The 408,670-nt window shown below is 73.5% G+C and carries 394 protein-coding genes, 8 tRNA genes and 5 pseudogenes (1 of these 407 cut by a window edge); 175 read left to right on the top strand and 232 right to left on the bottom strand.

Translation table 11 applies throughout. The annotated features are described in order from the left end of the window. Positions 1–193: 193 nt before the first annotated feature. Both BUB17_RS02340 and BUB17_RS25885 read right to left on the bottom strand, forming a co-directional pair. Positions 194–1,612, bottom strand: a complete 1,419-nt coding sequence (locus tag BUB17_RS02340) for a TraM recognition domain-containing protein (protein WP_072912433.1) — start codon at positions 1,610–1,612, stop codon at positions 194–196. A gap of 504 nt (positions 1,613–2,116) precedes the next feature. Next, the gene (locus BUB17_RS25885; protein ID WP_141242869.1) at positions 2,117–3,715 is read right to left on the bottom strand and encodes a hypothetical protein; all 1,599 of its coding nucleotides are present in this window, start codon (positions 3,713–3,715) and stop codon (positions 2,117–2,119) included. A gap of 437 nt (positions 3,716–4,152) precedes the next feature. Between BUB17_RS25885 and BUB17_RS02330 the strand changes: the two genes are divergently transcribed. From BUB17_RS02330 to BUB17_RS26535, 3 genes are read left to right on the top strand one after another with little or no spacing between them, the layout of a single operon-like run. Next, positions 4,153–5,379, top strand: a complete 1,227-nt coding sequence (locus tag BUB17_RS02330) for a hypothetical protein (protein ID WP_141242868.1) — start codon at positions 4,153–4,155, stop codon at positions 5,377–5,379. Further along, positions 5,376–5,972, top strand: coding sequence for a hypothetical protein (locus BUB17_RS02325; RefSeq protein WP_072912425.1), 597 nt, complete (start codon positions 5,376–5,378; stop codon positions 5,970–5,972). The genes BUB17_RS02330 and BUB17_RS02325 overlap by 4 nt, the downstream gene beginning before the upstream one ends. Then, the gene (locus BUB17_RS26535) at positions 5,966–7,981 is read left to right on the top strand and encodes a hypothetical protein (protein ID WP_175561249.1); all 2,016 of its coding nucleotides are present in this window, start codon (positions 5,966–5,968) and stop codon (positions 7,979–7,981) included. The genes BUB17_RS02325 and BUB17_RS26535 overlap by 7 nt, the downstream gene beginning before the upstream one ends. Before the next feature lie 105 nt (positions 7,982–8,086). On the opposite strand, the gene BUB17_RS02315 is transcribed toward BUB17_RS26535, so the two are convergent. After that, positions 8,087–8,869: an ISAs1 family transposase gene (locus tag BUB17_RS02315; RefSeq protein ID WP_208983290.1), complete on the bottom strand. Its 783-nt coding sequence runs from the start codon at positions 8,867–8,869 to the stop codon at positions 8,087–8,089. A gap of 10 nt (positions 8,870–8,879) precedes the next feature. Beyond that, complete coding sequence (locus tag BUB17_RS27340; protein ID WP_208983289.1) at positions 8,880–9,317, bottom strand: transposase family protein; 438 nt, start codon at positions 9,315–9,317, stop codon at positions 8,880–8,882. A 652-nt stretch (positions 9,318–9,969) separates the two neighbouring features. On the opposite strand from BUB17_RS27340, the pseudogene BUB17_RS28135 reads away from it, so the two are divergent. The 21 genes and pseudogenes from BUB17_RS28135 to BUB17_RS02210 all read left to right on the top strand — a co-directional run. Beyond that, positions 9,970–10,104, top strand: a pseudogene (locus tag BUB17_RS28135) (site-specific integrase); the annotation flags it as partial. Positions 10,105–10,282: 178 nt separating this feature from the next. Continuing rightward, positions 10,283–10,675 (top strand): hypothetical protein, encoded by a 393-nt coding sequence (locus BUB17_RS02305; RefSeq protein WP_072912419.1) that lies wholly within the window; start codon positions 10,283–10,285, stop codon positions 10,673–10,675. Between the two features lie 10 nt (positions 10,676–10,685). Beyond that, positions 10,686–12,233: a phage tail sheath family protein gene (locus BUB17_RS02300; protein WP_072912416.1), complete on the top strand. Its 1,548-nt coding sequence runs from the start codon at positions 10,686–10,688 to the stop codon at positions 12,231–12,233. A gap of 10 nt (positions 12,234–12,243) precedes the next feature. Further along, positions 12,244–12,774, top strand: a complete 531-nt coding sequence (locus BUB17_RS02295) for a phage tail protein (protein WP_072912413.1) — start codon at positions 12,244–12,246, stop codon at positions 12,772–12,774. An 11-nt stretch (positions 12,775–12,785) separates the two neighbouring features. Beyond that, positions 12,786–13,445 (top strand): hypothetical protein, encoded by a 660-nt coding sequence (locus BUB17_RS26530; protein ID WP_072912410.1) that lies wholly within the window; start codon positions 12,786–12,788, stop codon positions 13,443–13,445. Between the two features lie 638 nt (positions 13,446–14,083). After that, a complete protein-coding gene (locus BUB17_RS26525) occupies positions 14,084–14,380 on the top strand; it encodes a hypothetical protein (RefSeq protein ID WP_072912407.1) in 297 nt (98 codons plus the stop codon). Beyond that, positions 14,377–15,612 carry a Pvc16 family protein gene (locus BUB17_RS26520; protein WP_072912404.1) on the top strand — a complete coding sequence of 412 codons (1,236 nt, stop codon included), beginning with the start codon at positions 14,377–14,379 and terminating at the stop codon, positions 15,610–15,612. Before BUB17_RS26525 ends, BUB17_RS26520 begins: the two co-directional genes overlap by 4 nt. Beyond that, a complete protein-coding gene (locus BUB17_RS02275; protein WP_072912401.1) occupies positions 15,609–17,435 on the top strand; it encodes an ATP-binding protein in 1,827 nt (608 codons plus the stop codon). Before BUB17_RS26520 ends, BUB17_RS02275 begins: the two co-directional genes overlap by 4 nt. 239 nt (positions 17,436–17,674) lie before the next feature. Further along, positions 17,675–19,096 carry an eCIS core domain-containing protein gene (locus BUB17_RS28470; RefSeq protein WP_141242866.1) on the top strand — a complete coding sequence of 474 codons (1,422 nt, stop codon included), beginning with the start codon at positions 17,675–17,677 and terminating at the stop codon, positions 19,094–19,096. Positions 19,097–19,882: 786 nt separating this feature from the next. After that, on the top strand, positions 19,883–20,566 hold the full coding sequence (locus BUB17_RS02265) for a hypothetical protein (protein ID WP_072912396.1): 684 nt from the start codon (positions 19,883–19,885) through the stop codon (positions 20,564–20,566). Between the two features lie 3 nt (positions 20,567–20,569). Further along, positions 20,570–20,881 carry a tail protein X gene (locus BUB17_RS02260; protein WP_072912393.1) on the top strand — a complete coding sequence of 104 codons (312 nt, stop codon included), beginning with the start codon at positions 20,570–20,572 and terminating at the stop codon, positions 20,879–20,881. Then, positions 20,878–21,999 (top strand): hypothetical protein, encoded by a 1,122-nt coding sequence (locus BUB17_RS02255; RefSeq protein WP_072912391.1) that lies wholly within the window; start codon positions 20,878–20,880, stop codon positions 21,997–21,999. The genes BUB17_RS02260 and BUB17_RS02255 overlap by 4 nt, the downstream gene beginning before the upstream one ends. Beyond that, on the top strand, positions 21,996–22,493 hold the full coding sequence (locus BUB17_RS02250) for a phage baseplate assembly protein V (protein WP_072912388.1): 498 nt from the start codon (positions 21,996–21,998) through the stop codon (positions 22,491–22,493). Before BUB17_RS02255 ends, BUB17_RS02250 begins: the two co-directional genes overlap by 4 nt. Further along, entirely contained in the window at positions 22,493–22,807 is a 315-nt protein-coding gene (locus BUB17_RS02245) for a hypothetical protein (RefSeq protein WP_072912385.1), read from the top strand. The genes BUB17_RS02250 and BUB17_RS02245 overlap by 1 nt, the downstream gene beginning before the upstream one ends. Further along, positions 22,804–23,166: a GPW/gp25 family protein gene (locus BUB17_RS02240; RefSeq protein ID WP_072912382.1), complete on the top strand. Its 363-nt coding sequence runs from the start codon at positions 22,804–22,806 to the stop codon at positions 23,164–23,166. The genes BUB17_RS02245 and BUB17_RS02240 overlap by 4 nt, the downstream gene beginning before the upstream one ends. After that, the gene (locus tag BUB17_RS02235) at positions 23,163–25,544 is read left to right on the top strand and encodes a putative baseplate assembly protein (protein WP_072912380.1); all 2,382 of its coding nucleotides are present in this window, start codon (positions 23,163–23,165) and stop codon (positions 25,542–25,544) included. The genes BUB17_RS02240 and BUB17_RS02235 overlap by 4 nt, the downstream gene beginning before the upstream one ends. A gap of 74 nt (positions 25,545–25,618) precedes the next feature. Further along, positions 25,619–28,354 (top strand): baseplate J/gp47 family protein, encoded by a 2,736-nt coding sequence (locus BUB17_RS02230; protein ID WP_072912376.1) that lies wholly within the window; start codon positions 25,619–25,621, stop codon positions 28,352–28,354. Continuing rightward, entirely contained in the window at positions 28,351–30,441 is a 2,091-nt protein-coding gene (locus BUB17_RS02225) for a hypothetical protein (protein WP_072912373.1), read from the top strand. The genes BUB17_RS02230 and BUB17_RS02225 overlap by 4 nt, the downstream gene beginning before the upstream one ends. A 9-nt stretch (positions 30,442–30,450) precedes the next feature. Next, complete coding sequence (locus BUB17_RS02220; protein WP_072912370.1) at positions 30,451–34,419, top strand: DUF6519 domain-containing protein; 3,969 nt, start codon at positions 30,451–30,453, stop codon at positions 34,417–34,419. 210 nt (positions 34,420–34,629) lie between these two features. Further along, positions 34,630–35,459 (top strand): IS5 family transposase gene (locus BUB17_RS02215; protein WP_141242865.1). Its coding sequence is split into 2 segments (ribosomal slippage): positions 34,630–34,986 and positions 34,989–35,459, totalling 828 coding nucleotides; the frame shifts between segments, so codons are not numbered across the junction. A 127-nt stretch (positions 35,460–35,586) separates the two neighbouring features. Continuing rightward, positions 35,587–36,426 carry an IS5 family transposase gene (locus BUB17_RS02210; protein ID WP_072912367.1) on the top strand — a complete coding sequence of 280 codons (840 nt, stop codon included), beginning with the start codon at positions 35,587–35,589 and terminating at the stop codon, positions 36,424–36,426. Positions 36,427–36,697: 271 nt separating this feature from the next. Here the strand turns inward: BUB17_RS02210 and BUB17_RS02205 are convergent. Then, a pseudogene (locus BUB17_RS02205) lies at positions 36,698–37,575 on the bottom strand (HARBI1 family protein). A gap of 119 nt (positions 37,576–37,694) precedes the next feature. On the opposite strand from BUB17_RS02205, the pseudogene BUB17_RS02200 reads away from it, so the two are divergent. The 3 genes and pseudogenes from BUB17_RS02200 to BUB17_RS25875 form a co-directional block, all read left to right on the top strand. Continuing rightward, positions 37,695–37,934: pseudogene (locus BUB17_RS02200) on the top strand (helix-turn-helix domain-containing protein); the annotation flags it as partial. Between the two features lie 17 nt (positions 37,935–37,951). After that, positions 37,952–38,878: an integrase core domain-containing protein gene (locus BUB17_RS02195; protein WP_208983288.1), complete on the top strand. Its 927-nt coding sequence runs from the start codon at positions 37,952–37,954 to the stop codon at positions 38,876–38,878. 492 nt (positions 38,879–39,370) lie between these two features. After that, positions 39,371–39,658, top strand: a complete 288-nt coding sequence (locus BUB17_RS25875; protein WP_141242864.1) for a hypothetical protein — start codon at positions 39,371–39,373, stop codon at positions 39,656–39,658. A gap of 561 nt (positions 39,659–40,219) precedes the next feature. Here BUB17_RS25875 and BUB17_RS02185 read toward each other — a convergent pair. The 9 genes from BUB17_RS02185 to BUB17_RS02145 all read right to left on the bottom strand — a co-directional run bounded on the left by BUB17_RS02185 (position 40,220) and on the right by BUB17_RS02145 (position 54,156). Beyond that, entirely contained in the window at positions 40,220–42,349 is a 2,130-nt protein-coding gene (locus tag BUB17_RS02185; RefSeq protein ID WP_072912354.1) for an AAA family ATPase, read from the bottom strand. Further along, entirely contained in the window at positions 42,346–42,588 is a 243-nt protein-coding gene (locus BUB17_RS02180) for a hypothetical protein (RefSeq protein WP_141242863.1), read from the bottom strand. Before BUB17_RS02180 ends, BUB17_RS02185 begins: the two co-directional genes overlap by 4 nt. Beyond that, entirely contained in the window at positions 42,588–44,600 is a 2,013-nt protein-coding gene (locus BUB17_RS02175) for a DEAD/DEAH box helicase family protein (RefSeq protein ID WP_175561248.1), read from the bottom strand. The genes BUB17_RS02180 and BUB17_RS02175 overlap by 1 nt, the downstream gene beginning before the upstream one ends. Before the next feature lie 493 nt (positions 44,601–45,093). After that, positions 45,094–46,566: a DNA phosphorothioation-associated putative methyltransferase gene (locus BUB17_RS02170; RefSeq protein ID WP_072912345.1), complete on the bottom strand. Its 1,473-nt coding sequence runs from the start codon at positions 46,564–46,566 to the stop codon at positions 45,094–45,096. A gap of 127 nt (positions 46,567–46,693) precedes the next feature. Next, positions 46,694–47,530, bottom strand: a complete 837-nt coding sequence (locus BUB17_RS02165) for a phosphoadenosine phosphosulfate reductase family protein (RefSeq protein WP_072912322.1) — start codon at positions 47,528–47,530, stop codon at positions 46,694–46,696. After that, entirely contained in the window at positions 47,527–51,081 is a 3,555-nt protein-coding gene (locus BUB17_RS02160) for a hypothetical protein (protein WP_072912319.1), read from the bottom strand. Before BUB17_RS02160 ends, BUB17_RS02165 begins: the two co-directional genes overlap by 4 nt. Beyond that, a complete protein-coding gene (locus tag BUB17_RS02155) occupies positions 51,078–52,100 on the bottom strand; it encodes a DUF4007 family protein (RefSeq protein ID WP_072912316.1) in 1,023 nt (340 codons plus the stop codon). The genes BUB17_RS02160 and BUB17_RS02155 overlap by 4 nt, the downstream gene beginning before the upstream one ends. A gap of 34 nt (positions 52,101–52,134) precedes the next feature. After that, a complete protein-coding gene (locus BUB17_RS02150) occupies positions 52,135–53,325 on the bottom strand; it encodes a cysteine desulfurase family protein (protein ID WP_208983287.1) in 1,191 nt (396 codons plus the stop codon). A gap of 498 nt (positions 53,326–53,823) precedes the next feature. Then, positions 53,824–54,156, bottom strand: coding sequence for a hypothetical protein (locus tag BUB17_RS02145; protein WP_072912313.1), 333 nt, complete (start codon positions 54,154–54,156; stop codon positions 53,824–53,826). A 526-nt stretch (positions 54,157–54,682) separates the two neighbouring features. Between BUB17_RS02145 and mobF the strand changes: the two genes are divergently transcribed. After that, the gene (mobF, locus tag BUB17_RS02140; protein WP_083605954.1) at positions 54,683–60,175 is read left to right on the top strand and encodes a MobF family relaxase; all 5,493 of its coding nucleotides are present in this window, start codon (positions 54,683–54,685) and stop codon (positions 60,173–60,175) included. A gap of 42 nt (positions 60,176–60,217) precedes the next feature. Here mobF and BUB17_RS02135 read toward each other — a convergent pair whose 3' ends face one another. The 15 genes from BUB17_RS02135 to BUB17_RS02065 form a co-directional block, all read right to left on the bottom strand. Then, positions 60,218–61,639 carry a restriction endonuclease gene (locus BUB17_RS02135; protein ID WP_175561247.1) on the bottom strand — a complete coding sequence of 474 codons (1,422 nt, stop codon included), beginning with the start codon at positions 61,637–61,639 and terminating at the stop codon, positions 60,218–60,220. Positions 61,640–61,695: 56 nt separating this feature from the next. Further along, the gene (locus tag BUB17_RS02130) at positions 61,696–63,087 is read right to left on the bottom strand and encodes a CHAT domain-containing protein (RefSeq protein WP_072912307.1); all 1,392 of its coding nucleotides are present in this window, start codon (positions 63,085–63,087) and stop codon (positions 61,696–61,698) included. Positions 63,088–63,272: 185 nt separating this feature from the next. Continuing rightward, positions 63,273–64,532, bottom strand: coding sequence for an IS256 family transposase (locus BUB17_RS02125; RefSeq protein WP_072912285.1), 1,260 nt, complete (start codon positions 64,530–64,532; stop codon positions 63,273–63,275). 221 nt (positions 64,533–64,753) lie between these two features. Continuing rightward, positions 64,754–65,266, bottom strand: a complete 513-nt coding sequence (locus BUB17_RS02120; protein ID WP_141242861.1) for a hypothetical protein — start codon at positions 65,264–65,266, stop codon at positions 64,754–64,756. 200 nt (positions 65,267–65,466) lie between these two features. Further along, a complete protein-coding gene (locus BUB17_RS02115) occupies positions 65,467–66,111 on the bottom strand; it encodes an L-threonylcarbamoyladenylate synthase (protein WP_072912279.1) in 645 nt (214 codons plus the stop codon). Next, positions 66,102–67,295, bottom strand: coding sequence for a hypothetical protein (locus tag BUB17_RS02110; RefSeq protein WP_072912276.1), 1,194 nt, complete (start codon positions 67,293–67,295; stop codon positions 66,102–66,104). Before BUB17_RS02110 ends, BUB17_RS02115 begins: the two co-directional genes overlap by 10 nt. Then, positions 67,292–68,062, bottom strand: coding sequence for a phytanoyl-CoA dioxygenase family protein (locus BUB17_RS02105; protein WP_072912273.1), 771 nt, complete (start codon positions 68,060–68,062; stop codon positions 67,292–67,294). Before BUB17_RS02105 ends, BUB17_RS02110 begins: the two co-directional genes overlap by 4 nt. After that, positions 68,053–68,844 (bottom strand): creatininase family protein, encoded by a 792-nt coding sequence (locus BUB17_RS02100; protein ID WP_175561246.1) that lies wholly within the window; start codon positions 68,842–68,844, stop codon positions 68,053–68,055. Before BUB17_RS02100 ends, BUB17_RS02105 begins: the two co-directional genes overlap by 10 nt. A gap of 17 nt (positions 68,845–68,861) precedes the next feature. After that, on the bottom strand, positions 68,862–69,647 hold the full coding sequence (locus BUB17_RS02095; RefSeq protein ID WP_072912268.1) for a class I SAM-dependent methyltransferase: 786 nt from the start codon (positions 69,645–69,647) through the stop codon (positions 68,862–68,864). Beyond that, positions 69,644–70,309 (bottom strand): HAD-IA family hydrolase, encoded by a 666-nt coding sequence (locus BUB17_RS25300; protein ID WP_083605913.1) that lies wholly within the window; start codon positions 70,307–70,309, stop codon positions 69,644–69,646. The genes BUB17_RS02095 and BUB17_RS25300 overlap by 4 nt, the downstream gene beginning before the upstream one ends. Next, complete coding sequence (locus BUB17_RS02085) at positions 70,306–70,767, bottom strand: hypothetical protein (protein ID WP_141242860.1); 462 nt, start codon at positions 70,765–70,767, stop codon at positions 70,306–70,308. The genes BUB17_RS25300 and BUB17_RS02085 overlap by 4 nt, the downstream gene beginning before the upstream one ends. Then, positions 70,767–71,810 (bottom strand): enolase C-terminal domain-like protein, encoded by a 1,044-nt coding sequence (locus BUB17_RS02080; RefSeq protein WP_175561245.1) that lies wholly within the window; start codon positions 71,808–71,810, stop codon positions 70,767–70,769. The genes BUB17_RS02085 and BUB17_RS02080 overlap by 1 nt, the downstream gene beginning before the upstream one ends. 14 nt (positions 71,811–71,824) lie before the next feature. Continuing rightward, on the bottom strand, positions 71,825–73,858 hold the full coding sequence (locus BUB17_RS02075) for a phosphoketolase family protein (RefSeq protein ID WP_072912259.1): 2,034 nt from the start codon (positions 73,856–73,858) through the stop codon (positions 71,825–71,827). After that, positions 73,855–74,940, bottom strand: coding sequence for a hypothetical protein (locus BUB17_RS02070; protein WP_072912256.1), 1,086 nt, complete (start codon positions 74,938–74,940; stop codon positions 73,855–73,857). Before BUB17_RS02070 ends, BUB17_RS02075 begins: the two co-directional genes overlap by 4 nt. Positions 74,941–75,322: 382 nt before the next feature. Then, a complete protein-coding gene (locus BUB17_RS02065) occupies positions 75,323–75,763 on the bottom strand; it encodes a hypothetical protein (RefSeq protein WP_072912253.1) in 441 nt (146 codons plus the stop codon). Between the two features lie 141 nt (positions 75,764–75,904). On the opposite strand from BUB17_RS02065, the gene BUB17_RS02060 reads away from it, so the two are divergent. Then, positions 75,905–77,128 (top strand): IS256 family transposase, encoded by a 1,224-nt coding sequence (locus BUB17_RS02060; protein ID WP_072912251.1) that lies wholly within the window; start codon positions 75,905–75,907, stop codon positions 77,126–77,128. 492 nt (positions 77,129–77,620) lie between these two features. Here BUB17_RS02060 and BUB17_RS02055 read toward each other — a convergent pair whose 3' ends face one another. The 28 genes from BUB17_RS02055 to BUB17_RS01905 form a co-directional block, all read right to left on the bottom strand. Beyond that, a complete protein-coding gene (locus BUB17_RS02055; RefSeq protein WP_072912248.1) occupies positions 77,621–78,943 on the bottom strand; it encodes a hypothetical protein in 1,323 nt (440 codons plus the stop codon). Between the two features lie 3 nt (positions 78,944–78,946). Next, positions 78,947–79,243 (bottom strand): hypothetical protein, encoded by a 297-nt coding sequence (locus BUB17_RS02050; RefSeq protein ID WP_072912246.1) that lies wholly within the window; start codon positions 79,241–79,243, stop codon positions 78,947–78,949. Beyond that, positions 79,240–79,833: a hypothetical protein gene (locus BUB17_RS02045; RefSeq protein ID WP_072912243.1), complete on the bottom strand. Its 594-nt coding sequence runs from the start codon at positions 79,831–79,833 to the stop codon at positions 79,240–79,242. The genes BUB17_RS02050 and BUB17_RS02045 overlap by 4 nt, the downstream gene beginning before the upstream one ends. Continuing rightward, on the bottom strand, positions 79,830–80,402 hold the full coding sequence (locus BUB17_RS02040; RefSeq protein WP_072912240.1) for a hypothetical protein: 573 nt from the start codon (positions 80,400–80,402) through the stop codon (positions 79,830–79,832). Before BUB17_RS02040 ends, BUB17_RS02045 begins: the two co-directional genes overlap by 4 nt. Beyond that, positions 80,399–82,309, bottom strand: coding sequence for a type IV secretory system conjugative DNA transfer family protein (locus tag BUB17_RS02035; protein WP_072912237.1), 1,911 nt, complete (start codon positions 82,307–82,309; stop codon positions 80,399–80,401). The genes BUB17_RS02040 and BUB17_RS02035 overlap by 4 nt, the downstream gene beginning before the upstream one ends. 58 nt (positions 82,310–82,367) lie before the next feature. After that, the gene (locus BUB17_RS02030) at positions 82,368–83,528 is read right to left on the bottom strand and encodes a M23 family metallopeptidase (RefSeq protein WP_072912235.1); all 1,161 of its coding nucleotides are present in this window, start codon (positions 83,526–83,528) and stop codon (positions 82,368–82,370) included. Further along, the gene (locus BUB17_RS02025; protein ID WP_072912232.1) at positions 83,525–85,033 is read right to left on the bottom strand and encodes an ATP-binding protein; all 1,509 of its coding nucleotides are present in this window, start codon (positions 85,031–85,033) and stop codon (positions 83,525–83,527) included. Before BUB17_RS02025 ends, BUB17_RS02030 begins: the two co-directional genes overlap by 4 nt. Next, positions 85,030–86,544, bottom strand: a complete 1,515-nt coding sequence (locus BUB17_RS02020) for an SCO6880 family protein (protein ID WP_208983286.1) — start codon at positions 86,542–86,544, stop codon at positions 85,030–85,032. Before BUB17_RS02020 ends, BUB17_RS02025 begins: the two co-directional genes overlap by 4 nt. Next, positions 86,541–88,157, bottom strand: coding sequence for a hypothetical protein (locus BUB17_RS02015; RefSeq protein WP_141242859.1), 1,617 nt, complete (start codon positions 88,155–88,157; stop codon positions 86,541–86,543). Before BUB17_RS02015 ends, BUB17_RS02020 begins: the two co-directional genes overlap by 4 nt. 28 nt (positions 88,158–88,185) lie before the next feature. Continuing rightward, positions 88,186–88,995, bottom strand: coding sequence for a hypothetical protein (locus tag BUB17_RS02010; protein WP_072912657.1), 810 nt, complete (start codon positions 88,993–88,995; stop codon positions 88,186–88,188). Continuing rightward, positions 88,995–89,378 carry a hypothetical protein gene (locus tag BUB17_RS02005; protein WP_072912227.1) on the bottom strand — a complete coding sequence of 128 codons (384 nt, stop codon included), beginning with the start codon at positions 89,376–89,378 and terminating at the stop codon, positions 88,995–88,997. The genes BUB17_RS02010 and BUB17_RS02005 overlap by 1 nt, the downstream gene beginning before the upstream one ends. Beyond that, entirely contained in the window at positions 89,375–90,250 is an 876-nt protein-coding gene (locus tag BUB17_RS02000; RefSeq protein ID WP_072912224.1) for a hypothetical protein, read from the bottom strand. Before BUB17_RS02000 ends, BUB17_RS02005 begins: the two co-directional genes overlap by 4 nt. Before the next feature lie 918 nt (positions 90,251–91,168). Continuing rightward, positions 91,169–91,870 (bottom strand): EcsC family protein, encoded by a 702-nt coding sequence (locus tag BUB17_RS01985; protein ID WP_083605911.1) that lies wholly within the window; start codon positions 91,868–91,870, stop codon positions 91,169–91,171. 166 nt (positions 91,871–92,036) lie between these two features. Further along, on the bottom strand, positions 92,037–92,717 hold the full coding sequence (locus BUB17_RS01980) for a hypothetical protein (RefSeq protein WP_083605910.1): 681 nt from the start codon (positions 92,715–92,717) through the stop codon (positions 92,037–92,039). Between the two features lie 857 nt (positions 92,718–93,574). Then, positions 93,575–93,829, bottom strand: coding sequence for a helix-turn-helix domain-containing protein (locus BUB17_RS01970; RefSeq protein ID WP_072912218.1), 255 nt, complete (start codon positions 93,827–93,829; stop codon positions 93,575–93,577). Positions 93,830–93,846: 17 nt separating this feature from the next. Continuing rightward, positions 93,847–97,065, bottom strand: coding sequence for a LysM peptidoglycan-binding domain-containing protein (locus BUB17_RS01965; RefSeq protein ID WP_072912216.1), 3,219 nt, complete (start codon positions 97,063–97,065; stop codon positions 93,847–93,849). Then, positions 97,062–97,502: a TadE/TadG family type IV pilus assembly protein gene (locus BUB17_RS01960; protein ID WP_083605907.1), complete on the bottom strand. Its 441-nt coding sequence runs from the start codon at positions 97,500–97,502 to the stop codon at positions 97,062–97,064. The genes BUB17_RS01965 and BUB17_RS01960 overlap by 4 nt, the downstream gene beginning before the upstream one ends. Further along, positions 97,499–97,924: a TadE/TadG family type IV pilus assembly protein gene (locus BUB17_RS01955; protein ID WP_072912213.1), complete on the bottom strand. Its 426-nt coding sequence runs from the start codon at positions 97,922–97,924 to the stop codon at positions 97,499–97,501. Before BUB17_RS01955 ends, BUB17_RS01960 begins: the two co-directional genes overlap by 4 nt. After that, positions 97,921–98,265 (bottom strand): TadE family protein, encoded by a 345-nt coding sequence (locus BUB17_RS01950; RefSeq protein ID WP_072912211.1) that lies wholly within the window; start codon positions 98,263–98,265, stop codon positions 97,921–97,923. Before BUB17_RS01950 ends, BUB17_RS01955 begins: the two co-directional genes overlap by 4 nt. Before the next feature lie 123 nt (positions 98,266–98,388). Next, positions 98,389–98,586 (bottom strand): hypothetical protein, encoded by a 198-nt coding sequence (locus tag BUB17_RS01945; protein ID WP_072912208.1) that lies wholly within the window; start codon positions 98,584–98,586, stop codon positions 98,389–98,391. Positions 98,587–98,617: 31 nt separating this feature from the next. After that, on the bottom strand, positions 98,618–99,532 hold the full coding sequence (locus BUB17_RS01940) for a type II secretion system F family protein (RefSeq protein ID WP_072912205.1): 915 nt from the start codon (positions 99,530–99,532) through the stop codon (positions 98,618–98,620). Further along, positions 99,529–100,437, bottom strand: coding sequence for a type II secretion system F family protein (locus BUB17_RS01935; protein ID WP_072912202.1), 909 nt, complete (start codon positions 100,435–100,437; stop codon positions 99,529–99,531). Before BUB17_RS01935 ends, BUB17_RS01940 begins: the two co-directional genes overlap by 4 nt. After that, the gene (locus tag BUB17_RS01930; protein ID WP_244276824.1) at positions 100,434–101,813 is read right to left on the bottom strand and encodes a TadA family conjugal transfer-associated ATPase; all 1,380 of its coding nucleotides are present in this window, start codon (positions 101,811–101,813) and stop codon (positions 100,434–100,436) included. The genes BUB17_RS01935 and BUB17_RS01930 overlap by 4 nt, the downstream gene beginning before the upstream one ends. A 31-nt stretch (positions 101,814–101,844) precedes the next feature. Then, a complete protein-coding gene (locus BUB17_RS01925; RefSeq protein WP_072912196.1) occupies positions 101,845–102,645 on the bottom strand; it encodes a CpaE/TadZ family protein in 801 nt (266 codons plus the stop codon). A 9-nt stretch (positions 102,646–102,654) separates the two neighbouring features. Further along, entirely contained in the window at positions 102,655–103,230 is a 576-nt protein-coding gene (locus tag BUB17_RS01920; RefSeq protein WP_244276823.1) for an SAF domain-containing protein, read from the bottom strand. 104 nt (positions 103,231–103,334) lie between these two features. Then, complete coding sequence (locus BUB17_RS01915) at positions 103,335–104,225, bottom strand: ATP/GTP-binding protein (protein ID WP_083605949.1); 891 nt, start codon at positions 104,223–104,225, stop codon at positions 103,335–103,337. Positions 104,226–104,236: 11 nt separating this feature from the next. Further along, positions 104,237–104,845 (bottom strand): hypothetical protein, encoded by a 609-nt coding sequence (locus BUB17_RS26515; RefSeq protein ID WP_244276821.1) that lies wholly within the window; start codon positions 104,843–104,845, stop codon positions 104,237–104,239. Positions 104,846–105,038: 193 nt separating this feature from the next. Then, positions 105,039–105,491: a helix-turn-helix domain-containing protein gene (locus tag BUB17_RS01905; protein ID WP_072912184.1), complete on the bottom strand. Its 453-nt coding sequence runs from the start codon at positions 105,489–105,491 to the stop codon at positions 105,039–105,041. Between the two features lie 242 nt (positions 105,492–105,733). Here BUB17_RS01905 and BUB17_RS01900 point away from each other — a divergent pair, with 242 nt between their 5' ends. Next, positions 105,734–105,955: an excisionase family DNA-binding protein gene (locus tag BUB17_RS01900; protein ID WP_072912181.1), complete on the top strand. Its 222-nt coding sequence runs from the start codon at positions 105,734–105,736 to the stop codon at positions 105,953–105,955. Positions 105,956–106,282: 327 nt separating this feature from the next. Here BUB17_RS01900 and BUB17_RS01895 read toward each other — a convergent pair whose 3' ends face one another. Continuing rightward, on the bottom strand, positions 106,283–107,977 hold the full coding sequence (locus BUB17_RS01895) for a hypothetical protein (RefSeq protein ID WP_141242858.1): 1,695 nt from the start codon (positions 107,975–107,977) through the stop codon (positions 106,283–106,285). A gap of 309 nt (positions 107,978–108,286) precedes the next feature. Continuing rightward, positions 108,287–108,359, bottom strand: a tRNA-Asn gene (locus BUB17_RS01890). Positions 108,360–108,498: 139 nt separating this feature from the next. Here BUB17_RS01890 and BUB17_RS27585 point away from each other — a divergent pair. Beyond that, complete coding sequence (locus BUB17_RS27585; RefSeq protein WP_072912176.1) at positions 108,499–108,822, top strand: hypothetical protein; 324 nt, start codon at positions 108,499–108,501, stop codon at positions 108,820–108,822. Between the two features lie 23 nt (positions 108,823–108,845). Here BUB17_RS27585 and BUB17_RS01880 read toward each other — a convergent pair whose 3' ends face one another. From BUB17_RS01880 to dusB, 7 genes are all read right to left on the bottom strand, one after another. Next, on the bottom strand, positions 108,846–109,427 hold the full coding sequence (locus BUB17_RS01880) for a hypothetical protein (protein WP_072912173.1): 582 nt from the start codon (positions 109,425–109,427) through the stop codon (positions 108,846–108,848). After that, positions 109,427–112,255 carry a DNA primase gene (gene dnaG, locus BUB17_RS27580; RefSeq protein WP_072912170.1) on the bottom strand — a complete coding sequence of 943 codons (2,829 nt, stop codon included), beginning with the start codon at positions 112,253–112,255 and terminating at the stop codon, positions 109,427–109,429. The genes BUB17_RS01880 and dnaG overlap by 1 nt, the downstream gene beginning before the upstream one ends. After that, entirely contained in the window at positions 112,255–112,767 is a 513-nt protein-coding gene (locus BUB17_RS01870) for a hypothetical protein (protein WP_072912168.1), read from the bottom strand. The genes dnaG and BUB17_RS01870 overlap by 1 nt, the downstream gene beginning before the upstream one ends. A 12-nt stretch (positions 112,768–112,779) precedes the next feature. Continuing rightward, on the bottom strand, positions 112,780–113,409 hold the full coding sequence (locus tag BUB17_RS01865) for a YdcF family protein (protein WP_072912165.1): 630 nt from the start codon (positions 113,407–113,409) through the stop codon (positions 112,780–112,782). A 76-nt stretch (positions 113,410–113,485) separates the two neighbouring features. Then, entirely contained in the window at positions 113,486–116,197 is a 2,712-nt protein-coding gene (gene ppdK / locus BUB17_RS01860; RefSeq protein WP_072912162.1) for a pyruvate, phosphate dikinase, read from the bottom strand. Between the two features lie 263 nt (positions 116,198–116,460). Continuing rightward, positions 116,461–116,907: a hypothetical protein gene (locus tag BUB17_RS01855; RefSeq protein ID WP_072912159.1), complete on the bottom strand. Its 447-nt coding sequence runs from the start codon at positions 116,905–116,907 to the stop codon at positions 116,461–116,463. 166 nt (positions 116,908–117,073) lie between these two features. Beyond that, positions 117,074–118,246: a tRNA dihydrouridine synthase DusB gene (dusB, locus tag BUB17_RS01850; RefSeq protein ID WP_072912155.1), complete on the bottom strand. Its 1,173-nt coding sequence runs from the start codon at positions 118,244–118,246 to the stop codon at positions 117,074–117,076. Positions 118,247–118,302: 56 nt separating this feature from the next. Here dusB and BUB17_RS01845 point away from each other — a divergent pair, with 56 nt between their 5' ends. Further along, on the top strand, positions 118,303–118,848 hold the full coding sequence (locus BUB17_RS01845) for a class I SAM-dependent methyltransferase (RefSeq protein WP_072912152.1): 546 nt from the start codon (positions 118,303–118,305) through the stop codon (positions 118,846–118,848). On the opposite strand, the gene vapC is transcribed toward BUB17_RS01845, so the two are convergent. Next, positions 118,796–119,200, bottom strand: coding sequence for a type II toxin-antitoxin system VapC family toxin (gene vapC / locus BUB17_RS01840; RefSeq protein ID WP_072912641.1), 405 nt, complete (start codon positions 119,198–119,200; stop codon positions 118,796–118,798). The genes BUB17_RS01845 and vapC overlap by 53 nt on opposite strands. Continuing rightward, on the bottom strand, positions 119,197–119,427 hold the full coding sequence (locus tag BUB17_RS01835) for a type II toxin-antitoxin system VapB family antitoxin (RefSeq protein ID WP_141242857.1): 231 nt from the start codon (positions 119,425–119,427) through the stop codon (positions 119,197–119,199). Before BUB17_RS01835 ends, vapC begins: the two co-directional genes overlap by 4 nt. Before the next feature lie 284 nt (positions 119,428–119,711). Here BUB17_RS01835 and BUB17_RS01830 point away from each other — a divergent pair, with 284 nt between their 5' ends. Further along, a complete protein-coding gene (locus BUB17_RS01830) occupies positions 119,712–120,287 on the top strand; it encodes a DinB family protein (RefSeq protein WP_175561244.1) in 576 nt (191 codons plus the stop codon). A 42-nt stretch (positions 120,288–120,329) separates the two neighbouring features. On the opposite strand, the gene BUB17_RS01825 is transcribed toward BUB17_RS01830, so the two are convergent. The 6 genes from BUB17_RS01825 to era all read right to left on the bottom strand — a co-directional run bounded on the left by BUB17_RS01825 (position 120,330) and on the right by era (position 125,342). Next, positions 120,330–121,733, bottom strand: a complete 1,404-nt coding sequence (locus BUB17_RS01825; protein WP_280173842.1) for a glycine--tRNA ligase — start codon at positions 121,731–121,733, stop codon at positions 120,330–120,332. Positions 121,734–121,885: 152 nt separating this feature from the next. Beyond that, positions 121,886–122,317, bottom strand: a complete 432-nt coding sequence (locus BUB17_RS01820; protein ID WP_141242856.1) for a hypothetical protein — start codon at positions 122,315–122,317, stop codon at positions 121,886–121,888. Between the two features lie 62 nt (positions 122,318–122,379). Beyond that, positions 122,380–122,673: an antibiotic biosynthesis monooxygenase gene (locus BUB17_RS01815; protein WP_072912144.1), complete on the bottom strand. Its 294-nt coding sequence runs from the start codon at positions 122,671–122,673 to the stop codon at positions 122,380–122,382. A gap of 77 nt (positions 122,674–122,750) precedes the next feature. Further along, positions 122,751–123,503 carry an isoprenyl transferase gene (locus BUB17_RS01810; protein ID WP_208983285.1) on the bottom strand — a complete coding sequence of 251 codons (753 nt, stop codon included), beginning with the start codon at positions 123,501–123,503 and terminating at the stop codon, positions 122,751–122,753. Positions 123,504–123,519: 16 nt separating this feature from the next. Then, complete coding sequence (recO, locus tag BUB17_RS01805) at positions 123,520–124,311, bottom strand: DNA repair protein RecO (RefSeq protein ID WP_072912138.1); 792 nt, start codon at positions 124,309–124,311, stop codon at positions 123,520–123,522. 104 nt (positions 124,312–124,415) lie between these two features. Beyond that, positions 124,416–125,342 carry a GTPase Era gene (gene era / locus BUB17_RS01800; RefSeq protein WP_072912136.1) on the bottom strand — a complete coding sequence of 309 codons (927 nt, stop codon included), beginning with the start codon at positions 125,340–125,342 and terminating at the stop codon, positions 124,416–124,418. A gap of 58 nt (positions 125,343–125,400) precedes the next feature. Here era and BUB17_RS01795 point away from each other — a divergent pair, with 58 nt between their 5' ends. Further along, positions 125,401–125,691 (top strand): hypothetical protein, encoded by a 291-nt coding sequence (locus tag BUB17_RS01795; protein ID WP_072912133.1) that lies wholly within the window; start codon positions 125,401–125,403, stop codon positions 125,689–125,691. Positions 125,692–125,904: 213 nt separating this feature from the next. On the opposite strand, the gene BUB17_RS01790 is transcribed toward BUB17_RS01795, so the two are convergent. The 5 genes from BUB17_RS01790 to BUB17_RS01770 all read right to left on the bottom strand — a co-directional run bounded on the left by BUB17_RS01790 (position 125,905) and on the right by BUB17_RS01770 (position 130,271). After that, a complete protein-coding gene (locus BUB17_RS01790) occupies positions 125,905–126,237 on the bottom strand; it encodes a cytidine deaminase (RefSeq protein WP_072912130.1) in 333 nt (110 codons plus the stop codon). A 6-nt stretch (positions 126,238–126,243) separates the two neighbouring features. After that, complete coding sequence (locus BUB17_RS01785; protein WP_072912127.1) at positions 126,244–127,629, bottom strand: hemolysin family protein; 1,386 nt, start codon at positions 127,627–127,629, stop codon at positions 126,244–126,246. Next, entirely contained in the window at positions 127,626–128,129 is a 504-nt protein-coding gene (ybeY, locus tag BUB17_RS01780) for an rRNA maturation RNase YbeY (protein ID WP_072912121.1), read from the bottom strand. The genes BUB17_RS01785 and ybeY overlap by 4 nt, the downstream gene beginning before the upstream one ends. 5 nt (positions 128,130–128,134) lie before the next feature. After that, a complete protein-coding gene (locus BUB17_RS01775; protein WP_244276819.1) occupies positions 128,135–129,295 on the bottom strand; it encodes a PhoH family protein in 1,161 nt (386 codons plus the stop codon). A gap of 157 nt (positions 129,296–129,452) precedes the next feature. Continuing rightward, positions 129,453–130,271 carry an enoyl-CoA hydratase/isomerase family protein gene (locus BUB17_RS01770; protein WP_072912118.1) on the bottom strand — a complete coding sequence of 273 codons (819 nt, stop codon included), beginning with the start codon at positions 130,269–130,271 and terminating at the stop codon, positions 129,453–129,455. A gap of 43 nt (positions 130,272–130,314) precedes the next feature. On the opposite strand from BUB17_RS01770, the gene BUB17_RS01765 reads away from it, so the two are divergent. Beyond that, positions 130,315–130,785 (top strand): TspO/MBR family protein, encoded by a 471-nt coding sequence (locus BUB17_RS01765; protein WP_072912114.1) that lies wholly within the window; start codon positions 130,315–130,317, stop codon positions 130,783–130,785. A 12-nt stretch (positions 130,786–130,797) separates the two neighbouring features. Here BUB17_RS01765 and BUB17_RS01760 read toward each other — a convergent pair whose 3' ends face one another. The 5 genes from BUB17_RS01760 to BUB17_RS01740 all read right to left on the bottom strand — a co-directional run bounded on the left by BUB17_RS01760 (position 130,798) and on the right by BUB17_RS01740 (position 136,055). Next, entirely contained in the window at positions 130,798–131,157 is a 360-nt protein-coding gene (locus BUB17_RS01760) for a histidine triad nucleotide-binding protein (protein WP_175561242.1), read from the bottom strand. 181 nt (positions 131,158–131,338) lie between these two features. Next, positions 131,339–132,070 (bottom strand): ABC transporter ATP-binding protein, encoded by a 732-nt coding sequence (locus BUB17_RS01755; RefSeq protein WP_072912111.1) that lies wholly within the window; start codon positions 132,068–132,070, stop codon positions 131,339–131,341. Beyond that, on the bottom strand, positions 132,067–133,899 hold the full coding sequence (locus BUB17_RS01750; protein ID WP_072912108.1) for a branched-chain amino acid ABC transporter ATP-binding protein/permease: 1,833 nt from the start codon (positions 133,897–133,899) through the stop codon (positions 132,067–132,069). Before BUB17_RS01750 ends, BUB17_RS01755 begins: the two co-directional genes overlap by 4 nt. Continuing rightward, positions 133,899–134,774: a branched-chain amino acid ABC transporter permease gene (locus BUB17_RS01745; protein WP_072912105.1), complete on the bottom strand. Its 876-nt coding sequence runs from the start codon at positions 134,772–134,774 to the stop codon at positions 133,899–133,901. Before BUB17_RS01745 ends, BUB17_RS01750 begins: the two co-directional genes overlap by 1 nt. Positions 134,775–134,876: 102 nt before the next feature. Continuing rightward, on the bottom strand, positions 134,877–136,055 hold the full coding sequence (locus BUB17_RS01740; protein WP_072912102.1) for an ABC transporter substrate-binding protein: 1,179 nt from the start codon (positions 136,053–136,055) through the stop codon (positions 134,877–134,879). Between the two features lie 322 nt (positions 136,056–136,377). Here BUB17_RS01740 and BUB17_RS01735 point away from each other — a divergent pair, with 322 nt between their 5' ends. Genes BUB17_RS01735 through BUB17_RS01725 form a run of 3 tightly spaced genes read left to right on the top strand, consistent with a single transcriptional unit; the run spans position 136,378 to position 139,666 of the window. Next, positions 136,378–137,319, top strand: a complete 942-nt coding sequence (locus BUB17_RS01735) for a putative selenate ABC transporter substrate-binding protein (protein WP_083605901.1) — start codon at positions 136,378–136,380, stop codon at positions 137,317–137,319. Beyond that, a complete protein-coding gene (locus BUB17_RS01730; protein ID WP_072912628.1) occupies positions 137,316–138,062 on the top strand; it encodes a phosphonate ABC transporter ATP-binding protein in 747 nt (248 codons plus the stop codon). The genes BUB17_RS01735 and BUB17_RS01730 overlap by 4 nt, the downstream gene beginning before the upstream one ends. Continuing rightward, entirely contained in the window at positions 138,059–139,666 is a 1,608-nt protein-coding gene (locus tag BUB17_RS01725) for a PhnE/PtxC family ABC transporter permease (RefSeq protein WP_072912099.1), read from the top strand. The genes BUB17_RS01730 and BUB17_RS01725 overlap by 4 nt, the downstream gene beginning before the upstream one ends. A gap of 6 nt (positions 139,667–139,672) precedes the next feature. Here BUB17_RS01725 and BUB17_RS01720 read toward each other — a convergent pair whose 3' ends face one another. Beyond that, positions 139,673–140,266, bottom strand: coding sequence for a TetR/AcrR family transcriptional regulator (locus tag BUB17_RS01720; RefSeq protein ID WP_083605947.1), 594 nt, complete (start codon positions 140,264–140,266; stop codon positions 139,673–139,675). A gap of 47 nt (positions 140,267–140,313) precedes the next feature. On the opposite strand from BUB17_RS01720, the gene BUB17_RS01715 reads away from it, so the two are divergent. Further along, on the top strand, positions 140,314–141,498 hold the full coding sequence (locus tag BUB17_RS01715) for a DUF418 domain-containing protein (protein WP_072912096.1): 1,185 nt from the start codon (positions 140,314–140,316) through the stop codon (positions 141,496–141,498). Between the two features lie 145 nt (positions 141,499–141,643). On the opposite strand, the gene BUB17_RS01710 is transcribed toward BUB17_RS01715, so the two are convergent. The 3 genes from BUB17_RS01710 to hrcA all read right to left on the bottom strand — a co-directional run bounded on the left by BUB17_RS01710 (position 141,644) and on the right by hrcA (position 144,642). Further along, on the bottom strand, positions 141,644–142,411 hold the full coding sequence (locus tag BUB17_RS01710; RefSeq protein ID WP_072912094.1) for a 16S rRNA (uracil(1498)-N(3))-methyltransferase: 768 nt from the start codon (positions 142,409–142,411) through the stop codon (positions 141,644–141,646). A 67-nt stretch (positions 142,412–142,478) separates the two neighbouring features. Beyond that, positions 142,479–143,603, bottom strand: coding sequence for a molecular chaperone DnaJ (gene dnaJ / locus BUB17_RS01705; protein ID WP_072912091.1), 1,125 nt, complete (start codon positions 143,601–143,603; stop codon positions 142,479–142,481). Between the two features lie 16 nt (positions 143,604–143,619). Then, positions 143,620–144,642, bottom strand: coding sequence for a heat-inducible transcriptional repressor HrcA (gene hrcA / locus BUB17_RS01700; RefSeq protein WP_072912089.1), 1,023 nt, complete (start codon positions 144,640–144,642; stop codon positions 143,620–143,622). 238 nt (positions 144,643–144,880) lie between these two features. On the opposite strand from hrcA, the gene BUB17_RS01695 reads away from it, so the two are divergent. Then, entirely contained in the window at positions 144,881–145,252 is a 372-nt protein-coding gene (locus BUB17_RS01695; RefSeq protein ID WP_072912086.1) for a type II toxin-antitoxin system VapB family antitoxin, read from the top strand. Between the two features lie 129 nt (positions 145,253–145,381). Here BUB17_RS01695 and BUB17_RS01690 read toward each other — a convergent pair whose 3' ends face one another. The 6 genes from BUB17_RS01690 to BUB17_RS01665 all read right to left on the bottom strand — a co-directional run bounded on the left by BUB17_RS01690 (position 145,382) and on the right by BUB17_RS01665 (position 150,829). Then, the gene (locus BUB17_RS01690) at positions 145,382–145,987 is read right to left on the bottom strand and encodes a response regulator transcription factor (RefSeq protein WP_072912083.1); all 606 of its coding nucleotides are present in this window, start codon (positions 145,985–145,987) and stop codon (positions 145,382–145,384) included. Beyond that, entirely contained in the window at positions 145,984–147,096 is a 1,113-nt protein-coding gene (locus BUB17_RS01685) for a sensor histidine kinase (protein WP_083605899.1), read from the bottom strand. The genes BUB17_RS01690 and BUB17_RS01685 overlap by 4 nt, the downstream gene beginning before the upstream one ends. 20 nt (positions 147,097–147,116) lie before the next feature. Beyond that, a complete protein-coding gene (locus BUB17_RS01680) occupies positions 147,117–147,857 on the bottom strand; it encodes an ABC transporter permease (protein ID WP_072912076.1) in 741 nt (246 codons plus the stop codon). Continuing rightward, on the bottom strand, positions 147,854–148,738 hold the full coding sequence (locus BUB17_RS01675) for an ABC transporter ATP-binding protein (protein ID WP_072912073.1): 885 nt from the start codon (positions 148,736–148,738) through the stop codon (positions 147,854–147,856). Before BUB17_RS01675 ends, BUB17_RS01680 begins: the two co-directional genes overlap by 4 nt. Positions 148,739–148,877: 139 nt before the next feature. Beyond that, complete coding sequence (gene hemW / locus BUB17_RS01670; protein ID WP_072912621.1) at positions 148,878–150,098, bottom strand: radical SAM family heme chaperone HemW; 1,221 nt, start codon at positions 150,096–150,098, stop codon at positions 148,878–148,880. Between the two features lie 356 nt (positions 150,099–150,454). Continuing rightward, the gene (locus BUB17_RS01665; RefSeq protein WP_072912071.1) at positions 150,455–150,829 is read right to left on the bottom strand and encodes a PH domain-containing protein; all 375 of its coding nucleotides are present in this window, start codon (positions 150,827–150,829) and stop codon (positions 150,455–150,457) included. 88 nt (positions 150,830–150,917) lie between these two features. On the opposite strand from BUB17_RS01665, the gene BUB17_RS26510 reads away from it, so the two are divergent. Further along, positions 150,918–151,067, top strand: a complete 150-nt coding sequence (locus BUB17_RS26510) for a hypothetical protein (protein WP_175561241.1) — start codon at positions 150,918–150,920, stop codon at positions 151,065–151,067. 127 nt (positions 151,068–151,194) lie between these two features. Here the strand turns inward: BUB17_RS26510 and BUB17_RS01660 are convergent, their stop codons facing one another. The 4 genes from BUB17_RS01660 to BUB17_RS26505 form a co-directional block, all read right to left on the bottom strand. Further along, positions 151,195–151,560: a VOC family protein gene (locus BUB17_RS01660; protein WP_072912068.1), complete on the bottom strand. Its 366-nt coding sequence runs from the start codon at positions 151,558–151,560 to the stop codon at positions 151,195–151,197. Positions 151,561–151,637: 77 nt separating this feature from the next. After that, positions 151,638–153,398, bottom strand: coding sequence for a selenocysteine-specific translation elongation factor (gene selB, locus BUB17_RS01655; RefSeq protein WP_072912065.1), 1,761 nt, complete (start codon positions 153,396–153,398; stop codon positions 151,638–151,640). Beyond that, entirely contained in the window at positions 153,389–154,699 is a 1,311-nt protein-coding gene (selA, locus tag BUB17_RS01650) for an L-seryl-tRNA(Sec) selenium transferase (RefSeq protein ID WP_072912063.1), read from the bottom strand. The genes selB and selA overlap by 10 nt, the downstream gene beginning before the upstream one ends. Positions 154,700–154,788: 89 nt before the next feature. Further along, positions 154,789–154,881 (bottom strand) — tRNA-OTHER (locus BUB17_RS26505). A gap of 23 nt (positions 154,882–154,904) precedes the next feature. On the opposite strand from BUB17_RS26505, the gene selD reads away from it, so the two are divergent. Further along, positions 154,905–155,924, top strand: coding sequence for a selenide, water dikinase SelD (selD, locus tag BUB17_RS01640; protein ID WP_141242854.1), 1,020 nt, complete (start codon positions 154,905–154,907; stop codon positions 155,922–155,924). Positions 155,925–156,274: 350 nt separating this feature from the next. Here the strand turns inward: selD and BUB17_RS01635 are convergent, their stop codons facing one another. Continuing rightward, on the bottom strand, positions 156,275–157,159 hold the full coding sequence (locus BUB17_RS01635; protein ID WP_072912058.1) for a class I SAM-dependent methyltransferase: 885 nt from the start codon (positions 157,157–157,159) through the stop codon (positions 156,275–156,277). Between the two features lie 119 nt (positions 157,160–157,278). On the opposite strand from BUB17_RS01635, the gene BUB17_RS01630 reads away from it, so the two are divergent. From BUB17_RS01630 to BUB17_RS01610, 5 genes are read left to right on the top strand one after another with little or no spacing between them, the layout of a single operon-like run. Continuing rightward, positions 157,279–158,244 (top strand): zinc-binding dehydrogenase, encoded by a 966-nt coding sequence (locus tag BUB17_RS01630; RefSeq protein WP_072912055.1) that lies wholly within the window; start codon positions 157,279–157,281, stop codon positions 158,242–158,244. Then, the gene (locus BUB17_RS01625) at positions 158,241–158,762 is read left to right on the top strand and encodes a YbaK/EbsC family protein (protein ID WP_244276817.1); all 522 of its coding nucleotides are present in this window, start codon (positions 158,241–158,243) and stop codon (positions 158,760–158,762) included. The genes BUB17_RS01630 and BUB17_RS01625 overlap by 4 nt, the downstream gene beginning before the upstream one ends. A gap of 21 nt (positions 158,763–158,783) precedes the next feature. Next, complete coding sequence (locus BUB17_RS01620; RefSeq protein ID WP_072912049.1) at positions 158,784–159,083, top strand: antibiotic biosynthesis monooxygenase; 300 nt, start codon at positions 158,784–158,786, stop codon at positions 159,081–159,083. Between the two features lie 58 nt (positions 159,084–159,141). Then, positions 159,142–159,375 (top strand): RNA polymerase subunit sigma-70, encoded by a 234-nt coding sequence (locus BUB17_RS01615; RefSeq protein ID WP_072912046.1) that lies wholly within the window; start codon positions 159,142–159,144, stop codon positions 159,373–159,375. Between the two features lie 2 nt (positions 159,376–159,377). Further along, a complete protein-coding gene (locus BUB17_RS01610; RefSeq protein WP_072912044.1) occupies positions 159,378–159,920 on the top strand; it encodes a Clp protease N-terminal domain-containing protein in 543 nt (180 codons plus the stop codon). 120 nt (positions 159,921–160,040) lie between these two features. On the opposite strand, the gene BUB17_RS01605 is transcribed toward BUB17_RS01610, so the two are convergent. The 3 genes from BUB17_RS01605 to lepA all read right to left on the bottom strand — a co-directional run bounded on the left by BUB17_RS01605 (position 160,041) and on the right by lepA (position 164,524). Continuing rightward, positions 160,041–161,960 (bottom strand): FAD-dependent monooxygenase, encoded by a 1,920-nt coding sequence (locus BUB17_RS01605; RefSeq protein ID WP_072912041.1) that lies wholly within the window; start codon positions 161,958–161,960, stop codon positions 160,041–160,043. A 63-nt stretch (positions 161,961–162,023) separates the two neighbouring features. Next, complete coding sequence (locus BUB17_RS01600) at positions 162,024–162,683, bottom strand: MOSC domain-containing protein (RefSeq protein ID WP_072912038.1); 660 nt, start codon at positions 162,681–162,683, stop codon at positions 162,024–162,026. Then, positions 162,680–164,524 (bottom strand): translation elongation factor 4, encoded by a 1,845-nt coding sequence (gene lepA, locus BUB17_RS01595; RefSeq protein ID WP_072912034.1) that lies wholly within the window; start codon positions 164,522–164,524, stop codon positions 162,680–162,682. Before lepA ends, BUB17_RS01600 begins: the two co-directional genes overlap by 4 nt. Before the next feature lie 182 nt (positions 164,525–164,706). Here lepA and rpsT point away from each other — a divergent pair, with 182 nt between their 5' ends. After that, entirely contained in the window at positions 164,707–164,973 is a 267-nt protein-coding gene (gene rpsT, locus BUB17_RS01590) for a 30S ribosomal protein S20 (protein ID WP_072912031.1), read from the top strand. Between the two features lie 94 nt (positions 164,974–165,067). On the opposite strand, the gene holA is transcribed toward rpsT, so the two are convergent. Next, positions 165,068–165,961 (bottom strand): DNA polymerase III subunit delta, encoded by an 894-nt coding sequence (gene holA, locus BUB17_RS28390; protein ID WP_348537033.1) that lies wholly within the window; start codon positions 165,959–165,961, stop codon positions 165,068–165,070. Positions 165,962–166,385: 424 nt separating this feature from the next. Continuing rightward, positions 166,386–167,822: pseudogene (locus BUB17_RS28385) on the bottom strand (ComEC/Rec2 family competence protein); the annotation flags it as partial. On the opposite strand from BUB17_RS28385, the gene BUB17_RS28380 reads away from it, so the two are divergent. Beyond that, positions 167,757–168,239 carry a hypothetical protein gene (locus BUB17_RS28380; RefSeq protein ID WP_072912024.1) on the top strand — a complete coding sequence of 161 codons (483 nt, stop codon included), beginning with the start codon at positions 167,757–167,759 and terminating at the stop codon, positions 168,237–168,239. The pseudogene BUB17_RS28385 and the gene BUB17_RS28380 sit on opposite strands and share 66 nt — an antisense overlap. A 254-nt stretch (positions 168,240–168,493) precedes the next feature. Here the strand turns inward: BUB17_RS28380 and BUB17_RS01565 are convergent, their stop codons facing one another. The 8 genes from BUB17_RS01565 to BUB17_RS01530 form a co-directional block, all read right to left on the bottom strand. Further along, positions 168,494–169,321 carry a ComEA family DNA-binding protein gene (locus BUB17_RS01565; protein WP_072912021.1) on the bottom strand — a complete coding sequence of 276 codons (828 nt, stop codon included), beginning with the start codon at positions 169,319–169,321 and terminating at the stop codon, positions 168,494–168,496. Between the two features lie 137 nt (positions 169,322–169,458). After that, a complete protein-coding gene (locus tag BUB17_RS01560; protein WP_072912018.1) occupies positions 169,459–170,349 on the bottom strand; it encodes a DegV family protein in 891 nt (296 codons plus the stop codon). A gap of 50 nt (positions 170,350–170,399) precedes the next feature. Beyond that, complete coding sequence (locus tag BUB17_RS01555; protein WP_072912016.1) at positions 170,400–171,131, bottom strand: histidine phosphatase family protein; 732 nt, start codon at positions 171,129–171,131, stop codon at positions 170,400–170,402. Further along, the gene (gene rsfS, locus BUB17_RS01550; protein ID WP_072912014.1) at positions 171,128–171,706 is read right to left on the bottom strand and encodes a ribosome silencing factor; all 579 of its coding nucleotides are present in this window, start codon (positions 171,704–171,706) and stop codon (positions 171,128–171,130) included. The genes BUB17_RS01555 and rsfS overlap by 4 nt, the downstream gene beginning before the upstream one ends. After that, on the bottom strand, positions 171,703–172,443 hold the full coding sequence (gene nadD, locus BUB17_RS01545; RefSeq protein WP_244276815.1) for a nicotinate-nucleotide adenylyltransferase: 741 nt from the start codon (positions 172,441–172,443) through the stop codon (positions 171,703–171,705). Before nadD ends, rsfS begins: the two co-directional genes overlap by 4 nt. A gap of 246 nt (positions 172,444–172,689) precedes the next feature. Then, the gene (locus BUB17_RS01540) at positions 172,690–174,120 is read right to left on the bottom strand and encodes a vWA domain-containing protein (protein WP_175561240.1); all 1,431 of its coding nucleotides are present in this window, start codon (positions 174,118–174,120) and stop codon (positions 172,690–172,692) included. Further along, the gene (locus BUB17_RS01535; RefSeq protein ID WP_072912009.1) at positions 174,120–175,007 is read right to left on the bottom strand and encodes an AAA family ATPase; all 888 of its coding nucleotides are present in this window, start codon (positions 175,005–175,007) and stop codon (positions 174,120–174,122) included. The genes BUB17_RS01540 and BUB17_RS01535 overlap by 1 nt, the downstream gene beginning before the upstream one ends. A 30-nt stretch (positions 175,008–175,037) precedes the next feature. Continuing rightward, positions 175,038–176,294, bottom strand: a complete 1,257-nt coding sequence (locus BUB17_RS01530) for a glutamate-5-semialdehyde dehydrogenase (protein WP_208983284.1) — start codon at positions 176,292–176,294, stop codon at positions 175,038–175,040. Positions 176,295–176,368: 74 nt separating this feature from the next. Here BUB17_RS01530 and BUB17_RS01525 point away from each other — a divergent pair, with 74 nt between their 5' ends. The 4 genes from BUB17_RS01525 to BUB17_RS01510 are packed head-to-tail and all read left to right on the top strand — an operon-like array spanning position 176,369 to position 179,553. Further along, positions 176,369–177,358: a metal ABC transporter substrate-binding protein gene (locus tag BUB17_RS01525; protein ID WP_072912006.1), complete on the top strand. Its 990-nt coding sequence runs from the start codon at positions 176,369–176,371 to the stop codon at positions 177,356–177,358. After that, complete coding sequence (locus BUB17_RS01520) at positions 177,355–178,140, top strand: metal ABC transporter ATP-binding protein (RefSeq protein WP_072912003.1); 786 nt, start codon at positions 177,355–177,357, stop codon at positions 178,138–178,140. The genes BUB17_RS01525 and BUB17_RS01520 overlap by 4 nt, the downstream gene beginning before the upstream one ends. A gap of 1 nt (position 178,141) precedes the next feature. After that, positions 178,142–179,164, top strand: a complete 1,023-nt coding sequence (locus BUB17_RS01515) for a metal ABC transporter permease (protein WP_072912000.1) — start codon at positions 178,142–178,144, stop codon at positions 179,162–179,164. Further along, complete coding sequence (locus tag BUB17_RS01510) at positions 179,161–179,553, top strand: Fur family transcriptional regulator (protein ID WP_072911997.1); 393 nt, start codon at positions 179,161–179,163, stop codon at positions 179,551–179,553. Before BUB17_RS01515 ends, BUB17_RS01510 begins: the two co-directional genes overlap by 4 nt. Before the next feature lie 9 nt (positions 179,554–179,562). Here the strand turns inward: BUB17_RS01510 and BUB17_RS01505 are convergent, their stop codons facing one another. The 3 genes from BUB17_RS01505 to BUB17_RS01495 all read right to left on the bottom strand — a co-directional run bounded on the left by BUB17_RS01505 (position 179,563) and on the right by BUB17_RS01495 (position 180,702). Continuing rightward, entirely contained in the window at positions 179,563–179,955 is a 393-nt protein-coding gene (locus BUB17_RS01505; protein WP_072911994.1) for a type II toxin-antitoxin system VapC family toxin, read from the bottom strand. Next, positions 179,952–180,173: a type II toxin-antitoxin system Phd/YefM family antitoxin gene (locus BUB17_RS01500; protein ID WP_072911991.1), complete on the bottom strand. Its 222-nt coding sequence runs from the start codon at positions 180,171–180,173 to the stop codon at positions 179,952–179,954. Before BUB17_RS01500 ends, BUB17_RS01505 begins: the two co-directional genes overlap by 4 nt. A gap of 82 nt (positions 180,174–180,255) precedes the next feature. After that, positions 180,256–180,702 (bottom strand): MarR family winged helix-turn-helix transcriptional regulator, encoded by a 447-nt coding sequence (locus BUB17_RS01495; protein WP_083605891.1) that lies wholly within the window; start codon positions 180,700–180,702, stop codon positions 180,256–180,258. A gap of 70 nt (positions 180,703–180,772) precedes the next feature. Between BUB17_RS01495 and BUB17_RS01490 the strand changes: the two genes are divergently transcribed. Together BUB17_RS01490 and BUB17_RS26500 are read left to right on the top strand one after the other, a co-directional pair. Then, entirely contained in the window at positions 180,773–181,426 is a 654-nt protein-coding gene (locus tag BUB17_RS01490) for a maleylpyruvate isomerase family mycothiol-dependent enzyme (protein WP_072911987.1), read from the top strand. Next, on the top strand, positions 181,423–181,728 hold the full coding sequence (locus tag BUB17_RS26500; protein WP_072911983.1) for a hypothetical protein: 306 nt from the start codon (positions 181,423–181,425) through the stop codon (positions 181,726–181,728). Before BUB17_RS01490 ends, BUB17_RS26500 begins: the two co-directional genes overlap by 4 nt. Before the next feature lie 29 nt (positions 181,729–181,757). Here BUB17_RS26500 and BUB17_RS01480 read toward each other — a convergent pair whose 3' ends face one another. The 3 genes from BUB17_RS01480 to def form a co-directional block, all read right to left on the bottom strand. Beyond that, positions 181,758–182,933, bottom strand: a complete 1,176-nt coding sequence (locus tag BUB17_RS01480) for an acyl-CoA dehydrogenase family protein (protein WP_072911978.1) — start codon at positions 182,931–182,933, stop codon at positions 181,758–181,760. Positions 182,934–183,030: 97 nt separating this feature from the next. Then, positions 183,031–183,813 carry an isocitrate lyase/PEP mutase family protein gene (locus BUB17_RS01475; protein ID WP_072912587.1) on the bottom strand — a complete coding sequence of 261 codons (783 nt, stop codon included), beginning with the start codon at positions 183,811–183,813 and terminating at the stop codon, positions 183,031–183,033. A gap of 22 nt (positions 183,814–183,835) precedes the next feature. Further along, entirely contained in the window at positions 183,836–184,321 is a 486-nt protein-coding gene (def, locus tag BUB17_RS01470; protein ID WP_072911975.1) for a peptide deformylase, read from the bottom strand. 51 nt (positions 184,322–184,372) lie between these two features. Between def and BUB17_RS01465 the strand changes: the two genes are divergently transcribed. Next, positions 184,373–184,861: a pyridoxamine 5'-phosphate oxidase family protein gene (locus BUB17_RS01465; protein ID WP_072911974.1), complete on the top strand. Its 489-nt coding sequence runs from the start codon at positions 184,373–184,375 to the stop codon at positions 184,859–184,861. Between the two features lie 9 nt (positions 184,862–184,870). On the opposite strand, the gene proB is transcribed toward BUB17_RS01465, so the two are convergent. The 10 genes from proB to folC form a co-directional block, all read right to left on the bottom strand. Then, positions 184,871–185,992: a glutamate 5-kinase gene (gene proB, locus BUB17_RS01460; protein WP_072911972.1), complete on the bottom strand. Its 1,122-nt coding sequence runs from the start codon at positions 185,990–185,992 to the stop codon at positions 184,871–184,873. Further along, positions 185,989–187,554, bottom strand: a complete 1,566-nt coding sequence (obgE, locus tag BUB17_RS01455) for a GTPase ObgE (protein WP_072911970.1) — start codon at positions 187,552–187,554, stop codon at positions 185,989–185,991. Before obgE ends, proB begins: the two co-directional genes overlap by 4 nt. A 74-nt stretch (positions 187,555–187,628) precedes the next feature. Beyond that, positions 187,629–187,886 carry a 50S ribosomal protein L27 gene (rpmA, locus tag BUB17_RS01450; protein WP_012947748.1) on the bottom strand — a complete coding sequence of 86 codons (258 nt, stop codon included), beginning with the start codon at positions 187,884–187,886 and terminating at the stop codon, positions 187,629–187,631. Positions 187,887–187,893: 7 nt separating this feature from the next. Beyond that, a complete protein-coding gene (gene rplU, locus BUB17_RS01445; RefSeq protein ID WP_072911969.1) occupies positions 187,894–188,205 on the bottom strand; it encodes a 50S ribosomal protein L21 in 312 nt (103 codons plus the stop codon). A 205-nt stretch (positions 188,206–188,410) separates the two neighbouring features. Beyond that, positions 188,411–191,551, bottom strand: coding sequence for a ribonuclease E/G (locus BUB17_RS01440; protein ID WP_072911965.1), 3,141 nt, complete (start codon positions 191,549–191,551; stop codon positions 188,411–188,413). Positions 191,552–191,804: 253 nt separating this feature from the next. Continuing rightward, positions 191,805–192,572 (bottom strand): TIGR03936 family radical SAM-associated protein, encoded by a 768-nt coding sequence (locus BUB17_RS01435; RefSeq protein WP_072911962.1) that lies wholly within the window; start codon positions 192,570–192,572, stop codon positions 191,805–191,807. Next, a complete protein-coding gene (locus tag BUB17_RS01430) occupies positions 192,572–194,500 on the bottom strand; it encodes a TIGR03960 family B12-binding radical SAM protein (RefSeq protein WP_072911958.1) in 1,929 nt (642 codons plus the stop codon). The genes BUB17_RS01435 and BUB17_RS01430 overlap by 1 nt, the downstream gene beginning before the upstream one ends. 100 nt (positions 194,501–194,600) lie before the next feature. Then, positions 194,601–195,023 carry a nucleoside-diphosphate kinase gene (ndk, locus tag BUB17_RS01425; RefSeq protein WP_072911955.1) on the bottom strand — a complete coding sequence of 141 codons (423 nt, stop codon included), beginning with the start codon at positions 195,021–195,023 and terminating at the stop codon, positions 194,601–194,603. Between the two features lie 11 nt (positions 195,024–195,034). Continuing rightward, positions 195,035–195,433, bottom strand: a complete 399-nt coding sequence (locus BUB17_RS01420; RefSeq protein WP_072911952.1) for a DUF4233 domain-containing protein — start codon at positions 195,431–195,433, stop codon at positions 195,035–195,037. Beyond that, complete coding sequence (gene folC, locus BUB17_RS01415) at positions 195,430–196,773, bottom strand: bifunctional tetrahydrofolate synthase/dihydrofolate synthase (protein ID WP_072911950.1); 1,344 nt, start codon at positions 196,771–196,773, stop codon at positions 195,430–195,432. The genes BUB17_RS01420 and folC overlap by 4 nt, the downstream gene beginning before the upstream one ends. Positions 196,774–196,815: 42 nt before the next feature. Between folC and valS the strand changes: the two genes are divergently transcribed. Next, positions 196,816–199,401 carry a valine--tRNA ligase gene (gene valS / locus BUB17_RS01410; RefSeq protein WP_072911947.1) on the top strand — a complete coding sequence of 862 codons (2,586 nt, stop codon included), beginning with the start codon at positions 196,816–196,818 and terminating at the stop codon, positions 199,399–199,401. A gap of 51 nt (positions 199,402–199,452) precedes the next feature. On the opposite strand, the gene BUB17_RS01405 is transcribed toward valS, so the two are convergent. The 6 genes from BUB17_RS01405 to BUB17_RS01380 form a co-directional block, all read right to left on the bottom strand. Continuing rightward, positions 199,453–200,373 carry a DUF559 domain-containing protein gene (locus tag BUB17_RS01405; RefSeq protein ID WP_072911944.1) on the bottom strand — a complete coding sequence of 307 codons (921 nt, stop codon included), beginning with the start codon at positions 200,371–200,373 and terminating at the stop codon, positions 199,453–199,455. A gap of 185 nt (positions 200,374–200,558) precedes the next feature. Then, positions 200,559–201,830 (bottom strand): ATP-dependent Clp protease ATP-binding subunit ClpX, encoded by a 1,272-nt coding sequence (clpX, locus tag BUB17_RS01400; RefSeq protein ID WP_072911941.1) that lies wholly within the window; start codon positions 201,828–201,830, stop codon positions 200,559–200,561. 282 nt (positions 201,831–202,112) lie between these two features. Beyond that, entirely contained in the window at positions 202,113–202,739 is a 627-nt protein-coding gene (locus tag BUB17_RS01395; protein ID WP_072911939.1) for an ATP-dependent Clp protease proteolytic subunit, read from the bottom strand. Between the two features lie 18 nt (positions 202,740–202,757). After that, positions 202,758–203,393 (bottom strand): ATP-dependent Clp protease proteolytic subunit, encoded by a 636-nt coding sequence (locus tag BUB17_RS01390; protein ID WP_432416372.1) that lies wholly within the window; start codon positions 203,391–203,393, stop codon positions 202,758–202,760. Positions 203,394–203,685: 292 nt separating this feature from the next. Beyond that, entirely contained in the window at positions 203,686–205,161 is a 1,476-nt protein-coding gene (gene tig / locus BUB17_RS01385; RefSeq protein ID WP_072911936.1) for a trigger factor, read from the bottom strand. Positions 205,162–205,289: 128 nt separating this feature from the next. Next, positions 205,290–205,363 (bottom strand) — tRNA-Pro (locus BUB17_RS01380). Positions 205,364–205,451: 88 nt separating this feature from the next. Here BUB17_RS01380 and BUB17_RS01375 point away from each other — a divergent pair. Next, positions 205,452–205,522 (top strand) — tRNA-Gly (locus BUB17_RS01375). A gap of 462 nt (positions 205,523–205,984) precedes the next feature. On the opposite strand, the gene sigJ is transcribed toward BUB17_RS01375, so the two are convergent. After that, a complete protein-coding gene (gene sigJ / locus BUB17_RS01370; protein ID WP_072911934.1) occupies positions 205,985–206,869 on the bottom strand; it encodes an RNA polymerase sigma factor SigJ in 885 nt (294 codons plus the stop codon). 104 nt (positions 206,870–206,973) lie between these two features. On the opposite strand from sigJ, the gene BUB17_RS01365 reads away from it, so the two are divergent. Next, on the top strand, positions 206,974–207,768 hold the full coding sequence (locus tag BUB17_RS01365; RefSeq protein WP_072911931.1) for an SDR family oxidoreductase: 795 nt from the start codon (positions 206,974–206,976) through the stop codon (positions 207,766–207,768). 173 nt (positions 207,769–207,941) lie between these two features. On the opposite strand, the gene BUB17_RS01360 is transcribed toward BUB17_RS01365, so the two are convergent. Both BUB17_RS01360 and BUB17_RS28465 read right to left on the bottom strand, forming a co-directional pair. After that, complete coding sequence (locus tag BUB17_RS01360; protein ID WP_072911929.1) at positions 207,942–209,444, bottom strand: serine hydrolase domain-containing protein; 1,503 nt, start codon at positions 209,442–209,444, stop codon at positions 207,942–207,944. 268 nt (positions 209,445–209,712) lie between these two features. Continuing rightward, positions 209,713–210,621, bottom strand: a complete 909-nt coding sequence (locus BUB17_RS28465; protein WP_072911924.1) for a Vgb family protein — start codon at positions 210,619–210,621, stop codon at positions 209,713–209,715. Between the two features lie 58 nt (positions 210,622–210,679). On the opposite strand from BUB17_RS28465, the gene BUB17_RS01345 reads away from it, so the two are divergent. Both BUB17_RS01345 and BUB17_RS28375 read left to right on the top strand, forming a co-directional pair. Further along, positions 210,680–211,294, top strand: coding sequence for a TetR/AcrR family transcriptional regulator (locus BUB17_RS01345; protein WP_072911921.1), 615 nt, complete (start codon positions 210,680–210,682; stop codon positions 211,292–211,294). Beyond that, positions 211,295–211,636 carry an aromatic-ring hydroxylase C-terminal domain-containing protein gene (locus tag BUB17_RS28375; RefSeq protein ID WP_348537032.1) on the top strand — a complete coding sequence of 114 codons (342 nt, stop codon included), beginning with the start codon at positions 211,295–211,297 and terminating at the stop codon, positions 211,634–211,636. It begins immediately after the preceding gene. Positions 211,637–211,812: 176 nt separating this feature from the next. Here the strand turns inward: BUB17_RS28375 and BUB17_RS01335 are convergent, their stop codons facing one another. After that, positions 211,813–213,006 (bottom strand): sensor histidine kinase, encoded by a 1,194-nt coding sequence (locus BUB17_RS01335; protein ID WP_208983281.1) that lies wholly within the window; start codon positions 213,004–213,006, stop codon positions 211,813–211,815. Between the two features lie 134 nt (positions 213,007–213,140). Between BUB17_RS01335 and BUB17_RS26495 the strand changes: the two genes are divergently transcribed. From BUB17_RS26495 to BUB17_RS01320, 3 genes are all read left to right on the top strand, one after another. Then, on the top strand, positions 213,141–213,557 hold the full coding sequence (locus BUB17_RS26495) for a hypothetical protein (RefSeq protein WP_175561239.1): 417 nt from the start codon (positions 213,141–213,143) through the stop codon (positions 213,555–213,557). Continuing rightward, positions 213,554–214,243, top strand: coding sequence for a GNAT family N-acetyltransferase (locus BUB17_RS26490; RefSeq protein ID WP_175561238.1), 690 nt, complete (start codon positions 213,554–213,556; stop codon positions 214,241–214,243). The genes BUB17_RS26495 and BUB17_RS26490 overlap by 4 nt, the downstream gene beginning before the upstream one ends. A gap of 118 nt (positions 214,244–214,361) precedes the next feature. Beyond that, positions 214,362–214,718: a hypothetical protein gene (locus BUB17_RS01320; RefSeq protein ID WP_141242851.1), complete on the top strand. Its 357-nt coding sequence runs from the start codon at positions 214,362–214,364 to the stop codon at positions 214,716–214,718. A 287-nt stretch (positions 214,719–215,005) separates the two neighbouring features. Here BUB17_RS01320 and BUB17_RS01315 read toward each other — a convergent pair whose 3' ends face one another. Beyond that, entirely contained in the window at positions 215,006–216,547 is a 1,542-nt protein-coding gene (locus BUB17_RS01315; protein WP_141242850.1) for a multicopper oxidase family protein, read from the bottom strand. A gap of 159 nt (positions 216,548–216,706) precedes the next feature. Further along, positions 216,707–216,955 carry a hypothetical protein gene (locus tag BUB17_RS26485; RefSeq protein WP_175561237.1) on the bottom strand — a complete coding sequence of 83 codons (249 nt, stop codon included), beginning with the start codon at positions 216,953–216,955 and terminating at the stop codon, positions 216,707–216,709. A 295-nt stretch (positions 216,956–217,250) separates the two neighbouring features. On the opposite strand from BUB17_RS26485, the gene BUB17_RS01305 reads away from it, so the two are divergent. From BUB17_RS01305 to BUB17_RS01245, 12 genes are all read left to right on the top strand, one after another. Then, positions 217,251–218,348 (top strand): sensor histidine kinase, encoded by a 1,098-nt coding sequence (locus BUB17_RS01305; protein ID WP_072911907.1) that lies wholly within the window; start codon positions 217,251–217,253, stop codon positions 218,346–218,348. Further along, positions 218,345–218,998, top strand: a complete 654-nt coding sequence (locus BUB17_RS01300) for a response regulator transcription factor (RefSeq protein WP_072911905.1) — start codon at positions 218,345–218,347, stop codon at positions 218,996–218,998. The genes BUB17_RS01305 and BUB17_RS01300 overlap by 4 nt, the downstream gene beginning before the upstream one ends. 209 nt (positions 218,999–219,207) lie before the next feature. Continuing rightward, the gene (locus tag BUB17_RS01295) at positions 219,208–219,837 is read left to right on the top strand and encodes a hypothetical protein (protein WP_175561236.1); all 630 of its coding nucleotides are present in this window, start codon (positions 219,208–219,210) and stop codon (positions 219,835–219,837) included. Positions 219,838–219,961: 124 nt separating this feature from the next. Next, positions 219,962–220,738 (top strand): DUF899 family protein, encoded by a 777-nt coding sequence (locus BUB17_RS01290; protein ID WP_072911901.1) that lies wholly within the window; start codon positions 219,962–219,964, stop codon positions 220,736–220,738. A gap of 70 nt (positions 220,739–220,808) precedes the next feature. After that, the gene (locus BUB17_RS01285; protein WP_072911898.1) at positions 220,809–221,186 is read left to right on the top strand and encodes a VOC family protein; all 378 of its coding nucleotides are present in this window, start codon (positions 220,809–220,811) and stop codon (positions 221,184–221,186) included. A gap of 86 nt (positions 221,187–221,272) precedes the next feature. After that, positions 221,273–221,989, top strand: a complete 717-nt coding sequence (locus tag BUB17_RS01280; RefSeq protein WP_175561235.1) for a class I SAM-dependent methyltransferase — start codon at positions 221,273–221,275, stop codon at positions 221,987–221,989. 633 nt (positions 221,990–222,622) lie between these two features. Next, positions 222,623–223,180: a TetR/AcrR family transcriptional regulator gene (locus BUB17_RS01270; protein ID WP_072911890.1), complete on the top strand. Its 558-nt coding sequence runs from the start codon at positions 222,623–222,625 to the stop codon at positions 223,178–223,180. 348 nt (positions 223,181–223,528) lie between these two features. Then, positions 223,529–224,761, top strand: coding sequence for an FAD-dependent monooxygenase (locus tag BUB17_RS01265; RefSeq protein WP_072911888.1), 1,233 nt, complete (start codon positions 223,529–223,531; stop codon positions 224,759–224,761). Between the two features lie 150 nt (positions 224,762–224,911). After that, positions 224,912–225,193 (top strand): antibiotic biosynthesis monooxygenase, encoded by a 282-nt coding sequence (locus BUB17_RS01260; protein ID WP_072911885.1) that lies wholly within the window; start codon positions 224,912–224,914, stop codon positions 225,191–225,193. After that, positions 225,190–226,629: an FAD-dependent monooxygenase gene (locus BUB17_RS01255; RefSeq protein ID WP_072911883.1), complete on the top strand. Its 1,440-nt coding sequence runs from the start codon at positions 225,190–225,192 to the stop codon at positions 226,627–226,629. Before BUB17_RS01260 ends, BUB17_RS01255 begins: the two co-directional genes overlap by 4 nt. 282 nt (positions 226,630–226,911) lie before the next feature. Next, a complete protein-coding gene (locus tag BUB17_RS01250; protein WP_072911880.1) occupies positions 226,912–227,847 on the top strand; it encodes an NAD-dependent epimerase/dehydratase family protein in 936 nt (311 codons plus the stop codon). Next, the gene (locus BUB17_RS01245; protein WP_244276813.1) at positions 227,799–228,809 is read left to right on the top strand and encodes an RNA polymerase sigma-70 factor; all 1,011 of its coding nucleotides are present in this window, start codon (positions 227,799–227,801) and stop codon (positions 228,807–228,809) included. Before BUB17_RS01250 ends, BUB17_RS01245 begins: the two co-directional genes overlap by 49 nt. Here the strand turns inward: BUB17_RS01245 and BUB17_RS27310 are convergent. Together BUB17_RS27310 and BUB17_RS27305 are read right to left on the bottom strand one after the other, a co-directional pair. Further along, on the bottom strand, positions 228,806–229,069 hold the full coding sequence (locus BUB17_RS27310; protein ID WP_208983280.1) for a pyridoxamine 5'-phosphate oxidase family protein: 264 nt from the start codon (positions 229,067–229,069) through the stop codon (positions 228,806–228,808). The genes BUB17_RS01245 and BUB17_RS27310 overlap by 4 nt on opposite strands. 2 nt (positions 229,070–229,071) lie before the next feature. Further along, entirely contained in the window at positions 229,072–229,272 is a 201-nt protein-coding gene (locus tag BUB17_RS27305) for a pyridoxamine 5'-phosphate oxidase family protein (protein WP_208983279.1), read from the bottom strand. Positions 229,273–229,827: 555 nt separating this feature from the next. On the opposite strand from BUB17_RS27305, the gene BUB17_RS01230 reads away from it, so the two are divergent. The 3 genes from BUB17_RS01230 to BUB17_RS01215 all read left to right on the top strand — a co-directional run bounded on the left by BUB17_RS01230 (position 229,828) and on the right by BUB17_RS01215 (position 233,170). Continuing rightward, on the top strand, positions 229,828–230,403 hold the full coding sequence (locus tag BUB17_RS01230; protein WP_208983278.1) for a class I SAM-dependent methyltransferase: 576 nt from the start codon (positions 229,828–229,830) through the stop codon (positions 230,401–230,403). 432 nt (positions 230,404–230,835) lie between these two features. Next, positions 230,836–231,165 (top strand): DUF6506 family protein, encoded by a 330-nt coding sequence (locus BUB17_RS01225; RefSeq protein ID WP_072911875.1) that lies wholly within the window; start codon positions 230,836–230,838, stop codon positions 231,163–231,165. Between the two features lie 1,030 nt (positions 231,166–232,195). Beyond that, positions 232,196–233,170 (top strand): helix-turn-helix domain-containing protein, encoded by a 975-nt coding sequence (locus BUB17_RS01215; protein ID WP_244276811.1) that lies wholly within the window; start codon positions 232,196–232,198, stop codon positions 233,168–233,170. 276 nt (positions 233,171–233,446) lie between these two features. On the opposite strand, the gene BUB17_RS01210 is transcribed toward BUB17_RS01215, so the two are convergent. The 3 genes from BUB17_RS01210 to BUB17_RS01200 form a co-directional block, all read right to left on the bottom strand. Beyond that, complete coding sequence (locus tag BUB17_RS01210) at positions 233,447–234,871, bottom strand: MFS transporter (protein WP_141242849.1); 1,425 nt, start codon at positions 234,869–234,871, stop codon at positions 233,447–233,449. Further along, entirely contained in the window at positions 234,864–235,481 is a 618-nt protein-coding gene (wrbA, locus tag BUB17_RS01205) for an NAD(P)H:quinone oxidoreductase (protein ID WP_072911868.1), read from the bottom strand. The genes BUB17_RS01210 and wrbA overlap by 8 nt, the downstream gene beginning before the upstream one ends. Positions 235,482–235,589: 108 nt before the next feature. After that, positions 235,590–235,955 carry a PPOX class F420-dependent oxidoreductase gene (locus tag BUB17_RS01200; protein WP_072911864.1) on the bottom strand — a complete coding sequence of 122 codons (366 nt, stop codon included), beginning with the start codon at positions 235,953–235,955 and terminating at the stop codon, positions 235,590–235,592. A gap of 94 nt (positions 235,956–236,049) precedes the next feature. Here BUB17_RS01200 and BUB17_RS01195 point away from each other — a divergent pair, with 94 nt between their 5' ends. The 6 genes from BUB17_RS01195 to BUB17_RS01170 all read left to right on the top strand — a co-directional run bounded on the left by BUB17_RS01195 (position 236,050) and on the right by BUB17_RS01170 (position 240,351). Then, positions 236,050–236,508, top strand: a complete 459-nt coding sequence (locus BUB17_RS01195) for a MarR family winged helix-turn-helix transcriptional regulator (RefSeq protein WP_083605887.1) — start codon at positions 236,050–236,052, stop codon at positions 236,506–236,508. Positions 236,509–236,989: 481 nt separating this feature from the next. Continuing rightward, positions 236,990–237,922: an NAD-dependent epimerase/dehydratase family protein gene (locus BUB17_RS01190; RefSeq protein WP_072911862.1), complete on the top strand. Its 933-nt coding sequence runs from the start codon at positions 236,990–236,992 to the stop codon at positions 237,920–237,922. A 119-nt stretch (positions 237,923–238,041) separates the two neighbouring features. Then, positions 238,042–238,908: a CPBP family intramembrane glutamic endopeptidase gene (locus BUB17_RS01185; protein ID WP_072911859.1), complete on the top strand. Its 867-nt coding sequence runs from the start codon at positions 238,042–238,044 to the stop codon at positions 238,906–238,908. 3 nt (positions 238,909–238,911) lie between these two features. Beyond that, complete coding sequence (locus tag BUB17_RS01180; protein ID WP_072911857.1) at positions 238,912–239,388, top strand: hypothetical protein; 477 nt, start codon at positions 238,912–238,914, stop codon at positions 239,386–239,388. A gap of 14 nt (positions 239,389–239,402) precedes the next feature. Further along, a complete protein-coding gene (locus tag BUB17_RS01175; protein ID WP_072911854.1) occupies positions 239,403–239,918 on the top strand; it encodes a nuclear transport factor 2 family protein in 516 nt (171 codons plus the stop codon). A 139-nt stretch (positions 239,919–240,057) separates the two neighbouring features. Then, positions 240,058–240,351, top strand: a complete 294-nt coding sequence (locus BUB17_RS01170; protein ID WP_072911852.1) for a DUF1330 domain-containing protein — start codon at positions 240,058–240,060, stop codon at positions 240,349–240,351. A gap of 345 nt (positions 240,352–240,696) precedes the next feature. Here the strand turns inward: BUB17_RS01170 and BUB17_RS25825 are convergent, their stop codons facing one another. Next, positions 240,697–240,960, bottom strand: a complete 264-nt coding sequence (locus tag BUB17_RS25825; protein WP_141242848.1) for a hypothetical protein — start codon at positions 240,958–240,960, stop codon at positions 240,697–240,699. A 710-nt stretch (positions 240,961–241,670) separates the two neighbouring features. Here BUB17_RS25825 and BUB17_RS28460 point away from each other — a divergent pair. The 4 genes and pseudogenes from BUB17_RS28460 to BUB17_RS01145 form a co-directional block, all read left to right on the top strand. Next, positions 241,671–242,873: pseudogene (locus tag BUB17_RS28460) on the top strand (amidase); the annotation flags it as partial. Then, complete coding sequence (locus BUB17_RS28455) at positions 242,869–243,222, top strand: amidase family protein (protein ID WP_432416373.1); 354 nt, start codon at positions 242,869–242,871, stop codon at positions 243,220–243,222. The pseudogene BUB17_RS28460 and the gene BUB17_RS28455, both read left to right, overlap by 5 nt. Before the next feature lie 285 nt (positions 243,223–243,507). Continuing rightward, positions 243,508–245,190: an amidase gene (locus BUB17_RS01150; RefSeq protein ID WP_208983276.1), complete on the top strand. Its 1,683-nt coding sequence runs from the start codon at positions 243,508–243,510 to the stop codon at positions 245,188–245,190. A 150-nt stretch (positions 245,191–245,340) separates the two neighbouring features. After that, positions 245,341–246,486 carry a glycosyltransferase gene (locus BUB17_RS01145; protein WP_083605886.1) on the top strand — a complete coding sequence of 382 codons (1,146 nt, stop codon included), beginning with the start codon at positions 245,341–245,343 and terminating at the stop codon, positions 246,484–246,486. A 10-nt stretch (positions 246,487–246,496) separates the two neighbouring features. On the opposite strand, the gene larC is transcribed toward BUB17_RS01145, so the two are convergent. Continuing rightward, the gene (larC, locus tag BUB17_RS01140; RefSeq protein WP_072911844.1) at positions 246,497–247,738 is read right to left on the bottom strand and encodes a nickel pincer cofactor biosynthesis protein LarC; all 1,242 of its coding nucleotides are present in this window, start codon (positions 247,736–247,738) and stop codon (positions 246,497–246,499) included. Then, positions 247,735–248,454: a nickel pincer cofactor biosynthesis protein LarB gene (gene larB, locus BUB17_RS01135; protein WP_244276809.1), complete on the bottom strand. Its 720-nt coding sequence runs from the start codon at positions 248,452–248,454 to the stop codon at positions 247,735–247,737. The genes larC and larB overlap by 4 nt, the downstream gene beginning before the upstream one ends. 123 nt (positions 248,455–248,577) lie before the next feature. Between larB and larA the strand changes: the two genes are divergently transcribed. From larA to BUB17_RS01110, 5 genes are all read left to right on the top strand, one after another. Next, complete coding sequence (gene larA / locus BUB17_RS01130; RefSeq protein ID WP_072911838.1) at positions 248,578–249,873, top strand: nickel-dependent lactate racemase; 1,296 nt, start codon at positions 248,578–248,580, stop codon at positions 249,871–249,873. Between the two features lie 73 nt (positions 249,874–249,946). Beyond that, complete coding sequence (locus tag BUB17_RS01125) at positions 249,947–251,032, top strand: four-carbon acid sugar kinase family protein (RefSeq protein WP_072911836.1); 1,086 nt, start codon at positions 249,947–249,949, stop codon at positions 251,030–251,032. Beyond that, positions 251,029–252,024 (top strand): 4-hydroxythreonine-4-phosphate dehydrogenase PdxA, encoded by a 996-nt coding sequence (pdxA, locus tag BUB17_RS01120; protein ID WP_072911833.1) that lies wholly within the window; start codon positions 251,029–251,031, stop codon positions 252,022–252,024. The genes BUB17_RS01125 and pdxA overlap by 4 nt, the downstream gene beginning before the upstream one ends. A 33-nt stretch (positions 252,025–252,057) precedes the next feature. Further along, on the top strand, positions 252,058–253,374 hold the full coding sequence (locus BUB17_RS01115; RefSeq protein WP_072911831.1) for a nickel pincer cofactor-dependent isomerase, group 22: 1,317 nt from the start codon (positions 252,058–252,060) through the stop codon (positions 253,372–253,374). A gap of 40 nt (positions 253,375–253,414) precedes the next feature. Next, the gene (locus BUB17_RS01110) at positions 253,415–254,950 is read left to right on the top strand and encodes a UxaA family hydrolase (RefSeq protein WP_072911828.1); all 1,536 of its coding nucleotides are present in this window, start codon (positions 253,415–253,417) and stop codon (positions 254,948–254,950) included. Between the two features lie 39 nt (positions 254,951–254,989). On the opposite strand, the gene BUB17_RS01105 is transcribed toward BUB17_RS01110, so the two are convergent. After that, positions 254,990–255,862: an NAD(P)-dependent oxidoreductase gene (locus BUB17_RS01105; RefSeq protein ID WP_072912560.1), complete on the bottom strand. Its 873-nt coding sequence runs from the start codon at positions 255,860–255,862 to the stop codon at positions 254,990–254,992. 42 nt (positions 255,863–255,904) lie between these two features. Next, positions 255,905–257,353, bottom strand: coding sequence for a four-carbon acid sugar kinase family protein (locus tag BUB17_RS01100; RefSeq protein ID WP_208983275.1), 1,449 nt, complete (start codon positions 257,351–257,353; stop codon positions 255,905–255,907). A 104-nt stretch (positions 257,354–257,457) separates the two neighbouring features. On the opposite strand from BUB17_RS01100, the gene BUB17_RS01095 reads away from it, so the two are divergent. Then, positions 257,458–258,186 (top strand): FadR/GntR family transcriptional regulator, encoded by a 729-nt coding sequence (locus BUB17_RS01095; RefSeq protein ID WP_072912556.1) that lies wholly within the window; start codon positions 257,458–257,460, stop codon positions 258,184–258,186. 76 nt (positions 258,187–258,262) lie between these two features. Here the strand turns inward: BUB17_RS01095 and BUB17_RS01090 are convergent, their stop codons facing one another. From BUB17_RS01090 to BUB17_RS01075, 4 genes are all read right to left on the bottom strand, one after another. Beyond that, positions 258,263–259,669 (bottom strand): Nramp family divalent metal transporter, encoded by a 1,407-nt coding sequence (locus BUB17_RS01090; RefSeq protein WP_072911826.1) that lies wholly within the window; start codon positions 259,667–259,669, stop codon positions 258,263–258,265. A 317-nt stretch (positions 259,670–259,986) separates the two neighbouring features. Then, positions 259,987–261,792 carry an IlvD/Edd family dehydratase gene (locus BUB17_RS01085; protein ID WP_072911823.1) on the bottom strand — a complete coding sequence of 602 codons (1,806 nt, stop codon included), beginning with the start codon at positions 261,790–261,792 and terminating at the stop codon, positions 259,987–259,989. Between the two features lie 105 nt (positions 261,793–261,897). After that, complete coding sequence (locus tag BUB17_RS01080; protein ID WP_141242847.1) at positions 261,898–262,653, bottom strand: FadR/GntR family transcriptional regulator; 756 nt, start codon at positions 262,651–262,653, stop codon at positions 261,898–261,900. Between the two features lie 458 nt (positions 262,654–263,111). Next, positions 263,112–263,876 carry an SDR family NAD(P)-dependent oxidoreductase gene (locus BUB17_RS01075; protein ID WP_072911817.1) on the bottom strand — a complete coding sequence of 255 codons (765 nt, stop codon included), beginning with the start codon at positions 263,874–263,876 and terminating at the stop codon, positions 263,112–263,114. Between the two features lie 180 nt (positions 263,877–264,056). Between BUB17_RS01075 and BUB17_RS28130 the strand changes: the two genes are divergently transcribed. Together BUB17_RS28130 and larE are read left to right on the top strand one after the other, a co-directional pair. After that, on the top strand, positions 264,057–264,188 hold the full coding sequence (locus tag BUB17_RS28130; protein ID WP_280173838.1) for a hypothetical protein: 132 nt from the start codon (positions 264,057–264,059) through the stop codon (positions 264,186–264,188). Next, positions 264,185–265,069 carry an ATP-dependent sacrificial sulfur transferase LarE gene (gene larE, locus BUB17_RS01070; protein ID WP_244276807.1) on the top strand — a complete coding sequence of 295 codons (885 nt, stop codon included), beginning with the start codon at positions 264,185–264,187 and terminating at the stop codon, positions 265,067–265,069. The genes BUB17_RS28130 and larE overlap by 4 nt, the downstream gene beginning before the upstream one ends. A 50-nt stretch (positions 265,070–265,119) precedes the next feature. On the opposite strand, the gene BUB17_RS01065 is transcribed toward larE, so the two are convergent. Both BUB17_RS01065 and BUB17_RS01060 read right to left on the bottom strand, forming a co-directional pair. Further along, complete coding sequence (locus tag BUB17_RS01065) at positions 265,120–266,094, bottom strand: sigma-70 family RNA polymerase sigma factor (RefSeq protein WP_175561234.1); 975 nt, start codon at positions 266,092–266,094, stop codon at positions 265,120–265,122. A 76-nt stretch (positions 266,095–266,170) separates the two neighbouring features. Further along, complete coding sequence (locus BUB17_RS01060) at positions 266,171–267,817, bottom strand: hypothetical protein (RefSeq protein ID WP_072911814.1); 1,647 nt, start codon at positions 267,815–267,817, stop codon at positions 266,171–266,173. A gap of 181 nt (positions 267,818–267,998) precedes the next feature. Between BUB17_RS01060 and BUB17_RS01055 the strand changes: the two genes are divergently transcribed. From BUB17_RS01055 to BUB17_RS01045, 3 genes are read left to right on the top strand one after another with little or no spacing between them, the layout of a single operon-like run. After that, positions 267,999–268,316 (top strand): hypothetical protein, encoded by a 318-nt coding sequence (locus BUB17_RS01055; protein ID WP_072911812.1) that lies wholly within the window; start codon positions 267,999–268,001, stop codon positions 268,314–268,316. After that, complete coding sequence (locus BUB17_RS01050; RefSeq protein WP_083605879.1) at positions 268,313–269,065, top strand: MBL fold metallo-hydrolase; 753 nt, start codon at positions 268,313–268,315, stop codon at positions 269,063–269,065. The genes BUB17_RS01055 and BUB17_RS01050 overlap by 4 nt, the downstream gene beginning before the upstream one ends. Positions 269,066–269,105: 40 nt before the next feature. Continuing rightward, positions 269,106–270,347, top strand: coding sequence for a GNAT family N-acetyltransferase (locus tag BUB17_RS01045; protein ID WP_072911809.1), 1,242 nt, complete (start codon positions 269,106–269,108; stop codon positions 270,345–270,347). On the opposite strand, the gene BUB17_RS01040 is transcribed toward BUB17_RS01045, so the two are convergent. After that, positions 270,344–270,835 carry a ribose-5-phosphate isomerase gene (locus BUB17_RS01040; protein ID WP_072911807.1) on the bottom strand — a complete coding sequence of 164 codons (492 nt, stop codon included), beginning with the start codon at positions 270,833–270,835 and terminating at the stop codon, positions 270,344–270,346. The two genes, BUB17_RS01045 and BUB17_RS01040, sit on opposite strands and share 4 nt — an antisense overlap. Positions 270,836–270,862: 27 nt before the next feature. Between BUB17_RS01040 and BUB17_RS01035 the strand changes: the two genes are divergently transcribed. After that, positions 270,863–271,531 (top strand): DUF429 domain-containing protein, encoded by a 669-nt coding sequence (locus BUB17_RS01035; protein ID WP_072911804.1) that lies wholly within the window; start codon positions 270,863–270,865, stop codon positions 271,529–271,531. 171 nt (positions 271,532–271,702) lie between these two features. On the opposite strand, the gene BUB17_RS01030 is transcribed toward BUB17_RS01035, so the two are convergent. Next, the gene (locus BUB17_RS01030) at positions 271,703–272,458 is read right to left on the bottom strand and encodes an SDR family oxidoreductase (protein WP_072911801.1); all 756 of its coding nucleotides are present in this window, start codon (positions 272,456–272,458) and stop codon (positions 271,703–271,705) included. A 209-nt stretch (positions 272,459–272,667) separates the two neighbouring features. Further along, positions 272,668–273,330, bottom strand: coding sequence for a mycothiol-dependent nitroreductase Rv2466c family protein (locus BUB17_RS01025; RefSeq protein ID WP_072911799.1), 663 nt, complete (start codon positions 273,328–273,330; stop codon positions 272,668–272,670). A gap of 165 nt (positions 273,331–273,495) precedes the next feature. On the opposite strand from BUB17_RS01025, the gene pepN reads away from it, so the two are divergent. After that, positions 273,496–276,051: an aminopeptidase N gene (gene pepN, locus BUB17_RS01020; protein WP_072911797.1), complete on the top strand. Its 2,556-nt coding sequence runs from the start codon at positions 273,496–273,498 to the stop codon at positions 276,049–276,051. A gap of 247 nt (positions 276,052–276,298) precedes the next feature. On the opposite strand, the gene BUB17_RS01015 is transcribed toward pepN, so the two are convergent. Genes BUB17_RS01015 through BUB17_RS01005 form a run of 3 tightly spaced genes read right to left on the bottom strand, consistent with a single transcriptional unit; the run spans position 276,299 to position 278,668 of the window. Then, positions 276,299–276,763, bottom strand: a complete 465-nt coding sequence (locus BUB17_RS01015) for a DUF5130 family protein (protein ID WP_072911795.1) — start codon at positions 276,761–276,763, stop codon at positions 276,299–276,301. 52 nt (positions 276,764–276,815) lie between these two features. Next, on the bottom strand, positions 276,816–277,196 hold the full coding sequence (gene ctaJ, locus BUB17_RS01010) for an aa3-type cytochrome oxidase subunit CtaJ (RefSeq protein ID WP_072911793.1): 381 nt from the start codon (positions 277,194–277,196) through the stop codon (positions 276,816–276,818). Between the two features lie 38 nt (positions 277,197–277,234). Beyond that, entirely contained in the window at positions 277,235–278,668 is a 1,434-nt protein-coding gene (locus BUB17_RS01005) for an amidase (RefSeq protein WP_072911791.1), read from the bottom strand. 33 nt (positions 278,669–278,701) lie between these two features. Here BUB17_RS01005 and kynU point away from each other — a divergent pair, with 33 nt between their 5' ends. Further along, positions 278,702–279,958: a kynureninase gene (gene kynU / locus BUB17_RS01000; protein ID WP_072911789.1), complete on the top strand. Its 1,257-nt coding sequence runs from the start codon at positions 278,702–278,704 to the stop codon at positions 279,956–279,958. Between the two features lie 80 nt (positions 279,959–280,038). On the opposite strand, the gene BUB17_RS00995 is transcribed toward kynU, so the two are convergent. The 4 genes from BUB17_RS00995 to BUB17_RS00980 all read right to left on the bottom strand — a co-directional run bounded on the left by BUB17_RS00995 (position 280,039) and on the right by BUB17_RS00980 (position 283,663). Further along, positions 280,039–280,692 (bottom strand): class F sortase, encoded by a 654-nt coding sequence (locus BUB17_RS00995; protein ID WP_072911787.1) that lies wholly within the window; start codon positions 280,690–280,692, stop codon positions 280,039–280,041. Next, complete coding sequence (locus BUB17_RS00990) at positions 280,683–281,825, bottom strand: hypothetical protein (RefSeq protein WP_072911785.1); 1,143 nt, start codon at positions 281,823–281,825, stop codon at positions 280,683–280,685. Before BUB17_RS00990 ends, BUB17_RS00995 begins: the two co-directional genes overlap by 10 nt. Positions 281,826–282,183: 358 nt before the next feature. Beyond that, positions 282,184–283,059 carry an SCO6745 family protein gene (locus BUB17_RS00985; protein ID WP_072911782.1) on the bottom strand — a complete coding sequence of 292 codons (876 nt, stop codon included), beginning with the start codon at positions 283,057–283,059 and terminating at the stop codon, positions 282,184–282,186. 67 nt (positions 283,060–283,126) lie between these two features. Beyond that, positions 283,127–283,663 carry an HNH endonuclease gene (locus BUB17_RS00980; protein ID WP_072911779.1) on the bottom strand — a complete coding sequence of 179 codons (537 nt, stop codon included), beginning with the start codon at positions 283,661–283,663 and terminating at the stop codon, positions 283,127–283,129. Between the two features lie 214 nt (positions 283,664–283,877). Between BUB17_RS00980 and BUB17_RS00975 the strand changes: the two genes are divergently transcribed. The 11 genes from BUB17_RS00975 to BUB17_RS00925 all read left to right on the top strand — a co-directional run bounded on the left by BUB17_RS00975 (position 283,878) and on the right by BUB17_RS00925 (position 294,340). Then, positions 283,878–285,953, top strand: a complete 2,076-nt coding sequence (locus BUB17_RS00975) for a prolyl oligopeptidase family serine peptidase (RefSeq protein ID WP_072911775.1) — start codon at positions 283,878–283,880, stop codon at positions 285,951–285,953. A 72-nt stretch (positions 285,954–286,025) separates the two neighbouring features. Beyond that, a complete protein-coding gene (locus tag BUB17_RS00970) occupies positions 286,026–287,036 on the top strand; it encodes a mechanosensitive ion channel family protein (RefSeq protein ID WP_072912546.1) in 1,011 nt (336 codons plus the stop codon). Beyond that, positions 286,922–288,349 (top strand): MFS transporter, encoded by a 1,428-nt coding sequence (locus BUB17_RS00965; protein WP_244276805.1) that lies wholly within the window; start codon positions 286,922–286,924, stop codon positions 288,347–288,349. The genes BUB17_RS00970 and BUB17_RS00965 overlap by 115 nt, the downstream gene beginning before the upstream one ends. Continuing rightward, positions 288,346–288,735, top strand: coding sequence for a globin (locus BUB17_RS00960; RefSeq protein ID WP_072911772.1), 390 nt, complete (start codon positions 288,346–288,348; stop codon positions 288,733–288,735). Before BUB17_RS00965 ends, BUB17_RS00960 begins: the two co-directional genes overlap by 4 nt. Positions 288,736–288,810: 75 nt before the next feature. Then, entirely contained in the window at positions 288,811–290,403 is a 1,593-nt protein-coding gene (locus BUB17_RS00955) for a glycoside hydrolase family 13 protein (protein ID WP_072911769.1), read from the top strand. Between the two features lie 89 nt (positions 290,404–290,492). Next, positions 290,493–291,059, top strand: a complete 567-nt coding sequence (locus BUB17_RS00950) for a biotin transporter BioY (protein ID WP_072912542.1) — start codon at positions 290,493–290,495, stop codon at positions 291,057–291,059. A gap of 18 nt (positions 291,060–291,077) precedes the next feature. Further along, complete coding sequence (locus tag BUB17_RS00945) at positions 291,078–291,809, top strand: energy-coupling factor ABC transporter ATP-binding protein (RefSeq protein WP_072912536.1); 732 nt, start codon at positions 291,078–291,080, stop codon at positions 291,807–291,809. Continuing rightward, a complete protein-coding gene (locus tag BUB17_RS00940) occupies positions 291,809–292,435 on the top strand; it encodes an energy-coupling factor transporter transmembrane component T family protein (RefSeq protein WP_083605938.1) in 627 nt (208 codons plus the stop codon). The genes BUB17_RS00945 and BUB17_RS00940 overlap by 1 nt, the downstream gene beginning before the upstream one ends. After that, positions 292,435–292,971 (top strand): MOSC domain-containing protein, encoded by a 537-nt coding sequence (locus tag BUB17_RS00935; RefSeq protein WP_072911767.1) that lies wholly within the window; start codon positions 292,435–292,437, stop codon positions 292,969–292,971. Before BUB17_RS00940 ends, BUB17_RS00935 begins: the two co-directional genes overlap by 1 nt. Before the next feature lie 88 nt (positions 292,972–293,059). Next, a complete protein-coding gene (locus BUB17_RS00930) occupies positions 293,060–293,500 on the top strand; it encodes a YccF domain-containing protein (protein ID WP_072911763.1) in 441 nt (146 codons plus the stop codon). A gap of 90 nt (positions 293,501–293,590) precedes the next feature. After that, positions 293,591–294,340, top strand: coding sequence for an oxygen-binding di-iron domain-containing protein (locus BUB17_RS00925; protein WP_072911761.1), 750 nt, complete (start codon positions 293,591–293,593; stop codon positions 294,338–294,340). Between the two features lie 10 nt (positions 294,341–294,350). On the opposite strand, the gene BUB17_RS00920 is transcribed toward BUB17_RS00925, so the two are convergent. The 4 genes from BUB17_RS00920 to BUB17_RS27570 all read right to left on the bottom strand — a co-directional run bounded on the left by BUB17_RS00920 (position 294,351) and on the right by BUB17_RS27570 (position 299,855). Then, positions 294,351–294,767: an acyl-CoA thioesterase gene (locus BUB17_RS00920; protein WP_072912533.1), complete on the bottom strand. Its 417-nt coding sequence runs from the start codon at positions 294,765–294,767 to the stop codon at positions 294,351–294,353. Positions 294,768–294,932: 165 nt separating this feature from the next. Further along, positions 294,933–296,603, bottom strand: a complete 1,671-nt coding sequence (gene ettA, locus BUB17_RS00915; protein WP_072911758.1) for an energy-dependent translational throttle protein EttA — start codon at positions 296,601–296,603, stop codon at positions 294,933–294,935. 102 nt (positions 296,604–296,705) lie between these two features. Next, entirely contained in the window at positions 296,706–297,203 is a 498-nt protein-coding gene (locus tag BUB17_RS00910; protein ID WP_072911756.1) for a single-stranded DNA-binding protein, read from the bottom strand. Between the two features lie 636 nt (positions 297,204–297,839). Beyond that, on the bottom strand, positions 297,840–299,855 hold the full coding sequence (locus tag BUB17_RS27570; RefSeq protein WP_072911753.1) for an ATP-binding protein: 2,016 nt from the start codon (positions 299,853–299,855) through the stop codon (positions 297,840–297,842). A gap of 164 nt (positions 299,856–300,019) precedes the next feature. On the opposite strand from BUB17_RS27570, the gene BUB17_RS00900 reads away from it, so the two are divergent. The 4 genes from BUB17_RS00900 to BUB17_RS00885 all read left to right on the top strand — a co-directional run bounded on the left by BUB17_RS00900 (position 300,020) and on the right by BUB17_RS00885 (position 303,413). Continuing rightward, positions 300,020–300,382, top strand: coding sequence for a cupin domain-containing protein (locus BUB17_RS00900; protein ID WP_072911751.1), 363 nt, complete (start codon positions 300,020–300,022; stop codon positions 300,380–300,382). Between the two features lie 90 nt (positions 300,383–300,472). After that, positions 300,473–300,545: transfer RNA gene (locus BUB17_RS00895), tRNA-Arg, on the top strand. A gap of 403 nt (positions 300,546–300,948) precedes the next feature. Beyond that, complete coding sequence (locus tag BUB17_RS00890) at positions 300,949–302,379, top strand: hemolysin family protein (RefSeq protein ID WP_072911748.1); 1,431 nt, start codon at positions 300,949–300,951, stop codon at positions 302,377–302,379. Next, a complete protein-coding gene (locus BUB17_RS00885; protein WP_072911746.1) occupies positions 302,376–303,413 on the top strand; it encodes a hemolysin family protein in 1,038 nt (345 codons plus the stop codon). Before BUB17_RS00890 ends, BUB17_RS00885 begins: the two co-directional genes overlap by 4 nt. 364 nt (positions 303,414–303,777) lie before the next feature. Here the strand turns inward: BUB17_RS00885 and BUB17_RS00880 are convergent, their stop codons facing one another. Beyond that, positions 303,778–304,815 carry an LLM class flavin-dependent oxidoreductase gene (locus BUB17_RS00880; protein ID WP_072911743.1) on the bottom strand — a complete coding sequence of 346 codons (1,038 nt, stop codon included), beginning with the start codon at positions 304,813–304,815 and terminating at the stop codon, positions 303,778–303,780. 216 nt (positions 304,816–305,031) lie between these two features. On the opposite strand from BUB17_RS00880, the gene BUB17_RS00875 reads away from it, so the two are divergent. Continuing rightward, positions 305,032–306,939 (top strand): putative bifunctional diguanylate cyclase/phosphodiesterase, encoded by a 1,908-nt coding sequence (locus BUB17_RS00875; RefSeq protein ID WP_072911739.1) that lies wholly within the window; start codon positions 305,032–305,034, stop codon positions 306,937–306,939. 100 nt (positions 306,940–307,039) lie between these two features. Here BUB17_RS00875 and BUB17_RS00870 read toward each other — a convergent pair whose 3' ends face one another. Then, positions 307,040–307,834: an SGNH/GDSL hydrolase family protein gene (locus BUB17_RS00870; protein ID WP_072911737.1), complete on the bottom strand. Its 795-nt coding sequence runs from the start codon at positions 307,832–307,834 to the stop codon at positions 307,040–307,042. Positions 307,835–307,892: 58 nt separating this feature from the next. Between BUB17_RS00870 and BUB17_RS00865 the strand changes: the two genes are divergently transcribed. Then, positions 307,893–308,420 (top strand): NUDIX domain-containing protein, encoded by a 528-nt coding sequence (locus BUB17_RS00865; protein ID WP_072911734.1) that lies wholly within the window; start codon positions 307,893–307,895, stop codon positions 308,418–308,420. Between the two features lie 290 nt (positions 308,421–308,710). Here the strand turns inward: BUB17_RS00865 and BUB17_RS00860 are convergent, their stop codons facing one another. After that, the gene (locus BUB17_RS00860; RefSeq protein ID WP_072911732.1) at positions 308,711–310,135 is read right to left on the bottom strand and encodes a dihydrolipoyl dehydrogenase family protein; all 1,425 of its coding nucleotides are present in this window, start codon (positions 310,133–310,135) and stop codon (positions 308,711–308,713) included. A gap of 81 nt (positions 310,136–310,216) precedes the next feature. Here BUB17_RS00860 and BUB17_RS00855 point away from each other — a divergent pair, with 81 nt between their 5' ends. The 6 genes from BUB17_RS00855 (at position 310,217) to BUB17_RS00830 (ending at position 317,114) form a co-directional block, all read left to right on the top strand. Further along, a complete protein-coding gene (locus BUB17_RS00855) occupies positions 310,217–310,729 on the top strand; it encodes a flavin reductase family protein (protein ID WP_072911729.1) in 513 nt (170 codons plus the stop codon). 152 nt (positions 310,730–310,881) lie between these two features. Then, positions 310,882–311,394, top strand: coding sequence for a sigma-70 family RNA polymerase sigma factor (locus tag BUB17_RS00850; protein ID WP_072912527.1), 513 nt, complete (start codon positions 310,882–310,884; stop codon positions 311,392–311,394). Further along, positions 311,378–312,448, top strand: coding sequence for a hypothetical protein (locus BUB17_RS00845; RefSeq protein WP_072911726.1), 1,071 nt, complete (start codon positions 311,378–311,380; stop codon positions 312,446–312,448). Before BUB17_RS00850 ends, BUB17_RS00845 begins: the two co-directional genes overlap by 17 nt. A 19-nt stretch (positions 312,449–312,467) precedes the next feature. Next, a complete protein-coding gene (locus BUB17_RS00840; RefSeq protein ID WP_072912530.1) occupies positions 312,468–313,484 on the top strand; it encodes an ABC transporter ATP-binding protein in 1,017 nt (338 codons plus the stop codon). Beyond that, positions 313,481–314,329 (top strand): ABC transporter permease, encoded by an 849-nt coding sequence (locus BUB17_RS00835; protein WP_072911724.1) that lies wholly within the window; start codon positions 313,481–313,483, stop codon positions 314,327–314,329. Before BUB17_RS00840 ends, BUB17_RS00835 begins: the two co-directional genes overlap by 4 nt. Positions 314,330–314,510: 181 nt before the next feature. After that, positions 314,511–317,114 carry a bifunctional FO biosynthesis protein CofGH gene (locus tag BUB17_RS00830; protein WP_072911721.1) on the top strand — a complete coding sequence of 868 codons (2,604 nt, stop codon included), beginning with the start codon at positions 314,511–314,513 and terminating at the stop codon, positions 317,112–317,114. Here the strand turns inward: BUB17_RS00830 and BUB17_RS00825 are convergent. Continuing rightward, on the bottom strand, positions 317,101–317,991 hold the full coding sequence (locus BUB17_RS00825; protein ID WP_072911719.1) for an ATP-grasp fold amidoligase family protein: 891 nt from the start codon (positions 317,989–317,991) through the stop codon (positions 317,101–317,103). The two genes, BUB17_RS00830 and BUB17_RS00825, sit on opposite strands and share 14 nt — an antisense overlap. A gap of 98 nt (positions 317,992–318,089) precedes the next feature. On the opposite strand from BUB17_RS00825, the gene BUB17_RS25820 reads away from it, so the two are divergent. Genes BUB17_RS25820 through BUB17_RS00805 form a run of 4 tightly spaced genes read left to right on the top strand, consistent with a single transcriptional unit; the run spans position 318,090 to position 321,311 of the window. Beyond that, positions 318,090–318,677: a hypothetical protein gene (locus BUB17_RS25820; protein WP_072911716.1), complete on the top strand. Its 588-nt coding sequence runs from the start codon at positions 318,090–318,092 to the stop codon at positions 318,675–318,677. A 36-nt stretch (positions 318,678–318,713) separates the two neighbouring features. Beyond that, entirely contained in the window at positions 318,714–319,109 is a 396-nt protein-coding gene (locus BUB17_RS00815; protein WP_072912523.1) for a VOC family protein, read from the top strand. A 42-nt stretch (positions 319,110–319,151) separates the two neighbouring features. Beyond that, positions 319,152–320,165 carry an NADPH:quinone reductase gene (locus tag BUB17_RS00810; protein WP_072911714.1) on the top strand — a complete coding sequence of 338 codons (1,014 nt, stop codon included), beginning with the start codon at positions 319,152–319,154 and terminating at the stop codon, positions 320,163–320,165. 12 nt (positions 320,166–320,177) lie between these two features. Next, complete coding sequence (locus tag BUB17_RS00805; protein ID WP_072911711.1) at positions 320,178–321,311, top strand: glycerate kinase; 1,134 nt, start codon at positions 320,178–320,180, stop codon at positions 321,309–321,311. Positions 321,312–321,350: 39 nt separating this feature from the next. Here BUB17_RS00805 and BUB17_RS00800 read toward each other — a convergent pair whose 3' ends face one another. From BUB17_RS00800 to BUB17_RS00775, 5 genes are all read right to left on the bottom strand, one after another. Continuing rightward, entirely contained in the window at positions 321,351–322,205 is an 855-nt protein-coding gene (locus BUB17_RS00800; protein WP_141242845.1) for a cyclase family protein, read from the bottom strand. A gap of 271 nt (positions 322,206–322,476) precedes the next feature. Beyond that, positions 322,477–323,016, bottom strand: a complete 540-nt coding sequence (locus tag BUB17_RS00795; protein WP_072911708.1) for a hemerythrin domain-containing protein — start codon at positions 323,014–323,016, stop codon at positions 322,477–322,479. 334 nt (positions 323,017–323,350) lie between these two features. After that, positions 323,351–324,505, bottom strand: coding sequence for an acyl-CoA dehydrogenase family protein (locus BUB17_RS00785; protein ID WP_072911703.1), 1,155 nt, complete (start codon positions 324,503–324,505; stop codon positions 323,351–323,353). Then, positions 324,505–326,520, bottom strand: coding sequence for an ATP-binding protein (locus tag BUB17_RS00780; protein WP_072911701.1), 2,016 nt, complete (start codon positions 326,518–326,520; stop codon positions 324,505–324,507). The genes BUB17_RS00785 and BUB17_RS00780 overlap by 1 nt, the downstream gene beginning before the upstream one ends. A 43-nt stretch (positions 326,521–326,563) precedes the next feature. Continuing rightward, complete coding sequence (locus BUB17_RS00775) at positions 326,564–326,749, bottom strand: hypothetical protein (protein ID WP_072911698.1); 186 nt, start codon at positions 326,747–326,749, stop codon at positions 326,564–326,566. A 98-nt stretch (positions 326,750–326,847) separates the two neighbouring features. Between BUB17_RS00775 and BUB17_RS00770 the strand changes: the two genes are divergently transcribed. Then, positions 326,848–327,372 carry a ferritin gene (locus BUB17_RS00770; RefSeq protein ID WP_072911696.1) on the top strand — a complete coding sequence of 175 codons (525 nt, stop codon included), beginning with the start codon at positions 326,848–326,850 and terminating at the stop codon, positions 327,370–327,372. A gap of 19 nt (positions 327,373–327,391) precedes the next feature. On the opposite strand, the gene BUB17_RS00765 is transcribed toward BUB17_RS00770, so the two are convergent. Further along, a complete protein-coding gene (locus BUB17_RS00765) occupies positions 327,392–329,005 on the bottom strand; it encodes a carboxyl transferase domain-containing protein (protein ID WP_072911693.1) in 1,614 nt (537 codons plus the stop codon). A 57-nt stretch (positions 329,006–329,062) separates the two neighbouring features. Between BUB17_RS00765 and BUB17_RS00760 the strand changes: the two genes are divergently transcribed. Beyond that, a complete protein-coding gene (locus BUB17_RS00760) occupies positions 329,063–329,659 on the top strand; it encodes an SACE_7040 family transcriptional regulator (protein WP_083605874.1) in 597 nt (198 codons plus the stop codon). 147 nt (positions 329,660–329,806) lie between these two features. Here the strand turns inward: BUB17_RS00760 and BUB17_RS00755 are convergent, their stop codons facing one another. Further along, complete coding sequence (locus BUB17_RS00755; protein ID WP_072911691.1) at positions 329,807–331,576, bottom strand: hypothetical protein; 1,770 nt, start codon at positions 331,574–331,576, stop codon at positions 329,807–329,809. A gap of 125 nt (positions 331,577–331,701) precedes the next feature. Continuing rightward, complete coding sequence (locus BUB17_RS00750; protein ID WP_072911688.1) at positions 331,702–332,913, bottom strand: hypothetical protein; 1,212 nt, start codon at positions 332,911–332,913, stop codon at positions 331,702–331,704. A gap of 146 nt (positions 332,914–333,059) precedes the next feature. Between BUB17_RS00750 and orn the strand changes: the two genes are divergently transcribed. Both orn and BUB17_RS00740 read left to right on the top strand, forming a co-directional pair. After that, positions 333,060–333,737, top strand: coding sequence for an oligoribonuclease (orn, locus tag BUB17_RS00745; RefSeq protein WP_072911685.1), 678 nt, complete (start codon positions 333,060–333,062; stop codon positions 333,735–333,737). Positions 333,738–333,804: 67 nt separating this feature from the next. Next, positions 333,805–333,880: transfer RNA gene (locus BUB17_RS00740), tRNA-His, on the top strand. Between the two features lie 196 nt (positions 333,881–334,076). Here the strand turns inward: BUB17_RS00740 and BUB17_RS00735 are convergent. From BUB17_RS00735 to BUB17_RS25815, 5 genes are all read right to left on the bottom strand, one after another. After that, positions 334,077–334,805 (bottom strand): GAF and ANTAR domain-containing protein, encoded by a 729-nt coding sequence (locus tag BUB17_RS00735; RefSeq protein WP_072911682.1) that lies wholly within the window; start codon positions 334,803–334,805, stop codon positions 334,077–334,079. A 290-nt stretch (positions 334,806–335,095) separates the two neighbouring features. Beyond that, a complete protein-coding gene (locus BUB17_RS26480; protein WP_175561233.1) occupies positions 335,096–335,260 on the bottom strand; it encodes a hypothetical protein in 165 nt (54 codons plus the stop codon). A 520-nt stretch (positions 335,261–335,780) separates the two neighbouring features. Continuing rightward, on the bottom strand, positions 335,781–336,263 hold the full coding sequence (locus tag BUB17_RS00725) for a DUF1707 SHOCT-like domain-containing protein (protein ID WP_072911676.1): 483 nt from the start codon (positions 336,261–336,263) through the stop codon (positions 335,781–335,783). A gap of 238 nt (positions 336,264–336,501) precedes the next feature. Continuing rightward, positions 336,502–336,735 carry an ANTAR domain-containing protein gene (locus BUB17_RS27295; RefSeq protein ID WP_072911674.1) on the bottom strand — a complete coding sequence of 78 codons (234 nt, stop codon included), beginning with the start codon at positions 336,733–336,735 and terminating at the stop codon, positions 336,502–336,504. A 137-nt stretch (positions 336,736–336,872) separates the two neighbouring features. Beyond that, positions 336,873–337,052, bottom strand: a complete 180-nt coding sequence (locus tag BUB17_RS25815; RefSeq protein WP_244276803.1) for a hypothetical protein — start codon at positions 337,050–337,052, stop codon at positions 336,873–336,875. Between the two features lie 252 nt (positions 337,053–337,304). On the opposite strand from BUB17_RS25815, the gene BUB17_RS00710 reads away from it, so the two are divergent. Continuing rightward, on the top strand, positions 337,305–337,493 hold the full coding sequence (locus BUB17_RS00710) for a hypothetical protein (protein ID WP_072911668.1): 189 nt from the start codon (positions 337,305–337,307) through the stop codon (positions 337,491–337,493). Between the two features lie 51 nt (positions 337,494–337,544). Here the strand turns inward: BUB17_RS00710 and BUB17_RS26475 are convergent, their stop codons facing one another. Continuing rightward, positions 337,545–338,882, bottom strand: a complete 1,338-nt coding sequence (locus BUB17_RS26475) for a methyl-accepting chemotaxis protein (protein ID WP_072911666.1) — start codon at positions 338,880–338,882, stop codon at positions 337,545–337,547. A 157-nt stretch (positions 338,883–339,039) separates the two neighbouring features. Between BUB17_RS26475 and BUB17_RS00700 the strand changes: the two genes are divergently transcribed. Further along, positions 339,040–339,285, top strand: coding sequence for a hypothetical protein (locus BUB17_RS00700; RefSeq protein WP_072911663.1), 246 nt, complete (start codon positions 339,040–339,042; stop codon positions 339,283–339,285). Between the two features lie 81 nt (positions 339,286–339,366). Here BUB17_RS00700 and BUB17_RS00695 read toward each other — a convergent pair whose 3' ends face one another. The 4 genes from BUB17_RS00695 to BUB17_RS00680 form a co-directional block, all read right to left on the bottom strand. Next, positions 339,367–339,648 (bottom strand): ubiquitin-like small modifier protein 1, encoded by a 282-nt coding sequence (locus BUB17_RS00695; protein ID WP_072911661.1) that lies wholly within the window; start codon positions 339,646–339,648, stop codon positions 339,367–339,369. Next, entirely contained in the window at positions 339,645–340,730 is a 1,086-nt protein-coding gene (locus tag BUB17_RS00690) for a WD40/YVTN/BNR-like repeat-containing protein (protein WP_072911658.1), read from the bottom strand. Before BUB17_RS00690 ends, BUB17_RS00695 begins: the two co-directional genes overlap by 4 nt. A 71-nt stretch (positions 340,731–340,801) precedes the next feature. Next, positions 340,802–341,260 carry a hypothetical protein gene (locus BUB17_RS00685; protein WP_072911655.1) on the bottom strand — a complete coding sequence of 153 codons (459 nt, stop codon included), beginning with the start codon at positions 341,258–341,260 and terminating at the stop codon, positions 340,802–340,804. A 60-nt stretch (positions 341,261–341,320) separates the two neighbouring features. After that, positions 341,321–342,499, bottom strand: coding sequence for a L,D-transpeptidase (locus tag BUB17_RS00680; protein ID WP_072911652.1), 1,179 nt, complete (start codon positions 342,497–342,499; stop codon positions 341,321–341,323). A 177-nt stretch (positions 342,500–342,676) separates the two neighbouring features. On the opposite strand from BUB17_RS00680, the gene BUB17_RS00675 reads away from it, so the two are divergent. After that, positions 342,677–342,749: transfer RNA gene (locus BUB17_RS00675), tRNA-Lys, on the top strand. Between the two features lie 122 nt (positions 342,750–342,871). Here the strand turns inward: BUB17_RS00675 and BUB17_RS00670 are convergent. Further along, entirely contained in the window at positions 342,872–343,789 is a 918-nt protein-coding gene (locus BUB17_RS00670) for an ABC transporter substrate-binding protein (RefSeq protein ID WP_072911649.1), read from the bottom strand. A 103-nt stretch (positions 343,790–343,892) separates the two neighbouring features. Here BUB17_RS00670 and BUB17_RS00665 point away from each other — a divergent pair, with 103 nt between their 5' ends. The 5 genes from BUB17_RS00665 (at position 343,893) to BUB17_RS00645 (ending at position 348,639) form a co-directional block, all read left to right on the top strand. Next, positions 343,893–345,617, top strand: a complete 1,725-nt coding sequence (locus tag BUB17_RS00665) for a phosphatase PAP2 family protein (RefSeq protein WP_072911647.1) — start codon at positions 343,893–343,895, stop codon at positions 345,615–345,617. Next, on the top strand, positions 345,614–346,207 hold the full coding sequence (locus BUB17_RS00660) for a hypothetical protein (protein ID WP_141242844.1): 594 nt from the start codon (positions 345,614–345,616) through the stop codon (positions 346,205–346,207). Before BUB17_RS00665 ends, BUB17_RS00660 begins: the two co-directional genes overlap by 4 nt. Continuing rightward, positions 346,204–347,295 (top strand): lysylphosphatidylglycerol synthase transmembrane domain-containing protein, encoded by a 1,092-nt coding sequence (locus tag BUB17_RS00655; RefSeq protein WP_072911644.1) that lies wholly within the window; start codon positions 346,204–346,206, stop codon positions 347,293–347,295. Before BUB17_RS00660 ends, BUB17_RS00655 begins: the two co-directional genes overlap by 4 nt. A gap of 103 nt (positions 347,296–347,398) precedes the next feature. After that, positions 347,399–348,226, top strand: a complete 828-nt coding sequence (locus tag BUB17_RS00650; protein WP_244276802.1) for an AraC family transcriptional regulator — start codon at positions 347,399–347,401, stop codon at positions 348,224–348,226. After that, complete coding sequence (locus BUB17_RS00645; RefSeq protein ID WP_072911642.1) at positions 348,223–348,639, top strand: VOC family protein; 417 nt, start codon at positions 348,223–348,225, stop codon at positions 348,637–348,639. The genes BUB17_RS00650 and BUB17_RS00645 overlap by 4 nt, the downstream gene beginning before the upstream one ends. Here the strand turns inward: BUB17_RS00645 and BUB17_RS00640 are convergent. Beyond that, positions 348,624–349,340 (bottom strand): hypothetical protein, encoded by a 717-nt coding sequence (locus tag BUB17_RS00640; protein ID WP_072911639.1) that lies wholly within the window; start codon positions 349,338–349,340, stop codon positions 348,624–348,626. The two genes, BUB17_RS00645 and BUB17_RS00640, sit on opposite strands and share 16 nt — an antisense overlap. Beyond that, positions 349,337–349,525 carry a hypothetical protein gene (locus BUB17_RS00635; protein WP_072911637.1) on the bottom strand — a complete coding sequence of 63 codons (189 nt, stop codon included), beginning with the start codon at positions 349,523–349,525 and terminating at the stop codon, positions 349,337–349,339. Before BUB17_RS00635 ends, BUB17_RS00640 begins: the two co-directional genes overlap by 4 nt. A gap of 304 nt (positions 349,526–349,829) precedes the next feature. Between BUB17_RS00635 and BUB17_RS00630 the strand changes: the two genes are divergently transcribed. Continuing rightward, positions 349,830–351,020, top strand: coding sequence for a serine hydrolase domain-containing protein (locus BUB17_RS00630; protein WP_072912505.1), 1,191 nt, complete (start codon positions 349,830–349,832; stop codon positions 351,018–351,020). A gap of 36 nt (positions 351,021–351,056) precedes the next feature. Here BUB17_RS00630 and BUB17_RS00625 read toward each other — a convergent pair whose 3' ends face one another. From BUB17_RS00625 to BUB17_RS00615, 3 genes are all read right to left on the bottom strand, one after another. Further along, positions 351,057–352,895, bottom strand: a complete 1,839-nt coding sequence (locus BUB17_RS00625) for a potassium channel family protein (RefSeq protein ID WP_072911634.1) — start codon at positions 352,893–352,895, stop codon at positions 351,057–351,059. Positions 352,896–352,908: 13 nt separating this feature from the next. Beyond that, on the bottom strand, positions 352,909–353,295 hold the full coding sequence (locus BUB17_RS00620; protein WP_072911633.1) for a DUF6394 family protein: 387 nt from the start codon (positions 353,293–353,295) through the stop codon (positions 352,909–352,911). 62 nt (positions 353,296–353,357) lie between these two features. Continuing rightward, positions 353,358–353,915 (bottom strand): TetR/AcrR family transcriptional regulator, encoded by a 558-nt coding sequence (locus BUB17_RS00615; protein WP_175561231.1) that lies wholly within the window; start codon positions 353,913–353,915, stop codon positions 353,358–353,360. Between the two features lie 546 nt (positions 353,916–354,461). Here BUB17_RS00615 and BUB17_RS00610 point away from each other — a divergent pair. The 5 genes from BUB17_RS00610 (at position 354,462) to BUB17_RS00590 (ending at position 358,312) form a co-directional block, all read left to right on the top strand. Further along, complete coding sequence (locus BUB17_RS00610; RefSeq protein WP_072911630.1) at positions 354,462–354,809, top strand: hypothetical protein; 348 nt, start codon at positions 354,462–354,464, stop codon at positions 354,807–354,809. A 39-nt stretch (positions 354,810–354,848) separates the two neighbouring features. Continuing rightward, positions 354,849–355,925, top strand: coding sequence for an NAD(P)-binding domain-containing protein (locus BUB17_RS00605; RefSeq protein WP_072911627.1), 1,077 nt, complete (start codon positions 354,849–354,851; stop codon positions 355,923–355,925). Positions 355,926–356,112: 187 nt separating this feature from the next. Further along, positions 356,113–357,018 carry an ABC transporter ATP-binding protein gene (locus tag BUB17_RS00600; protein ID WP_072911625.1) on the top strand — a complete coding sequence of 302 codons (906 nt, stop codon included), beginning with the start codon at positions 356,113–356,115 and terminating at the stop codon, positions 357,016–357,018. Next, positions 357,015–357,830 (top strand): ABC transporter permease subunit, encoded by an 816-nt coding sequence (locus BUB17_RS00595; RefSeq protein WP_072911622.1) that lies wholly within the window; start codon positions 357,015–357,017, stop codon positions 357,828–357,830. The genes BUB17_RS00600 and BUB17_RS00595 overlap by 4 nt, the downstream gene beginning before the upstream one ends. Positions 357,831–357,964: 134 nt before the next feature. Beyond that, on the top strand, positions 357,965–358,312 hold the full coding sequence (locus tag BUB17_RS00590; protein WP_244276799.1) for a hypothetical protein: 348 nt from the start codon (positions 357,965–357,967) through the stop codon (positions 358,310–358,312). Positions 358,313–358,315: 3 nt separating this feature from the next. Here BUB17_RS00590 and BUB17_RS00585 read toward each other — a convergent pair whose 3' ends face one another. Both BUB17_RS00585 and BUB17_RS00580 read right to left on the bottom strand, forming a co-directional pair. After that, a complete protein-coding gene (locus tag BUB17_RS00585; protein ID WP_208983273.1) occupies positions 358,316–358,753 on the bottom strand; it encodes a nuclear transport factor 2-like protein in 438 nt (145 codons plus the stop codon). Positions 358,754–358,804: 51 nt separating this feature from the next. After that, entirely contained in the window at positions 358,805–359,962 is a 1,158-nt protein-coding gene (locus tag BUB17_RS00580) for an MFS transporter (RefSeq protein WP_072911617.1), read from the bottom strand. Positions 359,963–360,081: 119 nt separating this feature from the next. Here BUB17_RS00580 and BUB17_RS00575 point away from each other — a divergent pair, with 119 nt between their 5' ends. Beyond that, positions 360,082–360,744, top strand: a complete 663-nt coding sequence (locus BUB17_RS00575) for a class I SAM-dependent methyltransferase (protein ID WP_072911615.1) — start codon at positions 360,082–360,084, stop codon at positions 360,742–360,744. A 16-nt stretch (positions 360,745–360,760) separates the two neighbouring features. Next, positions 360,761–361,288 carry a DUF488 domain-containing protein gene (locus BUB17_RS00570; protein WP_072911612.1) on the top strand — a complete coding sequence of 176 codons (528 nt, stop codon included), beginning with the start codon at positions 360,761–360,763 and terminating at the stop codon, positions 361,286–361,288. A gap of 93 nt (positions 361,289–361,381) precedes the next feature. Here BUB17_RS00570 and pruA read toward each other — a convergent pair whose 3' ends face one another. After that, the gene (gene pruA, locus BUB17_RS00565; RefSeq protein ID WP_072911610.1) at positions 361,382–363,007 is read right to left on the bottom strand and encodes an L-glutamate gamma-semialdehyde dehydrogenase; all 1,626 of its coding nucleotides are present in this window, start codon (positions 363,005–363,007) and stop codon (positions 361,382–361,384) included. Positions 363,008–363,018: 11 nt separating this feature from the next. After that, positions 363,019–363,954 carry a proline dehydrogenase family protein gene (locus BUB17_RS00560; protein WP_083605869.1) on the bottom strand — a complete coding sequence of 312 codons (936 nt, stop codon included), beginning with the start codon at positions 363,952–363,954 and terminating at the stop codon, positions 363,019–363,021. A gap of 123 nt (positions 363,955–364,077) precedes the next feature. On the opposite strand from BUB17_RS00560, the gene BUB17_RS00555 reads away from it, so the two are divergent. From BUB17_RS00555 to BUB17_RS00535, 5 genes are all read left to right on the top strand, one after another. Beyond that, positions 364,078–365,208 carry a PucR family transcriptional regulator gene (locus BUB17_RS00555; protein ID WP_072911607.1) on the top strand — a complete coding sequence of 377 codons (1,131 nt, stop codon included), beginning with the start codon at positions 364,078–364,080 and terminating at the stop codon, positions 365,206–365,208. Between the two features lie 65 nt (positions 365,209–365,273). Continuing rightward, complete coding sequence (locus BUB17_RS00550) at positions 365,274–365,900, top strand: biliverdin-producing heme oxygenase (protein WP_072911605.1); 627 nt, start codon at positions 365,274–365,276, stop codon at positions 365,898–365,900. Beyond that, positions 365,897–368,209: a SpoIIE family protein phosphatase gene (locus BUB17_RS00545; protein WP_072912495.1), complete on the top strand. Its 2,313-nt coding sequence runs from the start codon at positions 365,897–365,899 to the stop codon at positions 368,207–368,209. The genes BUB17_RS00550 and BUB17_RS00545 overlap by 4 nt, the downstream gene beginning before the upstream one ends. Before the next feature lie 380 nt (positions 368,210–368,589). Then, positions 368,590–369,009 carry a hypothetical protein gene (locus BUB17_RS00540; RefSeq protein WP_141242843.1) on the top strand — a complete coding sequence of 140 codons (420 nt, stop codon included), beginning with the start codon at positions 368,590–368,592 and terminating at the stop codon, positions 369,007–369,009. Beyond that, a complete protein-coding gene (locus BUB17_RS00535) occupies positions 369,009–369,203 on the top strand; it encodes a helix-turn-helix transcriptional regulator (protein ID WP_072912492.1) in 195 nt (64 codons plus the stop codon). Before BUB17_RS00540 ends, BUB17_RS00535 begins: the two co-directional genes overlap by 1 nt. 317 nt (positions 369,204–369,520) lie before the next feature. Here BUB17_RS00535 and BUB17_RS00530 read toward each other — a convergent pair whose 3' ends face one another. Next, positions 369,521–369,961, bottom strand: a complete 441-nt coding sequence (locus BUB17_RS00530; protein ID WP_072911600.1) for a VOC family protein — start codon at positions 369,959–369,961, stop codon at positions 369,521–369,523. A 163-nt stretch (positions 369,962–370,124) separates the two neighbouring features. After that, positions 370,125–370,577, bottom strand: coding sequence for a DUF6223 family protein (locus tag BUB17_RS00525; RefSeq protein WP_072911597.1), 453 nt, complete (start codon positions 370,575–370,577; stop codon positions 370,125–370,127). 83 nt (positions 370,578–370,660) lie between these two features. On the opposite strand from BUB17_RS00525, the gene BUB17_RS00520 reads away from it, so the two are divergent. Further along, positions 370,661–371,542 (top strand): sigma-70 family RNA polymerase sigma factor, encoded by an 882-nt coding sequence (locus BUB17_RS00520; protein ID WP_072911595.1) that lies wholly within the window; start codon positions 370,661–370,663, stop codon positions 371,540–371,542. Positions 371,543–371,797: 255 nt separating this feature from the next. Here BUB17_RS00520 and BUB17_RS00515 read toward each other — a convergent pair whose 3' ends face one another. From BUB17_RS00515 to BUB17_RS00500, 4 genes are all read right to left on the bottom strand, one after another. Then, positions 371,798–372,223: a cupin domain-containing protein gene (locus BUB17_RS00515; RefSeq protein WP_072911592.1), complete on the bottom strand. Its 426-nt coding sequence runs from the start codon at positions 372,221–372,223 to the stop codon at positions 371,798–371,800. Between the two features lie 31 nt (positions 372,224–372,254). Further along, on the bottom strand, positions 372,255–372,665 hold the full coding sequence (locus BUB17_RS00510) for a VOC family protein (protein ID WP_208983272.1): 411 nt from the start codon (positions 372,663–372,665) through the stop codon (positions 372,255–372,257). A 943-nt stretch (positions 372,666–373,608) separates the two neighbouring features. Further along, complete coding sequence (locus BUB17_RS00505; RefSeq protein WP_244276798.1) at positions 373,609–374,028, bottom strand: VOC family protein; 420 nt, start codon at positions 374,026–374,028, stop codon at positions 373,609–373,611. A 110-nt stretch (positions 374,029–374,138) separates the two neighbouring features. Beyond that, positions 374,139–374,687, bottom strand: coding sequence for a TetR/AcrR family transcriptional regulator (locus BUB17_RS00500; RefSeq protein ID WP_072911587.1), 549 nt, complete (start codon positions 374,685–374,687; stop codon positions 374,139–374,141). 93 nt (positions 374,688–374,780) lie between these two features. On the opposite strand from BUB17_RS00500, the gene BUB17_RS00495 reads away from it, so the two are divergent. Both BUB17_RS00495 and BUB17_RS00490 read left to right on the top strand, forming a co-directional pair. After that, positions 374,781–375,557, top strand: coding sequence for a molybdopterin-dependent oxidoreductase (locus tag BUB17_RS00495; protein ID WP_175561230.1), 777 nt, complete (start codon positions 374,781–374,783; stop codon positions 375,555–375,557). A gap of 250 nt (positions 375,558–375,807) precedes the next feature. Further along, entirely contained in the window at positions 375,808–376,422 is a 615-nt protein-coding gene (locus BUB17_RS00490; RefSeq protein WP_072912485.1) for a LysE family translocator, read from the top strand. Positions 376,423–376,639: 217 nt separating this feature from the next. Here the strand turns inward: BUB17_RS00490 and BUB17_RS00485 are convergent, their stop codons facing one another. The 4 genes from BUB17_RS00485 to BUB17_RS00470 all read right to left on the bottom strand — a co-directional run bounded on the left by BUB17_RS00485 (position 376,640) and on the right by BUB17_RS00470 (position 379,370). Continuing rightward, the gene (locus BUB17_RS00485; protein WP_072911585.1) at positions 376,640–377,047 is read right to left on the bottom strand and encodes a four-helix bundle copper-binding protein; all 408 of its coding nucleotides are present in this window, start codon (positions 377,045–377,047) and stop codon (positions 376,640–376,642) included. A 180-nt stretch (positions 377,048–377,227) separates the two neighbouring features. Next, entirely contained in the window at positions 377,228–377,512 is a 285-nt protein-coding gene (locus BUB17_RS00480) for a hypothetical protein (RefSeq protein WP_072911582.1), read from the bottom strand. A 27-nt stretch (positions 377,513–377,539) separates the two neighbouring features. Then, entirely contained in the window at positions 377,540–378,319 is a 780-nt protein-coding gene (locus BUB17_RS00475) for an SDR family NAD(P)-dependent oxidoreductase (RefSeq protein ID WP_072911580.1), read from the bottom strand. 235 nt (positions 378,320–378,554) lie between these two features. Then, positions 378,555–379,370: a polysaccharide deacetylase family protein gene (locus tag BUB17_RS00470; protein ID WP_072911577.1), complete on the bottom strand. Its 816-nt coding sequence runs from the start codon at positions 379,368–379,370 to the stop codon at positions 378,555–378,557. 177 nt (positions 379,371–379,547) lie between these two features. On the opposite strand from BUB17_RS00470, the gene BUB17_RS00465 reads away from it, so the two are divergent. Beyond that, positions 379,548–380,162 (top strand): maleylpyruvate isomerase N-terminal domain-containing protein, encoded by a 615-nt coding sequence (locus BUB17_RS00465; protein WP_072912482.1) that lies wholly within the window; start codon positions 379,548–379,550, stop codon positions 380,160–380,162. Positions 380,163–380,175: 13 nt separating this feature from the next. Here the strand turns inward: BUB17_RS00465 and idi are convergent, their stop codons facing one another. Beyond that, entirely contained in the window at positions 380,176–380,718 is a 543-nt protein-coding gene (gene idi, locus BUB17_RS00460; protein ID WP_072912479.1) for an isopentenyl-diphosphate Delta-isomerase, read from the bottom strand. Between the two features lie 132 nt (positions 380,719–380,850). Between idi and BUB17_RS00455 the strand changes: the two genes are divergently transcribed. After that, positions 380,851–381,684: an alpha/beta fold hydrolase gene (locus BUB17_RS00455; protein ID WP_072911575.1), complete on the top strand. Its 834-nt coding sequence runs from the start codon at positions 380,851–380,853 to the stop codon at positions 381,682–381,684. Here BUB17_RS00455 and BUB17_RS00450 read toward each other — a convergent pair. Next, positions 381,582–382,103 (bottom strand): nuclear transport factor 2 family protein, encoded by a 522-nt coding sequence (locus tag BUB17_RS00450; RefSeq protein ID WP_175561229.1) that lies wholly within the window; start codon positions 382,101–382,103, stop codon positions 381,582–381,584. The two genes, BUB17_RS00455 and BUB17_RS00450, sit on opposite strands and share 103 nt — an antisense overlap. A gap of 88 nt (positions 382,104–382,191) precedes the next feature. Between BUB17_RS00450 and BUB17_RS00445 the strand changes: the two genes are divergently transcribed. The 5 genes from BUB17_RS00445 (at position 382,192) to BUB17_RS00425 (ending at position 386,816) form a co-directional block, all read left to right on the top strand. Further along, positions 382,192–382,377 carry a hypothetical protein gene (locus tag BUB17_RS00445; protein WP_072912476.1) on the top strand — a complete coding sequence of 62 codons (186 nt, stop codon included), beginning with the start codon at positions 382,192–382,194 and terminating at the stop codon, positions 382,375–382,377. 47 nt (positions 382,378–382,424) lie between these two features. After that, entirely contained in the window at positions 382,425–383,762 is a 1,338-nt protein-coding gene (locus BUB17_RS00440; RefSeq protein WP_072911570.1) for an MFS transporter, read from the top strand. Positions 383,763–383,837: 75 nt separating this feature from the next. Beyond that, complete coding sequence (locus tag BUB17_RS00435) at positions 383,838–384,410, top strand: winged helix-turn-helix domain-containing protein (RefSeq protein ID WP_208983271.1); 573 nt, start codon at positions 383,838–383,840, stop codon at positions 384,408–384,410. Further along, positions 384,407–385,705, top strand: a complete 1,299-nt coding sequence (locus BUB17_RS00430) for an MFS transporter (RefSeq protein WP_072911567.1) — start codon at positions 384,407–384,409, stop codon at positions 385,703–385,705. Before BUB17_RS00435 ends, BUB17_RS00430 begins: the two co-directional genes overlap by 4 nt. Beyond that, positions 385,698–386,816, top strand: a complete 1,119-nt coding sequence (locus BUB17_RS00425; protein WP_072911565.1) for an NAD-dependent epimerase/dehydratase family protein — start codon at positions 385,698–385,700, stop codon at positions 386,814–386,816. Before BUB17_RS00430 ends, BUB17_RS00425 begins: the two co-directional genes overlap by 8 nt. A gap of 37 nt (positions 386,817–386,853) precedes the next feature. On the opposite strand, the gene BUB17_RS00420 is transcribed toward BUB17_RS00425, so the two are convergent. Then, the gene (locus BUB17_RS00420) at positions 386,854–388,008 is read right to left on the bottom strand and encodes an acyl-CoA dehydrogenase family protein (protein WP_072911562.1); all 1,155 of its coding nucleotides are present in this window, start codon (positions 388,006–388,008) and stop codon (positions 386,854–386,856) included. A gap of 168 nt (positions 388,009–388,176) precedes the next feature. On the opposite strand from BUB17_RS00420, the gene BUB17_RS00415 reads away from it, so the two are divergent. Next, entirely contained in the window at positions 388,177–388,656 is a 480-nt protein-coding gene (locus tag BUB17_RS00415) for an STAS domain-containing protein (protein ID WP_072911560.1), read from the top strand. A 56-nt stretch (positions 388,657–388,712) separates the two neighbouring features. Here BUB17_RS00415 and BUB17_RS00410 read toward each other — a convergent pair whose 3' ends face one another. Continuing rightward, a complete protein-coding gene (locus BUB17_RS00410; RefSeq protein ID WP_072911557.1) occupies positions 388,713–389,567 on the bottom strand; it encodes an aldo/keto reductase in 855 nt (284 codons plus the stop codon). 119 nt (positions 389,568–389,686) lie between these two features. Here BUB17_RS00410 and BUB17_RS00405 point away from each other — a divergent pair, with 119 nt between their 5' ends. Beyond that, entirely contained in the window at positions 389,687–390,268 is a 582-nt protein-coding gene (locus BUB17_RS00405; RefSeq protein WP_072911555.1) for a histidine phosphatase family protein, read from the top strand. Here the strand turns inward: BUB17_RS00405 and BUB17_RS00400 are convergent. After that, complete coding sequence (locus BUB17_RS00400) at positions 390,246–391,331, bottom strand: EAL domain-containing protein (RefSeq protein ID WP_072911553.1); 1,086 nt, start codon at positions 391,329–391,331, stop codon at positions 390,246–390,248. The two genes, BUB17_RS00405 and BUB17_RS00400, sit on opposite strands and share 23 nt — an antisense overlap. Before the next feature lie 158 nt (positions 391,332–391,489). Here BUB17_RS00400 and BUB17_RS00395 point away from each other — a divergent pair, with 158 nt between their 5' ends. Next, positions 391,490–392,116, top strand: coding sequence for a TetR/AcrR family transcriptional regulator (locus tag BUB17_RS00395; RefSeq protein ID WP_072911550.1), 627 nt, complete (start codon positions 391,490–391,492; stop codon positions 392,114–392,116). 4 nt (positions 392,117–392,120) lie between these two features. Here BUB17_RS00395 and BUB17_RS00390 read toward each other — a convergent pair whose 3' ends face one another. Together BUB17_RS00390 and BUB17_RS00385 are read right to left on the bottom strand one after the other, a co-directional pair. Then, positions 392,121–392,618 carry a DUF427 domain-containing protein gene (locus tag BUB17_RS00390; protein ID WP_072911548.1) on the bottom strand — a complete coding sequence of 166 codons (498 nt, stop codon included), beginning with the start codon at positions 392,616–392,618 and terminating at the stop codon, positions 392,121–392,123. Between the two features lies 1 nt (position 392,619). Next, positions 392,620–392,850: a DUF3618 domain-containing protein gene (locus tag BUB17_RS00385; protein WP_072911545.1), complete on the bottom strand. Its 231-nt coding sequence runs from the start codon at positions 392,848–392,850 to the stop codon at positions 392,620–392,622. An 89-nt stretch (positions 392,851–392,939) separates the two neighbouring features. On the opposite strand from BUB17_RS00385, the gene BUB17_RS00380 reads away from it, so the two are divergent. Continuing rightward, positions 392,940–393,020, top strand: a tRNA-Leu gene (locus tag BUB17_RS00380). Positions 393,021–393,449: 429 nt separating this feature from the next. Then, positions 393,450–394,301, top strand: coding sequence for a hypothetical protein (locus tag BUB17_RS00375; protein ID WP_072911543.1), 852 nt, complete (start codon positions 393,450–393,452; stop codon positions 394,299–394,301). Positions 394,302–394,396: 95 nt separating this feature from the next. Here BUB17_RS00375 and rdgB read toward each other — a convergent pair whose 3' ends face one another. Together rdgB and rph are read right to left on the bottom strand one after the other, a co-directional pair. Continuing rightward, positions 394,397–395,008: an RdgB/HAM1 family non-canonical purine NTP pyrophosphatase gene (rdgB, locus tag BUB17_RS00370; RefSeq protein WP_072911540.1), complete on the bottom strand. Its 612-nt coding sequence runs from the start codon at positions 395,006–395,008 to the stop codon at positions 394,397–394,399. Continuing rightward, the gene (gene rph, locus BUB17_RS00365; RefSeq protein WP_072911538.1) at positions 395,005–395,757 is read right to left on the bottom strand and encodes a ribonuclease PH; all 753 of its coding nucleotides are present in this window, start codon (positions 395,755–395,757) and stop codon (positions 395,005–395,007) included. Before rph ends, rdgB begins: the two co-directional genes overlap by 4 nt. A 62-nt stretch (positions 395,758–395,819) precedes the next feature. On the opposite strand from rph, the gene BUB17_RS00360 reads away from it, so the two are divergent. Next, positions 395,820–396,224, top strand: a complete 405-nt coding sequence (locus BUB17_RS00360; RefSeq protein WP_072911535.1) for a YjbQ family protein — start codon at positions 395,820–395,822, stop codon at positions 396,222–396,224. An 88-nt stretch (positions 396,225–396,312) separates the two neighbouring features. Then, positions 396,313–396,801: a thioredoxin-dependent thiol peroxidase gene (gene bcp / locus BUB17_RS00355; RefSeq protein WP_244276794.1), complete on the top strand. Its 489-nt coding sequence runs from the start codon at positions 396,313–396,315 to the stop codon at positions 396,799–396,801. A 149-nt stretch (positions 396,802–396,950) separates the two neighbouring features. On the opposite strand, the gene BUB17_RS00350 is transcribed toward bcp, so the two are convergent. The 6 genes from BUB17_RS00350 to BUB17_RS00325 all read right to left on the bottom strand — a co-directional run bounded on the left by BUB17_RS00350 (position 396,951) and on the right by BUB17_RS00325 (position 401,251). Further along, positions 396,951–397,436: a DUF4262 domain-containing protein gene (locus BUB17_RS00350; protein WP_072911530.1), complete on the bottom strand. Its 486-nt coding sequence runs from the start codon at positions 397,434–397,436 to the stop codon at positions 396,951–396,953. An 82-nt stretch (positions 397,437–397,518) separates the two neighbouring features. Next, positions 397,519–398,475 (bottom strand): DNA polymerase domain-containing protein, encoded by a 957-nt coding sequence (locus tag BUB17_RS00345; protein ID WP_072911527.1) that lies wholly within the window; start codon positions 398,473–398,475, stop codon positions 397,519–397,521. Positions 398,476–398,523: 48 nt separating this feature from the next. Continuing rightward, the gene (locus tag BUB17_RS00340; protein WP_072911525.1) at positions 398,524–399,264 is read right to left on the bottom strand and encodes an MBL fold metallo-hydrolase; all 741 of its coding nucleotides are present in this window, start codon (positions 399,262–399,264) and stop codon (positions 398,524–398,526) included. A 67-nt stretch (positions 399,265–399,331) separates the two neighbouring features. Further along, positions 399,332–400,282, bottom strand: a complete 951-nt coding sequence (locus tag BUB17_RS00335; RefSeq protein WP_072911522.1) for a PLP-dependent cysteine synthase family protein — start codon at positions 400,280–400,282, stop codon at positions 399,332–399,334. 51 nt (positions 400,283–400,333) lie between these two features. Next, positions 400,334–400,612 carry a ubiquitin-like small modifier protein 1 gene (locus BUB17_RS00330; RefSeq protein ID WP_012947533.1) on the bottom strand — a complete coding sequence of 93 codons (279 nt, stop codon included), beginning with the start codon at positions 400,610–400,612 and terminating at the stop codon, positions 400,334–400,336. A gap of 165 nt (positions 400,613–400,777) precedes the next feature. After that, positions 400,778–401,251 (bottom strand): M67 family metallopeptidase, encoded by a 474-nt coding sequence (locus BUB17_RS00325; RefSeq protein WP_072911520.1) that lies wholly within the window; start codon positions 401,249–401,251, stop codon positions 400,778–400,780. An 88-nt stretch (positions 401,252–401,339) separates the two neighbouring features. Between BUB17_RS00325 and BUB17_RS00320 the strand changes: the two genes are divergently transcribed. Next, entirely contained in the window at positions 401,340–401,696 is a 357-nt protein-coding gene (locus BUB17_RS00320) for a hypothetical protein (protein ID WP_072911517.1), read from the top strand. Here the strand turns inward: BUB17_RS00320 and BUB17_RS00315 are convergent. Both BUB17_RS00315 and clpS read right to left on the bottom strand, forming a co-directional pair. Beyond that, positions 401,635–402,132, bottom strand: coding sequence for a DUF2017 family protein (locus BUB17_RS00315; RefSeq protein WP_072911515.1), 498 nt, complete (start codon positions 402,130–402,132; stop codon positions 401,635–401,637). The two genes, BUB17_RS00320 and BUB17_RS00315, sit on opposite strands and share 62 nt — an antisense overlap. Next, complete coding sequence (gene clpS / locus BUB17_RS00310; protein WP_012947530.1) at positions 402,129–402,425, bottom strand: ATP-dependent Clp protease adapter ClpS; 297 nt, start codon at positions 402,423–402,425, stop codon at positions 402,129–402,131. The genes BUB17_RS00315 and clpS overlap by 4 nt, the downstream gene beginning before the upstream one ends. A 64-nt stretch (positions 402,426–402,489) precedes the next feature. Here clpS and BUB17_RS00305 point away from each other — a divergent pair, with 64 nt between their 5' ends. Then, positions 402,490–403,773 (top strand): nicotinate phosphoribosyltransferase, encoded by a 1,284-nt coding sequence (locus BUB17_RS00305; protein WP_072911512.1) that lies wholly within the window; start codon positions 402,490–402,492, stop codon positions 403,771–403,773. Between the two features lie 11 nt (positions 403,774–403,784). Next, positions 403,785–404,360 carry an isochorismatase family protein gene (locus tag BUB17_RS00300; protein ID WP_072911510.1) on the top strand — a complete coding sequence of 192 codons (576 nt, stop codon included), beginning with the start codon at positions 403,785–403,787 and terminating at the stop codon, positions 404,358–404,360. A gap of 109 nt (positions 404,361–404,469) precedes the next feature. On the opposite strand, the gene serB is transcribed toward BUB17_RS00300, so the two are convergent. The 3 genes from serB to BUB17_RS00285 form a co-directional block, all read right to left on the bottom strand. Continuing rightward, positions 404,470–405,738 carry a phosphoserine phosphatase SerB gene (gene serB, locus BUB17_RS00295; protein ID WP_072911506.1) on the bottom strand — a complete coding sequence of 423 codons (1,269 nt, stop codon included), beginning with the start codon at positions 405,736–405,738 and terminating at the stop codon, positions 404,470–404,472. Positions 405,739–405,953: 215 nt separating this feature from the next. Continuing rightward, positions 405,954–407,705 carry an aa3-type cytochrome oxidase subunit I gene (gene ctaD / locus BUB17_RS00290; RefSeq protein WP_072911502.1) on the bottom strand — a complete coding sequence of 584 codons (1,752 nt, stop codon included), beginning with the start codon at positions 407,703–407,705 and terminating at the stop codon, positions 405,954–405,956. Positions 407,706–407,821: 116 nt separating this feature from the next. Then, on the bottom strand, positions 407,822–408,670 hold the 3' portion of the coding sequence (locus BUB17_RS00285; RefSeq protein WP_083605859.1) for a putative RNA methyltransferase. The gene runs 18 nt beyond the window's last position; 849 of the gene's 867 nt are visible here — the last part of the coding sequence; its start codon lies beyond the right edge, outside the window; its stop codon occupies positions 407,822–407,824.

The raw sequence follows: 408,670 nt of genomic DNA, 5'->3' as shown, positions 1-408,670 counted from the left end.
ACGGCCTCCACCGGCTGCGCCGCCTCCGCCACCTCGGTCGGCTGCACCGGCTCCACCGCCTCCACCGGCTGCGCTGCCTCGGGCACCTCGGTCGGCTGCACCGGCACCACCGGCTGCGCCGGCTCGGTCTGCTGTGGCGGTTCCGGGGCCTGGGGCGCTTGGGCTGTGGTGGTGTCTAGGAGGTCACTCATCGCTAGGCCGGGACTCGAACGAATTCGGCGATGTTGGGCCTGGTGGTGTCGACGGTGCCCTGAACCAGAGCTGTGCCGCGTCCGAAGTCGTTGGTGAAGACGGTGGGGGGTGCGAGCTCGGCCTCGAGCACCACGCTGCTCTCACTCACGCTGGTGCCGTCGGTGGAGACTCCGCGGGTTGCGATTTGTCGAAGCGTCTTGCGCCGACCGACAAACTCGGATGCGAGCTTGGCGGTCTCCAGGTCGTTGAGCCTGAGGAAGACGCGGAGCCCGACGTTGCCGAGGATTCCTTCCCAGCGGTCTCGGATGGTGGGATCGAATCGGGAGCGCCCTGTAGCCAGTGATTGCAGGGCGAGAAGGGCCATGCAGCCAGCCTCGCGAGAGAGGGAGAAGAAGGATGCGTCGCTGACCAGTCCCGAGCGCCCCTCGGTGGCCACTTGGGCGTACTCGTCACAGGCCAGGATCGAAAATCCTTTGCGACGCCTGCCGCTTTGGGTCCCGCCTTCTGTGAGGCTACTGAGGACCGTCTGCTGGTAGCCCGCTTTCATAAGCGTGCACAGAGACCGTTGGAAGGCGGGACTGCCTTGGCCGATGGAAACGACGACGACCTTGTGGTTGTGGTGAATTCCTTCGTACAGGTTGGGCGCCTGCGGGTGGCTGAGCCAGTCCCAGCGCTCTCGGAGGAGTTCGCCGAAGCTGGCTTCCACGGCCTGTCGCACGTAACGGCGTTGATTGGCTTCTGTGGTGGTGTAAAACTCGTCGAGTCTCGCCGCCGCCAGGGTTTCGTCCGCGTCAACGGCTGCGCTTGACCGGCGTAGCCCAAGGATGTGCTTTGCCCATTCGTGGGCGAGGTAAGACCGAACAGTCCTGTCCTTACCGATGTTCAGATTCACCTGGTGTAGGACGCTCCGTAGGAGCGTATTGGGGGTCAGCCTGTCGGGTTCTGCAGAGGGGCTGGCCTTCCCATCCCTCTTGGCCTTGGCTAATTGGAGCCGGGCGGCGGCAGCCATGACGACAGCGGCTGACTCGAGTAGGTCTGCGGTCAGAACAAGCCACCCGGGTTCGATAGGCCCTGCTTCGGCCATAACAACCTCGGCGACGAGGCGACCGATGTGGGCCGGTTCCAAAGGGAGGTTCAGCAGGTTGCAATGCTGATCCCGGTCCCTGGGGCTGATCAGCAACAGGTCGTCCTGGCGCCCTATGGTCCTAAGATAATCTGGCAACCACTCGGCGAGGACGCCTTTGGGATCGAGCAAGAGGCAGCCCGGGGTAGGCTCATGTGTCAACGCCTTTTCAAGCATCTTCTTGAACAGGTGCGTCTTGCCGGCGCCGGGCCCACCGAATAAGAGACAAGTTTGAAGCAGCGCATTGCGGCTGAGGCTCAGGGAGCGGTCAGTTGTACGGGTGACGTCGTAGTCCACGTCGAAACCTGAGACGCTGGGACGGATGACGAGCGGTGGCTCCAGGACCTGGCCGATGGGTATTGACCAGGTATCAATGGCCTTCTCCGCGCCCCCTTGAGCGGCCGTTGGCTCTTGCGTGGCTCGACCCTCGGGCCATTGCTCGCCTAGGGGGTGCGACGGGACGTCCGCCCTATCCGCGCCGAGGCCGGGGCCGTCGGCAGGTTGCCGCCATGAGCACGGCCCGGTGAGCCAGTCGCAAAAGTAGTACTGGTCCGCTCGAGATCGAGCCGCGCACCACTCGTGGTCCCGGGGTTCGGAGGGCAGCGTGGCCGTGGATCGCTTGTCGTAGACGGCGCGTTCGAGGTCGCGTTCTACCGCGACTTGGCGGAGCGTGACGTAGTAGGAGGGGCCAGCGCGCCAGCCGGTTGACGCCTCATCGGTCTCGAGCTCCGGGGAGCCTTGACCGGCCCTACGGTGGGCGCACGACACGCATGGTCGCGGCGTCTGCGGTTGTGAATACATTCAGGCCTCGCTCAGCCATTGTCCCCAGAGGTCCAGATGGACCGTCCGGCCTTGGGTGGAGACGGTAAATCCGATACGGGCAGGAAACTGACGGGAGATGAGGATGTAGGCCTTCTGCCACTTGCCGACCGGGTATCGGCCACGGGGAAAAACATGCCCGTTGATCACTCCCGCATGCTGCACGAGGCGGGCGTCCACCAATGAGATCAGGCAGTCCTCTCGCCACTCCTGCTGGCCATTAGTGATACGCCCAATTGTCAGCATTGCTTCGTGCCCGTTGTGTGATTGCAACTGCAGCAGGAGGTCGGCCTGCGTCGGGTGCCGGTGCACTCCTGAGATAGCGAATGCGCCGTCGCGCGCAGGATCCACGGCTTCACGTATCTGATATGCCGCTGTTGAAGCCGTACCCGTCGTGGAACCGTCGTCGGCTCGAATGTCCGTCGATGTTCGGTCGCTGTCCCGGCGAGGAGGTGCTGGTTCGGCGGCCACTAGTGAGGGGGGGACGACACCGGTCAAGGACAGCAGGGTGTCCAGGAAGCCAACGCGTCGCGGCTTGGTAGAAGCGGAGGGCCCGGACATGCGCGGGGAGCTTGGCGCAAGGTCCTGCTCGGCACCGGTGTCAGCGAGCACGCGGACGTCTTTGTGGGGACGCGGAGAACTGGACAGTAGGGCGCTTAGCATATTATTCGCCGATTCGCTGGCCTGACTGCCGGTCAGTCCGAGAGCGCGTAGCGCATCTTCGATGAACCTAGCGGCGGCCTCGTTGTATTCGTATTTGAGTCCCTGAAGTGCGTTGGTGTAGGTAGAGTCCCAGACGTTGGCGCCGTCGGAAAGTTCTCGGCGTCGTGCCGCCGTTGCTGCGTCCAGTGCGTTCTTGCCGTCCTCGACTGCTTTCCACGCCCTCTCGAGGATGTTTTGAGACTCGTCAGACACGCGTTTGCTCCAGCGCGCACAATCTTCACCCGCGTTGACTACCTCGCCGACCGCGAATCTGTTAGAGTCGACCGCGGAAATTTCTCGGCACCAGGACAGCTGGTGGGGTTGCTCGGTCACGACCCCTACCCCGTCGTAGGCGATCTCCAACTCATATGTTGCATTCTTGGCCAGGTCCCTCCTGACTTCGTTCCAACTTTCGCTGATGCGCTTGCCAACCTGTTGCTCCGTCACCTCGGACAACTCGTTCACGAGTCGACTGAGTCGCTCAACCATGCCAGTTTTCACGGGCGACACGCGGTGAGCGCAGGTCGCACACTTTCCAGCATCCGGATCCACGGTGGCATCAATGGACGCATAGCGACTGCAGGAGTCATCGTTCTTCACCTTGAGTCGGCAATCCTCCCAGACGCCTTCGAGCTCCCGGTCTCCGCAGTATGGATGACCTGCCGGGCGGATCAGAAGGCGTTGAGTAACGGGAGGCTGGTCGTAGAAGAAACGGTAGTCGTCGTCACGCTGCTTGCGGTCCCGTTCCCGTAGCTTGACGAGAACCTCCCGCCCGGCACTTAGCGACGCCGGTGGGATAAGGGACACAAGCTGCGCTGAGGTTGGCACTCCGGGGCGGAAATGCCGGCAGGATTGACAGATCTGCGGAACACCGGCCATGGCAGATTCCCCCTATGGAATAACAATCAACACCGGTCCGGTGGAGCCATTGGCCGGCTGATGCTCGGCTGCCCGCGGCACGGGCCACCCTTCCGGCGTCCGCCGGGCACATGAAGTGAGTGCTCCCCCATGGGCTCAGTCGGACGCCGCCCTTGTCCAGACCTTCCTGGCTCCGAGTGCCCGGGCACTTTCCTCTCAAGACGAACGCGTCCGCAAGGTCTTTGGTCCCATGCGGTATACACGTCGACCGAGCCGAGTAACGTTGAGTTACTAGTCGACTACGCCTCGCGGCAACCCACGGTTATAGGGGTCGGTATCTCCGGCGAGATTGACACAGCTAGGCCCCAGCGACATGGTCCGCATGTCATACGTGAGCCAGTTCACTCAGCGCCGTCGCGCGACGGCAAGGCTTTGGCACGCTGTCGTCCGGAGGCATGATGGAAACCCTCGACGTGCATGCCCTCGGCCCCTCGGGGTCGGGCAAGACCGTTTTTATGGCGAGCTTGTACAGCCGATTGCGGATTCGCCGATCAGACCTTGCGTTCTACCTCAAGACGGACCATGACACGTCTCTTGACCTGAACGCGGTCTTCAACCGCATCGCGAACCCCGACGAGTCCTGGCCCGAAGCCAGTCAAGACGTTCAAGAATGGCGTTTCTCCGTAGCCGTGCCGAGTTCCGGTGCCGACTTCGAACCTCTGCGAGTCAGTTACCTAGATTATCCGGGCGGCGTGCTCACCAATCCGCAAGCAGCGGCCGACGGGCGCATCCGCTCACTGCTCGACCGGCTGAGAAGTGCGCACGGACTCCTCGTCCTTCTGGACGGCATGGCCGTTAACGACCTCATGGCCGGCCGCCCAACTGGGCAGCGATACCTTGACTTCGACCTGACAAGCAGTCTGGAGATCGCACAGCAGAGCCGCTGTCCCATCCACTTCCTGGTCACTAAGTGGGACCTGCTCGAGAAAGCGTACAGTCTCGGCAGCATCCGCGACCGCCTGCTCGACGACGAAAACTTCAACGACCTCATCGCCGCCAAGGCGCGCGATGTCGGGGCGACCATCCGCCTGATACCGGTCAGCAGCGTCGGCAGCGGGTTCGCCGAACTAACACCCGAGGGAGGCATGCGCAAGACCGGGGTGCGTGCCCGTCCCTACAATGTCGAGATCCCCCTCGTTGCCGTGCTCCCCGACTTCATGCAGTTCGCCTACCAGGAGGTGGCTAGGCGAGAGGCAAGCCTGGAGGACGCTCCCGGTGGGAGCTCGCGGATACAGGCATTGATGTCCTCCCCGGACGCATCCGCCAAGATCGGCACCTACGCTGCCCAGATCCTGCGACGTATCGCGCCGACGGTTGGCGGGCGGCTGCTGCAACACAACCCCGCACTGGCCGCCCTTATCGCAAACGATCCCGAAACGGTCGCCAAGGCACTGACAGGACTCGCCGATCGCCTCCTCAAACTCCGCCAGGAACGGGAAGGCTCAGGGCGGGCGGCATTCCTCGATGACTTGCACCGCAGGCGCCTCGCCGTTCACTCGGAGCGAGAAGCGTATGAAGTCCTGGAACGACAGTTCACGACCATCCTCGACGAGTTCGAGTTACACCACCCTGACTCGGTCCTGAGCGCCGGCACGCGTTCATTTCTGCAAGGAGCAGCGGGATGAAAGTTCAGGCCTATCCCTTCGCGGTCGCACGCAACCGGACGCTCGACTGGCGCCCTCTGATTGCACCAGCCCCCCTAATAACGGCGGGGCAGGACTTCGCTCTGGTCCTGGAGACTGCCGGACAACACCCGCTTGACCTTGTCCAGCGGACATGGACGGATTCGTCGTCCCGACCGTGGCTGCTGGCCTACCACAGCGTCCCCGCCACCCGGGCGCTGATCAGCGCCGACGGCACGGACCAGCTGACCGACCGCTTCGGCCGACCCATCTTTCTCGTCGAGGGCGTCGCCTGCCCACAGGTGCGCAGCCTCCCCGCCGGAGGCGCGAAGCAGTTGGTCGATCAGGTCCATACCCGAGCCGCGGACAAGTTCCGAGAGTTTTGGGAGTGCGAGGACGAAGAGGCACCCGCGCAAGCCACCCAGGCGCTTGAGGCGGAGATCAAAGACGCCGAACCGGCTCTGGGCCCATTGTGGCGGAGCGCAGCTTCGGCAGCAGGCATCGCCGCCAGCGCCACGCTCCGCTCGATTGTTGCCCTCGTCGAGGCCAGGCTCTACTCGAGCGGGACGAAGGTCGTCGAGGAGCGCACGTGGTAGCGGGAGTCTCCCCTGACCTGGCCCAGCTGTGCCAGAGGGCCAACATCAATCTGTTCTGGCCGTACAGCAAGTGGATAGCTCAGATGGCGGCCCTCATCCCCAGCGGAGAACCGGTCCAGTGGGCAGCGAAGTGGTCCGGCACCTGGGAGAGCTTTGCCTTGCTCACCGAGAGACGAGTCATCCTCAAGCAAGGCTTCGCCGTGCCGATAACAGTCCCCTACCATCGGGTTCAGCGATTCGAACTCAAGCTCGGACTGTTCGGACACACTTTAACCCTCTCTTATGCACCCGACGGCGACCGCGGTAGCAAGACGGGCGAAATGCTCGCTAACGCCAAGGTTGGAGGGCTGCGGTTCACGGACGACGCGGACAGGGAGCGTCTGGTTCGAGCAATCCGCTTAGCCGCGGGGCTCACCGAACCTGGGGCCTCCACAACGACCGCCACCCTTGGTATGGAGATCGCGGCAGCATTCTTCGGAGTCGACGAGCAGCGCCCGGGCACTGCGACACGCCGGACTGAGGGGACCCCCGCCGAGCCGGCGGCCAGTACGAGTCGAATCAGCCGCGACGCCGTCCGCGAGACCCTGACCGCCGGGCGTATCGCCGCGCTGCGCCGGGCCGAGCGGATCGCTGGCCGCGAGGGCAACGACGACGCCGCCAAGGCCGCTCGCGCCGCCCGCGAAAAGCTCGGTGACGTCGGCGCCGAGGAGCTGCCGATAAGGGATTACGACTCGCTGTCGACCCAGGACGCCATCAAGGACGCCAAGGGTCTTGGGAGCGCGCACGACCGGACGGTTGATCCCAGCAGCGACGCTGACGGTAACGGCCGTCAGCCGGTGTTTGAGGTGCATATTTTGGGGCCGTCGGGGTCGGGGAAGACGGTATTCTTGGCCAGCCTTTTCCATCGGCTGCGGATCCGGCGTCCGGAGCTGGCGTTCTACTTGAAGTCGGACTTCGACAGCTCAAGCTACTTGAATGCCGTGTACAACCAGGTCACCGATCTTGAAGGAGGCTGGCCGCCGTCGAGTCAGGGCGTGCACGAGTGGAACTTCACGACCGTGGTGCAGTCAGCGGTGAATGACTTCGAGCCGCTGGCCTTCCGCTATCTGGACTATCCCGGCGGTGTGCTGACCAATCCGCGCGCCGCCCAGGACGAGTCGGTGCAGGCCCTGGTCTGGCGGCTGCGCGCAGCGTCCGCGCTGCTGGTGCTGCTCGACGGGCAGGCCATGGTTGCCCTGCTCGAAGGCGACCCCCGGGGAGCCCGGTACATGTCCTTCGAGTTGACCAGCAGCCTGGAGATCGCCCAGCAGAGCCGCTGCCCGCTGCACTTCGCGATCACCAAGTGGGACCTGCTGCACGGCCGCTACACCCTCGAGCAGCTCCGCGACCGGCTGCTGGCCGAGGACAACTTCGCCGACCTCATCGCCGCCAAGGCCCAAGACACCCCGGCCACCATCCGGCTACTGCCGGTCAGCGCCGTCGGCTACGGCTTTGCCGACAGCGACGCCACCGGTGGCATGCACAAGACGGGGCAAGCCCTGCGCCCGGTCAACGTCGAGCTTCCGCTGCTCAGCGTGCTTCCGGACTTCCTGCAGTACGCCCACACCGAGATCACCCAACGCGCCGCCGCCCTCACCGCCCTTAGCGGCCAAGGCCCGAACGGCGCCGGCCAGGCAGCACCCCAGTCCGCGTCACCCATGGCCCGGCGCCTGTCGGCCGGTGCGCTACGCGCCACCCTCGCCGCTCAGCACCCCCTGCTCGGCCTCATCCCCGCCAGTGTCTTCGAAGAGGCCGTCGGTTACGGCGAACGGCTCCTCAAGAATCGCACCGCCCGCAGTAGCGCCGGTCCCACCCAGCACGCCGCCGACCTCATGGCCGCCCGCCGCGACCTCCACAACGACCAACAAGCACTACGCCTCCTCCAAGACCAATGCGAACACCTCATCACCCAATTTGAAGAAGCGCACCCTGCCTCCAACCTCACCCAGAGCGCACTGCATCACAACTGAGGAGGTGAGCCCGGCGTCGTTGTGGGACCGGCAGATCCTGCCCCGGCTGGCAGGGCCCCTGCAAAGTCCTGAATGCGCCGGTTGGCCTGCGGTTCTGTGCTTCGGTCAGGCGTCGGCAAGCGCGTCGAGGACGTCGGCGGGTCGGTAGCTGAAGTCACGGTGGGCGGCGGCGATGTTGGTGCCGCCGCGGAGCCGGATGATGTTGATCGCGGTGTTGCGCAGGGCGGCCATGACCTGGGGTCCGTGGCCGGTGCGCACCCTGGACTGGTCCTCACCCTCGGTCACGTCGCGGACCCAGTGCAGGCAGTTCTCGATCGTCCAGTGGGAGCGAATCCAGGCGGCCAGCAGCCGCGGATCGGCGTCCCGGTGGTCCAGCGAGGTGATCGCGTAGACCGTTTCCACCGACGGGCTGGCGTGGCCGGTCACCCGTCGTTGGCGGACGACCTTGATCGCCCGGGCGCCGTGCGGGAACAGCCCGGCCTCCGGCGCCCCGGCCAGGTCGATGACCTTGATCGACCGGGATTCGGCTCGGCCGTGTCCCACGTGGCGCTCGCGCAGCCCGGTCACCTGCGCCCAGGGCAGTCGGGCCAGCGCCGTGCGCAGCGTCGGCTGGTTGCTCTTGACGGTGAACAGGTAGTGGGCTCCGCGGTCGTGCAGATAGTTCGCGTGCGCGCGCTGGCAGTGCAAGGCATCGGCGGTGACCACGAGGTCGCGCAGGTCAGGCACGGTATCCAGGACGGCGGTGAACGCGGCCAGCTCGTCTCCGCCGCTCACTTCGACCTGGGCCAGCGCCAGGCCCTCGGCGTGATCGAAGACCGCGATCAGTTTGGCCTGTCCACCGGGGCCGTCGCGGGCGCCGCGCAGGGTCTTGCCGACGACGGCCAACACCGGACGCACCTCACCGCGCGGCCGAACATGCTGGGCGCTGTCGCTGCCGGTCCTGGCGGCGGGCCAGGACCCAGCCGGTCAGCGCCCGCTGCAGCGCGGCGGCATCGACCGCGGCCAACACCCGGCCGAACGTGGTCGCATGCGGCGTCGGCCCGCAGACGCTCACCGCCTGCTCAGCGTGCGCGGCCCACTGCGCGATCGCCGCGTACGAGCGGGCGCCGGCCAGCACGGCGCCGACCGCGAGCAGCAGAATCGATTGCAGACCGTGACGACGGCCCCGCGCCTTACGCGGGTCAGGAACCGCAGACAGGGCCTGGAGCAGGCCGATCGATTCGGCCGCACCCAGCGACTCGGGTGGCAGGCCGGCCTCGGAGACAGCGTTGAGCAGGGCGGACGGGGAAGATGAACTCACGGGCACGGGCCTCCCGCTGGTGATCGACGGCTTCAACCACCTTCAGATCACCACACGGCCCGTGCCCGCCCCCGAACTCCCAGCTCAAGCGCTCGTTGCCCGACTTTGCAGCGGCCCTGCCCCGGCTGGGGCAGCTGCGGATCCGTGAGCTCAGCGTCGGCACCCTCAACCGGCACCTGCACGGCATCGCCGACACCCACGGGGTGACCACGGCGCGGATGTGCCGCTCGGCGCTCTCGGGCATGTGCACCCTGGCCGCCCGCCACGACGCGCTGGCCCAGAACCCGGTCCGCGCCCTGGGCCCGATCACCGGCTGGGTCAAGACCGCGCCACGCGCACTGACTGTGCCGCAGCTCCGGCAGCTGCGCGCGGCGCTCACCTATGACGACCGGGCCATCGCCCGGGACCTGCCCGACCTGCTGGCCTTCCTGATGGCCACCGGGCTGCGCATCGGCAAGGCCTGCGGCCTGACCTGGAACGCCGCCGACCTGCAGGCGGGAACGATCGAGGTCCGGGCCGCCGCCGTCCGAGTCCGCGGCCAGGGCCTGGTGGTCAAGACGACCAAGACCGACGCCGGCACCCGCACCCTGGTACTGCCGCGCTGGTGCGTCGGGATGCTGCGCGAGCGGGCCGCCCGCCCGACCGCGACCGCAGATGACCGGGGCGGTCGGCCGGTGTTCCCGCACCCCTGGGCGGCTGGCGCGACCCGTCCAACACCCAGGCCGACCTGCGGGACGCCTTCACTGCCGCGGGCTTCGACTGGGTCACCAGCCACGCCTTCCGCAAGACCGTGGCCACCCTCATGGACCAGGCCGGGCTCTCCTCTCGAGCAGCCGCCGACCAGCTCGGTCACGCCAACACCTCCATGACCACCGACGTCTACTTCGGCCGCAAGATCGCAGCCACAGGCGCCGCCAGCATCCTCGAGGTACTCGGTGACAGAACGGTGACGGTGCAGTGACGAGGGAAGATCAGTCTGCTTCCCACCGGCGGGAGCAGCGATGTCCAACGAGATCACCGTGCGGGCCAGCATTGCGGTGGCCGGCGGCCCCACCCGCTCAATCCATGAGGCCCTGACCCTGCAGGCCTACGACGTTGTCCAGGTGCCCGTGGACGCCGGCGCTACCAGGAACGTCGAGGTGCAGCCTGACGACGGTGCGCAGCTCCGGCTGCTACTGATCACCGCTTCGGCGTATGCGCGGGAGCTGACCTACCGGGTGGGTCCAGCCGATGACGCGCCAGAGCTGCGGCTCGACCAGCCGCTGCTGCTACTCGGGGAGTCGGCCACCGCCCTCCTCGGTGCCGCTCCCACCTCGATGTCCTTCACCAACGGCACGGACGAGGACGTCCTCGTGCACATAGTCGTCGGCCGCGACGCGGTCCAGGATCAGTAGGAGCGGCTCGGTGACCATCCCTCTGCTGTCTCCCGGGGTCTACGTCCATGAACTGCCGAGCGGGGTGCGGCCCATCACCGGGGTCAGCACGTCCACGACGGCCTTCGTAGGCCGGGCCCGCCGGGGCCCGGTCAACACGCCTCGCACCATCACCTCGCTCGCGGACTACGAGCGGCAGTTCGGCGCGCTGTGGGAACTCAGCGCCATGTCGTTCGCGGTACGCCAGTTCTTCCTCAACGGAGGGAATCGAGCGGTGATCCTGCGCCGGTACGCCCCGCCCCCGGTCGAGGAGGGTGGGGAACCGACGGACGGGCGGGCCAGGGGGCTGCTGGCGGCGGGCGACGTTCCTCTCGCCGTGGAGGCCGCGGATGCCGGTGCATGGGGGAGCGACGTCGTCGTATCGATCGCGGAGCGTGAGCAGATCGATGAGGAGCTGCCCTCTCCACACCTGCGGTTCTCCATCACGGTCACCGATGAGGGCACCGGGCTGACGGAGAAGCACCGGAACGTCTCCGTCGACCCGGACGACTTCCGCTTCTTGCGCACCGTCCTCGATCAGCAGTCTCGGCTGCTGCGGGTCCAAGACGGGCCGCCGTTGCCGGAGCAGGCACCAGACCCGACCCCACCCGATGCCCCGTTCCGCCTTACGGGCGGAGCGGATGGTGCGCCACTCCGGGACGACGACCTGACCGGGGCTGGGGACCCCTTCACCGACCTCGAGGGGGCCGACGACGTCAACCTCCTCTGCCTGCCCTCCCGCCGCGGGAACCTGGCCCCCGCCACCTGGGCGGCCGCGGCACAGTGGTGCCGGGACCACCGCGCCTTCCTGCTGATCGACTGTCCCGAGTCGATGACGGCAGCCGATGAGGTCGGTGGTTTCCTCACCGCGCTGAACCTGGCCCACAACCGGCGCAACGCCGCGGTCTACTTCCCGCGCCTGCAGATGGCGAACCCGCTGAAGCGGGGACTCGTCGAGGAGTTCGCTGCCTGCGGTGCGGTTGCTGGCGTGTATGCGCGCACCGACGCCGGCCGTGGGGTGTGGAAGGCCCCGGCCGGCCAGGAGGCCGGCATCGTCGGGACGGCGGGCCCGGTCGGTTCCGTCGATCAGGCGGTCAGTGAGGCGCTGAACCCGCTCGGGGTCAACGTGCTGCGCCCGTTCCCGCTGATCGGGACGGTCGTGTGGGGCGCACGAACCGCCGACGGGGCCGACCGGCTGGCCAGCGAGTGGCGTTACGTGCCGGTCCGGCGGACCGCACTGTTCATCGAGGAGACGCTGTACCGGGCGCTGCACTGGGTGGTTTTCGAGCCCAACGACGAGCCGCTGTGGTCACAGATCCGGCTCAACGTCGGCGCGTTCATGCACACACTGTTCCGTCAGGGCGCCTTCCAGGGGAGCACGCCGCGCGAGGCCTATCTGGTCAAGTGCGACGCCGACACGACCACCCAGGTCGACATCGACCGCGGTGTGGTGAACATCCTCGTCGGGTTCGCCCCCCTGAAGCCGGCGGAGTTCGTCGTCATCCAGCTGCAGCAGCTCGCCGGTCAGGCGCAGGCCTAGGAGGCACCTGGTGGCACAGTTCACGGTCAACGCCTACCGCTTCGACCCCTACAAGAACTTCAAGTTCCGCTGCCGGTGGGACGGCCGGTACGTCGCGGGGGTCAGCAAGGTGAGCGCTCTGCGGCGGACCACCGAGGTGGTCACCCACCGCGAGGGCGGTGACCCCAGCTCCAGCCGCAAGTCCCCCGGACGCACCGAGTTCGAGGCCCTCACCCTGGAGCGAGGCGTCACCCACGACACCGAGTTCGAACGCTGGGCCAACAAGGTGTGGAACTTCGGCGCCGGCCTGGGCGGCGAGACCTCGCTGCGGGACTTCCGCAAGGACGTCGTCATCGAGATGTACAACGAGGCGGGGCAGCTGGCGATCGCCTACAAGGTCTTCCGGTGTTGGGTCTCGGAGTACCAGGCCCTGCCGGAGCTCGATGCCAACGCCAACGCGGTCGCCATCCAAACGCTGAAGCTGGAGAACGAGGGCTGGGAACGTGACTACGACGTGACTGAACCCACCGAGCCGGCGTTCGACGAACCCCCGGTCGTCTAGGGGGCGCTCCGGTGGAGGACTCGGCCCTGCTGGCCCTGTGGGATGACTGCGCCGCGCTGCCAGGCAGGTCCCGGGCGCACCGGCTTGCGGCGTTCGGCGCAGATGGCGACGTCCGGGAGCGCGCGCTCGGTCATTGGCAGGCCGGGCTGGCGACGGCATGGCGCCGGGTGGGCGGCGGGCCGCTGGAGGCCGTCGTCGACTGCCCCGCGTGTGCGGCCGAGCTGCAGGTGACCGTGCCCGCGGATGTGCTGCCGACAACCGGCCCGCCAGCGGGGACGACGGCCGTCGAATGGCGGGGCGAGGTCGTGGAACTGCATCTGCCGACGGCGCGGGACGTCGACGACGCCTCGGGCTCCGCGCAGCGGCTACTCGCCGCCTGCACCGCGGCGCGGCCGGACGGATCCCAGCCGACCGAGGCGGTGGCCGAGGCGCTGCAGCGAGCCGATCCCGCAGCGCTGCCCGCCCTGGAACTGTCCTGCCCCGAGTGCGGCTGCGGATTCGAGGAAGTTGTGGATCTCGCCGCCTTCGTCTGGGCGGTCGTTCAGCACCGCGCCCACGCGGCTCTGGCGCAGGTGGCGACGCTGGCGGCCGCCTACGGCTGGGGTGAGGCGGAGATCCTGGCGCTACCTCCGGGGCGGCGAGCCGCCTACGAACGGCTGGTCCCGTCGTGAGCGACTACTTCGACCTGTTGCTGGCGGCCGCGCGCCCGCCCCGGCCCGGAGGGCTGCGGCCACGGCCCCGCCACCGGTTCGAGTCCTCGCCCGGCCCCGACGGACCACTCGAGGAGGTGCTCTCCGGCACCGTCGCGCCGAGGCCGACCGGCCCGGGTCCCCGCGCCGAGGATTCCCGTCCACAGGAGGCACGGGAGCGCCCCCCGCGCCAGACGGCCCCGCCATCGGGAATCGCCCCCATCCGGCGAGTGCCGACCGACACCGAGCGGCCGGCGTCTCCACCCGGCGCCGAGCGGTCGGCGTCGCCACCGAGTCTGGCCTCCGCTCCCCTGCCGGCCGCCGGGTCCCGGTCTCGAACGGCACGGCCGGTTCAGACGGCGACGGCCGAGCAGGACATGTCCGCACCTGCAGCACGAGCAGAGCCGCCCCCGCCCAGGCCGGAGGCAGAAGCAGTCCGACGCGGGCAGTCCCCCACCACCGCAAGCACCCTCCCGGATACCCGGCCAGAGGAGCGCACGAGCGCCGAGCCCCGGACGGCCGCGCCGCAACCACCTTTCCCGCTCCTGGACACCCCGTCGTCCGGCAGGGGGATCCGCCTGAGCACGGCCACCGCGGCGCGGGCGCCCGCGGGGCCCCCGGTGAGCCCGCTCGACGAGGGCACCGGCCCGCAAGCGCCGGCGGCGTCCTCCGGATCCGCCGGGGCGCAACGGCCGATCCCGCACGGAGCGGCCGAGGAGCCGGCCGGCGGTCCTCCGGTCGAGCGCCTGCACCCGCCGGACCTCGGCACACCTGCCGACGACGACACCGTGATCACGGTGACCATCGGCACGGTCGAGGTGGTCGACCCGGCCCCACCCCCGGCCCCGCGGACCCGGCCTCGGCCGCGCCCGAGGCCCCGCCTGTCCCTCGACGACTACCTGGCCGGCCGGCGATGACCAGTGAACTCGGCATCGCGGCCGCCACCTACGTCCTGCAGTCGACGCTGAGGAAGGAGCTGACCGCCCGCGATGCCGCGGCGCTCCTCGCATCACCGGAGCTGGTCACCGCCCTGCCGCCCGACCGGGTGACGACCGGGGAGCAGGAGACCAGCCGGCTGAACGTGTACCTGCGGCAGGTCACCGCCGATCCCGGCCTGCGCAACGCCGAACTGCCGCTGCGCGCCGGCGACGGGACGCTGCGAGGACGGGCGCTGCTCACCCTGGACCTGCACTACCTGATCTCCGCCTACGCCGCGGCCGAGCTGCACGCCGACGTACTGCTCGGGATGGCCGCCCAGATCATGCACGAGAAGCCGATGCTGACGGCAGCGATGATCCGGGAAGCGCTTCCGGCCGGTGGGTCGGACACGCTTCTGGAGCGACTGGCGGAGGCGGGACTGGCCGACCAGGTACAGACGATCACCCTCACCCCCGAGGCCCTCGACACCGAGGAGTTGTCCCGGCTGTGGACCGCCTTCCAGGCGCCCTACCGCCCCTCGCTCGCCTACACGGCGCGGGTGCTGCTCGTCGAGGGCCGCCACCGGGGCAGGGCGGCCGAACCCGTGCGGACGTGGACGACCGAGGTGCATGCGCTTCGCCGTCCACGGATCACCGCGCTCACCGCCGCCGGCCGGCCGGCAGGGGCACCGGTCCTCGCCGGCACGGACGTCGAGGTCCACGGGGAGCAGCTCGACGGGCCGGACCCCGTCGTCCTCCTGCGCGGCCGGGAGCTGGCGCCGCGCCGTGTCGGACCCGTCAGCCTCGTGCTGACCCCGCCTCCGGGCACGCCGGCCGGGCTACTGCCGGTCCAGGTGGTGCACCGGATCGTCTTCCCGCCACCGGCGGCGGGCGTTCCCGTCGTCGCCGCCGCCTCGAACGTCGCCGTGCTGATCTACCGGCCGCGGGTGACCGGGACGTCCCTGGCCGGCGACGCGCTCACCGTCCAGGTCGAGCCGGACGTCGCCGAGGGTCAGCAGGCCGCCGTGCTCCTCAGTGGCGCTGCCGGCGACCGGCCGCCCGCCTACCGGCTGCCGGCACCGTCGCCGCCGGAGGAACCGGGCGCCGTGGTCGTGGACGTGTCGGCGGTGCTGGCCGGCGTCTACCTGGTCACCGTGCAGGTGGACGGCGCTGAGAGCGTCCTCGAGGCCGATGCGGACGGCGAGCGCTCCCCGCGGGTGACCGTCACGTGAGCACCACCGCGGCCTGGGCGGAGGCCAACCAAAAGTACCTGGTCGCCCATCTGGCGCGGATCTCGGCGCGGCTGGAGGGGCGGACGCTCCCCGAGCCGGGGTGGCAGGGGCCCGGCGGCCCCCCCGCCATGGACGTCGTCTGCACGGCGTTCGGCCTGTCCCCGTTCGAGCGGGACATGCTGCTGCTCGCGGCCGGCGCCCAGCTGGACTCCGGCTTCCGTGCCGCGGTCGCGGCGGCCGATCCCGGCAGCGGGCACCCCAGCTTCGGCATGGCCCTGGCCACCCTGGACGGTGCGGCGTGGGAGGCGATCACGCCCGGTGCGCCGCTGCGGTACTGGCGGCTGGTCGACCTGGCCGGGGAGCTCACCACCGGTCGGCTGACCGCCGACGAGGCGGTCGTCCACTTCCTCGCCGGAGTGCCGACCCTCGATCCGCGGCTGGACGGTGTCGTCCAGCCGGACGACGGCCCCGTCGGGGACCCGCCGCCCGAGGCAGCAGCCGCCCTGGTGGCCCTGCGGACGGCGGGGACCCACGCGGTGCAGCTGCTCTGCCCGGACCGAGCCCACGCCCGGGCGACTGCCCGGGCGATCGGTGCGGTCGTCGGCAGCGACACCGTTGTCCTCGACGCACGGGACATCCCGGGTGACCCGGTGGAGCGGGAGTGGCTGGCCCGGCTGGTGGAGCGGCAGACACTGCTCCTCGGTGCCGTCCCGGTCGTGCTCGTCGAGGCGGCCGGGCGGGATCAGGCCGCCCGGCTGGCCGAGCGGTTGACCACCCCGGTGCTGCTCGTCGCCAGCGACCCGGTGTCCCTGTCACCGCCGGCGCTCCTCGTCGAGGTGCCCCGTGAGCGGGCGTCGGCAGAGCGGTGGTCGGCCCGATTGGGCGATCTGGTGTCCGAGACGGAGCTGCGGCGAGCACGCACCCAGTTCCCACTGGACAGCAGCGACCTCGAGGGGGTGGCGGCGCGGGTCCGGACCGGCGAGCCGGTGTGGCGAGCCTGCCGGGCGCAGCGACGGACGGAGCTCGGCGGACTCGCGATGCGGGTCAAGCCCCGTGCCGGCTGGGACCGGTTGGTCGTCCCGGAGGGCGTGCGCTCGGCGCTGGAGGCGTTCGCCGCGCAGGTCCGGCACCGGGGCCGGGTGCACGACGACTGGGGCTGGCGCTCGCGACTGCGCGGCACCGGCATCAGCGCCCTGTTCGCCGGCCCGAGCGGCACCGGCAAGACGCTGGCCGCCGAGGTCGTCGCCGCCGAGCTGGACGTCGACCTCTACGTCGTCGACCTCTCGGCCGTGGTCGACAAGTACATCGGCGAGACGGAGAAGAACCTGCGCCGGGTGTTCGACGCCGCGGAGTCCTCGGGGGCGATCCTGCTGTTCGACGAAGCCGACGCGCTGTTCGGCAAGCGCAGCGAGGTCCGTGACAGCCACGACCGGTACGCCAACCTCGAGGTCAGCTACCTGCTGCAGCGGATGGAGCACCACGACGGCGCCACCATCCTCACCACAAACCACCGGGAAGCCCTCGACCCGGCCTTCACCCGGCGGCTGCGCTTTACGGTGACCTTCCCGTTCCCCGACGCCGCGATGCGGGCCGAGATCTGGCGGCGGGTCGTTCCCGCGGAAACGCCGGCGGACGAACTACCGATCGGGCCGCTGGCCCAGCTGTCGTTGAGCGGCGGCCAAATCTTCCGCACCGCCTTGAACGCAACCTTCGCCGCAGCGGCGGACGGCGGCCGTCTGACGGTAGGACACCTGGCCGAGGCCCTCCGCCGGGACGGCGACCCGGCCGCGGCCCGAGCTGTGGAAGGAGTCATCAGTGCCTGAACGCATCGAGATCCACATCGAGCGGGTGGTCCTGCGCCGCGGCCGACCGACGGCACCGATGGCCGCCGCGGTCGCGCGGAACGTGAAAGGGGCAGTGCGATCTCAAGCCGGACTGGGCGTATCGGAGACCCGCGTGAATGAACAGGTCATCGCCGCCCTGAACCCCTCGGGGCAGCATCCTCGCACCGTTACACCGACCCCAATGGAAGCCCTGCGCTCGACCGAAGGCGGTGATCGCCATGGGAAGCAATCTCTCGGACCGGGAATCTCGGACTCGACGAAATCTAATGGAGCGGCAAGCCGAGCGCATCGCTGGTAAGGCCGTACAGGGGGCAACCGGTCGCACCACCGCGTTGCTGTCGACCATGTCTGCACCGATCGCACCGCTCTACACAGCAAGCCGCATACGAGCCGCCAGCCCACCACCTCGGATGGCGCGGGACGCCGTGGACGGAGCCGGCCGGCCTCTTCCTCAACATGTGCTTCGAAACATGAACTCCCGCCTGGGACACGACTTCAGCCGGGTGCGTATCCACACCGACGGACGCCCCGCGCAGGTCGCTCAGGCGATCCGAGCCCGGGCCATCACGATCGGCGACCACGTGGCCTTCGCCCCCGGGCAGTACGCACCCGACTCGAGCCAGGGACGTCATCTGATCGCTCACGAGCTCGTCCACACCTGGCAGCAGGCCCATCTTCCCCCTGGCGCTCCGGCGATCTTACAGGCCTCGTGGTGGGACGACGCAAGAGAAGCCAAAGGCCCGGGCGCCGCCAGTCGGAAAGGCATGACTACACAGCCCGGAACGCCGCCTAACCCTCGGGTCGACAAGTGTTATGACACCTTCGACGCCGACGCCTATTGGAACAGCGTTGACGAGTTGCGCAGACGAGGCGTAAGCATCGACGAAGGTGCGGCGAGACAATTGTTTGATTACCTGACAGAGCATCCACCAGAGGCGGAATCGATGTGGCCAGCGCGATCAGAAGGGCCAGCGATGAGCAGGCCGAGCGGAACGACGTGGCCTGGCTCCTCCGTTCAGCGGTCCATTTTTGAAGGAAAGGGATTTCCGCCGGGCATTTACACCCTCGGAGAAGCCTACGTTCAGCACCAGTACGAGCTCTCGCAGTGGAAGAAGCAACTGAAGTCCCAATCCGTCGAAGTCGGCGAATTTTTTCTCGCCAGGCACTTGGAGTCGTTGGTAGCGTTCGCTCGAGAGACGGCGGAAACGACGCTGCGCATTAGATACTTCCGCGTGGTCTATGCGGAACATGACGCCCCCGCTGCGACGATTCGAGTCACAGAACGCATAATGTCCGAAATGGACGTGCGTGACCTTTTAGCGAGATCAAAGAATCCGAATCGGCCGAATTATTGGTTCGCTGGGATCTTTGATTACACCACCGAGGACACTGTCGTCCACCGAGCGGTGGACGACTTAATTGCTCGGGTGCGAATGAACAGTCGCTTGTCCTACATGCTGGTCAATCCAGAATACCGAATGTCGGAGGAAGACTACAGGAGGGCAGGTGGGCGACTGTATCGCCCCCCCTTGACTGAGTGGCCCAGGGGGGCCGCGCCAATGCGCCAAGAACCGGCCGTCGGAACGTCGAGCGTGAGGCCGCGTAGGTATTTGTCGCCACCTAGACGCGGAGTGCGCTGACTACAGGCCTAAAACGGCGGCGGTTATGAGCTCTGCTGACAGGTGAGCCGGGGTGCGCTATGCCGGTGACATGCGATATCCCGATGGTGGCGGCAGGGCCCTGGTGCCCGGACGGGCCTCACCCGATGACCCCGCCCTGGCCGGCTACTGGGCCAACCGGCGACGACGCAGACCACCGCCACAGCTGGCACCCACCGTGCTCACCGCCCTGCGGATCAAGCACGGCCGCTGCCCTGTCTGCGGCGACCGCTGCTATTCGCCGACCGACCGCCAGACTCTCCCGCTGCCTGAGAGAGCTGGTACACCGCCATCCGCACGGCGATCATCCGCCGCGCGGTCACCGAGGACGGACTGGCACCCGACTGCTACACGCCTGCGCCCGGCGACATCCAGCCGCCGAGCCCAGCCCCGGTCAGTAACCGCAGACCCCTGCCGCCCCAGCGGGCCGCCTGAGCCGTGTGCCACGACGAGTGGCACGCACGGTGCTGATCCGGCTGGGCGCCGGACCTCAGCTCATGGCCGCGCTGCGCAGCACCGCGACCAACATCGCCGCGGGTCAACGCACTGCTGCCTGGAGCTCCACCGCGATCACCGAGGCACTCCACGCAGCATAATCAATAAGAGCCAGGCAGGCCTCGGGCCTCATTCACGACCTTGACGCCATCTTGAGACGCAGGGTGGCGACATACCGGGGGTCGAGACCTTTTGGAGCACTGTTCATGGCCGCCACAGCGCGGTGACTCCGTAGTGACGCAGCGGTGACGGCGCCTCGGGCACTCTCCCCGCGTGACCGGCTTCTCTCGATCCCCCCGGCTGGTGAAGGGGGCGCTGGTCACCGCGGACCCGCTCCGGCCGCTGTCGAATCTGGTGATCTTCCAGTACAACCCCGACACGGTCACCCGGACGGTCACGGCGCGGGCTGCGGAGGAGGACGGCGACACCGAGGAGGCGCTGCGGCTGGCCGGCCCGCCGCGGGAGACGATCCGGATGACGGTCGAGGTGGACGCCACCGACCAGCTGGAGACCGGCGACCGCGTCACCCAGGGGCTCGGCCTGCACCCCGCGCTCGCCCGGCTGGAGCTATTGCTGTGGCCGAGCGCCGGGCTGCAGATCGCCAACGCCGCGCTCCTCCGCGCCGGAGTGATCGAGATCGTGCCACCAATCGCGCCGCTCACCCTGCTGGTGTGGGGGCCGGTGCGGGTGCTGCCGGTGCGGCTGACGTCGTTCACGATCACCGAGGAGTCCTTCGACCAGCTGCTCAACCCCACACAGGCGAGCATCGACCTGAACCTCGACGTCCTGACCTACCAGGACCTGGGGCTCAACACCCCCGGTGGCTCGATCTCCATGGCCCACCACGTGGCGAAGGAGGTGATGAGCGAGCACCTCGGTGGCAGCCTGTCCCCGCTGGTGGGCTCGCCGACCGTCGCCGCCCTCCGCGCCGCCGGCGTCGACCTGCCGGTGGGGTGACCCATGGTGTTCTCCCCCGACAGCCGCTACGCCGACGTGGGGACGGCCGAGCTGCAGATCCGCTTGCCGGACGGCACCACGCGGACCGTCGTCCACGCCCGCCGCCGCCTCCTGCCACCCCCGGACGCCGGTGCCACGCTGGCCGTGCACCGTGCGGCTGCCGGTGACCGCCTCGATCTCCTGGCCGCACGCTACCTCGGCGATCCTGAGGGCTTCTGGCGCATTTGCGACGCCAACCCGGTTCTCCGCCCGCGGGACCTGCTGGCCGAGCGGGGTGCGGCCGTCCGCATCCCGCTGCCCGGGATGCCGGGATGAACTGGCTGGGCGACGTCCTGGGGATCCGGCTCCTGCTGCTGCTGGGGTCGCCCGCGCCGCTGCCCCCGCCGTTGCGCGTGCTCGAGGCGCTCACCGATGTCGAGGTCACCAACGACGTCGACGGGCCGGGCGGCTTCCAGCTCAGCTTCACCCTCGGCCGGGGTCCTACCCTCGACTACGAACTGCTCACGCTGCCCGCACTGCAACCACCCGCGCGGGTCGTCCTCGCCGTCGTGCCCGGTGCGGTGCCGCAGGCGCTGGTCAACGGGGTCGTCACCCACCACCAGGTGCAGGTCAGCGACGTCCCGAGGGCCTCCCTGCTGACCGTGACCGGCCGCGACCTCACGGCCCTCATGGACCTGGACGAGCGCAACGAGCCCTGTCCCAACCAGTCCGACTCGGTGATCGTCCAGTCGGCGCTCGCCCGCTATGCCCGGTACGGGATCGTGCCGGCGGTGACGCCCACGGCGGACGTGCCCCTGGAGGTCCGCCGTGTCCCGCACCAGCGGGAGACCGACCTGGCGCTGTGCCGCAGGCTGGCGACCGCCAACGGTTTTGTCTTCACCGTCGATCCGGTGGCGCCCGGGGTGAGCCGGGCCTACTGGGGGCCGGAGACCCGGGTGTCCCCCCCGCAGCCGGCCCTGACCGTCGGCGCCGGCGTGGCGGCCAACGCGACGCTCGGCACGTCGCTGGACGCGCTCGCCGCGCAGGCCCCGCGGGGCTCTTTCGTCGACCCCGTCCTCAAGCAGGTGTGGCCGCTGCCCGAGCTGCCCTCTCTGCGGCAGCCACCGCTGGCCGCCCGGTCGGTTCCGGTGCTGCGCACCCGCCTCCTGCGGGACACCGCCCGGGCCGATCCCCTCACTGCGGCCCTCCGCGCGGTCGCCGCGGCGACCGACACACCCGAGGCCGTGACCGCGACGGGCGAGGCCGACGGCATCCGGTACGGCCACGTGCTGCGGGTCCGCGGCCTGGTCGGCGTCCGCGGGGCGGGCCTGAGCTACGACGGGATCTGGTTCGTACGCCGGGTCACCCACCGGCTGCACCGCAACAGCTGGACCCAGTCCTTCCGGCTCAGCCGCGAGGGGCTGGGCGCGCTGACCCCCGTGGTGACGCCATGAGCGACTTCTACGGCAAGTTCCGCGGCGTCGTCACCGACGACCGCGACCCGCTGACCCTCGGCCGGCTGCGTGCCCGGGTCCCGGATGTGGCCGGGGAGGCGGAGATCGGCTGGGCAATGCCGTGCGTCCCCTTCACCGGAAACGGCAGCGGCATGTTCGTCATCCCCTCGATCGGGGCCGGGGTGTGGATCGAGTTCGAGCACGGTGACCCGGAGTACCCGATCTGGGTGGGCGGCTGGTGGGGGTCGGCCGCCGAGCTGCCGCCGGTGCTCCTGGCCGCGCCGCACGCCAAGACGGTGATCGTCACCGCGGGCGGCCACTCGATCGTCCTGGACGACACCCCCGGCAGCGGCGGAATCACCCTGCAGACCGGCAGCGGGCAGCGGCTCGCCCTCTCCGCCACGGGCATCGAACTCGACAACGGGCAGGGCGCGACGATCACGCTGCAGGGGCCCAAGACGAAGGTAAACAACGACGGTCTGGAGGTGACCTGATGCCCGAGCCACTCCTGCATCAGGGCGCCGCGATCACCTGCGCCCACGCGGGCCCGGCCGTTCCCACGCTGCCCAGCAGCCGGGTGCTGGTCGCCGGGCAGCCGGTCGTGACCCAGGCCGCGGCCTGGACGGTCGCCGGCTGCCCACTCACCCCGCCGGCATCGCCGTGCGTGACCGCCTCTTTTAGGACCGCTGCCACCCGGGTTCGGGTCGGACGGACACCGGTCCTGCTGGCCGACAGCCAGGCCACGTGCACACCCACGGGCACCGGCCTGCTGCCACTGGTGGTGCAGCCGCGGGTGGTGGGCCGGTGAGCGAGGTCCGGTTCCCCTATGACGTGGACGACCGCGGGCGGACGGCCGGCGCCGACCCCGACCGGCACGTCCGCGATCTGGTCGAGCAGGTCCTGTTCACCAGCCCCGGCGAGCGCGTCAACCGGCCCGACTTCGGCTGCGGGCTGATGCAGCTGGTCTTCGGCCCGGCCGACGACACGCTGGCCGCGGCCACGCAGCTCACCGTGACCGGCGCCCTGCAGCGGTGGCTCGGGGAGCACCTCGAGGTCCGCGACACGGCGGTCTCCGCCGGCGACGGAAGCGTGACCGTCACGGTCTCCTATCTGCTGCGCCGCACCGGCGAGTTGACCACCGAGACCTTCCGGCGGGGGCTGCCGTGACCGGCGCCCGCTACGACTGCGCGCAGCCGCGGCGTCGGGACCGGGTGCGCGAGCGGGCGCAGAGCATCCCGATTAACGGGATCGACTACCTCGAGGTGGCGGCCGACCAGCGCACCGTGGAGGTCCGGTTCCTCAGCGCCCACGGGCTGGACCGGCTGGCCACCGGGTCCTTCGTCGTCGAGGGCGGTGAGCGGGTCACCGGCATCACCGTCGAGGTCACCGCCGCGGATGCCGGCCGTCAGACGGTGACCCTGCGCGCGTCGTCGCCCGGTGACTTCTCCCGCTACGTGCTGCGCCTGGTGGTCCCCCCGGAGGACGCCGGCGGGACGATCTTCGACCCCCGGCTGTCCGCCGTCCCGTTCTCCTTCAAGGTCAGTCGCGCGGGGCCGTACGACTGCGGCGAGGCCCCGGATGCCGACACGCCGCCGGCGTCGCCGCCTCCAGACCTCGACCACCTGGCCAAGGACTACGACAGCTTCCGCCGGCTCATGCTCGACCGGATGGCCGTCACCGCGCCCGGGTGGACCGAGCGCAACCCGGCCGACGTGCTCGTCACCCTCGTCGAGATGCTCGCCGCGGTCGCCGACGAGCTTTCCTGGGCCCAGGACGCCGCGGCCACCGAGGCCTACCTCGGCACCGCCCGGCTGCGCCGCTCCGTGTGCCGGCACGCGCGCCTGCTCGGCTACCGCGCGCACTCCGGCTGCAACGCCCGGGCCTTCGTCCGGTTCACCAGCGACGCGGTCACCGTCGTGCCTGGCGGGGTGGAGGTGATGAACGGGGTCGCCGGACCGGTGCCGCAGGAGGAGCCCCTGCCGGAGGGCACCGTGGTCTTCCGCACCCTGGACAAGGTTTCCGTGCACCCGCAGGCGGACGAGATCGGCCTGTACACGTGGAGCGACGAGCAGTGCTGCCTGCCGGCCGGTGCCACCGCCGCCACCCTGGTGCAGCCCCCGGTGATCGGCGACCAGCCGCCGCTGCAACTCGACTGCGGGGACTTCCTGCTGCTGGAGACCGCTGGGCCGGACGGCGCACCGGCCGACCCCGCCCGCCGGCACGTCGTCCGGCTCACCGCGGTCACCGCCGGCTCCGATCCGGTCGAGGACACGCCCGTCCTGGAAGTGGAGTGGGGCGGCGACGACGCGCTGCCGTTCGCGCTCCACATCTCCAGGGAAAACGGGGCCACCGCCGTCGCCCGCGCCGGGATCGCCGTCGCCGAGCACGCCCGGCCGGTACCGCACGGGGTCGAGCTGCCCCTCGAGAGTCCCGGGTCGGATCAGGAACGGCCCGCCGGGGGGCAGCGGCCCTACCGGCCGCGACTGCCCGGCACCGGGCTGACCTTCCACCACGCCTACCACCCGGCCGTCCCGGCCGCCCGCCAGCTGGTGCGGGATCCGCGCATCGCGCGGCCCTGCCTCACCGTCTCGATCAACGGGGAGACCTGGGAGCCGTCCCCGGTCGGCGACCTGCTCGGCTCCGGACCGGACGACCGGCACTTCGTGACCGAGATCGAGCGAGACGGCACGGCCTGGCTCCGCTTCGGTGACGGCGCCCACGGTGCCCGGCCGCCCGACGACCGGAGCGAAGTCCGCGCGATCTACTCGACCGGCAACGGTGCCGGCGGGAACGTCGGCCGGGCAACCCTCACCGGGTTCCGGCTGCGCCCGGATCCCGGCGAGACGGCTGCGATCACCGGGGTGACCAACCCGCTGGAGGCAGCCGGCGGCACCGATGCCGAGCCCCTGGAGCGCATCCGGGCCAGCGCACCGCAGGCCTTCCTGGTGCAGCAGCGAGCCGTGACCGCGGAGGACTACGCCACCATCCTCGAACGGCACCCGGTGGTGCAGCGCGCCAGGGCGCGGCGGCGGTGGACCGGCTCCTGGTACACCGTCTTCGTCGCCGTGGATCTGCTCGGCGGGCGGGAGCTGGATCCGGGCACGGAGGCCGAGCTGCGGGCTTTCCTCGACGGCTTCCGCATGGCCGGGCATGACCTGGAGCTGACCGGCCCCGTCCATGTCGATGTCGACCTGGCTCTGCTGCTGCGCGCCGCCCCTGGGGTGCCGCGGGACGGGGTCCGGCATCACGCGCGGGACGTGCTCTCCGGTGGGCTGCGCCGGAACGGGACGCCGGGGCTGTTCCACCCCGACCGGTTCACCTTCGGGCAGCCGCTGTTCCTCAGCGAGGTCGTCGCGGCCGTGGCCGCCATCCCTGGCGTGGTCTCGGCTCGGGCCACGAGGTTCCAGCGACTGGGGATGGCCGCGGCCGGGGAATTGGAGGCCGAGGTACTCCGGACCGCGCCGCAGGAGATCGTCCGGCTGGCCGCGGATGTCAACGCCCCCGAACACGGCCGGCTGGAAATCGACGTGGTGGGTGGCGCGTGAGCACGCCGCCCTGCGGCCCTGACCGACGAGGGCAAGTCGCCGACCTCCCCTGGCGGCCGGCCCTGGACCACCGGGTGCGGTCGCACGCCGAGTTCCTCGCCGCCATGCTGCGCGAGGTCGACCGCCGACAAGAACTGCGCCGGCTGACCACGCGGGAGGACGGTGACCCCAGCATCGCGCTGCTCGACGCCTGGGCCGCCGTCCTCGACGTCCTGACGTTCTACTCCGAGCGCATCCTCCAGGAAGGCTTTCTGCGGACGGCGACCGAACCTCGATCCGTCGTCGAACTGGCACGCGCCATCGCCTACGAGCCGCGGCCGGGGGTGGCCGCGCAGGCGCTGCTGACCTTCGACCTGGAGACCGCGCCCGGCGCCCCGGAGCGCGTCGTCGTCCCCGTCGGCACCAAGGTCGCCAGCCTCCCCGGGCCCGGTGAGCGACCTCAGCTCTTCGAGACGGTGGCCGAACTGGTGGCGCGGCCCTCCTGGAGCCGCATGCCGGCCAGGCGGGACGTCGATGCGGTCCCCGCCGGAGGACTGCGCGCGCTCTACGTCACTTCGGACGAGCGGCTCCTCCCCGGCGACCGGCTGCTGCTGGTGCACCGGGACGCCACCGGCGCCGAGGGCTTCGCGGCGCGCACGGTGGCGGAGGTCGAGCGACTCGGCGACCGGGCCCGGGTGAGCTGGACCGACCCGGTCAGGGACCGGATCCTGTCGGTGGCCTCCGTCGGCCCGGCGGTGCCCGAGGTGACCGCCCACACGCTGGCCGTGGCCCGGCCCTTCGGGCACAACGCCCCGGACCCGGCTTCCCTGCCGCCGCAGGTGGCCCGCAGGTTCGGGGGCACCGGCGCCGACAGGGACTGGGCCGAGCTCACCCTCTCCCTCGCCGGCTGGCGGCAGGGCCGTGTCGCCGCCGGTGTGGAGGACCTGGTCGTCGGGGACGTCGCGGTCAGGCCCGCCCTCCAGCAGCGCATCGGGGAGATCGCCGCACGGCCCACGCCCGTCCGTCCCCCGGAGCGGCCCGGGCCGATCCTGGGCGGCTTCGCCGCAGCGCGGCCGCGGCGCGGGTTCGCGAACTCGGAGCTGCACCTCGACGGGGACGAGCACGACGTCGCCGCCGGGCGTCCCCTGATCCTCACGGCCGGACCCGATCAGCGGGTCTTCCGGGTGGTCTCGACGGTTCCCGGGTTCCTCACGGACTTCACACTCACCCGGCCGGTGCTGCGCGTACAGCTCGACGGCAGCCGCGAGGAGTTCACCGACCGCCTCCGCGCCACCACCGCGCTCCTGGCATCGGCGCCCCTGCGCCTGGCCCCCGCGCCGCGGACGACGCCGCACGAGGGCCGGGACGTGCCCCTGGTTGCCCCGGTGCCGCCTCCGCCACCGGGCCGCCGCGTCGCCGTCACCGGGCGCCGGGCGCAGGTGACGACCACCAGGAAGCTCACCCTCAAGCTCGCCGGCGGCCGGTCGATCGTCGTGGCGGCCGGCGCTCGCCTCACCGCCCGCGCCTGGCCCCGGGTCACCGGACGGGCCGCGGTGTGGTCGCTGCAGGACTCGTCAGGTCGCACCGGCACCGCCACGGTCCTGCGGGGAACGGTGCACTGGATCCTGGCCGCCGAGGACGCGCCGACCACGGCGGCCGTGCTCACCGCCGCCGACCCCGGGGGCGAGGTCGACCGGACCGCCGTGGTCTCCCTCGGCGACGACCTGCCGGTCCCCATCGACCCGGCGACCCTCGTCCTCGACGCGAACGTCGTCCCCGCAACCCACGGAGAGACGACCGCGGAGGTGCTCGGCACGAGCCACCCCGAGACCCCCGACCAGCACTTCCGGCTCGGCGACGGCCCGGTCACCCACGTCCTGCAGGCCGAGGGCTCCGGTGCGCGCAGCACCCTGGTCGTCCGGGTCGGGGGCGTCGTGTGGGACGAGGTCCCGACCCTGTACGGCCTGCCCGGTGACGCCCGGGTCCACGTCACCCGCCAGGACGATGACGGACAGTGGTCCGTGCGCTTCGGCGACGGCGCGGCCGGCGCACAGCCTCCCGGCGGCGCCGAGATCTCCGCGGCCTACCGGGTCGGCCTGGGGCGGGCAGGCAACGTCGCCGCGGGTGCACTGTCCCAGCTGCGGACCCGCCCGCTCGGCGTCCGCGGCGTGACCAACCCGCTGCCCGCGGAGGGCGGCGACGACGCCGAGACCATCGAGTCGGCCCGGCGCAACGCCCCCCTGTACGTCCGCACTCTCGACCGAGTGGTGTCGGTGCGGGACCACGAGGACCACGCGGCCACCTTCAACGGGGTGGGGCGCGCCACCGCCCGGGAGCTCTGGGACGGCCGCCGGCGGATCGTGCACCTGACCTGCACCGGCCCCGCGGGCACGCCGCTGGCCGAGTCCACGCGGACGGCGCTCGCAGCGGCGCTGCGGTCGGCCGGTGATGGCCTCCAGCCGGTCACCGTCCAGGGCCACGACGACCGGCAGGTCGTCCTCCGGGCCAGGGTCTTCGCCGACCGGCAGCACCGGCCCGACACCGTCGGCACGGACTGCCTCGCCGCGTTGCTCGCTGCGTTCGCCGCCCCCGCCCGCTCCCTGGCCCAGGCCATGACGGTCGGCGACGTGGCCCGAACCCTGCACCAGGTGGCGGGCGTGCGAGGGGTGGACCTGCTCGAGCTGCGGCTCACCACCGACCTCCCCGGAACGGTGCTGGCCACGGTGCCGGCCGCACCGGCCCGGGTCGAGGCAGGGGCCGTCCGCCCGGCCCAACTCGTCGCGCTGTCCGGCGACGAGCCGCCGGTGCTCACCGTGGAGGTGGAGGAATGATCACAGCCGAAGACCTGGCGCGGCTGCTCCCCACGGTGCACCGCCTCCGCGACGTGGCGGCATTCGGTGCGCCCGGGGAGTCCGGGCCCCTGCACGACCTGCTCGCCGTGCTCGCCGGCCAGGCCGACGTCGTCGACGCCGACCTCGACCGGCTCGCCGACGCCTGGTTCATCGAGACCTGCGCGGACTGGCTGGTCCCCTATCTCGGCGACCTTCTCGGCGCCACCCCGCTCCACCCGATCGGCACCGGGGCAACGGTGCCCCGCACCGCGGTCGCCAACACGCTGACCTACCGGCAGCGCAAGGGCACCCTCGCGGTACTCGAACAGCTGACGAGAGACGTCACCGGATGGCCCGCGCGCGCCGTCGAAGCCTTCTCCCTGCTGGCGTGGAACCAGGCGGTCAACCACATCCGCCCGAAACGCACCGGCACTCCGGACCTGCACCCCCCCGAGGTCGCCGACCGGATCGGTGGCCCGCTCGACCGGGCCCCGAGGACCGTCGAGGTCCGCGGCCCCGCGCGCGGCGGCCGGTACGGCCTGGACCGCGTCGTGCTCTTCCTGTACCGGCTGCAGCACCTGACCACCGAGCACGCCGAGGCAGTGCCGGCTCCAGGCGGAACCGGCCGCTGGCACCTGGACCCGTTCGAGCGGGACGTCCCGCTGTTCCGGGCACCCACCGAACGCCCCGGTATCGGGTTGTCCACCGAGGAGGAGCTGCCCGTGCCGCTGCATCGCCGGGACCTCCCGGATCCGGGGATGCAGATCGAGACAGCAGGCCTCACCGGCTGGACGTCGGCGCGGGTGGTGCACTGCGACCTCACGGACTGGCGGCCGCCCCCGGAGGAGGCCGTCGCCGTCGATCCCGTGCTCGGCCGCGCCACGACCGGGCCGTCGGTCCCGGCCCTGCGCGCGACGGTCACCACGGGAACCGCCATGCCCCTGGGCGGGGGTCCCTACGACCGGCGCATCCGCCCCCTGCTCCCCGGGGGACCCGCCGAGGCCCGGCTGCTCGTCGGGCGAGAACTGGTTCCCGCCCCGGGGGTGTTCACCAGCGTCGCCGACGCGCTGGCCAGCTGGCGAACCGGCGGCGCAGCCGACCGTACGGACATCGTCATCGTTGACAACGCCGTGTACGACGAGCCGCTCTTACCCGACGGCGAGGCGCTCGACCTGCACCCCGGCCAGGTGCTGCGGCTGGTCGCGGCCGACGACATGGCGCCAGCCACCGGCGAACTTCCCTCCCCGGACCCGCCGCTCGACCGCACCCGCCGGCGGGCGGTGATCGCAGCACCGCTGACCGTGCGAGGCAACAGCGGGAACAGCGGTCGTGCTGCCGGCCACCTCGCCCTCGACGGGCTCTGGTGCACCGGGCCCGTGACCGTCGCACCGGGCGACCTCGCCGCCCTCACGCTGCAGGACTGCACCGTCGCCCCCCAGCACGAAGCAGGCGAGGACCTTCCCGCGGTGCGGGTCGCCGGCACGGACGACGACAACCCCGACCTCGCCGTGGAGCTGCGCTGGTCCGTGGCCGGGGACGTGCACCTGGGGCAGAGCCGGGGGAGCCTGCGGCTGGACACCGTGCTGCTCCACGGAGGAATCTCCGCCCAGCTGGCCGAGGTGACCGTCTGCGACAGCACCGTCGACGGCCCGCTGACCTGCGACCTGCTGACTCTCGGTAGCAGCAGCGTGTTCACCGGGCCGGTGACCGCCACCCGACGGCAGGCCGGCTGCCTGCGGTACTGCTGGCTGCCAGAGGGCAGCCTCACCCCGCCGCGTTACCGCTGCCAGCCCGACCTCGCGCTGGCGGCGGCCACCGACCCGGCCACCGGCCTGGTACCGCCCGACCGGGCGGCGACGATCCGCGCCCGTGTCCGACCGTCCTTCACCAGCCTGGCCTTCCGCCACCCGGCCGCGGGGCAGCTGGCCCGCCGATGCCCATCGGAGATCGCCGAAGGCACCGAGGACGGCACGGAGATGGGCGTGCACCGGGCCCTGCGCCAGCCGCAGCGCTGGGAGAACCTCGCGATCAGCCTGGACGAGTACCTGCCTGCCGGCCTGCAGGTAGCCGTCGTGACCGTGACCTGAGGGAGCACGATGTACCTCGACCTCTCCCGCTCCACGTTCCGGCCCGAACGCGGCTACGCCGGCGTCGTCACCGAGCAGGGACGCGTCACCGTCGACGCCGACGCCAACGAGGCCCTCGACATCGCCCTCGACCGGGAACGGCGGACCCTCGGCGACCTGGTGGGGCGTTGCGGGGTCCCCGACGACGGCGACGCCTTCCGCATCAGCGCCGTCGACGGCGACCTACTGATCCACCCCGGCCGGATCTACGTCGACGGGATCGCGGTCGAGGCGACCACAGCCCCCGTGCGCGTCACCGGGACCGCCTCCGAAGGCCTGACCGTGGAGCACCGGCAACTCGACGGGCGCGACCTCGCGTCCTGTGAGTGGCTGCTTCTGACCGCGGACGGCCCTCCGCGGCCGGTGCGGCTGCGCACCGCCGAGGGCACCACCGTCACCTTCGACCAGGAGCTGACCGACCAGGAGCGCGCCGCCGCTGAGGCCGGAACTGCGACCGTGCGACGGTCGGCCAGCTACACCCGGCAGCCGTTCGCCGCGTCCCTGTCGATGGTCGTGGAACCGGCGGGCGACTGCCCACGGGTCGAGCTGCCGGACGGCGCCTGGCTGGTGTACCTGGAGGCCTGGGAGCGGTCGGTGACGGCGTTGGAGGACCCGGCGCTGCTCGAGCCGGCACTCGGCGGGGCCGACACCAGCGCCCGGCGGCAGGTCGTCTGGCAGGTCCGGCTCCACCAACCGGCCACCGGGGAGCCAGCGGGTGCCCCACTGCGGCAGGCGCCGCGAGGTCGACTCGCAGCGCGGGCCGTCCCGACCGCCGTCGCACCGGACGACTGCACGATCCCGGCCGCGGGCGGTTACCGGCGGTTGGAGAACCAGCTGTACCGGGTGGAGATCCACCGGCCGGTCACCGCGGACCGACCTGCGACGTTCGTCTGGTCCCGCGAGAACGGCTCCGTGGAGGCCCGGTGGGTCGACGTCGACGCCGCGCACCGCCTTGTCGTCGACAGCACCGGCCCCGACCGCGAGCACGGCTTCACGCCGGGCGACTGGGTCGAGGTCACCGACCGCGGCCACGAGTTGCGCGGCGAGCCCGGCGTCCTCGTCCGCCTGGGCCAGGTGGAGGGCTCCGCGCTGTCGGTCGAGCTGCCCGAGGACCAGGTGCCTCAGCTCGCCGACTTCCCGGACATCCCGAGGCTGCGCCGCTGGGAGGGCCCCGAGCAGGACGTCGTCCCGGACGTGCAGATCCCGCTCGAGGACGGGATCGAGATCCGGTTCGCCCTCGAGGAGGGCGAAGAGCTCAGCAATGGCGACCACTGGCTCATCCCGGCTCGCACGGTGACCGCCGACGTCGAGTGGCCGACGGCCGAGGGCACGCCCCTGCTGCGGCGCCCCGTCGGCCCGACCCGGGCCCGGGGCGCGCTCGCCGAGTTGCAGGTGGCCGACGGCGCCGTCGTCGACATCCGGGACTGCCGCCCGACCTTCCGGCCCCTGACCGATCTGCGCGCCGACCACGTGGGCTACGTCCCCGACGACGGCGTCTTGAGTGGCGTCGATACCGTGCAGGAGGCCCTCGACCGGCTGTCCCGAGCGCGGAATCTCGTACACCACAACCGCCACCTGCACGGGTGGGGGATCGTCTGCGGGCTGCGGCTCTCCTGTGACGCCGAGGATCCCGAAGGTGAACGCCGGCACGCGCTCGTCGAGCCCGGCTACGCGCTGGACCGGGACGGACGCGACCTGGACCTCGAGGAGACGCTGCGGGTCGATGCCCGCGACCTGGCCGACCGCGTGCCGGGAGCCCTGGACGATGACGCCAGCGGGTCGATCTCGCTGGTGCTCCGTCGGTCGGCCGTCGGCGTCGAGGTCGCCGGAGCCCCGCACCGCCCGCGCCGTGGGCTGGAGCTGCTGAACGGCACCATCGTCGGCCGGTTCCTCACCGACTGCCTGTATCCGCTGCGCGACGACGTCCAGGCCGTGCTGGACGAGCTGCGGGAGAGCGATGGCGGCCCACCAGGCTTGGCCCGACTGCGCAGTTCCACCACATCCCTGGTCGCGGTGCTGGCCGCGCCGGCCAGCCGCGGGAGCGTCCACCTGTCGCGGGCAGAGCACATCCGGCTGGCCGCCCTGCACCAGCGTCTCCGGGCGCGCCTGCACAGCCGGGTGTCCTGCGGGCTGCTCGATGGTGCCCGCCCCTACCCCGAGTACCCGGCACACCTGGCCGCGTTCGACGACCGGCTGCAGACCGTGCACACCCGACCGCACTCCCGCATCTACTGGCGTCCTCGCACGCCGCACTTCGTCGCCATCGGCGGAGCCCGCGGACCCGTGCTCCACCTGTACGACGCCGAGGCCGACCGGATGTTGTTCGCGGTGAACGTCCTCTCGGGTGCGGATCCCGCCACCGAGCGTGCCTCCGTCCGGTCCCCCGTCGCCGCGGTCGTGTTCCGAGGGAGCAACGAGGTGACGGTGGCGGTGGTGCAGGGGGAGGACACGCTTCTCCGGACCGGTCGGATCACCGGGGAGACCGTCGCGTGGGGCGAACTGCGCACCGTCTGTGCCGTCCGGATCACGGCCCTGGCCGTGGACCCGCAGGATCCGGATCGGCTCTGGGCGGTCGGCGTCGACCGCGGGCTGTTCCACCTGGCCAGGGACGAGGATGAATCGCGGCCAGACCCGGTCGTCCCGTTCGCGGCCTTCGGCGACCTAGTGGTGGACGCCCGCGGACGGCTGTACCTGTCCGTCCGGTCCGAGCAGCGACCCGACCGCTTCGACCGCGTGGCCGTTGTGAACCGCGGCCCCGACCCCGGAACCTTCATGGCCGAGATGATCGGCATGGGACGCGGTGGTGCCGACGGTCTCACCGTCATCGAGGACGGCGACCAGCTCTGGCTGATCACCGTTCTCGACGGTGACCAGCCGGGCCGCAAACAGGTCACCGTGTTCGACCCACGGACCGGGGGGGCGTCGGGCACCACGATCCCGCTGGCTGCCACGACAGCGAGCCTGAGCACGCTCCCCGGGAACGGCGCCGCGGTGCTGACCACGGAGGACAACCATGGGCTGTACGTCCTGCGGGTCACGTTCCGAGGAGAGCCCGGCGCGACACCCCTCCCGACGCCTGCCGGGCCCAGCTCCGTGGTGGCCGTGCCCGGCTCCGCCCGTCGGGAGCCGGCCGTCGCCGTGCTCAGCGGGCTCGGTGGCGCGGTCACGGTGTATCCGGAGCAGGTGCTCCGGAACCCACCCGAGCTGCCTGTGGACGAGCGGGTGCGCTACTGGCGCGCCGCGAGCGAGGCCTTCGCCGACCTGTCTGGAGCAGTAGCGCAGCACCTCAAGGACTGCTTCTTCGACCAGCTCATCCCCGACTGCCCTGACGACGGGTCGGACGGGAACGGCTCGGACGTCGTCCTCGGCTGGGTGAGCTTCCGGGGCGGCCAAGTCGATCGGGTCTGCAATTCCTCGGGACGCCGGTATGCCGGTTCGTTCCCCACCGTGGCCCGTTGGCTGTCGATCGTCCCGGTCGGGCCGCTGCTGGGCTGGGCCGTCGAGGCCGCCGCCTGCTATGTAGTCCCCAGGACCTACCGGTCGCCGGAGCGCGAACCCGACACAGGACCAGGCGCACCTATGGGGCGACTGCGGGCGGTGGTCCTGCGCGGCCTGCTCGAGCAGTTCGAGCGGCTCGATCCGTCACAATTGCTCGTCGCCGTGCAACGGGAACTCGGTGACGTCTTGGGCCGAGCCGAACTCGAGATTGAGACCACACAGCAGCCGGCGCGCCGGGTCAGCCGGCGTCCCTTCTTTCGTCGACGGGTGATCCGCCGAGTGATCGGCCGCCGCAAGCCGGACCCTGCCCTCGGCGTGGAGGAACTGCGGCGGGAGATGCGCGACCGGGACCGGATCATCGACGAACTGCGCGCCCAGCTGGCCGACGTCGCCGAGGCCAACCGGGTAATCCTCAGCCGTTTGGGGGACGAGCCGTCCTGACTGCAACCGGAAGGGTGACCGCCCCGCCGCCCTGTTGCTGTCAGGGCTGACGCAAGGTCGCGGCTTGCCGCCTTGCTCGCTGTCTGCCGCCCATGGCAGGCACCCGCCGGTCTCGACGGCCAGGCGGCGCTTGCGGCCATTTAGAAGACGTTGCGGAAGTAGGTCGTCAGGCTCTGGTTGACGACCTGGCATCGGCGCAGGCTGCCGGCCATGTCGCCGCCGGTGCCTTCCCCACCGCCGCGGCTGATCAGTGACGAACTGTGGGCGCTGGTCGAGCCGCTGATCCCACCGCGTCGCCCTGCCCTCCACGGGCGCACCGGCCGACCTCGCACTAGCGACCGGGACGTGCTCGAGGGCATCGCGTTCGTGCTCTCCACCGGTATCGGCTGGGCCAAGCTGCCCACCGAGCTCGGCTACGGCTCGGGCTGGACCTGCTGGCGCCCGATGCACGAGTGGGCCGAGGCCGGCGTGTTCGACCGGCTGCACCAGTCGGTACTCGACCGGCTCGGCGAGACCGGCCGGCTGGACTGGTCGCGGGCGAGCCTGGACTCGGTCAGTGTCCGGGCGAAAAGGGGGGTGAGCTGACCGGGCCGAACCCGACCGACCGGGGCAAGGCCGGCAGCAAGTACCACCTGCTCGTCGACGCGCACGGACTGCCGCTGAACGTGCTGGTCTCCGGCGCGAACCGGCACGACAGCATGCTGGTCGAGCCGATCCTGGACTCGATGCCGGCGATCCGCCGCGGCGGCCGCGGACATCCCCGCCGCCGCCCGCTCAAGCTGCACGGCGACAAGGGCTATGACAACCCGCGGGTCCGCCGGTATCTGCGTCGGCGCGGGATCACCGCGCGGATCGCCCGCATCGGCCGCGACTCCAGCGCCCGTCTCGGCCGCCACCGCTGGGTCGTCGAACGGACCCTGGGCTGGCTGCTGTCCTACAAACGCCTCGCCCTGCGCTACGACCGCAGCGCGCGGACGATCACCGCGCTGGTCCGCCTGGCCGTCACCCTCATCTGCGCCCGACGCCTACCGACGAACTAATGCAACGTCTTCTTAGAGGCGCCGCCAGTAGGCACGGTTGCGGCTGACGGCGTGGCTGATCATCACAAGGCAGGCACGAGGGCCACGCTCGCGAAGGTGCTAACGCTCCGTGAGCTGTGGACCGCTCGTGCCTGCCGTCCCATCCTGCATCCTTGACCCGCTGCGCGAGCAGTTCCTCGCGCTGCTGCCGCCGCAGGTCGATGACCATCCGCTGGGCTGTCACCGACCACGGATCGACGACGCGGTGGTGCTCGACAAGCTCATCGAGGCGCTGGTCTTCGGCGCCGGATACGAGCGGATCGCCGACGCCACCTGCTCGGCCACCACTCTGCGTCGCCGCCGGGACGAATGGATCCGGCAGGGCATCTTCGATGCCCTGCGGCTGGCTGCACTGGACGCCTACGACACGATGATCGGCCTGGATTTGGCCGACGTGGCCGTCGACGGCTGCACGACCAAGGCTCCCTGCGGCGGAGAATGCGCCGGCCGCAGCCCGGTGGACCGGGGCAAGGGCGGAATGAAGCGGTCCCAGCTGTCCGACGGCGCCGGCGTGCCGATGGCCACGGTGTCTGCGCCGGCCAACACCGTCGATCACGCGCTGCTGGGCCCAACCCTCGATGCGCTCAAGGACTTTCAGCCCCTGCCGGCCGAGGCGACGGTGCACCTGGACGCCGGCTACGACTACCGGCCCTGCCGCGAGGCACTCGCCGAGCGCGGCCTGCGCGGCCAGATCGCCGCCCGTGGCACACCCGCTCCCATCCAGGTCGGCAAGCGATGGGTCGTGGAACGCGCGAATTCCTGGCTCAACGACTTCGGCCGCCTGCGCCGCTGCACCGAACGCCGCCGTAGCTGCGTCGACGCCTACCTGGCCCTGGCCGCGGCCATCGTCACCGTGCGTGCACTACGACGAGCCGCCTGGTACCTCTACCGCTGGGACACCCGGCCAAGATCACCTCGGATCCGCTGACCTACTGGCGGACGGTCTTATCTGCTTGCCTGCCTCGTAGCCGCGAGAGCGCGTCGGCACGGTGTCCGTGCCATGCTCCGATGCGAGTCGCCGCGGTCGGTGGCGCCAGCCCGCACTCAGGCGCGGCCGCGTGACACCTCATCAGGCGGACCCACGCCCTGGTCCGAACCCAGCGGTAAAGAACCCATAGAAGGCCTTCGCCAGCAGACGCCTCCTCCGGCGCCGCCTACGCAATGAGCCTTTCCCGGTAAGGGCTTCGCCAGCGTGTTGATCATGTGGTGCGGTCGTGCATGTGGTGGAGCAGGACGAGGGCGGCGGCGGTGATCGCGCCGATGCGCCAGGGGCAGAGGCTGACCCGGCGCAGCGCCTTGAAGGTGGTCTTGAGCAAGGAGTTGCCGCGTTCGGCCGGGGCGCGGGTGGCCGCGTGCAGCAGGTTGAGACAGCGCTCATCGTCGGTCAGCGGGCGCCCGGCGGGAGTCTTGACCGGGGTGGTCAGCACGTCGCGTTCGCCCTCGTAGCCCAGGTCGCCCAGCGCGGCATGCTCGGTGTCGGTCCACTGGGCCAGCAGCGGCAGCGCCTCGGGATGGGTGCGCAGGGCGGTGGTGTCGTGCTCGCGGCCGGGCCGCACCGGCGAGGTCCACAGCGGCCACCCGTCGGGCGCGGCGATGACCTGGATGTTGCCGCCGTGGGCGGCGTGCTTGCCCGACCACCACAGGTCCACCCGGCGGCCGGATCGGTCGGTCCGGGCGGTCGGGCCGGGCACCTGGCAGCGGTCGGTCCGGATCAGCGTGCCGTCCACGGTGACGTGCGGGTGGCCGGCGGCGCGGGCGGCCAGCAGCGCTCCGCGCAGTCCGGGTGCGCGGTCGGCGAGGACGTCGATGCCCTCATGCAGGTAGCGGTAGGCGGTCGACCGGCCGATCCGGTTGTCGGCGGCCAGCTGCGCCAGCCGGGTGCCGTCGAGGAATCACCGCAGGATCAGCACCGCCTGCCGGTAGCAGCCCAGCGCCCGGCGGCGGCCTCGGGTGCCCCGGCGACGGCGCTCGGCGGCCAGTAGGCCGGACACGAACAGCACGGTGGACTCCCTGGCCGGGAGCACGGCGGTGTAGCTGACAGGATCGGACACAGCAGGACCTCGGTGCGGCTGGACATCTGTGGAAGGACGTCCCTCCTACCGAGGTCCTGCGCTCCTTCCGGTCATCTCGCCGCCCTCGGCGTGTCCCTGACCTGCAGCCCTCGGTTACTGGGAATGGCTCAGTGAGGTCACCGTCGCCGAGGCCGCGCGGCGGGCGAAGGTGTCCGAGCAGTCGGTCGGCAACTGGAAGCGCCAGTTCCTGGAGGCCGGCAAGACCGGCCTGGTCGCCGGCAAGTCCGGGCCCTCGACCCGTGAGGCACAGCTGGAGGCCAAGGTCGCCGAGCTGACCCAGGCTCTCGGTGAGGCCGCCGTCGAGCTGTGGGTGTGGAAGAAGTCCGCCGAGGGTCGCCTGGGCCCTTCGCGGACCTCGAGGTGATCCGCGTCGAGGCGGGCATGCCGACCACGAGGTTCTGTTCTCTGATCGGCATGCCCGAGCGCACCTGGCGCCGCCACCAGGCCCGCGCCCGGACCGCCCGGCCGATGCGGGGCCCGTGGCCGCGGCCGGCCCGCGAGCGCGTCCGCGACGCCGCCCGCCGGTACGCGCTGGCCCATCCGGCGTGGGGGCATCGGAAGGTGTGGGCGATGTGCCGCCACGACGGCCATCGGGTCTCCCAGGCCACCGTGCTGCGCCTGCTGCGCGATGAGGGGCTGCTGCTGGAGGCCACCTACCAGCGCGAACGCCGTCAGCTCGCGGCCCGCCGCAAGGCCGCGTTCGCCACCGAGCCGAGCGGACCGAATCAGGTGTGGCAGCTGGACTTCTCCGAGTTCGAGACCACCAGCGGCGGCACGTGGCGGCTGGCCGGCTGCCGGGACTACTGGAGCAAGTACGAGCTGGGTTGGCACATCGCCCCGACGGCCAACCAGCACGACGCGATCGCCGCGGTCGAGCTGGCGCTCACCGAGGCCGCCCGCCTGGCCGGGCGGCCGTTGGTCGACCTGGCCGAGCACGACGAGCAGGGCAACGTGATTCCGCTGGTGACAATCGTGACCGACAACGGCGGGCCGTTCCGGTCGTTTCGGTTCGAGGCGTTCATCGCCACCCACCCCGAGCTCCGGCACGTGCGCACCCGCGTGAAGACCCCGGGTCAGAACGGCTCACGCGAGCGCGGCTTCGGCTCGCTGAAGTACGAGAAGCTGTTCCTCGAGGAGATCCCCGACGCCCTGGACCTGGTCGCCCACGCCGAGGACTACCGGGTCGAGTACAACACCGTCCGCCCGCACGAGGCCCTGGCCTGGAACCGCCCGCTCGACGTTCATCTGAGTCTGGCCGACCCGGTGATCCCCAACTTTCCCGAGACCGAAGATCTGCCAACGGCTTGACGCGGGACACGAGGACGGAAGCGGTGACCCTGGAGCCGGGCGGTCCTGGCGACGCTCCGCGCCGCCCCGGCCCCGCAGCCACCGCCGATGGTGACCAACCAGACGAGCGCATCGGGCGGGACCAGACGGCAGCGCGCCGACGATCTCAAGACTTCCAAGCTGGCCATGCGGGTTCGACTTGCACGTGGCGTCCGGCGAGCACTGCCTGGACCCATTCCCCCGGCATGTCCTCTATGGGTGACAGATCCCGCGCGTCGGCGTACAGGTGCCCGGTCCGAGACCAACGGTCGACGGCGGCCACGAGCTGGTCGGCCAGGGTCGGCAGCTGGCCGACCACATTCTCCAGCGTGCCGGCCGCTCCCGGGAGGTCCCGGGCATCCTCTGGGTGTGCGATGCCGGCCGGGTCGCCGACGCAGCAGCGCAGGACGTCGGCGAGCGCCCGTGCGTGTGCCACGACGCCCGGGAGTCGACAGGTTCCCTCACTCTCCCGTCGTGGAAGACCATGCTGGCGCGGCCGGCCAGTTGCCAGGCGAGCCCGGTGACCACCAGGGGTCCGGCGTCCTCTACGGCCATGCCGCCGACGACGGCGGCGGAGCGACTGGTCATCTCGGCGCCTGCGATGGCGGCGCGGAAGTCGCGCAGGGTCAGATCGTCGGCCCGCCGGGCTCGGTCAAGCGCCGCGACGAGCGACGCGGCGGCATCAAGCGCTTACCTCGCCCCCACCGGGTGGTGCGCCGGGCAGCGGGACCAGGCGGTATTGGTGCCGCCCCGGAGACCTGAGTCGAGCACCGTCCGGTCCACGGTTGCGACTCGTTCAGCTCTCCACCCGTCGATTTCCAGGATCGGCGACCGCACCTGCGCGCCTACCGGCTCGGCCTTTGCTGTACCTATCAGTCAGAGCCCGACTGAGATTCAACACCCGACTGCCCGTCGATCCGCCGATCATCTCAGCCAATGACTCGAACCCGGAGACCGCGTACCCGTCTGCGATTTGCACCACCCGCGCGGGGCTCTGGACGACGTAGGCGTCCCCCTCATGAGCTACTGCGACATGCATGAGGAATGCAACCGCCGCAGGATTATTGTTTAGCACGCCTAGGGCGGTGACAGCCTTTAGCTCTACACCCCCAGGTCCGACCCGCGTGAAGATACCATCCTCCCGCCCCATCGCGACCGCTAGCAGCCACGCGTCGACCATTCGCGGGAACGGGATATCTGCACCCGCAACGCGCCCGGGGTCATCACCGCCCTGTTGGGCGCTTAGGGAGCGCAAGAAGTCATGCCTGGCCAATGGAACGTGGAACTGCTGACTCTGGAAGGGGTTTATCATCGCGGCCACGGTCAATCCGCCTTCCGGGCACAGACACTACAACTAGAGTCGTACCTGCACTGACAGATGATGACCTCCATCGGCCGGTCCTTGGCGAAGGCGGGGTCTAGCGCATGTATGGCATGTTGCGTGTTGGTTAATGTGTAGTGCAGACCCGTCGCTTCGTCGAGTATGTCCTCGACGCCCTTGATCTCGTCCCTCGTCAGGAACAGCACTACCTGCTGACTGTTTCTGAGCGTATTGGCCAACAGGGCGCGTCGGATCGTCCCACTCGTCATGCCCAGTGGTGTATCGATGACCAGCGGTGCGAAGACCCCACTGATCTTGGTCAGTGCGAGGATGAAGGCAATTGTCAGAGCTCGACGCTGAGCGCCTGAGAGTCCGTTGCTTGGAATGATCTCCCTGCCCAGAGGGCCCAGCACCACGATGTCACAGGTCCTCGTGAGCCGAATCTCTTGAACCACCGCATCCGCCACAGCCGGCGCCGAGTCAAGCTCCCCTGGCGCCGCAGCGACGAGTTGCTGGAAGACCGCGTTCATCTCACTACCGACACGATCGACCGTCTCGTCCTGCAGCACCGTGATCGTCCCCGAGATCACATTCAGCATGTCCTGCACCGCTTGTTGCTCGGCTAACCTTCGTCGGAAACGAGATTCTTTCCGCTGCAGCGTCTCGAACTGCTTACGTAGAGTCTCGCGTTCCTTCTGTTGGGAAGCCAGCGCATGCTCCTGGGCGCTCAGCCTGGACCGAACCTCCTTGAGGTTGGCGAACTCCATACTGCGACGACTGTCCGCTGTTTCGAAGTCCCCCGACTGGGAGGCACTACGGATTCTTGTTTCGAGCTCCTTCGCCAGGACCTCATTCTCGCTGATCGCCTTTCGCGCTGTCAGCCACGCCGTAGTGTTGTCGCGCGACTGCGTGAACCAGCTTCGATCACCGGGCTCAGACGTGGTGATGGCCGTCGCCGCAAGCGCAGCGAGCTCGGTGAGGACTCGATGGGCGTCGTCGTACCGCTCTGACTCCGCGAGCTCCTGACTCAGGTGAGAGTGGCCCGGCGTTCCGGGTTCTAGTGAAGCGCCACAGATGCAGACCTTCTGTCGGAGTTGCTCACGCACGAGTTCGGGTAGCGCGTTGGGGATCTTGCGCTCTCGCCGCAGCTGCTCGTATGTCTCCGCCGCCTGCAGTAGCGTATCCCGCGCAATCACATGCAACAGATCCGGACTACTAAGTAGCGCTCGCTGACGCTTGATGAGTTCCGCTTCTCGCTCCTGCGCGGCCCTTACCTGCGCTCGTGCGGCCCGCTCCTGACCTTCCAGGACCTTGGTTTCCTGGCCGCCATTGGCAAGGACTTCACTCCGCTGTCGATCGGCGGCTTCATATCTCTGTTCCGCCGCCTTCACGTCCTGTTGAAGATCTGCGACCTCATCGGTCAACTGCTCGATCGCGGAGTCGATATCTAAGAGGCGTCCCGAGACGCCCGCTAGTTCACCGCTACTTTCATTCTTGACCGCCGAGGAGATCTGCCTACGGACAAGGTCAAGATGCTTCTGCGCCTGCTCCAGGACCTCCAGTCCAAGGAGATTTCGCACGGCGTCTCGAACGTTCTTGCGCGTGTCATCCCGCGCAGACTCAACGTAGTCCTTGAGCGCCTCATCGCCATCCAAGAAGAAGATGTCCTTGAGCGCGATAGGCAGCAGATCGAGCTCAAGGAAGGTCATCGGGTTAGGGAGCGCAGTGCTTCCGACGCTCGTCTCCTTATATACGACGACCGATGACGGCGTGTAATCAAACCCTCCTTCGCGGACGGTCTCCGTCGCACGACGGATGATCTCGTAGTCATCCGCGTGTACGTCGTCCCCCACCGTAACCTTGACGGCTACCTCGACGTTGATCTCTGCACCGTCCTCGACGGCATCCCAGTCGACCGGCGAGATCCGATATGAGCCGCGTCGACGGGTCGATACTGGCAGTCCGGACTCCCCGAACAAGCACCAAGTGAGCCCGTAGAGCATGGATGTCTTGCCGGTGGCATTCTCGGCTCGGATGACAGTTAGGGGATGCTCACCCTCCGCAGCGAACTCTATTTGCACATCACGCAGTCCCCTGAAGTTGGTGAACCTAGCTCCACGCAGGCGAATCACTCGCCACCTCCGGGCGTCCAAGGGCCATCCGCCAGGCTCCGGGCGAGCAGTTCAACCTGTCCAGTTACATTGACCACGATGTTCCCGCCCTTTGTCCTGTGGTCTCGTTCCATGGCAAGAACAGTGCTCAAGTGGTCCTTCAGCTGCTGACTGTAGTTGGCCACCCGCTCGACCTCGGGAACCTTATCAATCTGCCTCTGCAGGACCTCAAGCAAGTGACGCTGCTGGATCGCAGACATTATCGCACCCCCCACACGACGTACTCTGATTCCAGGTCCTGGATAAGGCCTGCGGGTCCATCTGCTCGATCTCTGTTCGCAGCTAGCTTTGCGAATTCATCCGCTCGCTCCAATTCCGCCTTCACGAGTCGGCGGGCGTCTGGGTCACCGATGACATCGTCCGGCGGCAGGACAATCAAGTCATGGATAGTCGCGAACGGTTTAGTAGTGCTGCGGGACAGTCGCAGGACCCGACCCCGACGCTGCACCCATTGACGCCGAACGGTCGTGCTCGCTAGCACGTAGGCGGTTGCGATCTCAGGGATGTTGAACCCCTCGTCGAGGACACGCATGGCCGTGAGGCACTGGATGCTGCCGCTGCGGAATGCAGCGACAGTTCGCTCGAGTGTGGCCGGTTTCTGCGTCTCCTCACTTGTAACCTGATGAAAGCGAATCCCGAGTCGTCGCAACATAGCGTTGACCTCGCGGAGTTGGGCGCCGTTCTTGTCCGTACAGTAGATTAGGGTATATCTAAGATCCTTCAGGCTCTGCTGACTTAGCAGACGCTCAAGCTCACTGACCTTGCCGGAGGCCGACTCGAGAATAAGGCGCCGCTTCTCCAACAGTCGCTGCGTGGCGGCATCGAGATCGTCCGCGCCTCCGCTCCGAGCGTATGCCTGTCGGATCTTCGCTGACAGCTCGACATACTCAAGATTCTCTTCGTCGCTGAGCCGAACAGGGTGCAGTTCATACTGGTACGGGACCAGACACAGCCCGATCGCCTCCCTCAGCCCGAACTCGAAGACGACTTCACCGAAATACTCTAGAAGCGCGCTCGTGCCGGCGCCGTCGTACTGACGCTCCGGAGTTGCGGATAGGCCAAGCTTGTACTCAAGCTCTGGTGGGTTGGATATGAACGCTTGTGTTCCAAGGTTGTGCATTTCGTCAGCAATGAGAAGCACCCTTGACTGATGCTGCTCCAACAAGGCCTGCAGTTGCGGACGCTTCAACAGGTCGTGGGTAACCACGGTCGCCTCCACGGAGGAGACGCCAAACTCGAGATACTCAAGCTGCTCAGCGATGTGGGTGATGTGATCGTCGCCCGCGCCCCTTAGAGTGTTGTAAGGCTTGAGCCCGAATTCCCGCATTTCTTCGGTCCATTGCGCCACAAGCGGAAGGGTTGGAACCGCGGCAAGGACGAGCAAACTACCCTTCTCTTTCCAGAGTCTTTGGGCGGCGATCAACGCGCTGATGGTCTTCCCGGCGCCCGTCGCCATACATAGGACGCCTCGCCGCCCAGCATTCTCCCAACGGTGCACAGCCTCGCCCTGGTGAGCATAGGGGCCGTCTTCCCAGCGGAGGCTGGTTGGAATGAAGAATGAATCTACAGATTTTTCTGCAGCGACCACGGTCGGGTAGCCCTCCAGCGTCCGCGCCTTCTCATAGTCCTCCGGGCTAGGGACAATGCCACTGTCGTACGGTTGTAGCAGGTTCTCGGCGACCGCACGATCAAAACTGACCGAGACGGCATGATCAAGGAATTTGTTCTCCCAGTACTGGCGGAAGACTTCGACCGCCTCAAGGCAATCCTCTCCATCGCCACTCCAAGTGGACTGCAGATGCAGCTTTTCGACATTGGATGCCACCGCACGGTGCGAGAAGTTGGCACTGCCGGACAGAACTGCAATGTCTTCGCCGTCCATGAACGTCCACTGCTTCGGATGGAAGATGCCAGTCTTCATGAGGACGACTCGCAGTTCGAGCCGCCCGACCTTCGCCAGGTAAGCGAGGCACTGGCGCGTGTGCTGAGCAAGAGCGCTGGTCAGCGCCACCTCATCAGTGAGCGCGGCTTCGATGGCCGACACTGCCAGGCCCTCCAGGTCATGGCTACTACCGCCCCGCAGCGCCGCCTGGTCCTCCTCTGACAAAACTGGACTCACGAGCAACCGGATCGGTGCACCCGTTCGAACGATGTAAGACGCAAGGCCGGGCGCCAGGTCGCGGAGCACACCGCCACCGAAGTAGCCGGCCATGCACTCGAAACCCGTGGCATGCGTAAGTGCGGGAATCAGGACCGCGTCGACGACTGGGTCCCTGGGCACCCACCACGTGCGCTTGACCGCGTAGAGCGCGGAACGAAGGCCGTGCTCATTCATGGGCGACGGTCGACCAGGTAAGCCGGCGCGCCAGGGGGTCACGGCGTTGCGAGCCCCTGTTGAAGGAAGCAAGTGTGCTGCACCCGTGTCGCATCGTCCTGTCCCTGGTCTTTCCTGGGCTCGCCCAGGCCTTGCGTTCGGCGGCAATGTACCTGGGGAGCGCCTCAGCTGGTCGGAAAGACACGCCTAGTCACCCGCCAGAGTTGCGGCCGCCCGACGACTCCACCTTGTGCCGTCGGAGGAAGTGGTGGACGGCTGTGTCCTGCCGGCACGCCGTGAGAAGTTGCGGCGGCTCGTCGAGAGAACCCTTATTGGCCAGCAGCGCTCCACGAGCTGCGAGGCGCCCGGCGAAGCCCTCTTGACCAACGCTCTACGGCGCCGAATCGGGCTCAGGGGGCTTCATTTTCAACAGCCGGTGCCCACGGACCACGAAGCCGGCCGCTTGTAACCTATTCTCCCAGGCGTGGCGATTACCGATATCCGCCGCACCGAGTAGGCCAGCTCGCTCCTCCTGCTTTGTCAGGCGCGCGAACTTGCCTCTCGCAGGATAGTCGAGCGGGACGATTGAGTCCTTGCGGTGCAGGACCGGGGGATTCGCATACGACTGAAAGTCGCGCACACGGACGTCGAACGACTTGAGGTCGCATCTGATCGAAGCCGCCAGAGCAGGATGCGCCTCTGTGTCGAACGCGGGGTACGATAGGTAGGTAACCTTCCGGTCTATGCGATTGAGCTTTATAACGTCGGCGGAGTCGACGCGCCCCACTAGAATCGTGGCACAGCCTTCGTACACGCGAATGAGCGGTGGGGCATTGGTCAGCCCCGAGACGTGAAAATAGAGGGCGTCCGGGAGTCGCTTGCCAAAGTTCATAGTTGCGATGGACTCTTCGACCTTGGTCCGATCAGCGACGGCGAAGAGGAGATCGTCCGCTTCGCGTCTTGCGGCTTGGTACGACCCGAAAAATGTGGTGATGTCTCGCTGGAGGCTCGGGGGGAGCTCCTTGAGCAACGGCCGGCCGCGGAAGGCGGCCAAGGCTAGATGAACAAGGACCACCCCCCTTGTTCGCTCGGCTGCGGATTGAATTTCCGCAGCAGACAGCCCCTCGCTCAAGGCTGACATCGCCCGCTTTATTGAGCCGTATCCGCCGACGAGTGCATCGTAGGAGCGGAGCTCCCATGGTTCCGGAGGCCGTCCGTGTGTCTTAACGAAACGCGCTAGGTCCTCGAGTTCTAATTTGTGGGCCTCCGCGAGACGCACGTTCGTGCGCAGGGGTGCGGGATCGGGATGTCGTCTGAGTCGCCGCTCGCGCAATCCCTCCGCGTCTGCCCGAGCGCGAAATACGTAGAAGATTCCAGGGGCCGCCGCAACTGCCGGCTCTCCCAAGACTTCCTCGAGCCAGGCTCGGAGCTCCTCCTGTCCGAAAAACTTCTGGAAAGTCTTCCTTCTCGTCAGGATGCCGTCCGCGTGGGACTCCCCTGAAGCATCGGTCCGCTCCCATGTCAAGCGCGCAGCTACGATGAGTACTCGTTTAGCTAGCGTCCACGCTTTGCGTACGACGTTGGCCCGCTCGTCTAGGTTCTCGATCACGTTGACGACGTATCCCAGGTTTACGACGTCGGCGGATACGAGTGGTTGTAGCGGTGCATGAACGGGATCCCAGCCACTAGCGTGATAGCCAAGACTGCGCAACCTTGTGATGTCTTGGCCTCGGCCACAGCCGTAATCGAACAGCGACTCTCCTGGCTGCAGGAGTTCGTCGCGTATTGCAAGGGTCACCGGTCGCGACAGTCCTGTCCTACCGATTGCCGTGCGGTGCCGCTGTACCTCGAGGTTGGTCAGCATCGTGGGGTCACCAGCCTCCGGTGTACCTGCTCATCATCGAGCTAGGCAGTCAATAGGAGTAGCGGCCCGAATGTTCAGCGGGGGCAAGCGGGGTTGGCGAGCTAAGTCGTGGCCGCGGCGGATCCGGTTACAGAGCGCAGACTACGCAGGCTTGACTGTCATCGTCATCATCGAGGGCGTCCGCGAGGACCTCAACAAGTGGCAGATTCCGGCGAGTGCGCCGTGCGCGTTCCATGGAGCTCGCGTGGCGGGTCAGAATTTCTTCGCGTCGGGCAATCAGATCAGGCAGCGTTTCCCCGCCTGACCAGGTGTAGTGACGCCCACGCATTGCGCGACTCTCGTAGCTGGCATCGCCGTTCTCCCCAGCGTCGGTCAGTACTTTCTGCTCGATCGCTACGGCGCGCTCGAAGAGCTCGGGGTGGCGCTCCGCAAGGCCGACCCACTCGGCCTTGCGCTGATAAAAGCAGAAGTAGCAGCCGGATCGAGTGCGCCATTCATAGTAGTCGGGCAGACCGACACCTGCATCGTCCAGGATGCGCATGACGCCGTCGTGGTCGATGCCGTCCTCGATGAAGGGGAAGACCGCCCGGATGTTCGGCTTGGTCGAGACGTAGCCCTTGCGGTTCTGCTCGTCCGCGCGAATGGCGACGTAGCTGACCGCCTCGTCCGAGCCGAGCCACTCCTCTAGCGGCTTGATCTTCATCTGGCGTGTGCACCAGCGCATCTGCGGCGACGGCAGGGTTCCACGGAAGACCTCGAACCAATGGTCGAACCCTCGTTCGCTGTTGATGCGGACGATCGGCTTGCCAAGGACCACTTCGAGCCGGTTCAGGTATTCATAGGTCTCCGGAAGCTCCGCGCCGGTGTCGCAGAAGAAGTACTCGAGGTCGGGCACGCGGTCGCGGAGGTATACCGCGAGAGCGCTGGAGTCCTTTCCTCCCGAGATCCCGCAAACGTGCCTCACTGGCTCATCCTCCGCTCGCCTGACCCTTGATTGTCCTTGTCGGACGCTACCGTCTCGGTCCGACGATCCCCGGCAGTGCCGTGTTCGGCGAGCAAGGCCAGGAGAAGGTCGCGGGCCTCCGTTGCCGTCCCGGTCACCCGCTGGATGTCCCGAAGCGCCACCTCGACGATCCCGCCGAGACGCTCCCGGTCTGTCTGTGCCGCCCAGACGACGGTGGCCGATTCCTGACCATCGGGTCGGGTCACGGTCACCCGAAAGGCATCGAAGCCGTCGTCTTCGCGGGCACGTCGCTCGTAGTTCAGGGCTTCCAGACGTCGGAAGGTGCCGCCCAAGGCTGAAGCGCGCGCATGGAAGACGGTGCGATCCTCGTCGGTCCAGGCGGCGGGTTCGACGTTGGTCACCTGCAGGCCCACGTACTCAGCCCAGCTGTCGTCGGAGTCGATCTCCGCCGTCAGAGCGGTAATGAGCCGTCGGACGTCCGGATCGACGACCTTGCCGGCGAGCATCTGCGCCCGCTCGGCGACATTGGACCGCACCTGTCGACGGTCGGGAACACCGAGGGCTTCACCGAGGACCGTGACGATGTCGCTCAGGACTGCGGGGTAGGCGTCGGTGAGCTCGCGTATCGCGTGCGCGAGGCCGTCGAGCAGCGCCTTGAGGTGGGGGCCGGCATAGGTCCCGGTCGGCGGCACGGCGGGAAGGCCAAGGGCAGCCGGGATGGCGCGGAAGAGTAGGTCGTCGGGCTCGGTGGCCGAGAGGATCGCCGCCCGCACGCCCAGTGCGCCGGGAGTGAGGCTCTTCGTCTTCTTGACGTGCTCGGGCAGCATGTTCACTGACTGAACGAGCCTGGACACCACCGCGAGAACAGAACCCGCGCGTTCTCGTCCGACCGTCGCCCCCGGCAGCAGCTTCACCGCGAGATCGAGCAGATCCCGCCGCGCACCGCGCCGCGTCCCGAAGTGCTTGATCTGGAAGCGCTCGGGGTTTCGGAGCAGGCGCTCGAACAGCTCGGGCGTCAGGGCCGGCCGGAAGGTTCCGTGCTCGTACAGCGCCACCTGATCGGCATTCGCGATCAGGGCCGCGGTGAAGATCACCGGTGCGAGACCGGCCCGAAGGCCGAAGGGGGGCGCTCCCAAGCTTGCCCACAGGTCGCCAACCACGATGCGGTCCTGCTTGGCAGCGTCGAACGCCGCCACCAGGAACTTCCAAACGGGCCCGTAGGTGGTGTTCTCAGGCGGCGCGCCGAACCCCCAGGTCCCGCTCCGCAGCCAGTGGATGCGAGAGTCCTTGAGGATGGCCCGGTACATCGCCATCTCGGGACCGAAGCCCTCGATGCCGAGGTCCTGCTCCTGCCGCCTCGTCAGCATGGCCTCGATCAGCTCGCGACGAGCCTTCGCGCCGGCCGAGCTCAACTGGTGCCTGTTGAGGATGTCGTTCCTGACGACGGGAGCGGAGTCGTATGCCTGATCGGCCACCCAGGACAGCGCCATCGATCCACCACGGGCGGGAATGGGGGTGAGACGGTCGTCGGCCTCGAGCAGCTGCCACTTCGAGCGTTCGGCCGCAGCAGCGCCGAACGTGGTCTCCAGCTGGGCATCCAACGCAGAGAGAGCCTCCGCGTGCCGTTCGATGAGTTCCGCGCGGGCCACCCAGTCCTGCTTGACGCGCTCGTCGGATGCCAGCGCCTCCGCCATGGCGGCGACTTCCAGCGCGGCGTCCTTGATCGGTTGGCCATCGGCAACCGTCACGACCACTACCGGCTTCCGCCGCCCGTCCTGCGAATGCTCGATGCTGGTGGTGAAGGTCTTGTCCAGCACGTAATAGACCACGCCGTCCGCGGGGTCCTCGGCTCCCGGCACGCCAAGTCGCTCGGTCTGGGCATCCACCCAATGCCTGGTGAACGAGCGAAGCGTGCCGGAACAGTGGCTGTGGCGCGCCGCGATCAGCGGCGGGAGCGGCCGGATGCGTTCGAGCAGCTGCGCCGCCGAGGTGGAGCGTAGGCGACGCCTTGCATGATCGATGGCACCTCGGAGGTCTACATCACTCCCCTGCCATACGCGGAACTCGTCGGCGAAGTCGCGCCAGGTGATGAGGCCGCCGGCCTCCATCTCGTCGAGGCGGGTGAGGACTTCGGCCCGTGACTCGGTCCCCGGCTCGCCGTCTGCTGCCGCCCACGCGATGACGTCCTTCGACGCGCGCAGGGTTCCGCCCGAAGAGACGAGGTTCAGGAGTCCAACGGTCTTGAGAACCCGGCGCTGCGCCTCGGACAGACCCTGGACATCGCGGATCCGCGTGTCGATCTCGACCCAGCGGCTAGCCCCGTGCGCGGCCGATCCCAGTGTTGCGCTGGAGTCGACGAAGAAGTCGTAGACCCGATCCACTCGGACGCAGGGCAGGGTGTCATCGGCGGGACATGCCGTCTCGCGTAGCCAGGTGGCGACCGAGTTGCTATCGCTGCCCGCCAGGAACGAGAACAGAGTCCGTTCGTTTTGTCCATAACGCTGGCAGAGGTCGGGCAGCGCCAGAAGAGCCAGTGGGTGCAACGGCCAGCACGCCCGCACCAAGTCCTCATCCGCGATCTCGGTCAGCCCCAGCCGGCGCGCCGTCTTCACTGACTCGGAAGACCACCGGCGGAGGGCGCCATCAAAGGAGGCGTCGTCGGCAGACGCGAAAGCCGCCGCGATGAGCGCGCGCGTGGATGCCGCGCTATCGACGAACGGAACGTCTTCGAAGCGCCCTTGGACCTTCGCCCACTCTCGGCGTTGGGCGCCGGAGGCACTTTCGGCGTACTCGTCGAAGGCGAGGTGCTGCATGGTGACGATGACCAGCCGCATCTCATCGTCGTTGCGACTCCACTCCGCGAGTTCTTGCAGCAGGAAGAGGTCTGCTGCGCTGCGGGAGTCGGCGAACGCCTCGAGGTTCTTCCCGAACTCGTCGATGAGGAGCAGGACCGGCGCGACCATGGAGAGCCGCTCCACCAGCTCGCGGATCTGACGAACGGTGGGCTGCTGACCGGCACGCTGCATCTGCGTCCGCAATTCGCGGACGGATGCGCGGACCTTCTCCAACGCACGTTTCTGAGCGGCGTCCGATGTCGAGAACTTCTCGGCCCCGGTGTCAAGCGCGCGCAGGACCGTGACGACGACCGGCTCGCGTTCCGCAGTGGCCAGACACCGTACGAATCCGGTGCGCTCCGCGTGCAGGTGGATCCGCGCGGCGGCCAGCGCCTCGAAGACGGCAGGGGCGGCGGTGGACAGGAGGTCGTCCGCCACCCGGCGGGCGGCGTCATCCACCGGCCGGAGTAGGGCGTCCACGAGCACGGCAAAGCTGGACTTGCCGGAGCCGTACGGGCCTGTGATGGAGAGGGCTCTCTCGACGTGCGACGAGGACAAGGTCGCGGCGAGTCGGTGCACGGCGTCAACGGCACGCCCCATCGGCAGGTAGCTGGACAGAGCGCTGGAGCCAGCGTCCCGCTCGACGTTGATGGATCGCGCGAACCGGTCGACCGGCCTTCGGAAGCTGGCGAACCGTGGCGGCTTCGACCTGGTCACTGGGAGTCTCCCGAAAGGGCAAGGACGTCATCAGCCGACGTGCGGGCCGAGAGGCCGGCCAAGTCAAACCGTGGCTTCAGGGCCTTCGCATTGCCCTTGCGGTAGTGGCCGTACAGGACACACCCCGCGAGCTCGCCTGGATCGCTTCTGAACGCGAGCTGAGCGGCTCCCGCGACGTTGATGACGTCAAGGTCGTCGACACCACGGCACGCCGACGTCAGAAGCTCGGTCAGCACGGGCTCGCTCACCTTGAAGACCCGGCCAGGGCTGCCCGGCTCTGTGGCGAGACGGGACAGCGTCACCGTGCTGGCTCCGGTCTCGCTGCAGGCGGCGAAGTCCAGACATGCGTACAGGGCCACAGCCGGCGGGAGGCTGGGCTTCCCACCGACGACGAACCGGTAGGTGCGCCTGTCGTCGGCCACCCGAAGCAGTCCCAACTCTCGGAACGGGCAGTCGATCGCGTCGTCGTCGGTCGCTCGTCCCCCGTCCTGCAGCGCCGTATACATGCGGAGCAGGCAGGCGACGTCCTTCTTCAGGGACGACACCTGCGGGCTGTCCCAGCCGGCCACGCCACCGATGTAGTCGACGATGAAAGCCTCTAGATCGGCCGCGCGGAACTGAACCGCCGTGAATTCATTGAAGGCCGCCCACCACACCGGCGCCAAGCAATTCGGTGCCATAAGCAGCCAGTGCAGCAACCACAGGGTCGCCGGGTCCTCGACGTACGGGTCCCACCCATCATCCGCCAAGAGCGTGCGCCCGATTCGTGAGGGCGCAGTGTGCGGGACACGTGCGTTGGCTGGATTGTCCCGGTTAGCGAGGACCTTAGTGGCGAGTCCCCAGTAGCGGATCGCGCGAACCATGTTCTTGCCCACACCAAGGGTGACGACCGCGTCCTCGCGCGTGAAGAGGTTGGGGTCGTCTGACGCACCCTCAACTGACTTCTTGATCCACCCGTATCGGGGATGGAAGGATTCGTGGCGAGCGAAAGCCGCCGAACAGGCGGATTCGATTCTCAAAGGTGCTCTCCTTACAAATCAGGAACTTGCCATTTCAGCGCGTCAGTTCCCTGACTCGTTCCACAGCCACCGCGACTTGCTCAGCAGCGGCTAGCACATCCGCCTCCGTGGTCGTCCTTCCGACGCTGAACCGGATGCACTCCCGAGCCTGGCTCTCGTCTTGGAGCATCGCTACCAGGACGTGCGAGGGCTCGGGAACCCGGGCGGTGCAGGCGCTTCCTGAGGAAGCCGCAATGAGCGGGGCGTTCGCCAGTACGGCCTCGGCGTCGGCGCCCGGAAAACGCATGTTGAGCGTGTTGGGCAGCATCTTCAGATCCTTGGACGGCTCGCGACGGCACGTGATAGTCGCCTGCGCTCCCGGCACGAGGTCCTCCAAGCGTCCTCGCAGCACGGCAACAAGTCGCCGGCAATGAGCGGCGTCCCCCGCTTGGCGCTGCAGCGCCAAGCGGGCGGCTTCGCCGAACCCGACAATGCCCGGCACGTTCAACGTTCCCGACCGGAGGCCACGCTCGTGCCCACCGCCGTGTAGGAGTGCGGCCAACGGTGTTCGCCGACGAACATAGAGCGCACCCACGCCCTTGGGCCCGTACATCTTGTGACTGCTGAACGATGCGAGGTCCACATCCACGTCGTTGACGTCGAACGGGATCTTGCCGACGGCCTGGGTCGCGTCGGTGTGGACCAGGGCGCCGACATCCCGCGCCATCCTGCTGATCACGTCGAGGGGCTGGACGACGCCGGTTTCGTTGTTGGCGGCCATTACTGAGACAAGGGTCGTCCTGGGCGTCAGCGACCGAGCCAGATCGGCCACCTCGACGACTCCGTTCCGTGCAACGTTCACCCGCCTGACGTTGACGCGACGACCCGTCAGCCAGTCGCAGACGTCCAGCACCGCCTTGTGCTCGATCTCGCTCGTGACGAGGGAACGCTCGTCCTTAGCGGCGGTGTCGAGCACGCCTTTCAAGGCCTGATTGTTCGACTCCGTCGCGCCCGACGTGAAGATGATCTCACCGGGAGAGCACCCAATCAGCTCGGCGACTGACCTCCGGGCTTCCTCGACAGCGTCGTCGGCCGCCCGGCCAAGGAGGTGCTGACTCGCGGCGTTGCCGTACTGGTCGGCGAACCACGGCAGCATCGCAGCCAGCACGTCGGGATCAACGGGCGTCGTGGCGTTGAAGTCCAGGTAGACGGGACCCGCGAAGTCAGGCAGCACAGCGGGTCTCACAGCGAGACCGTACGCGTCGCGACCGAACGCCCCCGCGGGCCACGCCGCAACCATGGCGACGGCGACCGCCGAACCAACAACCGAACGGGAATTGCTGCGACGGTAGACCGCCCGAACGGGGTCCTGAGCTGGCCACAGTCCTCGGAGCGTTCCTCCTGTGCTTGTGGTGAACGACGGGGTGGCCGCAAGGCAGTCGGCATGCTGAAGAGATCAGCACAGGGGTACGACGGTCCTCGGCGTCGCTGGTGAGCTGACTTCCTGGCGCACCAGCGACCTGGACCTGAGCCCACTGCCGACACTGGCCGTCCCGGACGCCGGCGGAGGGACGGCCCCGCTCACCACAGGCGACGATGGGCTCGAACAAGCTGCGTCGGGGACCGAGTAGGTCTCGACGTCGACCGCGCGTCAGCGACCTCTGTCACGGGACCACATCGGGCAGCCCCTTCAATGCGCTCCTGGGCCTGCGGCGCCGGCCATCCTCGGACGACCGCTGCTCGGTCAGTTACCTGCTGCCCTGCCACCGTCGCGTGCGTAGTCGATGGTGAACCTGACAGCACAGTGCAGTTGCCCCCACGGCCAGGTCTCCCCGCTCAGCGGGTGAACGAAGCGGCCGTCGCGCTGACCGCCACCCGGGACGCCAACCCATGCCAGCGCCGGACCCACGCCCGGCACAGAGAGCTGGATGTAGGACGCCTGACCGCGGAGATCGTCCTGATCGCTGACCGCCGCCATGATGTCGACTGTGGCCGGCACGCCGAGGTCACCCGCGCCACGCACCGTCGCCGTGCGGCGAGAGAAGCCAGGTTGCGCCTGCCACAAGACCTGTTGCATGGCGGCGACTCTTGCAGCGAGACATGACAGCGACGGATACCGACACACCCTGCAGGGCCACTGCCGGAAGGCGAGCCACGCGCCGCGAGCGCCCGAGACCGTGAACCCCTTGCCCTCGACTGGAGCTCTCAAGATCACCGACCATCACACCTCATGCACTGTCGGGTAGAGCTCTGGCATGTCGCATCTGACGCGATCACAGTGGTTGTCGCGGCCCCGAGTGACCGGCCTGGCAGACGGCTCTGCAACCGCCTGGTCGCCTCCACCCGCACGGGTCGTTCGAACCCCGGTCCATCCCTGGCAGGAGACGGCGACGCGGCTGCCCTGACGGCTGTCGGATGACCTCCGCACCCCTCCCGCGAACGGCCGGTGACGTCGATCTCTTCCGCCGGGTCGTGAGGAGCCAGCGCCACGGCCGCGGGCCACCGCGTCGCTGATCGACACCGAGTACTGGAGAAGGCAGAGGAACGGGAGAACTACGCAAGGTTGACGGGAGGTCTTATTCCTACCGTCCGCGAACGTGGTGATGTCGCTGCACAAGCTGACCGCCGGGGACGGGTACACGTACCTGACGCGGCAGGTGGCGGCGCTGGATGCCACCGAGCGCGGCCATGCCGGCCTGGGTGACTACTACTCGCAGCGGGGTGAGTTCCCGGGCACGTGGACCGGCGGCGGCCTGACCGGGCTCACCGGTGTGAGCGCCGGGCAGCCGGTCGACGAGGCGCAGATGAAGGCGCTGTTCGGACAGGGGCGCCATCCCGACGCCGAGCGTCTGGAGCGGGAGGCCCTGGCTGCCGGATGGACGCCGGAGCAGGCGCGGGCCGCCGGTTCCCTCGGCCTGCCGTTCCTGGTCTACCCCACACCCGCGGACGGCTTCCGGGCAGGCTGCGCGCACGAGTTCGCCGTGGCAAACGCCACGCGCGGGCTGCCCCGTGACGCGCCCCTGCCGGCGCCGGAGCGGGCCCACATCCGCGGCGAGGTGGCGCGTGGCATGTTCACCGCCGAGCACGGCCGCCCGCCGGCCGACGCCCGGGAGATGTCCGGGTTCATCGCCCGGGCGTCGCGGCCGGCAACAAGGGCGGTGGCCGGCTACGACCTCACGTTCTCACCGGTGAAGTCGGTCTCGGCGTTGTGGGCGCTGGCGCCCCGGGAGATCGCCGAGCAGATCGAGGCCGCCCACTCCGCCGCGGTCGCCGACACCCTGGCCTGGCTGGAGCGGCACGCGGTCTTCACCCGGCTGGGTGCCGGCGGGGTGCGGCAGGTGGAGACCACCGGGCTGATCGCCGCGGTGTTCACCCACCGCGACTCGCGCGCCGGCGATCCGGATCTGCACACCCACGTGGCGGTGAGCAACAAGGTGCAGACCCGCGACGGGCGGTGGCGCGCCGTGGATGGGCGGGTGCTGTACAAGGCGAACGTCGCGGCGTCGGAGCGGTACAACACCCGGCTGGAGGCCCATCTGGTGGCCGGGCTGGGGGTTCGCTTCGCCGAGCGCCCGAGCCGGGAGCCTGGCAAGCGGCCGGTGCGGGAGATCGTCGGCCTCGACGCCCGGCTGTTGGCTGCCTGGTCCTCGCGGCGACGGGCGATCGACATCCGCCGCGGCGAACTGGCCGCCGACTTCCAGGCCGAGCACGGCCGGACGCCGACGGCGGGTGAGGCGATCGCGCTGGCCCAGCAGGCCACGCTGGAGACGCGGGAGGCCAAGCACGAGCCCCGCTCGCTCGCCGAGCAGCGGGCGGCCTGGCGAGAACAGGCCCTCGCCGTGCTCGGCGGGCCGACCGCGGTGGCCGGCATGCTCGATGACGTCCTACGCCCACGGGTGCACGCCGTTGCGGTGGTGACCGATGCCTGGGTGCGCTCAGCCGCCGGCCGGGTGCTGGACACAGTCGCCGCACAGCGGGCGACCTGGCAGGTCTGGCACGTGTACGCCGAGGCCGAACGGATCGTCCGAGCCGCCGACCTCGCGCCGGACGTCATCGACGCCACGGTCGCGCAGGTCACCGCGGCCGCGCTCTCCCCCGCGCTGTCGACCCCGCTCCGCGAGCCCGACCCGTCCGTCGAGCCGCCGCAGCTGCGCCGCTCGGACGGGGCCAGCGTCTACACCGTCGCCGGCGCCCAGCTCTACACGTCCCGGGCCGTGCTGGACGCCGAGGCGCTGCTGCTGGCCGCCGCCGGACGCGCCGACGGCCACCGGGCCGATCCCCGGGTGGTCGAGCTGGCATTGCTGGAGGCCGTCGCCAACGGCAGAGAGCTCAATCCCGGCCAGGCGCAGCTGGTGCGTGACCTGGCCGGCGGCGGCGCCCGGCTGCAGCTGGCCATCGCCCCGGCCGGCGCGGGCAAGACCACCGCCCTGGCCGCCCTGGCCCGCGCCTGGACCGCCACCGGGGGTCGGGTGCTAGGCCTGGCTCCCTCGGCGGTGGCCACCGCCGGGCTGCGCGAGGCCATCGGTGCGCCCTGCGACACCCTGGCCAAGCTGGTCTGCGCCCTCGAGGCCGCCGACCTGCCCGAGTGGGTCGCCGACATCGGCCCGGGCACGCTGGTGGTCGTCGACGAGGCCGGCATGGCCGGCACCCTCGGGCTCGCCGCCGCAGTCTCCTATGTGCTGGGCCGCGGCGGGTCGGTGCGGCTGGTCGGCGATGACCGGCAACTCGCGTCGGTCGCCGCCGGCGGCGTGCTCTCGGAGATCGCCGCCGCGCATGGCGCGGTGACACTGACCCATCTGGTGCGCTTCACCGACCCGGCCGAGGCCGCCGCCACTGTCGCCATTCGCGACGGGGACACCACCGGGCTGGGCTTCTACCTGGACACCGGCCGGGTCCACGTCGGCGATGCGGCCACCTGCGCCGAGCACGCCTACACCGCGTGGGACGCCGACCGTCACCGCGGCGTCGACGCGCTGCTGCTCGCCGCCACCCGCGAGACCGTCCTCGCGCTCAACACGCGGGCTCGGGCTGACCGCCTCGCCCAGCTCGATGATCCGGTAGGCCCGGAGGTGGTGCTGACCGATCGCACCCGCGCCAGCGCCGGCGATGCGGTGATCACCCGCCGCAATGACCGGAGTCTGCCGATCACCGCCGCCGACTGGGTCAAGAACGGCGACCGCTGGACGGTCACCGCCGTCGGGGACGACGCATCCCTCACCGTGGCCCATGCCGCCACTGGACGGCGGATCACCCTGCCAGCGGCGTACGTGCGCGACCACGTGCAGCTGGGCTACGCGACCACCGTGCACGGCGCCCAGGGCGTCACCGCCGACACCTCCCACACCGTGCTCACCGGCGCCGAGCCACGGCAGCTGCTCTACGTGGCGCTCTCCCGGGGCCGCGCCGCCAACCACGTCTACCTCGCCACGGTCGGCGACGGGGACCCGCACAGCATCGTCACCTCCGCCGCCGTCTTCCCGCCGACTGCCACCGACCTACTGACCGACATCTTGGCCCGCGACGGCGCCCAGACCTCGGCCACCGGCGCCCGCCGGGCGCTCGCCGAACGGGCCGACCAGCTGCACTCCGCCGCCGCCCGCTACGCCGACGCCCTCCGATTCGCCGCCGACCACCACCTCGGACGCCGGACCGCAGAAGAACTGGAGAACGCCGCCGAGCGGCTCTACCCGGGGCTGACTGCCGCTGCAGCGTGGCCGACCCTGCGCGGGAACCTGGCGCTGCTCGCCCTCACCGGCACTGACCCCGTCCTCGCCTTCCAGGCCGCGTTCGAGGAGCGTGAACTGGGCAGCGCCCGTGATCCCGCGGCCGTTCTGGACTGGCGACTGAACGTGACCGGCCTGCCAGGTCCGTTGCCGTGGCTGCCCGGCGCGCCGACGGCGCTGATCGAGGACCCGCACTGGGGCCCCTATCTGGCCGCTCGCGCCGGCCATCTGACCGCCTGCGCGGCACGAGTCACCGACAGCGCCGCCGCGATGACGCCGGCCACCGCACCGGATTGGGCGCGGCCGCTGCTCGACCCCGCCTGCAACCGGCTGCGGGCCGACCTCGCCGTCTGGCGTGTCGTGCACGGCACTCGCGACAGCGACCGGCGCCTCACCGGCCCACCCCGACCCGCGGTCGCCGAGCGCCGGCACCAGGCCCGGCTGGACGAAGCCGTCGCCGCCGTCGGTCCGATCCGGCCCGGCTCGGTGTGGACGGCGCTGGCCGACAGCATCGATCCCCGCATTCGCCGCGACGCCCACTGGCCAGCTCTGGCCGACCGGCTGGTCGCCGCCGCCCGCGCCGGCCTCGACGCCGCCGGCCTGCTCGCGGCGGTTGCCGCGCAGCGGCCGCTGCCCGACGACCTGCCCGCCGCCGCGCTCTGGTGGCGGCTGGCCCCCCACCTCACCTTCGCCACCGTGCCCGCCGCAGGCTCAGGCGCCGCAGCGCTGCGGCCGGACTGGTGCACCACTCTGCTCGGGCTCCTGCCTGCTGGGCACGCCCAGCGCGTGCTGGCCGACCCGGCCTGGCCGGCGCTGGTCGCCGCGGTCACCGCAGGCATCCGCGCCGGCTGGAGCGCCGCCGGCCTGCTCACCGCCGCGACCTCTGGTCTCCCGGAGACAGTGACAGCCGAACGGGCCGGCAGCGGGGTCGCCGAGGCCTTGGTGTTCCGGGTCGCGGCGCTCACCGACCCTGCCCCCGTTGAGGCCGCCGAGCCGCTGCCGACCGACCTGCAGCCGCCCGACGATGCGCATCTGCTCTCGCCGACGGTCGACGACGCGGCCCTCGCCGTGGACGTCACCGATCTGCCCCCCACGGACGAAGAGCCCCTCCCCTTCGACGACGAGCCGCCGATCGCCGAACGCCGGTACCTCACCTCCGACCCCTTTGCCCTCGCCGAGGCTGCTGGAGACGACGCGGACTACCTGCTCGAGCAGCACTTCTGGGCCACTGCCGTCGTCGGCCGCGACCGGCTCATCGAGCTCAACACCGAGACCGCCGCCTTCTACACCGAGCACTACCCCGACTCCTGGGCGCCCGCCTACCTGCGCCAGCGACTGAACACTGATCTGACGGACGATCCGCGTTTTGCCCCCGGCTACGCCCCCGCCGGCTGGACCGCACTCGTCGATCACCTGCGCCGCCTCGGCGCCACCGACGTCGAACTGCTCGCCGCCGGCCTCGCGCAGCGCACCCGCACCGGGGCGCTGATCGACCGGTTTCGCGACCGGCTCACCTTCCCGATCCACGACACCGACGGCGCCATCCGCGGCTTCATCGCCCGCCGCAACCCCAGCACCGGCGACGACGGCCGCGCCGGGCCCAAGTACCTCAACACCCCCAGTACCGACCTCTACCGCAAGGGAGAGCATCTACTCGGCCTCTACGAGAACCGAGCCGCGCTCACCGCCGGCGCCACCCTGGCCCTCGTAGAAGGGCCGATGGATGCCATCGCCCTCACCCTCGCCGGGAACGGCGCGACCGTTGGTGTCGCCACCCTCGGCACCGCCCTCACCGACCGGCAAGCCGACCTGCTGTGCCCCTACATCCGCGCGGACGGCACCGGCATCCTGGTCGCCACCGACAACGATCCGGCCGGGTACAAGGCCGCCGAGCGGATGTTCCGGCAACTCACCACCCGTGGCGACGACCCGCGCCGACTCGCGCTCCCCGACGGGCTCGATCCCGCCGACCTGTTCCACAGCGACGGTGCCACCGCACTAAGGACGGCCATCGACACCTCGCCCAGCCTTGCCGGAGCCCTGCTCGACGCACGCCTCACTCCGGTCGAGCAGAACCGGAGCACCGGAGACATTCGCGCGGCCCTGCGCGACGTGGGCGCCATCATCACCGCGGCGCCACCCAGCCGGTGGCTGGACTTCATCGACCGGGTCACCGAGGTCCTCGCCGTGCCGCCCGGCACCGTCCACAGGGCCGTCCTCGACACCGAACCGATCGCCACGTCTTACCGCAGGACCACAGCCGGTCCCCACCAGATGTCCCGGTTGACGTCCCTTCACGAGAATCCCCACCCGACGGGTCCTACGGGACAGCCACCGCATGGCACACAACCGGATCTGCACCGTTCTCGCTGAAGGTCGCTAATCGAGACGTCACAGATGGGCGCCCAGTGCCGTTCAGTCCCAATCGGCGACGAGTACGTCAGGAATGGACCGGGGCAGCTCGCTCCACTCGGACCGCAGGAGCGTGTAGGTCCGGTCGACGGTGTCGTGCTGGTGCCATGATCGGAGGGCGACGGGCAGCACGTCGTTATCGCGGGTCCATTCGCGCCAAGGCGGCCTATCGACCTCCTCAGCGATCTGCGAAAGGCCGGGATGCCGCGCGATCACACCCACGACCCAGTCCTCGTGGGATCCGTCGGGGACCGTCTCGCGCACGACGATTCGCGCTCGCACGTCCAGCACCGCCGGTTCGTCGCGCGGTAGCCGATCGGTCGTGACGACCCGGGACATCAGCGTCCGGAGAACCTGCGGCTCCTCGGCGCCGACGACCCGCATGAGCCGCCGCAACGGTTCAACGTCGAGCGGCCAGCCCTCCAGGACGGCGCTGAGCTCGCAGGACGTGACCCAGCGCGGCCGCCCGGCGTCGATGTCGGCCTCCAAAATCCAGATGCCGCTTCCGTCGGCCTGCCCTGTGGCTGCCAGCTCCTCGGTGTGATGCGCTGCTCCAGCCCATGCGGCGTAGCGGTCCGTCCACCTCTCGAGAGCCTCGATGAGCCCCGTGGCGCCGAAGCCGAACCAGTTGGCGCCCGCCTGGCGCAGCGCCCAGGAGCAGTGCGACTCAAGCCAGCCGATGCGGTCGAGTTCCTCTACGACGCGGTGGACGGTGCCCGGTCCCCGATCGCGGACGGCCGCTGTGGTGTACACGGATCCGGTGTGGCCGGCCCACCGCCAGTCCGGGTCCGGCAGCCGTAGGGCCGGCAGCCACACGTCGAATGAGCCGGTCGCGCGCACCCAGGGGACGGTCCGTCCCGATGGCTCGACAATTGTCGGCGCTCCGCGTCGCCACGCGCCTCTCCTTGCGTCGCCGGCCGCTGTCGGATCGGTCGAGGTGACGAGGACTCGGCCCGACAATGCGAGGGCATCCTCCTTACGCCGAAGCAGATCGCGCAGGCCCTCACCGCCGTGGACGAGGCGCTCAAGCTCAATCGCCGAGAGCAAGAGAAGGGGGTGACGCCGATGATGCCCGACGTCCTCGACAACGCTGGCGGCGAAGCCTCCGACGGAGACGAGCACCCCGATTGCGCCGCGCGTGGCCCGGCTCAGCCGGGTCCGCAGCGCATCGAGCTCGGGGATCCCGGCCGGGCGCCTGGTCCACTTGGCCTCGACGAGGTAGACGCGTTCGCCGTAGCGGGCGACAAGATCGGTCTGCCGGGGGGCGGCAGCCCCGGCGTTCTTCTCGACGTCGAAGTGCGCCGTCTCGAAGAGCCGCAGCAGCACGTCCTCAAGCAGCCGTCCCCGCGTCGCCGGGTTGTCGGTGCGCTGCGCCTGCGCATATAGCTCCGCGGCGGGGCGTCGGAGGCGCACGCCAGTGGACACCGGCCCGAGCATGGCACAGGCGATTGGACTCACCGGACTCCTACTGTTCGCGGGGCTTAGGTCCGTGTGGCCACCGCTGCGACACCTCGCGTGGTTAGACGTGGTTCGGCTACGTCGAAGCCGCCGTCGAAGTCCTCCGCCTGGTCACTTGCGGCAAGGTAGCCGTCCTCGAGCAGCCGCTTTAGCTCGGTTATGACCGCGCGGGGGGTCGCGTCGACGGCGGCTGCCGCGGCAGCGCTGGACAGCACGCCGGGGAAGCTCTCGTCCGCTTCTAGGTTCTGCACGTGTCGCAGTAGCGCGACGGCCAGCGGGCTAAGGCCGTGCTCCTGCAGCAGGACGAGGGATGGGTCTGCAGATGGTGTGGCGCCAGGTGGGCGGACGAGCACGAGTTCGTCAGGGTCGACGTCATCGCGGACGGCGACTTGCGGGAGGTCTGCGTCTTCGGGGGTGGTCAGTCGCATGGCAGCCTGAGCCTGCGCGAGGGCAATGCCAACCGGCTGGGCGCTGGCGATGGCGGCGTAGAAGCGCCGGGCGAACACGATTGCAGCGGTGTCGTCGATCGTGTCGGCCATCGCGATCACCACCGGGACCGCCGGTAGGAGCAGGTCGGCGCCGTGAAGCGTTTCGCATGCGTTTAGAACCAGGACTTGCGGGGGCGTGCTGGTTGCGGTCAAGACTTGGGCGAGAAGGTCGAACTCGACGGGATGGTCCTGCGGGTCGTCAAGGTCGCCGTTGTCGAACACGATTCCGCCGGTCCAGCCGTGGCCTGAGAAGTGCACCAGGTGCGGGCGGACGTCGTTGAGCGCGTCGATGAGGTCCTCGGCGGTGGCAGCCGGGCGGTGCGCCACGGTGACGAGGTCGCGATACTTCGCGCCGCGCAGCGTTTGCTGTACCTCTCGGACCTCGCGGTCCAGGCGTAGATAGCGGGAGATCGTAGTGATTGAACCGTCGGGTCTTACCGTGGTGCTGTCTTCGGCCTCGGGGTTCGCCGTCAGGTACAGGACCCGCAGCGGTTCCGGCTCAGGCGCGCGAACCTCGACGTAGCGGACGGTGGGCCGTGACAGCCGGCCGACCTCCCGGGCATGGGCCTTCTCTTCGCGGCGGCGCCGCTGTTCGTCTCGGTCCGCGGCCTGACGCTCGCTGCGCTCGGCAGCGGTGAGGCTGCGACGCTTGTCCGTCTGCGCCTTGCTGTTCGCGGCGAGTTTCGTCTTGATCTCCCCAATGCTCTTCTCAGCCGCGACTAGCTTCTTGTCCTGCTCCGCCGCCGAGCGCAGCGCCGTCCGACGGGTGCTTTCGGACCTGGTCCGCTCGGCGTCCTGCCGCTTCTTCGTTGCTGCCGCCCGGGCTTTCACTGCCGCGTCCTCTTGCCGGGCCAGGTCGCGGCGCAGTCCCGCCTCTGTTGTCTCCAGCCGTGTGATGTCGCTGCGCAGGGTGTCCGACCGTGCCACGTGACCTCCTCGATCAAGTTAGGCCAGCATGACCGGCGGCTCCGACAGTCTGGGGTTGGATCGACATAGGCCTATGGGTTCACGCGTTGAGTCCGCGACGGGATTGCTGGACGGCCACGCCAGCCCGCGGGTCGCGTCCCGTGGGGTGGTGTAGTTCGTCGCGTGTTGCTCTGCGGTGGTGCTGACTATGCCGTCTCCCGGGCAGGCTGGGCGATCACCTCGTCGGGGTCGGTGCGTCGGGTCTCCAGTGCGGTCGGCTCGGGCGGGTTGAGCAGGGCCATGGAGGCTTCGGAGAGGTAGCGGCGGTCGCAGACCTGCCACTCGTCGTGGGCCTCGATCAGCACGCAGGAGGCGAGCCGGAGCAGGGATGCGTCGTCGGGGAAGATGCCGACGACGTCGGTGCGCCGCTTGACCTCCTTGTTGAGTCGTTCCAGGGGATTGGTCGACCAGATCTTGCGCCAGTGGGCCTGCGGGAAGTCGGCGAAGGCGGTGATCTCCTCGCGGGCATCGCGCAGCAGGGCCGCCACGGCCGGGAACTGCCGGTCCAGGGTGCTCGCCACGTTCTCGACCGCTTCGCGGACGGTGTCGGCGGTGGGCTGGGCGAAGATGGTGCGGATCGCGGCGGCGACCATCTCCGCGGAGCCCTTGCTGACCCGGGCAAGCACGTTGCGCATGACGGGCACCCGGCAGCGCTGCCAGGCCGCGCCGGCGAGCACGGTGTCGATTGCGGCGGTCAGGCCGCGGTGGGCGTCGGAGATGACCAGCTGCACCCCGCCCAGGCCACGGTCGCGCAGGCCGCGCAGGAACTCGGTCCAGAACACCTCGTTCTCGCTGTCGCCGACGTCGACCCCGAGCACCTCCCGGCGCCCATCGGCGGCCACGCCGGTGGCGATGACCACCGCCCGGGAGACCACCCGCCGGTTGACCCGGGCCTTGCAGTAGGTCGCGTCGAGGAATACGTAGGGGAACGCCTGCTCGCCCAGGCTGCGGTCGCGCCAGGCGGCGACCTCGGCGTCCAGGCCGGCGCAGATCCGGGACACTTCGCTCTTGCTGATGCCCGACTCCACGCCCAGCGCCGCGACCAGGTCGTCGACCTTGCGGGTGGACACGCCCTCCACCCAGGCCTGCATCACCACCGCGTGCAGCGCGACGTCGATGCGCCGGCGCGGAGCCAGCAGCGCCGGGTAGAACGATCCCGAGCGCACCTTGGGGATCTTCACCGTCAGATCACCGGCGGTGGTCGCGCCCAGCTTGTCGCGGCTGCCGTTGCGCTGGGTCGTGCGCGTGTCGGTGCGCTCGTGCGGTGCGGCGCCGATGTGCGCGGTCGCCTCCGCGTCGATCAGCGCCTGCAGCATCGTGTGCAGCAGCCGGCGCATCAGCTCACCGGAGTCGGCACTGCGCAGTGCCTCGGTGAGCTCGAGCAGGGCAGACTGATCCAGGGCCATCGTGTGAGTCCTCTTCTGTGAGTTCCTTGGCGGGTTCTCACAGAGCCTCACGCGGTGGCCCCTCGACGTCGGTGACCGACACGATCACCGAGGCCAGGGGCCCGATCTACACCACTCCAGGGGACTCAGCCAGCCCGCGGGATCGCACGCGTAGGGGGACGGACTACGGCGACGCCCGCGAACCGCAGAGCCGACGTCCCAGAGGAGAGTCCGCCTCCGTGTCACTGCGGCACCGCATCGCTGTCGTCGGCTCGTGTCCGCTCGCGGCGCACCCGGCCAGCGGCGCGCTCCAGTGCCAGGCCCGGCTCTCCCGTGAGGTCTTCACGCATCGCGTCGAGCAGCTGCTCCTCGATCCAGGCCAACGACACCGGGCTGGTGATGTCCTCGTGGCTGACCAGACCGAGGACGACATCGGCCTTACGGGCGACGGTCGACGTGCCGAGCAGCTCGACGCGGACCAGGGCGGTGCGGATCTCATTGCGTGCGTCACTGGTGAGCTGCTGCCAGGTCGTGCCGGCGGCCCGGATGGCGGTGAGGCAGTCGACGTAGGCGGCCAGCCGCTGATCGCGATCGCTCTGTTCGCGATCCCGGGCGCGCGCGAGCTCGGCCATCTGCCGCTCGTGATTGCGGGTCTCGCGGGCGGTCTGCGCCTGCGTGTTCACCGTCTGCCGGGCGGCGAGGTAGGTGGCGACGACAGCGGCGGTGCTGGCTCCTGCTGTGGCGACCGGCGCCACCCACTCCCATGCCACGGCTGCAGTGTGCAGGGCATGGCGGCCGACCCGACCTGACCGCCCGACTCGCCCCGCCAACCGGCTCGTACGGCGACAACATCCTCGACTGGGGCGCTCCCGCGATCTACTGCTTAGGCGGGCCGAACAGCCGACTCCCTGCGGCGCGGCCGGCACGGCTGTTCCTCCGCTCGGGGGCGAGCCGCCTACTGAGGGATGGCGGCCAGCGCCGCGGCGACCGCCCGTTCGTGCACCACCCCTGTCCGCACTAGGACAGGCCGGTCCGTCGTGCAGTCGACGATCGTGAGGTGATTATTGACCGGCGTAATCCCGCCCTCGACGCAGAAGTCGATCGTGAGCCCGGTGCGCTCGGTGAACCGCTGCACCTCCCCCGTGGTGATCGCTGGCCCCGGCGACGAACCATCGACCGTTGAGACGTTAACCGTGGTAGCGGCGAGGGGGACGGCTGCCACGGCGGCGAGCTCACCGAGCACGCCCGGATCGCTGGTGACGAGGGCATGCGGTGTGCCGACCGAGGACAGTCGCTGCCCCCGGCTGGTGTCCCGCCATGGCAGGACCAGCGCCAAGTTGCCGGGCCAGAACGCCGCGGCGAGCCGCCTGGCGCTGGCTGACAGCACAAATTCGTCTTCCGCGAGACGCGCACGCGGGAGCACGTAGGCGAGCGGTTTGGTCGCTGCTCGCGCTTTGCTGACGAACAGCCGGGAACAGGCGCCGGCGTTGGACGCATCGGCGCACATCATGTACCAGCGGGCGGTCGGCACCACGACCACGCCACCGGCCTGTAGCGCCGCGGCCGCGCGGGGCAGATCCTCGGCCGCGATCACCTCCACGACGCGTGGTCCTGGAGGGTGCGCAGGGCGATGCGGCCAACGCCCGCCGACTCCGTGAGGAAGGCAGCAAGCTGGCGGCGGTCCATGCGGCGCAGCTCGTCATCGCCCAGCGGAGCAGGGTCGTCCCAGAGTCGGTAGGTGGGGGTCTGGTCGCGGCTCACCTCGGCCGCTAACCGGGAGAGCGGTGCGGTCAAGGCTTGGGTCGCCGCCTCGGGGCTTTCCCGCAGGGTGAGGTCGACCGCGCTCAGGGGTGCATCGTCGGGCGCGAGCCGGTTCAGCAGGCTGAAACCGGCACAGACCCGCGGATTGATCTCGTGGATGACGTAGCCGTCAGTGGTGAGAACCCCGTCGACGCCGAACGCTCCCACGTAGCCGGCACGCTCCCGGAGTCTGGTGGCCACGTCGTGGACCTGGATCCGCGCGTTGACGGCGTCCGCGTTCTGCAACGGCAGCGGCCGCACGATCCCTGGGGCGACCAGACGCCAGGTCTGCGGGTCCCAGAAGACCAGCGCCTCGACCGGGCCGAAATCGATGACGTCGGAGCCCGTGACGAAGCCATAGAAGGTGCACGGAATGCCGGGGTGGAACGGCGCGATGCGCAGCTGTCGGCAGTCCCGCCGCAGGGTGGCGAGAACGGTGTCCTGCCGGGGGTGCGCTTCCGAGTGGGGAGGCATCAGGTAGGTGTGACTGGTCGCCATCGCCACCCCGTCGGCCGGGATGCCTTGCACGACCATGGCGGGTCCGGCCGGTTGGAAGTCGTCGATCGGGACGATGCGCCCGGGCAGGTCCAGGAGTGACTGTTGGATGTCTTTGCGCTCAACGGCCAGGACCGCGGGCGTTCTTGCTCCGATCACCTTGCGCCCGGCCAGAGTGCTCACAGCGGTGAAGGATCCCGCATACACCAGTCCCGAGCCGGTGGGGTCCGCGCCGTCGATCCGGTCCACCACCTCGCCAGTGGGATGGTGCAGAGCGGACTCCATGGCCGCGAATCGTGACCTCGTCTCGGTGGGCAGATCCGCCAGGGGGATCTCCCTGGGGGTGGCACCGGCATCGGCGACGAAGCGTGCGATCTGACGACTGCCCGCCGTGGATCCGGTCAGGATGACGACGCGGCCGCCGATCTGCTCGGCGGCCAGCGACAGGGCGGTCTGCCGGACCTGGCCGGCGCGGCGGGATTCGATCACGGCCGGTCTTGGCGGGCTCGACGGGCCGGCGGGATCAAGGCGGGATAGTCCAACCACGGGTCTCGCAGCGCGTCCAGCCTGCGGCCCGCGTGGTCAACGTGGGACACGCGGAAATAGGCCATGATCCGCGGGCTGGTGCCGTGGTTCGGGCCGACGGCGTGGGGAACCAGGTGATGCATCAGCAGCAGGTCCCCGGGTGCTCCCAGCAGCGGCACGCCCTCGTTCGCGGCGACGTGCGGCGGTGTCTGCTGCGTGACGCCCTGACGCCACTCCCGGCTGAACCAGTCGGCCATGGTTAGGTGGCCGCCGGGGACGTAGCGCAGCGCCCCCTGCGCCGGGTCGCTCACCTCCGAGAGGAGAACACCCACGAGCAGGGAGAAGGTGCGCAGCTCGGTCGGGTCTAGGTGAGGACAGGCGACGCCATCGACGTGCATGTCTTTGATCGGCTGCGGTTGGGCCAGCTGGGCCTCCGGCACGCGGATCTGCACTTGCACGGTCCGCACGGGGGCGTAGGCCCCCAGCAGGTTGCCGGCCAGCTCCGCGGCCCCGGAATCGGTAAATAACGCCAGCAGATCGGGATGGCTGCCCAGTTCGGGAGCAAAGGTGCGCTGCGTGTAGCTGACCAGCTCCGCCGGATTCATCGACCGCCGGTACCACTCGTCGATCAACTCGACAGCGCGGGCGACCAGGTGGGCGGACACGAATCCGCGCCTGATCACCGCGCCGTCGCTCTGATAGGCTAGTCGTTGGTGGCTGGTCAGGGACATGGCGGTCCGTTCCGGGCGTCTGAGGGGTCGGCGACCGACGTGCTGGCCAGATCGTCGAGCACCACGCCGGCGGTGAGCAGAGCGCTGGCCAGGACCGACTCCCCCAGCTCGACGCTGGCCAGGCGCGGGTCACCGCCGGTGATGCCGGCGGTGGTGATATGCGCGTCGCCGGAGCTCCACGGCCATGTCGCCCCTCGGTGCAGAATCTTCCGCCGGATCTCGTCCAGCTGAGAGGGATCCACGGTGTGGGCGCCGTCGAATCGGTCCAGGTGCACGTCCTGCGGGGCGAGGGCGAGCATGACGCTGGTCTCCCGTGTTCCACCGTGCACCTCGGGCAGCGCCGATTCGACCCGGACGTTGGACAGCGAGCTGGGGTGGATGGCACAGACGCGGACGCGATGTGCTTGCTCGATTTCGTACAAGACCGCCTCGAGAAGCCCTCGGTTGCCGCCATGCCCGTTAACGATGAGCAGCCGCTGCGAGCGGGTCGCCCGCACGTACTCGCCGACGACGACGATCAGCAAGTCCGCCAGCAGTCCGGTCCGTAGTGAGACGGTCCCGTCGGCCCATGCGTGTTCCAGGGACAACCCGTAGGGCAGTGTCGCAAGCCGCCAAAGGTCGTGACGCTCGGCGTAACGCTCGATCAGCCGGTCGGTGAAGCCTTCTGCGATGACCGTGTCGGTGTGCAACGGCAAGTGCGGCCCGTGTTGTTCGTAGGAGCCCAGCGGTAGGCAGAGGATGGACTGCTCGGTGATGCGTGTCGCGACCTCCGGTGCGGTCAAAGACCCATACCAGCGTGTCATGGGCGTCGACCGATACGGAGCAGGAATTCGTTTTCCTCGGGGAAAGTGTCGTCGTCACTGAACTTGCGCAGCGTCTCGCGCAGCGCCTGTTCGAAGGCGTCCCGGCGGTCGCCAAAGAGGTGCGGAGCTGCGAAAGATGTCGAGTACAAGTAACCGATGATCGTCTCGGAAGTCCACTCACGATGCACCGGAACGGTGATCTCCTCGACCACACTGAACGGTGATTCCTGCATAATCTCGCTGTACGGCCGATCGTGTGTGCTGAACGTTCCAGCGCCGGCGCGTCGTTCCTCGCCCAGAAACTGCTGAATGCACGACCGGACGGCCCTCTTCCAGGGGCTCGTGGCGACCCAGAAGCTGTTGTCACCGAAGATGGCGACCGCTCCGTGCGGCTGCACCTGACCCTCCAGTCGCGCGAGCACCGCCTGCTGATCCAGCCAATGGAACGTTCGACAGATGGTGACCAGGTCGGCCAGCCAGCCCGAGGGCGACTCAAACGCTTCCGCGGTCGACTGCCGCAGCAGAAGAGTCGTGCCGGGCGGCAGCTGGGGCCGAAGCTGGCTGTCTGCGGCCGCCAGCATCTCTGCATCGTTGTCAATGGCGATAATGTCGTCGAATCGCCCGAGCAGCGCCTCCACGACCTGGCCGGTGCCGGTGCCGATGTCGAGTAGCCGGCGCGGTGTGCCCGGCGGAACCGCTCCGTCGAGCACGTCGGCGACGGCTGGGGGTATGCCCGGCCGGTATTTCCGATAGAACGGTGCTGTTCCCGCGAACAGGTTCATCGCCGGCTCCTCTGTCGCCGTGTCTTCAGGTAGTGCCCGACGCGTCGTGCGGCGGTCGGTAGGTCGTGGGTGATCAGGACATTGCCGTCGGCCAGCAGGTCAACGTCAGGGATGGGCCGGCCCTCCGCCAGCCAGACGGCGACCGCGCCAGCCCGGGCCGCGCCGACGATGTCGCACTCCCAGTCGTCGCCGACGTGCACCAGGGTCGTCGTCGGGACGCCACATGCCGCTGCAACCGCGTGAAACGCCGCGGGGTCGGGTTTGGCATACCCGAGGCGGCTGGAGGGAAAGTGGCGGCTGATCCATGGCGCTAGGAGGTCGTGGAGGACGGGGTCGTCGTCGAGGCACGTGACGTTGGAGAGCGTGACCAGCTTGGCGCTCCGACTGAGCTGCCGCAGAACCGTCGGGGTGGTGCTCTGCAGGCTGACTTCGACGGGCGCGTGCTGACGGGGAAAAGCGCTCCGCGGAATCTGCAAGCCGGTGCACACCGCGGCGATCACCTCATCGGTGATCCGCGGCCGGGTGTAGAGCTCGCGTCGAATAACGCTCCGCGCGGCCGGCGCCTGCAGCGGTGACGCTGCAAGCAGCAGCGCCGCCAGGCTGGGCCCGCTCGTCCTCACCAGCGTTCCGCCGACATCGAGGCTAATCACGGCGCCGCTCATGGTGTGGTCACCGGAGGCAGGCTTGCGACGATGATGCCGATACGCCCCCGGCGGATCTCGTCGGTCGTGGACTCGGTCAGAAAGGTCACGGCATAGCGGAGTTCGGCCTCATCAAGGGCAGCAAGGTCCCGCTCCGCGGTGCGGGCGGCCGCTATGAGATCCGCCGGGGCGGCGACCGTGCGCCAGCCGTGCGGCAGGTGCAGAGTGCCCGACCACCTGCCCCCGGCGGTCAGCCCGGGCAGCGCCTCCGCAACGCGGAGCACCGTGACGTCATCGAAGGTGAGGATTCGAACGGATACGTCAGCGCGCACCTGGCGGTCTCGAGAACCCAGTTCCAACCGGCCAGTGAGGAACGTGTCGCGTCCCCGCAGACGCTCATCGAGCAGCAGTACCGCGCTGCTGGCCGTCAGCGTCTCGACCGAGCCGGCCACGACGAGGGCAGCAGTGGTGGCGGGCATCACGGCCTCCGTGGGTCAGCGCCCAGGCCGGGCGTGTCGGGCAGGTCGACCGCGCCGTCGGTGGGGATCCACGGCCGCCGGTAGCGGCGCTGCCGAGACGGTTCCCACTGGAGGCGGTATTCCACCGCCGGTGCAGTGTCCGGGAAGGCCGCCGCCAGGTGGATACCGGGTACGTACGAGCGCCCGTGCGGAAAGACCTGAACGCCGGCCGCGGCGGCGAGCCGAGTGAGGTCGGCGGCGCGCGTCAACCCGCCACATCCGACCACGTCCAGGGTCAGACCACCGGACAGGTGAGCCAGCAGCGTGACCGGGTCGCTGTCGACGCGCAGGCCCTCGCCGGCTGCTACCGGCAGGGCCGTCGGCAAGCGGGCGTAGGACGCCACGGCGCTGCTCGGCAGGGGGTCCTCGATCCACCGCAGCCAGGCGAGGTCGGGCTGCTCGGCGAAGCGGGCGGCGAGCGCAAGGTCCCAGGTGAAGACGGCGTCGAACGCCAAGGGTTGCCCGGCCGCGTGCGCCGCCCGCTGCGCCACGGCGGCGAGCCTGGTGGCTTGCGCCGTCGCGGACGCGGGCCAGCGGGCACGTAGCCCCCACTTGCTGAACGCCCACCCGTTCCGGGTCACCCGCCTCACGGACTCCAGCGCCTCGTCGGAGGCAAGGTCCAGACCGAGCCAGGAGGCGTAGACGGCGACCCGACGAGCCGGAGCGACGCGGTGCGGATGGGCCCACCCGGCTACCAGAAGGTCGGCCACGGGCCGCTGGCTGAGCCTGCTGTGCAAGTCCCAGAGGGCGCAGTCGACAGCACCGATCGCCCAGGAGAGGGCTCTGCTGGCGTGGCCGGAGACACGCTGGGCCAGGAACGCCCGGAGGTCGGCGTGGTCCTCCACCGCAGCCCCCGCCGCTGCCGGTCCCACGGTGGACTGGATGCATTGCGCCACCTCTTCGCTGACCGGTCCGTAGCTCCCGGTGCCGCCGCGCGCGTGAGCGGCCACGAAGGTCGTCTCGTCGCCGGGTTGGCCGGGGTCGTGCCCCGCGACCAGCTCCACCCGTTGGACCGTCGTCATGCCCGGCGAAGCCTTCCGCTCAGCAGCCGGTCCGCGGCGGCGATCACGCCGTCGACGGAGAGGCCTGCGAATGCGGCCAACTCGTCCTGGGGCATCGGATGGGGTGGCTCCCGCCACCCGAGCACCTCGCACGGACGCTCCAGCCGGCCGGCCAACTGCCCCCAGACGGCGGCAGGGTGGCCCAACGTGGCCACGATCACGGCGGCGCTGTCCCCGACGTTGCGATGGAGTGCGGCCTCCGAGAGCGCCGTCAGGCTCGTCGCGTTCACAACCCTGACTCGGCATCGATGCCGACGACGGATCGCGTGAGCCGCCGCCTCCACGACCGCGGCCGGCAGGTCACCGGCGCAGATGAGCGTGAGGTCTGGTTGCCCTTCGTCGCTCAGGTGTTTCCAGACTGCTAGGCCCTCTGTCCGTTCCTCATCGAGCGTGTCCAAAGGATGGCACGCGGTTGCGTGCTTGCCCGCGACGATGACGTTGACCAACCCGTCAGACGCCAAGGCGTCGTCGAGCGCCGCGGCGGCCCGAGCCGGGTCGGCCGGCGTCAAGACGCGCACCGAGGGGTCGCCCGTGGCCGCTAGCGCCGTCGTCAGCGACGGATCTGCGTGGGTGTAGGCGTTCTGCCAGCCGTAGGAGGTCAACAGCAGATTGAGGCTGGGGCAGCGGTCGCTGGTCAACCGTCGCTGCTTCAGCTGCGCCACCAGTCCGGTCAGCAGCAGCGGCGCGAACGCCTCGTAGGAGATCAGCACGCCGCGGCGACCGCTCAGGGTCCAGCCGGCCAGCCAGCCGAGCAGCACCTCCTCCGCTAGGACCTCGAGAGCCCACGCCTGGCCCGCGATGGTGGGCAGCTGGTTGGACAACAGCTCATCGGGGCTGAACACCTTGAAGTGTCCGGCGCTGGCCCACCGGTGCAGGAGGTCGGCGATGGCGGTCGCGAACGTGGGGCGGGGCGGCTCCACCCCGTGCACCGGTGGCCTGCCTGCCTCCGCGGAGAGCTGTTGCTGTCGGCGGTCGCCGTCCCGGTCGCGTGGTTGCAGCTGGCAGAACCGGACGATGGTCAGCGCCTCGGCGAGGTCACCGATCGGGCATCCGTTGCTGTCGAACAGCTCCTCCGGCCGATAGCCCAGCAGCCAACGTCGCAGGGCCCATCGCTGCTGCGCGTCGCTCCGCGCCCGGGTCAACGGAGTCTTGTGGGCCGCGAGCGGTCCCGTCCAGCCCTTCACGCAGCGGAGGAAGATCACCGGGCGGCCGCCGTGACGCGTGCGCTCAATACCGTCCATCAGGGCGGTGTGGAAGGCGGCGTGTTCAGCAAGCCGGCCGGCACGATCAGCGGCGTCGACGTGGACAACTCGCGGTTCCCAGCCGACGCCCGCGGCGTAGGACGCCAACTCGGCATCGGACAGTGAACCCAACAGCGACGGCCCACCCATGCGATGACCGTTCAGGTGCACAACGGCCACGACCCGGCTGGCCGACAGCGCCCGATGAGCCAACCACGCAGCGGCCGTGGTCGGGGTCTCACACTCTCCGTCACCCAGCACCGGGACGACGACCCGCCACGGGGCATCCAGGGCGGCGCCCTGCGCGAAGGCCAACGCGCCGCCGAGCCATCCGCCCACATAGGCTCCCGCAGGTAGCTGGGGGTGAACCTCCGACCCCAGCCCGTTGGCGGCCGGAAAGGCGGCCACCAGCGCCTCGAGGCCGGTGGCAGTCGGACCGAACTCCGGTCGGATCGTCGCCAGATCACCGGTCAGCCAGGCCAAGGCGAGCTGAACCACACCAGCGTGGCCAGCGCCGAGCACGGGAACGACCTCCAGTTCCCGGTGGGCGTCGGCCGCGAGCCCGATGTGGGTCAATGCCCACGCGGTGCCAGGCACCGTGCCCCAATGCCCGGTCGGACGCTCCTTGACGTGGTCGGCTGACAGCGGCCGACTGAGCAGCGGATTGGCAATCAGGTGCAGTTGCGCGACCGACAGGAACGTGAGGGCCCGCCACAACGCATCAGCCCGCACAGCCGTACCCGGCTTCACGTCTTGACCAACGGTTCCCCGGCGTAGGAGAAGTACCACAACGGCCGGTAGCACTCCCAGGCGGCGGGCCGCAGTTGCGTCGGCGCCATGATGCTCTCGATCTGCCGTCGCGCCGCGAGGCAGAACTCCAGCGGATCGACGTCTGCTACCCGCAGCCCTTCCATGATTGAATTGTGCGCCTGATACACCTGGAAGTTGGGGAACTCGCTCACCTGCTCAACCAAGGTTTGCACCCCTGCGCGCAACGCTTCCAGAGGATCCAGGCCGACGATGTAGGTGAACGACGCGCCGAGACCCGCGCCGCGGGCCCGTGCCAAAGCCGCCGGAATCTCGTCCACGTGCAGGCGTGCCTTGCTCTCCTTTAGCAGCAAATCCCGCCTGGTGAAGCACTCCACGGTCAACCGGAGAACGAATGGCCCAACCCGCTGCGCCACCTGCTCCAGGGCGGCGCCCGACGTGACGACCGAGGTGAGAAAGCCTATCCGGGCCCCGACGCCGTGGGCGGTCAGCGCGCGTCGTAGCCGGACCAGATGCGCGACCGCGGCGTCCTCACGCTCGAAGCAGCCGGTCGACACCGTCACCTCACGCAGCTCGCCGAGGTTGCCGCGCGGATGCTGTTGTTTCATCGCGGTCAGCAGCTCGTCGAGGTCTTCTTCGCCGGCCATCCGCGGATCCGCTGAGGCTTCCAGCGTGTTGGGACAGAACGCGCAGCCCACACATCTGCTGCGCGCGTTCGGGTTCAGGGTGGCCGCACGGCCAGCGTCCCGAAAGTAGCCTCCGACCGCTTCGTCGGCGTCCACGCGGGACACCTCACCGATCGGCTCGCGACCGAGCAGAAGCTGGTCCTCCACCAGCCGGAACGGTGACCTGTGCGCGTTCAGCGGCACGATGACGGTCCACGGTACGGACGGCGCCCGGTGCAGCCGCAGGGTCACCCGCGCCCTGTGCCTGTTGTGTGGCGACGCGATGCCATACAGGTTGACCGCGATCAGTAACGCGTCCTCCACGGGCACGTTGAATCGACGTGCCGTGCGGGCAACCTCGTGCAGCGACAGGGCTTCGGTCTGGGTCTTCAAGTGCATGCCGCAACCTCGCGTCAAGGGCCGCCGGGCCACGCAGCGTAACGCCGGTCGCGTCGGTACGCAGGCGGTCGCCCTCGACCTGCCGGACGCCACGCACGGCGACCGACCGGACCCGGGCGCGTCGCCACCTCGCGGCCGATGCCGTCAGTTGTTAATCGTGCCCCTCGCCCTGACCCGGCACTGGGGGTCACGAGGCGCTCGCGCAACCCCACACCGCGTCGGCCGGCGAGGTAGTAACTACCAGCGGCGAGCTTGGGCGAGTCCAGCGATGTCTCGGTGGTGAGGCCGCGGGCAGAGGGCGCCCCCGCGGGGTGCGCCTGGCCATGAGCCGTGACGCCGATGTCCTGCTCCATCTGCAGCCGAGCTGCAGTGCCGACGTCCGTCAGATTCGTGGGATGACCGTGGCGCCGATGATGCGGGTGCGTGCGTCGATGGCATGACCGTCGCAGAGGTCGAGCTGCTCGCCGTCGGCGTCGATGACGCGGTGGGTGACCGGTTCGGCGCACGGCTCGCCGAGTCGGTCATGGAACCAACGGCGGAGACAGCCCGGGGCGGTGCACCAGCAGCGCCCTGCGGTAGACCGCAGCGTCGCGCCATGCTCGGGGCAGGCGCCCCACGGCAGAGGACAAGCGTCGGCCCGCCGGGCGGCCAGTTGGGTCAGCTCGTCGGCGGTGTCCAGCAGCCTCTCGGCGGCGCTGTTCAGGCCTCCGGCGGCGACGTCCAGCCGCCAGCCGGCGCGCCGCCGAGCCGGGTCGGGGTCGGCGTCTCGGGCGAGATCGGCCTCGCGGAGCTGGTGGTACAGGTCGCCGGCAGCAGCGGCCAATTCCCGAGCTGGTGACGTCCCAGGAAGTGGTGTAGCTGGTCGGAGGTCTTGAGCTCGTCGGCGAAGTGCTGGCGTGCGAGGGGCCACCGCGTGGATGTTCTGCGTGTTCCCGCCAAGGTTCACTCAGAGAAAGGCCACGCGATGGCCCTGGACCAGTCTGCCCTGCTCGAGCTCCTCGAGGCACTCGAAGCCGCCGACGTCGACGACCGCATCCGCACCGCCACCGAGACGCTGTACCAGGCGCTGATCGAGGCCGAGCTCACTGCGGTGATCGGCGCCGGCCCACACGAGCGCACCGAGAGCCGCACTGCTCAGCGCAACGGCTCCCGGCCCCGCACGCTGACCACGACCGCCGGGGATCTGGAGCTGCGGATTCCGAAGCTGCGGGCCGGCTCGTTCTTCCCGTCGCTGCTGGAACGCCGGCGGCGGATAGACCAGGCGCTGTTCGCGGTGGTGATGGAGGCCTATCTGCATGGGGTGAGCACGCGGAAGGTCGATGACCTGGTGCGGGCGCTGGGTGCCGACACCGGCATCTCCAAGTCCGAGGTCTCCCGGATCTGCGCCGACCTCGACGAAGAGGTGGCCGCGTTCCGCGACCGATCCCTGGCCGAGCAGACCTTTCCCTACGTGTTCCTCGACGCCACCTACTGCAAGGCCCGGGTCAACCGGCGGGTGGTCTCCCAGGCGGTGGTGATCGCCACCGGGGTGGCCGCCGACGGGCACCGGGAGGTGCTCGGCTTCGCCGTCGGCGACAGCGAGGACGGGGCGTTCTGGACCGCGTTCCTGCGTTCGCTGAAGGCCCGCGGCCTGGCCGGCACCCAGCTGGTCATCTCCGATGCCCACACCGGGCTGAAGGCCGCGATCGCCGCGGTGCTGCTCGGTGCGGCCTGGCAGCGCTGCCGGGTGCACTTTATGCGCAACGTGCTCGCCCGGGTGCCCAAGGGCAACGCCGAGATGGTCGCCGCCGCCATCCGCACCGTCTTCGCCCAGCCCGACGCCGAGCACGTGCGTTCCCAGCTCGACGTCATCGCCGGCATGCTCGGCCGCCAGTTCCCGCAGGTCGAAGCCATGCTCCGGGACGCCGCTGAGGACCTTCTCGGCTTCACCGCCTTCCCGATCGGGCACTGGAAGAAGATCTGGTCGACCAATCCGCTGGAGCGGCTGAACAAGGAGATCAAGCGGCGCACCGACGTCGTCGGCGTCTTTCCCAACCCCGCCGCCCTGCTGCGGCTGGCCGGCGCGGTGCTGGTCGAGGCGCACGACGAATGGCAGGTCTCTGACCGCCGCTACCTCTCCGAAGGCTCGATGGCCCTGCTCAACCGACCAGACGAGGAGGTGGCACAGCCGGCACTGATCGCGTCATAGTCCAACCCGCAGAACCTCCGCACGGCCGCGAGCTACACCACCGACCGGGACGTCACCCCCGAGCTCGGACCGGTGTCATCCACGGACCGCGCGGAGTTCCGCCCCGCGAGCTGTTGAGGGCGTCGTTCATCGGGTGTCCTCTCGGGCCGGGCGGCCGGCACGGCGTTTCTGATGGACCGGACTGCCGCATCGCCGGGGCGGCCGCGCGGAGCCGGTCGTGCAGCGGTTCACGTGCCCTGGCGATTACAGTGGTCGGCCGCGCGTCGCGGGAGCGCTTCGGCCGAAGAGCTGTGGACACCTCGTTCGTCGTCCACAGGCCTCCTGGACGACGCGGTCGACATCCGCTGCGCCGGTGTGCGACCGGCTCATGCAGCGCCCGCGACCGGACCTTCCTCGCGGACCCCGGGTGGCACCCGCAGCTCCTGGCCACATCCCGCAACCCGCCTCTCGGTGGACGGCGCAGAGCCGAGAGGGGGGCCGCAGGCCCATCGGCTATCGAGACGGCGGTGCTTCTCGTGCCGCCCGGTGCGACGACCGAATGGTGGTGGCGTCGCGATCGAGACTTTGTGCATGGCTGAGCAGTCGCTCAGCTGCGACCGGCGCCCGTGTCCGCGGGGCGTGCCGGTCAGCCTGGCGCCTTGGAGCCAGCGGCCCAGTCCTTGCGGCGCGGTGTAGCGCGTCGGCCAGTCCGGTCGACAGGTCCGCGGCCCGACCGACGACTTGCCGAAGGCGGTCGAGGTCGGCACCGCTGGCCCGCACGTGTCGTCCGGCGATCACCGCCTTGATCCGGTCCTCAGGCATGTCGGCCATCGGAGGCAGGTCACGGGCGGATGCGTACAGCCGCCCGTTCCGCGCCCAGCGGTCGACAGCCGCGATGAGCCGGTCGGCCACAACCGGCAGCTGGGCGGTGATCTGCTTGACCTCGCCGGTCAGGTGAGGAGCGGCGCGGCCGTCGCGGGCGGCGGCGAGATCGGCGACCCGGTCGCTCTCCGTGCGGAGGGCGCCGGCGAGGGCTCGGGCCCACGCTACGACTCCCTGAGGATCGACGGGTCCTGGTCGCCGTCCGTCGTCGAAGACGGTGCTGGTGCGGCCGGCGAGCTGCCAGGCGAGCCCGGTCACCAGGAGCGGGCCCACGTCGTCTCCGGTCGCCGTGGCGGTGACGGTAGCCGCGCTGCGGCTGGTGATCTCGGCGGCCGCGACCGCGGCGCGGAACTCGCGCAGGGTCAGGTCATCGGTCCGCTGAGCCTGGTCGAGGGCCGCGACGAGGGCCGCTGATGCATCGAGGGCGGTCACACCGGATGGTCCGCGCGAGGTTGCCCCCATGGGTACCAGGCGGTCGAGCATCACCGCGCCGGCAGCAGTCGGTGGGTCAGTCTGTGCGTCGCGCTCGACGACGGCGGCGAAGTTGCGGACGGCGGCCAGCTCCGCGACCGCCGCCTGCGGCAGCAGCCGGTGGGCGAGCCTCGCGGAGTGCTCGGCGGCTTCGGCCACCTCGACGGTGACCGACCACCGGTGCGAGGTGCCCATGACCGTGCGGTCGCGGCCGATGAGGTCGGCCGCGGCGCCGGCCAGGTCGGTGAGGGGTCCGCCGGTGCGCGGCCACAACCCGCCGACGGTGGCGCAGGCCGCAGCGAGTTCGGTGACGGTGCGCTGCCGCATGCTGTTGCCGGGGGTGAGCCCGTCGTGGGCCAGGCCGGTGAGGGCCCGGCCGAGGTGGGCGAGTGCGCCGGTGACGTCCTCGATCGATGCCGAGGGCTGCGGGTCGGTGGCCCGCTCGGTGAGGCCGTTGAGGAGCTGTTGCAGGGTGGTGGCCACTTCTCAGCCCAGTCGTCGCAGGGCGTGCCGGGCGGCGCGGGCGGCGTCGAGCACCGTAGGGCTGGCGAAGGTCGCCTCGTCCAGCAGGCCGAGTGCACCCATGGCGGCCCGGACGCTGGCCCGCGGGTCGCCGTCGATTAGCGGTGTCAGCTCGGTGCGGGCGCCGGCGAGCTCGAGCAGTTCGGCGGCGTAGAGGCACTCCAGGGCGATGTCGGCGGGCACTTGTTCCCGGTCGGCGCCGACGGCATCGAGGAGCGAGGCGGCATAGCTGAGCGGGTCGCTGGCCACGTCGGCGGTCATGACGGTCTCCTGTCCTGAAGATGGGCTGTGTCGAGGCTGAGTCGGTGCGGCCGACCGGGTGGGATGCCACGGGACATCTGTGGACGCCCAGGCCCGTTGTGGACGATCGGGGCCCCCGCGGCGGTCGATGTGAGGCCACCGGTAGGGCTGGGCGCCGGCAGCGCGTCCGGGCAGTCGTCGAGCAGTCGCCAGTGCAGCTCCCGAGCGGGGTGACGGACGGGCAACGGTGCTGCGGCGGCCAGCGCGGGCAGCCGGGCGGCGATGTCGTAGTCGCCGGCCGCGGCCCGGGTAAGCGCGGCGGCCAGCGGCGGCCAGTCCGGGCCGCGCACCAGGCGGGCATCGATGCTGGCGACGAGCTCCGACCAGGTCGACTCGGCTGCCCTGTCGTCGGCGTCGTCCGGTTCGCTCTCCAGGTCGGCAGCGAATTGGAGAATGCGGGTGGCGATCGCGCGTCGGCGTTCGGGCGTGTCGGCGTCGCACCAGGCTGCCAGCAGGTCGGGGGTCTGCCGCGTCATCCAGCGGCGGCTGACGCGCACGCCGTCGAGTAGCGACATCCAGTCCCCGCGGCTGTGCGCGGCCGGACGGCTCATGGCCTGCCAATCCCGCTGTCGGTCGGCTCTGGCTCGCTCCCGGCGGCCGGGGTCCGGCGGAGGTCGCCGTCGAACAGCGCTCGCCGCGCTTCGGTGGCCTTCTGGCTGTCGTAGTCGGCGGCCCGGGAGCGGGCGGGCCAGTCGGTGTGCCGGCCGGGTGGACAACCCGTACCGAGTCGGTCGCTCATCCGGGCGTGGAAGGTCGGCAGCGCGTAGCGGTGCCACTCCTCCAGCCCGTGCGGGGTCAGGGCCGCGGCGGCGGTGATGCGCAGGCAGGCGAGCACGGCGACCTCCTGGACGAGGTGTGGGTGTCTGGCCCAGCAGGACGGGATGGCCTGCGTGGTCTGCCAGGCGTAGGTGTGGTTGAGCCAGGCCGCGACGTCGTCCAGCCACGGCCACAACTGCTGCCGTACGAACGGCGAGCAGCTGGCCGGGTCCCAGGGCCGGTCCAGCAGCGGCAGACCGGTGGGCTCGAGGCCGGCTTCCTCGGCCAGCCGGAGCTGTTCGAGGGCGCGGCGCACCTCCTGCGGCGGCTTGGGAAACGGGACGACGAGCGGGGAGCCGGTCATCGCACGTCCTGTCCGGTCGGCGCGAGGCCGGCGCTGGCTGCCGCGTCGTGAGCGAGGGCGGTGCGTTCGGCCGGACGTGAGGTGTCGGCGCGGGCGGCGGCGACGCGGTCGCGGGCGGCGGCTTGGGCGGCCAGGAGCGCAGCGCCGTGGCGGCCGGTGAGGCAGCGGGTGAGACGGGCGATCAGCGGTGCAGCGTTCTCGGCGACAACCAGCGCCCGACCGGGCGGCAGCTGTCGGATCTCCTCCGGTCGCAGCACCGGCACGGTCTCGCCGTGAGTGGACCGGCCCCACCCGGGTCCGCGGTAGTGGTAGGAGGTGCGCCGCACCCGGGTGCTGCCGAGCAGCTCGGAGAGCTCGCGGTAGAAGCCGCCGTCCTTGCCGCCGCCGAAGGCGACGATCACGTTGGTGAGTCCGAACAGGGCGCGGGCCTCGTCCTCGCCGTAGACGAGTACCAGCTGCCGCCAGGTCTGGGCGGCGTAGAGGAAGCTGACCCCGAGGGCACGGTCGTTGGCCATCCGGGTGCGCAGGGTCGGCAGCGGCGCGGTGGAGGGCAGCTCGTCCAGGCAGGCCAGCAGCGGCGGGCACAGCCGCCCGGTGGGCATGGCGGCGGCCAGCTGCAGGGCGGTGTCGAGGACGTGCTCGGCCAGCGCGGTCATCAGCGGCGACGCCGAGGCGTAGGGGTCTTCCCGGCCGAGCAGGTAGACGGTGCCGCCGGCGGACAGCAGCGCCGGGATGTCGGTGGCCCGCCGGCCGGGTCCGGGCACGCAGCGGCGGCGGATGTCGGCCTGGAAGAACAGCGCCAGAGCCTGCTGCACGGTCGTCGTCGTGTTGCCGGCCGTGCGCGGGTCACCGTGCAGGGCGCCGTGCAGCAGCCCGTCCCAGAACGGTGCGGCGTGCGGATGGGCGCGCAGGATGTCGGCCGGCTGGCTGGCCGCCTGGGGATGGGCGGCCCACTCGAGGACGTGCTCGAGGCTGCGGCCGGTCAGCGCGGCTGCGTGCAGGTAGGCCTGCAGCACCTTGGCCGCCTCGAACGCGTAGAACCGCGCCGCGCTGTCGCTGCTGCCGCCGGTGACCGCGCCAGTCACGGTGCCGGCGGTGAAGGCTTTGGCGCGGCGCTCGGCGAGCATCGGGTCGACGCAGCCGGCGACCGGGTCCCACACCAGCTCCGGCAGGCCGGGCACCGCACCGAAGGGGTCGAGCACGGCGACCGGGCGGTCGCCGTGCTCGCGGGCGTCGATGGTGAGCAGCAGGTCCTCGGCCTTGGTCAGGGTCACCAGCGCCGGGCCGGGCGTGTCGAGCAGCGCGGGGGCGAGCAGGTCGAGGGTCTTGCCGGAGCCCTGGGGTCCGTAGACGCCGGTGGTGCGGTCGAAGGGCACCCACAGCTGTCCGGCAGCAGGGACGGCGGCGTGGCCCAGCCGCCAGCCCACCTCCCGCTCGACCGGCGGGCATACTCCGCGTCGGTGGGCTCGGGGCAGGTCCGGGCGGATGATGGGGGCGGCCTGGCGCAGTCGGGCGGAGCCGAGGACCTCGGCGACCTGGCCGCGGGTGGCCATGCCCGCTCCCCCGCCGAGGAATCGGTGCACGGCCCACGCCGCTCCCCCGCTGCCGATCAGGAACAGCACGAGGACGGTGATGACGGCGGCGTACACGGCGCCCGTCCCGGGCAGCGCTGCGCTCTGCATGTGGTCAAGGCCCGCGGCCGCATCGCCGGTGAGCAGCCCGCCGACGGCGGCGACCAGGGCCGACAATCCGCTCGGCCACACCCAGCCGCCGCCGGTCAGCAGCGCCGCGATGGCTCGACCGGCCGGCAGCAGCAGTGCGCCGGCGGTCAGCCACACCAGGACGGCGGCGGCCGGAATCTCCCAGGTAGCCGGGCCGACGTCGGGCCGCGGGCGGCCGGCGCTCACCGCCGACCTCCAGGATCTGCAGCGTTCATGGCTTCTCCTCGGGTGGAGGCATGGGAGTTCATGCCGGGTTGGGGGCGTGCAGGTCGACGCCGCGGTCGGTCAGCCACGGGACGGGGTCGACCGGGGTGCCGTCGATGCGGACCTCGAAGTGCAGGTGGACGCCGGTGCTGTTGCCGGTGGAGCCCTGGAAGCCGATCAGCGTCCCGGCGCTGACGTGCTGGCCGGCGGTGACGGTGTAGGCCGACAGGTGGCCGTAGCGGGTGGTCACGCCGCCGCCGTGGTCGAGCTCGACGAGGTTGCCGTAGCCGCCCAGGTGCAGGCCGCCGTCGCGGTCGCAGTAGGCGCTGGTGCACTCGGCGCGGAGCACGGCGCCGTCAGCGGCGGCGTAGACGGGGGTGTCGCGAGGGCCGGCGAGATCGACCCCGGCGTGCAGGGCGCCCCACCGGGACCCGTAGCCGGAGGTGACCGTGCCCGCGGTGGGCCGGATCCACGACCCGGCGGCCACCAGCAGGCCCGGGCACACGCCGGACGCCGCCCCGGACGGGTCGGCCGTGGCGGCCTGCGCCGCCGGCCACAGCAGAGCGGTCAGCTCGCGGGCCAGTGGCTCCCAGCGGGCGTAGGCGCCGCCGGCCGCCGAGACCTGCACGGCCTGTGCTGCCCGGGTGAGCGGCATCGTCTGCCAGTTCGGCACCTCGACCAGCCGGGCGTAGAAGGCCTCGGCGGCATAGACGGGGTCCATGAGCTGAGCGACGGTGCCCCAGCCGGCGATCCACCGCTGCTGGAAGGTGTTGACGCTGTCGTGGTCGGAGCCGAGCCCGTCGTTCGCGAACTGCAGGCTGGTCGCGGTGACCGCGGCCTGCTCGGCCGTGAGGGCGGGGCTGCTGCCGTCGTTGGCCAGCATCCGGATCCGGGATTCTTGGTAGGCGGTTGCCAGCGCCACGGTGGCCGCGTACGGGGCGAGCCCTCGCCGGACGGCGACGGTGACGATGGTCTGTGCGTGGCCCATCTGGACGGCGTCCAGCTCGATGCCGGCGACGGTGGCGCCGGTGCCGCCGACCGAACAGGCCGCCGACGTCGCGGCCTCCGGAGCAGCGAGAACCGCGAGCGGAATCAGCAGCAGGGTGAGCGCGGCCAGCACCGGTAGCGCAATCGGTCCAGCGGCCTTCCACAGCCACGCCCGCGCATACGACTGCGCGGCGCGCGTCACCGTCCCGCTCACGCCGGCCGCCCGGCAGTGAGGGCCTCGTTGGTGTAGGTCAGGCGTAGCTCGGGCTCGGTGAGGACGGTCTGCACCTTGAACGCCCGGTCCCCGACCAGCCACAGCGCTCGGCCCTTGCCGGCGACCGCCCAGCCGGTGACCACCCGTTGCGCGATGGGTGTCAGGCCAAGCAGGCTGCCGAGCTCGTCGCCAACGGCCTGATCCTGGCCGTGCAGCACCTTGACGTCACACAGGTGCAGCAGGTCGCGGGCGATGGCGACCGCCTGCGAGGTCGCGTCTCCGGCGGTGAGCATGTCCGAGGGCTTGTGGGCCAGCAGGATCTGTACGTCGGCGTCGCGGCGGGACAGGCGCAGGTTCGCGTCCAGGCTCTTCATCGCCTCGGCCCCGAGGCGCATCTGCCGCCAGGTCTCGTCGCGGACGACGATGCGCAGGTCGCCGCGGTCGGCGATCTCCCGCATCGCCTGCCCCCAGGAGTTCAGGCAGGTCAGTGCGATGCCGACGGCCTGGTCGCCGAGCGGTTCCAGGCGGGACAGGGACAGCGACTGGATGGGGGCGCGCCAGTCCACGGCGATGGTGGTGTGGTCGTCGAACAGCCCGGCCAGGGAGCCCTTGACGAGGGAGCCGAGGGCGTCGCGCAGGGTGCGGGTGGCGTCGAGGAAGTGTCGTCGGTCGGCATAGCGGCAGCCGGTGACCAGCTCCTCGGTGGGCTCGTCGAGCGCGTGCCACAGCCGCGGCACGGTGGGCTCGCTCAGCCGGGTGGCGCCGGCGCGGTAGCCGGTGAGCAGCCGCAGCGCCTCCCCCACGGCGGTCTCCTCCACCGGGCCGAACGGCACCGCCTGGGAGCCGACCAGGCCGCGCAGCAGCACCAGCCAGCGGGCGAACACGAGCGCCTCGCGGCGCCGGGCCTCGGCGGCGTCCAGCCGGTCCCAGCCGTGCCCGAGCGGGCCGAAGGCCAACGGGTTGACCCGGGCCGGCAGGCCGTGACCGATGACGAACGGCTCGACACCGAGTGCTCTGCAGAGAGGTTCGTACTCGTCCTTGGTGTCGCCCAGGACCAGGGTGCGGTAGCCGTAGCCGAGCATCCGCAGCGCGAAGGCCTTGACCGTCGCCGACTTGCCGCGGCCGGGCTTGCCGAAGACGACGACGTTGGGATTGGTGACCGGGATGTCGTCGTCGGTCACCCAGCCGACCGGATCGCAGTAGAAGGCCCCGCCCGAGAGCAGGTCCAGTCCCATCTGCGCACCCGTGGGCGGCAGGCCGCTGGTGGCGATCAGCGGCCACACCACCGGGGTCTGCTCCGAGGTCATCCGCCACACCGAGAGAGGCGCCGGTGCCGTCGCGCGGCCCCGGCCGCGTCCGCGCGGTCCGCGGCGGGGCACCAGGGTGGTGAACGGGCCGCGCTCCCGTCGCGCCGTCTCGGCGGCGGGGACGGCGGGCAGCCGGTGGCCGAAGTCGTCGAGCAGGACGGCGACGTCCCGGCCCCGGCGGGAGCCGCGGCGGCTCACCGCCGACTCCGCCGGTCGGGCAGCCCGACGCCCAGCGGGATGGCGGCGGCGGCGAAGCCGGAGTCCTGCGCCAGGTCCAGTCGCAGCGGCACGTAGCCGGCGGCGCGGATGGAGGCGTCCAGCCGCCGGCCGTGCTCGGCCACCGGCCAAGTGGCGGGCACGGTGACGCAGGCGGCGACGGCGGGGCGGACCAGGGCGCGGCCGGCGGCGAGCTTCTCGTCGGCGGCGCCGATCCGCTCGGTGTCGCGGCGCTGCCGGGCCCGCTGCCGAAAGCCCATCCGGGCGCGCAGCTCGTTGCCGGTGGTGGCGCTCATGTCCTCCCGGCCGACCAACCGGGTGGCCCGGTCCAGCGGCAACGGGGCGAGGAACACCGTCAGGCAGCGCCGCTCCCCCGCCACCGTCGGCACCAGCACCGGAGCTAGCGCGCCGAGCACCGCGCCGGAGTCGGGCAGCAGGACCGTGTCGGTCACCGACGCCCACGCGTCGTGCCCGTAGTGCCGCACCTCGGCCCTGGCCTGGGTGGGCCCGGCGGCGGCCATCGGTACCCCGGTCGCCAGCGCGCCACCGTCGGCGGCGGCCAGGTCGGCGGCGACCAGCTGGCCGCGGTCGCCGGGAGCGAAGCCGGTGCGGACCGCGGCGGCGAGGCCGGCGGAGTCCAGCCAGGTCACCGCGGTGCAGCCGACCGATCCGCGGAGCGCGGCCTCGACCTCGCCCATCACGCCGTGCAGCACGCGGGCTCGGCCGTCCACCCCGCCGCCGGCCTCTCGGGCCGCGCGGGCGATCCGGCCCTCCCCGACGACGATGGTGACGTAAGTCTCGGTGCGCACCGCGGCCGGGGTGAGGGTGGCGCCCAGCAGCGCGTTCACCCGGGCGGCCAGGGGTGCGGCGTCGGTGCGGGTGTGGGCGCGCTCCCAGGCGGCGCGCTCGGTGCCGTCGTCGGGCACGGTGCGCACCTGGAGGGCCAGGACGTCGACCAGCTCGGTGCGCGCGGCCAGTTCGCACAGCTCGGCCAGGCCTGCGCCCATCCGGTTGCGCTCGTCCGGCTCGGCCAGTCCGATACCGGGATGGGCGATCCGCGCCACGGCCGCCCACGTCCGCGCGGCGCAGTTCTGCACGATGGCCGGCCGGGTGAACAGGGGCCCAAACGGCGGCCCGTCGTGCGTGCGGATACCGGCCAGCACCCCGGGCAGGTCCGCCTCGGTCATGTCCTCGGTAGCTCCTGCCGCGGCCCGGGAGCCGAACACCGTCCACCCCATGAGTGCTCCGATCGCGTGCAGGAACAGGTCGATCAGCCAGCGGCCGGCCGAGCGGCCCCGGACGGGCAGCAGCAGCACGACGGCCAGCAGCGCCCACACCGGTAACCAGACGATGAACAGGCCCCAGGCCTGCGCGTTCAGGGCCAGCAGCGCCGGCACCCCGGCGAGGGTCACCAGACCCAGCTGGGCGCCGGTCATCCCGAGGAACCAGCCGGAGACGTCCTTGGCGTAGTCGCCGTAGCGGGCGGCGCTCACCGCACACCGCCGTCGCCGTCGTCCTCGGCCCGCGGCCCCCGAGGAGCCGGCGGATCGACCCCGCCGAACTCGCCGGGTGCCGTGCCGTCGATCTGCTGCGCGGGCCAGGCCACGGCGACCGGGCCGTCGTCACCCTCGACGGCGCTGCCATGCGGATTCGGTCCCCTGGGACCCGAGGGCGAGGGGCGGGCGCCGTCTTCCTGGCGGGTCGGCCGTCCGAGCCGGGACGTCCGCGGCACCCCCGAGCCGGACCCCCGACCGCCCGGAGAAGCCCCGTTCGATGCCGGCTGCCCGTAGTAGGGCGCGGAGTGGCCGACGCCGGCGCCGGAGAGCACGTCGGCGGCCGAGGCGGCCACCCCGGCGGCCAGCCGACCGGCCGTGGCGGTGCCGGCGGTGAGCGTATGCAGCGCGCCGGCGAAGCGTCCACTGGTCGCGGTGTCTGCGGTCGACTCGCCCTGCGCGCGGTCCCCGGTCAGCTGCGCCGCCGCGCCGGAAGCGGCCACGCCACCGGAGCCAGCGGCAGCTGCGACCGCCGCGCCCCGACCACCTGCACCGCCTAGGTTGCCCAGCGCGCCCATGATCCCGCCGGAGGCGGCCAACGAGGAGCGCAGCGCCGCCCCGCTGGACGTGCCGGGGTCGACGAAGGCCAGGAGCCGGAACAGCGCCAGCGGGCAGATCGCGCCGAGCAGGATCAGCAGGCAGCCGACCACCGCCATGCCGACCGCGGCCTCGGTGCTGGTTTCCTCGGCGCCGGTGACGATGCCCTCGGTGACGGTCACCCCGACGCCGAGGACGAGCACGGCCACCGGGGAGACCAGCAGCGCGGCCAGGAACCAGCGCAGGCTGCGCCAGAACCAGGCGCTCGAGGTCTGCGCCAGCAGCCCGCCGGCCGAGATGGCCGAGGTCGCGGTCAGCACGATCAGCGCCGCCTCGCGGACCAGCATCAGCAGCAGGTAGCCGACGCTGGCCGGCACGAGCAGAAAGATCGAGGAGACACCGAGGACGGTGGCGACCGTGCCGTCGACCAGGTCGCGGCCCACGCTGATCGAGGGGTCGAAGGCGGCCATCGTGTCGATGCCCAGCAGGCTGCGCAGCAGGGCGGTGGTCAGCCCGGAGACGCCGGTGACCAGCAGCGCCGCCACGGCGACGTAGCCGGCCCAGACCAGCCCGAACTGCACCAGCCCGACCAGCAACCGCCCGAGGGTTTGCCCATCCCGGCGCACCGCTGCCACACCGAGCTGCAGCATCGCCATCAGTGCCGCGACGGTGGCGCCGATCCCGAAGGTCACCGGATAGACCCCGGCCAGCGGGCCGTCGGCGGACAGGTCGGGCGTGGCGAGTACGTCGATGACCGAGAAGGCCAGGCCCAGCAGCCACAGCCCGGCCCCCCACAGCGACAACATGGCGCTGATCCACACATCGGCGACCACGGCGCCGGCGGCCTCGCCGAGCACGCAGAACGGATTGAGCGGCGGGCACGACAGCACCCCGTCGTCGGCGGCCGGCTCCGCCGGAAAGGCCAGCACCGTGGAGTCGGCCGACGCCGGGGAGGCAGTGACCACCCAGACGAGTGCGGTCAGGGTGAAGACAACGACCAGCACACGCGGCGGCATCGGTCCGCCACGCCCTTCGAGGGAGCGCCTAGACATAGCGCAACTCCCGGTAGCCGGCCGCGACCGCGGCCTCGGTTCCCGGCCAGACTGACGGCGCAGGGGCTGGCTCCGGCCCGGGCCCGATCAGCCACCGGTCGCCGGTCCAAACCATGCGCTGGCAGTCGGCGATCGCAATCCGAGAGGTCTGTTCCACGGTGACGGTGAACTCGAAGTCCACGCACACCACCGCGAAGTCCGGGCCCACCGTGCCCTTGACCAACCCCATCAGCGGGCGGACCACCATGGCCAGCTGCGGCGACCCGGGGCTCGACAGGCCGGCCGCCGAGAGCAGGCGCGCCATCCCGTTGACGCCCGACCACGTCTCGGGGGTGGGGCCGCCCGGCGCGACCCACTCGGCGATGACCTGGCGCACGCCGTCGACCGATCCGCTCTCCATCGCGGTCACATCGATCGCCGCCAGCTGCGCCAGCGCCCCCGCGGGAGTGTGCGGGAAGCCGGTGGGCACGTCTGCCGGACCGACGCCGGTGGGCCGTGGCAGCTCGATCACGCCGGCGGCCTCGGTCGCCAGCGGGCCGGGCAGCGCGGCGTCCGGCTCGGCGGGCGGCATGGGAGCGGAGGCCAGCGCATCCTGCCGTGACATCTCCGTCGCCGGGGCCGCGGCCGGCGGTGCGGTGTCCGTTGGGCCGGGTTCGTCGCCGGTGAGCGTTGCGATGGCGGCGAGTACCAGTCCGCCCAGAACCCCCAGCTCCACCAGCGCGCTGACTACGAGAAGCGTCAGCAGCCGAGCCGGGCCCCACTCCGCGGTGCCGCTCCCCTGATGCCTCTGACGGCGGTTCATCAGGTGCACCCGCTGCCGGTGATCGAGTCGAGGATGGTCAGGATCACCGTGTACGTGATGGCCACCATCACCACCACCGCGACGCCCATCGCCCCATACCGGGACGCGTGCGGATGGGAGAAGATCCGCCCGACCAGGATCGACCCGAGCGACATCACTGCGCCGATGCCGATCAGCGCCAGCACGCCCCACTTCACCCACGCGGTCACGTCATCGGCGAAGGTCTGCATCCCCGGCGGGGCCTCCGGGCAGACCGCCGCCGCGATCTCCATCGTCGCCGCAGACGCCGGCCCGGCGCCCAGCACCAGCACCCCGGCGAGGACGAGCGCGACGGTCGAGGTCGCCCGTAGCGCCGTAGGCGCGGATCGGCGCCCGCTCGTCATCGGGTCTGCTCCACCGGGCCGGTCCGGGACTGCACCGTTCGGCGCTGATGCTGGGGCCGCGGACCCCCGGCCGGGAGCAGAAGCGCGGCCAGCGACCGGCCGGCAGCTGTCAAGCGCCTCGACAGCCGGTCACCGGTCAGCCCGGCGGTCACCAGTTTCCGGTCGACCGGGACCCGGACCACTCGCCCTCGCGACCGAAGGTCACCCAGTCGAGGTCCGCAGCTGGCCTGCACCGCCCGCGGCCAGCGCGCCGGGCCGACCGCTGCGACCACCGGATTGCCGTCGACGGCGGCCAGTACGTGCTCGGTCTGCCGAACGGCAGGCACCGTCACCCGTGTGACGACGACGACCTCTACGTTCCGGCTGAGAGGACCCGGTGAACCGAGCCACGCGTGGGTCAACGACCAGCCGGCGTCGACCACCAGCAGATGGTCAGCATCGTCGGTCCCCGGGGGCGGCGGAAGCTCGCCGTCGTGCGGGCGGAGGGCGCGACGGAAGACATCGAGCCGACCGCGCCGGCCGCGTCGCCACCCGGCGCCGTCCGTGTCCAGCTCGATGGTTGAGGCCGCAGCCAGCCCCGACTGAACCGGCTCGGCGTAGTCGAGCAATTGCACCCGTTGGCGCTCCGCCAGCCCCTCAGCGACCACCAACGCCACCGTCGAGGCGCCGGCCCCGGCGTGACCGGCAACGACCAGGACGACGTCGCCACCGACGTCGCCTGCTGCCCATGGCGTCGGACCGGCATCTGGCCGACATGTGCTGGCGACGACCGCCGCGTCGAATACCTGGATGCAGCCGACGTCATCGGTGACCTCGTCGAAGATCCCAGCGCGGATCGCGATGACGGCCGCGCGCATCGCCTCGACCGTCATGGGCCGGTCCCCCTGGGGACGCACGGGGCCGGCGATCACCAACGACGACGACGGCGCGTCGCGGCTCGTTCGGCCGCTCCTCGATCCCCGACGGGGGGCGGTGGGCTGCATGCGCCGACCGTGCCGCTCCGACCTCCGGTAATCCTCCAGTCAGCTACGCACAGGGGTCTCCTGCCTAGCCGGGTGCGTGGTTGTACTGCGAGCGACGACGGACGGCGTCGGCACCGCCGGACTACCGGAGACTTACGGGGGACTCGAGCGAGGCGCCGGCTGCGACCAGGCACGACTGACCCACGCGGGCATCCGCGCCGGGCAGGACTTGCTTGCTGCGCTCGATCACCGTCATCTGCACGGCCACCGGCCAGCTACAGGCAGCGGTGCTCTCCGCGGTGGTGGACCGTCCCCGGTCAGCATGAGCGCGAGTTGATGAAGAAGAGGGCGCGGACGACTAAATTTAGGGAGGCTGCTGCCGCGGCCAGCAGGCCAATCGGCGGAAGAAGGGCTCCGCCGGCGGGCGCGCGCCGGCGTTCGACTCCGGCCGCTACCGGCAGCGGCATGCCGTCGAATGCGGCATCAACCTGCACGAACAGAACCGCGGCTTCGCCACCCGCTACGACGAGCTCGCCGTCCGCTATGAGGCCACAGTCCAGGTCAGCGATATCGACATCTGGCTGCGCGACCTTGCAAACAGGGCCTAGAGGAATGGGCTGAGCACGGCCCACCCGATCGCGTCGGGGACGTCGCGGAGGAGGCTAAAGCGCTGCTGCTTGTACCGCAGCTTCCATCGCTCGACTGCCTCCTCCGGAGTCCGACCGTATGCGACGAGCTCTCCGTCCGACGCTCGGTGCAACGGCAAGAACCGGACTGCGGTAACGCTTATCTCCCGCCGGCGGCCGAATGGCATGGCAGACCTCCTTGTCAGATCGTGGGGAAGTTGCTCTTCGCGTAGGTCGCCACGGTGCGCATCCCCACCGCGTTCACCGTCGCGCCGACGCCGCCGCCCACGAACGGCACAAGCTTGCCGAGGTTGACGACTCCCTTGGTGCCGGTCTTCGTGATGAGCCGGAAGCCGACCTTCTTGTTGATCTCGATGAGTGCCTTGCCGGGCAACTTCTTGAGGGCGGCCATCGCGGTCTTGGTGCCCAACTCGACGCCGGCCTTGGACGCCGCGGCCACACCCCCCGCACCCAGCAGCGACAGCAGCACCACGCTGCGGACTTCGTCGGACTCGATGTCGTACCCGCGGAGGTGCGCGACGGCGGCCGCGCATCGGCCGGCGTAGGCGTAGAACGTCGCGACGTCGGTCGGGATCGCAACCGGCAGCAAGGCGATGCCGCCGAGCCCGGTGGCGAACCCCGTTGCCGTGACGACCCGTGCATGCGTGGCGATGACCTTCGCGACGGCCACCTCGACGTCGACGTGGTGCGCCCGATGCTCCTCGGCGATCTCGCGGGCGCCCTTGAACCGGCCGGCGCCATCTACACCGACGGAGAGGATGTTCGTGACCAGCTTCTCCGCGAGCTCGGCCACCTTCCGGTTGTCCTCGGCCGGGACGACCTCGCCCACCGGCTGCTCGGCGGTGCGGTCCTCGACCACCTCGCTTCTGCGGATCAGCTGCATCGTTCTTCCTCCCGTGTCAGTGACGCCATGGTTCGTCACCGGCGGCGGGACCCACGGGACCGTGGCGCCGACGCCACCGCAGGAATCGACCCCTCTCACTGCCGTCCCAGACGCCTCGCCGGCAGCCGTGGGACGCGTCCAGTGCGGCGCCCTGGGCGAGACGCGACTAACCGCGTCCGCTCTGGAACCGCCAGATGCGGTGATCCAAGCCGCGGAGGTCGACGTCCAGCCTGGCGGCGACGGCCGTGACCAGAGCCGCCGCCTCGGTCGGCGTTGGGGGCCGCCCGATGGCGCGCTCGACGAATCGAGTGATCATCCGGTCGGGCTTCACTTCTTGCACGCCGGCGAGCAGCCGGAGGTAGCGCCACGAGATGCCTGACCCTTGGCCGGGGACGGCGCGCCAAGCCCGTTCGCCGGCTGAGGTCGTGGGCTCGACGGCGCCGCGAAGGTCGGCCGCCGACTCCACGCCAGCCGCGACGAGCGCCCGAGCGCACAGCAGCACCGCCTCCGCTTTCAGGATCCCGCCCCGCGTCGACGTCCGGTGCCTGTTGTCCATCACGGCGGAGAAGGCGTCCGGGCCGCCGGTCCGCTCGATTGCGACGATCAAGTTGCCGGCACCATCGACGTCCGGGTCGCTTCCCTCCTCGGCGCGAAGGGCGCGATACCGCCGGACGACGCGCCGGACCCCGCCGTAGCGCACGCCCATGGACCAGACGGCATCGATGATGCAGAGCCCCAGTCCGTCCGGGTAACCCTCTGGGGGCGTCCAACTGTCGGCCGGGCCGAGCAACTGCTCGCACTGCACCGCCAGTCTTGTGACGTCCTCATCGGCAGGCATGATCGCCATACAAGCACCCCGCCGATGCTCCGCTGCCTGCCGTTCCGGTCAGGGATGACGTCCAAGCGTGTGCAGCAGGCGATTGTGGGTGTCCAGCCAGCTGCGCAGTTGCGGGTGGACGAAGCTGACGACGTCGAGCAGGTCTCGGTGTAGCGGTCGTTCAGCGGCTCGGTCAGCAGCGGCTCGTGGTGGGCCACGCGGTTGCGCAGCACGTGCAGCCGGGCGACCGGAACTTCCAGCAGGCGCCGATCAGATCCGGGTAAGTACGGGAAGGCGGGTCGCAGCGCCGGCCACAGGCTGGCGGTGTAGCGGCGAGCGAGCAGAAATCGCCAGAATCCGAACCCCAACTCGGCGACGATCTTGCCGGGCAGCAGCGGGGCGCCGGCCCGCTGCAGCCGCTGCTTGGCTCGACTGAGGTCGTCGCGGGCGTACTGTGCGAGCTCCTGAGCTGGGTCGTCGTACCACTGCCCCGCGCGACCCAGCCGCTGGTGGCGGGCGGTCAGGGCGTCGTGCAGGGCGTTGCGCAGCACAACCTCGACGTGGCTAAGCACCTCCCACAGGGCGCCGGCGACCGCCGCGTTCCAGAGGTAGAGCTCGACCGCACGGTCCAAGTCGCCACCGGTGGCGCGCACGTAGGTGGCCAGGCGCGGCGCGGACAGGTGCCGTTGGATGAGCAGCGCGGTCGCTGAGGGCTCGCCTGTCGCGCCCGGCGTGGAACCGCCGCCGCTGCCTGACGTGGACACGTCAGCTCCGTCCTCGTAGACTCAATGACGAAGACCCCGGAGCGATCCCTGGCCTCGGCCACATCGCCGGGGTTTTGTTCTGCTCGGGCGCGGAGCGTGCCGCCCCGAACTCAGCGGGCGCCGTCACGCGTGATCGATCTGCCGGGGAGCGCCGACGGCGCGCCGTGGAACTCCATGCTTGTCGAGGACACGGCGGACCGCGGTCGGAGAACGGTCGATCAGCTCGGCGATCTGCCGGAGCGAGCAGCCGGCGGCGTACTCGGCGAGGACGAAGGCCTCCAGCTGTGCCTGCAGCCGCTGGCTGGGCACGGTGCCGGTGCGGGCGGTTCCGGCGAACGCGGGCAGCGAGCGCAGCTGCGGTCGGGGCGGATACGGCATGGCGCTGCGGCTCTCCCTCACGAGGCCCGGTCGAGGAACTGCCGGCGGGCGCGGTTGATGCTCTCCGCGGTGCTCATGGGCAGGTCCATCTCGTCCTCGCCATCGTGGATGTCCACGATGCGTGCGACGTAGGTCTCAGCTTCGGCGCGGTTGTCCTCGTGGTAGGCGACCCACATCGCGTCGAGCAGCACTCTCTCGTCGTCCGGCGCGACCAGCAGGGCGGTGGCCGAGGCGGCGCGGGCCGCAGCCAGGTCGTCGTCGGCGAGAGAAGCGGTGACGACCTGATGGGCGACGTCGCAGATGCCCGCGGTCAGCGTGAGGTCCAGGCCGTCCAGCCACTCGTAGCCCGCGGGACGCTGGGCGAACGGCGGTCCGGACACCAGCTCGAGTGCGGTAAGCAAATCAGGCAGACCGTCGTCGCCGCGAACCTCGGCGCGGGCGCGCAGCTGCCGGAACAGGTCGGCGTCGACGAGCACGCCGGTCAGCGTGTAACGGCCGCGGTAGCCGGAGCTCAGATGCTTCTCCCCGGTCGCTGGGTCGTCGCCGAGCCAGGCGCGGGCACCGGCGGTCATCCGGTGCACGTAGGCACGGACGCTGACCGGGTCGGTCTTGCCGCCGCGGACCGGTTGCAGAGCAGTGGCCGCCTCGTCGGCGGTGGCACCGTGCGGTCGGGTGGCCAGGAAGGCGACCACCTCTTCGTAGCGGCGTCGCCGCCCAGAGCTAGCAACGGCGTGTTCGTCGCCGTGCGCGCGCAAGGTGACCGGTCCGAGCAGGGTCAGCCGCGGCCGGGCGCAGTCCAGTGACCACCAGTCAGTCAGGTCACGGTCGAGTTGCTCGAGGTCGTCCTCGATCCGCTGACGCAGCTCGGTCGGGCGCGTCTGGGCCGGCGACTTCATGACGTTGTCATTCGCAGCCTTGGGGCGGTCCTCCGGCGACACTGCCCCGAATGCGGCATCGCCAGCAGAAGCCCGGCGGGTTGGCCGTGGCTGAGGCAGGCGGTGCGGAGCGTCGCCGGGCTCCTCCGCCTTCGCGTCATCCAGCAGCGCTCCGGCGGCGTCGGTGTGGACCTGCCACGGCCGGTCCCCGTCGGATGCGGGGATGGCGTCGTCCATCGCGTCACGCTCGAACGCCAGCAGGGCGGCGATGTCACGGGCCTGCTGGGCGGTCAGCTGCGGGGCGGGGAGCCGCAGTCCGAGGGCCGGGACGAGGAGTGACCCGTCGTCGGTCAGCGTGAGCAGCCACTCGTCGCTTACCTGTACCGGCTCAACGCCGAGCACGAGCGCGAGTGCTGCGCGCTGCTCCGAGCCCCGCAGGACGGCGGCGGCCTCGGCAAGCTCCCCGTCGTCCTGATTCGCTCGGTGTGGAGTGAGGATGACCTGCGGCATCCAGCCGTCGCCGTCTCCGGCTCGTAGCCGCCCGTCCAGGACGTCGTCGGAGTCGCGCTCGACTGCTTCCCACAGGGTGGAGCGAAGTTCGGGGTCGGCGGGTGTGTCCACGGGGTGGATGCGGTGCGGGGCCAGGTCGACCAGCTCGTCGCCGAAGCCGACGGGAGTGAGGGTCAGCAGGTCCGACCAGCTGTTGACGGCCAGTTCGGCGGCCAAGTGCCGGGCGAAGTCCTGACGGCGGCCGGCCGGTCCGGTGATGTACACGGCGCCGAGGCGTTCCAGGTCCAGTAGCCAGCGGTCTGCGCCGTTCACGCCGACGGTCACCAGGGTCGGGTACGGCGCCAGGCGTGCCCGGGCCACCTCGGGAGCGACGTCGGTGTCCTGGTCCATCTGCAAGGACCAGCAGAAGCCGGTGTCGTCGGCGGTCCACGGCTCGGGCGGCAGACGGTCGGCGGAGGTGTGCAGCCGGAGGTCGAGTCGGCCGTCGTGGAGGCGGGCGGCGACGACGTCGGGCAGCCGCCCGTCAGGGTCGTCGGAGATCCGGACGGCGAGGCCGCGCAAGGCGAGGTCAAGCGCGGCGTAGTCGGCCGTGCCCGCGTCGGCAGCCGAGGTCACGGCCGTCTGCGTGGCCGACAGTTTCTGCGGCACCGGGGCCAGCCGTCGGCCGGTACGCCGGCGGCGCAGCCGCTGGCGGCGGTGAGCCAGCCACGCCGCACCCGTGCCGGCCGCGAGCAACGCCCCGCTGCCGGCGAGGACGGCCGCCAGTTCTGTCGGGAACTGGTCGGCCCCGGCATCGGGGCTGTCGGCTGCCGGTTGTGCTGGTTCGTCGGAAGGACTCTCCGATGGCGGCGAGACCGGCGGTGTCGGCGAGGGCTCGGCCGGCACGGGCGCCTCGGCCTCACTCGGCGGGGGCGGCGACGGCGGCGCGTCCTCGACGGGTGGTTCCGGAGCGGCCGGCGGAGGCGGATCGGGGGTTGCCAGCTCGGCGGGCGGGAGGTCAAGGACCTGCCCGGGCCGGATCAGGTCGGGGTCGGCGAACCGGCCGCCGCCGGGAAGCGGTTCGCCGGCGTTGAGGTCGAAGATCGGCTGCCAGCCGTTCAGCCCGTGCTGCTCGGCGATGTCGGAAAGGGTGTCGCCGGACCGCACGGTCACCTCCGCGGCGGTTGATCCAGCCTCGGGCGGGGTGGCGTCGTCCGGAAGGACCAGGACCCACCCGGGGCGGATCAGCCCCGGGTCGGTCAGGACGGCGCCGTCGGGCTGCGGGCGACCGCGGTTGAGTTCGAGGATTTCCTCGAACCGCGCCCAGTCCCCCAGGGAGCGGGCGGCGATACGGCCGAGGGTGTCGCGCGGTTGCACTGTGTAGGTGGGGCCGTTCGCGGCAGGCTCTGCCGGCTCGACATCCGGTGCTGGGGCAGGTATCGGTGGCGGCTCGTCGGTCGGCTGCTCCGCGACCACGGGTGGTCCGGCGAACGCCGGGGCTGCGAGCAGGGGCGCACCCCCGACGCCGACGACGGCGGCAACGAGCAGGCCGGCCAGCTGCTGTGGTGCCGCCAAGCCGGGCAGCCGCAGCGGTGGGAGACCGCGCACATGAGCGGCGAGCTCGACGGCCACCGAGAGGGCGAACACCGCCCACGCGGCCCAGCCGACCACGACGAGCAGGCCGAGGAAGACCGCGCCGGTGTCCGGCCCGCTCAACGCAGCCGTGACCTGCTCCCATGAAGGGAGTGCCGTCGGGAGGTAGGCGGCGCCGAGCTGCCAGAGCGCAGTCGGGACGCCAGCAAGTGCAGCTACCAGAGCCAGAAGCGCGAGCAGCCGGCGCAGCAGGTCGAGCGACCGCGGTGTGGTGGTCATGGCTCCGCTCCCCCGCTCTGGTCGGTGATGAGGTCGGCGGTCCCGGAGCCCTCCACGGTCATGGTCTGAATGCCGATGAGGCCCAGGAAGGTGGTGGGCTCGGTGATCGTCGTGGTCACCGTCAAGGTGTCGCCGTCCACGACCGTCACCGCGCCCTGCACGCCATTGCGGTCTAGGTAGTCCTGCGAAGCGGCGACCGCGGACGCCGGGTCCACCCGCACCTGCCCGGCGAGGGCGGCGGAGACGTCGAGGGCTTGGCCGCCGGCGCGGGCGGCCTCGTCGGCGATGGCGTTCGCGCGTTGAGTGGCGGCCACCTTCGCGCCACCATCGACGGCCAGGCCGATGATCAGCAGCAGCCCGGGGACGAGGACGGCGAGGAAGACGCCGAGCGCCCCACGCTCGGCGTCCTGGCCTCGGATGCGCTCGCGGGAGGTCATCGTTCGCGGTAGGCGTCGACGGGGCTGGTGAAGGTCGCGTCCACTGTCGCCGATCCGGGCAGGCCGGGCACGAGCAGGTCGGCCATGCCGACGACGCACGTAATCGACACGGTGACGTCGCCGGGCTGGCCGGGCGGCGCCTGGAAGCCGGCGGTGTCAACATCGATCGAGGTGCGCTCACATCGCAGGTCCTGAGCGGCCAGGGTGCGCTCCGCCTGCGCGGTGGCCGACGCCGTCGCGATGGCGGGATCGCGGGACAGGGACGCTTCCCGGGCGGCCGCGCGAGCGGCCTCGGCGACGGCGCCCTCGGCGACCTGGCTACGGCCGGCGACAACGGCGAAGGACAACAGCAGGAGCAGCGCCGGGGCCAACAGCGCCAGCTCGACCGACACCGACCCCCGCTCCCCTACCGGACCGTTCATGGGGCGGGCCGTTCCACCGGGCCGACGGCGCGCTGGGTGACCGACCAGCCGGACAGCCCGGGGAAGAGACTGATCGAGGTGCCGCTCACGGTCACCTCGATGCTGCTCGGCGAGCCGGCCACGGTCACGTCCCGGCCGGTGAGCAGGTCGGAGGCGGTCTGGTCGAGGAAGCCCTCGGCCGCCGTCCCGGCGCGCGCGGTCGAGGCCGGCTGCACCCGGCCCTCGCGGGCGCCTTCCTGGGCTGCGCCGAGGGCGATGGAGCGGGCGTGGAACCACAGGGCCGCCTGGATCAGCGTCATGACCAGCAGGAGCACGACCGGGAACGTCACCGCCAGCTCCACCGACGCCGCGCCCCGCTCCCCGGACAGCCTTCGACGCACCACGCCGGCCCGGCGGCCATAGACGTGGCCGAGCCGGGACGGCGGTGCGGGGCCGTGTGGGCTGGCGGAGCGGGCCACGGGTGGCTACTGGATCGAGCTCGAGCGAGAGGTGACCGCGTTGGCGATCACCGCGACCAGCGCGACGGCGATGCCGATCAGCGCCACTGTGATGATCACCTGCTCCACCGACAGCGAGCCGCGTTCCGGGTCGTCGCGCAGATCGTGGAGCCGGTCGTGCAGGGCAGCGGCGAGGGCGGTGAGGGTGCTGATCAGCGGCATCATCGGGGTTCCCTTCGACTCGGGGACGCTGGGGTCAGCTGGCCATCAGTCGGGCCAGGGCGGGATAGAGGAACAGCAGCAGAAAGGCGATCGACAGCAGGGCGACCGGAGCGGTGAGCTTCTCGCTGGCGGTGTTGGCCGCGGCCTCCTCCTCGGCCAGCAGCTGCACCCGCAGCGACTGTGCGCGGGCCCGCAGTGTCGGGGCGATCGAGGCGCCCTCGACGGCGGCGACCGCGGCGATGTCGGCGACGTCGGCCAGCTCGCCGACGCCGGTGTCGGCGGCCAACCGGCGCAGCCCGTCCCACGGCGGTTCCCCGGCCAGCCGGGCGGCCACCAGCGCGTCGGTGATCCGGGCGAACACCCACCCGTCGCCAAGCGCGGCAGCCCGCTCGAGGGCGATGGTCGGGCCCTCGCTGGCGTCGCGGCGCAGGCTGACCAGGTCCAGGTAGGAGCACAGCGCCCGGCGCATCTGGGAGCGCGCCTCGGCGGCCTGATCACGTACGACGAGGTCGACGACGAAGAAGAGGACGACGGCCAGCGCCAGCGATCCGACCACCGGGACCACTACTGGCACGCGGACGCCGATCAATCCCAGTATGGCTGTCAGCAGCGGCACGAAGACCGCGCCGAACGCGGCGAGGCCGACCTTGCGGACGGCGTAGCCTTCCGGCGTCCACCCGATCAACGCCAGCGCCTGGCCGGGCGCCCGCCGCCCCGCGGCCGGCAGTCGGGCACCGACCCAGGTGCCGGCGCGGCCGGCCGCGCGCGCCCACCGGTCACTCGCCTCGGAGACCGACGCGACTCGTACCGCGGATCGGGCGCCGTCCAGCCGGGCCAGCGCGTCGGCCAGCTGCGGCTGTTCGACTACCAGGGCGGCGCGCAGCAGCAGGAACACGCCGAGCCCGACGACCGCGCCGGCGCCGATCAGCAACGCCTGGGTGCCGTTCACCGGGCCGTCACCTCGTCCGGGTCGAGCTCGGTCCGCCGGCCGCCGTCGCGATCGACCAGGAACCGTGCTGACGGCGCGGCCACGGTGAGCCGGCGCATCCACAGCAGGCAGCCGACGATCAGCGCGCAGATGACCGCCAGCACCAGCTGGCCCAGCCCGGTGCCGTAGGGCGCCAGGTAGTCGCCGTTCAGCGCCGCCAGCCCGGCCGCGGCGACCGTGATCAGCAGCAGCCAGCGGGCGTTGGCGCGGGGTTTGGCGCGGTCGGCCTCGACCTTGCGGCGCATGGTCACCTCTTCGGTGAGGCTTCCCGCCAGCTCGGTCAGCACCCGCGCCAGCCCCGGCCCGCGCAGTTCCGCACCCAGCAGCAGGGCCCCGACGACCAGGTCCCCGGCGGCGTCGTCGAGATCGTCGGCGAAGGCCAGCAACGCCCGCGACGTCGGCCAACGCGCCTGCAGCCGCGCCGCCAACGTGACCACCTCCGCCGCGATCGGCCCGGGCGCCGTGCGGGCCGAGCGGATCAAGGTCTGCTCCAGCCCACCACCCGCAGCCAGGACATCGGAGGTGCGGCGCACCCACTCCTGCAACGCCTCCAGCCGCTCGACCGCCGCGTTGCTGGCGGAGAACTGCGCCAGCAGCCACGGCACCCCCACCACTGCCAGCCCGACCAGCACCCCGCCGACCGGCCAGCCGGAGGCCAGCCACACCGCGGCCGCCGCCACCGCGGCGGCCGCCCACAGTGCCCGCTGCCGCCGCGCCGCCGGGCGGTCGACCGTCGACGCCAGACGCGGTCTCCGGCGCCGCGGCCGAGCCGGGGGGTCCGGGGCGGTGAGCGCGTGCGTGGCCAGCAGCAGGCCGGCGACCACGAGCGCCCCGCACACGCCGGCCAGCAGGCCCGCGCCGCTCACCGTCGCCCGCCCGCCGTGCCGGCCCAGGCTCCCTGCCCGACGCGCAGCCAGCCGGGGTCGAAGCCGACCCGGACGTAGTCGGCCAGGTCCACGGGGTCGTGCTCGGGTACCGCCCGACCGTCGGCTCCCGGCGCGAAGACCTCGGTGAGCGCCGGGCGTCCGCCCTCCCCGATGCCGTTGCACTCGACGACCTGGCTGACGAACCGCTGCCGCTCACCGCCGATCCACCGCTCGTCCACGGTGGTGATGTGCACCACCAGGTCGATCGCCGACGCGCACGACCGGTACGCGTGGTCCGGGGTGACCGCCGCTCGACCGCGCATGCACAGGTTGGCCAGCCGCTCGAAGGCGTGGTGCGCGGAGCGGGCGTGCAGGGTGCAGGCCGAGCCGCCCTCGCCGGCCTCCATCACCTCGATCAGCGGCCAGGCCTCCTCGCCGCGGACCTCGCCCAACCACACCCGGGACACGTTCATCACCAGCGCCTGCTCGACCAGCTCGGTCAGCGTCACCTCACCCAGGCGGCGGCCGTCCGGCCCGCGTTCGCCGGTGCCCTCCCGTGCCTCGAACGGCACCACCCGGGGGTGCCGGTCGGGCAGCTCGTGCAGCAGCAGCTCGAAGTGCTTCTCGATCGTGGCCAGGTTCTCCTCGATCGGGAGCTCGTTGGCCAGCGCCCGCAGCATCAGCGTCTTGCCCGCACCCTGCGCGCCGGTGACCACGATGTTCTTGCGCGCCCGCACGGCCGCCCGGAGGAACTCCGCCAGCAGCCGGTCGATCGCCCGCAGGCCGATCAGGTCGTCGAGGTCGACGTTGCGGATCCGGTGCCGGCGGATCACCAGCTGCGGGCGTGGCACCGTCTCGATCACCGCCGCCAGCCGCGACCCGTCCGGCAGGCGCATGGTCAGCAGCGGACTGGCCGTGGTCAGCGTCCGCTCGGCGCGGCCCAGCCGGGCGGCGATGTGCTGCAGCTGCCGTACCAGGTCCTCGTCGGAGTCGGCGATCGGGTCGACCTGGACGTCGCGGCCGTCGGCGTAGCCGATCCACACGTTGTCGTGCCCGTGCGCCTCGATGTTCTCCACGGCCGAGTCGTCCACGTAGGGCTGCAGCCGGCCGAGCCCGAACTGCGCCGCGAACACCGCCTCGGCGATCGCCTGCTCGTCCTCCGGGGTGGGCACCGCTTCCCCGGCGCGCATCCGCTCGCGCACCAGCTCGTCGACGCCATCCTGGACGAGCGTGCGGGCCAGCTCCTGCTGCGCCGCCGCGCTGAGCGCTGGACGGCGCTTGAGCTCCGCGGCCAGCGCCGTCGCCGTCGCCTCGTGAAGTCGGCGCACCAGCGCCCAGTCCACCGAGATCGGTGCCTCGTCGCGTCGGCGAGGCACGGCTCCGCCGCCCCGGGGGCCGGTGGCGAGGTCAGCGGACACGACCGCCCCCGATCGTGGCCGCCGCCGAAGGAACGGGCGCCGGCGGTGGCGGCAGCCGGGTTTCGTGCGCCGCGGCGAACTCGACCAAGCGGGTCGCGACCGTCCGCGCAGCGCGCAGCAGGGCCGACTGGGCGAACAGCCGGCCGGCCGGCGCGCCGTCACTGAGCACCGACGCCGCCTTGGCATCGCGCGGCAGCGAACCGATGACCGGAACGCCGAGCGCCTCGCCGATCTCCCGCTCGCCGTACGGCTCACCCGGCCCGACCACCAGCGCGGCCACCATGCCGGCGTGGCCCTCTCCGCGGAGCTCGGCGACCGCCCGCGTCGCCGCACGTACGGCACGCAGCGTCGAGCCGGTGGTCAAGACCACGGCTGCAGCCCGCCGGACGACGGCTGCCGGAAAGTGCTCGGCGCGCAACCGACCGCAGTCGCCGATGACGTCGACCGCGCCGTCCTCCAACGTGGCCAGCACGGCTGCCAAGCGGTCCCAGTCCACGTGTCGGGCGCCGGCGGGGTCGGCCAAGCCGGGTAGGAGGCGCGCTCGCCCCTCGGGGTCGAGCCGCAGCAGCTGGCCGTCCAGGTGCCGGGCCAGTCCGCCACGCCGCGCCGCCAGCTCCAGGTCGGCCAGACCGCCGGCGGACAACTCACCTCGGCCGTATCCCGCCAGCACGTCGCCGCCCGCCGGGTCCAGTTCGGCCAGTACCGTCGGCCGCGGCCAGGACAGCGCCAGCGCCAGCCCGCTCGTGGTCACCCCGGGCGCGCCCTTGGCCGAGCACAGCGCGATCAACACGGCAGCCGCCTACTCGCCGGCGACCACGACGATGGCGACCAGGCCTGCAGCGGCGCGGGCGGCGACGTCCGGCCCGTCGGCCGCGGCGACGAGCACGTCGACCACTCGCAGACCGTCGGTTCCCGGCGGACCTGTCTGAACCACGGTCGCGTCCACCACGCCCGGAGCCCCTGCCTCGTTTCCTGCCGGAGCGCTGCCCGCGGCCACGGGCACCAGGAGGACGTCATCGCCGGGCCGCAGCGCGGTCGTCGGCAGTTGCACCGTCGACACCCCGACTCCGACCAGTTGCTGACCGGGGGCCGGGAGGCGCTGATCGGTCAGTGCGTCGCGGGTGAGCAGCGAACCTGGCGTCAGGGTGGTCGCCGCCACCATGCCGATCACCTGGTCGCGATCACCGTACGGAATCGGCTGCAACGCCGGATCAGGCGAGATCCTCGCCTCCACCAGATCGGCAGCGGTGATGGCCTGGCCCCAGGGCACCTCCCGTGCCAGCGCGATCACCGGAGACGTCTTGCCCAGCGAGGTCGCCAGGTAGGTCGCGCCCAGGGCTCCGAGGACCACCATGGCCACCGCCAGCGCCAGCAACGCCGGACGGCGTCGGCGACGCGGCGGCGGAAGCACCGGCGCCCGGGGCAGCCCGTTGCCCGCCGCGGGGGGCGGTGCGCTGGCTTTCGGCGGCTGGGTGCGCGTCATCGACTGCCCCCGTCCTGGTTGAGGACGTGCAGTTCGCCGACGAACAGTTCCGCCGACGAGGACAGCTCCAGCGTCTCCGTGCCCGACAGTCCCCCGCCGGACCAGGTGACCGTCCATGTGCTCGTCGCGGTGATCGGCCAGGGGCCATCACCCGGCACATGTCGGCTCGACGCCTGTGCATAGACGTGGCCGCAATCCGGCGACTCGCCCTCCGCCCCAGGCGAGTACGGCGTTCCGGCACCGCAGACCACCGTGGTGCCGTCCCCCATGTCCCAGACGATGCGGCTGACCTCGCCCACGGCGGCGACCGTGACGCCCCCGGCCGACACCGACTGCCGGGCCGGCCCGAGGAACTCCTCCCCGCGCTCGGTCCACATCCACACCGGAAGGCCCACCAGGCCCCCGGCAGACCCGGGTGGCGGCGCCATCCGGATCTCCGGGGCACGCATGACGAGCGAGGCGATCGCCTGCTCCGCCAGAACGCGCGGGTCCACGGGCGGTCCGGCCGGCGGAGCGGACCCGTTCGGTACGAACACGAGCATCGTGGTGAGGCCCGAACCGTCCACCCGCGGACAGACCTTGGCGTACATCGCTCCGTCGGCCGGGGACTGCCCCTGCCACAGGGCGCTCGTTGGTGGCGGCTGCGGCTGCGACACCGTGTACGTACACGGGTCCTGGGGCGAAGCCTCCCCGCCAGTCGCCTGGCTCCCACCAGGCTTGGCGCCGCTGGCCACCGGGTCCGCGCCCGCGTCCTGCCCGGGAGAGGTCGCCTCGACCAGGCAGATGCCGGTCTGTGCATCCTGCTTCGCGCAGTCGACAGGTGGGGCAGCCATGGCGCCGGTCAGCCCGCCCGGAACGGCGAGCATCACGGCCGCCAGCAGGGGCACGCGAGACAGCCTCAGCATGGTCGCTCCGTCAGCGGGTCCAGCTGGTTGACCAGCCACGGGGATCCGGGTTCGGCCACGTAGCGGGTCACGGTGATGTCCCAGACGAACCGAGGTGGAGTTCCGGGTGGCACGACCTCGCCGGTCTCCACCTTGACCACCCGCGTGCTGTGGCTGTCGTAGCAGCCCGTGATCTTCACGGTGGGCCCTTCGGGAGACGCCAGATCAACGCCGGTGACCTGCAGGTCGACCGTGGTGTCGCCTTCCTGGCGGAGGCCGATCGTCGCGTAGTCCCGTACTGCCGTAACGGCAAGCAGGGCGGCGGGGTCGCCCGCGGATCGGCGGATCTCCGGTTCCCAGTCCCTGGCGCCCGGAACTTTCTTAGCCGCATCGGTCACACGCAGCATCTCGTTGACCGCCGTGGTCGCAGCCTCTGCGGCCTCCTCCTCGGGAGTCGGCGCGCTGGTCGTGACAGGAGCGGACGACGGAGCCTGCGACGACGAGGACGCCGTCGTGCTCGGCGAGGAGTCCGGACTGGCGTCGCTCGCCGAGCAGCCGGCGAGGGGTAGCGCCAGGAGCAGGGCAGCCGTCCATCGCCGCGTGCTCATCGCGAGTGCGCTCACCGGAGAGGCCGCGGGCCACGCCCCGGCAGGAGCATGACCCGAAAGTAGGCGAGCTTCGGGCTTCGAGGGCGCGCCGGCCCATGTCGCGCTCGACTTCGTCGTGCGGGCCATGGCCACCTCCCGGGCAAGTGGTGGGGGAAATTACCACCGAGATCACCCGTGGAGGCAAGCGATTCTCCCGTAATCCTCCTGTTCAGCGGCCGGAGGACGCCAAGGCCGCGTGGTCGCTGCGGGAACGACGGACGGCCGCCTCCACACGAGCGACGTCCACACCGAGGACTTCGGCGACGGCGGCGATCACCGTGGCGGAGTCATCTACACCGGGGCGACCGTCCTCCAGGCGCACGTACGTCATGACCGACAGACCGGGAGCAGTCACCTGGTTCGTGGCCAGTCCAGCCGCCAGACGGAGGGCCGCCAAGGGCGGGTCCCCTGCATCGACGTCCAGGAGATGCAAAGGATCGACGCCCAGGGCAGCCGCCAGCCGCGGCACGAAGCGGGGTCGCGGGCGCTCGAGCCCGGTCTCCCAGACCCGGATGCGCGCCGCGCCGGAGAGCTCCAGCTTGGTGGCCAGTTCTTCTCTGGTCAGCCCCACGGCCTCACGGGCAGCCTGCAAGCGGTCACCTCGAAGCAGTGGCCGCGCCATGGCAGCTCTCCTCCACGTCACCCGTTCGGTGGACATCCCGCTCGTGTGCCGCCGAACCCTAGCCGCAACCTCGACTTCGTCCGACGGGGCTCGTCGTGGCGCGATCAGGCTCTCGACCGGAGAACTACAGGAGCAAGACAGGAGACTCGCGGACGGACTTTCGGTCCCGTCCCAGGCCCGCATGAAGACGTCGTTGCGGCCACCGGCGGAAAACCGGAGGAGCGAGCGCCACGCTCACCCTCATGAGCCGACCGAACCCCTTGAGCACTGCTACGGGCCGTGCCCCACGGGATGAGCTGCTGACCATCGGTCAAGCCGGGGAGTACCTCGGGACCGGCGAGCGATTTATCCGCCGACTCGTCGCACAGCGGCGCATCTCCTACGTCAAGCTCGGCAAGTACGTGCGCCTGCAGCGCTCCTCACTCGACGCCTTCATCGAGGCGGGCCGCGTCCCCAGCGAGTGACCTCACGGCGCACGAGACGTCCCGCCCGGGTCCGCCGGCGTGGCGGCAATTGGCGAGCGTCTCCGGCCGGCAGCGTGTTTCGCTGGTCAGCGAAAAGTGGGAATAAAGTGGGGCCACAGTCCTTCTCTTCATTCGCTTCAGACCCTTTATCAGCTCGCTGAGCTAGATTTTGAGCCCACGGGGGATTCGAACCCCCAACCGCCCGATTCCTTGCCGAGGTGCTGCGAGCAGAACCCCGAGTGAGCTGGCATGTCATGACCCGGTACCTCACGGGCGTCCGCAAGGACCCGAGGATCCTCACTCGGGACATCCGCTGGCGTACCCCAATCAGGCCGTCGAGCGCTGCACTAGCCACAGGACTTGGGCGAGTAGCGAGTCCGCGTCGTCGCCGTCGGTCTCCCCGAACGCGTCCACCACGACGGACTCGGCGTTCGGCGGGGCGGACGCAGCGGCCGCGACGACGGCCTGGCCGGGGAACCAGGCAGGAAGCTCGCGATATCGGCGCCGGAACCCGAGCACGCGCCAGGTCTCGCGGTCGCGGCTCTCCTCCCAGTCCGCGCAGGCCGCAACCAGGGGGAGGACGACATCGGACCGCCGCGCCAGCGCCTGCGAGAGGCGCTGCTTGACCTGCTCGGGCGAGGTGATCCGAGATCCAGCCCAGAGCACCGACTGGCCATTCGCGTCGTCGGGGTCCCAGGAGCCGGGGTTGGACCAGTCGATGGAGTCCCACAGCGCGGCGAGCGCGGCCTCGGCCCGTTCCTGCGGCCCGGGACGACCCCGCTTTTCCGCAACCCGGGCTGCCTCGTCGAGCAGGAGCACCGCCGCGGACAGCGGACGGCGGCGGACGTCCTGCTCCGTCAGGGCCGCGAGCTCGTCGTCGTCGGCGTTGCCGGCGACCGCCGCGGCCAGTCGGCACGTCGCGGACAGCCCGACGGCGCGAGCGGACGGCACGGGCGGGATGCCGGCGGCCCGCTCGGCGGCGGCAGCCAACTCGGCCCGCAGCGCGGCGTCGTAGCGCCGGTGGTCCACCCGCGCGTACGGGCGCGCCCGGTCAAGCAGTGCTCGGTGGTCCTCCAACGGGTCGCGGGGAACCGGGGGCGGTGCCCGGTCCGGCTCGGGCGGAGGCGGTGGCGCAGCCGGGTCGCCGCGCCACGCCGCGGCAAGGGCGTCCGTGGCCTCCGCGAGCCCGGACAAGGCGTCGTCGAGCCGGTCGTCGTCCTCCAACTCCGGCGGGCCGGGCCAAGTCGCCGACATGGCGACGACGTCGTCGACGGCGCCGGACGCCCAGGCGGACCATGGCTCGACGGCGGGGCGGCTCGCCCGGACGGCCGCGAGCTCGACCTTGGCCTCGTCGGCGAGCGGGGCGAGGACCTCGACGGCCTCTCGCAGGGCCGCGAGGAGTGCGGCCTTGTGCTGCTCGGTCTCCTGCCGGGACGGCTCGGCATGCAGCGCGTTGCCATCCTGGTCCCACGCGGTGCATGCGCCTCGTGCCATGGCCCGGGCCGCGCGCCAGGTGGCTGCGCGGCCTGCAGGCCCGCGCCGGGCACCGCGGGCAGCGAGCGCGAGGCGCTCGGCCGCCCGGACCGCACCGAGGACGGCTCCTGCATGGTGGTGCTCGACGGCCCGCGACGACGCCTCGAGTACCCGGCCAGCGTCCGCGTCGGTCAGCGGCCACCCTCGTTGCGCTTGTTCGTGTTCGTCGAGCTGAGCCTGCTTCCACTCGCGGAGCAGCTCCGCCGGGTACAGGTCCGGGAGCTCGTCGATCTCATACGAGTGCTCGATACATAGGAGCAGCAGATTGGCGTCGGCGCGGTTGTCCTCCACGGACATCTCGATCCACCGGGCACCTCCACGCCGACGGGCGTGGATGTGCGCGACGCGGCTGTTCAGCACGAGGTCGCCGGTGTCGTTGTCCTGCTTGTACAGCGGGCGTGAGCAGTCCGGCCGCGCGCAGCGGAACGCCCGCGCGTACAGACGCTTCACCGTCCCCGGCGTCGGCTCGGGATGCACGCCCGCTGTCACCCGGCCATTGTGCTCGACGGCGCCCGCCGCGCGGCGCCTATGCACCGAGAGCCGGGGAGGTCTCATACCGGTGGCGTCGCGACCGCGTCCGTCGCGGCGGACCGGCGGCGGAGGCACCGGCGTCGAGCTCCGCGAAGGGGCACCAGGTCAGACCAACCTGCGATCCGAGAACGATGGCGACATCCGGCCTCGCATGCTTCCAAGCCTGCCGCCCTCGGCGACGAGGCTATCGCCGGGGCGAAAAGTATGGGTTAAGTATGGTGCAGCCCTGGATCCGCCCACGCGGCACCCATCTGACCTGCGGTTTTGCTCCCCCGATTGGACTCGAACCAATAACCCTGCGATTAACAGTCGCATGCTCTGCCAATTGAGCTACGGGGGATCGGCGGGCGTGCCCGCGCGCAGGGTCGAGGTTACCCCACGCCGTCGGGCGTGCTGCAGGCGGCTCGCCGCGTCGCGCGTCACAGCCCCCACGGTTACCGTGATCACTCCTCGTCCTGCGTCTCACCTGGAGGTTCGCCATGGCGAAGCTGTCCTTCCTCGTCGGCTTCGGTGCCGGCTACGTCCTCGGCGCGAAGGCGGGTACGGAGCGTTACGAGCAGATCCGCCGCGCCTGGGAGCAGGCCAAGGACAACCCCCAGCTGCAGGGCCTGGCCGGCATGGCGCAGGCCCGCGCCGACGGGGTGCTCAACTCGGCCAAGGCCCGGGTCGGTCTGGGCAGCTCCGGGCACCGCTCGACGACGTCCGGCACGGGTTCCGTCCCGCGCGCCCGAGCCGCGTCCGGCACCACCGCCCCGGCGTCGAACAGCCCGCTGCCGCCGCCGGACACCTCCGGCGGGGTCTGAACCCCGAGGCGGTCGCGGCGGGCTCAGCCCGGCTGGTCGGCCGCGACCGCCTCGGCCAGCCTCTGCCGCGCGGCCTCCCGCGCGGCGGGGTCGGCGCGGTCGGCGTCGTCGTCGAAGACGACGGTCCACTCGCGTTCGGCCTGACCGGGCAACCGCCGGGCGACCAGCAGCGCCCCTCCCCCACCGGGCAGCGGCGCACGCCGGCTGTCGACGACGGTCTGGTCCACCCGCCGGCGGACGACGGGCGGCAGGCCTCCCGCGTCGGCCAGCGCGTGCCGCTCCACCGGCAGCCGCGCCTGCACCCCGGGTTCCACTTCGGTCAGCGGGGTCACCTCGAACCGGCCCCCGCCGTCGCCGGTCGCCGTCCACCGCGCGGTGCCGACCTCGTGCCAGGGCAGCACGCCCACCTCTCCCGCTTGCGGCAGCGGCAGGTCGGCGGGTACCCGGCGCAGCCCGCGGGACGTCGCGACCAGCCAGCCCGCGTCGCGCGCGAGGGCACCCCAGGACAGCACCCGCTCGTCGGGGTCGGCCGAGGCGAGCACCACGGCGCGGACGAGCTCCGGCGGCCGGGTGAACCGCCGCCGCACCCGGTCGAACACGGTCATCAGCCCAGCCCGCCCATCGCCCGCTTGCGCAGCGAGATGGCCTGCTGCTCGAGCGCCATGAGCTCGCCGAACGCCTTCATGTACTGGTCACCGGCCTCGACCGGGTTCATCCGCTGCAGCCGTCCCTTGAGCGCGGCCACCCGGCGGACGGTGTGCATCTCCTCCAGCCGGGCCAGCACCGCGTTGACGTACGTGGCATCGGCCTCGGCGGCCGAGCGCACCGGCTCGACGGCCAGTGCGGTCAGCAGTGCCGTCGCGCTCTCCCGCGTGCAGTGCGCGGCCACCTCGTCGAGCCAGGCCGGGCCGGTGACGCGGGTGGCGGCCGTTCCCCCGGCCGCGGCGACGGCGGCGGCCACGGCGGCGTAGTCGGGGTCGGTGTAGGCCTCGACCGGGATCGCGTCGAACGACGGCCCGGCGAGCTCCGGGCTCTGCAACGCCGCCTTGAGCGCCTCCCGCTCGACCTCGACGGCGACGTCGTCCGGGCTCTTCTGCGGCGTCCGCGGCCGGCCGCGCTGCGGCGGCCCACCGGTGTCCCCGGTGACTCGGCGGACCCGCTCGAGCACCTCGGACTCGTCGGTGTTGCCGATCATCCCGGCCAGCTGGCGGGCGTAGGCCGGGCGCAGCGCGTGGTCCTTGATCTGCGCGACCAGCGGCGCGGTCTTCTCCAGCGCGGCCACCCGGCCCTCGACGGTGTCGAGGTCGTAGCCGGCGAGCGTGGTCTTGAGGACGAAGGCGATCAGCGGCGTCCGGCGGCCCACCAGGTCACGGACGGCGGCGTCGCCGTGCGCCTGCCGCAGCTCGCACGGGTCGCGCCCGTCGGGTTCCACGGCGACGAAGGTCTGGCCGACGAAGCGCTGGTCCTCGGCGAAGGTCTTCATCGCCGCGGCCTGGCCGGCGGCGTCACCGTCGAAGGTGTAGATGACCTCGCCGCGGAACTCGTCCTGGTCCATGAGCAGCCGGCGCAGCACGCCGATGTGCTCGGGGCCGAACGCCGTGCCGCAGGAGGCCACGGCGGTGGTGACGCCGGCCAGGTGGCAGGCCATGACGTCGGTGTAGCCCTCGACGACGACGGCCTGGTGGCGGCGGGCGATGTCCCGCTTGGCCCGGTCGATGCCGTAGAGCACGCTGCTCTTCTTGTAGAGCGGCGTCTCCGGGGTGTTCAGGTACTTCGGGCCGGGGTCGTCGTCCATCAGCTTGCGGGCGCCGAAGCCGATGACGTCACCGGTGATGTCGCGGATCGGCCAGACCAGCCGGCGGTGGAAGCGGTCGATGAGCGTGCCGCGGCTGGACTCCTTGGCCAGGCCCGCGGTCACCAGCTCCTGCTGGGTGAAGCCGCTGCCGCGCAGGTGTCGGGTCAGCGTGTCCCAGCCCCCGGGGGCGAAGCCGCAGCCGAAGTCCAGCGCCACCTGCCGGTCGAAGCCGCGGTCGGCCAGGAACTGCCGGGCCGGTGCGGCCTCCGGGCTGCCCAGCTGCTCGGCGTAGAAGGCCGCCGCCGCGGTGTTGGCCGCGACCAGCCGGGCGCGCTGCCCGGCCTGCGCGCGGTCCGGGGCGCCGGTGGGGCGGCCGCCGTCGTCCTCGTAGTGAAGCTCGACGTTGGCCCGCCCGGCCAGCAGCTCGACCGCCTCGGTGAACGACAGGTGGTCGATCTGCTGGATGAAGGAGATGACGTCCCCACCCACTCCGCAACCAAAACAGTTACCGGTGAGGATGTTGTCCTCGAGCGTGAAGGCATGCGTACCCGGGACCTCGGCACAGAAGACCTCCTCCACCCGGTCCGACCACTCGACCGACCGGACGACCCAGCGCTTCCGCTCGTACTTCTTGCGGTTGGCCAGGATGCGCTCGCGATGCTGGTCGAGCAGGAAGAAGGAGTCCGGTAGGCCCTTGGTCATGAAGCGGACGTTGTAGATGTCGCCCATGACACCGTCGATGCCGAGCCGGGTCTGCTTGGCGACTCCGTAGGTGCCGATACCGAGCCGGGTGCACAGGGTCCGGACGTACTCGAGGTCCTCGACGCATGCCGAGTTGAGGATGGCGTCGCCATCCTCGGCCACGCAGCCATCGGCGGCGAAGTAGCCGGCCAGCCAGCCCAACAGGTACGAGGCGTCCTCGTCGAGTGGCGGCCGTTCGTCCTTGAAGTAGGCGGGCAACCCGTAATACCGGGTCCCACGCTCCTCCGACCAGGACCGCCAGCCTTCGAAGTATGAAGCCAGCTGCCCGTCCTTCTCGCCGTAGAGGACGGCGATGGAGCCGGCCCCCGCCCTCGTCCCGTAGCCGTACACCAGACCGCGAGCGACGCCGAACGGCGACGGGCGCGTCCCCGGGTTGAGGACCCTGCTCATCGGGAAGGACGGCGAGAGCTGGTCACCCGGCCGCAGGTCCGTGGTCACCTTCTCCCGGCGGTCCTGCCGCAGCCTGCCGGACGGAACGAACCAGCGGTGTTCGTCAGTCGCGTGGAGGATCTTCGTCCGACCGTTGCGGGTGAGCGTCAGCTTCATCAGCCGCTGCACGCCGTACGACCTGAACGGTGCCTCGACCCAGCCTCCGTCCCCGTTGAGCACTCGGACCGTGCGACCGGTGAGCTCCCGGATGGGGACCACCCCGTCCTCGGTGAGGACCCCGGTCTCGCCTGCCAGGCAGTGGAAGAGGTTTCTCGTGGGGGTGACGTGGAAGGACGGCGACTTCTCGTCGTGGAAGGGGCACAGCCCCTTGAGGCTGCCGCCACCCGCACGCTTCAGCTGCAGGTGCTCTCCGACGATCTCGTCGATCTTCGACCGCTCACGGACCAGCGCGATGTCGCCGGCGCGGATGCGTCCCTTCCCGGCCATCAGCTGCCCCCTGCCGCCGCGGCGCCGCCCGCGATCGCGGCCGTCGTCGCGGCCTCGTCACGCCGGTTCATCACGAGCGCTAGCCACAGCAGGAAGACCTGGTGGTGCAGGGGCAGCGACTCGTCGGCGGTCAGCGTCGGACGCGGCGACCAGCCGCCCGTCGTCCCGGACTCGGCGACCACGCGGTCGCCGACGAGGTACCGGTGCCCGCCCTTCCACCGCGAGACCACCTCGGCCTGCACGGGCGTCCCCTCCAGGTCGACCGCCCAGGTACCCCTCCAGAACGACGTCTGTCGGGCGCGCAGCCGCGCCGTCCCCTCGGGGTCGGCCGCCCACCGGCCGGTGAGCTCGCGCTTGGCCTTGGCGAGCACCCACTCGCGGTCCTCGACGACGGCCGTGGCCGCCTCCTTCCAGTTCGACGCCCGCAGCGTGGCGACGACGACGTCGTCGCGCAGCACGGGCAGGACGCGCTTCTCGGTGCCGGCCGTGCCGGCCTTGCCCAGTACGAGCACGGACTCCTCCGTTCAGCCGATCCCCGGGGCGCCCGCGATGCTCTCGCCGGTCGCGCGGTAGAGCAGGTAGGCGGCGGTCTCGCGGAGGATGTAGCGGAACTGCGTGGCGCGCGTCTGCACCGCCGGGCCCTGCCGGGTCGGCGAGCTGTCGGCGGTGATGCCGGCGTCCTCGGCCATCCGCTCGGCGCGCATCGCGTGCCACGGGTCGGTGACCAGGACGGCCGAGGACCAGCCGCGCTCGTCGAACGCGGCCCCGACGGCCCGCATGCTCTCCAGCGTGTCCACGCCCTCCTCGACCGCCAGCAGCGCGTCCTCGGGGATGCCGGCCTCGGCCAGGTAGGCCCGGCCGGACTCAGCCTCGGTGAACTGGTCGCCGTCCGCCTTGCCGCCGACGGTCACGACCACCGGCGCGACGCCGTCTGCGTACAGCGCGAGTGCGTGCTCCAGGCGCGCCTCGAAGATCGACGACGGGACGCCGTTGTACTGCGCCGACCCGAGCACCACGATCGCGTCGGAGGTCGGCTGCGAGTCCTGCCGCGCCGTCCACCAGATCGCCGTCGCGGTGGAGACGACGAGCAGGACGACGGCGAGCACCAGGGCGCCCACCGCCCGGCCCACCAGGCTCCCCGCGCGCACGCCCACCCGTCATGGGTACCACGCGGGGGCCTCGGTTCCGAGCCGGTGCGCCGGGTGTGCCGGACCGCACCGGGGTCCTTCGTCAGGAGCCCGAGCGGTCCGCTCCCAGCGCGGCGCGGCCGGCCTCGAGCCGGGCCACCGGCACGCGGAACGGCGAGCAGGACACGTAGTCCAGCCCCACCTCGTGGAAGAAGTGCACCGAGTCCGGGTCACCGCCGTGCTCGCCGCAGACGCCGAGCTTGAGGTCCGGCCGCGCCGACCGGCCCTCCCGGACGGCGACCTCCACCAGCCGGCCGACGCCCGGCAGGTCCAACGACTCGAACGGCGAGACGCCGAAGATGCCCTTGTCGAGGTAGGCGTGGAAGAACGCGGCCTCGACGTCGTCCCGCGAGAAGCCCCAGGTCATCTGGGTGAGGTCGTTGGTGCCGAAGGAGAAGAACGCGGCCGACGAGGCGATCTCGCCGGCGGTGAGCGCGGCGCGCGGCACCTCGATCATCGTGCCGATGAGGACGTCGAGCTCGGCGCCGCACTCCTCGAACACCTGGCTGAGCACCTTCTCCGCCTCGTCACGGATCGCCTCGAGCTCCTGCACCGCCCCCACCAGCGGGATCATGATCTCCGGCCGCGGGTCGCCGCCGGCCGCCTTGCGCTCGCACGCCGCCTCGGCGATCGCCCGCACCTGCATGGCGAACAGCCCCGGCTGGACGAGCCCGAGCCGCACGCCGCGCAGGCCGAGCATCGGGTTCTCCTCGTGCATCCGCCGCACGGCGGCCAGCAGCCGCAGGTTGGCCTCGTCCGGGTGCCCCCCGGCCTCCGCGACCGCCACCCGCACCGACAGGTCGGTGAGGTCGGGCAGGAACTCGTGCAGCGGTGGGTCGAGCAGCCGCACGGTCACCGGCAGCCCGTCCATCGCCTCGAAGATCTCCAGGAAGTCCTGCTTCTGCAGTGGCGCGAGCGCGTCGAGGGCGGTCCGCTTGCCCTCGTCGTCCTCGGCGAGGATCAGCTTCTCGACCAGCTGCCGCCGGTCGCCGAGGAACATGTGCTCGGTCCGGCACAGCCCGATGCCCTGGGCGCCGAACCGCCGGGCCCGGGCGGAGTCCTCCGGGGTGTCGGCGTTGGTCCGCACGTCCATCCGGCGCCGGGAGTCGGCGTGGGCGAGGACGCGGTGCACGCTGCGCACCAGCTCGTCGGCCTCGGCGGAGTCCGGGTCGATCTCGCCCTCGAAGTAACGGACGACGGCGGAGGCCTCGACCGGCACCTCACCGAGCCACACCCGCCCGGTGGAGCCGTCGATGGAGATGACGTCGCCCTCCTCGACGGTGACGCCACCGGGGGCGGTGAAGCGGCGGTTCTTCGTGTCGACCTGCAGCTCCTCGGCGCCGCAGACGCAGGTCTTGCCCATGCCGCGGGCGACGACGGCGGCGTGCGAGGTCTTGCCGCCGCGGCTGGTGAGCACGCCTTCGGCGGCGATCATCCCGGAGAGGTCGTCGGGGTTGGTCTCCCGCCGGACGAGGACCACCTTCTCCCCCCGGCCGGCCCACTGGACCGCCGCCTCCGAGGAGAACACCGCCTTGCCCACGGCGGCGCCGGGCGAGGCGTTCATCCCCTGGGTGAGCTGGGTGGCGTCCCCGCCGGAGACGAACCGCGGGAACATCAGCTGACCCAGCTGCTCTCCGGTGACCCGCCGGACCGCCTCGTCCATGTCGATGAGGCCCTCGTCGACCAGCTGGGTGGCGATGCGGAAGGCCGCTCCGGCCGTCCGCTTGCCCACGCGGGTCTGCAACATCCACAGCTTGTTGCGCTCGATGGTGAACTCGATGTCGCACAGGTCGCGGTAGTGCGACTCCAGGCGCGCCATCGTCTGCCTCAGCTCGTCGTAGGCGGGCTTGTCGATCCGCTCGAGGTCGGCCAGCGGCACCGTGTTGCGGATGCCGGCGACGACGTCCTCACCCTGCGCGTTCTGCAGGTAGTCGCCGTAGACCCCCTGCGCGCCGCTGCCCGGGTCGCGGGTGAAGGCGACGCCGGTGCCCGAGTCGGAGCCGAGGTTGCCGAAGACCATGGAGCAGACGTTGACGGCGGTGCCGGCGTCGCTCGGGATGCGCTCACGGCGGCGGTAGATGATCGCCCGGTCGGCGTTCCACGAGTCGAAGACGGCGTTGATCGCCAGGTCGAGCTGCTCGCGCGGGTCCTGCGGGAAGTCGCGGCCGCACTGCTCGCGGACGATGGCCTTGAACCGGCCGACCACGTCCTCGAGGTGCTCGGCGTCGAGGTCCAGGTCGGACTCGGTGCCCTGCTCGCGCTTGGCCTCGTCCAGGGCGTGCTCGAACAGCTCGCCGTCGATGTCGAGGACGGTCTTGCCGAACATCTGGATCAGCCGGCGGTAGGAGTCCCAGGCGAAGCGCTCGCTGCCGGACTGGGCGGCCAGCCCGCGGACCGACTCGTCGTTGAGACCGACGTTGAGGACGGTCTCCATCATCCCGGGCATCGAGGCGGCGGCGCCGGAGCGCACGGACACCAGCAGCGGGTCCGACGGGTCACCGAGGGTCTTGCCCATCGCCTTCTCCAGCGCCGTCAGGTGCTCGGTCACCTGATCGGCCAGCTCCGGCGGGGTGCTGCCGTGCTCCAGGTAGAAGCGGCAGGCGTCGGTGGTGATGGTGAACCCCGGCGGCACCGGCAGCCCGAGCCTGGTCATCTCGGCCAGGTTCGCGCCCTTGCCGCCCAGCAGGTCCTTCTGGTCCTTGTTGCCCTCGCTGAAGTCGTAGACCCAGGTGGCCGTCCCGGTACCGCTGCCCACCGTGCACCTCCGCGCTCGTCCGCCGGCTGCCCATCGCCTGCCGGGGACGGCGCCCCGGGGTCCCCCGTCCGCCGCCCCGGCGAGCACGGCCCCGGGACGGTGACACGGGTAGACGTCTCATACGTCCTCTCGGGACCAGACAGCGATCGTGGCTCACCCGTCCGGAACACGCCAGACCGCGGCGCAGAACCGACAGGGCAGCCACCCTTCCGGTGGAAGGAGCCCGGGAGGAGGCGGAGGCGTGGCGGGAAGGGGGTCCTCCGTCAGCCGGCCGAGGTCCCGCAGACGCGGGCGCCCTGCTCGCTGACGACGGTGAGGATCGAGGTGCTGCCGTCGCTCCAGGCGACCTCGACGCGCTGCACCGGTGCGCCGTCCGCCTCGTCGGCGATGGTGCCGGTGATCTCACCGGTGCCGCCCGGGGCGTACTCGGTGGACAGCGCCTCGGGTACCACCCGGGCCCGCTCCTCGGCGCAGAGCAGGCCGTGGGCGGTCTCGACGTCGTCCTGGGCCAGCGCGGCGAGGAAGACGCCGGTGACCTCGCGGGCCTGCTCCTCCGGGCTGCCCTTGACCAGCGGCAGGCCGACGGCCATGCCGACGGCGACGGCGACGGTCCCGCCGATCACCGCGAGGATCAGGGCGCGCGCCGGGCGCGGGGTGCCGGTGTGCAGCGGAGCCGGATCGTCGTCGTAGAGGTAGGGGCCTGTGCTCACGGCTCGACTCCGGTTCCGATCCGCTCCTCGCTCGACGCCGCCAGTCGCCTCCGCGCTCGCTCCGCTCCTCGCTCGCCGGCGCTCGCTGCGATGCTCACGCGCTGACGGCTCCGGGGAGCCCGCTGCGATGCTCCCTCGACCGTCGTCCTCACGGCGCTCATGGCACTCACCCGCCGCTCACGAGCAGTTCGGCCCCGGCCGGCGGCCGGGGGTCGTCGCGGTCGGCCAGCCAGCCCTCGGGCAGCGCCACGGGCCGCGGCGGGCTGGTCCGCCCGCGCGGCTCGCCGAGCACCGACGTCGGATAGGGCTGGTCGGGGATGCCGGCCAGCAGCTCGGCCAGCTCGTCGAGGGCGCTGACCATCGCCAGCGCGCGGCGGACGTCGGAGCCGACGGAGAACCCCTTGAGGTACCAGGCGACGTGCTTGCGGAAGTCGGTGCAGCCGTGCAGCTCGCCCTGCTCCGCGCTCAGCAGCGTGGCGTGCCGGTGCATGACCGCGGCGACCTCGCGCAGCGTCGGCAGCGCGCGGTGGGCCTCCCCGGCGAAGGCGGCGGCGAGGTCGCCGAACAGCCACGGCCGGCCCAGGCAGCCCCGCCCGATGACGACACCGGCGCACCCGGTGCCGGCGACCATCCGCAGCGCGTCGTCGGCCTCCCAGACGTCGCCGTTGCCCAGCACCGGGATGTCGACGGCCTCGACCAGCCGGGCGATGGGCGCCCAGTCGGCGGTGCCGCTGTAGAGCTGGTCGGCGGTGCGCCCGTGCAGGGTGATCGCCGCGGCGCCCTCGTCCTGCGCGATCCGGCCGGCGTCGAGGTAGGTGACGTGGTCGGCGTCGATGCCGATGCGGGTCTTCACCGTGACCGGCACGTCCCTCGCCGCACGCACCGCGGCCCGCACGATGTCGCGGAACAGCACCCGCCGCCACGGGAGCGCCGAGCCGCCGCCCTTGCGGGTCACCTTGGGCACCGGGCAGCCGAAGTTCAGGTCCACGTGCGCGGGGCGGGTGCCGGCGACGCCCTCGTCGACGAGCATCTCCACCGCCCGGCCGACCGTGGCCGGGTCGACGCCGTAGAGCTGGACGGAGAAGGCGTCCTCCTCGTCCGGCGTCGCGCGGACCATCTGCAGCGTCTTCTCGCTGCGCTCGACCAGCGCCCGCGTGGTGATCATCTCGCAGACGTAGAGGCCGGCCCCGAACTCGCGGCACAGCGTGCGGAAGGCCGGGTTGGTGATGCCGGCCATCGGCGCGAGCACCACGGCGGGGTCGACGGTCAGCGCGCCCAGACGCAGCGGAGCGGGGCCGGTCGCGGGGGACGACGGCCGCTCGAGGACGCTGCTGCTCACGGTCCCAGGGTAGGTGGCGAGGTGGGTCACCCGGCCGTGAGAGGGGAGGGCGCCCGGTGCGGTGGACCGACTGGGACCACAACGGCTGGTACCACCGGCTGCTGCTCGCCCAGGTCCCCCCGGACGCCACCCGGGTGCTGGACGTCGGTTGCGGCGCCGGGACGCTGGCCCGCCGGCTCGCCTTCCGGGCCCGCCACGTCGACGGGGTCGACCGCTCCCCGGCGATGATCGCCGCGGCCGGGGAGGCGGCTCCGCCGAACCTGACGCTGCACCGCGCCGACCTGCGGACCGTGGACCTGCCCGCCGGGCGGTACGACGCCGTGATGAGCTCCGCGGTGCTCCACCACCTGCCGCTGCCCGACGTCCTGCCCCGGATGGCCCGCTGGGTGCGGCCGGGAGGTGTCCTGGCGGCGGTGGCCCTCCCCCGCGCCGACCTCCCGCCGCCGCGTGAGCAGTTGCCGTCGTCCCGGTCGGCGTGTCCGACCGAGTCGGCGACCACACCTGCTCCGTCGGCACCGCGGCCCCGGACCCACCGACGCCGACCGGGCATCAGGCAGCCGGCTCCACCACGCGCAGGCCCGTGTGGGCGGCCAGCACCGTGAAGTCGCGGTCCCGGTGGAGGACGGGGACGTCGTGCCGCAAGGCGACAGCTGCGACGAGGCAGTCGTTCACCGAGCGGGGCGTCTCACCGGCCCGCCGGCAAGCCCGGTACAGGGACGCTGCGCGCTCGGCGTCCACCGGCGACTCCTGACGGAGCAGTACCGACCCGGCGAGGAAGCGGCGGAGCCGTTCGGCCTCCTGCTCGTCCGTCGTCCCGACGAGGACCTCCAGGTACACCGCGTCGGTCGTGGCAGCCTCACCGGCACGGATCAGGCTCACCAGCTGATCGACCTCCGGCGCACTGCTGTCACGGAGGAACCCGATCCACACCGAGGTGTCGACCAGGACCGTCACGCGGTCCCCCACTGCTCGGCCAGTTCCTCGCCCTCCTTGCGACGCAGGGCGTCCAGGTCCCCGCCCCAGCCCGCGCCGCGCATGGCCAGCATCTCCTCAGCCGGCATCGGGGCGACCGAGACCTGTCGCAGGGCGAAGTCCACGGCCTCCTTCTTCGTCGCCAGCCCGTAGCGGCGCATGACGCCGGCGACGAGATCGTCGTCGATGTCGATGTTGGTCCGGCCCATGGACCAACAATACACATCGAGGTGTATCATGGTGTGTCGCTTGCGTAGGCGCGGCGCACCCGCTCCATGTTCCGGCGCACGGCGCGCACGGTGATCCCGAGCCGGGCCACGAGGCCTCACCACGCCGGCTGCGGGCCGAGGTCAGCAGCGCCAGCAGCCGTAGCACCCGGTCGGTCCGGTCGGTCCGGTCGGTCCGGTCGGTCCGGTCGGTCCGGTCGGCCACGGCGACACGATGGCCGACGATGCGGACCGATCCTGACCGCATCCGCCCCTAGCGTGCCGCCATGGAGACGACACGGACGACGACGGTGGACTGGACCTCCGAGCTGGTCGAGCAGCTGGACCTGCACTGGCGCACGCAGTTGCGGCCGCGGCTGGCGGGGCTGACCGACGAGGAGTACCGGTGGGAGCCGGTCCGCGGTGCGTGGAACGTCCGCCCGCGCGGCACCGGTTCGGCCCCGATCCAGGCCGGACGAGGCGACTTCACGATCGACTTCGCGCTGCCCGAACCCGATCCGGCACCGGTCACCACCATCGCCTGGCGGATCGGGCACGTGGTCGTCGGCGTCCTCGGCGCCCGCGTGGCCGGCCACTTCGGCGGACCCCCGGTGGACTACGACAGCCACGACTACCCCGGCGACGCGGCCACCGCCCTGGCCCAGCTCGACACCGCCTACGCCGCCTGGACCGCCGGCGTCCGCGGCCTGGACGAGGAGGGCCTGCGACGGCCGTGCGGCCCCGCCGAGGGTCCGTGGGCCGACGCCTCGATGGCGGCGCTCGTGCTGCACATCAACCGCGAGGTGCTGCACCACGGCGCCGAGATCGCACTGCTGCGCGACCTGTACCGCTGGCGCGACTGACCATCTCGTCGGCCATGTCCGCGGACATGGCCGACGAGGTGCTCAGCAGACGGGCAGCCGGGTCTTCAGGTAGGTCTCGACCTGGTCCAGCCCGACGCGCTCCTGGCTCATCGAGTCCCGCTCCCTGACGGTCACCGCGTCGTCGGTCAGGGTGTCGAAGTCGACGGTGAGGCAGAACGGCGTCCCGATCTCGTCCTGCCGCCGGTACCGGCGCCCGATCGCGCCGGCGTCGTCGAAGTCGACGTTCCAGCTCCGCCGCAGCTCCGCCGCCAGGTCCCGCGCCTTCGGCGACAGGTCGGCGTTGCGCGACAGCGGCAGGACGGCGGCCTTCACCGGCGCCAGCCGCGGGTCCAGCCGCAGCACGGTGCGGGTGTCCACGCCGCCCTTGGCGTTGGGCGCCTCGTCCTCGGTGTAGGCCTCGACGAGGAAGGCCATCAGCGAGCGGGTCAGGCCGGCGGCCGGCTCGATGACGTACGGCGTCCAGCGGGTGTTGGTGCCCTGGTCGAAGTAGCTGAGGTCGGCGCCGGAGTGCTCCGAGTGGGTCTTCAGGTCGAAGTCGGTGCGGTTGGCGATGCCCTCGAGCTCCCCCCACTCCGAGCCCTGGAAGCCGAAGCGGTACTCGATGTCGACCGTGCGCGTCGAGTAGTGCGAGAGCTTCTCCTTCGGGTGCTCGTAGTGCCGCAGGTTCGCCGGGTCGATGCCCAGGTCGGTGTACCAGCGGGTGCGCTCGTCGATCCAGTACTGGTGCCACTGCTCGTCGGTGCCGGGCTCGACGAAGAACTCCATCTCCATCTGCTCGAACTCGCGCGTGCGGAAGATGAAGTTGCCGGGGGTGATCTCGTTGCGGAAGGACTTGCCGATCTGGCCGATGCCGAACGGCGGCTTCTTCCGCGCCGCGCCCATGACGTTCGCGAAGTTGACGAAGATGCCCTGCGCGGTCTCCGGGCGCAGGTAGTGCAGGCCGGACTCGTCCTCGACCGGGCCGAGGTACGTCTTCAGCATCATGTTGAAGTCGCGCGGCTCGGTCCACGCCCCCTTGGTGCCGCAGTTGGGGCAGGCGATGTCGCCCAGGCCGTTCTCCGGCGCCCGGCCCTTCCGCGCCTCGAACTCCTCCTCCAGGTGGTCGGCCCGGAAGCGCTTGTGGCAGTTCTGGCACTCGGTGAGCGGGTCGGTGAAGACGCCGACGTGGCCCGAGGCGACCCACACCTGGCGCGGCAGGACCACCGAGGAGTCCAGGCCGACGATGTCGTCACGGCCCTGGACGACGGTGCGCCACCACTGCCGCTTGATGTTCTCCTTGAGCTCGGTGCCCAGGGGCCCGTAGTCCCAGGCGGAGCGGGTGCCGCCGTAGATCTCGCCCGACGGGAAGACGAACCCCCGTCGCTTGCAGAGGTTCACCACCTTGTCGAGGCGGGCGGGGTCGTGCTTGGCGGTGCTGTCGCTCACGGCGAGGGGCTCCATCCGGCTGGCGGTCGGCGGGTTGACCCGTCCACGGTAGTTGCCACCGCTCGTCCGCTCCCCCGCCGCCCGGCCGGAGTCCCGGCGCGAGCCGCCCGGCGGCGGCTCACCCGCTGCCAACGGTGCGGAACAGCGGGAGGTCAGCGAGGAACCGTGCCGCCGGACCACCCGACGAGGTCGCCGTCCACCCGCAGGTGCGCGTCGAGGAACTGGATGCCGCCGTCGATCGTCGCGCCCTGCCACAGCATGACCAGCAGGACCGCGCCGAGCACGACGAGCGCGAGCACGACGGCGAGGATCCACGGCCAGGTGCGCCGGCGCCGTCGGGACCTCGGCCCGACGGTGACCCCGGCCGGCGGCGGACCGCCGAGCTCCAGCGTGCGGTCCGGATCGCCCCGTGACGGGCGGTCGAGATGGACGGTCGGGTCGTCCTGGCGGACCGGAGGCGTCGTCAACTCACCGCGCGCCAGCTGTGCCCGCACCGCGCGACCGGGCACCGGAGGAGGGCCGACCTGCACGGTGGGGTCTGCGGACGTCCGGGGTGTCGTATCGTCCCGCCTGGGCTCGCTCATCGCGCGTCCTCCGTGATCGACACCGGGTGTCTCGACACGGTGCATGCCCACCGGGGGCCGGATCACCCCTCGGAGGCCTGCTCCCCCGGGACGTAGGCGCCCGGCTCGTCGAGGGCGTACAGCCACACCGGCGCGCCGGCGAGCTTCACCTCCGCGGCCGACAGCGCCCGGCGGTAGGCGCCGACGCCGTCCCACCGGGTGACCAGCGCCCACAGGCCGGCGTCGTCGGTGCAGCGGCCGAGCTCGCCGTCCCGGTACCCGGGGCGGGCGGCGAGCGCGGCCAGCAGGACGTCGGCGGCGGCGGCGAACCCGGCCGCGTCGGTCCCGGGGATCCGCAGCCGGGTCACCACGAACACGTCGGTCTCCTCTCGGTGCGGCCCCGTCCCGGGCGCGACCCTGCGCCTGCGGAGGGTGGGGAGGACGGGGTCCTCTCTCAGGCGCTGCCGAAGCGGCGCTGGCGCGAGGCGTACTCCTCGCAGGCGGCCCACAGGTGCCGGCGGTCGAAGTCGGGCCACAGCGTGTCGAGGAAGACGAACTCGGCGTAGGCCGACTGCCACAGCAGGAAGTTGCTGGTGCGGTTCTCCCCGGAGCTGCGCACGAACAGGTCGACGTCGGGCATGTCCGGCTCGTCGAGGAACCGGGCGACGGTGCCCTCGTCGACCTTCGCGGGGTCGAGCCGGCCCGCCGCGACCTCGCGGGCGATGGCCGCGGCGGCATCGGCGATCTCTGCCCGGCCGCCGTAGTTGACGCACATGGTCAGTGTCAGGACGTCGTTGTCGCGGGTGAGCTCCTCGGCGACCTCGAGCTCCTTGATCACGCTGCGCCACAGCCGCGGCCGGCGGCCGGCCCAGCGCACCCGCACCCCGAGCTCGTGCATCTCGTCGCGGCGGCGACGGATGACGTCGCGGTTGAAGCCCATGAGGAAGCGGACCTCGTCGGGGCTGCGCCGCCAGTTCTCGGTGGAGAAGGCATAGGCGCTGATCGCCGTGACCCCCAGCTCGATCGCGCCCTCGACGCAGTCGAACAGCGAGAACTCGCCCGCCTCGTGCCCGGCGGTACGCGGCAGCCCGCGCTGGTTGGCCCAGCGACCGTTGCCGTCCATCACGATCGCGACGTGACCGGGCACCTTGTCCGGCGGCAGCTGCGGTGGACGGGCCCCCGACGGATGCGGGTTCGGGGCCTTCACCGCACGCCGCCCGACCTCACGCCTCACTCAGCAGACCTGCTTCCCGGCGCGGCGCCGTCGGTTCGGACCGGTCGACCAGCGGCAGCGAGCGCAGCCCGCGCTCCAGGTGCCACTGGAGCAGCGCGGCGACCAACCCGCTGCCCTCGCGGCGGTTGGTCGTCTGGCTGGCCTCGGCGGCGTGCCAGTCACCGGTGAGCAGCGCGTCGAGCAGTTCGATGGTGGCCGGGTTGGGCATCGCCGAGCCGGTCGGGCGGCAGGGCGGGCAGACCATGCCGCCGGCGGGCACCGAGAAGTGCCGGTGCGGACCCTCCTCACCGCAGCGGGCGCAGCCGCCGAGCGCCGGCTCCCACCCGGCGACCGACATCCCCCGCAGCAGGAAGGCATCGAGCACCAGGCCCGCCGGGTGGGTGCGCTCGGACAGCGCCCGCAGCGCCCCGATGACGAGGAGGAACAGCCGCAGCGAGGGCTCCTTCTCCTCGGCGGTGAGCCGGTCGGCGGTCTCCAGCACCGCGGTGCCGGCGGTGTAGGCCGGGTAGTCGGCGACGATCGACTGGCCGTAGGCGCGGATCGACTCGGCCTGGCTGACGATGTCGAGCGTGCGGCCGGTGTAGAGCTGCAGGTCGACGTGGCTGAACGGCTCCAGCCGTGCGCCGAACTTGCTCTTGGTGCGGCGCACGCCCTTGGCGACCGCGCGCACCTTGCCGTGCCGGCGGGTGAGCACCGTGATGATGCGGTCGGCCTCCCCCAGCTTCTGGGTGCGCAGGACGATGCCCTCGTCCCGGTACAGGGACTTGTGGGTGGTGGACATCAGTGGCTGCACCTCCTGGCGCCGGCTCGCTCCGCTCCTCGGTCGCTGTCCCCCGCGAGCGGGAGGTGCCCCCGGCACACAGCGATGCTCACTCCGCCGCCGCCTCAGTAACCGAGCCGGTTGAGCTTCTTGGGATCGTCCTGCCACTCGCCGAGCACCGTGACGTGCAGGTCCAGGTGCACCCGGGCGTCGAGCAGCGCCTCGATGCCGGGCCGGGCCTCGCTGCCGATCGCCTTGATGATCTGCCCGCCCCTGCCGAGCAACATCGGCTTCTGGCTGGGGCGCTCACAGTGCAGCAGCGCGTGGACCTCGACCAGCTCGCCGCCGTCCCGCTTGGGGTCGGGCCGGCGGGTCATCTCCTCGATCGTGACCGCGAGGGAGTGCGGCACCTCCTGGAACACCTTCTCCAGCGCGGCCTCGCGGACCAGCTCGGCGATCTGCCGCTCGACGTCCTCGTCGGTGGTCTGCTCCTCCGGGTACAGCGGCGGACCCTCAGGCAGCAGGCCGATCAGCAGGTCCTCCAGCAGCTCCACCTGGTCGCCCCGCACGGCGCTCACCGGCACGACCTCGGCAGCCTCGACCAGCTGGCTGGCGGCCAGCAGCTGCTCGGCGACCTGCTTCTTCGACGCGGCGTCGGTCTTGGTCACGACCACGACGACGGGCGCCTCCACCTCGCGCAGCTGGCGGGCGATGAACCGGTCGCCGGTGCCGACGGGCTGGTCGGCCGGCACGCAGAAGACGACGACGTCGACCTCGGACAGGGTGTCGCGGACGACGTCGTTGAGCCGGCGGCCCAGCAGGCTCTTCGGCTTGTGCAGGCCCGGGGTGTCGACGAGCACGAGCTGGCCGCCCGGCCGGTGGACGACGCCGCGGATGGCGTGCCGCGTGGTCTGCGGGCGGTTGCTGACGATGCCGACCTTCTCGCCGACCAGCGCGTTGGTCAGCGTGGTCTTGCCCGCGTTGGGGCGGCCCACCAGACAGGCGAAACCGCTGCGGTACGGCGGCTGGTCCGGCGGCGTCACGTCCCCCATCCTCCCATCCGGGGACGACACCTCCGCGCCGCCCGGGACGGTGGGGAGGATCGGGTCCGTGGCGGGACGCAGACGGCGGGAGCCGGACGGGCCGACGGCCGAGCGGACGGCGCGGGAGCGGCTGGCCGTCCTCGTCCTGTCGACGACCCGGCTGGCCGGCTCGGACGCCGGGGTCTCCTCCGACGTCGCCGGCCTGCACGGGGCGTGGTCCCGGCACGTGCTCGGCACCAGCCAGGTGCTGGAGGTGCGCCGCGGCACCCCGCCGGCGGACCGGCCGGAGTCCGCCCAGCGCGGGTGCTGGTGGCCGGGGCGGACTCCGGCCAGTCGCGGTCCGGCACCTCCCGGATGACGGCACGACGGAGCAGGCGTTGACCACGCGCGTCCGCGACCCGGAGGTGTTCGCCGAGGCCCTCGGCCGGCCGCTGGGCTGAGCCAGGGCCGACCCAGCAGGTCGCCCGGCGATCCTCCACCCCTGCTCACCGGTGGAAGCAGGGGTGGAGGACGGCGGAGGACACCTGCCCAGTCAGCGGGGCCGACGAGCAGCCGGCCGCCCACGCGTGGGTCAGACGGTGGTGCGCAGGGCGCCGTCCGGGGCGGCGAGGTGCACCGGGGCGGACGGTGCGAGGTCGTGGACGGCGGCCAGCCCGGCCTGCTCGACCGTGTCGGCGGCCGAGACGACGGCGGCCGCCTCCAGGCCCTGCACCCCACTGGCGACGGCGGCGGCCACGGCGGCCTGCAGGGCGGAGAGCTGCAGGGACGGCAGCGAGACGGTGGCCGCGAGGTAGGTGCGGCCGTCGGTGTCGCGGACCGCCGCACCCTCGGGAGCACCGGTGCGGCCACGCGCAGAGCGGGCCAGGGTGACGAGCTTGGCGTCCTCGGGCTGCAGGGCACTCACGGGAGGTCAGCCTTCCACGGCGCCGGCGGGCTCCTCGACACGGGTGGCACCGGAGGTCGTGGCTCCTGAGGCGGTCGCCCCGTGGGCCTGCGGCTCCTCACCGTCGGCGGGCTCGTCCTCCTCGGGCACCCGGCAGACCAGGATGGTGTCGATCCGGTTGCGTCGTCCGCCGGTGCTCTCGGCGACCAGCCGCAGCCCGGCGACCTCGGCCTGCGAGCCCTCGATCGGCACCACGCCGAGTTCCCGGGCGAGCAGCCCGCCGACGGTCTCGACGTCGTCGTCCTTGGGCAGCTCGACGTCGAAGAGCTCGGCGAGGTCCTCGACCGGCAGCCGGGCGGTGATGCGCACGGAGCCGTCGGACAGCTCCTCGACCGGGGGCCGCTGGAAGCGGTCGTGCTCGTCGGCGATCTCGCCGACGATCTCCTCGAGGATGTCCTCGATCGTCACCAGCCCGGCGAAGCCGCCGTACTCGTCGACGACGATCGCGATGTGGATGCGTTGGGCCTGCATGTCCCGCAGCAGCTCGTCGACCGGCTTGGACTCCGGCACGAACGTCGGCGGGCGCATGAGCTCCTCGACCCGCACGTCGTTGCGGACGTCCCGGCCGCCCTGGGTCCGGCGGATGAGGTCCTTGAGGTAGATGACCCCGACGACGTCGTCGACGTTCTCGCCGATGACGGGGATGCGGCTGAAGCCGCTGCGCAGGGACAGCGCCAGCGCCTGCCGCAGGGACTTGTTCCGCTCGATCCAGACGACGTCGGTGCGCGGCACCATGACCTCGCGGGCGATGGTGTCGCCCAGCTCGAACACCGAGTGGATCATGTTGCGCTCACCGGACTCGACGACGCCGCGCTCCTCGGCCATGTCGACCAGCTCGCGCAGCTCGACCTCGGAGGAGAACGGCCCGTCGCGGAAGCCGCGACCCGGGGTGATCATGTTGCCGACCAGGATCAGCAGCGTGGCGATCGGCCCGAGCACGCGCCCCAGCAGCCGGACCACGCCGGCGCCGGCCAGCGCGGTGCCGTAGGCGTGCTGGCGGCCCAGCGTGCGCGGCCCGACGCCGACCAGCACGTAGCTGACGACGGTCATCACCCCGGCGGCGACCAGCACCGGCTGCCAGCCGCCGCCCCAGATCCGGTAGAGGACGACCGCGACCAGGGTGGCGGCCACCATCTCGCAGGCGATCCGCAGCAGGAGCAGCAGCGCCACGTGCCGGGCCCGCTCCGCGACGACCTCGGAGAGCACGCCGGCCCGCTTGACGCCGTCCCGCCGCATCTCGTCGACGCGCGCCTTGGACACCCGCTGCAGCGCGGCGTCCATCGCGCCGAACAGGCCGGCGAGCGGGATCAGGCAGACGGCGATCACCAGCAGGGTGATCTCGCCGGAGGTCATCGCTGGACCGGCCCCCGGTCGACGGCCGCACCGGTCATCGGCGCGCGCGGCGCGGCGCGCCAGCCGTCGAGCAGCTTGGACTGCAGGCCGAACATCTCCTTCTCCTGGTCGGGCTCCATGTGGTCGTAGCCCAGGAGGTGCAGCACGCCGTGCGTGGCCAGCAGGGTCAGCTCGTCGTCCATCGTGTGCCCGGCCGCGCGGGCCTGGCGGATGGCGACCGAGGGGCACAGCACGACATCGCCGAGCAGGGCCGGGCCCGGGTCGGGCTCGTCGGGCCGGCCGGTGTCCAGCTCGTCCATCGGGAAGGCGAGGACGTCGGTCGGCCCCTTCTCCCCCATCCAGCGCTCGTGCAGCGTGCTCATGTAGTCCGGGTCGACGCAGAGCACCGACAGCTCGGCCATCGGGTTGACGCCCAGCTCCGCCAGCACGTACGTGCAGATGGCGGCGAGGGCGGACTCGTCGACGGCGATCTCGGACTCGTTGGCGACCTCGACCGGCACGGCGCTCAACCCCCCTGGCGGCGCGGCCGCGCGGGCCGGGCCGGCTGCTGCTGGGCAGCCGCCGGACGCTGGTTGTTCGCGGTGTCCCAGCGCTCGTAGGCGTCGACGATGTCGCCGACCAGCCGGTGCCGGACGACGTCGGCACTGGTCAGGTTCATGAACTTCACGTCCTCGATGCCGTCGAGGATCTCGCGGACGATCCGCAGCCCGCTCTGCGCACCGCCGGGCAGGTCGACCTGGGTGACGTCACCGGTGACCACGATCTTCGATCCGAAGCCGAGCCGGGTGAGGAACATCTTCATCTGCTCGGCGGTGGTGTTCTGCGCCTCGTCGAGGATGACGAACGCGTCGTTGAGCGTACGCCCGCGCATGTAGGCCAGCGGCGCCACCTCGATGGTGCCCGACTGCATCAGCCGCGGGATCGACTCCGGGTCGACCATGTCGTGCAGCGCGTCGTACAGCGGCCGCAGGTAGGGGTCGATCTTCTCCGACAGCGTGCCGGGCAGGTACCCGAGCCGCTCGCCGGCCTCGACGGCCGGGCGGGTGAGGATGATCCGGTTGACCTGCTTGGTCTGCAGCGCCTGCACGGCCTTGGCCATCGCCAGGTAGGTCTTGCCGGTGCCGGCGGGGCCGATGCCGAAGACGATGGTGTGCGCGTCGATCGCGTCGACGTAGCGCTTCTGGTTCAGCGTCTTGGGCCGGATCGTGCGCCCGCGGCGGCTGATGATGTCGAGGCTGAGGACGTCGGCCGGCCGCTCGGAGCCGCCGGCGCGCAGCATCCCGATGACGCGGCGCACCGAGTCCGGGCGCAGCACCTGGCCGGTGCCGAGCAACGCGATGAGCTCGTCGAACACCGCGACGGCGAACGCGTTGTCGGCCGGCTGGCCGGTCACCGCGATCTCGTTGCCGCGCACGTGGACGTCGGTGTCGACCTCGTTCTCCACGAGGCGCAGCAACTCGTCGCCGGAGCCGAGCAGGGCGACCATCGACACGGAGTCGGGAACGGTGATCGTGGTCCGGACGGCGGCCGGGCCGGAGTTCCCGAGGCCCGCCGCGGCCGGAGCGGGCGAACCGGGGTGACCGTCGATGGTGGCAGCCTGCGCCGAGGCCTCACGGGACGTGGGCGGCGCTCCGGGCACGGGGACGTTCGGGGAGGAGTCGGGCAAGAACCCTCGACCCTGCCTTCCTGCGAGAGGAGGTGTGGACCCGTCGAGTCTACCCGCGCCCGGAGACCCGGAACCGCCGTCCGGACGGCCGCCCACCTGCCCGAGCAGGTGACCTCCCCCGGTCCGTCAGCAGGAGTCCCCGGACCACCGCGGGACGTCAGCGCCCGGCGTAGGTAGCCCTCCCCGGTCCGTCGGCGAGGAAGGAGGAGACCGCGCCGCGCAGGTCCGCGGTGGCGAACAACGCACCGGAGACGCCGGGCACCAGGTCGTCGGCGGCCCGCGCCCCCTGCCGGACGGCGGTGGTGACCAGCTGCTTGGTCGCGGCGTGCGCGACCGTCGGGCCGGCAGCCACCTGGTGGGCGTAGGCGCGGGCGGCCTCGGCGAAGCCGTCGTCGGGGAGGACCCGGTTGACCACGTTCCACCGCTCCAGGACGGCGGCCGGGTAGCGCTCGCCGGTGAAGACGAGCTCCTTGGCCCGTGCCGACCCGGCCCGCTCCGCCAGCCGCTGCGGCCCGCCCATCGACGGGGTCAGCCCGACCACGATCTCGACCAGCCCGAACGACGCCCGCTCGGCGGCCAGCAGGACGTCGCAGGCCAGCGCCAGCTCGAACGCGGCGGTGAGGGTCAGCCCGTGGGCGGCGAAGACGGTCGGCACCGGAAGGTGCTCGACCGTCTGCGCCACCCGCAGCAGCCGCCGCCAGAGGTCGGCGCCGCGCTCGGCGGGCTCGGGACCCTCCGCGATGTCGCGGAACACCGTGACGTCGACGCCACCGGAGACAACCTTCCCGCGCGCCTCGACCAGCACCGCCCGGGCCCGCGCGGGGTCGGCCGGGTCGGTGAGCCGGACCAGCTCGTCGGCGACGGCCTCGACCGCGTCGAACACGGGGGCGTCGAAGAGGTTCAGCGGCGGGGAGTCCAGGACGACGACGGCGACGTCGCCGTCCCGCTCGATGCGCACGGGTGCGGGATCGGTCATGTGCGGCAGCCTGGCAGACCGGGGATCCGGGTACCGGGCACGCATGACGGACCGCTCCCCCTACGCCCTGACCTCGGCCGCCGTCGCCGCCACCGCCGTGCTGGGCGGGATCGGCACGGCGCCCGGCACCCGCTGGTACCGGCAGCTCGACAAGCCGCCGTGGCAGCCGCCGGGATGGGCCTTCGGCCCGGCGTGGACGGTGCTCTACGTCCTGCTCGCCGTCGCGGGCGGCCGGGCGCTCACCGTCGCCGCGGCGCCGGCGCGGCGCCGCTACCTGCGGGCCTACCTGGCCAACCTGGCGCTCAACGCCGGCTGGACCTGGCTGTTCTTCCGTGGCCGGCGACCGGCGGTCGCCACGGCCGAGGCCGTGCTCCTGGCCGTGTCGACGGCCGACCTCGCGCGCCGTTCCGGGGTGCTGGACCGCCGGGCCGGCGCCGCGCTGGTGCCCTACGGGGCGTGGACGACGTTCGCGGCCGCGCTGACCGCGTCGATCGCGCGCCGCAACCCGCGCTGACCGTCGGGTCGCTCAGCCGGGCGGCCAGTGCAGGTCGCGGCCGCCGAGGACGTGCAGGTGGAGGTGGTGCACGGTCTGCCCGGCAGCAGGGCCGGTGTTGGTGACGACGCGGTAGCCGGGCTCGACGCCGTCCCCGGTCACGAGGCCCTCCTGGACCGCCACCGCCGACGCCGCCCGGACGACGGCGCCGAGCAGGTCGGGATCGGCCTGCGCCAGCGCGGCCACCGTCGGGTGGTGGTCCTTGGGGATCACCAGCACGTGGGTCGGCGCCTGCGGGTTGATGTCCCGGAAGGCCAGCGTCCGGTCGGTCTCGTGCACGACGTCGGCCGGGATCTCGCCGGCGACCATGCGGCAGAAGAGGCAGTCGGTCACGCGCCGACCCTAAGAGGACCCCCTCCTCCCCGCCCCTCGCAAGCTCGGGGCGGTGCCCTGGAGGGGGCCGCCCGTCCTCCCCTCGGAGGACCCTCGCGCCCCCGCCACTCGCAGGCTCGCGGCGGGACCCTGCACGAGGGCCGTCAGGGCTCGGGGCGGTGCCCGGGACGGGGCCGGGGCGTCACCGCTGGCCGGGCGGGCCCTCGATCCCCAGGTAGGCCTGCACGATGCGCTCGTCGGCGAGCAGCCCGGCCGCCGGGCCGGAGTGCACGACCTCGCCGCTCTGCAGCACGTAGCCGTGATCGGCCGCGCGGAGCGCCCGGCGGGCGTTCTGCTCGACGAGCACCACGGTGGTCCCCGACGCCCGGATCTCCTCGATCACCCGGAAGACCTCGTCGACGATCTTGGGCGCGAGCCCCATGGACGGCTCGTCCATGAGCACGACCGCCGGCGCGGCCACCAGGGCGCGGGCGATGGCGAGCATCTGCTGCTCGCCGCCGGAGAGCGCACCGGCGGGCAGCGCCCGGCGCTCGGCCAGCACCGGGAAGCGGTCGTACACCGCGTCGATCGACCGCTGCGCGGTCCCGCGGGTGTGCCACGCGCCCATCTGGAGGTTCTCCTCGATGGTGAGCGTGGCCAGGATCTGCCGCCCCTCGGGGACCTGCACGAGCCCGCGGCCCACCAGCTTGTGGGCGGGGGTCCGGGTCACGTCCCGCCCCTGGAAGGTGATCCGCCCGCCCGCCGGGCGCAGCAGCCCCGAGACGGCGTTGATGACCGAGGACTTCCCGGCGCCGTTGGCCCCGACCAGGGTCACCAGGGAGCCCTGCTCGACGGCGAAGGAGACCCCGCGGACGGCCTCGACCCGGCCGTAGCTGACCCGCAGGTCCTCCACGCTCAGGATGGGGGTGCTCACGTCGCGTTCCTCGGGGTGGTGTCCGGGATGTCGAGCGTGCCGGCCGCGCTCGGGTCCACGTTGGTGACGGCGTCGGGCGTGGCGGCGCCGCTGCTCCCGGTCGGGTCGGCCAGGGTCCCGTCGGCGACCGACCGCCCGCCCGGATCGTCGTCCGCCGTGCCGAGGTAGGCCTCGATCACGGCCGGGTCGGCGGCGATCTGCGCCGGCGTGCCGCTGGCGATGACCTCGCCGAAGTCGAGGACGACGACCCGCGTGCAGGTCTCCAGGACCATGCCGACGTTGTGCTCGATGAACAGGATCGTCAGCCCGCCCTGCGCCAGCGACCGGATGAGCTCGGACAGCTGCGCGGCCTCGACGTGGTTCATGCCGGCCGCCGGCTCGTCGAGGATGAGCAGCGAGGGTTCCGCGGCGAGCGCGCGCGCGATCTCCAGCCGGCGCTGGTCGCCGTAGGACAGCGACGACGCCCGGTTGCCCGCCAGCTCGCCCAGCCCCACCCGCCGGAGGCAGCGGGCCGCGTGCTCGAGGGCCGCCCGCTCGTCGCGCCGGGCCGAGGGCAACCACAGCAGGCGGCGCAGGAAGGTCGGTCGGCTGACCAGGTGTGCGCCCACGAGCACGTTCTCCAGCGCCGACAGCCGGTTGAACAGCTTGGAGTGCTGGAAGGTCCGGCTCACCCCGGCCGCCGCCACGCGGTGCACCGGGGTCCGCCCGATCGTCGTCCCGAGCACCGTGGCGCTGCCCGAGCTGGGCGGCACCAGGCCGCTGATCATGTTCACCAGGGTGGTCTTGCCCGCACCGTTCGGACCGATCAGACCCACGACCTCGCCGCTGCGGATCTCCAGGTCGACGCCCCGGACGGCGTGCACCCCGCCGTACTCCTTGGCCAGGCCGGTCAGGCTGACCACCGTCTCCCCGGCGGCCGGGTGCGCGCGGGCGGCCAGCCGCGGCGCGGGGTCGGCGGCACCGCCCGGGCCGCCCGACGAGGACGGGACGCGGGTGCGCCGCGGGATCAGGCTGGTCAGCCCGCCCGGCAGGAAGAGGATCACCACGAGCAGCAGCAGGCCGGCGAGGAAGGGGCGGATCCAGCCCGCCTCCACCCCGACCGCCCGCTGGATCTCGGGGATCATCGTCTGGAACCCGCTGCCCAGGATCGGGCCGAGGAACATGGTGGAGCCGCCGACCACGGCGGTGACCAGGCCGTCCACGGCCGCGGTGAAGTCGAAGTCGCTGGGTGCGATGAGCCGGACGTAGTAGGCGAACAGCACGCCGTACAGCCCGGCCACGGCGCCGGAGGTGACGAAGGCGGCGAGCCGGTGGCGGCCCACGTCGATGCCCATGGACCGGGCGGCGAGCTCGTCCTCCCGGATGGCCTCGAGCGCCCGGCCGTACCGGGAGCGGCCCATCCGCCAGAACCAGTACGCGACGACGGCCAGCGCCGTCCAGGCCATCCCGACGGTGAGGATGCGCGGCACCGCCAGCCCCTGCGCGCCGCCGGTCCACTCCTGGTTGAGCAGCACGACCCGCACCGCCTCGGCGAACCCGAGCGTGGCGATGGCGAGGAAGACACCCCGCAGGTGCATCGTCGGCAGGCCCAGCACCACGGAGGCGACGGCGCCGACGGCCATGCCGATGACGACGGCGGTCAGCAGTGCGGGCACGTCGCCGACGTCGTCCCCGCTGGGCGCGAGGGTGGCGGCCGAGAAGGCCGCCACGGAGGCGAACCCGGCCTGACCGAGACTCAGCTGCCCGGCGATCAGGACGGCGTAGAACGAGTAGGCGAAGATCGCCCCGAGGGCGATGAAGGTCAGCGTGGTGGCGTACTGGGCGAGCATCAGACCTCGCGGACCTTCCGGGCGCCGAGCAGGCCCTGCGGGCGCACCAGCAGGATCAGGAACAGCAGCCCGAAGGCGATCACGTCACGCCAGGACGACCCGATGTACTGGACGGCGAACACCTCGGCCAGTCCCAGCACGAGGCCGCCGATGAGCGCTCCGGGCAGCGAGCCCATGCCGCCGACGATGATGACGGCCAGCCCCTTGAGCTCGATGGCCGAGCCCATGCCGAGCTGGGCGGTGTTCACGTTGATGGCGAACAGCACGCCGGCGACCGCTCCCAGCGCCGAGGAGATGGCGAAGGTGACGGCCGTGATCCGGTCGACGTCCACACCGAGCACGCGGGCCGCGGTCGGGTTCTCCGCGACGGCGCGCATGCCGCGGCCCAGGCGGGTCCTGGTGACCATGTACGTCAGCCCGACCATGAGCGCGAGGGAGACGGCCAGGATCACCACCTGCGCCAGGGTCACCTGCGCGCCGGCCACCTCGAACCGGGTGTCCGGGAAGGACCCGGGCGGGAACCGGCGGGTGTCCGGGCCGTAGCGCCACTGCAGCAGGGCGATCAGCATCCCGGCCAGGGCGATCGAGGAGATCAGCCCCGCGAAGTGCGCGTCGGCCCGGCCCTTGAGCGGCCGGAACGCCAGCCGCTCGATCACCAGGCCGAGCACCGCGCCGAAGACGAACACGACGGGCAGCGCCGCCCACAACGACAGCCCGCCCCGCTCGACCAGCTCGATGCCCACGAAGGCCGAGGCGGCGAACACCGCGGGGTGGGCCAGGTTCAGCCGGTCCAGGATCCCGAAGACCAGGGTGAAACCGATGGCGAACAACGCGTAGATCGAACCGATGAAGATGCCGTTGAGGAGCTGCTGCACAGCCGTTCCTGTCTGGTGGTGTGTGCGGGTACCGGCCCACCGGCGCGGGAGGCGCCGGGAGCCCCCTCCGGCCGGGTGGACCGGCCGGAGGGGGCTGCCGGGTCACTCCAGGACGGCGAACGTCCCGTCGCGGACGACCTGCACGACGGCCGGGTGGACGGCGTCCCGGTTCTCGTCGATGGAGAACTCGCCGAGCACGGTCGGGACGTTCTCCAGCTCGCCCAGCGCCTGCTTGAGGCTCTCGCGGTCGGCGGCGCAGTTGGCGCGGACGGCCTGGTCGACGAGCATCAGGCCGGCGTAGGCCTGGGCGGCGAACTGGTCGGGCTGCGCGCCGTGCTCGGCCTCGAAGTCCGCCAGGAAGGCGGTGTTCTCGGGGTTGTCGGAGGCGGAGTTCCACGCCGCACCGACGACGACACCCTCGGCCGCCTGGCCCGCGTCGGCCATCAGGCGCGGGTTGTTGAACCCGTTGCCCCCGATGATCGGCACGTCGATGCCCAGCTCGCGGGCCTGGGTCACCAGCGGGATGGCGGCTTCGATCAGCGCCGAGACGACGATCGCGTCGGGGTCGCTCTGCTGGGCCTGGGTGAGCAGGGCGCGGAAGTCGGTGTCGGCCTTGGAGAAGGTGATCGTCTCGCTCACCGTGACGCCCTGCTCCTCCAGCGCGGCCGCGAAGGCCTGGTAGCCGGACTCGGTGAACGCGTCGTCGTTGCTGTACATCACGACCACGTCCTGCAGCCCGAACTCCTCGGTGGCCGTGGCGATGGTCTGCGGGATCACCGCCTGCTCGGTGAGCGAGTTCCGGAAGATGTAGTCGCCGATCTCCGTGACCCCGGCGGCGGTGTTGGAGATGCCGAGCACCGGGACCCCCGCCTCCTGGGCGATCGGGTCGGCCTGCACCGCGGCGTTGGACAGGGTCGGACCGATGATGAGGCTCACGCCGTCGTTCACGAACTGGTCGAACAGGGTGATGCCCTGCCGCGGGTCGGTCTGGTCGTCCTCGATCCGCAGGTCGTAGGTGACGCCGCCCTTCTCGGCCAGCTGCGCGGCAGCCAGCTCCAGCCCGCGCTGCTGGGACTCGCCATAGCTGGCCGCGGCGCCGGTCAGGCTGAGCACGGCGCCGATGGGCACCTCGCCCTCGATGGTGCAGGAGTCCCCGGTCCCCTCGCCGGCGAGCTCGCCCGAGGCAGCCGTACCGCCGCCGCCTCCGTCGCCGGAGCCGCAGGAGGCGAGGACGAGGACCGCCGCGGTGGCCGCGGCGGCGGTGCTGAACGAAACGCGCATGTCTCTCCCCTGGTCGTGCACGGCGGCCGCGCCGGCCCGGCGGGGCCGCGTCGCGGCCCGGCGACCGGCCGGGGACCGGGCCCCTCCGCGCGGACGTCGTGGGGCCGGCCGGTGTCCGGGCGACCCGTGGCAGCCGACACAGTAAGCACCCGCGCGCAGTGGTCCGCCGCGGGGCCGGACCACCGTGCCCAGAACGTGACCTGAGCGGTCGCGGCCGGGACCGTCCGGCGCGGCAGGGCCACGCGCGGTACAGGATGGAGGCCCCGTTCCCGTTCCCCGGAGGTCTCCCCGTGCCCGCACCCTTCCCCTGCTCGAGGACGTAGTGAGCAGTCGACGTGCCGCCCGGTCGGGTGGCCCCGGAGTCCAGCCCCTGCCGAGCCCCCTCTCCCGCCGCACCCTGCTGGCCGGCGCCGGCGTCGCCCTCGCCGCCGCGGTGACCGGCTGCGGCCGCTCCGCCGCTCCGACCTCCCCCGGCCCGCTGCACGTCGGCGCCATCCCCGACCAGGACCCCGAGGTCCTGCAGCGCCTGCACGGCACCGTCGCCGACGCGATGTCCGCCGCGCTCGACCTCGAGGTGGCGTACACCCCGGTCACCGACTACGCCGCCGCCGTCTCCCTCTTCCGCACCGGCGACCTGGACCTCGTCTGGTTCGGCGGGCTCACCGGCGTCCAGGCCCGGCTGCAGACCCCGGGTGCCGAGCCGGTCGCGCAGCGCGACATCGACCGGGCCTTCACCTCGGTGTTCGTCGTCAACGCCGGCACCGGGCTGGCGCCGTCCGGCGACCTGGCCGCGCTGGCCCCGCTGCGGTTCACCTACGGCAGCGAGACCTCGACGTCGGGGCGGCTGATGCCCGCGTGGTTCCTGCGCGAGGCCGGCGTCGACCCGCAGGGCTTCCCCGGCGGGCCCGGCTTCTCCGGCTCGCACGACGCCACGCTCGCGCTGGTCGCCTCCGGCAGCTACCAGGCCGGGGTGCTCAACGCCCAGGTCTGGCGGTCCCGCACCGAGGAGGGCGTGGTCGACCCGGCGGTCGTGCGCTACGCCGAGACCCCGCCGTACTCCGACTACCACTGGCTGCTCGGCCCGCGTGCCGCCGAGCGGACCGGTGTCCCCGACCTCCGCGACCGGCTGCTGGACTTCTTCACCGGACTGCCCGCCGGCTCCCCGGTGCTGGAGCTCTTCGGCGCAGAGGCCTTCGTCCCGGTGCAGGCCGCCGACCACGACCGGATCGAGGAGATCGGCCGCGACCTGGGGCTGGTCAGCTGACCGCCGTCCTGCGGCTGGACGACGTCACGGTCCGGTACGGCGGGACGACGGCGCTGGCCGGGGTCGACCTGGAGGTCGGCCCCGGCGAGCGGGTCGCCGTCGTCGGCGCGTCCGGGGCCGGCAAGTCCACGCTGCTCGGCGTCGCCAACGGGTCGGTGCCGCCCACCACCGGGACGGTGCGGGTGCTCGGCGCCGACCCGGCCGCGCTGTCCGGGCGGGAGCGCCGCCGGCTGCGGGCGCGGGTCGGCACCGTGCACCAGTCGCTGGAGCTGGTCGGCCGGCTGCGCGTGGTGCACGACGTCAACGCCGGCCGGCTGGCGCAGTGGTCGGCAGCCCGGGCGGCCTGGTCGCTGGTGCGCCCGCTGGGCCTGCCCGAGGTGCTCGCGGCGCTGGAGCAGCTGGGCCTGGCCGACCGGGCGTTCGAGCGCACCGAGCGGCTCTCCGGCGGTCAGCGGCAGCGGGTCGCGATCGCCCGCCTGCTGGTGCAGCAGCCGGAGCTGGTGCTGGCCGACGAGCCGGCGTCCGCGCTCGACCCGGTGCTCGCCGAGCGGGCGCTGACGCTGCTCGGCGAGCCGGCCCTGGCCCGCGGCGGCGCGCTGGTGACGGCGCTGCACGACCTGGGGCTGGTGCGGCGGCACTGCGACCGGGTGGTCGGGCTGGCCGGCGGCCGGGTCGTGCTCGACGCCCCGGTGGCCGCGCTGTCGGCCGCCGACCTGGCGGAGTTCTACGGGACCTCGGCATGACCGCGGTGCTCGACCGCGCGGTGGCCCCGCCGGTGCTGCGGCGGGACCGGCGCCGCTGGGCCTGGGGCGTGGGCGCGGGAGCGGTGCTGCTCTGGTCGCTGGCCGGTGCGGGTCTGTTCAGCGGCGACGTGGTCAACCCCGGCGGGACGGCGCAGTTCGGCCGGTTCGCGGCCGCGGCCTGGCACCCCGCGCTGGACGCGCAGTTCCTCGGCGTCCTGGCGCGGTCGGCGCTGGTCACCGTCGCCTACGCCGCGGCCGGCACCGCCCTGGCGCTCGTGCTCGGCGCGGGAGGCGCGGTGCTGGTCTCGCGCACCACGTGGGGACGGCGCCGGGCCGGCTGGCTGGCCGCACGGGGCGTGCTCGCCGTCCCGCGGGGGCTGCACGAGGCGGTGTGGGGCCTGCTGCTGGTCAACGTGCTCGGCCTGGACCCGTGGGTGGGCGTGCTGGCCATCGGGCTGCCCTACGGCGCGGTCACCGCCAAGGTCTTCGCCGACCTGGTCGACGAGGTGCCGAGCGGTGCGTACCGGGCGCTGCGGGCCGCGGGAGCCGGGCGCCCGGCCGCGGCGCTCTACGGGCTGCTGCCGCCGGCCGCGGGCGGGCTGCTGTCCTACGCGCTCTACCGGCTGGAGTGCGCGGTCCGCTCGGCCGTCGTCCTCGGGATGGTCGGCGCCGGCGGGCTGGGCTACCAGCTGGCGCTGTCGTTCGCGTCGCTGCGCTGGGAGCAGGTGTGGAGCGCGGTCTACGCGCTGTCGCTGCTGTGCCTGGTCGCCGACGTGGCGGGGCGGGCGGTGCGCCGGCGACTGGCCGCGCCTCCGCCGTCCTCCCGCCGCGACCCGGTGCTGACCGCGACCGTCGTCGGCACCGCCGTCCTGGTCGGGTGGTCGTGCTGGTACCTGGCGCTGTCGCCGGCGTCGCTGGTGTCGGAGCGCACCACCGCGCAGCTGACCCACGTGCTGGGCGCGGCCTGGCCGCCGGCGACCGACGGCGACCTGCTGCGCACGATCGGCGTGCTGGCCGTGGACACGGTGCAGATGTCGGTGGTCGCGATCGCCGTCGCGCTGCTGGGTGCGGTGCTGCTGGCCGGTCCGGCGGCACGGCCGGCCGGGCGGTCGTCGCTCGGACGGCGGGTCGCCGGGGCGCTGGTGCGCGGCGGGCTGCTCCTGCTGCGCGCCGTGCCGCCGCCGGTGTGGGCTCTGGTGCTGCTCTTCGTGCTGCTGCCCGGGGTGCTGCCCGGTGCGCTGGCGCTCGGCGTCTACACGCTCGGGGTGCTGGGCCGGCTGGCCGCGGGGGCCACCGAGGAGCTCGACCCGCGGCCGCGGGCGGCGCTCACCGCGCTGGGCGCCCGGCCGGCAGGAGCGTGGCTGTACGGGGTGCTGCCCCTCGCGGCCGGGCCGGTGCTTGCCTACGCGCTGTACCGGTGGGAGGTCGCCATCCGCGACACCGTGCTGGTCGGGCTGCTGGGCGCCGGCGGTCTCGGTGCGCTGCTGGCCGCGGAGCTGGCGACCTTCGACTGGGCCGCGGCGACGACGGTGCTCGCGGCGGTCGTCGTCCTGACCTGGCTGGTCGACCTGGCCAGCGACCGCGCCCGCGCCGCCCTGCGTTGAACACCGTCACGCCGAGGGTCGGACGGGGTCCAGGAGTGCGTCCAGGTGCCGGGCCACCAGCGCCTCCGCCCGATCCGCCGGCACCCGGGCGGGCTCGACGGCGACCGCGCCGGCCAGTCCGTCGAGCAGCGCCAGCAGCACCGTCGCCTCGTCCCGGACCGCCTGCTCCGCCAGGTCGGGACGCGCGGTGGCGATCAGCAACGCGAGCAGGTCCTCGACCTGCTGCCACTCCCGCCGGTGCACCTCGGCGGTCGGCTCGTGGACGGCGGCACGCGCCATGCGCACCAGCCAGATGACGCTCGCCGGCCGGCGCTCCGCCCCGGTGCTCACCAGCTCGTCGGCGACTGCGCGCAGCACCTCGGGAGGCCCGGCTCCCGGCGCGATGCGGCGGTCCAGTCGCTCCTGGAACTGCTGGGAGATCCGGTCCATCGCCGCGGCCAGCAGGGCGTCCTTGGTCGCGAAGTGGTGCTGCACCGCCCCGATCGACACCCCGGCCGCCGCGGCGACCCGCCGGATGCTGATGCCCTCGTACCCCTCGGCCACCAGCAGGTCGAGCACGCAGTCGAGGAGGCGGTCGGAGGGCCCGGTCACATCGTGCATGCTCGCACCCTGGACGACCATACGATCGTATGGCTACGCTTCCCACCATGTCCACGAGCGCGACACAGCGCACGGCTCCCCCACCCCCGGCGACGACCTCCCGGCGCATCGCGTCGCTCGACGTGCTGCGCGGCGTGGCCATCCTCGGCACGCTCGCCACCAACATCTGGATCTTCACCGACCCGGGCGGGTTCCTCGGGTACCTCGTCGACGACACCGCGTCGACCACCCCGGCCGGGTGGGCGGTGGTGGAGGCGGTGCTCCAGCAGCTGTCCCAGGGCAAGTTCCTCGGGCTGCTCACGGTGATGTTCGGCATCGGGCTGGAGATCCAGCGGCGGTCGGCCCTGCGCGCGGGACGGCGGTGGCCCGGGCGGTACCCGGTCCGTGCCGCCCTGCTGTTCCTCGACGGCGTCGTGCACTACCTGCTGGTCGTGGAGTTCGACGTCCTCATGGGCTACGCGGTCACCGGAGCGGTGGTGGCCTACCTTCTCGCCACGAGCGAGCGCGCCCAGCGCACCTGGATGGTCGCGGCCGCCGCCGTGCACGTCCTGCTGCTCGGCCTGGTCACGGCCGCGCTGACCGCCGTCCCGGCCCCGCCGGCCGCCGGGGTGATCGAGCCGAACCCCTACGCCGACGGCTCGTGGTGGGACCTCGTGCTGCTGCGGGTGGACAACGCGCTGCTGTTCCGGATCGAGCCGGTGTTCATCCAGGCCTCGTCGGTGGCCCTGTTCCTCCTGGGCGCCTGGCTGCTGCGGGCCGGCGCGCTGGGCCCGGACGGGGTCGCGCTGCGCCGCCGGCTGCTCGTCGTCGGTGCCGTGGCGCTGCCGGTGGACCTCGCGCTCGGCGTGTTCGGCGGCACGGCCGGGCTCGTCCTCGCCCGGTACGGCACCGCCCCGCTGGTCGCCCTCGGCCTGCTCGCCCTGGTGGTCGAGGTGGTCGGCCGCCGGGGGCGGCTCGGCGCGGGAGGACGGCGGCTGGCCGAGGTGGGGCGGATGGCGCTGAGCAGCTACGTGCTGCAGAACGTCGTCGCGTCGGCACTCTGCTACGGCTGGGGTCTCGGCCTGGCGTCGCGGCTCGACCCCGCCGCCCGCGTGCCGGCGACCGTGGCGCTGTACGTCCTGGTCGCCGCGGTGGTCGTGGCCTTCGCGCACCTGTGGCTGCGCCGCTTCGCCCGCGGCCCGGTGGAGTGGCTGTGGCACTCCTCCTACCGGGCGCTGACGCGCGACCGCTGATCGCCGTCCCCACCTGCCGGTCGCCCTCCTCGCGCTGCAGCACGAGGTGGGCGCCTCCTCGCTCACCCCCGCAGTTCCTGGCTCACGACCAGTGGTGAGCCAGGAACCGCGACGATCAGCTCACCTGATCATCGCCCGAGCGGTGTCACGCCCAGCGGGTGCGGACCGAGAGCGCGGCGAGGGCGGCGGCGCCGGCGGTCGAGGTGCGCAGCACCTCCGGACCGAGCTTGACCGGGTGGGCGCCGGCGGCGTTCAGCGCGATCACCTCGCCGTCGCTGAGCCCGCCCTCCGGGCCCACGATCACCGCGATCGAGCCGGCCGTCGGCAGCTCGACGCGGGCCAGCTGATGGCGCGCCTGCTCGTGCAGGACCAGGGCCACGTCGACGTCGGCCAGTGCACCGCACACCTGGCGGGTGGTCATCACGTCGGTCACCTCGGGCACGCGGGGACGGCGGGACTGCTTGCTGGCCGCCCGGGCCGCGGCGCGCCACTTGGCGACGCCCTTGGCCGCCCGGTCCTCCCGCCAGCGGGTCACGCAGCGCGCGGCCGCCCACGGCACGATCCGGTCGACGCCGAGCTCGGTCGCGAGCTCCACGGCCAGCGGACCGCGCTCGCCCTTCGGCAGCGCCTGCACCAGCACCAGCTCCAACGCCGGTGGCGGCACCTCGTGGCGGGCGGAGACCTGCACCCGCAGACCCTGCGGCCCGGCGGCGGTGACCTCGCCCTCGGCGACGGTGCCGCGCCCGTCCCCGACCCGCACCCGCTCGCCGGGGGTCAGCCGCAGTACGTCGACGGCGTGCCGGCCCTCCGCACCGTCGACCAGCAGCTCGGCGGCGTCGGGCAGCTCGTCGAGCAGGAACAGCGGCGCGCCGTCGAGCTCGGGCACCCGGTCGTCGGCGGGGACGGCGCTCATGCGCCCTCCTCGCCGGCGCTCCTCGGCCGCGGTGCCGCACCGCCCACGGGTGAGCCCGCGAGCCCGCTCACTTGAACAGCCGGGAGAAGAGCCCGCCGTGGCCGTCGGTACCGGCGGCGGCCGGACGGTCCTCGCCGCGCAGCGCGGCGAGCTCGCGCAGCAGCTTCTCCTGCTCGGCATCCAGGCGGGTCGGCGTCTCGACCTCCACGTGCACCATCAGGTTGCCGCGGCCGGTGGCGCGCAGCCGCGGAGCGCCCTTGGCCCGCAGGGTGAGCACGCTGCCGGACTGGGTGCCCGGCCGGATGTCGATCTCCTCCTGCCCGTCGAGGGTGTCGAGGGTCAGGGTGGTGCCCAGCGCGGCGGCGGTCATCGGCAGGGTGACCCGGCAGTGCAGGTCCTCGCCGTCCCGGGTGAAGACGTCGTGCGGCCGCTCGGCGATCTCCACGTACAGGTCGCCGGCGGGCCCGCCGCCGGGGCCGACCTCGCCGTGGCCGGTCAGCCGGATCCGCATGCCGTCCTCGACCCCGGCCGGCACCTTGACCGGGATGGTGCGCCGGGCCCGCACCCGCCCGTCGCCGCCGCACTTGGGGCACGGCTCGGGGATGACCTGGCCGGTGCCGGCGCAGGTCGGGCAGGGGCGGGTGGCGACGACCTGACCGAGGAAGGAGCGCTGCACGCTCTGCACCTCGCCGCGGCCCGAGCAGGTGACGCAGGTGGTCGGGTGGGTGCCGGGCGCGGTGCCCGCACCGGTGCACGCGTCGCACAGGACGGCGGTGTCGACGGTGATGTCCTTGGTCGTGCCGAACACCGTCTCGTCGAGGTCCAGGTCCAGCCGGATGAGGGCATCACCGCCGGCGCGGACCCGGCTGCGCGGGCCGCGCGTGGCCGCCCCACCGCCGAAGAAGGCGTCCATGATGTCGCCGAGCCCGCCGAAGCCGGCCCCGCCGAACCCGCCGGCGCTGGCACCCGAGCCGCTGTCGAACGGGTCACCGCCGAGGTCGACGATGCGGCGCTTCTCCGGGTCGGTCAGCGCCTGGTAGGCACGGCTGACCTCTTGGAAGCGCTCCTTGGCCCCGGGGTCGGGGTTGACGTCCGGGTGCAGGTCCCGGGCCAACCGCCGGTAGGCCTTCTTGATGTCGGTGTCGGAGGCTCCGCGGGTCAGACCCAGGAGGCCGTAGTAGTCGGTTGCCATCGAGAAGTCTCTTACCTCAGCTCTCGGCCAGGATCTGGCCGACGTAGCGGGCCACGGCACGCACCGCGGCCATGTTGGTCGGGTAGTCCATGCGGGTGGGGCCGACGATGCCCAGCCCGCCGAGGGCGTGGTCCCCCGAGCCGTACCCCACGGACACGACCGACGCGCCGGAGAGCGCCTCGTGGGCGTTCTCCTCGCCGATCCGCACGAGGACGGTGCCCCCGGTGTCCACCTCGCTGATCAGGCGCAGGACGACGACCTGCTCCTCCAGCGCCTCCAGCAGCGGGCGCAGGCTGCCGGGGAAGTCGACGGCGACCCGCGCGAGGTTCGCCGTCCCGCCGACGACGAGGCGGTCCTCCCCCGGCTCCACCAGCGTCTCCACGAGGGCGGCGCCGATGGCGGCGACCAGCCGGCGCAGGTGCGGCGGCGCGGTCTCCAGCAGGTCGGGTACCAGGCCGGCGGCGTCGGCGAGCTTGGCCCCGGCGAAGGTCTGGTTGAGCAGCGCGCGCAGGTCGGCGACGTCGTCGCGGTCGACGTCGACCGGGCAGTCCACCAGCCGCTGCTCGACCCGCCCGGTGTCGGTGATGAGCACCAGCAGCAGCCGGGCGGTGGCCACCTGCACCACCTCGAGGTGGCGGACGGCGCTGCGCGAGAGGGTCGGGTACTGGACGACGGCGACCTGGTGGGTCAGCTGGGCCAGCAGCCGCACGGTCCGGCTGAGGATGTCGTGCAGGTCCAGCGCACCGTCGAGGAACCGCTCGATCGCCCGCCTCTCCGCCACCGACAGCGGCTTGACCGCCGAGAGCCGGTCGACGAAGAGCCGGTAGCCCTTGTCGGTGGGCACCCGGCCGGCGCTGGTGTGCGGCTGGGTGATGTAGCCCTGCTCCTCGAGCACGGCCATGTCGTTGCGGATGGTGGCCGGCGAGACGCCGAGGTCGTGCCGCTCGGCGAGGGCCTTGCTGCCCACCGGGTCGTTGGTCGAGACGTAGTCCTGGACGATGGCCCGCAGGACCTGCAGGCGGCGCTCGTCGTGCGCCACGGTGACACCTCCCCGTACCGGTCGACGCGTCGGGCGATACCCCTGCCGGAGCCCCGGCACCCGGACGGCGCGGCCGCGGGTGCTGGCACTCGCGCGGACAGAGTGCCAGTGCAGCATACGTCGGTCCGGCGGTGCCGTCGCGGCTCTCCCGGGGGCGTACGGCGCCCTCCGCAGGGCGCGCCGATAGGCTGGACGACGGTCCAGTGCCCAGCGGGCGGCGCAGAGCGGAGGCGGTCCCCTGATCTTCAAGGCGGTCCGGAACGGCCGGCCCTATCCCGACCACGGGCTGGCGACGCGGGACTGGGCGATGATCCCGCCGCGCCAGGTCCGGCTGGACACGCTGACCACCACCAGGCGCGAGCTGGCACTGGACACCCTGCTCGCCGACGACTCCACCTTCTACGGCGACCTGTTCCCGCACGCCGTCCAGTGGAGGGGCGAGCTCTACCTCGAGGACGGCCTGCACCGCGCGCTGCGGGCCGCGCTGCAGCAGCGCAACGTCATCCACGTGCGGGTGCTCGACCTCGACACCCTGATCCCGGCCGAGCAGACGGGCCCCACGACCGCGGCGATCCCCGCCCAGCAGCCGCTGCCCCACCCACAGCAGTAGGAGGACCACTCCCCACAGCTCGGCCCCCTCCAGGGGCCCGCCGCCGGCCCCGTCCAGGGCACCACCCCGAGCATGCGAGGGGTGGGGAGGACAGGGTTCTTCGACGGTGGGGAGGAGGGGGTCCTTCTGCTACAGCCAGCCCTTGTCGGCCGCGACCCGGGCGGCCTCGACCCGGGTGCGTGCGCCGGTCTTGCCGATCGCCGAGGACAGGTAGTTGCGCACGGTCCCCTCGGAGAGGAACAGCCGGCGGGCGATGTCGGCGACGGTTGCGCCGTCGGCGGCCTCCCGCAGCACGTCGGCCTCGCGGACCGACAGCGGCGTGGCGCCGATGGCCAGGGCCGCGGCCGCGAGGTCGCGGTCGATCACCCGCTCGCCGGCGACGACGGCGCGGATGGCCTTCGCGAGCTCGGTGACCGGCGCGTCCTTCACCAGGAACCCCGCCGCGCCGACCTCCATGGCGCGGCGCAGGAAGCCCGGCCGGCCGAACGTGGTGAGGACGACGGCGCGCACGCCCGGCAGCTCGGCGGCCAGCTCCCGCGCCGCGTCGATGCCGTCCTGGCCGGGCATCTCGATGTCGAGCAGCGCGACGTCGGGGGTGTGCTCCCGGGCGGCGGCGAGCACCTCGTCCCCGCGGCCGACCTCGGCGACGACGGTGATGTCCGCCTCCAGCTCCAGCAGCGCCCGCAGCGCGCCGCGCACCATCGACTGGTCCTCGGCGACGAGCACCCGGATCACCGCGCCGCCCCGGCGGACACCGGCAACAGCGGCATGACCGCGCGCAGCTCGTAGCCGCCGTCCCGCCCGGCACCGCCGGTGAGCACCCCACCCAGCGCACCCACGCGCTCGGCCAGACCGGGGAGCCCGGAGCCGGGCGCGGTGTCGTCGGCCGGGCCGCGGCCGTCGTCGGCGACGGTGAGCACCGCCTCGGCGCCGTCCTCGGTGAGCGTGACGGTCACCGCGCGGGCGCCGCTGTGCCGCAGCACGTTCGTGGTCGCCTCGCGGACCACCCAGCCCAGCGCCGCGTCGACCGGGCCGGGCAGCGCCGGGACCCGGGCGGGCAGCCGGACGGCGATGCCCGCGCCCGAGAGTGCCGCGCGCGCCTCCGCGAGGGCCTGGGCGCAGCTGACCTGCCGGTAGCCGCTGACCGCGTCGCGGACCTCGGCCAGCGCCCGGCGGGCGGCGGCCTCGACGTCGGCCATCTCGGCCCGTGCCCGCGCGGGGTCGACCTCGGCGAGCCGACCGGCCAGCTCGCTCTTGAGCGCGATGAGCGACAGGCTGTGGCCGAGCAGGTCGTGCAGGTCGCGGGCGAAGCGCAGCCGCTCCTCGGCGACGGCGTTGCGCGCCAGCTCCTCCCGCGCCTCGGCCAGCTCCGCGTTCACCGAGACCAGGTGCCGGGTGCCCCGCAGCGCGAACGCGGTCAGCAGGCACAGCACCGGCAGGATCAGCAGCCCGCCTTCGCCGTCGAGGACGAGCACCGCCGCGCACACGGCCGCCGCCGCGACGACGGCCGGCCACACCCACCGCGTCGGCAGCGCTGCCGCCGAGGCCGCCGACACGTAGATCAGCAGCCCGGCCCACGACGGCCCCATCCAGACGGCGAGCGTGACGCCGAGCCCGGCGACGACGGCCAGCCGGCCCAGCACCGACCCGCTCCAGCAGCCGCCGCCGAAGGCCCGCCGGAAGACGTCGAGGTAGACGACGGTGAAGACCAGCAGGCCGGCGCCGGCGACCAGCCGGACGGCCAGTGGCCGGTCGGTGGTGACCAGGTCGGCGAGCGGGAAGAACTGGAACAGCAGCCAGGGCAGCGCCCAGCCGATGCGGTACCAGCGAGGGCGGGGGTCCACGGCGCCCGACCGTAGCTCCATCAGCCCGCGACGGCGGCCAGCGGACGCCGCCGCGCCACCAGGACCGCGAGGGCGGCGAACACCGCGGTGAACCCGACCAGCGCCCCGACGGCGAGCACCGGCGGCAGCTCTCCGGCGGCGGCGGCGCGGCCGGTCTCGGCGTACCAGTACGACGGCAGGCCGTGCGCCACGGCGCGCAGACCGGAGGGGAAGAGCTCGACCGGCACCCACAGCCCACCCAGCGCCGCCAGCACGGTCCCGACGATGCCGATCGCGCCGCCGGCGGCCTTCTCCTCCAGGGCCCAGCCGAGCAGCAGGCCGAGGGCGACGAACACCGCCGACCCGAGCCACAGGACGCCGATCAGGCCGACCCACTCGCCCGGCGCGAGGTGCACGCCGTTGACGAACCGGCCGGTGAGCGCGACGACGACCAGCGGCGGCAGGGTCAGCAGCATCCCGACGGCCACGTCGACGGCGACCACCGACGTCTGCGGCACCGGGGTGACCCGCAGCTGGCGCAGCCAGCCCGACGCCCGGTCGAAGGAGAGCCGGACGGTCGCGCCGAGGGCCGCCCCGACCGCGCCGTAGGCCATCATCGAGACCATCGTGGCCACCGCCTGCTCGGGGCTGACGCCGCCTGCCGTCCCGGCGAAGACCCGGGTGAAGAAGACCGTGAAGAGCGCCGGCAGCAGCACGGTGAAGAACAGGAACTGCCGGTTGCGCGCCACCCGGCGCAGCTGGAAGACGAACAGCGGGTTCACCGCCCGCCTCCCACCAGCGACAGGACGGCGTCCTCGAGGCTGGCGCCGCGGACCTCGAGGTCGTCGAGGGGGACGCCGTCGGCGAGCAGCGCACGGAGGGTGGCCTCGACGTCGGTGGTGGCGAGCGCGACCGTGCCGCCCAGCCGGGTGGCGCCGGTGACGCCGGGCACGCGGTCGAAGGTCGACCCGTCGGAGGCGGAGAAGCGGACGGTGCGCCCGGCGACGGCCGACCGGAGCCCTGCGGAGGGCCCGTCGGCGACGACCCGGCCCCTGGCCATCACCACGACCCGGTCGGCGACGGCGTCGGCCTCCTCGAGGTGGTGGGTGGCGAAGACGACGGTCGTGCCGCGGGCGGCGAGGTCGCGCATCGTCGCCCAGAAGGCGCGGCGGCCCTCGACGTCCATGGCCGAGGTCGGTTCGTCGAGGAGCAGCAGCGGCGGCTGACCGGCCAGCGCGAGCGCCAGCAGCACCCGCTGCCGCTGGCCGCCGGACAGCGCGTCGACGTCGCGGTCGAGCAGCCCGCCGATGCCGGTGGTGGCGACCAGGTCGTCGAGCGGCCACGCGTCGGCGTAGCTGCGGCGGACCAGCTGCAGCACCTCGCCGGCGCGCGCCTCACCGGGCAGGCCGCCGTGCTGGAGCATCGCGCCGACGCAGCCGGCGCGGACGGCGTCGGCCGGGGCGCGGCCGAGCACCCGGACGGTGCCCGCGTGGGGGCGCAGCAGCCCGAGGACGGCGCTCACGGTGGTGGACTTGCCCGCGCCGTTGGGGCCGAGCAGCGCGACGGTCTCGCCACGGCCGATGCGCAGGTCGAGGCCGTCGACGGCGAGGACGTCGCCGTGGCGGACGGTCAGGTCGGTGAGGGCGAGGGCGTCGGGAGGCACACGACGAGCCTGCTGGTCAGGGATCCGTCCGCAGTAGTGCGGGACGTCGCGATCTCCGTCTGACATCTGTCAGCGTCCCACCGAGGCCCCGTCCAGAGGCTCGCGCCGAGCTTGCGAGGCGTGAGGAGGACGGGGTCCTTCAATCCGTGAGGTCCCGGACGAGGGCGTCGGCGAGCAGGCGGCCGCGGTCGGTGAGGACGGCGCGGCCGGCGGCGTGCTCGTCCGGCTCGAGGAGCCCGCGGGCGACGGCGTCGGCGGCGCGGGCCCGGCCGACCCCCGACAGCGCGGTCAGCGGCAGCCCCTCGCGCAGCCGCAGCCCGAGCATGACGGTCTCCAGCGCGCGGTCGTCGTCGTCGAGCAGCTCGGTGTCCTGCACCGGGCTCTCCCCGCGCAGCAACCGGCCGGCGTACGCGGCCGGGTGCTTGACGTTCCACCAGCGCAGCCCGCCGACGTGGCTGTGCGCGCCCGGCCCGACGCCCCACCAGTTGGCGTTGGCCCAGTACAGCTCGTTGTGCCGGCAGCGGGCGGCCTCGCCGCGGGCCCAGTTGGAGACCTCGTACCAGTCGAAGCCGGCGGCGCGCAGGGTCGCGTCGGCCTGCTCGTAGCGGTCGGCGAGGACGTCGTCGTCGGGCATCGGCAGCTCGCCGCGGTGGATGCGGCGGGCCAGCCGGGTGCCCTCCTCGACGATGAGGGCGTAGGCGCTGACGTGGTCGACCGGAGCGGTGAGGACGGCGTCGAGCGAGGCGGCCCAGTCGGCGTCGGTCTCCCCCGGCGTTCCGTAGATCAGGTCGAGGTTGACGTGCTCGAAGCCGGCCGCGTGGGCCTCGCGGGCCGCCTCGACGGCGCGGCCAGGGGTGTGCCGCCGGTCGAGGACGGCGAGCACGTGCTCGGCCGCGGACTGCATGCCCAGGCTGATCCGGGTGAAGCCGGCCTCGCGCAGCGTGGCGAGGGACGCCGGCGTCACGGTCTCGGGGTTGGCCTCGGTGGTGACCTCGACGGCGGGGGCGACCGGGAACAGCCGGCGCACCTCGGTCAGGACGGCGGCCAGGTCGTCGGCTGCCAGCAGCGTGGGGGTGCCGCCGCCGACGAAGACGGTGGAGACGGTCGGCAGGTCCGGGCCCAGGGTCTCCGCGGCCTGCCGGAGCTCGGCGATCGCGGTGCCGGCGTACTCGGCCCGGCTGGCGCCGGGACCCAGTTCGTCGGCGGTGTAGGTGTTGTAGTCGCAGTAGCCGCAGCGGGTCGCGCAGAAGGGCACGTGCACGTAGAGCCCGAAGGGCGTGCGGGCCAGCCCGTCGCGGGCGCTGTCGGGGAGCTGCAGGGTCCGCGGCGGGGCCTCGAGCAGCGGCAGGACGGTGTTCATCTCATCCCAGTGTGCTCCCCGTGCACCCGGCTGCGGAGCGCACTGGCCGATGCGCTCGCCGACGACGAGGTGCGGGTTGTCGCTCGACCACACGGGCAGGGCTTCTGCTCCGGCATGGACCTCACCGGGGCGGCGGGCGGCGCAGCCAGACCACGTGGCTGCTGCGCGCCAGCGGCTGCGCGGCTCGCCGGGCAGCCGCTGGCGCGCTCGGACCGTTTTCGCTGGCGACAAGGGCCAGGAGGCCATTGCTGCCTTGCGGGAGAAGCGTCCGGCCCGCTGCAACGGACTGGGGTCCCCGGAGGCTCGGGCCCTGCTCACAGGTGTGAGCAGGGCCCGAGCATCCGCCGGAGGAGGCCTCAGGGCACGAAGCCCGCGATCACCTGCCCGAGGCCGCGGATGTCGGCGTCGCCCTCGAACTCCAACCGGACCTTGCCCAGACCGCTGACCCACAGGTCGCGCTCGGCGTCGAGGTCGAAGGTGCCCGCGGTCTCGATCGAGAAGGCCTGCACCTTGCTGTACGGCAGCGAGGTGAAGTCTCTCCTGCGACCGGTCGTGCCCCGGACGTCGACGGTGATCAGCCGCTTGTCGGTGAAGACGACGAAGTCGCGCACGGCCTCGAAGCAGGCGGCGACCTGCTCACCCGGGACGAGCAGCGGCGCCACCTCGGGGCCGAGCTCCTGCGGCGAGGCGGGGTCGAGCTCGAAGACGGAACCGTTGCTGAAGTCGATCACCGCATCACGTCAGGTCACCGAGCATGCACTCATGGCGTTCGCCGGGTGTGTCCTTGCCCCGGCCCACCGGCGGGAGGACCCTCCGGGCATGACCGAGCCCGACGATCACGAGCGGTTCCGTTCCCTGCCCGAGCCCGTGCGGCTCGAGGACACGGTCGAGGGCGTCGACACCTCTCCCGTCCCGGCTGCGGACGCGAGTGACGAGCGGGAGGTGTTCCTGCGCGAGGCCGGCGGCTGACGCCCGGCCAGACGTCGATCGAGCCCGTGGTGGCGCTCCCATCGGGCGCCAGGCCGCGCACGGCGCCGCCGTCGAGCGCACCTGGTGATGGCCTGTCGGTCGGTGAGCGGAACCCGAGGGGCTGCGCTCAGACCTCCGACCAGACGCCGAGCTCGTTGCCGCTCGGGTCCTGGAAGTGGAACCGTCGTCCACCGGGGAACCCGTAGGGGCCGTTGACCACCCGGCCCCCGGCGGACGTCACCGACGCGAGGGTCTGGTCCAGATCAGCCGAGTACAGCAGGACCAGGGGCCCTCCCGGGCGCACGTCGGTGCCGAGCGCGAGGCCTCCGACCTCCGGTCCGGACCCGTCGCGGATCCCGGCGTACTGGCCGCCGTAGTCGGTGAACTCCCAGCCGAAGGCATCGGCATAGAACCGCTTCGCCTCCGTGATGTCGGGAACGGTGAGCTCGACGTAGTCGATGGCGTGGTGACGGTGCTCAGGGGGTTCGGCCATGCCCGACATCGTGCCCGCGGTGGTGGCCCCGACGGGCGGGTTCGGTGCGGCGTCCGGGGTCGCTGGGGGGAACGGGTTCAGCGCAGCCGGCGGGTGTTGTCCGGCAGTCGCTCGGTGACGCCGCGGGCGTCCAGCCACTCCATCAGCGGAACGGCGACCCGCCGGCTGGTCCCCCACGCCGCGCGGGCCTGGCTCAGCGTGAAAGGCGCGGGGACGCCGGCCAGCCGTGCCCGCGCCTGCGCCTCGAACCCCGGCGCCAGGTGGACCCCGTCGGCGATCTTCACCAGCTGCCCGTCGCGGACCGCGGCGGCCAGCTCCCGCGGGCCCAGCCCGGCGGCGCGCAGCTCCTCGGCGTCCGGCGCGGCGAACGGGTCGGCGGCCAGCCGGGCACGGATGCCGTCGACGGCCTGCTGCACCTCCGCGGGCAGGCCCGCCGCCGCGACGACCACCCGCCCCGCGCGCAGGGCCAGCGGCGGGCGGACGACGGCCGGCACCAGCTCGTCGTCGGGCAGCTCCAGGGCCCGGCGGGCGACGGCCACCGGCGGGCCGGCCTCCAGCGGGCGCAGCTGCCGGTAGCGGGCGACGATCCCCGGCAGCGCGGCGGCCAGCTCGTCGACCAGCCCGGGCGCGAGCAGCCAGGGCCCCACGGCCGTCGCCTCCTCCGGCACCGGCCAGCCCATCGCGGCGAAGTCGGCTGCCCGCACGAACCGGCGACGAGCCAGCTCGGCGGCGGCCCCGGCCGTGCCGGCGGGCCGGGCGGCCAGCTCCTCGGCGCGGCGGCGGGCCGCACCGCGGCGGCGCAGCTCCGGCGGGTCGACGTCCCGGACCCCGGCGCCCAGCACCCGGCGGGCGCCGGGGTCGCGCAGCAGCAGCCGGTCGCCGACCCGCAGCGGCAGCGGTGTGGCCAGCCGCAGCCGCACCGCCGCCCCGTCCAGCGGGCGCAGCCGCGCGCCGACCGCGGCCGAGCCGACGTGCACGACGACCTCCGCGGGCAGCCGGTCCTCCGGCGCGCGGGCCAGGGTGACGTCGAGCTCGGCTGTCGAGCGGAACGCCCCGGGGGTGAGCAGGGCGTCACCGCGGGACAGCTCCTCGACGGACGTGCCGCGCAAGTTCAGGGCCACCCGTGCGGTGGCCTGGGCCCGCTCGACCGGCTGCCCCAGGGAGTGCACGCCGCGGACGCCGACCTCGCGGTCGCCGAGCTGCAGCCGGTCCCCGGCGGCGACGCGGCCGGCGGCGAGGGTCCCGGTGACCACCGTGCCGGCGCCCGTGACCGGGAAGGCGCGGTCGATCCACAGCCGCACCGGCGCGTCCCGGTCCGGCGCCGGCAACCCGGCGAGCACCGCCTCCAGCGCGGCGACGACGTCCGGCACACCCGCGCCGGTGGCGGCGCTGACCGCCACCCCCGGGACCTCGCCCATCGGCCCGTTCCCCATCGAGGTCGCGGCCAGCCGCTCGCGCACGTCGGCGAGCACCGGGGCGGGGTCGGCGAGGTCGGCCTTGGTGACGGCGAGCAGCGCGTGCCGCACGCCGAGCGCGTCGAGGACGGCGACGTGCTCGGCAGTCTGCGCCGACCAGCCGTCGTCGGCCGCGACCACGACCAGCGCGGCGGGCACCGAGCCGACGCCGGCGAGCATGTTGCCGACGAAGCGCTCGTGACCGGGCACGTCGACGACCGCGAGCCGGCGCCCGGAGGGCAGCGTGGTCCACGCGAAGCCGAGGTCGATGGTCAGGCCGCGGCGGCGCTCCTCCTCCCACCGGTCGGGCTCCATGCCGGTGAGCGCGCGGACCAGCGTGGACTTGCCGTGGTCGACGTGGCCCGCGGTCGCGATCACGTCCACCGGCGGGCCACCTCCAGCACCGCGGCGGCCAGCGCCTCGTCGTCCTCGGTGCGCAGGCTGCGGAGGTCGAGCAGGGTGCGGTCCCCCGCGAGGTACCCGACCACCGGGGGCGTCCCGGCGCGCAGCGGCACCGCGAACCCGGCGGGCAGTGACACCGCGGCGCTGGGCAGCGGGTGCTCCGGCGCCCCTCCCCCGCCGACGCGGGCCTGCGAGTCGACCGCGACCGCGTCCAGCCCGGCGACCGTCAACCGGGCGGCGACCGCGGCGGCGCGGCGGCGCAGGCCGTCGACGTCCGCGGCGAGCATCTGCTGCACCGGCGGCTGCGGGCCGCGCAGCGTGGCCTCCAGCGCGGCCAGCGTCGTCTTGTCCACGCGGAGCGCCCGGTAGAGCGGGTGCCGCCGCAGCCGCTGCACCAGGTCGGCGCGGCCGAGCACGATCCCGGCCTGCGGCCCGCCGAGCAGCTTGTCGCCGCTGGCCAGCACCAGGTCGGCGCCGTCGGCGAGGGTGGTCTGCAGGTCCGGCTCGTCGGGCAGCACCGGGTGCGGGCGCAGCAGGCCGGAGCCGACGTCGGCCACCAGCGGGACCCCGCTGCCGGCCAGCCCCGCGGCGAGCTCGGCCACCGGCACCGAGCGGGTGAAGCCGCGCACCACGAAGTTCGACGGGTGCACCTTGAGCACCGCGCCGGTGCCGGGGCCAAGCACGCGCCGGTAGTCCTCGAGCGCGACCCGGTTCGTCGTCCCGACCTCGCGGAGCCGGGCACCGGTGGCCTCGAGCAGCTCGGGGATGCGGAAGCCGTCGCCGATCTCGACCAGCTCGCCGCGGGCGATGACCAGCTCGCCGCCGAGCGCGGTGGCCACCAGCGCCAGCGCGGCGGCGCAGTTGTTCACCACCAGGGCGGCCTCCGCGGCCGGGACGGCGTCGACCAGCGCGGCCAGCGCTGCCTCGCCCCGGGGTCCGCGCCGGCCGGTGACCAGGTCGAGCTCGACGTCGGTGGTGCCGCTGGCGGCGACGACCGCCGCCACCGCGGCCGGGGACAGCGGCGCGCGCCCCAGGTTGGTGTGCACGAGGACGCCGGTCGCGTTGAGCACCGGCCGCAGGCTGCCGGCCGTCGCCGGCAAGGCGGCCAGGACGGCGGGCACGGCGTCGCCGGGGGCGAGCACGCCGTCGCGGACGCGCCGCTGGACGTCCTGGACGGCCGCCTTGACCAGGTCGCGGCCCAGCCGGTCGGCGGCGGCGACCAGCTGCGGGTCGGCGAGCAACGCGTCGGTGCGCGGCACCTGCCGCCGCGGGTCGTTCCTCATCGGCGCCGAGCGTAGGTCGCAGCCGGTGCCCGCGGCCCTGGCGGGCCGCGCCCCGGTCGGGACGGCGGCCCGCGGGCGGGCGGGGTCGGCGGAGGCGGACGGGAATCGAACCCGCCTGACCGAGATGCTCGGCCACGTCGGCTTTAGAGGCCGCGGGGGCCACCAGACACCCTGACGCCTCCGCCGGGGAGCCTACGGTGGCCTGGTGGCAATTGCTCAGGAGGCGCCGCCCGCCCGCACCCGGCTGACCCAGTACGCGCACGGCGGCGGCTGTGCCTGCAAGATCCCGCCCGGCGAGCTGGAGGCCGTGGTGGCCGGCCTGACCGCGGCCGGCCCGGCCGATCCGGCCGCGGAGCTGGTCATCGGCCTGGACGACGGCGACGACGCGGCCGTCGTCCGGATCGCCGGCGGGCAGGGCATCGTGCTCACCACCGACTTCTTCACCCCCGTCGTCGACGACGCCCACACCTTCGGCCGGATCGCGGCGACCAACGCGCTCTCCGACGTCTACGCCATGGGCGGCACGCCCGTCGTCGCGGTGAACCTGCTCGGCTGGCCGCGGGACGTGCTGCCCGCCGAGCTCGCCGCCGAGGTGCTGCGCGGCGGGCTCGAGGCCGCGCAGGAGGCCGGCTGCCACGTCGGCGGCGGGCACTCCATCGACGACCCCGAGCCCAAGTACGGCATGGCGGTGACCGGCGTCGTCGACGTCGACCGGGTGATCACCAACTCCGCGGCGCTCGCCGGGACGCCGCTGTCGCTGACCAAGCCGCTGGGCATCGGCGTGCTGAACAACCGGATGAAGGCCACCGGCGAGGTGTCGGAGGAGGCGGTGGCCGCGATGACGACCCTGAACCGCGACGCCGGCCGGGCCGCGGTCGCCGCCGGGATCCGCGCCGGCACCGACGTCACCGGCTTCGGCCTGCTCGGCCACCTCTACAAGATGGCCCGGGCCAGCGGGGTGACCGCGGTGGTCGACGCCGCCGCCGTCCCCTACCTGACCGGGGCGCGAGAGGCGCTGGCTACGGGCTTCGTCTCCGGCGGCACCCGGCGCAACCTCGACTGGGTCCGCCCGCACACCGACCTGTCCGCCGTCTCCGAGGACGAGGCGCTGCTGCTGGCGGACGCGCAGACCTCCGGCGGGCTGCTGCTGGGCGGCGAGGTGCCGGGCGCCCCGGTGATCGGCGAGTTCGTGCCGCGCGGGGAGCACGTCGTCATCGTCCGCTGACAGCCGCCCTCGAGGGGCATCGCAGCGAGCGCCAGCGAGCGAGGCGCGGACCGAGGCGCGGAAGCGGACACGGGTCGTCGTCCGCTGACAGCCGCCCTCGAGGGGCATCGCAGCGAGCGCCAGCGAGCGAGGCGCGGACCGAGGCGCGGAAGCGGACAGGTGTCATCGTCCGCTGACAGGCTCGGGAGCATCGCAGCGAGCGCCAGCGAGCGAGGAGCGGACCGAGGCGCGGAAGCGGAGGGCGTGTCATCGTCCGCTGGCCGCCTGCCGAGTGGGGAGTTGCGGCCGTTCCGCCCGGCGTGTGCGTGCGTGTCGCCGACGGCAACTGCTCACTCGCCGGCCCAGCTGACTCAGCCGACCGCTGCACCCCGGTGGGCGGTGGTCAGCCAGGCGGCCGCACCGAGCAGGACCCCGTCGGGTGTCGCGTGCTCGGCCAGCGCGGCCCGCAGCTCGTCGAGCACGGCCCGCCGGGCGCCGTCGTCGAGCCCGCCGAGGAGGCCCCGGGCCATCCCCAGCCCGGAGACGAAGTCGAACGCGTCCTCGGCGTCGGCGCCCAGCCGCACTGCTCCCGGCACCTCGGCGAGGTGGACCGACCCGAACCCCGCGGCGGCCAGGACCCGGCGGACGTGGTCGGGGTCGGACAGGCCGAACGGCCCGGGAGCGTCCCCCGGCGGTTCGGGCAGCGGTCGGCCGGCGGCCAGGGTCCGGCGGAGCACGAGCAGCCACTCGTTGCGGGCCAGCGGCTGCCACGACAGCACCGCCAGCCGCCCGCCTGGGCGCAGGGCCCGCGCCACGTTGCCGAAGGCCGCCACCGGATCGCCGAAGAACATCACCCCGAACCGGCTGACGACGACGTCGAACGCCGCGGGCTCGAAGGGGTGCACCTGGGCGTCACCCTGGAGGAACGTCGTGTTGGCCAGCCCCGCGGCCGCGCTGCGCCGGCGCGCCTCGGCCAGCAGCGGAGCCGACAGGTCGATCCCGGTCGCGTGCCCGCTGGGCGCCGCGCGCGCCGCCGCGCGGGTCGAGACCCCCGCGCCGCACCCCACGTCGAGCACCCGGTCGGCCGCGCCGGTCCCGGCCGCGGCGAACAGCGCCGGGTCGAAGGCCGCCGAGGCCGCGTCGAAGCGGTCGGCCCGTGCCGCCCAGTCCGCGCCCTCCTCGCCGTTCCAGGCGCTGGCCATCTCGGCGTTGCGGGCGTCGACGAGCAGGGGCTGCGGTGGTGTGGGCACGGTCATCGCCGTCTCCGGTCGGCAGGGCCTGGACCTCGGATGGTCCCGGACGGCGACGGTCCTGCCCACCCCTGCGGGCGCGGCCCGACGTCGCCGCCGGTGGGTCCCTCCGTTAGCGTCCGACCATGCTCGCTGCCTTCGTCTCGACGCCCGCCCCGAAGGACCCGCTCTCCGTCCTGGAGGTCGGTGAGCGCCCCGAGCCGGAGGTGTCCGACGGCTGGACGACGGTGCAGGTCAAGGCCGTCTCGCTGAACCACCACGACCTGTTCAGCCTGCGCGGGGTCGGGCTGCCGCAGGAGCGGATGCCGATGATCCTGGGCACCGACGCGGCCGGGCTCGACGAGGACGGCAACGAGGTCGTCGTCCACGGCGTCGTCGCGAGCCCGGACTGGATCGGGGACGAGACGCTCGACCCCAAGCGCACGCTGTTCTCCGAGCTCCACCAGGGCACGATGGCCGAGCGGGTCGCCGTCCCCCGGCGCAACGTGCTGCGCAAGCCGGCCGAGCTGTCCCTCGCCGAGGCCGCGTGCCTGCCCACCGCCTGGCTGACCGCCTACCGGATGCTCTTCGTGAAGTCCGGGCTGCGGCCGGGCCAGACCGTGCTCGTGCAGGGCGCCAGCGGCGGCGTCGCCACCGCGCTGGTCGTGCTCGGCAAGGCCGCCGGCTTCCGGGTGTGGGTGACCGGCCGCAGCGAGGAGAAGCGGCAGGGCGCCCTCGACCTCGGTGCGGATCAGGCGTTCGAGACCGGCGCCCGGCTGCCCGAGCGGGTGGACGGCGTGATGGAGACCGTCGGCGAGGCGACCTGGAGCCACAGCGTCAAGTCGCTCAAGCCCGGCGGCGTCATCGTCATCTCCGGCGCGACCACCGGCGCCAACCCCGGTGCCGAGCTGAACCGGGTGTTCTTCACCCAGCTGTCGGTCATCGGCTCGACGATGGGCACCCGTGAGGAGCTCGAGGCGCTCCTGCGGATGTGCACGGCCACCGGCGTCCGCCCGGTGATCGACGTCGAGCTGCCGCTGGCGCAGGCGCGCGAGGGCTTCGAGCGCATGCTCGAGGGCCGGACTGCGGGGAAGATCGTCTTCACCCTGTGAGCGACTCTGCTGCCACCCCGGCTCCGCCGGGCGGGAGCGGACCCGGGGGCAGCACCGGGAGCCCGGTCGACCGGGTGGTCGCCGCGCTCCGCGAGGCCGGGGTGGACGCCGAGGTGCGCCGCTTCGACCAGCCGGTGCCGACGGCAGCCGCCGCGGCCGCGGCGCTCGGCTGCGCGGTGGGCGCCATCGCCAACAGCCTCGTGTTCGACGCCGACGGCGCCCCGCTGCTGGTGCTGGCCAGCGGCGCGCACCGCGTGGAAACGGCGAAGGTGGCGGCCCTGGTCGGCGCGCGGCGGGTGCGGCGGGCCTCGCCGGACCTCGTCCTCGCGGCGACCGGCCAGGAGGTCGGCGGGGTGGCACCGACCGGCCACCCCGCCCCGCTGCGCGCGCTGGTCGACGTCGACCTCGCGGCGCACCCACTGCTCTGGGCCGGCGGTGGCGACCACCACACGATGGTCTCGCTCACCTACGCCGACCTGCTGCGGCTGACCGGAGGCGACGAGGCAGCCGTGGCCTGAACCCTCGAGGAGGGGTGGACGATGATCGCCCGCACCTGGCGCGGCTGGGTCCGCACCGAGGACCGCGACGCCTACGTCGCCTACGTCCGCGACACCGGCATCGCGCAGTACCGCGCCACTCCCGGGAACCTCGAGGCGCACCTGCTCACCCGGGACCTCGACGACGGCCGTACCGAGGTCGTCACCCTCAGCTTCTGGACCTCGCTGGACGCCGTCCGCGCCTTCGCCGGGGACGACGTCTCGACCGCCGTCTTCTACCCGGAGGACGACCGCTGGCTGGTCGACCGCGAACGCACCGTCACCCACCACCAAATCCACTGACACCCTGCCGCGTCAACGACAGTTGACACGGCTCGTTGCGTCAACGACAGTTGACGTCATGGCCGACACAGCACAGGTGGCCTCCGCCGCCAGCAGCCGCGACCCCGCGGTCGGGCTGAAGGCGGTCCGCGCGCTGCGGACCCTCGTCGAGCGGCTGGAGGTCCTGCAGGTGGAGAACGCCCGGGACCAGGGCTGGACCTGGGAGCAGATCGCCCACCTGCTGGGCGTCACGAGGCAGGCGGTGCACAAGAAGCACGCAGGCGGCCGCGGGCCGCTCCGGCGGAGGGACTGACCGTGTTCGAACGCTTCACCGCCGACGCCCGCCAGGTCGTCGTGCTGGCGCAGGAGGAGGCCCGTGCCCTCCGGCACGGCCACATCGGCACCGAGCACCTGCTGCTCGCCCAGCTGCGGCTGGACACCCCGACGACGGCCGTCCTGCGCCGGCACGGGCTCGACCACGACGAGGTGGCCGAGGCGGTCGCCGCCCACCTCAGGACCGCGGAGCTCGACGCCGAGGCGCTACGGACCCTGGGCATCGACCTGGACGCCGTCCGGGACGTCGCCGAGGCGACCTTCGGCCCGGGCGCACTGGACGCCCCGCGCCGCGGCCGGCTGCCCAGGAGCCCCGCGCACATCCCCTTCACGTCCCGCGCGAAGAAGGTGCTCGAGCTGTCGCTGCGCGAGGCGTTGGCGATGCGCGCGAGGACCATCACCGACGGGCACATCGTGCTCGGCCTGCTCCGTGAGGGTCAGGGGCTGGCGGCCAAGGTGCTGCACGACCGCGGGGTCGACCTCTCGGCCGTGCGCGACGAGCTCAGGCTCCTGCTGGACTCCTGAGTCGGCGGGCCGCCCTGCTCCGAGGTCGGCCCGCGGAGGGCTCGGTGCCCCGGCTGAGGACCGGACGTCGGAGTGCCGCGCCCCGGCCCACTCGGCGGACCCCTCGCGTCCCGTCGGACCTCAGCGCGAGCTCCCCGTCGACGAGGCGGACTCCGGCTGCGGGACGTCGGCTCCGGCGCGGTCGAACACCCGCCTCAGGTACCGGACGAGGACCTCCTCCGAGGCCGGCTGGGCGCGCAGCCCGACGTAGCCGTCCGGGCGGATCAGGTACAGGGCCTCGGCGGTCGCACCGTAGCGCCGGTGCGTCTCGCCGTCCGGGTCGAGGAGCACCCGCCGCCCGGCCAGCTCGGCGGGCGGCTGCGGTCCCCACACCACCACCCACGGGCGGACGTCGGCGCCGAACAGCCGCTCGACGCCGTCGGCGATCCCGGCGAGCGAGGCGTAGCCGTCGTCGGTGCGGGCGTCGCCGTCGAACAGCAGCAGGGTGGCGTGCGGACCGCGGAAGGCGTCGAACAGCCGCCCGGTTCGCCCGGTGGACGCGTCCCGGACGACGCCGTCCGGGGCCCGGTCGCCCGCGTGGACGCCCCGGGCGAAGCGGAGCCGGTCCACCGCGTCGGCGCGCTCGTCGTCGTGGCCGGGGCTCCAGCGGGTGGCGGTCAGCGGCGTGCCGTGCTCCTCCGCCAGGGAGCTGCCCCGGTGGTGCAGGTCCAGCTCGCTGACGCCCCCGAGGATGGCCCGCTGCACGGCCGGGACCCGCAGCGCGGGGGTCAGGACGTGCTCGCGGAGGAAGGTGGTGACCGGGTCGGCGCCGAAGACCGCGCGGTATCCGAGGTCGCTGCCGCTCAGCACGGCCTGCGCGATGGGCCGGCGCTCCTCCTCGTAGGTGTCGAGGAGGCGGTCGGGTGCGCGGCCCCGGACCACCAGCGCGAGCTTCCAGCCGAGGTTGTACGCGTCCTGGACGCCGGTGTTCATCCCCTGGCCGCCGACGGGGCTGTGCAGGTGCGCGGCGTCCCCGGCCACCAGCACCCGGCCCACCCGGTAGCGGTCGACCAGCCGCACGTTGCTGTGCCAGGTGGACAGCCAGGTCGGGGAGGAGAGGCGGACGTGCGACAGCCCGCTGCGCTCGGTGAACAGCCGCTGCAGCAGCTCCAGCGACTCGGGCTCCAGGGTTCCCGCGGGCAGGCTGGCCTGCACCTGCCACGAGCGCAGTCCGCGGAACGGGCTGGCCGCGAGGTACTCACCACCGTCGAACCACACGTACCCGCTGTCGGCCGGCTCCAGCCCGTCGACCTCCACGTCGCCGAACAGGAAGCGCTCCGCGCGCGAGTCCCCCTCCAGCGCCAGCCCCAGCAGATCCCGCACCCGGCTGTGGCCGCCGTCGCAGCCCACCACCCAGGCGGCCCGGATCGTCTCCGCGACGCCGGCGGGGGACGTCGCGACGCGGGCGAGGACGCCGTCCTCCTGCTGCTCCAGGTCCACCAGCTCGCGGCCCTCCTCGACCGTTCCGCCCAGCTCCGTCAGCCGCTCGCGCAGCACCTGCTCGGTGCGCCACTGCGGGATGAGCACGAGGTTCGGGTGCGGGGTGTCGGGCAGCGGGTCGCGCCCCGGCAGGCGCAGGTCGACGAGCAGCTCCCGCTGGACGTACCAGCGCACCCGCAGGTCGCGGGACCAGCCGGCCTCGAGCACCCGGTCGACGACGCCCAGGTCGTCGAACACCTCAAGGGTGCGTGGCTGCACGCCCTTGCCGCGCGACTTGGGCTCCGGCTGCGGCAGCCGCTCGACCACCCGGACGGCCAGACCGCGGCGGCGCAGGTCGCAGGCCAGCGTGAGGCCGGTCGGGCCGGCGCCCACGACCAGCACGTCGACGTCGGGGGACCCGCGTCGCTGCACCGGGACGCCCTGCGGGGACGCTGCTCGTGTCATCGGTACCTCCCGGCGGCCAGCTGTCCGATGCCCCCCGATGGTGGAACCGGGGAGCGGGCAGCGGAAGGACCGCAGGCCCGCGGCGCCAGGCTCCCGCGCCGGACCGGTGACGAGCACGCTGATGGAGTGCGGACCGGCCGGCGGCGATGCGGACCACGGGCGCGGGAGGCGCCGGGCCGGTCAGGCCGTGGCGGCGAGCCGCTTCTGGATCCGGGCCGCGACCTTCGGTCGGTCCCTGAGCGGCAGGTGCTCGAGGGCGGGGGCGATCTCCGGCAGCCGGCGCCGCTGGGTGGTCGTCGCCCGGAACAGCTGGCCCACGGTGACGCCGTGGTCGGGTCGGGAGACCACCTCGACGGCGTCGCCCGCGCCGACGTCCCCGGTCTCGAGCACCCGCAGATAGGCGCCGCTGGCACCGCGGGCGGTGAACCGCTTGACCAGCTGCGGCACGCCCCAGAAGCGCTCGAAGTTGGCGCACGGGATCCGGCAGGAGGTCACCTCGAGCAGCGCCGTCCCGACCCGCCAGCGCTCACCCAGCACCGCGCCGGTGAGGTCCAGGCCCGTCGTCCGCAGGTTCTCGCCGAACCGGCCGGCCGGCAGCTCGCGGTCCAGCTCGGCGGCCCACCAGCCGGCGTCCTCCTGAGCGTAGGCGTAGACCGCCTGGCCCTCGCCGCCGTGGTACCTGCGGTTGACCTGGACGTCGCCGTCCAGGCCGAGCAGGTGGACGGCGACCCGCCCGGCGACCGGCCGCTTGTCGATGCCGCTCCGGTTCGGGCGCCGGCCGGGCAACGGGAGCAGGTCGGAGCCGGAGACGCAGACCGCGTCGAGGCGGCCGCGGGTCACTTCTTGGAGGCGGTGGACTCGTTGGTGGAGAGCGCGGCCACGAAGGCCTCCTGGGGGACCTCGACGCGGCCGACCATCTTCATCCGCTTCTTGCCCTCCTTCTGCTTCTCCAGCAGCTTCCGCTTGCGGGAGATGTCACCGCCGTAGCACTTGGCGAGGACGTCCTTGCGGATGGCGCGGACCGTCTCGCGGGCGATGACCCGGGAGCCGACGGCGGCCTGGATGGGCACCTCGAACTGCTGCCGCGGGATGAGCTCGCGCAGCTTGCCGGCCATCATCACGCCGTAGCTGTAGGCCTTGTCCTTGTGCACGATCGCGCTGAACGCGTCGACGGCCTCGCCCTGCAGCAGGATGTCCACCTTGACCAGCGACGACTCCTGCTCGCCGGCCTCGGCGTAGTCGAGGCTGGCGTAGCCGCGGGTGCGCGACTTCAGCGCGTCGAAGAAGTCGAAGATGATCTCACCGAGGGGCAGCGTGTAGCGCAGCTCGACCCGCGACTCGCTCAGGTAATCCATACCGCCGAGCTGCCCGCGGCGGCTCTGGCACAGCTCCATGATCGCGCCGGTGTAGTCGCTGGGCGCGATGATCGTCGCGTTGACGATCGGCTCGAAGACCTTGTCGATCTTGCCCTCGGGCCAGTCGCTGGGGTTGGTCACGGTGATCTCGCTGCCGTCCTCCATGACCACCCGGTAGACGACGTTCGGCGCGGTGGAGATGAGGCTGATGCCGGCCTCGCGCTCCAGCCGCTCGCGGACGATCTCCAGGTGCAGCAGGCCGAGGAAGCCGACGCGGAACCCGAACCCGAGCGCGGCGGACGTCTCCGGCTCGTAGGTCAGCGCGGCGTCGTTGAGCAGCAGCTTGTCCAGCGCCTCGCGCAGCAGCGGGTACTCGCTGCCGTCGATCGGGTAGAGGCCGGAGTAGACCATCGGCTTGGGGTCGCGGTAGCCGCCGATCGACTCGGCCGCCGGCTTGTGCTGCAGGGTGACCGTGTCACCGACCCGGGACTGGCGGACGTCCTTCACCCCGGTGATGAAGTAGCCGACCTCGCCGACGCCGAGGCTCTCGACCGGCTTGGGCTCCGGGGAGATGACGCCGATCTCCAGCAGTTCGTGGGTCGCGCCGGTCGACATCATCTTGATCTTGTCACGGGCCGAGATCCGGCCGTCGACGACGCGGACGTAGGTGATGACGCCGCGGTAGATGTCGTAGACGGAGTCGAAGATCATCGCCCGGGCCGGCCCCTGGGCGACGCCCGTCGGGGCGGGGATCTCCTCGACGATCCGGTCCAGCAACTCGGGGACGCCGACACCGGTCTTGCCGCTGACCCGCAGGACGTCGTCGGGCTCGCAGCCGATGATGTGCGCGATCTCCTCGGCGTACCGCTCGGGCTGGGCGGCCGGCAGGTCGATCTTGTTCAGCACCGGGATGATCGCGAGGTCGTTCTCCAGCGCCAGGTACAGGTTGGCCAGCGTCTGCGCCTCGATGCCCTGTGCGGCGTCGACCAGGAGGACCGCGCCCTCGCAGGCGGCCAGGGACCGCGACACCTCGTAGGTGAAGTCGACGTGCCCCGGGGTGTCGATCATGTCGAGCACGTACTCGGTGCCGCTGTGCGCTCCTGACCGCGGGGTCCACGGCAGCCGCACGTTCTGCGCCTTGATGGTGATGCCGCGCTCGCGCTCGATGTCCATGCGGTCGAGGTACTGGGCGCGCATGTGACGGCCCTCGACGAGGCCGGTGACCTCGAGCATCCGGTCGGCCAGCGTCGACTTGCCGTGGTCGATGTGGGCGATGATGCAGAAGTTCCGGATGCGGGCCGGGTCGGTGTAGGCGGGAGTCGTCACAGTGCCCCCATCGTCCCACGGCCCGCCGCCTCGTCCAGCGCACGCCCGGGGCCCGGGCGCGTACCCGCGGGTTGGGGCCGGCCAGGCGACGCTGGTATCTTGGCAGACCGGTCCGCTGACGCACGCCGTCCGGACGCATTGTCCAGAAGTACCCCCCTCCGAGACACCCCCGAGGCTCACGCGTGGCGAACATCAAGTCCCAGATCAAGCGGAACAAGACCAACGAGAAGGCGCGTCAGCGCAACGTTGCCGTCAAGTCCGCCCTGAAGACGGCCGTCCGCCGCTTCCGCGCGGCCGCTGCCACCGGGGACGCCGCGGCCGCGACGACCGCGCTGCAGACCGCCAGCAAGGCGCTGGACAAGGCCGCCAGCAAGGGCGTCATCCACAAGAACCAGGCCGCGAACCGCAAGTCGGGCATGGCCAAGCAGCTGTCCGGCCTTTCCAGCTGACCCCCGGCCGCGTCCGCGATGCCGTCCGACGAGCCCCCCTCCCCTTGCGGGACGGGGGCTCGTCGCACCCAGGGGTCGCCCGTGTCCGCCGCGGTCAGCCGCGCACGCCGCGCCCGGTCTCCCGCCTGATGGCGACGATCCGCCGGATGGCGCTCTCGAGTGCGTAGTCGGCGCTGGCAGCGGCACCCTTGACGTCGGCATTGAGCTCGGCTGCCACGCCGATCGCCTGCTGCAGGCCCTCGATGCTCCAGCCCCGCGCCTGCGACTGCGCCCGCTTGACCTTCCACGGCGGCATCTTGAGCGTGCGCGCCAGGTCGCCGGGGTTGGCGCTACGGACCGAGGAGACCCGCGCCGCGGTCCGCACCCCGTCGGCGATCGCGTCGGCGATGAGCACGTGCGCGACGCCGCGCTGCAGCGCCCAGCGCAGCATCTCCAACGAGCCCTGCCGGTCGCCGACGAGAACCCGCTCGGCGACGGTGAAGCCGGTGACCTCGGCCTGCCCGCGGTGGAACCGCGCGACGGCGTCGGCGTCGATCGAGCCGCCGAAGTCCGAGACCAGCTGCGTGGCCGCCGAGGACAGCTGCCGCAGGTCCGCACCGATCGCCTCGACCAGCGCCGACGCCGCGTCCGGGGTGATCCGGCCACCCGCCGAGCGGACCTCGTTGCGCACGAAGGCGATCCGGTCGCCCACCGAGCTGACCTTCGGGCAGTCGTCGACGGCCGCCCCGGCGGCGGTGAAGGCCTTGACCAGCGCCTCGTTGCGCTTCCCGCCGGAGTGCACGACCACGAGCGTCAGGTCGGGGTCGGGGTCCTTGGTGTAGCCGGTGAGCGCCTCGACGAGCGCGCCGGCGGCCTCGTGCACCCCCGTGACGACGACCAGCCGGTGCGTGCCGAACAGCGAGGGGGCGAGGACGTCGGCCAGCTGACCGACGGGCAGGCCCTGCGCCGGCAGCTCGTGCAGCTCGGCGTCGGGGTGGCGCTCGAGCACGGCGGCGCGCACGGCGGACACGGCGCGGGAGCGCAGCAGCTCCTCCTCGCCGACCACGGCGCGCAGGCGGGAGGTCGGTGCGGGGGGTGCTGCGGCCACGCCGGCATGGTGTCACGCGGTGCCGACGCTCCCGCCGTCCCGCGCGGACGACGGCCGGCCCGCCGACCCCCTCCTCCCCCGGTGAGCCGGACCGGCCGGCCGCGGCGACGCCGTCCCCGGGACCGCGGCCGGCGACGCCCCAGGCCCCGGCGTCCCCGACCACCGCGAGGTCGCCGGCCCGGTCGGTGCGGTGCACCCGCACCCCCTGCTGCGCCAGCCAGGACAGCACCCGTGCAGTCGGGTGCCCGTAGGTGTTGTCCGCGCCGACGGACACCAGCGCCACCCGCGCCCCGGTGGCGGCGAAGAAGCCCCGGTCGGCGTCGGCGCTGCCGTGGTGCGGCACCTTGAGCACGTCGGCCCGCAGGTCGACCCCGCGGGCGACGATGCGCGCCTCCGCCGCACCGCTCAGGTCGCCGGTGAGCAGGACCCGGAGCCCGCGCTGGGTCACGCGGACCACCAGTGACAGGTCGTTGGCCGGCACCGCGGCCGTGGCGACCTCCGGCGGCGGGGCGAGCACCTCGATCGTCGCCGTCCCGACCGTGCGGCGGTCCCCCGAGACGAGGACCTCCCGCTCGGCGCCCGTCCGGCGCACCGCGGCATCCAGGCGGCCGGCCCGGTCCTCGGCGGGCGAGAGCGTGCCGGTGGCGACCACGCCGACCGCCCTGCCGGACAGCGCCCCGGCCAGTCCGCCGACGTGGTCGGCGTCGAGGTGGGTGAGCAGCACCAGGGGCAGCGTGTCGATCCCGAGCCGGTCCAGGCAGCGGTCGACCGAACCGACGTCGGGCCCGGCGTCGACGAGCAGTCCCTCCCCCGGTGCGGTCGGCACCACCAGGGCGTCACCCTGGCCGACGTCGCAGGCGACGAGGACGGTGTGCTCGGGCGGCCAGCCGCGGGTCAGCTGTCGCAGCGGCCAGCCCAGCACCACGACGCCGACGAGAGCCGCGAGCGCCAGCGGCCGGGTGCGGGGGAAGCGCCACAGCAGCCAGCCGACCGCCAGGATCAGCACGGTCAGCAGCACCGCGCCCCGGATGCCGGCCGGCCAGCCGGTGGCGCCGTCGGGCAGCGCCGCGGCGCGCTGCGCGACGACGACCAGCCACCGCACCGGCCACCCCGCCAGCCAGACGAGCGCATCGCCGACCGGGGGCAGGACCGGGTGCGCGAGCGCGGCCAGCAGGCCCAGCACGGTGGCCGGGGCGACGGCCGGCGCGGCGAGCAGGTTGGCCGGCAGCGACACCGGGCTCACCAGACCGGAGAGTCCGGCCACCAGCGGCGCGGTGGCCAGCCCCGCGGCCGCGGCGACGGCCACCGCGTCGGCCAGCGGCAGCGGCCAGCCGCGGCCGCGCAGGCGTCGGGACCAGCCCGGTGACAGCAGCACGATGGCCGCCGTGGCCGCGACGGAGAGGGCGAAGCCGGCGTCCCGCGCGAGGCCGGGGTCGAGGAGCAGCAGCACGACGACGGCCGCGCCCAGTGCCGGCAGGGCCGCGCGGGACCGGCCGGCCGCCAGCGCCAGCAGCGTCACCGCGCCCATGGCCGCCGCGCGGACGACGCTGGCGCTGGGCCGGGCGAGCACCACGAACCCGGCGAGCGCTACCGCCGCGACCAGCGCCTGCACGCGCCGGTCGACCGCCCGCCGGCGCAGCGGTGCGAGCACCCCGGCGAGCACGATCGCCACGTTCGCCCCGGACACGGCCGTCAGGTGGGCGAGCCCTGCCCGCCGGAAGTCCTCGACGAGCACCGGGTCCATCGACCGCGTGTCCCCCACGACCAGGCCGGGCAGCAGCCCACCTGCCTGCGGCCCGAGCACGTCGACGGCGGACCCGCGCAGCTCCTCCCGCAGGTCGCCGGCGACCCGCTGCGTCCACCGCGGGTCGCCCACCGACGCCGGCGGCGCCCGCGCCGACAGCCGGGCCACCAGGCCCTCCTCCGCGGCGGCCGGGGAGACCGCGGCCCGGACGCGCACGGCCTGGCCCGGCAGCAGTCCGAGCCACTCGTCGGCGGAGCCGAAGAGGACCACGGCGTCGTCCAGCCGGGTACGCGTCCCGCCGTCGTGCAGCGCGGTGACCGTGGCCTCGACGACGACGCGCGGCGGGCCTCCCCCGCGGACCGCCGTCGGGTCGCCGTCCAGTTCCAGGTCGAGGTCGACGGTGCGGCGTTCCCCGGCGGCCCCGGCGAGCGGTGAGGCCTCCCGTGCGGCCTCCCGCACCGCCGCGGTCGCCGCGGTGACGGCCAGCCCGGCCAGGACACCCAGCAGCACGACCGCGGCGGGTGAGCGGCTGCGCCAGGACACCCAGACCGCGGCGAGGACGGCGACCGGTACCGCGCCGGCCAGCACCGGGACCGGCAGCAGCGGCGCCAGCAGGGTGGCGCCCCAGACCGTCGCCGCCACGGGCGCGAGCCGCAGGTCCACCCACGACCAGCGCTCCGGCGCCGACCTCACACGGTCACCAGCTCGGCCAGCTCGGCGTAGGTGGCCGGGCCGATGCCGGGGACGTCGTCGAGCTGCTCCACGCTGCGGAAGGGCCCGTTGCGCTCGCGGTGCTCCACGATCCGCTGGGCGAGGACCGGCCCGATCCCCGGCAGCGCGTCGAGGTCGGCAGCGGTGGCCGCATTGAGGTCCACCGGGCCGGTACCGGACGGAGCGTCCGTTCTGCCGACGGTGCCGCCGGCCGGCGCCGCGCCGGGGACGCCGACCGCCACCTGCTGGCCGTCGGAGACGACGGCGGCGAGGTTGACCGAGGCGAGGTCGGCGTCGGGCAGCAGCCCGCCCGCGGCCGTCACCGCGTCGGCGATCCGCGCCCCCTCGGGCAGGGTGACCAGCCCGGGCCGGGCCACCGACCCCACCACCGAGACGACGACCGTGGCCGCGGAGTCCGTCGCGACCCCCACCGGCGGCGCCGCGGCCGGGCCCTCCGCGGCCGGGGACGCGGCGGGTGCGGGTTCGGCCGGCGCGGGCTCCACCTGCGGGCGGCCGGACCACGTGCTCCCGACCACCAGGAGCGCGGCGAGCAGGCCGACGACCCACAGCGACCACACGGCGCGGCGCCCGGGGGCCACCCGGACGGCGCTGTCGGGGGCACGGTGCCGCCCGAGGCCGGCGGGCAGCCCGTCGTCCGCCGCCGCGACCGGGCCCTCCTCCTCCCCTTCGGCGTCGAGCGCCTCCTCGTCGGGCACCCAGCCCGGTGGACGGCGCTCGTCCAGCAGGACCCGCAGCCGTTGCCGGATCAGGTCGGCGTCATCGCTGCGGCGGGAGGAGAGGCGCACCGGCGCGACGCTAGGGAGCGACGCCTCCGATCGGCCGGGCCGACGACGAACTGTGGACGGGCCTGGCCGCTGTGGATCCCGACGAGCCCGGAGCCGGCCCAGGCGGGCACGCTGCGCCGGTGCTCAGCCCCTGCCGGCTACCGGTCCTCTGCCTGCTGCGGTTGGTCCTGCGCGGGTGCCGTCGCGGCCGGGGCCACGACGAGGCCCACGGCGCCCGGCCCGACGTGGGCGCCGATCGCCGCGCCGAGCTCGCTGACGTAGAGCTCGCGCAGACCGGGCACCCGCTCCTTGAGGTCGGCGGCCAGCCGCTCGGCCCGCTCCGGGGCGGCCAGGTGGTGCACGGCCACCATGACCGGCTGCCCGGCCGCGGCCTCCACCGCCCGCTGGACCAGGCGGACGAGGGCCCGGGCCGTCGTGCGCACCTTCTCCAGCGGCACCACCCGGCCGTCGGCGACGTGCAGGACCGGCTTGACCGAGAGCGCGGTGCCGATCATCGAGGCGGCGTGCCCGATGCGGCCGCCCCGGCGCAGGTGCTCCAGGGTGTCCACGACGAACAGCGTGCGGGTGGCGGCGGCGGTGTCCCGGGCGGCCGCCGCCACGGTCGCCGTGTCCTCCCCGCGCGCTGCCGCCCGGGCCGCGGCGAGCACGGCGAACCCGTTGCCCATCGCCGCGGAGCGCGAGTCGACGACCGTCACGATGTGCTCGCCGACCTGGGTGGCAGCCAGCCGGGCGGCGTCCACCGTGCCGGAGAGCTCCGCGGACAGGTGCACCGAGACGATGTGGTCGGCCCCGGCGTCCAGCCGCCGGCGGTAGGCGGCGACGAAGTCGCCGGGGGTCGGCCGAGAGGTCGAGACCCGCTGCCCGCGGGTGCCGAGCGCCCGGGCGACGTCCGCCGGCCCGATGTCGGCCCCCTCGCGGCCGGAGTGCCCGGCCAGGACCACGTAGAGCGGGACCACCTCGACGGCGTACTGCTCGAGCAGCCGGGCGGGCAGGTACGCCGAGGAGTCGGTGACCACGGCGACGGGCATCCGGCGAGGCTAGCCCGCGCCCTCCCGCGGCCGAGCGGCCACGGCGGGGATCACAGTGCGTCGGCGTCCTGCGCGGGGCCCGGCGCGCCCTCCTCGGGGCTGGCGCCGGCGTCCGGGCGACGCGCGCCCGGCTGCGGCGGAGGAACCGGGCCGTCGGGCAGCTCGGGTGCGGAGGTGTTGTGCCGCAGCAGCCGCCACCGGCCGCTCTGCTCGGCCAGCTCGCTCCACGCACAGTTCGCGAGGGGGCCGAAGACGCGGCGGTGCTCGGGGCCCAGTCCGAGCAGGGCCTCGATCAGGCGTGCGGAGGTGCCACCGTGGGTGACGACGACGGCCGCCGGCGCCTCGGGGAGGTCGCGCAGCGCGGCCAGCGCCCGCGCGGGTACGTCGGCGGAGTCCTCCCCACCGCGTCCGGTGATGGGCCGGCCGGCCAGCCAGTCGGCGTACTGCTCGGGATGGCGCTCGGCGACCTCGTGCCGGGTCAGCCCCTCCCACGAACCCATGTCGACCTCGCGCAGGCGGGGGTCCAGCCGCAGCGGCACACCGAGCACGTCGGTGAGCGCGACCGCGGTCTCGGCGGCCCGCCCGAGGTCGCTGGAGACCACGAGGGTGCCCTCGGGCAGCGGTGCGGCCAGGTGTGGGGCGGCCCGCCGCGCCTGGCGGCGGCCCACCTCGTCCAGCGGCGGGTCCAGCTGGCCCTGGAACCGCCCCGCGGCGTTCCACTCGGTGCGCCCGTGCCGCCAGAGGACCAGCCGCGGGACCGGCAGCGCCGGGACGTCGCTCACCTGCCGGTCGTCTCCGGCGCGGAGGGGCCGTCCTCCTCCAGCGGAGCACCGTCCGCCGGGGCACGGCCCACCGGGAAGTCGTCCGCGGGCTCGGGCCTCAAGGGCGTCGGGTCGGCGCTGGCTGGGTCGACGTCGTCGGCCGACAGCGTCGCGCTGCTCGCGTACGAAGCCCCGTCGGGCTGCGCCTCCCCTGGCTGCGTCTCGCCGGACGGTGCCGCGCTGTCGACGAAGGGGATCGTCGGGCAGTCCTTCCAGAGCCGCTCCAGCGCGTAGTACGCGCGCTCCTCGGCGTGCTGCACGTGGACGACGACGTCGACGAAGTCCAGGAGCACCCAGCGCGCCTCGGCCACGCCCTCCCGGCGCACCGGCTTGACGCCGTGCCGGCGGAGGCGCTCCTCCACCTCGTCGACGATGGCCTGCACCTGGCGCTCGTTGGGCGCCGAGGCGAGCACGAAGGCGTCGGTGATGGCCAGCCGCTCGCTGACGTCGACGATCGCGACGTTGGTAGCCAGCTTGTCCGCGGCGGCCTGGGCGGCCAGCAGTGCGGTCTCCCGCGCCTCGGTCGAGGCGGTCATCGGGGTACCTCCTGGAGATCGGTGGTCGGTGGTTCGGGAGGCTGGCCCTCGGCCCGGGGAGTCGTCGCCGGCGGGCGGTCGTAGGTCGGGCGGTCGCCGGACGGCCCGGCACGGGGGACGTCCTCGCGGGCGAGGCCGCGGGCCGTGTCCGGCGTGCGGTATAGCCCGCGCTTCTCGATGTACTGCACGACGCCGTCGGGCACCAGGTACCAGACCGGCATCCCCCGGCCGACGCGAGCGCGGCAGTCGCTGGAGCTGATCGCCAGCGCCGGCACCTCGACCAGGCTGACCGTCCCCTCCGGCAGGTGGGAGGCCCCCAGGTCGAAGCCGGGTCGGGTGACGCCGATGAAGTGCGCCAGGGCGAAGCAGGCGTCGCTGTCCCGCCAGCTGAGGATCTGTGCGAGCGCGTCCGCGCCGGTGATGAAGAACAGCTCGTCGTCGGGCCGCTGCCGCTTCAGGTCGCCGAGCGTGTCGATGGTGTAGGTGGGGCCGCCGCGGTCGACGTCCACCCGGCTCACGGAGAACCGGGGGTTGGAGGCGGTGGCGATGACGGTCATGAGGTAGCGGTCCTCGGCCGGCGCCACCTCGCGGTCGCCCTTCTGCCACGGCTGGCCGGTGGGCACGAAGACCACCTCGTCCAGACCGAACAGGACCGCCACCTCGCTCGCCGCCACGAGGTGCCCGTGGTGGACGGGGTCGAACGTCCCGCCCATCACCCCGACCCGCCGACCTGCCACCGAACGAGACTATCCGGGCGGTCCGGGACCGGCCCGCGAGGACCGGCCCCGGACAGCGGGCGCGGAGCCTCCCCGCCAGGGACTCCAGCCGGGGACCAGCGCGGGCCCGGCACGACCGCCTCCCCCGAGCTGCCGGTCGCGGCCGGCAGCGGCCCCCGCGGACGGGGGACCACCGGGCGCCGCGACACCCGGCACCCACCGCGTCGGACGACCGTCGTCCGCCGCGGGTACGCGACGGCAGGCCGCTCAGAGCGTGGTGACGAAGTCCGCGAGCTGGGCGGCGTTGCGGCACTCGACCATGTCGACGACCTCGCCGTAGCGGTCCGCGGCGGAGTCGCCGCTGCCCCACAGCCGCCGGGGCTCGGGGTTGAGCCAGTGCGCCGTGCGCGAGCGGCGGACGAGGTCGGCCAGCACCGGCAGCCCCGGCGAACGGAAGTTGGTGCGCCCGTCGCCGAGCACGAGCAGCGACGTCTTCGGACCGACCGCCGAGGCCCAGCGGTCGGCGAACACCTCGAACGCCGTTCCGTAGTCGCTGTGCCCGTCGAACGCGACGACGTCGGCCTCCCGGCCGATCCGGGCGACCGCGTCGGCGACGTCCGCGCCGGGGCGGAAGAAGCGGGTCACCTCGTCGGTGGAGTCGACGAAGGCGAACGCCCGGACGCCGGAGAAGTGCTCGCGCAGCGCCTGGGTCAGCATCAGCGTGAAGTGGCTGAAGCCGGCCACCGAGCCGCTGACGTCGCACAGCACGACCAGTTCCGGCTTGTGCACCTTCCGCGGCCGGTGGTGGGTCACCACCGGCACGCCGCCGGTGCCCAGCGACGCCCGGACGGTCTTGCGGAAGTCCAGCCGGCCCTCCCGGCCCAGCTGTCGTCGCGCCGAGAGCCGCACGGCCAGCCGCCGGGCCAGCGGGGCCACCGTCCGGCGCAGTTCGGCGAGGTCCGCGGCCTGGGCGCGCAGGAAGTCGACCTGGTCGGCCAGCGGGCGGACGGCGTTCTTCGCGACCTTGTCCCGGCCGCGCTCGGCCGCCGTCCGCCGCCGGACCTCGGCCTCCACCGCGGCCCGGAAGGCGGCCAGCCGCTCGCGCACCGTCTGGCGGGCCACCTGCTCGGCCAGCCCGCCGCGCCCGGCGTTCCCGAGCAGGCCGGCCAGCAGCTGGGCGACCAGGGTGTCCGGCGAGAGCGCCCGCATCACCCGGTAGCTGAAGAAGGACTGCCCCGAGGGCGACGGCGCCGTCCGGCCCAGCTGGTCGACCGCCTCGCGCGCGAAGCGGCGCAGCGCCTCCTCGTCGCCGTCGAGCAGCAGCCGGCCCAGCTCCTCGCGCATGAGCTGCGCCAGGTCGGTGCCGTCGGGCAGGTCGAAGGTGGACTCGCCGGGCTCCCCCGGCTCGCCGTCGTCCGGATCCACGGCCGAGGGGAGCGCCGGCCGGTCGGACAGCGGCCACCACAGGTCGAACAGCACGTCGTAGGCGGGCCGCTGCGCCGCCCGCTGCAGCAGCACCGCTGCGAGGCCGTGCCGCAGCTGCTCGCGGTCGAGGAGGTCGACCACGGTGAGGATCTCGGCGGCGTCCACGGCCTGGCTGATGCCGACCGGGATGCCGGCGTCGCGGACTGCGCGGACGAAGCCGTCGAGGTGCCCGGCGAGCCCGCCGGACCCAGCAGCCGGACCCGGAACCGACATCAGTTGAGCCGCAGCTCGGCCGCGGCCCGCTCCTGGTCGCTGGCGTGCTTGAGCACCACGCCCAGCGTCGAGCGGACCGCCGGCTCGTCGAGGGTGTCCAGCCCCAGCTCGAGCAGCGTCTGCGCCCAGTCGAGGGTCTCGGAGATCGACGGGGACTTCTTGAGCTCCAGCGCGCGCAACGCCCGGACGGTGCGCACCAGCTGCTCGGCCAGACCCGGGGCGAGGTCGGGCACCCGCGACAGCACGATCTCCCGCTCCCGCGCGGCCGACGGGTAGTCCAGCGCCAGGTACAGGCAGCGCCGCTTGAGCGCCTCGGACAGCTCCCGCGTGGCGTTGGAGGTCAGCACCACCATCGGCCGGCGCGCCGCGGTCACCGTGCCGAGCTCGGGGATGGTGACCTGGAAGTCGCTGAGCACCTCCAGCAGCAGGCCCTCCACCTCGACGTCGGCCTTGTCGGTCTCGTCGATGAGCAGCACGGTCGGCTCGGTGCGCCGGATGGCGGTCAGCAGCGGCCGGGACAGCAGGAACTCCTCGCCGAAGATGTCGTCGTGGACGGTGTTCCAGTCCGCGCCGTCGGCGCCCTGCGACGCCTGGATGCGCAGCAGCTGCTTCTTGTAGTTCCACTCGTACAGCGCCCGCGCCTCGTCGAGGCCCTCGTAGCACTGCAGCCGGATCAGCTCCGACCCGGTGGACGCCGCCAGCGCCTTGGCCAGCTCGGTCTTGCCCGTGCCCGCCGGTCCCTCGACCAGCAACGGCTTGCCCAGCCGGTCGGCGAGGAAGACCGTGGTCGAGATCTGGGCGTCGGGCAGGTAGCCGGCCGCCGCCAGCCGCTTGCCGACGTCGGAGACCGAGGAGAACTGCGGGGACTGCGACGGCGGGCGGGGCATGCGACTCCTCGATCGGGGCCGTGACGGGCGTCAGCGGCGGGTGTGGCCGGTCCCCGTCACGACGTAGGTGGTGGACGTCAGCTCCGGCAGGCCCAGCGGACCGCGGGCGTGCAGCTTCTGGGTGGAGATGCCGATCTCGGCGCCGAAGCCGAACTCCCCGCCGTCGGTGAACCGGGTCGAGGCGTTGACCAGGACCGCGGCGGCGTCCACCCCGGCGGTGAAGTCGGCGATGGCGCGCGCGGAGTCGGCGACTATCGCCTCGGAGTGCCCGCTCCCCCACCGCTCGATGTGGTCCAGCGCGGCCGGCAGGTCGTCGACCACCCGCACCGCCATGTCCATCGACAGGTACTCTGTCGCCCAGTCCTCGTCGCCGGCGGGGAGGACGGCGCTGTGCGCGGCCTGCGCGGCGGCGTCCCCGTGCAGCGTCACGCCGGCGTCCACGAGCGCGGACAGCAGGCGCGGCAGGAACGCCACGTCGCGGTGCACCAGCAGCGTCTCGGCGGAGTTGCAGACGCTGACCCGGTGGGTCTTGGCGTTGAGCACGATGGCCTCGGCGGTCGCGGGGTCGGCCGAGGCGTCGACGTAGACGTGGCAGTTGCCCTCGCCGGTCTCGATGACCGGCACCCGCGCCTCGCGCACCACCCGCTGGATCAGCGACGCCCCGCCGCGCGGGATCACCACGTCGACGACCCCGCGGGCGTTCAGCAGCTCGCCGACCGAGGCGCGGTCGGCCGGCAGCAGCTCGACCGAGCCGGCCGGCAGCCCGGCCTTCTGCGCCGCCTCGGTGAGGACGGCGACCAGCGCGGTGTTCGTGCCGAACGCCGAGGCCGAGCCGCGCAGCAGCGCCGCGTTGCCGCTCTTGAGGCACAGGCCCGCCGCGTCGACGGTCACGTTGGGCCGGGCCTCGTAGACGATGCCGACCACGCCGAGGGGCACCCGGACCTGGCGCAGCTGCAGCCCGTTGGGCAGCGTCGACCCGCGGACGACGTCGCCGACCGGGTCGGGCAGCGCGACCAGCTCGCGCAGCGCGTCGGCCACCCCGGCGATGCGGCCGGGATCCAGCCGCAGCCGGTCGAGGACCGAGGCCGGGGTGCCGTCGGCCGCGGCCGCCTCCACGTCGGCGGCGTTGGCGGCGAGCACCTCGTCGGCGCGCTCGACCAGCGCGTCGGCCATGGCGCGCAGCGCGGCGTCCTTGGTGTCGGTGGGCAGGGTGCGCAGCACCCGGGCGGCGGCGCGGGCGCGCAGCGCCGCGGCCCCGATCAGCGGCAGGCCGGAGACGTCGGACACGCCCGCGAGCGTACGCGGGGGCGGGCGGATCTCCGGCTCCCTCGACCCACACTCCCTGTGCGAGAATGATTCTCATGAGCATCTGGACGACGCGTGCCGTGACCGCCGCGACCGCCTCGGCCGCCGCCCTCGCGCTGGCCGGGTGCGGCGGCTCCGACGACGCCGCCGCGGGCGGTGCCGGGGACGGTGCCGGGGACGGGCTCACCGTCGTCGCTGGCTTCTACCCGCTGGAGTGGGCGGCGGAGCGCGTCGGTGGCGACCGGCTGGACGTCTCCTCGCTCACCCCGCCCGGCGCGGAGGCCCACGACCTGGAACTGGCCCCGCGGGACGTCGCCGCGGTCGCCGAGGCCGACCTGCTCGTCTACCTGGACGGGTTCCAGCCGGCCCTCGACGCGGTCGCCGCCACCGAGGCCGCCGGCACCGCCTGGGACGCCGGCCAGGCCGCCGACCTCACGCTGACCGCCGAGGAGCACGCCGCCGAGGAGCACGCCGCCGAGGGCGAGACCGCCGAGGAGCACGCGGAACACGCCGGGGACGACGAGGCGCTCGACCCGCACTTCTGGCTGGACCCGATCCGGCTCGCCTCCGTCGGCGACGCCCTGGCCGAGCGGCTGGCCGAGGCCGACCCCGACGGCGCGGCGGGCTTCGAGCAGAACGCCGCCGCGCTGCGGGCCGACCTCGAGGCGCTGGACACCGAGATCCAGGACGGCCTGGCGGGCTGCGCGGTGGACACCCTGGTCACCGGCCACGACGCGTTCGGCTACCTCGCCGACCGCTACGGTCTCGAGGTGGTCGGCATCAGCGGGCTCAGCCCCTCCCAGGAGCCGGACCCCGCGCAGCTCGCGGAGATCACCGCCCTCGTCCGGGAGCGCGGGGTGACCACCGTCTACACCGAGACCCTCGTCGACCCCGCGGTCGCCGAGACCGTCGCGACCGAGGCCGGGGTGCGGACCGCCGTCCTCGACCCGATCGAGGGCCTCACCGACGAGTCGGCCGGCAGCGACTACCTCGAGGTCATGCGGGCCAACCTGGCCACGCTGCGGGAGGGCCAGTCCTGCTCATGAGCGCCATCCGGCTGCGGGGCGCCCGCATCGGCTACGGCGACGTCGCCGTCGTCCAGGGCGTCGACCTCACCGTGGCCGACGGCGAGGCGGTCGCCGTCCTGGGCTCCAACGGGTCGGGCAAGACCACGCTGGCCCGCGGACTGCTCGGCCTGGCCACGGTGCTGGGCGGTGAGGTGGAGGTCCTCGGCGCTCCGGTCGGGCGATCGCGCGAGCGCGGCCGGATCGGCTACGTGCCGCAGCGGCACACGGTGAGCGGCGCGGTCCCCGCCACGGTGCGCGAGGTGGTCGGCGTCGGCCGGCTGGCCCGGCTGGGCCCGTTCGGCCGGCTGCGCCCTGCCGACCGCGCCGCGGTGCAGGACGCCGTCGCCGCGGTCGGGCTGGCCGACCGGCTCGGCGACCCGGTCGCCTCGCTGTCCGGAGGCCAGCAGCGCCGGGTGCTGGTCGCCCGCGCACTGGCCGCCGAGCCGGAGCTGCTGGTCATGGACGAACCGACCGCCGGGGTGGACGCCGCCAGCCAGGACGCGCTGGCCGCCGTCCTGGCCGACGTGTCGGCCACCGGGACCACGCTGCTGGTCGTCACGCACGAGACCGCGGCGCTGGCCGGCGTCCTCACCCGGGCGGTCGTCGTCGACCACGGCCGGATCGGCTACGACGGGCCGCTGGCCGGGGCCGGGGCCGAGTCCGCGACCGACGGGCACCACCACCCCGAGGGCACCGGGCTGGCGCCCTCGCGCGGGTACCGCCTGGACCAGCCCCGGGTGACCACGGACGGAGGGCGCTGAGGTGGAGGTCCTCGAGTACGGCTTCATGCAGCGGGCGCTGCTGGCCTCGCTGATGGTCGGCCTGGTGGCCCCGGCGGTCGGCGTCTTCCTGGTGCAGCGCCGGCTTTCGCTGCTCGGTGACGGCCTCGGGCACGTCGCGCTCACCGGTGTCGCGGTCGGCGTCCTGACCTCCACCGCCCCGGTCGGGACGGCGTTGGTGGCCGCCGTGCTCGGCGCGGTGCTCATCGAACTGGTGCGCGCCCGCGGCCGCACCAGTGGCGACGTCGCCCTCGCCGTGCTGTTCTACGGCGGCATCGCCGGCGGCGTGGTGCTGCTGAGCCTCGCCCCGCAGGGGCAGGCCACCAACCTCGAGGCCTACCTGTTCGGCGCGATCACCACCACGACCACCGCGGACGTCGCGGTCTTCGGCGTCATCACCGTCGTCGTGCTCGGCGTCGTGTCGCTCCTCGGGCAGCGGCTGTACGCCGTGAGCGACGACGAGGAGTACGCCCGCGCGGTCGGCCTGCCGGTGCTGGCGCTCAACATCGTGCTGGCGGCCCTGGTGGCGGCGACCGTCGTGCTGTCCATGCGGGTCGTGGGGCTGCTGCTGATCAGCGCGCTGATGATCGTGCCGAGCGCGGTCGCCCAGCAGCTGGCGCGCAGCTTCCGCCAGACCGTGTACCTGGCCTGCGGGATCGGCCTGGTCACCAGCGTCGTCGGCACGACCGCCTCGTACTACACCGGCACGCCGTCCGGCGGCACCATCGTGCTGCTGGCGATCGCGCTGTTCCTGCTGGCCACGGCCGCGGTCGCGGTGCGCGAGGCGACCGCCCGCCGCCGGCACCGGCGCCGCGCCGAGGTGCACGCCGCCCACCCGCACGAGCACGGTGCCGGTTGCGGGCACCCGGCAGTGCCGCACGGTGACCACGTCGACTACGACCACGACGGCCACCTGCACGCGGTGCACCGCACCGGCACGGGGGTGCACTACGACGAGCACGGCGAGCACGCGGCGCCGTCGGCGGGGACGGGGGGACGAGCGTGACCGAGGCGCCGCGCCGGCAGACCCGGCAGCGCAGCGCAGTCCTGGCCCTGCTCGACGACCAGGACGGCTTCCGCACCGCCCAGGACCTGCACGCCCTGCTCCGCGAGCGCGGCGACGCCGTGGGCCTGGCGACGGTCTACCGAGCGCTGCAGGCCCTGGTGGACGACGGCCTGGTCGACGTGCTCCGGAACGAGGGCGAGGCCGCCTACCGGCGCTGCTCTCCGGTGCACCACCACCACCTGGTGTGCCGCTCCTGCGGCCGCACCGTCGAGGTGGCCGACCCGCCGGTCGAGCGGTGGGCCGCCCGAGTCGCCGCCGAGCACGGCTTCGCCGACGTCCAGCACCAGCTGGAGGTCTTCGGCACCTGCGCGGCCTGCGCCGCCCGCTGAGCGGGCGGGTCACCACACGGTGCGGATCGCCGGGAAACCCACGAGCGCGGCGTCACTCGTGACGACGGGAAGGGACTCCAGCACCGCCTGGGCGACGATCACCCGGTCGAACGGGTCGCGGTGGGACCACTGCAGGCTGCCGGCGGTGAGCGCGTGGTGCCCGGCGATGGCGAGCTCCTCCGCCCGCAGCCTGGCGAGGTGCTCCCGATAACCGCTCACCACCGCGGCCGCGCCCTCCAGCTTGCCCAATCGGTGCTTCGTGGCGATCTCCCAGGCGCTGGCCGCGGAGACGTACACGTTGGTCTCCGGCGCCCGTACGGTCGCGAGGGTCGCTGCGGGGATGCGTTCTGGATCCACCAGGACCCACAGCAGTGCGTGGGTGTCGAGGAGCAGCGAGGTCACTCCCAGCGGGCCAGTTCGTCGTCCGGCAGGGGCTCGGAGAACGCCTCGGGGACGGAACCCGCCACGAAGCCGACGGGGCGGGGCGCGGGCTCGTCGACCGGCACGAGACGCACCACCGGCCTGCCGCCCCGTGCGATGACGACCTCCTCGCCGCGCTCGGCGGCCGCGAGCAGCTGGGACAGCCGCGTCTTCGCCTCCTGAACGTTGATGTGCGTCATGCCCCTACCGTAAGGTGTTCGGGCCAGGTTGGCCAGGCCGACCTGGCCAGGGACGCGACACCTGCGTAGCCAGCTGGTCCGGTCAGCGGTACGGATCGGTGATCTCCCGCAGCCGCTCGAGGGCCGCGCGCAGCTGGGCAGTGGCCTCCTCCCCCAGGTGCGCCGCCCACTCGGCCTCCACCTCCGCCTCGACCCGGCGGGCCACCGCGACGACCTCGTGCCCACGCTCGGCCATCTGCACCAGCCGGGCCCGGGCGTCGGTGGGGTCGGGCACCCGGCGGACGTAGCCGGCTCGCTCCAGCTGGTCGACGAGGTGACCCGCGGTCTGCTTGGTCACCAGCGCCTGCTCGGCCAGGGCGGTGAGCCGCGTGCCCGCAGGCCCGATCCGGGCGGCGATGCGGCCCTGCGCCGGAGTGATGTCGTCGAACCCCGCGGTGGCCAGGGCCGCGATCAGCCGCGCCTCCATGGCCCGGTGCGGATAGAAGCAGAGCAGACCGAGGTTCTGCCGCTCGCCCGCTGTCTCGGCCACTCTCCCCCTTGACGGTGGTCAGGTTCTCTGACTAGATGGTTCGAGCATCGTACCAATCGGTGGAGGCACCATGGACCCCGACGACGTGTGGCGGACCATCGATGCGGAGCGCACCAGCCTCGCCGACCTCCTCGAGGACCTCTCCCCGGCGGAGTGGCGGACGGCCTCGCTCTGCGACGCCTGGCGCGTGGGGGACGTCGCCGTCCACCTCACGCAGGCGCACATGGGCCTCGGCGCCGCGCTGGTCGGCGCCGTGCGCGCGGGGGGCAGCTTCGACCGGATGATCCGCGACAGCGCCCTGCGCGCCGCTCCCCTGCCGCCCGCGGAGTGCGCGCGGCGGCTGCGGGCGATGGTCGGCTCGCGGCGCACGGCTCCGTTCATCACCCCGCTGGAACCGCTCATCGACGTCCTCGTCCACGGTCAGGACATCACCGTCCCGCTGGGCCGGACCCGGCCCGTGCCCCCGGCGGCCGCCGCGGCGGCCGCCCAGCGGGTCTGGGACACGGGCTTCCCGTTCCGGGCCCGCCGGCGGCTCCGGGGGTTCCGGCTGACCGCGACCGACGCCGACTGGGCCGTCGGGTCCGGCCTCCCGGTCGAGGGGCCGATCGCCGCGCTGCTGTTGCTGGCCACCGGGCGGGAGGCCGGGCTGGACCGGCTGTCCGGCGAGGGCGCGGCGGAGCTGTCCGCCCGCCGGCACGGCGACTCCCTGAGGAGCTCCCGGTGACCTGGGGCGTGGTCGTCGACGTCCCGGCACCGGCCGCGCTGTACGACGCCGTGCACGCCGAACTGCTCCGCCGGACCGGCGGCACGGTCGAGGGCCTGCTCGTGCACCTGGCGCGGGTCACCGACGCGGGCTTCCAGGTGGTGGAGGTGTGGGAGTCGCGGGAGGCCCACGACCGCTACGAGGCAGAGGTGGTCGGCCCGGTCACGGCCGAGGTCGCCGGGCAGTCCCCGGCGGTCCCGCTGCCGACCACGGAGTTCGCCGTCCTCGGCCTGGTCGTCCCCGGCGCCGGACTGACCGGCTGACCCCGGGTCCGGTCCTGGGGGTGCGGGGCTCAGACGAAGGCGCTGAGCCCGGTCACCGACCGTCCGACGATCAGCGTGTTGATCTCCCGGGTGCCCTCGTAGGAGTACAACGCCTCGGCGTCGGCGAAGTACCGGATGACGTCGTTGCCGAGGACGATGCCGTTGCCGCCGAACACCTCCCGGGCCATCGCGACGGTCTCCCGGCCCCGGGTGGTGACGTAGCTCTTGGCCAGCGCCGCCTGGTCGTCGCGCAGGTCACCGGCCTCCTGCAGCTGAGCGACCCGCACCACCATGCCCAGCGCGGCGGTGACGTTGCCGAGCATGCGGGCCAGCAGGTCCTGGACCAGCTGGAAGGAGCCGATCGGTCGGCCGAACTGCTCGCGCTCCCGCGCGTAGCGGAGCGCTGCCTCGTAGGCGCCCATCTGGCAGCCGACGCCGGACCACGCCACCCCGCCGCGGGTCACCTTGAGCACCTTGTTGACGTCCTTGAAGGAGTTGCCGCCCGCCAGCTTGGCGTCGGCGGGGACGCGGCAACCGGTGAAGGTCAGGTCGGCGTTCTGCACCGTGCGCAGCGCGAACTTGTCCTCGATCTTGGTGGCGGTGAACCCGGGCGTGCCCTTGTCGACGACGAACGTCTTGACCTGGTCGTCGGCCACGTCACGGGCGAACACCACGACGTGGTCGGCGAAGGTCCCGTTGCCGATCCACCGCTTGGCGCCGTCCAGCACCCACTCGTCGCCCTCGCGCCGAGCGGTGGTGCGCAGGCCGCGGGCCACGTCGGAACCGCCCTCGGGCTCGGTGAGCGCGAAGGCGCCGACGGCGTCGAGCCGCATCATCGCCGGGATCCAGCGCTGTCGCTGCTCCTCCGACCCGAGGATCATGATCGAGCCCATCGCCAGGCCGTTGTGCACGCCCAGGAACGTGGCCATCGACGGGTCGACGCGGGAGAGCTCGAGGGCCTGGAAGCCGTTGTAGAGCCGGGAGGTGGCGGGGCGGCCGTCCCACTCGTACCCCCGACCCACCGCGCCCACCTCGGCGAACCGCGGGATCAGGTCCATGGGGAACTCGGCGGCCGCCCAGGCGGCGTTCACCCCAGGCCGCACCTCGGTCTCGAGGAACTCGCGGAGCGCCTGCAGCTCCTTGCGCTCGGCGTCGGACAGCAGCGACTCGTAGCCGAAGAAGTCCCCGGTCAGCAGCTCGGACATGCGTCCACCTCTCGTGACGTCGTCGTCCCGGGGCTCGTTACCCACCGGTAGCCGCATCACGCGCACCGCCTCGTGCGCGACCGGCCCGCGCGGACGGTCAGTTCAGCGCGCGGGTGCCCGGCGGGAGGGTGCCGCCGGCGACCATCGCCGCCGTCGCGTCCTGCAGCGCGGTGAGCGCGACCCGCTGGGTGAACGGGCCGGTGGAGACGCGGGCCACCCCGAGCTGCTGCAGCTCGCGGGCCGGCAGCGAGGCGCCGGGGACGCTGATCAGCGTGAGCCTGTTGCGGCCGAGGCCCTCCACGACCGCCGCGATCTCGTCCCGGTCGACCAGGCGCGGCACGAAGACGACCGGCGCGCCGACCTCCAGGTAGGCCCGGCCGCGGCGGAGCGCCTCGGCGACGAGCTCGCCGCGGTCGGCGTCCTCGGCGGCGCGGACGAAGGTGTCGGTGCGGGCGTTGAGCACGAAGTCGATCCCGGCGTCCCGGCCGGCGCGCAGCACCGCCTCGACGGCGGCCACGGCCTCGTCGAGCGGCTTCATCTGGTCCTCGAGGTTGCCGCCGACGACGCCCGCGGCGATCGCCCGGCGCGCGGTCTCCCCCGCGTCCCCGTAGCCGGCCTCCATGTCCATGCTCACCGGCAGGTCCACGGCCGCGACGATGCGGGACACCATGTCCAGGTGCAGGTCGAGCGGGATGTTCTCGCCGTCCTGGTAGCCGAAGGTCGCGGCGATGCCGTGGCTGGCGGTGGCCAGCGCGCGGACGCCCTCGGTGCCGGCGACCACCTGCGCGGAGACGACGTCCCACACGTTGGCGAGGACCAGGATCTCCGGGGCGGTGTGCAGGTCCAGCAGGGTGCGGGCGCGGGTGGCGAGGTCGGTCACGAGCGCCACCGTAGAGGGCGGGTCAGCCCCGGTCGCGCAGTGCGCGGAGCGCGGCCTTGCGGGCGTTCCCGGTGAGCCGGTCGAGGAACACCTTGCCGTCGAGGTGGTCGACCTCGTGCTGCAGCGCGCGGGCCATGAGGCCGGTGCCCTCCAGCCGGATCGGCTCGCCGTGCACGTCGAACCCCTCCACGACGGCGTGCATCGCCCGCAGCGTGGGCGCCCAGAGGCCGGGGATGGACAGGCAGCCCTCGTCGCCGTCCTGGGTGTCCTCGGACAGCTCGACGATCCGCGGGTTGACCACGTGCCCGATGCGCCCGTCGACGTTGTAGGAGAACGCGCGCAGTCCGACGCCGATCTGCGGCGCGGCCACGCCGGCCCGGCCGGGGTCGGCGACGGTGTCCTCCAGGTCGCGGACGAGAGCGGCGAGCTCCTTGTCGAAGCTGCGCACCTCGTCGGCGGGCGTGCGGAGGACCGGGTCACCGAGCTCGCGGATGGGACGGATCGTCACGGTCGGCAGTCTCCCAGTGCGGGTATCGCTGGTGGACGGCGGGAGGTCACCATGCGGGAAGGGAACAGGGAGCCACGCGCGGAGCCCCTGCGGCTCCCCACCGGGTACGGCACGCCGAGCACCACCCTCGGCTGGGCCGTGGTCCGGGCGCGGCTCGCGTCGGCGCGGCAGTACTGGGTGATCACCTGCCGGGCCGACGGTCGGCCGCACGTCGTCCCCGTGGACGGGCTCTGGCTCGACGACGTCTGGTACTACGGCGGCGGGGACGACGCGGTGCACGTCCGCACCGCCCGCGAGCGCCCGCAGGTCGCCATGCACCTGCCGGACCCCCAGCGGGCCGTCGTCGTCGAGGGCCGCGTGCGACCGGCCTCGCCCGACCGGGCACTCACCCGGCGGCTGGCGGAGGAGTCCCACGCGAAGTACCCCGAGTACGGCGCCGGCGCGGAGTCCTTCGCGGGCGCGCTCGCGCTCGACCCCGTCCGCGTGCTGGCGTGGACGTCCTACCCCACGGACGCGACCAGGTTCGTCTTCGCGACCTGATCCGCGGGCTCAGCCCAGGGACGGACGCCGGACCAGCACCATCTCGTCGCGGTGCACGATCTCGCGCTGGTACTCCGGGTCCAGCTCGCTGGTCCTGCGGCCCAGCAGCGGCGGCAGCTCCCGGGCGTCGTAGGCGACCAGCCCGCGGGCCACCACGGCGCCGTCGGGGCCGACCAGTTCCACCGGGTCGTCGGCGAGGAACTCCCCCGCCACGGCGGTGATGCCGGCCGGCAGCAGCGAGGCGCCGCGCTCGCGCAGCGCCCGGACCGCACCCGCGTCGAGGTGCAGCCGGCCGCGCGGCCGGGTGGCGAAGCGCAGCCAGAACTGGCGGGCGCGGGGCCGGGGACCCATGACGGCGAAGCGGGTGCCCACGGGCTCTCCGGCCAGCGCGGCGGCGGCCTGCGCGGTCGAGGTCACGACGACGGGGACGCCGGCGTGCGCAGCGATCATCGCGGCCTCGACCTTGGTGGCCATCCCCCCGGTGCCCACGCCGTTGCGGCGGGCGGTGCCGAGGGTGACCTGGCCGAGGTCCGCCGGGTCGCGCACGGTGTCGATCAGCTGCGCCGGGCCCTGCCGCGGGTCGCCGTCGTAGACGCCGTCGACGTCGCTGAGCAGCAGCAGCGCGTCGGCCCGGGCGACGTGGGCGACGAGCGCGGCCAGCCGGTCGTTGTCGCCGAACCGGATCTCCTCGGTGGCCACCGTGTCGTTCTCGTTCACGATCGGCAGCACGCCGAGGGTCAGCAGCCGCTCCAGGGTGCGCTGGGCGTTGCGGTAATGGCTGCGCCGGGTGAGGTCGTCGGCGGTGAGCAGCACCTGGCCGACGGTGACGTCGTGCCGGGCGAAGGCGTCGGCGTAGGTCTGCACCAGCCGCAGCTGGCCGACGCTGGCAGCGGCCTGGGCGGTGGCGAGGTCCCGCGGCCGACCGGCGACCCCGAGCGGGGCCAGCCCGGCGGCGATCGCTCCCGAGGAGACGAGCACGACCTCGCGGCCCTGCCCGTGCACCGCGCCGAGGACGTCGACCAGGGCGGCCAGCCGCTGCTCGTCCAGCCCACCGGGCAGGCTGGTCAGCGACGACGAGCCGACCTTGACCACGACCCGGCGCGCACCGGCGATCTCCGCGCGCGGACTCACGCGTCGTCCTCGGGCAGGTCGTCCTCGGGCAGGTCGTCCTCGGGCAGGTCGTCCTCGGGCAGGCCGTCCTCGGGCAGGCCGTCCTCGGGCAGGTCGTCCTCGGGCAGGTCGTCGTCGGTCCAGGTCTCGGTGAGCTCGTAGGGCACCCGGCGGGCCCGCTTGGCGGCCAGCCGCTCCTCGGCGCGCACCCGGTGCGGCGCGTCGATGCGGGAGTCGGTGCCGCGTCCACCGAGGCCGGCGGTCTCCTCGACGCTCAGCGTGCCGGCCGGCAGCGTCGGGACGTAGTCGAAGGCCACGTCGCCGATGACGATGGTGTCACCCTCCCGCGCGCCGGCCTGCTGCAGGGCGTCCTCGACGCCGAGCCGGTTGAGCCGGTCGGCCAGGAACCCCACGGCCTCGTCGTTGGTGAAGTCCGTCTGGCGCACCCAGCGCTCGGGCTTGGTCCCGCGCACGGTGAACGCGCCCTCGTCCTCCGGGTCGCGCTCGACGGTGAAGCCGCCGTCGTCGACCGCGCGCGGGGTGAGGGTGAGCCGCACCGGCTCGGGCTCGGGCAGCGCGGCGCGGTACTCCTCCACCGCCCGCGCCAGCGCGAAGCCGAGCTCACGCAGCCCCTCGCCGGTCGCGGCGCTGACCGGGAACACCTGCAGTCCGCGCTGCTCCAGCGGCTCGCGGACCAGATCGACCAGCTCGCGCCCGTCGGGCACGTCGATCTTGTTGAGGACGGCGACCCGCAGCCGGTCGACGAGGTCCCCGCGGTACTGCGCCAGCTCGTGCTGCAGCGCTTCGATGTCGCTCTCCGGGTCGCGGCCGGGCTCCATCGTGGCCATGTCGACGACGTGCACCAGGACGGCGCAGCGCTCGATGTGGCGGAGGAACTCCAGGCCCAGCCCGCGGCCCTCGGACGCGCCGGGGATCAGCCCGGGCACGTCGGCCATCGTGAAGACGGTGTCGCCGGCGCGGACGACGCCGAGGTTGGGCACCAGCGTGGTGAACGGGTAGTCGGCGATCTTCGGCCGCGCCGCGGACATGGCCGCGATCAGCGAGGACTTGCCGGCGGACGGGAAGCCGACCAGGCCGACGTCGGCGATGCTCTTGAGCTCGATGACGGCGTCGAAGGCCTCACCCGGCTCCCCGAGCAGCGCGAAGCCCGGCGCCTTCCGGCGGGCGTTGGCCAGCGCGGCGTTGCCCAGGCCGCCCTTGCCGCCGTGCGCCAGGACGACCCGGGTGCCGGCGCCCACCAGGTCGGCGATCACCCGGCCGTCAGGGGTGCTGACCACGGTGCCGGCGGGGACGCGCAGCACGCGGTCCTCGCCGCGGGCACCGTGGCGGTTGCTGCCCTCACCGGGCCGGCCGTTGCCGGCCTTCTGGTGCGGGCGGTGGTGGAAGTCCAGCAGCGTGTGCACGCTGGGGTCCACCTCGAGGACGACGTCCCCGCCGTTGCCGCCGTTGCCCCCGTCGGGGCCGCCGAGCGGCTTGAACTTCTCGCGGTGGATCGAGGCGACGCCGTGCCCGCCGTTGCCGGCGGCGACGTGCACGACCACGCGGTCGACGAAAGCGGCCATGGATCAGCTGTCCCGAAACGCCACGAGCGCACGAGCCGAAGCCCGTGCGCTCGTCGAGCGGATCGTTCGAGTGCTCAGGCCTCGACCGCGGAGATGGAGACGGTCTTGCGTCCCCGCCGCGTGCCGAAGGTCACGGCACCGGGCTGCAGCGCGAACAGCGTGTCGTCGCCGCCGCGGCCGACACCCAGGCCCGGGTGGAAGTGGGTGCCGCGCTGGCGGACGATGATCTCTCCCGCCTTCACGACCTGGCCCCCGAAGCGCTTGACGCCGAGGCGCTGCGCGTTCGAGTCGCGGCCGTTGCGGGAGGACGAGGCGCCCTTCTTGTGTGCCATGTCGTCGTCAGCCCTTCGTGATGTCGCGGACCACGACGTCGGTGAGGGGCTGACGGTGCCCCTGACGCTTGTGGTAACCGGTCTTGTTCTTGAACTTGTGGATGCGGATCTTCGGGCCCTTGCCGTGGCCGACGATCTCGCCGGTCACGGTCACCCCGGCCAGGGTCTCCGCGTCGCTGGTGACGGTGTCGCCGTCGACCAGGAGCAGGGCCGGGAGGGTGACAGTGTCGCCCGCCTCACCCACGAGACGGTTGACCGTGAACCGGTCGCCCACGGCCACCTTGTGCTGCCGGCCACCGGCCTTCACGACTGCGTACACCACTGAACTCCTCGATCGCCTCTGTCATGTCCTGCGTGCGCCCGGACGTCGGGCGCCGGGTGCTGGACGGGCTGACCGCCTCCCAGGCGGCACCGTGCGGTGCGCGGCACCGGGGCGGTGCAACCCGACCAGCGTACCCGAGCCCCGACGGCCCTGCCGCAGGGTCCCACCGCTCGCACGCTCGCGGCGGGCCCCTGCAGGGGGCCTACGACGCCGGTGGGCCCGCCGGGCGGCTGGCGGCCCGGCGGCGCCGTGGGCGGGTGACCGGCGTGGCGGTCCCGCTGCCGTCGTCGGCCACCGGCGGCTGGCTCTCCCCCGTCGCTCCCCCGGACGGCGGCGCGTCGGCGGGAGCCGGCTCCGCGGGGGGCTCGTCGTCCATCGGGCCGGGGTCGTCCGGGCCGGCACCGGGGGGCACGGCCTCGTCGTCGGACCCCTCGGCGCTCAGGGCCCGGTCCACCGGCTCGGCGAGCGACGGCTCGGCGAGGGCCTGCTCCGCGGGGGCCGGTCCACCAGTGAGCTCCGCGGGAGCCGGCTGCTGAGCGGGCTCGGCGACGGGTTCGGGCGCCTGCTCGGGGGTCACCGCGTCGGGCTGGTCGGGCTCGACCGCGGCGACCTCGGGATCGGGCGTGTCGGTGTTCCCGGCCGGGGCGTCGGGCGTGTCGATGCCCTCGACCGCGGCGGCGTCCGCCGGCCCGCCGACGGCGGCGAGCACGGCGGCGTCCTCGGCCGCGCGCTCCTCGCCGGACTGGCTGCGGTTGCGGCGACCGCGGCTGCGCCGGCTCCCGCCGGAGCGCTGGTTCTCGCCCTCGCCGTCCGCGCCGTCCGGAACCGGTGCCTCCGCACCGTCCACGACGGTCTCGGCCGGCTCGGCGTCCCGGACCCCGCTGTCCTTGGACCCGCTGTCCTTGGCCCCGCTGTCCTTGGCCCCGTTGTCCTTGCCGCCGCGCTGCTGGTCGCGGCGGACGTTGCCGCCGTTGCCGCTCCCGGCGTTCCCGCCGCCGCGGCGCTTCTCGTCCACCGGGTCGACGTGCACGACGACACCCCGGCCGCGGCAGTGCTCGCACGGCTCGGAGAAGACCTCGAGCAGGCCCTGGCCGACCCGCTTGCGGGTCATCTGCACCAGGCCCAGCGAGGTGACCTCGGCGACCTGGTGCTTGGTGCGGTCGCGGCCCAGGCACTCGGTCAGCCGCCGCAGCACCAGGTCGCGGTTGCTCTCGAGCACCATGTCGATGAAGTCGATGACGATGATGCCGCCGATGTCGCGCAGCCGGAGCTGGCGGACGATCTCCTCGGCCGCCTCCATGTTGTTGCGCGTGACGGTCGACTCGAGGTTGCCGCCGGAACCGGTGAACTTGCCGGTGTTGACGTCGACGACGGTCATCGCCTCGGTGCGGTCGATGACCAGCGAGCCGCCCGAGGGCAGCCACACCTTGCGGTCCAGCGCCTTGGCCAGCTGCTCGTCGATGCGCAGGTCGCGGAAGACGTCGCCCTCGCCGGTGTGCCGGGTCAGCCGGCCGACCAGCTCCGGGGAGACGTGCGCGACGTAGGCCTCGACGGTGTCCCAGGCGTCGTCGCCCTGGACGACGAGCTCCTTGAAGTCCTCGTTGAAGACGTCGCGGATGACCCGGATGGCCAGGTCGGGCTCGCCGTAGAGCAGCGAGGGTGCGTTGCTGCTCGACTCCGCCTTCTTCTGGATGACGTCCCACTGCGCCTGCAGCCGGGCGACGTCGCGGGTCAGCTCCTCCTCCGAGGCGCCCTCGGCGGCGGTGCGGATGATGACGCCGGCGTCCTCGGGGACGATCTTCTTGAGGATGTCCTTGAGCCGCGTCCGCTCGGTGTCGGGCAGCTTGCGGCTGATGCCGGTCATCGAGCCACCGGGCACGTAGACCAGGAACCGGCCGGGCAAGTTGACCTGCTGGGTGAGCCGGGCGCCCTTGTGGCCGATCGGGTCCTTGGTGACCTGCACCAGCACCTTGTCGCCGGACTTCAGCGCCTGCTCGATGGAGCGCTGCTTGCCGGACAGCCCCGCGGCGTCCCAGTTGACCTCACCGGCGTACAGGACGGCGTTGCGCCCCTTGCCGATGTCGATGAACGCCGCCTCCATGCTGGGCAGCACGTTCTGCACCCGGCCGAGGTAGACGTTGCCGGCGAAGGACGTCGCCTGCGCCTGGGTCACGTAGTGCTCGACGAGGACGTCGTCCTCGAGGACGGCGATCTGGGTGCGCTCGCCGCGCTGGCGGATGACCATCGTGCGGTCGACGGCCTCGCGGCGGGCGAGGAACTCGGCCTCGGTGAGGATCGGCGCCCGCCGGCGGCCGTTGTCCCGGCCGTCCCGGCGGCGCTGCCGCTTGGCCTCGAGCCGCGTGGAGCCGGTGACGCCCTTGACGTCGTCGTCGCTGGTGGTCCGGCCGTTGCGACCGGCCCGCTCGGGGCGGTCGTCGTCGCTGTCGACGGCGGTCTCGCCGCCCTCACCGGTGCTCCCGCGGCGGCGCCGCCGGCGGCGGCGGCGGGTGCTGGAGCCGGCCTCGCCCTCGTCGTCCTCGGCGGTGTCCTCACCGCTGTCGGCGTCGGTGTCGCTGTCCTCGTCGGTCTCGTCGGCGCCCTGCTGGTCGCCGGAGTCCTCGTCGGAGTCGTCGTCGTTGTCGGCGGCGTCCTCGCCGCTGCGCCCGCGCCCCCGGCCCCGGCGGCCCCGGCGGCGGCGCCGGCTGCCCGCGGACCCGTTGTCGTCGGCATCGTCGGCGTCGGTGTCGCCCTCGGCCTCCGCGGCCTGGTCCTCGTCGGCGTCGTCGTCCTCGGTGACCGCGGGCGCCTCGTCGCCGCCGGAGCGCCGCCGGGAGCGGCTGCGCCGGGAGCGCGGCGCCGGGGTCTCGTCCTCGGTGTCCTCGGCCGGCTCGACGTCGGACTCCTCGACCGGAGGCGACTCGGCCAGCGGACGGCGGCTGCGCCGGCGCTGCGGGGCTGGGACGTCCGTCTCGGCGGGCGCGACGAAGCTCACGAACGCCGGGATGGTCGGGGCCGCGGGCGGTGCCGGCGGGTGGTCGCCGGGATCGGCCGCGCTGGCCGGGCGGGTGGCCCGCCGCCGAGGACGGGCGATGACCGCGGTGGGCTCCGGGGAGCTGAACTGGGCGCCGAAGCGGAAGCCCGGGGGCTCCTCGGCCTCGGGAGCCGCTCCCCCGGCCTCCACCGCGGCGGCCTCCTCGCCGGCGTCGTCGTCCTCGCCGGCCTCGGCGGCCTGCAGCTCGGCCTCCGCCACGGGGGTCTCGGCGCCCTCCGGCAGAGCGGCCGGGTCGAGGCCCTCGTCGGCGGGGGTGGGGGTGGGGGTGTTGTCCTGGATCTGGTCGGCCACGTGTGGCTCGCCTCCTGTGTGGTGCTCCCGGGCGCCGATCACGGGGACTGGCGGCCGCGCAGGAGCACGGGTTGGGCGGGTCAGGCCTCCGCGCCGGGTGCGGCGGCAGGCTCGGCTCGCGAAGTCTGTGGGCCGGTGTCCGGGCGAGGAGTTGCCGCGGCCGGGCGCCGGTGGTGCAGGTCTCAGGTGGTGCTCGGGTGCGTCACGTCTGGCAGCCGTGCCGCGCGACGGCGTGGAGCCCCCGGCCCAACGGTCAGACCGCCGCGGGCTCCCCCTGGCAGCGGGCGCCCGCAACGCGGTCCGGGCCGAGCGGGTCGGCCACGGTCCCGGTGTCGTCGAGCCGGCCCTGCGCCTCACGCACGGCCCGTGGGGGCGACGGCGGGCGCAGGTCGGCGACGGCAACCAGGGCGGCCAACACGTCGTCGGGTCGAACGGCGGGCGTCACCTGCCGGACGACCATGTGCAGTATGGCACAACCTGCCTCCTCGGCCGCCGACGCACCGGCCACGGCCGCCCGCGCGTCGACGTCACGCAGGCCGTTCTTGGTGCGCTTCTCGACGGTGACCACGTCGGCGGCCAGGAACGCCTCGACGGCCCGGGCCAGGTCGGCCGGCGACACGCCCGGCAGCTCCACCCGCCAGGCCGCGGCGTCGATCCGGTCGGCCAGCGACCCGCTGCCCTCGGCGGCCTCCACGCACTCCAGGACGTCGATGCCCGGGGGCAGCGAGGCGTCCAGCGCGGCGCGCACCTCCTCCGGGTCCCGGCGCTCGGCCAGGCCGATCTCCAGGTACTCGGCCTCGCTCGCCGCCCCGGTGGGGGCCGCGCCGACGTAGGAGATCTTCGGGTGCGGCGTGAAGCCGGCGGAGAAGGCCATGGGCACCCGCGCGCGGCGCAGCGCCCGCTCCAGGGCGCGGGCGAGGTCGCGGTGCGAGGCGAAGCGCAGCGGGCCGCGCTTGGCGTAGCGCAGCCGCAGCTTCTGCACGGTGGGCGGCGGGGGCGGCCCCTCGGGCTGGCGCGCCACTACCGGCCGACGACCGTGAGCGGGAGCAGGCTGCGCCCGGTCGGCCCGATCTGGATCTCGGTGCCGTTGGTCGGGCAGACGCCGCAGTCGTAGCAGGGGGTCCACCGGCAGTCGGCGACCTCCTCCTCGCTGAGGGCGTCCTGCCAGTCGTCCCAGAGCCACTCCTTGTCCAGCCCGGAGTCCAGGTGGTCCCAGGGCAGGATCTCGTCCTGGTCGCGCTCGCGGGTGGTGTACCAGTCGAGGTCGACGCCGAGGGGCGCCAGCTCCCCGGCGGCCGCGGCGGTCCAGCGCTCGTAGGAGAAGTGCTCGCTCCAGCCGTCGAACCGGCCGCCCTCGCGCCACACCCGCTCGATGACCCGGCCGACCCGGCGGTCGCCGCGGGAGAGCAGGCCCTCGATCACGCCGGGCTTGCCGTCGTGGTAGCGCAGGCCGATCGAGCGGCCGGTGCGGCGGTCGCTGTTGATCGCCTGCCGGAGGAGCCGGAGCCGGGAGTCGATCGTCTCGGCACTGGCCTGCCCGGCCCACTGGAAGGGCGTGTGCGGCTTGGGCACGAAGCCGCCGATGGAGACGGTGCAGCGGATGTCCTTGCGGCCGCTGGCCTCCCGGCCGGCGCGGATGACCTCGACCGCCAGCTCCGCGATCTCCAGCACGTCCTCGTCGGTCTCGGTCGGCAGACCGCACATGAAGTAGAGCTTCACCTGCGTCCAGCCGTTGGCGTACGCGGTGGTGACCGTGCGGACGAGGTCGTCCTTGGAGACCGTCTTGTTGATCACCCGGCGGATCCGCTCGCTGCCGCCCTCGGGGGCGAAGGTCAGGCCGGAGCGGCGGCCGTTGCGGGACAGCTCGTTGGCGAGGGTGACGTTGAAGGCGTCGACCCGGGTGCTCGGCAGGGAGAGCCCGGTGTTGGTGCCCTCGTAGCGGTCGGCGAGCTGCTTGGCGACCTGGCCGATCTCGGAGTGGTCGGCGCTGGACAGCGAGAGCAGCCCGACCTCCTCGTACCCGGTCGCCCGCAGCCCCTGCTCGACCATCGAGCCGATGCCGGTGATGGTCCGCTCCCGCACCGGGCGGGTGATCATCCCGGCCTGGCAGAACCGGCAGCCGCGGGTGCAGCCGCGGAAGATCTCCACGCTCATCCGCTCGTGCACGCTCTCGGCGAGCGGCACCAGCGGCGTCTTCGGGTAGGGCCACTCGTCGAGGTCCATCACGGTGCGCTTGCCGACCCGCGCGGGGACGTCGTCGCGGGTGCGGGTGACGGCCGCGATGGCGCCGTCCGGACCGTAGGAGACGGCGTAGAACCGCGGCACGTAGACGCCGTCGACGCGGGCGAGGCGGGCCAGCAGCTCGAGCCGGCCGCCGGGCCGGCCCTGCTGCTTCCACGCCGCCACGACGTCGGTGATGTCGCCGACGACCTGCTCGCCGTCGCCGAGGACGGCGCAGTCGACGAAGTCGGCGACCGGCTCGGGGTTGAACGCGGCGTGCCCGCCGGCCACCACGACCGGGTGCGTCTCGTCGCGGTCGACGGCGTGCAGCGGCACCCCGGCGAGGTCGAGGGCCTCGAGCAGGTTGGTGTAGCCCAGCTCGGTGGCGAAGCTGACGCCGAGCAGGTCGAAGTGGGCGACCGCGCGGTGCGAGTCGACGGTGAACTGACCGACGTCGTGCTCGCGCATCAGGGCGGCGAGATCGGGCCAGACGGCGTAGGTGCGCTCGGCGAGGGCGTCGGGCCGCTCGTTGAGCACCTCGTACAGGATCATCAGGCCCTGGTTGGGCAGCCCGACCTCGTAGGCGTCGGGGTACATCAGCGCCCAGTGGACGGCGACGTCGTCCCACGCCTTGACCTGCGCGTTCAGCTCACCACCGACGTACTGGATCGGCTTCTGCACCTGCGCGAGGAGCGGTTCGAGACGGGGGTACAGCGATTCACCGTTCATGACCCGTCCAGGGTAGACGGCGCCGGTCGCCGCGAGATCTGCACAGTGGCGGTCATCAGCGCCCCGATGACGACCGGTGTGCAGATCTCGCGGACGGGCCTCAGCCCAGCTTCGGGAAGAACAGCGCGATCTCGCGGGCGGCGGACTCGTCGGAGTCCGAGCCGTGGACGATGTTGTTCTGCACCTCGAGGCCGAAGTCGCCGCGGATGGTGCCGGGGGCGGCCTTGACCGGGTCGGTGGCGCCGGCCAGGGCGCGGAACGCCTCGACCGCCCGCGGGCCCTCGACGACGAGCGCGAGCAGCGGGCCGCCGGTGATGAACTCGACCAGCGGGCCGAAGAACGGCTTCTCGCGGTGCTCGCCGTAGTGCTCCTCGGCGACCTCGCGGGTCAGGGTGCGCAGCTCGGCGGCGACCAGGCGCAGGCCCTTGGCCTCCAGCCGCGCGATCACCTCGCCGACCAGGCCACGGGCGACGCCGTCGGGCTTGACGAGGACCAGGGTGCGGGCGGGGGTGGCTTCAGACACGAGCGCGGAGCCTACGCGGCGCCCGCGCCGGCGTCGTCGTCCGAACGGGGGCCCGGCTCCCCGAACGGCGAGCCCAGCAGCTCCTTGCGGACCTGCAGCAGGTACAGCCAGATCAGCACGAAGACCCCGCCGACGAACCACATCACGCTGTTGATCAGACCGGTGAGCAGCAGCGGCACCTGCAGCGCGGTGGCCACGACCAGGCCCTGGGGACGGCGCTGCACCCCGCTGGCCAGCACGAGGACGACGGCCAGCACCAGCAGCAGCGTCAGCTGCACACCGCCGAGGCCCTCCTCGGTCTGCGCGATGCCGCGCGGCACGAACAGCACCGCGATGCCCTCGAGCACCAGCACGCCGGCCGCGGCTCCGCGCAGCGCCCGGGCCGCCCGCACCGGGTCCGGCGCCGTCACGGCGTGGTCCCGCCCATCAGGGTGCGGGCCTCCCCCGCGGTGATCACGCTGCCGGTGACCAGCACGCCGGAGCCGCCCAGCGCGTCGTCCGGCCCGGCCTCGGCCAGCTCGATCGCCTCGGTGAGCGCCTCGGGCAGCCGCGGTGAGACGCTGACCCGGTCGGCGCCGAAGACGTCGACCGCCAGCGCGCCGAGCTCGTCGGCCGGCATCGCGCGCGGCGAGCTGTGCTGGGTGACCACCAGCTCGGCGCAGACCTCCTCGAGCGCGGTGAGCATCCCGGCGACGTCCTTGCCGTGGACCACGCCCACCACGCCGACCAGCCGGGTGAAGTCGAAGGACTCCCGGATCGCGTCGACGGTCGCGGCCATGCCGGCGGGGTTGTGCGCGGCGTCGACCAGCACCGTCGGGCTGGTGCGCACCCGCTCCAGCCGCCCGGGCGAGCGGACGGCGGCGAACGCGGCGCGCACCGTGTCCACGTCGATCGTGCCGGTCGCCGCCCCGGCGCCGAGGAAGGCCTCGACGGCGGCCAGCGCGGTCGCGGCGTTCTGCGCCTGGTGGGCGCCGAAGAGCGGGAGGAAGACGTCCTCGTACTCACCGCCGAGACCCTGCAGGCGCAGCTGCTGCCCGCCGACGGCGACCCGCCGGTCCAGCACGCCGAACTCCGTGCCCTCGCGGGCGACCACGGCCTCCACCTCGACCGCGCGGCGGACCAGCGCGTCCAGCGCCGCGGGCTGCTGGCGGGCCAGCACCGCGACCGCGTCGGGCTTGATGACCCCGGCCTTCTCCCCGGCGATCGTGCCGACGTCCGGACCGAGGTACTCGGCGTGGTCCAGCGCGACCGGGGTGACGACCGCGACGCGGGCGTCGACGACGTTGGTGGCGTCCCACGTGCCGCCCATGCCGACCTCGACGACCGCGACGTCGACCGGCGCCTCGGCGAAGGTCGCGTAGGCCAGGCCGACCATGACCTCGAAGAAGCTCATCGGGTGCTCGCCGGCGGCGTCGACCATCTGCACGTAGGGCGCGATGTCGTCGTAGGTCTCCACGAACCGCTCGGCGGGAACCGGCTCGCCGTCCAGCACGATGCGCTCCCGCACCGACTGCAGGTGCGGGCTGGTGAAGCGGCCCACCCGCAGGCCGAAGCCCCGCAGCAGCTCGTCGACCATCCGCGCCGTCGTCGTCTTGCCGTTGGTGCCGGCCACGTGCACGACGGGGTAGGCGCGGTGCGGGGAACCGAGCAGGTCGACCAGGGCGGAGATGCGGGCCAGCGAGGGCTGCAGACGGGTCTCGGGCCAGCGGGCCAGCAGCTCTTCCTCGACGCGGGTCAGGTCGCTGCTCATCCTCTCCAGGATGCCAGCCGCGCAGTTCCTAGACTCAGGGACATGGTCACCGACACCCGCACCCCGGACACCGCTGCGCCGGGAGTCGCGGTCGGCGTACCGGAGAAGCCGTCGCTCGACGGGCTCGAGGACAAGTGGATCGGCCGCTGGGCCGAGGACGACACCTACGCCTTCGACCGCGCGGCCGCTCTCGCGGCGCCCCGGAAGCAGACCTGGTCGATCGACACCCCGCCGCCGACGGCCAGCGGCTCGCTGCACGTCGGGCACGTGTTCAGCTACACGCACACCGACATCGTCGCCCGCTACCAGCGGATGCGCGGCAAGCACGTCTACTACCCGATGGGCTGGGACGACAACGGCCTGCCCACCGAGCGCCGCGTGCAGAACTACTACGGCGTGCGCTGCGACCCCTCGCTCCCCTACGACGAGGGCTTCACGCCGCCGGCCAAGCCGGGCAAGGACCAGCAGCCGGTCTCGCGCCGCAACTTCGTCGAGCTGTGCATGCGGCTGACCGAGGAGGACGAGCGGGCCTTCGAGCAGCTGTGGCGCCGGGTCGGGCTGTCGGTGGACTGGTCGAACGTCTACCGGACGATCTCGGAGACCTCCCGGGCGACCGCGCAGCGGATGTTCCTGCACAACCTCGCCCGTGGCGAGGCCTACGCGCAGGAGGCGCCGACCCTCTGGGACGTCACCTTCCGGACGGCGGTCGCGCAGGCCGAGCTCGAGGACCGCGAGCGGCCCGGCGCCTACCACCGGATCTCGTTCTCCGGCCCGGCCGGCCCGGTGTTCATCGAGACCACCCGGCCCGAGCTGATCCCGGCCTGCGTCGCGCTGGTCGCGCACCCCGACGACGAGCGCTACCGGTCGCTGTTCGGCCAGACCGTGCGGACGCCGGTCTTCGACGTCGAGGTGCCCGTGGTGGCGCACCGCCTCGCGGAGCCGGACAAGGGCTCGGGCATCGCGATGATCTGCACCTTCGGCGACCTCAACGACGTCACCTGGTGGCGCGAGCTGCAGCTGCCCACCCGCGCGATCGTCGGCTGGGACGGCCGGCTGCTGCCCGAGGCGCCGCCCGGGGTGCCCGCCGAGACGTACGCCGAGCTGGCCGGCAAGACGGTGTTCAGCGCCCAGCAGCGGATGGTCGAGCTGCTGCAGCAGTCCGGGGACCTGGACGGCGAGCCGCGGGCGATCACCCACCCGGTGAAGTTCTACGAGAAGGGCGAACGGCCGCTGGAGATCGTCACCACGCGGCAGTGGTACATCCGCAACGGCGGCCGGGACGCCGCCCTGCGTGAGGCGCTGGTCGCGCGGGGCCGGGAGATCCAGTGGGTGCCCGAGCACATGCGGTACCGGTACGAGAACTGGGTCGAGGGCCTCAACGGCGACTGGCTGATCAGCCGGCAGCGGTTCTTCGGCGTCCCGTTCCCGGTCTGGTACCGGCTGGACTCCTCCGGTGACCCGGTGTACGACGAGCCGATCCTCGCGCCCGAGTCGGCGCTGCCGGTCGATCCGTCGTCCGACGTCCCCGAGGGCTTCTCCGAGGACCAGCGCGGCGTGCCCGGCGGCTTTCTCGCCGACCCCGACGTCATGGACACCTGGGCGACGTCGTCGCTGTCGCCGCAGGTGGCCTCGGGCTGGGACACCGACCCGGAGCTGTTCGCGCACGTCTTCCCGATGGACCAGCGCCCGCAGGCCCACGACATCATCCGGACCTGGCTGTTCTCCACCGTCGTCCGCTCGCACTTCGAGCACGGCACGGTGCCGTGGACGCACGCCACCATCTCCGGCTTCGTCGTCGACCCCGACCGCAAGAAGATGTCGAAGTCGAAGGGCAACGTCGTCACGCCGATCGACGTGCTGGAGCGCTACGGCACCGACGCGGTGCGCTGGCGGGCCGCCGGGGCCCGGCCGGGGGCGGACTCGCCGTTCGACGAGGCGCAGATGAAGGTCGGCCGCCGGCTCGCCATCAAGATCCTCAACGTCGGGAAGTTCGTGCTCGGCCTGGGCGCCTCGGCGGCGGCGTCCCCGGACCAGGTGACCGAGCCGGTCGACCGGGGCCTGCTGGCCGGGCTGGCGGGTGTCGTCGACGAGGCGACCGCCGCGATGGAGGCCCACAACTACACCCGCGCGCTCGAGGTGGCCGAGGCGTTCTTCTGGTCGTTCTGCGACGACTACGTGGAGCTGGTGAAGTCCCGCGCGTACGGGTCGGGGCCGGCCGCCGAGTCCGCCCGGGCCGCGCTGGCGCTGGCGCTGTCGGTGCAGCTGCGGCTGTTCGCGCCAGTGCTGCCGTTCGTCACCGAGGAGGTCTGGTCCTGGTGGCAGTCCGGCTCGGTGCACCGCGCGCCGTGGCCGGCCGCCGCCGGACTGCCGGCCGGCGGGGACCCGGCGGTGGTCTCGGTGGTGGCGGCCGCGCTGGCCGGGGTCCGCAAGGCCAAGTCCGACGCCAAGGTCTCCATGCGGGCCGACGTCGAGTCCGCGACGGTGACCGCGCCGGCCGAGCAGGTGCCGCTGGTGGAGGCCGCGCGCAGCGACCTGGCCGAGGCCGGCCGGATCGCCTCGCTGACCGTCGCCCCCGGGAACGGCCCGCTCGCCGTGGACGTCGTCCTCGCCCCACCCGCGGAGTCCTGACCGCGGCGTCTGTGTGCGCTGGTCGGCAGGTCTCGACTCAGGATCTGCCGATCAGCGCACCCGGTCGGCCGCGAAGAGGCGCAAGCGGGCCTGCCGGGCAGCGAGGATCTCGCGACGGCAGGCATCGGGAGACCTCGTCATGCGCGCGTAGCCGAAGCGCAGGGTCTGCCACCCGATCGTCGCGAGCAGCGCGTCCCGAGCGATGTCGGCCTCTCGCTGGGTGCGCGACCCGTGCCAGGCGGCCCCGTCCATCTCCACGGCCAGCAGGACGTCGTCGTACCCGGCATCCAGGACGAACGTGCGGCCGGCGACCGTCACCCGGCGCTGCTGCACGAACGGCGGCATCCCGGGCGCGCGCAGCACCTGGAGACAGCCCCAGATCTCCAGCTCGCTGCGACAGCCGTCGGCCAGCAGCGTCGCCAGGCGGGACAGCTCCGTGCGGTCACCGAGCCGGGGTCGGCGCGCCAGCTCGGTCAGGAGGTCCCGCGGTGAGCAGTGCCGATCCCGCACCGCGGTGATGGCCGCCGCCCGGACGGCCGTGCGGTCGAGCCCGGCCGGCCGCGGCCAGGAGTCGACGACGGACCGCTCGACCGAGGTGACCGCCAGCCCGTCGACGCGGCGCCGTTCGGCCCAGATGGCCGGAGCCCGGTGTACCACCATCCCTGCGGAGCCGCGGGCGCTCATCGAAGTGCCGACGGAGACGTGCACCGGACCGCTCGGGTGCGCCGCGAGGCCCCACAGCGCCAGCGCCGTGCCGTGGCTGGCCACTGCCTCCCGTCCCTCGAGTGCTGCGGCCAGCCGGGTGCGCCACTGCTGCGCCGCGGACGGCAGGGCCAGGACGCCGGGCCGCAGCCGGACCAGCTTGCCGGCGGCGACCCACGAGCCCACGGTGCGCGGGCTCACCCGGATGAGGAGCTCCTCGCTGGTCACCCAGCCCTGCGGGCCCACCACCGCCGACACGTCGAACGCCATGCCGGGAGGCTGCTGCGCGGAACGCCTGGTGCAGGCCGGCCGGGGGGATCTGTGGACAGTCCTTATCGACCGAGTGCGCTGACCGGCAGTTCCTCGGCCAGGACCTGCCGATCCGCGCACACACGACCCCGGGAAGCGCGACGGCCCGCCCCCTGGGGGACGGGCCGTCGGCGGTGCGCCTGGGGTCAGGCCGACTTCTCGCGGCGCTCCCGGCTGGGCTTGCGCGGCACGATCGTCGGGTTGACGTGCTCGAGCACGACCTCCTTGGTGATCATCACAGAGGCGACGTCGTCCCGGCTGGGGACGTCGTACATCACCGACTGCAGGACCTCCTCCATGATCGCGCGGAGCCCACGGGCTCCGGTGCCGCGGAGGATGGCCTGGTCGGCGATCGACTCGAGGGCGTCGTCGGTGAACTCCAGCTCCACCCCGTCGAGCTCGAACAGCCGCCGGTACTGGCGCACCAGGGCGTTCTTCGGCTCGGTCAGGATGTTCATCAGCGCGTCGCGGTCCAGCTTCTCCACGCTGGTGATGACGGGGAGCCGGCCGACGAACTCGGGGATCATCCCGAACTTCAGCAGGTCCTCGGGCATGACCTCGGCGAAGGCGTTGGCCTCCTCGATCTCCTTCTTGCCGCGGACCTCGGCGCCGAAGCCGATCCCCTGCTTGCCGGCCCGCTGCTCGATGATCTTCTCCAGCCCGGCGAAGGCGCCGCCCACGATGAACAGCACGTTCGTCGTGTCGATCTGGATGAACTCCTGGTGCGGGTGCTTGCGGCCACCCTGCGGGGGCACCGACGCCGTCGTCCCCTCGAGGATCTTCAGCAGCGCCTGCTGCACGCCCTCGCCGGAGACGTCGCGGGTGATCGACGGGTTCTCGCTCTTGCGGGCGATCTTGTCGACCTCGTCGATGTAGATGATGCCGGTCTCGGCCCGCTTGACGTCGTAGTCGGCGGCCTGGATCAGCTTGAGCAGGATGTTCTCGACGTCCTCACCGACGTAGCCGGCCTCGGTGAGCGCCGTGGCGTCGGCGATGGCGAACGGGACGTTGAGCATCCGGGCCAGCGTCTGGGCGAGGTGGGTCTTGCCGCAGCCGGTCGGGCCCATCAGCAGGATGTTGGACTTGGCCAGCTCGACGGAGTCGTCGCGACCGCCGGGGTTACCGGCCTGCACCCGCTTGTAGTGGTTGTAGACCGCGACCGAGAGCGCACGCTTGGCCTTGTCCTGGCCGATGACGTACTGCTCGAGGAAGTCGTGGATCTCCTTGGGCTTCGGCAGCTCGTCGAACTTCAGGTCCGACGACTCCGAGAGCTCTTCCTCGATGATCTCGTTGCAGAGGTCGATGCACTCGTCGCAGATGTAGACCCCGGGGCCAGCGATGAGCTTCTTGACCTGCTTCTGGCTCTTCCCGCAGAACGAGCACTTGAGCAGGTCACCGCTCTCACCGATTCGTGCCACCTGCTGACCTCCACCTCGGGGGGATTCCAGGCTCCTGGTGTCTCAGGAGCCCGCCTGTTGATGGTGCTGATGTCCCGCGCTCGGCCCACTCCGGCGAGGCTCTCCTCCCGGCACGTCGGGCCGGGGATCGGGTGCTCGCCGACCGTACCTGCTGGCCCCGACCCCGGAGGGCGATGACTCGCCCGGCGGGGGCGGCGCCGTGACCACATGCGTCCCGCGTCCCCCGACGGTACGGGTCGAGCGCCCGACACGCGCACACTCGACCCGTCCCGGTTCGGGTGATCAGGCCGGGAGCGCGTTCAGCTTCCGGCTCTGGATGACCTCGTCGACGATGCCGTAGGCCTTCGCCTCCTCGGCCGTGAGGATCTTGTCGCGGTCGATGTCGGCCCGGATCTGCTCGGCGGTGCGGCCGGTGTGCCGCGCCAGGATCTGCTCCATCTGCAGGCGCACCCGCTCGATCTCCGCGGCGTGGATCTCCAGGTCCGAGACCTGACCGCCGGCCTCGCCGGAGGGCTGGTGGATCAGCACGCGCGAGTACGGCAGCGCGAGGCGCTTGCCGGGGGTGCCGGCCGCGAGCAGGACGGCGGCGGCCGAGGCGGCCTGGCCCATGCAGACGGTCTGGATGTCGGGCCGGACGAACATCATCGTGTCGTAGATGGCCATCAGCGAGGTGAAGGAGCCACCGGGCGAGTTGATGTAGATCGTGATGTCGCGGTCGGGGTCGCTGGACTCCAGCGTGATCAGCTGGGCCATCACGTCGTTGGCCGACGCGTCGTCGATCTGCACCCCGAGGAAGATGATCCGCTCCTCGAAGAGCTTGTTGTACGGGTTGGACTCCTTCATGCCGTAGCTCGTGCGCTCCACGAAGGAGGGCAGGATGTAACGGCTGGAGGGCATCTCGAAGCTCATGTCAGTTCCTCCGAACCGTCAGTTGTCGGTGACCGGGTTGGCCTGGTCGGTCATGGCGGCACGGCTGACGACGTGGTCGACGAAGCCGTACTCGAGGGCCTCCTGCGCGGTGAACCAGCGGTCGCGGTCGGAGTCCCGCTCGATCTGCTCGATCGGCTGGCCGGTGTGGAAGGACTGCAGCTCGTTGAGCTCGCGCTTCGTGCGCCGGAACAGGTCGGCCTGGATGGCGATGTCGGCCGCGGTGCCGCCGACGCCGGCCGAGGGCTGGTGCATCATGATCCGCGCGTGCGGCAGGGCGTAGCGCTTGCCCTTGGAGCCGGCGGTCAGCAGGAACTGGCCCATCGAGGCGGCCAGGCCCATGCCGTAGGTGGCCACGTCGCAGTCGATGAATTGCATCGTGTCGTAGATGGCCATGCCGGCGCTCACCGAGCCGCCGGGCGAGTTGATGTACAGGTGGATGTCCTGCTTGGGGTCCTCAGCCGACAGCAGCAGCATCTGCGCGGCCAGCTGGTTGGCGATGACGTCGTCGACCTGGGTGCCCAGGAAGATGATGCGCTCGCGCAGCAGGCGCTCGTAGACGGAGTCGCCGAGGTTCATCCCCCCGGCGGCGCCACGCAGGAGCGGCGCGCTCGCCTGGTTCGGGTTGGTGCTCACGGGTGCGGTGACCTCCGTTGGACTGTCGTGCAGTCGGTCTCGCTGGGCGGGGCTGGTGGTGCCGGGCCGGGCACCGCCGCGGTGCGGTGTACCCGGTGCCGATCTGGGTCTGCGTCGACCCTAACGCGCGTGCTGGAGGGGGCAGTCCCGACGCGGGGGGTGTTCGCCGTGGGCGCAGCGGCCGGCCGGTCCATCGCCTCCCGGGACGACCGACGCCGCCCCTCCCCGGAGCCCGGGGTGGGACGGCGTCGGTCGTGCGCGGCTCGCCGCGAGCGTGCTCGGGTGGCCGCTCTCAGCTCTTGGTGACGTCCTCGGTGTCCTCGGTCGCGCCCTCGGTCGCCTCGGCGGCGGTCGCGTCGGCGACCTCGGCGTCCGGGGCCTCCTCGGCGTCCTCGGCGTCGGCGTCCTCGGCGTCGGCGTCCTCGGCGTCGGCCGGGGCCTGCACCGTCCTCGGCCGCAGCGCCTCGAGGTCGACCACGTTGCCCGAGGCGTCGGTGATCGTCGTCTGCTCCAGGAGCTGGGCGAGGGTCTTGGTGCGGCGGACGTCGGCGACGAACTCGGCGATGTTGCCGCCCTGCTGCAGCTGCTGGGCGTACTGCTCCGGGCTCATCCGGTTGCGCTGGGCCTGGGCCATGATCTGCGCCGAGAGGTCGTCGTTGTCGACGGTGACCTCACGGGCGTCGGCGATGGCGTCCAGGATGAACTGGGTGCGCACCGCCTCCTCGATGTTCTTCCGCTGGTCGGCGTCGTAGGCCTCCTGGCTCTCGACCCCGGACATCTGCAGGAACGAGTCCCAGTCCATGCCGGCCTGCTGCAGCTCGTTCTGCATGGCCTGGTTGCGCCACTCGATCTCGCGCTCGACGAGGTTCTCCGGGATCGGCACCTCGACGGTCTCGAGCAGGTGCTCGACCAGCTTGTCGCGGGCCTGCGCACCCTGCTGCAGCACCTTGGTGCGAGCCAGCCGGGTGCGCACGTCCTCCCGCAGCTCCTCGAGGGTGTCGAACTCGCTGGCGGTGGAGGCGAACTCGTCGTCCAGCTCCGGCAGCTCCTTGGTCTTCACCGAGCGGACGGTGACGGTGACGTCGGCCGTCTCGCCGGCGTTCGGGCCCTGGAGCAGCGCGGTCTGGAAGGTGGTGGACTCGTCGGCGGACAGCCCGCGGACGGCGTCGTCGAGGCCCTCCATGAGGTTGCCGGAGCCGACCTCGTAGGACATGCCGGTGGTCGAGCCGTCCTCGAGGACCTCGTCGCCGAGCTTGGCCTCGAGGTCGATGGAGACGAAGTCACCGTCCTGGGCGGCGCGGTCGACGCCGGTGAGCATGCCGAAGCGCTCGCGCATGACCGAGATCTGCTGGTCGATCTCCTCGTCGGTGACCTCGACGTCGTCGACGGTGACCGCGAGCTCGTCCAGCGACGGCACCTCGACCTTGGGGGCGACGTCGACCTCGGCGGTGAAGGCGAGGGTGTCGTTGTCGTCGAGGCGGGTCACCTCGATGTCCGGCTGGCCCAGGACGCGCACCTGGTTCTCCCGCACGACCTCGGAGTAGACCTCGGGGATGGCGTGGTTGATGACCTGCTCGAGGACGAGCGGCCGGCCGACGCGCTGGTCGAGCACCCGGTTGGGCACCTTGCCGGGGCGGAAGCCGGGCACGCGCACCTGGCGGCCGAGCTCCTTGTAGACCTCACCGAAGGCGTGGTCCAGGTCCCCCCACGGCACCTCGATCGCCATCCGGACCCGCGTGGGGCCCAGTTCCTCGATGGTGCTCTTCACAGCGGCAGTGCTCCTCGATCGACAGATGGGGATGGGGCGCCGGGCAAGACGGACGACGCCGGGTCGACCCCCGAGTCTAGAGACAGCCGCGGGGACGCCGGTCCGGCGGACCGGGAGGACGGAGACGGTCGGGGTGACAGGATTTGAACCTGCGGCCCCCCGCTCCCAAAGCGGGTGCGCTACCAAGCTGCGCCACACCCCGTGGCGGGTCGAGTCTAGGTCCCGTCCGAGCGGGGACGACGCGGCGCAGGTGGCCGGAACGCCAGCGGCTACGCTGTCGGGGCACCGTCGCGGGTGTAGCTCAATGGTAGAGCCCCAGCCTTCCAAGCTGGCCATGCGGGTTCGATTCCCGTCACCCGCTCGACAGAGATGCCGGGACACCGTGCGGGAGGTGTCCCGCGACATCGTTCGCGTTGAGGCTGATCGCGCTCCGGGCCGCAGTCGCCCTCGTCGGCGACGCGTGACCGGGACTCGCCAGCGGGCGTGACGCCTCGCACCACCGTCCTCGGCCGGTAGCGGGATGCCGGCCGGTGCTCTGCTCGCACTCGAGATCAGGCCGAGCAGGCCCACTACGCTGCCCTGATCCCGCAGGAGTAGCCCGCATGCAAGCGGCACGAGACCCGGGGCGCGTCACCGGGCCCCAGCGGCAGTCGCTCATGCCACTTGCCGGTTTCGCCCCCGCCTTGCCAGGCGGCGGTTGCTTCCCACGTCCGGGAAGGGGCCATGAACACCCCTTCGTCGTCGTGCGCCATGCCGCCCGCATGGCCGCTAACGAGCAGGCATGCGGCTGGCCACGATGATCAAGAGCCGCTGCCGTGGATGATCAGTCGTCGAGCACGGCGAGGTCGAGGCGGGCCAGGCGGTCCGGGTCGGAGAGCACGTCGATGGCGACGATCCGCCCGTCGGTGACGGTGAAGCCCATGACCGACAGTGGGCGGCCCTGCGCCGCGACCACCACTCCGGCGGCACCGTTGACCAGCGCCGGCCGCGCGAAGGGCGAGAGCCGGCCGAAGGTGATCGCCTGCTCGGCCACCGTCGATGCGCCTCTGTAGACCACCGACAGGCGGGTGCGCCTGGTTCCGCCGTCGGACCGCAGCACGACGTCCGGATCCAGCACGGCGACGAGGCCGTCGAAGTCGCCGTTGCGGGCGGCGGCGAAGAAGGCGTCGACGACCGCCCGTTGGCGGGCGAGATCCGGATCCGGAGCCGGCGCTCGTCCTCGAACCCGGCGGCGGGCGCGGCTGGCCAGCTGCCGCGCAGCGGCCGGCGTGCGCTCGATCATCGGCGCGATCTCCTCGAAGGGCACGCCGAACATGTCGTGCAGCACGAAGGCGAGCCGCTCAGCCGGCGTCAGCGTCTCGAGCACCACCAGCAGCGCGAGCCCGACCGAGTCGGCGAGCACCGCCTCGTGCTCCGGGTCGAGCCCGGATTCGCGGCTGACGATCGGGTCGGGCACGTGCACGTCGAGCGGCTCCTCCCGCCGCTGCGCGCGGGAGCGCAGCAGGTTCAGCGCGACCCGCGCCACCACCGTGGTCAGCCAGGCACCCAGGTTCTCGACCGCACTCGGATCCGACCGGCTCAGCCGCAGCCAGGCCTCCTGGACGGCGTCGTCGGCCTCGCTCACCGACCCGAGCATGCGATAGGCCACCGCCCGCAGCCGCGGCCGCTGCTCCTCGAACCGCTGGGCCAACCACGCGCGGTCGTCCACGTCTGTCACATCCCCTCGTCGCGCCGTGTCACAGGCGTAGACCCGCGGGACCCCGCGGATGTGACCGGAAGGGCACTTCCGGACCGACGAGATGGGAGAAGACCATGGGAACCCCGATCCTGGTGACCGGCGGCACGGGCACGCTGGGACGCCTGGTCACCCCGCTGCTGGCGGAGGCCGCCGGCGCGGTGCGTGTGCTCAGCCGAGGCAGTCACGAGCCGGCGGAGGGTGTCGAGTTCGTGACCGGCGACCTGGTCAGCGGCGAGGGTGTCGACGCCGCCGTGCAGGGCGTGGACACGATCGTGCACCTGGCCGGCACCGCCAAGGGCGACGACGTCAAGGCCCGTCGGCTGGTCGACGCGGCTGCCGCGTCCGGCGTCCGGCACCTCGTGTTCATCTCCGTGGTGGGCGCCGACCGCATCCCGGTGACCGGCCGGATGGACCGGACCATGTTCGGCTACTTCGCCGCCAAGCTGGCCGCCGAGCGGATCATCGCCGAGTCAGGACTGCCGTGGACCACCCTGCGAGCCACCCAGTTCCACGAGTTGACCCTGGCCACGGTGCAGGGGATGGCGAAGATGCCGGTGATCCCCGTTCCGACCGGCTTCCGGTTCCAGCCGGTCGACGCCGGTGAGGTGGCGGCCCGGCTGGTCGAGCTGGCCCTCGACCGGCCGGCCGGGCTGGTGCCCGACCTCGGCGGGCCGCGTGTGTACGGGATGGACGAGCTGATCCGCAGTTACCTCCGGGCACGGGGTCGGCACCGGCTGACCATGCCGGTCCGGACCCCTGGAGATGCGGCTCGCGCGTTCCGGGCCGGGGCGAACCTGGCGCCGGAGCGAGCCGTCGGCCAGCGGACCTGGGAGGAGTTCCTGGCCGAGCGGGTGCCCGCACACCGGTGACGCCCTCGAGCAGCGACCGCGGTCGCCGGATCCGCGGCACGGCGATCCAGATGGGATTGACGTCGACGCCTCACCCCCGGCCGTGACGGTCACCGAATGCTGCTGGTACCGGTCCTGGACACACTCAGTGGCTCTCGCTCGGCTTCTCCGGATGCATCAGGGTTCCGCAGACATCAGGGTTCCACGTACCGGGGCTGGGGACGGCGGAGGCGTATCAGCGTGATCACCCGGGCGGCTGCCAGTCCCATCCCGGTCACCGCGCCGACACCCAGCCAGATGATGACGTCGGGCATGGACAGGGCGAGCTGCTCATGGGTGAAGGCGCGCCCGATGGTCCGGAGCACCAGCGCGGGCAGCCCGACGAGCAGCGCTGTGGGTAGCAGCAGCCAGAGCAGACCAGGCGCCAGTCGCCACCACGGCGCGCGCAGGTGGCGGTTCGCCCAGGCACGTCGGCGCAGAACAGCCCGGCCGCGCAGCGCCAGGGTGACGACGGTGAGGACGGCGAGCGCTACCGCCACGACAAGGGTGCGGGGGAAGGAGCCCGCGGGTGGGCCGCCGGCGAGCAGTGCGGCGATCCGGTCGGCCACCCCGACGGTGTCGGCCAGCGCGTAGTTGCCGTCGAAGAGCACCGCGATGCCGTAGCCCTCCTCGGGCAGCAGTACCTGTTCGGCGAAGGAGGTGGACAGGACACCTGTGTGCTCCAGCCGGACCGGCCCGTTGCCCGGTCCCGGCACCGTCCAGCCCATGGCGTAGGTCGTGTCGATGCCGGACGGCGGGGTGTGCATCATCTGCACGCCTTCCTCGCTGAGCACGCGGCGGCTGCCGACCTGCCCGCCGTTGGCCTGCGCGATCAGCCAGCGAGCCATGTCCTCGGCGGTGGAGACGATGCCGGTGGAACCGGCGGCGAAACCGTCGAGTTCGTCGCGGGCCACCGGCTGGCCGAACACCAGCACGTGCCCTTGGGCGAGCCGCGGGGCGAGCGCGGTCGCGGCCTGCGTGGTGGGCGCGGTCAGGGTGCTGCTCATGCCGAGGGGTTCGAACACCTGCCGGTCGAGGTGGTCGGCGAACGGCGTTCCGGCGATCGTCTGCACCAGGGCGGCGAGCACCTGGTAGTTGGGGTCGAAGTAGTGGAACTCCGAGCCGGGACCGGCGACGGGCCGGGCGGTGCGCAGAGCCGCCAGCCGGCTGCTGATCGTCGTCGACCGGCCGTCGTTGGGATCGAAGCCGGCGTCGGCCAGGCCACTGGTCTGGTTGAGCAGGTCCCGGACGGTGATCCGGTCGGCGGCCCCCGCGTCGGCGACCGTGAACGTCGGCAGGTAGCGCCGGATCGGGGCGTCCAGGTCCACCCGGCCCGCGTCGACGAGCTGCAGCACCGCCAGGGCGGTGAAGGACTTGCTCAAGGACGCGAGCCGGAACTGGGTGGATGCGGTCACCGGCCGGCCGCCCCCCGCCGAGCCGTAGCCCTTGACCAGCAGAAAGTCCTCGCCGTGGGTGACCGCCAGCGCCATGCCCGGAAGCCGCGTGGCGGCGAAGGACTCGGCGGCCACCCGATCGATCGCGGCGGGGTCGATCTCATCCGTCGCCGCCCACGTCGGCGGCGCGCCGGTCAGGCACAGCAGCGCGACGCAGGCCAGGCAACCCCACAGCGTCTTGGCGCGTAGCACCCAAGCCCTCATGGTCGCCTCCTCGGGGGTTCACGGATCCTCGGCGGGTGAGTCACCGAACTGGCCTCGTCGCCCCGCCGTACCTCCCTGACCGCGGCTCGAGGATCGGCGCGTGCACCGGGGATCCGAGTGGCGAGCTGCGCCTGGCCTGCACCGACAGGACGTCGATCGACGAACATCCTGACGCCGCGGCCGGGGTGGTCATGGCCTGCACGGAGCCCGTCGACGTCGTTCCCGAGGCCAGGAGCGCATTGCTCGTCGTCCATCGGTCCTGAGGCCGTCACCCGGACCGGACACGAAGGTCCGTTGCCGGCGCAGGGACAGCGATCCGCTGGCGGGTGAGCCGTGCCAGTGAGCCCGCCTCCAGCGCGACCCAGACCGACCCGTCGACCGCGACGGCCACACCGTGCGGTTCAGCTCCGGGACGGAAGACCACTTCGTCGACGACCTGACCCCGGGCGTCGAGCCGCACCGTGGAACTGCTGCCCCACAGGGTCACCCAGCAGCCGCCATCGTCGGTGGCGACGGCGTGCGGCCTACTGCCGCGATCCGGCAGCGGGAACTCGTGGATCCTCCCATCGGCATCGATGCGCCCGACCTGACCGGCGCCTATCTCGGCGAACCAGACCTCGTCCCGGCCGGCATGGATCCCGACCGGACCGGCGCCGACCGTCGGCAGCCGGAAGGTGCTGACATCGCCGTCGGTCGTCATCCGACCGATCGCGTCGGCCCGGTGGAGGGTGAACCACAGCGCGCCGTCGCTCCCCGCTGTGATCAGGGACGGCATGCTCCCTGCGGCGAGGGAGAACTCGTCGACCGTCCCGTCGAGGGCCAACCGGCCGATCCGGTCCGCGGACAGCAGCGTGTACCAGAGAGCGCCATCCGGACCGGCGCAGAGTCCGTACGGTGACCCGTCCGGAGTGGGTACGGGTACCGAGGACACGGATCCGGACGGGTCGACCCGCCCGATGGAACCGTCGCCGCGGCTGAACCACACGGCCCGATCCGGCCCGACCACCGGCACCATCGGTCGGCCCTGCCCGCCGTCGAGACGAACTCGGCTACGCGCTCCATCGGGATCGAGTCGCACCAGTTCGCCGCGCTCCACCAGGGTCGTCCACACGGCGCCGTCCGGGTCGACGGCCACCCCGTAGGCCCCTGGACCCACGTCGTACTCGGTCACGAACATCAGCGCCTCCGGACCGCAAAGATGGCTAATGCTACTGCTGTAGCGTTAGATTGCACCAGTGTCCGACGACGTGCCGAGCCGACGACCTGGGGGGCGCACCGCCAGGATCCGTGCCGATGTCCTGGCCGCACTGGATGCACTGCTGACCGAGCAGGGCTACGACGCCTTGAGCATCGAGGACGTCGCCGACCGGTCGGGCGTGCACCGGACGACCATCTACCGCCGCTGGGGCAGCGTGGCCATGCTGCTGGTGGATCTGCTCCACCTGGGCACCGAGGACGACTGGCGCCCACCGGACACCGGCTCACTGGCAGGCGACCTGACCGCCATCAATCGGGAGCTCTACGAGGCCCTGATGGTGGAACCGTCGCTGACCACAGCCGTGATCGCCGCGTCCTTCCGTACACCCGAAGCGGCGGAGGCGCTCAGCCGGTTCTGGGCCGACCGGTACCGGCGGAGCGAGGTCGTCGTACGGCGGGCGATCGAACGAGGCGACATCCGCGCGGGCACCGACGCCCAGCAACTGCTCGTATCGGCCACCGGGCCGCTGTTCCACCAGCGGGTGCTGCTCCGACGGCCGATCACCCGTGCCGATGCGGACGCGTATGCCCACGCCGCTCTGGCAGGCGTCGCGGGCCCCGGTGGGGACGACGCCGCATCACACCTCCGCTGAATCGCTCACACCGGGAGGACGCCATGGCTGCGCCGGATCCCGCACGGCCGCACCCCTCCACCCGACCGGAGCTCACCGACGTCGTCTTCCTGCGGAACCAGGTCCGATCGGACCTCATCGACGTCGTTGATGCACGAAGGCCGCGGGCTGCTGCTCGACCAGACCGGCCGGCTCTCGGTGGTGGGCTGGGCTGATCGGGTCGACCACGTCGTCGATGTCAGCGCGGAGGTGGATGTGCCCGCGGCACTGCTGCGGCCTGACGGCCACGTGGCGTGGGTCGGCGAAGATTGGACGGAACTGCTCGGCCGGCTGCCCAGGTGGTTCGGCGCGCCCGTCGACTGAACCTGCAGCCGGCCTGGAAGGGCGGGCCGTGTGGGGGGGACGCACGACATCGGGACTCGACCCCTGATCGTGAACGGTGCCCGCCTCGCCCGCGACGGGGATGTCGCCGTCGCGCTCGGCCGGGGCCCGCAGCCCCGTGCGCACCGGCTCCTGGTCGTCCACGAGCACGATCCGGATCACGACGCCAGCCTCGTCGGAAGCACCGCGTGGACCACGAACCCGCCCGCCTTCCCGCGGCCGGCCTGGAGCTGCCCACCGAGCACGGCGGCCCGCTCGCGCATGCCGAGCAGCCCCTGGCCACCGCCTGGCGACGACGGCCCTGCTGCGGAGCCGCCCGGGCCGTCATCGGTGATCACCAGCTCCAGCCGGTCGTCACGGATGCCGGCGGTGACCGCAGCGTGCCTGGCGCCGGAGTGCCGGATCACGTTGGTGAGCGACTCCTGCACGATCCGGTAGGCGGCCGCCTCGATCGCGCCGTCGAGGCAGTCGTCGTCCACGGCGACGTCGATGCCGACCGGGAGGCCCGCCTCCCGGGCCGCGTCGGCCAGGCGGTCGAGTCCCGAGAGGCACACCGCGCCCCGCTCGACGTCGGCGGCCGGGGACCGCAGGAGCTTGACCGTGGCGCGCAGCTCCCGCAGCTGCGCCGAGGTGGCCGCACCGATCTGCTCGATCGCGCGCCGGGCGGCGTCGTCGTCGCGTCCGACGGCCTCGGCGGCGACGTTGCCGTGCAGTGCGATGACGGACATCGCGTGGCCGACCGAGTCGTGCAGGTCCTGGGCGATGCGCACCCGCTCCGCCTGCAGCCGCCGCTCGGCCTCACGGGCCTGCTCGGCGGTGGTCATCGCCCGCAGCCGTTCCTGGGAGGAGCGCGTCTCCCGGCGGGCACGCACGCTCACGCCCAGGGCGATCGACGCGGCGACCAGCGCCAGGTTGGTCAGCAGGTCGTGGCCGATGAGGTACGTGGTGGGCTGGAAGCCCTGCGCCACCTGGGCCACCGCGCCGACCGCCACCAGCGCGCTGCCGGCCACGACCGCCCAGCCGAGGACGCCGACCTCGGCCGCGCGGTACAGCACCGCGACCGCGGGCAGGGCGATGCCGATCCCGGGGAGGTCGAGGATGTAGTACGCGAAGATGCCCAGGACGGTCAGCGCCAGCACCAGGCGCGGGGCACGCCGGCCGGCCAGGAGGAGCCCGCCGAAGCCGACGGCGAACAGGAAGGCCCAGGCAGTCTCCGGGCCGAACCCCGGTCGAGCGGCGGCGATGAGCAGCGCGACCATCAGGGTCTGCGTCGTCGCGAGCAGCGCATCGGTCAGGCGCCGGTCCACCCCGGCGACGCCGGCTCCCGGGGCCGGCTCCCTGATGTCGAGCACGCCGGTCAGCGTAGGAATCCCGTTCCCGACCGGCCATCCCCGCCGCGACGACACGAGAGGTCGCTCCACGGCGACCTCCGATGACGCACCGCGGCTGATGTGCCCGCCCGGCGTGCTGCCTAGCGTCCCCCGGCATGGCGATCCCGGGCTCCCCCGCCGGACCACCGGGCCGCCCCGGGTCGGAGGTGAGCTGGCCGGTGGCCTTGGGGCTCGGCTCGCTCGCGCTGCTGTTCCCGTTGGCCGAACTCACCGGCCTCCGGGAGGCGCTCCGGCCGGCACCCACGGTCGTGCTGCTGTTCGGCGTCGTGATCGCGACCTGGATCGGCGTGGTGGCGGTCGGGCGGGTGCCGCGGCCGGTGCTCACGCTCACCCTGGCCGGCGCCGTGTTCGGCGTCGTCCTCGTGGCCCTCCCGGTGACCCTCCGGACGCTGCCCGACGTCGACGGCCGTCTCCTGGTTCTCGGCGCGGTGCTGGAGATCGCACGATCCGTGGTGCTGGGCGCCCTCGCCGGGCTGCTCGCCGCCGCCCTGCGGAGGAGGAGCCGGAGATGACGCGCAGGGACAGCGCGACGACGCGACGCAGCACTCCGGTGCTCGGACGAGACGTGGTGATCGCTCCGGTTCCGCCGGCACAGCGAGCCACGGCTGCCCTGCTGGCGGCGAGGGCGATGCAGGACAACCCCATGCACGTCGCCGCCCTCGGCCCGGACCTGTCGCGCCGCGTCGAGGTCATGAACCGGGCGTTCGGCGTGCTGCTCACCCCCTCCACCCGTCACCTCCTGGGCGCGTGGCAGGGGGACCGGCTGGTCGGCATCGCCGCCTACACGTCATCGCGGCACTGCCGACCGGACCGCGGCCAGTGGCTGCGGTTGCCACCCACCCTCGTCCGGGCGGGTCCCCGAGCCCCTCGGCTCCTGCGGTGGCTCGCGGCATGGAGCGGCCGAGACCCCGGGACGCCGCACTCCCACCTCGGCCCGGTCGCCGTCGACCCGCTCGTGCGGGGCCAGGGTGTCGGCAGCCGGCTGCTCGCCGAGTACGTCGGAGGCCTGGACCGCGACGGTGAGTCCGGTTACCTCGAGACGGACAAGGCCGAGAACGTCCGGCTCTACCGGCGCTTCGGTTTTGAGGTCGTGGCGCGGGCCGACGTGCTCGGCGTGCCCAACTGGTTCATGGCCCGCCGACCGGCGGCGCGCAGCCCTGGGATCGATCAGTACGCTCGTGCTGGCTCTCGCTCGTGACCGTCGATCGTGCTGCGCGTCGGTCCGAGAGCCCGACGTCCGGCTGCATACCGACCGGGTGCAGCCCTATCGGGGCAGTCCAGCGGAAGTTCGTCGCCCGTGGGGGTAGAGCTACCCCGTGGCGAACACGTGGCCGTGGTGGGTGGCGTTGGTTGCCGCCGTCCCCATGCTCGCCGCCCCCTTGCTCGTGATGATCCGTCGGTCCGGTCGTCGCCAGGTGCGCTTCACCGGGCGGCCGAGCGTGTCCGTCCCCTCGTGGGCACACCTGCTCGGGCTTGCGGGCATTGCCTCGGGGTTGGCCGCCGTGGATCGGCTGAGCAGCACTCGTGAGGATGGCTGGCTTTACGGTGGCGGGGTACTGCTCGCGCAACTCGTCCTGACGACCGGCCTGGTGATCGGACACAACCGTCGCGTCGCAGCAGACCCGGGTGACGCGCGAGAGGGTGTGCGGACGAGGCCGGCCGCTGGTGGGTGACCGGGTGCGCCGAGCGGGCCAGCCCCGTCCCCGGAGCCGCTCTCCCACTCGATCCTCATGCACCCGGCCTCGGCCGTCCGCGCCTCTCCGACCGCGGGCGCACCACGCGCAGGAGCAGGAGTGCGACGGCGCCCGTGATGACGCCGACGGCGGTGCCGGTGAGCAGGCTCGGCACGACGACGTGCCCGCGGAGGATGCCTTCTGCGCGGACGGGTCCACGTCGACCAGCGGTGCTGGCCTCGTGCATGGACGGATTCCGGGATCTCGGGTGTCGGAGCGGAGGGCGGTCAGTCGCCGTGGTCGTGCCCGGAGGAGCCGCTGGGGGACTGCTCCGGCTCCTGCCCCGGCTCGAGCACCACGAACTGGCCCATCATCCCCTCGTCCTCGTGCAGGAGGAGGTGGCAGTGGAACATGTACGGGTACCGCGGATCGGTGTAGTCCTCGAAGGTGAGCAGCAGCCGGTAGGTGCGCTGCGGCTCCAGGTACACGGTGTCCTTGCGGCCGGCGAGCTCCGGTGGTGATGCCTCGCCGTCGATGCTCAGCACCCGGAACTGCACGTCGTGGACGTGGAAGTTGTGGGGGAAGGGGTTGCGGCTGCGCACCTCCCACACCTCGGCGGTGTCGACCGTGACTACTTCGTCGATCCGGTCCATGTCCATGGTCTTGCCGTTGATGCTGCGGCCCTCGAGCACGAAGCTGCGTGTGACGTCGGACGGGTCGGACTCGTCGGGTGGCGGCGGGTCGGTCAGCGTGGCCGCGACCTGGGGTGAGGCGGTCAGGTCGTCGGCCGCCCGCAGCAGCAGGACGTCGAACGCGTCATCGCCGCCGAAGGCCGCCGGCGCCACCACCGCACCGAGGTCGGGTGGGGTGGAGCGCAGCATCACCTCGGTGCCCTCCTCCATCGCGACGATGATCTCGGCGCGCTCGCCGGGCGAGAGGCGGACGTGGTCGGTCTCGACCGGGGTGGGGAGCAGGCCGCCGTCGGTGCCGACGAGCTGGAAGCTGCGGCCGTCGTCGAAGCCGAAGCTATAGGTCCGCGCGGTGGAGCCGTTGAGCAGGCGCAGGCGGATCCGCTCGGTGATCACCTCGTGGACAGCACCGAGGGTCCCGTTGGCCATGACCGTGCCGCCGAGGGTGCCGATCTCGTTGCCGCTGTCGTCCAGGGTGAGCCGGCCGTCCTCGGCGAACCGCTTGTCCTGGACGATGACCGGGATGTCGTCGACGCCGTAGTCGTGCGGCAGTCCGGCGGCGGCAGCCGTGCCGTCGTCGAGGAGGAACATGCCGGCCAGGCCGCGGTAGACGTGCTCCTCGGTCTCCCCGTGCGGATGGGGGTGGTACCAGAGCGTCGCGGCGGGCTGGTCGATCGTCCAGTGCGGGCGCCAGGTGTCCCCCGGCTCGATCATCTGGTGCGGCCCGCCGTCCATCGCCGCGGGCAGGTGCATGCCGTGCCAGTGCACGGTGGTGCCCTCGTCGAGGCCGTTGGTGACCTCCACCGCGACCCGCTCGCCACGCTCGGCACGGAGGGTGGGGCCGAGGTAGGAGCCGTTGAACCCCCACGTCGCGGTCTCGGTGCCGTCCAGGAACTCGGTGGCACCTTCGTCGGCGGTCAGCCGGAAGACCCGGGTGCCGTCCGCCTCCACCCGTGAGTCCGCCAGCGGCGGGATGGCCAGGGGCCGCTCGAAGGTGACCTCGACCTCCGCCTCCGGTGGTGCCGTGCTGCAGGCAACGCCCCCCAGAGCCACCAGGCCGGCGACGGCCACGCTCACCACCGTCCGCGGACCGGAGCCGGCAGGGGCCGAGCAGAGTCGACGAGGGGACTTGCTGGGCATGCGCCCGACGCTAGGAACGCCGGCAGCCGCACGCGTCCGGCTGCTGTCCCGAGACGACCCCGCACCGGGACGACGGGAGCGGTCGCCTCGGGTCGACGGCGTCGGTCGCCCGACCGGGGTCGACGCTGTGCGGGGACCCGGTCAGCCCGTCGCCGAGGTTCACAGCTTTTCGGGGTTCCGCACCGCCCAGGTGCGGCTGACGCGGTCCCCCGCGACGTCGAACGCCAGCACTGTCACGACGGCGCCGTCGAATTCGGCCACCGGACCGAGCTGGCCGTTGACGACCCGCTCGCGCAGCGTCAGACCGCCGGTCAGGGCCGCCGACCACTCGTCGTGAACCCCAGGAAAGCGGACAAGAGCAGGCCTTCTGCTCGGACGGCAGCCGGGGCGAGGAACGATCTCCCGCATGACCACGTGGATGTGGCCGGCGAGGCAACCGCGATCGCCGCACGACCGGCCAGGACTCGGCAGGGGTGGAGCCACGGAGCCGGGCCGCTGAGTTGCCTGTGCGCCAGTGCACACCGGTCGAGCAGCTGATCGTCGGCCGCTCCGAAGGGTGGCCCCGCAGGTGAGTCCTCATCGTGCAGCTGCGGCAGGGACGTCGGGCGCCTCCTCGCGAACGGTGGCGCTACGTCCGTCGACGTACCGGACGAGCCGCGCACCGACCGATGCCCGACCGGCGCTGCGCGACGATCATGAGCCGGTGGGATCTCCCCGCTCGCACGATCTGGGGTTCGCCGCCGGCGTCGGCGTCCTGGTGCTGGCCTGGACGTGGGCAGCGGGCCGCGACATGCCCGCCGACCGGCCCCTGGACGCCGGCGGCTACCTGCTCGTCGCCGCGTGCGCGGGCGCCCTGGGATGGCGCCGCCGCGCTCCGCTGCCGGTGCTGGCCGCGACCACCGTCGGCACGACCGCCTACCTGTCGATCGGCTATCCCTACGGTCCGGTGCTGGTGCCGATGGCGATCGCCGTCTGCACCGTGGCCCGGCACGTCCCCTGGCGCGCCGCGGTCCCCGCCGCCCTGCTCGCGCTGGGCGTCCTGCTGCTGCACCTGCTCTCCAACGACGCCGCCCTGCCCGGAGCGCTCGCCCTGATCCCCGCGTCGGCCTGGGTCGCCGTGCCCTTCGCCGTCGGCAGCACCGTCGCCTCGATCGACGCCGGACGACGCGCGGCGGTCGACCGCGGCATCGCCGACGAGCGGCTGCGGGTCGCCCAGGAGGTGCACGACGTCGTCGGGCACGGCCTGGCGGCGATCAAGATGCAGGCCGACGTCGCCCTGCACGTGCTCCCCAAGCGGCCCGAGCAGGCCCGCCTGGCCCTGGAGACGGTGAGCCGGACCAGCGCACAGGCCCTCGACGAGCTGCGCTCGACCCTGGGCATGGTCCGCGGCGCGCCCGCGGGGTCGGCCGGCCCCGGGATCGGCGACCTCGAGGCGCTCTATCGGCGGATGCGAGCAGCCGGCCTGCGGGTGCGCGTCGACGTCCACGGCACCCCGCTCCCCCTGCCCCCAGCAGCGGAGCTGGCCGCCTACCGGGTCGTGCAGGAGGCCATGACCAACGTGCTCAAGCACGCGGACCGGAAGGAGGCGACGGTGGTGGTCGACCACCGGGCCGACGGCACCCGCCTGGAGATCGCCAACCCGCACGTCGACCGGGTGCCCACGCCGCAGTCCCCCAGCCCCGGCCTGGGGTTGACCGGGATGCGGGAACGGGTGCTGGCCCAGCGGGGGCGGTTCAGCGCCGGTCCCGAGCCGGACGGCCGCTTCGTGGTGCGCGCCTGGCTGCCGCGAGGTGACCGGTGACCTCGGTGCTGCTGGTCGACGACCAGGACCTCGTCCGGCTCGGGCTGCGCACCCTGCTGGAGAGCGAGGACGGCTTCACCGTCGCCGGAGAGGCCCGCGACGGCCTCGAGGCGGTCACCCTCGCCCGCGAGCTGCGCCCCGACGTGATCCTCATGGACATCCGGATGCCCGGCATCGACGGCCTGGAGGCCACCCGGCGGATAACCAGCGCCGACGGCATGGACCACACCCGGATCGTCGTCCTGACCACGTTCGAGCGCGACGAGTACGTCTTCGACGCGCTGCGGATGGGCGCCAGCGGCTTCCTGCTCAAGGACACCCCGCCCGAGCAGCTGCTCCAGGCCATCACCACGGTCGCCGACGGCGGCGCCCTGCTCGCCCCGACCGCCACCCGGGCACTGATCCGGGAGTTCGTCGAGAAGGGGCCCCGGCGCACCGTGCCGCATCCCCGGCTGGGCCAGCTCACCGACCGGGAACGCGAGGTGGTGTCCCTGGCCGCCGAGGGCCTGACCAACGCCGAGATCGCCGAGCGGCTCGTGGTCAGCCCGGCGACCGCGCGCACGCACGTCAGCCGGGCGATGGTCAAGCTGGGCGCCCGCGACCGCGCGCAGCTGGTGGTCTTCGCCTTCCAGTCCGGACTCGCCGGCTGACCCGGCCTGCACACCGCCTGCCCGGCCAGCCCACCCAGCCGACCGGCCGGCCGGCATCCCGGTGCCTCTCCTCCCGGCACCGACACCCCGGCGCCGGCCTACGCCGCGGGGCGTGGACCCGATGTCGCCCGGCGGCCGACGACACCCCCGCGCGCGCCGAGCACCCTGACCGGGACGGACGAAGCAGCCAGCGCAGGGAGGTGTCCGCGATGGTGGACGTGGCGACGAGACCGGTGTCGCGGCCGGCGTTCCGGCTGGGCCGGCGGGCCCGCAAGGTCACCCTCCTCACCCACATCGCCGCAGCCGGTGCGTGGCTGGGCATCGACGTCGTCCTGGGCGTCATGGTGGGCACCGCGCTGGTGACCGGCGACGCCCAGCAGGCGGGCGTGGCGCTGCAGTCCCTCGGCGTGTTCGCCGTCTGGCCGTTGATCGTCGTCGGGCTGCTGTGCCTGGCCAGCGGCATCCTGCTCGGGGGCGGCTCCACGTACGGACTGCTGCGCTACTGGTGGGTCGCGATCAAACTCGTCCTCAACGTCGCACTCGTCGTCCTCGTCTTGGTGCTGCTGCGCCCCCAGGTCGGCGAGGTGTCCGAGGCTGCTCGCGCGAGCCTGCTGGCAGCCACCGGACCTCCCGCGGTCGGCGACCTCGTCTTCCCGCCCCTGGTGTCGGGCACCGTCGTGCTCGTCGCGATGGCCCTGTCGGTGTTCAAGCCCTGGGGCACGATCCGACGCGGAGGGTGGGCGCCCGTGACTCCGCAGGTGAGGAACGCCGGGGGATCGGACAGTGCTGCGGCGATCGGCTCGCCGGCAGCCAGGGTGAGGGAACCATTCCCCGGGTGACCACGCTGGAGTTGGACTCGCCCCGACCCTGCCGGCCCCCGACGTCACCCGCCTGCACCACCGCGTCCGCACCGGCGCAGCCGAACGCCGGGCACGGTCGCCAAAGCGATCGGAGGAGGCTCCCATGACGGATGCAGCAACGCCCCTCGGCAGGGCAGCGGCCACGAGCGCACCGAGGGTGCCCGATGCCGTCGACCGGGCCACCTTCCAGGCGGCACTGGACGGGCTGCGAGCGCGGGAGAAGGCGCACACCCGGGAGGGCGACGCGATCGCCGCGGCTCGACGGCGCCTGCCCATGGTCGAGGTCGATGCCACCACCGAGCTGATCGGGCCCCACGGTCCGGTTCCCCTGCTCGACGCTTTCGAGGGGCGCCGGCAGCTCGTCGCCTACTACTTCATGTGGCACCCCGGCCACCCCGCCGCCGAGCAGTGCGAGGGCTGCACCTGGGTCACCACCCAGGTCACGGAGCTGTCCTACCTCCACTCGCGCGACATCACCTACGCGGTCTTCTGCCAGGGGCCCTACGACGAGAGCAGCCGGTACCGCGAGTTCATGGGCTGGAACGTCCCGTGGTACTCGGCACAGGCCTCCCTCGACGAGCTGCTCGTCGGACGCCGCATCGGCCTGATGCACCTCGTCTGCTACGTCCGGGACGGCGACCGCGTCTTCGAGACCTACTGGACGACCCGCCGCGGCGTAGAGGCCATGGACTACAGCTACGCGCTCATGGACCTCACCGTGTACGGACGCCAGGAGCCGTGGGAGGACTCGCCCCCCGGCTGGCCACAACAGTGGGGAGCCGGTCCCGGCGAGCACGTCACGCGGATCAACGGACGGCCCATCGCCCAGTGGTCGCGCCTCGAAGCCGGCCGCTCCGACGACCTCGCCGTCGGCCCTTGATCTTCAGTGGGAAGGCGGATGGCAGGCGTGCCTCTCATCCGCACGCACGTCGCAGGAAGGCGGTCTCCACATGAGCGTCACGCTGAACCACACCATCGTCCACGCGCGCGACAAGCGCGTCTCGGCAGCGTTCCTCGTCGACATCCTCGGTCTCGGGCCACCGAGCCCCTACGGGCCCTTCGTCGTCGTCCAGGTCGCCAACGGGGTGTCGCTGGACTACGTCGATGCGCAGGAGGCGCCGCAACCGCAGCACTACGCCTTCCTGGTGGGCGAGGACGAGTTCGACGCCATCCGCCAACGGATCACCGCTCGCGGGCTGACCTACTGGGCCGACCCCTTCCACCGGCAGCCGAACGCGATCAACACCAACGACGGCGGGCGAGGCCTGTACTGGGACGATCCCGACGGCCACAACCTCGAGGTCATCACCGTCCCTTACGGCGGATGACCACCCCGGGGGACCCGCGGGACTCCACCTCCGACGCTGCCCGGTGCCCGAACCGCCGTCGGCCCGACGAGCGCGAGGAGCAACCCGTGGCACCGGAGCACCGGCCGGCTCGACAGGGCAGCGTGCCGTGCGACTACGACGCCCATCCGGAGCGCTACCGGCTGGGGATGCGGAGCACCTGGGCGCACACCCGGGCCGACCTGTACGGCCGAGTCGCGCGGCTGCTCGGTGAACTCGGCGCGGCCACCGTCCTCGACGTGGGGTGCGCGGACGGCGCGCTGCGCGCCGCCCTCCCCGCGCCCGGTCCCTGGCTGGTCGGCCTGGACGCGTCGGAGATCCTGCTGCTCGACCACCCGCCCCCGGTGCTGCGGGCCGACGCCCGCCGGCTGCCGGTGCGCGACCGCGCCGTCGACGCCGTCACCGCCCTCAACGTCCTCTACCACCTGCCCGACCCGATGCCCGCCCTGCACGAGGCACACCGCGTGCTCCGCGCCGGCGGGCACCTGCTGGCGGCGACGATCGCCCGCACCGACTCACCGGAGTTCTCGGCGTACTGGACCCGGCCGGCGACGAGCTTCGACGCCGAGGACGCGCCCGGGCTGCTCGCCCGGGTCTTCGACTCGGTCGCCGTGCACTCGTGGGACGCGCCCCTGGTGACGCTTCCCGACGCGGCGGCGATCCGCGACCACCTGGTCGGCCGGCAGGTGCGGGCCGAGATCGCCGTCGCCGCGGCCGACGGGCTGCCCACGCCCCTGCAGGTCACCAAGCGCGGCGCTCTGGTCGTGGCCGGCCGGGACGGGTAGCTCCCCCCGACGCCGGGCCGACCGTGCGGTGAACGGCACCGCGGGCCCGGAGGCGACGCGGGGCGGTGCGGCACGCCGCCGGGCGGAGCGCAGGAGCCGCCCCGTGGCCGACGCGCCAGGACGCGTCCAGCAGGAGCGTGATCGGCATGGACGAGACCGTCGTGCGCACCGATCGGCTGACCAAGCGATACGGAGGGCGGCTGGCCGTGGACTCGGTGAGCCTGAGCGTCGGACGGGGCGAGGTGTACGGCTTCCTCGGCCCCAACGGCGCGGGCGAGACCACCACGCTACTCCGCAGGACCAGCGGGCCGGCCGGACCGGGCCGACACCGAGCGACGACTCGGCACGGTCGAGGAGGTCCTCGACCACGGCATCGTGCAGCCATCGCACCACCAGCGGCCACGTCACCCGCCCCGACCCCGGCAGCCGTACCGCCAGTTGGCGTGCGTGCACGTCGAGGGCCACCTCAGGCTCCGTCCGCGGCCGTGGCGATCTCCGCCAGCCAGGCGTCGAAGGTGGTGGCTGGGTCGCCGATGTCCGCGCCGGTCACCCATCCCGCCCTACAGCTGCTGGCCAGCAGCTGTAGGGCGGGCCCTCGCATTCTGACAACAGCCGTTGGCATAAGGTCGGCGGATGGCGTTCACCGACCGCTCCCTTCCCGCCCGCGAGGCGATCCTGCGTGCGGCCCGTGACCGTTTCGGCGCCGACGGGTACGACCGGGCCACGGTGCGGGCGATCGCCGCCGACGCCGGCATCGACCCGTCGATGGTGATGCGCTACTTCGGGAGCAAGCGACAACTGTTCGCCCTCGCCGTGGACTTCGACCTCCGGTTCCCGGACCTCGCCGCGACTCCACGGGACCAGGTCGGCCGCATCCTGAGCACGCACCTGCTGGACCGGTGGGAGGACGACGCCGGGCTGAAGATCCTGCTGCGTACCGCCGCCACCGACGACGACGCGGCCGACCGGATGCGGAGGATCTTCCGTGAGCAGCTCACGCCGATGGTCGCCGCGCTCACCGACGACCCGGACTCGGCGCCCGTCCGTGCCGGGCTCGTCTCCAGCCAGGCACTCGGCGTCGCGCTGACCCGCTACGTCCTGCGCCTGCCCCCCGTCGTCGACCTGAGCAGGGCGGAGCTCATCGACTGGGTCGCACCGACGTTGCAGCGCTACCTCGTCGGCTCACCCTGAAAGGGACGGCCGAGCGCGGTCAGCATGCGGCCGACCTCCCCGCGCGGCGCGCCGGCGAGCCGGGGAGCCGCCGGTCGACGTCCGCAGCGGCAGGAACACCTGCCGCTTGCTGCCGCACGACCGCCTCACCATCGCCGGGTCGACCCCCGACGTCGGCGGCGATGGCCGCCCCCTGGCAGTCGTCGCCCTCGGCGGCGAAGCGTGCCCGGGCCGCGCAGGACCGACTCCGGGGCAGGCGGGGAGCAGGGGATGAACGCCAGGGGGACTCCGCTGCCAACAGGCGTTGTCAACGAGCGCGCCTCGGGTCTACGGTTGTTCGCCAACAGCAGTTGGCACCTGGAGGTCCCGGTGAACGTCCTCCTCTCGGGCGCGGGGATCGCCGGCCCGGTGCTGGCGTACTGGCTGCACCACCACGGGTTCGCCCCTACCGTCGTCGAGCGGACCCCGCGGCTGCGGCACGGGACCGGCGGCCACGCGGTCGACCTCTTCGGCCCCGCCGTGCAGGTGGTGGAACGGATGGGGCTGCTGCCCGCGGTGCAGGAGGCGCGGACCCGCAACGACGTCGTCGTGCTGGAACGACCCGGGCGTCGGCCGGTGGAGATCCCGGTGGCCACGCTCGCGGCCGGCTTCGCCGACGGCGGCCACGTCGAGATCGTGCGCGGGGAACTCGCCCGGATCCTGTACGAGGCGACCCGCGACGACGTCGCTTACGTCTTCGGCGACGCCGTCCGGACCCTCGAGGAGGACGGCGATGACGTCCAGGTGGGCTTCGAGCACGGCCCCTCGCGGCGGTTCGACCTCGTCATCGGTGCCGACGGGCTGCACTCGGGCGTGCGGCGGCTGGTGTTCGGCCCCGAGGAGCGCTTCGCCCACCACCTCGGCGGTCACCTCGCCGTGTTCACCGTCCCGGACGACCGCGGGCTCGACGGCCGGATGGTCACGTTCAGTGCCCCGGACCGCGTCGTGGTCCTGTACCCGGTGCGTGGTACCGGCGCGGCGCGGGCGGTGTTCCTGTTCCGGCACGACGGCCCGGCCGCGCACCACGGCGACGTCGCCGGGCAGAAAGCGCTGCTGCGGAACGTGTTCGCCGGCGTGGGCTGGGAGGTCCCCCGGCTGCTCGGTGAGCTCGACGCCGCCGACGACTTCTACTCCGACGCGATCACCCAGATCCGGATGGACACCTGGACCCGCGGCCGGGTGACCCTCGTCGGCGACGCCGGCTACTGCCCCGCTCCGGCGGTCGGCGGCGGCACCACCGTCGCCGCCGTCGGCGCCTACGTCCTCGCCGACCGGCTCGCCGCAGCCGACGGCGACCACCACCGGGGGTTCGCCGCCTACGAGGACGCGATGCGCGACTACGTCGCCGCCAGCCGTCGGGTCGGGCCCGCCGTGCTGAGGACCAGCGTTCCCCGGTCCCGCCTGGCTGTGGCCCGCAACGCCTGGCTGACCCGCCTGCTGCCGCGGCTGCCCGTGCCGGTCCGCCACCGGCTGCTCGCCGTCGAGGACCGGCTGCGCGCCGGCCTGACCGGCATCGACCTGGACGCCCCCACGCAGCCGAGAGGGGAGCTCAGCGATGGATGACCGCCGGACCGACGTCTGCGTCGTCGGGCTCGGCCGGATCTCGGGCCTGCGATGTCGGCGGGCTCGCACGCTGCCCTGCGTCATCCGCGTGCCGTGGCGCCCCGGGAGCCCACCCCTGCGCACGCTTCCGCCGATCGGGAGGAGTTGACCGTGCCACACGTCCTGGTGCACCAGCGCATCAGCGAGTTCCGCCGCTGGAAGGAGGTCTTCGACCGCCTCGGGCCCGCCCGGGCCGCGGCGAGCTGCCGCTCCACGGCCGTGTTCCGCAACCGGGAGGACCCGCACGAGGTCGTCGTCCTCTTCGACTTCGACGACCTCGCCCGCGCCCGGCAGCACATGGGCAGCGCGGAACTCCGCCAAGCCTGGCAGGACGCCGGCGTCACCGACCCCGGCACCCGTTCCGTGCTCGATGCGGTGGAGGCACGACGATGACCGACGTGATCGTGGTCGGTGCCGGACCGACCGGGCTGCTGCTCGCCGGCGACCTCGCCGCCGCGGGCGTCCGGGTCACCGTGCTCGAGCGGCGCACCACCGAGTCGAACCTGACCCGCGCCTTCGCCGTCCATGCGCGGACCCTGGAACAGCTCGACGCCCGCGGCCTCGCCGACCCGGTCGTCGCTGCCGGGAACGCGGTGGCTGGGCTGCGGCTGTTCGGGTCGGTCTCGGTGGACCTCTCCTCGGTGCCCAGCCGCTTCCCCTACCTGCTGGTCACCCCGCAGTACGAGGTGGAGCAGGTGCTCCTGGAACGCGCGCTCGACGCGGGCGCGGCCGTGCTGCGCGGCGCGCACGTACAGCGGGTGCGGCAGAACGCCGACCGGGTCGAGGTGACCTACCGCGACCCCGACGGCGCGACGCAGGTTCGGCAGGCGAGATGGCTGGTCGGCACCGACGGGCACCACAGCACCGTGCGCCGGGAGCTGGACCTGGACTTCCCCGGTGAGTCGGTGGTGCGCTCCCTGATGCTCGCCGACGTACGGATGACCGACCCACCCCCCGACCTGCTCACCGTCGACGGCAACGCCCGCGGGTTCTGCTTCGCCGTCCCCTACGGCGACGGCTGGTACCGGGTCATCGCCCGCGACCCCGACCGCGAGCTGCCCGACGACGCACCCGTGACCCTCGAGGAGATCGCCGACGTCGCCCGCCGGGTCTTCGGCACCGACTGGGGCATGCACGACCCGCGGTGGCTGTCCCGTTTCCACAGCGATGAGCGACAGGTGCGCCAGTACCGTGTCGGACGGGCCTTCCTCGCCGGCGACGCCGCCCACGTGCACTCCCCCGCCGGCGGGCAGGGCATGAACACCGGGCTGCAGGACGCGGCCAACCTGGGGTGGAAGCTCGCCGCTGTCGTGCACGGGCGGGCCGGTGACGAGCTGCTCGCCAGCTACCACGACGAGCGCCGGCCGGTCGGACGCATGGTGCTGCGGATGAGCGGCGGGCTGATCCGCGCCGCGATGCTCCGCTCACCGGTGACCCGCGCGATCCGCAACCGGGTCGCCCGCACCGCGCTCGCCCTGCCGCCGATCGGCGATCGGATCCGGCTGCAGTTGAGCGGGGTGGGGATCGCCTACCCCCGTCCCCGGGGCGCGCACCGGCTCGTCGGCACGCGGGCTCCCGACATCACCGCGAACGACGGCACGCGGCTGTACGAGGCGCTGCGCCGGGGCCGGTTCGTGCTCGCCGCCCCACCGGGTGTCGTACCCGCCCCGCCCGGTGTCACCACGCTCGACGTGGATCGCGCCGCCACTGCGGTGCTGGTCCGCCCCGACGGCTACATCGCCTGGGCCGGCCGCACCCCGGACGGGCTGGAGGCGACGCTGACCCGCTGGGGCGCCGCGGTACCGGCCACCAGCGGAGCGCACGCATGAATCCCACCTCTGCCCACGTGCGGTGCGGTGGTGTCCCGGCGCCGCGGGCGCGACGGATCCCGCCGGTGCGCGAGCAGGCGGCGGACCGGGGCAGGCTCCGTCTCCAGCGGCATCACGCGCACGACGGGTCCCACCTGACGGTGACACGTCTGCCCTGCCGGCAGGCGACGCCTCCCTCCCAGCCGCCGGCGCGGCGCTCGAGCCGCTACTGCAGAGGTGTCACAGCAGGGGCTGCCGTCTTGTCCTATCGGGTGTCGGTGGTCCTCGACCAAGGAGTTGATCATGAGGGTGTTCGTCGCAGGGGCGACGGGAGCGATCGGAAGGCAGCTGGTGCCACGGCTGGTCGGGGCGGGTCATGAGGTCCATGGCATGACGCGTCGCGAGTCCAAGCTGGCGATGCTGCGCGAGTTGGGGGCCGTGCCGGTGGTCGCGGACGCGCTCGATCCCGATCAGGTCGCGGAGGCCGTGGGCCGGGCGCGGCCGGACGTGATCGTCCATCAGCTGACCGCGATCGGAGCGTTGGACATGCGCCACTTCGATCGCGACTTCGCGCTGACCAACCGCCTGCGGATCGAGGGCACGGACCATCTGCTCTCCGCCGGGCAGGCGGTGGGCGTGCGGCGGTTCGTGGCGCAGTCGATCGCGGGCTATGGCGCGTACGCGCGCACCGGTGCGCCGATCAAGACCGAGGAGGACCCACTCGACCCCGCGCCCGCGCGGGAGATGCGCGAGACCCTGGCAGCGATCCGTCATCTCGAGCAGGCGGTCCTCGGCGCACGGTGGACGGAGGGGATCGTGCTGCGCTACGGCGCCTTCTACGGGCCGGGCACGTCGATGGCGCCGGGCGGGCAGCAGCCCGAGCTGATCCGCCAGCGCAGGTTCCCGCTGGTCGGCGACGGCGGCGGCGTGTGGTCGTTCATCCACGTCGCCGACGCCGCGGAGGCGACGGTGGCGGCGGTCGAGCACGGCAGCCGCGGGATCTACAACGTCGTCGACGACGACCCCGCTCCGGTCGCCGAGTGGTTGCCGGCCCTGGCGCAGGAACTCGGTGCCCGGAAGCCGATGCGCGTGCCACGGTTGATCGGGCGGCTGTTCGCCGGTGAGGCCGGCGTGGTGATGATGACCGAGCTCCGCGGCGCCTCCAACGCCAAGGCCAAGCGCGAGCTGGGGTGGCACCCGGCGCACCCGAGCTGGCGGCACGGGCTCGCCGCGGCATGACCGCCCGCGAGCGGCTGCTCGACGAGCTGCGGCCGGGCGCGTTCGCGCTCGCCTACCGGATGCTCGGCAGCGTGTCCGACGCCGAGGACGTGGTGCAGGAAGCGCTGCTGCGGGTGCACCAGGCGCTCGATGCGGGCGAGCAGATCGCATCGCCGCGCGCGTTCGTGGCCACCGTGACCACCCGGCTGGCGATCAACGAGCTGCGCTCCGCCCGCGCCCGCCGCGAGCGCTACGTCGGCGAGTGGCTGCCGGAGCCGATCATCACCGACGGCCGCGACGATCCGGCCCGGCACGCCGAGACCGCCGACTCGCTGTCGCTGGCGATGCTGGTGCTGCTGGAGAGCCTTTCGCCCGAGCAGCGCGCCGTGCTGCTGCTCCACGACGTGTTCGACTACGGGTATCCCGAGATCGCAGGGATCGTCGGCAAGAGCGAGGACAACGTCCGCCAGCTCGCCACCCGCGCCAGACGCCACGTCCAGCAGCGCCGGCCGCGCTTCCGGACGACGCGCGAGCAGCGCGACGAGCTGGCGACCCGGTTCTTCGCGGCCGCCGAGCACGGCGACCTCGCGGGGCTCGAGGCACTGCTCGCGCACGACGTGGCACTGACCGGCGACGGCGGCGGCAAGGTCCCGGCGCTCGCGCGCTCACTGCGCGGACGCCACCGCGTCGCGCGCACGGTCGTCAACTGGGTCCGGCGGGTCGTGCGCCTCCCAGGCGTGTCGTTGCGCCCGGTCGAGCTCAACGGCGGCCCGGGAGCGCTCTTCCTCGACGCACAGCAGCGGCTGATCGGCGTGTGCGCGATCGACATCGCCGACGGCCAGATCAGGAGCATCAGCGGGATCGTCAACCCCGACAAGTTGCGGCACCTCGGACCGGTCGGCGACTTCGCATCGCTGCTGAGGTCGTCGGATCAGGCCGGTCCACGCCCTCGTTGCCCGCGGCTCGGGTGGTGGCAGAGCTAGGGAACCCCGCGGCCACCACCCGCACCAGCACCGGCCTCTGGGGCGGGATCCCGGTCTCTCGACCGGAGCTGCGAGAAGCCCCAGCCGTGCACCCGGTCGATGGCCAGCCAGGCGTTGACCCTCGGGCGGTCGCGGTCGGGGTACGGATGGCCGGTGTAGTGCCGGGCGATCCGGTCGATCCACGCCAGCGCAGGGTCGTCCTGCAGGGTGACCGCACCCCGGAGGCTGACGTGCCGGTGCCAGTCGGCTCCGTCGAGCACGGTCAGTGAGACCCGTGGGTCTGCGCGCAGATGACGCAGGCGGCCCGCCCGGCGTCGAGGTCGAGCAGCACCGGGCCGCCGTCCCACAGGTACCAGCTCGCCACGGTCACCGGCGAACCATCGCGTCCGACCGTGGCCATCACGGCCGGGTTGGGCGCCCGCAGGATCCGCGTGACCTCGGGCGAGGACGGCAGCCGCTCCATCCGGCCGCGGCCGTCGGACGCCGATGTGGAGCCCGGTTCGGCCGGTGGGGTCCGCGTTCATGGGCAGTCATGCCCGGTGGCCGTCGACGCGGCGCCGCGCCGCGGCTGGTCCGCGGCCAGGCGCTGGCGTAGGAATGCGACCTGGTCGGCTACCACGTGGTGAAGCACGGGAGCGCGGTAGAGGTCGGGGTGGGTTCCCGGGTATCGGCGCAGCTGCTCCCGCGGCACCCGATGCGCTGGAACACCGTCGGCACCGGCGGGGCGGTGCAGGTGGCCCCCGAGCCGCGCGCCGCCGGAGTCCGAGGACTTCCGCGTCCGCTGGCTCTTCCCACTGGTCATGGCGGTCCTCTCTGGGAGCGTCCACTCCGTTGGCGGAGCGCCCCTTCGATCGATGCCGAACGGCGACACCGGCGGCAGCAGCTACCACTAGTGCCGCGGCTGCCAGCCTTTGCCCTGTCGGGACCTCTGCCCTGCCCTCTCCGGGTTCGCCCCGATGCGCGCCCCGCGCGGAGGTGCTGTGCTGGTCCGGTGCGGGCAGCGCTGGATGCTCGGTTGTTGGAGGCGGCTTTCGGGCGCCCGCACGGGCCGCTGGGCCGGCTCGGCGGCCGCCTGATGGCTCAGGGCAACGCGGCCACGGAGCGGCATCTCGTCGACGCCGCCGGCCTCACCCCGGCCGACGTCGTGCTGGTGGTCGGCCACGGGCCGGGCGTAGGCCTCGAGCACGCCGGCGCGCGCGCCACTCGGGTGATCGGCGTGGACCCGTCGGAGCTCATGCGGCGCGCCGCGCGGCGGCGGTGCGCCGGCCTCGTCGCCCGGGGCGTCATGCGCGTCGAGGACGGCACCGCCGCGGCCACCGGGCAGCCCGACGCCTCGGTCGACGTGGTGCTCAGCGTCAACAACATCCAACTCTGGCCCGACCTCGCCGCCGGCCTCGCCGAGCTGCGCCGCGTGCTGCGCCCCGGCGGCCGGCTGCTGGTCTCCGTGCACGAGCGGTGGCAGCCCGGCGGAGCCGACGCCCTCATCGCCGCCGTCGCGAAGGCCGGCTTCGCCGACGCGCGGAGCTGGCGGTGGGAGCCTCCCGGCCGACTCGCCACCACGGCGCTGCAGCTGCGGGCGACGCGCCCGGCGTAAGCGCGCCGCCGACCCGGACTCCGCAAGGTCATCCCCGGGCCGAAATTGCCAACAGGGCGATGGTTCCCTGACGCGGCACCAGCTGGAGCTGCGTCGGGCTGGGGCAGGGCCCGCCGGCGTCGACGTGTCCCGAAGGCGGTGTTCCCTCGCGCACATGGTCTCCGACGCCGGGCTCGCGAGCCTGCCCTGTCGGTCCATCGACGCGGCCTTGGCAGGAACGCCGCGGGAAGTGGCGGGTCCGCCGCTGTCGGCCGGTCCGGAGCGAGGTCGACCATGACCAGCAGGGGTTCGACGCCGGCACCACCGCAGGCTCCCCTGACAGCAGCGCCGCCGCCCGGGCCGTCGGTGCGGGCAGCGGGGCTCCTGTCGGCGCTTGCGTCAGCGTGGATGCCGGCTCGACGACGAGGACTGCGACGAGGGAGGCAGCCAACCGTGGTCGTCAGCTGGGCGTACGTATACGAGCATCCCGACACCGACCCGGTCGTCGACCGCGTGGTCATCGACCGTAGCGGTCAGCGGACCCTGCTGGTACCCGTTCCGGAGGCGTCGATGGCCGCCGACGTGGCACGAGCTCTCGTCGAGGAGGGGGTCGAGCTGATCGAGCTGTGTGGCGGCCTTCCCCTACCCCTGGCCGCGGCCGTCACGTCCGCCGTGGGGGACGGCGTTCCCGTCGGTCACGTGACCTTCGCGGTCGACTCGGTGAGGGGTGCCGCGGCCTACAGCGAGCGGTTCGGCACCGGCCAGGCCGATCGTCCGTCCTGATCGAGGCGCCGCCGGACCCTGTGGGAGCGGCTGACCGGCTCTCCCAGCGCTGAACGGGACGGCGAGAGGCTCCCCCTGGAGGCAGCCCTCGTGACCGCGGGGCTCGAGGTGCGTTGACCCGAGGACACCGGTCGATCCGCTCGGGCTGCCATGGCACGCTCGCCCGCCATCGCTGCCGCAGCGCCGGTGGGCCGGTGGGCCGGTGGGCCGGTGGGCCGGTGAGGCTCGCCGGCCGGCCGCTGGTGCCCGCGGGCCGACCAGCGGTGGTCACCTCGAGCCGAGTCACCATCACCTCGTGGCCGCCGCCGTCGGTCCGGCCCACTCACGGGGTCTTGGCAGTAACGCTTCGGGACGGGGCAGGTCTGCCACTGTTGGCCCGGCGGAGGCGAGCCCAGCATGGCGGGTGCGGGCACGACGGCGGCAGCACCGGGCTCGCCGCGCACCGGCGTCGGCGCCTCCGGAGGACCGCGCCACCTAGCCTGCCGACCGCCCGTGCCCCGCTGTCCGTACGACATGGGGAGCACACGATGAGCTCGTGGATGGTCGAGGAACTGGCCCGGGCCCGGCGGCTGGATCTGCTCCGCGAGGCCCAACGCGAGCGACTGGTGGCATCGGTGCTGCACCGGCGACCCCGCGCAGCCCGGCGGCTGGTCCACCGCCTCCTCACCGTGATGCGCGGAGCGAGAACGGTGGCCGCTGCGCCACCGGTCCCGGGCGCAGAGCGGCCGGCCGGCGAGTCGGTCGGTCACCTCCCGGTTCCGCGCGACCGATCGGCCGAGAGCCTGGCATGTGCGGGGCCGGCGTCGTGACGGCCACGGTCCCCGGGTCCACGGGTCGCACGAGGTGGTCGGGCACTCGCTCTGCGCGGCTCCGGCGGACACGGGGTGCAGGTGCACGCCCGGACGGACCTGGGGCCGGGCGCATGACGGAGACGTGGCCACGGAGGGGCACATGCACGAGGAGCAGGCAGGACGTACGACGGGCCCGGCCTGCTGCGCTGTCCCTCATGAGGGGCGGGGAGCGTCCCCTCGTGGTCAGCACCCTGGTCGGCGACGGGCTGGTGGGCTCGTTCGGGCTGGGCGTGGCCGTCGAGGTCTTCGGTCACGACCGTCGCGACATGGGGTTCCCGCGGTTCGACTTCGGCCTGGTCACCGAGCGGCCCGGCGTCGTCCGCACCGACATCGGCATCCCGATCACCGTGGAGCACGGCCTCGACCGCCTGGCGCAGTCCGACATCGTCCTCGTGACCGCCTGGGAGCTGTACGACCGCGCGCCCACCCCGCAGCTGCTCCGCGCCCTCCGCGCCGCGCACACGCGCGGCGCGCTCATCGTCAGCCAGTGCACCGGCGCCTTCCTGGTCGCCGCGACCGGGTTGCTGGACGGGCAGCGGGCCACCACGCACTGGAAGTACGCCGGCGAGCTGGCCGCCCGCCACCCGGCGGTACGCGTCGACCCGCGGGTGCTCTACGTCGACAACGGCCAGGTCATCACCGGAGCCGGCACCGCCGCAGGCGTGGACACCCTGCTGCACGTCGTCCGCCGCGAGTGGGGCACGGCCGCAGCCAACGCGCTCGCCCGCGAGATGGTCGTTCCGCCGCACCGCGACGGCGGGCAGGCGCAGTTCATCGACGCCCCCGTGCCCGCCTGCGAGAACGACCTGCTCCGAGCCGTGCTCGAGTGGGCCTCGGCGCACCTGGCCGAGGACATCAGCGTCGACGTCATGGCGCGCCGGGCGTTGATGAGCCCGCGCAGCTTCGCCCGCCACTTCAAGGCCACCACCGGGACGACACCGCACGCCTGGCTGCTCCACCAGCGGCTGGCCGCCGCCGAGGAGCTGCTGGAGAACAGCGACACCCCGGTCGAGGAGGTCGCCCAGCTGGTCGGCTTCGGCACCGCGGCGGGCCTGCGCGAGCAGTTCGCCCGCCGCCGAGGCGTCTCTCCGCGGGCCTACCGACAGACCTTCCGCGCGGCAGCGGCGATGACCGGCGGTCACCGCGCCGCCTGATCGGAGCCGGCGGGGTCGTTCCGGCTGCGGCAGGCTCGCCTTCCGCGCGGGCACCGGCCCGGTGGTCAGGCGTGCCGGTCCTCGGCGATCCGGCCGCATCCTCGGGGAGCAGCCGGACGACGGCGAAGCCGAGCCCGGCGACCAGGTGCGGGCCACCGAGGGACGGCAGATCCAGGCGGGCGCCCAGCCGAGCGGCCGGTCCGAGGAGGTTCGGTCCCAGGACCGCACCGGCGGTGGTGGCCACGAGCAGCCGGCCCATCGCCCGGGCCAGGCCGCTCAGGTCGTCGTCCGGGACCGTCGTCCCGACGCGTGCAGGCAGCCCGCAGCCAGCACGGCGGCTGAGCACAGGACGACCAGGGACCACCGGAGCCCGGCCACGCCGTCGGTGGTCGTCCAGGTCGCCGACACCAGGGCCGGGCCGAGACCGAATCCCACCGCGCGGGCCGCGCCGGACGCTCCCCCGGTCGAGCCGAGCAGCGGGCGGGGAGCAGCCGTCATGAGCAGCGCCTGGTTGGGACCGACGAAGAGGGACGTGCCGGCTCCGACCACGGCCAGCCGCCAGCTCAGGTCCGGAACGCCCCAGGTGGGGTCCACGGGGAGCAGGACCACCAATCCGGTCGCGGCCAGGACGGCACCGGCCATCGCCACGCGGTCGGCACCGAACCGGTCGGCCAGCATGCCGGCCACGGGGGCGAGGGCCAGCATGGCGAGGGACAGGGCGCTGAGTGCGAGCCCGGACTCGACCGCCGTCGAACCGTCCCGCCCGGCGAGGGCGAGGGGAACGGCGTAGATCAGGCCGCTCGTGACGACGGAGACGAGGGCCAGCGCGGCCAGTCCCCCGGTCACCGACCGCACGGTCAGCAGGTGCAGCACCGGCGCGCTGCTCGGCAGGCGCGCCCAGACGAGCAGCAGCGGAACGGCGAGGACGGCCGTCGCCGCCCAGGCGAGGTCGGCCCGGGACGCCAGGGAGAGGCCGGCCAGGATCGCGAGTACGGCGCCGCCCAGCAGGACCACCTGCGCCACGAGCCTCCGGTCCGGCCCGCTGACCGGCTGCCCCGCGGGGAGGCTGCGGAGGGCGATGGCGGCGATGGTCACGGCGACGGGCAGGTCGAGGAGGAACAGCGCCCACCAGCCCACCGCCTCGGCCAGCCAGCCACCCACCGCCGGGCCGGTCAGCGCCCCCAGCGGCCCCAGCACGGAGACCACACCCATGGCGCGGCCTCGGCGCTGCGGGGCGACCGCCACCGCGGCCAGCACCGGGGTGAGGGCGGTCAGCACTGCTGCCGCCGCACCCTGGACGACTCGCGCGGCCAGCAGCACCTCGATCGAGGGCGCCAGCGCACAGCCGACGCCGGCCGCCGCGAAAGCCCCGACGGCGATCAGCAGCGCCGGCCGGTGACCGACGCCGTCCAGCCAGCGACCGGCCGGCAGGACGACGGCAGCCATGGCCAGCGAGTAGGCGAGGACCACCCAGGGCAGGAGCCCTGGTGTCACCGCCAGCGAGGTTCCGAGGTCCGGCAGCGCGACGACGACGGCGTAGCTGTCCAGCATGGCCATGAACACCGCCAGGCCCGCCGCGACCACGAGGGACCAGCGCTCGCGGTCCGGCGAGCCGTGCGTGCTCCCCAGCGGGTCCTGAGCGCGGCCCGCCGGCAGCGTCCCGGCTGCCGCAGCCGTTCCGGGCCGGGGCCGATCAGACACCGGAGGACACCGGTTCGTACACCGCCCGGAGCGCCCACTGCACCAGCCGCCCACCCTGGTGGCGGGCCACGCGGAGCGTGAGGTCGTCGGGGTGGCGCTGGCTGCCGGACACCCAGGTGGAGCCGTACGGGTTGCCGGTCTCGAACACCTCCGGACTGCTGTACCCGAGCGGCACGATGACCGAGCCCCAGTGCGAGAAGACCGCGTCGAGCGACAGCAGCGTGGTCTCGTGCCCGCCGTGCGCGGTCGCGGCGCCGGTGAAGGAGGTGACGACCTTGTCGGTGAGCTTGCCCTGCTGCCACAGCGGGCCGGTGGTGTCGAGGAACTGCTTGAGCTGGGCGGCGACCATCCCGTAACGGGTGGGCGAGCCGAAGGCCAGCCCGTGCGCCCATTCCAGGTCCGCCAGCTCGGCCTCCGGTACGTGCGGGGTCTCGGTGACGTGCCGGCGCCAGGCCGGGTTGCGGTCGATCGCCTCGTCCGGTGCCAGCTCGCGGACCCGCCGCAGGCGGACGTCGGCTCCGGCGTCGGCGGCTCCCTCGGCCACGGCTTCGGCCAGCCGGTGCGTGTGGCCGGTCGCCGAGTAGTAGACGACCGCGATGTTGACGTTCACAGCTACCTCCTCGTGCGGTGTTCGGAGGGCCCCGGGTGGAACCGCTCCGCGGGGTCGCCGGCCACCGGGCTCGCCGGGTACGGCTCGACACCGGGCGCCGGGGTGAGCTCAACGGCTGCCGTCCAGCCCCCAGGACGTGACCTTGGTCGGGGTCAGCCGGATGATGGCCCGCCCCTCGGGCGCGTCGTCCGCGGGCAGGGCCTGCGCGGGCCCCTGGACGAGCACGCCCCGGGCCCGCCAGGGCGGGAGCACGTCGTCGACGACGAGCGCGGCTCGCGGGTGAACGAGCACGTTGCGGAACTTGCGGGTGGCCGCCAGGTCACGGCCGGAGATCGTGAAGGTGCCGGTCGCCTCGTCGTAGCGCCAGCCGACCGGCACCACGTGGGGCTGCCCGTCGGCATCGACGGTGGCGAGCCGCGCCAACCGGGGCTCGCCGTTCAGGTACGCCGACTCCAGTGCCGTCAGTGTGGCCATGATCCCCTCCGATTCCAGGACCGGTCGACGGACCAACTCTGCGCCCAGATGCTTTATCCAGTCAAGTGTTGACCGGGCCTAGTAATCTCGGACCGTGGGGCGAATCGACAGGACGACGTCGGCCGGTGAGGCGCGGGACACCGCCGCGCTGCTCATGCACGTGACCGAGCAGACCCTGCACAACTTCGAGGCGGCCGCCGCGGCGTTCGACCTCACCGTGGCCCAGGCGCGGGCACTCCTCGCCCTGGAGGGTGCCGCCCCCATGCGCTCGCTGGCCGAGCACCTGCGCTGCGACGCGTCGTACGTCACCGGTATCGCCGACCACCTGGAGCGACGCGGCCTGGTGTCCCGCGCGGCTCAGGCCGGGGACCGCCGGGTCAAGCTGCTGCAGCTGACGCCCGACGGCAGGCGGCTCCGGAGCACGCTGCAAGCCAGGATGCTGGAGACCTCACCGGTGATGGTGGCGCTCGACGCCGGCGAACGAGCGCTGCTGCGGGACCTGCTGGCCAAGGCCGCCGGCTCCGAGCCGACGACGCCCCCGTCGGAGGACTGAAGGACGCCCGGACGAGGGCCTTCCGACCCCGCTCCGTCGGCGGGCGGCGGAGTCGGGGGCAGGAACGCCTCGGACGACGGCAGACCTGCCACTGTCGCGACCCCGGCCCGGCGGCGAGGCTCCAGCCATGACCACGGAGCACGCCGAGGCCAGGCAAGGCCACCGAGCGCTGCTAGCGGTCGAGGACGTCTTCCGGACCATCGCGGACGCTCCGGGCGACGGTCCCGCGTCCTGGCAGGTTCGCTGCGCCGACGGGCAGCTCTACCGCTTTCGGAAGCTGTGGCCGGCGCCGACGATCCGATGACCACAACTCCGCTGGCGAGGGCCTTCACCGCTCCACGCCGCGAGGGAGACGTCGCCGGGCACGTCGAGGCCGGTGGGCTCGGCGGTGGGGTGGCGGTGCACGACGGGGTGGGCGCTTCCATCGACGCAGGCGTCCTCAGCCCCCATCCGTCCGGACCAGGACCTGGAGGTCAGCATCATGAAGGTCACCGTTCTCGGCGCCACCGGCACCGCGGGGCGTTCCGCCCTGCCGGTGCTGTCGGCGGCCGGTCATGAGGTGCACGGGCACGCGCGGACCGACGAGCGCGCAGCCGCGGTCGCAGCCCTCGGTGCCACCCCGGTTCGCGGGGACACCGATGACCCGGCAGCCCTGCAGCACCTCATCACCGGCGCCGACGCCGTGATCGACCTGCGGGTGGCCATCCCCTCCAGCTCGCGGGCGGCGGTGCCCTGGGCGTGGCGCGAGTACACCCGGTTGCGCGCGACCGGGGCCGGCCGGCTGGTCGATGCCGCGGTAGCCGTCGGCGTGCCGCGCCTCGTCCGGGACACGGTGACGATGGTGTACGCCGACGGCGCCGACCGGCACCTCGACGAGAGCAGCCCCGTCATGGCACCCGGCGCGTTGCAGGCCAACCTGGTGGCCGAGCGCCACCTGGCCCGGTTCGCTGCCGCCGGCGGGACCGGCGTGACGCTGCGTTTCGGCGGCTTCTACGGTCCCGACGACGAGTTCAGCCGCGAGCTGATCGCCGGCGCCCGCCGCGGGCGCACCATGATCGTCGGCGCTCCCGACGCCTGGACCAGCGCCATCCACACCGACGACGTGGGGTCCGCACTGCTCGCCGCGCTCACCGCGCCGGCCGGTGTGTACAACGTCGTCGACGACGAGCCGCTGCGGCGGCGCGACCTGCTCGCCGTACTGGCCGCAGCGGCGGGCGTTCCGGGTGTGAACCCGCTGCCCACCTGGATCGTTCGCACCGCCGCCGCGCCGGTGCGAGCGCTCACCCGCTCGCAGCGCGTCACCGCGGAGAGGTTCCGGACGCTGGGGTGGCGGCCAACCGTGCCGAGCCGGCGGCAGGGCTGGCCGCAGGCATTCGGGCGAGCCGGCCGATCGGCGGCCGTCGAGGGCCGGTGAGCCGGATGAGCCCCGCAACCTCCGTCCCGTCGGCCCCGGGGTCCGGGGCCGCCCACGGCTCCGATCAGGTGGTCGCCGGCCGTGCTTCCGCGGCGGCCCGGCCGGGGCGTCGATGAGCGATGTCGAGTCCACCGTCTGCCGCGCGGTTCCTGAGCCTGCTGCTCGCCCTGTCGCTGCCCTTCTACCTCGCCGGCTGGCTCGCCGGCGACACCGCCCTCGGGCCGGGACTCCCGTTGCCGGTGAGCGCAGCGATGGCCATCTGCCCCGGAGTCGCCGCGATCGTGCTCACGCGCGCCGAGCGGGGGGCGGCTGCGGGGCGGGAGCTACTGGCGCGCGCCGTGGAGCTGCCGGCGGCAGGGCGACGACATCGGCTGCTCCGGGCGGCGCTGGTGGTACCTGGGGCCACGGTCGCGTCCTATCTCATCCAGCGGCTCCTGGGCCGCGACCTCCCCGGCGGAGGTCCCTCCGTGGCCCTGATCGCGGGGCTCCTCGTCTTCTTCCTCGTCGTGGCCGCGGCGGAGGAGATCGGCTGGACCGGCTACCTGCTCCCCGCCGCTCGGAGGCGGCTGCCCGCCCCGCACGCCGCCGTCCTGATCGGCGTCGCGTGCGCGCTCTGGCACGCGCTCCCGTACGCGCAGGCCGGCCACCGCACGGGCTGGATCGCCGCGCAGTGCCTGGTCACCGTGGCGCTGCGGGTGCTGACCGTCTGGGCGTACGAAGGCTCGGGCGGTGCGCTGGGCAGCGCGGTGCTGCTGCACGCGTCGGTGAACGTCTCGGTGTGGGCCTTCCCCCACCTGGGCTCGCACTACGACCCGGTCGTGCTCCTGCCACTCCTCCTCGTGCTCGCCGGCTGGGCCACCCGGGAGCTCAGCGCCTGGGCCGGCACAGCGGCGGGAGCACCGCCGGCTCGGCGGGGATCCCTGCCCCTGTCGGGCACGTCTCGGACCTCTCCGCCGCTTCCGGGTGGACGGCGGAGGGAACGGTGAACCGTGGACACCTGCGTCAGCGAGATCGAGCCGCGTCCCACACCACACCGGCCCGTGCTGCCGGAGGCGGTGGCCGACGCGCTCGTCTCGTGGCGCGCCCGGCTGGATGCAACGCCGACCCGTCACGGGCACCCCGAGCCGTACCCGTCGGCGGGCCGGCCGGGAACGGCCCGGCCGGCAACCGCCTGCAGCCTCGCCGCCGGAGAGATGCCCGCGCGGATGACGGACTGGCAGGCGGCTGTCGACGACGTCCGCACCCGAGCGCCGCTGGACGGCGGCCTGCGGCTCGAACTCGCCCCCGGCGCCGACCTCGGGCGACTCGCACGCCCGATCACCGCCGAACACCAGTGCTGCCCCTTCCTCGCCTTCGTCCCCACCGTGGACGACCGCGGCCGGGAGCTGGAGGTGCGGGCACCGGCCGTCGCGCAGGAGCTCGTCGCCTCGCTCGTCGGCGCACCAGACCCCGCTCCCGACCCGTGATCAGGAGGACCGCCATGACCATCGATCTGCAGGGCACGGCCCGTTCGGACCCCGGCCTGCGCGACGTCGCACGTCGGGTGCAGCACCTGCGCGACACGCAGGAGGTCGTCGACGCGCTCTACCGCTTCGGCGCTGGGCAGGACCTGCGGGACACGGACCTGTTCCTGTCCGCCTTCTCCCCCGACGCCGTCCTCGACTTCACCCAGCCTGCGAGCCGGTTCGGCGCCACCGTCCCGGTCATGCACGGCCGGGAGATGATCGCCCGGATCCTGACCGCCCTGGAGCCGCTGGCCACGACGCACACCGTCACCAACCCGCGGGTCGTCGTCGAAGGCGATCACGCGCACCTGTGGGCGCTGGTGGAAGCTCAGCACGTGCTCCACGCACAGCCGCACCGGCACCTCCTGCTCAAGAACACCTACGACGTCGACCTGGTGCCGCAGGCCGAGCAGTGGGTGATCACCGCCATGACGATCCGCACCGTCTGGTCCGACGGGGACGCGTCGGTGCTGTTCGGGGAACAGGCGTGATCCCGGTCGACCAGCGCCTCCGCCCGGTGGTGGTCCGCGCCTCGTTCGCCGCGCTCGGCTGGTGCGGAGGCCCCGAAGCCCCGGGAGCGGCCCACCGCGACCGACCGTCGACTCCAGCCCGACCGAGGAGGGCCACCCCGTGACGAAGGCGTACTGGATCAACACCTTCCGCGCGATCAGTGATCCGGCCAGGGTCGCCGCCTACGTCGACCTGGCCGGCCGGGCGATGCTCGCCGGCGGCGGACGGTTCCTGGCGCGAGGCACCCCGGCCGCGGCCTTCGAATCGGGGGTGCTCGAGCGGACGACCCTGATCGAGTTCGACAGCGTCGAGCAAGCCGTGACGACGTACCACGGCGAGGCGTACCAGAGGGCCCTCGCTGCTCTCGGGGACGGCGCCGAGCGCGACATCCGGATCATCGAGTCGATCCCCTGACCGCGCCGCAGCACCAGTCGGTGCGAGCGACCGGCCGGCTCCCGGCCTCCGCATCCCGTTCGCACGAGGAACTCGTCGCGATGGTCCCGTTCATTTATCGCCGCGGGGAAGACGACCTACGGCGTGCGCCGTCTCTGCCGCATCCCCGGCATCAGCCCGACCAGCTCCTGCTCCTGGGCCACGTGGTCCGGTGGCCCACTCCGGCCGAGGTGGAGGAGTCCTACGCCACCGAAGCCGCCGGCAGTGCCTGAGCACCGTCGGGTCTACGGCGCTCGCCGGCTGACCGCCTGCACACCGAACTAGGGATCCACACACCCGCCGCCGGCACTCCCGGCTTGAACAACCTCAGCCCGACTCGCCGTACTTGTCGTCGCCGTTGCCGTTTCTGGTGGTGTTTCCAGCGGTCTGTTGTCGAACGTCCTTGAGCGTGTTGAGCACCGACACCATCACGGCAGTCGCCATGGAAATGATGACCAAGAAGGCGCCGATGAGAACCCAACGTTCCACGTCGAGCCGGAAGCCCGCCGCCGACATGCTGACGGCCGTAACGACCAGAATCAGCGCTACGAGCGCACCGACGGTCAGTGACCATAGGATGGTGGATTTCATGGCGTATCTTACCTCATCGTCGGCAACATTTACTAGAACGGCGATCCGTTGCAGGCGCCAGCCGATGCGTGACTTAAGACCCATCTCCGCACCCTGTGACGCAAGACCAGCGTCACGGTCGAGCCCGGTCGCCTGGATCCAGCTCCTCGCCCTGAGGAGCCCGACGCCCACGGGGGGGCCAAGCGGCCGCGCCTGCGACTGCATCAGTCCCGCGCCATGCCCGCATCGGCCGCCGCCGGCTGCTGCCCCTGGTCGCCGACCCACCCTCCACCGGCCTGGCGCTGCAGGCTTCGCCGCCCTCGCCCCGCTGACCGCCGGGCCAGCACGAGCGCCGGCTGACCCGACGGCCACCGCCCCGACGACCAAGACCCAACCGGAGTGTGGGGCGGGCGCCCATCCGCGTCGGCCCTCTGCCCGCCCAGCGGGACCAGAACTCCGGCAACGGCCGGGATGATCATGACCATCCGGGCTGGGCCCAATTCCGGACTCTCGGCTCCGAGTGACGGCCCCAGCGCTGTGACGTGGGGCAGATTCTCGAGGACCGTCACCAGAGCCGTCACGAGTTGCGGAACGCGAGTAAAAGGCTCCCGGCCAAACGGCGGGACGGCGACGCTGCGCAGCAGGGAGAGAACCAACCGTCGCGCGTTGGCGGTCCGTTCAGCGGACTGCTTCACTGGCCGCGTCCGCGACGACGCAGAGACACCACGCCAATGAGGACGAGCGTGCGTGATCAGCGAGCAGAAGTGTCCCGGTCGAGGATGGTTCGGGCGTTCTCACACTGCCAGGGGAGACCCGAGATGACGACCACCGACGGCTCATCGACCTCGCCGCGCGGCGGCGGCTCCGCCGATGAGCTCTGGCGTCGGACCGCGACCGACCTCGCACACGCCGTGGCCACGGGGCTCGTCTCCAGCCGCGAGGTGGTGCAGAGCTGCCTCGCGCGGATCGACGCGGTCAACGCGCGACTCAACGCCCTGGTGGAGGTGCGACCCGACGAGGCGCTGTCGATGGCCGACGAGGCGGACCGCCGGCGCTCCGCCGGCGAGGAGCTCGGGCCCCTCCACGGCGTGCCGGTGTCGATCAAGGTGAACTCGGACCAGGCCGGCTACGCCACCACGCAGGGCGTCCCCGCGTTCCAGGACGCCATGGCGAACGAGGACAGCCCTCACGTCGCCAGCCTGCGCCGTGCCGGCGCCGTGCTGATGGGTCGGAGCAACTCCCCGGCGTTCGCCTACCGCTGGTTCACCAACAACGACCTGCACGGGCGCACGCTCAACCCGTGGGACGCCACCCGGACCCCTGGTGGCTCCAGCGGCGGGGCGAGTTCGGCCGTCGCCTCGGGCATGGTGCCGATCGCCGGGGGCAACGACATCGGCGGGTCGGTGCGCTACCCCGCCTATGCCTGCGGCGTCGTCGGTCTGCGGCCCACCGTCGGACGGGTGGCCCAGACCTACCACCCCGACGAGGTCGACGCATCGCTGTCCGTGCAGACCATGCTCGTCCAGGGCCCGCTCGCCCGCACCGTGGCCGACGTCCGACTCACGATGCGGGCGCTCAACGACTTCAGCCCCCGGGACCCTGTCTTCGTCCCCGGCGCACGCGCTGCCGCACGGCCGGAGCGGCCCCTGCGCGTCGGACTCGTCCGCGACCTCGGCGTCGCCGCCCCCACCGCCGAGGTGAGCGCTTCCCTGGACCAGGCCGCCGGATACCTGCGCGACGTGGGCTGCGTCGTCGAGGAGATCGAACTGCCCGTCCTCGCCGAGGCCTACCGGCTCTGGTACCTGCTGTGCATGGAGGAGTTCCGCCTCGCCATGCCGATGGTCAACGAGGTCGGCGACAAGGGGATGCAGAAGGCAGCAGAGCACTACTACGCCGTCGCGGCCGACTGGTGGGGCGAGAAAGCCGACGATCGAACAGTTCATCGCCGGATACGCTCGCCGGGGTACGCTCATCCGCCGGCTCGCCGAGGTCCTCGAGTCCCACCCGCTCGTCCTCCTCCCGGTGTCGGCCGAGCAGGCGTTCGAGCAGGACGCCGACATCGCCAGCGTGGGGAGCATGCGTCGGCTGATGGCCGCGCAGGCGTCGATGATGGCGATCCCCGTCCTCGGGTTCCCGGCCATGTCGGTGCCCACCGGGGTGGCCGGCGGCCTGCCCACGGGCGTGCAACTCCTCGGGCGGCGGTTCGACGAGGACACCCTGCTCGAGGCCGCCACGGTCATCGAGGCCCGAACAGGCGTCTTCACCCCCATCGACCCGCGCTGAACCAGGGGTCGCCGTTGCGGCCGTTCGTGGCCGGGCGATGCCGAACGTCCTGGCTCAGCGACCACGGGGCCGGCTGCGCCGCGCCGGACACCGTCGAGCCCGGCGCCGCGGCACCCGACCGGTCACCACGTATCCGCTGCCCCGTCGACGCAGGGTCTCGGAGATCAGCCCTGGACGATTCCCGTACCAGTCGGGAGTGGCACGTCCTGGCGCCGAGGTCGGCGCAGTCCCGATGCGTGACAGGGCGTCCTGCCCGGTCAGGAGCCATTCTGCTGCTCGATCGACATGGCGGTGCACCAAATCACTCGCCATCCGAAAAGCCATTCGGCCATTGACCGGGCCGGCGCTGCCAGGGGAGCATCGCTTGCCAGGCGCATCGGGCGCTCAGGGCCCGCGCTCTGCAGATCTCCGCCATGTGAGGAGACCAATGTGGATCCGGAGCTGAGCCGCCGCCAGTTCACCGCGATGTTGGCGGCGACAGGGGCGTTGCCCTTCCTCGCGACCTCCCCGGCGGCGGCCCACGGCCCCGGCGTCCCCGGCCAGCACCGCGGGGTGCCCGAGGACGAATTGTGGCGCTGGGGCGCGGCGGATCTGGCGGCGGCGATCGCCGCGCGGCGGGTGTCGGCCAGAGAGGCCACCGAGAGCGTCCTCGCCCGCCTCCACGCGGTCGATCCGACCGTCAACGCCGTCGCCGAGGTGCTGGAGGCCGAGGCCCTCGCTGCCGCCGACGCAGCCGACCGCGCGGTGGCTGCCGGTGAGGTGCTCGGCCCGCTGCACGGCGTCCCGATCACCACGAAGATCAACGTCGATCTGGAGGGACACCCGACGACGAACGGGGTGGTGGCCTTTCGGGACCGGATCGCCGAGGAGGACAGCGCCGCCGTCGCCACCCTCCGTTCCGGCGGCGCGATCGTCGTCGGCCGGTCGAACGTGCCGGCCTTCTCCTTCCGCTGGTTCAGCGACAACGACCTGCACGGCCGCACACTGAACCCCTGGGACCCCGCGCTGACCCCCGGCGGCTCCAGCGGCGGCGCCGCGGCGGCCACCGCGGTCGGGATCGGCCCGATCGCCCACGGCACGGACATCGCCGGCTCGGTGCGGTACCCCGCCTACTGCTGCGGGGTGGCGGGCATCCGGCCGTCACTGGGCGTCGTCCCCAACTACAACCCGTCCGGGGCCGGCACGCCTCGGACGATCACCAACCAGCTGATGTCCACCGGAGGACTGCTGGCGCGGCAGGTGGGCGATCTCCGCCTCGGCCTGCCGGTCCTCGCGCGGCCCGACGTGCGGGATTCCTGGTGGCAACCCGCGCCGCCTCCACCCCAAGGCCGACACCGGGGCCTCAAGGTCGCCGTCGTCCGCGACCTGGAGGGGTTCACCCCCGATCCCGCCGTGGCCATCGGACTGGACAACGCGGCCGGCGCGCTCGGTGCCGCCGGCTACCAGGTCGAGCACATCGCGCCGCCCCACTTCAGGGAGCTCGCCGAGCTGTGGTCACCGCTGGTGATCACCGAGGCCCGGTTCGGTTTTGCCCAGGCGATCGAACAGTACGGTGACGAGAAGGTCCGGACCGCGATGGCGACCTGGCTCGCCGTGACGCCGGAACTCGACCTGCGCGCCTTCTCTGCAGCCTTCGGTCGCCGCGATCAGATCCTGCGGGAATGGCGGTTGTTCCTCCAGGAACACCCGATCCTCATCACACCGGTGTCCTGGCAGCGCCCCTTCCCCGTCGACTACGACCAGCTGGGCCCGGATGCATTCCGGGAGATCCTGCACGCGCAGAGCCCGGTGCTGGCGATCGCATTGCTCGGATTACCTGGGCTCACCGTGCCCACCGGAGTCGTCGACGGCGTGCCGACCGGAGTGCAGGTGGTCGCCGAGCGATTCCGTGAGGATCTCTGCTTCGACGCGGGCGAGGTCATCGAGGAGGCCCATCCCATGGGCACACCGATCGACCCGCGCCTCTAGCCGGCTCGGATCGAGGTCGCCCCTGGTCGCGGGGACGGCCCGGTGGCAGCTGTCCTGTCCGGACGCGCGTCCGGCCGGGGTCCGGCGCCGCCCGGAGCGGATAGGGTCGGCGGGCCTGAACCGCGGGCCCCACCTCCTCCCGGAGCGCCCATGACCGGCACCCGGCCTCGCACCCCCCTTCCTCCGCGCAGTGCTGGCCCCGTCCCCCCGCTGCCCGTGCTGCTGGTCATCGACTCCCTCGACGGCGGCGGCGCCGAGCGCTACGTCGTGGACCTCGCCGTCGCCCTGCAGCGGCGCGGCTGGCCGGTGCACGTGGCCTGCTCCGTCGGCGGGGTCCGCGCGGGGGTGCTGGCCGACGCCGGCATCCCGGTGACCGTCCTGCTCGACGAGCTGGTCGAGCGCCGGGTCAGCGGCCGCTACGGGCGGGCGCTGAGCCGGCTGGTCGCGGAGTTGCGGCCGGCCGTGCTGCACGCCCACCTGTTCGCGAGCGCGGCCGCGGCCGTGCACGCCGTCCGGGGCGTGCACGTGCCGCTCGTGGTGACCGAGCACACCGAGGGACCGTGGCGCGACCGCCGCGCCCGCGCCGTCAGCGGCCTGGTCTACCGCCACGCCGACCGCGTGGTCGCCGTCTCCACCGCGATCCGCGACCTGGTCGTCACCGAGTACGGAGTGGCGCCGGACCGGGTGGAGGTGCTGCTGCCGACGACGACCGCGACGCCCACCGCGGGCGGTCCTCCCCCGGCGCCCGGGCGGCCGGTGGTGGGGGTCGTCGGCCGGCTGGTCCCGGAGAAGGGCGTCGACGTCCTCCTGCGGGCTGCCGCGCTGGTGTCGGCCGTCGTCCCGCAGGCGGCGTTCCTCGTGGTCGGCGACGGGCCGCTGCGGCCGGACCTCGAGCACCGCGCGGCGGTGCTGGGTCTGGCCGACACGGTCACCTTCACCGGTTACCGCTCCGACGCGGCGCGCCTGCTCGCCGGCCTCGACGTGCTCACCGTGCCCTCGCGCTCCGACGGCTCCCCGCTGGTGGTGTGCGAGGCGATGGCCGCCGGGGTGCCGGTCGTCGCCAGCCGGGTGGGCGGGCTGCCGGACCTGGTCGAGGACGGCGGCAGCGGTCTGCTGGTGCGGCCGGGCGAGGCCGAGGATCTGGCGCGGGCCCTGGTGTCGCTGCTGCTCGACCCGGAGGCCGCCCGGCGGCTGGGTGCCCGGGGGCGCTGCCTGGCCGCGACGCGCTCGCACCAGCGGCTGGTCGACCGGATGACGCAGCTGTACGCGGACGTCGCCCGGGCGCCGGCCCGCTGACCGTCGGCTGTCAGTCCCGTCCCGGAGGACCGGCCCGGAGCGCCTCGGCAAGCCCGACGGCCTGCGCCAGCACCTGCTTGACCGGCCGACCGAGCGCGACGGCGGCCCGGGCGACGTCCTCCCACTCGGGCATGGCGTTGACCACCGAGCCGTCGGCCGCCCACCCGAGCTTGACCGCGACCGGGTGACCGTCGACATGGACCGTGTCGAACGTGCGCCGGACGGCGTGCCGGACGACGGTCGTCTCGCGCACGCCGAGGGTCGTGGTCTCGCGGAGCAGGACGTCCCGGACCCGGGCCACCCCGGCCGGACCGGCGAGCGCCGCGACGACGTGGGCCGGCCGGCCCTTCTTCATGAGCACGGGGGTCAGCCAGGCGTCGAGGGCGCCCGCGTCCAGCAGGGCGGCGAGGACCAGCGGCCAGGCGCGCGGGTCGAGGTCGTCGACGTTGGCCTCGAGGACCACCGCCGCCGTCGTGTCGAGACCGGCGGAGGTGGCGGACGGGACCGGCGCCTCCTCCTCCTCCTCCTCCGCCTCGACCTCGCCCACGACCAGGCGCACCACGTTGGGCCGGTCTGCCGGGTCCCGGGTGCCGGCGCCGGTGCCGGTGGCCGTCGGGCGCAGCGCCGGCATCGGGCCGAAGCCGGTCGCCAGCGTGGTGGCGAGCGCGACCCCGGTCGGCGTGGCCAGCTCCACCTCGTCGGGGCCGCCCCGCCCGGGCGCCCCCGCCGCCTCCAGCAGGGCCAGCACGGCCGGTCCGGGGACCGGGATCGTCCCGTGCGCCGTCCGCGCCGTCCCCCCGCCGAGTGCGATGGGAGACGCCACCAACCGGTCCAGGCGCAGGGCGGCCATCCCGGCGCAGACCCCGACGACGTCGGCGACGGCGTCCAGCGCGCCCACCTCGTGGAAGTGCACGTCCTCCTCGGCTCCGCCGTGCACCGCCGCCTCCGCCCGCGCGAGCACGCCGAACACCTCGACCGCCGACGAGCGCAGGGGTTCAGGGAGCCGGCCGAGCAGCCGGCGGACGTCGGACCAGCGGCGCGCGGGCTGGCCCTCCTCCGGGGCGTCCACCACCACCCGGACCGCCCGCAGCCCGCCGCGCCGCACGTCCTCGGCGCGCAGCGTGATGGGCAGCTGCAGGGGTTCCAGTGCCGCCACGATGCCGGCGAGCGGCACGCCCGCGCCCACCACGGCGCCCAGCAGCATGTCGCCGGCCACGCCGTTGCCGAGGTCCAGCCACCCGACCCGGGTCACCGCGGGTCCACGACGCGGGAGCCGCCGGCGTGGATGCTCCGGGCGATCCGCGCGGCGAACACCCCGGCGCCGAACCCGTTGTCGATGTTGCAGACGACCACACCCGCGGCGCAGGAGTTGAGCATCCCCAGCAGCGCGGACAGACCGCCGAAGCTGGCTCCGTAGCCGACGCTGGTCGGCACGGCCACCACCGGTGTGCCGACCAGCCCGCCGATGACGCTGGGCAGCGCGCCCTCCATACCGGCCACCACGATCACGATGTCGGCGTCCCGGAGCACCGGCCGGGCGTCGAGCACGCGGTGCAGTCCGGCGACCCCGACGTCGACCACCCGGACGACGTCGGCGCCGAAGACCCGCACCGTGGTCGCCGCCTCCGCCGCCACCGGCGAGTCCGACGTCCCGGCCGTGACCACCGCGACCAGGCCCCGGGCCGGGGGCAGGTCCCCGACGACCACCGTCGTCGCCTCCACCCGGGCCTCGGGCCACCGCAGCCGCACCGCCGCCACCGTCGCCGGGTCCGCCCGGGTGACGAGGGCCGGCCGGTGCGGAGCCGCCCCGCGGAGCGTCCCGACGATGGCGACGACCTCGTCCGGGGTCTTCCCGGCGGCGTAGACCACCTCCGGGTCCCCGGTGCGGGACAGCCGGTCGGTGTCCACCCGCGCGAAGCCGAGGTCGACGTACCCCGGGTCGCGTTCCTCGCCGTCCACAGCGGGCATCCTGCACGGCAGCGACCGGCTGCCCACAGCGGGGCGGCGCAGGTCGCTCCCCGGCGCCGGGACCGGCGGGCGCGGCTAGGGTCCGATCAGGCTGAACGACCGGACCGCAGGACGGGTGATCGGATGAAGGTGCAACTGGCCTACGGCGAGCGGGGTCTGACCGTCGACCTGCCGGACGACCGGACGACGGTCGTCGAGCCCCGCTACGTGCCCGGCGCGGAGGACCCGGCCGCGGTCCTGCGGTCGGCCCTGCGCGCACCGGTGGCCGGGCCCCCGCTGCGCGAGTTCGTGCGACCGGGGCAGAAGGTGGCCATCTCGGTCTGCGACGGCACCCGCGCCCAGCCGCGGGACCTCATGGTCCCGGCGGTGCTCGAGGAGCTCGACGGGATCGTCGGCCTGGACGACGTGGTGATCCTGGTGGCGACGGGCACGCACCGCGGCAACACCGAGGCCGAGCTCCGCAGCATGCTCGGCGACGACGTCGTCGACCGGGTGCACGTCCTCAACCACGACGCGCGCGACGAGGCGTCCCTGGTCTGGATGGGCACCCACGGCAACGGCGTGCCCGTCTGGCTCGACCGGCACTGGGTCGAGGCCGACGTCCGGATCACCACGGGGTTCGTCGAGCCGCACTTCTTCGCCGGGTTCAGCGGGGGCCCCAAGCTCGCCGTCCCGGGGCTGGCCGGCCTGGAGACCGTGCTGACCCTGCACGACGCCGAGCGCATCGGCTCCCCCCAGGCCGTGTGGGGCGTCTGCGAGGGCAACCCGGTCCACGACGACATCCGCGCGGTCGTCGCCGCGGTCGGTGGCGTGCACTTCGGCTTCGACGTCACCCTCAACCGGGACCAGCAGGTGGTGGGCGCGTTCGCCGGGGAGCTGTTCGCCATGCACGCCGCGGCTCGCGAGGCCGCGCGGGAGCTGGCGATGGCCCCGGTGCCGGAGCCCTTCGACGTGGTGGTCACGACCAACTCCGGCTTCCCGCTGGACCAGAACCTGTACCAGGCGGTGAAGGGCATCTCCGCGGCGGCCACGGTGGTCAGGGACGGCGGCGCGATCATCTGCGCGGCGGAGTGCCGGGACGGGTTCCCGAACCACGGCTCCTACCGCGAGGTGCTCGAGTCCGCGGAATCCCCCCAGGCCCTGCTCGACCTCATCGAGAGCCGGCCGAAGACGGTGCCCGACCAGTGGCAGGTGCAGGTGCAGGCGAAGATCCAGAGCCGGGCGCGGGTGATCATGCACACCTCCTACCTCGCCGACCACGCGCTCGAGGCGGCCCACCTGGAGCAGACCCACGACATCGGGGCCACGGTCCGGGAGCTGCTCGGCGCGGCGGGGCCCGACGCCCGGGTGTGCGTCCTGCCCGAGGGGCCGCAGACCATCCCGTACGTCAGCGCCGACAACTTCGCTGACATCAGATGAGTTCTTGACGACGGGCGCCGCCGGTCCATACCCTCGTGGCACCCGAAGTCTGCCGATGGAGGTCAGCGGACCAGTGCCTCCTGTCGCTGCCGGGTCTGGGCGTCTCGCCGTCCTCGCCGACGACCTGACCGGCGCCGCTGACGCGGCCGCGCCGTTCGCCGTCCGCGGCCTCGAGGTCTCCGTCGCCCTGACCGCCGCCACGCCGGGCGCCGTCGACGTGCTCGCGCTGGTCACCGACAACCGCTGGCGCCCTCCCGAGGAGGCCGCGGACCGGATGCGGGAGGCCGTCGAGCGCGTGCGGGCATGGGGGCCCGACCTGCTGTTCCTGAAGATCGACTCGACCCTGCGCGGCCGGGTGCGCGCCGACGTGTCCGTGGCGCTGGACGCGTGGGGCACCCGGAACGCCGTGGCCACGCCGGCGTTCCCGGCGCAAGGCCGGACCGTCCACGACGGGGCGCTCCGGGTCCATGGCGAGGCGACGGTCACGGACATCGGCGGGCACTTCCCACCCGGCGTCCGGGCGGTGGATGCGCAGACCCACGGCGATCTGGTGCAGATCGCCCGCCGCATCCTGGCCGACGGCGCCGTCGCGGCGGGTTCGGGAGGCCTGGCCCGCGCGCTCGCCGAGGTCCTGATCACGACGCCGGCCGCGCGCCGGTTCCTCGCGACCCCGGTCGGCGGCGTGCTGCTCGTCGTCGGGACCGACCACCCCACCACCAAGGCCCAGGTGGCGCCGCTCCTGGCGACGGGCGCCGACCGGTTGGTGGTCGACGACTCCACCCCCTGGCCGGTCGAGGACGCCGTGAGCGCCCTGCGCGACGGACGGCGGGTCCTGCTGACCAGCGCGGTCGTCGTCGACGTGCCGGCCGACAGCCCGCAGGCCGCGGCACTCGCGGAGCGACTTGCCCGCGTCGTGGCGGCGGTCCTGGACGGCGCCCCGTCAGCCGGACTCGTGCTGACCGGCGGCGCGACGGCGCTGGCCGTGGCGACCGCACTCGGAGCCACCGAGTTGCGTCTCCTGGCGGAAGTCACCGAGGGCCTGCCCCTCGGTGAACTGTTCACCGGTGACCGCCGGATCCCCGTGGTCACCAAGTCGGGCGGTTTCGGTGCACCGGATGCGCTGTGCCGAGCCGCCGAGGCGCTCGAGGAGTGCGCATGACACCCCTGCTCGGCCTGACCGTCGGCGACCCGGCCGGCATCGGCCCCGAGATCACGCTCAAGGCCGCACGCGACCCCCGCGCGAGCGAGGCGAGAGTCGTCGCGATCGGCAGCGTGGCCGCCCTGCGGGCCGCCGGCGCGGTGGTCCCTGACGCACCCGCGCTCAACGAGGTCGCGCACCCGCGGGCGGCCCGGTTCGAGCCCGGCACCCTGGACGTGATCACGGTGCCGTCCGACACCCCGGTGCCCGTGGGCGTGCTGTCGGCCGAGGCAGGGAAGATCGCCTTCGACGGTGTCGCCCGGGCGGTGGAGCTGGCTCTGGCCGGCGACATCGACGGGATCGTCACCGCGCCGCTGAACAAGGAGGCGATCGCCCTCGCCGGGCATCCCTACCCCGGCCACACCGAGATCCTCGCCGACCTCACCGGGACCCGGGACTTCGCGATGATGCTGACCGCGCTGAAGCTGCGGGTCGTCCACGTGACGACGCACGTCGGCATCCGCGAGATGCTCGATCGGGTCACCACCGAACGGGTACTGACGACGATCCGGCTGGCCGACCGCGCCCTGCGCGACATGGGCATCGAATCGCCGACCGTCGGGGTCGCCGGCCTGAACCCGCACGCCGGGGAGGGCGGCCTGTTCGGCGACGAGGAAGCCCGCGTCATCGCGCCCGCCATCGAGCAGGCCAGGGCCGAGGGGGTCGACGCGACCGGCCCCTGGCCGGCGGACACGCTGTTCGGCCGGGCCGTCGCCGGTGACTTCGACGTCGCGATCGCGATGTTCCACGACCAGGGCCACATCGCGGTGAAGGTCCTCGGGTTCGAGACCGGCGTCAACGCCACCATCGGCCTGCCCATCGTCCGGACCAGCGTGGACCACGGCACGGCGTTCGACATCGCCGGCACCGGACGCGCCAGCCACGACAGCCTCGTGGAAGCCATCCTCGTGGGTGCGGCCATGGCCCGCGCCCGCACCGACGCCCGCTCGTGACCCGCCGGGACTGACGACAGCTCGGGAGACACCATGACCGACCACGGCAGCGGAGGCCTCGGCCCGTTCGAGGCCCTGCGCAGCCTCGACTTCGAGGCACCCTTCCCGCGGCTGATCCCCGTGCGGCAGAACTTCGACGCACCGCAGCTCGCTGACGTGGCGGCAGCCACCACGTCGGCGCTCGAACCGCTCCGGTCCCGGCTGCGGCCAGGCATGAGCGTGGCCCTCACCGCCGGCAGCCGGGGCATCCACGACAAGGCCACCGTGGTGCGCACCGCCGGGGAATGGCTGCGCTCGGTGGGGGCCGAGCCGTTCGTCGTCCCGGCCATGGGCTCGCACGGGGGCGCCACCGCCGAGGGTCAGGTGCAGATGCTCGCCGACCTCGGCATGACCGAGGATGTCCTCGGCATGCCGATCCGCGCGACGATGGAGACCGTCGAGATCGACCGGCTGCCCGGCGGCCCGGCCGTGCACCTGGACGCCCATGCGGCCAAGGCCGACGCCGTCCTCGCGGTCAACCGCATCAAGGCGCACACCGACTTCAAGGGCGAGATCGAGAGCGGGATCGCCAAGATCATCGCGATCGGCCTGGGCAAGCGGCGGGGCGCCGAGGGCATCCACGCCTACGGCCCGGCGAACCTCGGGGTCTGGATCCCCCGGGTGGCCCGACGGATCGTCGAGACGGGCAAGGTCCTGGGTGGCCTGGGCATCGTCGAGAACGCCTACGACCGTGCGGCGCAGATCGCGCTGCTGGGGCCGCAGGACATCGCCGGCGACGGTGAGGCCCGGCTGCTCGCCGAGGCGAAGAACCTGATGGCCACCCTGCCCTTCGACCGGGTCGACGTGGCGGTGGTCGACCTCATGGGGAAGGACCTGTCCGGCTCGGGCATGGACCCCAATGTGATCGGCCGGATGATGATCCGGGGAACCCCGGAGTTCGACCGCCCGCGGATCACGAACATCGCCGTCCTCGACGTCACCGACGTCTCGCACGGCAACGTGGTCGGCCTCGGTCTGGCCGACTTCATCCCGTTCCGCATCCTCGAGAAGGTCGACCTGCGGATCACCTACATCAACGCGATGACGGCGGGACTGGGCGGTCCACAGCGCGCGCAGGTGCCCATGGCCATGGCCACCGACCGGAGCGCGGTGGCCGCGGCCATCCTGACCTGCGGCCGGGCCGATCCCACCGGGATCTCGCTCGTGCGCATGCGCAACACCCTCGACCTGGAGAACCTCCTGGTGTCGGAGACCCTCCGCGACCAGGTGCTGGCCGAGCCGCGACTGGAGATCACCGGCGATCCGGTCCCGATGCGGTTCGACAGCGGCGGGCAGCTGGAGCCCTGGTGACACGGACCGACCGACACCCATCAGAACCGGAGAAGAAGCGATGACCACGGCAACGGCCTTCGATCAGCTCGGCGTGCACCTGCACCCGTCCGACAACGTGGTCGTGGCCTCGCGCGACCTGGAGGAGGGCGCGGCCGCCGGCGGCGTCACGGTGCGCACGGCGGTTCCCCGTGGCCACAAGGTGGCGGTCGCGCCGATCGCCACGCAGGAGGCCGTCCGCAAGTACAACCAGATCATCGGGTTCGCCACCGTGCCCATCGAGCCGGGCGACCACGTGCACACCCACAACGTCGAGTTCCGGGCCTTCGAGCGCGACCACGCCGTCGGCGCGGACGTCGTCCCCACCGAGATGGTCCCCGAGGTCGAGCGCGCGACCTTCCAGGGGATCGTGCGAGCCGACGGCAAGGTCGCCACCCGCAACTACATCGGCATCCTGACCTCGGTGAACTGCTCGGCGACCACGGCCAAGCTGATCGCCGACCAGTTCCGCTCGCCGGGGCTGCTGGACGAGTTCCCGAACGTCGACGGGGTCGTCGCCCTGGCGCACGGTGCCGGGTGCGGGATGGCCAGTTCCGGAGAGGGCTTCGACGTCCTCCAGCGCACGCTCACCGGCTACGCCGAGCACCCCAACTTCGCCGGGTTCCTGATGCTCGGGCTCGGCTGCGAGGTCAACCAGGTCGCGAGCCTCGCGGAGAAGTGGCAGCTCGACAGCACCAAGCTGGTCCAGACCATGACCATCCAGGAGCAGGGCGGCACCGCCGCCACCGTCCGGGCCGGGGTGGCCGCCATCCGGGACATGCTGCCGGTGGTGAACCAGGTGACCCGCACCACCGTCCCGGCCAGCGAGCTGATCCTGGGGCTGAACTGCGGTGGCTCGGACGCGTACTCGGGCATCACCGCCAACCCCGCCCTGGGTGCCGCGGTGGACCTGCTGGTGCGCCACGGCGGAACCGCCGTCCTCGGCGAGACGCCGGAGATCTACGGCGCCGAGCACCTGCTGACCCGGCGCGCGGTCAGCCGAGAGGTCGGCGACGAGCTGGTCGAACTGATCAAGTGGTGGGAGAAGTACACCGCCGACAACGGCGGCTCCATGGACAACAACCCCTCCCCCGGCAACAAGGCCGGTGGGCTGACCACCATCCTCGAGAAGTCGCTGGGTGCGGTGGCCAAGGGCGGGACGACGAACCTCACCGGTGTCTACCGCTACGCCGAGAAGGTCACCGCCAAGGGCTTCACCTTCATGGACACCCCCGGGTACGACCCGGTCTCGGTCACCGGCATCGTCGCGGGCGGCGCCACCGTCATGTGCTTCACCACCGGCCGCGGCTCGGTCCTCGGCTGCAAGCCGACACCCAGCCTCAAGCTGGCGACCAACACCGAGATGTACCAGCGGATGTCCGAGGACATGGACCTCAACTGCGGCGTGATCATGGACGGCGAGGCGACCGTGCAGGAGGTCGGCCAGCGGTTGTTCCAGCTCGTCCTGGACACCGCCTCGGGCCGCAAGACGCTCAGCGAGGAGCTCGGCTTCGGCCAGGAGGAGTTCGTCCCGTGGCAGCTCGGCGCGGTGATGTGACGCCCTGAGGAGGCGCAGCGGTGCTGCGCGGCGGGCGGGTCAGCGCCGGCCGCGCAGCACCTCGATCAGCTTGGAGTCGTCCGCCGAGCCCAGGCCGGCCCGGCGGCCGGTCAGGTAGAGCTGCTCGGCGACGGAGGCCAGCGGTGCGGGGTACACGTTCTCCCGGGCGGCGGCGAGGACCAGGCCCAGGTCCTTGACGAAGATGTCGATGGCGCTCTTCACCTGGTCCCCCGCGCCGTGCACCATGCGCTCACCGCGGTCGTCGAGCATGAACGAGGCCGCGGCTCCGTGCCGGATCACCTCCCAGCAGGCCTCCGCGTCCAGTCCCAGTGCCTCGGCATAGGCCAGCCCCTCGGCGGCGGCCGCGATGTGGACGCCGCACAGCAGCTGGTTGACGAGCTTGACCTTCTGCCCGTCACCGGGTGTGGCGCCGACCACCGGGGCCCTGCTCGACATGGCGTCCAGCAGAGGCTGGACCACGGCGAGCGCGGCCTCGGGGCCGCTGACCATCATCAGCAGCTCGCCCGTGGTCGCCCGCGCCACTCCACCGGAGACCGGCGCGTCGACGACGTGCACGCCCTGCCCGGCCAGGCGGTCGGCCATGCCCTGGACGGCCGCCGGCCCGACGGTGGCCGTGACCAGGACCACCGCGCCCTTCCTCAGCGCGGGAGCGGCACCCTGGTCGCCGAACAGGACCTCCTCCGCCTGTGCGCCGGTCGCCACCATCACGGCCAGGACGTCGCAGCCGGCGGCGGCCTCGGCCGGCGACCCCGCCGCCTTGGCGCGGTCCCCCAGCGCCGCTGCGGCGGCCCGGTCGACGTCGTAGCCGATCAGCGCGTGACCGCCGTCCAGCAGACGCGCGGCCATCGGCCGCCCCATGGCTCCGAGTCCGATCCAGCCCACCTGTGCCATGCCCACCCGCTCCTTCGTCGTCTCGTGGTCCGTGCGTGTCGTTCAGTTCGGAGCTGCGCCGTGGGCGCCCCCGCCGGCGACCACGTCGATGACGTGGGCCAGCGTCCGGATGTCGCCCACGTTGCCGGCGAAGACGACGTAGGGGACGCCGACCGCGCCGTCGGCCGCCTCCACGGGTCGCAGCACGGAGACCATGCCGGGCAGGAGCTGGCCGAGGACCCTGGCGCGGCGGATGCCGAGGCCGTCCACGGCCACGTCGTGGGAGGTGATCCCGCCCTTGGCGATCACCCACGCCGGAGCGGCGGGTAGTGCCGCCCGCACGACGGACGTGACCCCCGCGGACACGGCGCGGGCGATGACCAGGCTGTCGTCCGCGTCGGTTCCGCGCACGAGGTCCCGGCTGGTGAGCAGCAGCACGTCGCTGCCGGCCATGGCCGCGCGCACGCGGGCGGCGGTCTCGGCGATGTGGCCCTCCCGCAGGAGCGGGTCCAGCAGAGCCGGTACCGAGAGCTCGATCCGCTCCAGCCGCCCGCGCGCCTCGGCGGCGGCGACCTGCGCGCTGGTCAGCCCGACGTGGGACCCGACGACCAGGAGACCGTGGCCACCGGAGCGTCCCTGCGGCCAGATGTCCCCGGCCTGCAGGGGAGGACGGGGCTCGACGCCGGCGAGGGCGCGGACGAAGGACGGACCCGTGCGGTACACGAACGACCGACCGGCACGGCGGGCCTGGAGGAGGCCGAGGACGACGACCTCCAGATCGGCGTAGTCGGTCGCGTTGACGACGACGTAGGCGCCACCGCTGACCGCTCCGAGGACCTCGGCCACCCGGTCGGGGCCGCCGGTCCGGATGTCGTGGAGCGTGAGGCTGACCACCTCGTCGGGACGCAGCCGCCCACCGCTCTTCTCGGCCACGAACTCCCGCAGGTTCGAGCGGGTGTAGCCGAAGCTGGCATCGCGGGCGAACTCCGTGTCCGCCACCGGGACCGGGACCCCGTCCACGGTGGCGTAGTGCACGTCGCCGGCCGTGAACCGACCGGCCTCGAGGAAGGCGGGCACGAAGAGCACGCCGTCGACCGGCCGGCCGGTACGGCGCTCGTGCACGTCGACGAGAGCCTGCACCTCCGCGACGACGTGACCTCGCAGCGTGGAGTCGCTGCGGCTCACCAGGTCGACCGGCGCGCCGAGGGCTGCCGTGATCCGGAGGACGTCGGTGGCGACGTCGGCGGTGCGCCGCACGGCCTCCTGCTCGGTCAGACTCCGCGTGTTGGTCAGCACGAAGCAGGTGGCCCCGGGCTCGGCCAGCGCCCGCTCGTACTCCCCGGCGTCCAGCGCCGTGACGACGTCGAGCCCGTGAACGCTCTGCGAGCCGGTGGGGTCGTCGTCCAGGACGACGGTGCGACGGCCCTCGGTCGCGCGGGCGCCGCGGATCCGGGCCCGCGCATCGGCGATCAGCAGCGGAGCAGGGAACCCGCTGGGACCTGCGACGATCAACCGATGCCTCCGTGACGTCACGGGTATCTGACATCTGACATGCTCGCCATCGTCGCGCCGGTGCGTCAAGGGCCCGCACCTGCCTTCCTTGTACCGTGGGTGCCATGCGTCCCGGCCGTGCCGACACGGTGGCCGACCAGTTGCTCGAACTCGTCCTCGACGGCACGTTCCCGGTCGGCGGCACCCTGCCCAGCGAGGCCGAGCTGGCCGCCCGCTTCGGTGTCAGCCGCCTGACCGTGCGCGAGGCGATCCGGTCACTGGCGCCCACCCGGGTCATCCGAGTGCAGCAGGGCCGTTCCAGCACCGTGAACGCCCCGGAGGAATGGTCGCCGCTGGACGGGCGGCTCCTGGTCGCCCGCAGTCGGCTGCACCCGGATCCGCTGCTGCTGCCGATGCGGCTCCTCGAGGCGCGTCGTGCCGTCGAGGTGGCCATCGCGGAGCTGGCCGCGCAGCGTCGTCAGCCGTCCCAGGTCGAGCGGCTCACGGCGGTGCACGACGACATGGTGCGGGCCCACGGGGCGGGCGACGTCCCGGCCGTGGCGGAGGCCGATCTCGCGTTCCACGGACTGCTGTTCGACGCAGCGGACAACGTGTTCCTCGAGGCGCTCTTCGAGCCGCTCGCCTCCGTGCTGCGGAGCCTGCGCCGGGAGACGTCCTCGGTCCCCGAGATCGTCGGCCACGCACTGGAGCACCACGCCGCGATCCTGGCGGCCGTCACCGCCGGGGACGCCGGAGCGGCGGGGAGCGCGATGCGGGCGCACCTGCTGCAGACCGAGGAGGACATCGAACGCCACCTCGGCAGCGAGGCCGTCACGACCGCGCCTCCGGACTGACCGGGGCCGCGCCACCGACGCGTGCAGCGGGGGCGGCCGCGCGCGGCGACCTCCCCCGCTGGCGCAGGACGACGGCTCAGGCCAGGCTGAACCCGAACACGCTCGCCAGCGTGTAGATGCCGAGCAGCGCGATCGCGATGCTGCTCACCACGAGCGCTGCGTTGAACAGCGTGCTGCCGTACACCCGCTGATCGGTCTCGGTCTTCCGCAGGTACCAGACGGCGATGACGGCGGCGACCAGGAAGATGCCGGTCATCACCCCACCGATCTGGACCATGAGCACCGGCGACTGGATCGCCAGGTAGGCCACGGCCCAGATGATCGGCAGCGCCACGGTGAAGATCCGGATCCAGCGCAGCCGTGCGACCGGGTCCTGCCAGTCGAGCACGCCCATGGTGGCGAGCAGGTTCACGTACATGCGCGACCAGCTCGGGATGGCGGCCCACATCGTCGAGCCCAGGACCGCGATGGCACCGATGAGGAACAGGACGCTCGACCACGCGCCCAGGGTGTCGGTGTAGATGCGCGACAGCGTGGTGATCATCCCGTTGCCCTCGGGGACCAGCCCCTGCCGGTTGAGCACCGCGGCGCCCATCAGGTAGAAGGCCAGCGTGCCGAAGGTGTAGACGACCCAGGACACCGCGGCGTCCTTGTACATGACCTTGATCCACCCGTTCGCCCGACGCGCCCACTCCTCGCTGCCGTCGTTGGGGCCGGCCCAGCGGGCGTAGCCCTTCTCGACGCACCAGTAGGTGTAGAAGGTGATCTCGTCGGCACCCACCCCGGTGATGCCGAACATGGCGATCGCCGCGCCCAGGGCCCCCGCCGGGATCAGGAAGGTCAGGCCGCTGGCGATGTCGTCGCCGCCGTAGGCGAACGGCGTGAACGGCAGCCCCAGCGCGATCAGCACCGTGACGATGGAGAAGACGACGACCAGGAAGACCGCGCCGCGCTCGATGAGCGAGTACTTGTTCTTGTAGAGCATCGCGATGCTGAGGGCGGCGATCACGATCGTCCACACGAGCAGGTGGGAGAACGACAGCGGGTCGCCGCCGAACGGGAACAGGATGCTGAAGGCGACCGCGACGCCGCCGATGATGCCGCCGAGCTGCAGCAGCTTGCTCAGCGCGAGCAGCATCCAGAGGACGTTCACCCAACCGAGGCGGCCGATCTTCGGCGGCACCTTGTTGTAGCCGGTGATGGCCGGCTGCCCGGTGGCGATGGTCCAGCGTGCCAGCTCGACCTGGACGGCCACCTTCACCAGCGTGCTGAAGATGACCAGCCACAGGAGGACGAACCCGGCCTCGGCGCCGAGCGCCGTGGTGGCGATGAGCTCCCCGGAGCCCACGATCGACGCACTGAGGATGAGCCCCGGGCCGAGGTACCTGAAGCTGGCCTTCCAACCGACCGGCGGTTCCTTGATGCCCTCCGGCGTCAAGGTGTACGGGTCCACCCGGTCGACGCCGGTCACTGCTTCGGCCATGTCCGCTCCCTCGAACTCATCAGTCATCAGATGTGATGGGGATCATGCGGAACGGGGCACCTGACCGTCAATGACCACCGGCTGCTTTCCCCGGGACGATCTCCGGAGGGCCCCGCCCCTGCCCGCGTGTGGACGCGCTCCTGTGACGGAACCGTGACCGTCCCGACCGGCGCCGCGACGCCGGCGAAGGGCGGCCAGCAGAGGTCGGAGTGGCGGGCAGCGCGCGATCACCCGTCGGGCTCGGGACCCGTCGGGCAGACGGGCCGGGCGCCTTCCGACGTGGATGAGCGACCTGACCCGCGGGGCGACCGGAGGGGTCAGTGGTTGTCCCTGGGCACGCCCATGGACTGTGCGATGCGCTGGTAGGCGACAGCCGGCTTGAGGACCATGCCCTCGGAGAGCTGGTCGACCATGGAACGCTGGATCTCCTGCCAGGGCGTCTGCGAGGCGGGGACGGGGAATCCGCCCTCGGCGGCGAGGGCCCGGATCCGCGCCCCCAGCTCCTCCTGGGTGAGCAGGACGTCGGCCCTGCGCTGGTTGAGGTCGATCCGCACGGTGTCACCCGTCCGCAGGACGGCGAGCCCGCCGCCGAGCGCCGCCTCCGGCGACGCGTTCAGGATGGACGGCGATCCCGAGGTACCCGACTGCCGCCCGTCCCCCACGCACGGGAGCGCGTGGATGCCCTGCTTGATCAGGGCAGCGGGCGGCTGCATGTTGACCACCTCCGCCGCCCCGGGGTAGCCGAGCGGCCCGGCGCCACGGATGAACAGGATGCAGCCGTCGTCGATGGCCAGCTCGGGGTCGTCGATGCGGGCGTGGTAGTCCTCGGGTCCCTCGAAGACGACGGCCCGTCCTTCGAAGCAGTTCGGGTGCTCGGGGTCGGACAGGTAGCGCTCGCGGAACTCCGCGGAGATGACGCTGGTCTTCATGATCGCACTGTCGAAGAGGTTGCCACCGAGCACGACGAAGCCGGCATCGGGCAGCAGCGCGTCGTCGAAGCTCCTGATGACGTCGGCATCCTCCGAGACGGAGTCCCGGCAGTTCTCCCCGATCGTCCGGCCGTTGACCGTCAGCGCGTCCTCGTGGATGAGGTCGTGCCGCATGAGCTCGTGCACCACTGCCGGAACACCACCGGCCCGGTGGTACTCCTCGCCGAGGTAGACCCCCGCGGGCTGCAGGTTGACCAACAGGGGAACGGTCAGCCCCAGGGTCTCCCAGTCCTGCACCTCCAGCGGGACGCCCATGTGCCTGGCCACGGCGTTGAGGTGGACCGGCGCATTGGTGGAGCCGCCGATGGCGGAGTTCACGACGATGGCGTTCTCGAACGCGTCGCGGGTCATGATGTCGGAGGGCTTGAGGTCCTCGTGCACCATCTCGACGATCCGCCGGCCGGTCCGGTAGGCCACCCGTGCACGGTCCCGGTGCACGGCCGGGATGGCGGCCGACCCCGGCAGGCTCATGCCCAGGGCCTCGGCCAGCCCATTCATGGTCGAGGCGGTGCCCATCGTGTTGCAGTGCCCCGGCGAGGGAGCCGAGGAGGCCACCAGCTCGACGAACTTGGCCTCGTCGATCTCGCCGGCCGCGAGCATCTCGCGGGCCTGCCACACGATCGTTCCCGATCCGGTCCTGGCACCGCGGTACCACCCGTTCAGCATGGGCCCGCCCGAGAGCACGATCGAGGGGATGTTCACCGTCGCGGCCGCCATCAGCAGGGCGGGCGTCGTCTTGTCGCAGCCGGTCGTCAGCACGACCCCGTCGAGCGGGTACCCGTACAGCACCTCCACGACCCCGAGGTAGGCGAGGTTCCGGTCCAGCGAGGCGGTCGGCCGCTTCCCCGTCTCCTGGATCGGGTGCACCGGGAACTCGAAGGCGATCCCGCCGGCCTCGCGGATGCCCTCCCGCACCCGCTCGGCCAGGACCAGGTGGTGCCGGTTGCAGGGCGCCAGGTCCGACCCCGTCTGGGCGATGCCGATGATCGGCTTACCGGACTGCAGCTCCTCCCGGGTGAGCCCCCAGTTCATGTAGCGCTCGATGTAGAGGGCCGTCATGCCCGGGTTGTGCGGGTTGTCGAACCACTGCTGGCTCCGGAGGGTCCGGGCCTCATCCTTGCGAACTGCGTTCACCGTCACTCCTGTGCTGGTCGGCGTGCCGTCGGGTGTCGGCAGGCATCAACGTCTCGTGCGGGCCGGGCGGGCCGGCGCAGCGGTCGGGATGGGGGCAGGTGGCCCTCATGAGACGTCCTGCTCGGCGTCGGGTGTGCCGCTGCGGCCCGCTGGGAGACCACCGGAGGCGCAGAGCCGCTCGATGACCCGGTGCGTCTCGGCCAGGTGCTCGGTCATGTTGCGGCACGCTGCGTCCTCGTCGCCGGCGGCAACCGCATCGAGGATCGCCACGTGCGCCGCAACGGCGGTCAGCCGCATCTCCGGCTCGATCGAGGTCTGCAGGCGCACCTCCTGGACGAGCGCCTTGATCGGCTGCAGGAGCGCGGCCAGGTAGGGGTTGCACGCCGCGGTCATCAGACCGTCGTGGAAATCGACGTCGGCGACCGAGAACTCGACGATGTCACCGCGCTCGTGCGCGTGCTGCATCCGCTCGATGCAGGAACGGAGGCGTACCAGGTCAGCTTCGCCTCGACGCTGGGCTGCCAGCTCGACGGCCCCGACCTCGACGATGCGCCGGGTCTCGGTGATCTGCTGAGCCGACCGGGCGGAGCCCCCTTCCAGCTCCGCGCGGCTGCGCAGCAGGGCGGGGTCGAGCGCCACCCAACGTGCGGGTGGGTTGACGAAGGTGCCGCGCCCGTGCTCGACGCTGAGGACGCCCTTGTCGCGCAGCACCCGCACGGCCTCGCGCAAGGTCAGTCGACTGACGTGCGCCTGCTCGGCCAGCACCGCCTCGGGTGGCAGCCGGCTGCCCGGCGGGTGACCACCATCGGTGACCATGGCGAGCAGTTGTCCCGCCACCTCATCGGCCAGTCGACGTCGCATGGTCACAGATGCCGCCCGGGTCACACGTCAGAGGTCTGATCAATGACCGTAGCGAGGTGCCTGCGCGGCAGTCAACCACGGCGTCGACGTCCCGGAGTACGCCGGTCCCCGTGCCCGGCGGGCCGCGGGGCGGCGCCGGATCGGGGCGCGCCGACCCACCGCTCAGCGTGCCGCGGGACCGGACGTCGGCCGGCCGTCGGTCCTCGGCCGGATCCTGCCGGGGGTCGGCGTCCCGGAGTTGTCCGGGGCGCCTTGCTGGCGGATGTCCTGGTGCCCCACCCGGGCAGGGCGACGTCGACGCGTTCGGCGGTGCGCCGGGAGGTCCGGGGAGCCCGGGTGTGCTCCGACGACGACCGGGCAGCCCGCCGGCGTCCGGATCGGCCCGGGCGAGGTCGGGGACGGGACCGCCCTCGGCCCGGGACGCACCGACCCCGGTCCGCTGGCGACGACCCGCCCGGTCAGCTCCGGGGCGGCAGTCTCAGCCCGGTCAGCCCTCCGTCGACGGTCAGCGCGGTGCCGGTGGTCGCGCCGGAGTCCGGGCTGGCCAGGAAGGCGATGGCGGCGGCGACCTCAGCGGCGGTGACGAGCCGGCCCGACGGCTGGCGCGCCTCCAGCGCCGCCCGCTCCGCGGCAGGGTCCTCGGCCTGGGCGAGCAGCCGGTCCACCCACGGTGTGTCGGCGGTTCCGGGATTGACGCAGCAGACGCGGATCCCCTCCCGGAGGTGGTCGGCGGCCATCGCCCGGGTCAGCGAGAGCACCGCTCCCTTGGTCGCCGAGTACAGAGCCCGTAGCGGCAACCCGATCTCCGCGGCGACCGAACACGTGGAGACGATCGCCGCTGCCGGTGACCGGCGCAGGTGCGGCAGCGCGGCCCGGGTGACCCGCACGATGCCGAGGACGTTGACGTCGAGAGTCCGCTGCCACTCCTCGAGCGAGTTGTCGGCGACCGTGCCCACCGCTCCGATGCCGGCGTTGTTCACGAGCACGTCGAGCCGGCCGGCACGCCGGACGACCTCCTCGACCGCAGCCTCGACGGCCGCGGTGTCGGTGACGTCGGCCAGCAGCACGGGCACGTCGTCCGGGGCCTGGCCGGCCGTCCTGTCGAGGGCGAAGACGGTCGCGCCGCGGGCCTGCAGTTCGGCCACGGTGGCGGCGCCGATGCCAGAAGCTCCTCCGGTCACCAGGGCGACCAGCCCGCCGAACTCAGCGCGAGCGGGGTCCACGCCTGCTCCGTCCCGACTCGGCGGTGGGGAAGCGCCCGGGGGCGGTCCGCCTTCCATGCTGCCGCACTCCCCTCGACGAGGGCGTCGAGCGTAGCGGGCGTCGGGTCGACGCCCGCCACGCCACCGCGCTCGAGCTCCCCCCGTGGCGCACCACCCCTCGGATCGACACCATTGGGCCCGGTGGGCCGACAGCCGGGAACCGGCTGTCCGGTCCGGGCGGCCCGCGGCGAGCTGGTGGACCGGCCGCCCTTCGACGACGTCGCCGGCTGCGGACCCACGGCGTACGACGAGGTCCGCCGGGTGCCACCATGATCGGTACGGACGAGAGATGGGTGGGCAAGGTGTCGCTGACAGCACTCCAGCCGGAGGACCGCCGGGCGGTCCAGGGCCTCCGGGAGGGGCTGACCGGCACGGCGCGGCTCGGCGTCGCGTTCTCCGGGGGCGTCGACTCCTCGGTGCTGCTCGCCCTCGCCGCCGAGGCCCTCGGCCCCGACCGGGTGCTCGCCCTCCTCGGGGTCTCCCCCAGCCTCGCGTCCGACGAGCGGGAGGCCGCCCACCGGGTCGCCGCGCACGTCGGGGTGCCCGTGGTCGAGGTCCCCACCTTCGAGGGCGACCGGCCCGACTACCGGCGCAACGGCCCGGACCGCTGCTTCCACTGCAAGGACGAGCTGTTCGAGCGGATCTCCCAGGACGTCGTGTCCCGGTACGACCTGACCGCGGTCGCCTACGGGGAGAACGCCGACGACGCCCGGCGACCGGACCGGCCCGGGGCGCGCGCGGCCACCGCGCACGCCGTGCTGCGCCCGCTGGCCGACGCCGGCCTGGACAAGGCCGCGGTGCGCCGGATCGCCCGTGCGCTGGACCTGCCCTGCGCGGACAAGCCCGCGGCGCCGTGCCTGGCCTCGCGGATCCCGCACCACAGCGAGGTCTCACCCGAGAAGCTCGCCCAGGTGGAGCAGGCCGAGGCCGGGCTGCGGCGGCTCGGGCTCCGGGACCTGCGGGTCCGCCACCACGGGGACGTCGCCCGCCTCGAGGTCGCGGTCGAGGACCTGCCCGCGCTCGTCGCGGATCCCCTGCGCGAGCAGGCGATCCGGGTGGTGCGCGCGGCCGGCTTCCGGTTCCTCGCCGTGGACCTCGCCGGCATCCAGTCCGGCGCCTTCACCCTGCCGCTGGTGGGCGTCCGCGAGGGCTGACCCGGCGCCGGTGGGGGACGGGTCCCGCGGGGCGACACCGCCCCGGGCGCTCAGGCCGGCTCGACGGGCAGGCCGAGCCGGCGGAACAGGTCGTTGTCGAGGTCGAGGAAGCTGGAGATGTGCGCGACGCGGCCGGCGCGCACCTCGAGCACGTGCAGCGCCCACGGCTCGTGCCCGCCGCCGGCGCGGGGGCGGTACTGCGCGAACGCCGGCGCCCCGTTGGCGATCGTGGGCAGCACCCGCGAGCCGCGGCACTTCGCGCCGGGGCCGAGCATCCAGGTGCCGATGTCGGCCCGGCCGCGCAGCCACATCGCGAACGGCGGCATGTGCTGGGTGGCGTCCTCGTGCAGCAGCGACACCAGGCCCTCGACGTCGTAGCGCTCGAACGCGTCGACGTAGCGCTCCAGCAGGGCCCGGTGGACCGCATCCAGCGGCTCGGTCTCCGCCTCGCCGCCGACCGCGGCCATCGTGGCGCGGGCCCGCTGCAGGGCGCTGTTGACCGAGGCGACGGTGGTGTCGAGCAGCTGGGCCACCTCCTCGGCCCGCCAGCGCAGCACCTCGCGCAGCAGCAGCACGGCGCGCTGGCGGGGCGGCAGGTGCTGCAGCGCCGAGACGAAGGCCAGCCGGATCGACTCCCGCTGCACGGCCTGCTCGGCGGGGTCGGCGTCCTCGGCGACGACCTGCCGGTCGAGCACCGGCTCCACCCACGCCGTCCCCGGGCGGCGGGCGGCCAGCGAGGCCTCGACCGGCTGCCACGGCGAGCCGGAGAGGTCCATGGGCAGCGCCCGCCGCTGCCGGCCGGAGAGCTGGTCGAGGCAGACGTTGGTGGCGATCCGGTACAGCCACGAGCGCAACGCCGAGCGACCCTCGAAGTCGGCCAGCCCGCGCCAGGCGCGGACCATCGTCTCCTGCACGGCGTCGTCGGCGTCGAAGGCCGACCCGAGCATCCGGTAGCAGTAGCCGGTCAGCTCCCGCCGGTGCTCGATCAGCCGCGGGTCGAGTTCGTCGGTCAGCACGGTCGTCACGGGTCCTCCTCCGGCGTGGGCCGCGACAGCTCACCACAGGACACCGACGGAACGGGAGACCCCGTTCCCCGGCCGGCTACTGGTAGCTGATCAGGTCCGGGCGCGGCTCGACTTCGACGGTCTGCTCCGGCGTGAGCATCGGGACGTCCTCGTCGTAGAAGTTCTTCCAGCCCCAGGCGACCTCCTCCGGCTCGGTCTGCCGCAGCGTCCGCCAGGTCGCCTGCTTGTCGCCCTGACCGCCCTGCCCGTCGGCGTGCACCATGAGCGCCAGTTCGTCGCGGGAGGTGTCCAGCCGGTCGCGGTCGGGGATCATGTCCACCCGGAACTGGTGCAGCAGCAGCAGCTTCTGCGGCAGGGCGTTGGCGCGGGTCAGGTCGGCCAGCCAGCTGACCACCCCGTTGACCTCGTCGATGGACACCGAGCCGATCTGGGTCAGGTGCACCTCCCCCGGGCCCAGCCGCCACTCCGGGTCCAACGCCAGCCCGACGTGCGGCAGCTCCAGCAGCGAGCGGTACTGCTCGGCCTGGGTGCGGAAGTCGGTGCGCCCGGGCTGCAGGTCGATCACGACGTACATCCCCGCCTCGCCGGCCGCCTCCACCCACGGCCGCAGCTCCTCGACCGGCAGCTCGGTGGAGTAGTTGCCGTCCGGCCCGGCCACCGACGAGGCGACGGTGGCGATGACCTCGAAGGCGGGGACGACGGTGGCGTCCTGCACCAGCGGCTCGTAGTCGGCCGCGTGGGCCCGCGCCCGCTCGATCGACGCCGCCAGGTCCTGCTCGCCGAGGACGCCGAGCGCGCCGGTGCCCGGGCTGCCGTAGAGGGCGACGAGGAAGTGCTGCGGGAAGAGCAGCTGGCCCCCGCCGGGCAGCTGCTCCCCGGCGGCCGCGGTCTCCAGCTTCCAGTCCAACCCCTCCTCGGTGGCGAACCCGGCGCCCAGCGCGACCACCGTCCCGGGCTGCTGCTCGGCCATGAGCTCGACCAGCTCCGCCGAGCCGCGCGGATCGGTGCCGCCGCCGGTCAGCTGCACCCGCGCCCCGGCCGCCCGCGCGGTGGCCACACCGGCCAGCGCCTCCGGGGCGCCGCTGGTCACGACGACGGTGTCGTCGAGCGGCTCGGCGCGCTCGACCGCGGGCAGCTCGCCGTCCCCGGCCTCGCCGCCGGCCGGCGCGGCGCCGGCGGGCTGCAGGACCGCCGGCTGCTCGGGGTCGAGCTCCGCGACCGCGCCCGCCGCCTCGTCCGCGGCCACCGGCCGCGGCTCGCCCAGCTCCAGCCCGGTGACCTCGGCGACGGCCTCGGGGGTGGCCGGCACCGCGACCACCTCGGGCCCGCCCTCGTCACCGGCACCGCCCTCGGCCGCCCCGACGGCGAGCACCGTCGTCGTCCCCAGGCGCTCCAGCTCGGCGGTGAGCGCGTCGGCCGGGCCACCCCCGGCCGGCTCCAGCAGCAGCGGGACGCCCAGGCCGGTGGCGGCCGAGGCGCCGAGCAGCGTGCCGGCGGTGTCGCCGTCGCGGGCCACGACGACGACGTCCGCGCCGTCGAACAGCGCCCGGCTGGCGGAGGCGGCCGAGGCGACGGGGTCGTCGTCGGCGACCAGGGTGAGGCGGGCATCGGGCGCGGAGGTCGCCACCCCGGCGGCGTCCTCGGCCTCCTCGCCGGAGGCCGCTCCGCAGCCGCTGACGAGCAGCGCCGCGGTCAGGGCGATCGGGACCGTCGGAGAGCGCACAGCTCCCTCCCCCCGCCGGGCGCACGGTCGCGCGGGAGCACGACGGCGAGGCCGCGCCCGGCTCCCGGCGACCCTAACGACGCAACGGCCCTGGACAGCGCCCCCACCGTCTCGGGAGCATCGCGGCCGAGCTGTGCAGCTCCGCGCTGTCGGGCCGACCCGACCCGGGAGGACACCCACCGTGCGACCGGACGCTGTCGACGACGACCCCGAGGTCCGCGTCCTCGTCAACACCAACGTGTCCATGTCGCGGCACAAGGCGGCGGCGCAGGCCGTGCACGCCGCGCTGGCCGCCTTCGGCATCCCCCACGGGCGGGTGGTCGTGCTCGGCGGACGGCCGGACGAGGTCGCGGCGATGGACGTCGTCGTCCGGGACGCCGGGCGCACCGAGGTGGCGCCCGGGACCCTGACCGCGGGAGCCGCGCTGGTCCACCGACCCGCGGACGACGGCTCGGGGGACGACGGCTCCGGTCACCCCGGCGGGACCGAGCCGGGGTGACCGTGCGAACGGACGACGTCGTGCAGGTGGCCGACGGGGTGTACGCCGTCCGCGGCGCCCTGGTGAACTGGTACCTGCTGGAGGACGGCCGGGACCTCACGCTGGTCGACGCCGGCTACCCCGGTGACGCCGACGACGTCGCGGCCTCCGTGGCGCTGACCGGGCACCGGGTCGAGGACGTCCGCGCCGTCCTGGTCACCCACGCCCACGCCGACCACCTCGGCGCGGTGGCGCGGCTGCACGCCGCGCACGGCACCCCCGCGTACGCCGACCCGGTCGAGGTGCGCCACGCCCGCCGCGAGCACCTCGAACAGGTGACCGTCCCCGAGGTCCTGGCGCACTCCTGGCGTCCCCGCGTCGCCGCCTGGGCACTGCGCGCCCTGCGGCGTGGCGGCACCCGGGACGTGCGGGCGGCGCACGTCCTCCCCTTCCCGGCCGGCGGCGGCGCGCTGGACCTGCCGGGCGGGCCGGTCCCCGTCCCGACCCCCGGCCACACGTCGGGCCACACCGCCTTCTCCCTGCCGTGGGCCGGCGTCGTGCTGACCGGCGACGCCCTGGTCACCGGCCACCCGACCTCGGCCCGCCGCGGCCCCCAGCTGCTGCCGGGGTTCTTCTCCGCCGACCCGGAGCAGGCGGTCGCCGCCCTCGACGGCCTCGCGCGGCTGGACGCCGACGTCGTCCTGCCGGGGCACGGTCCGGTCCACCGCGGTCCGGTGCGCGACGCCGTCCTCCGGGCACGGGACCGGTGACCCGTCGCACGAGGGACCGGGCTCCCGGTAGACAACTCCGGTGACCGACATCGCCGACCGGCTGCGCCCCGCCACGCCCGAGGAGTGGCCGGCGTTCAGCCGGGCCCTGTTCACCGCGTTCGCCGAGGAGCCGCCGGCCTCCTACGTCGACGCCGTCCCCGCGCACGCCGAGCTGGACCGCTCGCTCGGGCTGTGGGACGGCGACCGCGTGGTCGCGACGGCCGGCGTCTACAGCCGGGAGCTCACCGTGCCGGGTGGCGTCGTCCGCTGTGCGGGCGTGACCTGGGTGAGCGTCGCGCCCAGCCACCGCCGCCGCGGCGTGCTGACCGCCCTGATGCGCCGCCAGCTCACCGAGCTGCACGAGCAGGGGCGCGAGCCGGTCGCGGCGCTGTGGGCCTCGGAGTCCTCGATCTACGGCCGCTTCGGCTACGCGCCGGCCACCTGGCGGGGCAACCTCTCCGGCGACGTCGCCCGGCTGGCGCTGCGGCCGGACGTCGACCTCGGCGAGGGGCGGGTCGAGCAGGTCTCCGCCGAGGAGTACCGGGTGGCCGCCGTGGGCCTGCACGACCGGGTGCGCCGGTTCGTGCCCGGCAACCTGGCCCGCGACGCCCGCTGGTGGGACCGCGGCCTGCGCGACGAGCCCGCGGAGCGTCACGGCGCCTCCGAGCGGCGGTTCCTGCGGCACGTCGGGCCCGACGGCACGGGAACCGGTTACGCGGCCTACCGGGTCCGCTCGGCGTGGACCGAGGACGGTCAGCCCGACGGCACGGTCGTCGTCGAGGAGGTGCGCAGCCTGACTCCACCGGCCCACGCGGCGCTGTGGAGGTTCCTGCTGTCGCTGGACCTCGTCCGCACGATGCGGGCCCCGAGCGCGTCGCCGGACGACCCGCTGCGGCACCTGCTGGCCGAGCCCCGGGCGCTGCGCTCGCAGCCGTACGACGCGCTGTGGGTGCGGCTGGTCGACGTCGGCCGCGCACTGGCCGCCCGCCGCTACCCGGCGCCGGTCAACCTCGTCCTCGAGGTGCGTGACCGGTTCTGCCCGTGGAACGACGGCCGCTGGTCGCTGGTCGGCCACCCGGCCGGCGCCTTCTGCTCGCAGACCGACGCCGATCCGGACCTGGTGCTGGACGTCGAGGCGCTGGCGGCGGCCTACCTCGGCGGGGTGTCGCTGGCGACCCTGCAGGCGGCCGGCCGGGTCACCGAAGTCAGCCCGGGCGCGGTCACCCAGGCCGGGACGGCGTTCCGCTGGCCGGTCACGCCGTGGTGCCCGGACGATTTCTAGACGGACTCCTCGCGCGTGGGCAGCCCGCCGGCCGGACGGCGCCGATCGCGCTCATAGTCGGTGATCAGCCCGATCCGGCGGACGTGCCGCTCCTCGTCGCTGAACGGCGTGGCGAGGAAGTGCAGCACCAGCTCGGTGGCCTCCTCGACGCTGTGCTGGCGGGCGCCGATCGAGACGACGTTGGCGTCGTTGTGCTGGCGAGCCAGCTCGGCGGTCTCCCGGTTCCACACCAGCGCGGCGCGCACCCCGGGCACCTTGTTCGCCGCGATCTGCTCCCCGTTGCCGGAGCCGCCGATGACCACGCCGAGGCTGCCGGGCTCGGTGACCGTCCGCTCGCCGACCTCGAAGCAGAACGGCGGGTAGTCGTCCTGGGCGTCGTACTCGAACGCCCCGCAGTCGACCGGTTCGTGACCGGCCTCGGCGAGCGCCTGCTTGAGGTGGTCCTTGAACTCCAGGCCCGCGTGGTCGGTCCCGACGAAGACGCGCATGGGTTGGGAGTCTGTCAGGCTGCCCGGGTGGCGGTGCTGGGTGTCGACGGCTGGCGCGGCCGGTGGGTCGGGGCCCTGCTCGAGGGGCGTTCGGTCCGCCTGCTGGACCTGGCCGACGTCCCGGCCGTCCTCGCCGTCCCGGACGTCGAGGTGGTCGGCATCGACATGCCGATCGGCCTGTCGGACGGCGGCGTACGGGCGTGCGACGTCGAGGCCCGGCAGCGGCTGGGCCGGGCGGGCAGCTCGGTCTTCCCGGCACCGGTGCGGGCCGTCCTCGGCGCGGGCGACTACGCCGAGGCGCGGCGGCTGTCGGTGGAGACGACGGGCGGCCGTTCCCTGTCGGCGCAGTCCTTCCAGCTGGTCGCGGCGATCCGGGGCCTCGACGACGCGCTCGGCGACCCGCCGGCCGAGCGGGTGGTCGAGGTGCACCCCGAACTGGCCTTCCGCGCGCTGGACGCGCGGGTGTGCGACCCCAAGCCGAGCGCGCGCGGCCAGGCGCAGCGGATCCGGGCGCTGGAGCCGGTGCTGGACGTCCTCGATGCGCTCGCCGACGCCCCGCCACGGGTGCCGGCGGTCGACGCGCTCGACGCCTGCGCCGCCGCCTGGTCGGCCCGGCGGATCGCCGACGGCACCGCGGAGTGCGTCGGGGACGGCGCGATCGACGCCCGCGGCCGCCCGATGCGCATCTGCTGGTGAGAGGCTCACCGAGGTCACTGGCGGGGTGGTCGTGCTCCCGGCAGGCGCCGCTCGACCCGACTGCAGGGTGGTCGCGCCTCCCGCGTGATCACCGGCGAGTGGTGGTGCGACCCGCCGACGCGGGGAGCCACCCGCCGACGATCATCGCCGAGGGACGGAGGGCGGCCTCGGTCAGGTGACGCGGCGGACGACGGAGAGCGGCAGCACGCGCAGCAGCCCGGCGACCGGGCGCCACGGCCAGCCGGGCACGTGGGCGCGCACCGGCTCGCGTTCGATCGCCGCGGTGAGCGCGTCCACGCCGGTGTCGAGGTCCACGGTGAACGGGCCGCGGCGGCCGACGTTGATGTCGGTCGCGATGTAGCCGGGCAGGATCGTCGAGACGGCGATCAGCGAGCCGTACACGTCGGAGCGGATGCCCTCGGCCAGCGAGTTGAGCGCGGCCTTGCTCGCGCCGTACGCGGTGCGGGTCTCGCGCATGCCGCGGATCGAGGCGACCGAGGAGATGAGCACCAGGTGCCCGGCGCCCTGGGCGCGGAAGATCTCCATCGCGGCCTCGCACTGCGCGTGCGAGCCGAGGACGTTGGTGTGCAGCACGGCGCGGTTGGCCGCGGCGTGCCCGGTGCCGACCGAGCCGCCCCTCCCGATGCCGGCGTTGACCACCACGCGGTCCAGGCCGCCCAGCCGTTCGGCCAGCTGCGGCACCACGGTGGCGACCGAGTCGGCGTCGTCGACGTCCATGGCCGCGACCTCGACCCGGATCCCGGGGTGCGCGGCGAGGAGCTCCTGCTGCAGGGCCCCGAGGCGGTCGACCCGGCGGGCGGCGAGCGCGAGGTCGCGGCCGAGGGCGGCGAACCGGCGGGCCATGCCGGCACCGAGGCCGGCGCTCGCGCCGGAGATGAGGATGCGCTGGCGGAGGGGGTGCGGCACCCGTCGAGGATGCCGCACCCCCGCTCCGCTGCAGGAACCCGCCGCCGGCCCCGTCCCGAGGCTCGCTGGCCCCCTGCAGGTGGAAGGACCCCGTCCTCCTCACCACTCGCAAGCTCGCGGCGAGCCTCTGGACGGGGCCTGGCGCGGGCCTGCGAGTGGCGGGGGGCAGGGGGTCCTCTCACGAGGCGCGAGGAGGACGGGGTCCTTCTTCAGCGGCGGGTGATCTCCAGCGCGTCGGCCGGGACGGATTCCATGTCGGGGCCGGACAGCCGGGTCCGCTTGAGCTCCCAGAAGTCGGGGAGGTTGGCCAGCAGGACGGCGCCGTCGAAGGCCTTCCCGGCGTCCTCACCGGTGGGCACCTTGCTGATGACCGGGCCGAAGAAGGCCACGCCGTCGATGTGCATGACCGGGGTGCCGACGTCGTCCCCGACCGGGTCCATGCCCGCGTGGTGGCTCTTCTCCAGGGCCTCGTCGTACTCGGTGGAGGTGGCGGCCTGGGCCAGCGAGGCGGGCAGGCCGACCCGCTCCAGCGCGGGGGCGATCAGCTCGTCGAGTTCGAGGCCCTCGTGGTGGCGCAGCGTCCCCATGGCCGTGTAGAGGTCGCCGAGGACCTCGTCGCCGTGCTGCTGCGCCGCGGCGATCGCCACCCGCACCGGGCCGATCGCCTTCTTCATCATGTCCTGGTAGTCCTCCGGCAGGTCGCGCCCGCGGTTGAGCACCGCCAGGGACATGACGTGCCAGTGCAGGTCGATGTCGCGGACCTTCGCCGCCTCCAGGACCCAGCGGCTGGTCAGCCACGCCCACGGGCACAGCGGGTCGAACCAGAAGTCCACGCGGGCCTTCGTCTGGGCGCTCTGCACTGCCTCGGTCATGCGTTCTGCTCCTCGTGTCGTCGCTGCCCGGCGGCACCGCGCCGGGGACGTCTCTGCCGGGTACCAAGCCGGCCCGGACGGCGGTTGTTCCGGCGCTCCCCCTGGTGGGGAGGGCGTCCGGTCCGGGCCGTCGGCGTGTCGGGGTCCCGTGGGAAGCTCCCCTGCGTGGCCGTACCCAACCTGACCCGCGATGACGCCGCCGCCCGCGCCCGACTGCTGGCGGTGGACAGCTACGACGTCTCCTTCGACCTGACCGACGGCGCCGGGCGCGCCGGCCAGCACACCTTCGGGTCGACGACCACGGTGCGGTTCACCTGCCGCGAGCCCGGCGCGGACACCTTCATCGACCTGGTCGCCGAGACGGTCCGCTCCGCCACGCTGAACGGCAAGCCACTCGACGTCTCGTCCTACACCGAGGAGTGCGGCCTACCGCTGCCCGACCTGGCCGCCGAGAACACCCTCGTGGTCGAGGCCGACTGCCGGTACTCCAACTCCGGCGAGGGGCTGCACCGCTTCGTCGACCCCGAGGACGGGCAGGTCTACCTCTACACGCACTTCGAGCCGGCCGAGGCCAAGCGGGTGTTCACCTGCTTCGACCAGCCCGACCTCAAGGCCAGCTACACGGTGCAGGTGACCGCGCCGTTCGACTGGCAGGTCGTCTCCAACACCGGCGAGCGCACCGTCGAGGCCGGCCCCGCAGGCTCGCAGCTGGTGCGCTTCGCGCCGACGAAGCGGCTGTCGACCTACCTGCTCGCCCTGATCGCCGGCCCCTACGCCCGGGTGACCGACTCCCACGAGGGCATCCCGCTGGGGTTGTACTGCCGCGCCTCGCTGGCCCGGCACCTCGACCCCGAGGAGCTGTTCCGGGTCACCAAGCAGGGCTTCGACTTCTACCACCGGGTCTTCGACTACCCGTACCCGTTCGACAAGTACGACCAGCTCTTCGTGCCGGAGTTCAACGCCGGGGCGATGGAGAACGCCGGCGCGGTCACCTTCCTGGAGGACTACGTCTTCCGCTCCAAGGCCACCCGGGCCCGCTACGAGCGCCGCGCGGAGACGGTGCTGCACGAGCTGGCGCACATGTGGTTCGGCGACCTGGTGACCATGCGCTGGTGGGACGACCTGTGGCTCAACGAGTCCTTCGCCACGTACATCTCCACGCTGTGCCAGGCCGAGGCGACCGAGTACACGACCGCGTGGACGACGTTCGCCAACACCGAGAAGGCCTGGGCCTACGCGCAGGACCAGCTGCCCTCGACCCACCCGGTCGCCGCCGACATGGTCGACGTCGCCGCGGTCGAGGTGAACTTCGACGGCATCACCTACGCCAAGGGCGCCTCCGTGCTCAAGCAGCTGGTGGCCTATGTCGGCCGCGACGAGTTCCTGGCCGGCATCCGGCACTACTTCCGCGCGCACGCCTTCGGCAACACCACGCTGGCCGACCTGCTCGACCCGCTGTCGGAGGCCACCGGCCGCGACCTGTCGGAGTGGTCGCGCCAGTGGCTGCAGACCAGCCAGGTCAACACGCTGCGGCCGGTCCTCGAGGTGTCCGACGACGGCACCTACCGCAGCGTCGCCATCGCGCAGAGCGCCGTCCCCGAGCACCCGGTGCTGCGCCGGCACCGGTTGGCGGTCGGCCTGTACGACAAGGGCCCGGAGGGGCTGACCCGGCGCACCCGGGTCGAGCTGGACGTCGAGGGCGAGCTGACCGAGGTCGCCGAGCTGGCCGGTTCCCCCGCGGCGGACCTGGTGCTGGTCAACGACGACGACCTGACCTACGCCAAGCTGCGCCTGGACGACCGGTCGCTGGCCACCCTGCAGGAGGCCATCGGCACCCTCCCGGACCCGCTGCCGCGCGCGCTGTGCTGGTCGGCGGCGTGGGACATGACCCGGGACGCCGAGCTGCCGGCCCGCGACTGGGTGGCGCTGGTGCTGGCCGGGGTGGACGCCGAGACCGAGATCAGCGTCGTCCAGTCGCTGCTGGCCCGCGTGCAGTCGGCGCTCGCCAACTACGCCGACCCGCGCTGGGCCGAGACCGGCTGGCGGGCGCTGGCCGACAAGGCGCTGACGGCGCTGCAGTCCGCCGAGCCGGGCAGCGACACCCAGCTGCAGTGGTCGCGCACCTTCGCCGGCGCTGCCCGCACCGACGAGCACGCCACCGACCTGCGCGGCCTGCTCGACGGTTCCTGCGTGGTCGAGGGACTGCCGGTCGACGCCGACGCCCGCTGGGTCTTCCTGCACGGGCTGGTCGCCATCGGCGCGGCCGGGGACGCCGAGATCGCCGCCGAGGAGGCGCGCGACGCCACCGCCACCGGTGTGCGGCGGGCCGCGACCGCGCGGGCGCTGCGGCCGACGGCGGAGGCCAAGGAGGAGACCTGGACCCGGGCCTTCACCGACGACACCATCCCCAACGCGGTGCACGAGGCGATGCTGCAGGGCTTCTGGCACCCGGCCCAGCGGGCGCTCACGGCCGGCTACGTCGAGCGGTACTTCGCCGACATCCGCCCGCTGTGGGACCGCCGTCCCGGTGAGATCGCGAAGAACGCGGTGCAGTACCTGTTCCCGCCGGTGGTCGAGCTGCGCACGGTCCAGGTCGCCGACGCCTGGCTGGCCGGGGACGACCACCCCGCGCCGCTGCGCCGGCTGGTCGCCGAGGGCCGGGACGGGATCGCGCGGTCGCTGCGGGCCCGGGAGCGGGACGCCGCCGAGAGCGACGGCTGAGGACGGACCGGACGGTAGCCCACCGCCGTACGCGGAAGGCCCAGGACCCGGCGGCGGGTCCTGGGCCTTCGCGTACGACGGCCTCCCTGCAGGTGGAAGGACCCCGTCCTCCTCACCACTCGCAAGCTCGCGGCGAGCCTCTGGACGGGGCCTGGCGCGAGCCTGCGAGTGGCGGGGGCAGGGGGTCGTCGTACGAGGCGTGAGGAGGACGGGGTCCTGCCACGGTGGGGGGCAGGGGGGTCCTGCTTCAGTGCGTGCGCAGCCCTCGCGGGTGACCCGCCTGGTCCGACAGCTGGCGCAGCCCGTTGACGATGCCGCCCACCAGGTCGCCGGAGGCGAAGGCGTTGGTCATCGACAGCACGGCCAGCGCGCAGGCGCGGTCGGGCAGCCGGCGCGCCGCCGCGGCGCCGGTGACGACCTCGACGACCCGCTGTCCCGGGGAGATGGCGAGCAGCACCGACTCCGGCAGGTCGTGCCCGGAGCGCTCGAAGAGCTCCTCGGCGCGGGCCCGGGTCTGCTGCCCGAGGTCGCCGATGTAGAGGGTGAAGCGCAGCCCGGTCTCCCGGGAGGACATGGTCAGCGCCTCGTCGAGGCGCAGCAGCTCGCGGTAGCTGAAGAGCGAGTCGGGCGCCTCGGCCTCGTCGGTGCGCGTCGCCATGGTGCCGTCGGACGTCGCGGTGTCGTGCGACGTCCCTTCGAGCACGCGGGTCATCTCCGGCCTCCGTGGGGGGTCTCAGGGGTGCTGCGGTGGGCGCTCACGCCGGTCACCAGGTGCCGCGGGCGCCGCCGAAGGGACGCGCCGCGGCCGCGGCCGACGGCCCGGCGGCCAGGGCGCGCACGCTGGTGGCGCCGTGCGAGTCACCCTCGCCGTACGCGCCGGACTGGCCGGGAGCCCCCGGGCCGTGCTGCTCGGGGTACATCGACGAGCCGAGCGCGGTCGTCCCGTCGCCGGGGACGCCGGCCGGGCCGTGGCCGCCGCCGCCCACCGGGTGCGGCTCGTACCAGACTGGCTCGTGCTCCCATGGCTGCCCCGGCTTGTACCGCAGCCGCTTGGGCCGCCCGGGGACGAGGGTGAGCAGGGCCAGGACGGCCACCAGGGCCAGCGGGGCCACCGCGTAGACGAGGATGGTCTCGACGACGGTCACGCCCCTCAACCTACCGGCAGTCGCACCCGCCCTCATGATCAGTCCCAGGACGGCGGGTGCCGTTGGGCCCAGGGCCGCGCGGCCTCCAGCTGGGCGGCCAGCGCGACCAGCGTGACCTCGTCGGCCGGGCGCCCGACGAGCATCGTCCCGACCGGCAGCCCGTCGGGGGTCCAGTAGAGCGGGACGCTCACCGCCGGGTGGCCCGTCACGTTGAACACCGCGGTGAAGGCGGCGTACCGCTTCTGCCGCTCGAAGTCCGCCGCGCCGTCCCCGTCGGCGTCGAACCAGCCCAACGGCCGCGGCGTCATCGTGGTGACCGGCGCGAGCAGCACGTCGTAACCGGCCGTGGCGGTGGTGAAGCGGCGGGCGAACAGCCGCAGCGCGGTCAGCGCCTCCATCGCCTCCCGTGCCGACAGCGCCAGGCCGCGGGCCCGCAGCTCCCGGGTGAGCGGCCGCAGCTCGCCCTCGCGCCCCGGCGGGACCGGCAGCAGCGTCCCCGACAGGCTCCACACCTGCTCGAAGGCGGCCAGGACGTCGGCGTCGAGCAGCCCGGCCGGCACGTCCTCGACCTCGTGGCCGAGTTCCTCGAGCAGCCGGGCGGCGTCGTCGAACGCCGTCTGCACCTCCCGCTCCAGGCCGGCGTCGGCCATGGGCGACTCCAGGTGCCGGCCGATCCGCAGCCGGCCCGGCGGGCGGTCGACCGCGCCGAGGAAGGTCTCCCCCGGCGGCAGCGGCGGCGCCCAGGCCGGGTCGCCGAGCACCGGCCCCGCCATCGCGTCGAGCAGTGCCGCGGCGTCCCGGACGGTGCGCGCGAGCGGCCCGTTGGTGCCCAGCCCCGTGACGTCGCTGCCGAAGGGTGCGTTGCTCACCCGGCCGCGGCTGGGCTTGAGGCCGACCAGGCCGTTGATGCTCGCCGGGATGCGGATCGACCCGCCGCCGTCGCTGCCCTGGGCGATCGGCAGCATCCCGGCGGCGACCGCGACCGCCGCGCCCCCGCTGGAGCCGCCGGCCAGCCGGGTCGGGTCCCACGGGCAGCGGGCCGGGCCGACCAGCTCGTTGTCGGTGTAGCAGGGGAAGCCGAACTCGGGTGTGTTGGTCTTGCCGAGGCTGATCGTCCCGGCGTCGGCCAGCCGGGTGACCACCGCGTCGTCGACGGTGGGCACGTTGTCGGCGAGGACGGTGCTGCCGAACGTCGTCCGGACGCCGGCGGTGTTGTTGAGGTCCTTGATCGCCGTCGGGACGCCGTGGAGCGGGGGCAGCCGGCCGCCCTGGCGGACCCGGCGCTCGGCGTGACCGGCGGCGGCCAGGGCGCGCTCGGGGGTCACGGTGAGGAAGGCGCCGAGCCCCGGGTCGAGGCTCTCGATCCGGCGCAGCGCGTGCTCGACGAGCTCGACCGGGCTGACCTCCCCCGCCCGGACGGCAGCGGCCTGCTCGAGCGCGGTCAGGTCGTGCAGCTGCGTCCCGGGGGTCACGGCTGGCGACCGTAACCGGGTAGACAGCTCGGTGTGGACCTGACCCGGGCCGCCGCCGAGGCCCTCGACGCCGCCGACCCGCTGGCCGGCTTCCGCGTGCGGTTCGCCGGCGCCGCGGAGGACGGGCTGCTCTACCTGGACGGCAACTCGCTGGGCCGGATGCCGGTGGAGACACCCGCGGCGCTCGCGCGGGTGGTCGAGGAGGAGTGGGCGCGGGGCCTGGTGCGCTCCTGGTCGTCGTGGATCGGCGCCGCCACCCGGGTGGGCGACCTGCTCGCCGAGGGCGTGCTCGGTGCCCGGCCCGGCGAGGTCCTGGTGGCCGACTCGACGACGGTCGACCTCTACAAGCTGCTGGTGGCCGCCGCCGACGCCCGGCCCGGCCGCGACGTGCTGGTCTGCTGCGCCGACGACTTCCCCACCGACCGCTACGTCGTCGCCGGGGTGGCGCAGGCCCGCGGGATGACGGTGCGCGAGGTCCCGGCCGACGTCGACGAGGGGCTGGACCCGGCGGTGCTGGCCGCGGCCCTGGACGACCGGGTCGCCGTCGTCGTCCTGTCGGCGGTCGCCTACCGGTCCGGGGCGCTCGCCGACGTCGCCGCCGTCACGGCGGTGGCCCGGGAGGCCGGGGCGCTGGTGGTGTGGGACCTCTCGCACGCCGCCGGCGCGGTGCCGGTCGACCTCACGGCGAACGGCGCGGACCTCGCCGTCGGGTGCACCTACAAGTACCTGAACGGCGGGCCGGGCGCGCCGGCCTTCCTCTACGTGCGCCACGAGCTGCAGGAGCAGCTGCGGCAGCCGATCTGGGGTTGGTTCGGCCAGCGCGACCAGTTCGCCATGGGCCCGGCGTACGACCCGGCGCCGGGGATCGAGCGCTTCGCCGTCGGGACGCCACCGGTGCTCGCCACGGTGGCGGTGGAGGTCGGCGCCCGGCTGGTGGCCGAGGCCGGTATCGACCGGCTGGTGGCCAAGGGTCGGGCGCTCGGCGACCTGGTCGTCGCCCTCGCCGACGCCTGGCTGGCTCCGCACGGCGTGTTGCTGGCCTCGCCCCGCGACCCGGCGCGCCGCGGCTCGCACGTGACCCTCGCCTCCCCCGACGCCTGGCGGCTCACCCAGGCGCTGGTCGACCGCGGCGTGGTCCCCGACTTCCGGACCCCGGACCGGGTGCGCCTCGGCCCGGCGCCGCTCTACACCCGCTTCGTCGACGTCTGGGACGCGATGGACTGCTTCCGCGAGGTGCTGGCGAGCGGGGCGCACGAGGGCTACCCCACCGAGCGCAGCCGGGTGACCTGAGGAAGGACCCCGCTGCCCCCCACGCCTCGCCCGCTCGGCGTGGGCCCTGCAGCGGGGCCGTTCCCGTACGTCGCTGCGGCTCAGGACTCGGCGAAGACGACGAGGTTCTCGGTCGAGGCCCGGCCGCTGCCGCGCTGGAAGCAGGTGATGAGCACCAGCCGTCCGGGCGAGGACTCCCACACCTCGGTGACCCCGGGCAGCTCGCCCTTGGCGTACCGCTGGGTCCGCTCGACGGTGTAGTCGACCGTGCCCTGCGGGGTGCTCACCTCGATGACGTTGCCGGCCGCCAGGGTGCTGCCGCCGCCGTCGGACTCCATCAGCGGGTCGAAGCCGTACTCGCCGGTGCCGGTCGAGTGCGCTGCGAGGTACAGCGTGTTGTCCGCCTGCTCGGCCGCGCCGACCGGGTCGCCGTAGGGCTGGATCCAGTAGGCCGCGGTGAGCGTCGGCGGGTTGATCGTGCCGTTGCGCGGGGTCAGCGGCAGCACCGGCAGGTCCATGCCCAGCGCGTCCACGGTCACGTGCACGTCGGACGAGGGCGTCGGCAGGGCGACCCCTTCCGGCGGCAGCGTGGGCTGCGCCTCCTCGACGGCAGGCGGGGCGGTGGCCGCGGCCACCGGGTCCGGGGACCCGGTGGCCGCGGCCGGCTGCCCGCCGTCGGCCAGGCCGACGGCGAACCCGAGGGCGACGACCGCCGCGACCGCGGTGGTGCGCCGGCTCGGCCGGGTCAGGCGCACGTGCCGCCCTCGGCCGCCGGACGACGACGGGTGCGGGCGACGGCGATGCCACCCACGCCCGCGAGGACCAGCATCCCGGCACCCGCGGTGACCGCGACGGTTCCGGTGGAGCCGGTCTCGACTGCCTCGACGCCGGTGTTGGAGCGCAGGCCGGCGTTGACCGCGACAGCCTGGGGCGCCGGGGCCACGGTCTCCGTCGCAGGCGGCGGAACGGCCGGAGCCGACACGGTCAGCTCCGCGACCACGATGGAGAGCCCCGACGTCATCGGCTGGCCGAGGACGAGGGCGTAGGAGCCGGCGGCCAGCTCGGCGGGCAGGGTGACCGTCGCCGTGGAACCGCTCGCCTCGACGGCGAGCAGCACGGGGGCGGCGGCGGAGTCGGCGGTGCTCTGCAGCGCGACCTCGATGCCGGTGAGGTCGGTGAGGTCGAGGTCCCGCAGCGCCGAGTCCGCGGTCAGCTCGAGGGTGAAGGTCGTGCCGGCGGTCACCGCGACCGGGCACGGCGTGGTCGAGGTCAGGGCGCAGGGCACCTGGGCGAGCGCCACCAGCTCGGGGTACAGGGTGGTCGCGGTGGGTGCCGTGGCGCTGAGGTCCAGCTCGTACTCCAGCAGCGGGTCGACGGTGAACTCCGGCCCGAGGACGGTGGCGTCGGGCTCGATGGGCGCGATGCGGAGGGTGGCCTGCGGCCCGTTCACACCGTCGTCCGGCGGCAGGGTGATCTCCAGGTCGTTGCCGTTGACCACGGCCACGACCAGCGGGTCTGTCGCGCTCGGGTCCGTGGAGTACGTCTTGTCCGGGAGGGTGTCGGGGTCGGCACCGTCGGGGAACTCCAGCTCGACCACGGCGTTGATGGGGTCGAGCTCGTCGGCCAGGTCCACGGTCAGCAACTCGCCGTACTGGACGATGATGGGCTCGGCGGCTCCCGCGGGGCCGTTCACCGGGTCCATGGGCGCCCAGTCGTATTTCTCGATCGGGTAGTTGAACAGCGCGACCTCGGTCGGCGCGAGGGGGATGACGACGCCAGGGGCGGCACCCGCGGTGGAGGCGATCCCGACGAGCAGGACGGCGGAGCCGACACCGGTGAGGGCGAGGCGCTGCACCTGCCGCCGGCGGTTCTGCGTGGAGCTGGACATGAGAGGACACCTTCCGGCGACCGCAGCACCCCGTCGGCGCTGGCTGCGGCGGGAACGTGACGTGACCAGTCAGTTCGCCTGAGTGCTGAACACGCGGCATGAGTCATGTGTGACCTGGTGTGACCACAGTGTGACCCGGGACGACCGAGCCGTCGGCAGCTCTTGCCCGTCGGCGGAGGACGTGAGCCGCACCGACTGGCAGGTTCGGACGGGCCAACGGGCGAGGAGTCGGTGATGTCGCCAACCCTCTCGCCCTCAGTCCCCCGGCGTCCCGTCCCCGGGCACCGGACCGCGCCGGGTGCGGACGATCGGGGTCATCCGGGCACCTCCCCGAACGGGGCGCGCCGTCCGCGCGAACTCAAGGTGCGCCACGGTCCGGGTCCGGAACGCCGATCGGGTTGACCTCCGGCCAGGCGCCCGCCGCGACGACGGCGCGGCGCACCGGCGCGAGCAGCTCCGCCAGCCGGTCGCACCGCCGGTCACCCAGTGCCTGCCACGGTGCCAGCGCCAGCCGGTCGGTGTCGGCCTCCACCGCGGCGACGATCGCGGCGCCCTCCGCGGTGAGCTCCTCGCCGGCCAGCCAGCCGCGGGCGGCGAGCTCCTCGGCGGCGGTCGTCCACGCGTCGTCGTCCCACCCGCGGGCGCGGAGCAGCCACTCCCGGGCCGTCCGGCCGGCCGCGGCGGCCAGCACGTGTGCGCCGACCCCGGAGATGCCCCGCTGCAGCAGCGCGGCGTTGTGCCCGTCGCCGCGGTGCTCCCGCAGCGTGGTCAGCGACTGCCAGACGGCCAGGTGCGGCTCCGCAGGCACCGGCAGCCCGGCGTTCGCCGCCGCGAGCGGCCGGCCGGGGGCGTCCACCGCGGCCGCTGCCGCGGTGAGCAGCTCGGCGGCCTCCGCCGCCGCGGCGGAGGCCGGCCACTCCTCCCCCAGCGTCCGGCGCACCGCGGCGGCCACCCCGGCCAGCCGCGCGGCCAGCACCGACGCGGGATCGACCACCTGCCACACGTCCGGTACGCGGCCGGCCACGAACGCGGGCGCGAAGTTGTAGAAGGTGGCCGTCACCACCTCGGCTCCGACCGGGCCCATGGGCGCGGCCCGCATGGCGAAGTAGCCGCGCCAGAAGCCACGCAGCCCGGTCGCCTCGGCGGCCGTCCGGCACTCGTCGGCGAAGTAGGTGAGCGCGTGGTAGGGCTCGCCCAGCGCCCACATCCGCCGCGCCGTCGCCGGCGACGTCATGGGTGCGGCCCCACGGCAGGGGCCCGCCGCGAGCCTGCGAGTGGTGGGGGGCAGGAGGGTCCTTCCATCAGGCCGACACGCTCTCCGGCATGCCCAGCCACTCCCGCCAGCGCGGGTCGACGGTGCGCGCGCCGAGCAGCCGCCAGGCCGCGCCGCTGGGGGTACGCGGCGGGTGCGGCAGCTTCCACCCGAGCTCGGCCAGCGACCGGTCGGCCTTGGTGTGGTTGCACCGCCGGCAGGCCGCGACGACGTTGTCCCAGGTGTGCGTGCCGCCGCGGCTGCGCGGGACGACGTGGTCGATGCTCGTGGCCGAGCTGCCGCAGTAGACGCAGGTCGAGGCGTCGCGGTGGAACACCGCCCGCCGGGAGAGCGGGACCTGCGCCGGGTAGGGCACCCGCACGTAACGGGTCAGGCGCACCACCACCGGAACGGGCAGGACCACCGTCTCGGCGTGCACCTCCTCGGGCGCGCTGTGCACCGAGACCGCCTTGTCGGCGAGCACGAGCACGATGGCGCGCCGGCTGGAGACCACGCACAGCGGCTCGTAGGTGGCGTTGAGCAGCAGCGTCGCGGCGGCGGTCGACCGCGCCGGGACAGGTGTCATCAGATGGGAGTGGTGGTCGCGCCGCGGACCTGGATGGCCTGCGGACGACCCGGACGCGGTACGCGGCACGGGGCACCTCCGGCGCCCGGGGCCGCGCGCCGGGTGCAGTGCGACCCGTGGGCGCTCCCATTCTGACCTGGGACCGCGCTCCGGCGCTCCCGGGAAGTCCCGGACGGTCCGGGGACACCCGTCCCGTCCTCACTACCGTGGGCGCGTGCGCTACCCCGAGGCCCCCCGGCTCGACCTGGTCGAGCACCTGCACGGACACGCCGTCGCCGACCCCTACCGCTGGCTCGAGGACCCCGCCGACCCGCGGACGGTGGCCTGGACCGCCGCCCAGGACGAGCTGACCGCCGGGCAGCTGGCCGCCCTGCCGTTGCGCGACCGCTTCGCCGCGCGGCTGGCCGAGCTCGTGCACGCCGGCGCCGTCGGCGTCCCGGTCTGGCGGGCCGGCCGGGCCTTCTCCACCCGGCGCGACCCCGGCCAGGAGCACGCGGTGCTGCGGGTGCGCGAGCCCGACGGCACCGAGCGGGTGCTCGTCGACCCGATGGCGGTCGACCCCGCGGGCACCACGACCCTCGACGCCTGGTCGCCGTCCTGGGAGGGCGACCGGCTGGCCTACCAGCTCTCCACCGGCGGGGACGAGGAGTCGCGGCTGTACGTGCTCGACGTCGCCACCGGGAAGCAGCTCGACGGGCCGATCGACCGCTGCCGCTACTCCCCCGTCGCGTGGCTGCCCGGCGGCGAGGAGCTCTGCTACGTCCGCCGGCTGGCGCCGGAGCTGGTGCCCGCCGGTGAGGAGCAGTTCCACCGGCGGGTCTGGCGCCACCGGGTGGGGGCGGGCACCGACGGCGACGTCCTCGTGCACGGCGAGGGCAGCGACCCGGCCACCTACTTCGGCGCCCGCACCAGCCGCGACGGCCGGTGGCTCGTCGTCTCGGCCTCCGTGGGCACCGCGCCGCGCGACGACGTCTGGCTGGCCGACCTCGATCCCGCCGGGCCGCCCACCCTGCGCGAGCTGCAGGTCGGCGTCGACGCGCAGACCGCGGCCTGGGTGGCCCGCGACGGCCGGCTGTGGCTGATGAGCGACCGCGGCACCCCGCGCTGGCGGCTCGCCGTCGCCGACCCGGCCGACCCGGGGACCTGGGCGCCGGAGGCCTGGCGGGACGTCGTCCCGCAGCAGGAGGACGGCGTGCTCACCGACGTCGCCCTGGTCGACGGCCCGGACGGCGGGCTGCAGGTGCTCGCCGTGCACTCGGTGGACGCCACCGACCGGCTCTCGCTCTGGGCCGCCGACGGCTCCGGCCGGATGGCCGACGTGACCGCCCTCCCGCCGGGCAGCGTCTCGGGGGTCAGCGCGCCCCCGGAAGGTGGCAGCACCGCGTGGGTCGGCTTCACCGATCACTCGACCCCGCCGTCGGTGCTGCGCTGGGACGCCGCCGACCCGGCGTCCCTCACCAGCTGGGAGCAGGCGCCGGTCGCCGGGGACGTCCCGGAGGTCCGGGTCGGAGAGACGCACGCGACCTCCGCGGACGGGACGCCGGTGCACCTGTTCGTCATCTCGCGGGCCGGGGCGCCCGACCGGCCGCGCCCCACCGTGCTCTACGGGTACGGCGGCTTCGACGTCGCCCTGACCCCGGGGTACTCGGCGCAGGCGCTGGCCTGGGTCGAGGCCGGCGGCGTGTGGGCGGTGGCCAACCTGCGCGGCGGCTCGGAGCACGGCGAGGAGTGGCACCGCGCCGGCATGCGGGAGCGCAAGCAGAACGTGTTCGACGACTTCGCCGCCGCCGGCGAGCACCTGGTCGCCGAGGGGTGGACGACGCACCCGCAGCTGGCGGTGATGGGCGGCTCCAACGGCGGCCTGCTGGTCGGCGCGACGCTAACCCAGCGCCCCGGCCTCGCCGCCGCCGTCGTCTGCAGCGCGCCGCTGCTGGACATGGTGCGCTACGAGCGCTTCGGCCTGGGCCGCACCTGGAACGACGAGTACGGGACCGCGGAGGACCCCACCGAGCTGGGTTGGCTGCTGGGCTACTCGCCCTACCACCGGGTGGTGGACGGCACGGGCTACCCGGCGGTGCTGTTCACGACCTTCGAGTCCGACACCCGGGTCGACCCGCTGCACGCGCGCAAGCTGGCCGCGGCGCTGCAGCACGCCACCTCGTCCGACGCCCCGGTCCTGCTGCGGCGGGAGACCTCGGTGGGGCACGGCGCCCGGGCGGTCAGCCGGACCGTCGGCCTCGCCGCCGACCAGCTCGCCTTCCTCGCCGCGCACACCGGCCTGACCAGCTGATCCCTGGTTCGTGTGCCGCGCCATGCGGCATGCACCTGGGGTTGCCTTCCCGCACCTGAGAGTATCGGCGTGATGACTGCTTCACCGTCCGTGATCGCCGCCGCAGACGGCGGGACCGGCTCCATGCCCGACTGCGCCGACTACTGGCTCTGCCAGCAGGTCTACGACTGGTGGGGGACCGCGTGGCTGGCGGAGAACGCCGAGGCGCTGATCGCCACACCGGCGCGGATCCTGCTGATCGTCGTCGTCGCCGTCCTGGTGCGGCACCTGGCGCACCGGGCGATCCGCCGGCTGACCGACTCCACCGCCGGCAGCCCGGTCCCCTCGATCCTGCGGGCCCGCCGGCTGCGCGCGGCCGCCGTGGGGGACGGCGCGGAGCAGGTCGCCGCCCGGCGCACCCAGCGGGCCGAGGCCATCGGGTCGGTGCTGCGCAGCTGCGCCTCGATCGTGGTGCTGGGCATCGCCGTGGTGCTGGTGCTCGGCGAGCTCGGCATCAACCTGGCGCCGATCCTGGCCAGCGCGGGCGTGGTGGGTGTCGCGCTGGGCTTCGGCGCGCAGAATCTGGTCAAGGACTTCATCGCCGGGATCGGGATCATCCTCGAGGACCAGTACGGCGTCGGTGACGTCGTCGACCTCGGCGAGGCCAGCGGCACGGTGGAGGCGGTCGGCCTGCGGATCACCCGCGTGCGCGACGTCAACGGCGTGGTTTGGTACGCCCGCAACGGCGAGATCCTGCGGGTCGGCAACAAGAGCCAGGGTTACGCCCAGGTGGTCATCGACATGCCGGTGGCCCACGACACCGACCTCGAGCGCTGCCGGGCGGTGATGCAGGAGGTGGCCGACGCGCTGTACGTCGAGGACGAGTGGGCCGGGGTGCTGCTGTCCGAGCCGGAGTCCCTCGGCGTCGAGCAGATCACCTCGGAGGGTGTGTTCATGCGCCTGCAGGTCCGCACCACCAACGCCGACCAGTGGCGGGTCGGCCGCGAGCTGCGCATGCGGCTCAAGGAGCGCTTCGTCGCCGAGGGCATCCGCACGCCCCTGCCGCTGCTGTCCGCGGCCGGCGCCCCGGCGGGGGCCCGCTGAGCGGCAGCGCGCCGGCCGGCGGGAGCCCGGCCGGCGCAGCCCCCCGCCCGGCGACCTTCCGCGGGCTGTTCGCCGTCCGGGAGTTCCGGCCGCTGTTCGGCAGCTACCTGCTGTCGACCATCGGCGACGAGCTGGCCCGCGTCGCGCTGACCGTGCTGGTCTACCAGCGCACCGACTCGCCGCTGCTGTCCGCGGTGACCTTCGCGATCAGCTACCTGCCGTGGCTGCTGGGCGGGCCGCTGCTGTCCACCCTCGCCGACCGGCTCCCGCGGCACCGGGTGCTCATCGCCAGCGACACCGCGCGCGCCCTGCTGGTCGCCCTCATGGCCGTCCCCGGGACGCCGCTGCCGGTGCTGCTGGTCCTGCTGTTCGTCGTGGCGGTGTGCGGGCCGCCGTTCGAGTCCGCCCGGTCGGCGCTCATGGCCGACGTCCTCGACGGCGAGGGGTACGCGCTGGCGACGTCCCTGACCAACGTCGGCTCGCAGGTGGCCCAGGTCCTCGGGTTCGTGCTGGGCGGCGCGCTGGTCGCCGTGCTGGACCCGTCGGCGGCGCTGCTGCTCGACGCGGCCACCTTCGCCGTCTCCGCCGTCTGGCTGTGGGCCCGGCTGCAGCGCCGCCCGGCCCCGGACGACGGCGGCGAGGCCGAGGGACCCCGCTCGATGTGGCGGGACGCCGCCGAGGGGCTGCGGCTGATCGGCCGGACACCCCGGCTGCGGGCGATCATCGCCGTCACCTGGGTGGGCACCCTGTTCGCCAACGCCCCGGAGGGCATCGCCGCACCGCTGGTCGAGCAGCTCGGCCAGGGCGCGACCCAGATCGGCGTGCTGCTCGCGGCCAACCCCGCCGGGGTCACCGTGGGCGGGCTGCTCGTCGCCCGCGGGCTCACCCAGCAGCGCCGCGAGCAGCTGGTGCCGCACCTCGTCGTCCTGTCGCTGCTCCCGATCCTGGTGGCCGGGCTGGTCACCGTGTGGGGGGCACCCGGCCAGGGCGCCTACGCGGCCGTCGTCGCGCTCATGTTCGTCGCCGGGCTGGGTCTGGCCTGGACGATCCCGCTCAACGTCGCCTTCGTGCAGGCCGTGCCGCCGGCCTACCGGGGCCGCGCCTTCGGGGTCGCGGTCAGCGGGCTCTACGGCGTCCAGGGCATCGGCGTGCTCGCCGCCGGCGCCGCGGCCGAGGGGCTCGCGCCCGGCGGCGTGGTGGCCCTGATCGGCGGGGTGGGGCTGCTGGCCGTCCTCCCGCCGCTCGTCGGCTACGTGCGTACCCAGGGTCACGTGGCAGCGGCCCCGGCCGCTGCGGGACGATCGAGGACATGAGCCGATCCCTGCCGTCGGCCCGGACCTTCTACGAGGAGGTCGGCGGCGCGCCCACCTTCTCCCGGCTCGTGGCCCGCTTCTACGCCGGCGTGCGCGCCGACCCGGTGCTCGCGCCGCTGTACCCCCAGGACGACTGGGCGGGCGCCGAGACCCGGCTGCGCACGTTCCTGGAGCAGTACTGGGGCGGTCCGACCACCTACTCCGACGCGCGCGGCCACCCCCGGCTGCGCATGCGCCACGCGCCCTTCGCCATCGGCCCCGCCGAGCGCGACGCGTGGCTGCGCCACATGCGCGACGCCGTCGACTCCCTGGAGCTGACCCCCGAGCAGGACGCGACGCTGTGGGGGTACCTGGAGATGGCCGCGCACAGCATGCAGAACCGCTGACGGACCCGCGGCCCCCGCCGATCGCACACTGGAGGCGGGTTCCTGCGAGGGGCCGTCGACATCTCGAGGAGACCGGTGAGCCCGGACACGACCCTGCCCGCCGCCCGCCGCGCCGACGTCGACTGGTGGCGCGACGCGGTCTTCTACCAGGTCTACATCCGCAGCTTCGCCGACGGGAACGGTGACGGCGTCGGCGATCTGGCCGGCATCCGCGCCCGCCTGCCGCACCTGGCCGCGCTCGGCATCGACGCGCTGTGGATCACGCCCTTCTACCCCTCGCCCATGGCCGACCACGGCTACGACGTCGCCGACCCGCGCGACGTCGAGCCGGTCTTCGGCGACCTCGCCGAGTTCGACGCGCTCCTGGCCGAGGCGCACGCGCTCGGCATCCGGGTGACCGTCGACCTGGTGCCCAACCACACCTCCGACCGGCACGCCTGGTTCCAGGCCGCACTGGACGCCGGCCCCGGATCGCCGGAGCGGGCCCGTTACCTGTTCCGGAACGGCCGCGGCCCCGACGGCGCCGAGCCGCCCAACAACTGGCCCTCGGTCTTCGGCGGGCCGGCCTGGACCCGGGTCGACGACGGGCAGTGGTACCTGCACGTCTTCGCGCCGGAGCAGCCCGACCTGGACTTCACCGACCCCGAGGTGCTCGCCGACCTCGAGACCACGATGCGGTTCTGGCTCGACCGCGGGGTCGACGGCTTCCGCATCGACGTCGCGCACGGCATGGCCAAGCCGGCGGGCCTGCCGGACATGGAGCCGATGGAGGACACCGGCCTGCTCGACGACCACGGCCCCGGCGACCACCGGTTCGACGACGACGGGGTGCACGACGTGCACCGGCGGGTCCGCGCCGTCCTCGACCGGTACCCCGGGGCCATGGCCGTCGGCGAGGTCTGGGTCTCCGACGACGACCGGTTGGCGCAGTACCTGCGTCCCGACGAGCTGCAGCTGGCCTTCAACTTCAAGCTGCTGACCGCCGACTGGGACGTCGACGAGCTGCGCGACGCCGTCGTCCACTCGCTGGCCACCGTGGCCGGCACGCCGGCGCCGGCCTGCTGGGTGCTGTCCAACCACGACCGCCCGCGGCACGTCACCCGCTACGGCGGCGGCGCGCAGGGCACCCGGCGGGCCCGGGCCGCGGCGCTGCTGCAGCTGGCGCTGCCCGGGGCGGCCTACCTCTACAACGGCGACGAGCTCGGCATGCCGGACGTCGACCTGCCCGACGAGGTGCTGCAGGACCCGATCTGGGAGCGGTCCGGACGCACCGAGCGCGGGCGCGACGCCTGCCGCATCCCGGTGCCGTGGTCGGGCACGACCCCGTCCTACGGCTTCTCCTCGCGCACCGGGACCTGGCTGCCGATGCCGGAGGGCTGGGGAGCGCTGACCGCCGAGGCACAGGCCGGCGACCCCCGTTCGGTGCTGTCGCTGTACCGAGCGGCGCTCGCGCTGCGGCGGACCTCGCCCGCCTTCGCCGGCGACTCGCTGGCGTGGCTGCCCGCGCCGGAGGGGTGTCTGGCGTTCCGTCGCCCGGGCGGGCTGGTCTGCCTGCTCAACGTCTCGGGCGGCGACGTCGCGCTGCCCGAGGGCGAGGTCCTGCTGGCCAGCGCCGACGTCAGCGGCGGGAGCGTCCCGGCGGACACGGCGGTGTGGCTCCGCGCCTGAGCGGGCGGGCGGCGGCAACGCGCCGGTCCTCGGGTACCTTCCGCCGGGAGCTGCGTGGTGTGTTCCGCGCACCCCGGGAGGAGATCGCCGTGAAGACCAGGGACCTCGCCTACGTCGCGCTCTTCGCGGCCATCGTCGCCGTGCTCGGCCAGATCCCGCCGGTCCCGGTGCCGGGCATCCCGGTGCCCATCACCGCCCAGACGCTCGGCGTGATGCTGGCCGGCTCGGTGCTCGGCGCCAGGCGCGGCGGGCTGGCGCTGCTGCTCTTCCTGGCCGTCGTGGCGATGGGGGCACCCCTGCTGGCCAGCGGTGCCGGCGGCCTGGGCGTCTTCGTCGGACCGACGGCCGGCTACCTCTACAGCTGGCCGATCGCCGCGTTCGTCGTCGGCTGGCTGACCGAGCGGTTCTGGCGGCGGTACAACCTCGCCTGGGCGCTGGTCGCCAACCTGGTCGGCGGCATCGCGGTGATCTACGCGATCGGCATCCCGTTCACCAGCCTCTACGCCGACATCCCGCTGTCGGCCTCGGCCATCGGCTCGCTGGCGTTCATCCCCGGGGACGTCGTCAAGGCCGTGGCGGCCTCGGTGGTCGCCGTGGCGGTGCGTCGCGCCTACCCGGTGATCGAGCTGCCCAGCCGGCGCGCGACCGCGGGCTGAGACCGGGTGGTCGCTGCCATGCGGTGGGGACGGCGCGGCGCCACGGCAGCAGCCGCGCCACCTCTGCCCCGGACCGCCGTCGAACTGCGCGACGTCACCCACGCCTACGGCGAGCGCACCGTGCTGGCCGGCGTCTCGCTGACGCTGACCGAGGCGCGGATCGGGGTCATCGGGGCCAACGGGTCGGGCAAGAGCACGTTCGCCCGGCTGCTCAACGGGCTGGTGGTGCCCACCGCCGGCACCGTGCTGGTCGACGGGCTGGACACCCGCACGCAGGTCCGCGAGGTCCGCCGGCGGGTCGGCTTCGTGTTCCAGGACCCCGACGCGCAGATCGTGCACCCCACGGTCGCCGAGGACGTGGCGTTCGGGCTGACCAACCAGGGCGTGCCGGCCGACGAGATCGCCCGGCGGGTCGACGAGGTGCTGGTCCAGTACGGGCTCGACGGACACCGCGACCACCCCGCCCACCTGCTGTCCGGCGGGCAGAAGCAGCTGCTGGCGATCGCCGGCGTGCTCGTCATGGAGCCGCAGCGGGTGGTCTTCGACGAGCCGACGACGCTGCTGGACCTGGGCAACACCCGCCGGGTCGCGCGGGTCGTCGACGGGCTCGAGCAGGACGTCGTCGTGGTCACCCACCACCTCGATCTGCTCGCCGCGTTCGACCGGGTGCTGGTCTTCGAGGACGGCCGGGTGGCCGCCGACGGGACGCCGGCCGAGACGGTGCCCTGGTACGTGGCCCGGTGCGGCTGATGCTGTCGCTGTACCGACCGGGCACCAGCCTCGTGCACCGCGCGCGGGCCGGGTTGAAGCTGGCGGCGCTCGCGGCCCTCGGAACCGGGCTGTTCGCCGTTGCCCGCATCGAGGTGGTCGTCGCGGCGCTGATCGGCGTGCTGGCCGCCGGGCTGCTGGTGGCCCGGCTGCCGGCCGGGGTCCTGTGGGCGCAGGTGCGGCCGGTGTGGCTGCTGCTGACCGGCCTGTTCGTCTTCCACCTGCTGCTCACCGACCCGCTGACCGGGGCGGTGGCGGTGCTGCGACTGCTCACCCTGGTGCTGGCCGCGGCCGTGGTCACCGCGACCACCCGGGTGACCGCGCTGGTGGCCGTCGTGGAGTGGCTGCTGCGGCCGCTCGAGGTGGTCGGCGTGCGGCCAGCACGGGTGGGCCTGATGGTCGCGATGACGCTGCGGTTCATCCCGGTGGTGGCCGAGCGGGCCGCGCGGATCCGCGAGGCGCAGGCGGCCCGGGGGGCGTCGGGGATGCGGCTGGGGCTGCTGGTGCCGCTGCTGATCCAGGTCCTGCAGCTGGCGGCCACGCTCGGCGAGGCGCTGGACGCGCGGGGCGCGGACGACGTGCCGGCGCGCCGGCCGAGGAGGGCGTGATGGACGGCGGCGTGCTGACCGGGATCTGGCTGACGTCCGAGGCGGCCGCGCCGATGCGGCGGGTGCCCTCGGCGCGGCTGCTGGCCGGGCGCGGGCTGCAGGGCGACCGCTACGCGCTGGGCGGCGGGACGTGGGCGCAGTACCCCGACCTGGAGAAGCAGCTGACGCTGATCGACGCCGCGGACGTCGCCGCCGTCGCCGCGGACGCCGGCGTGCCGCTGACCCCGGGCGACACCCGCCGGAACCTGGTGACTGCCGGCGTCGACCTGCCGTCGCTGGTGGGCCGCTGGTTCGCCGTCGGCGAGGCGCTGCTGTTCGGGGTCAAGCGCTGTCCGCCGTGCACGCACCTGGAGCGGCTGACCGGCGCCCGGCTGGTGAAGGCGATGGTGCACCGCGGCGGCATCAACGCGGCGGTCTTCGCCTCGGCCCTGATCGCGGAGGGCGCGGTCGTGCGGCCGGTGTCCGAGGAGGAGGCGGCGCGGCGGGGTGCGCCCGCCGGTGCTGACCGCCCGGTGCCGCGGATCGTCGGCGGCTGACCCCGGGAGTCCCTGAGGATCCCCTGGCGAACCGCTGTGAACCCGCCCGTCGGGGGAACCGGCGGCCGCTGCCGGCCGTGAGTCGGGTGTGGACGCTCTTCGCACGTTGCTGAACCTGGTGTGGCTGGTCCTGCAGGGCTGGCTGCTCGCCCTCGCCTACGCCCTGGCCGGGCTGATCGCCTGCCTGCTGGTCGTCACCATCCCCTTCGGGATCGCCGCCTTCCGCCTGGCCGGCTTCGTCGTCTGGCCCTTCGGCCGGACGACGGTGCGCGCTCCCGACGCCGGGGTGGCCTCGGCCGTGGGCAACCTCGTGTGGTTCCTCGTGGCCGGGTGGTGGCTGGCGCTGATCCACGTCGTCGCGGGCATCGGCTTCTGCCTGACGATCATCGGCATCCCGTTCGGCATCGCCTCGTTCAAGCTGGCCGCGGTGGGTCTGTTCCCGCTGGGCAAGCGGGTCGTGGAGACCGCGCCGCCGCGGGACTGGGTGCACGCCGGCAGCGGCGTGGTGCACGGCGCGCCGGTCCGCTGACAGTGAGGACGGCGGGACGCGTGGCTGTGGTCCGGTCGGCTCGCGCAGGAGGACACTGTCCGGCCTCACATCGTCCTCGAGGAGTCCTCCATGGAGACTCAGGTCACCGAGATCGCTCCGGACGTCTACCGGCTGTCGACCTACGTCAGCGATGCGGACATCGTCTTCAACCAGTTCCTCGTCGCCGCTGACGAGCCCCTGCTGTTCCACAGCGGCCCCCGGGCGTTGTTCCCCGTGGTGTCAGCGGCGGTCGCGCGCATCGTCCCTGTGCCAGAGCTGCGCTGGATCACGTTCGGCCACGTGGAGGCGGACGAGTGCGGCGCCATGAACCTGTGGCTGGCGGCTGCACCGCGGGCCGAGGTGGCGCACGGCGCCCTCGGGTGCGCGGTCTCCGTCGCCGACCTGGCTGACCGGCCGCCCCGCCCGCTCCAGGACGGCGAGGTGCTCGACCTGGGCGGGCGTAGGATCCGGCGCATCGAGACGCCGCACGTCCCGCACGGCTGGGACGCCGGGCTGGTGTACGAAGAGACGACGGGCACGCTCCTGTGCGGTGATCTGTTCACCGCCGTGGGCGCGGGCCCGGCCATCACCGAGCAGGAGATCACCGGCCCGGCGCTGCAGGCGGAGGACCTGTTCCGGGCGACCTGCCTGACACCGGCGACGGGGCCGACCATCCGGGCGCTGGCCGACCTGCGGCCGGCGACCCTCGGGTTGATGCACGGCCCTGCGTTCACCGGGGACTGCTCGCAGGCCCTGGCCGACCTCGGCGACGCGTACGACCAGCGGCTGGCCACCGAGGGGGCACGCCTCCACGGTCCGGTCGCTCCCGGCGGCGCGTGAGGGATCTGGCTCAGTCCGCGGGCTGCTCGTCGGCGTAGCGGGCGAGGAACGCCTTCTCCGCCGGGGTGAGCCGGCGGGGGCGGTCGATGCCGAAGTCGAACGGCACCAGCAGAGTGCTGCCGGTGACCGCCTGCCGTCCGTGGTCGAAGAGCTCGTAGTGGCAGGTGAAGGCGGCGGCCCGGATGCCGGAGACCCAGATCTGCACGTCGAGGAGGTCGCGGGAGTAGACCACCGGCAGCTTGTACCGGACGTCGTGGGCCGCGACGACGGTCCCCCGCCGCAGGCCGGTCTGCTCCTCCAGCGAGGCCCGGTCGAAGAACAAGTCGACGCGGGCCATCTCGAAGTACGTCAGGAAGACGACGTTGTTGACGTGGCCGTAGGCGTCCATGTCCGACCAGCGCATGGGGACCTGCACGGTGTGCCTCACGACCGACACCCTGCCGCATCCATCCGGCCGACCCCGGGACACCCCGCCCACCACGACGGCCGGCCGGAGCGAACGCTCCGTCCGGCCGTCGGCGGCGTGCTGGAACGGCCCCGCTGCAGGGCCCCGACCCGAGCGTGCGAGGGGTGGGGGCAGCGGGGTCCTCCCTCAGTCGCGGGCGAGCTTCCGGTAGGTGGCACGGTGCGGCCGGGCCGCCTCCGGGCCGAGCCGCTCGACCTTGTTCTTCTCGTAGTCGGCGAAGTTGCCCTCGAACCAGAACCACGTGGACTCGCCCTCGTAGGCGAGGATGTGCGTCGCCACGCGGTCGAGGAACCAGCGGTCGTGGCTGACCACGACGGCGCAGCCGGGGAACTCCAGCAGCGCGTTCTCCAGGCTGCTCAGCGTCTCGACGTCCAGGTCGTTGGTCGGCTCGTCGAGCAGCAGCAGGTTGCCGCCCTGCTTGAGGGTCAGGGCGAGGTTGAGGCGGTTGCGCTCACCGCCGGACAGCACGCCGGCCGGCTTCTGCTGGTCCGGGCCCTTGAACCCGAACGCGGCGACGTAGGCCCGCGAAGGCATCTCGACGTTGCCGACCTTGATGTGGTCGAGGCCGTCGGAGACGACGTGCCACAGCGTCTTCTTGGGGTCGATGCCGGCCCGGCTCTGCTCGACGTAGGAGACCTTGACCGTGTCACCGACCTTGATCTCGCCGTCGTCCGGCTTCTCCTCGCCGACCAGCATCTTGAACAGCGTGGTCTTGCCGGCACCGTTGGGGCCGACGACCCCGACGATGCCGTTGCGGGGCAGCGTGAAGGACAGGTCGTCGATCAGCACGCGGTCGCCGAAGCCCTTGGTGAGGTCGCTGGTCTCGACAACCACGTTGCCCAGCCGCGGGCCCGGCGGGATCTGGATCTCCTCGAAGTCCAGCTTGCGGTACTTCTCGGCCTCGGCGGCCATCTCCTCGTAGCGCTGCAGGCGGGCCTTGCTCTTGGCCTGGCGGGCCTTGGCGCCCGACCGCACCCACTCGAGCTCCTCGGCCAGCCGCTTCTGCCGCTTGGCGTCCTTGGCGCCCTCGACCTTGAGCCGGGCGGCCTTGGTCTCCAGGTAGGTCGAGTAGTTGCCCTCGTAGGGGTAGGCCCGGCCGCGGTCGAGCTCGAGGATCCACTGGGCGACGTTGTCGAGGAAATACCGGTCGTGGGTGACGGCCACGACGGTGCCGGCGTACTTCTCCAGGTGCTGCTCCAGCCAGGCGACGCTCTCCGCGTCGAGGTGGTTGGTGGGCTCGTCGAGCAGCAGCAGGTCCGGCGCCTCGAGCAGCAGCTTGCACAGCGCCACGCGACGGCGCTCACCACCGGACAGCACCGTGACGTCGGCATCGCCGGGCGGGCAGCGCAGCGCGTCCATGGCCTGCTCGATGCGGGCGTCGAGCTCCCAGCCGTCGGCGTTCTCGATGACCTCCATGAGCTCGCCCTGCTCGGCCAGCAGCGAGTCGAAGTCGGCGTCGGGCTCACCCATCGCCGCACTGACCTCCTCGAAGCGGGTCAGCGCGTCGCGGAGCGGCTTGACGGCCTCCTCCACGTTGCCGCGGACGTCGAGCTCCTCGTTCAGCGGCGGCTCCTGCAGCAGGATGCCCACCGAGGCGCCCGGCGCCAGCATGACGTCGCCGTTGGAGGGCTGCTGCATGCCGGCCATGATCTGGAGGACGGTCGACTTCCCGGCGCCGTTCGGGCCGACGACGCCGATCTTGGCGCCGGGCAGGAACGACAGGGTGACGTCGTCCAGGATCACCTTGTCGCCGTGCGCCTTGCGCGCACGCACCATCGTGTAGATGTACTGAGCCACTGGGCTTCGAGGCCTTCCGTCGGTTCGCGAGTGGCGGGCGGGCCGGCCGACTGCCGGCCCGCCCCCGTCCGTTCTCCCCTCCGATCCTCCCAGCCGGGGCGCTCAGCTGTGCGCGGGCTCCGTGGCGAGGTCGGCGGTGTCCACGGAGTGCAACGCCTCGGGACCGTCCTCGTAGTCCCGACCGCGCACCAACTCCCCGTTCCCCGGGTCCGCCGGGGCCGGCACCGGCTCCGCCGGGCGGGCCGGGCGGCTTCGCCTGAACACCCCGGCGCCGCGCGCCAGGTTGTGGCCGACGGCGGCGGCCCGGATCCGCGGCGTGCTGCGCTTCCCGTTCTCGCCCTCCCAGCTGTGCGTGGTCAAGGCACCCTGGACGATGACCGGATCGCCCTTGCTGACGCTGCCGGAGACGTTGCCGGACAGCTCGTTCCAGCACTCGACGTCGACCCAGAAGGTTCCGGCGTCGACGAACTCCTGGGACCGGGGATCGAAGCGGCGCGCGGTGGAGGCCAGGCGGAAGTTGGTGACCGTGCCGCTCTCCAGGCTGACGCGGCGGGGTGAGTCGACGACGTTGCCGACGACGGTGACGTGCGTGTCGTTCACGGTGCTCCTCAGGGGGCTGCCCGCCTGATCCGGCGGGCACCGGCGCGGTGCCGGTGCACCGAGGACCCTCGGCCGCCGTAGACCGGCGCGGAGCCGCGGACGGCCATCTGTGGACTGTCCGACCCCCTGTGGACGGCCCGCCTGGGGATGTCGGACCCGGGGCTCCGACCCGAGCGACCGACTCAGGGACGCCGTCCCCGCACCGCCCCGGCGTGGGTGCTCAAGGGCGGCCGCCCGTCAGCGGCGCTCGACAGGCGTGCCCCCAGCGCCAGCCGCAGCCGGTCCCGGGACCGCTCGTCGAGGGAGGTGCCGTAGCCGCGGACCGGACCCGTGGCGCCGAGGAGAGGGCGCCAGGGGTCGTCGAGGTCGGCGAAGACCGTGGGACGACGACGTCTCGCGCCTCGACCGCCTCGAGCCACCCACTGCGGCGGGGCCGCCGCCAGCACGTCCGCGGAGAGCACGCCGGTGCCGGCGCCGCCCGGCCGGGAGCCCGGACCAGCCGACGAAGCGGTGGGCGACCGGGCGACTCCAGCGCCCGATGCAGGACTCGGAAGCGCGGCCGTCGACCCATCCGCCGGGTGGCCCGACCTGGTTCACCACGGCAACTCCCCCGGTGGCGTCGCGGCTCGGCGTGGGTCAGACCCGCCAGCGGACCGGGAGCCTCGGGTCGGGCACGTAGGAGCAGTACGTGCCCAGCCGCACGGTGCGGCCCAGGTGGTCGGCGAGCGGTGGATGGTGCTGGGCGATGCGGGCGAGCGCGTAGCGGACGGCCCGACCGACGCTGGTGCGGGCCCGCTCGGCGGCCGAAGCTGCCGACCGCACCCGCCAGCCCAGCCCGAGGGCGCGCGACAGCTCGTGGACGAGGTAGTCGCGATCGGCCTGTGCCCGCTCGGCCCGACCCTCGTCGCCGAGGTCCCGCGCCTCCTCGATGTCCTCGTCGATCTCGGCGAGCCGCCGCCGGTAGGCGGCCCGCGCCTGCGCGTCGACCACCGGCCCGAGGTCCCCGGTGTCGGGGACGGCACCCAGCTCGGCGGCGAGCAGGTCGAGCGCGTGCAGCTCCCGGTCGGGCGCGGTCAGCAGCCGGGCCAGGTACCGCATCCCCTTGAGGTCCTGCAGGAGCACGGTGCGACCGGCGAAGGCGAGCGTGCGCGTGTCGCCGTCGAGGCGGAAGACACCGGTCTCCGCATCGACGGCGTGCGGCTCCGGGAGCGGCCGCAGTCGGGGCGGCGCCGCACCGATGCGATCCAGCGCGGCCCGCGCGGCGGCCTCCTCCCGCTCGGCGAGGGCCGGCCGGTCAAGGGCCCGGTGCGCCCGCGCCAGCACCTCGAGCACGAACGCGGTCTCGTACGGCGCACCCACGTCGTCCCATCCGGCTAGGGCCTGCTCGCAGGCGGCGACGGCAGCGGCGGCATCCCCCTCGGCGAGAGCGACCCGACCTCGGGCCAGCGCGGCGCTCGCCTCCAGAGCACGACTGCGGAAGGTCACGGCTATGGAGGAGAGCTCGGCGGCGGCCGTCCGGGCGCACCGCAGGTCCCCGGTCGTCACGGTGACCTCGACCTGAGCGGCGAGCAGGGGCGCCCGCCGGAGCGCGCCGGCGGGCGGCCACTCCTTGGACGGGACGGAACACGGGTGGTCGAGCGCCTCACCCAGCATCTCGGCGGCCGTACCGGCGTCGCCCTGCGCCAACCGCAGCAGGGCGAGGCCGGGTTGCGGCTCCCACCCGTGCTCGGCGGCGGAGAGCAGCGCCTCCTCGGCACCGGGGAGGTCGCCGCGGCGGAGCCGGATGACACCGAGCTCCGTCAGCGGCCAGCCGTACTCGCGGCGCATCCACCGGCGCAGCTCCCGGCAGGCACCGAGGGCCTCGTCCTCGGCCTCGGCGCACGACCCGCGGAGCCGGAGGATCTCGGCGCGGTGGACGCGGCAACGACCGTTGATGCCGCCGAAGGCGGTCCCGGCGCGCCAGTGCTCCATGGCCTCGGTCCACTGCTCGGCGCGGTCGTACTGGGCCAGGCCCTGCATGGCGCAGATCAGCTCGCAGTAGACCATCCCGGTCGCGAGGGCATCGAGTTCCCCGGAGACCACGCTCACCGCCGCCTCGTCGAGCAGTTCGAGGCCCCGGTCGACGTCCCCGTCGAGGATCACCAGCCGCGCGGTCGCCACCCGCCCCAGGGCGGCCGCGACGGGTGGACCGTGCCGCGCACCCAGCTCGACCGCCCGCTGTGCGGAACGCCGGGCTGCGTCCATGTCCCCGGTCATGAACCGCTCGTAGGTGCGGGTCATCGCGACGAGGGCGTGGGTGGGCGATTCACCGGTGTCCCCGAGATGGCGCTCGGCGCGCGCCAGCCATCCACGGACGGGAGCCATGAGCCCGGTGTCCATCATCAGGTACACCGCGACGGTCGCCGCGGCGGCGGCCGCGGCCGGGTGGTCACCCTCGGCTGCAGCGCGGGCGCAGACCTCCTCCCAGGCGGTGATCGCCGCCTCGGGTTCACCGGCCCCGTAGGCGGCCTGCGCCAACTGGTCGAGCTCCGCCAGGGACAGCGGGCGGCGGGCCCGGGCCTCGCGCAGGAGGTCCAGGGCGTCGGTGAAGTGGCCTGCGGCCAGCGCCGCGCCGGGGTCGGTCGGGGGTGCCGCGCGGTCGAGTCCGTGCACGGTCCTCGCTCCCTCCGCCGGTGTCCGGAGCCTCGGAGGGCCGACCCTAGGACCGTCCGCGCGGGTGCGGGAGCGGCGTTGTCCCCGCCGGGACACGTCTTGTCCCGCCTCTTCAGGTGACCGGTCCGACGGCCGGTGCTGACACCAAGAGAGAGGCAACCACGATGAACGGCGCACTCGACGACCTCCCGATCGAGGTCGAGCAAGGAACGCTGGTCACCCGGTACGCCGAGTGGGGTGACATGGCCGTCCGCTTCGCGCGCGTGCCCGCCGGCACCGACATGGGCCCGCTCCTCGAGGGACTGCCGGGGGATCGTTGCCCCAGCCCCCACTGGGGCATCGTGCTCGAAGGGGCCGTGCGGGTCACGGCGGCCGACAAGACCGAGTCGGTCACCCACGCCGGCGAGGCGTTCTACTGGCCGGCCGGGCACACCGCCCGGATGGACGACGACACCGCCTTCTTCGAGGTGGGCCCGGTCGCGGCCATGCGGCAGTTCAACGAGCACGCGCGGGCCAAGCTCGGCTGAGCCGGGAGCGCGGGGCGGTGCGATCCAGGACCGCCCCGCGCGCGGCCCGCTCCGGCGGGTCACCACAGCGGTGCGATGATCGGAGCGCGAGCGCCCGTAGCTCAGCGGATAGAGCAGGTGCCTTCTAAGCACTTGGTCGCAGGTTCGATCCCTGCCGGGCGCGCCCACCCCGTGCCGGTCGTCGGTCGAGCAGCCGGCCGGTCGCCGGTCACCGATCACATGATGGAGGGCCCGCCGAACCCGGAACGGGTACCGGTAGTGCCCTCCATCGGATCCGGCGCAGTGGTGGGCGCCTGCGGCGGCGATCGCCCGACCGGGGCAGGTCTCGGTCCTCCGCACCAGCACCCGGGACCTCAGCTGCCCGCAGTGGCTGCTCGCGCCGCGGGGGCTCGGGGTCGCGGCGTTGGGTGACCGGGTGGGGCCGGTCACGGAACGCCAACCGTCGTCGCTTCGTTGACCAGGGGGGCCTTCTGCCCGCCCCGACCACCTCCCTCGAAGAGAGCCATGAGCCCGTATCACAGTCCCCAGGCCGCGCACCTCCAGCTCGGTGAGGGGGTGCGCGGCCGGTGACCGAAGTGCTCACACTGCTGCTCGGTGTGCTGGTCGTCCTGGCGATCACCGCGGTCACCGGGTACTTCGTGGCCCAGGAGTTCGCCTACATGGCGGTCGACCGGGCCACCCTGGCCGCGCGCGCCGGCGCCGGTGACGCCGCGGCCCAGCGCGCCCTGGGCGTCACCCGCCGCACCTCCTTCATGCTGTCGGGCGCGCAGCTGGGCATCACCGTGACCGGCCTGCTGGTCGGCTACGTCGCCGAGCCGCTGATCGGTGAGTCCCTGGGCGCGCTGCTCGGTGGCGTCGGCATCCCCACCGCGGTCGGCGTCGGCATCGGCGCGGTGCTGGCGCTGCTGTTCTCCACGGTCGTGCAGATGCTCTTCGGCGAGCTGTTCCCCAAGAACCTCGCCATCGCCCGCCCGGAGCCGGTCGCCCGCTGGCTGGCCGCCTCCACCACCGTCTACCTGAAGGTGTTCGGCTGGCTGATCTGGGTGTTCGACCAGGCGTCCAACCTGCTGCTGCGCGCGCTGAGGATGGAGCCGGTCCACGACGTCGAGCACGCCGCCACCGCCCGCGACCTCGAGCACATCGTCGAGGAGTCCCGGGAGAGCGGCGACCTGCCCGCGGAGCTGTCGATGATGGTCGACCGGATCCTCGACTTCCCCCACCGCGACGTCGGGCACGCGATGATCCCCCGCCCGCGGGTCGGCACCGTCGAGAACACCGACACCCTCGGCCACCTGCGGGCGCTCATGAGCCACGGCCACTCCCGCTATCCGGTGCTGGAAGCCGGGACCGGCGACGTGGTCGGCGCGGTGCACCTGGCCGACCTGCTGACCACGCAGGAACCGGACACCGCACCGGTGACCGCCATCGCTCGCGAGTGCCTGGCCGTGACCCCGTTCACCCCACTGCCGGACGCACTGCGCCGGCTCGCCGACACCCACAACCAGATGGCCTGCGTCATCGACGAGTACGGCGGATTCGCCGGCGTCATCACGCTGGAGGACCTCGCCGAGGAACTGGTCGGCGAGATCACCGACGAGCACGACGCCGATGTCGACCCCGAGTACGTCCCCGTCCAGGGCGACGGCGTGTGGGAGATGCCCGGCGACGTGCACGTCGACGAGGTCGAACGCGCCCTGGGTGTCGACCTGCCGCGCGGGCACTACGAGACGATCGCCGGCCTGGTCATCGCCGCTGCCGGCACCCTGCCCGAAGCCGGCACCCGCCTGACCGTCGAGCTGCCACCGGATCCGGGCGACCTGGTGCACGCCGACGACCCCGCCCCGCGGCACCTGCACGTCGCGGTGCTCGCCGTCGAGCGTCACGTGCCCTCCCGGGTGCGACTGGAGCTCCCCGACCGCATGCGGACCGACGCCACAGCCCCCGACACCGGCAGGGCCGGCCGCGCGGCCGCCACCGCCGAGGAGGACCCCCGATGAGCGACGACCCGTGGGTGGTCATCGCCGCGACCGTGGCCATCGTCGCCCTGTCCGCGTTCTTCGTCGCGGTGGAGTTCGCCGCGCTGGCCGCCAAGCGGCACCGGCTGGAGGAGGCGGCGCCCACCAGCCGTTCGGCCCGGGCCGCGTTGCGCAACTCCTCGGAGCTCACGCTGCTGCTGGCCGGCTCGCAGCTGGGCATCACCGCGGCCACCCTGGCCCTGGGGGCCATCAGCAAACCGGCGGTGCACCACTGGCTCACCCCGCTGTTCGAGACCTGGGGCCTGCCGCTGGTCGCCGCCGACGTCGCCGGCTTCGTCCTCGCGCTGCTGGTCGTGACGTTCATCCACCTGGTGGTCGGCGAGATGGCGCCGAAGTCGTGGGCGATCGCCCATCCGGAGCGCTCGGCCACGCTGCTCGCAGCACCGATGCGGGTGTTCATGGCGGTGTTCCGGCCGCTGCTGCGGGTCCTGAACGCCGCAGCCAACCGCCTCGTCCGCAGGGTCGGCGTCCAGCCCCTCGACGAGCTCGCCGTCGGCCACAGCCCCGACACGCTGCGCCACCTGGTGGAGCACTCGGCCAACGTCGGCGCCCTGGACGCGAGCTTCTCGGCGCAGATCTCCGGCGCCCTCGAGCTCGAGCGCCTCACCGTCCGGGAGCTGGTCGGGCCGGCCTCCCAGCCGACCGGCGTGCGCTCGGGTGCGACGGTCGGCGAGGTCCGGGAGCTCACCCGGGCCTCGGGGCACCTGCGGATCCTGCTGGGCGCGTCCGACGGCGAGGAGATCACCGGCGTGGTGCACGTCCGCGACACCCTCACCGCACCCGGGTCGGCGGCGGCGGCGGCGTTCGCTCGGCCGGTGTTCGCGCTCGCGGCCGACACCAGCGTGCACGCCGCGCTCAAGGCGATGCGCGAGACGCGCAACCACCTCGCCGTCGTCACCGACGCCGGCGCGGTCATCGGCGTCATCACGCTCTCGGACGTGCTGCGCCGGCTGTTCCCGAAGCCGGCGACCGCGCCGGCCGACCCGGCGGCCTGAACAGCGGCCTGAACGGGGGTGTGGCCGGGATCTCACCCGAGCCCGGCCACACCCCCGTTCCGCGCGGCGTCCGGGCCGCGACGCACCGAGCCGGGGTGTCCGGAGCCGGGTCCGGCATGCCGGCTGGAGCCGCCGGATGGCAGCGCCGGCATGAACACCGAGGACACGATCAGCGGCAAGACCGACGAGCTGTCCGGCAAAGGCGAGGAGGTCGCCGGTCGCGCCACCGGCAACCCCGGCCCGGAGGCCGAGGGCAGGGCTGAGCGGGCCACCAGCAACCTCGAGCAGGCCGGCGAGAGGTCGAGGACGTCTTCACGTAGGCGGGACGCTCACCGCCGGACCGACCGGTCGCGGGGCGGGCAGGTCAGCGGCCGCGCTGCTCCGGCGGCACCCAGCCGATCGACGGGGCGACGTGGCGGGCGATCGTCTCCAGCAGCCGGGCGTTGTACTCGACGCCGAGCATGTTGGGCACGGTGAGCAGCAGGGTGTCGGCCTCGCGGACGGCGGCGTCCTTGGCCAGCTCCTCGGCGAGCCGGTCGGGCTCGCCGACGTAGCCCTTGCCGAAGCGGGCGCGCACGCCCTCGAGCAGGCCGACCTGGTCCTCGCCCGAGCGCTCGCCGAAGTACTGCCGGTCGACGTCGCTGGTGATCGGCAGCACGCTGCGGCTCACCGACACCCGCGGCGTCCGCTCCCAGCCGGCCCCGGTCCAGGCGGCGCGGTAGCGGGCGATCTGGTCGGCCTGCAGCTCGTCGAAGGGCACACCGGTGTCCTCGCTGAGCAGCGTGGAGCTCATCAGGTTCAGTCCCTGGCGGGCGGCCCACTCCCCCGTCGCCCGGGTGCCGGCTCCCCACCAGATGCGCTCGGCCAGGCCTGGCGACTGCGGCTGGACCGCGAGCTCGCCCGGCATGCCGCCGGTCATCCGCGGATCGGCGTCCACCAGGCGCTTCCCCTGGATGGCGGCCAGGAACAGCGCCGTCTTCTGCCGGGCGAGGTCGGCGTCCGTCGAGCCCTCCGGCGGGACGTACCCGAAGGCCTCCGAGCCGCGCAGCGCCGTCTCGGGCGACCCCCGGCTCACCCCGAGCTGCAGCCGCCCGTCGCCGAGCAGGTCGGTCGCCGCCGCCTCCTCGGCCATGTACAGCGGGTTCTCGTAGCGCATGTCGATGACGCCGGTGCCCACCTCGATCCGGCGGGTCCGGGCGGCCATGGCGGCCAGCAGCGGGAACGGCGAGGCCAACTGCCGGGCGAAGTGGTGCACCCGCACGTAGGCGCCGTCGAGCCCGACCTCCTCGGCCGCGACGGCCAGCTCCACGCTCTGCACGAGCGCGTCCCGCCCGGTCCGCACCTGCGAGCCCGGGATCGGCTGCCAGTGCCCGAAGGACAGGAACCCGATCCGCTTCTCCATCACCCTCACCTCTCGTCGCTCTGCTGTCGTCGAGCACCGGGAGCCCCACGCGTGTTCCCGCAGGCGTTCGGCGCCACCCGGGATGTCGACCTCAGCGGCCCCACCCACCTCCCCTGGCTCACCGTACGCGAAATGTCACGATCTGTGACGAATCGACCACGACTCTCCGTACACGGGTTACCGGGCTCGACGGGTCCGGTCCCGCAGGCTGTCCGGGTGAACCTGAGCGCCCCCGACGTGACCGCCGGTGCCGCCGCCGGCTCGAGGCTCCGCGCGATCGACACCCTGCTGGCCGACCGCGGACAGCTCTTCCGCGCCCTGTTCGTCGCCGCGCCGATCCCCAAGGCCCTCGTCGACCTCGACGGCCACCTGCTCGTCGTCAACGACGCGCTGTGCACGATGACCGGCCGCACGCCCGAGGACATGGTCGGCCGGCACGTCGACCTGCTCGCCCACCCCGACGAGGCCCCGGTGCCCGACCGCGCCGACGGCCCGCTGGACCCGTGGCTCCGGGTGGACGGCGAACGGCGGCTGCGCCGCGCCGACGGCGGCGAGCTGTGGGCCACCCAGTCGCACGAGGTCATCCACACCAGCACCGGGACGCCGCAGTTCGTCGTCCTCTCGCTGGTCGACGTGACCGGCCGCCGCCGCGCGGAGGAGGACCTGGTCCGGCGGGCCTTCACCGACCCGTTGACCGGCCTGCCCAACCGGCGGGCCCTCAACGACCGGCTCAACCACGCCCTCGCGCTGTCCCGCCGCCGCGGACTGCAGGTCGGGCTGGTGCACCTCAACCTCGACCGGTTCCAGGCGGTCAACGACGTCCTCGGCAACGAGGCCGGCGACCAGCTGCTCATCCAGGTCGCCGACCGGCTGCGCCGCAGCACGCGCGTCGAGGACACCGCCGTCCGGCTGGGCGGCGACGAGTTCCTCATCCTCGCCGAGGACGTCGAGGACCTCGACGGACTGCGCACCATGGCCGACCGGCTGCTCGGCGTGCTCGACGACCCGTTCCTCATCGGCAAGCGCGAGATCGTGCTGTCGGCCAGCGTGGGCCTGACCCTCGGGTCCGACGTCGCCCCCGACGACCTGCTGCGCCAGGCGCACGCCGCGCTCACCCGCGCCAAGGCCGACGGCAGCCGCGCCCGCATCGAGGTGCACGACGGCGGGCTGTCCGACAGCGAGGTCGACCAGCTGCAGCTGGAGGCCGACCTGCGCAACGCCCTGGAGTCCGACGAGCTGCGGCTCTTCTACCAGCCGATCGTGTCGCTGCACGACGAGACGCTGCTGGGCTACGAGGCGCTCATCCGCTGGCAGCACCCCACCCGCGGGCTGCTGCCGCCGGGGGCCTTCCTCGCCGCCGCGGAGGACAACCGGCTCACCTCCCGGCTCGGCGAGTGGGTGCTCCGCCAGGCCTGCTTCGACGCGGCCGGCTGGCCGGCCGGACTGCGGGTGCACGTCAACATCTCCGCCCGGCACCTCGCCGAGCCCGGCTTCGCCGAGCTGGTCACCGACGCGCTGGTCGAGTCCGGCCTGCCCCCGGAGCGACTGGAGCTGGAGATCACCGAGTCGACCGCGCTGTTCGCCGCCGACGCGACCCTGCACGCGGTGTCCGAGGTGACCGACGCGGGCGTCACCCTCGCCCTCGACGACTTCGGCACCGGCTACTCGGCGATCACCGCACTGCACCGGCTGCCCATCCACACGGTGAAGATCGACCGCTCGTTCGTCGCCGACGTGGTCACCGAGCCCTCGACGGCGGCGCTCGTGCAGGGCCTGGTCCAGCTGGGCCTGGGCATGGGCCTGCAGGTCATCGCCGAGGGCATCGAGGACCTCGACCAGGCCGACTGGCTGCGCGAGCACGGCTGCGAGATGGCCCAGGGCTACGCCTTCGGCCGGCCGGCGCCGCTGCCCGCCACCATCCCGAGCACCGGGGACGTCGACCTGACCGGCACCCTGCCGCCGGGCGAGGTGACCGTGCAGGACGTGCTGGACGGCGAGGCCGTGGTCACCTCCGGGCTGCCACCCGTTCCTCCGCCGGTGCCGCCGGCGACCCGGACCATGACCGTCGACGAGCTGATCGCCGACGGCCTGCCCACCGAGGACCGCCGGCTCGACACGGAGTAGGAGGGCCAGAGCCGACTCCGGCCCTCCCGCTCGGCACCGCCCGGCCCCGTCCAGAGGCTCGCCGTGAGCCTGCGAACGGGGCGGAGGACGGGATCCTCTTTCAGCCGCGCGGCAGCGCCAGCGGCACCGGCCGCTTGGCTGCGCGGCCGTCCCCCGAGGACCGGCCGCGCAGCCGCCGGCCGATCCACGGCGCGACGAAGCCGCGCACCCAGGCGGCCTCCTCGGCCAGCGCCGCCCGCAGTGCGCGGCGCGGCTGCGGGGGCAGCGGGGTGCGCCAGTCGTCGTCCACCCGCAGGCCCAGCGCGGTCGCCGCAGCCAGCGCCGTCCGCCGGTGGCCCTCGGCGGTGAGGTGGATGCGGTCGCTGTCCCACATCCGCCAGTCCTGCACCCACCGGGCGCCCCACTGGTCGAGGACGACGGCGCCGTGCCGGGCCGCGATCGACCACAGCGAGGCGTTGAACACGGCGACCCGGCCGCGGGTGCGGCGCAGGATCGGCGTCTGCCGCGGGTCGACGCCGGTCGCCAGCAGCACGTCGGCGCCGGCGGCCCGGAAGCGGGCGACGGCGTCCTCCAGGTCGGCGGCCAGCCGGTCGGGGTCGGCGCCGGGGCGCAGCAGGTCGTTGCCGCCGGCGACCAGGCTCACCAGGTCCGGCCCGGCGGCCAGCGCGACCGGCACCTGCTCGTCGAGCACCTGCGCGAGCAGCCGGCCGCGGATGGCCAGGTTGGCGTACTCCACGTCGCCGTCGGCCGCGGCCGCCAGGTGGTCGGCCAGCCGGTCGGCCCAGCCCCGGAACTCGCCGGGGCGGTGCGGGTCGGCGTCGGCCAGCCCCTCGGTGAAGGAGTCGCCGAGGGCGACGTAGCGGCGCCAGGAGGTACGGGTGGGCTCGAGCTGCACGCCTCCACTCCAGCACGGTGACCGGGCACACGCCGGGCCGCCCTGGGAGGCTGGCCGCGTGCGGACGACGGGCAGCAGGGAGGTCTACCGCAACCCGTGGATCCGGGTGCGGGAGGACGAGGTCGAGCGCGCCGACGGCAGCCCCGGCATCTACGGCGTGGTGGAGAAGCCGCACTTCGCGCTCGTGCTGCCGTACGAGCGTGACGGCTTCTGGCTGGTCGAGCAGTACCGGTACCCGGTCGGGCGGCGGGCCTGGGAGTTCCCGCAGGGCACCTGGACGGCGGGGCCGGGCGGCTCGGCCGAGGACCTCGCCCGCGCGGAGCTGGCCGAGGAGACCGGGCTGCGCGCCGGTTCGCTGCGCCACCTCGGGCACCTGGACCTCGCGCCGGGGCTGTCCACGCAGGAGTTCGACGTCTGGCTGGCCACCGACCTGAGCCAGGGGCCGACCGCGCGGGAGGCGAGCGAGGCCGACATGCGGTCGGCCTTCGTCAGCGAGGCCGAGCTCCGGTCGATGGTCCGCGACGGCCGGTTCACCGACGGGCCGAGCCTCGCCGCCTACAGCCTGCTCCTCCTCGACCACGGCTGAGCAGGGCCCCCCTGCCCTCCCCGTCGGGGAAGGACCTCCTGCCGCGCCACGTGCGAACTCGCGGCAGGACCGTGCAGGGGCCGGCGAGGCGCGCGACGGGGCCGGACATCGGCGCCGGGCGGACCGGCCGGCCTCGTCGACCTCCTCGGACCAGACCTCCGTCGGTGCGTGCACCCGCACTCACCGACGGGGCTCGTCGGGAGGGACATCGACGATCTCCCCCCCCCCCCCCCGTTCGAGGCGGCCCGGAGGGCGACGAGGTCTCGGGGCGAGGCCCGGGACGGGGCCGCTCAGCCGCGGTAGGCCTCCAGCAGGCGCAGCCACACCTCGCTGATCGTCGGGTAGGACGGGACGGCGTGCCACAGCCGGGGAATCGGCACCTCACCGACGATCGCGACCGTCGCCGCGTGCAGCAGCTCCCCCACGCCCGGCCCGACGAAGGTGACGCCGAGCAGCACCTCGCGCTCCGGGTCGACCAGCGCCACCGCCGTCCCGCTGTAGCCGTCGGCGTGCAGAGCAGCGCCGCCGACCGAGCCGATGGGGTGCGTGACCACCCGGTGGGGCACCCCGTCCGCCTGCGCTCGGGCGCGGGAGAGCCCAACGGCGGCCACCTGCGGGTCGGTGAAGACCACCGACGGCGTGGCCAGCCGGTCGGCGGTGGCCGCGGTGGGCGCCCAGTCGGCGTCCGAGGCCTGCTCGCCGCGGGCGCGGGCCACGATCGCCGCGCCGGCCTGGCGTGCCTGGTACTTGCCCATGTGGGTGAGCTGGCGGCGGCCGTTGACGTCGCCCACGCCGTACAGCCACGGGACGCCGCGCACCCGGAGCGTGTCGTCGACGTCGAGGTAGCGACCCGGCTCCAGCCCGACGGTGTCGACGCCCAGGTCGTCGGTGCGCGCCCGGCGTCCGGTCGCGACGAGCACCTCGTCCCCGCGCAGCTCGCCGTCGCCGGTGGCGAGGACCACCTCGCCACCCTCGCGGTGGGCCGCGGTCACCTCCGTGCCGAGCCGGACGTCGACGCCGAGGGCGCGCAGCGACGCGGCCACGGCGTCCCCGGCCTCGGGCTCCAGCGTGGCCAGCAGCCGCTGCCCGCGCTGCAGCACCGTCACCTGCGCCCCGAGCGCCGCCCAGGCCGTCGCCATCTCGCAGCCGACGTACCCGCCGCCGACGACGAGTAGCCGGCCGGGTACCTGCTGCGCGCTGGTCGCCTCCCGCGACGTCCACGGGTCGACGTCGCGCAGCCCGTCCACCCGGGGCACCCGGGGTGCCGACCCGGTGCAGACGGCGACCGCGGAGCGGGCGGTGAGCCGGACGGTCCCGCCGTCCGGCGCGGTCACGACGACGGCGCGCTCGCCGTCGAGCCTGCCCACCCCGCGGACCAGCTCGATGCCGGCGTCGTCGACCCACTTCTCCTGGCCGGAGTCGTCCCAGTTCGACGCGAACGAGTCGCGCCGGGCCAGGGTCGCCGCGACCTCCTGCCCGCCGGTGACCGCCTGGCGGGCGCCGTCGACCGCGCGCGCGGCAGCCAGCGCCTCGGAGCCGCGCAGCAGTGCCTTGCTGGGCATGCACGCCCAGTACGAGCACTCCCCGCCGACCAGCTCGGCCTCGACCAGCGCCGCGGTCAGCCCGCCGCGGACGACGACGTCGGCGACGTTCTCCCCCGTCGACCCGCCCCCGAGGACCACCACGTCGAACTCACGAGTTCCTGCACTGCCCATCGGGCCATCGTCCCCCGCGCGCCGTGCGGACCAGCTCGGCCCGGGCAGGGCGGCGACCCGGCGTGTGGTCGACTGGCCGCCATGCCCGTCGACCCCGCCTCGTTCGCCGAGGCCCTGCGCCAGTACGCCGCCGGGGTGTGCCTGCTGACGGTCCGGGACGACATCGACGACGTCGGCACCACCGTCTCCTCGGTGATGAGCGTGTCCGCGCAACCGCCACTGGTCGCCGTCAGCCTGTCCGCGGGCGGCTACCCGGCCGAGGTGCTCGAGGAGGTGGGCCGCGGCGCGCTGACCGTGCTGGCCGCCGGGCACGCCATCGTCGCGAGCCGCTTCTCCTCCGCCGGGCGGCCCAGCGCCCGCCACCTGCTCGAGTCGGTGCCGTGGCGCCGGGCGGCGGACAGCGGGGCGATCGTGCTCGAGGGCGGGCTGGCCGCGCTGGACTGCCGGCTCGAGCGGCTGGTGGCGGCCGGCGACCACGTGCTGGCGCTGCTCGAGGTGACCGACGTGCCCCTGGTCGACCCGGGCGCCCGCCCGCTGCTGCGCCTGCGGGGCCGGTACGTCGACGAGTCGGGCCAACCCTCCGCCCGGCCGTGACGGGCACGGCAGCGAATCGCCGGTCGGTGTCACATCCGGGGCCCCGGCGGTGCTGACCGGGTGTGGAACTCGTACGGCCATCGGTCACCGCACCAGTGCCCCTCCCCGGGTCGCGCGGCGCGGCCCGGCCCTGGACTGAGCGGGGCGTGGGCATGCCACGGGGACGGGTCGACGTCCGGACGGACCTCGAGGAGGTCTTCCGCGGCCACTACGCGCGGGTCGTCGCCGTCGCCGCGCGCGTGCTCGGCTCCCGTGACCAGGCCGAGGACGTCGCCCAGGAGGTGTTCCTCTCGTTCGGGCGCTCCGCGGTGCCGGCCGGCGACGCCGGCGGCTGGCTGACCGTGGCGGCGACCCACACCGCCCTGAACCTGCTCCGCTCCGGTCGCCGTCGCAGCGCCCGGGAGGAGGCCGCCGACGACGGTCCGGCCGTCGTCCCCGACGTCGCCGACCTGGTGATCACCCGCGAGGAACGGAGTTCCGTCCGCGCCGCGCTGGCCCGGCTGCCGCACAGACAGGCGGCCGCGCTGGTGCTACGGCACAGCGGCCTCAGCTACGCCGAGGTCGCGGCCGCCCTCGACATGTCCCCCGGGAGCGTGGGCACCACCGTGCGCCGCGCCGAATCCGTCCTGCTCAAGGAGCTGAACCGCCATGCGTCACCCGAGTGAGGGCGTCCTGCGCCGACTGGTCGACGAGCCGGCCGGCGTGACCGACGCCGACCGCGCCCACGTCGTCGGCTGCCCGGCCTGCCTGCGCGCGGTGGACACCGCACGCACCGAGGCGCGGCTCGTCGGTGCCGCGTTGACCACGCCCGGCGCCGTCGACACCGATGCCGCCTGGTCCCGGCTGGCGACCACCCCGGCGACGCCGGCGCGGCGGGCGCGCGTGGCCCGCGGCCGGTGGGGCGCGACGGTGCGCCGTCCCGCCGTCGCGGCCCTCAGCGCGGTCCTGCTCATGACCGGGGCCGGGGTGGCGGCGGCCAACGACTGGCTGCCGATCTTCCAGACCGAGCGCGTCGACCCGATCGAGGTCACCTCGACCGAGCTCGTCCAGCTGCCCGACCTCTCCGCCTACGGCGACCTCGAGGTCACCCAGGAGCCCGGCACCGAGCAGGTGGCCGATGCCGCGACCGCGCGGGAGCGCACCGGTCTGGCCGTCCCCGAGGTCGCCGCGCTGCCCGAGGGCGTGACCGGGGAACCGGCCTACCAGGCGGCCGGCACCGTCGGCGCGACGTTCACCTTCTCGGCCGAGGAGGCCGCGCAGGCGGCGGCCGTCGAGGGCGAGGTCCTGCCGCCCCCGCCCGCCGGACTGGACGGGAGCACGCTGCGGATCGAGGCCGGTCCGGGCGTCGCGGCGGTCTGGTCCCAGCCCACCGGTGTGCCGACGCTCGTCGTCGCCCGCGTGGTGGCGCCCACCGTCTACTCGTCCGGCGTGCCGTTCGAGACCGTCCGCGACTACCTGCTGTCCCTGCCGGGCCTGCCCGACGGTCTGGCCGACCAGCTGCGCGACCTCTCCGCCGACGCCGCCACCCTGCCCCTGCCCGTCCCGGCGGAACTGGTGACCAGCTCCACGGCGGACGTCGGCGGCGCCGAGGCCACCGTGCTCAGCTCCCGCGACGGCCTCATCGCCGCGGTGGTCTGGGTGGAGGACGGCGTGATGACCGGGGTGGCCGGGTCGCTCAGCGCCGAGGAGCTGCTGTCGGTCGCCCGTGAGCTCCGCTGACGCCGCTACCGTCCCCGGGATGACCTCCGACACCGCCGCCGCGCGTCCCGGGGCCCCGGGATCGGGAGCCGACGAGCTCGCCGGTCTGCCGCCGTCCCCGGCGGTCTGGTGCTCCGGCCTGCGCAAGCGGTACGGACGCCGGACCGCCGTCGACGACGTCTCGTTCTCGGTCGCCCGGGGGGAGGTGCTCGGCCTGCTCGGTCCCAACGGCGCCGGGAAGACCAGCGTCATCAAGATGCTGCTGGGCCTCGTGCGGCCCGACGCCGGCGAGGTGCTGCTGCTGGGACGGCGGGCCACCGACCCGCGGTCCCGCAGCGCCGTCGGGTACCTGCCCGAGCTGTTCCGCTACCAGCCGTGGCTGACCGCGGCCGAGGTGCTGGACCTGCACGTCCGGCTGGCCCGGGTGCCGGTCCCGGCTGCCGGGCGGCGGGAGTGCCTGGCGCTCGTCGGCCTCGGCGACCGCGCGGGCGACCGGGTCGGCGGCTTCTCGAAGGGCATGCAGCAGCGGCTCGGGCTCGCCGTCGCGCTGGTCGCCCGGCCCGAGCTCGTCGTCCTCGACGAGCCGACCAGCGCGCTGGACCCGCTGGGCCGCGTCGACGTCCGCGACATCGTGCTCTCGCTGAAGTCGCGCGGCGTGGCCGTGCTGCTCAACTCCCACCTCATCGGCGAGGTGGAGCGCGTGTGCGACCGGGTGGTCATCCTCGACCAGGGCCGGGTGGCCGCCTCGGGCACCCTGGCGGAGCTGCTCGGCCAGCGCGAGGTGCGGCTGCGGCTGGTCGGTGCGGAGGGCCGAGCCGAGGAGCGGCTGCGGGCCGCCGGGTCGCTGACGCGGAGCGGTGACTGGTTCACCGTCCAGCTCCCGGCGGACGACGACGGCGTCACCGTGCCCGACCTGGTGCGCGACCTCGTCGGCCTCGGTGTCCGGGTGCACGCCGTCGAGCCGGTGCGGATCAGTCTCGAGGAGCGCCTGCTCGCCGTCCTCCGGCACGACGAGCCCGCCCACGACGGAGCCGGTCACGAGGAGGCGAACCGATGACCGCGCTGACCGTCGCCGGGCTCACCCTGCGGGAGGCCTTCCGTCGGCGGGTCGTCTGGGCGTTGCTGATCCTGACGGTCGCGCTGCTCGCGCTCAGCGGCTGGGGCTTCTCGAAGCTGATCGGCCTGGACACCGAGCTGGGCACCATGACCAGCGGTGAGGCCCGCCTCGTGGCCTCGGTGCTGCTCAACCTGATCATGTTCGGGTTCAGCCTCATCGCGGCGATCGGCACGGCGTTCCTCGCCGGGCCCACGCTGGCCGGCGAGGTCGAGTCGGGGCAGGCGCTGGCGATGCTCGCCCGCCCGGTCCGCCGCTCGGCCGTCCTGCTCGGCAAGTGGCTGGGTCTGGTGGCCTTCGGCTCCGGCTACGTGGTCCTGGCCGGCCTCGCCCAGATCCTGGTCGTCCGCGCGGCGGTCGGCTACTGGCCACCCTCACCCGCCGGGGGGCTCGCGCTGCTCGCGGCCCAGACCGTCGTGCTGCTGACGCTGGCTCTGCTGCTCTCCAGCGTCGTCTCCCCGATGGCGTCGGGCATCGTCGCGGTCGGGCTCTTCGGGGCCACCTGGGTCGCCGGCGTGGTCGGCGGGATCGGCCGGGCCCTGGGCAACGAGGGCGTCGAGCGCGTGGGCACCGTGTCGCGGGTCATCCTGCCCACCGACGGCCTGTGGCGCGGGGCCATGAACGCCTTTCAGGACCCGATCGCCCTGGTCCAGATGGGCCCGGGCGAGGCCGGGTTCCCGTTCCTCAGCGACGGCTCGTTGACCGTCGCCTACCTGGCGTGGGCAGCGGTGTGGATCGCGGTGATCTGGGGCCTGACCGCGCTGTCCTTCCAGCGCCGCGACCTGTAGCAGGGCCCTCCGCCCCCGGCGACCCCGTCCCCGAGGCTCGCCGCGGTCCCGTCCGGGGCGGCCCCGTCCCGAGGCGCGCCGCGGTCCCGTCCGAAGCACCGCCCTGGGCCCGCGAAGGGTGGGGAGGTCGGGGTCCTTCCACGGCCGGGGGCAGGGGGTCCTTCGACTAGCGTCGGGAGCGATGACCGAGCCGCTGAACCCCTCGCCGTCCGCCGTGCGCCGCGCACTGGCCCGCGCCGAGCGCGGGGTGACCCTGGACGCCGTCGAGGCCGAGACGCTGCTGCACGCCCGTGGCCTGGGCGAGGGTGAGCCGCTGGACCGGCTGCTGACCGCGGCCGGCCGGGTCCGCGACGCGGGGCTCGCCTCCGCCGGGCGGCCGGGGGTGGTGACCTACAGCCGCAAGGTGTTCATCCCGCTGACCCGCCTGTGCCGCGACCGCTGCCACTACTGCACGTTCGTCACCACGCCAGGGCAGTTGCGCGCGCAGGGCGAGGCACCGTTCCTGTCCCCCGACGAGGTGCTCGAGGTGGCCCGCGCCGGTGCCGCGCTCGGTTGCAAGGAGGCGCTGTTCACCCTCGGCGACCGCCCGGAGGACCGCTGGCCGGTCGCGGCCGAGTGGCTGGCGGCCCACGGCTTCGACTCCACGCCGGCCTACCTGCGCGCCATGGCGATCCGGGTGCTGGAGGAGACCGGGCTGCTCCCCCACCTCAACCCCGGGGTGCTGAGCTGGGAGGAGATCCAGCGGCTCAAGCCCGTCGCCGCCTCGATGGGGATGATGCTCGAGACGACCGCGACCCGGCTGTGGTCGGAGCCTGGCGGCCCGCACTTCGGCAGCCCCGACAAGGAGCCCGCCGTCCGGCTGCGGGTGCTGGAGGACGCCGGCCGCTCCGCCGTCCCCTTCACCACCGGCGTGCTGCTGGGCATCGGCGAGGACTACGCCGAGCGGGTCGACGCCGTCCTGCAGATCCGGGCCGCCGCACAGCGGCACGGGCACGTGCAGGAGGTCATCGTCCAGAACTTCCGGGCCAAGCCGCGGACCGCGATGGCCGCGCACGACGACCTCGAACTGCAGGAGTACGTGGCCGCGGTCGCCGTCACCCGGCTGCTGCTCGGCCCCAAGGCGCGGGTGCAGGCGCCGCCGAACCTGTCGGACTCCGCCGAGCTCGGCCTGCTGCTCCGCGCCGGGGTCGACGACTGGGGCGGCGTCTCCCCGCTCACCCCCGACCACGTCAACCCCGAGCGCCCGTGGCCCCACACCGACGAGCTGGCCGCGCTGTCCGCCGGGGCAGGGTTCGAGCTGCGTGAGCGGCTGGCCGTCCAGCCGCCGTACGTGCTCTCCCCCGAGCCGTGGCTGGACCCGCGGGTGCGCCCGCACGTCGCCGCGCTGGCCGGCCCGGACGGGCTGGCGGTGGAGGGCCGCCTGCCCGCCGGGCTGCCGTGGCAGGAGCCGGACGAGGCGTGGACGTCGTCCGGGCGCACCGACCTGCACGTCGAGGTGGACACCACCGGGCGGACCGGTGACCGGCGCAGCGACTTCGACGCCGTCTACGGCGACTGGGCCGAGCTGCGCTCGCGCACCGAGAGCGCCCGCGACGGGCACTCGACCGCGCTGGCCGCCGGGGACCCGGCGGTGCACGCGGCCCTGCGCCACGCCGAGAACGACCCCGCGGGGCTGTCGGACGCCGAGTACCTGGCACTGCTGGGCGCCGACGGCACCGACCTCGAGAACCTGTGCGCGCTGGCCGACGCCGTGCGGGCCGACGTCAACGGCGACGACGTCACCTACGTCGTCAACCGGAACATCAACTTCACCAACGTCTGCTACACCGGCTGCCGGTTCTGCGCCTTCGCCCAGCGGCGCACCGACACCGACGCGTACACGCTGTCCCTCGAGGAGGTCGGGACGCGCGTGGACCGGGCGTGGGCGGCCGGGGCCACCGAGATCTGCATGCAGGGCGGCATCCACCCCGACCTCCCCGGCACCGCCTACCTCGACCTCGCCCGCGAGGTGAAGCGCCGCCGGCCCGGCATCCACCTGCACGCCTTCTCGCCCATGGAGATCGTCAACGGCGCGGCCCGCACGGGGCTGTCGTTCGCCGACTTCCTCACCGCCGCGAAGGAGGCGGGTCTCGACTCCGTGCCCGGGACGGCGGCGGAGATCCTCGACGACGACGTCCGCTGGGTGCTCACCAAGGGCAAGCTGCCGACGGCCACCTGGCTGGAGATCGTCACGACGGCGCACCGAGTGGGCATCCCGACGACGTCGACGATGATGTACGGCCACGTCGACACGCCCACCCACTGGGTGGCGCACCTGCGCACGCTGGCGCGGGTGCAGGACGAGACCGGCGGCTTCACCGAGTTCGTGCTGCTGCCGTTCGTGCACCACAGCTCGCCGATCTACCTGGCCGGCGTCGCCCGCCCCGGGCCGACGGTGCGGGAGAACCGGGCGGTGCACGCCGTCGCTCGGTTGCTCCTGCACGGGCGGATCCCGAACATCCAGACCTCGTGGGTGAAGCTCGGCGAGGTCGGCACGCAGTCGGTGCTGCAGGGCGGGGCCAACGACCTCGGTGGCACGCTGATGGAGGAGACGATCAGCCGGATGGCCGGCAGCGAGAACGGCTCGCTGAAGACCATCGCAGAACTGGAGGCCGTGGCCGCCGCGATCGGCCGCCCGGCCCGCCAGCGGACGACGGAGTACGGCACCCCCTCGGCCGAGCGGCTGGCCACGGCCCGCTCCGAGGAGGGCCGCCGCGCGCTGGACCTGTCGATCACCCCGGTGTGAACCGACCACTCCCGCGGAGATGGCCGCGGGTCAGCCGCGGGTGCGCCGGAGGGGGCGGCAGCGTCCACGCCTCGCCCAACCAGGCGTCGAGGTCCGGCTCGAGCGGGGACAGCCCGGCGCCCGGGTACGGGGTGAGCTCGCCGAACCACAGCTCACCGTCAACCTCGTAGCAGTCGACTCGCAGCATGTCGAAGCCGTCGGCGAGCGCCGTGGCGACCTTGAGCAGGTCGTCGAGGCGCTCGGGCGGGTCGGCGTCCGGACCGGGCCGGTAGCCGATGGTCCAGGGCAGCGGCGTCCACTCCGGGGAGTAGAGCCGGGTGCCGTGGTGGTCGTCCCGGCCGGTGTGCAGCTCGACCAGCCGGGGCTCGCTGCCAACGACGAGCACCTTGAGGTCGGCCGGCACCACACCCGGGACGCCGACGAACTCCTCGACCAGCAGGCACGGCCGCGCCCGCCGGTAGGCCCACTCCTCGCTCTTGCGCCAGTACCGCTCCCGCACCCACCCGGCCGTGCGCCGGCGCAGCTCGTCGACGTCGGCCGGCCCGCGGCCGAACAGCCTCCGAATGCAGGAGTGGTTGGGCTTGAGCACCCAGTGGCCGGGCAGGTCGACGTCCGCCAGCTCGCCGACGTCGGTGCCGGACCAGAGGGTCTCCGGGACGCGCACCAGGCCTGGTGCCAACCTCCGGGCGTGCTCCTTCATCGCGAGCTTGTCGCAGGTGGGCGCGAGCAGCTCGCGCCGGTCGAACGTGATCCGCCAGTTCAGCTTCTCGGTGAAGGTGTGCGGCCGCCGCAGCGGCGGGAGGCGCCCGGTGGCCTGCCGGTACAGCAGGGTCCGACGCACCGGCGCGGGCAGGACGCCGGAGCGCGGGACGAGCACCTGGCAACCCCAACAGCCGGGACGGCGACCGGCAACCGCAGGCCCGGGCCGCGTGCCTCCAGTTCCGGCCGGATACCACCTGCCGGCGGAGGACGGTGATGCGGACGGCGGTGGGATGGGCCGCGGCCGTGGTCGTCGGCGGGCTGACCGCCTGCACCTCGACCGTCGCGGGGACCGCGTCCCCCGGCGGGCCGCCCGACCTCGAGGCCGCCCTGTCCGTCCCGCTCCCCGGCCTCCGCCCGGCCGACCCGCCCCCGCCGCCCTGGCAGCTCTGCACGACGGCGCCGGGTACCCCAGCACCCCACCTGGACCCTGCGCTCGGCGATCCGGTGACCAGGGGCTACGCCTCGGACGAGGCGACCCTGCACGCGTACGCGTGGGCGACGTCGGCGCCGATGGTCGCGGAGGCGATCCTCGGTCAGGCGGCGATGGAGGTCCCGGACTGCGTGTCGGCACCGCCGTCCCCCGGTGGCGGCGCGGGTGCCCGGACGGTGGACGGCTGGACCGGATCGGGGTGGAGCGGCGTCACCATCCGCACCGAGGTCTCCGGACCGGACCCGGCAGTGGGCGAGACCCGCCTGGTGCGCGCCGAGGAGGTGGTCGTGCTCGTCGTCGCAACGGGAGACGAGCCCGACCTCCGGTGGGTCGAGGACTACCTGGCCGCGGTCGCCGACCGACTGGGCTGAGCACTTCCGTCAGCAGCTCCCCCTACGGTGACCGCCATGCCGAAGCAGGTGATCCCATTCCTCATGTTTCAGGGCGACGCGGGGCCGGCGCTCGACCTCTACACGTCGCTGTTCGACGACGCACGCGTCCTCGACCTCACCCGGTGGGGGGCCGACGGTCCCGGCGCCGAAGGCACGGTGCAGGGCGCCACCTTCTCCATCGCCGGCCAGCAGTTCCGCTGCTTCGACAGCCCTCCGGTCCACGACTTCACCTTCACGCCGTCCTTCTCGATCTGGGTCGAGACGGCGTCGGAGGAGGAGATCGAGCGGCTGTTCGCGGGCCTGTCCGAGGGCGGCGGAGTGCTGATGGAACTCGGCGACCACGGCTTCAGCCGCCGGTTCGGCTGGGTCAACGACCGCTACGGCGTCTCCTGGCAGCTCAACCTGGCCTGAACCGACCGCGCGCGCCCGGGCGGGACCGGGTAGGACGGGACGGTGCGAGCCATCGTCTACACCGAGAACGGCGACCCCGACGTCCTGCAGCTGGTCGAGCGCCCCACCCCCGAGCCCGGCCCGGGTGAGGTGCGGGTCCGGCTGGCCCTCTCCGGCGTCAACCCGACCGACTGGAAGTCCCGGCGCACGAACCCGCCCGGCTCCGATGGCCAGGTACCGGACCAGGACGGCTCCGGCACCGTCGACGCCGTCGGCGAGGGCGTGGACCCCGTGCTCGTCGGCGAGCGGGTGTGGATCTGGGAGGCGGCCTGGCAGCGTCCGCACGGGACGGCAGCCGAGTACACCGTCGTCCCGGCGCGGCAGGTCGTGCTGCTCGGCGCCGGGCCGTCCTTCGAGCTCGGCGCGGCACTGGGCATCCCCTTCCTCACCGCGCACCGCTGCCTGACCGTGGCCGAGTCGCTGCCCGACCGGCTCGGGCCCGGGGCGTTGACCGGCTCCACCGTCCTCGTGCAGGGCGGAGCCGGCGCGGTCGGCAACGCCGCGATCCAGCTGGCCCGCTGGGCCGACGCGACGGTCATCGCCACGGTCAGCAGCCCGCGGAAGGCGCAGCTGGCCGCGGCGGCCGGGGCCACGCACGTCGTCGACTACCGCCAGCAGGACGTCGTCGCCGAGGTCCGCAAGGTCGCACCGCAGGGCGTGGACGCCATCGTCGAGGTCTCCGCCGCCGCCAACGCCGCCGTCGACGCGCGGGTGATCGGCCTGCACGGGGCGGTGGCGATGTACGCCGACGACGGCGGCGCGGAGGTCACCGTGCCGGTCCGCGCGCAGATGACCCCCAACGCGCGCTGGCAGTTCGTGCTCGTCTACACCGAGCCGGAGCGGGCCAAGGCGATCGGCGTGGAGGACGTCAACGCCGCCGTCCTGGACGGCGCGGTGCGGGTCGGTGCGGACGCCGGCCTGCCGCTGCACGTCTTCCCGCTGGCCGAGACCGCGCAGGCGCACCGCGCGGTGGAGGACGGCGCCGTCGGCAAGGTGCTGGTCGACGTGACGGCCTGACAGGATCGCGGAGTGCCTCGCGTCTTCGTCGCCCCGGACAAGTTCAAGGGATCGCTGACCGCCACGGAGGTGGCCGCGGCGGTGGCGCGTGGGCTCAGCGCCGGCCGCTCCGACGTCGAGGTGAGCTGCCTGCCCGTCGCCGACGGCGGTGACGGCACCCTCGCCGCCGCCCTGGCCGCCGGGTTCGAGGCGGTCCCGGTGACCGCGACCGGGCCGACCGGTGAGCCGGTGGAGACCGCGTACGCCCGGCTCGGGGATGTCGCCGTGGTGGAGATGGCCGCCGTCTCGGGGTTGGCGCAGCTGCCCGGTGGCCGGCCCGCGGCCCGCACCGCCACCAGCCGCGGCACCGGCGAGGTGGTCGCCGCGGCGCTGGCCGCCGGCGCCCGCCGCGTCGTCCTGGGCATCGGCGGCAGCGCCACCACCGACGGCGGCGCGGGGCTGCTGCAGGCCCTCGGTGCCGAGCTGCTCGACGCGGACGGCGCACCGGTCGGGCCCGGCGGCGCGGGGCTGGAGCGGCTGGCCCGGGTCGACGTCAGCGGGGTCACCGCTGCGCTGGGCGGCGCCGAGGTCGTCGTCGCCTGCGACGTGGACAACCCGCTGACCGGCGCCTCGGGCGCCGCCGCGGTCTACGGCCCGCAGAAGGGTGCCGACCCGGACGACGTCGCCTACCTCGACCGCTGCCTGACCCGGCTGGCCGACGCCGTCGGCGACGCCACCGGGCAGGACCTGCGCGACGAGCCGGGAGCGGGCGCCGCCGGCGGGGTCGGGTTCGCCGCCCTCGCCGTCCTCGGGGCCCAGCTGCGGCCGGGCATCGACCTGCTGCTGGACCTGCTCGGCTTCGAGCGGCTGGTGGCCGGCGCCGACCTCGTCGTGGTGGGCGAGGGGTCGCTGGACGAGCAGAGCCTGCGCGGCAAGGCGCCGGTCGGCGTGGCCCGGCGGGCCCGGGCGGCCGGCGTCCCCGTGGTGGTCGCCGTCTGCGGGCGGCGCGACCTGGCCGACGCGGCGCTGCGGGAAGCCGGCATCGACGCCGCCGCCGCGCTCACCGACCTCGAGCCGGACCCCGAGCGCTGCATGGCCGAGGCCGGCCCGCTGCTCGAACGCCTGGCACAGCACGTCGCCGCCGAGCACCTGCCGACCCCGGCCTGACGATGAGCTCGAGCGTGCCGGCGCGCCGCGCCCGCGGGGTCACCAGGAGGCGAAGACGCGCGCGGGACCGCCCGAGCCCTCCTCGAACGGGATGAGGCCGACCACGATCGTCGCGCCCGTGGGTGGGATGCGGTCGAGGTGGGCGAGGTTTTCCAGCCCGTAGCGGTCGGCGCCGGTGAGCAGCAGGTGGGTGTCGAAGGTCGTGGACACGCCCGGGTCGATGCTGAGCGTGTCGACGCCGAGGCTGCGGATGCGCCGGCGTTCCAGCAGCCACTCGCAGGTGTCCGCACCGAAGCCGGGGAAGTGCAGCGTCCCGGCCGCGTCCGCGCCGCGGTAGGCCGCCGGATCGCCGATCCGGCTGCCCCAGCCGGAGTCCACGAGGACGGCGGCGCCGTCCGGGATGCGGCCGTGGCGCTGCTCGTGCGCGCGGACGTCGTCGATCGACACGACGGTGTCGGGCTCGTCCGCCGCGCGCGTGCTGATGTCGATGACGACGGCGGGCGTGATGAGCTCGTCGATCCGCAGCTCGGGCGCGAGGCGACCGCCCGGCGTGAAGTGTCCCGGCGCGTCGACGTGGGTGCCGGTGTGCTCGAGGACGCGCCACTCCTGCTGGTAGTAGCCGTTCTGCTCGATCGTCACGGCGGTGCGGCGCGACGGGGCCTCGGTCGGCACGAACATCGGCAGGCTCGTGGTCAACGGGTGCGTGAGGTCGCACAGGCCGCGCCGGCCCCAGCTCGGGGCTCGCGGTGTCCGGTCCTCGGCCCGAGCGGTACCGGCCAGCGCAGCGGTCACGGCCGCGGCCGCCCCGCCCACCAGCGCTGTCCGCCGGGAGAAGCCGGCCCCGGTCCCGTCGCGGCACTGCTGCGCCACCCTGCCGGTGTGCTCCGTGCACATGCGCGGTCTCCGTCATTCCGGTCGTGATCGGGCGCCCTGGGTGTCAGGCGCCCGCGACCATAGCCCCGGGTCCGGCCGCGGGACCGCACGCTGCCGCGCGGTGCCGGCTGCCGAGCGGAGCGCCTCCTGACCCGGCGAGACCACCGGACTCGCACGGATGCGACGTCCGGGGCGGGCCGGATCGGCCATGCAGATCGAGGCGGCCCGTCGAGAACCGGCCGCCCTCCGGTGACCGGCCGGCGGGACGTCGCCGGCCGGTCACCGTCGTGCGTCAGGAGGTGCTGGTGGACACCTGCGCGCGGAACCGCTCGACGACGTCGGGGCCCCCATGGGCGTTCTCGGGGGCGGACGGCGCGGCATCCCGGGCCCGCGCCAGCTCGTTCCCGAGCTCGTCCGCGTCCTCGGCGCCGAGCGCCTCCACGAGTGGGGGCAACAGGTCCGCCTGCTCGTCCGCCATGCGCTCGCGGACCTGCTCGATCAGGCGCGCCACCAACGGCTCGAACGTCCCCGACGTGGTCGGCGTGTCCGCGATCAGCTTCAGCAGCCGCTCGACCTCGTCGTCGGCGAGGACCTCGAGGTCGACGACGTCGTCCCCGTCGTCGAGCGATCGTTGGATCGCCGGGTAGACGAGCTTCTCCCGTAGCACCACGCGGCGAACCAGCACGTAGATGATCTCCCCGGCGAGCCGAGGGCCCTCCTCCGGGTCGGACCACTCCGACTCGAACTGCTGGAACAGCGCCTCCATCTCGCGGTTCTCGTCGTTGATGACGGCGACCAGGCGGTTGCTCTGGACCTGCTGCGGAGCGCTCATGGCATCCCTCCGAACGCCGGACAGGGCGTGAGTCCCCCGAGCGTCCCAGCGCCCGACCCGCCCCGCACGTCGAGCCGGCCGTGGCGGAACCAGGGTGCGTCGTGCCCGTCCGGCCGGCGGCCGGGATGGACCGGGTCCTCCTGGCGGACGTGCGGGTCGGTCAGTGCGGCCACGTCGCCGCGGCAGCGGCCCGCCGCCCGCACCGGTCGTCCCGTCGAGACGGTGGCGGTGACGGGGTGGACAGGGGACCTCGGCATCCGGGCGGGCCGCAGTCAGCCCCGGGGTCACCGCCGCGGTCCCTCCGGGGTGACCCCGTCCGCCTGCATCCTCGCTGTCAGCCGACGCCGAGGTCGCGGGCGATGAGCATCCGCTGCACCTCGCTGGTGCCCTCGCCGATCTCCAGGATCTTCGCGTCGCGGTAGAAGCGGCCCACCGGGAACTCGTTCATGAAGCCGTAGCCGCCGTGCACCTGGGTGGCGTAGCGGGCGTTGTCCATCGCGACCTCGGAGCTGTAGAGCTTGGCGATCGAGGCCTCGCGGCCGTACGGCTCGCCGCGCAGCATCTTCTCCGCGGCCCGGTAGTAGGCCAGCCGCGCGGTGGAGGCACGCACCTCCATGTCGGCGATCATGAACTGGATGGCCTGGTTGCGGCCGATCGGCTGGCCGAACGCCTCCCGCTGCGCCGCGTACTTCACCGACTCGTCGACGCAGCCCTGGGCCAGCCCGACGGCGAGCGCGGAGATCGCGATGCGCCCCTCGCCGAGGATGGAGAGGAACTGCGCGTAGCCGCGGCCGGGCTCCCCCACCAGGTTCTCCGCGGGCACCCGGCAGTCGGTGAACGACAGCTCGCGGGTGTCCGAGGCGTTCCAGCCGACCTTCGAGTAGCGCTTGCCGACGCTGAAGCCCGGCGTCCCCGACGGGATGGCGATCGCCGAGATCTCCTTGCCGCCGTCGGGGCGGGTGCCGGTGACCGCGGTGACGGTGACCAGCTCGGTCAGGTCGGTGCCGGAGTTGGTGATGAACGCCTTGGACCCGTTGACCACCCAGGAGCCGTCCTCCAGGCGCGCGGTGGTGCGGGTGGCGCCGGCGTCCGACCCGCCGCCGGGCTCGGTCAACCCGAACGCGGCCAGCGCCTCGCCGCTGCACAACCGCGGCAGCCACTGCTGCTTCTGCTCCTCGGTGCCGAACCGGTAGATCGGCATCGCGCCCAGCGAGACGCCGGCCTCGAGGGTGATGGCCACCGACGAGTCGACCCGCGCCAGCTCCTCGAGCGCCACGCAGAGGGTGAAGTAGGTGCCGCCCGACCCGCCGTACTCCTCGGGGAAGGGCAGACCGAACAGACCGAGCTCGCCCATCTGCCGCACGATCGCGGTGGGGAACTCGTCGGCCTCGTAGAACGCGCCGATCTGCGGGGCGATCACGTCCTGCGCGAACTCGCGCACGACCTTGCGCAGCGCCTCGGTCTCGTCGTCGAGCCGGTAGTCCAGCATCACGTCTCCTGCTCAGGGGAGGTGGCCGGTGGGGTCACCACGGCCACCCGCTCGTCGAGCCGGACCTGTTGGCCGGCCGTCACGCCGAGCTCGGTGACCGTCCCCGCGACGGGTGCGGTCAGCACGTGCTCCATCTTCATCGCCTCGACCACCAGCAGCGGGGCGCCGGCCTCGACCCGGTCGCCGACCGCCGCCTGGACCAGCGTCACCGTTCCCGGCATGGGTGCGGTGACCGCGCCGTCGCCGGCCGCGCCCTCGACCGCCGCGTGCAGCCGCTCGTGCTCGCGCAGCGCGACCACCCGTCCGTCGGCGGCCAGCCACACCTGCCCGCCGGAGTGGACGACGGCGTAGCGGGAGGTCGTCCCGTCGAGGGTCACCGACAGCTGATCGCCCTCCCTGGCGGCCGAGGCGCGCACCGATCCGGCGTCCCCGACCTGCACCTCGGCGTCGGCCGCCCGGCCGCGCACCCGCACGGTCACCGGGTCGTCACCGGCGGCCTGCAGCCGGCGCACCGTCCAGGCCGGCTCACCCAGCCGCCAGCCGTCGGGGACGTCCCAGCGGTCGACGACCGGCCCGGCCGGCTCGTCCTCGAGCAGCTCGTACAGCGCGGCGGCCGCGTACGCGTGCGCCGGCACCGGCTCGACCGCGGTGAGCGCCTCGCCGCGGCGCTCGATCAGGCCGGTGTCCAGCCGCCCGGCGACGACGTCGGGGTCGGTGAGCAGCGCCCGCAGGAACGCGGTGTTGGTCGGCACCCCGAGGACGGCGGTGCGGCCCAGCGCGCCGACCAGCCGGGCGCGGGCGGTGTCCCGGGCGGGGCCCCAGGCGACCACCTTGGCCAGCATCGGGTCGTAGTCGGTGCCGACGACCGAGCCCACGGCCAGCGAGCTGTCCAGGCGCACGCCCGCTCCGTCCGGCTCGCGCAGACCGAGCACGGTGCCGGTCTGCGGGAGGAAGCCGCGGGCCGGGTCCTCGGCGTACAGCCGGGCCTCGATGGCGTGCCCGTCCAGGACGACGTCGTCCTGGGTCAGCGGCAGCCGTTCCCCCGCAGCGACTCGCAGCTGCAGCTCGACCAGGTCCAGGCCGGTGACCATCTCGGTGACCGGGTGCTCGACCTGCAGCCGGGTGTTCATCTCCAGGAAGAAGAAGTCGATGTCGCCTCCCCGCCCACCCGGCTCGGCGTCGACGATGAACTCCACCGTGCCGGCACCGGTGTAGCCGACGGCCCGCGCGGCCTCGACGGCGGCGGCGCCCATGGCGGCGCGCTGTGCCTCGTCGAGCAGCGGGGACGGCGCCTCCTCGATGACCTTCTGGTGCCGGCGCTGCAGGCTGCACTCCCGCTCGCCCAGGTGGACGACGGTGCCGTGGGCGTCGCCGAGCACCTGGACCTCGACGTGCCGCGCCGACCCGACGTAGCGCTCGACCAGCAGGGTTTCGTCGCCGAAGGAGCCGCGGGCCTCGCGCCGGGCGGCCGCGATCGCGTCGCGCAGCTCGGCCTCCGCACGCACCACCCGCATGCCCTTGCCGCCGCCGCCGGCGCTGGGCTTGAGCAGCACCGGGAAACCGACCTCGACCACGGCCGCCGCCACCTCGTCGTCCGACATGCCCGGCTCGGTCCGCCCGGGGACGACCGGGACACCGGCGGCCATGACCGTCCGCTTCGCGCGGATCTTGTCGCCCATCGCCTCGATCGCGGCGACCGGCGGGCCGACGAAGACCACGCCGGCCTTCTCGCAGGCGCGGGCGAACTCGACGTTCTCGGACAGGAAGCCGTAGCCGGGGTGGATCGCCTGCGCACCGGTGCGCACGGCGGCGTCGAGCACGCGGTCGATCGACAGGTAGCTCCGCGCCGCGGGTGCCGGGCCGATCGGGACGGCGACGTCCGCCTCGCGGACGTGCCGCGCACCGGCGTCCGCCTCGCTGTAGACGGCGACCGAGCGGATGCCCATCTCCCGGAGCGTGCGGATCACCCGGACCGCGATCTCGCCGCGGTTGGCGACCAGGACGGTGTCGAACACTGCTCAGCACCCCCCAGCGGGGGCGCGCCGGGAGCCAGACGGGTCAGGCAGCCTTCCGGGTGCTCTTCGCGAGCACCCTGTCGGCCTTGTCCAGCTTGACCAGGCGGCGCTTCTTGACCGTGTAGCCCGGCGGGAGCGTCCCCTCGGCGAGGGCCCGCAGGGGGCACCGCTTGCAGCGCGGCTTGTCCTGGCAGCACTTCTTCTTGGGCATGCGCGCGGACTTGGCCACTCGGTGAGGTTAGCCTCGCCTTCTCCAGTGGTCCATGGGCACCGGCGTGTCACCGGATAGCGTGCGGTGAACGCCACCTCACACGTCCGGGAGTCCCGATGGCCGCCTCTGCCTTCGTCGAGCTGTTGAACACGCAGATCGGCAACGAGTTCGCCGCGCACCAGCAGTACGTGGCGTGCGCCGTCTACTTCGACGAGCTGACCATGCCGAGGACGGCGCAGCTCTTCTTCGACCAGGCGCTCGAGGAGCGCGAGCACGCCATGATGATGGTCAAGTACCTGCTGGACTCCGACGCGCCGGTCCGCATCCCGGGCATCCCCGCCCCGGTCAACGAGTTCACCGACGTCGTCGCCCCCGTGGCGCTCGCCCTGGAGCAGGAGAAGCGGGTCACCGAGCAGATCAACGCGCTCATCGGTGTCGCCCGGCGGGAGAACGACTTCGCCTCCGATCAGTTCATGCAGTGGTTCATCAAGGAGCAGATCGAGGAGGTCAGCAAGATGAGCGACCTGCTCACCATCGTGAAGCGCTCCACCCACGACCTGGAGACGATCGAGGACTACGTGCTCCGGGAGGTCACCGCCGAGGCCGCCGACCCGACCGCGCCACCGGTCGCAGGGGCGTGAACCGGCGGCGATCCGCCGCTCACATCCGGAAGACGCCATAGCCGACCTCCTCGAGGGGCGCGTTCGCGCAGGCGGACAGGGCCAGGCCGAGCACGGTGCGGGTCTGCGCGGGGTCGAGAACGCCGTCGTCCCACAGCCGGGCGGTGGCGTAGTAGGGGTGGCCCTGGGTCTCGTACTGGTCGCGGATCGGCTTCTTGAACGCCTCCTCCTCGTCGGCCGGCCACTGCTCGCCGCGGGCCTCCAGGCCGTCGCGGCGGACCTGGGCCAGCACCGAGGCCGCCTGGTCCCCGCCCATGACCGAGATGCGGGCGTTGGGCCAGGTGAAGAGGAACCGGGGCGAGTAGGCGCGGCCGCACATCGAGTAGTTGCCGGCGCCGAAGGAGCCGCCGATGACGACGGTCAGCTTGGGCACCCGGGCGCAGGCGACGGCGGTGACCATCTTCGCGCCGTGCTTGGCGATGCCCCCGGCCTCGTAGTCGCGGCCGACCATGAACCCGGAGATGTTCTGCAGGAACAGCAGCGGGATCGACCGCTGGTCGCACAGCTCGATGAAGTGCGCGCCCTTGAGCGCGGACTCGGCGAACAGCACGCCGTTGTTGGCGACGATGCCGACCGGATGGCCGTGCAGCCGGGCGAAGCCGGTGACCAGCGTCTGCCCGTAGAGCGGCTTGAACTCGGCGAACCGGCTGCCGTCGACCAGCCGGGCGATCACCTCGCGGACGTCGTAGGGCGTGCGCGGGTCGGGCGGCACCACGTCGTAGAGCGACTCCGGCGGGTGCAGCGGTTCCTCGGCCGGTTCGACGTCCCACGGCCGGGGTGCGCGCGGGCCGAGGGTGCCGACGATCTGGCGGACCAGCTGCAGCGCGTGCGCGTCGTCCTCGGCCAGGTGGTCGGTGACCCCGCTGACCCGGCTGTGCAGGTCCCCGCCGCCGAGTTCCTCGGCGGTGACCACCTCACCGGTCGCCGCCTTCACCAGCGGCGGGCCGCCGAGGAAGATCGTGCCCTGCTCGCGGACGATGACCGCCTCGTCGCTCATCGCCGGGACGTAGGCGCCACCGGCGGTGCACGAGCCGAGGACGGCGGCGATCTGCGCGACGCCGGCCTTCGACATCGTGGCCTGGTTGTAGAAGATCCGGCCGAAGTGCTCGCGGTCGGGGAAGACCTCGTCCTGCATCGGCAGGAAGGCGCCCCCGGAGTCGACCAGGTAGACGCAGGGCAGCCGGTTGTGCAGCGCCACCTCCTGGGCGCGCAGGTGCTTCTTGACCGTCATCGGGTAGTAGGTGCCGCCCTTGACGGTGGCGTCGTTGGCGACGACGACGACCTCGCGCCCGGCGACCCGCCCGATGCCGGTGATGATCCCGGCGGCCGGCGCCTCGCCGCCGTACATGCCGTGCGCGGCCAGCGGCGAGAGCTCCAGGAACGGGCTGCCCGGGTCGAGCAGCGCGTCGACCCGCTCGCGCGGCAGCAGCTTGCCCCGCGCGGTGTGCCGCTCGCGGGCCCGCTCGCCGCCGCCGAGCGCCACCCGGCGCAGCTGCTCGGCGAGGTCGGCGACGAGCCCGGCGTGCGCCTCGGCGTTCCGCGCGGCGGCCGCGCCGTCGGTCGTCGGCCTGCCGGCCAGCACGGGGGCGTCCACGGCCGGGATGTTAACCGTGGTTCACGAGCGGGGTCAACGAGCGTTAACATCGCCGCCGTGACGGAGGCCAACACCGCGCTGCACGCGGACGCGGCCCGCCCGTCGCGCCGCGAGCAGATCCTGCAGGCGGCCGCACAGCTGTTCGCCGAGCGCGGCTCGCGCGCCGTGGGGGTGGACGACGTCGGCGCGGCCGTCGGGGTGACCGGCCCGGCCATCTACCGGCACTTCGCCAGCAAGGACGCGATGCTCGCCGAGATGCTGCTGCGGATCAGCGAGCGCCTGCTCGAGGGCGGCACCGCCCGGGTGGCCGCCGCCGGCGACGACCCGATGGCGCAGCTGCGCACGCTGATCACCTTCCAGGTCGACTTCGCGCTGGACAACCCCGCGCTGATCACCGTGCACGACCGCGATCTCGGCTCGCTGGCCGACGAGGACGCCGCGCAGGTGCGCCGGCTGCAGCGCCGCTACGTGGAGGTCTGGGTCGACGTCCTGGGGCGGGTGCACCCGGCCTCGGACGCCGCGACCAACCGGGCCCGGGCGCACGCCGTCTTCGGCTTGGTCAACTCGACCCCGCACAGCGCCGGGCGACTGCCCCGCCGGCGGACGGCGGCGCTGCTGGCTGCGATGGCCGAGGCCGCCGCGACCGCGACGTAGGCGTGTCGTCGGCGTCCCGGTGACGTCTCGTCGGCGTCGAGGATGATCAGGTGAGGAGGTCCCTGATCGTGCGGTGTCCTCCCCGACCTCCTGCGGTGAGGGAGGACACTCGATGATCAGGTCACCTGATCATGGCCAGAGCCGCCGTTAGCCGCCGGAAACCGGCGCCGGCAGGGGCAGCGCCAGCGCGGTCGAGGCGACGACGTCGAGGTCGGCGGTCGAGCTGGTCGACCCGGGCCCGGCCCAGGCGGTCTCGACGATCGTCACGGTGCTGCCCGACACGGCGCTGGCGTACTCGGCTGCGGACAGCTGCGCGGGACCGCCCGGGTAGCGGACGCCCTCGCGCAGCAGGTCGCTGACGTTGCCGCTGCCGTTCTGGTCGGTCAGCGCGCGCAGCGCCAGGGCGCCGCTCTGCTCACCCATGTCGGCCGCCGACACCGAGACGACGACCGGCCGGCCGCCGACGTCGGTCGAGTACAGCGCCCGCGCCAGGCCCGCGCAGTCGGTGGCGGCGAAGAAGCCGGCCACCGTGCCATAGGCGTTGCCGACGCAGGTCGGGTCGCTCTGCACCCGCTGGAGGACGAAGGTGCGGCCGTCGACCGTCTCGATCTGCCCGGGCTGCGGCCCGCCGCCGGTCCCGGCGCGCGCTCCGGTCTGCGCGGCGGTGGACGGCGACGCACCGGCGCTCGCCTCGTCGTCCCCGCCGAACAGTGTGGTCACGCCCAACCCGAGGAGGACGACGAGCAGCAGGGCGGCCGCGACGAACAGCGCGGTGCGCCGCGGCGAGCGCTGCCGCCGGCGCGGCGCGGCCACGGGAACGGCGACGGGCCGGGCACCGGAGGCGGGCGGCGCGGCCGGGGGCTCGACGCGGGCCGGCGGCACAGCGGGCTGGGAGGCGATCGGCTCGGCGTCGACCGGCTCTCCGCCGGTGAACAGCCCGCCGATGCCACCGCTCTCGTCCTCGCGCACGCCGGCGGTGGGCCCGACGAGGGTGTCCAGCGGCCGGGCCGGCGGGGCGACGGCCAGGTCCCGGGCGCACGCGTAGGCGGGGGCTGCGGCGCGGGCGGCCTCCTCGTCGGCGCGGATCGCGGCAGCGGCCACCGCCGCGGCGGCCGCCGGGTCGACCAGCGGACGCAGCGGCTCGGGCGCGGCGGCGTGCGGCGCCGGGTGGTGCGCCGCCGGCACCGGGGCCGCTCCCCCGACCTCCGTCCCCACCACCGCCGCGGCCATCGCGGCCGGGGCGAGCAGCTCGGGCGTCCGCAGCACGTAGGGCGAGTAGGGGAAGCCCTCGCCGTTGAGCTCCTGGGTGGTCGGCACCCGGCCGTCGAGCTCGAGGGCCTCGAGGGCGGCGCGCACGTCGGCCGTCGTCCACAGGCGCGGGTTGGCGACGCCGGTGTAGCGGGCCGAGCGGGCGATGCCCAGCAGCAGCGAGCGGGTCTCGAGCAGCGCGACCTGGTCACCCTCGCCCAGGTCGCCGTCGGCGGGGACCAGGCCGGAGAGGTCGCCGACCAGCACGGTCAGCCGGGCGATCCGGCCCGGCTCCAGGCCGGCGCGGCGCAGCCGCACGGCGGTGTCCATGCCGGCGCGCATCAGCCCGTCCAGCGGGGTGGACCCGCCCCCGGAGAGCTGCAGCACCTCGCCCGGGCGGCCGGCCTCGGGGCCGATGGTCCACGACGCCTCGGGCAGCGCGGTGACCACGCCGCGCTGCCGGGGCACCTCGGCGATGCGGACGACGGCCAGCCCCTCGGGCACGAAGAGCACCGCGTCGGAGATCCGGCGGCCCACCGGCCCGTCGAGGACCGGCAGCGAGGCGACGACCGCACCCCGGACCGCGCCGCCGGTGTCCCAGCGGGCCAGTTCGGCGAAGAGCGCACGCTCCCCCGCCGTCTGCAGCGGCCGGGGGGTCAGGGCCAGCACGTCGGTCCTCCGGGAGCGAGCAGGGGCGGTGAGGCGGCGCGTGGCCGCGGAGCGCCGGACCGCAGCGCGGTCACCGGCAGGGCCGGCTCCGACGCTACGGCATGTGACGGGACGGTCCGGGACGCTCAGCGGGTCGGCGCGCCGCCCGTTGCCGGGGCGGCCGGGGTGTCCCCGTGTTCCTCCAGGGGCGTGCACCAGGCGGCCAGCGAGCGGCTGCGGACGACGGCGTCGAGGCCCGCCCAGAGCAGCGTGAACCCCGCGCCGGTGAGCAGCACCACCTCCGGCTCCCAGTTCCACGGGGGCAGGGCACCGACGGCGGCGAGCAGGGCGCCGGCCAGATAGGTGACCGCGGCCACCAGCGGTCCGGCCAACCAGCCGGGCAGCCGGTGAGAGACAGCCAGGTCGACGGCGACCGCGCCCGCGAGCAGCGCCAGCGGCAGCACCGACGGCGGGAAGCCGATCACGACCAGTCCCAGCCACGTGGCGGCGCGGTAGGCCAGGTAGGCGGCGGCGACGACGGTCGCGGCCCAGCGCAGGCCGGTCACCCGCCGGACGACGACGAGGGAGAACAGCCCGGCGCACAGCAGCCAGGCCGGGTGCACCCAGGACGGCACGGGGAGCATGAACGACGTCGGGCTCTGCGCCTGGGCGACGGCGAAGTCCAGCAGCTGCTGCTCGGCCGTCGTCCGGCCGGCCTCGTAGGCGCGCAGCGACAGGACGCCGTACTCCTGGTGCTGGTTCGGGAAGACGGCGTTCTCGACGAAGAACAGCCACAGGCCCAGGGCGACCAGGTTCCGGGTGCGCCCCGGCGCGGCGTACAGCCACCAGCCGCGGACCGCTCCGGCCAGCATGACCGCCGTCCCGAGGTACAGCAGCGCGTGGCTGGGGCTCCAGCTGGTGATGTCCAGCCCGTTGATCCGGTGGTTGACGATGTCGATCGGGACGGCGAGGAGGAAGACCGCCGTGCCTCCCTGCATCAGCCGCAGCGCGCGGCGGTCGACGCCGTAGCCGGTGTAGCTGGAGAAGAGCACCAGCGCGACGACCACGACGGTACCGGCGGAGTTGAGCAGGTGCGGCGGGGCCAGGTCGTCGCGGAGCCACCTGAAGTGCCAGGAGACGTCCCACGACGAGCCGAGCATCTTGAGCGCGAAGGCCCCCAGCCACGCCGAGTAGATCCAGCGCACCTCCTGCTGGGTCGTCGGGCGGCCGGGACGGCCCGGCGTGACGTAGGCCGGCCACAGCCACCGGAGGGTCCCGACCGGGTGGCGCAGGGCGGTCCGCACCGAGCCCGGGGCCGGCGAGGCCGCTCGGTCGGCGACGGGGGCGGCACGGGGCACGGGAGCACTCCTGGACTCGGGGCGGTCCGGCGGAGCGTAGCGGCGCGCAGGGCCCGATCCCGGTTCCCGAGGAGTACGGGAGTGGCGGGTTCCGCATCGCCTGCCGTGCGGGCAGCCGCCTGGGGTGCGACGTAGGGTCGACCCCCGTGGCGGACAGCGCGGGACACCTGGTCTGGATCGACTGCGAGATGACCGGGCTGGACCTCACCCGGGACAAGCTCATCGAGGTCGCGGTGCTGGTCACCGACTCCGAGCTCAACGTCCTCGACCCCGGCCTGGACCTGGTCATCTCCGCCGACGATGCCGCGCTGGAGGGCATGGTCGACGTCGTCACCGAGATGCACGCCAAGTCCGGTCTCACCGAGGCGGTGCGGGCCTCGACGCTGACCGTCGCCGAGGCCGAGCAGCAGCTGCTGGCCTACCTGAAGCGGTTCGTGCCCGAGCGGCGGACGGCGCCGCTGTGCGGCAACTCGATCGGCACCGACCGCGGCTTCCTCGCCCGCGACATGCCCGAGCTCGACGACCACCTGCACTACCGGATGATCGATGTCTCCTCGATCAAGGAGCTGGCCCGTCGCTGGTTCCCCCGGGTGTACTTCGCCCAACCGCAGAAGGGGCTGGCCCACCGCGCGCTGGCCGACATCATCGAGTCGGTGCGCGAGCTGGCGTACTACCGGCGGACCGTGTTCGTCGACGGCCCGGGCCCCTCGACGTCCCAGGCGCAGGCGGCCGCCGCGACGGTCACGGCGTCCTTCGCCGAGCTGTTCGCCGCCGAGGACGCCGGCGTGCCCCCGCAGGAACCCCCGGCCGCGTCGGACGCCTGAGGGTCTCCGGTATCGTGGTGCCGGTTCCCCGGACGACCCGCTGTCGAGCGGCCGTCCGGGAGACGTGGTGGGTGTAGCTCAGCTGGTAGAGCACCAGGTTGTGATCCTGGGTGTCGCGGGTTCGAGCCCCGTCACTCACCCCACGCGGTGGAGGCCCTGGTCGGTTCCCTGACCAGGGCCTCCACCTGTTCCGGTGCCGTCGACGGCGGCAATCGGGACCCCGCTGCCCCCTCGCCCGGGGCCGGATCGGGGGGCAGCGGCGGCTGCTGGTGGCGTAGCCGGCAATCGCGGCTCGTATGGCCCGCCCCGCCGGCGCGGTGCGACGGAGCGGGCGGTGCGCTACGGGAGGCGGAGCTCGCCGGTCCGGACGAGTTCGTCGGCGATGTCGCGGAGCTTCTGGTTGGAGGTCATGGAGACCCGCGCCAGCAGCTGGAAGGCTGCGTCCGGGGTGAGCTTGTAGCGCTCGATCAGCATGCCCTTCGCCTGGTCGATGACCGCCCGCGACTCCATGGCCAACTGCAGGTTCTCGGCCAGGTCCCGCGCGGACTGGTAGGCGTACAGGTTGCCGGTGGCGATCGCGGCGTAGGGGCCGAACCGGGTGGCCACGGACCGGCTGGCCTCGTCGAAGGCGTCGGGGCGACGGGCGTAGATGTTCAGCGCGCCGGTGACCTGCTCGTCCGGATCGATGGCGAGCGGGATCGACAGCGAGCTGAGGTTGCCGCGCTCGACGGCGCGAGGCGTGTAGTCGGGCCAGCGATCCTCGGCCCGAGTGTCGGAGATCTCGATCATCTCGCCGGTGCGGGCGGCGTGCAGGCAGGGACCGTGTCCCCTGTCGTACTGCGTCTCGTCGAGGTCGGTGGCGAGCGCACCGGTGGAGACGACCGTTGTCGGCGTGTCCTTGACCAGCAGCAGCACCGATGCCTCGGTGTCGCCGGGCATCACCGACTTCGTCAGGTCGGCCACCATCTGCAGCAGGTTGTCCATCGACAGCTCGCGCAAGGACAGCCGACCCAGGCGCTCCAGCGCCTCGGCGGGGTCGGCTGGTTGAGAGTTCTGCCTGTCGGCCACGACTGGCCCTCCGGTCTGGTGGCACCGGGGGCTCGTCGACCTCGGTCGCGGGTCGCGGCCCGCGTGGTGTGCGCTGCTGCCTGACGCACGATCGACCCGCGGTCGTTGTCGCGCGTCCGCACGAACACTACGGGTTGCTGAGGATCGCGCCGGTGATCGTGTCACCGGTTGCACTGCTCGCCGCTCGCCACGGGAATGCGGCGTAGCGTCACTTCCAGCCGGTGGCGTTCATCAGGAGAGCCTCGCAGGTCAGGCCTCACTGGTCCTGCAGCGCAGCTGGTGGGGCCGCCCTATGCCCGCTCCGCGCCGTCCCGGCTCTCCTGCTCCTCGCGGTCCTCCCGGTCGTAGCGAGATTCGTAGAAGCGCTCCCGGTTCTGCTCGGTCGGCCAGCCGTGCGCTCGACCGTACTTCTGCACCGTGTTCGCCGACAGCCCGAGCTCGGCGACCGAACGCACCGACGCCCCGTTCCTCAACGCCTGGGCGACGACCTTCTCCAGCCTCTCCTGGGCTGCGCGAACGCCTGCCACGGCAGCGCGCACACGCGCCGCGTCAGCGTCGATGATGGGCCGAGGAACGGGCACAACGGCAGGCCAGAACGACGGCCATCGTGTCACCAGCCGGCACGATCACCGGGCAACACGACCGAGCCCTACGGTCCAGGCGCAGCATGCCATCAGTTCGCTGGCCAGGGCCTCCCTGCGTTCCGGCGCCGCCGACGTTCACCAGGACCCCGCGGCCGCGGTAGGTGACGACCGGCCCGACGGTCGCCTCTCGGCGATCGGTCGCACGCAGCGACAGGAGGCCGGAGCCCGGGAGCTCGTTCCGGACCAGGACCGGGTCGCAGCGCGGCGCCCTGCCACCCGGCGGGCGCCTCCAACTCGCACGCGCCGAGCACACCGCGGTCCTCGGCGAGGCCTGCCAGTCGCGCACCGCCGCTCACCCGACCCGATCTCCGGGGAGCGGCGGGATCGACTGTCAGTCGTCCCAGTCGTGATCCCGGTCGTCGTCCCAGTGGGGATGCCGGTACTCGTGCCAGCCGCCGTCACCGCCCCCGCCGCCACCGCTGTCGGACAGCGCCACCCCGCCCAGGGCGCCGACGAGAACGAGGACGAGGGAGGTGACGAGGAGCACGACCGCCACCCGCGCCGTCCCCAGACGCCCGGTGGCGCTGGTCACGGAGGTCCGCACCTGCTCGACCGCGAGCGCCCCGAGCGACCGCCAGCCCGGCGCCGTGCGCTCGGGCGGCGTCGGCGGCAGGTCCTCGGTCAGCGGGTCGAGGTCGGTCAGGTGGATGGCGGCGAAGGCGTCGGCCATCCGCTCGCTGCCCTCGTCCGGCGTGAGCAGGCCGCGGGCCACCGCGTCCTGCAGTCGCTCGACGGTGGTCAGCCGGTCGGTGTCTGACGCGCGCATCCGCGGTGCGGACGTAGCCGCGCTGTCCAGGTCGATCAGGGGTGGCATGGTCGTTCCTCCCGAGGTGCGACGCGGAGAGGGCCACAGCCTGCACCTGCGCCCAGGCCACCGGGCGGGTTCCGGCGCGCGCGGGTCCACGACGACACGAGGCCCGCGTGATGGGTGCGCCGCGTAGGGGCCTCGTGTCGTTCCGTGCCCTCAGGCGCCCACCGGTGCCTGGAGCGGCTACGTAGTGGACACCGGCGGCTCCTGCCCCCGGCAGCGGCGCGGCGGGCCCGCGTCTCGCTCACGACGAGTCGGTCACCGGCTCGAGGTCGCCGTGGTCCAGCGTGCCGGTCACCACGGCCTCCGCGACGGTCGCCAGCTGTCCACCGCTGTGCCGGGCGTGGGTCCGCATGCGGGTGAACGCCTCCCCCACGCTGATGCCGGCCCGCGCCGACAGCACGCCCTTGGCCGGCTCGATCACGATCCGGCTGCGCAGCGCGCTCTGCGCTGTTCGGCGGGAACGACCTGGTTGCACAGCACAGGGCGCCGTCGCGAGCACGGGGGGCGGCCCCGCCGCCCCGTGGTCCGGAGCGGCGGGGCCTGACCGCCAGGACCCCCGGGAGGTCGCGGTGGCCGCTGACGGGCCCGCAGCTCCGGGCTCTGAGGCGGTCGCTATGCGCGGTCGCTGGGCAGGAGGCCGGTGCCGGGGGGGTCGCCGGGCATCGCCGTGTTGACCAGGTCGGCCACGGTCTGCAGCAGGTCGTCCATCGACAGCTCGCGCAGCGACAGCCGGCCCAGGCGCTCCAGCGCCTCCGCGGCGATCGCGGGCTGCGGGTCCTGACTGCGGGCCACGGAGGGCATCCGGTCTGCTCGAACCGGGGGCTGGTGACCTCGGCCGCGGGACCCGATCCCGGATCCCGTGCGGGCTGCACGTCGTTGCTCGACGCGCGGTCGGCGGTGGCGGTGGACGTCCCACGCGCCGGTTCCGACCCTACGCGCACCAGGAGGACGTGGGCACCGACGTCCGCGTCGGACCGACCCGACGTACCGGTCTCGCGCCGTCCTGCCGGCGACGTCGGGACAGGACAGGGCTAGCGTGCCCCCATGCCGTTGATCTTCCACTGGGGTGGCCCGCGGCACGGCGAGATCGACGAGGTGGCCGCCGAGCTCTTGACGTCCTCGGTGCTGGTCTACGACGGGCCCCGCTGGTTCGGGGTCTACCAGCGCTTCGAGCCCGTGGAGGTGCGGACCACGCCACAGGGACCGGCCGAGGTGTGGGTGGTCCGCGAGTAGCCGCCCACGGAGGGCCGTGTCGTGAGACCGGGTCCGCGCGGCGCGGGGTGGTCAGTGCCCTCCGTCGACGATCCGCTGCAGGTCGGCGGCCATGCACGTCGCCTCGCGCGAGGCGCCGGCGATGGCCTCCTGCGCCTGCGCGGTCGCCGCGTTCTGCTCCTCGACGGCGGCGGCGATCGTGCCCTGCGCGTCGACGACGCCGCGGATGATGTCCTCGACGCTGCCCAGCGCGGTGCCGGCCGCCTCGACCTCCTGGCGGACGGCGTCGACGACGGACCGGATCCGCTCGGTCGCCCGTGCGGTCTCCAGCGCGAGGTCCTTGACCTCCCCGGCGACGACGGCGAACCCCTTGCCCGCCTCCCCCGCGCGGGCCGACTCGATGGTGGCGTTGAGCGCCAGCAGGTTGGTCTGGTCGGCGATCGAGGAGATGCTGCCGGCGATCTGGTCGATCTCGGCCATGGTCCCGGCCAGCCGGTCGACGGTCGCGGCGCCGGTGCGCGACCGCGCGCTCGCCTCCCGGGCGGTGGTGCTCGCGCCGCTGGCCGCGGCGGCGATCTCGGCGATCGCCGAGCGCAGCCCCTCCATCACGTCGGTGGCGGTGGCGACGTTCTCGTCCAGCCGGCGGCCGGCGTCCACGAGGCCGGAGATGCGCTCCCCGAGCCGCGCGGCGCGGTCCTCCCGGTCCTGGGCCTGCCGGGCGGCGTCGTCCGCCGTGCGCGCCCGCTCCTCGGCGAGCGCGAGCTCGGCCCGGTCGTGGGCGGCGCGCTGCTCCTCGGCCAGGCGCTGCTGTGCGCGCCGCCCGGACTCGGACTGCTCGGCGTACCGCCACCCGTAGGTCGGGAAGGTCGCCTCCACCAGCAGGAAGGCCGCGTGCAGGGCGGCGAAGGCCATGGGGTGCTCGTGCGCCTGGTGGGTGGTCGACACCGACGTCGGCAGCCAGATGCCCGTGACCGTGTGGTGGACGGCGACGAAGGCCACGGCCAGCAGGAACGGCGTCCACATCTGGTACAGCGCGACCAGCGGGAGCAGCACGTAGAACCAGATGTGCAGGTCGGTGAGGCCGCCGCCGACGTGGAGCAGCACGTCGGCGCCGACCATGAGCCCGAGTCCGACGGCGGCGGCCCGGGCCACCTGGCCGCGCAGGGCCAGGCCGAGGACCACCAGGACGGCGATGACGGCGAGCTGCCCCCACAGCAGCCAGCCGCCCACATCGCGGACGAGCCCGATCACCGCGAGGACGGGCACGTGGGCGATCAGCACCCCCGTGGTCACCCGGTGGCGGGCTCCGAAGCTGCGGGCGTCGAGCCGGGCACCCCGGGGGACGGCCGCCCAGAACCCGCTCGGGGCGTCCTCGTCGGCGTGCGCCGTGCGCACGGGCGTGGTGGTCACGAACGCTCTTCGGTCCCCGGACCAGAACAGTTGAGTCCGATCCGGTCTCACCATCGGCAGTGCTCCGCTGTGACGGCAGCGACGGCTGGGACGGGTGCAGCCGACACGCACCTCCCGGGTGCTGCCCGGCCCGGCTCCTCCTGGCGACCCTGGGGCCATGACTCTCGCGTACTCCTACGGAACCGCTCACGCCGTCGTGATGGTCGGCTCGGTGGGCAGCGCGGAGGGGCTCGTCCCGCGGCAGATCGGGCCGGCGCACGCGACCATCGGCAAGGTGAACGGCCGCAGCCGCAAGGCGCTGTGCGGGGCCTACGTCGCGGTGGACGAGCAGACCGTGTGGCCGCCGGAGGACTACGACAGCTCGCAGCTGTGCGCGGAGTGCGCGACGCTCGCCGTCCTGTGACCCAGCGATCCCGTTCGCTCCCGCGGGAGGCTGCGCTCCTCGCTCGCCGGCGCTCGTTGCCGGGCTCCCGCCCCTGTCCGCTCACCCGCCGGCCACCGACGGCAGCACCTGGACGACGGCGCCGTCGGGCACCGCAGCCGCCAGCCCCCCGGTGAACCGGACGTCGTCGCCGTCCACGTAGACGTTGACGAAGCGCCGCAGCGCGCCGGCCTCGTCCCGGATCCGGCGGGCCAGCCGCGGGTGGACGGCGGCCAGCGTGTCGAGCAGGTCGGCGAGCGTGCCCCCGCTCGGGGCGACCTCCAGGTGCCGGGTGCCGCCGGCCAGGTCGGCGAGGACGCCGGGCAGCACCACCTCGACCCTCATGCCGGGATCCGGGCGGCGCGGACGACGAGCACGTCGGGCAGGTGGTCGGCCACCAGGCCGAAGGTGTCGCCCTCGTCGGCGCTGGCGTAGACGCACCCGTCGCGGGTGCCGACGTAGAGCCCGGTCGGTTCGGCCTGGTCGGCGCAGACGGCGTCGCGCACGACGGCCGCCCAGCAGCCGTCGGGCAGGCCGGTGGTCAGCGCGGTCCAGGTCTCCCCCGCGTCGCGGGTGCGGTGCACCTGCAGCCGGCCCTCCGGCGGCACCCGCTGCACGTCGGCGACCAGCGGCACCACCCAGGCGGTGCCGGGGGTGGATGGCGAGGCGACGACCGGGAAGCCGAAGTCGGCGGGCAGGCCCTCGGCGATCGACGTCCAGGCCTTCCCGGCGTCGTCGGTGCGGAAGACGCCGAAGTGGTTCTGCGCGTACATCCGGTCCGGGCCGGCCGCGTCGACGGCGACCTTGTGCACGCACTGGCCGTACTCGGGCGCGGGCTCGGGCAGGAAGGCGGCGCTGATGCCGGCGTTGCGCGGCTCCCACGTCGAGGCGCCGTCCTCGCTGACGTAGACACCGCCGGTGCTCATCGCCACGGTCACCCGGTCCGAGGCGGGGTCGGGCAGCACCGTGTGCACCGCTCCACCTCCGCCGCCGGGCTCCCAGGTCGGCCGGTGCGGGTGGTCCCACAGACCGCGGACGAACTCGAAGCTGCAGCCGCCGTCGGTGCTGCGCCACAGCGAGTGCGGCTCGCAGCCGGCCCACACGACGCCGGGCCGGTCAGCGCTGTCGGGGCGCAGCTGCCAGACGCGGGCCAGCGCCGCGCCGGTGTCCTCGGGGAAGCGGATGGCGCCGGCCTCGGTCTCCTGCCAGCTCGCGCCGAGGTCGTCGGACCACATGACCGTCGGGCCCCAGTGCCCGTACTGGATGCCCGCCAGCACGCGCGGGGCCGGGCCGCGGGTGTCGATCGAGACGGCCGCGACCTCCTGGGCGAGCAGGTGCGGCTCCCCCAGGGTCCAGGTGCGGCGGTCGTCGTCACTGCGGGCCAGCCACAGGCCCTTGCGCGTGCCGATGGCGAGCAGGTCGGTCATGGCGCCCCTCCCGGAGGTCGGCGGGGCGTCGAGAGGCCCCTCGGACGTCAGACCGTCCGAGGGGCCGGAACTCAGCGGCGGGTGGCGCCGCCGGCGGGCTGGTCCGGATCGGTGGCCTGCTGGTAGGTCTGCGTCCGGTCGTCGGCGGCTTGCGGTGCGCGGCCGTCGGGGTGTCGGCCGTGCTGGTCGGCCAGGCCCGGGGCCAGCTTCTCGGCCTTGGCGCGCAGCTGCTCGGCCGCGGACGCGTGCTCCTCCGCGGTGGTCGCCCGCTGCCGGGCCTCCTGCTCCTCGCGACGGAGCCGCTCCTCCATCTCGGCGCGCTCCCGGCGGGCACGGGCGGCCTGCTCCTCGGCGGCCGCCTGCTCCTTCTCGGCCTGCGTCCTGCGCAGCTCGGCCTCGCGCAGGTGGTTCCGCGCCTGCTCCCGCTTGCGGGCTCCGTTGATCCGGTTGCGCTTGGCCATCGTCAGGGCGAGCACGGCCAGCAACGCCACCACGACCACGACGATCAGCACGATCACCCAGGTGTCCACGGCACTCTCCTCGACTCGGGGACCGGGTGATCATTCCCCGGGCGCGGCGCGGGGAAACGCTCAGGTGAGCGCGCTGCCGGCCCGCCACTGCTCCCAGGGGATGGTCCAGTCGTAGACGTCCGACCGCAGCGTCCCGGCGTCGGAGCCGCGGATCTCCACGACGTCGCCGGGCTGCGAGAACGAGAAGAACCAGCGGGCGTTCTCGGTCGAGAGGTTGATGCAGCCGTGGGAGACGTTCTCCCGGCCCTGCTGGGCCACCGACCACGGGGCGGCGTGCACGAACTCGCCGCTGTCGGAGATGCGGACGGCGTACTCGACCGGCGTGCGGTAGCCATCGGGGCTGTCGACCGGGACGCCGTAGGTGCTGGAGTCCATGACGCGGTGGCGGTTCAGCTCGGTGACCACGTGGGCGCCGTTGTAGCTGGGGTTGTCCGGGCTGCCGGCGCTGATCGGGAAGGTCTGCACCAGCTGGTCGCCGTCGTAGACCTCCATCTGGTGGGTGCCCGCGTCGGCGATCGACACGTGCCGCTCGCCGATCCGGAAGGAGACCGTGCGGTCGGTCTCGCCCCACACGCCGTTGCCGAGGTCGACGCCGTAGAGGTCGGCGTCGAAGGTCACGTCGGTGTTCTCCGGCCAGTACCCCGACGGGCGGAAGTGCACCTCGGTGTCGCTGAACCAGTTCCAGACGCCGTCGGTCGGGGTCGAGCTGGTCACCCGCAGGTTGCGCTCGACGGTGGCCTTGTCGATCACCGGACGGTCGAAGTAGACGCGGATGGGCATGCCGACGCCGACGGTCTGACCGTCCAGCGGTCCGATGGACGGCGTCAGCTGCTTCTGCGGGGTGACCGTGGTGAAGGTGGTCGCGGCCGCGGCGGGCTCGGCGCCCTCGCCCTCGGCCGTCGCGGTCAGCGTGTAGGTGGTGCCGTACGCGAGCGGGCTGTCCGGCGTCCAGACGTCGACGGCCGGGTCCCCGGCCGAGTCGGCCACCGAGCCGGGGACCTCCGCACCGGCGCCGTCGACGACGTCCACCTCGGTGAGCTCGCCGTCGGTGACGGAGATCTCGAGCGGGACCGTGGGTGAGACATCGATCGCACCGTCGGCCGGCGAGACCTCGACCGCGACCGGGGGCGGTGCCGCGGTCGTCGTCGGCGCCGCCGCCGTCCCGCCCCCGCCACTGCCCTGGCAGCCGCTCAGCAGGACCAGCGCCGTCGCCGTGACCAGCGCAGACGTCCCTCTCATCGCGATCCCCTCTGTGTCCTGCGCAGCCGTCATCCCGGACGACTGGTTGCACCGACCCACCAGTGTCCACGTCGGAGCCGTGCCGGGGGACGGCCGCCGGGCGCCGGAACACCTCGCCGGCGCGCAGGAGGGCGCTGGTATCGTTCTCCCCTGCCGCCCGGTGCAGCCGGGTGACACGCGCCATTAGCTCAATTGGCAGAGCAGCTGACTCTTAATCAGCGGGTTCGGGGTTCGAGTCCCTGATGGCGCACCCTCTCCACTTCAGCGGCTCTGCCGCCGATCGCCGGCAATCGGGTGCGCGGATCGGCAGGACGCGGCGACGGACCTGCCGATCAGTGCCCACCCATCCGGTCGGCGCGACGTGCCGGCCGGTCAACCGCCGTCCCACCACTGGGCGGCGGCCTCGGCGGGGGTCAGGCCGTCGAGCTCCACGGCGCGGTTGAGCTCCACGAGCGCCTCGGTGGTCAGCCGGGCGCTGACCGCGTCGAACGCCGGCTCGAGACCCTCCCAGCGCTCCAGGACGTCGGTGCGCACGAGGGGGACGACGTTCTCGTGCGGTTGGAGGCCCCGGTCGTCGACCAGCAGCACGATCGGCGCGACGGCCAGCCGGGCGGCGGTCGTCTCGACCAGGCCGACGTCGATCCGGCCCGAGACCAGCGCCTCGATGGTCGCCACGCGGGAGGGCATCGCCTCCACCTCGTCGAACTGCAGGCCGTAGACCTCCCGCAGGCCTTGCAGGCAGAACGGCCGTTCCGGGCACTCCGGGGGGCCGCCGAAGCGCAGCTGTGGCGCGAGCGGGGCGAGGTCCGACAGCTGCCGGACACCGTGCTCCTCGGCGAAGGAGTCGGCGACGGCGAAGCCGTTCTGGTCCTCGGCCGCGGCGGCCCGGAGCACGGTCACGCCGTGCGGTCCGAGGGTGAGCCGCAGTGCGGCGTGCAGCTCGCCCGGTGACCGCTCCCCGGGCTGGGTCTGCGGACGGGCGAACACGAGCGCGGTGCCGAGGTAGTCGATGACGGCGTGGACCAGGCCCTGCTGCAGGGCCGGCGCGACGACCTCCCGCGTGCCGATGCCGTGGTCGACCACGACGGGCACGCCGTCCCGCCGGGCGGCCTCGGCGTACACCTCGGCCAGGATCTGGTTCTCCTGGAAGTCGTAGGACGCGATCACGACGGCCTCGGTCGTCGGCTCCGTCGCCGGGGACGGCACCGTCGCCGTGCTGCCGCAGGCGGTCCCCAGTGTCCCCAGGAGGAGCGCGAGTGCGCCGGCCAGCCGGGCGCGGGAAGGTCGCACGGCGCCTCCTCCCCCATGCCGGGGTGTGCCCCCGCGCAACGTAGCCGCATCCGGGACCAAAGGGGATGGTCGCGCGCCGCCGCGGGGAGGACGCTTCGACGGCATGGCGTCCCTGCCGCAGGTGCCGCTCCAGGCGGCCTCCCCGCGACCAGGCGTCCGCCCGGCGCCGCAGGCCATCGTGCGCGTGCGCCGACGTCGCCGCCCCTCCGGGGAGCCTCCGCCGCTGCCCCGCCACCTCGCCGCGTCGGGGAAGTGGTGGCTGGGCCTGAGCGCCGCGGTCGTCCTGCTGTGGACCGTCGGGGTCGTGACCGGCAGCATCGCGGTGGTCGACCTGGTCGACACCCGCGTGCTGCAGGCGATCAGCGAGGTGCGCTCGCCCGGCCTCACCCGGGTCGCCGAGGTCGCCGGCGGGCTCGCGACCCCGGCCGCGGTCAGGACCGTCTGGCTGGTCACCGTCGTGGTCCTCGTGGCGTCCCGGCGGTGGCGGCACCTGCTGGTGTGGCTGGGGGTCTGCCTGCTGGTGCCCGCCCTCTCCGCCCAAGCCGCCGCCACGCTGCAGCGACCCCGGCCCTACGGGGTGGAGATCCTCGGACCGTGGTCGGGCTTCGCCATGCCGTCGGTGCCGATGACCGTGCTCACGGCCTCCCTGGTCAGCGCCGTCTACGCGCTCATCCCGGCCGGGCGGTGGCGGACGGTCGGCAAGTGGGTCGTCGTCGCCCTGCTCGCGGGCACCGCGGCGTCCCGGCTGTACCTGGCGCAGGACCACCCCACCGACGTGCTCGCCGGCGTGGTCCTCGGCGTGGCGGCGCCGCTGGCGGCGTTCCGGCTGCTCACGCCGAACGAGGTGTACCCGGTGCGGTACAGCCGCGGCAGCCCGGCCCACCTGGACGTGACCGGGGGCCGCGGCCGGGCGATCGTCCGCGCCCTGCAGGACCAGCTCGGGCTGGTCGCCACGCAGGTCACCCCGTTCGGCCTGGCCGGTTCGGGGGGCTCCACCCCGCTGAGGATCACGGTCAAGGCCGACCCGGGGCACAGCGAGGGCGAGAGCTGGGTCTTCGGCAAGCTCTACGCGGCGACGCACCTGCGCTCCGACCGCTGGTTCAAGCTCGGCCGCACGCTGCTGTACGGCCGGCTCGAGGACGAGAAGCCCTACCACAGCGTCCGGCGCCTGGTGCAGTACGAGGACTACGTCCTCCGCCTGCTGTGGGACGCCGGGCTGCCCGTGCCGCACCCGATGGGGATCGTGGAGATCACCCCGGAGCGCGAGTACCTGCTCGTCGCCGAGTTCCTCGCCGGGGGGCGGGAGATCGGCGACCCCGACGTCGTCGTCGACGACGAGGTCATCGACCAGGGCCTGTCCGTGGTGCGCCGGATGTGGGAGATCGGGGTGGCGCACCGCGACGTCAAGCCGGCCAACGTGCTGGTCCGCGACGGGACGCTGTTCCTCATCGACTCGGCGTTCGCGGAGGTCCGGCCCAGCCCGTGGCGGCAGGCGGTCGACCTCGCCAACATGATGCTGGTGCTCGCCCTGCGCACCGACGCCGCACGGGTGTACCGCCGCGCCCGGCTGCACTTCTCCGACGAGGAGATCGCGGAGGCGTTCGCCGCGACCCGCGGGCTGACGATGCCCAGCCAGCTGCGGCGGATGCTGCGGCAGCAGGGCCGGGACCTGCACGCGGAGTTCCTCCGGCTGCTGCCCTATCGGCTGCCGGCGGTGCGGATCCAGCGCTGGTCCATGCGACGCGTGGGCCTGACCGCGGCCACCCTGCTGGGCCTGGTGCTCGCCCTCGGCCTCGCCCTCAACGTGATCATGTGGTCCCCGCTGTGAGGACCCGGTGGCTGTCCCCCGCAGCGGCCCTCACGGCTGCCCTGCTGGTCGGGTGCACGGCGCCGGCGTCGCTGGGCAGCGACGAGCTGGCCTGCCGGGCGGGGGACGACGGCGAGCCCGCCCGCGGGGTGGTCCTCATGGCGCAGGCGGTGCCCTCCGCGGCGTGGGTGCCGTGCCTGGACGCCGTCCCGCTGGGCTGGCGCCTGGCCGGTGTCGAGGTCCGCGACGGCTCCGGCGGGTTCTGGCTGGACTCCGACCGGGACGGCGTCCGGGCCATCGAGGCGCGGCTGACCGAGTCCTGCGACACCCGGGACGCCACCGAGATCCCGAGCGACCGGGAAGGGCTGCGCCGCCTGGAGTGGGTGACCCAGGTCCACCCGCAGTACGTCGGCACCCGGTTCTACGTCTTCGACGGCGGGTGCCTGGCGATGGTCTTCCGGCTCGACGGCGACTACCGCGCCGAGCCCCTGGCGGTGGCCACGGAGAGCATCGACGTGGTCCGCCGCGCGGACGTGGCGGCGTACGTGCACGAGGACAGCGGCGGCCGGTTGCACCTCGACGGCCCCGCGCCGGAGGACGGGACGCCGTGACCGCCGCCGTGCCGGTCGCCGGACGTCGCCGCCGGCCGTGGTGGCGGCGCGCGCTGGGGCCGCTGCTGTCGGTCGCGCTCGTCGTCGCCGTCTTCGCCTGGTTCCTGCCGCAGTTCACCAGCCTGTCCGACGTCTGGGCCACCGTCGCGGGCATGACGGCCGTCGAGGTCGTCGTCCTCCTGCTGGCCGCGGCGTGGAACCTCGTCACCTACCAGTTCGTGATGGTCGCGACGATGCCGGGGCTGACGCTGCGGCAGGCGACGGTGTCGAGCCTGACCACGACGGCGGTGTCCAACACGGTGGTCGGCGGCGCGGCCCTCGCCCTTGGGCTGACCTACGGGATGAACTCCTCGTGGGGCTTCTCCCGGTCCCGCACGTCGGTGTCCCTGCTCGTCTCGGGGCTGTGGAACAACTTCGTCAAGCTCGGCACGCCGGTGCTCGCGCTGGCCCTGCTCGCGTTCACCGCCCCGCCGACCGCCGGCCGGCTGGCCGCCGGCCTGGCCGGCGTGGCCGGGCTGGCCGCCGCCGTCGTGGTCCTCGGCCTGCTGCTGCGCAGCCGCGAGAGCGCCGCCCGCATCGGGACGATCGCAGGCCGGGCCGCCTCGGCGCTGCTGCGCCTCGTGCACCGCCCCCCGGTGCACGGCTGGGAGCGGGCCACGGGGCGGTTCCGCGACCGCACCGCGCTGCTGCTGCACGCCCGCTGGCACTGGATCACGCTGGCCACCCTCCTCAGCCACCTGTCGCTGTTCCTCGTCCTGCTATTGGCGCTGCGGTTCGCCGGGGTCAGTGGCAGCGAGGTCGGGTGGCCCGAGGTGCTGGCCGTGTTCGCCTTCGCCCGACTGCTGACCGCCGTCCCGTTCACCCCGGGCGGGCTCGGCGTGGTCGAGCTGGCCCTGATCACCGGGTTGTCCGCGGCCGGCGGGGCGCGCGCCTCGGTCGCCGCGGCGGTCCTGGTCTACCGCGCCCTGACCTACGTCCTGCCCATCCCGCTCGGCCTGGCCGCCTACGTGTTCTGGCGGAGGAACAGGTCCTGGCGACGGATGCCGAACACCGCGCCGCGGACGGAGCTGGTCCCGGAGACGGCGTGACGCCCTCGGTGCCGCCCTCCGACGGGCGGCGCGCACCCGGGACCCGCCCGGCGGCGGCAGGATGGCGCCGTCCACCGGCCGGCGAACGGGAGGAGGCCGACCCGTGCTCCTCGTGCGCCACGCCGTCCCGGCTCCGCTGCGCCCGTTCGTCGCGGTGGCGCACGGCTACCGCGCGCCGGCGCTGCCGACGGGGCTGCACCGCGGGCTGCCGTCCCGCCACCTCACGCTGGTCGTGGAGCTGGCCGCACCGCTGCGGGTCAACGGACCCGGGTCCGCGGTGGCCGCCCACGCCGTCGTCGGCGGCCTGCACACCCGGGCGGCGCTCATCGACGCCACCCGCCCCCAGGACGGCCTGCAGTACGCCCTCACCCCGCTGGCCGCGAGCGCCCTCCTCGGGCTGCCCGCGGCCGAGCTCGCCGAGCGCACCGTCGACCTGGCCGACGTGCTCGGCCGGGCGGCGGACCGGCTCGTCGAGGACCTGGCCGCGGCTCCCGGCTGGGCGGAGCGGTTCGCCCGGCTCGACGCGGCGCTGCTCGACCGGCTCTGCGGCGACGTCGCCCCCGTCCCGCCCGAGGTGCGGGAGGCCTGGCGGCTGGTGCACGGCAGTGGCGGCCGCTGCCGGGTCGAGGAGCTGGCCGCGCACGTCGGGTGGAGCCGGCGGCACCTGAGCGAGCGGTTCCGGCTGGCCACCGGGCTCACGCCCAAGCAGGCGGCGCGGATCGCCCGGTTCGAGGCCACCCGCCGGCTGCTGCTGGACCCGCGGCGTCCGCCGCTGGCCGAGGTCGCCGTCCGGTGCGGCTACGCCGACCAGCCGCACCTGGCCCGGGAGTGGCGGGCCCTCGCCGGGTGCAGCGTCGGCACCTGGCTGCGCGAGGAGTTCCCGTTCGTCCAAGACAGCGCCCCGGCCGAGGGGGCACCCTCCCCGGCATGACCGATGCGACGACCACCACCGCCCCTGCCCCCACCGTCTGGCCCAGCGTCGGCTTCACCGACGTCGACGCCGGGATCCGCTTCCTGACCGAGGGGCTCGGCTTCACCGTCACCGCCTGCTACCGCGACGAGGACGGCACCGTCGCGCACGCCGAGGCCCGCTGGCCGGACGGCGGCGGCGTCATGTTCGGCAGCCGCGGCAAGCCCGGCGACCGGGGCGCCCTCGGACCGCAGGGCGTCTACGTCGTCGCGGCCGAGCCGGCCACCGTCGACGCGGCCTGGGAGCGCGTCCGCGGGCTGTCCGGCGTCGAGGTGCTGCGGGAGCTGCACGACACCGACTACGGCTCCCACGAGTTCGGCGTCCGCGACCCCGACGGCAACCTCTGGACGATGGGCACCTACCGCGGCGCCTGACCCGGGAGCGGCGAGGCCCGGACCACCAGCCAGACGAGGACCGCCTGCCACAGGACCAAGCCGGTGAGCGCCGCGAGCCAGCCGGCCGGGGGGATCCCGACGAGCACCGGGCGGGGGACCACCGCCACCGAGCACAGCGCGAGGACGCCGCTCAGCCACACGGCCAGGGCGGTCCAGCGGTACCGCGGCGCCGTGCTGGGGCGGACGGTGACGCCGAGGGCCGACAGGTCCTCGGGCGGATGCCGGCGCAGCATCCGCCGCCGCGACCGGTAGACCGGCACCCCGGGGTACCGCTCGGCCAGCACCCGCTCGCACCGGCGACGACGGCGCGGGGAGAAGCGGGCCCGGCGGGGCAGGCTGACGGCCTGGACGCGCGCCGCGGCGGCGCGGAAGCCGGAGTCGCCGAGGACGATCCGACCGCGGGCGGCGACCACCGCCGTCACGTCCCCCCAGCCCGTCCCCAGGCCGGTGGAGCTGGGGTGGTACCAGCCGTAGAGGCCGCAGCCGCACCCGCGCGCGGGCGGCACGTGCGCCTCGTCCACCGCGCAGCGGGCCTGCTCGACCGGCCAGCTCCAGGGTCCCGCGGCGACGTGCACCGGCGGGCGCAGACCGTCCTCGGCCAGGCGGAAGCGGCGGTAGCCCCGCAGCTCCCCGGCGACCAGGGCGGGCGGGTCCGCGGCGGGGTCGACCGGGGAGGTCACGCCGGGGCGGGCACCGGTGCAGGCGGTGCCGGTTCGGGCGCCGGGCTCGGTGCGGCCGGGGCCGGAGCCGGGTCGGCGACCGGCTCGAACTCGATCTCCCGGCGCTCGGGGCCGATGTCGCCGGCCACGCAGGGTCCGGCTGCCGGGACGCTCCGGGGGGTCGGCGGTGCGGTCGGCGTGTGCATCTGCGGCTCCTCGCCCGTGCCACGGGGCCTCGGGCCGGTCGCCGGCGCCGCGCCCAGGACGCGCCCGCCGAGCCGGCCCCGCTGACACCGCAGTGAAGCACCAGCCGGCCCCCCGGGTAAGGCCTCCGTCGCCGGACGAGAGGCGAGGCGTCCGGCAGCTGCGGACCGAGCACGTCGTGACCCGGGCCGCCACGGGACGTCGGGACACGCGGGGCGGACCGTGCCCACCGCAGGGCCTCCTTGACCGCCCGGGGAGGCGTGCCCCAGGGTCGCCGCCAGTCGAGCCACGAGGGTGGAGGCCGTCATGGTCGCAGCAACCGGTCCCGCTCCTCGCCCGCGGTGGCGCCGCGCGCTCACGGCGGGGGTCGCCACCGGCGTCCTGGTCCTCGCTCCCCTGGGCGGCACGGCCTGGGCGGAGCCGGCGGTGGAGGTGGGCGCCGGCGTCGGGTGCGACAGCAGCGCCACCGCGCGGCTGGACGAGGTGGTCACCGCGACGCTGGAGCGGACGGGCGTCCCGGGGGCGATCGTCGGGGTGTCGGGGCCGGGCTGCCGGTACGAGGCGGCCTTCGGGGTCGCCGACAAGGCCACCGGGGCGCCCATGCGCACCGACTTCCACAGCCGCATCGGCAGCGAGACCAAGACCTTCACGGTCACCGCACTGCTCCAGCTCGTCGACGACGGCGCGGTGGCCCTGGACGACCCGATCGGCGAGTACGTGGCGGGGGTGCCCGAGGGCGACCGGATCACGCTGCGCCAGCTCGCGCGGATGCAGAGCGGCCTGTTCAACTACAGCGCCGACGAGGACTTCTTCCAGGCCCTCGTCAGCGACCCGTACCGGAGCTTCACCCCGCAGGAACTGCTGGGCTACTCCTTCGCCCACCCGCTGAACTTCCCGCCGGGTGCGGGCTGGGAGTACAGCAACACCAACACGATCCTGCTCGGACTGGTCGTCGAGGAGGTCAGCGGGCAACCGCTGCACGAGTACCTCGACGAGGAGGTGCTCGAGCCGCTCGCCCTCGACGACACGGTCTTCCCGACCGACAACGCATTCCCCGAGCCGCACGCCGAGGGCTACACCGTCCACGACGGGACCGAAATCGTCGCCACCGACTTCAACCCCTCGTGGGGGTGGGCGGCCGGGGCGATGACCTCGACCCTCGACGACCTGCACACGTGGGCGCACGCGCTGGCCACGGGCACCCTGCTCGAGCCGGAGACCCAGGCCCAGCGCCTGGAGACCGCTGCACCGGAGGGAGCTCCTCCAGGGCTCGGCTACGGACTGGGTCTCTTCGTCGTCTCGGGCTGGATCGGGCACAACGGCTCGCTGCCCGGGTACCAGAGCCTCACCCTGTACCTGCCGGAGCAGCAGACCAGCCTGGTGGTGCTGCTGAACTCCGACGCGCCACCGCTCAGCGGGGACGCGGCCGCGTCGTCGTCGGCGTTCGGCACCGCGATCACCGAGGTCGTCAGTCCCGGCCACGTCTTCCGGCTCTGACCCCTGGAGCCCGGCTGGACCCCTGGAACCGATGCGTCAGGACGGCGTCGGCACGGTCGGCCGGGTCTCCGCGTCCACCCCGGGCGCGCCGCTGAGCTTCCGCCAGAGCCAGCTCGACGGGACCCGGCGGCCGGTCACCACGTACTCGCGGACGGCCTCCACCACCAGCGTCGTCTCCAGTGCCCGGCGGGCGGCCGGCCAGCCGGCGAGCAGCAGCTCGTCCCCGGGCGCCAGGACGAAGTCGGAGGCCGGCGCCAGCGTGGCGTCGCCACCGCGCAGCAGGAGCAGCGGAACCGCGTGCAGGCACTCGTCGCGGTCCTCCGGATTGCGCATGAGGTCGCCGAGGCGCGCCTCCCCGGAGGCCAGCCAGGGTGTCAGGGCGGGGGCCTCCCGCTCGGTGAGCCGTACCTTCCACAACGCCTGGAGGTGCTGTCCGCACAGGTCGGTGAGCCGCTCGACCAGAGCCGCCGCCCAGGCGTCCCCGAGCGCCGGCATCGCCGCGAGGAAGCGCCAGAGCAGCGGCGTCGAGAGCTGCGCGTAGACCTCGTGCGCGACCTCCTCGGTCGGCACGAGGAGCGCGTCGAGCTCCATCGCGGCGAACAGCGGCGCGCTCGCGGGCCGGTTCTGGCGGGCGGCGAGGAACAGGGTCGGGTTGATCCGCCGTGCGGTCTCCGCCAGCGAGAGGTTGGTGATGTCGTTGTCCGTGCCGGCGACGAAGCCCACGGCCTCGTCGAGCCCCACCGCCGCCAGCACGTCGGCCTCGTAGCCGCCGGCCACGACGACGTCGTCCACGTCGTCGTGCGGGCTCGGGTCGATGACGGTGACCTCGATGCCCTCGGCGCGCAGGTCGCCGGTCAGCTCCTTCCCGAGCCGGCCGTACCCGCACACCACCCAGCGGCCGCTGCGCGGCGGCGAGGCCCGTGGCGGCAGAGGGGCTCCGGGCCCGCTCTCCAGCCAGGTCAGCAGCTGGTAGGACGCCGGCGCCCGCAGCGCCAGCTGCACGTGGTCGCCGAACAGGTCGAACGGGTTGACCACGCTGGGCGAGCCGAAGACCCGCATGCGGTCGGCCATGACGCGAGTGGTCGCCCGTGCGATGACCGGGAGGTCGGGACGCAGCAGGGCGGTCGTCATGACGACGGCGAGGTTGGCCTCGTCGTCGTCGGTGAGCGCCACGACCGCCTCGCAGCGGGGGTGGTCGAGGCCCGCGACGCCCAGGTGCCCGGGGTCCCGGGCGTCGGCGGCCAGTCCGGGGACGTCGCCGTGGTAGGACTCGAGTTCCAGACCGTCGATCCGCTCCTCGTCGCGATCGAGGACGACGACCCGGCGGCCCAGGCCGTCCATCGAGTGCCCGAGCAGCTCGCCGGCGCGGCCGTAGCCCGCGATGAGGACGAACGGCTCGGCCAGCCGCGCGACCTTGCGGGTGAAGCGCTGCAGCGCCAGCGCGGATCGGAACGCCCGGTCCTGCACCAGGCCGAGCAGGGAGCCGATGGCGTAGGCCCAGCCGACCACCGTGAGGTAGATCGAGATGGTCAGCCACATCCGCTGGTTGTAGGTGTACGGGTACGGGATCTCGCCGAACCCGATCGTCGTCGCCGTGTAGCTCATGACGTAGATGGCGTCGAAGAAGCCCATGTCGTGGGGCCGGCCCTCGTCGTCCACGCCGGGGATCAGCGTCAGGCCCAGCACGCTGACCGCGAAGATGACGATCAGCACGATCAGCGGCGCCCGCATGCGCCGCAGGATCAGGAAGATCGTCGCGGAGGCCCGGTTGGCCGACGCGGCGGCCGCCAGCAACCGGGCGCGACGGGCCCGCCGCTCATCCTCTTCCTGGCGCCGGTTGCGGTGTGCCCAGAACGTCAGCAGGGGGTTGCCCACGGCGGCCTCCGTCTCATCCGCGGTGGAAGGACACCGTCTCGACGACCAGCAGGACGACCGAGACGAGGTTGGCCAGCAGTGCGCCGCCGGAGAGCGACACGATGCTCGCCATCGTGCCGGGGGTGAGGCCTGCGGTGGAGACGTAGATCGCGTAGCCGTACACCAGCGCGGCGCTGATGAGCTGGAGGTCGGCGACCAGGCTGGTGGCCAGGTGCACCGCGCCGATCTGCGTGCGGTCGCCGAACTTCAGCACGGTGGCGATCAGGTTGACGACGACCGCCGCGAACAGCTCGAAGCGGTTGTGCAGCACCGGGTTCTCGATGTCACCGATGAAGAACCCGAAGTTCAGCGTGGCGGCGAGCAGGACGAAGAACCCGAAGACGACCTTCTCCAGGTTCACCCGGACCTCCTCCGACACCGACCCGACGAGGACGTGAGCATCCCCGTCCCCGGCCTCGCGCGCTACCGGCAGCGCAGCAGCGGCAGCACCACCCGGTCGACCAGCTCGGGGACGACGGTGCCGTCCAGCGGGCGCCCGGTGACCAGCCAGCGCAGCACCAGCACCGCGGGACCGACCTCCGCCGCGACCGACTCCCCCGCGCCCGCGGGGACCTCGCCGCGCGCGACCGCCCGGGCCAGCACGGCCGACCAGGCCGCGTCCCAGTTGGCCAGTGGCAGGCGGCAGCAGCCCTCCTGCAGCGCCGGGTCGTCGACGACGGCGCCGAGCAGGCTGCGCAGCGCCCGCCCGGAGGGGCCGCCGACGAGCGTCACGACCTCGGACAGGACGGTGACCAGGTCGTCGCGCCGGCCGCCGGTGTCGGGGACCTCCAGCACCGGGGCGCCCACGACGTCCAACACGCTGAGCAGCAGCTCGGCCTTGCTCGACCAGCGCCGGTAGATCGTCGCCTTGCCGACCCCGGCCGCCAGGGCGACGGCGTCCATCGTCAGGCCGGCGTAACCGGCCCGGCCGAGCACCTCCAGCACCGCCGACGCGATCGCCGCGTCGCGGGACGCGTCCAACCGGGGTCCGCCCGACCGGGTACGGGTCGGGGCGACCGTCCGGACCATTTCGTCACACTCCGTCACCGAACGAACGTAACGCGTGTTCCGGACCGGTGCAGGACGAACGGTGCGCACCGGGAGCTGCGCACCCGGACGACGCGGCGGAGCCGGCCGCGGTCCCCCGCGGCCGGCTCCGTCGTCCCCGTCCGGCCGGCGCTCCCGTCCCCTCCGGTCGCGCCGGTCGTCGGGCAGCCGGTGCCGCCGATCCCCCTCGGCGTCCCGGTCGTCCCCGTCCGGCCGGCGCCGCCGTCCCCACGGCGGTGCCGGTCGAACCGGCCGGCGGCTCCGTCCCCCCGTGCGATGGAGACGCCGGCTGTCCGTTCGGCCCCGGAGGGCCGGCTTCCCGGGACCCACCGGCGCGCTGCGCGCCGCTGACGACGTCGGTGCCGGTGTTCCGGGAACAGGGAGGACTCTGCTGGCCCATCCGCAGCGCCCCCGCCGGGGAACCGCAAGGAACCCGCACGATGCGCGGAATCCGGTTGCCGCCGTTCCTACCGTCGGGTCGTGGAGCTGGAGCGGGTCGTCCGCGAGGAGGACGGCGAACTGGTCGGGCACGTCGGCGTCGAGCGGCGCGGCGGCGCCGACGTGTGGGTGGCGCACGCCGTCTTCGGTTCCGTCCTGCGCGCCTTCCCGGACCGGGCGGAGGCGGTGGCGTTCCTGCGCCGGTCCGGCCTGCCGCTGCTGGCCGAGCGCTGGTGGTACTGGCCGTCGGAGGACGCGGAGTGGCGGCCCACCGTCCTCGTGGAGGCCCGCCCGGGCGCGGTCACCGTCCGGTTCGGCCTCGACCCGTACGACACCGTCACGCTCACCGGGGAGGCGCTCGGCCGGCTGGTCCTCACCCCCACCGGGTAGCCCGCGGAAGGCCGGACGCCGCGACGCCGTTGTCCGGGTGTGAGCAGGAACGTGGAGGTCGTCGTCATCGGCGCCGGGCAGGCCGGGCTGAGCGCCGCCTACCACCTGGCGCGGCAGGGGTTCGCGCCCGGCACGGGCTTCGTCGTCCTCGACGGCGAGACCCGCGCCGGTGGCGCGTGGCAGCACCGCTGGCCGTCGCTGACCCTGGCCCGCACCCACCACGTGCACGACCTGCCCGGCCTGCCGTTTCCACCGGCGCAGGACGACGTCCCGGCGGCAGCGGCCGTTCCCGCCTACTTCGCCGACTACGAGCGGCACTTCGCGCTGCCGGTGCACCGGCCGGTCCGTGTGCGCGCGGTCCGGCGGACCCGCGACGGCCGGTTCCGCGTCGAGACCGCGGACGGCGACTGGACCGCCGCTGCCGTCGTCAACGCCACCGGCACCTGGACCCGGCCGTTCGTGCCCCGCTACCCCGGGCAGGAGCTCTTCCGGGGCCGCCAGCTGACCCCGGTCGACTACCGGGGTGCTGCGGAGTTCACCGGCCGGTCGGTGGTCGTGGTGGGTGGCGGGGCCTCGGCGGTGCAGTTGCTCGGGGAGATCTCCGAGGTCGCCGACACGACCTGGGTGACCCGGCGCCCGCCGGTCTGGCGCGAGGAGCCGTTCGGGCCCGACGAGGGCCGGGCGGCGGTCGCGCTGGTCGAGGACGCCGTCCGCGAGGGCCGGTCCCCGGGGAGCGTCGTCGGCGTCACCGGGCTGGTCGTCACGCCGTGGGTGCGCGAGGCCCGCGCCCGCGGCGTCCTCGACCGGCTGCCGGTGTTCGACCGCCTCACCCCCGACGGGGTCGCGTGGGACGACGGCCGGTCCGTCCGCGCCGACGCCGTCCTGTGGGCCACCGGCTTCCGGGCGGCGCTGGGCCACCTGAGGCCGCTGGGGCTGCGCGGGCCGGGCGGCGGGATCCGGATGGCGGGCACGCACGTGGCCGGGGAGCCGCGGGTGCACCTGGTCGGCTACGGCCCCTCGGCGAGCACGGTGGGCGCCAACCGGGCCGGCCGCGAGGCCGCCGTGGCGCTGCGCCGGCTGCTGCACCCGGACACGGCGCTCCCCCGCTCGGCGTAGCGCCCCCGGCCCGGTCCCGCCCGGTCCTGCCCGGTCCCGCCCGTCGAGAGCGCGCGATCTCGACGGAGGGAGCGGGGTTCAGGGGGCGTTCAGGGTCGGTCCAGGGCGTTCCCGGATACCCGCCGGCGCCGGCGGCCGCGAGCCTCGACGCCATGACCTCCCCGACCTCCCGCGGCCGGGTGATCGCATGATCACCGCGCACCGGCTCACCAAGACCTACGGCGACCGCACCGCCGTCGACGGCATCAGCTTCACCGTCGAGCCCGGCCGGGTGACCGGCTTCCTCGGCCCCAACGGCGCCGGCAAGTCGACGACCATGCGGATGGTGCTCGGGCTGGACCGCCCCACCTCCGGCAGCGTCACCGTCAACGGCCGCCGCTACGCCGACTTCCCCGCCCCGCTGCGCGAGGTGGGTGCGCTGCTCGAGGCCCGCGCCCTGCACCCGGGCCGCTCGGCGCGCGACCACCTGCGCTGGCTGGCGGCCAGCAACGGCATCCCGCGGACCCGCGTCGACGAGGTGCTCGACCTGGTCGGGATCACCGCGGTCGCCGACCAGCGGGTCGGCCGGTTCTCCCTCGGCATGGGGCAGCGGCTGGGCATCGCGGCCGCGCTGATCGGCGACCCGCCGGTCGTCGTCCTCGACGAGCCGGTCAACGGGCTGGACCCCGAGGGCATCCGCTGGGTGCGCACCCTGGCCCGGGACCTCGCCGCCGAGGGCCGCACGGTGTTCGTCTCCAGCCACCTGATGTCGGAGATGGCGCTGACCGCCGACCACCTCGTGGTCATCGGCCGCGGCCGGGTGCTGGCCGACTGCTCCACCGCGAAGTTCGTCGCGCAGCACGCCGCCTCCCACGTGCGGGTCCGCAGCCCGCAGCACGACGAGGTCGCCACCCTGCTGCGCCACCGGGGCCTGGACGTCGCCGCGCACGGCGGGGAGCTGCGCGTGCGCGGCCTCGGCCCGGCCGGCGTCGGTGAGCTGGTCGGCCGGTCCGGGCTGCTGCTGCACGAGCTGACCCTGGTGCGCTCCTCCCTCGAGGACGCCTTCATGACCCTGACCGCCGACAGCGTCGAGTACGCAGGAGCCTCCCGATGACCGCCGTGGGCACGCACGCCTGGACCCGGGTCGAGACCGCGCCGCCGCCCGGTGCCACGGCTGCGCTGCGGGCCGAGTGGGTCAAGTTCTGGACCGTCCGCTCGACGCCCTGGTCGCTCACGGCGATGTTCCTGCTGGGCGCGGGCCTCACCACCCTGGTGTGCGCGCTCAGCGCCGGGGCCCTGGCGCGCGGTGACGTCGGCGAGCCGGTCGGCGCCTTCGTCACCTGGGGCATCGTGTTCGCGCAGGTCACCGCCGTCGTCCTGGGGGCGCTGGTGGTCACCAGCGAGTACGGCACCGGGATGATCCGCGCGACGCTGGCGGCCACCCCGCGGCGCGGCGCGGTGCTCGCGGCCAAGGCCGCGGTGCTCACCTCGACGCTGTTCGTCGCCGGCACGCTGACCGCGCTGGCCGGCTACCTCGGCGGCAACTGGTTCCTCGACCGCGAGGGCATCGGCCTGGCCCTGACCGACGACGGCGTGCTCCGGTCGATGGTGGGCAGCGGCCTCTACCTGGCCGGGCTCGGGCTGTTCGCCGCCGCCGTCGGCCTGCTGGTCCGGCACACCGCGGCCGCGCTGGCGATCGTGCTGGGCCTGGTCTTCGTCGTCGGGAACCTGGTGATGGTGCTGCCCGGCGCCTGGGGCGAGTGGGCGACCAAGCTGATGCCGGGCAACGCCGGGTCGGCCATCGCGACGCCGCAGTCGTTCAACCCGCTGCTGCTGGACCCCTGGGTCGGCTTCGCGGTGTTCGTCGCCGAGGTCGCCGTCGTCCTGGCGGTCGCCGCTGCGGTGTTCGCCCGCCGCGACGCGTGACGCCCGATCCCCGTTGATCACGGGGTCGTTGCGGGCGACCCGGCCGGACACGCCGGTGCCGTCGGCAACAGCCCCATGATCAAGGCGAGGGGGCCGCCGGGATCAGCCCCGCCCGGACGACGACAATGGGGCGGGTGACCGCACCAGACCCCCAGGCCGCTGGCCGGGAGACCGCCGACGAGCTGGTCCGCCGCCTCTCCGCCGGCGACGGCGCCGGGGTGGACGAGTTGCTCGCCGGCATCCCCGAGGTCCGCGACCTCGTGTTCGTCGGCGCCGGCCTGACCGCGATCGCGCGCGCCGACGGCCGGCGGCTCCCCCCGGCCCAGCGCGCACAGGCCAGCACCCGGCAGCTGGACCTGGGGCAGCTGCGCGACGCCTCCCGCGGCGACCCCGAGGGGCTGCGCACCTGGCTGCGCCGGTCGGCCGAGGAGATCCTCTTCCTCCGCGCGCTGCGCGAGGCCGCCGCACGCGTCGCCGGCTGACCGTCAGCAAAGCGGCTCGACCCACGGAGCCCGCCAGGCAGGCGGCTCGACGGGCTGCGCGTAGTACCGGGTGTCGCGCACGATCCGCCCGTCGTCGTCGAACTCCAGGACGAGCGCGACGTGCCAGACCTCCGCGCCGTAGTCGTTGACGCCCTCGAGGACCCACACGTGGCCGGTGCCGACCACGCGCCGCACGGTGATCCGCGGTGGGGTGGGGAACGCCTTCTGCATCGCCCGCATCGCCTCGCGGCCGCGGACGCGCTCGCCCGACTGCGGCATCTCCATCACGTAGTCGGCGTGCCGGACGCGGTACTCGTCCTCGGCCGACAGGCCGGTCCCCGAGGTCAGGCCGAGCAGCCGGTCCAGACCCGCCCGCATGGCGGTCGCGTCGTCGTCGGCCACCGCGCGGCGGAACAGCTCGAGGACCTCGAACTCGCTCATCGCTGACGTCTACACCCGGCCGGCCGGCGTGGGCAGGGGCCGGCGACCCGGTCAGGCCGGCCGCGTCGCCGCCCGCGCCAGCGGCAGGGCGAGCAACAGCACACCGGCGACGAGGACGTAGGTCCACGGCAGACCGACCCCGGCCGCCACCACCCCGAGCGCCAGGGCGCCGACGGCGGTCCCGGCGTCGAACGAGGCGTTCCACATCGCGCTCGCGGCGGTGGTCCCACCCTCGCCGGCGCGGGCGAAGGCGGTCAGCAGCGTCAGGTTCTGCACCGCCCCGTAGCCCGCGCCGAAGACGGCGGCACCGGCGAGGACCCAGCCGGCTCCGGTCCCCAGCCCGAACGCGACGGCGGTGAGCCCGGCCGCCGAGGCGAGCAGCGCCAGCGGCAGCAGCAGCCGGGTGCCCACCCGGTCGGCGAGCACGCCGGCCCGCCAGCGGCCGACCGCCCCGGCGATCCCGAAGACCAGCAGCGTCGCCGTCGCCAGGGTGCCGTCGGGCCGCTCGATCGGCAGGAAGGTCACCAGCCCGCCGCCGGCGAGGGTGACCACGAGCAGCACCACCGACGGCGGCAGCGCGGCCCGCACCGCGGCGCGGGAGGACGACCTCCCGGCCGGCCGCTCGGTGCGCGCCCCGCGGACCACACCGGGCACCAGCGGCAGCGCGAGCACCGGCGAGGCGGCCAGCCAGGCCAGCCAGGTGACCTGGTCGTCGAGCACCAGCGCGACCCCGGCGGGGACGGCGAGCAGGTTGGGCACCGCGATCGCCAGCCCGTAGATGCCGATCGACTCGCCGCGCCGCGCGGCCGGGGCGACCCGCGCGGCCAGCATCGCCCCGAGCACCGTGAGCACCGCGAACCCGGCGCCGCGGACCGCGGAGACCGCCGAGAGCCACAGCAGCCCGCCGTCGACCGCGTAGAGCGGCGAGGGCGCGCCGAGGGCCACGAGCCCCACCGCCAGCACCGGCCCCGCGCCGAACCGGGCGGTCGCCGCCGGCACTGCCGACTGTCCGGCGACGGTGACGACGAGGAAGACAGCGGTCACCACACCGGCCGTGTCGGCCGCCGCGCCCCGGGCGACCGCGAGGGTGGGCAGCGAGGCCAGCGTCAGGCAGAAGCTGGTGAAACCGAGCACCGTCGCACCGACCAGCGCCCGCATCGCCGGCAGCCGCCACAGCGACGTCCGCGCCTCCGTCGTCCCCCCGGCCACACCGCTCCCCTCGCCCGGGCACCGTCGCCCGGCCGACCAGCATGACCGGCCTGGCGTGCCGGCGCGGCAGCGGGTGCGCGGGGGCTGCGCGCCCATCGACGTCCGGGCACCATCCGGGGATGGCCGCGCCCCAGCCCGTCCCGTCGGGAGACCGTCCCCGTCCGGTCTTCAGCCGCCTGTACGCGCGGATCAGCGAGGGGATGGACGCCGAGGGCCTCGCCGCGCTGCGCACCGAGCTGCTGGCGCCGCTCTCCGGGACGGTTGTCGAGGTCGGCTGCGGCAACGGCCGCAACTTCGCGCGCTACCCGCCCGCGGTGAGCCGGGTGACCGCGGTGGAGCCCGAACCGCACCTCCGGGCGCTGGCGACCCGGGCGGCCGCCGCGGCCCCCGTGCCGGTCACCGTGGTCCCCGGCACGGCGGAGGCGCTGCCGGTGCCCGACGCCGCTGCCGACGCGGCGGTGCTGTGCCTGGTGCTGTGCTCGCTGCCCGACCGCGCCACGGCGCTCGCGGAGATCGCCCGCGTGCTGCGCCCCGGTGGGACCCTCGCCCTCCTCGAGCACGGCCTCGGCCCGACCCGGCGGGTGCGTGCGGTGCAGCGGCTCGCCGACGCGACGCTGTGGCCGCTGCTGGCCGGCGGCTGCCACACCGCGGTCGACCCGGTCGGCCTCGTGGAGCGGGCCGGCTTCGAGGTCACGGCCCTGCGCCGACTGCGCTTCCCCGACTCCCGCCTCACCCTCCCGGCCACCTCGCACGTGCTCGGCCTCGCCCGCCGGCCGGCCTGACCGCCGAGGAGAGCGCGTGCCGCTGCTGACCGTGGGCCACGGGCCGGAGGACCGCACCCGCCTCGGCGCCCGGCTGACCGGGGCGGGGGTCGGGCTGGTCGTCGACGTCCGCCGGTTCCCGGGCAGCCGCAGCAACCCCGACGTCCGGCGGGAGGCGCTCGCCGAGTGGCTGCCCGCCGCCGGTGTCGGCTACCGGTGGGACGCGCGGCTGGGCGGGCGCCGCCGGCTCCCGCCGGGCGAGCCGGTCGCCGACGGCTGGTGGACCGTCGCCCAGTTCGCCGCCTACGCCGCGCACACCCGGACGCCGGAGTTCGCGGCGGCGCTCGACGAGGTGCTGGCCGATGCGGCGACGGGGACCGTGTCGGTGATGTGCAGCGAGAGCGTGTGGTGGCGCTGCCACCGGCGGATCATCGCCGACGTCGCCGTCCTGGGCCGCGGCGTGCCGGTGCACCACCTCATGCCCGATGGCCGGCTCACCCCGCACGCCCCGTCCGCCGGCGCGGTGCTCGGCGCCGACGGCCGGCTGGACTGGCCTGCCGGCTGAACGGCGTCCTCCCTCACCGCCGCGCGTCCTCCCCGACGGTGCGCACCCAGGGAGGACGCGCCATGATCAGGTCACCTGATCATGGCCGCAGCCTCACGCCATGTGCGGGTAGCGGTGGTCGGTCGCCGGCACGAACGTCTCCTTGATCGAGCGGGTGCTCGTCCAGCGCTGCAGGTTCTGCGCGGCGCCGGCCTTGTCGTTGGTGCCCGACGCCCGGCCGCCGCCGAAGGGCTGCTGGCCGACGACGGCGCCGGTCGGCTTGTCGTTGACGTAGAAGTTGCCCGCCGCGAACCGCAGGAAGCGCTGCGCGTGCGCGATGGCGGCGCGGTCCTCGGCGATGACGGCCCCGGTGAGCGCGTACGGCGCCGCCGACTCCATCTGGGTGAGCACCGTGTCGTAGTCGGCGTCGTCGTAGACGTGCACCGCCAGGATCGGGCCGAAGTACTCGGTGGTGAAGACCTCGTGCCCCGGGTCGGTGCCCTCGATGACCGTCGGGCGGACGAAGAAGCCCTCGCTGTCGTCGGCCTGCCCGCCGGCCACGATCGACAGCGCGGGGTCGTCGTCGACCCGGTCCAGGACGCCGGACAGCTTGGAGAACGACTTCCGGTCGATCACCGCGCCCATGAAGTGGGAGAAGTCGGTGACGTCACCCATCGGCAGCGACTCGGTGACCCCGACCAGGTCGTCGCGCAGCCGCGCCCACACCGACCGCGGCACGTACGCGCGCGACGCCGCCGAGCACTTCTGGCCCTGGAACTCGAACGCGCCGCGCACCAGGGCGGTGCGCAGCACGTCGACGTCGGCCGAGGGGTGCGCGACGACGAAGTCCTTGCCGCCGGTCTCCCCGACGATGCGCGGGTAACCGCGGTAGGAGGAGATGTTCTCGCCCACCGTGCGCCACAGGTGCTGGAAGACCGCCGTCGACCCGGTGAAGTGGATGCCGGCGAGGTCCCGGTCGGCCAGGACGACGTCGGAGACGGCGATCCCGTCGCCGGTGACCATCGTGATCACACCCGGCGGCAGCCCGGCGGCCTCCAGCAGCCGCATCAGGAAGTGCGCGGCGAACTGCTGGGTGGGCGCGGGCTTCCAGACGACGGTGTTGCCCATGAGCGCCGGCGCGGTGGGCAGGTTGCCGGCGATCGCGGTGAAGTTGAACGGCGTGACGGCGTAGACGAACCCCTCGAGCGGCCGGTGGTCGCTCCGGTTCCACACCCCCGGCGAGGACACCGGCTGCGCGGACACGATCTCGCGGGCGAAGTGCACGTTCCAGCGCCAGAAGTCGACGAGCTCGCAGGCGCTGTCGATCTCGGCCTGGTAGGCGGTCTTCGACTGGCCGAGCATCGTCGCGGCGTTGAGCGTCTGCCGCCACGGCCCGGCCAGCAGCTCGGCGGCGCGCAGGAACACCGCGGCCCGGCCGTCGAACGACAGGTCCTGCCACGCGGGGGCGGCCGCCTTGGCGCAGGCCACCGCCTCCTGCGCGTCGGCGTGCGTGGCGTGCGCGGCGGTGCCGAGGACGGCGGCGTGCCGGTGCGGCTGGACGACGTCGAAGCGTTCGCCGCCGCCGAGGCGGTGCTCGTCGCCGATCGTCATGGTCAGGTCGAGCGGGTCGCCGGCCAGCTCGGTCAGCCGCTGCTGCAGCGCGCCGCGCTCCGGGGTGCCGGGGGCGTAGGTGAGCACCGGCTCGTTGCGCGGCGGGGGGACGTTGGTGACGGCGTCCATGGGACTTCCCTTCAGTTGGTGCTGACGAGGGAGCGCAGGAAGAAGCGCAGGTTCGCGGGACGCTCGGCCAGCCGGCGCATGAAGTAGCCGTACCAGTCGACGCCGTAGGGCACGTAGGCGCGCACGCAGACGCCCTCCGCGGCCAGCCGGCGCTGCTCGGTGGCACGGATGCCGTAGAGCATCTGCACCTCCCAGGAGTCCGGCGTCCGGCCCTCGTCGTCGGCCAGCCGCCGGGCCAGCGCGACCAGCCACGGGTCGTGGCTGCCGACCATCGGGTGGCCGGGTCCGCGCATCAGGACGCCGAGGCCGCGGGCGTAGGCGGCGTCGACGTCGGCGCGGGACTGCCACGCGACCGACGGCGGCTCGTCGTAGGCGCCCTTGACCAGCCGCACCCGCGACCCGGGCACGGCGAGCGCGGCGGCGTCCTCCTCGGTGCGGTGCAGCGCGGCCTGCAGCACCGCCCCGGTGCCCGGGTGGTCACGGCGCAGCTCGGCGAGGACGGCGAGGGTGGAGTCGACGGTGGCCGACTCCTCCATGTCGAGGGTGACCGTGGTGCCGATCGCCGACGCCGCCTCCGCGACCGGCCGGACCAGCTCCAGGGCCAGGTCGGTGCCGCCGCCGGGCAGCGCCTGGCCGAACGCCGAGAGCTTCGCCGACACCTCGGCGGCGCCGCCCAGCCGCAGCGGTGCCAGCCCCTGGAGCAGCGCCAGGTAGGCGTCGCGGGAGCGCACCGTCTGGGCGCGGTCGGTCACGCCCTCGCCGAGGTGGTCGAGGGTCACCGCGAGGCCCTCACCGCACAGCTGCCGGACGACGGCCAGCGCCCCGTCGAGGGTCTCGCCGGCGACGAACCGGTCGACCACCCCCCGGGTGGCCGGGGTGCCGGTGACCAGCCGGCGCAGCTCCGGGCGCCGCGAGGCACCGAGCAGCAGGGCCTTCTGCGAGAGCACGCGCCACCTCCGCCACCGGGGATCGAACTCCTCCGACGCTAGGCAGCCGGAGCCCCCGGGGCCAGCGACAGACGTACGGTGTCCGCCGTCGGGGTGTCATACACCTGTACAGGAGGACGCGGGGTGCGCGACGAGCTGCAGGAGCTGGTGGACCGGGTGGCGGGCCTGCTCGGCGCCCCGGCGACCCTGGAGGACGCCGACTTCACCCTGCTGGCCTTCTGCGCCCACCCGGTCGACGGCGCCGACACCCCGGTGATGGACGCCGTGCGCACCCGCTCGATCCTCGGCCGGGGCTCGACGCCGGCCACCCGGCGCTGGTTCGAGGACTTCGGCATCGCGGTCGCCGAGGGGCCGCTGCGCACCCCCGGCGACCCGGACGCCGGGATCCTCACCCGCCTGGTGCTGCCGGTCCGGCACGCCGGGCGCACCCACGGCTACCTGTGGCTGCTCGACGGCGGACGCACCGACCCGGCCGCCGCCGACGACCCCGCGCTGACCGGTGCGGTGGAGCTGGCCACCGAGGCCGGGCGGCTGCTGGCCGAGCGGGAGGACAGCGCCGGTGACCTGGCCCGCCCGCTGGCCACCGCGCTCACCGGCTCCCCCGCCGCGCGGACCCAGGCGGTCCGGACGCTCGCCGCGGCCTGGGGCGAGCGGCGCCCGGTGGTGCTCGTGGCGCTGCGACCGGCCGGAGCGGGGCTGCCCGCGCCGTGGCGGGCGCCGGCCGCGGGTGCGGTCAGCGCCGTGCTGCCCGCTGACGGGCTGGTCGCCGTCGCCGTTCCGCTGCCCGGACGGGCGGACCTGCGGCCGGCCGCCGCGGTGACCGCCGCCGCGCTGGCCGGCCTGCCGCCCGGCAGCACCGCGGGGTTGTCGGCGGTCGGCGCCGGGGTCGAGGAGCCCGCCGGGCGGTGGGACCAGGCGCGTATCGCGGCGCGGGTCGCCGCCGCCGTTCCGCGCTTCTGCCCCGTGGCGCACTGGGACGAGCTCGGCGGCTGGCGGCTGGCCGCCGCGCTGCCCGGCCCCGACCCCGCCGTCCGGCCGCTGCTGGCCGACCCCGTCCTCACCGCCACCGCCGAGACCTGGCTGGACGCGGGGTGCAGCGCGGCGCGGGCGTCCGCGGCCCTGCACGTGCACCGCCAGACGCTGTACTACCGGCTCGCGCGGATCGCGGAGCTGACCGGCCTGGACGTGTCCGACGGCGACGCCCGGCTGCTGCTGCACGCCTCGCTGCGCAGCGCCCGCCTCACCGGGTCGTGACCGGGCGCGCACCCCGGCCGCACCCCGCGCCGGGCAGCGGGCAGTCGCCTAGTCTCGGAACCGGTATGGGTGCTGGAGGAGAGGCGTCGTCTCGACACGCGGAGGGCGCCGACGTCCTCGCCGAACTGCGCAGGGCCACGGCCGTCGAGCACGAGCAGGTGGAGGCCACCCTCGGGCTGATGGACCCGCAGCTGGACCGCGACCGGCTGGTCGCCGTCCTCACCCGGCTGCACGCCTTCTGGACCGCCGCCGAGGCAGGCCTGGACACCTGGGCCCGCCGCCGGCCAGGTGACGCCGAGACCGTCGCCTGGTCGCGGCGGCGACGCGCCCACCTGTTCGCCGAGGACCTGCGCGCCCTGGGCGCCGAGCCGGACGCCGGGGCGCAGCCCGAGCTACCCGCCGTCGAGGACACCGACCAGGCCCTGGGCCGCCTCTACGTCCTGGAGGGCTCCACGCTCGGCGGCACGTTCATCTCCCGCCACCTCGCCACCCTGCCCACCCTCGAACCCGACGTCCGGCTGGGCGCCTTCTCCCCCTACGGCGCCGAGACCGGTGCCATGTGGCACGCCTACCGCCGGGTGACCCGGGAGCGGGTCGCCGCGGGCGGCGACCCCGGCCGGGTGGTCGGGGCCGCGCGGGCCACGTTCACCGCGCTGGCCGCCTGGTGCGCGCCGGTCGGGGCGCCCGCATGACCGACTACGAGCCCGACCTGCTGCCGACGGGGACGCCGGTCGACCTGTCCAACTGCGAGCGCGAGCCGATCCACGTGCCCGGCAGCATCCAGCCGCGCGGGGTGCTGCTCGCGGTGAGCGAGCCCGACCTCGTCGTCGTGCAGGTGTCGGAGAACCTCGCCGGCCTGGTCGGCGTCGACCCCTGCGACGCCCTGGGCCGCCGGCTGCCCGAAGTCCTCGGGGTGACCGCGGCCGGGGCGGTGGCCCGGTCGGCCAGCGCCTTCGGCGACCTGCGGGAGCGCAACCCGGTCGAGATCACCCTCGACGTCGAGGGCAGCCCGGTGCCGGTCGACGCGCTGCTGCACCGTGCCGTCGTCGGCCCCGACGACGGGGTCAGCCCGCCGACGGCACTGCTGGTCGTCGAGCTCGAGTCCGCCCACGGCCCGCGGCCGTTCTCCTTCCCGAACACCTACCAGGCGGTGCGCGGCACGGTCGCCGACCTCAACCGCGCGACCTCGCTGCCGGAGCTCCACGACATCACCGCGCAGGCGGTGCGCGAGCTGACCGGCTTCGACCGCGTGATGGTCTACCGCTACGACGCCGACTACAACGGGGAGGTGGTGGCCGAGGCCAGGGCGGCCCACCTCAACACCTTCCTCGGGCTGCACTACCCGGCCAGCGACATCCCGGCCCAGGCGCGGGCGCTGTACGAGAAGAACTGGATCCGGCTGATCTCCGACGTCGACTACCGGCCGGTGCCGCTGCGGCCGGTGCTGGTGCCCTCCACCGGGGCGCCGCTGGACCTCACCTTCTCGACCCTGCGCAGCGTCTCGCCGATCCACGTCGAGTACCTGCAGAACATGGGCGTGCGTGCCTCGATGTCGATCTCGCTGCTGCGGAACGACCGGCTGTGGGGCCTCATCGCCTGCCACCACTACTCCGGTCCGCACGCTCCGCCCTACGCCACCCGGGCGGCGGCGGAGTTCCTCGGCTCGACGCTGTCGCTGCGCCTGGTCGACCGCGCCGAGGAGGACGAGGTGCACCGTGCGCTGCAGGTGCGCTCGATGCTGGCCTGGCTGGCCACGGCCACCCGCGACGAGGACCGTCCGCTGGCCGACACGCTGCTCGGCTCGCCCAGCCTGCTGGACCTGCTGCCGGCCGACGGCGTCGTGGTGCACCTGCAGGGCCACCGCGGCAGCCGCGGTGTCCCGCTGTCCGCAGGCGTCGCCGAGGCGATCGCGGCGTGGGCCGCCGCCCGGCGCGAGGACGTCGTCGCCACCGACTCGCTGCCCCGGCACGCTCCGGAGCTGGCCGTGCCGGCCGACCCCGCGTGCGGGGTGCTGGTGCTGCCGCTGCCCGACGGCCAGTTCGTGCTCTGGCACCGGGCCGAGGCGCGGCGCACCGTCGACTGGGGCGGCGATCCGCACAACAAGGCGCTCGCGGAGCGCGAGGGCGACACCGTGCGGCTGAGCCCGCGCAAGAGCTTCGAGCGGTGGCGGGAGACCGTCCGCGACCGGTCCGAGCCGTGGACGGCGCAGGAGCTGGCCGTGGTCGGCGAGTTGCGCACCCACCTGCTGGAGGCGCTGTACGCGCGCAGCCGCAGCATCGTCCGCGCCGCGGAGACGCTGCAGCGCTCGATGCTCACCGACCCGCCGGAGTCACCGCACCTGCAGGTCGCCGTGCGGTACGTGCCCGCCACCCGTGAGGCCCAGGTCGGCGGCGACTGGTACGACGTCTTCGAGCAGCCCGACGGGTCGACGGTGGTCGTCATCGGCGACGTCGTCGGGCACGACACCGCGGCCGCCGCCGACATGGCGCAGCTGCGCGGGCTGCTGCGCGGCATCGCCTACGACAGCGCCGACGGCCCGGCCACCGTCCTGCGCCGGCTCGACTCCGCCGTCGCGGGACTCGGGCTGCACACCATGGCGACGGTGCTCGTCGGCCGGCTGACGCCCGACCCGGAGACCGGCGGTGCCCGGCTGCGCTGGTCCAGCGCCGGGCACCTGCCGCCGCTGCTCGTCGAGCCCGGCGACGGCGTGCTGACGCTGACCACACCCCGCGCCGAGCTGCTGCTGGGCGTCGACCCGGCCGCGCGGCGCACCGAGTCCGAGGCACTGCTCGAGCCGGGCTCGACGCTGCTGCTCTACACCGACGGCCTCGTCGAGCGGCGCGACCAGGTCTTCGACCTCGGCGTGGCGCGGCTGGCCGGCGAGCTGGTCGCCGTCCGGGACCGCCCGCTCGAGGCGGCCTCCGACGAGCTGATCGGCCGGATGCTCCGCGACGGCGCGGAGGACGACGTGGCGCTGGTCGCCGTCCGGCTGCGCGGCTGAGGAAGGACCCCGTCCTCCTCACCGTTCGCGAGCTCACGGCGAGCCTCTGGACGGGGGCGGGCCCGTGGGTCTCCGACGATGAGGCCTGCTCCCCACCCGTCCCGGTCAACACCCCACCGCGGGGATCGTGACCGGGCGGGTCTTGCGGGATGCGCCTCCCGCGCCGTCGACCTGTCGGCCGAGTGCCCGGTGAGCCTTCGGCCAACGGTCGCGGGCACGAGTTGCGGCGCCTGTTCGGTTCCGTGCGTGGACGATGGCGCGGCGGACTTCCCGTGGCAGTGCCCCACGCCCGTCAGGTCCGCCGGCCGACTGCCGTCGGCGGACCACAGCCGAGGACAAGTCCGCTTTACACATAGACAAGCACCCTTTACGTTTCGCCCATGACCGAGCCCACAGGCACCAGGAAGAGTCGCGCCGAGATCGAGCGGCGGCGGGCGGCAAGGCGGGACAGCATCCCCATCGGCGTGGCCATGGCGGCCGCCGTCGCGGCCTTCGCAGTGACCCTGACCGACCCGGAGGACCCCGGCGACACCGTCATCTGGGCCGTCCCGATGCTGGCCCTGCTGGCCCTCGGCCTGCGGGCCGAGCTCCGTGACCTGCGGCGAGCCGACGAGTACGAGCGCACACTGCTGCTCGAGGCGCTCGCCCTCGGCTTCGTCGTCGTGATCGTGCTCCTGTTCGTCGGAGGCCTCTTCGTGGCGGGGGGCGTGGGCGACCCGAGGGTGTGGCTGAACGTCAGCTTCATCGGCGGGCTCCTCGGCTGGTCCGCGATCAAAGCCGTCAAGACCCGGCGCGGGTGATGCGCAATCGCCTGCGCGAACGCCGGGCGGCGCGTCGCTGGAGCCAGGCCGACCTGGCCGATCGGCTGGGCGTCTCCCGCCAGACGGTGAACGCGCTCGAGAACGGGCGGTACGACCCGAGCCTGCCGCTGGCCTTCAAGATCGCCGAGGTGTTCGGCGAGCCGATCGAGTCACTGTTCCTCCCACCGCCGTAGGAGAACGGGCTACGGGCGCCGCGCCGGCTCGTGACCTCCATCCCCAACGGCACTCGGGGACGAGGTCGGCTGTGGCGGTCCGGTCAGCGGACGAGGCCAGTCGGCACGGCTGGCGACGGTCAGCGGACCGGTGATTGACGAGCCTGGTTCCGGTCACCGAAACAACACCGTCGGGCGACGCCGCCATCCGGTCGGGCTTCAGTGGCCACCGACGGCCCCCAGCTGATGGAGTCCGCTGACCCATCCTGCTGCGAGGGGAAGCCCGGCGGCGGCGCGTCGGGGCACACATCGACAGCGCCGACACGGAGGGACGCGCGTCAGCCGATCCGCTCGAACAGGGACACGACGATCCCCTCTGGTCCGCGCACGTAAGCCATACGCACACTGCCCTCGTACTCGCCGATGCCGCCCACGAGCCCGTAGCCGTCCGCGGCCACCGCGTCGACGGCCGCTCGGAGATCGCCCACCTCGAAGGACACGTTGCGCAGACCCAGTTCATTGGCCATCGCCGTCGGCGATCCGGGTACGTGGTCGGGCGTGACGAAGCTCGCGAGCTCCAGCTGGGTCCCGCCCCCGGGTGCCCGCAGCATCGCGATCTCACAATGTGCGCCGGGGATGCCGCAGACCGTCTCCACGAACTCGCCCTCCACGGATCCGTTGCCCTCGACCTCGAGACCCAGCCTGACGAAGAACGCCGTCACCGAGCTGAGGTCCGCGACGGTGATGCCGACGTGGTCGAACCGTTGCACGTGTGCCATGGGAACCAGCCTCCAGTGGTGATCTGATCGCTTCGTCCCTGGGACGGAGCCGGCGCAGGGATCTCGACAGGTTCAGCCGCAACGCCTGGTCTCCTCAGGATGAGAAAGGACCGCCAACGGCATCCTGCTCCCGCGGCGCAGACCAGCGGGCCCTCGGGAACACTCACTGCTGGCGAGTGGTCAGCCGGTCAGCCGATGCGGCAGCGCGGCGGGACCGGGTGAGGACCAGTCCGCCGAGGACGGCGGCGGTGAGCCCGACCGCCACGGCCAGGAGGCCTCCGACGATCCCGGAGCCAGTGCCAGGGCCTCCGTCGGCGGCGGCCACGACCAGTCCGCCGACACCCGCCCCGGCCAGCCCCGCCACCAGGGCCACCCCGCCGCCCCTCCCGCTGCGGGCGCCAGGACGACCAGGGGAACGGGCCAGGGCCAGCCCTCCGACGATCGCGCCGGTCAGCCCCAGCAACACGGCCACCACGGACCACGAACGCCCAGGGGTGAAGGCGCCGACACCGGCGCCGGTCGACTGGACCACGACGTGCGCGGCTGCCGGCGCGGCAGACCCCAGGAGTGCGAGCGTGGCGGACGTCGCTGAGGCGATCAGGTGAGTGACGGACATGGTGCATCTCCTCTGCTGCTCGTCACGTCGCCGTGGTCGGCGCCGTCACTGCAGTGACGGGCGTCGACGGGAGGATGTGACCGATGGACGAGGGAGCGGCAGGAGCGCAGCCGCTGGCCGAGCAGTTCGAGGCGCATCGCGCACACCTGCGGGCGGTCGCGCACCGGATGCTCGGCTCGGCGGAGGAGGCCGACGACGCCGTGCAGGAGGCGTGGCTGCGCCTGCAGCGCCACGGGTCCACCGACGTGGCCAACCTTGGTGGGTGGTTGACCACGGTCGTCGGTCGGCTGTGCCTGGACGTGCTGCGCCGCCGGAGGGCTCGCCGCGAGGAGCCACTGGACCTGCACGCGCCGAACCTCGAGGGCGGGCCCGAGCCGGAGCACGAGGCGGAGCTGGCCGACTCTGTCGGCCTGGCACTGCTCGTCGTGCTGGACACCCTGACGCCGCCGGAGCGGCTCGCCTTCGTGCTGCACGACCTGTTCGCCGTCCCCTTCGACGAGGTCGCGGCCGTCCTGGACCGCACTCCGGCCGCGGCGCGACAACTGGCAAGCCGCGCTCGGCGCCGGGTGCAGGGTGTGCCGGCGGGCGCCGCCGACCCCACGGACGCCCGGCGCCGCCAGGAGGTGGTGCAGGCGTTCTTGGCCGCCGCACGCGGGGGCGACTTCGCGGGGCTACTGGCCGTGCTGGACCCGGATGTCGCGCTGCGCGCAGACGCCGCCGTTCCCGATCTTGGTGGGCTGCAGCGGCTCCGCGGCGACCAGGCGATCGCCCGCGCCTTCCTGGGCAAGGCGCGGGCCACGCGAGCAGCGCTGCTCGACGGAGCCCCCGGGGCGGTTTTCCTGTTCGGTGGACGGCTGCGCGGGGCGCTCGAGTTCGTCGTTTCCGGCGGCCGGATCACCGCCGTGGACGTCGTCTTCGACCCCCTCGTCCTCGACGCGCTCGACGTGGTGCTCCTCGAGGACTGATCCCTGGCACCCGTGCGCGGCCCCGACGGGGCGTAGTGGGTCACTCCACCGAATCACGCGGTAGTGGCCAGGGGCTGACTCACGGTGTCGGCACCGTCGTCACGCTGGTCAGCGCTCGGCGCCGCCCCGCGTTCAGTCCCTCGGCGTCGTCGGGCTGCTGCCGCATCGCCGTACTCGCTGGTACAGCACTCTGCAGGTCCACGGCAGGCCGTGTCCCGGCTCCGGCCCTTCGCCGACGGATCGCGCCCGGGCACGTCACTCCACGCGGTCGAGAACCTCCCGAAGGATGGATGGGCCGAGTAGCACGACCTCGGGAATCGGCTGCAGCGCCCAGGGTGGCGGCTCGGTGCCGTGCGCCTGCGCGACCATCCGGGCGAACTGGCGCTCGAAGCCAGCAGGGGTGCACACGAGCAGGTACCGCGCCGGGGCATCGCGGCGGTTGACGAGCGCGTGCGCGGCACCGCGCGGGGCGAAGGCCAGCTGTCCGCCAGTGCGGGCGAGGAGCGCGTCGCCGACGCGGAAGACGAGCTCGCCTTCCAGTATGTAGAAGGCTTCGTCGAAGTCGTGCCTGTGCAGCGGAGGTCCCGCGCTGCGCGCAGGGACGATGTTCTCCACCACGGACACCTGGCCACTGCTGTCCTCGCTGCGCAGCAGCACAGTGCTGCGGAGGTCGGGGGGCATGGCTTTCCTCTCGGTGTCGACCGGGGCGCGGTCAGGCGCCGGCGGGTTGGAAGAGCTCGACGGGGTTGCCGCAGGGGTCCTCGATGAGGACCTGCCGCCCTCCGGGGCCGCTGACGACGTCGTTGCGGAAGGTGACACCGGCGGCGCGCAGCCGGCTCACCTCGGCGTCGAGGTCGTCTACGACGAGGTGCATGCGGTTCCAGCCGCCCGGCACGGGCGTGCGGCCGTCGGGCATGGGCCGCCCCGCCGTGCTGGCCGGGCCGCTGAGGAGGAGCCGCAGCGGGCCGCGCACCAGCTCGGCGAAGGCCGGCCGGGCGTCGGCTCGCAGGGCGAAGCCGAGCTGGCCGGCGTAGAAGGCGACGGCGGTGTCGACGTCGTCGACCAGGTAGCGGACGCTGCCGACCCCCTCGAGCGTGGCGGGGATCTGCGTTCGAGCATTCACGGCGGTTCTCCTCTGCTGCCTGTCACATCGCCGCGGGCGGCGCCGTCACAGCACTGACGGACCGCGACGGGAGGATGTGACCGGTGACCGAGGCCTCGGCACGAGCAGAGAGCGACCAGGCGAGCGTCGTCGCAGCGGGTTGCCCTTCGGCGGCGCGGCGGCGGTGCGGGCGGCTGGTCGATGGAGGAGAGGGATCCCGATGACGGCCGCGGCCATGAGGACGCCCCTCCTGGCGGCTGTCGCGGCCTGTCGAGCAGTCAGCCGGGGCTTCTGACGCGTCCGCCGCAGGACGAACGCGGCAGCACGCCGGCACGGGCAGGCGGCGGTGGAGCATCTCGGCGAGCACTCGGCACGGTCATCAGGGTGGTCAGGCGGCCGTCGGGTGACACGGGCTCAGAGCCCTCCTGGATCCCGGGAGCACCCTGCCTTACCGCGCCGTCTACTCAGCCTCGCTGCCGTGCTGGTTGCCGCGGGAAATGCGCAAGACGCCGCCCAGAACTTCCTCCTCGTGCTCGGCATCTTGATCGGTGGCGCGCTTGTCCTCGTCATCTTGTGGGCCTTCGTCAGCGACTTCGCCCGGGGCCTCGCAACGAGCTCAGCAATCCCAAGGGTTTCGCCTACAACATCGCAGGATGCGTCGGGGATCTTTGGTGCTGGTCACCCTGATCGGGACGGCGATCAGTGGCAACGTTGCCGGCTCAGCCACGGTCGGCCTGGTCATCGGCGGGCTTCGGCTGATAGCGGCCATCTACGGCAGCTGACGTCTCAGGGAGGACCGAGGCAGGGGCCGCGTCCGGCGGACCATCCCCTCCCGGGTTGCGGTGGGGGCGGAGGTCCCGTCCGAGTTCGGGAGGTCCTCCCGTCCCATCGCCGCAACGACGAGGCCCGTACGCGATGGCCGTGCGCCGGCGCAGTCGCGATCCTGCATCGGCGCCTGCCCCGGTCAGTCGCGGTGCTGCACGACGTTGAGGATGTTGCCGTCTGGGGCTCGGACGAAGAAGCGGGTTACGCCCCACTCCTCGGTGGTCAACGGATGGACGATCTCGTAGCCACGCTCCTGCGCCTGGGCGTAGGCGGCATCGATGTCGTCGACCCTCACCGAGATCACCGGGTCCTCAGGGGCAGTGGCGTCCCGGGTCATCAACTGGATGTTGATACCGCTGCGTGGGGAGGTGTAGCGCGCAACCCACCCCAAGTTGAACTCCTCCGCGGTCAGACCGAGGTAATCGGTGTAGAAGCCCTTGGCCGCTTCGAGGTCGGTCACGTGCAGGTCGGCGATGATCTCCGTGACGCGCATGGCGCTGCTCCTGGTCGTCGGGCCTGCCCGACGATCTTCGCGCGCCCGAGCGCTGGTGTCGAACATGGGTCGGTGTCCCGATCCCCAGCGGGACAGGAGAGGTCGCGCACCTGGCGGTTGGGCAGATGCACCACTGCGGGTTCCTCGAGCGACCACGGGACGCCGTGGAAGTCGGCCTACTTGGCGAAGAGCCGTCGCCTGATCACCTCGCGCACGTCGGCGCGGCTGCGGGTGCCGTGGTCGGCGGCGATGAAGTGGTCGGCGATCGCCACCGAGAAGGCGATCAGGCTGCGAGCCTCGAGCTCCTCCTCGTCAGCGCAGACGGTGCTCAACAGCGTGCGCAGGTAGTCCATCCGGAAGTTGTCGACGCGTCGCAGGCGATCGGCGACCGCCGCGTCGCGCCGGGACCAGTCGCGAACCGCAAGGTCGATCGGCAGCAACTCGTCGCTGAACGTGAGCTCGGCGGCCCGCCGCGCCCTGGTCATGGCGTCGCCACCCTCGTGCTCGACGCGGTCGATCACGTCCTCGGTGCTCCTGCGGTCCCACGTATCGAGCATCTCGTCCAGCAGCGCCCGCCGGTCCTCGAAGTACCCGTAGAAGCCGCCCTTGCTGACGCCCAGTGCCCGCGCCAGCGACTCGATCCGGACCGCGTCCGGCCCGCCGGCGGCCAGCGCCCGCAACCCTTCCTCGATCCACCTGTGGCGAGGCGTGCGCGGCGCCGCCATGACCTGCCTCCCGTCCGCGCCGACCGCCTCTATACGGCGCCGTACACGCCCGGGTAGCGTCGATGTACGACATCGTATAAGGGGAGGTTCGACATGCGCATCGCACCCGAGGTCCTCCAGACGGGCGGCTCAGCAGGAGTGGCCGATCGAGATCGACCCCGCGGGGCCGAGCCGCACCACGGTCTGAGGCTGCCCCCGGGCCAGCACCCGGTCGAGGGGTTTCCGCGCTTCGGCACCCACCTGCACCACCCCCCTCCAGCCATCCCCGAGGCCTATGCGATCGAGGTCAGCGGGGCCGTGGCAGAAGCCTTCGCGCTGCCGCTGGCCGAGCTCGCGCGGCTACCCCGCCGCGAGCTCACCGCCGACTTCCACTGCGTCGCCGGGTGGTCGGCCCTCAGCCTTCGCTGGGAGGGCGTCGCCTTCGGGACCTTCTACAGCGAGATCATCGAGCCGGCGCTCGACCGAGCCGCCCCGGTCACCCACGTCGTCTTCGCGGGACTCGACGGCCACAGCTCGGTCGTGACGATCGAAGACGCGCTCAACGATGATGTGCTGATCGCCGAGCACCTCGACGGCCAGCCGCTCGACGGTGACCATGGCGCGCCGGTCCGTCTCGTCAGCCCGAGCCAGTACGGCTTCATCAGCACCAAGCACCTGAGCCGGATCGAGCTCCACACCTCCGAGCCGACGGGCGCTCACCAGTCCCTGGTTGACCGGCTGCTCGAGGAGCATCCGCGATCAAGGGTCCGGGAGGAGGAGCGTCATGGCCGCCTCCCCGGCTGGTCGGTGCGGCCGATCTACCGGCTCCTGATCCCGCCGATCCGGTTCCTCAGCGCCCGGGGTCGCCGGCGCGCCGTGGCTCGCGAGTGACTCGGAGGAACCGTATCTGGGCCTCCTCGGTCTCGTGCGGTTGAGCTCGTGGTGCGGCTCGCGGGACTGCGCCCACATCGTCGTTGCGGGGTCCTTGATCGGCGCACCACGATCCCGCTTCCGGGATGCGACCACCGCCGGCTCAGCGCGCACCGAGTCCCGGCGGCCGCGGCTGAGATGAGTGCAGCTACCGGCTGGCGATCAGATCCCCGGCTGTAGCGTGCTGCCGACCACGCTCGGGGAGGTCGCGGTGACCATCGCATTCTTGATCACGTCGCTGGTCATCGTGGCCACGCCCGGCACCGGTGCGTTGTTCACCATCTCGCTGGGGCTCTCTCGAGGGGCGAAGGCCAGCCTGGTGGCCGCTGCCGGCTGCACGCTGGGCATCGTGCCGCATCTGGCCGCGGCGATCACCGGCACCGCGGCGCTGCTTCGCACCAGCGGAGTGGCCTTCGAGACGATGAAGCTGCTCGGCGTCGCCTACCTGCTGTACATGGCCTGGGCGACGTGGCGGGACCGCAGTCCGCTGGTTGTCGACTCCGCGCACGAGTCGCACTCCTGGCTGCGGGTGGTGACATCCGCGGTGCTGGTCAACCTGCTCAACCCGAAACTGACCCTGTTCTTCTTCGCGTTCCTTCCGCAGTTCGTGCCGACAGCCCGTGGCAACGACCAGCTTGCAGTGATGCTCGGCCTCAGCGGCGTGTTCATGGCCATGACGTTCATCGTGTTCGCGGCCTACGGCGTCTTCGCCGCCGCCGTGCGCCGCCACCTCCTCGATCGGCCGCGCATCGTCCAGCGAATCCGACGGGCCTTCGCCGTCTCGTTCGTCGCATTGGGCGCCAAGCTGGCAACGATCGACCGATAGCCGATCCGCTTGCGGGCACCGTTGGTCGGTGCGGTCGGTGGTCATCACTCCCGTGCTCGATGCGGATGACCCGACACGACGAGTCCTGCGCCGTCGTGTGACGGGGCTGCACCACGACTGACGGGGCTGCACCACGACGGCCGCGCCAGCAGGAGGCCGGAAGACGCCGTGACACACGCCGTCCGGCCTCCTGGCGCCACCCGGGCCCGGCCCGCGCTCAGCCGAGGGAGTCGATGAGCTCCCGGCAGGCGCTCTCGCAGCGCCGGCAGGCCTCCGCGCAGATGCGGCAGTGCTCGTGCATCTCGGCGTGGCCCGCGCACTCGTCGCCGCAAGCCTTGCAGGCTGCGGCGCAGGCCTCGAGGACGGCACGGGTCAGGTTGGCGTCGTAGCCGGTGTGCCGGGAGAGCACCCGACCGGTGGTGTCGCAGACGTCGGCGCAGTCGAGGTTGGTGCGGATGCACGTCCGCAACTGGTCGACCATCTCCTCGCTCAGGCAGGCGTCGGCACATGCCGTGCACGCCTGGGCACACTCGTAGCAGGCCTCGATGCAGGCGACGAGCTTCTGCCTGTCGATGCCCCCGAGGTCGGCCGGGTAGGTGTCGAGCATCTGGCTGGCAACGGTCACTGGTCGGTCCCTCCGTCGGCCCCACGCACGCATGGGGCAGGCTCGTGGCGGCGGTCGGGCGACCGCCGCAGGATCGGGTACCCAGACGGGCGTACGGGCACCGGGCTGATCGACCTCAGCCGCTCCTCCGGCGAGGAGGACACGGCGGAACGCGGCCGCCCGGGCAGCCGCGTTCCGGCGTCAGTCCTCGTCCTCCCCGGGCGGGGAGCTGAACCGGGCGCTGAGCCCGTCGCCCTGGTCGCCGCCCTCCCCCGGCAGCGGCGCCTCGTCCTCGGCCGCGCGCACGACGGCGTTGTCGGCGACGTCGTCGTCCTCACGGCTGGCCGGCGCGTCCCGCTCGAGTTCCTCGAGCACCCGTCGCTCGTCGTCGGTCAGGTCGGCCGGCCCGAGGTGCTCCCCCGGCTCACCGGCGTCCGACCCGCTGGCCATGGCCGAGTCGGGGATGGGGTCGTCCGGGCTGGTCATCGTCGTCTCCTCGGGCCGGATACCGGGTCAGCGGGGGAAGTTGGGCTCCAGACGCGGCACGATCTGCATCTCCGGCACGAAGGCTGCCGGGTGCAGCGTCACCAGGTAGCGCACCATCTCCGCGACCGCCGACGGCGGCATCATCAGGTGGGCCGGGATGCCCCACTGCTCCATCATCGGGGTGTCCATCGCCGCGGGGACGACCGCCTGCACGCGGCACGGGAAGGGCCGCTCGACGCCGTCCGCACCGCGCACCGCCTTCTCCCGCAGCTCCCGTTGGATGCACCTGGTCGCGTTGAGGAAGCCGGCCTTGGAGCCGTTGTAGGCGATCGCGCCGCTGCCCGAGGTGATCGCCGACAGGCTCACGATGTGGACGACGTCGGCGGTGCAGCCCTCCGGCAGGTGCTGGACCCGCTTCACGAACTCGCTGGTCAGGAAGACCGGCCCCTCGCAGTTGACCGCCTGCACCCGCTGGTAGTCCGCGAGGTCGATGTCGGTGATGTAGCCGGGCCGGTCGATGCCGGCGACGTTGGCCAGCACGTCGAAGGCGTCGCCGTGGGCGTCGAAGAGCTCCTGCACCACCGCGCGGCGGCTCGCGTCGTCGGTCACGTCGAGCGCGACGACCTCCGCCGACCCGCCCGCGTCGGCCACCAGCTTCGACGTCGCCTCACTGCCGGCCGGGTCGATGTCGGCGATCGCCACGTGCGCACCGGCCTCGGCCAGTGCCACGCAGGTGGCCCGGCCCAGTCCGCTCGCGCCGCCCGTGACCAGCGCCACCCGTCCCTGCAACGCCCTGCTGTCGGCCATCCGCTCCTCCGTCCGTCGATCAGGATCTCGCCGACCAGACTGGTGGATGCCGTCGCCCGTCGCAGGTCGGACGATCACACGGCCCTGCCCACTCGTCGCCCTCCGCTCCCGGGCGGCTCCTCGCTCGCTGTGACTCCTCTCGCCTCCGCGCTCGCTCCGCTCCTCGCTCGCTGGCGCTCGCTGCGATGCCCACTCCCTGTCGGCTCGGCCGCTCGCTGCGATGCTCCCGACGGCGTCAGACGACGCCGGCCCTCCCCGACGCCGTCCGCACCCCGCCCAGCCCCGTCCCCCACACGTCGGCGAGCGTGACCGTCTGCAGCCCGCGCTCGGCGATCAGCTCCAGCAGCTCGTCGTAGACGGTGGTGATCGTGGGCTGGTTGACGTGGCCGACGATCACCGCCTGCGCGGTGAACCACTCCCGTGCGGCGGCCATCAGCTCGGCCGGGGTGAGCAGCCGGTTGTCCTCCAGCGTGCCGTTCCACATGACGATCGTCGGGTGCCCGAGATCGGCGCTGATCCGGTCGACCCGCTCGTCGTGCGACCCGAAGGGCGGGCGCAGGAACGGCGTCCGGACGCCGAAGGTGCTCTTGATCCAGTCCCGGTTGCGACCGATCTCCTCGGCGATCTCGTCTTCGGAGAGGGTGGCCAGGTCCGGGTGCGACCAGGTGTGGTTGCCCAGCGCGACCTGCCCGGAGTCGACGAGCGGCTGCAGCCGGCCGGCGTTCTCCTCCCAGGAGGAGTAGCGGCCGTTGGGGAAGAGGGTCAGCCGGACACCGGAGTCCTCGGCGAACCGGCAGACCGACCCGACGACCTCCGAGCTGGTGCCGTCGTCGAGGGTCAGCGCCAGATGGGTGCCGTTCCCGGGCAGCCGGTCCACCACGCCCGTCGGCGCGGGCAGCACGCCGGGCAGCGCGGGCGCGCTCGCCGGCTCGGCGGCCGCGGCGGTGCTCACCGGCGCCCGCGCGGGGTCGACGAGGCCCGCCGTGCCGCGACCCACGGCCGTGCCGGCCAGACCCGCGGCGAGGAAGAGGAGGAACCGTCGGCGCTCCATGCGGCGGACGCTAGGGAGGGATCCCGACCCGCCCGCGCAACGACACGAGGCCCCCGGGTGGCCGGTACCGTCCGCGCCCCGGCGGTCACCGGCCGTGCTCGGCGTCTCGTGGTGCGCGCCGCATCCGCCGTCCGCGGCCGGTCCGCAGCCGGCCCCGTCGGGGCTAGCGTCGCCCGCATGGACGTCGCGTGGGAGGACTCGCGGCGGACGTTCGCCGACGCCGCGCAGTGGTTCGTCCGGACGGCCGCCCTCGTCGGTGACCGGTGGTCGGAGCCCGCCCTGGGCGAGTGGGACGTCCGCGCCCTCGTGGGCCACACGAGCCGCTCGCTCCTGACGGTGGAGACCTACCTCGCCCGTCCCGCCGCGACCATCGAGGTCGCCTCCGCCGGTGACTACTTCCGTGCGACGCGGGCGGTGGCCGCCGACCCGGCCTTCGCGGCGCGCGGACGGGACGCCGGGGTGGCCCTGGGCAGTGATCCGGCCACCACCGTGGCGGGGATCGCCGGGCGCGTGCTCCGGCTCGTCGAGGCCCGGGACGGCACCGAGCTGCTGACGACGATCGCGGGCGGCATGCGGCTGGCGGACTACCTGCCCACCCGCACCTTCGAGCTGGCGGTGCACACCGCGGACCTCGCCACCGCGCTGGGCGCGCCCCCGGACGTCCCGGCGACCGCCGCGGCGCAGGCGCTGCGGCTGGTCGCCGACCTCGCCGTCGCCGAGGGCGTCGCCGGCCCGCTCCTGCTCGCCCTCACCGGCCGGACCGGCCTCCCGGCGGGCTTCTCGGTGCTCTGACGCGGCCGGCCGGTCAGCCGACCGGGACGAGCCCCGCCTCCTCGATCAGACGGGCCTGCTCGCGGCACCACGGCGACCACGCGTCGCGGTCCTCGGACTCCTGGCGCCTCCGGAAGGTCGCCCAGTCCAGCAGCTCCCACTCGCCGACCTCGTCCGGGTCCGGCGCCGGGGTGCCGGCGAAGCTGCCGAGGTAGACCGGGCAGATCTCGTTCTCCACGACGCCGCGGAACTCCGCCCGGTAGCGGTAGCCGGGCAGCGCCGGGCGCAGCTGGTCGACCTGCAGACCCAGTTCGAAGGCGGCGCGGCGGGCGATCGCCGTGGCGTCGTCCTCCCCGGGGCCGGGGTGCCCGCAGACGGTGTTGGTCCACATGCCCGGGAAGGTCTGCTTCCCCTCCGCGCGGCGGGTGACCAGCAGCCGGCCGGCGTCGTCGAACAGGTACGCCGAGAAGGCCCGGTGCAGCGGCGTCTCGCCGTGGTGCACCAGCGGCTTGGGCATCGCGCCGATCGCCGTCCCGTCGTCGTCGAGCAGGACGATGAGCTCCTCCGAGGCCGTCACCCGTCCATTGTCGTCCTGCCGGCCCGCCGCCGCCGACCTGACCTGGTCGTCGGTGTCCGCACGGTGCGCGGTGGGGACGGCGACCACCGGGGCCGACTGGCGGGGCAGCGGAGCGGGAGGCACCGTGCCGGGGTGGACAGCTTCACGCGCGACGGTCTGGTCTTCGACGTCCGGGACGGCGGCCCGGCCGGCGGGGAACCGGTCGTCCTGCTGCACGGCTTCCCGCAGGACGCCGCCGCCTGGACCGCCGTCGCCGACCGGCTGCACGACGCCGGGCTGCGCACCCTGGCCGCCGACCAGCGGGGCTACTCCCCCGGCGCCCGGCCCTCGGGGCGCGCGGCCTACCGGCTGCGGGAGCTGACCGGCGACGTCCTGGCGCTGCTCGACGCCGCCGAGCTGGGCAGCGCGCACGTCGTCGGGCACGACTGGGGCGGCATCGTCGGCTGGGCGCTGGCCGCCGGGCACCCGGAGCGGGTGCGCACGCTGACCGCTCTGTCGGTGCCGCACCCGGCGGCGATGGCCAGGGCGTTCGTCACCAGCGACCAGGCGCTGCGCTCGTGGTACGTGGGGCTGTTCCAGCTGCCGGTGCTGCCCGAGCGGCTGCTGCTGGCCGGGGACGGCGCGGCGCTGCGCCGGATGCTGCTGACCAGCGGCCTGCCGTCCGACCTCGCCGGGCACTACGTGCGGCGGATGCAGGAGCCGGGCGCACTCAGCGCCGCCCTGGCCTGGTACCGCGCGCTGCCGCTGGACGCCCGCGACCCGGTCGGCACGGTGCGCGTGCCGACGCTGCACCTGTGGAGCACCCGCGACTTCGCCCTCGGCCGCACCGCGACCGAGCAGACCCGGCGGTTCGTCGACGCCCCCTACCGGCTCGAGGTGCTCGAGGGCCTGCCCCACTTCATCCCCGAGCTGGCGCCCGACCGGGTCGCCGAGCTGGTCACCCAGCACGTGCGCGCGCACGGCTGACCGGTGCCGGCCGCCGCCGGGCAGCGCCGCGCGGTCACCTCGTCGGACTCCCGCAGCCCGGCTGCGGCGAGCGCGGTGGGCAGGCCGTCGTCGTGGCGCTGGACACGGGCGATGACGCCGTCGGTCACGAGGAACCGCGCGGCGACGACGGCCCGGCCGCGCTCGGCACCCGTCGCCGGGTCCGCCCAGGTGGCGTCCTGCTCGACGACGACCTCCCCGCCGGCACCGCAGAACCAGCGCAGCGGGCGGGCGCGGAACCCGGCCCGCGCCAGCCACGGTCCCAGCACCTCGCGGCCCCGCACGCTGCCCCGCGGCCCGACGATCTCCAGGTCCGGCGCGCACAGCGCCGTGGCCGCTCCGGTGTCGGCCCGGTCCACCGCGTCCAGCCAGGCCTCGACGACCGCGAGCTGTCCCGTCACGACCGCGACCGCAGCCCGCTGCGGCATGGAGCGCGCCTCTCCCGGGCACACCGAGGACCCGTCCGCAGCCGACCCCCGGGAGCACCCCGTGACGACCACCCGCACCCGCCGCTGGCGCCTGGCCGCCGCCGGTGTCGCCATCGCCGCGACCTCGTTCACCACCGCCGCGTGCGGCTCCGACGTCGTGGACGACGGCGTCGAGCAGGAGGTCGAGGACACCGGGAACGAGATCGAGGAGGAGGTCGAGGACACCGACCAGGACGACGACGGCTGACCCGCCGATCGCGTGACCGCCGACGGCCCGGGGTAGGGCGTCCGCCCGTGAGCTCCGACGCGACCACCACCTCGGCGACCCGCGCGCAGCGGCTCGACCGGCTGCCGTTCACCCGCGAGCACGGCCGGCTCGTGGTGGGCTCCGGCCTGGGCTGGGCGCTGGACGCGATGGACGTCGGCCTCATCTCCTTCGTGATGGCCGCGCTCGCCGTCCAGTGGTCGCTGACCCCGACCGAGCTGTCCTGGATCGGCGCCATCGGCTTCGTCGGCATGGCGCTGGGCGCCACGCTCGGCGGCCTGCTGGCCGACCGGATCGGCCGGCGGCAGGTCTTCGCGCTCACCCTGCTGGTCTTCGGCGTGGCCACGGGCGCCGCCGCGCTGGCGTGGTCGGTGGCCTCGCTGCTGGTGTTCCGCTTCCTCATCGGGCTGGGTCTGGGCGCCGAGCTGCCCGTCGCCTCGACGCTGGTCAGCGAGTACGCCCCGGCGCGGGTACGCGGCCGGGTGGTCGTGGCGCTGGAGGCGTTCTGGGCGGTCGGCTGGCTGCTGGCGGCGCTGATCGGCTACCTCGTCGTCCCCGGCAGCGACGACGGCTGGCGGTGGGCGCTGGCGCTGGGCGCCGTCCCCGCGCTGTACGCGGTGGTCGTGCGCCGGGGGCTGCCGGAGTCCGTGCGCTTCCTGGAGCTGCGCGGGCGGACCGACGAGGCCGAGGCCGCGGTGCGCCGGTTCGAGTCGGCGGCCGGGGTCGCCCCGGTGCCGTCGGCCCCGGCGCAGCCGACGCCGGCGCCGCGACCCGGCGCGCTGTGGGCGGCGGGCTCCCGCCGGCGGACGGCGGCGCTGTGGGCGGTCTGGTTCGGCATCAACTTCGCCTACTACGGCGCTTTCATCTGGCTGCCGACGCTGCTGGTCGCCTCGGGCTTCTCGCTGGTTCGCTCGTTCGGCTTCACGCTGCTCATCACGCTGGCCCAGCTGCCCGGCTACGCCGCCGCGGCCCTGCTGGTCGAGCGGTGGGGCCGCCGGCCGACGCTGGTGGTCTTCCTGCTCGGCTCCGCCGCCGGCGCCGGGCTGTTCGCGCTGGCCGACGGCGACACCGCCGTCCTGGTCACCGGCATGGTGCTGTCGTTCTTCAACCTGGGGGCCTGGGGCGCGGTCTACGCGGTGACGCCGGAGGTCTACCCCACCGCGCTGCGGGCCACCGGCGCCGGCGCGGCTGCCGGCTTCGGGCGGCTCGCCTCGATCGCCGCCCCGCTGTGCGTGCCGCCGCTGCTGGCCGCCGGCGGCAACGGCCTGGTCTTCAGCACCTTCGCCGCCTTCTTCGTGCTGGCCGCACTGGCCGCCTGCCTGCTGCCGGAGCGCCGCGGCGAGTCGCTGGAGGCCGCCGTCCGCTGACCACGCCCCCGGGCTGACGGGAACTGTGCAGAGCTCTCTTTGCAAACAGGTCTCTGCATTTCTACGGTGGGCAGCGTGCCCGACGAGCCGTTCACCGACGTCCACGACCCGCGGGTGCTCCGTGCGCTCGCCCACCCCCTGCGCAACGCCCTGCTCGGCCTGCTGCGCGCCGACGGGCCCTCGACGGCCTCCAAGCTGGGCCAGCGGCTGGGCGAGAGCAGCGGGACCACCAGCTACCACCTGCGGCAGCTGGCCGACCTCGGCTTCGTCGAGGAGGTGCCCGGGCAGGGCACCGCCCGCGAGCGCTGGTGGCGAGCCCGGCACCGCAGCACCCGGTGGCGGACCGATGAGCTGGTCGACCAACCCGGCGGCCGCGAGGTCGTGGAGGAGCTGACGCACCTGTCCGTCGGGCAGCAGCGCCGGTTGCTGGCTGCGCACGCCGAGCAGCGGGACGAGCTGGACCGGGAGTGGCGGGAGGCGACGTCCCTCAACGACTGGGTGCTGCGCCTCTCGCCCGCGCGAGCCCGCGCCCTGACCGACGAGCTCAACGCGGTGCTCGAGCGGTGGCGGGCCGAGGAGGAGCAGCCGGACCAGCCCACCGTGCACGTGCTCGTCGACGTCTTCCGGCTGGCGGAGCTGCCGGCGTGAGCCGCCCGCTGACGGCCCGGACGGCCACCCGCCGCTACGTCGGGCTGACCGCGCTGCGCTGGCTGCCGGTCGGCCTGAGTACGCCGGTGACCGTGCTGCTGGCCTCGGCCCGGGGCCTGTCCCCCGCCGACATCGGGGTCGTCCTCGCCGTCTACTCGGTGGTCACCCTGCTCCTCGAGCTGCCCACCGGCGGGCTGGCCGACGCCCTCGGCCACCGGCTGGTGCTGGCCCTCGCCGGGCTGGTGACCACCGCCGGGCTGCTGCTCCTGGTCGTCGCCGACAGCACCGCGGCCTTCGCGCTCGCGTGGGCGCTCCAGGGCGTCGGGCGGGCGCTGGACTCCGGCCCGCTGGAGGCCTGGTACGTCGAGGCCGTCCGCGCCGCCGACCCGGACGCCGACGTCACCCGCGGCCTGTCCCGCGCGGGCGCGGCCGACGGGGCGGGGCTGTGCCTGGGCGCCGTGCTCGGCGGCCTGCTGCCGCTGCTGGCCGGGGACGGGAGCAGCGAGGTGCTCGCCCTGCCGCTGCTGGTGGCCGCCGCGCTCGCCCTGGTCTCGGTCGTCGCGGTGGCGGCGCTCGTGGTCCCGGTGGGCGCTCCCCGGAGCAGTGGCGCTGCCGCACTGCGGGCGGGCCTGCCCGAGGTCCCCGTCGTCGTCCGGGCCACCGTCGGGCTGGTCGCCCGGGACCGGGTGCTGCGGCGGCTGCTCGGCATCTCGCTGCTGGTCGGGGCGGTGCTGACCACCCTGGAGCTGCTCGGCCCTTTGCACGTCGCCGAGCTCACCGGCAGCCGCACCGAGGGGGCCGCCGTCTTCGGCGTGGTCATGGCGGTCTCGTACGCGGCGGCCGGGCTCGGCGCGCTGCTGGCGCCGGCCGTCCAGCGGCTGGCCCGGGGCTCGGTCGCGGCGGCGACCACCGGGCTGGCGGTGCTCGGAGCGCTCGCCGTCGCGGCCGTGACGGTCGCCGGGCCCCTCGCGCTGGGCGGCCTGTTCGCCGTCTTCCACGTCGCCAACGCGGCCGCGTGGCCGCTGTGGAAGCAGCTGCTCCACGGGCAGGTGACCGGCGGGCAGCGCGCCACCACCCTGTCGGCCTCGTCGCTGGCGCTGATGGTCGGAGCACTGGGGGGCAGCCTGCTGGTGCCGCGCCTGGTCGAGGCGGTGGGGCCCCCGGCCGGGTTCCGGGCGGCCGCCGTGGCGCTGCTGCTCGTCGCGCTGGTGTCCCTGCGGCTGCGCCCGCGGCACTCCGGGCCGCAGACGCCGGGTACACCGGCCGCGACGGGGGTAGCGGCGGGACATGGCTGAACCCACCCGCGACCGCCTGCAGGGCCTGAAGGTCGCCGTCACCGGCGCCAGTGGCAACGTGGGGACGGCGCTGTTGCGCCGGCTCACCGCACCCGGCGGCGGCGTCGCGGAGGTGCGGGGGCTGGCCCGGCGGCAGCCGCCGTCCCTGGCCCCCTACGACGGCGTCCGGTGGCACCTCGCCGACCTCGGCGAGACGCGCAGCGAGCACGAGCTCACCCGGTTCCTCGACGGCGTCGACGCCGTCGTCCACCTGGCCTGGGCGCTCCAACCGGGCCGGCAGCCGGAGCGGTTGCACCGCGTCAACGTCGAGGGCACCCGCCGGGTGGCGCGCGCGGCCGCGGCCGCGGGCGTGCGCCACGTCGTGCACCTGTCCTCGGTCGGCGCCTACGCCGCCGGCGGCGGGGACCGGGAGGTCGCCGAGGACTGGCCGGTCACCGGCATCCCGAGTTCCCAGTACAGCCGCGACAAGTCCCAGGCCGAGCTGGTGGTCCGCGAGCTGCTCGGCTCCCGGCAGGGGACGACGCTGACCGTCGTGCGGCCGACGCTGGTGCTGCAGCCGGAGGCCAGCAGCGAGATCGGCCGGTACTTCCTCGGGCCGCTGCTGTTCGGCGCCGCCCGGCTGCTGCCCGGCCAGGTGGCCCGGCTGCTGCCGCTGCCGCTGCCTTCTTTGCGCGTGCAGTTCGTGCACGCCGACGACGTCGCCGACGCGCTGGTGGCGATGCTGGACCGCCGGGCCGGGGGGCCGTTCAACCTGGCCGCCGGGCCGACGTTCGACGCCGACGGCTTGGCCCGCGCCCTCGGCTCGGTGCGGGTGCCGGTCCCGGCGATCGCGCTGCGGACTGCGCTGTCGGCCGCCTTCCACGCCCACCTCGTGCCGACCGAGCCCGGCTGGCTCGACCTGGGCACCCAGGCGCCGGCGCTGGACAGCAGCCGCGCCGGCCGGCTGCTGGACTGGACGCCGGCCCACCGTGGCGACGACGTGCTGCGCCAGTTCGTCGCCGCGCTGGGCCGCGGCGAGGGTGCACCCGGCGCGCTGCTGAGCCCGGCCGGCGGGCCCGAGCGCGACCCCGCCGGCGATCCGGCCAACGTCCCCGGGCCCCGGGCGACCTGAGGGTCCGCGGTCGCCGCGCAGACAGGAGGGGCCTTCCTCAGCCTCGCGGCATGCCGGCGTCCCGCAGCAGCCCGCCACCGATGATCACCCGCTGCACCTCGCTGGTGCCCTCGTACAGCCGGTAGAGCCGGGCATCGCGGTAGAAGCGCTCGACCGGCGTCGTCCGCAGGTAGCCCAGGCCGCCGTGCACCTGCACGGCGCGGTCGACGGCCCGGCCGACCATCTCGGTGCAGAACAGCTTCGCCGACGACGGCCCGATCGCGGTGTCCTCGCCGGTGTCGTAGCGGGCGGCGACGTCGCGGACCATCGCCCGGCCGGCCAGCAGCTCGGCGTGCGTGTCGGCGATCAGCGCCTGCACCAGCTGGAACCGACCGACCGGGGCGCCGCCCTGCTTCGCGGTCGCGGCGTAGGCCACCGACTCGTCCAGCACCCGCTGCGCCATCCCGACGCAGAGCGCGGCGATGTGCAGCCGGCCACGGGAGAGCACGGTCAGCGCCTTGGCGTAGCCGCGGCCCTCCTCGCCGATGAGCGCGTCGGCGGGCACGCGGGCGTCGTCGAGGAACACCTCTGCGGTCCAGGCGCCGGCCTGGCCCATCTTCTCGTCCTTGGGCCCGACGGTGACCCCGGGCGCCTTCGCGTCGACGACGAAGCTGGAGATGCCACGCCCGCCCTTCTCGGCCGGGTCGCTGCGGGCGAACACGACGAACAGGTCGGCGATCGGCGCGTTGGTGATGTAGCGCTTGGCGCCGTTGAGCACCCAGCCGTCGCCGTCCCGCCGGGCGGTGGTGCGCAGCCCCGCGGGGTCCGAGCCGGCCTCGGCCTCGGTCAGCGCGAAGGAGCCGATCAGCTCTCCGGACGCCAGCCGCGGCAGGTAGGCCTTCTGCTGCTCGTCGCTGCCGAACTTCGCGATGACCTGGCCGGCGATGCCGTTGTTCGTGCCGAACAGCGAGCGGAACGCCGGGGTGGTGTACCCGAACTCGAAGGCCAGCTCGACGTCCTCGGCCATCGAGACGCCGAGCCCGCCGTGCTCCTCGGGCAGCGCGTACCCGAACAGGCCCATCTCGGCGGCCCGCGCGCGCAGCTCGTCGGGGATGCGGTCCTCGTCCTCGATGCGCTCCTCGAGCGGGATGACCACCTCCCGCACGAGCTGCCGGACGGCGTCCCTGACCTGGCGGAAGTCCTCGGCGTCCACGCCACCATGGTGCCGCGCGTTCCGCCCGGCCGCCGCAGCGGTCCCCGGCGCCGCAGACCGCGCTGCGCAACCGTGCGAGTACCGTTTGTCGTCACCGGCGTTGCGGCGCTAGCGTCGGGACGCCGCCCGAAACCGCTGGCGGTGCAGCACATCCCTGCCGAGGTACCCGTGCCGCACCTGCAGACCACCGTCGTCCACGCTCCCGACCAGGTCGTCGTCCGGCTGACCGGCGACGTCGACGTGGTGGCCGCTGCGCGGCTCACCAGGACCCTGCAGGAGGCTGCGGTCGGCGGGCGCGGCGCGGTGGTCGTGGACGTCGCCGGCGCCTGCTTCCGCGACTGCTCGGGCCTGCAGGTGCTGGCCGTGTTCAGCGACGCGCTGGTCCCGGCCGGCCGGCGCTGTCGCATCGTGGGCGCCCCCGCGGCGACCCGCCGCCTCGTCCGCTCCGCCGGGTTCGGGGAGCGGCTGGAGCTGGACGGACCCGTGGACGCCGGGGACCCGCGTCCCGCCGCACCGCTGACCTCGCCCCGCACCCCGTCCCCGGTGCGCCGCGCGGCCCTGCCGTACCAGGGACGGCACGCCCGGCGCGCCGAGGAGCGGCCGGGCCGACGCCGACCGCGGCCCGGCTCGCTGCGCCGCTGGCGCTAGCGGCCCCGCCCCGGACCCGCGACGGGTGGCGGGACGGCGGGACCCTGCCGAGGCCTTCAGGCGAGCGCGTCCAGGCGGGCCATGTCCTCGTCGGAGAGGCGCAACCGGGCCGCGCCCAGGTTCTCGGTCAGGTGCTCGACGGACTTGGTGCCCGGGATGGGCAGCACGACCGGCGACGTGTGCAGCAGCCAGGCCAGCGCCACCTGGGACGGCGTGGCGTCGAGCTCGCGGGCGATGTCGGCGACCGGGCTGTCCGGCGCGGCCAGGTCCCCGGTCGCGATCGGGAACCACGGGATGAACCCGATGCCGTGCTCTGTGGCGTGGTCGAGGACGTCCTGCGACTGGCGGTTGGTCAGGTTGTAGAGGTTCTGCACGCTGACGACGTCGACGATCGAGCGGGCCTCCTCCAGCTCGGCCACCGAGACCTCCGAGACGCCGATGTGGCGGACCTTGCCCTCCTGCTGCAGCTCCTTGAAGGCGCCGAGCTGGTCGGCCAGCGGCACCTCGGCGTCGATGCGGTGCAGCTGGATGAGGTCGATGCGCTCCAGCCGCAGCGTGCGCAGCGACAGCTCGACCTGCTGCTTGAGGTAGGCCGGGCGGCCGACCGGCGTCCAGATGCCCGGGCCCTGCCGGGTCAGGCCGGCCTTCGTCGCGATGACCAGGCCCTCCGGGTAGGGGTGCAGCGCCTCGGCGATGATCCGCTCGCTGACCACCGGGCCGTAGGAGTCGGCGGTGTCGACGAAGTCGACCCCCTGGTCGACGGCGGCGCGGACGACGCGGCGGGCGTTGTCCGGGTCGGCCGGCTCGCCCCACACGCCCGGGCCGGGCAGCTGCATGGCGCCGTAGCCGAGGCGGTGGACGGGCAGGTCCCCGCCGATCGAGAAGGTGTCACTGGGCGCGACCGTGGTCATGCTGCCTCCGCAGGGGTCGGCCCGCGGCCGGGCGCCACGGGGTCCGTCGTGCGCGGCAGCGCCCGCACCGGGCGTTGCTCTTCCAGGATGTGACCGCCGACACACAGCGAGGAGGGCCCATGGGCGAGATCGTGGTGCTCCGGCACGGGCAGACCGAGTGGAGCCTCAGCGGCCAGCACACCAGCGTCACCGACCTGCCACTGCTGCCCGAGGGCGAGGAACAGGCCCGCCGGCTGCGCGGCGAGTTCGGGGACCGCAGGTTCGCGGCCGTGTGGGTGAGCCCCCGGCTGCGGGCGCGGCGGACCGCCGAGCTGGCCGGGCTCACGCCGACCGCCACCGACGAGGACCTCGTGGAGATCGACTACGGCGGCTACGAGGGGCGGACGACGGCCGAGATCAGCGAGGAGATGGGCCGCACCTGGTCGGTGTGGGTCGACGGCACCATCCCCGGGGCGACACCCGGCGAGACCCTGCAGGACGTCGGCGCTCGGGTGGACCGGGTGCTCGACCGCGCCCGGCCGCTGCTGGAGGACGGCGACGTGGTGCTGATCGCCCACGGGCACGTGCTGCGCATCCTCACCGCCCGCTGGCTGCGGCTCGAGCCCGCGGCCGGGGCCCTGTTCGCGCTGCCGGCGGGCTCCTACGGCGTCCTCGGGCACGAGCACGCCCGCCCGGCGCTCACCGGCTGGGGCCTGCACTGACCCGCGCCACCGGCGGCGGCACGGGGCGGCCGAACAGCCAGCCCTGACCCAGGTCGGCGCCGAGCCGGGTCACCTCGTCGGCGATCCGCTCGGTCTCCACGCCCTCGGCCACGACCTGGGCGCCCAGGGTGTGCGCGGCCTCGATCACCGAGCGGACCATGGTGCGTGCTCCCCCGTCGGGCAGGGCCTGCACCAGCGCCCGGCCCAGCTTGACGACGTCCGGGCGGACGGTGGCCATCAGCGAGCGGCTCGACCAGCCCGCCGCGACGTCGTCCAGCGCCACCCGCCAGCCCAGCGAGCGGTGGTGCTCGAGCACCGAGAACAGGTGCCCGCGGTCCCGGACGGCGGACACCTCGCCCACCTCGACGACCAGCCGGGACGGGTCGATGCCGGCGTCGCGCAGCGCCTGCCCGGTGCCGGCCAGGCTGACCTCCGGCCGGTGCACCGACGCCGGGTCGGAGTTGACGTAGAGGTCGGCGTCCCCGAGCCAGGGGGCCGCGCCCGTGATCGCCGACTCGCGGCCGATGCGGTCCAGCCGCGGCAGCCAGCCGGCCGACTCGGCGACGAAGAAGAGGTCCTCGCCGCCCACCTCGCGACCGTCGACCGTTCCGCGCAGCAGCGCCTCCTGCGCGACGACGGTGCGGTCGTCGAGCCGGACGATCGGCTGGTACACCGACCACAACTCGGCCTCGGCCAGCAGGCCGATCTCCGCGGTGACCCCGCGGCGGGCCAGTTCCACGGCCAGCGTGGGGGCGGTGAGCAGCCGCGCGGCCAGGGCCGGTCCCCCGTCCGGCGGGTCGGTGGCCACCCGGAGGTCCTCGGCCTCGGCCGTCGTCAGCTCCCGGGCGAGCCGGCGGAACAACCGGTCGACGCCGCGGCCGCCGTCCTCGTCGTCGAGGTCGAGCAGGTCCGGCGCGATCGACACCGCCAGCCCCAGCGCCCGCGCCGTCCGCGCCACCTCGGCGAGCAGGTGCGCGTCGGAGGTCGCCAGCAGGACCCGGGTGGCCCGGCCGGGCAGGTGCCAGTACTCCCGGCGCCGGAGTCGTCCATCGGTGCTCGCCACCGCACGAGGATGACCGAGGCGCACAACCGGAGCGGAGAGGCGCGCGGTCGGTCCTCCTGGCGCACGCGGCCGGTGAGCGTAGTGCAAGGGCACTAATTGCGGCGACATGCAGTCCCAGAACTGTCGTCGGCGCTCACTTGAATGTCTAAGGTCAACTCATGGTGCTTGTGCAAGAGGCCGGGCCGGTGCGTTCCTCGCGCGGTGGGCGCCCCCGGGACCCGAGCCGGGACGGCGTGATCCGGGCGGCCATCCTGCGCCTGCTGGCCGAGGTCGGGTACGGCGCGCTGACCATGGACGCGGTGGCCGCGGAGGCCGGCGTCGGCAAGGCGACCATCTACCGCCGCTGGCGCACCAAGCAGGACCTCGTGGCCGACACCATCACCGAACTGAACAACAGGACGGTCATCCCGGCGGACACCGGGTCGCTCGAGGGCGACCTCCGGGAGGTGCTGCACGCCATCGTCGACGTGGTCAACGGGCCCATGGGCGCCGCCACGCGGGCGCTGCTGTCCACCGTGCCGCACCACCCGGCGCTGGAGGAGGCCTTCGGCGACGGCCCGGTCGGGGTCTGGCGGCGCGCGTTCGAGCAGCTCTTCGCCCGCGCCGAGGCGCGGGGTGAGCTGCGCCCGGGCCTGGCCGGCACGGTGACCGCCGAAGCCTTGATGGCTCCGCTGGTCCAGCGGTGGCTGATCACCGGCCACCCCGTCACCCGGGACTACGCCGACGAGGTGCTGAGAGACGTCGCGCTGCCACTGCTCCGGGCGAACTGCGGGCCGACCGCCTGAGGGATCACCAGCCCCGGGTGCCCGGCTCGCCCTTGAACGGGCCGACGACCTCGTCGGTGATCCAGCCGCCGTAGAAGTCACCGGCCTGCGCGCGCACGGTCTCGCCGTCGACGAGCGCGCGGTCCACCCGGCTCGGGTAGAAGGCGACTGCGCCGCGCAGGTGCGCGTAACGGTCCACCGGGTCCTCGTAGGACCAGCCCACGGACGGGAAGCGCCGCCCGTCGACGACGGCGTCCCAGTAGGTGGCCGCACCCTTCCACTCGCACCACGAGCTGCCGGACGCGCGCTGCAGCACGCCCTCGGCGACGTCCTCGCGCGGCACGTAGTAGACCGGCGGGTGGCTGGTCTCGCAGACGCGCACGGCACGGTCGGTGCTCGCCACGACCCGGCCGCCGAGCTCGACGACGACCCGCCGCCCCGTGACCTCGGCCGAGGGTGGGCGGGGGTAGTCCCAGACCGACTCCTGGCCCGGGCCGACGGGGTCGGGGTGGGGGTGCCGCACGTCAGTCGTTGCGGTGCCGGACCTTCTGGACCAGGACGAGGGTCATGAGCAGGCCGACCGCGCCGACCGCCGCCATGCCCACCGGCGTCTGCAGGAACTGCTGGACGGCGGCCTGGCCCTGCGACTTCAGGCGCTGCGGGCTGCTCCGGTAGGCCAGCTGGTCCAGGGTCGCCGCGAGGGACTCCCGGGCGGCGTCGATCTCCAGCTGGATCTGTCGAGGGTCGCGAGGCACGGGCGACAGCCTGCCAGACGTCGCCGGAGAGGGCGCGTCCGTCGGCCGGGGGCCACCCGCACGGGCTGCTCCTCATACTCTGTGTCCACGCGGGAGTGGTGTAACGGCAGCCACGCCAGACTTAGGATCTGGTGCCTCCGGGCGTGCGGGTTCGACTCCCGCCTCCCGCACTCGGGCCGGCCCAGGGCGACGTGCAGCTCCGGAGCGGTGGACGGCCGGGTGGGGTCGTCGTCCTGGACGGCGCGCCGCGCCGGCCCCTCGACCGCCGGCCCACGGCCGTCCGACTCCGGCACCGTGGCGACGTCCATCATGGGGGTGCTGCTGCCCGGAGCCGCGTGTCCGCGCGTGTCGCCGGCACCGACCCCATGATCAACGCCCGACGACGACCCGCCGCTCCCGGAGGTGGGCCGGAGGGCCGTGAGCGAACTCACGAGGGAGGACTCCCGGGACGGCATCCGTGCAGCTCAGCGGCTCGCTGAGCGGAAACGGGGCCGAACGCGGAGCGACGGGGACCCGTAGTCTAGGTGTACAGGCCCGTCGCGCAGCGCTGCCCGGCCCGCCGACCTCCCCCTGCACGTCCAACGACCCCGTCGGAGCTCATGACCTCCCCGCGCACCGAGACGACTGACCGAACCGAGCAGATCGAGGACAAGGAGAAGCCCTCGGGCACCCAGCTGAGCGCCACCCAGGTGGCCGCCGGCGCCCTGGCCGCGGTGTCCTCGGCCGTGGTGGCCTCCTTCTTCGGCCTCGCCGGCACCCTGATCGGGGCTGCGCTGGCCAGCGTGATCAGCACCGTCAGCGCCGCCCTCTACAGCAACTCGCTGCAGAGGACGAACGAGAAGCTGCGCCGCGCCCGCGGCCAGCTCACCGGACGCCAGTCGGCGGTCGAGGAGACCACGGTCGCCCCCGCCGCCGCGACTCCGCCGACCCAGGTGCTCCCCGCCCACCTCGACCCGCGGCGCGCCCCGGCCCGGCGGTCGGGGCCCCGCTGGACGAGGGTGGCCGTCTACGCCGGCGCCATGTTCGTGCTGGCGATGGGCATCGTCACCGGGATCGAGCTGATCGGGCAGAAGCCGGTGTCGGCCCTCGTCGGCGGCACGGAGACGTCCAGGACGACGACGCTCGGCGAGATCACCACCGCGTCGTCGTCCTCCGAGCAGCAGGACGACGACGGGTCGACGCCGTCGTCCCCCACCACGACCGCGCCGGCCACCGGGAGCAGCGCCCCGGCCACCGACTCGGACACCGGGACCGACGAGGGGTCGACGTCAGAGGAGGACGGGGGATCGGACAGCGAGGAGTCCTCGTCGGCGACGCCGACGCAGACCTCGAAGGCCGAGCCGACCACCGGCAGCCAGCGGTCGGGCTCCTCGAGCTCCCCGACGCAGTCGTCCGGGAGCTCGGCGCAGGACGACGCGTCGCCTGCTGCCAAGGCCGCGCCGACCACCTGACGCGACGCGTGGACGCCCGCGGTTCCGAGCACCGGAACCGCGGGCGTCCGTGCGTCCTGGCCCGGGACGGCGACCGTCGCGTCGCCCCTGCCCCGTCAGGACCGGCCGAGCAGCTCCGCGACCAGGGGCACCAGAGCGACGAACGCCTGACCGCGGTGGCTGCGCGCGTCCTTCTCGGCCGCGGTGAGCTCGGCCGCGGTCCGCTCCAGCCCGTCGGGCAGGAACACCGGGTCGTAGCCGAAGCCGTTGGAGCCGCGCCCCTCCCGGACCACCTGGCCGCGCCACGACCGCTCGAGCACCCGCTCGGCGCCCTCGGGCGTGACGACCGCGGCTGCGCAGACGAACGCCGCACCGCGCCGCTCGTCGGGCACGTGAGCGAGCTGCCCGAGCAGCAGTGCGGTGTTGGCGGGGTCGTCCCCGTGCCGGCCCGACCAGCGGGCGGACAGGACGCCGGGCATCCCGTTGAGCGCGTCGACGGTCAGGCCGGAGTCGTCGGCGACCGCCGGCAGCCCGGTGTACCGGACCGCCTCGCGCGCCTTGAGCAGCGCGTTCTCCGCGAAGGTCGCACCGGTCTCCGGGGCCTCCGGGTAGTCCGGGACGTCGCGCAGGCCCACGACGGCGACCCCGGGGACGGCGCTCTCGAGCAGCCGCTGCAGCTCGGCGAGCTTGCCGGGGTTGCGGGTGGCCAGGAGCAACCGGTCGCTCATCGGGCGCCGGCCTGCTGCAGCGCCTCGGCCTGGATGCGGCTCAGCTCGGCGCAGCCGCCGACTGCCAGGTCGAGCAGCGCGTCGAGCGCAGCGCGGTCGAAGACACCGTTCTCCGCGGTGCCCTGGACCTCGACGAAGCTGCCGTCGCCGGTGCAGACGACGTTCATGTCGGTGCCGGCGCGGACGTCCTCCTCGTAGGCGAGGTCCAGCCGCGGCTGCCCGTCGACGACACCGACGCTCACCGCCGCGACCGACTGCACGATCGCGTTCTTCCGGGCCAGCTTCTTCCGCTCGCCGAGCCACGCGACGGCGTCGGCCAGCGCGACGTAGGAGCCGGTGATGGCCGCGGTCCGGGTGCCGCCGTCGGCCTGCAGGACGTCGCAGTCGATGGCGATGCTGTTCTCGCCGAGCGCGCCGAGGTCGATCGCGGCCCGCAGCGACCGGCCGATGAGCCGGCTGATCTCGTGCGTGCGCCCGCCGATGCGGCCCTTCACCGACTCGCGGTCGCCGCGGGTGTGCGTCGCGCGCGGCAGCATCGCGTACTCGGCGGTGACCCAGCCCAGGCCCGAGCCCTTGCGCCAGCGCGGCACGCCCTCGGTGACGCTGGCCGCGCACAGCACCCGGGTGCGGCCGAACTCCACCAGCACCGAGCCCTCGGCGTGGTCGAGCCAGTTGCGGGTGATCGTCACGGGACGGAGCTGGTCGGCCGCCCGGCCGTCGGGACGGGGCTTCGCCGAGGTCGTGGTCACGTCCGCCGACAGTAGTGCGGGCGGCTGCGTGCCCCCTGGCCCGCCTGGGCAGGATCCCCTGCATGCGATCAGAGCTGCGGACGGTCCGGACCGGCGGCGTGCCCACGGTGGTCGACCTCACCGACGAGTGCGCCGAGTTCGTCCGCGACGAGGCGGACGGGCTGCTGCACGTCTTCGTGCCGCACGCGACGGCGGGAGTGGCCGTCATCGAGACCGGCTCGGGCAGCGACGACGACCTGCTCGCCCAGCTCGACGTCCTCCTCCCCCGGGACGAGCGCTGGCGTCACCGGCACGGCAGCGAGGGGCACGGCCGCGACCACGTGCTGCCGGCGTTCGTCCCGCCGCACGCGAGCGTCCCGGTGCTGGAGGGGCGCATGCAGCTGGGCACGTGGCAGCGGGTCTGCCTGGTCGACACCAATCCCGACAACCCGCAGCGGCACGTCCGGCTGTCGTTCATCCCCGGCTGACGGCTCCGGGAGCATCGGACCTGCCACTACGGGGGCCGCGCGTCCACCCCCTGCACCGTCGTCGGCCCGGCGCGGCAGGATGACGGGCGTGACCGATACCGACGTCGCTCCCGTCCGTCTGGCCCCGGGTGACCCCGCGCCGGAGTTCACGCTGCCCGATGCCGACGGCAACCCGGTGTCGCTCGCCGGCTACCGCGGTCGCCGGGTGATCGTCTACTGCTACCCGGCGGCCATGACCCCGGGCTGCACCACCCAGGCCGTCGACTTCACCGCCGCCGCCGGCGACCTCGCCGAGGCGGGCCTCGACATCATCGGCATCTCCCCCGACCCGCCGGAGAAGCTGCTGCGCTTCCGCGAGAAGGAGGGCCTGCGGATCACCCTGCTGTCCGACCCGGACACGCAGGTGCTCGCCGCCTACGGCGCGTTCGGCACCAAGAAGCTGTACGGCAAGGAGGTCGTCGGCGTGATCCGGTCGACCTTCGTCGTCGACGCCGAGGGCCGCATCGAGAAGGCCTCCTACAACGTCAAGGCCACCGGGCACGTGGCCAAGCTGCGCCGCGACCTCGGCCTGGGCTGAACGAGGACGACCCTCTCCCCACTCCTCGTCCGCTCGGCGGGGGCCCGGGGGTGGCCGCGTCCCGAGGCTCGCCCCGAGCCCGCGAGGGGGACGAGGTCCTCCCACGGTGGGGAGGAGAGAGTCCGCCCCACCTGGAGGGTGGCCGCCGTTCAGGCCCGCCACGTGCCGGGACGCGGCTGGCACTCCGGCCCGCAGGGGTAGCCGTCCTCCCAGGGGAAGTGCCCGTCCGCGTGGCTCCAGGCCAGCTGGAACGCCGGCACCGAGTACTCGGGGGGCCGCTGGTAGAAGCGGTTGGCGCCGAGCACCACCTCCCCGGGGTTGGGTGAGACCTCGACGTACAGCCGACCGGCCCAGTCGTCCCAGGCGATCAGCTCTCCGGGGACCAGGTCGCGCCCGGCGGCCACCTCCCCGGCCGCCCGCTGCAGCACGCCGTGGGTGGTGTCGGCGCCCAGCCCGACCAGGACGAGCTCCGGGTGTCCGAGCCCGAACAGGCCGATGGTGTAGCCGAAGCAGGGTTCGTCGTCCTCCTCGCCGGAGCCGACGTACTGCACCGCCCAGCGGTGCTGCCGGATCACCCGGGCGAGGTGCGCGTCCTCCTGGTCGAGCCAGGCCGTCGTCTGCGGGTCGAGGGGCATGGGCGGAGCGTGCCCGGGAGGGGCGATCCCCGGCCGGCGGGCTGTGGACGGCGCCGACCGCTGTGGAGGGACCCGCGGACCGTCAGTCCCCCGCCTCCGCCCGCCGGGCCCGCGCACGCCGGCGGCCCTCGTGCATCGCCTGGACGCGGGCGACCGGGATGGTGTGGCCCTCGGCGACCAGGTCGGCGGGCAGCTCCTGCGGCTCGGGCAGCAGCGCCGTCCACGGGTCGCCGTCGCCCAACCGTTCCGGCGCCGTCCGGACGGTCACGTCCCCGGGTCGCACCGCCGGCAGGTCCTCCCACGCCACCGGCGCGGACACCGGCAGGCCCGGGCGGATGCGCGGGCTGTAGGCGGCCACGATCGTCGAGGAGCCCGAGCGGGTCGAGTCGAGGAACACCCGGCCGTGCCGGTCCTCCCGGATGTACGCGGTCGTGGCCAGGTCCGGGTCGAGCGCGGCGGCGCGGGTGGCCAGGGCGCGGGTCGCGGCGGCGGCGTCCTCGGGCCCCGCACCGCGTACGGGGACGACGACGTGCACGCCCTTGGACCCGCTAGTCTTGACCGCCCCGGCGAGCCCCGCGTCGGCGAGCGCGCGCCGCACCAGCTCCGCGGCCTGCACCACCACGCCGAAGTCGGCCCCCTCCGGCGGGTCCAGGTCGAGCACGATGCCGGTCGGCTCGGCCTCGGCGCCGGCGACGAAGAAGGGGACGTGGAACTCCACGGCCCGCTGGTTGGCCAGCCACAGCAGGGTGCGGCGGTCGTCGCAGAGCACCTGGTGCACCTCGCGGTGTGCGCCGAACGACCAGACCGGGACGGTGCGCACCCACTCCGGCGCGCCCTTGGCGACGTTGCGCTGCATGAACGGTTCCTGGCCCGGCCGCACGCGCTTCACCGACAGCGGCCGACCGGCCAGCTGCGGCACCAGGCGGAAGGCGTTCGCGTCGAGGTGGTCGACCAGCTCGCCCTTGGTGACCTCGAGCCCGTCGCCCAGCGGGGCGTCGAGGCTGGTCAGCCGGACGCCGTCCCGTTCGTCGTCGACCACCGGCCCACCGTGCCCGGCCGCGCGCGGCCGGGCAAGCGGGGGTGCCGCTCAGACGTCGTAGGTCGTGCCCGGCTCGACCAGCTCGGCGGCCGGGAAGACGGCCCGCGCGTCGGCGAGCTGGCCGGCGGGGTCGACCCAGGCCGGGACGTGGGTGAGCAGCAGCCGGCCGACGCCGGCCGCGGCGGCGTGCTCGCCGGCCTCGCGGCCGGTGAGGTGCAGGTCCGGCGGCAGGCCGGGGACGTCGGGGTGCGCGGCCTCGGCCAGCAGGACGTCGGCGCCGCGGGCGAGCTCGACGACGGCGGCGCTGGCACCGGTGTCGCCGGTGTAGACCAGCGACCGGCCGCCGGCGGTCAGCCGGACGGCGTGGCACTCGACCGGATGGGCGGTGCGGGCCGTCCGCGCCTGGAAGGGACCGAGGTCGAACGGAGCGCCGTCCAGGACGGTGAAGTCGAAGACGTCCTCGAGCGGAGCGCCGTCCCCGTAGTAGGCCGACGCCAGCCGCCGGTGGGCGCCGGGCGGGGCGTAGAGGGGCACCGGCCTGCCCCGGGACCGCCCTGAGTACCGGTGCCAGACGATGAACGGGGCGACGTCGAGGCAGTGGTCGGCGTGCAGGTGCGACAGGTAGAGGGCGTCGACCGTGGCCGGGTCGGCGAGGGACTGCAGGGTGCCGAAGGCGCCGTTGCCTAGGTCGAGCAGCACGCGGAAGCCGTCGTGCTCCACCAGGTAGCTCGACGCCGGGGACGTCGGCCCCGGACCGCTGCCCGAGCAGCCGACCACCGTGAGCCTCACCCGACCGCTCCTCGCTGCCACGCCGATGACGCAGGTGAGGCTAACCGCAGTGGCCGGGAGACCGGGCTCAGGCCCAGAGCTGGCCCTCCAGCGCGGCCGTCGCCTCCTCCAGCGTGCCCGCGTAGGCACCGGTGGACAGGTACTTCCACCCACCGTCGCAGACGATGAAGACGATGTCGGCCCTGCGGCCGGCGGCGGCCTCCTTGTCGGCGATGCCCAGTGCCGCGTGCAGGATCGCGCCGGTCGAGATGCCGGCGAAGATGCCCTCCTGCTCGACCAGCTGCCGGGTGCGGCGGACGGCGTCCTGCGGCCCGACGCTGAACCGGGAGTCCAGCAGCGTCGGGTCGTAGAGCTCCGGGACGAACCCCTCGTCGATGTTGCGCAGCCCGTAGACCAGCTCGCCGTAGCGCGGCTCCGCCGCGATGACCCGCACCTCGGGCTTCTTCTCGCGCAGGAAGCGGGAGACGCCCATGAGCGTGCCGGTGGTGCCCAGCCCGGCGACGAAGTGGGTGATCGAGGGCAGGTCGGCCAGGATCTCCGGGCCGGTGCCGGTGTAGTGCGCCTCGGCGTTGGCCGGGTTGCCGTACTGGTAGAGCATCACCCAGTCCTCGTGCTCGGCGGCCAGCCCCTTGGCGACGGCGACGGCCTGGTTGGAGCCGCCGGCCGCCGGGGAGCTGATGATCTGCGCGCCGTACATCTCCAGCAGCTGGCGGCGTTCGATCGAGGTGTTCTCCGGCATCACGCAGATCAGCCGGTAGCCCCGCTGCCGGGCCACCATCGCCAGCGAGATCCCGGTGTTCCCGCTGGTCGGCTCGAGGATGGTGTCGCCCGGCTTGAGCTTCCCCTCCTTCTCCGCCGCCTCGATCATCGAGATGGCGGCCCGGTCCTTGATCGACCCGGTGGGGTTGTGGTCCTCGAGCTTGGCCCACAGCCGGACGTCAGGGGTCGGCGACAGGCTCGGCAGCCCCACCAGCGGGGTGTTGCCGAGGGAGTCGACGAGGGAGGCGAAACGGGCCATGGCGAGCGCTCTTCCAGGGGAGGCGGACGGGTGCTGCGGAGCGGCGGGCGCTCAGCAGCCGCCGGCGACCGCCGGGAGGATCGTGACGGAGTCGCCGTCCTTGACCTGGGTGTCCAGCGCACCGGTGAAGCGCACGTCCTCGTCGTTGACGTAGACGTTGACGAACCGGTGCAGCTTGCCCTCCTCGGTGACCAAGCGGTTCTTCAGGCCCGGGTGCTTGGCGTCGAGGTCGTCAACGAGCGCGGCCAGGGTGTCCCCGCTGCCCTCGACGGTCTTGTTGCCGCCGGTGTGGGTGCGCAGGATGGTCGGGATCCGGACCTCGATGGCCATGGCGTGCTGTTCTCCTCTGGACTCAGGGGTTCGCGCGCTGCGCTGCCGCGCAGCGGACGTGCGTCTGGACGGGGAACGCCCGCTCGCCGTGGGGCATTCCGGAGGTCGGCCCCGTCCAGGACACCGCCCCGAGCTGGCGAGGGGTGGGGAGGACGGGGTCCTTCCTCAGTCGTAGACGACGGTGGTCGGCGAGTGGCCGAACAGGTAGGACTCGACGACCTCGACGTCCTCCTCGGTGACGGCGCCGTCGACGATCCGGAAGCTGCGGAACTCGACCTCGTCGCCGGCCAGGCCGGTCTGGTTCCCGTGGACGCGGGTCGACACCAGGACGTAGTGCGCGTCGGGCTCGGAGGCGAGACCGATGTCGGTGCGCGAGGGATGGGCCTCGGTCGCGGTGTGGGAGTGGTAGATGACCACCGGCTCCTCACCCCGGTCGTCCATCTCCCGGTACAGCCGCAACAGGTCGGCGGAGTCGAACTCGTAGAACGTGGGCGACCGCGCGGCGTTCAGCATCGGGATGAAGCGCTCGGGGCGGTCGCTGCCCTCGGGGCCGGCGACGACGCCGCAGGCCTCGTCCGGGTGGTCCTCCCGGGCGTGGGCCACGATGGCGTCGTAGGTCGCGCGGTCGATGCGCAGCACGTCGACCAGTCTAGGAGGCCCCGTCCTCCCCACCCCTCGCGGGCTCGGGGCGGGACCCTGGACGGGGCCGGCGATACGGTGCCCGTTCATGGTCCTGGAGCTGCTGATGACCGCCGGGGTGCTGGCCGTGGCGGTGCCCGCGCTGGTGGGCGGCGTCCGGGGGCTGCGCCTCCGCAGCGGCCACTACAGCAGCGACGTCACCGCCGACCGGATCTCGCTGGTGCTGCTGGTGACCGGCCGCCTGCTGACGCTGCTGCTGGTCGGGGCGCTCTCGCTGGTCGTCCTCGTCAGCGCCGTCGGAGCGGTCGTGCAGGACCTGGAGATGCCCGGCCTGGTGTCGGTCTTCTTCGTGCTCGACCTGCTGCTCGCGGCGTCGATCGTGCTCACCTTCGGCCGGCGCGCCCGGCGGCCAGTGCGTCGACGAGCGATCCCTGCAGACCGGTGAGCCAGTAGTAGACGGCCAGCTGCTGCCCCTCCTCGCTGGCGAGGTCCTCCGGCGGCTCGGTGTCCTCCTGGATGTCGAGCCGCGTGCCCAGCGCCAGGCGCAGGTCGTTGCTGGTGCGCAGCCAGGCGGTCGCCTGCTCGGGGTCCAGCCGGACGGTCCCGCCGTCCGGCGGCAGGGCGGCGCGGACGGTGGCCAGGTCGTCGGCCTTCCCCGCACGCAGAGATGCCTCGGTCAGCTCGCGGTAGTCGGCGGCCAGCTCCGGATCGCTGCGGTGGCCGGCGGGCAGCAGCCGGTCGACCACCGGGTCGCCGGCGACGTCCTCGGCGTCGGCGGTGAGCAGCTGCTCGAGCTGGTCGAGCAGCAGCGCGAGGATGCGGGCCTCGGCCGGCTCCAGCCGGGCCACCAGCTCGCTGCCCTTGCGGCGGAACGGCCTCATGCGTCGCGCTGGTAGCTGGCCCACAGCCCGTAGGCGTGCAGCCGGCTGGTGTCGTGCTCCATGCGCTCCCGCGGCCCGGAGCTCACGATGGCCTTCCCCTCCTCGTGCACCTGCAGCATCAGCGTGGTCGCCGTCGGCTCGTCGTAGCCGAACAGCTCCTGCAGCACGTAGGTCACGTAGGTCATGAGGTTGACCGGGTCGTTCCAGACGATGGTGACCCAGGGTCGGTCGAGGTCGCCGTGCTCCTCGACGGTCTCCTCCGGCGTCCGTGTCGGCGCGAGTGGTCCGGCCACGGCTCCACTCTAGGAGAACCGTCCGAGCGGTGGCCCCCGGCGGCCCCGCCTAGGCTCCGGGACCATGCCGACGGGTCCCGCCCTGCTCACCGACCGGTACGAGCTGACCATGGTCGCCGCGGCCCTGGCCGACGGCACCGCCGACCGCGACTGCGTGTTCGAGGTCTTCGCCCGGCGGCTGCCGCACGGCCGCCGCTACGGCGTGCTCGCCGGCACCGGCCGGCTGCTGGAGGCGCTCCCCGACTTCCGGTTCACCGACGAGGACCTCGCCGCGCTGCGCGAGCAGGGGCTCACCGACCCCCGGTTGCTGGACTGGCTGGCCGGGTTCCGCTTCAGCGGGGACGTCGACGGCTACGCCGAGGGCGAGCTGTTCTTCCCCGGCTCCCCCGTCCTCACCGTCCGGGCGCCGTTCGCCGAGGGGGTGCTGCTGGAGACGCTGGTGCTCTCGGTGCTCAACCACGACAGCGCGATCGCCTCCGCCGCGGCGCGGATGGTCACCGCCGCCTGCGAGCGGCCGTGCATCGAGATGGGTTCGCGGCGCACCCACGAGGAGGCCGCGGTCGCCGCCGCCCGCGCCGCGTACCTGGTCGGCTTCGCCTCGACCTCGAACCTGGAGGCCGGCCGCCGGTACGGGGTGCCCACGACCGGCACCAGCGCGCACGCCTTCACCCTGCTGCACGACGACGAGGAATCGGCCTTCCGCGCCCAGGTCGCCGCGCTCGGCGTCGGCACGACACTGCTGGTGGACACCTTCGAGGTCGACCAGGGCATCCGCACGGCGGTGGAGGTCGCCGGCCCGGAGCTCGGCGCGATCCGGCTGGACTCCGGTGACCTGCCCACCCTCGCCGCTCACGCCCGCGAGTTGCTCGACGAGCTCGGCGCCACCCGCACGCGGATCATCGTCACCAGCGACCTCGACGAGTACGCGATCGCCGGGCTGATGGCCGCGCCGGTCGACGGCTACGGCGTCGGGACGGCCCTGGTCACCGGCTCCGGCGCACCGACGATGGGCATGGTCTACAAGCTGGTGGAGCGCGACGGCGTCCCGGTGGCCAAGCGGTCCCTGGGCAAGCCGTCGGTGGGCGGACGCAAGTCCGCCGTCCGCCGGCACGACGCCTCCGGAACGGCGACCGCCGAGGTGGTGAGCAACGAGGCGGTCCTGCCCCGGGACGGCGACCGGCCGCTGCTCGTCGAGCTGGTCCGCGGCGGCGAGGTGTGCGCGCCGGCCACGCCGCGCGAGGCGCTGGCCGCCGCGCGGGCACACCACGAGCGGGCGCGGGGGGCGATGCCCGCCGAGGCGTTCGCGCTGTCCCGCGGGGACTGCGCCATCGAGACGCTGACGGCCTGAGGAGGACATCGATGAGCCGCGCCCTGCTGGTCGTGGACGTGCAGAACGACTTCTGCGAGGGCGGCAGTCTCGCCGTCGCCGGAGGAGCGGACGTCGCCGCCGCGATCAGCGCGCACGTCCGCGCGCACGCCGCCGACTACGCGCACGTGGTGGCGACCCGCGACCACCACGTCGACCCCGGCGGCCACTTCGCCGAGGAGCCGGACTACCTGGAGACCTGGCCGGCGCACTGCGTCGTCGGTACGGACGGCGTCGAGCTGCACCCTCGGCTGGAGCGCGAGCCCATCGAGGCGGTGTTCGACAAGGGCGAGTACGCCGCGGCCTACTCCGGCTTCGAGGGGCGCTCGGACGGCGTCCCCCTGACCGACTGGCTGCGCACGCACGCCGTGGACGCCGTGGACGTCGTCGGCATCGCCACCGACCACTGCGTGCGGGCGACCGCGCTCGACGCCGTCGCCGAGGGGTTCGCGACGCGGGTGCTGCTGCCGCTCACCGCCGGCGTCAGCGAGGCCACCACCGACGCCGCTCTCGACCAGCTGCGCACCGCCGGCGTCCAGCTGGAGGGCACCGTCCACCGCGCGGGCTGAGGCGCGGCGCGCCGACTGCGGTCAAGCCGGCGTTCCCACGCCTCGGCAGCGCCCGGGTTCCCGGCAGTTGGTGGCACGTGGCCACGGTGTCGGCCGGTGGGCCGACGGATCACACGGCGTCCAGGACCTCGTCGCGGGTGAAGCCGAGCACCTGCAGCACCGCGTCGAGGTAGGGCTGGTTGAGCGCCGTGTGCGCCTGCTCCCGCACGTAGGGCTTGGCGTTGAAGGCGATGCCCAGCCCGGCGGCGTTGAGCATGTCCAGGTCGTTGGCGCCGTCGCCCACGGCCACGGTCTGGTCCAGCGGGATGCCGTACCGGTCGGCGAAGCGGGCGAGCGCGCGGGCCTTGCCGGCGCGGTCGACGATCTCCCCCACCAGGCCCCCGGTCAGCCGCCCGTCGGCGACCTCGAGGGTGTTGGCGGCGGCGAAGTCCAGGCCGAGCTGCTCGGCCAGCGGGTCGGTGATCTGGGTGAAGCCGCCGCTGACGATGCCGCAGCGGAACCCGAGTCGCTTCAGGGTGCGGATGAGGGTGCGCGCGCCGGGGGTCAGCACGAGGGCCTCGCGGACCTCCTCGAGCACATCGACCGGCAGCCCCTCCAGCGCGGCGACACGGGCCCGCAGCGACTGGGTGAAGTCCAGCTCCCCGTTCATCGCGGCGGCGGTGATCCGGGCGACCTCGGCGGCCCGCCCGGCGCGGGCGGCGAGCTCGTCGATGACCTCGCCGCGGACGAGGGTGGAGTCGACGTCGAGCACGATGAGCCGCTTGCTGCGGCGGGCCAGGCCGACCTGCTCGACGGCGATGTCGGCGCTGCTCCTCGAGGCGATCGTGGCCAGCGCGGTGCGCAGCTCGGTTGCCTCGGCGCCGGAGACGGTCAGCTCGAAGCTGGTCACCGGGTAGTCCGAGAGCCGGCGGATGGCGTCGATGTTGCCGCCGATGCCCGCGATGGCCGAGGCGGCTCCGGCGACGGCCTCGGGTGGCACCGGACGGCCGAGCAGGATGACGTGGTGCGGCCGGCCGTCGGGGGCGGCGTCCAGGCCGGCGTCGGCGGCCGATTCCACCTGCACCCGCACCCCGGTCGCCTCCGCGACGTCTGCGGCCAGTCGTTCCAGCGCGGCGAGGAAGAGCTCCTCCGCCACCGGGCCACCCTCCGCCGGCAGTGACCCGACGACCACGCCGAGCACCAGCTGACCGTGGACGACGACCTGCTCGACGTCTACCACCTCGACCGGCGGGAGCCCTCCCCCGGGCGCAGCGAGGGCTGCGAACAGTCGCGCGGTGACCCCCGGCCGATCGCCCCCGGACACGGTCAGCAGCGCCCGTGGGGTGGACACGGCGGGCGGGGACGTCCGGGGAGCGGGGTCGAGCGGCACGACAGCCATCCTCCCGCACCGCGCTCCGGCGTCCTGCCACCGGCCCGGGCGCCGGACCGGCCCCGGACGCGGCGACGCCCCGCCGGTCGAGACCGGCGGGACGTCAGGTGACGTGCTGGAACGGCCCCTTCACAGCAGAAGGACCCCTTGCCCCCCGACACTCGCAAGCTCGCGCCGGGACCCTGCAGGGGGCCGGCGCGGCGTGGGGGGCGAGGGGTCCTTGATCAGGTCGGGTCGGGGTCGTTCGGCCCCTGCCGTCGGCCGCCGGTGCCACCGAGCTCGCCGGCGTACGGCTCGTGCCGCTTGCCCGCGTGCGCCTCGTTCTGCAGGCGCTCGATGAGGTGCGGGTAGTGCGCCTCGAACGCCGGCCGCTCGGAGCGGATCTTCGGGATCTCGGTGAAGTTGTGCCGCGGCGGCGGGGACGAGGTGGCCCACTCCAGCGAGTTGCCGTGGCCCCAGGGGTCGTCGCGCAGCGCCAGGCGGCCGTACCGCCACGACTTCGCCACGTTGTAGATGAACGGGATGATCGAGGCGCCGAGGATGAACGAGAAGATCGTCGACACCGTGTTCAGCGTGGTGAACCCGTCGCTGGCCAGGTAGTTGGCGTACCGGCGCGGCATGCCCTCGCCGCCGAGCCAGTGCTGCACCAGGAACGTGCCGTGGAAGCCGATGAACGTCATCCAGAACTGCAGCTTGCCCAGGCGCTCGTCCATCATCCGGCCGCACATCTTCGGGAACCAGAAGTACATCCCGGCGTAGGCGGCGAAGACGACCGTCCCGAACACCACGTAGTGGAAGTGCGCCACGACGAAGTAGCTGTCGTTGACGTGCCAGTCCAGCGGCGGGCTGGCCAGCAGCACGCCGGTCAGCCCACCGAGGAGGAAGGTGACCATGAAGCCGATCGAGAACAGCATCGGCGTCTCGAAGGTCAGCTGGCCGCGCCACATGGTGCCGATCCAGTTGAAGAACTTGATGCCGGTGGGCACGGCGATCAGGTAGGTCAGGAAGGCGAAGAACGGCAGCAGCACCGCACCGGTGGCGTACATGTGGTGCGCCCACACCGTCAGCGACAGGCCACCGATCGCGAGGGTCGCGAACACCATGCCCTTGTAGCCGAACAGCGGCTTGCGGCTGAACACCGGGATGATCTCGGTGACGATGCCGAAGAACGGCAGCGCGATGATGTAGACCTCGGGGTGCCCGAAGAACCAGAACAGGTGCTGCCACAGCATCGGCCCCCCGTTCTCCTCCGAGTAGATGAGGGATCCCAGCTGCCGGTCGGCCAGGAGGCCGAACAGGGCGGCGGTGAGGATCGGGAAGGCGAAGAGCACCAGCAGGCTGGTGACCAGCGTGTTCCAGGTGAAGATCGGCATCCGGAACAGCGTCATGCCCGGCGCCCGCAGGCAGGCGATCGTGGTGATGAAGTTGACCGCGCCGAGGATCGTGCCCAGACCGCTGACCGCCAGGCCGGCGATCCACAGGTCGGCGCCGGCGCCGGGGCTGTGGGTCCCCAGGGACAGCGGGGTGTAGGCGTACCAGCCGAAGTCGGCGGCCCCGCCGGGGGTGAAGAAACCGGACACCGCGAGGGTGGAGCCGAAGAGGAACAGCCAGTAGGAAAAAGCGTTCAGCCGCGGGAAGGCGACGTCGGGTGCACCGATCTGCAGCGGCATGATCAGGTTGCCGAAGGCGAAGAACAGCGGCGTCGCGAAGAACAGCAGCATCACCGTGCCGTGCATGGTGACCAGCTGGTTGTACTGCTCCGGCGACAGGAACTGCAGCCCCGGCCGGGCCAGCTCCCCGCGCATGAGCATCGCCATCAGGCCGCCGATGACGAACCAGGCGAAGGAGGTGGCCGTGTACATCAGGCCGATGGTCTTGTGGTCGGTGGTCCGCAGCAGGTTCGAGAGCCGCGAGCCCTTCTCCGCCTGGTGAACCGGGCTCGGCCGGCTCACGATCGGCGCCGGTGCGATCGTCACGGCCCGCAGCTTAGACGGTTGCTGCGACGGTCCTCCTGCCGACGCCGGGGGCACGCCGGTCGCCGCGGCTCAGCCGCCCCGGGACCGTTGCCGAACCGTGACCTGCGGGCCCCCGGTCAGCCGGCCCGGGTCCAGGTCGTGACGTCGACCGACACGGTCACCGGCGTGCGCTCGGGCAGCCCGGCCACCGCCGCGGCCAGGCCCGCCGGGCTCAGGTGGCGGGCGTGCGGGCCCATGCCGACCAGCGTCGTGACCGCCGCCCGGTCCAGCTCCAGCCGCTCGCGGTGGCCCGCCGCCGCGTGCGGGCGCAGGTGCGATTCGAGCGTCGCGGCGAGCCGGCGGGCCTTGTCCGGGTCGACCCGCAGCAGTCCCAGCGGACCGATCAGCTCGGCGAGGTGGTCGGCGGCCGGGGTGACGACCACCAGCCGCCCCTCCGGACGGAGCACGCGCGCGATCTCCGGGCCGTTGCGGGGGGCGAAGACGACGAGCACGCGGTCGACGGCGGCGTCGCGCACCGGCAGCCGGGCCCAGGCGTCGCCGACCACGGCCAGGGCCCGCGGGTGCGCGCCGGCTGCGCGGCGGGCGGCGTACCGGGAGGAGTCGAGGACCACCCCGACGGCGCCGGGCAGCCGGTCGAGGACACCGGCCAGGTGCTGTCCGGTGCCGCCGCCGAGGTCGAGCAGCGCGCCGGGCGGACCGTCGCCCCCGGTGGTGACGGCGGCCGTCAGTGCCCCGGTCACGCCGGCGTAGTGGCCGGCGGCGAGGAAGGCGACCCGGTCGGCCACCATCGCCGCGGAGTCCCCGGACGGCGGGACGTGCCCGGGCGGCAGCAGCGTGACGTGCCCCTGCCGCGCGCGGTCGAAGGAGTGCCCGGCCGGGCAGCGCAGCCCGGTGTCGTCCGGGCGGGCGGTCAGGGGCGCCCCGCACACGGGACAGGCCAGCAGCCGGATCGCCCGGGCGGGCCA

It is taken from the genome of Geodermatophilus obscurus, assembly GCF_900143215.1.
GTDB lineage: Bacteria > Actinomycetota > Actinomycetes > Mycobacteriales > Geodermatophilaceae > Geodermatophilus > Geodermatophilus obscurus_A.
The sequence above is the reverse complement of the archived record's forward strand: the minus strand, read 5'-3'. Positions and strand labels throughout refer to the sequence as shown.

Coding starts and splice junctions, on each gene's coding strand:
- BUB17_RS00550 (WP_072911605.1), top strand. CDS start 365,274: ATGGGTGCTGGAGGAGAGGCGTCGTCTCGACACGCGGAGGGCGCCGAC.
- recO (WP_072912138.1), bottom strand. CDS start 124,311: ATGTCCACCACCCACAAGTCCCTGTACCGGGACGAGGGCATCGTCCTG.
- BUB17_RS00885 (WP_072911746.1), top strand. CDS start 302,376: ATGAGCGACGACCCGTGGGTGGTCATCGCCGCGACCGTGGCCATCGTC.
- BUB17_RS01525 (WP_072912006.1), top strand. CDS start 176,369: ATGAGCATCTGGACGACGCGTGCCGTGACCGCCGCGACCGCCTCGGCC.
- BUB17_RS00425 (WP_072911565.1), top strand. CDS start 385,698: ATGGCTGAACCCACCCGCGACCGCCTGCAGGGCCTGAAGGTCGCCGTC.
- BUB17_RS01315 (WP_141242850.1), bottom strand. CDS start 216,547: ATGCCCAGCAAGTCCCCTCGTCGACTCTGCTCGGCCCCTGCCGGCTCC.
- BUB17_RS01960 (WP_083605907.1), bottom strand. CDS start 97,502: ATGACCTCCCGCGAGCGCATCCGAGGCCAGGACGCCGAGCGTGGGGCG.
- BUB17_RS01080 (WP_141242847.1), bottom strand. CDS start 262,653: ATGCGACGTCGACTGGCCGATGAGGTGGCGGGACAACTGCTCGCCATG.
- BUB17_RS00815 (WP_072912523.1), top strand. CDS start 318,714: ATGCCGAAGCAGGTGATCCCATTCCTCATGTTTCAGGGCGACGCGGGG.
- BUB17_RS02145 (WP_072912313.1), bottom strand. CDS start 54,156: ATGCAACAGGTCTTGTGGCAGGCGCAACCTGGCTTCTCTCGCCGCACG.
- larE (WP_244276807.1), top strand. CDS start 264,185: ATGATCGGTACGGACGAGAGATGGGTGGGCAAGGTGTCGCTGACAGCA.
- BUB17_RS01270 (WP_072911890.1), top strand. CDS start 222,623: ATGGCGTTCACCGACCGCTCCCTTCCCGCCCGCGAGGCGATCCTGCGT.
- BUB17_RS01150 (WP_208983276.1), top strand. CDS start 243,508: ATGGCGGTGCACCAAATCACTCGCCATCCGAAAAGCCATTCGGCCATT.
- BUB17_RS01540 (WP_175561240.1), bottom strand. CDS start 174,120: ATGTCGGTTCCGGGTCCGGCTGCTGGGTCCGGCGGGCTCGCCGGGCAC.
- BUB17_RS00795 (WP_072911708.1), bottom strand. CDS start 323,016: ATGAGCGCTCCGCAGCAGGTCCAGAGCAACCGCCTGGTCGCCGTCATC.
- BUB17_RS01250 (WP_072911880.1), top strand. CDS start 226,912: ATGAGGGTGTTCGTCGCAGGGGCGACGGGAGCGATCGGAAGGCAGCTG.
- BUB17_RS02175 (WP_175561248.1), bottom strand. CDS start 44,600: ATGGCCGGCTACTTCGGTGGCGGTGTGCTCCGCGACCTGGCGCCCGGC.
- BUB17_RS02245 (WP_072912385.1), top strand. CDS start 22,493: ATGCCCGAGCCACTCCTGCATCAGGGCGCCGCGATCACCTGCGCCCAC.
- BUB17_RS00300 (WP_072911510.1), top strand. CDS start 403,785: ATGAGCCGCGCCCTGCTGGTCGTGGACGTGCAGAACGACTTCTGCGAG.
- BUB17_RS26510 (WP_175561241.1), top strand. CDS start 150,918: ATGACCGAGCCCGACGATCACGAGCGGTTCCGTTCCCTGCCCGAGCCC.
- BUB17_RS00900 (WP_072911751.1), top strand. CDS start 300,020: ATGAACGGCGCACTCGACGACCTCCCGATCGAGGTCGAGCAAGGAACG.
- BUB17_RS00645 (WP_072911642.1), top strand. CDS start 348,223: ATGACCGATGCGACGACCACCACCGCCCCTGCCCCCACCGTCTGGCCC.
- BUB17_RS00585 (WP_208983273.1), bottom strand. CDS start 358,753: ATGAGCGAGTTCGAGGTCCTCGAGCTGTTCCGCCGCGCGGTGGCCGAC.
- valS (WP_072911947.1), top strand. CDS start 196,816: ATGGTCACCGACACCCGCACCCCGGACACCGCTGCGCCGGGAGTCGCG.
- BUB17_RS00770 (WP_072911696.1), top strand. CDS start 326,848: ATGGCCGCCTCTGCCTTCGTCGAGCTGTTGAACACGCAGATCGGCAAC.
- BUB17_RS00320 (WP_072911517.1), top strand. CDS start 401,340: ATGGTCCTGGAGCTGCTGATGACCGCCGGGGTGCTGGCCGTGGCGGTG.
- BUB17_RS01365 (WP_072911931.1), top strand. CDS start 206,974: ATGGGAACCCCGATCCTGGTGACCGGCGGCACGGGCACGCTGGGACGC.
- BUB17_RS02195 (WP_208983288.1), top strand. CDS start 37,952: ATGCCGACCACGAGGTTCTGTTCTCTGATCGGCATGCCCGAGCGCACC.
- BUB17_RS01630 (WP_072912055.1), top strand. CDS start 157,279: ATGCTCGCTGCCTTCGTCTCGACGCCCGCCCCGAAGGACCCGCTCTCC.
- BUB17_RS02330 (WP_141242868.1), top strand. CDS start 4,153: ATGGAAACCCTCGACGTGCATGCCCTCGGCCCCTCGGGGTCGGGCAAG.
- BUB17_RS01830 (WP_175561244.1), top strand. CDS start 119,712: ATGGAGACGACACGGACGACGACGGTGGACTGGACCTCCGAGCTGGTC.
- BUB17_RS01090 (WP_072911826.1), bottom strand. CDS start 259,669: ATGGCCGAAGCAGTGACCGGCGTCGACCGGGTGGACCCGTACACCTTG.
- BUB17_RS01405 (WP_072911944.1), bottom strand. CDS start 200,373: ATGGCGTTCGACGTGTCGGCGGTGGTGGGCCCGCAGGGCTGGGTGACC.
- BUB17_RS02050 (WP_072912246.1), bottom strand. CDS start 79,243: ATGACCGCCGACGTGGCCAGCGACCCGCTCAGCTATGCCGCCTCGCTC.
- BUB17_RS01715 (WP_072912096.1), top strand. CDS start 140,314: ATGTCCACGAGCGCGACACAGCGCACGGCTCCCCCACCCCCGGCGACG.
- BUB17_RS02225 (WP_072912373.1), top strand. CDS start 28,351: ATGATCACAGCCGAAGACCTGGCGCGGCTGCTCCCCACGGTGCACCGC.
- BUB17_RS00630 (WP_072912505.1), top strand. CDS start 349,830: ATGGTCGCAGCAACCGGTCCCGCTCCTCGCCCGCGGTGGCGCCGCGCG.
- BUB17_RS02170 (WP_072912345.1), bottom strand. CDS start 46,566: ATGCTGACCAACCTCGAGGTACAGCGGCACCGCACGGCAATCGGTAGG.
- BUB17_RS00315 (WP_072911515.1), bottom strand. CDS start 402,132: ATGAGGCCGTTCCGCCGCAAGGGCAGCGAGCTGGTGGCCCGGCTGGAG.
- hemW (WP_072912621.1), bottom strand. CDS start 150,098: ATGAACACCGTCCTGCCGCTGCTCGAGGCCCCGCCGCGGACCCTGCAG.
- BUB17_RS00360 (WP_072911535.1), top strand. CDS start 395,820: ATGCGATCAGAGCTGCGGACGGTCCGGACCGGCGGCGTGCCCACGGTG.
- BUB17_RS00495 (WP_175561230.1), top strand. CDS start 374,781: ATGCGCATCGCACCCGAGGTCCTCCAGACGGGCGGCTCAGCAGGAGTG.
- BUB17_RS02070 (WP_072912256.1), bottom strand. CDS start 74,940: ATGCACTTGAAGACCCAGACCGAAGCCCTGTCGCTGCACGAGGTTGCC.
- BUB17_RS01095 (WP_072912556.1), top strand. CDS start 257,458: ATGCGTCCCGGCCGTGCCGACACGGTGGCCGACCAGTTGCTCGAACTC.
- BUB17_RS02260 (WP_072912393.1), top strand. CDS start 20,570: ATGGTGTTCTCCCCCGACAGCCGCTACGCCGACGTGGGGACGGCCGAG.
- pruA (WP_072911610.1), bottom strand. CDS start 363,007: ATGGACGCCGTCACCAACGTCCCCCCGCCGCGCAACGAGCCGGTGCTC.
- BUB17_RS01720 (WP_083605947.1), bottom strand. CDS start 140,266: ATGCACGATGTGACCGGGCCCTCCGACCGCCTCCTCGACTGCGTGCTC.
- BUB17_RS28465 (WP_072911924.1), bottom strand. CDS start 210,621: ATGTTCGTGACCGAGTACGACGTGGGTCCAGGGGCCTACGGGGTGGCC.
- serB (WP_072911506.1), bottom strand. CDS start 405,738: ATGGCTGTCGTGCCGCTCGACCCCGCTCCCCGGACGTCCCCGCCCGCC.
- BUB17_RS01615 (WP_072912046.1), top strand. CDS start 159,142: ATGGCCGACACAGCACAGGTGGCCTCCGCCGCCAGCAGCCGCGACCCC.
- BUB17_RS00835 (WP_072911724.1), top strand. CDS start 313,481: ATGACCGCGCTGACCGTCGCCGGGCTCACCCTGCGGGAGGCCTTCCGT.
- BUB17_RS02000 (WP_072912224.1), bottom strand. CDS start 90,250: ATGACGGTCGAGGCGATGCGCGCGGCCGTCATCGCGATCCGCGCTGGG.
- BUB17_RS00305 (WP_072911512.1), top strand. CDS start 402,490: ATGCCGACGGGTCCCGCCCTGCTCACCGACCGGTACGAGCTGACCATG.
- BUB17_RS02105 (WP_072912273.1), bottom strand. CDS start 68,062: ATGTCCCTGACCAGCCACCAACGACTAGCCTATCAGAGCGACGGCGCG.
- BUB17_RS00935 (WP_072911767.1), top strand. CDS start 292,435: ATGGACGGCGGCGTGCTGACCGGGATCTGGCTGACGTCCGAGGCGGCC.
- BUB17_RS00710 (WP_072911668.1), top strand. CDS start 337,305: ATGCCGTTGATCTTCCACTGGGGTGGCCCGCGGCACGGCGAGATCGAC.
- era (WP_072912136.1), bottom strand. CDS start 125,342: ATGGGGGACGTGACGCCGCCGGACCAGCCGCCGTACCGCAGCGGTTTC.
- BUB17_RS01190 (WP_072911862.1), top strand. CDS start 236,990: ATGAAGGTCACCGTTCTCGGCGCCACCGGCACCGCGGGGCGTTCCGCC.
- BUB17_RS00470 (WP_072911577.1), bottom strand. CDS start 379,370: ATGGAGCGCCGACGGTTCCTCCTCTTCCTCGCCGCGGGTCTGGCCGGC.
- BUB17_RS01785 (WP_072912127.1), bottom strand. CDS start 127,629: ATGACCTCCGGCGAGATCACCCTGCTGGTGATCGCCGTCTGCCTGATC.
- BUB17_RS00465 (WP_072912482.1), top strand. CDS start 379,548: ATGGACGTCGCGTGGGAGGACTCGCGGCGGACGTTCGCCGACGCCGCG.
- BUB17_RS00575 (WP_072911615.1), top strand. CDS start 360,082: ATGGCCGCGCCCCAGCCCGTCCCGTCGGGAGACCGTCCCCGTCCGGTC.
- BUB17_RS01185 (WP_072911859.1), top strand. CDS start 238,042: ATGTCGAGTCCACCGTCTGCCGCGCGGTTCCTGAGCCTGCTGCTCGCC.
- BUB17_RS01290 (WP_072911901.1), top strand. CDS start 219,962: ATGACGGATGCAGCAACGCCCCTCGGCAGGGCAGCGGCCACGAGCGCA.
- dnaG (WP_072912170.1), bottom strand. CDS start 112,255: ATGGCCGGGAAGGGACGCATCCGCGCCGGCGACATCGCGCTGGTCCGT.
- BUB17_RS00335 (WP_072911522.1), bottom strand. CDS start 400,282: ATGGCCCGTTTCGCCTCCCTCGTCGACTCCCTCGGCAACACCCCGCTG.
- BUB17_RS01255 (WP_072911883.1), top strand. CDS start 225,190: ATGACCGACGTGATCGTGGTCGGTGCCGGACCGACCGGGCTGCTGCTC.
- BUB17_RS25825 (WP_141242848.1), bottom strand. CDS start 240,960: ATGAAATCCACCATCCTATGGTCACTGACCGTCGGTGCGCTCGTAGCG.
- BUB17_RS00690 (WP_072911658.1), bottom strand. CDS start 340,730: ATGACCGACCTGCTCGCCATCGGCACGCGCAAGGGCCTGTGGCTGGCC.
- BUB17_RS25820 (WP_072911716.1), top strand. CDS start 318,090: ATGCGGACGGCGGTGGGATGGGCCGCGGCCGTGGTCGTCGGCGGGCTG.
- mobF (WP_083605954.1), top strand. CDS start 54,683: ATGTCGCTGCACAAGCTGACCGCCGGGGACGGGTACACGTACCTGACG.
- selA (WP_072912063.1), bottom strand. CDS start 154,699: ATGAGGAACGACCCGCGGCGGCAGGTGCCGCGCACCGACGCGTTGCTC.
- BUB17_RS25885 (WP_141242869.1), bottom strand. CDS start 3,715: ATGGCCGGTGTTCCGCAGATCTGTCAATCCTGCCGGCATTTCCGCCCC.
- BUB17_RS00925 (WP_072911761.1), top strand. CDS start 293,591: ATGGAGACTCAGGTCACCGAGATCGCTCCGGACGTCTACCGGCTGTCG.
- BUB17_RS01765 (WP_072912114.1), top strand. CDS start 130,315: ATGACGGACCGCTCCCCCTACGCCCTGACCTCGGCCGCCGTCGCCGCC.
- BUB17_RS01980 (WP_083605910.1), bottom strand. CDS start 92,717: ATGGCGATCATGCCTGCCGATGAGGACGTCACAAGACTGGCGGTGCAG.
- BUB17_RS02125 (WP_072912285.1), bottom strand. CDS start 64,532: ATGGCCCTGGATCAGTCTGCCCTGCTCGAGCTCACCGAGGCACTGCGC.
- obgE (WP_072911970.1), bottom strand. CDS start 187,554: ATGGCCGCTTTCGTCGACCGCGTGGTCGTGCACGTCGCCGCCGGCAAC.
- BUB17_RS00860 (WP_072911732.1), bottom strand. CDS start 310,135: ATGGGCAGTGCAGGAACTCGTGAGTTCGACGTGGTGGTCCTCGGGGGC.
- BUB17_RS00840 (WP_072912530.1), top strand. CDS start 312,468: ATGACCTCCGACACCGCCGCCGCGCGTCCCGGGGCCCCGGGATCGGGA.
- BUB17_RS00515 (WP_072911592.1), bottom strand. CDS start 372,223: ATGCCCCCCGACCTCCGCAGCACTGTGCTGCTGCGCAGCGAGGACAGC.
- BUB17_RS26485 (WP_175561237.1), bottom strand. CDS start 216,955: ATGCGGGAGATCGTTCCTCGCCCCGGCTGCCGTCCGAGCAGAAGGCCT.
- BUB17_RS01465 (WP_072911974.1), top strand. CDS start 184,373: ATGCGGGAAGGGAACAGGGAGCCACGCGCGGAGCCCCTGCGGCTCCCC.
- BUB17_RS01025 (WP_072911799.1), bottom strand. CDS start 273,330: ATGACCGAGGCAGTGCAGAGCGCCCAGACGAAGGCCCGCGTGGACTTC.
- BUB17_RS00680 (WP_072911652.1), bottom strand. CDS start 342,499: ATGAGAGGGACGTCTGCGCTGGTCACGGCGACGGCGCTGGTCCTGCTG.
- BUB17_RS01835 (WP_141242857.1), bottom strand. CDS start 119,427: ATGGGCCGGACCAACATCGACATCGACGACGATCTCGTCGCCGGCGTC.
- BUB17_RS00945 (WP_072912536.1), top strand. CDS start 291,078: ATGCGGTGGGGACGGCGCGGCGCCACGGCAGCAGCCGCGCCACCTCTG.
- BUB17_RS02015 (WP_141242859.1), bottom strand. CDS start 88,157: ATGCCGCCGCGTGTGCTGGTCGTTGTCTTCACCCTGACCGCACTCGTC.
- BUB17_RS01040 (WP_072911807.1), bottom strand. CDS start 270,835: ATGCGCGTCTTCGTCGGGACCGACCACGCGGGCCTGGAGTTCAAGGAC.
- BUB17_RS00405 (WP_072911555.1), top strand. CDS start 389,687: ATGGGCGAGATCGTGGTGCTCCGGCACGGGCAGACCGAGTGGAGCCTC.
- BUB17_RS02010 (WP_072912657.1), bottom strand. CDS start 88,995: ATGAACCGCCGTCAGAGGCATCAGGGGAGCGGCACCGCGGAGTGGGGC.
- BUB17_RS00535 (WP_072912492.1), top strand. CDS start 369,009: ATGCGCAATCGCCTGCGCGAACGCCGGGCGGCGCGTCGCTGGAGCCAG.
- BUB17_RS01985 (WP_083605911.1), bottom strand. CDS start 91,870: ATGCAGCTGATCCGCAGAAGCGAGGTGGTCGAGGACCGCACCGCCGAG.
- larB (WP_244276809.1), bottom strand. CDS start 248,454: ATGCCCGCTGTGGACGGCGAGGAACGCGACCCGGGGTACGTCGACCTC.
- BUB17_RS01115 (WP_072911831.1), top strand. CDS start 252,058: ATGACCGACCACGGCAGCGGAGGCCTCGGCCCGTTCGAGGCCCTGCGC.
- BUB17_RS00800 (WP_141242845.1), bottom strand. CDS start 322,205: ATGTGCACGGAGCACACCGGCAGGGTGGCGCAGCAGTGCCGCGACGGG.
- BUB17_RS01955 (WP_072912213.1), bottom strand. CDS start 97,924: ATGAACGGTCCGGTAGGGGAGCGGGGGTCGGTGTCGGTCGAGCTGGCG.
- BUB17_RS02095 (WP_072912268.1), bottom strand. CDS start 69,647: ATGAACCTGTTCGCGGGAACAGCACCGTTCTATCGGAAATACCGGCCG.
- folC (WP_072911950.1), bottom strand. CDS start 196,773: ATGAGCAGCGACCTGACCCGCGTCGAGGAAGAGCTGCTGGCCCGCTGG.
- BUB17_RS26490 (WP_175561238.1), top strand. CDS start 213,554: ATGACGCGCAGGGACAGCGCGACGACGCGACGCAGCACTCCGGTGCTC.
- BUB17_RS01725 (WP_072912099.1), top strand. CDS start 138,059: ATGACCGCGGTGCTCGACCGCGCGGTGGCCCCGCCGGTGCTGCGGCGG.
- BUB17_RS26520 (WP_072912404.1), top strand. CDS start 14,377: ATGACCAGTGAACTCGGCATCGCGGCCGCCACCTACGTCCTGCAGTCG.
- BUB17_RS01770 (WP_072912118.1), bottom strand. CDS start 130,271: ATGACCGATCCCGCACCCGTGCGCATCGAGCGGGACGGCGACGTCGCC.
- BUB17_RS00525 (WP_072911597.1), bottom strand. CDS start 370,577: ATGTCCGTCACTCACCTGATCGCCTCAGCGACGTCCGCCACGCTCGCA.
- BUB17_RS01970 (WP_072912218.1), bottom strand. CDS start 93,829: ATGCCGTATCCGCCCCGACCGCAGCTGCGCTCGCTGCCCGCGTTCGCC.
- BUB17_RS02325 (WP_072912425.1), top strand. CDS start 5,376: ATGAAAGTTCAGGCCTATCCCTTCGCGGTCGCACGCAACCGGACGCTC.
- BUB17_RS02220 (WP_072912370.1), top strand. CDS start 30,451: ATGTACCTCGACCTCTCCCGCTCCACGTTCCGGCCCGAACGCGGCTAC.
- BUB17_RS00500 (WP_072911587.1), bottom strand. CDS start 374,687: ATGGCGGCGCCGCGCACGCCTCGCCACAGGTGGATCGAGGAAGGGTTG.
- BUB17_RS01360 (WP_072911929.1), bottom strand. CDS start 209,444: ATGAGGGCTTGGGTGCTACGCGCCAAGACGCTGTGGGGTTGCCTGGCC.
- BUB17_RS01110 (WP_072911828.1), top strand. CDS start 253,415: ATGACCACGGCAACGGCCTTCGATCAGCTCGGCGTGCACCTGCACCCG.
- BUB17_RS00505 (WP_244276798.1), bottom strand. CDS start 374,028: ATGTTCGACACCAGCGCTCGGGCGCGCGAAGATCGTCGGGCAGGCCCG.
- BUB17_RS00725 (WP_072911676.1), bottom strand. CDS start 336,263: ATGCCACCCCTGATCGACCTGGACAGCGCGGCTACGTCCGCACCGCGG.
- BUB17_RS02250 (WP_072912388.1), top strand. CDS start 21,996: ATGAGCGACTTCTACGGCAAGTTCCGCGGCGTCGTCACCGACGACCGC.
- BUB17_RS01520 (WP_072912003.1), top strand. CDS start 177,355: ATGAGCGCCATCCGGCTGCGGGGCGCCCGCATCGGCTACGGCGACGTC.
- rpmA (WP_012947748.1), bottom strand. CDS start 187,886: ATGGCACACAAGAAGGGCGCCTCGTCCTCCCGCAACGGCCGCGACTCG.
- BUB17_RS00635 (WP_072911637.1), bottom strand. CDS start 349,525: ATGCACACGCCGACCGCACCGCCGACCCCCCGGAGCGTCCCGGCAGCC.
- BUB17_RS00980 (WP_072911779.1), bottom strand. CDS start 283,663: ATGACACCTGTCCCGGCGCGGTCGACCGCCGCCGCGACGCTGCTGCTC.
- BUB17_RS01015 (WP_072911795.1), bottom strand. CDS start 276,763: ATGACCCGCGTGCTCGAAGGGACGTCGCACGACACCGCGACGTCCGAC.
- BUB17_RS01710 (WP_072912094.1), bottom strand. CDS start 142,411: ATGAGCGCCGTCCCCGCCGACGACCGGGTGCCCGAGCTCGACGGCGCG.
- BUB17_RS00480 (WP_072911582.1), bottom strand. CDS start 377,512: ATGACCAGCCCGGACGACCCCATCCCCGACTCGGCCATGGCCAGCGGG.
- BUB17_RS02060 (WP_072912251.1), top strand. CDS start 75,905: ATGGCCCTGGACCAGTCTGCCCTGCTCGAGCTCCTCGAGGCACTCGAA.
- BUB17_RS01175 (WP_072911854.1), top strand. CDS start 239,403: ATGACCATCGATCTGCAGGGCACGGCCCGTTCGGACCCCGGCCTGCGC.
- BUB17_RS01740 (WP_072912102.1), bottom strand. CDS start 136,055: ATGCGCGTTTCGTTCAGCACCGCCGCCGCGGCCACCGCGGCGGTCCTC.
- BUB17_RS01965 (WP_072912216.1), bottom strand. CDS start 97,065: ATGACCACCACACCGCGGTCGCTCGACCTGCTGCGCCGGCTGCTCGCG.
- BUB17_RS01660 (WP_072912068.1), bottom strand. CDS start 151,560: ATGGCCGAACCCCCTGAGCACCGTCACCACGCCATCGACTACGTCGAG.
- BUB17_RS01905 (WP_072912184.1), bottom strand. CDS start 105,491: ATGGCGCGGCCACTGCTTCGAGGTGACCGCTTGCAGGCTGCCCGTGAG.
- BUB17_RS00695 (WP_072911661.1), bottom strand. CDS start 339,648: ATGAGGGTCGAGGTGGTGCTGCCCGGCGTCCTCGCCGACCTGGCCGGC.
- BUB17_RS01430 (WP_072911958.1), bottom strand. CDS start 194,500: ATGAACGGTGAATCGCTGTACCCCCGTCTCGAACCGCTCCTCGCGCAG.
- BUB17_RS01750 (WP_072912108.1), bottom strand. CDS start 133,899: ATGCTCGCCCAGTACGCCACCACGCTGACCTTCATCGCCCTCGGGGCG.
- BUB17_RS00350 (WP_072911530.1), bottom strand. CDS start 397,436: ATGCCCCTCGACCCGCAGACGACGGCCTGGCTCGACCAGGAGGACGCG.
- BUB17_RS00665 (WP_072911647.1), top strand. CDS start 343,893: ATGGCGTCCCTGCCGCAGGTGCCGCTCCAGGCGGCCTCCCCGCGACCA.
- BUB17_RS01880 (WP_072912173.1), bottom strand. CDS start 109,427: ATGACCGTGTTCGACCGGGTGCGGCGGCGGTTCACCCGGCCGCCGGAG.
- BUB17_RS00830 (WP_072911721.1), top strand. CDS start 314,511: ATGACCGAGCCGCTGAACCCCTCGCCGTCCGCCGTGCGCCGCGCACTG.
- BUB17_RS02180 (WP_141242863.1), bottom strand. CDS start 42,588: ATGTCTGCGATCCAGCAGCGTCACTTGCTTGAGGTCCTGCAGAGGCAG.
- BUB17_RS02040 (WP_072912240.1), bottom strand. CDS start 80,402: ATGACCGGCTCCCCGCTCGTCGTCCCGTTTCCCAAGCCGCCGCAGGAG.
- BUB17_RS00545 (WP_072912495.1), top strand. CDS start 365,897: ATGACCGACTACGAGCCCGACCTGCTGCCGACGGGGACGCCGGTCGAC.
- BUB17_RS00330 (WP_012947533.1), bottom strand. CDS start 400,612: ATGGCCATCGAGGTCCGGATCCCGACCATCCTGCGCACCCACACCGGC.
- BUB17_RS00600 (WP_072911625.1), top strand. CDS start 356,113: ATGATCACCGCGCACCGGCTCACCAAGACCTACGGCGACCGCACCGCC.
- BUB17_RS00410 (WP_072911557.1), bottom strand. CDS start 389,567: ATGACCACGGTCGCGCCCAGTGACACCTTCTCGATCGGCGGGGACCTG.
- BUB17_RS00395 (WP_072911550.1), top strand. CDS start 391,490: ATGGTGCTTGTGCAAGAGGCCGGGCCGGTGCGTTCCTCGCGCGGTGGG.
- BUB17_RS28470 (WP_141242866.1), top strand. CDS start 17,675: ATGGGAAGCAATCTCTCGGACCGGGAATCTCGGACTCGACGAAATCTA.
- BUB17_RS26495 (WP_175561239.1), top strand. CDS start 213,141: ATGGCGATCCCGGGCTCCCCCGCCGGACCACCGGGCCGCCCCGGGTCG.
- BUB17_RS01560 (WP_072912018.1), bottom strand. CDS start 170,349: ATGCCCGTCGCCGTGGTCACCGACTCCTCGGCGTACCTGCCCGCCCGG.
- BUB17_RS01490 (WP_072911987.1), top strand. CDS start 180,773: ATGGACCCCGACGACGTGTGGCGGACCATCGATGCGGAGCGCACCAGC.
- larA (WP_072911838.1), top strand. CDS start 248,578: ATGAAGGTGCAACTGGCCTACGGCGAGCGGGGTCTGACCGTCGACCTG.
- BUB17_RS00985 (WP_072911782.1), bottom strand. CDS start 283,059: ATGACGTCGCCGGCGACGGCGCGGCGGATGTGGGCGCTGGGCGAGCCC.
- BUB17_RS01285 (WP_072911898.1), top strand. CDS start 220,809: ATGAGCGTCACGCTGAACCACACCATCGTCCACGCGCGCGACAAGCGC.
- rsfS (WP_072912014.1), bottom strand. CDS start 171,706: ATGACCGCCTCGACCGAGGCGCGGGAGACCGCACTGCTGGCCGCCCAG.
- BUB17_RS00540 (WP_141242843.1), top strand. CDS start 368,590: ATGACCGAGCCCACAGGCACCAGGAAGAGTCGCGCCGAGATCGAGCGG.
- BUB17_RS01200 (WP_072911864.1), bottom strand. CDS start 235,955: ATGGCCACACTGACGGCACTGGAGTCGGCGTACCTGAACGGCGAGCCC.
- BUB17_RS25300 (WP_083605913.1), bottom strand. CDS start 70,309: ATGAGCGGCGCCGTGATTAGCCTCGATGTCGGCGGAACGCTGGTGAGG.
- BUB17_RS01480 (WP_072911978.1), bottom strand. CDS start 182,933: ATGTCCGAGCTGCTGACCGGGGACTTCTTCGGCTACGAGTCGCTGCTG.
- BUB17_RS01395 (WP_072911939.1), bottom strand. CDS start 202,739: ATGAGCTTCGAGATGCCCTCCAGCCGTTACATCCTGCCCTCCTTCGTG.
- BUB17_RS02005 (WP_072912227.1), bottom strand. CDS start 89,378: ATGACGAGCGGGCGCCGATCCGCGCCTACGGCGCTACGGGCGACCTCG.
- BUB17_RS01635 (WP_072912058.1), bottom strand. CDS start 157,159: ATGACCGTGCCCACACCACCGCAGCCCCTGCTCGTCGACGCCCGCAAC.
- BUB17_RS02305 (WP_072912419.1), top strand. CDS start 10,283: ATGTCCAACGAGATCACCGTGCGGGCCAGCATTGCGGTGGCCGGCGGC.
- BUB17_RS02255 (WP_072912391.1), top strand. CDS start 20,878: ATGAACTGGCTGGGCGACGTCCTGGGGATCCGGCTCCTGCTGCTGCTG.
- BUB17_RS00700 (WP_072911663.1), top strand. CDS start 339,040: ATGACTCTCGCGTACTCCTACGGAACCGCTCACGCCGTCGTGATGGTC.
- BUB17_RS00520 (WP_072911595.1), top strand. CDS start 370,661: ATGGACGAGGGAGCGGCAGGAGCGCAGCCGCTGGCCGAGCAGTTCGAG.
- BUB17_RS00785 (WP_072911703.1), bottom strand. CDS start 324,505: ATGCTGGACTACCGGCTCGACGACGAGACCGAGGCGCTGCGCAAGGTC.
- rdgB (WP_072911540.1), bottom strand. CDS start 395,008: ATGAGCGACCGGTTGCTCCTGGCCACCCGCAACCCCGGCAAGCTCGCC.
- BUB17_RS01620 (WP_072912049.1), top strand. CDS start 158,784: ATGATCGCCCGCACCTGGCGCGGCTGGGTCCGCACCGAGGACCGCGAC.
- BUB17_RS01820 (WP_141242856.1), bottom strand. CDS start 122,317: ATGAGCGAGCCCAGGCGGGACGATACGACACCCCGGACGTCCGCAGAC.
- BUB17_RS00940 (WP_083605938.1), top strand. CDS start 291,809: ATGCTGTCGCTGTACCGACCGGGCACCAGCCTCGTGCACCGCGCGCGG.
- BUB17_RS00990 (WP_072911785.1), bottom strand. CDS start 281,825: ATGTCCAGCTCCACGCAGAACCGCCGGCGGCAGGTGCAGCGCCTCGCC.
- BUB17_RS00375 (WP_072911543.1), top strand. CDS start 393,450: ATGACCTCCCCGCGCACCGAGACGACTGACCGAACCGAGCAGATCGAG.
- BUB17_RS00475 (WP_072911580.1), bottom strand. CDS start 378,319: ATGGCCGACAGCAGGGCGTTGCAGGGACGGGTGGCGCTGGTCACGGGC.
- BUB17_RS01900 (WP_072912181.1), top strand. CDS start 105,734: ATGAGCCGACCGAACCCCTTGAGCACTGCTACGGGCCGTGCCCCACGG.
- BUB17_RS00855 (WP_072911729.1), top strand. CDS start 310,217: ATGCCCGTCGACCCCGCCTCGTTCGCCGAGGCCCTGCGCCAGTACGCC.
- BUB17_RS00850 (WP_072912527.1), top strand. CDS start 310,882: ATGCCACGGGGACGGGTCGACGTCCGGACGGACCTCGAGGAGGTCTTC.
- pdxA (WP_072911833.1), top strand. CDS start 251,029: ATGACACCCCTGCTCGGCCTGACCGTCGGCGACCCGGCCGGCATCGGC.
- BUB17_RS01500 (WP_072911991.1), bottom strand. CDS start 180,173: ATGACGCACATCAACGTTCAGGAGGCGAAGACGCGGCTGTCCCAGCTG.
- BUB17_RS00960 (WP_072911772.1), top strand. CDS start 288,346: ATGAGCCGATCCCTGCCGTCGGCCCGGACCTTCTACGAGGAGGTCGGC.
- BUB17_RS01145 (WP_083605886.1), top strand. CDS start 245,341: ATGACCGGCACCCGGCCTCGCACCCCCCTTCCTCCGCGCAGTGCTGGC.
- dnaJ (WP_072912091.1), bottom strand. CDS start 143,603: ATGGCAACCGACTACTACGGCCTCCTGGGTCTGACCCGCGGAGCCTCC.
- BUB17_RS27585 (WP_072912176.1), top strand. CDS start 108,499: ATGGCGAAGCTGTCCTTCCTCGTCGGCTTCGGTGCCGGCTACGTCCTC.
- BUB17_RS01295 (WP_175561236.1), top strand. CDS start 219,208: ATGGTGGACGTGGCGACGAGACCGGTGTCGCGGCCGGCGTTCCGGCTG.
- BUB17_RS00845 (WP_072911726.1), top strand. CDS start 311,378: ATGCGTCACCCGAGTGAGGGCGTCCTGCGCCGACTGGTCGACGAGCCG.
- BUB17_RS00595 (WP_072911622.1), top strand. CDS start 357,015: ATGACCGCCGTGGGCACGCACGCCTGGACCCGGGTCGAGACCGCGCCG.
- BUB17_RS01945 (WP_072912208.1), bottom strand. CDS start 98,586: ATGATGCCGCTGATCAGCACCCTCACCGCCCTCGCCGCTGCCCTGCAC.
- BUB17_RS00970 (WP_072912546.1), top strand. CDS start 286,026: ATGACTGCTTCACCGTCCGTGATCGCCGCCGCAGACGGCGGGACCGGC.
- BUB17_RS01535 (WP_072912009.1), bottom strand. CDS start 175,007: ATGCCCCGCCCGCCGTCGCAGTCCCCGCAGTTCTCCTCGGTCTCCGAC.
- BUB17_RS00880 (WP_072911743.1), bottom strand. CDS start 304,815: ATGGAGAAGCGGATCGGGTTCCTGTCCTTCGGGCACTGGCAGCCGATC.
- BUB17_RS00530 (WP_072911600.1), bottom strand. CDS start 369,961: ATGGCACACGTGCAACGGTTCGACCACGTCGGCATCACCGTCGCGGAC.
- BUB17_RS02045 (WP_072912243.1), bottom strand. CDS start 79,833: ATGAGCCGTCCGGCCGCGCACAGCCGCGGGGACTGGATGTCGCTACTC.
- BUB17_RS27305 (WP_208983279.1), bottom strand. CDS start 229,272: ATGGAGCGGCTGCCGTCCTCGCCCGAGGTCACGCGGATCCTGCGGGCG.
- BUB17_RS02085 (WP_141242860.1), bottom strand. CDS start 70,767: ATGCCCGCCACCACTGCTGCCCTCGTCGTGGCCGGCTCGGTCGAGACG.
- BUB17_RS01105 (WP_072912560.1), bottom strand. CDS start 255,862: ATGGCACAGGTGGGCTGGATCGGACTCGGAGCCATGGGGCGGCCGATG.